The sequence below is a fragment of the Flavobacterium sp. TN-1 genome (assembly GCF_052828645.1).
In genome coordinates, this window is the sequence record NZ_CM128253.1 from 634,385 (window position 1) to 1,095,757 (window position 461,373).

The 461,373-nt window shown below is 31.2% G+C and carries 402 protein-coding genes, 7 tRNA genes, 3 pseudogenes and 1 riboswitch (1 of these 413 running past the window's edge); of the genes and pseudogenes, 164 read left to right on the top strand and 248 right to left on the bottom strand.

What is annotated here, in order from left to right:
• Nucleotides 1-67: 67 nt before the first annotated feature.
• Nucleotides 68-1,672, bottom strand: a complete 1,605-nt coding sequence (locus ACUXZJ_RS02560; protein ID WP_063744152.1) for a hypothetical protein — start codon at nt 1,670-1,672, stop codon at nt 68-70.
• A gap of 26 nt (nt 1,673-1,698) precedes the next feature.
• Entirely contained in the window at nt 1,699-4,467 is a 2,769-nt protein-coding gene (locus tag ACUXZJ_RS02565; protein WP_063743412.1) for a TonB-dependent receptor, read from the bottom strand.
• Nucleotides 4,468-4,951: 484 nt separating this feature from the next.
• On the opposite strand from ACUXZJ_RS02565, the gene ACUXZJ_RS02570 reads away from it, so the two are divergent.
• Nucleotides 4,952-5,413: a regulatory protein RecX gene (locus tag ACUXZJ_RS02570; RefSeq protein WP_060381399.1), complete on the top strand. Its 462-nt coding sequence runs from the start codon at nt 4,952-4,954 to the stop codon at nt 5,411-5,413.
• Here the strand turns inward: ACUXZJ_RS02570 and ACUXZJ_RS02575 are convergent.
• From ACUXZJ_RS02575 to ACUXZJ_RS02675, 21 genes are all read right to left on the bottom strand, one after another.
• Complete coding sequence (locus tag ACUXZJ_RS02575; protein WP_060381398.1) at nt 5,405-6,559, bottom strand: beta-ketoacyl synthase N-terminal-like domain-containing protein; 1,155 nt, start codon at nt 6,557-6,559, stop codon at nt 5,405-5,407. The two genes, ACUXZJ_RS02570 and ACUXZJ_RS02575, sit on opposite strands and share 9 nt — an antisense overlap.
• A gap of 478 nt (nt 6,560-7,037) precedes the next feature.
• Nucleotides 7,038-7,343: a hypothetical protein gene (locus ACUXZJ_RS02580; protein WP_060381397.1), complete on the bottom strand. Its 306-nt coding sequence runs from the start codon at nt 7,341-7,343 to the stop codon at nt 7,038-7,040.
• Between the two features lie 375 nt (nt 7,344-7,718).
• Nucleotides 7,719-8,366 carry a hypothetical protein gene (locus ACUXZJ_RS02585; RefSeq protein ID WP_063743413.1) on the bottom strand — a complete coding sequence of 216 codons (648 nt, stop codon included), beginning with the start codon at nt 8,364-8,366 and terminating at the stop codon, nt 7,719-7,721.
• Complete coding sequence (locus tag ACUXZJ_RS02590) at nt 8,363-9,910, bottom strand: hypothetical protein (RefSeq protein ID WP_063743414.1); 1,548 nt, start codon at nt 9,908-9,910, stop codon at nt 8,363-8,365. Before ACUXZJ_RS02590 ends, ACUXZJ_RS02585 begins: the two co-directional genes overlap by 4 nt.
• A 2-nt stretch (nt 9,911-9,912) precedes the next feature.
• A complete protein-coding gene (locus ACUXZJ_RS02595) occupies nt 9,913-10,125 on the bottom strand; it encodes a hypothetical protein (RefSeq protein ID WP_063743415.1) in 213 nt (70 codons plus the stop codon).
• Entirely contained in the window at nt 10,122-10,337 is a 216-nt protein-coding gene (locus ACUXZJ_RS02600) for a hypothetical protein (RefSeq protein ID WP_060381393.1), read from the bottom strand. Before ACUXZJ_RS02600 ends, ACUXZJ_RS02595 begins: the two co-directional genes overlap by 4 nt.
• 31 nt (nt 10,338-10,368) lie before the next feature.
• Nucleotides 10,369-10,755, bottom strand: a complete 387-nt coding sequence (locus tag ACUXZJ_RS02605; RefSeq protein WP_145915573.1) for a hypothetical protein — start codon at nt 10,753-10,755, stop codon at nt 10,369-10,371.
• A gap of 79 nt (nt 10,756-10,834) precedes the next feature.
• Entirely contained in the window at nt 10,835-11,149 is a 315-nt protein-coding gene (locus tag ACUXZJ_RS02610; RefSeq protein WP_446195708.1) for a hypothetical protein, read from the bottom strand.
• A gap of 83 nt (nt 11,150-11,232) precedes the next feature.
• Complete coding sequence (locus tag ACUXZJ_RS02615; RefSeq protein WP_123862011.1) at nt 11,233-11,685, bottom strand: hypothetical protein; 453 nt, start codon at nt 11,683-11,685, stop codon at nt 11,233-11,235.
• 35 nt (nt 11,686-11,720) lie between these two features.
• On the bottom strand, nt 11,721-12,125 hold the full coding sequence (locus tag ACUXZJ_RS02620) for a hypothetical protein (protein ID WP_063743417.1): 405 nt from the start codon (nt 12,123-12,125) through the stop codon (nt 11,721-11,723).
• Nucleotides 12,092-12,544 (bottom strand): hypothetical protein, encoded by a 453-nt coding sequence (locus ACUXZJ_RS02625; RefSeq protein ID WP_063743418.1) that lies wholly within the window; start codon nt 12,542-12,544, stop codon nt 12,092-12,094. Before ACUXZJ_RS02625 ends, ACUXZJ_RS02620 begins: the two co-directional genes overlap by 34 nt.
• Nucleotides 12,545-12,604: 60 nt before the next feature.
• Nucleotides 12,605-13,060 (bottom strand): hypothetical protein, encoded by a 456-nt coding sequence (locus ACUXZJ_RS02630; RefSeq protein ID WP_123884601.1) that lies wholly within the window; start codon nt 13,058-13,060, stop codon nt 12,605-12,607.
• Between the two features lie 20 nt (nt 13,061-13,080).
• Nucleotides 13,081-14,013, bottom strand: coding sequence for a hypothetical protein (locus tag ACUXZJ_RS02635; RefSeq protein WP_063743419.1), 933 nt, complete (start codon nt 14,011-14,013; stop codon nt 13,081-13,083).
• A gap of 437 nt (nt 14,014-14,450) precedes the next feature.
• Nucleotides 14,451-15,797: a hypothetical protein gene (locus ACUXZJ_RS02640; protein WP_446195711.1), complete on the bottom strand. Its 1,347-nt coding sequence runs from the start codon at nt 15,795-15,797 to the stop codon at nt 14,451-14,453.
• Between the two features lie 5 nt (nt 15,798-15,802).
• On the bottom strand, nt 15,803-17,716 hold the full coding sequence (locus ACUXZJ_RS02645) for a type VI secretion system Vgr family protein (protein ID WP_063743260.1): 1,914 nt from the start codon (nt 17,714-17,716) through the stop codon (nt 15,803-15,805).
• Between the two features lie 33 nt (nt 17,717-17,749).
• On the bottom strand, nt 17,750-18,139 hold the full coding sequence (gene tssD / locus ACUXZJ_RS02650; RefSeq protein ID WP_060381384.1) for a type VI secretion system tube protein TssD: 390 nt from the start codon (nt 18,137-18,139) through the stop codon (nt 17,750-17,752).
• 223 nt (nt 18,140-18,362) lie between these two features.
• Nucleotides 18,363-18,749, bottom strand: coding sequence for a type VI secretion system tube protein TssD (gene tssD, locus ACUXZJ_RS02655; protein ID WP_060381383.1), 387 nt, complete (start codon nt 18,747-18,749; stop codon nt 18,363-18,365).
• Between the two features lie 524 nt (nt 18,750-19,273).
• Nucleotides 19,274-19,346: transfer RNA gene (locus tag ACUXZJ_RS02660), tRNA-Gly, on the bottom strand.
• A 278-nt stretch (nt 19,347-19,624) separates the two neighbouring features.
• The gene (locus tag ACUXZJ_RS02665) at nt 19,625-20,194 is read right to left on the bottom strand and encodes a PhnA domain-containing protein (RefSeq protein ID WP_063743422.1); all 570 of its coding nucleotides are present in this window, start codon (nt 20,192-20,194) and stop codon (nt 19,625-19,627) included.
• Nucleotides 20,194-20,691 (bottom strand): DUF6646 family protein, encoded by a 498-nt coding sequence (locus ACUXZJ_RS02670; protein WP_060381381.1) that lies wholly within the window; start codon nt 20,689-20,691, stop codon nt 20,194-20,196. Before ACUXZJ_RS02670 ends, ACUXZJ_RS02665 begins: the two co-directional genes overlap by 1 nt.
• A gap of 33 nt (nt 20,692-20,724) precedes the next feature.
• Nucleotides 20,725-21,450 carry a metallophosphoesterase gene (locus tag ACUXZJ_RS02675; RefSeq protein ID WP_446195714.1) on the bottom strand — a complete coding sequence of 242 codons (726 nt, stop codon included), beginning with the start codon at nt 21,448-21,450 and terminating at the stop codon, nt 20,725-20,727.
• Between the two features lie 103 nt (nt 21,451-21,553).
• On the opposite strand from ACUXZJ_RS02675, the gene ACUXZJ_RS02680 reads away from it, so the two are divergent.
• From ACUXZJ_RS02680 to ACUXZJ_RS02695, 4 genes are all read left to right on the top strand, one after another.
• Complete coding sequence (locus ACUXZJ_RS02680) at nt 21,554-21,757, top strand: hypothetical protein (protein ID WP_063743423.1); 204 nt, start codon at nt 21,554-21,556, stop codon at nt 21,755-21,757.
• Nucleotides 21,758-21,868: 111 nt separating this feature from the next.
• Nucleotides 21,869-22,072, top strand: coding sequence for a hypothetical protein (locus ACUXZJ_RS02685; protein WP_088466487.1), 204 nt, complete (start codon nt 21,869-21,871; stop codon nt 22,070-22,072).
• A gap of 238 nt (nt 22,073-22,310) precedes the next feature.
• Entirely contained in the window at nt 22,311-24,275 is a 1,965-nt protein-coding gene (locus ACUXZJ_RS02690; protein ID WP_088466488.1) for a tetratricopeptide repeat-containing sensor histidine kinase, read from the top strand.
• Nucleotides 24,276-24,295: 20 nt separating this feature from the next.
• On the top strand, nt 24,296-24,949 hold the full coding sequence (locus tag ACUXZJ_RS02695; RefSeq protein ID WP_060381378.1) for a response regulator: 654 nt from the start codon (nt 24,296-24,298) through the stop codon (nt 24,947-24,949).
• Here ACUXZJ_RS02695 and rnpA read toward each other — a convergent pair.
• The 3 genes from rnpA to ACUXZJ_RS02710 form a co-directional block, all read right to left on the bottom strand.
• On the bottom strand, nt 24,942-25,337 hold the full coding sequence (gene rnpA / locus ACUXZJ_RS02700) for a ribonuclease P protein component (RefSeq protein ID WP_060381377.1): 396 nt from the start codon (nt 25,335-25,337) through the stop codon (nt 24,942-24,944). The two genes, ACUXZJ_RS02695 and rnpA, sit on opposite strands and share 8 nt — an antisense overlap.
• Nucleotides 25,338-25,435: 98 nt before the next feature.
• Entirely contained in the window at nt 25,436-31,834 is a 6,399-nt protein-coding gene (locus tag ACUXZJ_RS02705) for a S8 family serine peptidase (RefSeq protein ID WP_446195717.1), read from the bottom strand.
• A 158-nt stretch (nt 31,835-31,992) separates the two neighbouring features.
• Nucleotides 31,993-32,316, bottom strand: a complete 324-nt coding sequence (locus ACUXZJ_RS02710; RefSeq protein ID WP_235588335.1) for a heavy-metal-associated domain-containing protein — start codon at nt 32,314-32,316, stop codon at nt 31,993-31,995.
• Between the two features lie 93 nt (nt 32,317-32,409).
• On the opposite strand from ACUXZJ_RS02710, the gene ACUXZJ_RS02715 reads away from it, so the two are divergent.
• Nucleotides 32,410-33,276, top strand: a complete 867-nt coding sequence (locus ACUXZJ_RS02715; protein ID WP_063744154.1) for a DMT family transporter — start codon at nt 32,410-32,412, stop codon at nt 33,274-33,276.
• A gap of 148 nt (nt 33,277-33,424) precedes the next feature.
• Here ACUXZJ_RS02715 and ACUXZJ_RS02720 read toward each other — a convergent pair whose 3' ends face one another.
• The 6 genes from ACUXZJ_RS02720 to trmB form a co-directional block, all read right to left on the bottom strand.
• Nucleotides 33,425-34,483, bottom strand: coding sequence for an NAD(P)/FAD-dependent oxidoreductase (locus tag ACUXZJ_RS02720; RefSeq protein WP_063743427.1), 1,059 nt, complete (start codon nt 34,481-34,483; stop codon nt 33,425-33,427).
• 105 nt (nt 34,484-34,588) lie between these two features.
• Nucleotides 34,589-34,828: a NifU family protein gene (locus tag ACUXZJ_RS02725; RefSeq protein WP_060381373.1), complete on the bottom strand. Its 240-nt coding sequence runs from the start codon at nt 34,826-34,828 to the stop codon at nt 34,589-34,591.
• Nucleotides 34,829-34,898: 70 nt separating this feature from the next.
• Nucleotides 34,899-36,026: an Mrp/NBP35 family ATP-binding protein gene (locus tag ACUXZJ_RS02730; RefSeq protein WP_060381372.1), complete on the bottom strand. Its 1,128-nt coding sequence runs from the start codon at nt 36,024-36,026 to the stop codon at nt 34,899-34,901.
• Between the two features lie 168 nt (nt 36,027-36,194).
• The gene (locus ACUXZJ_RS02735; protein ID WP_063743428.1) at nt 36,195-36,536 is read right to left on the bottom strand and encodes an MGMT family protein; all 342 of its coding nucleotides are present in this window, start codon (nt 36,534-36,536) and stop codon (nt 36,195-36,197) included.
• Entirely contained in the window at nt 36,530-37,156 is a 627-nt protein-coding gene (locus ACUXZJ_RS02740; RefSeq protein ID WP_060381370.1) for a LysE family transporter, read from the bottom strand. The genes ACUXZJ_RS02735 and ACUXZJ_RS02740 overlap by 7 nt, the downstream gene beginning before the upstream one ends.
• A gap of 944 nt (nt 37,157-38,100) precedes the next feature.
• Nucleotides 38,101-38,775 carry a tRNA (guanosine(46)-N7)-methyltransferase TrmB gene (gene trmB / locus ACUXZJ_RS02745; protein ID WP_060381369.1) on the bottom strand — a complete coding sequence of 225 codons (675 nt, stop codon included), beginning with the start codon at nt 38,773-38,775 and terminating at the stop codon, nt 38,101-38,103.
• A gap of 85 nt (nt 38,776-38,860) precedes the next feature.
• Here trmB and ACUXZJ_RS02750 point away from each other — a divergent pair, with 85 nt between their 5' ends.
• On the top strand, nt 38,861-39,928 hold the full coding sequence (locus tag ACUXZJ_RS02750; protein ID WP_060381368.1) for a glycosyltransferase: 1,068 nt from the start codon (nt 38,861-38,863) through the stop codon (nt 39,926-39,928).
• A 202-nt stretch (nt 39,929-40,130) separates the two neighbouring features.
• Here ACUXZJ_RS02750 and ACUXZJ_RS02755 read toward each other — a convergent pair whose 3' ends face one another.
• The 3 genes from ACUXZJ_RS02755 to ACUXZJ_RS02765 form a co-directional block, all read right to left on the bottom strand.
• Nucleotides 40,131-40,448 (bottom strand): toxin-antitoxin system YwqK family antitoxin, encoded by a 318-nt coding sequence (locus ACUXZJ_RS02755; RefSeq protein ID WP_060381367.1) that lies wholly within the window; start codon nt 40,446-40,448, stop codon nt 40,131-40,133.
• A 122-nt stretch (nt 40,449-40,570) separates the two neighbouring features.
• A complete protein-coding gene (locus tag ACUXZJ_RS02760) occupies nt 40,571-41,626 on the bottom strand; it encodes a sensor histidine kinase (protein WP_060381366.1) in 1,056 nt (351 codons plus the stop codon).
• Complete coding sequence (locus tag ACUXZJ_RS02765; RefSeq protein WP_060381365.1) at nt 41,626-42,309, bottom strand: response regulator transcription factor; 684 nt, start codon at nt 42,307-42,309, stop codon at nt 41,626-41,628. The genes ACUXZJ_RS02760 and ACUXZJ_RS02765 overlap by 1 nt, the downstream gene beginning before the upstream one ends.
• A 182-nt stretch (nt 42,310-42,491) precedes the next feature.
• Here ACUXZJ_RS02765 and ACUXZJ_RS02770 point away from each other — a divergent pair, with 182 nt between their 5' ends.
• The 6 genes from ACUXZJ_RS02770 (at nt 42,492) to ACUXZJ_RS02795 (ending at nt 50,421) form a co-directional block, all read left to right on the top strand.
• Nucleotides 42,492-45,170 carry a TonB-dependent receptor gene (locus ACUXZJ_RS02770; RefSeq protein WP_081248742.1) on the top strand — a complete coding sequence of 893 codons (2,679 nt, stop codon included), beginning with the start codon at nt 42,492-42,494 and terminating at the stop codon, nt 45,168-45,170.
• Nucleotides 45,171-45,205: 35 nt separating this feature from the next.
• On the top strand, nt 45,206-46,375 hold the full coding sequence (locus ACUXZJ_RS02775; RefSeq protein ID WP_063743429.1) for a hypothetical protein: 1,170 nt from the start codon (nt 45,206-45,208) through the stop codon (nt 46,373-46,375).
• Nucleotides 46,376-46,471: 96 nt separating this feature from the next.
• Entirely contained in the window at nt 46,472-46,810 is a 339-nt protein-coding gene (locus tag ACUXZJ_RS02780; protein WP_060381362.1) for a T9SS type A sorting domain-containing protein, read from the top strand.
• Nucleotides 46,811-47,129: 319 nt separating this feature from the next.
• Nucleotides 47,130-48,095 carry a T9SS type A sorting domain-containing protein gene (locus tag ACUXZJ_RS02785; protein WP_060381361.1) on the top strand — a complete coding sequence of 322 codons (966 nt, stop codon included), beginning with the start codon at nt 47,130-47,132 and terminating at the stop codon, nt 48,093-48,095.
• 91 nt (nt 48,096-48,186) lie between these two features.
• Entirely contained in the window at nt 48,187-49,029 is an 843-nt protein-coding gene (locus tag ACUXZJ_RS02790; RefSeq protein ID WP_060381360.1) for a T9SS type A sorting domain-containing protein, read from the top strand.
• A 201-nt stretch (nt 49,030-49,230) separates the two neighbouring features.
• Nucleotides 49,231-50,421: an aminopeptidase C gene (locus tag ACUXZJ_RS02795; protein ID WP_060381359.1), complete on the top strand. Its 1,191-nt coding sequence runs from the start codon at nt 49,231-49,233 to the stop codon at nt 50,419-50,421.
• A 292-nt stretch (nt 50,422-50,713) separates the two neighbouring features.
• Here the strand turns inward: ACUXZJ_RS02795 and accC are convergent, their stop codons facing one another.
• From accC to pdxA, 6 genes are all read right to left on the bottom strand, one after another.
• Entirely contained in the window at nt 50,714-52,063 is a 1,350-nt protein-coding gene (accC, locus tag ACUXZJ_RS02800; protein WP_060381358.1) for an acetyl-CoA carboxylase biotin carboxylase subunit, read from the bottom strand.
• Between the two features lie 92 nt (nt 52,064-52,155).
• The gene (gene accB, locus ACUXZJ_RS02805) at nt 52,156-52,650 is read right to left on the bottom strand and encodes an acetyl-CoA carboxylase biotin carboxyl carrier protein (RefSeq protein ID WP_060381357.1); all 495 of its coding nucleotides are present in this window, start codon (nt 52,648-52,650) and stop codon (nt 52,156-52,158) included.
• A gap of 28 nt (nt 52,651-52,678) precedes the next feature.
• On the bottom strand, nt 52,679-53,674 hold the full coding sequence (locus tag ACUXZJ_RS02810) for a beta-ketoacyl-ACP synthase III (RefSeq protein WP_060381356.1): 996 nt from the start codon (nt 53,672-53,674) through the stop codon (nt 52,679-52,681).
• A 166-nt stretch (nt 53,675-53,840) separates the two neighbouring features.
• Nucleotides 53,841-54,035, bottom strand: a complete 195-nt coding sequence (gene rpmF, locus ACUXZJ_RS02815; protein WP_014165712.1) for a 50S ribosomal protein L32 — start codon at nt 54,033-54,035, stop codon at nt 53,841-53,843.
• A gap of 9 nt (nt 54,036-54,044) precedes the next feature.
• Nucleotides 54,045-54,560 carry a YceD family protein gene (locus tag ACUXZJ_RS02820; protein WP_060381355.1) on the bottom strand — a complete coding sequence of 172 codons (516 nt, stop codon included), beginning with the start codon at nt 54,558-54,560 and terminating at the stop codon, nt 54,045-54,047.
• 184 nt (nt 54,561-54,744) lie between these two features.
• Nucleotides 54,745-55,782 (bottom strand): 4-hydroxythreonine-4-phosphate dehydrogenase PdxA, encoded by a 1,038-nt coding sequence (gene pdxA, locus ACUXZJ_RS02825; RefSeq protein ID WP_060381354.1) that lies wholly within the window; start codon nt 55,780-55,782, stop codon nt 54,745-54,747.
• A 54-nt stretch (nt 55,783-55,836) separates the two neighbouring features.
• On the opposite strand from pdxA, the gene ACUXZJ_RS02830 reads away from it, so the two are divergent.
• A complete protein-coding gene (locus ACUXZJ_RS02830) occupies nt 55,837-56,427 on the top strand; it encodes a riboflavin synthase (RefSeq protein WP_060381353.1) in 591 nt (196 codons plus the stop codon).
• Nucleotides 56,428-56,520: 93 nt separating this feature from the next.
• Here the strand turns inward: ACUXZJ_RS02830 and atpG are convergent, their stop codons facing one another.
• The 10 genes from atpG to ACUXZJ_RS02880 form a co-directional block, all read right to left on the bottom strand.
• On the bottom strand, nt 56,521-57,378 hold the full coding sequence (gene atpG, locus ACUXZJ_RS02835) for an ATP synthase F1 subunit gamma (protein ID WP_063743431.1): 858 nt from the start codon (nt 57,376-57,378) through the stop codon (nt 56,521-56,523).
• A 72-nt stretch (nt 57,379-57,450) separates the two neighbouring features.
• Nucleotides 57,451-59,028, bottom strand: coding sequence for a F0F1 ATP synthase subunit alpha (gene atpA / locus ACUXZJ_RS02840; RefSeq protein ID WP_060381351.1), 1,578 nt, complete (start codon nt 59,026-59,028; stop codon nt 57,451-57,453).
• A gap of 32 nt (nt 59,029-59,060) precedes the next feature.
• On the bottom strand, nt 59,061-59,594 hold the full coding sequence (gene atpH / locus ACUXZJ_RS02845) for an ATP synthase F1 subunit delta (protein ID WP_089047290.1): 534 nt from the start codon (nt 59,592-59,594) through the stop codon (nt 59,061-59,063).
• 10 nt (nt 59,595-59,604) lie between these two features.
• Nucleotides 59,605-60,105, bottom strand: coding sequence for a F0F1 ATP synthase subunit B (locus ACUXZJ_RS02850; protein WP_060381349.1), 501 nt, complete (start codon nt 60,103-60,105; stop codon nt 59,605-59,607).
• 88 nt (nt 60,106-60,193) lie between these two features.
• Complete coding sequence (locus ACUXZJ_RS02855; RefSeq protein WP_014165720.1) at nt 60,194-60,388, bottom strand: ATP synthase F0 subunit C; 195 nt, start codon at nt 60,386-60,388, stop codon at nt 60,194-60,196.
• Between the two features lie 60 nt (nt 60,389-60,448).
• Entirely contained in the window at nt 60,449-61,663 is a 1,215-nt protein-coding gene (gene atpB, locus ACUXZJ_RS02860; RefSeq protein ID WP_060381348.1) for a F0F1 ATP synthase subunit A, read from the bottom strand.
• 534 nt (nt 61,664-62,197) lie between these two features.
• Nucleotides 62,198-62,431, bottom strand: coding sequence for an AtpZ/AtpI family protein (locus ACUXZJ_RS02865; RefSeq protein ID WP_060381346.1), 234 nt, complete (start codon nt 62,429-62,431; stop codon nt 62,198-62,200).
• Entirely contained in the window at nt 62,418-62,807 is a 390-nt protein-coding gene (locus tag ACUXZJ_RS02870) for a bactofilin family protein (protein ID WP_060381345.1), read from the bottom strand. Before ACUXZJ_RS02870 ends, ACUXZJ_RS02865 begins: the two co-directional genes overlap by 14 nt.
• A 3-nt stretch (nt 62,808-62,810) precedes the next feature.
• Nucleotides 62,811-65,405 (bottom strand): type IX secretion system periplasmic lipoprotein PorW/SprE, encoded by a 2,595-nt coding sequence (porW, locus tag ACUXZJ_RS02875; RefSeq protein ID WP_063743433.1) that lies wholly within the window; start codon nt 65,403-65,405, stop codon nt 62,811-62,813.
• A 151-nt stretch (nt 65,406-65,556) separates the two neighbouring features.
• Entirely contained in the window at nt 65,557-67,179 is a 1,623-nt protein-coding gene (locus tag ACUXZJ_RS02880; protein ID WP_063743434.1) for a galactose-binding domain-containing protein, read from the bottom strand.
• 172 nt (nt 67,180-67,351) lie between these two features.
• Between ACUXZJ_RS02880 and ACUXZJ_RS02885 the strand changes: the two genes are divergently transcribed.
• Complete coding sequence (locus tag ACUXZJ_RS02885; protein ID WP_060381342.1) at nt 67,352-68,407, top strand: ferredoxin--NADP reductase; 1,056 nt, start codon at nt 67,352-67,354, stop codon at nt 68,405-68,407.
• Between the two features lie 30 nt (nt 68,408-68,437).
• On the opposite strand, the gene ACUXZJ_RS02890 is transcribed toward ACUXZJ_RS02885, so the two are convergent.
• Nucleotides 68,438-69,466, bottom strand: a complete 1,029-nt coding sequence (locus ACUXZJ_RS02890; RefSeq protein WP_060381341.1) for a glycosyltransferase family 9 protein — start codon at nt 69,464-69,466, stop codon at nt 68,438-68,440.
• A gap of 81 nt (nt 69,467-69,547) precedes the next feature.
• Nucleotides 69,548-70,150, bottom strand: coding sequence for a DUF4254 domain-containing protein (locus ACUXZJ_RS02895; RefSeq protein WP_060381340.1), 603 nt, complete (start codon nt 70,148-70,150; stop codon nt 69,548-69,550).
• 30 nt (nt 70,151-70,180) lie between these two features.
• On the opposite strand from ACUXZJ_RS02895, the gene ACUXZJ_RS02900 reads away from it, so the two are divergent.
• From ACUXZJ_RS02900 to upp, 3 genes are read left to right on the top strand one after another with little or no spacing between them, the layout of a single operon-like run.
• Entirely contained in the window at nt 70,181-70,840 is a 660-nt protein-coding gene (locus ACUXZJ_RS02900; RefSeq protein WP_446195734.1) for a hypothetical protein, read from the top strand.
• 14 nt (nt 70,841-70,854) lie between these two features.
• Nucleotides 70,855-71,175, top strand: a complete 321-nt coding sequence (locus ACUXZJ_RS02905) for a glycosyltransferase (protein WP_446195736.1) — start codon at nt 70,855-70,857, stop codon at nt 71,173-71,175.
• A gap of 3 nt (nt 71,176-71,178) precedes the next feature.
• Nucleotides 71,179-71,832: a uracil phosphoribosyltransferase gene (gene upp / locus ACUXZJ_RS02910; protein WP_060381339.1), complete on the top strand. Its 654-nt coding sequence runs from the start codon at nt 71,179-71,181 to the stop codon at nt 71,830-71,832.
• On the opposite strand, the gene ACUXZJ_RS02915 is transcribed toward upp, so the two are convergent.
• On the bottom strand, nt 71,827-72,759 hold the full coding sequence (locus ACUXZJ_RS02915; protein WP_060381338.1) for a DUF6427 family protein: 933 nt from the start codon (nt 72,757-72,759) through the stop codon (nt 71,827-71,829). The two genes, upp and ACUXZJ_RS02915, sit on opposite strands and share 6 nt — an antisense overlap.
• Before the next feature lie 47 nt (nt 72,760-72,806).
• On the opposite strand from ACUXZJ_RS02915, the gene ACUXZJ_RS02920 reads away from it, so the two are divergent.
• A complete protein-coding gene (locus ACUXZJ_RS02920) occupies nt 72,807-73,037 on the top strand; it encodes a DUF6341 family protein (RefSeq protein ID WP_060383787.1) in 231 nt (76 codons plus the stop codon).
• Nucleotides 73,038-73,117: 80 nt separating this feature from the next.
• On the opposite strand, the gene purD is transcribed toward ACUXZJ_RS02920, so the two are convergent.
• Nucleotides 73,118-74,398, bottom strand: coding sequence for a phosphoribosylamine--glycine ligase (gene purD, locus ACUXZJ_RS02925; protein WP_063743436.1), 1,281 nt, complete (start codon nt 74,396-74,398; stop codon nt 73,118-73,120).
• 90 nt (nt 74,399-74,488) lie between these two features.
• Between purD and ACUXZJ_RS02930 the strand changes: the two genes are divergently transcribed.
• A complete protein-coding gene (locus ACUXZJ_RS02930; protein WP_063743437.1) occupies nt 74,489-75,799 on the top strand; it encodes a phenylacetate--CoA ligase family protein in 1,311 nt (436 codons plus the stop codon).
• On the opposite strand, the gene ACUXZJ_RS02935 is transcribed toward ACUXZJ_RS02930, so the two are convergent.
• The 8 genes from ACUXZJ_RS02935 to ACUXZJ_RS02970 all read right to left on the bottom strand — a co-directional run bounded on the left by ACUXZJ_RS02935 (nt 75,796) and on the right by ACUXZJ_RS02970 (nt 86,673).
• Nucleotides 75,796-76,548 (bottom strand): glycosyltransferase family 2 protein, encoded by a 753-nt coding sequence (locus ACUXZJ_RS02935; protein ID WP_060381335.1) that lies wholly within the window; start codon nt 76,546-76,548, stop codon nt 75,796-75,798. The two genes, ACUXZJ_RS02930 and ACUXZJ_RS02935, sit on opposite strands and share 4 nt — an antisense overlap.
• The gene (locus ACUXZJ_RS02940; RefSeq protein WP_060381334.1) at nt 76,549-77,880 is read right to left on the bottom strand and encodes an exopolysaccharide biosynthesis polyprenyl glycosylphosphotransferase; all 1,332 of its coding nucleotides are present in this window, start codon (nt 77,878-77,880) and stop codon (nt 76,549-76,551) included. It lies immediately after the preceding gene.
• Nucleotides 77,881-77,883: 3 nt separating this feature from the next.
• A complete protein-coding gene (locus ACUXZJ_RS02945) occupies nt 77,884-78,867 on the bottom strand; it encodes a UDP-glucuronic acid decarboxylase family protein (RefSeq protein WP_060381333.1) in 984 nt (327 codons plus the stop codon).
• Nucleotides 78,864-79,718 (bottom strand): dTDP-4-dehydrorhamnose reductase, encoded by an 855-nt coding sequence (gene rfbD, locus ACUXZJ_RS02950; protein WP_060381332.1) that lies wholly within the window; start codon nt 79,716-79,718, stop codon nt 78,864-78,866. Before rfbD ends, ACUXZJ_RS02945 begins: the two co-directional genes overlap by 4 nt.
• On the bottom strand, nt 79,712-80,263 hold the full coding sequence (gene rfbC, locus ACUXZJ_RS02955; RefSeq protein ID WP_060381331.1) for a dTDP-4-dehydrorhamnose 3,5-epimerase: 552 nt from the start codon (nt 80,261-80,263) through the stop codon (nt 79,712-79,714). Before rfbC ends, rfbD begins: the two co-directional genes overlap by 7 nt.
• Before the next feature lie 2 nt (nt 80,264-80,265).
• Nucleotides 80,266-82,554, bottom strand: coding sequence for a polysaccharide lyase 8 family protein (locus ACUXZJ_RS02960; protein WP_060381330.1), 2,289 nt, complete (start codon nt 82,552-82,554; stop codon nt 80,266-80,268).
• 244 nt (nt 82,555-82,798) lie between these two features.
• Nucleotides 82,799-84,481, bottom strand: coding sequence for a DUF6909 family protein (locus ACUXZJ_RS02965; RefSeq protein ID WP_060381329.1), 1,683 nt, complete (start codon nt 84,479-84,481; stop codon nt 82,799-82,801).
• Nucleotides 84,482-84,660: 179 nt separating this feature from the next.
• Nucleotides 84,661-86,673 (bottom strand): M13 family metallopeptidase, encoded by a 2,013-nt coding sequence (locus ACUXZJ_RS02970; protein WP_060383786.1) that lies wholly within the window; start codon nt 86,671-86,673, stop codon nt 84,661-84,663.
• Between the two features lie 193 nt (nt 86,674-86,866).
• Here ACUXZJ_RS02970 and ACUXZJ_RS02975 point away from each other — a divergent pair, with 193 nt between their 5' ends.
• The 9 genes from ACUXZJ_RS02975 to ACUXZJ_RS03015 all read left to right on the top strand — a co-directional run bounded on the left by ACUXZJ_RS02975 (nt 86,867) and on the right by ACUXZJ_RS03015 (nt 95,267).
• Nucleotides 86,867-87,541 carry an SCO family protein gene (locus ACUXZJ_RS02975; RefSeq protein ID WP_060381328.1) on the top strand — a complete coding sequence of 225 codons (675 nt, stop codon included), beginning with the start codon at nt 86,867-86,869 and terminating at the stop codon, nt 87,539-87,541.
• 29 nt (nt 87,542-87,570) lie between these two features.
• A complete protein-coding gene (locus tag ACUXZJ_RS02980) occupies nt 87,571-88,512 on the top strand; it encodes a leucine-rich repeat domain-containing protein (RefSeq protein ID WP_060381327.1) in 942 nt (313 codons plus the stop codon).
• 52 nt (nt 88,513-88,564) lie between these two features.
• A complete protein-coding gene (locus tag ACUXZJ_RS02985; RefSeq protein WP_060381326.1) occupies nt 88,565-90,166 on the top strand; it encodes a fumarate hydratase in 1,602 nt (533 codons plus the stop codon).
• A gap of 79 nt (nt 90,167-90,245) precedes the next feature.
• Nucleotides 90,246-92,201, top strand: coding sequence for a M1 family aminopeptidase (locus ACUXZJ_RS02990; protein WP_063743439.1), 1,956 nt, complete (start codon nt 90,246-90,248; stop codon nt 92,199-92,201).
• Nucleotides 92,202-92,276: 75 nt separating this feature from the next.
• On the top strand, nt 92,277-93,626 hold the full coding sequence (gene rseP, locus ACUXZJ_RS02995) for an RIP metalloprotease RseP (RefSeq protein WP_060381324.1): 1,350 nt from the start codon (nt 92,277-92,279) through the stop codon (nt 93,624-93,626).
• Nucleotides 93,627-93,697: 71 nt separating this feature from the next.
• Nucleotides 93,698-93,771 (top strand) — tRNA-Asn (locus tag ACUXZJ_RS03000).
• Between the two features lie 35 nt (nt 93,772-93,806).
• Nucleotides 93,807-93,880 (top strand) — tRNA-Asn (locus ACUXZJ_RS03005).
• Nucleotides 93,881-94,432: 552 nt separating this feature from the next.
• Nucleotides 94,433-94,506 (top strand) — tRNA-Asp (locus ACUXZJ_RS03010).
• Between the two features lie 272 nt (nt 94,507-94,778).
• On the top strand, nt 94,779-95,267 hold the full coding sequence (locus tag ACUXZJ_RS03015; protein WP_060381323.1) for a nuclear transport factor 2 family protein: 489 nt from the start codon (nt 94,779-94,781) through the stop codon (nt 95,265-95,267).
• Between the two features lie 10 nt (nt 95,268-95,277).
• Here the strand turns inward: ACUXZJ_RS03015 and ACUXZJ_RS03020 are convergent, their stop codons facing one another.
• Nucleotides 95,278-96,231: an NAD-dependent epimerase/dehydratase family protein gene (locus tag ACUXZJ_RS03020; RefSeq protein ID WP_060381322.1), complete on the bottom strand. Its 954-nt coding sequence runs from the start codon at nt 96,229-96,231 to the stop codon at nt 95,278-95,280.
• A 118-nt stretch (nt 96,232-96,349) separates the two neighbouring features.
• Here ACUXZJ_RS03020 and ACUXZJ_RS03025 point away from each other — a divergent pair, with 118 nt between their 5' ends.
• Together ACUXZJ_RS03025 and mfd are read left to right on the top strand one after the other, a co-directional pair.
• On the top strand, nt 96,350-96,979 hold the full coding sequence (locus ACUXZJ_RS03025) for a hypothetical protein (RefSeq protein WP_060381321.1): 630 nt from the start codon (nt 96,350-96,352) through the stop codon (nt 96,977-96,979).
• A 5-nt stretch (nt 96,980-96,984) separates the two neighbouring features.
• Nucleotides 96,985-100,338: a transcription-repair coupling factor gene (gene mfd, locus ACUXZJ_RS03030; protein ID WP_060381320.1), complete on the top strand. Its 3,354-nt coding sequence runs from the start codon at nt 96,985-96,987 to the stop codon at nt 100,336-100,338.
• A 96-nt stretch (nt 100,339-100,434) separates the two neighbouring features.
• On the opposite strand, the gene ACUXZJ_RS03035 is transcribed toward mfd, so the two are convergent.
• The 3 genes from ACUXZJ_RS03035 to ACUXZJ_RS03045 all read right to left on the bottom strand — a co-directional run bounded on the left by ACUXZJ_RS03035 (nt 100,435) and on the right by ACUXZJ_RS03045 (nt 102,559).
• The gene (locus ACUXZJ_RS03035; protein ID WP_060381319.1) at nt 100,435-101,097 is read right to left on the bottom strand and encodes a hypothetical protein; all 663 of its coding nucleotides are present in this window, start codon (nt 101,095-101,097) and stop codon (nt 100,435-100,437) included.
• 163 nt (nt 101,098-101,260) lie between these two features.
• The gene (locus ACUXZJ_RS03040; RefSeq protein ID WP_060383785.1) at nt 101,261-101,620 is read right to left on the bottom strand and encodes a YraN family protein; all 360 of its coding nucleotides are present in this window, start codon (nt 101,618-101,620) and stop codon (nt 101,261-101,263) included.
• 36 nt (nt 101,621-101,656) lie between these two features.
• Complete coding sequence (locus ACUXZJ_RS03045) at nt 101,657-102,559, bottom strand: S66 peptidase family protein (protein ID WP_235588334.1); 903 nt, start codon at nt 102,557-102,559, stop codon at nt 101,657-101,659.
• A 694-nt stretch (nt 102,560-103,253) separates the two neighbouring features.
• On the opposite strand from ACUXZJ_RS03045, the gene metG reads away from it, so the two are divergent.
• From metG to ACUXZJ_RS03105, 12 genes are all read left to right on the top strand, one after another.
• Nucleotides 103,254-105,329: a methionine--tRNA ligase gene (gene metG, locus ACUXZJ_RS03050; RefSeq protein ID WP_060381317.1), complete on the top strand. Its 2,076-nt coding sequence runs from the start codon at nt 103,254-103,256 to the stop codon at nt 105,327-105,329.
• A gap of 380 nt (nt 105,330-105,709) precedes the next feature.
• Nucleotides 105,710-106,219 (top strand): ferritin, encoded by a 510-nt coding sequence (locus tag ACUXZJ_RS03055; protein WP_060381316.1) that lies wholly within the window; start codon nt 105,710-105,712, stop codon nt 106,217-106,219.
• Nucleotides 106,220-106,227: 8 nt separating this feature from the next.
• On the top strand, nt 106,228-106,410 hold the full coding sequence (locus ACUXZJ_RS03060; RefSeq protein WP_060381315.1) for a hypothetical protein: 183 nt from the start codon (nt 106,228-106,230) through the stop codon (nt 106,408-106,410).
• A gap of 55 nt (nt 106,411-106,465) precedes the next feature.
• A complete protein-coding gene (locus tag ACUXZJ_RS03065) occupies nt 106,466-107,149 on the top strand; it encodes an HAD family hydrolase (RefSeq protein ID WP_063744157.1) in 684 nt (227 codons plus the stop codon).
• A gap of 278 nt (nt 107,150-107,427) precedes the next feature.
• Complete coding sequence (locus ACUXZJ_RS03070; protein WP_014165761.1) at nt 107,428-107,841, top strand: response regulator; 414 nt, start codon at nt 107,428-107,430, stop codon at nt 107,839-107,841.
• Nucleotides 107,842-107,846: 5 nt separating this feature from the next.
• The gene (locus ACUXZJ_RS03075) at nt 107,847-108,389 is read left to right on the top strand and encodes a heme NO-binding domain-containing protein (protein WP_446195747.1); all 543 of its coding nucleotides are present in this window, start codon (nt 107,847-107,849) and stop codon (nt 108,387-108,389) included.
• A 4-nt stretch (nt 108,390-108,393) separates the two neighbouring features.
• Nucleotides 108,394-110,331: a PAS domain S-box protein gene (locus ACUXZJ_RS03080; RefSeq protein WP_446195749.1), complete on the top strand. Its 1,938-nt coding sequence runs from the start codon at nt 108,394-108,396 to the stop codon at nt 110,329-110,331.
• Nucleotides 110,328-111,461 (top strand): FIST signal transduction protein, encoded by a 1,134-nt coding sequence (locus ACUXZJ_RS03085; RefSeq protein WP_060381313.1) that lies wholly within the window; start codon nt 110,328-110,330, stop codon nt 111,459-111,461. Before ACUXZJ_RS03080 ends, ACUXZJ_RS03085 begins: the two co-directional genes overlap by 4 nt.
• Nucleotides 111,461-112,507, top strand: coding sequence for a sensor histidine kinase (locus ACUXZJ_RS03090; RefSeq protein WP_446195751.1), 1,047 nt, complete (start codon nt 111,461-111,463; stop codon nt 112,505-112,507). Before ACUXZJ_RS03085 ends, ACUXZJ_RS03090 begins: the two co-directional genes overlap by 1 nt.
• Nucleotides 112,494-112,814: an Hpt domain-containing protein gene (locus ACUXZJ_RS03095; RefSeq protein WP_060381311.1), complete on the top strand. Its 321-nt coding sequence runs from the start codon at nt 112,494-112,496 to the stop codon at nt 112,812-112,814. Before ACUXZJ_RS03090 ends, ACUXZJ_RS03095 begins: the two co-directional genes overlap by 14 nt.
• A 3-nt stretch (nt 112,815-112,817) precedes the next feature.
• Nucleotides 112,818-113,537: a LytR/AlgR family response regulator transcription factor gene (locus ACUXZJ_RS03100; protein ID WP_060381310.1), complete on the top strand. Its 720-nt coding sequence runs from the start codon at nt 112,818-112,820 to the stop codon at nt 113,535-113,537.
• A gap of 121 nt (nt 113,538-113,658) precedes the next feature.
• Nucleotides 113,659-116,235 (top strand): DUF6923 family protein, encoded by a 2,577-nt coding sequence (locus ACUXZJ_RS03105; RefSeq protein ID WP_060381309.1) that lies wholly within the window; start codon nt 113,659-113,661, stop codon nt 116,233-116,235.
• A gap of 119 nt (nt 116,236-116,354) precedes the next feature.
• Here the strand turns inward: ACUXZJ_RS03105 and ACUXZJ_RS03110 are convergent, their stop codons facing one another.
• Complete coding sequence (locus ACUXZJ_RS03110) at nt 116,355-118,424, bottom strand: tetratricopeptide repeat protein (protein WP_235588333.1); 2,070 nt, start codon at nt 118,422-118,424, stop codon at nt 116,355-116,357.
• A gap of 149 nt (nt 118,425-118,573) precedes the next feature.
• On the opposite strand from ACUXZJ_RS03110, the gene ACUXZJ_RS03115 reads away from it, so the two are divergent.
• From ACUXZJ_RS03115 to ACUXZJ_RS03125, 3 genes are read left to right on the top strand one after another with little or no spacing between them, the layout of a single operon-like run.
• Entirely contained in the window at nt 118,574-118,876 is a 303-nt protein-coding gene (locus ACUXZJ_RS03115; protein WP_060381307.1) for an STAS domain-containing protein, read from the top strand.
• 11 nt (nt 118,877-118,887) lie between these two features.
• Nucleotides 118,888-120,165: a hypothetical protein gene (locus ACUXZJ_RS03120; protein WP_060381306.1), complete on the top strand. Its 1,278-nt coding sequence runs from the start codon at nt 118,888-118,890 to the stop codon at nt 120,163-120,165.
• Between the two features lie 52 nt (nt 120,166-120,217).
• Nucleotides 120,218-121,399 (top strand): glycosyltransferase, encoded by a 1,182-nt coding sequence (locus ACUXZJ_RS03125; protein ID WP_060381305.1) that lies wholly within the window; start codon nt 120,218-120,220, stop codon nt 121,397-121,399.
• 132 nt (nt 121,400-121,531) lie between these two features.
• On the opposite strand, the gene ACUXZJ_RS03130 is transcribed toward ACUXZJ_RS03125, so the two are convergent.
• The 3 genes from ACUXZJ_RS03130 to ACUXZJ_RS03140 are packed head-to-tail and all read right to left on the bottom strand — an operon-like array spanning nt 121,532 to nt 127,375.
• The gene (locus ACUXZJ_RS03130) at nt 121,532-123,082 is read right to left on the bottom strand and encodes a glycosyl hydrolase (RefSeq protein ID WP_060381303.1); all 1,551 of its coding nucleotides are present in this window, start codon (nt 123,080-123,082) and stop codon (nt 121,532-121,534) included.
• Nucleotides 123,066-124,289 carry an Ig-like domain-containing protein gene (locus tag ACUXZJ_RS03135; protein ID WP_060381302.1) on the bottom strand — a complete coding sequence of 408 codons (1,224 nt, stop codon included), beginning with the start codon at nt 124,287-124,289 and terminating at the stop codon, nt 123,066-123,068. The genes ACUXZJ_RS03130 and ACUXZJ_RS03135 overlap by 17 nt, the downstream gene beginning before the upstream one ends.
• Complete coding sequence (locus ACUXZJ_RS03140; RefSeq protein WP_063743442.1) at nt 124,286-127,375, bottom strand: hypothetical protein; 3,090 nt, start codon at nt 127,373-127,375, stop codon at nt 124,286-124,288. The genes ACUXZJ_RS03135 and ACUXZJ_RS03140 overlap by 4 nt, the downstream gene beginning before the upstream one ends.
• A gap of 173 nt (nt 127,376-127,548) precedes the next feature.
• Between ACUXZJ_RS03140 and ACUXZJ_RS03145 the strand changes: the two genes are divergently transcribed.
• Nucleotides 127,549-128,760 (top strand): glycosyltransferase, encoded by a 1,212-nt coding sequence (locus tag ACUXZJ_RS03145; protein ID WP_060381300.1) that lies wholly within the window; start codon nt 127,549-127,551, stop codon nt 128,758-128,760.
• Nucleotides 128,761-128,935: 175 nt separating this feature from the next.
• On the opposite strand, the gene ACUXZJ_RS03150 is transcribed toward ACUXZJ_RS03145, so the two are convergent.
• The 14 genes from ACUXZJ_RS03150 to ACUXZJ_RS03215 all read right to left on the bottom strand — a co-directional run bounded on the left by ACUXZJ_RS03150 (nt 128,936) and on the right by ACUXZJ_RS03215 (nt 145,564).
• Complete coding sequence (locus ACUXZJ_RS03150; RefSeq protein WP_089047160.1) at nt 128,936-130,102, bottom strand: class I SAM-dependent rRNA methyltransferase; 1,167 nt, start codon at nt 130,100-130,102, stop codon at nt 128,936-128,938.
• An 81-nt stretch (nt 130,103-130,183) separates the two neighbouring features.
• Nucleotides 130,184-132,892 carry a M4 family metallopeptidase gene (locus tag ACUXZJ_RS03155; protein ID WP_446195756.1) on the bottom strand — a complete coding sequence of 903 codons (2,709 nt, stop codon included), beginning with the start codon at nt 132,890-132,892 and terminating at the stop codon, nt 130,184-130,186.
• A gap of 169 nt (nt 132,893-133,061) precedes the next feature.
• Nucleotides 133,062-133,718, bottom strand: a complete 657-nt coding sequence (locus tag ACUXZJ_RS03160) for a CoA transferase subunit B (RefSeq protein WP_060381297.1) — start codon at nt 133,716-133,718, stop codon at nt 133,062-133,064.
• Between the two features lie 38 nt (nt 133,719-133,756).
• Nucleotides 133,757-134,110: a four helix bundle protein gene (locus tag ACUXZJ_RS03165; protein WP_060381296.1), complete on the bottom strand. Its 354-nt coding sequence runs from the start codon at nt 134,108-134,110 to the stop codon at nt 133,757-133,759.
• A 31-nt stretch (nt 134,111-134,141) separates the two neighbouring features.
• On the bottom strand, nt 134,142-134,840 hold the full coding sequence (locus tag ACUXZJ_RS03170; RefSeq protein WP_060381295.1) for a CoA transferase subunit A: 699 nt from the start codon (nt 134,838-134,840) through the stop codon (nt 134,142-134,144).
• An 8-nt stretch (nt 134,841-134,848) separates the two neighbouring features.
• Nucleotides 134,849-137,179: a penicillin-binding protein 1A gene (locus ACUXZJ_RS03175; RefSeq protein ID WP_446195759.1), complete on the bottom strand. Its 2,331-nt coding sequence runs from the start codon at nt 137,177-137,179 to the stop codon at nt 134,849-134,851.
• Between the two features lie 2 nt (nt 137,180-137,181).
• Complete coding sequence (locus ACUXZJ_RS03180) at nt 137,182-137,685, bottom strand: gliding motility lipoprotein GldH (protein WP_060381293.1); 504 nt, start codon at nt 137,683-137,685, stop codon at nt 137,182-137,184.
• Nucleotides 137,660-139,150 (bottom strand): PSP1 domain-containing protein, encoded by a 1,491-nt coding sequence (gene ricT / locus ACUXZJ_RS03185; RefSeq protein WP_063743445.1) that lies wholly within the window; start codon nt 139,148-139,150, stop codon nt 137,660-137,662. Before ricT ends, ACUXZJ_RS03180 begins: the two co-directional genes overlap by 26 nt.
• Before the next feature lie 161 nt (nt 139,151-139,311).
• On the bottom strand, nt 139,312-139,542 hold the full coding sequence (locus ACUXZJ_RS03190; protein ID WP_060381291.1) for a ferredoxin: 231 nt from the start codon (nt 139,540-139,542) through the stop codon (nt 139,312-139,314).
• Nucleotides 139,542-140,783: a peptidase U32 family protein gene (locus ACUXZJ_RS03195; protein WP_060381290.1), complete on the bottom strand. Its 1,242-nt coding sequence runs from the start codon at nt 140,781-140,783 to the stop codon at nt 139,542-139,544. Before ACUXZJ_RS03195 ends, ACUXZJ_RS03190 begins: the two co-directional genes overlap by 1 nt.
• Before the next feature lie 63 nt (nt 140,784-140,846).
• Nucleotides 140,847-142,217, bottom strand: coding sequence for an oxygen-dependent tRNA uridine(34) hydroxylase TrhO (gene trhO, locus ACUXZJ_RS03200; protein ID WP_063743446.1), 1,371 nt, complete (start codon nt 142,215-142,217; stop codon nt 140,847-140,849).
• Between the two features lie 348 nt (nt 142,218-142,565).
• Nucleotides 142,566-142,802: a hypothetical protein gene (locus ACUXZJ_RS03205; protein WP_063743447.1), complete on the bottom strand. Its 237-nt coding sequence runs from the start codon at nt 142,800-142,802 to the stop codon at nt 142,566-142,568.
• A complete protein-coding gene (locus tag ACUXZJ_RS03210) occupies nt 142,799-143,449 on the bottom strand; it encodes an ATP-binding cassette domain-containing protein (protein WP_060381287.1) in 651 nt (216 codons plus the stop codon). Before ACUXZJ_RS03210 ends, ACUXZJ_RS03205 begins: the two co-directional genes overlap by 4 nt.
• A gap of 1,641 nt (nt 143,450-145,090) precedes the next feature.
• Nucleotides 145,091-145,564: a hypothetical protein gene (locus ACUXZJ_RS03215; RefSeq protein WP_063743449.1), complete on the bottom strand. Its 474-nt coding sequence runs from the start codon at nt 145,562-145,564 to the stop codon at nt 145,091-145,093.
• A gap of 281 nt (nt 145,565-145,845) precedes the next feature.
• On the opposite strand from ACUXZJ_RS03215, the gene ACUXZJ_RS03220 reads away from it, so the two are divergent.
• On the top strand, nt 145,846-147,552 hold the full coding sequence (locus tag ACUXZJ_RS03220; protein ID WP_060381284.1) for a helix-turn-helix domain-containing protein: 1,707 nt from the start codon (nt 145,846-145,848) through the stop codon (nt 147,550-147,552).
• Nucleotides 147,553-147,747: 195 nt separating this feature from the next.
• Here the strand turns inward: ACUXZJ_RS03220 and ACUXZJ_RS03225 are convergent, their stop codons facing one another.
• Nucleotides 147,748-148,080: a single-stranded DNA-binding protein gene (locus tag ACUXZJ_RS03225; protein ID WP_060381283.1), complete on the bottom strand. Its 333-nt coding sequence runs from the start codon at nt 148,078-148,080 to the stop codon at nt 147,748-147,750.
• 334 nt (nt 148,081-148,414) lie between these two features.
• Here ACUXZJ_RS03225 and ACUXZJ_RS03230 point away from each other — a divergent pair, with 334 nt between their 5' ends.
• The 5 genes from ACUXZJ_RS03230 to ACUXZJ_RS03250 all read left to right on the top strand — a co-directional run bounded on the left by ACUXZJ_RS03230 (nt 148,415) and on the right by ACUXZJ_RS03250 (nt 153,650).
• The gene (locus ACUXZJ_RS03230; protein ID WP_063743450.1) at nt 148,415-149,386 is read left to right on the top strand and encodes a hypothetical protein; all 972 of its coding nucleotides are present in this window, start codon (nt 148,415-148,417) and stop codon (nt 149,384-149,386) included.
• A gap of 203 nt (nt 149,387-149,589) precedes the next feature.
• Nucleotides 149,590-149,937: a hypothetical protein gene (locus ACUXZJ_RS03235; RefSeq protein ID WP_014165796.1), complete on the top strand. Its 348-nt coding sequence runs from the start codon at nt 149,590-149,592 to the stop codon at nt 149,935-149,937.
• A gap of 3 nt (nt 149,938-149,940) precedes the next feature.
• Nucleotides 149,941-150,771 (top strand): NAD(P)-dependent oxidoreductase, encoded by an 831-nt coding sequence (locus ACUXZJ_RS03240; protein ID WP_060381281.1) that lies wholly within the window; start codon nt 149,941-149,943, stop codon nt 150,769-150,771.
• On the top strand, nt 150,771-151,670 hold the full coding sequence (locus ACUXZJ_RS03245; RefSeq protein WP_060381280.1) for a DMT family transporter: 900 nt from the start codon (nt 150,771-150,773) through the stop codon (nt 151,668-151,670). The genes ACUXZJ_RS03240 and ACUXZJ_RS03245 overlap by 1 nt, the downstream gene beginning before the upstream one ends.
• Before the next feature lie 36 nt (nt 151,671-151,706).
• On the top strand, nt 151,707-153,650 hold the full coding sequence (locus ACUXZJ_RS03250; protein WP_081078361.1) for a S9 family peptidase: 1,944 nt from the start codon (nt 151,707-151,709) through the stop codon (nt 153,648-153,650).
• A gap of 209 nt (nt 153,651-153,859) precedes the next feature.
• Here the strand turns inward: ACUXZJ_RS03250 and ACUXZJ_RS03255 are convergent, their stop codons facing one another.
• Together ACUXZJ_RS03255 and ACUXZJ_RS03260 are read right to left on the bottom strand one after the other, a co-directional pair.
• Complete coding sequence (locus tag ACUXZJ_RS03255) at nt 153,860-154,372, bottom strand: acyl-CoA thioesterase (protein WP_014165800.1); 513 nt, start codon at nt 154,370-154,372, stop codon at nt 153,860-153,862.
• Nucleotides 154,373-154,454: 82 nt separating this feature from the next.
• Nucleotides 154,455-155,411, bottom strand: a complete 957-nt coding sequence (locus ACUXZJ_RS03260) for an HU domain-containing protein (protein WP_060381279.1) — start codon at nt 155,409-155,411, stop codon at nt 154,455-154,457.
• 196 nt (nt 155,412-155,607) lie between these two features.
• Between ACUXZJ_RS03260 and dprA the strand changes: the two genes are divergently transcribed.
• Complete coding sequence (gene dprA / locus ACUXZJ_RS03265; protein WP_060381278.1) at nt 155,608-156,708, top strand: DNA-processing protein DprA; 1,101 nt, start codon at nt 155,608-155,610, stop codon at nt 156,706-156,708.
• 276 nt (nt 156,709-156,984) lie between these two features.
• Here dprA and ACUXZJ_RS03270 read toward each other — a convergent pair whose 3' ends face one another.
• The 21 genes and pseudogenes from ACUXZJ_RS03270 to ACUXZJ_RS03370 form a co-directional block, all read right to left on the bottom strand.
• Complete coding sequence (locus ACUXZJ_RS03270; protein ID WP_063743451.1) at nt 156,985-157,323, bottom strand: hypothetical protein; 339 nt, start codon at nt 157,321-157,323, stop codon at nt 156,985-156,987.
• A gap of 125 nt (nt 157,324-157,448) precedes the next feature.
• Nucleotides 157,449-158,280, bottom strand: a pseudogene (locus ACUXZJ_RS03275) (IS982 family transposase).
• A gap of 98 nt (nt 158,281-158,378) precedes the next feature.
• Complete coding sequence (locus tag ACUXZJ_RS03280) at nt 158,379-159,443, bottom strand: hypothetical protein (protein ID WP_123862024.1); 1,065 nt, start codon at nt 159,441-159,443, stop codon at nt 158,379-158,381.
• Complete coding sequence (locus ACUXZJ_RS03285; protein ID WP_446195767.1) at nt 159,427-160,914, bottom strand: glycoside hydrolase family protein; 1,488 nt, start codon at nt 160,912-160,914, stop codon at nt 159,427-159,429. The genes ACUXZJ_RS03280 and ACUXZJ_RS03285 overlap by 17 nt, the downstream gene beginning before the upstream one ends.
• A gap of 390 nt (nt 160,915-161,304) precedes the next feature.
• Nucleotides 161,305-161,667 (bottom strand): YARHG domain-containing protein, encoded by a 363-nt coding sequence (locus ACUXZJ_RS03290; RefSeq protein WP_060383383.1) that lies wholly within the window; start codon nt 161,665-161,667, stop codon nt 161,305-161,307.
• Nucleotide 161,668: 1 nt separating this feature from the next.
• Nucleotides 161,669-162,889: a hypothetical protein gene (locus ACUXZJ_RS03295; protein WP_123907296.1), complete on the bottom strand. Its 1,221-nt coding sequence runs from the start codon at nt 162,887-162,889 to the stop codon at nt 161,669-161,671.
• A gap of 10 nt (nt 162,890-162,899) precedes the next feature.
• The gene (locus ACUXZJ_RS03300; RefSeq protein ID WP_446195770.1) at nt 162,900-164,234 is read right to left on the bottom strand and encodes a hypothetical protein; all 1,335 of its coding nucleotides are present in this window, start codon (nt 164,232-164,234) and stop codon (nt 162,900-162,902) included.
• 341 nt (nt 164,235-164,575) lie between these two features.
• Nucleotides 164,576-165,670 (bottom strand): SH3 domain-containing protein, encoded by a 1,095-nt coding sequence (locus ACUXZJ_RS03305; RefSeq protein ID WP_063743458.1) that lies wholly within the window; start codon nt 165,668-165,670, stop codon nt 164,576-164,578.
• 241 nt (nt 165,671-165,911) lie between these two features.
• Complete coding sequence (locus ACUXZJ_RS03310; RefSeq protein ID WP_158308428.1) at nt 165,912-166,067, bottom strand: hypothetical protein; 156 nt, start codon at nt 166,065-166,067, stop codon at nt 165,912-165,914.
• Nucleotides 166,067-166,363, bottom strand: a pseudogene (locus ACUXZJ_RS03315) (IS982 family transposase); the annotation flags it as partial. The gene ACUXZJ_RS03310 and the pseudogene ACUXZJ_RS03315, both read right to left, overlap by 1 nt.
• A 374-nt stretch (nt 166,364-166,737) precedes the next feature.
• A complete protein-coding gene (locus ACUXZJ_RS03320; protein ID WP_063743459.1) occupies nt 166,738-167,100 on the bottom strand; it encodes a hypothetical protein in 363 nt (120 codons plus the stop codon).
• Nucleotides 167,101-167,102: 2 nt separating this feature from the next.
• The gene (locus ACUXZJ_RS03325; protein ID WP_145915576.1) at nt 167,103-167,693 is read right to left on the bottom strand and encodes a hypothetical protein; all 591 of its coding nucleotides are present in this window, start codon (nt 167,691-167,693) and stop codon (nt 167,103-167,105) included.
• 1 nt (nt 167,694) lies between these two features.
• Nucleotides 167,695-168,396 (bottom strand): hypothetical protein, encoded by a 702-nt coding sequence (locus ACUXZJ_RS03330; RefSeq protein WP_060383380.1) that lies wholly within the window; start codon nt 168,394-168,396, stop codon nt 167,695-167,697.
• A 4-nt stretch (nt 168,397-168,400) separates the two neighbouring features.
• Nucleotides 168,401-169,879, bottom strand: coding sequence for a hypothetical protein (locus ACUXZJ_RS03335; RefSeq protein ID WP_444626122.1), 1,479 nt, complete (start codon nt 169,877-169,879; stop codon nt 168,401-168,403).
• Between the two features lie 448 nt (nt 169,880-170,327).
• Nucleotides 170,328-171,197: a hypothetical protein gene (locus ACUXZJ_RS03340; protein ID WP_060383768.1), complete on the bottom strand. Its 870-nt coding sequence runs from the start codon at nt 171,195-171,197 to the stop codon at nt 170,328-170,330.
• A 2-nt stretch (nt 171,198-171,199) separates the two neighbouring features.
• The gene (locus tag ACUXZJ_RS03345) at nt 171,200-173,653 is read right to left on the bottom strand and encodes a hypothetical protein (RefSeq protein WP_060383767.1); all 2,454 of its coding nucleotides are present in this window, start codon (nt 173,651-173,653) and stop codon (nt 171,200-171,202) included.
• Between the two features lie 18 nt (nt 173,654-173,671).
• Entirely contained in the window at nt 173,672-174,457 is a 786-nt protein-coding gene (locus tag ACUXZJ_RS03350; protein ID WP_060383766.1) for a DUF4280 domain-containing protein, read from the bottom strand.
• Nucleotides 174,458-174,490: 33 nt separating this feature from the next.
• Nucleotides 174,491-175,540, bottom strand: a complete 1,050-nt coding sequence (locus tag ACUXZJ_RS03355; protein WP_089047509.1) for a hypothetical protein — start codon at nt 175,538-175,540, stop codon at nt 174,491-174,493.
• Nucleotides 175,541-176,639: 1,099 nt separating this feature from the next.
• On the bottom strand, nt 176,640-181,022 hold the full coding sequence (gene cas9 / locus ACUXZJ_RS03360) for a type II CRISPR RNA-guided endonuclease Cas9 (RefSeq protein ID WP_088466603.1): 4,383 nt from the start codon (nt 181,020-181,022) through the stop codon (nt 176,640-176,642).
• 167 nt (nt 181,023-181,189) lie between these two features.
• Nucleotides 181,190-182,671: a GH3 auxin-responsive promoter family protein gene (locus ACUXZJ_RS03365; RefSeq protein WP_060383763.1), complete on the bottom strand. Its 1,482-nt coding sequence runs from the start codon at nt 182,669-182,671 to the stop codon at nt 181,190-181,192.
• Nucleotides 182,671-183,153, bottom strand: coding sequence for a hypothetical protein (locus ACUXZJ_RS03370; RefSeq protein WP_060383762.1), 483 nt, complete (start codon nt 183,151-183,153; stop codon nt 182,671-182,673). Before ACUXZJ_RS03370 ends, ACUXZJ_RS03365 begins: the two co-directional genes overlap by 1 nt.
• A 148-nt stretch (nt 183,154-183,301) precedes the next feature.
• Between ACUXZJ_RS03370 and tatA the strand changes: the two genes are divergently transcribed.
• Together tatA and ACUXZJ_RS03380 are read left to right on the top strand one after the other, a co-directional pair.
• Nucleotides 183,302-183,481 carry a twin-arginine translocase TatA/TatE family subunit gene (tatA, locus tag ACUXZJ_RS03375; RefSeq protein WP_088419049.1) on the top strand — a complete coding sequence of 60 codons (180 nt, stop codon included), beginning with the start codon at nt 183,302-183,304 and terminating at the stop codon, nt 183,479-183,481.
• A 23-nt stretch (nt 183,482-183,504) separates the two neighbouring features.
• The gene (locus tag ACUXZJ_RS03380) at nt 183,505-183,966 is read left to right on the top strand and encodes an Lrp/AsnC family transcriptional regulator (RefSeq protein WP_014165812.1); all 462 of its coding nucleotides are present in this window, start codon (nt 183,505-183,507) and stop codon (nt 183,964-183,966) included.
• On the opposite strand, the gene argH is transcribed toward ACUXZJ_RS03380, so the two are convergent.
• From argH to ACUXZJ_RS03420, 8 genes are read right to left on the bottom strand one after another with little or no spacing between them, the layout of a single operon-like run.
• A complete protein-coding gene (argH, locus tag ACUXZJ_RS03385) occupies nt 183,963-185,273 on the bottom strand; it encodes an argininosuccinate lyase (RefSeq protein WP_446195777.1) in 1,311 nt (436 codons plus the stop codon). The two genes, ACUXZJ_RS03380 and argH, sit on opposite strands and share 4 nt — an antisense overlap.
• A complete protein-coding gene (locus tag ACUXZJ_RS03390) occupies nt 185,245-186,339 on the bottom strand; it encodes a M20 family metallo-hydrolase (protein ID WP_195157827.1) in 1,095 nt (364 codons plus the stop codon). Before ACUXZJ_RS03390 ends, argH begins: the two co-directional genes overlap by 29 nt.
• A 3-nt stretch (nt 186,340-186,342) precedes the next feature.
• Complete coding sequence (gene argB / locus ACUXZJ_RS03395; RefSeq protein WP_063743469.1) at nt 186,343-187,116, bottom strand: acetylglutamate kinase; 774 nt, start codon at nt 187,114-187,116, stop codon at nt 186,343-186,345.
• A 3-nt stretch (nt 187,117-187,119) separates the two neighbouring features.
• Nucleotides 187,120-188,067, bottom strand: a complete 948-nt coding sequence (locus ACUXZJ_RS03400) for an N-acetylornithine carbamoyltransferase (protein WP_060383920.1) — start codon at nt 188,065-188,067, stop codon at nt 187,120-187,122.
• Nucleotides 188,068-188,100: 33 nt separating this feature from the next.
• The gene (locus ACUXZJ_RS03405) at nt 188,101-189,225 is read right to left on the bottom strand and encodes an aspartate aminotransferase family protein (RefSeq protein ID WP_063744160.1); all 1,125 of its coding nucleotides are present in this window, start codon (nt 189,223-189,225) and stop codon (nt 188,101-188,103) included.
• Nucleotides 189,226-189,261: 36 nt separating this feature from the next.
• Nucleotides 189,262-190,224 carry an N-acetyl-gamma-glutamyl-phosphate reductase gene (gene argC / locus ACUXZJ_RS03410; RefSeq protein ID WP_446195780.1) on the bottom strand — a complete coding sequence of 321 codons (963 nt, stop codon included), beginning with the start codon at nt 190,222-190,224 and terminating at the stop codon, nt 189,262-189,264.
• Complete coding sequence (locus tag ACUXZJ_RS03415) at nt 190,211-191,422, bottom strand: argininosuccinate synthase (protein ID WP_060383917.1); 1,212 nt, start codon at nt 191,420-191,422, stop codon at nt 190,211-190,213. The genes argC and ACUXZJ_RS03415 overlap by 14 nt, the downstream gene beginning before the upstream one ends.
• A complete protein-coding gene (locus ACUXZJ_RS03420; protein WP_201030583.1) occupies nt 191,391-191,963 on the bottom strand; it encodes an N-acetyltransferase in 573 nt (190 codons plus the stop codon). Before ACUXZJ_RS03420 ends, ACUXZJ_RS03415 begins: the two co-directional genes overlap by 32 nt.
• A 627-nt stretch (nt 191,964-192,590) precedes the next feature.
• On the opposite strand from ACUXZJ_RS03420, the gene ACUXZJ_RS03425 reads away from it, so the two are divergent.
• The 3 genes from ACUXZJ_RS03425 to ACUXZJ_RS03435 all read left to right on the top strand — a co-directional run bounded on the left by ACUXZJ_RS03425 (nt 192,591) and on the right by ACUXZJ_RS03435 (nt 198,103).
• Nucleotides 192,591-193,547 carry a CZB domain-containing protein gene (locus tag ACUXZJ_RS03425; protein ID WP_063743473.1) on the top strand — a complete coding sequence of 319 codons (957 nt, stop codon included), beginning with the start codon at nt 192,591-192,593 and terminating at the stop codon, nt 193,545-193,547.
• Nucleotides 193,548-193,550: 3 nt separating this feature from the next.
• Nucleotides 193,551-195,014 (top strand): hypothetical protein, encoded by a 1,464-nt coding sequence (locus ACUXZJ_RS03430; protein ID WP_063743474.1) that lies wholly within the window; start codon nt 193,551-193,553, stop codon nt 195,012-195,014.
• Between the two features lie 590 nt (nt 195,015-195,604).
• Nucleotides 195,605-198,103 carry a T9SS type A sorting domain-containing protein gene (locus ACUXZJ_RS03435; protein ID WP_060383755.1) on the top strand — a complete coding sequence of 833 codons (2,499 nt, stop codon included), beginning with the start codon at nt 195,605-195,607 and terminating at the stop codon, nt 198,101-198,103.
• Nucleotides 198,104-198,208: 105 nt separating this feature from the next.
• On the opposite strand, the gene ACUXZJ_RS03440 is transcribed toward ACUXZJ_RS03435, so the two are convergent.
• Nucleotides 198,209-200,332, bottom strand: a complete 2,124-nt coding sequence (locus ACUXZJ_RS03440; RefSeq protein WP_063743475.1) for a Tex family protein — start codon at nt 200,330-200,332, stop codon at nt 198,209-198,211.
• A gap of 114 nt (nt 200,333-200,446) precedes the next feature.
• Between ACUXZJ_RS03440 and ACUXZJ_RS03445 the strand changes: the two genes are divergently transcribed.
• Nucleotides 200,447-201,814: a hypothetical protein gene (locus ACUXZJ_RS03445; protein WP_446195785.1), complete on the top strand. Its 1,368-nt coding sequence runs from the start codon at nt 200,447-200,449 to the stop codon at nt 201,812-201,814.
• On the opposite strand, the gene ACUXZJ_RS03450 is transcribed toward ACUXZJ_RS03445, so the two are convergent.
• Both ACUXZJ_RS03450 and ACUXZJ_RS03455 read right to left on the bottom strand, forming a co-directional pair.
• Entirely contained in the window at nt 201,778-202,659 is an 882-nt protein-coding gene (locus ACUXZJ_RS03450; RefSeq protein WP_158447627.1) for a DUF4249 domain-containing protein, read from the bottom strand. The two genes, ACUXZJ_RS03445 and ACUXZJ_RS03450, sit on opposite strands and share 37 nt — an antisense overlap.
• Nucleotides 202,604-204,808, bottom strand: a complete 2,205-nt coding sequence (locus ACUXZJ_RS03455; protein ID WP_063743476.1) for a TonB-dependent receptor — start codon at nt 204,806-204,808, stop codon at nt 202,604-202,606. The genes ACUXZJ_RS03450 and ACUXZJ_RS03455 overlap by 56 nt, the downstream gene beginning before the upstream one ends.
• A gap of 110 nt (nt 204,809-204,918) precedes the next feature.
• Here ACUXZJ_RS03455 and ACUXZJ_RS03460 point away from each other — a divergent pair, with 110 nt between their 5' ends.
• Entirely contained in the window at nt 204,919-205,179 is a 261-nt protein-coding gene (locus ACUXZJ_RS03460; protein WP_060383750.1) for a DUF1294 domain-containing protein, read from the top strand.
• Between the two features lie 39 nt (nt 205,180-205,218).
• On the opposite strand, the gene ACUXZJ_RS03465 is transcribed toward ACUXZJ_RS03460, so the two are convergent.
• Both ACUXZJ_RS03465 and ACUXZJ_RS03470 read right to left on the bottom strand, forming a co-directional pair.
• Nucleotides 205,219-206,355, bottom strand: a complete 1,137-nt coding sequence (locus ACUXZJ_RS03465; RefSeq protein WP_063743477.1) for an ATP-binding protein — start codon at nt 206,353-206,355, stop codon at nt 205,219-205,221.
• A 117-nt stretch (nt 206,356-206,472) separates the two neighbouring features.
• Nucleotides 206,473-207,519 (bottom strand): hypothetical protein, encoded by a 1,047-nt coding sequence (locus tag ACUXZJ_RS03470; RefSeq protein ID WP_060383748.1) that lies wholly within the window; start codon nt 207,517-207,519, stop codon nt 206,473-206,475.
• Nucleotides 207,520-207,613: 94 nt separating this feature from the next.
• Here ACUXZJ_RS03470 and ACUXZJ_RS03475 point away from each other — a divergent pair, with 94 nt between their 5' ends.
• Entirely contained in the window at nt 207,614-208,216 is a 603-nt protein-coding gene (locus ACUXZJ_RS03475; RefSeq protein WP_063743478.1) for a trimeric intracellular cation channel family protein, read from the top strand.
• Nucleotides 208,217-208,246: 30 nt separating this feature from the next.
• On the opposite strand, the gene ACUXZJ_RS03480 is transcribed toward ACUXZJ_RS03475, so the two are convergent.
• Nucleotides 208,247-209,155 (bottom strand): cation diffusion facilitator family transporter, encoded by a 909-nt coding sequence (locus ACUXZJ_RS03480; protein WP_063743479.1) that lies wholly within the window; start codon nt 209,153-209,155, stop codon nt 208,247-208,249.
• A gap of 110 nt (nt 209,156-209,265) precedes the next feature.
• Entirely contained in the window at nt 209,266-209,697 is a 432-nt protein-coding gene (gene rpiB, locus ACUXZJ_RS03485; protein ID WP_063743480.1) for a ribose 5-phosphate isomerase B, read from the bottom strand.
• An 821-nt stretch (nt 209,698-210,518) separates the two neighbouring features.
• On the opposite strand from rpiB, the gene rnr reads away from it, so the two are divergent.
• The 5 genes from rnr to ACUXZJ_RS03510 all read left to right on the top strand — a co-directional run bounded on the left by rnr (nt 210,519) and on the right by ACUXZJ_RS03510 (nt 215,250).
• A complete protein-coding gene (gene rnr / locus ACUXZJ_RS03490; RefSeq protein WP_446196269.1) occupies nt 210,519-212,696 on the top strand; it encodes a ribonuclease R in 2,178 nt (725 codons plus the stop codon).
• 76 nt (nt 212,697-212,772) lie between these two features.
• Complete coding sequence (locus ACUXZJ_RS03495; RefSeq protein WP_446195791.1) at nt 212,773-213,453, top strand: head GIN domain-containing protein; 681 nt, start codon at nt 212,773-212,775, stop codon at nt 213,451-213,453.
• A 111-nt stretch (nt 213,454-213,564) separates the two neighbouring features.
• Nucleotides 213,565-214,251 (top strand): LysE family translocator, encoded by a 687-nt coding sequence (locus ACUXZJ_RS03500; RefSeq protein ID WP_014165837.1) that lies wholly within the window; start codon nt 213,565-213,567, stop codon nt 214,249-214,251.
• A 102-nt stretch (nt 214,252-214,353) separates the two neighbouring features.
• The gene (locus ACUXZJ_RS03505; protein WP_060383738.1) at nt 214,354-215,019 is read left to right on the top strand and encodes a GldM family protein; all 666 of its coding nucleotides are present in this window, start codon (nt 214,354-214,356) and stop codon (nt 215,017-215,019) included.
• 146 nt (nt 215,020-215,165) lie between these two features.
• Nucleotides 215,166-215,250 (top strand) — tRNA-Ser (locus ACUXZJ_RS03510).
• 168 nt (nt 215,251-215,418) lie between these two features.
• Here the strand turns inward: ACUXZJ_RS03510 and ACUXZJ_RS03515 are convergent.
• Both ACUXZJ_RS03515 and folB read right to left on the bottom strand, forming a co-directional pair.
• Nucleotides 215,419-215,489, bottom strand: a tRNA-Cys gene (locus ACUXZJ_RS03515).
• A 57-nt stretch (nt 215,490-215,546) separates the two neighbouring features.
• Nucleotides 215,547-215,903 (bottom strand): dihydroneopterin aldolase, encoded by a 357-nt coding sequence (folB, locus tag ACUXZJ_RS03520; protein ID WP_060383737.1) that lies wholly within the window; start codon nt 215,901-215,903, stop codon nt 215,547-215,549.
• A 118-nt stretch (nt 215,904-216,021) separates the two neighbouring features.
• Between folB and ACUXZJ_RS03525 the strand changes: the two genes are divergently transcribed.
• Nucleotides 216,022-217,710: a glutamine--tRNA ligase/YqeY domain fusion protein gene (locus ACUXZJ_RS03525; protein ID WP_060383736.1), complete on the top strand. Its 1,689-nt coding sequence runs from the start codon at nt 216,022-216,024 to the stop codon at nt 217,708-217,710.
• A 91-nt stretch (nt 217,711-217,801) separates the two neighbouring features.
• Complete coding sequence (locus ACUXZJ_RS03530; protein WP_060383735.1) at nt 217,802-218,557, top strand: T9SS type A sorting domain-containing protein; 756 nt, start codon at nt 217,802-217,804, stop codon at nt 218,555-218,557.
• Nucleotides 218,558-218,758: 201 nt separating this feature from the next.
• Here the strand turns inward: ACUXZJ_RS03530 and ACUXZJ_RS03535 are convergent, their stop codons facing one another.
• Together ACUXZJ_RS03535 and gltX are read right to left on the bottom strand one after the other, a co-directional pair.
• The gene (locus ACUXZJ_RS03535) at nt 218,759-219,739 is read right to left on the bottom strand and encodes an SPFH domain-containing protein (protein ID WP_060383734.1); all 981 of its coding nucleotides are present in this window, start codon (nt 219,737-219,739) and stop codon (nt 218,759-218,761) included.
• A gap of 113 nt (nt 219,740-219,852) precedes the next feature.
• Complete coding sequence (gene gltX, locus ACUXZJ_RS03540; protein ID WP_060383916.1) at nt 219,853-221,355, bottom strand: glutamate--tRNA ligase; 1,503 nt, start codon at nt 221,353-221,355, stop codon at nt 219,853-219,855.
• Nucleotides 221,356-221,526: 171 nt separating this feature from the next.
• Here gltX and ACUXZJ_RS03545 point away from each other — a divergent pair, with 171 nt between their 5' ends.
• The 5 genes from ACUXZJ_RS03545 (at nt 221,527) to ACUXZJ_RS03565 (ending at nt 231,967) form a co-directional block, all read left to right on the top strand.
• Nucleotides 221,527-224,880, top strand: coding sequence for a DUF4175 family protein (locus ACUXZJ_RS03545; RefSeq protein ID WP_060383733.1), 3,354 nt, complete (start codon nt 221,527-221,529; stop codon nt 224,878-224,880).
• A complete protein-coding gene (gene ybeY / locus ACUXZJ_RS03550) occupies nt 224,867-225,289 on the top strand; it encodes an rRNA maturation RNase YbeY (RefSeq protein ID WP_060383732.1) in 423 nt (140 codons plus the stop codon). The genes ACUXZJ_RS03545 and ybeY overlap by 14 nt, the downstream gene beginning before the upstream one ends.
• 124 nt (nt 225,290-225,413) lie before the next feature.
• Nucleotides 225,414-227,285: a tRNA uridine-5-carboxymethylaminomethyl(34) synthesis enzyme MnmG gene (gene mnmG, locus ACUXZJ_RS03555; RefSeq protein WP_063743485.1), complete on the top strand. Its 1,872-nt coding sequence runs from the start codon at nt 225,414-225,416 to the stop codon at nt 227,283-227,285.
• Nucleotides 227,286-227,379: 94 nt separating this feature from the next.
• Nucleotides 227,380-228,231 carry a class I SAM-dependent methyltransferase gene (locus ACUXZJ_RS03560; RefSeq protein ID WP_063743486.1) on the top strand — a complete coding sequence of 284 codons (852 nt, stop codon included), beginning with the start codon at nt 227,380-227,382 and terminating at the stop codon, nt 228,229-228,231.
• Between the two features lie 3,154 nt (nt 228,232-231,385).
• Complete coding sequence (locus ACUXZJ_RS03565) at nt 231,386-231,967, top strand: OmpH family outer membrane protein (RefSeq protein ID WP_060383729.1); 582 nt, start codon at nt 231,386-231,388, stop codon at nt 231,965-231,967.
• A gap of 44 nt (nt 231,968-232,011) precedes the next feature.
• On the opposite strand, the gene ACUXZJ_RS03570 is transcribed toward ACUXZJ_RS03565, so the two are convergent.
• The gene (locus ACUXZJ_RS03570; RefSeq protein WP_060383728.1) at nt 232,012-232,395 is read right to left on the bottom strand and encodes a hypothetical protein; all 384 of its coding nucleotides are present in this window, start codon (nt 232,393-232,395) and stop codon (nt 232,012-232,014) included.
• A gap of 4 nt (nt 232,396-232,399) precedes the next feature.
• Nucleotides 232,400-233,548: a DNA polymerase III subunit gene (locus tag ACUXZJ_RS03575; RefSeq protein WP_060383727.1), complete on the bottom strand. Its 1,149-nt coding sequence runs from the start codon at nt 233,546-233,548 to the stop codon at nt 232,400-232,402.
• Between the two features lie 622 nt (nt 233,549-234,170).
• Here ACUXZJ_RS03575 and ACUXZJ_RS03580 point away from each other — a divergent pair.
• From ACUXZJ_RS03580 to ACUXZJ_RS03620, 9 genes are all read left to right on the top strand, one after another.
• Complete coding sequence (locus ACUXZJ_RS03580) at nt 234,171-234,578, top strand: hypothetical protein (RefSeq protein WP_088420112.1); 408 nt, start codon at nt 234,171-234,173, stop codon at nt 234,576-234,578.
• Nucleotides 234,579-234,650: 72 nt separating this feature from the next.
• Nucleotides 234,651-235,934, top strand: a complete 1,284-nt coding sequence (locus ACUXZJ_RS03585) for a hypothetical protein (protein ID WP_060383725.1) — start codon at nt 234,651-234,653, stop codon at nt 235,932-235,934.
• A 171-nt stretch (nt 235,935-236,105) separates the two neighbouring features.
• On the top strand, nt 236,106-237,515 hold the full coding sequence (locus ACUXZJ_RS03590) for a T9SS type B sorting domain-containing protein (protein WP_063743487.1): 1,410 nt from the start codon (nt 236,106-236,108) through the stop codon (nt 237,513-237,515).
• Nucleotides 237,516-237,532: 17 nt separating this feature from the next.
• Entirely contained in the window at nt 237,533-241,891 is a 4,359-nt protein-coding gene (locus ACUXZJ_RS03595; protein WP_446195801.1) for a PorP/SprF family type IX secretion system membrane protein, read from the top strand.
• 98 nt (nt 241,892-241,989) lie between these two features.
• Nucleotides 241,990-256,197 (top strand): T9SS type B sorting domain-containing protein, encoded by a 14,208-nt coding sequence (locus tag ACUXZJ_RS03600; RefSeq protein ID WP_063743489.1) that lies wholly within the window; start codon nt 241,990-241,992, stop codon nt 256,195-256,197.
• 15 nt (nt 256,198-256,212) lie between these two features.
• A complete protein-coding gene (locus ACUXZJ_RS03605; RefSeq protein ID WP_081078462.1) occupies nt 256,213-257,205 on the top strand; it encodes a PorP/SprF family type IX secretion system membrane protein in 993 nt (330 codons plus the stop codon).
• A gap of 101 nt (nt 257,206-257,306) precedes the next feature.
• Nucleotides 257,307-258,494, top strand: a complete 1,188-nt coding sequence (locus ACUXZJ_RS03610; RefSeq protein WP_060383721.1) for a phosphoglycerate kinase — start codon at nt 257,307-257,309, stop codon at nt 258,492-258,494.
• Between the two features lie 106 nt (nt 258,495-258,600).
• The gene (locus tag ACUXZJ_RS03615; RefSeq protein WP_060383720.1) at nt 258,601-260,637 is read left to right on the top strand and encodes a LysM peptidoglycan-binding domain-containing protein; all 2,037 of its coding nucleotides are present in this window, start codon (nt 258,601-258,603) and stop codon (nt 260,635-260,637) included.
• 52 nt (nt 260,638-260,689) lie between these two features.
• Complete coding sequence (locus ACUXZJ_RS03620; protein WP_060383719.1) at nt 260,690-261,139, top strand: GNAT family N-acetyltransferase; 450 nt, start codon at nt 260,690-260,692, stop codon at nt 261,137-261,139.
• A 367-nt stretch (nt 261,140-261,506) separates the two neighbouring features.
• Here ACUXZJ_RS03620 and ACUXZJ_RS03625 read toward each other — a convergent pair whose 3' ends face one another.
• The 13 genes from ACUXZJ_RS03625 to ACUXZJ_RS03685 form a co-directional block, all read right to left on the bottom strand.
• Nucleotides 261,507-262,190 carry a TIGR00266 family protein gene (locus ACUXZJ_RS03625; protein WP_088420170.1) on the bottom strand — a complete coding sequence of 228 codons (684 nt, stop codon included), beginning with the start codon at nt 262,188-262,190 and terminating at the stop codon, nt 261,507-261,509.
• A gap of 7 nt (nt 262,191-262,197) precedes the next feature.
• Complete coding sequence (locus ACUXZJ_RS03630) at nt 262,198-262,920, bottom strand: TIGR00266 family protein (protein ID WP_060383718.1); 723 nt, start codon at nt 262,918-262,920, stop codon at nt 262,198-262,200.
• Between the two features lie 9 nt (nt 262,921-262,929).
• Nucleotides 262,930-263,592: a TIGR00266 family protein gene (locus tag ACUXZJ_RS03635; protein WP_060383717.1), complete on the bottom strand. Its 663-nt coding sequence runs from the start codon at nt 263,590-263,592 to the stop codon at nt 262,930-262,932.
• Between the two features lie 4 nt (nt 263,593-263,596).
• Entirely contained in the window at nt 263,597-264,718 is a 1,122-nt protein-coding gene (locus ACUXZJ_RS03640; RefSeq protein WP_446195807.1) for a M48 family metallopeptidase, read from the bottom strand.
• Nucleotides 264,719-264,778: 60 nt separating this feature from the next.
• The gene (locus tag ACUXZJ_RS03645) at nt 264,779-265,489 is read right to left on the bottom strand and encodes a HesA/MoeB/ThiF family protein (RefSeq protein WP_446195809.1); all 711 of its coding nucleotides are present in this window, start codon (nt 265,487-265,489) and stop codon (nt 264,779-264,781) included.
• A 445-nt stretch (nt 265,490-265,934) separates the two neighbouring features.
• Nucleotides 265,935-267,050 (bottom strand): 2-iminoacetate synthase ThiH, encoded by a 1,116-nt coding sequence (thiH, locus tag ACUXZJ_RS03650; RefSeq protein WP_089047648.1) that lies wholly within the window; start codon nt 267,048-267,050, stop codon nt 265,935-265,937.
• A gap of 143 nt (nt 267,051-267,193) precedes the next feature.
• On the bottom strand, nt 267,194-267,952 hold the full coding sequence (locus ACUXZJ_RS03655) for a thiazole synthase (RefSeq protein WP_060383713.1): 759 nt from the start codon (nt 267,950-267,952) through the stop codon (nt 267,194-267,196).
• On the bottom strand, nt 267,945-268,577 hold the full coding sequence (gene thiE, locus ACUXZJ_RS03660; protein ID WP_060383712.1) for a thiamine phosphate synthase: 633 nt from the start codon (nt 268,575-268,577) through the stop codon (nt 267,945-267,947). Before thiE ends, ACUXZJ_RS03655 begins: the two co-directional genes overlap by 8 nt.
• Nucleotides 268,567-269,319, bottom strand: coding sequence for a hydroxymethylpyrimidine/phosphomethylpyrimidine kinase (locus ACUXZJ_RS03665; protein WP_063744162.1), 753 nt, complete (start codon nt 269,317-269,319; stop codon nt 268,567-268,569). Before ACUXZJ_RS03665 ends, thiE begins: the two co-directional genes overlap by 11 nt.
• The gene (locus tag ACUXZJ_RS03670; protein ID WP_060383710.1) at nt 269,286-269,858 is read right to left on the bottom strand and encodes a thiamine phosphate synthase; all 573 of its coding nucleotides are present in this window, start codon (nt 269,856-269,858) and stop codon (nt 269,286-269,288) included. Before ACUXZJ_RS03670 ends, ACUXZJ_RS03665 begins: the two co-directional genes overlap by 34 nt.
• A gap of 247 nt (nt 269,859-270,105) precedes the next feature.
• A complete protein-coding gene (gene thiC, locus ACUXZJ_RS03675) occupies nt 270,106-271,920 on the bottom strand; it encodes a phosphomethylpyrimidine synthase ThiC (RefSeq protein WP_060383709.1) in 1,815 nt (604 codons plus the stop codon).
• 56 nt (nt 271,921-271,976) lie between these two features.
• Nucleotides 271,977-272,183 (bottom strand): sulfur carrier protein ThiS, encoded by a 207-nt coding sequence (gene thiS, locus ACUXZJ_RS03680; protein WP_060383708.1) that lies wholly within the window; start codon nt 272,181-272,183, stop codon nt 271,977-271,979.
• Between the two features lie 55 nt (nt 272,184-272,238).
• Nucleotides 272,239-272,333: riboswitch (TPP riboswitch) on the bottom strand.
• A gap of 44 nt (nt 272,334-272,377) precedes the next feature.
• Nucleotides 272,378-272,938 carry a DNA-3-methyladenine glycosylase I gene (locus tag ACUXZJ_RS03685; protein ID WP_060383707.1) on the bottom strand — a complete coding sequence of 187 codons (561 nt, stop codon included), beginning with the start codon at nt 272,936-272,938 and terminating at the stop codon, nt 272,378-272,380.
• Between the two features lie 148 nt (nt 272,939-273,086).
• Here ACUXZJ_RS03685 and ACUXZJ_RS03690 point away from each other — a divergent pair, with 148 nt between their 5' ends.
• Entirely contained in the window at nt 273,087-273,716 is a 630-nt protein-coding gene (locus ACUXZJ_RS03690; RefSeq protein ID WP_060383706.1) for a thioredoxin family protein, read from the top strand.
• A gap of 200 nt (nt 273,717-273,916) precedes the next feature.
• On the opposite strand, the gene truB is transcribed toward ACUXZJ_RS03690, so the two are convergent.
• The 4 genes from truB to ACUXZJ_RS03710 form a co-directional block, all read right to left on the bottom strand.
• Nucleotides 273,917-274,615 carry a tRNA pseudouridine(55) synthase TruB gene (gene truB, locus ACUXZJ_RS03695; protein ID WP_060383705.1) on the bottom strand — a complete coding sequence of 233 codons (699 nt, stop codon included), beginning with the start codon at nt 274,613-274,615 and terminating at the stop codon, nt 273,917-273,919.
• A gap of 4 nt (nt 274,616-274,619) precedes the next feature.
• Nucleotides 274,620-275,429, bottom strand: coding sequence for an undecaprenyl-diphosphate phosphatase (locus ACUXZJ_RS03700; protein ID WP_060383704.1), 810 nt, complete (start codon nt 275,427-275,429; stop codon nt 274,620-274,622).
• Nucleotides 275,430-275,490: 61 nt separating this feature from the next.
• Complete coding sequence (locus tag ACUXZJ_RS03705; RefSeq protein ID WP_060383703.1) at nt 275,491-275,721, bottom strand: DUF3098 domain-containing protein; 231 nt, start codon at nt 275,719-275,721, stop codon at nt 275,491-275,493.
• 72 nt (nt 275,722-275,793) lie between these two features.
• Entirely contained in the window at nt 275,794-276,669 is an 876-nt protein-coding gene (locus tag ACUXZJ_RS03710; protein WP_060383702.1) for a cell division protein FtsX, read from the bottom strand.
• 123 nt (nt 276,670-276,792) lie between these two features.
• On the opposite strand from ACUXZJ_RS03710, the gene ACUXZJ_RS03715 reads away from it, so the two are divergent.
• The 4 genes from ACUXZJ_RS03715 to ACUXZJ_RS03730 all read left to right on the top strand — a co-directional run bounded on the left by ACUXZJ_RS03715 (nt 276,793) and on the right by ACUXZJ_RS03730 (nt 281,955).
• Complete coding sequence (locus ACUXZJ_RS03715; RefSeq protein WP_060383701.1) at nt 276,793-277,794, top strand: phosphatase PAP2 family protein; 1,002 nt, start codon at nt 276,793-276,795, stop codon at nt 277,792-277,794.
• A 7-nt stretch (nt 277,795-277,801) separates the two neighbouring features.
• Nucleotides 277,802-278,557: a phosphatase PAP2 family protein gene (locus ACUXZJ_RS03720; RefSeq protein ID WP_060383700.1), complete on the top strand. Its 756-nt coding sequence runs from the start codon at nt 277,802-277,804 to the stop codon at nt 278,555-278,557.
• Nucleotides 278,558-278,619: 62 nt separating this feature from the next.
• A complete protein-coding gene (gene leuS / locus ACUXZJ_RS03725; RefSeq protein ID WP_063743491.1) occupies nt 278,620-281,451 on the top strand; it encodes a leucine--tRNA ligase in 2,832 nt (943 codons plus the stop codon).
• Between the two features lie 237 nt (nt 281,452-281,688).
• Complete coding sequence (locus ACUXZJ_RS03730) at nt 281,689-281,955, top strand: hypothetical protein (protein ID WP_063743492.1); 267 nt, start codon at nt 281,689-281,691, stop codon at nt 281,953-281,955.
• A 655-nt stretch (nt 281,956-282,610) separates the two neighbouring features.
• On the opposite strand, the gene aat is transcribed toward ACUXZJ_RS03730, so the two are convergent.
• The 3 genes from aat to ACUXZJ_RS03745 form a co-directional block, all read right to left on the bottom strand.
• Nucleotides 282,611-283,249 carry a leucyl/phenylalanyl-tRNA--protein transferase gene (gene aat / locus ACUXZJ_RS03735; protein ID WP_063743493.1) on the bottom strand — a complete coding sequence of 213 codons (639 nt, stop codon included), beginning with the start codon at nt 283,247-283,249 and terminating at the stop codon, nt 282,611-282,613.
• A 116-nt stretch (nt 283,250-283,365) separates the two neighbouring features.
• Nucleotides 283,366-283,755 carry a DUF3127 domain-containing protein gene (locus ACUXZJ_RS03740; RefSeq protein ID WP_060383696.1) on the bottom strand — a complete coding sequence of 130 codons (390 nt, stop codon included), beginning with the start codon at nt 283,753-283,755 and terminating at the stop codon, nt 283,366-283,368.
• Nucleotides 283,756-283,770: 15 nt separating this feature from the next.
• Nucleotides 283,771-284,643, bottom strand: coding sequence for a flavin reductase family protein (locus ACUXZJ_RS03745; protein WP_446195818.1), 873 nt, complete (start codon nt 284,641-284,643; stop codon nt 283,771-283,773).
• A 96-nt stretch (nt 284,644-284,739) separates the two neighbouring features.
• On the opposite strand from ACUXZJ_RS03745, the gene ACUXZJ_RS03750 reads away from it, so the two are divergent.
• The 5 genes from ACUXZJ_RS03750 (at nt 284,740) to ACUXZJ_RS03770 (ending at nt 290,271) form a co-directional block, all read left to right on the top strand.
• The gene (locus ACUXZJ_RS03750) at nt 284,740-285,891 is read left to right on the top strand and encodes a sensor histidine kinase (RefSeq protein ID WP_060383694.1); all 1,152 of its coding nucleotides are present in this window, start codon (nt 284,740-284,742) and stop codon (nt 285,889-285,891) included.
• Nucleotides 285,882-286,994: an NAD(P)/FAD-dependent oxidoreductase gene (locus tag ACUXZJ_RS03755; RefSeq protein ID WP_060383693.1), complete on the top strand. Its 1,113-nt coding sequence runs from the start codon at nt 285,882-285,884 to the stop codon at nt 286,992-286,994. Before ACUXZJ_RS03750 ends, ACUXZJ_RS03755 begins: the two co-directional genes overlap by 10 nt.
• The gene (mtgA, locus tag ACUXZJ_RS03760; protein ID WP_060383692.1) at nt 286,995-287,744 is read left to right on the top strand and encodes a monofunctional biosynthetic peptidoglycan transglycosylase; all 750 of its coding nucleotides are present in this window, start codon (nt 286,995-286,997) and stop codon (nt 287,742-287,744) included.
• Nucleotides 287,745-287,808: 64 nt separating this feature from the next.
• Complete coding sequence (locus ACUXZJ_RS03765) at nt 287,809-289,446, top strand: S41 family peptidase (protein ID WP_060383691.1); 1,638 nt, start codon at nt 287,809-287,811, stop codon at nt 289,444-289,446.
• A 126-nt stretch (nt 289,447-289,572) separates the two neighbouring features.
• The gene (locus ACUXZJ_RS03770; RefSeq protein ID WP_060383690.1) at nt 289,573-290,271 is read left to right on the top strand and encodes a zinc metallopeptidase; all 699 of its coding nucleotides are present in this window, start codon (nt 289,573-289,575) and stop codon (nt 290,269-290,271) included.
• Nucleotides 290,272-290,338: 67 nt separating this feature from the next.
• Here the strand turns inward: ACUXZJ_RS03770 and ACUXZJ_RS03775 are convergent, their stop codons facing one another.
• Together ACUXZJ_RS03775 and ACUXZJ_RS03780 are read right to left on the bottom strand one after the other, a co-directional pair.
• Nucleotides 290,339-290,809, bottom strand: coding sequence for an Lrp/AsnC family transcriptional regulator (locus tag ACUXZJ_RS03775; protein WP_060383689.1), 471 nt, complete (start codon nt 290,807-290,809; stop codon nt 290,339-290,341).
• A 418-nt stretch (nt 290,810-291,227) separates the two neighbouring features.
• Nucleotides 291,228-292,580 (bottom strand): saccharopine dehydrogenase family protein, encoded by a 1,353-nt coding sequence (locus ACUXZJ_RS03780; RefSeq protein ID WP_063743496.1) that lies wholly within the window; start codon nt 292,578-292,580, stop codon nt 291,228-291,230.
• A gap of 123 nt (nt 292,581-292,703) precedes the next feature.
• Between ACUXZJ_RS03780 and ACUXZJ_RS03785 the strand changes: the two genes are divergently transcribed.
• Together ACUXZJ_RS03785 and pckA are read left to right on the top strand one after the other, a co-directional pair.
• The gene (locus tag ACUXZJ_RS03785; protein ID WP_060383913.1) at nt 292,704-293,090 is read left to right on the top strand and encodes a DUF423 domain-containing protein; all 387 of its coding nucleotides are present in this window, start codon (nt 292,704-292,706) and stop codon (nt 293,088-293,090) included.
• 68 nt (nt 293,091-293,158) lie between these two features.
• Entirely contained in the window at nt 293,159-294,784 is a 1,626-nt protein-coding gene (gene pckA, locus ACUXZJ_RS03790; protein WP_063743497.1) for a phosphoenolpyruvate carboxykinase (ATP), read from the top strand.
• Nucleotides 294,785-294,970: 186 nt separating this feature from the next.
• Here the strand turns inward: pckA and ACUXZJ_RS03795 are convergent, their stop codons facing one another.
• The 21 genes from ACUXZJ_RS03795 to ACUXZJ_RS03895 all read right to left on the bottom strand — a co-directional run bounded on the left by ACUXZJ_RS03795 (nt 294,971) and on the right by ACUXZJ_RS03895 (nt 309,684).
• The gene (locus tag ACUXZJ_RS03795; RefSeq protein WP_446194996.1) at nt 294,971-295,795 is read right to left on the bottom strand and encodes a DNA adenine methylase; all 825 of its coding nucleotides are present in this window, start codon (nt 295,793-295,795) and stop codon (nt 294,971-294,973) included.
• 193 nt (nt 295,796-295,988) lie between these two features.
• The gene (locus tag ACUXZJ_RS03800) at nt 295,989-296,153 is read right to left on the bottom strand and encodes a hypothetical protein (RefSeq protein ID WP_163444998.1); all 165 of its coding nucleotides are present in this window, start codon (nt 296,151-296,153) and stop codon (nt 295,989-295,991) included.
• 5 nt (nt 296,154-296,158) lie between these two features.
• The gene (locus ACUXZJ_RS03805) at nt 296,159-296,917 is read right to left on the bottom strand and encodes a hypothetical protein (RefSeq protein ID WP_446194994.1); all 759 of its coding nucleotides are present in this window, start codon (nt 296,915-296,917) and stop codon (nt 296,159-296,161) included.
• A 29-nt stretch (nt 296,918-296,946) separates the two neighbouring features.
• Complete coding sequence (locus ACUXZJ_RS03810) at nt 296,947-297,291, bottom strand: hypothetical protein (RefSeq protein WP_446194992.1); 345 nt, start codon at nt 297,289-297,291, stop codon at nt 296,947-296,949.
• Nucleotides 297,288-298,109, bottom strand: a complete 822-nt coding sequence (locus ACUXZJ_RS03815) for a hypothetical protein (RefSeq protein WP_446194991.1) — start codon at nt 298,107-298,109, stop codon at nt 297,288-297,290. The genes ACUXZJ_RS03810 and ACUXZJ_RS03815 overlap by 4 nt, the downstream gene beginning before the upstream one ends.
• Nucleotides 298,106-298,573: a hypothetical protein gene (locus ACUXZJ_RS03820; RefSeq protein ID WP_088418382.1), complete on the bottom strand. Its 468-nt coding sequence runs from the start codon at nt 298,571-298,573 to the stop codon at nt 298,106-298,108. The genes ACUXZJ_RS03815 and ACUXZJ_RS03820 overlap by 4 nt, the downstream gene beginning before the upstream one ends.
• Nucleotides 298,563-299,405 carry a nucleotidyltransferase gene (locus tag ACUXZJ_RS03825; RefSeq protein ID WP_446194989.1) on the bottom strand — a complete coding sequence of 281 codons (843 nt, stop codon included), beginning with the start codon at nt 299,403-299,405 and terminating at the stop codon, nt 298,563-298,565. The genes ACUXZJ_RS03820 and ACUXZJ_RS03825 overlap by 11 nt, the downstream gene beginning before the upstream one ends.
• Nucleotides 299,405-299,701 (bottom strand): hypothetical protein, encoded by a 297-nt coding sequence (locus tag ACUXZJ_RS03830; RefSeq protein WP_446194987.1) that lies wholly within the window; start codon nt 299,699-299,701, stop codon nt 299,405-299,407. The genes ACUXZJ_RS03825 and ACUXZJ_RS03830 overlap by 1 nt, the downstream gene beginning before the upstream one ends.
• Entirely contained in the window at nt 299,685-299,984 is a 300-nt protein-coding gene (locus tag ACUXZJ_RS03835; protein WP_446194985.1) for a hypothetical protein, read from the bottom strand. The genes ACUXZJ_RS03830 and ACUXZJ_RS03835 overlap by 17 nt, the downstream gene beginning before the upstream one ends.
• Nucleotides 299,985-299,990: 6 nt before the next feature.
• Nucleotides 299,991-300,506, bottom strand: coding sequence for a hypothetical protein (locus ACUXZJ_RS03840; RefSeq protein ID WP_446194983.1), 516 nt, complete (start codon nt 300,504-300,506; stop codon nt 299,991-299,993).
• Nucleotides 300,503-301,468, bottom strand: coding sequence for a hypothetical protein (locus ACUXZJ_RS03845; RefSeq protein ID WP_088418767.1), 966 nt, complete (start codon nt 301,466-301,468; stop codon nt 300,503-300,505). The genes ACUXZJ_RS03840 and ACUXZJ_RS03845 overlap by 4 nt, the downstream gene beginning before the upstream one ends.
• Before the next feature lie 10 nt (nt 301,469-301,478).
• Nucleotides 301,479-302,090, bottom strand: coding sequence for a DUF6046 domain-containing protein (locus tag ACUXZJ_RS03850; protein WP_088418765.1), 612 nt, complete (start codon nt 302,088-302,090; stop codon nt 301,479-301,481).
• Between the two features lies 1 nt (nt 302,091).
• Nucleotides 302,092-303,807 (bottom strand): tape measure protein, encoded by a 1,716-nt coding sequence (locus tag ACUXZJ_RS03855; RefSeq protein WP_446195823.1) that lies wholly within the window; start codon nt 303,805-303,807, stop codon nt 302,092-302,094.
• Nucleotides 303,808-303,983: 176 nt separating this feature from the next.
• Entirely contained in the window at nt 303,984-304,382 is a 399-nt protein-coding gene (locus ACUXZJ_RS03860) for a hypothetical protein (protein WP_446195825.1), read from the bottom strand.
• A gap of 11 nt (nt 304,383-304,393) precedes the next feature.
• Nucleotides 304,394-304,834, bottom strand: a complete 441-nt coding sequence (locus ACUXZJ_RS03865; RefSeq protein ID WP_088466950.1) for a hypothetical protein — start codon at nt 304,832-304,834, stop codon at nt 304,394-304,396.
• A 2-nt stretch (nt 304,835-304,836) separates the two neighbouring features.
• Nucleotides 304,837-305,997: a DUF2586 family protein gene (locus ACUXZJ_RS03870; protein ID WP_088466951.1), complete on the bottom strand. Its 1,161-nt coding sequence runs from the start codon at nt 305,995-305,997 to the stop codon at nt 304,837-304,839.
• 2 nt (nt 305,998-305,999) lie between these two features.
• On the bottom strand, nt 306,000-306,386 hold the full coding sequence (locus tag ACUXZJ_RS03875) for a hypothetical protein (RefSeq protein WP_446195053.1): 387 nt from the start codon (nt 306,384-306,386) through the stop codon (nt 306,000-306,002).
• A gap of 22 nt (nt 306,387-306,408) precedes the next feature.
• On the bottom strand, nt 306,409-307,344 hold the full coding sequence (locus ACUXZJ_RS03880; RefSeq protein WP_446194978.1) for a M15 family metallopeptidase: 936 nt from the start codon (nt 307,342-307,344) through the stop codon (nt 306,409-306,411).
• Nucleotides 307,341-307,625 carry a cell wall anchor protein gene (locus tag ACUXZJ_RS03885; RefSeq protein WP_088418749.1) on the bottom strand — a complete coding sequence of 95 codons (285 nt, stop codon included), beginning with the start codon at nt 307,623-307,625 and terminating at the stop codon, nt 307,341-307,343. The genes ACUXZJ_RS03880 and ACUXZJ_RS03885 overlap by 4 nt, the downstream gene beginning before the upstream one ends.
• A 62-nt stretch (nt 307,626-307,687) precedes the next feature.
• Nucleotides 307,688-308,644 carry a hypothetical protein gene (locus ACUXZJ_RS03890; protein WP_446194975.1) on the bottom strand — a complete coding sequence of 319 codons (957 nt, stop codon included), beginning with the start codon at nt 308,642-308,644 and terminating at the stop codon, nt 307,688-307,690.
• Between the two features lie 2 nt (nt 308,645-308,646).
• Nucleotides 308,647-309,684: a phage protease gene (locus tag ACUXZJ_RS03895; RefSeq protein WP_446194973.1), complete on the bottom strand. Its 1,038-nt coding sequence runs from the start codon at nt 309,682-309,684 to the stop codon at nt 308,647-308,649.
• A gap of 57 nt (nt 309,685-309,741) precedes the next feature.
• Between ACUXZJ_RS03895 and ACUXZJ_RS03900 the strand changes: the two genes are divergently transcribed.
• The 7 genes from ACUXZJ_RS03900 (at nt 309,742) to ACUXZJ_RS03930 (ending at nt 315,949) form a co-directional block, all read left to right on the top strand.
• On the top strand, nt 309,742-310,182 hold the full coding sequence (locus tag ACUXZJ_RS03900) for a DUF1804 family protein (RefSeq protein ID WP_376777279.1): 441 nt from the start codon (nt 309,742-309,744) through the stop codon (nt 310,180-310,182).
• Nucleotides 310,175-311,710, top strand: a complete 1,536-nt coding sequence (locus ACUXZJ_RS03905) for a hypothetical protein (protein WP_446194971.1) — start codon at nt 310,175-310,177, stop codon at nt 311,708-311,710. The genes ACUXZJ_RS03900 and ACUXZJ_RS03905 overlap by 8 nt, the downstream gene beginning before the upstream one ends.
• Nucleotides 311,711-311,712: 2 nt before the next feature.
• Nucleotides 311,713-312,171, top strand: coding sequence for a hypothetical protein (locus ACUXZJ_RS03910; protein ID WP_446194969.1), 459 nt, complete (start codon nt 311,713-311,715; stop codon nt 312,169-312,171).
• Between the two features lie 3 nt (nt 312,172-312,174).
• Entirely contained in the window at nt 312,175-313,497 is a 1,323-nt protein-coding gene (locus tag ACUXZJ_RS03915) for a phage portal protein family protein (RefSeq protein ID WP_376777282.1), read from the top strand.
• A gap of 62 nt (nt 313,498-313,559) precedes the next feature.
• Complete coding sequence (locus ACUXZJ_RS03920) at nt 313,560-314,759, top strand: minor capsid protein (RefSeq protein WP_446194967.1); 1,200 nt, start codon at nt 313,560-313,562, stop codon at nt 314,757-314,759.
• Between the two features lie 132 nt (nt 314,760-314,891).
• Nucleotides 314,892-315,443: a hypothetical protein gene (locus ACUXZJ_RS03925; RefSeq protein WP_088418735.1), complete on the top strand. Its 552-nt coding sequence runs from the start codon at nt 314,892-314,894 to the stop codon at nt 315,441-315,443.
• Nucleotides 315,444-315,445: 2 nt separating this feature from the next.
• Nucleotides 315,446-315,949 carry a hypothetical protein gene (locus ACUXZJ_RS03930; RefSeq protein WP_088418733.1) on the top strand — a complete coding sequence of 168 codons (504 nt, stop codon included), beginning with the start codon at nt 315,446-315,448 and terminating at the stop codon, nt 315,947-315,949.
• Nucleotides 315,950-315,991: 42 nt separating this feature from the next.
• On the opposite strand, the gene ACUXZJ_RS03935 is transcribed toward ACUXZJ_RS03930, so the two are convergent.
• From ACUXZJ_RS03935 to ACUXZJ_RS04015, 17 genes are all read right to left on the bottom strand, one after another.
• A complete protein-coding gene (locus tag ACUXZJ_RS03935; protein ID WP_446194962.1) occupies nt 315,992-316,543 on the bottom strand; it encodes a hypothetical protein in 552 nt (183 codons plus the stop codon).
• A gap of 59 nt (nt 316,544-316,602) precedes the next feature.
• On the bottom strand, nt 316,603-316,812 hold the full coding sequence (locus ACUXZJ_RS03940; protein ID WP_088418729.1) for a hypothetical protein: 210 nt from the start codon (nt 316,810-316,812) through the stop codon (nt 316,603-316,605).
• 187 nt (nt 316,813-316,999) lie between these two features.
• Entirely contained in the window at nt 317,000-317,284 is a 285-nt protein-coding gene (locus ACUXZJ_RS03945; RefSeq protein WP_088418727.1) for a hypothetical protein, read from the bottom strand.
• A 13-nt stretch (nt 317,285-317,297) separates the two neighbouring features.
• Entirely contained in the window at nt 317,298-317,525 is a 228-nt protein-coding gene (locus tag ACUXZJ_RS03950) for a hypothetical protein (RefSeq protein ID WP_088418725.1), read from the bottom strand.
• Nucleotides 317,526-317,543: 18 nt separating this feature from the next.
• Nucleotides 317,544-317,987 (bottom strand): hypothetical protein, encoded by a 444-nt coding sequence (locus ACUXZJ_RS03955; RefSeq protein ID WP_446195047.1) that lies wholly within the window; start codon nt 317,985-317,987, stop codon nt 317,544-317,546.
• Entirely contained in the window at nt 317,950-318,144 is a 195-nt protein-coding gene (locus tag ACUXZJ_RS03960; RefSeq protein WP_127821661.1) for a hypothetical protein, read from the bottom strand. The genes ACUXZJ_RS03955 and ACUXZJ_RS03960 overlap by 38 nt, the downstream gene beginning before the upstream one ends.
• Nucleotides 318,141-318,473 (bottom strand): hypothetical protein, encoded by a 333-nt coding sequence (locus ACUXZJ_RS03965; protein ID WP_127822262.1) that lies wholly within the window; start codon nt 318,471-318,473, stop codon nt 318,141-318,143. The genes ACUXZJ_RS03960 and ACUXZJ_RS03965 overlap by 4 nt, the downstream gene beginning before the upstream one ends.
• 72 nt (nt 318,474-318,545) lie before the next feature.
• Nucleotides 318,546-318,734 carry a hypothetical protein gene (locus ACUXZJ_RS03970; protein ID WP_127821663.1) on the bottom strand — a complete coding sequence of 63 codons (189 nt, stop codon included), beginning with the start codon at nt 318,732-318,734 and terminating at the stop codon, nt 318,546-318,548.
• On the bottom strand, nt 318,734-319,189 hold the full coding sequence (locus ACUXZJ_RS03975; RefSeq protein ID WP_127821664.1) for a hypothetical protein: 456 nt from the start codon (nt 319,187-319,189) through the stop codon (nt 318,734-318,736). Before ACUXZJ_RS03975 ends, ACUXZJ_RS03970 begins: the two co-directional genes overlap by 1 nt.
• A gap of 12 nt (nt 319,190-319,201) precedes the next feature.
• Complete coding sequence (locus ACUXZJ_RS03980; protein WP_163444441.1) at nt 319,202-319,348, bottom strand: hypothetical protein; 147 nt, start codon at nt 319,346-319,348, stop codon at nt 319,202-319,204.
• Between the two features lie 5 nt (nt 319,349-319,353).
• Nucleotides 319,354-319,554 (bottom strand): hypothetical protein, encoded by a 201-nt coding sequence (locus tag ACUXZJ_RS03985; RefSeq protein WP_446195044.1) that lies wholly within the window; start codon nt 319,552-319,554, stop codon nt 319,354-319,356.
• A 1-nt stretch (nt 319,555) separates the two neighbouring features.
• Nucleotides 319,556-320,209: a DUF3164 family protein gene (locus ACUXZJ_RS03990; RefSeq protein WP_446195042.1), complete on the bottom strand. Its 654-nt coding sequence runs from the start codon at nt 320,207-320,209 to the stop codon at nt 319,556-319,558.
• A gap of 8 nt (nt 320,210-320,217) precedes the next feature.
• Nucleotides 320,218-320,481 carry a hypothetical protein gene (locus ACUXZJ_RS03995; protein ID WP_163445129.1) on the bottom strand — a complete coding sequence of 88 codons (264 nt, stop codon included), beginning with the start codon at nt 320,479-320,481 and terminating at the stop codon, nt 320,218-320,220.
• A gap of 5 nt (nt 320,482-320,486) precedes the next feature.
• A complete protein-coding gene (locus tag ACUXZJ_RS04000) occupies nt 320,487-320,876 on the bottom strand; it encodes a hypothetical protein (protein WP_446195040.1) in 390 nt (129 codons plus the stop codon).
• Nucleotides 320,877-320,878: 2 nt separating this feature from the next.
• On the bottom strand, nt 320,879-321,595 hold the full coding sequence (locus ACUXZJ_RS04005) for an ATP-binding protein (RefSeq protein ID WP_088420736.1): 717 nt from the start codon (nt 321,593-321,595) through the stop codon (nt 320,879-320,881).
• On the bottom strand, nt 321,595-322,530 hold the full coding sequence (locus tag ACUXZJ_RS04010; protein ID WP_446195038.1) for an AAA family ATPase: 936 nt from the start codon (nt 322,528-322,530) through the stop codon (nt 321,595-321,597). The genes ACUXZJ_RS04005 and ACUXZJ_RS04010 overlap by 1 nt, the downstream gene beginning before the upstream one ends.
• A complete protein-coding gene (locus ACUXZJ_RS04015; RefSeq protein ID WP_446194937.1) occupies nt 322,530-324,617 on the bottom strand; it encodes a hypothetical protein in 2,088 nt (695 codons plus the stop codon). The genes ACUXZJ_RS04010 and ACUXZJ_RS04015 overlap by 1 nt, the downstream gene beginning before the upstream one ends.
• 101 nt (nt 324,618-324,718) lie before the next feature.
• Here ACUXZJ_RS04015 and ACUXZJ_RS04020 point away from each other — a divergent pair, with 101 nt between their 5' ends.
• Complete coding sequence (locus ACUXZJ_RS04020; RefSeq protein WP_088420441.1) at nt 324,719-324,916, top strand: KTSC domain-containing protein; 198 nt, start codon at nt 324,719-324,721, stop codon at nt 324,914-324,916.
• On the opposite strand, the gene ACUXZJ_RS04025 is transcribed toward ACUXZJ_RS04020, so the two are convergent.
• The 4 genes from ACUXZJ_RS04025 to ACUXZJ_RS04040 are packed head-to-tail and all read right to left on the bottom strand — an operon-like array spanning nt 324,885 to nt 326,144.
• Nucleotides 324,885-325,184 carry a hypothetical protein gene (locus tag ACUXZJ_RS04025; protein ID WP_446195036.1) on the bottom strand — a complete coding sequence of 100 codons (300 nt, stop codon included), beginning with the start codon at nt 325,182-325,184 and terminating at the stop codon, nt 324,885-324,887. The two genes, ACUXZJ_RS04020 and ACUXZJ_RS04025, sit on opposite strands and share 32 nt — an antisense overlap.
• Before the next feature lie 24 nt (nt 325,185-325,208).
• Entirely contained in the window at nt 325,209-325,352 is a 144-nt protein-coding gene (locus ACUXZJ_RS04030) for a hypothetical protein (RefSeq protein WP_163445087.1), read from the bottom strand.
• Nucleotides 325,352-325,933, bottom strand: coding sequence for an antA/AntB antirepressor family protein (locus ACUXZJ_RS04035; protein WP_088418508.1), 582 nt, complete (start codon nt 325,931-325,933; stop codon nt 325,352-325,354). Before ACUXZJ_RS04035 ends, ACUXZJ_RS04030 begins: the two co-directional genes overlap by 1 nt.
• Nucleotides 325,917-326,144 (bottom strand): hypothetical protein, encoded by a 228-nt coding sequence (locus tag ACUXZJ_RS04040; RefSeq protein WP_088418506.1) that lies wholly within the window; start codon nt 326,142-326,144, stop codon nt 325,917-325,919. Before ACUXZJ_RS04040 ends, ACUXZJ_RS04035 begins: the two co-directional genes overlap by 17 nt.
• A gap of 82 nt (nt 326,145-326,226) precedes the next feature.
• Here ACUXZJ_RS04040 and ACUXZJ_RS04045 point away from each other — a divergent pair, with 82 nt between their 5' ends.
• Nucleotides 326,227-326,901, top strand: a complete 675-nt coding sequence (locus ACUXZJ_RS04045) for a S24 family peptidase (RefSeq protein ID WP_088420507.1) — start codon at nt 326,227-326,229, stop codon at nt 326,899-326,901.
• Between the two features lie 618 nt (nt 326,902-327,519).
• Here the strand turns inward: ACUXZJ_RS04045 and dusB are convergent.
• Nucleotides 327,520-328,503 (bottom strand): tRNA dihydrouridine synthase DusB, encoded by a 984-nt coding sequence (gene dusB, locus ACUXZJ_RS04050; RefSeq protein WP_060383686.1) that lies wholly within the window; start codon nt 328,501-328,503, stop codon nt 327,520-327,522.
• A gap of 800 nt (nt 328,504-329,303) precedes the next feature.
• Here dusB and lepA point away from each other — a divergent pair.
• Nucleotides 329,304-331,100 (top strand): translation elongation factor 4, encoded by a 1,797-nt coding sequence (lepA, locus tag ACUXZJ_RS04055; RefSeq protein WP_060383685.1) that lies wholly within the window; start codon nt 329,304-329,306, stop codon nt 331,098-331,100.
• 369 nt (nt 331,101-331,469) lie between these two features.
• Here lepA and ACUXZJ_RS04060 read toward each other — a convergent pair whose 3' ends face one another.
• The 3 genes from ACUXZJ_RS04060 to uvrC all read right to left on the bottom strand — a co-directional run bounded on the left by ACUXZJ_RS04060 (nt 331,470) and on the right by uvrC (nt 337,042).
• Nucleotides 331,470-332,915, bottom strand: a complete 1,446-nt coding sequence (locus ACUXZJ_RS04060; protein WP_060383684.1) for an amino acid permease — start codon at nt 332,913-332,915, stop codon at nt 331,470-331,472.
• Between the two features lie 97 nt (nt 332,916-333,012).
• Complete coding sequence (locus tag ACUXZJ_RS04065) at nt 333,013-335,247, bottom strand: patatin-like phospholipase family protein (protein WP_063744164.1); 2,235 nt, start codon at nt 335,245-335,247, stop codon at nt 333,013-333,015.
• 4 nt (nt 335,248-335,251) lie between these two features.
• Nucleotides 335,252-337,042, bottom strand: a complete 1,791-nt coding sequence (gene uvrC / locus ACUXZJ_RS04070) for an excinuclease ABC subunit UvrC (RefSeq protein WP_060383683.1) — start codon at nt 337,040-337,042, stop codon at nt 335,252-335,254.
• Nucleotides 337,043-337,103: 61 nt separating this feature from the next.
• On the opposite strand from uvrC, the gene ACUXZJ_RS04075 reads away from it, so the two are divergent.
• On the top strand, nt 337,104-337,670 hold the full coding sequence (locus ACUXZJ_RS04075; RefSeq protein ID WP_063743498.1) for a 5-formyltetrahydrofolate cyclo-ligase: 567 nt from the start codon (nt 337,104-337,106) through the stop codon (nt 337,668-337,670).
• Nucleotides 337,671-337,784: 114 nt separating this feature from the next.
• Here the strand turns inward: ACUXZJ_RS04075 and ACUXZJ_RS04080 are convergent, their stop codons facing one another.
• The gene (locus ACUXZJ_RS04080) at nt 337,785-338,390 is read right to left on the bottom strand and encodes a superoxide dismutase (RefSeq protein ID WP_060383681.1); all 606 of its coding nucleotides are present in this window, start codon (nt 338,388-338,390) and stop codon (nt 337,785-337,787) included.
• Between the two features lie 176 nt (nt 338,391-338,566).
• Between ACUXZJ_RS04080 and ACUXZJ_RS04085 the strand changes: the two genes are divergently transcribed.
• The 4 genes from ACUXZJ_RS04085 (at nt 338,567) to ACUXZJ_RS04100 (ending at nt 347,331) form a co-directional block, all read left to right on the top strand.
• On the top strand, nt 338,567-341,725 hold the full coding sequence (locus ACUXZJ_RS04085) for a UvrD-helicase domain-containing protein (RefSeq protein WP_063743499.1): 3,159 nt from the start codon (nt 338,567-338,569) through the stop codon (nt 341,723-341,725).
• Between the two features lie 78 nt (nt 341,726-341,803).
• A complete protein-coding gene (gene kbl / locus ACUXZJ_RS04090) occupies nt 341,804-342,997 on the top strand; it encodes a glycine C-acetyltransferase (RefSeq protein ID WP_060383679.1) in 1,194 nt (397 codons plus the stop codon).
• 105 nt (nt 342,998-343,102) lie between these two features.
• On the top strand, nt 343,103-344,509 hold the full coding sequence (locus tag ACUXZJ_RS04095; RefSeq protein ID WP_060383678.1) for an OmpA family protein: 1,407 nt from the start codon (nt 343,103-343,105) through the stop codon (nt 344,507-344,509).
• 62 nt (nt 344,510-344,571) lie between these two features.
• Nucleotides 344,572-347,331, top strand: coding sequence for a PD-(D/E)XK nuclease family protein (locus tag ACUXZJ_RS04100; RefSeq protein ID WP_446195832.1), 2,760 nt, complete (start codon nt 344,572-344,574; stop codon nt 347,329-347,331).
• On the opposite strand, the gene ACUXZJ_RS04105 is transcribed toward ACUXZJ_RS04100, so the two are convergent.
• The 4 genes and pseudogenes from ACUXZJ_RS04105 to ACUXZJ_RS04120 form a co-directional block, all read right to left on the bottom strand.
• Nucleotides 347,328-348,110 carry an alpha/beta fold hydrolase gene (locus ACUXZJ_RS04105; RefSeq protein WP_060383676.1) on the bottom strand — a complete coding sequence of 261 codons (783 nt, stop codon included), beginning with the start codon at nt 348,108-348,110 and terminating at the stop codon, nt 347,328-347,330. The genes ACUXZJ_RS04100 and ACUXZJ_RS04105 overlap by 4 nt on opposite strands.
• A 36-nt stretch (nt 348,111-348,146) precedes the next feature.
• A pseudogene (locus ACUXZJ_RS04110) lies at nt 348,147-349,214 on the bottom strand (DUF2891 domain-containing protein).
• A gap of 196 nt (nt 349,215-349,410) precedes the next feature.
• Nucleotides 349,411-350,703, bottom strand: a complete 1,293-nt coding sequence (locus ACUXZJ_RS04115; protein WP_060383674.1) for an aminopeptidase P family protein — start codon at nt 350,701-350,703, stop codon at nt 349,411-349,413.
• 115 nt (nt 350,704-350,818) lie between these two features.
• Nucleotides 350,819-351,385: a Crp/Fnr family transcriptional regulator gene (locus ACUXZJ_RS04120; protein ID WP_060383673.1), complete on the bottom strand. Its 567-nt coding sequence runs from the start codon at nt 351,383-351,385 to the stop codon at nt 350,819-350,821.
• An 88-nt stretch (nt 351,386-351,473) separates the two neighbouring features.
• Here ACUXZJ_RS04120 and ACUXZJ_RS04125 point away from each other — a divergent pair, with 88 nt between their 5' ends.
• From ACUXZJ_RS04125 to ACUXZJ_RS04175, 11 genes are all read left to right on the top strand, one after another.
• Nucleotides 351,474-354,137, top strand: a complete 2,664-nt coding sequence (locus tag ACUXZJ_RS04125) for a VPS10 domain-containing protein (protein ID WP_063743502.1) — start codon at nt 351,474-351,476, stop codon at nt 354,135-354,137.
• 138 nt (nt 354,138-354,275) lie between these two features.
• Entirely contained in the window at nt 354,276-355,106 is an 831-nt protein-coding gene (locus ACUXZJ_RS04130) for a succinate dehydrogenase cytochrome b subunit (RefSeq protein WP_060383671.1), read from the top strand.
• A 19-nt stretch (nt 355,107-355,125) separates the two neighbouring features.
• Nucleotides 355,126-357,135 (top strand): fumarate reductase/succinate dehydrogenase flavoprotein subunit, encoded by a 2,010-nt coding sequence (locus ACUXZJ_RS04135; protein ID WP_060383670.1) that lies wholly within the window; start codon nt 355,126-355,128, stop codon nt 357,133-357,135.
• Between the two features lie 93 nt (nt 357,136-357,228).
• A complete protein-coding gene (locus ACUXZJ_RS04140) occupies nt 357,229-357,990 on the top strand; it encodes a succinate dehydrogenase/fumarate reductase iron-sulfur subunit (protein ID WP_060383669.1) in 762 nt (253 codons plus the stop codon).
• A gap of 89 nt (nt 357,991-358,079) precedes the next feature.
• On the top strand, nt 358,080-358,592 hold the full coding sequence (locus ACUXZJ_RS04145) for a thioredoxin family protein (protein WP_446195837.1): 513 nt from the start codon (nt 358,080-358,082) through the stop codon (nt 358,590-358,592).
• A gap of 24 nt (nt 358,593-358,616) precedes the next feature.
• Nucleotides 358,617-359,330 carry a hypothetical protein gene (locus ACUXZJ_RS04150; RefSeq protein WP_446195839.1) on the top strand — a complete coding sequence of 238 codons (714 nt, stop codon included), beginning with the start codon at nt 358,617-358,619 and terminating at the stop codon, nt 359,328-359,330.
• An 18-nt stretch (nt 359,331-359,348) separates the two neighbouring features.
• Nucleotides 359,349-360,047 carry a hypothetical protein gene (locus ACUXZJ_RS04155; RefSeq protein WP_446195840.1) on the top strand — a complete coding sequence of 233 codons (699 nt, stop codon included), beginning with the start codon at nt 359,349-359,351 and terminating at the stop codon, nt 360,045-360,047.
• A 10-nt stretch (nt 360,048-360,057) separates the two neighbouring features.
• A complete protein-coding gene (locus tag ACUXZJ_RS04160; protein ID WP_063743506.1) occupies nt 360,058-360,630 on the top strand; it encodes a hypothetical protein in 573 nt (190 codons plus the stop codon).
• Nucleotides 360,631-360,643: 13 nt separating this feature from the next.
• Nucleotides 360,644-361,807, top strand: coding sequence for a tetratricopeptide repeat protein (locus tag ACUXZJ_RS04165; RefSeq protein ID WP_446195842.1), 1,164 nt, complete (start codon nt 360,644-360,646; stop codon nt 361,805-361,807).
• Entirely contained in the window at nt 361,770-362,921 is a 1,152-nt protein-coding gene (locus tag ACUXZJ_RS04170) for a polysaccharide deacetylase family protein (protein WP_446195844.1), read from the top strand. Before ACUXZJ_RS04165 ends, ACUXZJ_RS04170 begins: the two co-directional genes overlap by 38 nt.
• 9 nt (nt 362,922-362,930) lie before the next feature.
• Complete coding sequence (locus ACUXZJ_RS04175; RefSeq protein WP_446196272.1) at nt 362,931-363,698, top strand: nitrilase family protein; 768 nt, start codon at nt 362,931-362,933, stop codon at nt 363,696-363,698.
• Between the two features lie 292 nt (nt 363,699-363,990).
• Here the strand turns inward: ACUXZJ_RS04175 and ACUXZJ_RS04180 are convergent, their stop codons facing one another.
• A complete protein-coding gene (locus ACUXZJ_RS04180; RefSeq protein WP_060383662.1) occupies nt 363,991-364,686 on the bottom strand; it encodes a S24 family peptidase in 696 nt (231 codons plus the stop codon).
• Nucleotides 364,687-365,053: 367 nt separating this feature from the next.
• On the opposite strand from ACUXZJ_RS04180, the gene ACUXZJ_RS04185 reads away from it, so the two are divergent.
• The 9 genes from ACUXZJ_RS04185 to feoB all read left to right on the top strand — a co-directional run bounded on the left by ACUXZJ_RS04185 (nt 365,054) and on the right by feoB (nt 376,999).
• Nucleotides 365,054-366,091, top strand: coding sequence for a patatin-like phospholipase family protein (locus ACUXZJ_RS04185; protein WP_088466274.1), 1,038 nt, complete (start codon nt 365,054-365,056; stop codon nt 366,089-366,091).
• Between the two features lie 77 nt (nt 366,092-366,168).
• Complete coding sequence (locus tag ACUXZJ_RS04190) at nt 366,169-369,789, top strand: hypothetical protein (RefSeq protein ID WP_235588331.1); 3,621 nt, start codon at nt 366,169-366,171, stop codon at nt 369,787-369,789.
• Between the two features lie 61 nt (nt 369,790-369,850).
• On the top strand, nt 369,851-372,547 hold the full coding sequence (locus ACUXZJ_RS04195) for a hypothetical protein (protein WP_235588330.1): 2,697 nt from the start codon (nt 369,851-369,853) through the stop codon (nt 372,545-372,547).
• 2 nt (nt 372,548-372,549) lie between these two features.
• A complete protein-coding gene (locus ACUXZJ_RS04200; RefSeq protein WP_060383660.1) occupies nt 372,550-373,089 on the top strand; it encodes a hypothetical protein in 540 nt (179 codons plus the stop codon).
• An 84-nt stretch (nt 373,090-373,173) separates the two neighbouring features.
• A complete protein-coding gene (locus ACUXZJ_RS04205) occupies nt 373,174-373,362 on the top strand; it encodes a hypothetical protein (protein WP_060383659.1) in 189 nt (62 codons plus the stop codon).
• Nucleotides 373,363-373,365: 3 nt separating this feature from the next.
• Nucleotides 373,366-373,584: a hypothetical protein gene (locus ACUXZJ_RS04210; RefSeq protein WP_060383658.1), complete on the top strand. Its 219-nt coding sequence runs from the start codon at nt 373,366-373,368 to the stop codon at nt 373,582-373,584.
• Between the two features lie 88 nt (nt 373,585-373,672).
• On the top strand, nt 373,673-373,900 hold the full coding sequence (locus ACUXZJ_RS04215; protein ID WP_235588329.1) for a hypothetical protein: 228 nt from the start codon (nt 373,673-373,675) through the stop codon (nt 373,898-373,900).
• Nucleotides 373,901-374,669: 769 nt separating this feature from the next.
• Nucleotides 374,670-374,906 carry a FeoA family protein gene (locus tag ACUXZJ_RS04220; protein ID WP_060383657.1) on the top strand — a complete coding sequence of 79 codons (237 nt, stop codon included), beginning with the start codon at nt 374,670-374,672 and terminating at the stop codon, nt 374,904-374,906.
• Complete coding sequence (gene feoB, locus ACUXZJ_RS04225) at nt 374,906-376,999, top strand: ferrous iron transport protein B (RefSeq protein WP_060383656.1); 2,094 nt, start codon at nt 374,906-374,908, stop codon at nt 376,997-376,999. Before ACUXZJ_RS04220 ends, feoB begins: the two co-directional genes overlap by 1 nt.
• 181 nt (nt 377,000-377,180) lie before the next feature.
• Here the strand turns inward: feoB and ACUXZJ_RS04230 are convergent, their stop codons facing one another.
• From ACUXZJ_RS04230 to ACUXZJ_RS04240, 3 genes are read right to left on the bottom strand one after another with little or no spacing between them, the layout of a single operon-like run.
• Nucleotides 377,181-377,576, bottom strand: coding sequence for a hypothetical protein (locus tag ACUXZJ_RS04230; protein WP_060383655.1), 396 nt, complete (start codon nt 377,574-377,576; stop codon nt 377,181-377,183).
• Nucleotides 377,577-377,584: 8 nt separating this feature from the next.
• On the bottom strand, nt 377,585-379,459 hold the full coding sequence (locus ACUXZJ_RS04235) for an Nramp family divalent metal transporter (protein ID WP_060383654.1): 1,875 nt from the start codon (nt 379,457-379,459) through the stop codon (nt 377,585-377,587).
• Nucleotides 379,456-380,115 carry a metal-dependent transcriptional regulator gene (locus tag ACUXZJ_RS04240; RefSeq protein WP_060383653.1) on the bottom strand — a complete coding sequence of 220 codons (660 nt, stop codon included), beginning with the start codon at nt 380,113-380,115 and terminating at the stop codon, nt 379,456-379,458. Before ACUXZJ_RS04240 ends, ACUXZJ_RS04235 begins: the two co-directional genes overlap by 4 nt.
• A gap of 93 nt (nt 380,116-380,208) precedes the next feature.
• On the opposite strand from ACUXZJ_RS04240, the gene ACUXZJ_RS04245 reads away from it, so the two are divergent.
• Nucleotides 380,209-382,467 (top strand): TonB-dependent receptor, encoded by a 2,259-nt coding sequence (locus ACUXZJ_RS04245; protein WP_446195851.1) that lies wholly within the window; start codon nt 380,209-380,211, stop codon nt 382,465-382,467.
• 293 nt (nt 382,468-382,760) lie between these two features.
• Here the strand turns inward: ACUXZJ_RS04245 and ACUXZJ_RS04250 are convergent, their stop codons facing one another.
• Entirely contained in the window at nt 382,761-384,149 is a 1,389-nt protein-coding gene (locus ACUXZJ_RS04250; protein ID WP_060383651.1) for a dipeptidase, read from the bottom strand.
• Nucleotides 384,150-384,324: 175 nt separating this feature from the next.
• Between ACUXZJ_RS04250 and ACUXZJ_RS04255 the strand changes: the two genes are divergently transcribed.
• Nucleotides 384,325-384,406 (top strand) — tRNA-Leu (locus ACUXZJ_RS04255).
• Between the two features lie 503 nt (nt 384,407-384,909).
• On the opposite strand, the gene ACUXZJ_RS04260 is transcribed toward ACUXZJ_RS04255, so the two are convergent.
• From ACUXZJ_RS04260 to ACUXZJ_RS04300, 9 genes are all read right to left on the bottom strand, one after another.
• Nucleotides 384,910-385,143, bottom strand: a complete 234-nt coding sequence (locus ACUXZJ_RS04260) for a hypothetical protein (RefSeq protein ID WP_446195853.1) — start codon at nt 385,141-385,143, stop codon at nt 384,910-384,912.
• Between the two features lie 419 nt (nt 385,144-385,562).
• A complete protein-coding gene (locus ACUXZJ_RS04265) occupies nt 385,563-385,928 on the bottom strand; it encodes a helix-turn-helix domain-containing protein (protein ID WP_446195634.1) in 366 nt (121 codons plus the stop codon).
• Entirely contained in the window at nt 385,918-386,517 is a 600-nt protein-coding gene (locus ACUXZJ_RS04270; protein ID WP_446195636.1) for a hypothetical protein, read from the bottom strand. The genes ACUXZJ_RS04265 and ACUXZJ_RS04270 overlap by 11 nt, the downstream gene beginning before the upstream one ends.
• 27 nt (nt 386,518-386,544) lie before the next feature.
• A complete protein-coding gene (locus tag ACUXZJ_RS04275) occupies nt 386,545-386,748 on the bottom strand; it encodes a hypothetical protein (protein ID WP_446195855.1) in 204 nt (67 codons plus the stop codon).
• Nucleotides 386,749-386,908: 160 nt separating this feature from the next.
• On the bottom strand, nt 386,909-388,408 hold the full coding sequence (locus ACUXZJ_RS04280; RefSeq protein ID WP_446195857.1) for a hypothetical protein: 1,500 nt from the start codon (nt 388,406-388,408) through the stop codon (nt 386,909-386,911).
• A complete protein-coding gene (locus ACUXZJ_RS04285) occupies nt 388,409-388,702 on the bottom strand; it encodes a hypothetical protein (RefSeq protein WP_446195859.1) in 294 nt (97 codons plus the stop codon).
• A 6-nt stretch (nt 388,703-388,708) separates the two neighbouring features.
• Nucleotides 388,709-389,002, bottom strand: coding sequence for a helix-turn-helix domain-containing protein (locus tag ACUXZJ_RS04290; RefSeq protein WP_063743312.1), 294 nt, complete (start codon nt 389,000-389,002; stop codon nt 388,709-388,711).
• Between the two features lie 164 nt (nt 389,003-389,166).
• Complete coding sequence (locus ACUXZJ_RS04295) at nt 389,167-390,219, bottom strand: hypothetical protein (RefSeq protein ID WP_446195861.1); 1,053 nt, start codon at nt 390,217-390,219, stop codon at nt 389,167-389,169.
• A gap of 17 nt (nt 390,220-390,236) precedes the next feature.
• A complete protein-coding gene (locus tag ACUXZJ_RS04300; RefSeq protein WP_446195863.1) occupies nt 390,237-391,541 on the bottom strand; it encodes a tyrosine-type recombinase/integrase in 1,305 nt (434 codons plus the stop codon).
• Between the two features lie 797 nt (nt 391,542-392,338).
• Here ACUXZJ_RS04300 and tssD (ACUXZJ_RS04305) point away from each other — a divergent pair.
• The 10 genes from tssD (ACUXZJ_RS04305) to ACUXZJ_RS04350 all read left to right on the top strand — a co-directional run bounded on the left by tssD (ACUXZJ_RS04305) (nt 392,339) and on the right by ACUXZJ_RS04350 (nt 404,799).
• Nucleotides 392,339-392,725, top strand: a complete 387-nt coding sequence (tssD, locus tag ACUXZJ_RS04305; RefSeq protein ID WP_060383642.1) for a type VI secretion system tube protein TssD — start codon at nt 392,339-392,341, stop codon at nt 392,723-392,725.
• 116 nt (nt 392,726-392,841) lie between these two features.
• The gene (locus ACUXZJ_RS04310; RefSeq protein WP_060383641.1) at nt 392,842-393,525 is read left to right on the top strand and encodes a hypothetical protein; all 684 of its coding nucleotides are present in this window, start codon (nt 392,842-392,844) and stop codon (nt 393,523-393,525) included.
• A complete protein-coding gene (locus ACUXZJ_RS04315) occupies nt 393,522-394,238 on the top strand; it encodes a hypothetical protein (RefSeq protein ID WP_060383640.1) in 717 nt (238 codons plus the stop codon). Before ACUXZJ_RS04310 ends, ACUXZJ_RS04315 begins: the two co-directional genes overlap by 4 nt.
• Nucleotides 394,239-394,243: 5 nt before the next feature.
• Nucleotides 394,244-394,630, top strand: a complete 387-nt coding sequence (gene tssD / locus ACUXZJ_RS04320; RefSeq protein WP_060383639.1) for a type VI secretion system tube protein TssD — start codon at nt 394,244-394,246, stop codon at nt 394,628-394,630.
• Between the two features lie 53 nt (nt 394,631-394,683).
• Entirely contained in the window at nt 394,684-396,789 is a 2,106-nt protein-coding gene (locus ACUXZJ_RS04325; protein WP_446195867.1) for a type VI secretion system Vgr family protein, read from the top strand.
• A gap of 5 nt (nt 396,790-396,794) precedes the next feature.
• Nucleotides 396,795-398,138, top strand: coding sequence for a hypothetical protein (locus ACUXZJ_RS04330; protein WP_088418995.1), 1,344 nt, complete (start codon nt 396,795-396,797; stop codon nt 398,136-398,138).
• Between the two features lie 18 nt (nt 398,139-398,156).
• Nucleotides 398,157-402,509 carry a DUF6531 domain-containing protein gene (locus ACUXZJ_RS04335; protein ID WP_446195869.1) on the top strand — a complete coding sequence of 1,451 codons (4,353 nt, stop codon included), beginning with the start codon at nt 398,157-398,159 and terminating at the stop codon, nt 402,507-402,509.
• Nucleotides 402,510-402,518: 9 nt separating this feature from the next.
• Nucleotides 402,519-402,896 carry an immunity 22 family protein gene (locus ACUXZJ_RS04340; RefSeq protein ID WP_060383620.1) on the top strand — a complete coding sequence of 126 codons (378 nt, stop codon included), beginning with the start codon at nt 402,519-402,521 and terminating at the stop codon, nt 402,894-402,896.
• A 503-nt stretch (nt 402,897-403,399) separates the two neighbouring features.
• Entirely contained in the window at nt 403,400-404,002 is a 603-nt protein-coding gene (locus tag ACUXZJ_RS04345) for an RHS repeat-associated core domain-containing protein (RefSeq protein WP_164850735.1), read from the top strand.
• A complete protein-coding gene (locus ACUXZJ_RS04350; protein WP_088420622.1) occupies nt 403,993-404,799 on the top strand; it encodes an NADAR family protein in 807 nt (268 codons plus the stop codon). Before ACUXZJ_RS04345 ends, ACUXZJ_RS04350 begins: the two co-directional genes overlap by 10 nt.
• Before the next feature lie 428 nt (nt 404,800-405,227).
• On the opposite strand, the gene ACUXZJ_RS04355 is transcribed toward ACUXZJ_RS04350, so the two are convergent.
• Entirely contained in the window at nt 405,228-406,502 is a 1,275-nt protein-coding gene (locus tag ACUXZJ_RS04355; protein ID WP_014165940.1) for a DDE-type integrase/transposase/recombinase, read from the bottom strand.
• A 481-nt stretch (nt 406,503-406,983) separates the two neighbouring features.
• Here ACUXZJ_RS04355 and ACUXZJ_RS04360 point away from each other — a divergent pair, with 481 nt between their 5' ends.
• Both ACUXZJ_RS04360 and ACUXZJ_RS04365 read left to right on the top strand, forming a co-directional pair.
• Nucleotides 406,984-407,313 carry an RHS repeat-associated core domain-containing protein gene (locus ACUXZJ_RS04360; protein ID WP_269465534.1) on the top strand — a complete coding sequence of 110 codons (330 nt, stop codon included), beginning with the start codon at nt 406,984-406,986 and terminating at the stop codon, nt 407,311-407,313.
• 73 nt (nt 407,314-407,386) lie between these two features.
• Nucleotides 407,387-407,740: a hypothetical protein gene (locus ACUXZJ_RS04365; RefSeq protein ID WP_063743529.1), complete on the top strand. Its 354-nt coding sequence runs from the start codon at nt 407,387-407,389 to the stop codon at nt 407,738-407,740.
• A gap of 432 nt (nt 407,741-408,172) precedes the next feature.
• Here ACUXZJ_RS04365 and ACUXZJ_RS04370 read toward each other — a convergent pair whose 3' ends face one another.
• The 10 genes from ACUXZJ_RS04370 to ACUXZJ_RS04415 form a co-directional block, all read right to left on the bottom strand.
• On the bottom strand, nt 408,173-409,999 hold the full coding sequence (locus tag ACUXZJ_RS04370; RefSeq protein ID WP_060383618.1) for a type VI secretion system baseplate subunit TssF: 1,827 nt from the start codon (nt 409,997-409,999) through the stop codon (nt 408,173-408,175).
• Nucleotides 410,000-410,029: 30 nt separating this feature from the next.
• The gene (locus ACUXZJ_RS04375; protein WP_174647507.1) at nt 410,030-410,461 is read right to left on the bottom strand and encodes a GPW/gp25 family protein; all 432 of its coding nucleotides are present in this window, start codon (nt 410,459-410,461) and stop codon (nt 410,030-410,032) included.
• Between the two features lie 2 nt (nt 410,462-410,463).
• Nucleotides 410,464-411,156 (bottom strand): hypothetical protein, encoded by a 693-nt coding sequence (locus ACUXZJ_RS04380; protein WP_060383617.1) that lies wholly within the window; start codon nt 411,154-411,156, stop codon nt 410,464-410,466.
• Nucleotides 411,156-411,677 (bottom strand): hypothetical protein, encoded by a 522-nt coding sequence (locus ACUXZJ_RS04385; RefSeq protein WP_063743530.1) that lies wholly within the window; start codon nt 411,675-411,677, stop codon nt 411,156-411,158. The genes ACUXZJ_RS04380 and ACUXZJ_RS04385 overlap by 1 nt, the downstream gene beginning before the upstream one ends.
• Nucleotides 411,678-411,695: 18 nt before the next feature.
• Nucleotides 411,696-412,211 carry a type VI secretion system TssO gene (tssO, locus tag ACUXZJ_RS04390; RefSeq protein WP_060383615.1) on the bottom strand — a complete coding sequence of 172 codons (516 nt, stop codon included), beginning with the start codon at nt 412,209-412,211 and terminating at the stop codon, nt 411,696-411,698.
• Nucleotides 412,212-412,214: 3 nt separating this feature from the next.
• On the bottom strand, nt 412,215-413,372 hold the full coding sequence (locus ACUXZJ_RS04395; RefSeq protein WP_060383614.1) for a hypothetical protein: 1,158 nt from the start codon (nt 413,370-413,372) through the stop codon (nt 412,215-412,217).
• A 162-nt stretch (nt 413,373-413,534) separates the two neighbouring features.
• On the bottom strand, nt 413,535-414,899 hold the full coding sequence (locus ACUXZJ_RS04400) for a DUF5458 family protein (RefSeq protein WP_060383613.1): 1,365 nt from the start codon (nt 414,897-414,899) through the stop codon (nt 413,535-413,537).
• An 11-nt stretch (nt 414,900-414,910) separates the two neighbouring features.
• Nucleotides 414,911-415,360, bottom strand: a complete 450-nt coding sequence (locus ACUXZJ_RS04405) for a hypothetical protein (protein WP_014166031.1) — start codon at nt 415,358-415,360, stop codon at nt 414,911-414,913.
• 13 nt (nt 415,361-415,373) lie between these two features.
• Nucleotides 415,374-417,842, bottom strand: a complete 2,469-nt coding sequence (locus tag ACUXZJ_RS04410; protein WP_060383612.1) for an AAA family ATPase — start codon at nt 417,840-417,842, stop codon at nt 415,374-415,376.
• 34 nt (nt 417,843-417,876) lie between these two features.
• The gene (locus tag ACUXZJ_RS04415) at nt 417,877-418,947 is read right to left on the bottom strand and encodes a PKD domain-containing protein (RefSeq protein WP_060383611.1); all 1,071 of its coding nucleotides are present in this window, start codon (nt 418,945-418,947) and stop codon (nt 417,877-417,879) included.
• A 229-nt stretch (nt 418,948-419,176) separates the two neighbouring features.
• Between ACUXZJ_RS04415 and ACUXZJ_RS04420 the strand changes: the two genes are divergently transcribed.
• From ACUXZJ_RS04420 to ACUXZJ_RS04455, 8 genes are all read left to right on the top strand, one after another.
• Nucleotides 419,177-419,674, top strand: coding sequence for a C40 family peptidase (locus tag ACUXZJ_RS04420; protein ID WP_317043929.1), 498 nt, complete (start codon nt 419,177-419,179; stop codon nt 419,672-419,674).
• Between the two features lie 5 nt (nt 419,675-419,679).
• Nucleotides 419,680-420,612, top strand: coding sequence for a hypothetical protein (locus ACUXZJ_RS04425; protein WP_060383610.1), 933 nt, complete (start codon nt 419,680-419,682; stop codon nt 420,610-420,612).
• A gap of 3 nt (nt 420,613-420,615) precedes the next feature.
• A complete protein-coding gene (locus tag ACUXZJ_RS04430) occupies nt 420,616-421,620 on the top strand; it encodes a TssN family type VI secretion system protein (RefSeq protein WP_063743531.1) in 1,005 nt (334 codons plus the stop codon).
• A gap of 4 nt (nt 421,621-421,624) precedes the next feature.
• Nucleotides 421,625-422,671, top strand: a complete 1,047-nt coding sequence (locus ACUXZJ_RS04435; protein ID WP_060383608.1) for a hypothetical protein — start codon at nt 421,625-421,627, stop codon at nt 422,669-422,671.
• 20 nt (nt 422,672-422,691) lie between these two features.
• Nucleotides 422,692-423,174: a DUF4280 domain-containing protein gene (locus ACUXZJ_RS04440; protein ID WP_060383607.1), complete on the top strand. Its 483-nt coding sequence runs from the start codon at nt 422,692-422,694 to the stop codon at nt 423,172-423,174.
• 9 nt (nt 423,175-423,183) lie between these two features.
• On the top strand, nt 423,184-425,526 hold the full coding sequence (locus tag ACUXZJ_RS04445; RefSeq protein ID WP_060383606.1) for a T6SS phospholipase effector Tle1-like catalytic domain-containing protein: 2,343 nt from the start codon (nt 423,184-423,186) through the stop codon (nt 425,524-425,526).
• The gene (locus tag ACUXZJ_RS04450) at nt 425,516-426,562 is read left to right on the top strand and encodes a DUF2931 family protein (RefSeq protein WP_446195877.1); all 1,047 of its coding nucleotides are present in this window, start codon (nt 425,516-425,518) and stop codon (nt 426,560-426,562) included. Before ACUXZJ_RS04445 ends, ACUXZJ_RS04450 begins: the two co-directional genes overlap by 11 nt.
• Before the next feature lie 64 nt (nt 426,563-426,626).
• Nucleotides 426,627-427,673, top strand: a complete 1,047-nt coding sequence (locus ACUXZJ_RS04455; RefSeq protein ID WP_446195879.1) for a DUF2931 family protein — start codon at nt 426,627-426,629, stop codon at nt 427,671-427,673.
• A gap of 359 nt (nt 427,674-428,032) precedes the next feature.
• Here ACUXZJ_RS04455 and thiL read toward each other — a convergent pair whose 3' ends face one another.
• Nucleotides 428,033-429,085, bottom strand: coding sequence for a thiamine-phosphate kinase (thiL, locus tag ACUXZJ_RS04460; RefSeq protein WP_060383604.1), 1,053 nt, complete (start codon nt 429,083-429,085; stop codon nt 428,033-428,035).
• Nucleotides 429,086-429,397: 312 nt separating this feature from the next.
• Here thiL and ACUXZJ_RS04465 point away from each other — a divergent pair, with 312 nt between their 5' ends.
• Nucleotides 429,398-429,598: a hypothetical protein gene (locus ACUXZJ_RS04465; protein ID WP_446195881.1), complete on the top strand. Its 201-nt coding sequence runs from the start codon at nt 429,398-429,400 to the stop codon at nt 429,596-429,598.
• Nucleotides 429,599-429,921: 323 nt separating this feature from the next.
• Here the strand turns inward: ACUXZJ_RS04465 and ACUXZJ_RS04470 are convergent, their stop codons facing one another.
• On the bottom strand, nt 429,922-431,466 hold the full coding sequence (locus ACUXZJ_RS04470) for a glycine--tRNA ligase (protein WP_060383602.1): 1,545 nt from the start codon (nt 431,464-431,466) through the stop codon (nt 429,922-429,924).
• A 377-nt stretch (nt 431,467-431,843) separates the two neighbouring features.
• Nucleotides 431,844-432,080, bottom strand: coding sequence for a hypothetical protein (locus tag ACUXZJ_RS04475; RefSeq protein ID WP_123861961.1), 237 nt, complete (start codon nt 432,078-432,080; stop codon nt 431,844-431,846).
• Between the two features lie 100 nt (nt 432,081-432,180).
• Here ACUXZJ_RS04475 and ACUXZJ_RS04480 point away from each other — a divergent pair, with 100 nt between their 5' ends.
• Both ACUXZJ_RS04480 and ACUXZJ_RS04485 read left to right on the top strand, forming a co-directional pair.
• On the top strand, nt 432,181-432,864 hold the full coding sequence (locus tag ACUXZJ_RS04480) for a ComF family protein (RefSeq protein ID WP_235820765.1): 684 nt from the start codon (nt 432,181-432,183) through the stop codon (nt 432,862-432,864).
• Between the two features lie 87 nt (nt 432,865-432,951).
• Complete coding sequence (locus tag ACUXZJ_RS04485; RefSeq protein ID WP_063743536.1) at nt 432,952-434,556, top strand: Ig-like domain-containing protein; 1,605 nt, start codon at nt 432,952-432,954, stop codon at nt 434,554-434,556.
• Nucleotides 434,557-434,899: 343 nt separating this feature from the next.
• Here ACUXZJ_RS04485 and ACUXZJ_RS04490 read toward each other — a convergent pair whose 3' ends face one another.
• The 13 genes from ACUXZJ_RS04490 to hemA form a co-directional block, all read right to left on the bottom strand.
• Nucleotides 434,900-436,339, bottom strand: coding sequence for a nucleoside recognition domain-containing protein (locus tag ACUXZJ_RS04490; protein WP_060383600.1), 1,440 nt, complete (start codon nt 436,337-436,339; stop codon nt 434,900-434,902).
• A 55-nt stretch (nt 436,340-436,394) separates the two neighbouring features.
• The gene (locus tag ACUXZJ_RS04495; protein ID WP_060383599.1) at nt 436,395-437,000 is read right to left on the bottom strand and encodes a hypothetical protein; all 606 of its coding nucleotides are present in this window, start codon (nt 436,998-437,000) and stop codon (nt 436,395-436,397) included.
• A gap of 17 nt (nt 437,001-437,017) precedes the next feature.
• Nucleotides 437,018-437,731, bottom strand: coding sequence for a 3'-5' exonuclease (locus ACUXZJ_RS04500; RefSeq protein ID WP_060383904.1), 714 nt, complete (start codon nt 437,729-437,731; stop codon nt 437,018-437,020).
• A gap of 67 nt (nt 437,732-437,798) precedes the next feature.
• Nucleotides 437,799-438,269 carry a methylated-DNA--[protein]-cysteine S-methyltransferase gene (locus ACUXZJ_RS04505; RefSeq protein WP_060383598.1) on the bottom strand — a complete coding sequence of 157 codons (471 nt, stop codon included), beginning with the start codon at nt 438,267-438,269 and terminating at the stop codon, nt 437,799-437,801.
• Nucleotides 438,270-438,348: 79 nt separating this feature from the next.
• Complete coding sequence (locus ACUXZJ_RS04510; protein ID WP_060383597.1) at nt 438,349-438,726, bottom strand: c-type cytochrome; 378 nt, start codon at nt 438,724-438,726, stop codon at nt 438,349-438,351.
• An 86-nt stretch (nt 438,727-438,812) separates the two neighbouring features.
• Nucleotides 438,813-439,808: a porphobilinogen synthase gene (gene hemB / locus ACUXZJ_RS04515; protein WP_060383596.1), complete on the bottom strand. Its 996-nt coding sequence runs from the start codon at nt 439,806-439,808 to the stop codon at nt 438,813-438,815.
• 18 nt (nt 439,809-439,826) lie between these two features.
• The gene (locus ACUXZJ_RS04520) at nt 439,827-440,861 is read right to left on the bottom strand and encodes a DUF4421 family protein (protein WP_446195887.1); all 1,035 of its coding nucleotides are present in this window, start codon (nt 440,859-440,861) and stop codon (nt 439,827-439,829) included.
• Between the two features lies 1 nt (nt 440,862).
• Nucleotides 440,863-441,768 carry an oxygen-dependent coproporphyrinogen oxidase gene (hemF, locus tag ACUXZJ_RS04525; RefSeq protein ID WP_088419428.1) on the bottom strand — a complete coding sequence of 302 codons (906 nt, stop codon included), beginning with the start codon at nt 441,766-441,768 and terminating at the stop codon, nt 440,863-440,865.
• 61 nt (nt 441,769-441,829) lie between these two features.
• Nucleotides 441,830-442,417 (bottom strand): DUF3575 domain-containing protein, encoded by a 588-nt coding sequence (locus tag ACUXZJ_RS04530; RefSeq protein ID WP_060383593.1) that lies wholly within the window; start codon nt 442,415-442,417, stop codon nt 441,830-441,832.
• Nucleotides 442,418-442,635: 218 nt separating this feature from the next.
• Entirely contained in the window at nt 442,636-443,661 is a 1,026-nt protein-coding gene (gene hemE, locus ACUXZJ_RS04535; protein ID WP_060383592.1) for a uroporphyrinogen decarboxylase, read from the bottom strand.
• An 11-nt stretch (nt 443,662-443,672) separates the two neighbouring features.
• Nucleotides 443,673-444,350 carry a uroporphyrinogen-III synthase gene (locus ACUXZJ_RS04540; protein WP_063743543.1) on the bottom strand — a complete coding sequence of 226 codons (678 nt, stop codon included), beginning with the start codon at nt 444,348-444,350 and terminating at the stop codon, nt 443,673-443,675.
• 106 nt (nt 444,351-444,456) lie between these two features.
• Nucleotides 444,457-445,422 (bottom strand): hydroxymethylbilane synthase, encoded by a 966-nt coding sequence (gene hemC / locus ACUXZJ_RS04545; protein WP_060383590.1) that lies wholly within the window; start codon nt 445,420-445,422, stop codon nt 444,457-444,459.
• A gap of 33 nt (nt 445,423-445,455) precedes the next feature.
• Nucleotides 445,456-446,766 (bottom strand): glutamyl-tRNA reductase, encoded by a 1,311-nt coding sequence (gene hemA, locus ACUXZJ_RS04550; RefSeq protein ID WP_060383589.1) that lies wholly within the window; start codon nt 446,764-446,766, stop codon nt 445,456-445,458.
• Nucleotides 446,767-446,997: 231 nt separating this feature from the next.
• Here hemA and ACUXZJ_RS04555 point away from each other — a divergent pair, with 231 nt between their 5' ends.
• The 8 genes from ACUXZJ_RS04555 to ACUXZJ_RS04590 all read left to right on the top strand — a co-directional run bounded on the left by ACUXZJ_RS04555 (nt 446,998) and on the right by ACUXZJ_RS04590 (nt 454,492).
• Nucleotides 446,998-447,864, top strand: a complete 867-nt coding sequence (locus ACUXZJ_RS04555) for a helix-turn-helix transcriptional regulator (RefSeq protein WP_060383588.1) — start codon at nt 446,998-447,000, stop codon at nt 447,862-447,864.
• Nucleotides 447,865-447,954: 90 nt separating this feature from the next.
• A complete protein-coding gene (gene hemH, locus ACUXZJ_RS04560) occupies nt 447,955-448,965 on the top strand; it encodes a ferrochelatase (protein ID WP_063743544.1) in 1,011 nt (336 codons plus the stop codon).
• Entirely contained in the window at nt 448,965-449,513 is a 549-nt protein-coding gene (locus ACUXZJ_RS04565; RefSeq protein ID WP_060383586.1) for a CopD family protein, read from the top strand. The genes hemH and ACUXZJ_RS04565 overlap by 1 nt, the downstream gene beginning before the upstream one ends.
• Nucleotides 449,513-450,991 (top strand): sensor histidine kinase, encoded by a 1,479-nt coding sequence (locus tag ACUXZJ_RS04570; protein ID WP_060383585.1) that lies wholly within the window; start codon nt 449,513-449,515, stop codon nt 450,989-450,991. Before ACUXZJ_RS04565 ends, ACUXZJ_RS04570 begins: the two co-directional genes overlap by 1 nt.
• A 4-nt stretch (nt 450,992-450,995) precedes the next feature.
• A complete protein-coding gene (locus ACUXZJ_RS04575) occupies nt 450,996-451,778 on the top strand; it encodes an enoyl-CoA hydratase/isomerase family protein (RefSeq protein WP_063743545.1) in 783 nt (260 codons plus the stop codon).
• 463 nt (nt 451,779-452,241) lie between these two features.
• Complete coding sequence (locus ACUXZJ_RS04580) at nt 452,242-452,679, top strand: choice-of-anchor J domain-containing protein (RefSeq protein ID WP_063743546.1); 438 nt, start codon at nt 452,242-452,244, stop codon at nt 452,677-452,679.
• A complete protein-coding gene (locus ACUXZJ_RS04585) occupies nt 452,630-452,992 on the top strand; it encodes a T9SS type A sorting domain-containing protein (RefSeq protein ID WP_063743547.1) in 363 nt (120 codons plus the stop codon). The genes ACUXZJ_RS04580 and ACUXZJ_RS04585 overlap by 50 nt, the downstream gene beginning before the upstream one ends.
• Nucleotides 452,993-453,526: 534 nt before the next feature.
• Nucleotides 453,527-454,492 (top strand): 2-hydroxyacid dehydrogenase, encoded by a 966-nt coding sequence (locus ACUXZJ_RS04590; protein ID WP_060383581.1) that lies wholly within the window; start codon nt 453,527-453,529, stop codon nt 454,490-454,492.
• 348 nt (nt 454,493-454,840) lie between these two features.
• Here the strand turns inward: ACUXZJ_RS04590 and ACUXZJ_RS04595 are convergent, their stop codons facing one another.
• Entirely contained in the window at nt 454,841-457,054 is a 2,214-nt protein-coding gene (locus ACUXZJ_RS04595) for a TonB-dependent receptor (RefSeq protein WP_235604510.1), read from the bottom strand.
• Between the two features lie 386 nt (nt 457,055-457,440).
• On the opposite strand from ACUXZJ_RS04595, the gene ACUXZJ_RS04600 reads away from it, so the two are divergent.
• Nucleotides 457,441-458,442 carry a phosphatidylinositol-specific phospholipase C domain-containing protein gene (locus tag ACUXZJ_RS04600; protein ID WP_088466360.1) on the top strand — a complete coding sequence of 334 codons (1,002 nt, stop codon included), beginning with the start codon at nt 457,441-457,443 and terminating at the stop codon, nt 458,440-458,442.
• 31 nt (nt 458,443-458,473) lie between these two features.
• Here the strand turns inward: ACUXZJ_RS04600 and ACUXZJ_RS04605 are convergent, their stop codons facing one another.
• From ACUXZJ_RS04605 to odhB, 3 genes are all read right to left on the bottom strand, one after another.
• Entirely contained in the window at nt 458,474-459,232 is a 759-nt protein-coding gene (locus ACUXZJ_RS04605; protein WP_088466361.1) for a UDP-2,3-diacylglucosamine diphosphatase, read from the bottom strand.
• Nucleotides 459,233-459,302: 70 nt separating this feature from the next.
• Entirely contained in the window at nt 459,303-460,517 is a 1,215-nt protein-coding gene (locus tag ACUXZJ_RS04610; RefSeq protein WP_446195895.1) for a TCR/Tet family MFS transporter, read from the bottom strand.
• A gap of 82 nt (nt 460,518-460,599) precedes the next feature.
• Nucleotides 460,600-461,373, bottom strand: the 3' portion of a protein-coding gene (odhB, locus tag ACUXZJ_RS04615; protein ID WP_060383578.1) for a 2-oxoglutarate dehydrogenase complex dihydrolipoyllysine-residue succinyltransferase. 438 nt of this gene lie beyond the right edge of the window; the window shows 774 of its 1,212 coding nt (coding positions 439-1,212); its start codon lies beyond the right edge, outside the window — the gene reads right to left on this strand; it ends in the stop codon at nt 460,600-460,602.

The window sequence follows — 461,373 nt, forward strand, 5'->3', positions numbered from 1 at the left end:
ATTATACCTTTTATAGTACAAAAAACCTCCTAAAAATTTAGGAGGTTTAAATTTGTTTTTTTACAAATTAATTTACATAATTACCCACTGGAATCGCTACTGGAAACAATGCCGGCTTCTTTCCTAAATCTATCATTCGTATTGTAGATTTATATTGTAAATTTATTGCTTCTATCATTTTATTAGCAATAAACGCATATCCTCTAGGACTTGGATGTACACCATCTAGTGAGAAAGCACCTCCTGTTATAAAACTGGCAGTTAAACTATAATTACCAAACTGCACATTTCCTCTTACCAATTGATCCATAACATTTCTTGCATCAAAAAACGCTAAGTTTTTAGTTTTTGCCGTATTTTCTATCACTTGATTATAAGCAGCGGTAGCTCTAGCTATTTTAGATGCTTCATCAATTGTTAAGACAGAAGCATCTTGCAAAGGATACGAAATCCCCCTAATTGCAAAATCACTCGGAACATTTGGTTCTACATTATTTGGAGGAGCAATTATACTACTTGTAGATAACAAAATATAATCTCTTCCTGCTATATTGTTTTTTGCATGACGTGCTCTACCATAAAGATTCCCAAGAAAGGTTGCTGTTTGTAAACCTAAAACAGGAGCTAAATTATCTCTTATGGGACCTGATAAATCAACTAAAGTTTCATCAACAATTAACAAAGGATTTGTCTTTTCAATTGTATTAGGATTATTATCGTCTTCAGAAATCACTTCAAATCTATTAGGTAAATTTAAGGTTTTTGTAACCTGATTTACAACTCCAAACAATTGATTTAAAGATGTTGCTTTATCTTTAGGTAAAGCAGGAATAGGGTTATACGCTAGGGTTGTAAAAAAAGGCAATGTATTTACATCTGGCAAATTAGCAACCACTCCTTTTCTTCCGTTTGCCGTTAAGAGATCAATAGCATTATTAAATACATTTGCAAAAACTGCTGGATCTGTAATATCATTACCCGTATAGGTTGCTGGATTAAGATTTCCTGTTTGATCCACCCCAATTCCTCCAGAAGTAGCATACGTTAGCACATCGTTTCCTCCTATCCATAACGAAAAGAATGTAGGCTGTTGAGACAAGGCATCTGCCAACATAGTGGCTACTGGAGAAGAAGCAAAACGTCTAAAATAAGGATTTCCTTGTGCGCTACCATACCCCGCAAAACCTATATGATAGGATTTAGCTCCTGGTACGGATATATTATTAAATGGTCCTGAAATTACAGTAGTAGCTTCTGTTGTTTGAGTTCCTTGACTTGAAACTAAATTTATAACAGGCTTGCTTGTGTCATTTCCCAAAAACCCTCTAAACACTAAACGAGGCGGAAACTGTGTTGGATCAATAGGAAAAGGAGCTCCTCCAAAAAGCAAGCCTCCTGTATTATCAGCCATTAATGGTGATTTAAAAGAACCTCCTCCAGCTGCTGCAAATTGTCTTGCCATTTGTTCTGGATAGGAGTTTAATTGACCAGCAATAAACAGTGACCCATCACTAAAGCCAGCCCCATAAGAATCTCCAATAGCTACATACTTTGAGAAATTAGCTTCTCCTGCTGTTACGGGTACTTCTTTTATTATTTCATCTTCTAAATTCGTTTCACATGCTACTAAGGCATACGACACAAACAAAACCCATTGTATCTTTTTAATCATAATTTTTCGTTTTTCATTAAACATTGTTATGGATTGATTGTCCATGATATATAATATTGTTTTCCTATCATACCTGCTCCAGGTACTTGAATATAGTCTTTACCAAACAAGTTAGTACCTCCAACTTTTATAACCGATTTCAAAACAGGAATAGTTGTATTAATTTGAGCATCGTATACGTAATTTTCAGGAACATACGCATCTATCATTGTTGATTCCCATAAATATTTAGAATTATAACGTGCGTTTACGTTAAAGCCTAAACTTTTCAATATGTTTTCTCCTCCAAAAGAAGCTTTTACACGATGTTTAGGCGTATTAAATCCAGCTTCAAAATCAGGATCTAAACTATCATCGTATCTAAAATCAGAATAATTATAACTTGCACTCAAATTGAATTTACCTATTTTACGACTGGCTCCTACGCCTACTCCTAAGGATGTTACTTGTTTTTTAGAATTTGTATAAACTTGAAATGGTCTAATATCTCCATTTTGCAAAGCTGATATTGCAACTGGCAAGTTCGTTTTTGCATCACCATATAAAGGTGTTACTACATTTGAGTTGCTAATAAAATCATTGTAAATGTTATAGTACGCATTCAAATCAAAAGAAATCTCTTTAAAGATTGAACGATATCCTACTTCAAATGCTTGTACTCTTTCAGGTTTTACAAGGGAGACATCTGCCACCTTTAAATCTGCTGGATTTAATGATTGTTTAAAAGCTCCTACAGAAGCTGCAGTAAATGATCTAGTATAAGCGTCACGTCCTGTTATAGTAACCAAACTACCGTTTGAGTTTAATTTAATAGTTTCCGAATATTTATCTAAGTTATCTGGAGCTGAACCGATTAAGGCCAAGGGACCTATATTTAATCCTATATATTGATCTTGTGTTGTTGGATTTCGGAAGCCTGTTTGGTAGGAAACTCTAAAATTATGTTGTTTTTCTTTTCCTCCAGCATAGGATACGGACAATCTAGGAGAAATATTTCCATTAAAGTTTTGCGACTTATCATAACGTATAGATGCTGTAAGCTTTACACGTTCGTCAACAGCTTTTTTTTGAATTTGTGTATACACCCCATATTCATCGTATGTAATAGGTTTTCCTTGTTTATCTGTAAAAATAGACCCCTCTGATTCCATCGTATATCTACGAAGAGAACCTCCTATTTGAATTTCTGCGAATTTGATTAAATCTTTTAAATTATAGTTCAAATCTCCATGATGTATTCTGGAACGATCTACTAATTTAGCTCCCTTACTTAAGTCTGCATTTGACAATACTTTTGTTAAGGCTTGATTAAAATCTGCTGTTCCTGGTATTAAACGAGGATTTCCGTTTGGAATAAGTGGAATTTCAAAAGGGGTATTATTATCTGCAAAAGCACGAGCTCTTTTATCCGCTTGATCTGCTGGCAGACCTAATAATGTACTTGACAACACATAGGCAGTTCCATAATCTGTAAACCAAGCTTTATCTGATTTTGCTTCTCTATTTACATTCCAAGCTGCAAAACCCAAATTGTATGAATCACCTGCATTTTCTCCTGATCTATAAACACGAATGAAGAAGTTATCTCCTTTTACTTCAAATTTAATTTGATCCATAAAGAAATTTTTTAGAGCATAACGATTTGCTCCTTGATATAGCGTATTTCCGATTCCTACCTTATATTGTGCTATTAATTCAATATTTTTAGCAAATTCAGAATCTGTATTTACCCAAGGTCTTAAATGAATTGACGCATCAAATTTAGCACTGTTAATTTTACCATCTGATAATTCTCTCTCTGCATATCCTGTACGGCTTACTTGTCCGACATTAGGAATAAATGTACTCACTTCGTCTCCATAAGTATTTAATCCGTCATAATTTCTATTTTTTTCATGCCCTATTCCTCCTGGTGTCAAACTACGTCTATCATCTGCCATCCACTCTGTTGCTTTCATATAAGAAAAGTTGACTTTAGCGGCAAAGTGATCTGTAAACTTTTTAGCGGCTCTGATACCTAAATCAAAATAATTATTTGTACCTGCTACATCTTGTGTTGTTTGACCATATTTAAAATAAGTAGAAAGACCTTCTTTAGTAAAAGGACTACGACTATTCATAAACATAATCCCGTTAAATGCGTTTGCTCCATAGAGTGCTGACGAAGCTCCTGGCAAAACCTCTACACTTGCCACATCTAAATCAGAAATACCAAGAAGGTTACCTACTGCAAAATTCAGTGCTGGTGATGCGTTATCCATACCATCTACTAACTGCATAAAACGGGTATTTCCGATAGTAGCAAAACCACGTGTATTAACGGATTTAAAATTAAAACTAGAAGTATTAAAATGAACATCTTTTAAATTCTCTAATCCTTCATAAAAAGAAGCGGCGGCTGTATTTTTCACTTCTTTTAACCCCATTCGTTCAATAGTTACTGGGGATTCTAAAATTCTCTCTGGAGCACGTGACGCTGAAACGACTATTTCATTTAAAGAGGTCGATTGTTCAACTAGAACAAATTTTATTTTTTGTTCTTTTGAATTAATAGTTAAGACTTGACTAGAATACCCCATCATAGAGACTTCTAAAGAAAAGGGAAACGGAGCATTTGTTTTTAATGTAAAATTGCCATCAAATCCAGATGATGTTCCCGATGCTGATCCTACGATCTTTACATTTGCACCTGGTATTGGCTGATTTTTATCATCAGTCACACCTCCTGTTATTGTATTTTGCGCAAAAGTGAGCACGCTAAAAAACAATGTTAAAATAGAAAAATAGACTTTCATTCGTTGAAGGTTTTGATTGGTTTATAGTCAGCAAATTACAATATTTTTTTTTGAAAAATTAAACAAAACAACAAAAAAGTATAATTTTTTTATTAACTATTATAAACATTATGAAATCAAAAAAACTTTAAATTTGTAGCCTTTTTTAAGTTTCACAAAGAATGTATAAAAATTAAATATTTCACTTCAAAACTTTAAGTTGCTGGATTTCTTTTTTACATTCTTGATACTTGTTGAAAAAAATAGTCTTACTTTTTATTTTTGAACTATCTTTAGCTCCAATTATGGGATAGGAATTATTACCAATAAAAATGTTTTGAATCTAAAAAAGCACTTCATTTTTCATTTTCAATTTAACGAAACTACATCTGTAGGAAAAAATTTTGCATCTTTTTCATCTTCATCACAAAGTCTATTACATAACCTAGTTTAAGATTGTTATTTTTACACTTTAAAATTTTGAGTAAATTCTTTTTAAAATAAAATGCTTTATCCTACTGTACTAAAAAAACTAGAGTTTTACTGTTCTTATCAAGAAAGATCTCATAAGGAAGTTAGAATCAAATTAAAATCTCTAAAAATAGAGGATGAATTAATAGATGAATATATTGTCTATCTAATTCATCATAATTATTTAAATGAGGAACGTTTTGCATGCGCATTTGCTAGGGGAAAACATAACTATAAAAAATGGGGGAAAATACGTATTAGTAATGAGTTAAAATTACATGGAGTATCTAGCTATATTATTAAAACGGCTCTTAGAGAGATAGAAGAAGATAAATATGTACAAAATTTTAATGAGTTAGCAGAAAAAGAGTGGCATAATACAAAAACAATTGATCTTCAAAGAAAGAAACGAAAAATAAGTGATTTTCTTTTTAGAAAAGGCTATGAATCTCATTTAATTTTTGAAAAAATAGAAGCTTTATGTACTTTAGATTGACAATAAAACGCTTACTGCATTTCCTCCAAATCCTACTGCATTAACTAATACTTTTTTAATAGTTTTAGGCCTATTGGAAATATTTAAATAAGGTATTCCTATAAAATATTGAACTTGCATCATCAAGATTGCCATTTCTATACTTAATAAACCCGAAGTTCCAAAAGTATGTCCTAATTTCCACTTATTAGTTGTGAGTAAGGGCTTATTATTTTTAAAAATTTTTTCTATGGCTTTGTATTCTGATGAATCTCCTTTAATGGTTCCTGGTGCGTGCATAACAATAACATCAACGGCATCTAAAGAAGTATCACCTAACGCCATTTTCATTGACTTTTGAAAACACATTGCCTCTTCTGAAATAGATATGTTATGCTGTAGTTCATCTGTTGCAAATCCAACTCCTTCAACATAAGCTAATGCACTAACTGTTTGATTAGCATCTAAACAAATAGAGGTAGCTCCTTCTCCCAATATCATGCTATTTTTAGTTTTTTGTAAATCAAATGCTCGACATGGATACGCTTGATTTTCTTTAGCATAGATTTTTAGTGCATTCATTTGTGCAATCGTAAAATCTGTCAAAGGAGCTTCACTAGCGCCTACTAAAAACTTATCCATCATTCCTGCCTGCAACCAAGCTACCCCATTTAATAAAGAGTGTAGTCCTGTAGAACAGGTTATAGAATGTGAAATAGCCAATCCTTTATTCTTCAAATCATGTGCTACCCAAGAAGATATATTGCCCAAGGTAGTTGTAGGAGAAGTAAGTGTAGGAGTAATACCTGTTTCTAAAAAATCTTTATGATAATATTCAAAAAGTTGAGTTGCTCCTCTTGATGAACCTATATTAATTCCAAAATTATCTTCTTCTTTCCAACCTGCTTGTTTTACAGCGTTACGAGAAGTTAAAATTGCCATTAAAACAGTTTGATCTAATGCTTTATATTTTAAATCGGATTGTCGTAAAACCTCTAGTTCAACTTTACAATCTTTAGGTATTTTAGCTATATATTCTTTTTTATTATTAAATTTTTGAGTTGTTATACAGGTAGAATCTAATAAATAGTTACTCCAAATTTGTTTAGGTTGATTTCCTAAAGCTGACATAGAAGCTACAGAAGTGATGGCTATTTTTTGTTTCAAAATATAAAGTTTGGGCAAAGTTCGCAAAGTTTTTAAAAAAACACTAAAAAACTTTTTATTTTAACGTGTATTCTGTGAATAAAACCTTTTCTTAATAATTATCAAGAGTGTGGTTTTTCTATTCTTTTAAATTTCTACAATTCCTTTATTTAAAACCATCTAGACCTATTATAGTTCTGTCTTTTTTGAATTCCCTTTAGAAATCCTAAAAAATCATCTACAAGATAAATTTATTATAGAAAATCTCAAATAAAATTCCCAGCTAACGATACCGTTTTTGAAAGAAGTAACCCGAACGCATCCAGTCTCCATTTGTATTATAAACAAGCTCCATAGTTACTATAGCTTTTTCTTTTGTATTGATAGCATTTACATAAACTTCAAAAGATACTCCATTTATCTTAACATCTTTTGCAACTGTATGATTTTTATTTCTTCCCCAATGGTAATTTAAACCTTGAAGAACTAAAATAAATAACTATCTCATAGTACGTTTCATATAAAATATATGACCTTCAAAGCATTTACCATTAGGCTTACATCCTAATTTCTCTAATGTGTCTTTTACGTATCCTTCTTTTTGAATTACTACATTTCCACATCTTTTAAATTGGAATTTATCTTCTTTATCTGTTATTGAGATATTAGTGCTATCATCTAAATCTGTCACTTTTACATTTTCTAAAGGTTTCTGATCTTTTTCATCTAATATATAAGCATAGTCTTTACAGCTAAAAGTGACAAAAGTTAGAAATAAGAATAAACTGATATTGATTGGTTTCATATTTATAGAATTTTAATTTTGGTCAACCACAAAAGACTTAAAACATCACGTTCAGAAGCTACAATTAAATTATAATCACAATTTGAAAAACTAGGGTCATCTTTAAAATAATGCATTAAATTAATTTGGGTATTATTTTTTTGTACTATATAGCTTTCATTTCCATTAGCATTTTGAAATATGGAGGATGAACCATCGTGGGTAAAAGATAACCATGTACCTCCATATTTTCTTAAAATAGTATGTCCAAGTTCATGTGCAGAAGTATACTGAAAGTCACTATCTAATTTATGTTTAATTGTTTCTAAATATCCCCAAGAATTAACGAACCAAGGCTCATACCAGTCTAAAATATTAGCTGTTAGGGCAAGTAGTTTAATTTTTTTTAGAATTTAAGTATTGATCAAGTAAGCTTCCTTGCTTGCCTTCTATAAATCTTTCTCCAACGTAAACGGTTTCTCCTGTAGTCCCATTAATAATATAACAAGTGAATTTTAACGTGTTAGTTTTATGATTAGTCCAAATTTCGTATAAAGGTATATTTAAATACTTTTTTTCTTCATACCTGTTCATAGAATGAATTTGTTTCACGTCATAAATATCAACATCGTACTGAGTTTTCATTTTTTTTTCTAAATCTTCTATCGAGAATTTATAAGGTAAATCTAAATTAGTTTCTTTAATTAGTTTTCCTGTTTCATCATATTCTTTAATAGAATTAATAGGGAAATTATAAAAGTCATTTCCTTCAGCAACAAGATTTAATTTATCATTATACACAAATGTTTGGGTAGATGGTTTATTCTGCTTTTTTATTTTCAATATATAACCATTATTATTCGGAAAATATTGGATCATATCTCCATTCTTTTGAATTTGCATCCCAGTTATGTCATCAGTTGGCAAATCTATATATTGATTTACATCAAATTTTTTCATATTATTAATTTCTGTGTTTGATTTTATTTGGCTCCTACAAGATATAAAGATAAAAATACTTGTAATTAATATTATACTTCTCATTTTGCATTTTTTTTAATAATTTCCCATTGCCATTTCCACGTTGTTTTTCTTAATACTCCATTATAGCTCATAATGTTATCTGTACCATGAAGAGAATCTGTATGTGCATGTTTGTATGCAAATTTTTGATTTGGATTGGTAATTACACCATCTTTATGCGCATGGAATAGACCCAATCCGTGTAAACCTTCGTGACTTAATGTTAAATCATTTCTACCTTTAAATAAAACTAAATTTTTAATCCCAATTTCTTGAATTTGTCCAGCTGCATTATCATAAACATCATCAGCAATCACAAATACTGTAAAATAATCGTTGTATTTGCTATTCCCCGGTAATGCTAAAAATTTGGTACGCATATCTTTAAAAAAATGAGGAACTTTATCAGTGGCACCACTTCTATAATCCTCATTATATTTACCTCCTAAGTCAAATTTACCACCTCTACTATAATCAATATCAGTTGTTAAATCAAATGTCAATATATTTCCAGATGTATCTTTATCTTCTATTTTTGGAAAAATTAAAGATTGGTATAATGAATTTCGAAAACTTTTTTTCTCCGAATCTGTAAAAATTCCTAACTTAATATTTGTTAAACCTCCTAATAAATTAGTTCTTACTTGCACAAACACAAATTTTTGTTCCTTAATATTTTTCACTGCATTTTGTCCTGTTGTATTCTTATTAGGTAATACAATAATCTCGCCAGCCAATTTACGGGCAAAAATTTGTTCAGCTACAGGTTTTGCAAGTGTACCTTTAGGGTAAACAAAAACTTTTATTTCTTGTTTTGTTGTAAATCCCTCAATACATTTTATTTTTATAGTATCGGCAGTGGCTTCACGTTTTGCTCCAAGTGCTTTGTCGCTGATTAATACAGGATTTGCATCGCTTCCGTCTTTGCCATTTATTTCAAAATAACGTTTGTCAAAAACTATTCTTATTTGGTCTGGTGCATCTGTACCACCTACTTCTACTAATGTGCGGAGTTCTGCTTCAAAAGGAGGTTTTGGCATACCCGTAGGGACTGTTGCTGCGTCACTATACGGTTTGGGGAATAGGTTTAGGTAAGGAACAAAATAATCTTTTGTAAACGGTGCAGTTGCTGGTCTAGGAATTATATCAATAGGTATTTTATTGTATTCTTTTTGTAGTGCCTTAAAGGCTTCGTCTTTAGATTCGTATTCAGTGTTTGCGTCTCTATGTGGAGCTCTGCCATTAGGGGCTTCATAACCATTTTCTAAACAATCGTAGTACTTAGCTTCTGTTGTTAAACCATTATCATCTTCACGCAACCAGTCAAAACCAAATTGTCCGGTATAACTGCCGTCTTGTTTTGTTCTAAACTCAACAATACATTCGGTGGTTATTTTGCTAACTGTAGGAGCAGTTCCTGGATTTCCGTGTGTAATTCCTTGTCTTGCCGTTATATTAACACTTCCTTCTAAAGAAGTTAAAGTAATAGGTCCTTCAGAATAAATGTTATATTCACCTCCAACAATTTCTGTAATTTTCCCTCCAACAATTCTAGTTCTACTCATAATTAATATTGCTTAGATTTATTAGCTGAATTTATTTGAACTTCTTCGCCTGAATGTTTATTTAAATTTTTTGTACTTGTTATATCCATTCCTTTATCTGAGCTAACGGAGGTCTTGCCTTTTTTAGTCTCACTATGCACATCTCCTTGAATAACTTCCGTCAACTTACCTGTTACTATCGTCATCATATCCATTGCAACTGTAGTATTTTTCATGGCTCCAATGGTTTCGTTTTTGTAAAGTTTTTTGGCGCATTCACACTAATATTCCCTTGTCTATCCATTGTCCAAGTGTTGCCGCTTGGGACTTCAAGGTGAATGCTACCTTGTGCGTCGTTAATGATGACTTTACATCCGCTTCGCGTTTGTATTACTTTATTGTCATTTCCGCCTGTTTCATAACCAGAAATTTCACTGTCAATGTACATTGCTCCTAGTACTAACTGTTTTTAGGTGTTGTTATTTCTTTATTTTTAATGAAGATTTTGAATCCAATACAATAAAAGAATCTTCCCCTTTTATAATTTTATTATTTACTGTAGCATTGATTTTATAAAAAATAGTATATCGTCTTCCTAAAGTAAATGATAAATGGGTAGTGTCTCTAATTGATTGTATATTTTCAAACTTATATTTCAAACTATCGTTTATTATTAAAACAATATCCGAATTTATTTCTCCTTCATTTTTGAATTTTGGAGTTAAATATAATATTTTTAGGAATTTATTGTTTTCAATAATAAAATCAGAATTTTTAGATTCAACTATTTTGAAGTTACTTCCTTTTTTGTATTTAAAAAAGTCAATTTTTAAAGAATCTTCATCAGAATCCCAATTTGTTATCATTATAGAATTAAAAGAATCGTTTATAGTTTCATAATTATCACAACTTAATAAAATAAAAAAAAATGATATATAATAAAATTTAATATACCTCGATATAACCATAATAGTTGGATTTAAAAGATTTAACTGAAATTCTGTTATTACCTAAAAGAAAAACACTATTCTTATCCCATATTGGTTTCCCTTTTTCATTTTTGTAATCCACAGGGTTATATCCCCACGTAAAAATTCTAAAAGTTAACGACTCAATATCATCTAATACTGATGTTACTTTTCCATTTTTATCATAAAACTGTAAGCCACCTTCATAAACTACCCAGTGTGAATCATTTCCAATATCTACAAGAGAGTTGTAACTCGATTTGTTATCAATCATATCGGCATCAATCATCATCAAGTTTGTATGCCCTAATTTATGACTTTTATCAATTTCTATTAATTTTTCTAAATCACTATTTGAAAAATAATCGTGAACTCTTACTGTTTATAATCCTTTTTTAGAATTATTTGAACTCCTCCAGAACCTAATTTACTTACACGGTTATTTATTTTGTAGCTTTCAATCAAACACATATTTTCTTCTCTCGTCCCTATCATTACTGTTTTTGTTAAAATTCTTATATTAGAAATGTCGTATTTTAAGGAGTCTAATAAAATAAGTCTATAGTTGCCTTTTGATACTATTTCCTTATCTAAAATAATACTCATGCTACCATAATATTCTTTTATTGTTTTTTTATCATTATAAGTGGAAAATTTAACTATTTTAAAAGAATCTATTTTTTTTGAAAATAATGAGTCATATTTGTATAATTTGATGTCTTCTTTCTTGATTTTATTTTCTCCCCAATCTTTTATAATTATTTCATTATTTAATTCTGCATTATCACATTTTCTTTTTTCACTTTTGCAAGAATTAATTATTGCCATTAAAAAAAACATTTTAATTATACTTTTATATTCCATTACTTTAACTTTAAATAACCATAATAATTACTTCTAAACTGATTTTTTGTTAATCTAATTTTTCTCATTGGTAAACCTGATGTTGGATTCACAGAATCATTTCTTAACTCTCCCCAAGTAAATACATTGAAGTTTATATTTGTTACATTGTCATAATCTGACTCAGGTTTTAAACCATTAAGAATTTCTAGTCCACCTTCATATACAACCCAGTGATATTCGCTGAAATCATCTAATGAATAATCATCTCCTGGTTTATAGTCTACCATAGTTCCGTCAATAAGTAAGCATATTTGATATCCATTTTTAAAATCTACATCAATATCTTTCTCAAGTATTCTTAATTTTTCATCAGAACCAAAAAAGTCTCTCAAATACGATTTATTAACTTTATAATAATCCATTTCAACATCTGTGTAACCCAAAAGGTTTTTCCTAGAGGCTTCATTAGCGTAGGCCAATTTATTGCCTCTGCATCTTGCCCTTTTTTACCTTTATACAATAATTTTCCAAAAAATGAACTTTCTTTGCTCCTCACACAAGCTAAAGTTAACCAATCTACTTCTGGTAATTTAGGGTGGTCTTTATCTTTGTAGGGATTTACAGAGTACATTTCAATAGCATTCTCGTGTGGTTTCACAATATATTTATTGTACTTATATTCGCCAGTTCTGAATAGTTCTTTAGCTAATTTTTCGTAACCTTTCCCATCTTTTTTTGCTAATAAATAAAATAAGCTTGCCATTCCACATAGTGAGGTTCCACCTTGATCAATTCTCCACGGTTCTTTTGCTCTTGCTTCTGCTTGCTCATAAACAACCATTTTATCAAACCATTTAAACCTATTATGTTTCCAAACTTTTGTTTCTCCTTCAGTTTTAAATTATTCTATTCCTTTATAGGTTATACCATTAATTTTTATATTAGAATAATCAAAACAGCAATTAGCATCTCCTAAATAGCCAAACATTCCCCAATGTCCACCATCTGAGCTATATCCAAATCCAGAAATTTTATACAACTTTTCTCTCTCAAAAACCTCAACAATATCAGTTTTAAGAAATTGATTAAAGGGTATATTGAAAATAAAATATCCGTTTTTATTTTTAACACCAGTTTTTAAAGTAACTGAATCAATAACTTTATTATCTCTCAGAAGGACAATTTTTAATTCATTTATATTTTTGGCAGTATTGTTTTTTATACAAAACGAAGGTTTATCTGTAATTACCGAGGTATTTACACATTTGCTTATATCTTTTTTTTGTCTTTTACTACTTGTAGAAGTTTGATAAAAGAACCATAAAATGCCACTAATTATTACAGCTAAAATTAGCATAATAAAATATTTTATTTTTTTCATTTTACCTTAATATATCCATTAAAATTATTCATAAAGTGAGTTTTTGAAATAGGATTTTTTAAGTAGCGATGTTCAGTATTCTCTACCATTCTACCAGATTTTTTATCTAAGACTAATGGAATGTCATTGTTTGGATTGGTTCCCCAACTATAAACTCTGAAATCTAACATTTCTACATTTTTTCCTTTTTCATTTAACATATTTATAGTTTTTATTTCACTCTCTAGAACTACCCAATGTAAATCTAAAGATTTAAAATCCCAAACATCATCAATTAAGTCAGAATCTATCATTAAAATTAATTTATATCCTGAATTAAATTGATTATTAATATTTTTTATTTTTTCTTCAATATCAAAGGAAGTATAAATAAGCGGAGCAACAGGATTATATATCCCTTTTGTTATAACATTTTTATAACCTAATAACATTTCACTTAAATTGGTCATTAAGGGTGGCCAATTAATAGCTTGAAATTGTTCATTCCCTCCTTTATAATCAGGATTATCTGTATTTCTAGTTCCTGCCATTGTTACATAATCAACAAGAGGCATACCTCCAGTATTTAACGGAAATCCATTTTTATTGACTTGTTTTTCTGTAACTTCTTTGCTGGGCTTAGAGGTATAACTATTAAAAGTTGCTTCTCCTGTTCTGAACAATTCAAAAGCAAATTTTTTATAATCATTAGGTTTCTCTTTTGCGAATAAATAGAAAATACAAGCCATACCACATAAAGATGTTCCAGCTTGATTAACTTTCCAAGGCATTCCTTTTGTGGTTCTCTCTTCCATTTCTTCTTCTAGCACCTCTCTATCAAACCATCTAAACCTATTATGTTTCCAAACTTTTGTTTCTCCTTCAGTTTTAGGATCGTCAATATAAGCTCTAACATGAATAAATCTGCCACACATATCTTCTTCATTCAAAGTAATTTTAACAGTGTCCCCTGTAAATTTTAATATTTGTCAATTTCTCTTTCAATATGAGATTGACTTTGCCCTATCGAGTATAAAGAAAATAGGGAAAATAGTGATACTATATAAAGAATAATTAGTAAAGACATTAATAAAATAATTTTCTTATTAATTATTTTATTCTTGAGTAATAAAATAATTTGATATATCAAAAAAAATGGGTACAACATTGAAATCCAAAAAAACAATCCAAAAAGAGCAATCATTAATAAAGAAAATATGCTGTGAAAATTATAATCCTCAACAGAATTATTGTAATATTTATGAGCTTGATCATCAAAATTATATAGTAAAACCAATAATGAAAAAAGTAAAAAAATTACAATTTGACTTTTTAAAATTTTATTTCTGTTTTCTAAAAAAAAATTTTTTTTCATAGTACTTTAAAATTACTTACCCGCAACAAATCCAAAATATCCATCTTGAAAACTATCAAAACTCAATGTCCAATCTTTAATCCCTCCCCAAGTAAAAACACTTATTGTTATGAGTTTATTAGGTTCATTTAAAATAACACTATTTAAACCAACCCAATGTGTTGGTATTGTAAATAAGGGATTTTTATTTTTTTGAAAATTATCAACACTTATTAATAACCCAATTTTATATCCTTTATTAAGTTTTTCATTTAAAATTCCAACACTTTCCTTTGGATTTTGCCATTTAGATGTTACTAAATTAGTATCATTAATTACATCTGAATAATTTAAAATATTTTTCATTAAACTTGCGACTTCATTTGGTAGGGTTAGTCCAGTTCCTCCTTCAACAAAACCTCCAACATTGGAATCGTCAGGGGCGTAATCGAATACATTATTTAGAAAATCTTTAATACATACTAGGAAAATAAAATCTGCAATTGACATTTTTCCTCCATATGAGCCTGAAGGATATAAACTGTCTGTTACCTTATATTCAAGTAAATGTTGATCACTATCAATATTTATAGAATAATTATTTGATTGTATAACTCCTTTTCCTGTCCTATGAAGCTCTACAACAAAATTTATATATTCAAAAGGTTTTTCCTTTATAAAATTATACCCTACTACTGCAATTCCACATAATGAAGAACCTCCTTGATCAATTAATAATGTTGGTACTACCATAGCTTGAGGCTTATAGTAAGGGGAGCTCAGAGAATTATTAATTCTTAAGTTAAGATCGGATATTAACTCTTTTGAATCAAACCATCTAAACCTATTATGTTTCCAAACTTTTATTTCTCCTTCGCTTTTAGGGCCGTCAATATAAGCTCTAACATAAATAAATCTGCCACACATATCCTCTTCATTCATAGTAATTTTAACAGTGTCCCCTGTAACTTTTAACGGTACATCTATCCATTTATTTTGTGAGTATTTTGGACTATGGTAGCGTATTTGCCATTTGGTTAGCCTACGAGTTAAAGGTGTTTCATTATCATATTGTGTGACTTGAAACGTATATTCTTTTCCAAAAATCATTCCTAGCTGAGTACCTCCTGATTTATCATTCTTTGAACCCAGATCTAAATTTGTAACTAGTTCTACTTTTTTTACTTTTCCTTGGTTTAATACTATTTTGGGAGGCTCTATTGGCGTTTTATATGATGTGCCTTTTTGGGCACCGTTAATAGAAACCGTACCCTCGGCATTGAAACTCATTTTCTGAGCAAATAAATTGTATTCTCCTGTACAATGTTCTGTTATAGCTCCACCTGCAATTTCAATATAATTTCCTGATTTATTACTCATAAGAATTAATGATTTTTAGTGTTTTTACCGCTGTTTACAAATACCTCGTCTTTGGCGTGTTTATTAATATTGGTTTGGCTTGATACGGTTATGTCTTTTAAGGCTTGTTTTGTTATATCATTACTGGAGGTTTGTATGTTTTCATGTGCTATTTTTTTTATGTTTTTGGCTAGTAAGCTAAAATCGCCTATTGCATTTTGTATCATCATGGCTCCTGCTGTAGTGCTATGGTTCATTCCTGCACTTTCAGTTATATTCATACCAGCAGAGGTTGTAATATTCATGCCTGCTGTCATGCTAATATTTTCTCCAGCATTGACTATAAAGTTTTTTGGTGCATTCACATTAATATTCCCATGACCGTCCATCGTCCAAGTGTTGCCACTAGGATCCTCTATAAAAACAGAACCTTGGGCATCGTTTAGAATAATTTTAGTTCCAGATCGGGTATGAATGGCTTTTACATCATTGCCGCTAGTATGGTACCCACTGGTTTCGCTTCCGTTATAATGAGTGCCTAGTACAAAAGGTTTTTCTGCATTGCCGCTTTCAAAACCTACAAGGACTTCTTCGCCTATTTCGGGGATAAAATGAAATCCTTTGCCTGCTCCTGAGTGGGGTTGTATTAGGCGAATCCATGGGGTTTTTTGGTTTTTTCTTTCTTGCCATGGAAATTGTACGCGTATACGCCCCATGCTCATAGGATCGTTGTTGTCTACTACCCGTGCGGTTTGTTCTTCGCAATTAGGATAGGTGTTGTCGTCAAAATAAGGAGGGGTCCATAAATCGGGAATGGCTACGAACTCGTTGTAATAGCTATTGCCATCATGAAAATGTTGAATTTCTATGATGCGATAGGTTTCCATAGGGCGGTCGTTTATATCAACTAGTTTGGTTAGATCGCCTTGTTTGAGTTGGGGGTCTTTGCTTTTGCCTTTTACGATCATCAGGTTTTCTCTGAGTTCTTTTTGTTTTCGTACGGCATCTTGTAACTCTCTATCGGTTCGGTTGTTGATACCCGTGGGGTTGTGGAGTTTGTTGGGTTTTTTATGGAATACGTTTTTTGAGGCTTTTAGGGCTACTTGTTGATAGGGGTTGACTTTATTTTGTAATTGAGCCGAGGCGCTATCTCGTTGTAGGCTGGTGCCTGATTCTACATCGTAGGTGGTGTAGGTAAATTGTTGTGGTTTTACTGATATTTCAAAGGATACGTGTACTAGGTCTACACTTTCGTCTAGGTTTATGATTTTAGGGCCTACTTTGTTGCCTAACACTAGGCTCTGTCCGTTGTAATACAGGTATTCGCCATAGCGTATGGCAAGTTGTTGTAAAAATTGATAATCTGTTTGGTTGTATTGTACGGTGTAAGGCAACACATTTTGGGTGTTGTTGTTTCGGACAATGGTATGAAGGGTGTCTTTGGGGTATTGGGCGGTTATGTCTTGAAAGATTTCTTCTAGGGTTTTGTTTTCAAAACTTTGGGATTCAAGTCCTTGTTCTAACATAATGGTAGGAGCGTGTCCTGTAATATATAGTCTACCGTAACCGTCTTTTTTTAAAAGGTTTAAATGGGTTATAATGCCTGTAAAGGTTTGTTTTATTTCTCCAAATCGGTGCAGGTGGATGTGTATGGTTTTTCCTAGATAATTTTTAGAATTTTCCATGATGTAGGCTTCTTCATTGTCTAGGGAATCGGCACGGGTATCTAGGGTAAAGGTGTCGTGTTCGTTGGTTTTTTGATGGAACTGTAGGTTAAAATGGGATTTTTCTAGGAAGGATTTGCCTTCTATGGTAAGGGTGCAGTAGACTAATGGACTGGATTTGTCGGCTAAAAAGTCTTTAAAGGAACGTAATGAGGCGTATTGTGCTATATCATCAGGATGATTGAGTCTTCCGTAGTCACTGTTATAAGTATCCATAGCGTGTATGTGTTTTAGTTGTTTAGTTGTTGTTTAATCTTTCCATTTCTTTTCGTGTGTAGCTTCGTTTAGAACAAATCGTTTGGCCATTAGGCGTAGGGCTATTTGTAGCGGTTCGTTGTTTTTAGCATCAAAGTATTCGGAAAAGGAAACACAATAGGCTTTTTCAAATTTTAACTCTTGTAGTTTGCTCATGGCATCTCTTCTAAAGAATGTAATGGTACCGTTTTTGGTTTGACTGTGGTCGAGCATCCATTGTAATAGGTTGGATTTTCCGTTGCTTTCTATACGGATATTAATTTCGCCTCCTTGAGGCATTCCTTCGGGTTTTCCTGTAGCGTCTATTTGTTGTGTAAAATTATAGTCGCAACTGAGTATGTTATAGGTGTTTCCGTCTAGTTCTAATTTAGCTAAAAAGGACATGTTTGTTTGTTTTTAGGGTTGTTTATTTGAAAGAAAAAAGAAAAAAGGCGATCCCAAAAGATCGCAACTATCATTTAATGGAGTTCTTTTTAGACTAGGGTTGACCAGTGTAAAACCTAGGGGGTAATACAATGATTGATCTAGCCAATGTCATTTCCTTATGGAAAGTAACAAAGAACTGGGGGTTAAAAAGTTGCTTTTAGGGAACGCCTTTTTGAAGGGATTATACCCATTCGTTTTCGTAAGCTCCTGAACCTAGTTCAATTTTTTTAGCTGAAATGGTAAAGGTTTCTGTTAATGGATTTACGCCTGTTGAATCAAAGTTTTCTCTGAATTTTACTACGTAAGCTTCTGAAAATTTTAATTCTTTTAGAACTGCTTCGCTGTCTCTTTTAAAGAATTTTACACTTCCGTCTTTTCTTTCAAATGAGTTGGTCATCCACTCGAAGAATGAAGTGTCTGCAGTACCTTCAATTGTTAATTCAATTTTTCCTCCTCTAGTTACAGTAGAAGGTCTACCCGTTGCGTCTGTTTCTTGAAATAAACCGTAGTTTACATTTAATACTGTGTACTCTTTTCCTGCTACTGCTAATTTTGCTTTAAATGACATAATTATAAATATTTAAAAAATTAAGAAATACATAAGGATATACCTATAAAGGTATAGAGTAGGTTAAAAAATGATTTGGGGGTGGGTTTTGTTAGGTAATAACCAATTTGAGTAGGATCGTTTGGTTTTTGTGCTTTCATAACATATTTTGTTTTTAATAATAATAACCATTTATGGAAATATGATTAAGTCAAATATAGTAAACTTGTTTTATAAAAACAAGTTTTTGTTATAAAAAATTAAAAAGTAAGCAGTATTTTATTTTTTATTGTTTTAAAAAAGGATTTGCATTAATTCTATCGTTTTTTTATGGAACTTTTGTTTTAAATATTAAAACAAAAGCTTTTAGAAGTTGATCCGTAAATTTAGAGGCGTAAGAAATATAGAGTTCTTTCTTTTTAGACTTGCAAATTTATATGCCTAATTTATCAAATCCACAGGTTTTGGACTTGATCCTTGATCCCTATTTATTTGATAGCAAAAAAGTGGAAATAAAAAAAGCCTTGAATTTCTTCAAGGCTTTGAGCGGAAGACGAGGCTCGAACTCGCGACAACCAGCTTGGAAGGCTGGAGCTCTACCAACTGAGCTACTTCCGCATTGCTGGTACAAATATAAGCACATTTTCTTTATATTTCCAAATCTCAAATGACTTTTTTTAAAAAAAAATATACTTTATTTTTTAAATGACTAGCAATCAAAATAATACAACAAAATAAAATTTTCAAACTTTTTAAAATAAATGTCTATTTTATCATACCAACACAAGAAATAGTCTTACTATTACACCTAATAGGATTAATTAATTTTAAGTATTTAAATAAAACGATCAGGTTCACTCGTTAAGGATGACACAATCATAAACTTTTAAGCGGTCTTATTTTGTTTTTTTTACGTATTGAGTTAAAATAACAATATACTGTCCTTCTACTCTTCCTTCAATTTGTTCAGGATTATCCCAAACTAATTTAATGTTATGTACAGCGGCTCCTCTTTTAGCTGTAAAATTAGCACCTTTTACATCAAGATCTTTAATTAAAACAACTGAATCGCCATCTTGAAGCACGTTTCCATTAGAATCCTTATGTATTACTTTTTCTTCTTGTACACCTTCTCCTGTTGATTTGGCCCATTCTAATGATTCATCATCTAAGTACATCATATCAACTAGATCTGTTTTATTTAATCGTGTTAACATACGCCAAGATACCACTTGTACTGGCAAATGTTCATTCCACATAGAATCAGACAAGCAGTGCCAATGATTAGGATCTGTTCGTTCTGGATTGTTTATTTGATCTACACAGGTTTTGCATCCTAATATTGAATCTTCTAAACTTTCAGCTGTTTTAGGAGCTACTGTATAAACTTGTAAGTCGTGTTCAGTTCCGCAAAGTTCACATTTTGAATTACTGCGATCCTTTAATTTTTTTTCAATAACACTCATTACAGATTAAAAACAGCGCTTAGATTAACATAAAACTGATTATTTAAACGATCAAATCCAACTGGATCTTTTTTATATTTAGCAAAAGGCACTCCTGTTTCTACTTGTAAGCCAAATCCTTCTGAAAAGAAATAACGAGCTCCTAAATGACCTCCAAAGTTTCTTAATCCTAAATCTAAACCTGGATACACATCTATTTGTTCAGGTAATGTTAATACTTTTCCTATGTTTGCATTAAATCGCGCTTTAAGATCTGCTCTGTCTAAAAAGTCGTAATCATCTCCTTCAATTGGTTTTACACCTAATAAATAGTTTGCTACAACTCCTACTGAGATATTTTCTCCCAATCCAAAATCTGTTCCTACATTTAGACCTGTTCCTCCTGACTGCAAATTAGCACCAACATGAAACTTTGTATCTCCTTTTCCTTTATAAGCTTCTTGAGCTTGTGATGCAAATCCTATTAGAGTTGCTACTAAAACAAAAACTTTTTTCATAATTATTTTTTTGGCAAATATATAAACTTGTAATTAATTTCTACCCTTTTCATTTAGGTAGAGATTATAGATGGGATCACTTTGCCAAAATTCCTTGTTTTCAATATTTAAGATTGTAATACGACCATTAAAAGCAGCTCCTGTATCTAAATTCCAAACATTAGCTTTTTTTAAAGGCGTTGTAACCCCTATATCTGTAAGAGGTGTATGTCCTATAAAAATTTCTTCATATATTTTTAATCTTTTAGGAAAGTATGTACTTTCAAAATTTATATTAGAATCTAAACATAAAGCCATTTCCCACAATGTTCTATCCCAATAGAGTAATCTTGGGTAATATTCGTATTCAACTCCTTTTAGACTCGTAAATCCTGCATGTACAAAGAGTCTTTTTTTATTATCTAAATAATAGTCTTTTAAATTCGATAAAAAATGAATGTGCTTATCTCTGATTTCTGCACTTACATTTTGATAGGCTTCAATAGTTGATTTTCCTCCGCTATTGTACCATAATAAATTTTCTTTCTGATATTTTAACCAGTCTAACAATAATTCATCGTGATTTCCTTTTATATAAACACAATTATATTGTTTGTTTAACTCTATTAAGAAATCTAAAACTTGGGGACTTTCGCTCCAACCATCTACGTAATCACCTAAAAAAATAATAGTATCTCCTGATTCTAAAGGAGTTAAACCTATCACTTGTAATAGTCCTCTGTAAGCTCCGTGAATGTCTCCTATAACGTAAATTGCCATAAACTTAAAAATATTTAACAAAATATACGGAAAAACCGTAACTTATTCAAAAAAAAAACAATTAATTTCACAACCTGAGTAACAAACTTAAAATCAAGCAATTATGAATAAGTTATATTTGTTTTCGGGTATATTTTTACTATTTATTTCTCCTATAACTTGTAATGAAAACGGAGATAAGTCTTGCTCAACAAACCCTGAAACTAAAATGACTGAAAAACAAAATCCTATTCTAAACCAATTCAATTACCCATTAGAGTATGATGCAAACGGGGAACCTATACTTAGACCCAAAAAACCAGAATAATATTATATACAATCTGATTGGGTTTACACAAATCTAAAAAAGAATTATAAGCTTTCAAAGCGTTAGTTCTTTCATTAAGTTCAAATATTAACAAATTAAAATTAGCAAATTATGAAAAAGCTTTATTTATTTTCGGGCATGTTTTTATTATTTATTTCTCCCGTAACTTGTACTGAAAACGGAGACGGATCTTATTCTATAGACCCTACCGCTAGAATGTCTGAAGAACAAATCCCGCCTATTGATCAATCTAATTACACATTCGAGATTGATACAGATGGAGAACCAATAGTTAGACCTAAAAAACCGGAATAGTATCAACTAAAACCCGATTCTTTCTACAACACTAAACAACCACCACAAAACTCATTTTAATTAATTTATTACCATTTATAAATTTATTTTAATCAATAATAACATCTCAAGAGTTTTGCCATTATTTAAAAAACATATCAATAAAGTTTTTATTAAATTTGGTAAAAAAAACTTGAATCGGTACTTACTAATAATCTTCTTAATCCTTTGTTCTATTTCTTGCAAAAACGAAATAGAAATGGATCATAATCTAAAAGTAAAAAAATATTTAGATAGTGCTAATAATTCAAATTCTTTAAAAAAAGATAAAGAAAAAGATGTACTTTTAATTGAAAATGAGTTACAGAAAAACACACATAATACCTCCAGCCTAAGAGAAAATTATTTCAAACTGGCTGGAAAGTATTATAATCTAGGAGATTCAGAAAATTATCTTCGCGTTTCAAGGATAGCTTTTCAACTTTCAAAAGAAGCTAAAGATTCCGAAAATACAGCAAAAGGCTACCATTATATTGGGGATTATTTTTACTCAAAATTCAAAAATGATAGTGCTTACTATTACTATACTAAATCTGAAAAAAACTATGAATTATTAAAAAAAACCAAAGAATTAGCTCGTATAAAGTTTTCTAAAGCAGATATATTATTATATGAAAAAGATTTTTCTGGAGCGGAGGTTGAATTTATAAAAGTTTTAAAAATTGCCAAAATACTTAATGACACAAGACTTATATATGATTGTTATTTAGACCTAGGTAATGTACTTCTAGGTTTAAACAGCCCTGATGAAGCCATCATATATTATAACAAAGCACTCTCTATTATAACCCAACTAACAAAAGATCCGCAATATCAAACACTAAAAGCTCAGATTTATAATTTTTTGGGGAAAGCTTACACAAAAAAGAAGGCTTATCATGAAGCAATTGCCCAATATGAAGAAGGTTTATTCTTTGCAAACCCCGAAAAAATTGGCTCCTATATCTATTCATCACTCATTAGTAATAAGGCGTATGCAGAAATGCAGTTAGATAATTTAGAAATAGCAGAAGAAAAGCTTTACGAATCATTAGCTATCAGAAAAAAAGAAAATAATATACCTGGAATTGTTCTTTCTAATATCTATTTAGGAGAACTTTATCTTTATAAAAAAGACATCTCAAAGGCTATTTATTTCCTTAGAAATGCTAAACAAATTGCATCTAAAAACAAGATTTTAGAAGATGAATTAAGATCGTTAAGACTTCTTTCTAAGATTGACAAGAAAAATCAATATGACTTATACGAAGAGTATATTAATTTAAATGATAGTATACAAACGGTTGAATTTAACAAACGTAATAGTTTTGCGAGAATTGAATATGAAACAGACGAGATTCTAACCGAAAAAAGGATCATTCAAGAAGAAAAAGATCAAATTTCATCTCAAAGATGGCTTATTTTATTTGGTAGTTCTGGTATGATTATTCTATTAATCTTGCTATATAACAATAAAAGTCAAAGTAGTAAAAACAAACAACTTCAATTTGAAAGAGAGCAGCAAGAAAGTAATGAACAAATTTATAAACTAATGCTTCAACAACAGCATGTAATAAATGACACCAGACAACAAGAAAAGAAGAGGATATCACAAGAGTTACATGACGGAGTTATGAGTAAATTAACCAGTACTCGTCTAAATTTGTTTATACTATCAAAAAAACAAGACCCAGAAACTATTCAAAAATGCTTAAAACACATTGAAAACATTCAAAATATAGAAAAAGAATTACGTAACATTTCACATGACTTAAATCAAGACACCTTTTTAGAAAAAGAAAGTTTTAAATTAATTATTCAAAATCTATTTGAAGATTATTGCAACGCAATTAATATAGAGTATATATTGGATATAGATCCCAATATTGTTTGGGAAGCTATTGAAACTTCTATAAAAATTGATATCTACAGAATTTTACAAGAATCTCTTCAGAATACGTATAAATATTCTCATGCCACCTTAGTTGTCTTATCAATCAAAAAGGTACTAGATCGTTTAATGATAGACATAGAAGATAATGGGGTTGGTTTTGACGTAAATAAAGTAAAGGAAGGAATAGGTATTAAAAATATAAATTCAAGAGCTAAATCAATGAATGGAGAGGTAAAATTTTATTCAACTATTAACAAAGGAACACATATCAATTTATCATTGCCATACTAACAAAATTAACTTAAAATAACATGGACATTAGAATACTTATTGTGGATGATCATCCTTCTATGATTGAAGGATATAAAGTAATTCTTTCATACAATGATTTTGGATACAATATCAATACCACAGCTGCATACAACTGCGAGAGTGCTTTAAAATTAATTGAATCAAATGCTCATTTTGACATTGCTTTTTTGGATCATAACTTACCTCCTTATAAAGAAGGTAATATTGAAAATGGGATAGATTTAGCTAAGATCATTAGAAAAAGTAGACCTAATACAAAAATAGTATTCCTTACATCTCACTCTGAATCTATCATTTTGTTAGATATGATTAAACGAGTAGATCCAGATGGGATATTAGTAAAAAGTGATTTTACTGCGGATGAATTATTAATAGCATTTGATAAAATAGTAAAGGGGCAAAATTATAGGAGTCTAACGGTAGATCATAATGTAAAGGAATTATTATCAAATAAAGCTTATTTAGATGAAACAAATCGTCAAATCATATCCCTGTTATCTAAGGGAATAAAAACAAAAAATATTCCTAATTATATAAATCTTTCTATGAGTTCTATTGAAAAGAGAAAGGCAAATATCAAAAAATTCTTAGATATTGAAGTAGGAAGTGATGAAGATATAGTAAGGGCAGCAAAAAAGGCAGGAGTTATTTAAACTCCTGCTTATTTAATTGTTCATTAAATTTGATTAATAAACTTTTTATTTTATCACTGATTTCATGAAAATCTAGGCGATCTTTTGTTTGATACATCAGCATCATTATGTATTTTTTCTCTGAAACAATCGTTATAAATTCTGTTTTATTTAAGCGATATACTTCTCTTAATACACGTTTATAATAATTCCGATCTACGGCTTTCTTAAAATATTTTTTAGAAACGGATACCCCTATTTGTATGTTTGTACTTGTATTTTTTAATTCTGGTACCTCAACAAATACTAAGCGTATGGGGTATTTTGAAACGGATTTTCCATTTGCAAACAAATGGTCAATCAGTGTTCTACTTTTTAATTTTTCATAGTTAGGATAATTCTGCTTCATTTGAACAAAGATAAAAAGTATATTAAAAGAGAAGACATTTAGGACAAAAAAAAGAGGCTATTCAAAAGAACAGCCTCTCTTTATGGTAAAACTATTTATTATTTAATAATAATTTTTTTACGGATTTTATTTTTATTATTAGCCGTTAACTCTAACAAATAAGTACTTGGTTTTAGATTTGATAAATCAATTGTTTTAGTTTCGTCTTTAGATTCTAAAACTTTTTTCCCTACTAAATCGTATATAACTACTTTTCCTTCTTTGCTTAATGTTATCGTTTCTCCTTCATTTACTGGATTTGGATAAACTGAAATTATTTCATTTTCAAAATTATCATTAGAAAGAGGTTCTTCAAAACTTACCTCATAATAGGTTTTTGACAATGTATTTTCTGCCACTACGCAAACCACTACTGATTGTCCATCATAGTTTAATGCAGCTGTTTTATTATTTAATTGTTTTACTCCATCTATAAAAACAGTAGCATTTGGAGATGTTTCAAAAGTTGCAATTAAGTTAGAAAGATTGGCATTTCTTTTATTTCCTACTACATTTACTCCATTAATAATCGTTTCTAAATTTTGACCTAAGACGTTATTATCTGTAGTTAAAAACTTATAGCTAATTAATTTTGATTCTGCATTTAGGCCTTTTTTAATTTTTACGGTATAGTTTTCTATTATTTCTGCATTTAATCCTGTACCTAGAACTGTTAAAATAAACTCTGTCGCAACATTATTTTCAGTTACTCCTGAAACTTGCACAACATTATTTATCACTGCATTAGAAAACATATTAGTAGTAAAATCAAAAATTGCTTTAGTTAAATCAAATGTATCAGATACATGGAAAGTAAAGGACTTATCTGCTTCGTTGTAAACGTTTTTTAATTGTCCTACTAAATTAAAATTGCGTAATAATTTAGGTGTCTCAAAAAAGTTTGTTCCTGTATTACTAGCCTTAGCTGTATTATCTAAAGCTGATTTATCATAAGCAAAAACTTCTTCTTCCTCAGCTATTGGAAGATAAAATAATAAGTTTGCTTCATTTCCTGTTAGCTTAACATTTTGATTATTAGCAATCTCTTCTGCTGATCTTTCAGTATTCCAAACTCTTACTTCGTCAATATTTCCATTAAATCCTCTTGTTAGAGTTGCACTATTACCAATTAGTAAGGGAGAAGTATTATTAGTTTTTACCGCTCCAACTGTTCCAGAAACCAATCTTGCAGGAACCTCAACTCCATTGATGTATACTTTATACTGATTGGTTTTACTTACCGTTACCGCAATGTGCATCCATTCGTTTAACTTGATGGTGTTTGCTGCTGTATTTAAAGCAAATGTTTCAGAATTTTTAGTTACGCTTATAATTAAACTGTTTTCTTTATATAGTGAATGTCCTGCATTATTGTTTATAAATGCAATAATATTTCCTTTATCGAAAAATCTACCAAAACCTGGAGCTGGTGTTTTTTGATTAATCCATGTTTCGAAGGTAAATCCATTGGTTAATTCAAATAATTGATTTGGCTTAGCGATCAATATATCATCATTACCATCAAAATTAGCTACTTTGTTTGGTATATTTTGTGCTACGTGTTTAATTGTTAGAACTTTCTTGTCATTACTAGTATTTTCATCACCTACTAATTGGGTATATGCTTCTATAGTATATTCTTGAATAGCTCTTAGATCAGCTTCTGTTGTAAATGAAACAATAGCTTCACTAGCAGGATTAACATCTGCTGTTACTGTTTGTTTAACTTCTGCACCGTTATTTATTTTATAAGCAATATCAAAGTTTTTTAAAGCAACTGATGAATTATTTCTTAATTTAACGGTTACAACGCTTGTATTATTAAGTCTTGGATATAAATCAAGAATTTCAACTAGTTCAACGTCTGCAGTTGGAAGTTCTTGGACATTTAAGGTGTATTCTTCAATTTCAAAATCATTTCTTGAAGTTGTTAACCCGTCTTTTGTTGGTCCTAACACTACATTAAAAGATTCTGCTTTATCTCTAAACATGTGTATAAAACGAACTGTATGATTTCCTGTTGGCACATCAGAAGGGATGGAAACTCCTACTGTATTGTTTTGAACATTTTTAAAATAGTGAGTAGTTCTAGTAGATGCTAAAATTGGTTCGTTTGCTTCTGTATTTACCCAATATTTACCCGCATAATATTCATCTCCAAAATTACCATCATTATTTAAGTCTACAACCATAATTGTAAATACTCCTGTACTTAACGTTAATGATCTAGTTAAAGGTAAATCTGCTTTAGAAATAGTAACGTTAGGAGAATAAACCTTTGTTTTGAATACAGGAATGGATAAATTTTTAAAATCTGAATATCCTGTTACTCCGCTTGCATTAGAGAAAGTATTCCAATTTAGGTTTGTGATTGCATATCCATCTGTATTAACATTTCCTGGTAGACCATACTTATTATATACTACTTTTTCTTTTGTATTATTAGCTAAATTCGTATCATCTTCATTGATACCTGCATTGATTACATAAGCAAATTTTTCATCTGGATTTGTGGTCAAATTTGCTTTTGTAGTAAACGTATATTCTTTTTCTTCAAAACCGTTGATAGAAGCTATAACTTCTTCCACTTTTTGTCCTCCATTAATCTGATAAAATACAGGCAAGTTAGATCTGCTATCAGAAGAGGTGTTTTTAACTACAATTGTTACAGCAACTTCCGTTGACTTTTTACCTAATATTTCAGGTTTTGTAATAGATATAATTCCAGCATCTACAAATGGTACATAATCAACACATGTAATATTAGCTACCCAACCACTCTCTGCTACGGCATCATCAGGTACAAATTCAAATGTTAATTCTCCGTTAGCGGCTGATGAAGTTATAGAAGCAGGTATAGTATTTCCTGTATAAGATGCAATTAATGGTGATTTTTCATCTGGTCCATTGTATATTTTCAGAAAATCCCAACGATCTTCTAAATTAAAACTTGTAAAATCTACTTTAACTTTTTTACCAGCAATAGCGGGTTTAAAAGTAGCTTTTTTTGCAGCTGTTGGAGTTGATATACTTTTATAGTCATCAAAACGTCCACCATCGTCAGTAAAACTTATATCACATCCAGTATGTACAAGTGTAGGTGAACTAATTGCTATATCTGAACCATTATTAGTACGATTAAAACTATAGGTATTATTTGCTGGATTAGTATCTCCAACCATATTTGCTTTAACTACTACTGCATATTTTCCTAATGCACTCATATTTTGAGTTGTGGTAAAATCATAGCTAAAACGTCCCATTGGTGCTATAGGTCCTGCTATTACTTCATTAATAGGTGCCCCTCCATTTATTGTATACGAAACTGGGATATTAGAAATTTCATTAGGACTATAATTAATCAAACTAAGTGAAATTTTTACAGCTGTTGAAGTGCTTGAAAGTGTTGAAACACTAGTATTAGCAAAACTTATCCCTAGATCATCTGCTGCTTCATAAAGCATTATATTGTCTAAGCTAAGTGTATTTGTTTTTTTTGATGTAGTATTAACATCCTTATCATCCATAACCGTTTCAAAAACAAGGTTTATCTTACCACCAGCATAAGCACTTAGATCATAAATAGGCGATCCTGAACCTGCTATTCCTGTGATAAATTTATATCCTTGATCACTTACTAATTCTGTACCATTGACAAGAACTCTTAAGAAAATTTTATTTAATGAAAAATTAGGATTTTCATAACGCACATCATATTTTAAGCGTATTTTTTTTCCTGCAAGAGCGGTGGCATCAAATTCACAAAATGTAGCTTTTTTGATATATGTTGGATTGTCTTTAAAAGCATTTGTAGTTGATGTAGCACCAAATCCTGATACAGAAGACACAACCCATGGTGTTGCTCCTGCCATTCCATTACCTGAAAATACAATTCCGTTTCTACCTTTTGGACTTGAATACATGATAGAAGCATTACCTGTTGGATTAGCTGTTAAGGTAATGTTGTTAGGATTTAATGTTTCAAAATCTTCTTTGTATGGTAGGCTATTTACGGCTAACTCTTTTGAAGCTATAGGATTTATCATTACAGCAATTGCTCTTTCAGAAAGGGCATTAGTTGTTAAATCAATTGCTCTTACTGTATAAACTTGATTACTTACAGCGTTTACCGTATATTCGTTTGTTGCTACTTCAGATATTACTTCAAATTCTTCTCCATTAGCACTTAATCTTAAAATTTCATATTTGGCATTAGGAATAGCATCCCAAGTCAATTTAAAATTTGTAGTACCGCAAGTTGTAAGGGTTTCTGATTTGAAGTTTACAGGTCTAGACATTAAAGTAAATACTTGTTTAGACGATACAATCTTTGCTCCATTTAAAATTCTAATTTTAAAATTAGTTCCAACTTCGTTAGGTACTGTCCAAAGATAAGTTCTAGCTGCTGCAGGCAATTCTGCTATTTGTTTGTAACTATTTCCTCCATCATTTGAATATTCTAAAATAAAAGGCTTTGCTTCTCCTACATAATCCCAACGAATAAATTCTTTTGTTCCTGGAATTAATTTTTCATTTCCTATAGGATATGTTAATTTAAATTCAGGTTTTATATAATCATACGCTACTGAAAATTCTTGTGCATCTAAGGGAATATTTTTACCATTAACAACAATTGTATAATTACCTGGTTCAGGATTATCAATTGTAACTTGTTCTATATTATTTAAGTTATCAATTCCTTTAGTTGCTGGATTATTTGCTTGAATAGGATTTAATACCCAAGGCAAATAAATTTCCCCATTACGCAACACTTTAAGGTCTAAATTATTAACCAAAACAGAACTTGCACCTGGTACACCTGGTAAGTCAGTATAACATAACATAACTTTTAACTGTTTTGTACCAGTTGGAACCGTAATTACTTTTTGATTATCTACTCCATTTGTGATAGATCCTGTATAAAATCTATTTTCATCAATTGTTTGAACGGCACGTAATCCATTAATTTTTCCGTATCCATATTTATAATCTGGTCCTATATTACCTAGTTCATCTGCTGTATTACATACAATGGCTTTCATTAAAGATCCTAAAGGTCTTCCTCCGAACTTGTTTTTATAGCGTTCATACAATAATGCTACGGTACCCGTAACTCCTGGGGTTGCCATAGAAGTACCACTCATTACTTCGTATGAATTGTTATAACTCATAGAATACACATCTGAGCCTATACCTGAAATTTGAGGAACTAAACGTCCATCTGCTGTAGGACCAAAACTACTATAATTACTTATACTTTCATTAGGATCATTGGCTGCTACGTGTAGCGCATTTTTAGAATTTTTAGTAGAAGTATAAAACCCACCAGCAGCAGGATTTGCTGATTGTGAGTTTCCATTTGAATACATGGTTAACAAATAATTTTTTCTAACCATTACATCATCATCTCCTCTATCAGAAACATCATATCTAGTGGTACTGTATCCTTTTTCAAGGTTAACACCATAAGAATTTTGTGTTAATTCAATTCCATCATTATTAGCACATATTAATCGTTCCTCATAAACTTTAAATCCGTTAGATTGAACATTAAAATTCCAAGCATATACGGTCGCTTTAGGTGCCATTCCTTTTGCAAGAGGATCCATGATTCCTGCTCCTGCCATAGTCCCAAAAACGTGACTACCATGTGTACTTGGAGATTCATATTCTCTGGTAAAGAGTCTATTGGTAGCATCTTTATGAGGTTCTACATTGCCATCCCAAATACCAATTTTCACACCACTACCAGTTAATCCATATCCTAATCCGTTCAGATTAGATGATAAAACATTTACTTTATGAGAAGTTCTTCCTGGATTATTTTCTAAAACTGCGGGTGCTGGAGCTAATTCAACATTTTGAACTATTCCTAACTCTACTAATTCTAAAATTTTTTCTTTTGATAGCTTACAAAAAACTTGATTAAAATCTTCATTTATTCTAAAGTTTTTCACTCCCATATCACGTAGACTTTCGTCTAGACGATTTTTATTACCTTCTTTATGATACGTAACTACTAGATCTAACAATTCTCCATCCTTAGCATAGTTCGGAATATCATTCTTAACAATCTCTGATGCAATTTTGTATTCTGGTTTGATTACAAAAATTGTTTTGATATTAGAATTGCTAATATTTTTCTCATAAAAACCAGATGTTAATCTAGCATAATAGGCGTTATCCGAGAAATAGCTCAATACATTAATTCCTTTTTCCGATAAGCTTTTTTGCTCATTTTTACTCAAAGGTTTTTTAAATTGTACAATTAGAATTGGATCTTCTGTACTTTTTTTTCTTGCAGAAATCATTTTTTCTTTTGAATAAGTTGACTTCAATTTTTTAAAATCATCATTCGAACTTATTCTATTACCGTTGATAGTTATAAAATTACCATCTTGGGCAAAACCAAAAAATGAAAATGCAAAGAAACTAAAGCTTAGTAATTTTCTTCTCATTTTATTATTTTTTTCGCAAATCTATCAAAAAATAACAAAATACCAAATCAAAAGCTTAAAAACAAACAAACTCAATAAAAATAAACAGAAATAAATAAAAAAAAACCAAATACTTAGAATTGGTTTTTTATTCATTTTTAAGAGGCTCATTCATTATTTTACTCAACTTTATATGTTTTACCATCAGCAATACCTTGAATAAACTTAACTAATGATTCTTTCGAATGTATAGATCCATCATATTCAATAGTTGCTAATTTTGAATTGAAATCAACTTTCGCTTTTTGAACTCCTTCTAATTCATTTAGTTTATTTTCAATTCTTTTAGCACATCCAATAGCACAGGTCATTCCTTTAATCTTTACCGTCATTTTTTCTGTTTTAACGAGTTCTTTTTTAATTTTTGAATCTACTGATTGTCGCTCATTTTTACAGCTGATCATCATAATTACTAAAGTTATTGCACAAATTATTTTATTCATAATCATTATTTTAAAATTATTAGAAACAAAAATATGTATTTCAATAGTGTAATTAAAAAATTTAATAGAATTTTGACCTCAAAAACATACATTATGCCGAGCAAAAACAACAAATGGTTCCTTTTGTTTTTATTATCTCTGATTTGGGGTAGTTCGTTTATTTTAATGAAAAGAGGATTAGTTGGACTTAATCCTTTTCAGTTAGGGGCTTTACGGCTTATTTTTGCTTTTAGCTTTTTAATAATTGTAGGATTTAAATCTCTTTTTAAAATACCTTCTTATAAGTGGAAATATGTAGCCTTAACCTCTTTATTTGGAAATGGTTTGCCTGTATTTCTTTTTGCTTATGCTCAAACTGGTATAAAAAGCTCTATGAGTGGGATACTCAATTCATTGACTCCTCTTTATACCTTATTAATAGGTGTATTGGCTTTTGGTTTCAGTTGTATTAGAAACCAGATTATCGGAATATTATTAGGGCTTATAGGATGTCTTTTTTTAGTTTATTTTGGAAAGGAAATCAATGGTGAAACACATTATTTTTGTGTTTTATTAGTGGTTATTGCAACTGTTTGCTATGCTTTAAATATAAATTTAATAAAGAAATACTTACCTGATGTTAGCCCATTAAGTATTTCTACTGGAAATTTTACAATAATGTTAGTTCCTGCTCTTCTTATTTTATTTTATAATGGGTATGGAGAAGTTATCACGCAACCTGAAACTATACGATCAACTTTATTTATATTAATACTAGGAATGATAGGAACAGGTATTGCTAATATTTTATATTATCAACTCATTCAAATATCTTCTCCATTATTTGCTTCATCTGTAACATATTTTATTCCTATTGTAGCATTAGGTTGGGGGCTAGTAGATGGTGAGGATTTAAATATTATGCAATTAGTTGGTACAGGAATTATATTAAGTGGAGTATACTTGGCGAGTAAGAAATGAGGCTGTTCTAAAACAATATACTTCTTATTTGTTTGCTTTGACTAATTTTAAAAGAAGACTTGAAGCAAATTAGATAATACAGGTAGATACAATTTCTTCCTATCACTAATAAAAAAGGTTTTTATTGTTTTTTGAACAGCCTTATATTTTATTGGATTGCTTTTACAACTGCTTTTTCAGCTTCTTTTCTTGAGCCATCAAAGCCATCAATTCCTGAAACTGTAGTATATTTTAAAACGTATTTTTTACCTGGATTTAATTTATTGTAAACACTCTGGCACATAAGGGTTGCCTCATGAAAACCACATAAGATAAGTTTCAATTTACCTGGGTATATGTTTACATCACCTATAGCGTAAATACCTTCTATATTTGTTTGATAATCTAACGCATTATTTACTTTGATTGCGTTTTTTTCTATTTCAAGTCCCCAATTAGCGATGGGACCTAATTTAGGTGTTAAACCAAAAAGGGGAATAAAGTAATCGCAAACTACGTTCATTCTTTCTGTTCCTACTTGAATATCTACTGATTCAATTCGTTCAGAACCTTTGAAACCGCATACTTCTGCTTCTGTAATTAATTTAATTTTTCCTTGTTTTTTTAGTTCTTGTACTTTTTCAACAGAATCTAAAGCTCCTCTAAATTCGTTACGACGGTGTACTAATGTTACTTCGGAAGCTACTTTTGACAAGAAAACGGTCCAATCAAGAGCGGAATCACCTCCTCCTGAGATTACAATTTTTTTATCACGGAATTTTTCAGGATCTTTTACAAAATATTCTACTCCTCTATCTTCTTGTTCATAAAATTCTAGGTCTTTTAAAACTGGTTTTCTAGGTTCAAAAATCCCTAATCCACCAGCAATGGCTACTGCCTTAGCATGATGTTCTGTTCCTTTATTGGTAGTTACAATAAAGGTTCCATCTTCTAACTTTTGAATTTTTTCAGCTACTTCATTTAGTGTAAAACCAGGTTGAAATTGCTTTATTTGTTCCATTAAATTATCAATCAGGTCACCTGCATTTACAGAAGGGAAACCAGGAATATCAAAAATGGGTTTTTTAGGATACAATTCAGTTAGTTGTCCTCCTGGTTGTGGTAAACCGTCTATTAAGTGGCATTTTAATTTCAACAAACCTGCTTCAAATACCGCGAAAAGGCCTGTAGGTCCTGCACCTATAATAAGTATATCTGTTTCTATCATTTCGTTTAAATTTTAAAAGGGAGATTAAGGTTTTAAAGTTCTATTAAATATCGGATAAAAATCATGATATTTATCAATAAGAAAATTTGTAAATATTTCTTAAATTTATTGACTAACATTAATTACACTTTCAATTTGTGGAGCATATTTTTTGATTGTGGTTTCTACTCCTGCTTTTAGCGTACTGATGCTTAAATTACAATTTGTACAAGCTCCTTCTAAACGAACCTTCACTAATTTATCTTCTATACTAATTAGTGTAATATCTCCTCCATCGGATTTAAGAAAAGGACGTATTTCATCTAAAGCTTTTATAACGTTTTGTTCTAATTCTTGATTTGTCATCTTTCTTTCTATTTACATTTACGGCTTGTAGTCACAAGATAGACAAATCATTGTGACTGATATCTTAAGACTATTTTTTTGTAGCTGAACAGCCAGCCATTGTTGTTATTTTAATCGCTTCTGTAGGAGGAAGATCTTTGTTTCTCTTAACTGTTTCTTCTACTACATTTCGAGCAATTTCTTCAAACACTTTTTCTAAGGGTGAAGCTGTCTGTAAAGCTGCTGGTCTACCATAATCTCCAGCTTCACGAATACTTTGTACAATTGGTATTTCACCTAAGAATGGTACTTGTAAATCTTCCGCTAAATTTTTAGCTCCTTCTTTACCAAAAATATAGTATTTATTATTTGGTAATTCTTCTGGTGTGAAATATGCCATGTTTTCAATAATTCCTAATACAGGTACATTAATACTTTCGGATAAAAACATAGATACTCCTTTTTTAGCATCTGCTAACGCCACAGCTTGTGGAGTACTTACTACTACTGCTCCTGTAATAGGTAGAGATTGCATGATTGATAAATGAATATCTCCTGTTCCAGGAGGTAGATCAATAAGTAAAAAATCTAATTCGCCCCAAGCAGCGTCAAAAATCATTTGATTCAAAGCTTTTGCTGCCATAGGACCACGCCATATTACGGCTTGACTAGGTGCTGTAAAAAAACCGATGGAAAGTAGCTTAATTTCATAACTTTCTACTGGTTTCATCTTTGATTTACCTTCTATTTCTATAGATGTTGGTTTTTCATTTTCAACATCAAACATAATAGGCATAGAAGGGCCATAAATATCTGCATCTAAAACACCTACTTTAAATCCCATTTTGCCTAAAGTAACGGCTAAATTTGCAGTGGTTGTTGACTTACCTACTCCTCCTTTACCTGAAGCAATCGCAATAATATTAGAAATTCCTGGAATTGTTTTTCCTTTTATCTCATTTTTCTCAGGTACTTCTACTTTTATGTTTACTTTTACTGTTATTTCTGGAGAAAATGTTTCATGAATTAGTTTACGAATATCATCTTCTGCTCGTTTTTTAATATGCATGGCTGGAGTTGTTAAAGTAACATCTACTATTACTTCATTTCCAAAAGTTAATACATTGGTAACAGCACCGCTTTCAATCATATTTTTGCCTTCACCTGCAATAGATATGGTTTCTAACGCTTTTAATATTTCTTTTCTATCTAGTTTCATTTTTAATAACTATTAGCAGTCTATTTAAATAGTTTATATTTATTTAAACTGATTTTAGATTGCAAAGATAATGAGAAGTTTAGGAGTTTAAAACTTTAGAGGTTTAAAAGTTTTTATCTTATAATAAATGAAAACAATGGGTGGTAGTTTTAAAAAATCGAGTATTATTTAGAGTTCTACTTGGGGTTCCCAAAAATGTTTTTTAAAATTAATAATTTGGTTGTCTACTATTTTAATACCTTCATTTTCTAAAAGTTGTTGCATTAAGTTAGATCCATCAAAATGATGTTTGCCTGTTAAGACTCCGTTTCTGTTTACTACTCTATGTGCTGGTACATCATTCATGTTATGACAAGCATTCATTGCCCAACCTACCATTCTAGCAGATCTACTAGCTCCAAGAGCTTTGGCTATGGCTCCGTATGACGTTACTTTACCATAAGGTATTTGTCGTACTATTTCATAAACTCGTTCAAAAAAATTTTCATTATCTTTTTTAGAAATTACCATTTGTATAATGTAAAAAGGGCTATTATTCCTGTAACTGTAGCGATAATAAAATTAACATTTTTTACAAAAAATGAAATTTTGCTTTCCCATTTTTTAAAAAGAAAAGCGTATAAGATATAAACTAATGCACTTCCTAATACAGCTCCAAAAACATAAGCTATTCCTATGATGGGTGTAAAAAAATTGGGTATAAATGCGGAAAAATATAAACTTAAAAAGGCATAGTAAGGGATAGGAAAAACATTTAATATGGATAATGTAATTCCTTGATAAAAAGGAGAGATTTTACTTTTTGTTTCACTTGCTTCTAATTTACTGGTTTGAATCACGTTTTGTACGCCTTTCCCTAAAAAAAATATAGTTAAAGCAATAAATATAATGATTCCGACTAGTTTTAAATTTTTTGTTAGTTGTGGATGGTTTTGAAAAAAGGTGGCAAAATAAAACCCTAAAAAACTTTGTAATGTTACTATGATAGATACTCCTAATATAAATTCTTTGGCTTTTCGTATAGATTTTTTGATACTGATAGCTGCTACACGCATATTAAGCATACCTGGTGGCAAAACTCCCATACTTGAAAAAAAAGTAGCTAAAAAAAAGGCTAGAAGAATAGACATTTTATATCATTTGGTTGGTTTGCACTTATTCAAGAAGAAAACCTTTTGGTCTTTTAGTATAGAAAATGACCTCGTATTTTTACTTTTGAATAAGTTTTTTCTAAATCAAAAGAAGCTTTTACAAAATTAAAAAAGATTATTAAAACAGCTTCTTTTGACTTTTATTAAATACATCACCTCTTTATAAAGTTGCATATTTTTAACACTTTTTGTTGCAAATGTATACAATTTTAATTTCTAAAACTAACAATTGTAATGAATCAAAAAAGCCATAGTTTAGTAAAACGGTTATTTAGCGCTTTATTCTATTTTATCTAATTCTCTCGTTCTAATATGGTTTTCGATTAATTCTATTTCAACTTTCCCTATAAAGACACCTAAATTAATACCACATCTAACGAAATATTCTTTTCCTTTTCGATATTAATTTTGATTTCTTCTTTCGTTTTTAAAGTTCCACAAAAACTCTGACTACCAAAATTCTTAGTTTCATAAACATTTTTTTTCATTCCTTAACCTGTCTATTATAAAATCATTAGAATCTTTTATTTTGCAACCTAATAAAATTCTTATTGCAAAACTCGGTCTATGAAAGTAAATCGGTGCGTAATCACTATCTTCTAGTAATCTGGATTTTCCTTTTATTTCTTATATTTTTGCTTTAATTAATTTTATAATATTTCTGCCTGATTTTTTTGCATCTGTAACGCCTTTGTCATATCTGCAAATCAGTAGTAAATCCAGTATCTCTAATTTTGACCTATCCAATAAATTCTGAATTATTTGACAAAGCATCATCCTTTTCTAACACTGTTATGTTGCTATTATCATTGAGTTTTTAATAGTTTTGATTTACTAACTTCGTAGAAATACTGGTTGAGCAACTTCATATTATAGGAATAGTTATCAAAAATAATATTTTCTTTATTTTTTATTCTTTGTCACTATTTAATTCTAAAACGGATATAGGTAATTGCTTTATTAATTTCTAAATATTGCTTTTCATAAAACGTTTGTATTTCTAGAACTTCATTAGGAGCACCCTCGTTTTTATATATATTATGATTAGCATATAATACTTCATGTCCTTCACCATGTAGCAATCCTAATGTATATCCGTGCATAAATTCACTGTCTGTTTTTAGATTTACAACTCCATCAGGTTTTAAAATTCTTTTATATATTTTTAAGAACTCACTGTTGGTCATACGATGTTTTGTACGTTTGTATTTAATTTGTGGATCGGGAAATGTAATCCAGATCTCATCAATTTCATGCGCATCAAAAACACCTTCTATTAACTCAATTTGAGTGCGTACAAAAGCTGTATTATTCATACCATTTTCTACGGCTGTTTTAGCACCTCTCCAAAAACGAGCACCTTTAACATCTATTCCTATATAATTTACATTCGGATTTCTTGAAGCTAAGCCTATGGTATACTCTCCTTTACCGCATCCTAATTCTACTATAATCGGATTATCATTTTTGAAAAATGTTGAACGCCATTTTCCTTTGTAAGGAAAATCGCCATTAACTACCTCATCACGAGTAGGTTGAATAACATTATCAAAAATTTCATTTTCTTTAAAACGTTTTAATTTATTTTTACTTCCCACAATTTCTTAAAGTTTTGGCAAAATTAAATAATTATGTGGTATAATAAAGTGTTTTATCTTTACCTTTCTTTTATAAATATTGTATTTGAAAACAACTAAAAACATACTTGTAGCCCCTCTTAATTGGGGTTTAGGTCACGCCACGCGTTGTATTCCTATTATAAGAGCCCTCTTAGCCCATGGCATGAATCCTATTATAGCCTCAGATGGTGAGGCTCTTGAATTATTAAAATTTGAATTTCCATATTTAACTTTTATCTCAATTCCTTCGTATAGAATAAAATATGCAAAAAAGGGTTGTTTTTTTAAATGGAAATTAATAAGCAATGGTCATACTATTTTAAAAGCCGTTTTTTTAGAAAGATTAGCAACAAAAAAGATTATTAGAATTTACAATATACAAGGTATTATTTCTGATAATCGGTTGGGTATTTATTCAAAAAAAATACCTTGTGTTTATATTACTCATCAATTAAATGTTTTAACTGGCAATACGACTTTGATTACTTCTTGGTTACACCAACTAGTGGTTAAACAATATACGTCTTGTTGGGTACCCGATTTTGAAGGAGATAAAAATTTAACAGGTGATTTAGGTCATCTAAAAGAGCCTCTGAAAAATGTTTTTTATTTAGGTCCTATCAGTCGTTTTAAAAAACAAAAATTAAATATTCAGTATGATCTCATGGTTATTTTATCAGGTCCTGAACCACAAAGAAGTCTTCTTGAAAAAAAATTAATATTAGAATTAAAAGACTATAAGGGATCTGTCTTATTTATAAAAGGGAAAGTTGATAAAGAGCAAAAAATCAACAATGAAGGCATTTTTACTTTTTATAATTTCATGAGTTCTGATCAATTAGAAATTGCCATTAACACGAGTGAATACATTATTTGCCGTTCTGGCTATACCACCGTTATGGATTTAGCTTGCATAGGTAAAAAAGCTTTTTTTATTCCTACTCCTGGACAATACGAACAAATATATTTAGCACATAAACTAAGTGATGAACTGATAAGTCCGTATTGTATGCAAGATGAATTTAGTCTTAAAAAACTAGAACAAATAAATGATTTTAAAGGTTTTATTCCATTTCAGAATAAAGTTAACTGGAAAAAATATTTAGAAGTTTTTAATTTAGAAGACAAATAGTGATTTTTAAACGTACTCTACTTGTCTTCTTTTAAGGTAAGATATTAATATTTATAGTGAGACTGTCCAAAAAGTTCGCAATCTTTCATTTAGACCAAAGGGAGAAATCACACAATGTTGACTATGAGACTCCTCATTCGGAGTGACAAACTGCATGTTGATTTATTACTTTTTGGACCGCCTTATTTATTTCAAACAGTTATCATTTTTTAAAGTTAACTAAACGATTATCATTATAGTTTACTTGAGCTATGACCCCGTTTTCTTTAAAAATCCAAGTTCCTACTTTTTGTCCCGATTCATATTGTCCTGTAGCTAACTCGTTTCCTTCTTTCGTATAGGAAACCCATTTCCCATGAACTTTCCCGTCTTTATAAAAACCTTCTTGCATTATTTTACCATTGTCATAATAGTAAGTGGCTTTTATTAAATTATTTTGAATCTCATATTTAGGCTCTATTAACTGAGCAAAACTGGCTACTGTAAATAATAAAGTAATGATTGATATACGTTTTTTCATAATTCAAAATTTTATGGGTTCTACAAATAGTCTCCATCAAATTTAAAAAAAACTTATATAATTAACAATTAAAAAACATTCACTTTACAATTTATTAACATTAAAAATAATAAAACAATGTCTTAAGCAGTAAGTTGATTAGCACTCTGAAGTGTAAATAAAAATTCAGAACCTTTATTAAATGTACTTTTTACATATATTTTTTCATGATGAGCTTCAATAATATGTTTTACTATAGACAACCCTAAACCAGAGCCTCCTTCCATTCGAGACCCACTTTTATCTACCCTAAAGAAACGCTCAAATAATCTAGGAATATGTTTTCGTTCAATACCTTCACCATTATCCATAACACGTATTAATACTTTATTATTTTCTAATTCATCTATACAAATTTCGGTTGATCCTTTTTCTTTACCGTACTTAATAGAATTTACTATTAGATTAATCAGAACTTGTTGAATTTTTTGTTTATCAGCCATTACCTCTATAGGCTTAATATATTTTTCATCAAAACTTAAGGTAATTTCTTTAGTATTTGCTTTAATCTCTAGTAAATCCATTACTTCTTGAGCTAATGCAACAATATCAAATGATTGAATATTCAGCGTTTCATCTCCTAATTCTAATTTAGCAATCATGTCTAAATCATTAACAATATAAACCAATCTTTCAACGCCTTTTTCTGCTCTTTCTAAATATTTCTTTCTTAATATTTTGTCTTTATGTGCACCATCTAGTAAGGTTGAAATATAACCTTGAACTGTAAAAAGAGGGGTCTTTAGTTCATGTGAAACATTTCCTAAAAATTCTCTTCTATATTCTTCACGATCTTTTAACATTTCAATTTCTAACTTTTTATCCGTTGCAAATTTTTTAACCTGTTTAGTCAATGTAGCCATATCGGTAGTTATAGCTTGGTTTTTAAAATCTACGGCATCTAAGAAAGAAATTTCATCATAAATTTTCTTTACTCGTTTGTAAATAAATTTTTCTACTCGATATTGTAAAACGAAAAATGAAAAAGACATGGTTAAGCAAGCAAAAACACTTATAAATAACCAATTAATTAAAAAGAACAAATAGGTTAATAAAAGCACTAACCCTGTTGAAAACAGGGTAATATATGTAGAAGATCGAAAAGCGAATTTATATGATTTTTTAAGTCTTAATCCCATTAGTATTCAAACTTATATCCTACTCCTTTTATTGTTTTAAATAGTTCTTCGCCAATTTTTTCTCTTAATTTTCGGATATGAACATCTATGGTTCTTCCTCCTACTACCACTTCATTCCCCCAAACTTTATCTAAAATTTCCTCTCTTTTAAATACTTTTCCTGGTTTAGAAGCTAATAAGTAGAACAATTCAAATTCTTTTCTTGGAAGGATAATTTCTTTATTATCTTTATATATTTTGTATTCCTCTCGATTTATTTCAATACCTCCTAGATCTAATTTTTCAACTGATACTTCTACTTCTTTAAATCTTCTTAATAAAGCTTTTACTTTACTGACTAACACTTTAGGTTTAATAGGCTTTGCTATATAGTCATCAGCACCTGCATCAAAACCCGCAACTTGGGAATAATCTTCATTTCTAGCAGTCAAAAAAGCAATAATAGTATTTTGCAATTCTGGCGTATTACGAATAATTTCACAAGCTTCCATTCCATCCATTTCAGGCATCATGACATCCATTAAGATTAAATGGGGCAAATATTTTTTTGCTTTTTCAACTGCTTTTTTACCATTTTCAGCGGTAAATATTTGATACCCTTCTTGTGAAAGATTATAGCCAACAATTTCTAAAATATCAATTTCATCGTCTACTAACAGAATTCTGATATCCTTTTTTTTCATCACTGTGTTTTGTGTTTGTTTGAGTGTAAAATTAGCTATTATTCGTATATAAAAACTTAACCTTACACAAATTTAATATGTTAACGATTAAGTAACATTTACTAAACTTATTTATAATATCTCAATAACTTCTTTTTTACATAGCTCAAATTACTTTGCATCGAAATTAAACACACAACAAGATGAGATTCAAATTTTCTTTATTGTTCTTATTTTTTACAATCTTAACATGGGCTCAAAAAGCTACTATTACAGGAACAGTATCCGATAAAGATCTTAACAACGAAGCATTGCCATTTGCTAATGTTGTTTTAAAAGGTACCTCAATAGGAACCACTACTGATCTACAAGGTAAATACAAATTAAGTGTCCCTTCGGGTATGCACATATTAGTCTTCAGTTTTTTAGGATATGAAACTAAAGAGGTAAAAGTTACTATTAACGCTGAAGAAATAAAAGAAATTAATCAAATTCTTGGTTCTGGTAGCGTAACCATGGAAGATGTAGTAGTAAAAGCAACTGTAAGTCGTGAAAAAGAAACCGCTTTATTATTAGAGCAAAAAAATGCTGTTGAAATGAAACAGATCATGGGTGCTCAAGAAATGGGTAGAAAGGGAATAAGTGATGCACAGGCTGCTGTTACTAAAATTTCAGGGATTTCTAAACAAGAAGGAGTAAAAAATGTTTTTGTAAGGGGTTTAGGAGACCGCTATAATTCAACAACATTAAATGGTTTCCCAATTCCTTCCGAAGATCCCGAATATAAAAACATTTCCTTGGATTTTTTTGGTACTGATATTATCAAAAACATTTCTGTTAATAAAGTTTTTAATTCTACTAAAATTAGTGACGTAGGCGGAGCTAATATAGATATTTCTTCTAAAGAATTAAATACATCATCTGTTTTATCACTAGACCTTTCAACAGGTAGTAATACAAGAGTATTCAATACTGATTTCAAACAACAATCAGGAGTAGATTACTGGGGATTATCTAATATCACTAATCCTGGTTTAACTAACCAAAAATACAATTTCCCTAACAAGCTTAATCCTACCACAAATCACTTACCATACAACCACTCTTTGGGACTAACAATAGGTAAAAAGATTAGATTTGGCGAAAATAGTTTTTCTGTATTTTTAGTAGGGTCACATTCAACGGATTTTAGTTACACCAAACAATTTGTAAAAAACACAACTACCACAGGAGTAGTCTTCAGAGATCAGGTAGGCGATAAATTTAATCGCGGTATTAATCAATTAGGACTATTGAATTTATCTTTAAAACTAAACAAGTTCCGATTTGATTATAACGGTATGGCAATTCATAATAATAATCAATATTATTCAAAATTTTACGGACTAGATAATGATAAATTTCAGGGAGGTTTTGATGATAAAGGGTTAATGATTAGACAACAAAATAATGATAATTTATTAATTGTAAATCAATTATTAACTCAATTTCAATTAGGAAAAAACACAAACTTCAATGCTGGCGTATCATATAATATTACTTCTGGCAAAGAGCCTGATAGAAGAGTAAACAACCTAACTCAAAGAAACGAAAAAGATTTTATTTTTACAGGAGGAGATGGTAGACAAACAAGAACTTTCTTGAATTTAGATGAAACAGATTTAAACACAAAACTAGAAGTTTCTCACAAACTAAATAATCAAAATGCAAATGATAAAACTTCTTTTATCAAGTTTGGCTACAATGGAAGACAAGTTGAAGATAAATTTTCAGCTATACTATATAATTTTAGGGCTATTTCAGGATTATATGATGAAAATATAAACTTAGACAATGCTTATAACAAACAAAATTATATTGATGGAAAAGTAACATTTGATGCTAATAAAGATCAATACAGTACACAAAAAAATATACATTCTGGATATGGTGATTTAACCTACTTAGTTACTCCTAAACTAACCTTAAATATGGGAGCAAGCATAGATTACGTAAATCTAGCTGTACAATACAATGTAAACGAAGGTAGTACTATTGGAAAATCAACTATTAAAAATACATTCGTATTACCCAACGCTAGTTTAAAATGGGACGCATCAGAAAAAAACTCGTTCCGTTTAGCCAGTAGCAAAACCTATACACTTCCTCAAGCTAAAGAAATTTCGCCATACATTTACATAGACGTAAACTTTAATAGTCAAGGAAATAAAGATCTAAAGTACTCTGAAAATTATAATCTAGATGCTAAATGGGATTTTTATATAAGCAAATCAGAACTATTTTCATTAACCGGTTTTTATAAACATATTCAAAATCCAATAGCTCGTGTAGAAGAAGGGGGATCAGGAGGTTATTTAACATATAAAAACATATCTAATGTAGCCAAAGTCTTAGGAGCAGAAGTAGAACTAAGAAAAAATATTTTAGAATCACAATTTCATTCTTATGATGCTAAATTAGCATTAGGACTTAATGCTTCTTACATCTACTCTAAATTAACATTAGATGTTTTGAACACACCTAAAAAAGAAACTCAACTAGAAGGTTCTTCCCCTTTCTTAGTTAATTTTGATCTATCAAGTACTTTATCGAAAAATGACAAAAACTTTACCAATACCTTCGTATTAAACTATTTTAGTGATCGTATTTATACTATTGGAACCCTTACTTATGAAGATATTATAGAAAAAGGAGTAATAGGATTGGATTTTATTTCTACTTCTAAAATCAATAAGCATCTCGCTATCAAAATAAAAGCCAGAAACTTACTAGATCCTACTTATTCACTAAGCAGAAAAGGCATTAATGGAGGCGAAAATATTGTCCTTAAATCATTCCAAAAAGGAATCCATTTTAGCCTAGGTTTAACGTATGATTTTTAAAATTATATAATTGCTAATTAAAACAACTAACCAAAATGAAAAAATCAGTTTTAAGTTTATTAACATTGCTAACTGTTACAGGATCTTTCCTTACATCTTGTACAAAGATAACAGATGATGAAGCATTTTCAAATACAAATACTCCAGTAGGAACTGAAAACTTATCAGGTACTATTACAAACAATATAACTCTTGATCCTTCTAAAACATACTATTTAAATGGCTCTCTTATCATAGATAATGGAGGAACTCTAAACATTCCCGCAGGTACTATAATCAAATCTAAAAAAGGATTTAGTAATTACATTTTAGCCTTACAAGGAGGCAAAATAAATATAAATGGTACTCCTGATAAACCTGTAATCATGCAAGCTGACATAGAAACAACAGAATCAGGATACTGGGGCGGTTTAATCATTAATGGCAAAGCTAAATTATCAGATGCTACCCCAACTGGCTCAACCGAAATTAACTCAGCTTATACTTACGGTGGCAATGATGATACAGATAACTCAGGCATTATTCGTTATTTGATACTCAATAATACAGGAGCTAAATCCTCTGCCAATATTGAACACAACGGTTTAACCCTAAATGGTGTTGGAAATAGTACCATTATTGAAAATATACTTGTAAAAAATTGCGCTGATGATGGTATTGAACTCTTTGGAGGAACTGTTAACCTAAAAAACATCTTATGTATTAACACAGATGACGATATGTTTGACTACACACAAGGATGGAGAGGTACTTTAGACAATGCTTATGGAATTTGGGAAAAAGGTTTTACAAGTACAGAAGCCGACCCAAGAGGTCTAGAAGGAGATGGTAATTTAGATGGTAACACTCCTACTTGTAACTTACAATCTGATAACATCATCAGGAATTTAACCATTGACCTTAAAATTGACCCTATAACCACTAACGATATAACAAGACAAATGATGGATGTTTTTATGATTCGTCGTGGTGCAAAATCTACAATAACAAACGCTGTCGTAAAGGGAACAGGATATGCAGTAACTTTAGTTAACATGAACGATAAAAAAGGAGCTGGAAATCCCACTACAACAATTAATATTAATCTTAAAGATTTAACAACAAATCCAGCTAAAGAAATCAATGGAACAGCAGTATTAAACAAAAACGAAACCAATATAGGTGCTGACAAAACTGCTTTTAATTGGACAAAATACGCGTTTTAATTTTTCAACATTTTTTAACAAAACAAAAGCCTCAAAAATAGAGGCTTTTGTTTTATCTAAATATTTTTTTTTTAACTTTGTAGAAATCCGTATTAAATGAAGAAAAACTACTTGTACAGTATCCTTATTTCCACATTATTTACGTTAGTCTTCCAAGCTCAGGAAGCTAGAGACTCCTATAGTGGAAAATACCAAGAACAACCTTTAGACAACCTTACAATATATCCGAACCCATCTAGCACAGGCAGAATTTATATTACTTCCAGATCTACTTCCTCAAAAGAAATTGAGATTTATGATGTACTTGGAAAATTAGTACTGCAAACCTTATTATCCTCCAAAGAATTAAATATAACAAGCTTAAACGAAGGAGTTTACATAATAAAAATCAAAGAAGGAGAACAAAGAATAACTAGAAAACTTATTGTAAAATAATCTACCTAAAACATCCCCCCCTAAATCTACCTTTCATTTTTTAATGTATTAAAAAATGAGAATCTATTATAAAACATTTCCCCTTTTCTCATCAAAACACACTAATAATAGATTTTTACAAACTCATTTTTAAGAGCATTCTTTTTCAACCAATACAAGACCTGAGATCATTCCTCAAAATAAATATATTTCAATTTACTCAAACAAATATAGATTATTCTTACAAAATAATTAAAAAACAATCAAAAAAATAAATTTAATATATTTTTCATTAAATTTAAAGCCAATTATTTCTAAACCAAATTACACACAACAACACATGAAAAAAAATCACCTATTTGGAACGTTATTATTAGCAAATTTTGGATTTTGTCAAGTTTCAATTTCAGCATTAAACACACCCTACAATCAGGATTTCAACTCAATGACTACTGGAACAACAGCTCCAGTCCTACCCGTCAATTGGTTTATGGCAAGACTTTCAGGCACATCTACTACAGCTCTAACACTAACAAATAATGACGGATCTACTAATAGCGGAGGAGTTTATGCAGCAGGAACTAATTCAACTAATGAAAGATGCCTTGCAGTACTAGCCTCTTCAGGCACAATCCCTGGAATAGGTCTAAACCTTATCAATAATCTGACACAAAACATTACCCAAATACAAATTAGTGGAAAAACCGAACAATGGAGATTAGCCACTAGTTCTATCGTTGAAAAAATAGCATTTGCCTATAGCTATGACGCTACCTCTTTATCAACAGGCAATTGGACAACGGTAACCAACTGCGATTTAGTAGAGCAAAATGCTACTACCAGCACAACGACCCCCACAACAGCCAATATAGATGGTAATGCTTTAGGAAACAATAGTAATTTCACCTTTACCTTTGGATTAACAGGTAATGGCTGGCTAGCTAATGGAGGCACACTTTGGATCAGATGGGCCGACACAAACGATCTAGGAAATGATGCCATGATAGGCTTAGACGACTTCAGTATTCAAGCAACATCAATAGATCCACAATTTTTATCTAATGAAAAATTAGATGAAATTTCTGGACTACAAATATTCCCCAATCCAACCAAATCAATTTTAAACATAACATCAAACAATTTTTCTGAAAAACAAATTGAAATATATGACTCTTTAGGAAAAATAATTTTATCCACTAGAACAACTAATCAAAATATAAACATTACCCCTTTAACCAAAGGAGTTTACACAGCTAAAATCACCGAAGAAGGTAAAATAGCCATCAGAAAAATCATAATTGAATAAATTATCCCCAATAAAAACAAAGCCAACCCCTTTAGACAAACATCTAACGAGGATTTTTTATACTTTTGTAAACAAAAACAAAACTATTAAAATGAAAAAAAAATCATTATTTTATCTATTCAGTTTATTCCTTTTAATTTCGAACAGCTTTGCACAAACCACATTAACCTCGTGGAGTTTTGATGGACAAACAACCAATCCAAACCTAGGAACAGGAACATTAAGCCTAATTGGAGGAGTCAGCCCAAATACTTATCAAAGCGGCAATGGCGGAGGGTTTGCACATAGTATAAAAAACTTTCCTCTTCAAGGAACAGCTTCCGGAACAGCTGGTTATCAATTTATGGCAAGTACTAATGGCTACTCAGGAATTATCATAAAATTTGACCCAAGAGGACAAGATGCTTCTTCTAAATGGCAACAATACGAATATACTATTGATGGCGGAAATTCTTGGGAAATCTTAACTAATAACAATGGAGACCTAACAAATGGTTTTACAGCTTCTCCAATGAAGTCTCTGTTAATCAATGATCCCAGATGCAATAACAATCCTAATTTTGGTTTCCGAATTGTTTCTATTGTAAATCCAAACAATGATACCTACGAACCTATTTTAGGAGTTTATGACCCTACCGCTAACTGGAGAATAGACAACGTAAAAATTGAAGCTAGTTCCGTTTTAAACAATGAAAAAAACAATGAAATAGAAGGGCTATCAGTTCACCCAAATCCCGCAAATTCAGTTTTAAATATTACTTCTGGTAATTTTGAAGAAAAACAAATTGAAGTATATAATACTTGGGGTAAAAAAACTTTATCAACTAAAGTAACAGATCAAACTGTTAATATCTCATCATTAACAAAAGGAATTTATTTTGCTAAAATCACCGAAAAAGGTAAAACAGCAACTAGAAAAATTATAGTTGAATAAGACTCCAACTAATTCAAAAATATAAAAGGCTGCCCAAAAAAAATATGGCAGCCTTTTTTTTACAATAAAGATATTCAGACTTCTTTAAAACTAGCTTTTCCAAATATTATTATCTAAAAAATGTAAAAAAACATTAAATTCAAATCTTATTCATTCAGTATTCTTATTTTTACTTCCAAAATATTAAAATCCAAAAACGATATGTTTAAAATTAAAAAAAACATTGCCCTTACAGCTTCGTTTATTATAACTTTCAGTGCTTTTGCACAAGATAATTTAGTCAATTCACTAAAAATAAATGCGAGTGAAAAAAGTAAAGAATCTTTCAAATTTACTGACGTTATAAATATTGAAAACACACCTATAAAAAACCAAGGTTCTTCGGGAACTTGTTGGAGTTATTCTGCCAATTCATTTTTAGAATCAGAAATGATACGCATGGGTAAAAAACCAGTAGAATTAGCACAAATTTATTCCGCTCGCAATGCTTATATAGAAAAAGGTAGAAACTATGTCCGTATGCATGGCTCAGTTGCTTTAGGTGATGGCGGTGCTTTTCATGACGTAATTAATATGTATCGTAAATATGGAGCCGTTCCTCAATCAGTTTATACAGGCTTAAATTACGGAACTGATAAAAATAAATTTGCTGAAATGAGTTCTCTAATTGAAGCTTTTTTAAAAGCCGTTGTTACCAATCCTAATGGAGAACTAACACCTAATTGGGAAAAAGCCTACACTGCAATGATTGATAGTTATCTTGGACAAGTACCCAAAACTTTTCAATTTGAAGGCAAAACCTATACTCCTGAAACTTTTGCCAAAGAAGTAGTAGGGGTTAACGCCGATGATTATGTAGAAATTTCTTCCTTGCAAGAATATCCCTACTATACTAAATTTGTGCTAATGGTTCCAGACAATTGGAATTTTGATCAAGTCTACAATGTAAAAATGAATGAATTAACTGACATCATTGACAACGCAATTAAAAATGGTTATTCAGTAGCTTGGGCTGGCGATGTTAGCGAAAAAAGTTTTTCTTGGAAAAACGGTGTAGCTTATGTTCCTGAGAAAAAATTTGAGGAGATGACTGCTGATGAGAAATCAGACATGTTTAATGGTCCTAAAAAAGAAATGACAATAACTGAGGAAATGCGTCAAAAAGCATTTGATAATTACACAACTACTGACGATCATGGTATGCACATTGTTGGAATTTCTAAAGATCAAAACGGTAAAGAATATTATATTGTTAAAAACTCTTGGGGTACAACAAATGACTACAAAGGATATTTGTATATGACGAAAGAATTTGCAAAATATAAAGCAACCGCCATTATGTTGCATAAAAAAGCGATACCTACAGGCATTGTATCTAAATTAAAACTATAAAAAACCTCTATATAAAACAAAAAACCCGAAAAATTTTAATTCGGGTTTTTTGTTTTATTTAATCGTAAAAAAAGGATCAATCAAAGGTAGAAAACAAAAATTATCTTCGATATAAGTTTTAAAATAATGGGCAGCAAAATTAAAACTCTAAGAAATTCAAGAATACATTAATATCACAATAACGAAAAATCTAAATCTAAACAAAAATGAGCCCGATAAAACATCGAACTCATTATTATCAAAATTAAGTTTAAATTTGCCTAAACTTTTGGGTGCAGTACAAATTTTTTATTTAATTTTTAGGTTCTTTCATTTTGAAAGTTTCCATAAACTTAGTTGTATAATTACCTACCACATAATCTGGCTCATCCATTAACTGTCTATGGAACGGAATAGTTGTTTTTATTCCTTCTATTACGAATTCATCTAAAGCACGTTTCATTTTAGCAATTGCTTCTTCACGAGTTTGTGCTGTAGTAATTAACTTCGCAATCATTGAGTCGTAATTAGGTGGTATTGTATACCCAGCATACACATGCGTATCTAAACGCACTCCGTGACCTCCTGGCGCATGTAAAACAGTGATTTTACCAGGAGAAGGACGAAAATCATTATAAGGATCCTCTGCATTAATACGACATTCTATAGAATGTAATTGCGGCAAGTAGTTCTTACCCGAAATAGGCACACCTGCTGCAACTAAAATTTGTTCACGAATTAAATCATAATCAATAACTTGCTCCGTAATTGGATGTTCTACTTGAATACGAGTATTCATTTCCATAAAGTAGAAATTACGGTGCTTATCTACTAAAAACTCTACTGTTCCTGCTCCTTCGTAACTAATATACTCAGCAGCTTTCACAGCAGCCTCTCCCATTTTATGGCGTAATTCATCCGTCATAAATGGAGAAGGAGTTTCTTCTGTTAATTTTTGATGGCGACGTTGTACAGAACAATCTCTTTCCGATAAGTGACAAGCTTTACCAAAAGAATCACCTACAATTTGAATTTCAATATGACGAGGTTCCTCAATAAGCTTTTCCATATACATGCCATCATTACCGAAAGCAGCAGCAGCTTCCATACGAGCACCTTCCCAAGCTTTATCAAGCTCTTCCTCTTTCCATATCGCACGCATTCCTTTACCACCACCTCCAGCTGTTGCTTTCATCATTACTGGATAACCTATTTCTTTAGCTACTTTCTTAGCCTCTTCTAATGACTCTAAAATTCCATCAGAACCTGGAACACAAGGCACACCTGCTGCTTTCATAGTAGCTTTAGCAGTAGCTTTATCCCCCATTTTTTCAATCATTTCAGGAGAAGCTCCAATAAATTTGATTCCGTGTTCTTGACAAATTTTAGAAAATTTAGCATTCTCTGAAAGGAATCCATACCCTGGATGAATGGCATCAGCATTAGTAATTTCAGCAGCCGCAATAATATTGGACATTTTTAAATAAGACTGATTACTAGGAGCTGGTCCTATACATACAGCCTCATCGGCGAATTTCACATGCAAACTATCTGCATCAACTGTAGAATATACTGCAACTGTTTTAATTCCCATTTCACGACAAGTTCTAATTACACGAAGTGCAATTTCTCCCCTGTTAGCGATTAGTATTTTTTTAAACATCTTAATGAAATTTTAAATGTTGAATTATAAATTTTAAATTATTTGAGAATAAATAGGTTATTTATTACTCAAAATTTAGCATTTAAAATAACTTATGATGGATCTACTAAGAATAATGGTTGATCAAACTCAACAGGTGAGGCATCATCTACTAAAATTTTAACGATTTTACCAGACACTTCACTTTCAATCTCATTAAACAACTTCATTGCTTCAATAACACATAAAGTATCACCTTTAGAAATTACAGAACCTACTTCTACAAACATTGGTTTATCTGGAGCTGGTTTACGATAAAATGTACCAATAATTGGCGATTTCACAGTAATATATTTAGAAGTATCATCAGCAACTGATTCTATTACAACTGGTGCAGCTGGTGCAGCTGGTGTTGGTACTGGAGCAGCAGCAACTGGCATTTGCTGAATAGCCGCTTGCATTGGCACCTGTTGCACAAACGTAGTGTTTTCAGTACCTTCAGGTGTTGTTTTGATCGTGATTTTAAAATCATCCATCTCTAGCTTTACCTCAGTAGCACCTGATTTAGCTACAAACTTAATTAGGTTTTGAATTTCTCTAATATCCATGATATTTCGATTTTGGTTTATTATGTTTTTATGAATTATATGCCCATTTTAAATAAATAGCTCCCCATGTGAAGCCTCCTCCAAACGCAGCAAAGACGATATTGTCTCCCTTTTTTAATTGTTTTTCAAAGTCACACAAAACAAGTGGCAAAGTTGCTGATGTTGTATTTCCATAACGATGAATATTAATTAAAACTTTAGATTCATCAAGCCCCATACGTTCGGCCGTAGCATCTATTATACGTTTATTAGCTTGATGAGCGACTAACCAATTTACATCATCATGTGTTAGGTTATTTCGTTTCATAATTTTTTCACTCACATCAGCCATACCTGAAACGGCATACTTAAAAACTGTTTTCCCGTCTTGAAAAACGGTGTGCATTCCTTTCTCTACAGTTTCTTTAGAAGCTGGCAAAATAGATCCTCCTGCATCAATTTTAAGATATTCACGACCAATTCCATCACTTCTTAAAATTTCATCTTGCAATCCTAAACCCTCTTCATTTGGTTCAAAAAGAACAGCTCCTCCTCCATCTCCAAAAATAATACAAGTAGCCCTATCTGTATAATCTATAATAGAAGACATTTTGTCTGCCCCTATTAACAATACTTTTTTATACCTTCCTGATTGTATATAGGCTGCAGCAGTAGACATTCCGTATAAAAAACTAGAACAAGCCGCATGAAGATCATAAGCAAATGCGTTAACAGCACCTATTTGAGATGCTACATATACTCCAGTAGATGCAACAGGCATATCCGGAGTGGCTGTTGCCATAATAATCAAGTCAATATCCTTAGGATCTATTCCTGATTTTTCAATTAGGTTTTTAGCAGCTTGAATAGCTAAATAGGAAGTACCTGCTCCTTTTTCTTTTAAGATTCTTCTCTCCTTAATACCTGTACGAGTGGTAATCCATTCATCCGTAGTATCAATCATTGTTTCCAAAACTTGATTAGACAAAACAAAGTCAGGAACATAAGAACCTATAGCAGTAATTGCGGCAGTAATCTTATTCATAAAGTCTTATTTTGAACCCTTTAAAGGTCAATTCTAAAAGTTGATGAAATTACAAAATTTCTACAAAAGAGATACAAAAATGGTGTTTTTTTTTCAAAAATGAATCATTTTCAACAAAAAAACTCTCACATTGTGAGAGTTATTCATGTATCTTTTAAAAAATATATTAAGCAACAGCTACTGATTTATCAATAACTACTTGACCTCTATAATACATTTTTCCTTCATGCCAGTAAGCTCTGTGGTACAAATGAGCTTCACCAGTTACTGGGCAAGTTGCAATTTGAGCAACAGTTGCTTTATAATGAGTTCTTCTCTTGTCTCTTCTTGTCGACGATTGTCTTCTCTTAGGATGTGCCATTTTACAAAATTATTTATCCGTTAATAGTTTCTTTAATGCTGCCCAACGTGGGTCAATTTCTTCTTCTTTTATATCTTGCTCTTCTGCAATTTCTGTTTCTTCAAAACTTTCTTCTTCTAAAGCTTGAGGACTTATTCTTTTTAAAGGTATTGAAAGAACGATCATCTCATATATGTATTGAGCTATATCTATTTGGTGCTCCCCAAAGGGAAGAATTAAGAGTTCTTCGTTTTCATCATTATATGTTTCTCCGAAACGCACAATTAACTTTAACTTACCTTTAATTGGAAAATCAAAAGGTTCCCCTCTCACATCGCACAATACATTTACAGTTCCTTTATGCTTAAAATTTAACTCAAGCATATTACTTTGTTTTTCTAATACCAATTTTACTTTTATATCAGCCGAATCAAATTCGTCATATTCAAAGTAATCAAAGAACGTCTTACTAATTAGGTATTCAAACTCATGTTTTCCTATCTTCAATCCAGCATAAGGAATCAAATACTCGTTTGTAACTCTCATCAGATAAATCTACATTTTTAATAGGTTCAGATGAAACATTATCACTTAATCCCTTTTAATCAAAGACTTAAACTTAATTACGCTTCATTCTGTCAACAATTTACTCCTTAATTAAGGTGTGCAAAGATATAAATTATTTGTAAAATCAAAAGGGTTATAAACATTTTTTTGTTTATAACTCATTTTATTTTATTTTCAATGGGTTTAGTACTATTTCTTTATATATATTTCTAGCTTTAAAAACATCTAATGCAGTATAAATGGCTTCTGTAAAAGAAACTTGATTTGCAATTCCTTTACCTGCAATATCAAAACCAGTTCCATGATCTGGAGATGTTCGAATTTTATTTAAACCAGCAGTATAGTTAACTCCTTTTCCAAAAGATAATGTTTTAAAAGGAATCAAACCTTGATCATGATAAGTGGCTACTACTGCATCATATTTTTCATACTGAGCACTACCAAAAAAACCATCAGCTGAAAAAGGACCAAAAACCATTATACCTTCTTCAAATAACTTTTTTAATGTGGGTTTTAACACTTTTTCTTCTTCTTGACCAATTACACCATGATCTCCCGAATGAGGATTTAATCCGAGCACTGCTATTTTAGGTCTATTAATTTGAAAATCTTGAATTAAAGAATGATTAATCGTTTTTATTTTTTTAAATATTAAATCTTCAGTAAGATGAGATGCAACTTTATTAATAGGTACGTGATCTGTTAACAAACCTATTCTTAATGAATCTTGAATCATTAACATTAAAGCGTCACCTTCTAATTCTTGGTCTAGATAATCTGTATGTCCAGGAAAAGAAAAATCTTCGCTTTGAATGTTAACTTTACTAATAGGTGCCGTGACTAACACATCTATTTTCCCATCTTTTAGTGATTGCGTAGCTTCTACAAAAGATTTTACGGCATATTTCCCAACATTCTGATTTTCTACTCCCCATTCTAAATTTACACCTTCTCTCCAAACATTCAAAACATTTACTCTACCAACAAGTGCTTGGTCAATCTTATCAATACCGTGTAGGTTAACGTTTAGATTAAGTTGTTTTTTTAAATAAGATATAATCTTAACATTAGCAAAAATAATAGGCGTACACAATTCAAGCATACGAGTATCTTCAAAAGATTTCAATACAACCTCACTACCAATACCATTTAGATCTCCTATTGAAATACCGACCATTATATTTTCAGGCTTTTTTGTCATCGCTTTAATATTTATACTAATTTTGAATACAAATTTACTAAAATTAATCAGTTAATGTTTACAGGAATTATAGAAACTCTAGGTAAGATTATTGCTCTTGAAAAAGAAGGTGAAAACATTCATGTTTCAGTACAATCTTCTATAACAAAAGAACTCAAAATAGACCAAAGTGTATCCCATAATGGGGTTTGTCTGACAGTTGTTAATATAAATAACGATATATATACTGTTACTGCAATTAAGGAGACTATTGAAAAAACGAATCTAGGCGAATGGAAAATAGGGGATCTTATTAATTTAGAGCGCGCCATGAAATTAGGAGATAGGCTCGATGGACATATTGTACAAGGGCATGTGGATCAAATAGGGATTTGTAAACAAATAGAAGAGGCGAATGGTAGTTGGTATTTTACATTTGAATATAGTAAAGACTTAAAGAACATTACCATTGAAAAAGGCTCTATAACAGTTAATGGAACCAGTCTAACCGTCGTTAATTCAAAATTAAATGAATTTAGTGTGGCTATTATTCCTTATACTTATGAACATACTAATTTTCATACTTTCAGTGTAGGTACTAATGTAAATCTTGAATTTGATGTAATAGGAAAATATGTTAGCAGACTTCATTCTTTACATCTTTAACTAAACTAGAAAGTTAAGACAATTTATTTAAACAAAAAAAGTCCTAATAACAGGACTTTTTTTTGTATCAATACTATAAATATTAATTATTAATTATCCATTTAAAGCCTCAGCTCCTCCTACAATTTCTAAAATTTCTCCTGTAATAGCGGCTTGACGTGCTTTATTATAAGTTAACTTCAATTGATTTCTTAATTCAGTAGCGTTATCTGTCGCTTTGTGCATCGCTGTCATACGCGCTCCGTGCTCTGCAGCAAATGAATCTCGAATAGCTTTGTACAATTGCGTTTTTAATGACTTAGGAATTAAAGTCATGATGATTTCTTCTTTCGATGGTTCGAAAATGTAATCACCTGCAACAGCTTCAGATTTAGCAATAGGAGCCAATGGAAGGAATTGTTCTGATTTTACTACTTGGGTAGCAGCATTTTTAAACTGATTATATACTAACTCGATTTTATCATATTCACCAGCAACAAACTTTTCAGTTAAATCAGAAGCAATAGTTGCCGCATTATCAAAAGTTAAATTATCAAAAATTGTACTCTCGTTTGCTATTATTGTATGCGTTTTACGCAATACGTCATTACCTTTTTTACCTATAGTTAACACATCAAGTTGTGCATTTTTATATTTTTCTGTGAGGCTTTTTACTTCCTTAACCACATTAGCGTTAAAAGCACCACATAAACCACGGTTAGAAGTAATAACTACTAAAAGTACTTTCTTTGCTTCACGTTGCGTCGTATAAGCTCCACCTACTTCACCTTCAAGAGTAGCTGATAAATTTTGTAATAACTCTGTTAATTTTTCAGCGTAAGGACGCATTGCCGTAATGGCATCTTGCGCCTTTTTAAGCTTTGCTGCCGAAACCATTTTCATCGCTGACGTTATTTGCATCGTTGATGAAACGGATGTAATTCTATTACGGATTTCCTTTAAATTCGCCATTTTTTTTATAGTAATTAGTGACTAGTAAATAGTGATTAGCTAATTACTAATCACTACTCACTATTTACTTTATTAGTTATACTTTGCAGATACTTCTTTTGCTACTTTCTCTAAAACGTCAGTGATGTTGTCATCAAATTTACCTGCTTTAAGAGCGTCTAAAGTATCTCTATGTTTGTTCTTTAAGAATTCTAAATAATCTTTTTCAAATTCTTTCACTTTAGCTACTGGTACGTTTCTTAATAAGTTTTTAGTACCTGCATAGATAATTGCAACTTGGTCTTCTACAGTAAATGGAGAGTTTAAACCTTGTTTTAAGATTTCCACGTTACGTTTACCTTTTTCAATTACGTTTAATGTAGCTGCATCTAAGTCAGAACCGAACTTAGCGAACGCTTCTAATTCACGGAACTGCGCTTGGTCTAATTTTAAAGTACCCGATACTTTTTTCATAGACTTGATTTGCGCATTACCTCCTACACGAGATACAGAGATACCTACGTTAATTGCTGGACGAACCCCTGAGTTGAATAAATCAGACTCTAAGAAAATCTGTCCGTCAGTAATCGAAATTACGTTCGTTGGGATATACGCAGAAACGTCACCCGCTTGCGTTTCGATAATAGGTAAAGCAGTTAATGAACCACCCCCTTTAACGATTGGTTTTAATGACTCAGGTAAGTCATTCATATTTTTAGCGATATCGTCATCAGCGATAACTTTAGCCGCTCTTTCTAATAAACGAGAGTGTAAGTAGAATACGTCTCCAGGATAAGCCTCACGTCCTGGTGGTCTTCTTAATAATAAAGACACCTCACGGTAAGCAACAGCTTGTTTAGATAAATCATCATAAACGATTAGAGCTGGACGACCTGTATCACGGAAGTACTCTCCGATAGCAGCACCTGCCATAGGAGCATAAACTTGCATTGGAGCTGGATCAGAAGCATTAGCAGCAACGATAACTGTATAAGCCATTGCTCCTTTTTCTTCTAAAGTTTTTGCTAAAGCTGCTACTGTAGAAGCTTTTTGACCAATTGCAACATAGATACAGAAAACGGGTTTACCTGCATCATAAAATTCTTTTTGATTTATGATAGTATCAATACAAACCGTAGATTTACCTGTTTGACGGTCACCAATTACTAACTCACGTTGACCACGACCTACTGGAATCATAGCATCTATAGCTTTTACTCCTGTTTGCAATGGTTCTGTTACTGGTTGACGGAAAATTACCCCTGGTGCTTTACGCTCTAAAGGCATTTCGTATAAATCACCACCAATAGGACCTTTACCATCAATAGGTTGCCCTAAAGTGTTTACAACACGCCCTACCATTTGCTCACCAACCTTTAAAGAAGCAATACGTTGTGTTCTTTTAGCAGTTGAACCTTCTTTGATACCTGTAGATGGCCCTAATAATACTACCCCTACGTTATCTTCTTCAAGGTTCAATACGATACCTTCCATACCGTTTTCAAAAACCACTAACTCACCATATTGTACATTAGAAAGCCCATAAATACGAGCAATACCGTCACCTACTTGAAGTACAGTACCTACTTCTTCTAAAGTAGCACCAGATTCAAAACCTGATAATTGTTGCTTTAATATTGCTGAAATTTCAGCTGGTTTGATTTCCGCCATTGTTTTATAATTTTTACACTTTCGTGTTATAATTAATTACTCAATTCTCTCTTTAATGTTAATAAACTGTTTGCAACTGAAGCGTTATATTGCTTGTCACCAATTCTTAAAATAAATCCGCCAATGATTGCTGGATCTACAATATTTTTTAAAGTAACTTTTTTAGTTGTTAAAGTACCTGCTTTAGCTAATACTTTAGCTTCTAATTCAGGAGTGATAGCAATAGCAGTAGTTACTGTTGCTACTTCAACTCCGTTAGCTTCATCATACAATTTTGTATATTGCGTAGCTACTTTGTCTAAAAGTTCAAAACGTTTGTTTTCTAATAATAACTGAAATAACGATTTTGTTACTGCACCTGCCTCTTTAAAAACTTCTAATAAAGCACTGTTCTTTACTTCGATTTTTAAAGTTGGGTTAGCAATAAATGACGCTAACTCAGCATTATCTTGGATAGTTTTAGCAATCAAAGTCATATCGTTGTTTACTTCCTGAGCAACACTCTTTGAAGTAGCAACATCTAAAATTGCTTTTGCATATCGTACTGCGGCTCTATTACCTGACATACTTCTCGTATTAGTTTAATTTCACTTCATCTAACATTTTCTCAACTAATTTTACTTGAGAATCGTTGCTAGATAATTGGTCTTTTAATATTTTCTCTGCAATTTGTAATGATAAAGCAGAAACTTGTGTTTTCAATTCAGCCATCGCTGCATTTTTCTCACTTTCGATAGAAGCTTTAGCTTGCTCAATTAAACGAGCACCTTGCGTTTGTGCTTCTTCTTTAGCGTCAGCAATCATCTTTTCTTTGATTTCACGAGCTTCTTTTAACATGGTGTCACGTTCAGCACGTGCTTCGTTTAAAATACGTTCGTTGTTTGCTTGCAACTCTTGCATTTCTTTTTTAGCATTTTCAGCTGCTTGCAATGCACTACGAATACCTTCTTCACGGGTTTCTATAGATTCCATAATAGGTTTCCAAGCAAATTTAGCTAATAAAACAACTAAGATCGTTAAAATTACAATTAGCCAAAAGAATAGACCGTATCCAAAATCGTTAAATATTTTTTCCATTATTGATGTTTTCTGTTTAATTAATAAAAATAGGTTAAATAAAATTACACTTTGCAACCAACCGTTGCAAAGCGTAATTTAAATTTGATTAAGCACCTAAGATTAAGGCACCGAATGCTAAACCTTCTAATAAGGCACCGATGATGATCATCGCTGTTTGGATTTTACCAGCAGCTTCTGGTTGACGAGCAATAGCATCCATTGCAGATCCACCAATTTTACCTAAACCTAAACCAGCTCCGATTACGATTAAACCAGCACCTACTAAATTTGGAATTGTCATAATAAAAGATTTATATAATAATTAAACAATTTTTTTAAAAAATTCTACTTTTTTATTCTATTAATGATGGTCATCATGATGGTGGTCTTGAACCGCCATACCAATGAACAATGATGATAACATAGTAAAGATGAATGCTTGTAAGAATGCTACTAACAATTCAATTACTGAGATGAATAAGGTTAATGCTAACGATACTCCCATAGCTCCACCAGCGGTTAACTGTTGTTTGAATAGGAAGATAATCGCAATTAATCCCATTACTACTGAGTGACCCGCTGTGATGTTTGCAAACAAACGAATCATTAACGAGAAAGGCTTGGTGAAAATCCCTAAAACCTCAATAGGCGCTAAAACGATTTTCATCGGTACAGGTACCCCTGGCATCCAGAAAATGTGTTTCCAATAATCAGCATTAGCACTTACGTTTGTGATTACTAAAGTACATAAAGCTAAACATAAAGTTACAGCAATATTCCCAGTTACGTTAATTCCTAACGGAGTTAAACCAATTAAGTTCAACGTCCAGATTAAGAAGAATACCGTTAATAGATACGGCATGAATTTTTTGTATTTTTTTTCACCAATGTTTGGACGAGCAATTTCGTCACGCACATAAATTACAAGTGGCTCTAAGATACGTCCAAAACCAGTTGGTAACTGATTTCCTTTTTTATAGGTTTTTGCTAACGATGTGAAAGCAAAGAAAATTAAGATTGCCGTTACTAATAATGAAAATACATTTTTAGTGATTGAAAAATCTAAAGGCTTAGCATTTGTTGGGTGACCATGTGCATCGTTTGTAATTGTACCTTCAACATCTGATTTATAGATTACCCCATGAACCATTTTATAGAAGCTACCATCCACTTCTGCTAATTCTTTTTCATTGTGAAAAGCAGATGACATGAACACATGAAGACCATTATCTACTAAGATAACTGGTAATGGAAAACCTACATGGTGTCCCGTTTCTCCATCAGCATACAAATTGAAATCATGCGAATCCAACAAGTGATGTTTGATAAATGCTTGTACTTCTGGTTTCTCATCAACTGGACCACCGTGGTTAGCTTCATGACCAGCAGTTGCGTGCTCACCTTCAGCATGTGCTGCTTGAGCATGTGCACTGTCGTGCGCCACTGCGTGTGCCTCATGAGCTGGTTTTGTAGTTGCGTGAGTTGAATCCGTCGTTGGGTTAGCCATTGCTACCCAAGAGAATAAGCCTATAAAGGCCGACATTAGTAATGATACAGGTTTTCTTGTAATCATCATAGGAATGAAAAATTTCTATGTTCGTAAATTTCGGTGCAAAGGTACATTTTTTATTTATATGAAAAACGATTGCTTGAAAAAAAATATATCAATCTTAATTCTATTTTAAACTAAATCATTTTAGAGTGCCATATTACCTCTTTAAACACACTATATCAATTAATTAAAATTTAATCTGATTTAATTTTTTACCCACTAAAAATGTTATTGTAGTTAGGTATGCTATAAACAGAATAAAGAAGTTCCATTTAGAGAACATAAAATTCTTTTGCAATAACCATTTATTAAAAATATATGTAAAAATAAAAAGGTTGGTAATAACCACTAAAAAACCTACTCCTACTTGATCTTTTTTATTTTCTAACAAGAATGCCATCGCTAGAGTTCCGAGTAAATAGAAAAGGAAGAAAAAAGCGTGTATTAAATAAAAAGCAGGAGAGATTGTTTGATTTAACAAAAATAAGCATCCAAAATTGATGAAGTAAAAAACCACCCCTGCAAGAGATAACTTTTTAAAAAAATCTTTAATAAGCATTATTTATTGATTTCATTAACTTGTTTGATAACATTATACAAGGCTAGAAAGACTCCCACTAATGTAAATACTTTATCATAGTAGAATACCGAATTAGGATAACTAGTATCCAACCATTGCCCTAGCTTGAAAAATAAAAAAATCGTAACTCCCATTTGTGATGGAATAGCGACTAGTGAGAGCCATTTATTTCTTTTAATTTTTTCTTTTTCTTCTGTATTATTGTTGTTCATTTACTAGATTTGACGAAGGTGTTGTTGTTTTCATTACACAAGTTGCTGTAAACTTAGCTCCAGGCTCAACAGCTAATTTACCACAACTTACATCTCCATTTATAATTGCGGTTGCTTTTACATTTAACATTTCTTCTACGATTATTTTTCCCTCGGACTTGCCTTCTATATCGACATTTTGGGCGTTTATATCTCCCAAAACACTTCCTGCAGGCCCAACTACTAGTTTAGCTTTTGAGTTAAAATTACCTATCAGGTGACCATCTAATCTAAAATCTGCGATTGATTCTATATCCCCTTTTATTGTAGTTCCTTCAACAATACGATTTGTCTTTCCTAGTAGGTCTGTATAATTTTTGGGCTTTTTGTCAAACATAAATTAAAGTTTTATTTGTAGATATTCATTTAAATTTTTCTTGGTTTGAATGACCGAATAATTTTGGCTTGAAATGACTGTAGCTTTTTCTTTTACTTCATATCCTTTTGTTTTAGCTAATAATTCGATTAGAAAACGTGCATATTCACGAGAAGATATACCATGAATTACAACAAAATTATCGGTTTCATTATAGATATCGTAAGATACAAAAAACTTGTAATATTGTTTCTCTTTTATATATCTTTCTATTTTTTCTATTAACTTTTTAGTGGCTTCATCCTCTTTCTGCCCTACTTTATATAGTACTTTCCACTTAGTTGAAATAGTATCCGCTGATAGTGTCATTTGTTCCATCTTTGGAATATCTAAACGTAAAATATCTTCTGCTTTTGTTGCTTCTTCTGTGTCTGGGTATCCATTTATTACCTTTTGGATTCCTTCACGATAGGCATTCAAACCAAGTAATTTTCCATTTAAAAGAGCTTTTAATAATTCAAACTTAGGCAATAAGGGATCTCCAGAGAATAATTCTATTGATTGATTGATTTTTTCTAATGCTGCTTTATATTCTTGATTATCAAACATAGAAAGACAATTTTTATATACTTCAGCTGGAGCTTCTGGATCCGTATTTTCGGATATTTGTCCGTTTACCAATTGTGCATATCGAGTGTTGGGATAATTTTCAATGATGTCTGCCTTTAATTTTTGCGCTTTTTCTGTATCGGAAATTTCATACAAACGAAATAAATTATATTTGGCTGGAAGTATAAAACGTTCTTCTGGTTTATTTGCCAATAATCGTTCAAAACGTTCTTCAGCCACTTTGTTTTCAAAGAATTTCTCTTTGTAGATCAAGCCCAAGTTGTAGTACGTATTATTTCTTTCTTTTGTTAAACTATCAATTACTTTTTTTGATGTAGGTAGTTTAGCTAAATAAAACTCTGGGGTATATTTTTCGTTAACGATTACTGTTTCTGATTGATTTTTAGCAACTTCTAAATCAACTGGATTTACCTCTTCATCTTTTTGATTTTGTATTTGTGCTAACCATTTCCAATTGTCAATCAATGCTCGTTTACCCCATTTTTTTGTAAATTCTAGTTTTCCATAAGCTACGGTTGAAGGATTATAAAAATAAAATGAATTTTTGGACTCATCTAATCCTAATGGTGCAATACTTCTTTTTTCTCCTGGAGTTGGCACTATATTGGGATCAAAAAACATGTTATCATTCTGTTGGCGATTTTGTTCTATAACCTGCTTTTTTTTATCTAATGCCACTTTCAATGAATCTTTTTTCTTTAATTCTTTTATGAATTTTTGAAAATAAGAAATACGTTCTTCACTTGACATTTGAATAAGCATTATAATGCTATCATTCTTTTGGGCTATATTTTCATATTTTATGACTGCATCTAGATTCTTTCTTTTCTTTTCTATTAGAAAATATTCTCTATTTTTTTTAGTAAATTTGGTTAGAGTACTATCGTAATACTTACCTGCTATTTCGTATTTTGTTTGATCAAAATAAATTTTAGCTAAATTTCTATAATTAGATGCCATCAAGTAATTATCACTTGAAATTGATTTTAATGATTTATTGTAAAATATTTTAGCTTTTTCGTGTACTTTAAGTTGGTCATAAAAGAGTGCTACTTGATGATTTAAGACATCTAAATACGGGCGGTTTTCTCTATCTTTTAATAGTTTAGCATATTTTTTCGTAAAAATTAATGTGTCTTTTATAACATCTATTAAACTTGCTTGTTTGGCATGTGCTTGAATAACATATATACGAGGGGATTGTCTTTTCATGTTTATGACTTCTTGAAAAGCTACATAAGCACTATCTTTATATTTCAATTGTTCGTATAATTGTCCTAAAATAAATCTATAGCGGGCTTTTTCTTCTTTGTTGGAAGCATATTGAATAGCTTCCTTTATGGGATTTAGAGCCTTTTGTTTTTCTTCAAGATTAATATATGCTTGTGTTAAAAGCGCGTTGGCCTCTGCTTTTATATGAGGTGGCAAGTCGTATCTTTTTAAAAGTAAAGTTAGATTCTTAACTGCTAATGCGTCATTTTCTAATCGTACATTTGTTTTTTCTCTCCAAACTTTAGCTTCATAAATTTTGTCTGAATTAGAGTATTTGTATAAGATATAATTGAACGCTTCTAATGCGGGTACAAATCTTTTATCGTAATAACGGGCTTTTCCTAGTAGTAAATGAGCCTCATCCATTTGTGAATTTCGTTCTCTACCTTCAATATTCATAGAGTGTTTTTGAATGGCTTTTACAGCTTTATCTTCTGCACGTGTAAAATTAGCATTTTTTCCTTTTTGTCCTGGTAAGAAATTTTCCTCTTCAACCTGCATACGTTCAACAGGTAAAATTTCCCAAAAATCATCAACATAACTTTTTTTAAGTCCATCTATACCTGCTTGCAAAGCAACATCACCATTATATACCGTATTATACTTAGAGTTTAAAGCATGCCAATTCCTAGAAATTAATGTGTCCTTTTTAGTTGAACAAGCAATTATAAATGCGCATAGTCCAAAAGATGCTATATATATTAGGTGATTTTTCAAACGATTGTAATTTTTAAATATAAACTCTAAAAATATTTTTTTAGTATTTTGACTGGTAAAAGTACACTTCTTTTAAAAAGTAATGAAGTAAATATAAAAAAAATCCCAAAAGCAGTATAACTTTTGGGATTTTTAAGATTATTTTTCGTTGTTACTCAATAACAAGTTTGCTTTTCGAATTATTACTATCTAAAATATATGTCCCTTTAGTTAGCATATCAGTATCAAAGCTGATTGATTCATCGTTATTTTTCTTACTAAAAATTTTTTTTCCTGTCAAATCAAAAATTTGAACCTCATTATCTCCTGACTTTTCAAAATTTATAGTTACTAATTCACCTCTTTTTACGGGATTTTTAAAACCATTTTTAATAGTTTCGGAATTTTTATTTATAGATCTTGCCGCAGAATTGACTAAATTACCATGTGCAATAAATTCAGATATATGTACACCTTGATTTACGGAATTAAAGTTCATATCTACCTTAAAATATCTAGCTTGAACAGGTGTATTAAAGGTAAATGTATTACCAGCCTGTGTAGCATTAGAAGTATCTGATTTGTCAGCTACCTGAGTCCAATTTACCCCGTCAGTAGATGAAGAAACTGTATATTTATAATGTCTAGTATCTTTAAAATAGTTAACTACAGTTATATCATTAACATTATAGTTAGCACCTAAATCCACTTTCCACCACTGTGGATAAGCTGTATTCCCCCAATAAGTATCAATATTTCCATCATTCGCTTTCGGACCATCTGTTGATGGTATATCTGAACCACTAACTGTTGTTGCTTTGTTTAATGCAATATTATTAGTGGCGGCATATGGATTCCCTCCTAAATCTGAGCTAAGATTTACTAATTGTGCATGAATATCTGCTACATCTCTTATACTTTCTGTTAAGAACCATTTCTCATAATTTGTTCCAAAGTGTCTATTAGGTCTATATCCTTTGGCTACAATTCCAGATATCATCGCTCCAAATGTAGACACTTTCTTTATAATTTCAGCATTTGAAAGTAAAGGGATGTCTAAATTTGATAATTGATAGTCTGTGTGTAATTTCGAATTAAAACCAGTTATACCATCCATAGCTTCTAGTGCTAAAACTGACGTAATATAATGATCCGCATGATCACCAGGATTAATTGTCATATCTACATCTGTAGAATAAACATTTGATGTGGTACTCTTTTCTGTATTAAAAATAGCTTTTATTGTCTCTTTTAATTCTGACCAAGTATAAGTTGCTGTACCCGTAACATTTGTGATAGTCGATATACTTCCTTTTTTTAATTTTTCAATACTTTGATAATTATTTGCAGAATAACCATTCATATTCAAACTACAACAATCTCCGTTTGGTAAATCCAGAAAATACATAGTAATATTATTTCCATAAGTCCATTTGCGTACTTTTTTACCAGCCATTAACACTTCTGTAGTCGTTTCATTGAAATTTAAAGGCAAGTTTCCATTCGTATAACAATATTCTAAGGCTTTTTTGTAACCGTTATCACGAGCTTCATAAAAAGGTGTTTTAATACCTACCCCAGCATCAGGGGTATAAACACCATCATGTGCTCCTTGATCTGAAGCACTCGTTACAATTGCAACTGTCTTAACACCTGAGCTTACTTTATCAAATAGTGGTACACCACAAAAATAAACCGCATCATCTTGATGGGCATGTACAAAAAAGGTTGTTTCTTGTGCCTTTATCGATAAGCTTGTAAAAAAAGCAGCACATAATAAGTAAATTTTTTTCATAGATATTTATTTTTTTCAAATATAAAACAAAAATCCTTTTTAAATTTTATTCTAAAAGTCCAAAAAAAAGAGCAAAAAGGACTTTTAAAGTAATATTATTAAATTATTACATTTATAAATTACAATTTATAAAAGTTAATATTTTTTACCTTTGTATTATAAAACAAAACCTATGTCAATATTCTATAAACTATCTATAAAAGAAGTAAAAAGAGAAACTCCTAATGCTATTTCAATAGCTTTTAATGTTCCTTTAGAGTTTAAAGATTTTTATCAATTTAAAGCAGGACAATACGTTACAATTAAATTAACTTTAGACGGTCATGAAATAAGAAGGGCATATTCTTTATGTACCGCTCCTTCTTCTGGAGAATTTTGTGTAACTATTAAAGCTATAAAAAACGGAACTTTTTCAAAATTTGCAAATGACCAATTAAAAAAAGGGCATATACTAGATGTTGGTTTGCCTGAAGGTCGTTTTTGTTTTGAACCACAAGTAGATCGTCAACGAAACTACATGGGATTTGCGGCTGGTAGTGGTATCACACCTGTAATGTCTATCTTACAAACCGTTTTATTAGAAGAACCTAAAAGTTCTTTCGTGTTAGTTTATGGAAATAAGACATCTAATGAAACCATTTTTCACAATCAATTAGCTGAATTGCAAAAACAATTTCTTGGCAGGTTAACGGTACACTATGTGTACAGTCAAGAAGAAATAGAAGGACAATTAGCAGGTAGAATTAATAAATCAGTTGTTCATAGAATTCACGAAAAACATATTGGTCAAGAGTTTGATAAATATTTTTTATGTGGTCCAGAGGAAATGATCAATGATGTTAATAGTACTCTAAAAGAAAAAGGTATAGCAGAAAAAAATATAAAATTTGAATTATTTTCAACTTCACCAACAATTGAAAATAATTCATCTTCTTCTGACACTTTTGAACACACAAAGATTACAGTAACACTAGATGGTGATGAAGAATCTTTTGAAATGTCTACAAAACAAACATTGTTAGAAGCTATCTTAAAACAAGGTATGGACGCTCCTTATTCATGTCAAGGTGGTGTTTGTAGTAGTTGTATCGCGCGAGTTACCTCAGGAAGCGCTATTATGAAGAAAAATTCTATCCTAAGTGATAAAGAGATTTCAGATGGTTTAATTTTAACTTGCCAAGCGCACCCAACATCTGCTGAAATCAGTATTGATTTTGATGATGTATAAAAAATAATTTTGAAAAAGGATTTGGGTTGTTTATAAATCTAAATCCTTTTTAATTTTATTAATTATTATTTCTGGTTCTATAGTACGCATTACGTCTTCATACCCCTCTACTTCTTTATTGCCATAAACGGAAGTTGGCAACATTGGATATTTTTCTCTATCAGCTGTGAGACAATTTTCTAAAGGTTGATTAAAAGGACTAAAGCCTGAATAAGGATGAGTTGCTCCCCAAAGTGTTATAACATTAACTCCCAACATAGAGGCTATATGTCCATTCCCTGAATCCATAGAAAGCATCAAATCTAAATTAGAAATTAAATTTAATTCTTCTTGAAGCTTAATTTTACCTGCAACTACCTGAACGTTGGGATAATCTCTCTTAAGTTGATATAATTTTTCTATTTCTTTTTTTCCTCCTCCAAATAGGAATATTTTAATCGTTTCTTTTGCTAAGCCGTCTACAACTTTTTGCATCAAATCTAATGGATATATTTTAGACTCATACTGAGCAAATGGTGCTATTCCTATCCATTTATTCATTTTATTTCCTGTTATACCAAGAATTTGATCCGATAATAAGGCTTTATCTGGAAACTGAGGATTTAATAGATCAAAAGAAAATCCTAAACGAACAAGCGTATCTTTATGTCTTTCAAACATGGATTTTACAGGAGCAAAAACTTTATTTTTAGGTCGAGTTAATGCCTTGTTATCCTTACGTTCTTTATCTGTAAATGCTACTTTTTTTCCATTGACTGCAAATAAACCTCTAATAACTTTTGAACGAAGTACATTATGAAAATCAGCAACAGCATCAATATTTAATTTTTTCAAATCATTGTATAATCGGACAAGTCCAATCATTCCTTTATGTTTTTTATTCAGATCTACTGGAAAAAAACTAACATTTTCTAAACCGTTGAAAAAAGGCTGAAAGAAGGGACGTGAAACTACTGTAATTTTCAACTCGGGATGTTTTAAGGATAAAGCCCTTAAAACAGGAACTGTCATAGCAACATCTCCCATAGCTGATAAACGAATAATCAATAGATGCTTCATAATATTTTTTTAAAACCCAAAAACATTGATAATGTAAAGAACTTATCTTATCAATGTTTTTCTGAAATTAAATTAGAATCATTATTTATTTTGATACAAAACAGGGTTTAATTCTTCATCGTTGTACATCTTCATTTGTTTATAAACCTTCATGTACTTATCTCCTTTTTCAATATCTTCGATCAATTGACTTATTGAAATAAACATATCTTTCTTTTGCTCTAAAAGAATACTTAATTTTTCTTGACATTTTGCCCTATGCTCTTTTGTAGCTGTTAATCGAGTAGCCTCTTCATTCATGTGATAAATCTTAAGAGCCAAAATAGATAATCTATCAATAGCCCAAGCTGGACTTTCTGTATTAATTCGGGCATCTACTTTTACTTGAACAGTTTCATATTTTTTAAGAAAATAACTATCTATGTATTCTACCATATCTGTACGCACTTGATTTGAAGCGTCAATTTTACGTTTCAAATCTAAAGCTGCTATAGGATCAATTTGAGGATCACGAATAATATCCTCATAATGCCATTGAACGGTATCTACCCAATTTTTTGCATATAACAAATGTTCTATAGAACCTTTCTCATAAGGATTTGTAATTTCTTGATAAACATTGTCTTTTATATGATACTCTTGAATACTTCTTTCGAATATAGGAAAAGCAAATTCTGCGAACATAGGTACGTTATTAAAATGTTCCACAAAATTATGTATTTTTACGAAATTAATTCATCTTATATGAACCTTAATTTTTTATTTAATAGTGGAAAAAATCCTAAATGGAAATACTATTTCATTAATATTGTCCTAAATTTCTTGCCAAAATTTATATTTAGAAGTCAATATCCTAAATTAATTGTAAATTTTAATAGAAGACCAGACAAAGATTATATACTCGAAAGAGTAAACTATTATAACAAATTAAATAAAAACACCAGCTTACCTTCAAACGCTAAGCAACTAAAAGATAACAAAATAGAAAAAGCAGGATCTGTATACTATTACGATACAGAGTTTATAACAAGATATTTTAATCCTAGTCTAAAGTTCTTTAGTTGTTATGGAGATATAACGCACATTCCTAATGAACCTTCTATACTAAAAAGTAGACCTATTTTAGGAAATAATCAAAATAGTATATTATTAAATCTTGATAAGGTAAGACATTTTATTTTTTTAAAAGATGGTAAGACATTTGATAAAAAAATCAATAAAATAATATTTAGAGGCAAAATAATAGGTAAGCAACAAAGAATAGATTTTATGAACAAATTCTTTGGAAATCCTTTGTTTGATCTTGGAGATGTTTCAAAAAGCGTAACAAAGAAAGAATGGAAAGTTCCTAAAAAACATTGTGGGAACATCTAGATTACAAATTTATTATGGCATTAGAAGGTAATGATGTAGCTAGTAATTTAAAATGGGTTATGTCATCTAATTCAATTGCTGTAATGCCCAAGCCTACATACGAAACATGGTTTATGGAAGGAAAATTAATACCTGACTTTCATTATATAGAAGTTAATGCTGATTTTTCTAATTTGGAAGAAAAAATAAATTACTATATAGAAAATCCTTCGGAAGCAATCCAAATTATTAAAAATGCAAACACATACTGCAAACAATTCTATGATTCAAAAAGAGAAAAATTAATAGGATTGCTTGTCATGAAAAAATATTTTGAAAAAACCAATCAAATTTAATCTATGAAAATACATCATATCTCTGAAAACAATAGTATTTTAAATCATTTCTTAATTGAAATAAGAGATACAAACATACAAAAGGATCGTATGCGTTTTAGAAAAAACATAGAACGCATTGGTGAAATCATGTCCTACGAAATAAGTAAAACATTGTATTACGAAAATGTAGAGGTAAAAACACCTCTTGGAATAAAACATACTACAAAATTAGCTAACGCTATCGTTTTATGCTCTATCTTGCGTGCAGGACTTGCCCTACATCAAGGTTTTATGAACTACTTTGATGAGGCTGAAAACGGCTTTATATCAGCTTATAGACACCATTATAATCATGATGACCACTTTGAAATATTAGTAGAATACCAAGCTAGTCCTTCTCTTGAAGACAAAAGCCTTATTCTTATAGATCCCATGCTAGCAACAGGACAATCTATAGTTGCAGTACTAAACAAATTATGTTCAGAACACCAACCTAAAGAAATTCATATAGCTGTAGTCATTGCGGCTCCAGAAGGTATACAATACTTAGAAAATAACTTACCTAAAAACACACATTTATGGATTGCTTCTATAGATGAAAAATTAAACGAAAAGAACTATATAGTACCAGGTCTTGGCGATGCTGGTGATTTGGCATACGGTGAAAAACTATAATATTTGCAACAAATAAGTTACTAAACTAGCTAATGCTAAAAAAAGAACTATTCCTTCTTTTAACCAAATTTTCTTAATCTTTTCTAGGTAATTAGTCAACATAATAGCTACGGGTACAAAAGTATATATCAAGTAGCTATTATTTTTATTAGGCATTATAAAATAAACTACTAATGCTATTAAAAAAGCAAAAATAACTTTACGATAAGAAGATATTAAATGAGACATCTTACTTTGTAAAATAAACAACATGCTAACAAAAGCAATCAAAGAAACCACGACGTAAATTGCTACTGCTATATTTTGAAAAACATTGGTTAAATCTTTTATCGTAAAATCTATATAAATTTGTTTAGAATATAGTCTTAAAAAATCAGGATAAAAAGCTAAGGAAAACATCAGTCCAATAACTAAAACAGTGAAAAAAGCTATAAAAGGTATAAGCCAATTACGATAATCTCTTGATACATGCAGTATAATAGAAGAGAAAACGAGTAATAAAAACAATATACACCAAAAATTAATTAATGAAGCTAAAAAAATCCATAATGACGCATCAAAAATTTTTTCTTTGGGTGTGATCATGGAGTGCATAGAAATCAATCTTCGTAAAGCCAATAGTATAAAAGCATTAGAAAGAATTAATTTAAGATCTGACAATGTAGCTGGAAATAATATTAAGAAAATAAAAAATAATAAAAAGGTGTAACTGTTATCTTTGCTTAATCCGTTTTTCTTTGTAATAAAATTAGTAATTAACAAAGATCCTACTAACAGTAATAATACTACTATTTTTTGTCCAATCTCCATTACTGTTAGATCTGCCGGACTGATACTGAATTGGTAAAATAAAAAACAAACCACCAATAAAACGATCACTATTACATAATTTATTGGTCGAGATTTACTAAAAACACTTGTAATCATAAGTATATTTTATATTTTTGCTGTGTAAATATAATACATTCGTCATGATGAAATCAATTTTTGAAGCAATTCAATGGTTATTTGAAGCTGTTTTACTTGCTCCACACGACTTAATGCGCTCCGCGGAGTTAGAAAACTGGTGGGTTGCAAACCTTATTAACTGGGTATTATGGGCTATTATTTGTTATTATATTTGGTATTGGATTAAACAATTAAAAATATTCAAAGATAGTAACGAAGACCAACAAGATACGACCGCTCATTCGTTCTTAAAATAATAAAAAATGCCACAATAAAATTGTGGCATTTTTTATTTATTATTATTCAGCTATACAAAACTGCAAGATTTTTGCATTTGTTATAGTGTATTTAGATCCTTCCCTATATCTTTTCGAAAATACATTTTTTCAAAAGAAATTTTGGAAATACTATCGTATGACTTAGTCAAAGCTTCTGTAAAGGTTGTGCCGTAAGAGGAAATCGCCAGTACACGTCCTCCACTTGTTAATACAGTTTCATGTTCTTTTTTAGTTCCTGCGTGAAAAACAATAGAATCCTTTACATTTTCGATTCCGGATATTACTTTTCCTTTTTCATAATTTTCTGGATAACCTCCTGATGCAAGAATTATAGTAGTTGCTGCTCTTTCATCCGTTTCTAAAATAATTGAATCTAATTCTTCTTTTGCTAGTCCTTCAAATAATTCTACTAAATCTGATTTAATACGAAGCATTACTACTTCTGTTTCTGGATCTCCCATACGTACATTATATTCTATAACCATGGGTTCTCCTTTTACATTGATTAATCCAATAAATATAAATCCTTTATAATCAATCGCTTCTCTTTGCAAACCTTCAACCGTTGGTTTCACGATCCGGTTTTCTACCTTTTCCATAAAAACGGCATCAGCAAATGGAACTGGCGAAACCGCTCCCATACCTCCAGTATTTAGACCTGTATCTCCTTCACCTATACGTTTATAATCTTTAGCTGTAGGTAAAATTTTATATGATTTACCATCTGTTAAAACGAAACAACTTAACTCTATACCGTCTAAAAATTCTTCAACCACTACTTTTGAAGAAGCGTCTCCAAATTTAGCATCAACTAACATATTTCGTAATTCTTGTTGTGCCTCTGTCAAATCATTTAGTATTAAAACACCTTTACCTGCCGCTAAACCATCGGCTTTCAATACATAAGGTGCTTCCAAAGTGGTTAAAAATTCACATCCTTGCTCAACCGTATCTTTAGTAAAACTTTCATAACGAGCTGTTGGGATATTATTTTTTACCAAAAATTGTTTTGCAAATTCTTTACTTCCTTCTAACTGTGCACCTATTTTTGATGGGCCTATTACAGGAATATTTTGTAATTCTAAATCGTTTTTAAAATAATCATAAATACCATTTACTAATGGGTCTTCTGGACCTACTACGATCATTTCAACTTTGTTTTCAATTACAAAATTCTTTACCTCATTAAAATCCAATGGATTAACAGAAATATTAGTTGCTATTTGCCCTGTTCCAGCATTTCCTGGGGCTACAAATAATTTTGTACATCTTGAACTTTGGAGCATTTTCCAAGCTAAAGCGTGCTCTCTTCCGCCTGAACCTAAAAGTAAAATTATCATCGTGTTGTGTTGTTGTTTTAAGTTGTAAAAATAGTCCGTTTAAAATTATTATGAAAACACTTGTTTTCTTATTTTTGGAAAAAAAGAAATATGTTTCGTTTTTTCGATTGGAGTTTAAAATTGAATGGTTTTCCTATAAAAGAAGCACAGGCGGAATTTGACGCTATCCTTACTCTTTCTAAAAAATCACCTATTGAATTTGTCGAAAAAAGAAAAAAAGAAATTCTAGAATATCACTTACGTAATAATAGTTATTACAAAAACTTCATAGGCAATACACATATTGAGCATTGGGAAGATATTCCTCTAATGACCAAAAAAGATTTACAAAAACCGCTAAAAGAAAGACTCTCTAAAGGTTTTACTGAAAAAAATGTTTTCAAAAATAAAACTTCTGGTTCTAGTGGAGATCCTTTTATTTTTGCAAAGGATAAATACGCTCATGCTCTTACTTGGGCATCTATAATTTACCGATTTAGTTGGCATGGCATTAATTTTAATACAAGTTATCAAGCTCGGTTTTATGGTATTCCATTAGATTTTTCTGGATATGCTAAAGAGCGCATCAAAGATTTTCTAAGCAATCGGTATCGGTTTCCAATTTTTGATTTATCAGATACTGTATTAGAAAATATTTTGCAAAAATTTAAAAAAAAGAAATTTGATTATATCAATGGTTATACGAGTTCAATAGTTCTTTTTGGTAAATTTTTACAACGAAAAAATATAATTTTAAAAGAGGTATGTCCCTCTTTAACTGTTTGTATTGTAACTTCAGAAATGCTATTTAATGAGGATAAAAATTTAATAGAAAAACAATTTGGTATTCCTGTAATTAATGAATATGGTGCTTCGGAATTAGATTTAATTGCTTTTCAGGATGCAAATAGTACTTGGCATCTTAATAATGAAACATTATTTGTAGAAATAGTAGATGAAAAAGGTAAGACATTACCTTTTGGTCAAGAAGGGCGTATCGTAATTACTTCTCTCTATAACAAAGCACATCCTTTTATACGATATGATATAGGAGATATAGGGGTTATTGATGAAAAAAGTTCTCCTACAAGACCTTTACTAAAAAAATTAGTAGGACGAACTAATGATATAGCTATTCTACCAAGTGGTAAAAAATCACCTGGTCTTACTTTTTATTATGTTACAAAAAGCATCATAGAAGATGATGGAAATGTAAAAGAGTTTATTATTAAACAAACCAAACTCAATACGTTTGAAATTGATTACGTAAGTGAAAAAGAATTACGTTTAGAACAAATTCAGAAAATAAATCAGGCGATCAATTTATATTTAGAACCTGATTTAAATTTTATTTATAATCGAAAAAGTGTATTGTTAAGAAATAAGAGAGGAAAATTAAAACAATTTCAAAGTTATCTTTAATTTCTATATTTTAAAAAACCTCTAATAGTCCATTGAATCATATAATAAGTAGATTCTAAAAAAGATAATCTTTCAACCTCTCTATAAAATTGCCATTGATATTTTACCAATGCTTTTTTATTTCGAGATAGAGAATTTTGTCTAATTCTATAAATTGCCTTTGGTTCTTGAATACCATAGGCATAGGGTATCTCTTTTAAATATTTTAACCACAGTCCCATATCTTGTCTTTTCAAAATATCAGGCATTTGTTTTACGCCCAATACTTTTACATTTAAGAAAGCAGTCAAACAACTGATTGAATTTGTTTTTAATATATCTGTATAAGTAACTTTTTGTGGAACTATAAAATCAGAATAAACAAATTCTAAATTTTCATTTGCTCTCTTATATGACGAAAAAACAAAATTAATTCCTGTTTCTTGTATTGTTTTAACACTTGTTTCAATGAAAGAAGGAAACCAAATATCATCCGCATCTAAAAAAGTCATATAATCTCCTTTCACTAATTTTATTACTTCATTCCTTGCTTTTGATGCACCTGAATTTTTAGCTAATCTGGTTAAACTAATACGATTATCTTTATCCATAAAATTAAGAATGGTTTCGACTGTTTTATCCGAAGACCCATCATCTACAATCAACATTTCCCAATTTGTGTAGGTTTGAGATTGAACCGACCGTATGGTTTCTGCTATATATCGTTCAGAATTATACGTTGGCGTTATAATAGAAACTAATTTATCCATTTAGTACGCTTTTTCATCTCCTAAAATGAATTTTTTAAGAGTCACTAAAATAATTTTTATATCAAGCAAAAGGGTCCAATTTTCAATATAAAACAAATCAAATTTTAATCGGTCTTCTACGTCTTGATCTGTATGAATTTCCCCTCGACATCCTTTTATTTGGGCGAGACCTGTAACACCTGGTTTGATATAATGACGCTCCATAAATTTATCAAAACGCTTAGCATAATCCTCATTAACACTCAGCATTTGAGGACGAGGTCCCACTACTGACATATCTCCTAATAAAACATTAATAAACTGAGGCATTTCATCTATACTTGATTTTCTTAAAAACTTACCAAATGAGGTAACGCGCTGATCTCCCTTAGATGCTAATTGTATATTTGCCGTTTTATTAATTTTCATTGAACGAAATTTAAAACAATAAAAACTCTCATTATTAATTCCGTGTCTTTCTTGTTTAAAAAAAACAGATCCTTTAGAATCAATTTTAATTAAAAGTGCAATTAAAGGAATAAGCCAAGAAAGTACGAAAAGGATAACTAAAGTTGAAAAAAGGACATCAAACAAACGTTTTACCCAATGATTAAACCATAATTCTAAAGGTGTTTTTCTAATTGAGATCAAAGGAATATACCCGTAATAATCTAAAGACATATTATGGGAAAGTGTAGAATTATCGGGTATTAATTTTACTGTTTTAAAATGGTTATGTGCACAGGCAATTACATCGTTTGAGTATTCTTTTGAAACGCTATTCAAATCACAGTAAATTTCATCTATTGATTGTTCTTGAATTATTTTTTTTAATTCTAAAAAGGAAATGTTTTCGGATATCATTGAGTATAATCTATATCCAAGATCTTTATTTTCTTTAAAAAAGTTAGCTAATTCTATTGCTTTTTCTTTTTGACCTATAATGATTACTTTTCTATAATTACCTCCTAAAAATTGTCTATATTTTCTTAAAGCATAATAAATTCCGAATTTAAAAAAAATAACAAAAAAGGATAAACAAGAAAGGTATTTAAAAACCAATTGAGGTGTAATTCTTTTTTGTAAGATAAAAACAAGTGTAATGAATACCAGTGAAAATATGGATAATTGTTTAAGTGCTTTAAAAAGAATTTTAACAGGTGCAGTAAAACGAAATACCTCGTAAAATTCGGTAGAATTGGATGTAACTATCCAAATAATAAATAAACAAATGATTTCCTTTAAATTAAAAGTGAGAACAGGAAATAATAATAGCAGTAGCCAAACAATCAAAAGAAAGTCGACTAAATAAGAAATAGGTCTAATATATTTTGAGTATCTACCTACTGCCATTTATTAACGGATATAATCTTTAAAATCTTTATGTTCTTCTTTTAATAATTCTTCTTTAGGAAGTGATTTAAAATATTCATACGTCAATTTCATACCTTGACTACGAGATACCTTAGCTTCCCATCCTAAAATTTCTTTTGCTTTCGTTGTATCGGGCTGACGTTGTAAAGGATCATTTTCTGGAAGCGGTTGGTATACAATTTTCTGATCTGTTCCTGTCAGCTTAATAATTTCTTCTGCAAAATCTTTAATTGTAATTTCATCAGAATTACCAATATTTACAGGATAAGGATAGTCTGACAGCAATAACCGATAAATTCCTTCTATTTGATCATCTACGTAGCAAAAAGAACGTGTTTGATTACCATCACCAAAAATAGTTAAATCTTCACCTCTCAACGCTTGACCAATAAAAGCGGGAATTACACGACCATCGTTTAAACGCATTCTAGGTCCATACGTATTAAAAATTCGTACAATGCGCGTTTCTAATCCATGAAAACGATGATATGCCATAGTAATAGATTCTTGAAAGCGTTTCGCTTCATCATACACTCCTCTAGGTCCTATAGTATTTACATTACCAAAATAGTCTTCTGTTTGAGGATGAACTAACGGATCGCCATAGACTTCTGAAGTTGAAGCAATCAAGATACGTGCCTTTTTTACTCGAGCTAATCCTAATAAATTATGAGTTCCTAAAGAACCTACTTTTAAGGTTTGAATAGGAATTTTTAAATAATCAATTGGCGATGCTGGAGAGGCAAAATGAAGAATGTAATCTAATTCTCCTGGAACATGTACAAACTTTGAAACGTCGTGATGGTAAAAGTCAAAATTTTCAAGTTTAAATAAATGTTGGATATTTTTTAAATCTCCTGTAATCAGATTATCCATACCTATAACATGGTAACCTTCTTTGATAAAACGATCACATAAATGAGATCCTAAAAATCCTGCAGCTCCGGTTATAAGAATTTTTTTCATTGTAATTTTGTTTGCGCTAATGCTTCTTTCCAATCTTTAATAGTAATTTTAAAATTAGTTTTAATTTTTGTTTTATCCAACACACTATATTTAGGCCTTTTAGCGGGCGTTGGGTAAGCTTCTGTTGGTATTGGATTTACTTTTATAGATATTGAATTTTGTTTAAAAATTTCTACTGCAAAATCAAACCAAGAACAGACCCCTTCATTACTAAAATTATAGATACCAAATGAATTATGGGTGGTAGATTGTTGCTCTAAAATTTTTAAAATTGCATTTGCTAAATCCACAGCATTCGTTGGTGTTCCAATTTGATCTGCCACTACATTTAGTTCCTCACGTCCTTGAGCCAATCGGAGCATCGTTTTCATAAAATTATTTCCGAACTGAGAATACACCCAAGAAGTCCTGATAATAAAACACTTGGTACAATTGGTCATTACCTCATTTTCTCCTTCTAACTTGGTTTGCCCATATACTCCTAAGGGATTGGTCTGATCTGTTTCAAAATAAGGTTCTTTATTTGAACCATTAAAAACAAAGTCAGTTGACACGTGAACTAATGTTGCATTTACTTTTTCACAAGCAATTGCTAAGTTTTTAGGACCAATGACATTAACTAAATATGCTTTTTCTTGATCTGATTCTGCTTTATCTACAGCTGTATAAGCAGCTGTGTTTATACAGAAATCTATTTTATTATTATCAAAAAAAGTATTTACTTGATCTTGATTTGTAATATCTAAATCTTGTGAGCTAGCAAAAATAAATTGCATCTCAGCGTACTGAGATGCAATAAATTGTAATGACTGGCCTAGTTGTCCTGAAGCTCCTGTTACTAAAACTACCATACTTTTCGAGCATTTTCTAGAGTTGGTAATATTTTATCTTTTCCAGATATAATCAACTCTGATTCAGGTATACCCCAATCAATTGCTACAGTTGGATCGTTATAAATGAGTCCTCCTTCACTTTCTTTGTTATAAAAATTATCACATTTATAAAAAAAGGAGGCCTTATTACTCAATACAATAAACCCGTGAGCAAATCCTCTTGGAATATAAAACTGTTTTTTATTTTCAGCCGTTAATAAGATACTATAAGATTGACCATACGTATCGGAATCGGGACGTAAATCTACAGCTACATCTAATACTTCACCTTCTAGTACTCGTACTAATTTAGCTTGAGCATATTCTCCACATTGGTAATGTAAACCTCTCAAAACCCCTTTTGAAGAATACGATTGATTGTCTTGTACAAAATTTACTTCTTTCCCTATTCCTTCATTAAAAGTGTTTTGATTAAAACTTTCCATGAAATAACCTCGTTCATCATGAATAACTTTAGGTTCTAATACAAAACAACCTCTTAGTTTGGTCTCTATAAAATTCATTATTAGAATATCTTTATTGTTTTATTTTCGTTAATTTTTAATATAAGAATTCCTTCTTTATCAACTACATCTATAACTAATTCATTTGCATTCATGTTGTATTTAGAAAATATTAATTTACCATTAATAGTGTATAATTCCACATTTCTCATATCTTTTGATTCGATCTTTAATTTTCCTTCTGATCTAACAATATTAATATTATCTTCTGAAGATAAACCTTTATTTAATCTTGCTGTTATAGGACCAGGACTTGAATAAGCATATTCAAATGTTTTACCACTTTCATTTGTTTTTATGATTTGAATATTATTATCAAACAAAGATCTTGAATTTTTAGTAATAGACAATTTTATATTTTGGAAAGTTGCGTTTTCACCGTATGGATTTGAAACATAAAATTTACTAGCATTATTATTTATTATTATCATACATGGATTATCTACTTTAACAACTAATCCACCTGACAAATTTAAGGTATATGGTTTAAAAAAAGCAATATAATATTGAGAAGTAGCAGAATCATATACGGCATGACAAGATTCATTTTGAGATTCAATTTTTAAATTGTTTTTTGCTTTTGCTGCTTCACTTACAATATTAGAATCAGTTACATTCGGCATTAATAAATACGCATAGTTTATTTTACTAGGATTAACACCATGATTTATATACATTTTAAAAAGATCATTTTCAGTAGAAATGGTATATGTATTACTATCAAAAGGTACGTAACCAATACCAGAAGATAAGACAAATGTATTGGCATTTTTTGTCATATTAGTATTAGCATTTAACTGAAAACGAGTGCCATTTTGAAAATATGACAATTTAGAAGCGTCTAAATTTGTTTGGTTAAGCGTTGTATATACATCCGAAGTTCCATTCGTTTGAGATATTTCTGAACCTAATGCAAGTACTAGATTTCCTATAAAAAACCATGATTTATTAGCGGTTATGCCTTGTTTATCATAGATCATAGCTGATGCTCCATTTTTCCCATCAGATACTCCTCCTGCAAAATCATTGTTGTTTTTACCCTCTTTTCCCCAATTAGGTACAGGTAATGTTATTGTGTTTTGTTCAACAGTTGTTCCTGGAAATTGTCTTGGGTTAAATTTAGAAAAATATGTTCCATTGTATTCATTTCCTGTATGAATTGTGTAATTCACTCCTGCCCCTGCATAATAGTTATAATTCCCTGAATTATTACCTGCTTCAGCACCTACTGTTCTAGTTGAAGTCATTCTAACTGTAGATAAGAAATTTGATCTTTTATGTGCCATATAATCTCCTCTCCAAAACATTTTATTTCCTTCTAAATCCTTTTTTTGTCCTGACATTCTATCATGGGCATCTTGTAATGCGGATTTATTAGCTGTATTTAAGGCAACCATTTTAGTTACAATATTTTTTAGATCATCCATGTACTCGAAAGTATTATTATATCTTCCTGTTGGGTTAGGATCGTAATTTCCTGCATGAAAAAGGTATTGAACATGATCAATTACCATTTTTTCTAAATTAACTAACGTTTGAACATTGTATTGTGTTCCTTTTGTAAATACGAAGTAATCAAGTACTGACTTTAAATATTCTTTTCCATATCCAAAAGTGTATATCTGTCTACCGTTACCACTGTGGCTATAAAATCCATAATCTTTTTCAATACCTTCTCCTCCTTCTTGAATAGATGTTAATCTCTTCATCAAATCACTAAATTGTTTTAGTAAATTTGCATCTTTTTCTGCTACTGCTGCAACAAATGCCCCTATGGTTTTATCTGCACCATTAGCTCCTTCCATGTGGTCTTGTTGTAAATAAGCCCATTCTTGATAATCAATAATTTTTCTATAAAGAGTTGGATTTTTGGTTTTGATTTCTTCAATTACAAAAACAAGTCCTTTATTCATCTCTTTAGGATATGCAATATGTCTATACCACCAGTTTGAAGGTGTATGATTTGTTGTAATCCAAAATTCTATAGATTTAACATAATCGTTATAAACGGATTGATCTTGATAATATGTATTACTTGAATTTGAATACGCTTGGGCTAAACGAGACATTTTACTAAGATGACTTCTTAAATCTTTGTCTTTTATTGTGTAATCAATACCTGTAAAAGACCCGTCTACTTTCAAACTCTTTCTAATATCATCAATATTCTTTTTATTTGGATTTTGAGTGTATTCACTTTTAATATTGTCTAGCATTTTATCAAAATCGGTGGTGTTCTGTGCATTAATTCCTAATGCAAACAGAAAAAATAGAAAAATTGTTTGTCTCATAATTTTGTGAATTATAAAAACAGCCCTATATAAGTGCTTGTTTTTAATTTATTATTATTTGATTTATTTGTGTACTACAATATGTACAATAAGGAATACATATTGTAGTACTTTTATTTTTTTAAAAGTTTTTTAATGGAAATCATTCATTTAAAATAAGAAGTCATTTTAATTTTTTATGAATGATTTTTGATTCCATTAATTATTGTTTAGTGTACAGTTTAAGTAAAAGCAAAGATGTATTTTAACTGAATATTTGCTCTAAGATTTTTATTGTAATTAAATAGGTGGGTTTTACACCTGTAGTTCCTAATCCTCCTGAAGCCAGTGTGCTTCCTGTTTCTAACGGATTATCTGATGCGTAGTACGCATAACGTACTTTTACATTAGGATTGATGCTTTTACGTATTTTGGAAGCTGATTGAATAGCTTTTTGATAATACGCTCCTTCCATTTCTAAACCTATAGCTGCCCAAGTAGATTCGTGGAAGAATTTAAGCAAATCTCTATTTTGTAAAGAAGTTCCTAAAACAGTTATCATAGGACCTTCGTAAACTGGAATATCGTTTCCTTCAAATAGTTCTTTTGTTAGTTCATTTTCAAAAGGATAATTATCTGCTGTACCTTCATTAACGTGCGAGTTAGGAATCATAATATCACCTTTACCTCCTTCTAGAATCCCTGCTTTACCCATAATAGAAACAGATTCTACGTTCAGGAATATTTTTCCTTTTTCTGTTTTATAAGGTTTTAATAATTCATCAATTGTTTCAAAGGCTTGTTCTCCAAAGGCGTAATCCATTACGATTAGAACAGGGGCTTGAGTCGTAGTATTTGTTAGAGGGAAAGCTGTTTTTTTCCAATCAAACTTAGCTGTATCAAAAATCTGAACATCAATATTAGTTCCTGATGTATCGGGTATTGAAATCATACCATTTTGTAAAGCAAAGTCCTCTACTTTTTTACGCAGTTCTTTATTACCAGATGCTGATAAGTCTTCATAAATTTGGTATTCTCCTTTTCCTTTGTATTTAGAGGCTAAAACATAAGGTGCAAATACTGAATTCATTACGCTGTGCATATTAGCACTAATAATATGAATAGGTCTTTCTAATAATTTATTATCTGCTAAGGTTTTTTTGATATTAGTTGCCCATATATCTCCATAAATATGGTGTCCTAAACGTTCTCTTAAAATTGGGCTGAAAGTAATTGTACGTTTATTATTGTCAACTACTTCTTCTATTGCTAATTTTCCTAACCAATAAATTACATGTAAGAAACGATCTGGTTGTGATGCGTTTCCAAAAGAGTCATAGATACTGTTTACTTCTGCAAAAGTTCTCCCTAATACATTCGCAGCATGTGAAATAGCTTTTTCACGTTCTATTAATGTTAATTTTTTTGTTTGTAATGCAGCTTGTTCTAATTTTTGCCAATCACGTGAAACTCTTCCTTCATCACTAATTAATACACGATCTTTAATTTTGTGTGATTCGATAAAAATAAAAGTCAAGTGTGTTAAAATATCATAGATATCCGAACGTCCTCTTGTAATTTCTACATTCATTTGTTCGTCATCAATTCGATAACAATTTCTACGACGTTTAGGAGGAACAATTGGTTGAAAATGCGAATTAGAATACCCTTCATCGGAAGTTAGGTTGATATAACGACATTCTTCAATTCCTACTGGCAAACGTTCAATTACATACAACAAGCCGTTTAATTCTACTTTTTCTTCTGCAATGGAACCATAAATTTCTGGACGAAGTTCTAATAAAGCTTCGCGTAAAGTATCCCCTGAAACGCCCATTGGTTTATAAAAACCTCTGTTAAACAAATGTCTCATGGTAATGTACAGTCGTTCGATAGCCGCCGACGACTCTTGCGCTCTGGAGCGCGAAATGTTCTTGATTTCTATCATCATTTATATTTTTCTAACCTGCGAATGTACGATTTTATTCGGCAATTTATAATAAAAACAGATAAGAATCAAAGTACTTCCCAATATTGTATTTATTTTAACACTTTGAGAAAATAAAAAAACCCTTGAATAACATAATAATTACTTCAAGGGTTTCACTTTTATTAAAATAGTTTAAACTACCAAATTTTTATTCTATTTTCAGGTTTAACAAAGAGTTTATCTCCTTCTTTAATATTAAAAGCTTGGTAAAAAGCGTCTACGTTTGTAAGTGGTATATAGGCACGATAGATTCCTGGAGAGTGTGGATCTGTTTTTACTTGATTTTTAATTGCTTCATCTCTCATTTTGGAACGCCATATAGTTGCCCATGAAATAAAGAAACGTTGTTCTGGCGTAAAACCATCAATTGTAGCAGGTCTACCATTTTTACTTAAGAATAATTGTAATCCATCATAAGCTGCATTAACCCCCCCTAGATCGCCAATGTTTTCACCTAGAGTAAACTTTCCATCAACAAAAATACCTGGTAGTGGTTGTAAAGCGCTGTATTGTGATGCTAAGGCATTTCCTAAGCCTGTAAATTGTTTTAAATCTTCATCTGTCCACCAGTTTTTTAAATTTCCATCAGCGTCATAACGAGAACCTGAATCGTCAAAACCATGTGAAATTTCATGTCCTATTACGGCTCCTATTCCACCGTAATTTACTGCTTCATCTGCTTTATAGTCATAAAATGGCGGTTGTAAGATAGCAGCCGGGAATACAATTTCATTATAGGTAGGGTTAAAATACGCATTAACTGTTTGCGGAGACATACCCCATTCTGTTTTATCAACAGGTTTATTTAATTTTTCTATATCATCTTGATAGGCCCATTTTGCAACATTTTTCATGTTTTCAAAATAATTTCCACCAGCTTCCTTCGCTACAATTTCTAGTTTAGAATAATCTTTCCAGTTGTCAGGGTATCCGATTTTAATGGTTGACTTACGTAATTTATCAATCGCTCCTTTACGTGTTTCTGGAGTCATCCAAGGAAGTTTATTTATACGATTTTCAAAAGCTAGAAATACATTTTCAATCATTGCTTTTGCTTTTGCTTTTGCTTCTGCTGGGAATTTTTTTTCAACATATAATTTTCCCAATGCCTCACCTACAGTGGCATTTACAACTTGTAAAGCTCTTTCTTCACGGGGTCTTTGTTTTAAAGCACCTTGTAAGGTTTTACTGTAAAAATCCCAGTTTGCTTTTTCTATTTCAGTAGTCAATTCATTTGATGATTCATCTAATAAAATCCAACGTAAATAAGCTTTCCAATCCTCTATTTTATTAGCTTTAAAAATAGTTTCTAAAGCTTCCATGTATTTAGGCTGCGAAACAATAACTTGTTCTATTTTACCAAGTCCTATTCCTTGTAAATAAGCATCCCAATTTACTGATGGTGTTAATTTTTGTAAATCAGCAACAGTCATTGGGTTATATGTATTTCTTCTATCACGACGCTGTACTCTATCTAATCTAGGTCTAGCCATTTCTATTTCTAGAGCTAAAATTTTCTCTGCGTTTTGTTTTGCTAGTTCTGGTTTTTCGCCTAAAAATTGTAACATACGTGTTACGTGTAAAACATATTTTTCACGTTTTTCTTTAGAATCTTTATCATCTGAGATATAATAATCACGATCTGGCAGACCTAAACTACCTAAACTAATGTAAACTACATTTTTATTAGAATCTTTAGCATCGGGACCAACACCTGCATTATAAAATCCTATACCTCCTTCTGGGGTTAATTCTGTAATTAATTTATTAAGGTCTTGTACATTTTTAATAGCATTAATTTTTGCTAAATAAGGCTGCAAAGGCTTGATACCTCTTTTATTTCTTGTGATGGTATCCATATAGGTTTTATAAACATTTACTGCCTTTCCTTGATCTGATTTTGCATCTAAATTTTTAGATATAGCTTCTTTAAGAATTGCTAAAGCATCTTTATCTGTGTTAAAACGCAACTCATCAAAACTTCCCCAACGTGTTTTATCTGCGGGAATTTCTGTTTTATCATACCAAGCTCCGTTTACATAACGAAAGAAATCATCTCCTGGCTTTACATTCTTATCCATGTAATTAAGGTTAATTCCTGGTTTTTCTTGAGCTATAACACTTATCGAAATAAACGATAATAGTGTCATAACACGCCATACAGTTCTTCTCATTTTTTTGTTTTCTTCTATAATTATTTAATGCCTATTAGTATACTTTATAGTTTTTTGTTACAAAATACATTCAAAAAACGATTTGATTATGTTCTAAAAAATTAAATTAAGTAAAGATTTAGTATTTACTCCTTAAATTAGGTTTTATACCTTTGTACAAAGTTAAGTTATGATTGAAAGAATAAAAAAATATCGCGTTTTTATAATCACATTAAGTGTGATTTCTATATTGTGTATTTCACTTTTTTATATGGTTTTAAAACCTAAGAAAACATTACCTATTTACACCCCTTCAATGGTTAATCCAGAATTAGTAGATACTACCGTACAACACATTGCTAATAAACATTTAATTCCTGATTTTACTTTTATCAATCAAGATGGAAAAATTGTAACTCAAAAAGATTATGAGGGCAAGATTTATGTAGCTGATTTCTTCTTTACGAGTTGTCAAACTATATGTCCTTTGATGACAAATAATATGTCGTGGTTACAAGAACAAATTAAAAATAATCCTAAAGTTATGCTTCTTTCTCATTCTGTAACACCTGATATAGACAGTGTTCCTGTTTTAAAAAAATACGCTTTGGAAAAAGGTGCTATTAGTGGAAAATGGAATTTGGTAACAGGTAATAAAAAAGATATCTATTATATTGCTAGAAAATCCTATTTAGCGGTTAAAACAGGCAAGCCAGAAGAGCTTTATGATATGGTACATACAGAAAACTTTATTTTAATAGATCAAAAAAAACGAGTAAGAGGTTTTTATGATGGCACCAAAAGAGAAGAAGTAGAAAAATTATTAAAAGATATAGAATTTTTATGTACTGACGAAAAAAAATAGTAATTTAACCAGCCCCCAAATTATAAACTATGAACAAAACATTAAATGGAGTAATGAACTTACTCCTACTTTTTAGTTTTTTAACAAAAGCGCAAAGTAATCAACGTGTAGAAAATGATTTATTTTGTGAAAATCCTGCCACTGTTAAGATATTAGATTTATCTAATAAACAAATGACCAAAATTCCACCCGAAATTGGTAATTTCGTGAATGTAGAAAAATTATATTTAAAAAATAATACCATTGTTTCTCTACCAATTGAAATAACAAATCTGACTAAATTAAAAGAAATTTACTTAACTAATAATCTTATTCAACGCTTTCCTATCGAAATTTGCAAATTAGCTTGTCTAGAAAAACTAGAATTAAACAAGAATAAAATGGAATATATTTCACCATCCGTTGCCAAATTAAGTAAATTAAAGAAATTAGATATTAGTGGTAATAAAATTTCTGACTTACCCATAGAAATGGCTGGTATGATTAATCTTACAGAATTAAATTTTTCTAATAATACTATTAAAACTTTTTTTCCAGGTATTGAAAATTTGAGAAATTTAAAAATCCTAAACGCAGAAAAAAATAAAATAGAAGTTTTTCCTACAGAAATAGGTTTATTAACAAATCTTACAACACTTCTTTTAAATCAGAATAAAATAACTGTATTACCCGAAGAGATTGGCAACTTATCTAAATTAAGTTATTTGAATTTAGAAAAAAATATGATTAAAAAAATACCTGCTTCAATTGGTAAATGTATCACAATATCGTATCTAGATTTAGATGAAAATCAGTTACGCACACTGCCTGAAGAATTAAATCAATTATCCTTATTAAAAGAAATTTATTTAGGTACTAATCCTTGGTCTTCTTTTCCAGAATCATTAAAACCTTTGCTAGAAAAAATGCTCTATGGACAATCAGACGAAGTAAAAAAAATAGTAACTCAAAAAAAACCTACAGCCGACTAAATATCGGCTGTTTTATATAAATTAGTATATTTACCTTTCAAAAACATATATAATGGACTTTTTATACCAAGATCCGTATCCTATTTTAAAAGATGATACGCAATATAAAAAACTGACTTCTGATTACGTAAATGTAGAACAATTAGGAGATCGTGAAATCCTTAATATAGATCCTAAAGGGTTAGAATTATTAGCTGAAGAGGCCATGAAAGATGTTTCTTTTATGCTCCGCTCTTCTCATTTAGAAAAACTTCGCAAAATAATTGATGACCCAGAAGCAACTGATAATGATCGTTTTGTAGCTTACAACCTATTACAAAATGCTATTGTTGCGGCAGAAGGTGAGCTCCCTTCTTGTCAAGATACAGGAACTGCTATTGTAATGGCCAAAAAAGGCGAAAATATATTTACTGGTTCAGATGATGCTGAGTGGCTATCAAAAGGTATTTTTAATACCTATCAAAATAAGAATTTGCGTTATTCTCAAATTGTACCAATTTCAATGTTTGAGGAAAAAAACTCAGGTTCTAATTTACCCGCTCAAATTGATATTTACGCAAAGAAAGGAAGTTCATACGAATTTTTATTTCTAGCAAAAGGTGGTGGTTCCGCAAACAAAACCTTCTTATATCAAAAAACAAAATCGCTTTTGAATGACAAATCAATGGACGAATTCATTCGCGAAAAAATTATGGATTTAGGAACAGCAGCTTGTCCTCCTTATCATCTAGCCATTGTAATTGGAGGAACTTCAGCTGAGGCTAATTTAGCAGCTGTTAAAAAGGCTTCAGCAGGTTATTATGACAACTTACCTACTTCAGGTAATATGTCAGGTCAAGCTTTTCGTGATTTAGAATGGGAAGTTAAAATTCAAAAAATTTGTCAAGAGAGTGCTATAGGTGCTCAATTTGGAGGCAAATATCTAGCACACGATGTACGAGTAATTCGTTTGCCTCGTCATGCAGCTTCTTGTCCCGTTGGCATGGGAGTTTCTTGTTCAGCAGATCGAAACATTAAAGGAAAGATAACAAAAGAAGGCATTTTCTTAGAACAATTAGAAACCAATCCAAAACGCTTCTTACCCGAAACAGCTCCTCACTTAGAAGAACCTGTAATCATAGACTTAAATCGCCCAATGAAAGAAGTCTTAGCAGAATTATCTAAATACCCTATTAAAACTCGTTTAAAATTAAATGGTACTCTAATTGTAGCACGCGATATTGCACATGCTAAGATCAAAGAACTATTAGATGCTGGCAAACCAATGCCTGAATATTTTAAAAATCACCCAATATATTATGCAGGCCCCGCTAAAACTCCACAAGGAATGCCTTCTGGTAGTTTTGGTCCTACTACTGCAGGTCGTATGGATGTATATGTAGATGAGTTCCAAGCAGCAGGTGGTAGCATGATTATGTTAGCAAAAGGTAATCGTAGCAAGGATGTAACAAATGCTTGTCATAAATATGGAGGCTTTTATTTAGGTTCAATAGGTGGTCCTGCTGCTATTTTAGCTAAAGAAAATATTCTTTCTGTAGAAATAGTTGATTTTGAAGAATTAGGAATGGAGGCTGTTAGAAAAATTGAAATAAAAGATTTCCCAGCTTTTATTATTACAGATGACAAAGGAAATGACTTTTTTGCAAATCTATAAAGAAAAATAGACTTGACTATTTTTTAATATTTAGCGAGCTTATTTTTATGTAAATTGGCTCGCTAAACTTTTTTAATAAATGAAAAAAATAACTTTCCTATTTTTATTGTTGTCTTCTTTTAGCTTTTCTCAAAATTACGAGAAACATAAAACAGAAGAAATAGCTCTCTCTGAAATGAAAGCAGCAACAAAAAAAATGAATCTAAAGATAAATCCTAATACTCAAAATTATGATTTAATCTATGGAAAACTAGAATTTAACGTTGATCCTAACATTTACAATATTAATGGTAAAGTAACTCTAACCTTTAAGGCTTTAGAAGACATAAAAACTGTTACTTTTGAACTCTCTAAACCTTTAATTGTATCCTCTGTAAAGAAAGGAAATACTGATTTACAATTTATCCATAACATAAATGGAGAACTCATAATTACACTTCCTTCTATTATTACTATTGGAAATGAAGAAACAATTGAAATAAATTACGCGGGTCTTCCTTCTTTTCAAAACAATGCTTTTACGGCTTCTAAACACAATGGTACCCCTATTATATATACACTTTCAGAACCTTATGGATCAGCTGATTGGTGGCCATGCAAACAGGATTTAAATGATAAATTAGAACATATTGATGTATATATAACAGCACCTTCACAATATACTAGCGTTTCAAATGGTATTCAAGTATCCAGAATTATTAACGGTCCAAATGCTACTACTCATTTCCGTCATAATTATCCTATTGCAGCCTATTTAGTTGCCTTTGCGGTAACCAATTATTCTATTAAAAATACAGGAACAGCAGGAGGCAATAACACTCCTCCTACCCCTACTTTTCCAATAATAGATTACATATATCCTGAATTTGATAATATAAATACATCTCATTCATTAGCAAACACAATACCTATTATAAATTTCTTGGAAACAAAGTTAGGCTCCTATCCTTTTCATAATGAAAAATATGGCCACGCACAATTTAACTGGTCAGGAGGAATGGAGCATACCACCATTTCATTTATGGGAAGTTTTAACAGAAACTTAATAACTCATGAAATGGCACATCAATGGTTTGGTAACAAAGTAACCTGCGGCTCTTGGAAAGATATATGGTTAAATGAAGGATTAACTGAATATATCTCAGGTTGTGTAGTTGAAAATTTAGATGGTATTACAGATTTTAATGCGTGGAAATCTTCAAAAATTACTAGTATCACTTCTAATACAAAAGATAATTTATATTTATACGACTACCAATTAAGTGATGTAAACAGAATATTTAGTAACCAAATTACTTACAATAAAGGCTCTATGGTTTCTCACATGCTACGCTATATAATGGGAGATACTAATTTCTTTCAAGCATTACGCAATTATTTAAATGATCCTATATTAGCTTATAAATGTGCATTAACCCCTCAATTTCAAGCTCATTTAGAAGCAGTTCACGGTAGTAGTTTACAAGAATTTTTTAATGATTGGGTATATAAAGAAGGGTACCCTATTTACAACATAAAAGTACATAATTCAGAAACAAATCAAGCTACAATAAGAATTAATCAAATACAATCTATTACTGATAATTCCCAAATTGGGTATGTTTCTTATTTTGAAATGCCTGTACCTATAAGATTAATCCTAAATAATGGTACTCATTTAGATTTAAAATTAAACAATACTTTCAATAATCAGCTCTATACTATAGATTTACCAATAGGAACCTCTGTTAGTAAAATACTTTTTGATCCAAATAATGATATTATTTCCAAAGGGAGTACTACCTCGTTATCAGACGAAAATTTTGAATTATCGACAAGTATAAATTTATTTCCAAATCCAAGTTACGATCAAATACAAATTGAATTACCTAATACAATTCAATTACAAAAAATTAAAATTTTAAACCATTTAGGACAAGAAGTACTAAAAACAAATGAAAAAAAAATAAACATTTATCATTTAAACAATGGGCTTTACCAAGTGCTAATAGAAACAACCCAAGGCAGGGCTCTTAAAAAACTCTTAAAAAAATAATACTCAACTAGATATTTTAAAAAAAGTAAGACGAAAGTCTTACTTTTGCTGTTATAGAAACACTAAAAAGTAAAAATGGATACACTTATTCAAATCGCACAAATTCTGTTTATTCTCTCCGTTCTCGTTATTTTACATGAGTTTGGTCATTATCTTCCTGCTAAACTATTTAAAATAAGAGTTGAAAAATTCTATTTATTTATGGATCCTTGGTTCTCCTTATTAAAAAAGAAAATAGGTGATACTGAATGGGGAATTGGGTGGTTGCCAATTGGAGGCTATGTAAAACTTGCTGGAATGATGGATGAAAGTATGGATAAAGAACAAATGGCTCTACCTCCTCAACCTTGGGAATTTCGTTCAAAACCAGCGTGGCAACGTTTAATTGTTATGCTCGGAGGAGTAACTGTTAATATTGTATTAGCTTGGTTTATTTATATCATGCTTTTTACTACTTATGGTCAAAAATATGTTGCAACAAATAAAATTCAACAAAACGGATTAGCTTTTAGCGAAGTTGGCAAAAAGATAGGGTTTAAAAATGGTGATAAAATCATAGCCATCGACGGAGAACCAGTAAACAAAAATCTTAGAAAAGCAGGAATTGATGTATTATTTGCTAATAAAGTAACAGTGGAAAGAGCTAATACTAAATTAGATTTACCTATAAATGACACACATAGAAGAGAAATTATTTCGTCCGAAGGAAAAAACTTTATAGTACCTAGATTAAGATCTGTAGTAATAGATTCCATTATTCCTGGATTTCCAGCAGATAAAGCTAAACTACAAAAAGCGGATCAAATTGTATCTATTAACAATAACAAGGTGACATTTTTTGACGAATTAAAAGATGCTTTACAAAATTATAAAAATAAAAAAATACAACTAGGAATATTACGTAATGGAAACCTCCTTAATTTAGAAGCTCAAGTTAGTTCAGAAGGAAGTTTAGGTTTTACTAATAAAATGCCATCAGAAGAAGAAATGAAAGCAAAATACTTAGTAACAAATCAAATAAACTTCATACAGGCCATTCCTGAAGCAATCAAAGAATCATACAGCCAGATAAAATACAAAATAAAAGAATTCAAATTATTATTATCACCTAAAACAGGTGCTTACAAAAAAGTAAAGAGTCCAATTGGCATTACTAAAATGCTACCAACTGTATGGGATTGGGAATTTATATGGGGTTTCACCGCTATGTTCTCAATTGGATTAGCTTTTATGAACTTGCTTCCCATACCTGGTTTAGATGGTGGACATGCCATTTTTACCTTAGCAGAAATGATTACTGGAAAAAAATTAAATGATAAAGCCGCAGAAATTGTCCAAACCATAGGAATGGTTATATTATTGAGTTTGATGGCATTAACTTTTGGAAAGGACATATTTGAAATAATTGCACAAAAGTTTTTTTAATTTTTTTTCAAAAAGTGCTTGTATAATCAAAAATCTGTCTTATATTTGCACTCGCTAAACGGTAATAATCTTCCTCCTTAGCTCAGTTGGTTAGAGCATCTGACTGTTAATCAGAGGGTCCTTGGTTCGAGCCCAAGAGGGGGAGCAACTTTTAGCAAAACATAAAACCCATGAGGTGATTCCTCCTTAGCTCAGTTGGTTAGAGCATCTGACTGTTAATCAGAGGGTCCTTGGTTCGAGCCCAAGAGGGGGAGCAAAAGTCGATACATAAGTATCGACTTTTTTTGTACTTACTATAAACCAATCAAGGATGGATCAAGGATCAAGTGGATCAAGTCCAAAACCGGTTAAGTATATAATTGAAATCACGGAAGAAGTCATACTAAAAATTAAAAACACAAAAGAATGTATTTTTTAATTTCTCCACAACTTTTTAGCTTGAACCGAAATCATCGTTAGTTCGAACGCGAAGCGCATCGAGAATCAATACTAATTTTTATTACTTTATAGGATAGTACCTAAATCAATATTATGTGATTTCTCCCTTAGGTCGAAATGAAAGATTACGAACTTTTTAGACAATCTCAAGATTTAAAAAATAGCATTATAAGGAAATCTCAAAGTTTAAATAGTATAAATAAGACTACATTCTTATTATCAAACAAAAAAACAAAAACATAACACACTAAAAATCAATATATTGATTTTTTAAATTTATTTTTTTTAAAAAAAATGCGTTTTTTTACTTGTAAATCTAGAAAACAGTCGTATATTTGCACTCACAAAACAGAAACACTGTTACAAAAGGTTTGGTAGTTCAGTTGGTTAGAATACATGCCTGTCACGCATGGGGTCGCGGGTTCGAGTCCCGTCCAGACCGCAAAAGCTCTTCTTTAGAAGAGCTTTTATTTTTTAAACACTTCACGTTATTCAATTGTCCATTCAAAGAAGATCTAGGAATCAACACTAAAAACCAAAGATTGGGCACTAAGCAGAAAAATCGGATAACCACTAACAACACTTGCCCCGTCTTTCTAGCACCTCTAAATTACAACTTAATTAATCTTCTCTCCTAAACCACTTTCATCAGAATAATTATTTTAATATATTTGAATACAAAACTTATGATTTTCTAAAATAAAAATAAATAATATGAGCAGAACTTTGTTATTATTACTACTTACACCTTATTTTTATTTAGCTCAAGCAAAAGAAAATACTCAAATCCATACTTTGCTAGACAATTGGCATAAAGCTGCCTCAGAAGCAAAATTCACCCCTTATTTCAAGGCTATGTCTGATCAATCGGTTTTCATTGGTACTGATGCCACAGAAAATTGGAATAAAAAAGCTTTTATGAATTTTGCTAAACCTTATTTTGACAAAGGAAAAGCATGGAGTTTTTCCGTTTTAGAAAGAAACATTTATTTATCTCCTAACAAAAAAATGGCTTGGTTTGATGAGTTACTCAAAACTCAAATGAAAATTTGTAGAGGTAGTGGCGTTCTCATGAAAGAAGGCAAAAATTGGAAAATCAAACATTACGTATTATCTATGACAATACCTAATGATAATACTTCTGAGGTAATCAAAATTAAAGCGCCTATAGAAGACGCTTTAATTGAAAAGTTAAAAAAATAATTATCAAAAATTATCTATAGACATTTTCTTTCAATTGCTTAAACATTTCCTTCGTCATTGATTCTAAATCAAAATCATTTTGCCAATTCCAATCTTTTCTTGCACAAGAATCATCTATACTTGCAGGCCAACTGTCTGCTATCTGTTGGCGAAAATCGGGAGCATAATCAATCGTAAAATCAGGGTATTGCTTTTTTATTTCCTCTGCTATTTCTGCTGGGGTAAAACTCATAGCTCCTAAATTATAGGATGATCTAATTTTTATATCTTCGGCAGATGCTTGCATAATTCCTATGGTAGCTTTTATAGCATCATCCATATACATCATAGGTAATCCTGAATTTTCAGATAAAAAGGAGGTAAATTTACCTTCTGTAATTGCCTTATGATAAATATCTACTGCATAATCAGTAGTCCCTCCTCCTGGAGGTGTACTCCACGAAATTAATCCTGGATAACGTAAACTACGCACATCAACTCCATACTGTTTATGATAATATTCACACCATCTTTCTCCAGTTTGTTTACTAATTCCATAAACTGTCGAAGGCTCCATAATGGTATATTGTGGTGTATTTTCTCTTGGTGTTGTAGGACCAAAAACAGCTATACTAGATGGCCAGTATATCTTTTTTATTTTTCCAACCTTAGCTAAATTCAAAACATGGAAAAGAGAATTCATATTTAAATCCCATGCAAAAGCAGGATTTTTTTCAGCAGTAGCTGAAAGTAAAGCCGCCATTAGGTAAACATCCGTAATTTTGTATTTTTCAACTAAAAACTCTATTTGATTGTAATCTAATGCGTTTACAACTTCAAAAATACCATCATTTACAACATCAATATTTAATTTTCTAATATCAGAAGCAATTACATTTTCTACGCCGTATAATTGACGTAATTTTTGTGTAAGTTCGGTGCCTATTTGTCCACAAGCTCCAATAATCAAGATTTTAGTGTCCATTCTTAAAAATAGTTAGGAAGCAAATATACGTAATTATGATTATGCTGTTTCAAGATCTATTATAGATTTAGTTTCCATTACACAAAAGTTGTATTTTTGTAATCTATAATTTTTTAAAATGAAATCTTTTTTTATCTATAATTTAGGTTTGATCTTAGTTTTTATTTCTTGTAAAAAAGAAAAACAAGACGATTCTATTGAAATTCAAAAATCAATTAAACAAAAAGAATTAGTTTTTAATTCTTTAGACAAAGCTTGGGTTTTTTCTGAAAGAAAACTAACTCCTGAATCAGAAATAATAGCTTTAAACTGGAATGAATGGCGTTTATTTATTAATGAGTTATATCAGAAACCCAAAAGTTCTCTCAATGCTTTTAAATTGAAAACTAAAAATTTGGTACAAAAAGTAGATGTTTTACCCAACACAATTCCCATAAAACTTCAAAAACCCCAAATTAATGTAAGGCTTTCAGCTATCATTACAAAAATTAAAGCTCTAAATATGTTCTTAAATGTTGATCGTATCCCTGAACAAAGAGTAGTCATGTTAGTTTCAGATTTAAATTTAGAAGTAAATGCTTTTAACGATCAAATAGAAGAAATTGTACGTCGTAGTCATATCCAAATGGAGGAAGGAGAGGAAGATATGATTAAACGCATTAATGGAAAACAATCAGAATATTATATAAATCCTGATCTCCAAAATCCAACAAAACAAGAAGTTCCATCATTCGAAGAAATAAAGTAATTATTTTGAATACCGATTATATCAAGCAGTCATTTTTTAATCATTCTAAGATCAGCCAAATAGCTCATTTATTAAACAATGATAACAAAGTTCATCTTAAAGGTTTAATAGGCTCTTCTTTGTCATTTGTCATAGAAGCCTTATTTCAAAAAACAGACAAATCTTTTTTATTATTAGCCAATGAAAAAGAAGAGGCCGCTTATTTATTAAACGATTTAGAACACTTAATAGGAGAAAAAGAGGTTCTCTTTTATCCTAGCTCTTACAGAAGACCTTATCAAATAGAAGAAACCGATAACGCAAATGTCTTACTTCGTTCAGAAGTACTAAATAGGATTAATTCTAGAAAGAAACCTTGTATTATTGTTTCCTATCCTGAAGCCATTTTTGAAAAAGTAGTCACTAAAAAAGAATTAGATAAAAACACTTTAAAAATTTCAATTAATGATAAAGTTTCAATTGATTTTATCAATGAAGTACTATTTGAATACGATTTTAAGCGTGTTGATTTTATTACAGAACCTGGTGAATTTTCAGTACGTGGAGGTATTTTAGATGTTTTTTCTTTCTCAAACGACAATCCTTATAGAATCGAATTTTTTGGCAATGAGGTAGATAGCATAAGAACCTTTGATGTAAGTACTCAATTATCTATTGAAACTAAGAATAAAATTACGATTATTCCTAATTTTGAAAATAAATTATTAGAAGAAAAACGTGAAAGTTTTTTAGAATACATTCATCCTAAAACCTCCATTTTTATTCAAAATGCAGATTCCTTACTAAATAGTTTAGATAAGCTTTTTGCAAAAGCAGAAGAAAGTTTTGAAAAATTATCGAAAGATCTTAAACATGCTACCCCTAATGATTTATTCGTAAACCAAGAAACATTTATCAAACAAGCATTAAATTTTTCAATAGTAGAAATATCTGCTAAACCTACTTTTAAGATTCAAAACACTTTTGAATTTTATACAAAACCACAACCTTCCTTTAATAAACAATTTGATTTATTAATGGAAAATTTAAAAAATAATCGTCAGAATGAGCTAAAAAACTTTTTGTTTTGTGCTAATGAACAACAAGCTAAACGTTTCCATGATATTTTTGAGTCAATGGATGAAGAACAGCACGAACATTTTGCTAAAGATTATGAAACTATTGTTTTACCTCTATACCAAGGCTTTATAGACGAAGAAAATCAAATAGCTTGTTATACTGATCATCAAATTTTTGAACGTTATCATAAATTTTCCATTAAAAATGGATATGCTAAAAAGCAAAATATCACACTAAAAGAGCTAAATTCTTTGAGTGTAGGTGATTATGTAACACATATAGATCATGGAATTGGAAAATTTGGTGGTCTACAAAAAATTCAAGTTGAAGGCAAAACGCAAGAAGCTATTAAGCTAATTTATGCTGATAATGATATTGTATATGTAAGCATTCATTCATTACACAAAATATCAAAATACAATGGAAAGGATGGCACACCTCCTAAGATCTATAAATTAGGTTCAAATGCTTGGAAAACCTTAAAACAAAAAACAAAAGCTCGTGTTAAACATATTGCATTTAACTTAATTCAGCTTTATGCCAAACGTCGTTTAGATAAAGGATATGCTTTTGCACCTGATAGTTATTTACAACACGAACTAGAAAGTTCTTTTATTTATGAAGATACACCCGACCAACTAAAAGCAACTCAAGATGTAAAAGCGGATATGGAAAACGAACGTCCTATGGATCGTTTAGTTTGTGGCGATGTGGGATTTGGGAAAACAGAAGTTGCCATTCGTGCCGCTTTTAAAGCCGTAGATAATAGTAAACAAGTTGCTGTTTTAGTTCCCACAACTATTCTTGCCTACCAACATTTTAGAACATTTAAATCACGATTAAAAGACTTACCTGTAAACGTCAGTTACTTAAACCGTTTTAGAACAACCAAACAAAAATCTGAAATTCTAAAAGATCTTGAATCTGGTAAATTAGATATTATTATAGGTACTCATCAATTGGTCAACAAAAATATTAAATTTAAAGATTTAGGATTACTAATTATTGATGAGGAACAAAAATTTGGGGTAAACGTAAAAGACAAATTAAAGACGATTGCTAATAATGTGGACACATTAACACTGACGGCAACACCTATCCCTAGAACGTTACAATTTTCTTTAATGGCTGCAAGAGATCTATCTGTAATTAGCACTCCCCCTCCTAATCGTTATCCTATTGATACACAAATAATAGGATTTAATGAAGAAGTAATTCGTGATGCTATTTCATACGAAATTGAAAGAGGAGGTCAAGTCTATTTCATAAATAATCGTTTGGAAAATATCAAGGAAATTGCTGGAATGATTCAACGTTTAGTACCCAATGCAAAAGTTGGTATTGGTCATGGACAGATGGAAGGAAAACAATTAGAAGAAATTATGCTTTCATTTATGGAAGGCGAATTTGATGTTTTGGTTGCTACTACTATAATTGAAAGCGGTTTAGATGTACCAAATGCCAATACTATTTTTGTAAACAATGCCAATAATTTTGGATTATCGGATTTACATCAAATGCGTGGTCGTGTGGGAAGAAGTAATAAAAAGGCTTTCTGTTATTTTATAACTCCTCCTTATTCCGTAATGACCGAAGAGGCGCGTAAACGTATTCAAGCATTGACACAATTTAGTGAATTAGGCAGCGGTTTTAATATTGCAATGAAAGACTTAGAAATTCGAGGTGCTGGTGATTTATTAGGTGGTGAACAAAGCGGTTTCATTAATGAAATTGGTTTTGAAACCTATCAAAAAATTATGCAAGAATCTATTGAAGAATTAAAAGAAAACGAATTTAAAGATTTATATCCAGAAGAAAGTAATATTGAAACAAAGGAATATGTAAAAGACCTTCAAATTGATACTGATTTTGAACTGCTTTTTTCAGATGAATACATAAACAGTGTAACTGAACGTTTGAATTTGTATAATGAATTAGCGATCATTAAAACCGAAGAAAAACTACAAGAATACCAAAAACAATTGGAAGATCGTTTCGGGAAATTACCTAAATCTGGTTTAGCCTTATTAGATAGCTTGCGTTTAAAATGGAAAGCAACTCATTTAGGAATTGAAAAAATAGTATTAAAACAAGGTAAACTGGTTTGTTATTTTGTAGGAGATCAACAAAGTGATTACTATCAATCTTCCCGTTTTCACAAAGTCTTACAATTTATACAACAAAATGCAAATCTTTGCAAAATGAAGGAAAAAGAAACTAAAAACGGGCTTCGTTTATTGTTAACTTTCGAAAATGTAAAATCTATCAAAAAAGCATTAGAGTTAATTCAAATGATTTAGAAAAATATCTTAAATTTCAAAAAAGGTAAAAAACTCATCAAGAAAAGAAAATTTTCTTGATGAGTTAGATGAAATCACTTACTTAGTTGAAAAATTCTATTTCGTTAACTTTAAGTCTTTAATTATTTTAAAGGCTTTATCTACTACATTATCATCTACTAATACTGTAAATTCATTAGAGGTAGAAATAACTTCATATATAATAATACCCTCCCAAGCAAGGCGCTGGAAAATAAAATAATAAATACCAGGGGTAACAGTATTTTCTTTAGGAAGTTTAACAGTTATAGAGGAAAGATTTTCTAATTTTTGAGTTAATCTTTCATCCTTAAAATATTTATCAACGAGTTCACTTACAGAATCACTAACAACTATGTTCGTTTCATTAACACCTCTCGAAGAAGTAAAAAATACATCTTGTCGTTTATTAAGCTCAGTTATTAACTCGGCTTGTTTTTGAAAAATACTATCAGAAACTAAATACGTATAATCATTCAAAGAAGAACGAACTGTTATTTCACCGATTTCTCTTAAAACCTTTGTAATCTTATGGTTTACCTGAAAGCTTAAATCTTCCGATAGTCTTTTCAGAGCCATAATAATAGCACCTTGTTTTACATCTTTTCCTAATTCAGCTTCGAGCTCTTCTGTGATTAATCTTGCTAAAGAAGTAAGATTGATAATACCTTGCGATAACGCATTTAATAAAAATGGCTTAGACCTGATGTAGTTTTCTACTACAGAAGAAATTGTTTTCATTTCTGGGGAATTTAAATTTTAATTTTCACTCATTGTTAGTTTGTTTTTTAGAATATATAATGTAAAATAAATAACCTCACAGTATGCAAATATATTTATAATTCACAAAATAAATACAAATTTTTTATCAAATATAATTTATTGTTTGTTTTTTCACCTTTTATTAAAAATAATAAAACGCATCAACTAAGTGTTCTATTGTGTGAACTTCATTTTTTTTTATTATTGCTATAATATCGAAACGAATTTCAAGATCTAAATTTGTTTCTTGAACATACTCGTCTATTGCTTTTACCAATAATTTTATTTTCTTTTTATTAACAAAATCTTCAGGATTACCATAGTCAACAGAAGTTCTAGTTTTAACCTCTATAACAATTAACCAATTGTCTTTACGTGCAATAATATCTATTTCAGCTTTTCTAGCTTGATAATTTTGTTCTAAAATTTCATAATTGTTTTGAAGCAAATACTCAACTGCGGCTTTTTCTCCTTGTTTACCTATTTCGTTATGTTCTGCCATACCTTTTATTTTTATTAACAATAATTACTTCTATTATTATGGTTTAAAAATAACCTTAGAACATTCTTTGTTAACATCTAATACTACTTCTGATCCAAGAATCAATGCTCTGTTATCTTTTATATGACCTGCTGGAAATTCGTAAATAATAGGAATATTGTATTTTTTTGTTACATCTTCCACGATTTGCAAGGCATCTTTACCCCAAGGAATTTCATTATCTTTCATTTTGGTCATTCCTCCTACAACAATTCCTTTAATACTTTCTAAACATCCATTGCGTTTCAAGTTCATCATCATACGATCAATATGATATAAATATTCATCAAGATCTTCTATGAATAAAATTTTATCTGTACAGTCAATCGCTGAAGCAGATCCAAATAAACTATACAAAATGGATAAATTCCCTCCTACTAATTGTCCTTTAACCAATCCTAAACGATTCATAAAATGCGGCAAAATTGTATATTCTAATTGCTCATCATTAAACAGTGCTATTCGCATAGATTCTTTCGCTTCTTTGGTTGCTTTAGCCACAGTTACTGGCATTATACCATGAATACTTTTATATCCCATTGTATTTAGATGGCTGTGTAAAACGGTTACATCACTAAAACCTACAATCCATTTTGGATTTTGCTTAAACTTAGTAAAATCTAACAAATCAATCATTCTTACAGTTCCATACCCCCCGCGTACACACCAAATCATTTTAATATTTGGATTATCTAATTGCTCTTGAAAATCTTTTGCGCGTTGCTCATCTGTTCCTGCTAATTGATTTAAGTCTAAGCCAATTGTACTACCTATCTTAACTTCTAATCCCCAACTTTTTAGCAATTCTATTGCGGGTTTTAAATTATCATCTATGTTTTTACGAGCTGTAGCCACAATAGCTACGGTATCTCCTTTCTTTAAATAAGGTGGTGTAATCATATTTTTTTGTGAATAAGAACAATAAAAAATTAAAAAAAATAAAAGATGAAATTTCATGTTTTCTGAAAAATACTTATAGATTGCAAAACTAACTAATAAACCGAAACAAATAAGTATGAAGAAATATTTACTTATATTAATCTTATCTTCTTTATTCGATAAATATTTTCTGTTTATATAAAATATTCTCAAAAAATATTATACCTTTTAAACTTTGAAATTTCCTCATAATACTATTTTTTTAATCTTGAGACTGTCCAAAAAGTTCGCAATCTTTTCATTACGGCCAAAGGGAGAAATTACATAATATTTATTATGAGACTCCTATTTACGTAGGAGTGACAAACTGTATGTTGATTTAGACACTTTTTTAATGCAGTATCTAAAAATTAGTCTTGATTCTCGATGCGATGCGCGCTCGAACTAATGATGATTTCAATTATATACTCAACCGTTTATTAGGGTTGTTTTAAAATAAAAAAACAGATCGAGAATTTTACTTTTTAATCCAGTATATTTTATGTTTAAATAGTATTAGTGCTAAAATCGTATCTTCTTAATAATCTTTTCAAACATTTAAATTGAGTTTTTTATTTTATATCATGCTTTTTTTATCTGAATACAAAATAGAATAGTATTTTTGTAGCCTTAAATTTATACTTGTTTCAAATCGTTTTTAAAAAATTGATTTACTATGATAATAAATCCAAAAAGATATACAATTACAGCAGCCTTACCTTATACTAATGGTCCTATTCATATTGGTCATTTAGCTGGGGTATATGTGCCATCGGATATTTACGCTCGATACTTACGTTTACAAGGAAAAGATGTGGTTTTCATTTGTGGAAGTGATGAACACGGTGTAGCTATTTCTATGAAAGCTAAAAAAGAAGGTATTACTCCACAAGAAGTAATTGATAAATACAACGGAATTATTCGTAAATCTTTTGAAGACTTTGGAATTTCTTTTGATAATTATTCAAGAACTTCTGCAAAGATACATCATGAAACGGCTTCTTCTTTTTTTAGAAAAATGTATGAGGAAAACAAATTTATAGAGGAAACTACAGATCAACTATTTGATGAAGAAGCACAACAATTTTTAGCAGACCGATTTGTAACGGGAACTTGTCCTAAATGTGCTAATGAAGAGGCTTATGGTGATCAGTGTGAAAAATGTGGAACTTCTTTAAATGCAACGGATTTAATCAATCCAAAATCAACTATAACAGGAACAACACCTATTCTAAAATCAACAAAACATTGGTTTTTACCTTTAGATCAATATGATACTTTTTTAAAAGAATGGATTATTGAGGGACATAAAAATGACTGGAAATCAAATGTATATGGTCAGGTAAGTTCATGGCTAAATGACGGATTAAAACCTCGAGCAGTAACACGCGACCTAGACTGGGGGATTGATGTCCCTGTAGAAGGTGCTGAAGGTAAAAAATTATACGTTTGGTTTGATGCTCCTATTGGCTATATTTCCTCTACTAAAGAATGGGCACAAAAAGAAGGTAAAGAATGGGAACCGTATTGGAAAGATCAGGACACTAAATTGGTTCATTTTATAGGAAAAGATAACATTGTTTTTCATTGTGTAATTTTTCCTGCCATGCTAAAAGCACATGGAGATTACATTTTACCCGATAATGTACCCGCTAATGAATTCTTAAATCTAGAAGGAAATAAATTATCTACTTCTAAAAACTGGGCGGTATGGCTACATGAGTATTTATCTGACTTTCCAGAAAAACAAGATGTATTACGTTATGCTCTAACTGCTAATGCTCCAGAAACAAAAGACAATGATTTTACTTGGAAAGATTTTCAAGCAAGAAACAATAATGAACTAGCAGCCATCTTTGGAAATTTTATTAATCGAGTAGTTGTTTTAACTAACAACTACTACAACGGAATTGTTCCTACTCCAAATACTTTTACAGAAGTTGATGAACAAACATTAACTGAATTAAAAGCCTATCCAGCCGTAATAGCATCTTCTATTGAACGTTATAGATTTAGAGAAGCTTTAGGTGAAATGATGAATGTAGCTCGTTTAGGTAATAAATATTTAGCTGATGAGGAACCTTGGAAAATGGTTAAAACAGATCCAGAACGAGTAAAAACACAAATGTATGTAGCTCTACAAATAGCAGCTGCTTTACGTGTATTAACTGAACCTTTTTTACCTTTTACAGCTAATAAATTAGCTAAAATCTTAAATCTAGAGCAACTAGATTGGAACAAAGTGGCTAAAACATCAGATTTATTACCCGCAGGACACCTCATCTTGACTGAAAAAACAGATGTTTTATTTGCCCAAATCGAAGATACTGAAATACAAAAACAAATTGACAAATTAGAAGCAACCAAAACAGCTAATGCTGCTGAAAAAGCTTCAACAAAAAATAACATTATGCCTCAAAAAGAAACCGCTACTTTTGATGATTTTTCAAAAATAGATTTACGTGTAGGAACTATTATCGAAGCCGAAAAAATGCCAAAAGCTGATAAATTGTTAGTTTTAAAAGTAGATACAGGAATTGATATTCGTACAATTGTTTCAGGAATTGCAGAACATTTTACACCAGAGGAAGTGATTGGTAAACGTGTAACTGTTTTAGTAAATCTAGCCCCACGCGCTTTACGTGGCGTAGAAAGTCAAGGAATGCTTTTATTAACTCAAAACACGGAAGGCAAACTAGTTTTTGTAAATCCTGAAAATGAAGGAGTTGAAAACGGAGCCACAATAGCTTAATACACAAATTTCAAAATACAGATAAAGGGTTTTCTAAAAATAATTATTCAAATTTTCGTTCATCGTTTCAAGTACAAGAGAAATTACAGCATAAAAACTAAATCATTTCTCTTTATGATAGACATAATAAGATTACTTTTTTAGAATACCCTTTTCTCTTTTAAAAAATATATGTAAAACCTAACATTACATAGAATAAGGAATAACAAAACATATTGAGGAATTTATTCATTTCAATTATTAATTATTCCTCTCATTTTTAATTAAAAAAAGACATACTCTCATATATTTCATCTAAAGGAAATAATTAAGAAAATTAAGTAACCTAATTATAACCTAACATTTTTTCGTACCTTTGCTTGGTAAACAAACCTATTTTTATGTTACAAAAGAATATTGAAGACGCGTTAAATAAGCAAATTAGAATAGAAGCCGAATCATCACAAGTATATTTATCTATGGCTTGTTGGGCAGAAATACATGGCTTTGAAGGAATTGCCCGTTTTATGTATTTACAATCTGATGAAGAGCGTATGCACATGCTTAAATTAGTAAAATATGTAAACGAACGAGGAGGGCATGCCTTAATAACTGATTTAAAAATGCCAAAAACATCCTTCAACACTTTTCAAGAAATGTTTGAAGAATTGTATAAACATGAATTATTTGTATCTGATTCAATTAATGATTTAGTACACATTACTTTTGAAGGAAAAGATTATGCAACACATAATTTCTTACAATGGTATGTAGCAGAGCAAATAGAGGAAGAAGCACAAGCAAAATCTATTCTAGACAAAATAAACATGATAGGTGATGACAAAGGTGGTTTGTATTTATTTGATAGAGACATACTTCAAATAACAAATAAAAATAATGAAGCCAAATAACGCTTGTTTTGAGCAAAAAAGAAAAAAATAAAAACAAGGACAATCACGAAAAAGCTTTAGAAAGATTACACAAAAAAGCTGAAAAGTGCAAGTCAAAATGTTGTGAAAAATACAAGAAAAAAGAATCAAAAAGATGCAAACGTTGTCCTATGTTTGATTTGATTGATAAAATTAAAACTCCCTCCAAATGAGGGAGTTTTTCATTTAAAATATTTTATTTTTGAAAACTCTTTAAATAATTCAAACATGGCTCCTAAAATAATAGCTTTTGATGCAGATGATACTTTATGGCACAATGAACCTTACTTTGACGAAGCGCAAGAAAAATTTTGTACTTTATTTCACAGCTACGCCTCGCATCAAGAAATTTTACAATTAATACTAAACAATCAAATTAAAAATTTGCCTCTATATGGTTTTGGAATTAAGGGCTTCACTCTTTCTATGATTGAATCAGCCTTACAATTAACTCAAAATCAAATTTCTGGAAATATTACAAATAAAATCCTCCAAATAGGAAAAGACTTATTACTAAAACCAGTAGAACTACTCCCAGAAGTAGAAAACGTACTAGAAGAATTAAAAGATAAATACAAATTAATTGTAGCCACAAAAGGTGATTTAAAAGACCAACACCGCAAACTACATGATTCAGGATTAGGTCATTATTTTCATCACATTGAAGTAATGACGGATAAAACAGAGATTGACTATACTAAAATGCTAGGAAGATTAGATGTACAAGCTTCAGATTTTATGATGATTGGCAATTCTTTAAAATCAGATGTATTGCCTGTATTAAATATAGGAGGTTACGGAGTGCATATTCCTTATCACACTACTTGGACCTACGAACAAATTGATTTTGAAATTAAACACACCAACTTTAAAGCAATTGAATCCATTAGAGATATATTATCACTACTGTAAACATTAAAACTCTACAATCAAAATATTAATTATTTTAAGGAATACTCTTATTTAGTATTTCTATATAAAACGTAATGAGCATTAAACAACGATTTATGCCATTAATAATAAATTCTTATCCATTCAAAAAACGATATATATAATTTAATCTTCGTCGATACATTCGTGTTATTAATCTTTTTATGATAACCAATCAACTAATAAGATTCCACAACCTTCATCAAATCATTACTTTTGAATGTTTACTGCAATAATTTTTATTAAATAAATTTTTGGGAATGAAAAAATTACTAAACATTCTTCTTTTAGAAGATGATAAAATTGAGGTTATGAAATTCAACAGGGTAATTAACTCATTAAATCTAGTCCATAAAGTTATTGAAGCAAATAATGGTGTCGAAGCCCTAGATATTTTAAAAAACAAAGACATTTTACCCGATATAATCGTGTTAGATTTAAACATGCCAAAATTAAATGGGATTGAATTTCTAAAAATCTTAAAAGAAGACGAAAGGTTAAAATATATACCCTCTATAATCCTTTCTACCTCTAGTAACCACAAAGATTTATTAGAATGTTACAAAATAGGAATAGCAGGCTATATTATTAAGCCTCTAAAATATGATGAATATGTTGAAAAAGTTCAATCTCTTTTTGAGTATTGGAGTCGTAATGAATTAATTTCACATTGATTTTTATGTATGGAATTGTAAATAAAGCTATTCAAGATTTAATCATATCAAATTTTGGAGAACAAAAATGGAATGAGATCCGAAATAAAAGTGGTATTAACCAAGATTATTTTATAAGTGGACAATCTTATGATGATGATGTAACTTATAAATTAGCAAATACGACTGCTAAAGAGTTAAACACAACAATTGATGAAGCTCTCACAACTTTTGGAGAATGGTGGGTTTTAAAAACAACACAGGAGAAATACCAAGGTTTGATGGAATCAGGAGGCACTTCTTTAAAAGATTTTTTAATTAATCTTCCTCTATTCCATAATAGAGTCATGCTTATTTATCCTAATCTAACTCCTCCTGAATTTAAAGTATCGGATATTTCCGAAAAAAGTCTTAACTTACACTACTTCTCCGTAAGAGAAGGTTTACAGGCTTTTGTAAAAGGTTTGATTCAAGGTTTAAGTATTTCATTTAAAACTCCTGTCAAAATTAAAGTTATCAAAAGCCGTAATAAAGGCGATACTCACGAGATTTTTAATATAAGTTGGTAGAACTATGTGTAATATTCAATTCAATTTTAACAAAGATGAGTTTAATTCTATTTTTCCTTTCCATATTTTAATTGATGACCAATTAAAAATCATAAGTTTAGGAAAAACATTAAGTAAGTTATTACCCAAAATTGAACTGGATACTTATTTTATGGAATCCTTTAATTTTCAAAGACCACATTTTAAGAATATTCATTCTAATAATTTTACACAAACATTAGATCAGCTAGTTATATTACATACACATAATAAAAAAATAATTCTTCGAGGACAAATAAATCTACATGGAAATTTTTATCTCTTTACCGGCTCTCCTTGGTTTAATTCTATAAAAGAGGTTGTTGAAAATAATCTAACTTTTCAAGATTTTGCTTTCAATGACCCACTAATTGATTTATTACATGTCTTAAAAAATCAAGAAATTCAAAATCAAGAGTTAAATGAATTGGTTCTTAAAATCAATCAACAACAAAAAATACTTGAAAAAGATAAAGAAGAACTTCAGGTCTTATCCTCTATTGCAAAAGTAAACCTAAACGCTGTCATTATTTGCGATAAGGAAGGTAAAATTGAGTGGGTAAATGAAAGTTTTGAAAAAGTAACGGGTTATAACAATCAAGAAGTAATAGGAAAAAAACCAGGTGCATTCCTTCAAGGTGAAGAAACTAATAAGGAAACTATAGCTTATTTAAAAAAACAACTTTCTCGAGGAGAACCCTTTAATTGTGAAATATTAAATTATACAAAAGATAAAACTAAATATTGGGTTAGGATTCATGGTCAAGCATTAAAAAATGATAACGGTCAAATAATCAAATACTTTGCAATAGAAGAAGATATTAGCAATGAAAAGTCTTATCAAGATGCCTTGAAATATGAAAAAGAAAAATATAGTAGCATCATTGCAAATATGAATTTAGGACTACTTGAAGTAGATAATGATGATCTAATTCTTTTTTCAAATCAGTCATTTCTAGAGATGAGTGGTTACACCATAGATGAACTAATTGGTAAAAATGCAACTGATTTATTGGCAAATGATACAAGCAAGATGCTATTAGCAGATCAAAATAAAGCAAGAAAAAAGGGAATTTCTGATTCCTATGAGGTTTTAGCAAAAACTAAAAACGGAGACGATCGCTATTGGGTTATTAGTGGTGGTCCTAATTACGATGCAAAAGGTAATATAGTGGGTTCTATAGGTATTCATTTAGATATTACACAACAAAAAAATCTAGAACTACAAAAAGAACGATTATTACTTAGACTCAAAAAACAAAATCAGCAACTCAATGACTATGCCCAAATAGTTTCACACGATTTAAAATCGCCTCTTAGAAGCATTCATTCATTAATTTCTTGGATCAAGGAAGACAATCTGAAAGAATTTAGTGCACAAACATTAAGTTATCTTGAAATGATTGAAGGCAAAGTTGAAAAAATGGATCATCTAATTCAAGGAATTTTGACCTATTCTAAAATAGACACATTAGAAAATGTTTATGAAGAAGTTGATATCAATGAAATCATACAAAATATAATTCAGATAATTCATATTCCAGAAAATGTTGAAGTTATTATAGCTACTATTTTACCAATTATTACAGCTGACCAGTATAGAATACAACAATTATTTCAAAATCTAATTAGTAATGCTGTAACCTATATAGATAAGCCTATAGGAAAAGTAATCATAGATTATAAAGGTACTAATGACAGCCATTTATTCAGCATAAAGGATAATGGTCCTGGTATAGCCCCTGAAAATCAAGATAAAATTTTTACCATATTTCAATCTTTTACTAAACACGAAAAATCTACAGGAATAGGACTTTCAATAGTAAAAAAAATTATTGAAAACTATAAGGGAAAAATATGGCTTGAAAGTCAAGAAAATATAGGAACCACTTTTTTTATTAAGATCCCAAAACTAATACGATGAAGATAGTACAAGCATTTCTAGAAAAAAATCTTGAATGGAATTATGTAGTTTCTAAACAAGAATTAAAAAATCCTTTCGTTTTAGTTTTTGGCAATAGACAACTATTAGAAGACCCTAAAATTATAGAAAAAATCAGAAAAGAATTTCCTTATGAACATTTAGTTTTTGGTTCTACCTCGGGAGAAATTATTGATACGAACGTAATAAATAATACGGTTCATATTACCGCCATAGAATTTGAAAAATCTACTTTTATTATAAAAAATGGCAACATCAAAGAATATAATTTAGATGTTTATCAACTAGGTAAAAAATTATCTCAGGATATACCTAAAGAAAAACTAAAACATTTGATCGTAATATCCGAAGGTAGTTTTGTTAATGGTAATTCATTAATAGCAGGCATTGAATCTATAATGCTTCACAATATTCCGATTTCTGGAGGAATTTGCGGAGATGATGATCGATTTCAAAAAACACTTGCCTCCTATAAAGAAGATCCAAAAGTAGGAGAAGTGATTTTAATTGGGTTATATGGAGAAACATTAGAAATATCAGTAGCTAGCCATGGTGGTTGGCTCACATTTGGTCCTGAACGATTAATTACAAAATCTGATGCCAATATTTTATATGAAATAGATGACAAACCTGCTCTAGAACTTTATAGAAAATATCTTGGCGACAAAGCAAACGAACTACCTAAAGCAGCATTGTTATATCCATTACATGTAAAAGCAGAAAATAAAGAAAGAGCCGTAGTAAGAACCGTATTAAATATAAATGAAGATAATCATTCTATGACACTCGCAGGTGATGTTCCTATCAATTCTAAAGTGCAATTGATGATGACATCAGTAGACGGTCTCTCAGAAGGGGCACAAAAAGCAGCTCAAGAAGCAATGCAAAATAGAATAAATAAACCTGAATTTGCGTTATTAGTCAGTTGTATCGGTAGAAAATTAGTAATGGATCAAAGAGTAGAAGAAGAAATTGAAGAAGTAAAAAAAACAATTGGTAATCAAGCTGTCATCAGTGGTTTTTATTCCTATGGCGAAATAGCTCCTTTTGATCGAAATACTGGCTGTGAACTGCATAATCAAACCATGACTTTAACCTTAATAAGTGAATAATGAATCCTCTACTAAGTAGACAAATAGACAAATACTTAAAAAAAGAAGGTACCGATTTATTACTAAATCAGGATTTTATTAATGCTATTAATGATTCATACAACAATTATGACGAGCAATTAAAAATGTCTCAAAGAGCTATGAAAATAAGTTCTGATGAACTCTATGAAGCAAATGATAAATTAAGGCTTGAAACAATTAATTTAAAAGAAATCAATAAAAATCTTGAGGAAATTATTAATTCAATGGCTATCAAGTCTACACTAAATGAAATAGAAAATGAGAAAGATCTTGTAGAAAAATTAAAAAAACAAACCATAGAAATTATTTCCATAAACAAACAAAGAGAAACCTTATTAAAAGATTTAGAAGAACAAAACCAAGAATTAAACGAGTATGCTCATGTAGTTTCACATGATTTAAAAGCCCCTTTAAGAAACATACATACACTAGTAAGTTGGTTCATTGAAGATAATAAAGACAGAATAGGAAATGATTGTCTAAACTCCCTAAACTCAGTATTAGTCAATGTAGAAAAAATGGATCTCTTAATCAAAGGAATTTTAGAGTATTCTACTATTGATAAACTAGAAACCAGTGATAGATTAGTTGATTTTAATATACTTTGTGAAGAAGTACTAAAAAGTTTCCATATTCCTTTAAATACTAAAGTGTACATTTCCTCAGACCTTCCAAAAATTTATGGAAATACGATTAGATTCAAGCAAATTTTTCAAAACTTAATAGATAATGCCTTAAATTCAATGAATAAAGAAAAAGGAATTATTGAAATAGGTTACGAAGACCAAAAAGAAAATTATCTTTTTTATATAAAAGATAATGGAAAAGGAATTAGTCCAGAATATTTCAATAAAATATTTAATGTTTTTACCAAATTAGAAAACGATAACAATTCATCAGGTATAGGTTTGTCTATTGTAAAAAAAATCGTACTTTTCTATAGAGGGAAAATTTGGGTAAAAAGCCAAGAAAATGAAGGATCAACATTTTATTTTACTTTATCTAAACAACATGGAACAACCTAACGAAAGCTATATCAAACAATTATCAGGAGATAACGATGTATTTAGAACAAAAATAATTTCCGTAATAAAACAAGAATTACCAGAAGAAATCAATACTTATAAAGAAAACATAACCGCCAAAAAATTCCAACAAACAGCTTCTTCTGTACATAAACTTAAACATAAAATTTCTGTTTTAGGAATGGAAAAAAGTTATTATCTTGCTGAAGAGTTTGAAATAAATTTACTGAAACAATCAACAGATTTACAACTAGAATTTGAGGCTATTTTAGATGCTATGCAACAATTTGTTGATCAATTAACTTAATGAATGAATTGTATTATTGTAGATGATGAAACTTTAGCAAGAACCATAATTTACCAAATGGTTTCTAATTATTCGGAAATGAATATTGTTGAAGAGTTTTCTAATGCAATTCAAGCCATGAAATATTTAAATCAAAATTCTGTAGATTTAATATTTCTTGATATTCACATGCCTGATTTTACAGGTTTTGATTTTATACAAACCGTTAAAAATCCTCCTAAAATAATTTTAATTACATCTGATAAAAATTATGCAATAGAAGCTTTTGAATACGATTGTATAGTAGATTATATTGTAAAACCTATTACTCAAGCACGTCTTGACAAAGCCATTCAAAAATTCAAATCCTCATCTATAAAACAAGAAAATCCTATTACAAAAGCTGAAAACTCTATTCTTATTCAAAATGAATCTAACGATTTTTATATAAATATTGATAGACGGCTTATAAAAATTAATTTTCAATCTATTAATCTAATTGAAGCTAAAGGAGATTACATTATCATCAAAACAGAACATAAAAACTATACCGTTCACTCAACGCTCAAAAAAATTCAAGATAAACTACCTCAGAGTTTATTTTTAAAAGTACACCGTTCTTACATAATAAATGTAAAAAAAATTATAGATATTGAAGATAACAGTGTTCTTATAGGAAAAGAAGTAATACCCGTTAGCCGCTCTAATAGACCTGAATTAATAAACAGACTTAACTTACTTTAGCACCATCTCATTCATCTATAGATAATTACATTTTATCTATACTTTATATACAACAAACAAAAATCAAAATTAATTACTGATCTTGTTTATAACTTTACTAACAAATTAAAATAGTAAGGTCATGAAAAATAGTGTTTTATCATCAGTAAAATATGGATTAGCAATTATTTTAACCCTTGCTAATCTATCTTCATTTAGTCAAAATCAGCCTTTTAATTGTAATTACAATGCTTACTTGTTTCAAATGAATGACTTATACGCTATAAATCTATCATCAGGTACAGCCACCTTAATAGCAACTGATATTACTCCAGGTACAATTAATGCCGCAGGGTATAACCCTACTGATGGCTATATGTGGGGATCCTTAAGTACTCCTGCAAATACGATTGTACGAATAGGTTCTGATTTTCAAACGACTTCGTATTACATACCTGAATTACCCACAGGCAGTAGATTTGTTGGAGATATTCGTTCCGATGGAGTGTATTTTTTAAAAATAGGTAGCTTCATTTATCAAATAGATGTAAACCCAAATTCCGCAACCTACGGACAGTATATTACCTCTTATCCACTCAGTACCTCTATAAACGTTTTTGATTGGGCCTTTAACGCTGTTGATGGAAACTTATACACTGTAGAAAAAAGTACAAACATTTTATATCGAATTACTCCTACAACTGGAAGTGTACAAAGTTTAGGAGAAGTACCTATTATGGCTGGATTAAATTATACGTATGGAGCTGTCTATTTTGATGTAGATGGCAATTTTTATGTTTCATCAAATGATACTGGAACTATTTATATTATTAGAAACGTTCAAAATTTAACAGGTTCAAACATCATTAATTCAAACTTATTTGCTTTTGGTCCATCTAGTTCTAGTAATGATGGAGCGCGTTGTCCTACAGCTGCAGTATTACAAGAAGATTGTACAAACGGAATAGATGATGATGGAGACGGACTAGTTGATTGTGATGACCCTTCTTGCTCTGGAATGGGATCTTGTCCCGTTGTAGATGAAACTTCTGGAGGTAATAATGGTGGTTTAGAAAGTAATAACAGATTGGGAGACATTATTAATAAACGTAACTATAACAGAGTAAAAACCAATTATACTTTTGATCGTAGCAAGGCTGCTAGAATAGAAAAAAATGCTCGTTATGCAAATAAAAGTAACAACTTTACTCTTCAATCTTTTATCCCTCTACAAATAATTAACGAAGATTCGGTTATTGAATCTACTCCTTTTGATTTAACTCAAATTACAAATGCAACTGATATTTACTCTGTAGATTATATTAAAAAGAATAAAACTATTGGTAGTATAATTGCTATCAAAACGAAAAATAGTGTTTATGAACATACCAAATATATTTGTGATAGATTGTTAGGTGCTGAAATTTTATCTGTTTCTACTATACAATTAAATGAACATAATTTTATACGTTCTATCATAAAAAATCCCGACGGAAATATTGAGTACTCAATGAGTTTAGCCGCTAGATTGACTAATAATGAAAATAATTTTTCAATAGATAGTCATTGGAATCTAGATAAATATGAACAAAACACTTCGTATTATAATTTTCAAATTTGGACAAACTCACTAGATAATTTATACAAACTAGGTGCTGAGTTAATCTCATTAATAAATAATCAAAAAACCATTACAGAATATAATGTTTCCAATCCGCCAACTGTATTTGTTAAAAAAGGTAAATATTCTAATGGAAAACTATATTTAGATATCATTAATCCTTCTGGCGTTCAAAATGTAGATTTTGACGGTGGCAAAAGACTTTCCGAAACCTCAACTTTTGAAAATTTTACTACAACTATTAATTTAGACAAAAAGTTCTTAGTACAACATGATTATCCTATTGGTTCTTTATTTGACATAGGTATGAGAATTGGTAAAAATACCCCCGTACCAGACGATTTATTTTTATCTGATGGTCCTTGGGGACTAGATAATTCTGCTAAAGGTACAACCGTTCTAAACTATCAAATCCAACCTGATAATTATAAAACTTTAAATGATGAATTTCCAATTGAAAGAAATGTAAGTTTAAGTGCAAAAGTATCTAACTATATAAGTGTTTATCGTGCTTTAACACCTCGATTTAAAGCAATTGATTTATCCGATTATAAAAGTTTTAAATTTAAAGCCAAAGGGAATGGTAATTTAGAAATACGTTTTATAAAAGCAAGTGTTTCAAATTGGGAAAATCAACCTTATATCAATGTAAAATTAACTAATAATTGGAAAGAATTTAGTTTACCTATTTCATCCTTAATTGGTATGTCTGATAAAATAAAATTAGACGATCTTAAAACAATTGTTTTTATCATGTCTACAACAAATGGCCAAGAAGTTCTAAAAGAATTAACATTGGAAGATATTCGTTTTTCAAAAAATAATACTTTAGTTCATGATGAATCATTAGAAATAGCAATTTATCCTAACCCAGTAAGCCATGAAGCCAGTATTGAATTAATAGCAAGTGAGACCTGTTCTATGACTGTTCAAATTATAAATCAATTAGGAAAAATTGTAATGCAATTTGATGTTAGTGCAAATGCTGGATTTAACTCTATTTCTTTATCTAAAAAAGAATTATCTAGAGGTGTTTACTTTTGTAAAATTGTAAATCCTAATAATGAATATAAAATGGCTAAACTACTGATTAATTAGTATTGAAATATTCTTTTAAGAAGACTGTCCAAAAAGTTCGCAATCTTGCCATCATTTCGACCAAAGGGAGAAATCACATAATATTGATTATGAGACTCCTCCAACCGGATGTTGATTTATTACTTTTTGGACAGCCTTTTTTCATTTAAGGACTTTGCAAATAACCATTTAAATCCAAAACCTATTTCAGTATAAGTAAACCCTGCAGCTGTACTTGATGCTATATTACTCTTTAAACTATACAAATGTAGGTTTAAACGAGGACTAAATTTATAACCTATTTTGCCTTGTAACCTATAAGTCAGTTGATTTTTATTATTCTCTATAAACTGTGTTCCTCCTGCAACAATAAAATGATAAAAAGTCCCTTTTAAATCTATTGTTTTATCATCTCTAATTATGTCAGTAAAAATTTCGTACGCATTAAATCTTAAAGGACTGAAATAGAAAAGAGGTTTTTGTTCTTTAAAATTAATAAATTGATAATTAATTCCAGTCTTAATAGTAGGTTTTGATAATACTGTATAATATAATGAGGTAAATAAGAGATTACGATTATTATCATCACTTTGTTGAGTTCTAAAATATTGAATAAAACCACCTAGGTTAAAATTTGTGGAAATACTATAATTCATATATAAATGATTATTTACAATCTTTCTGCCCATAAGTTCCGCATTAAAATTTTGAATTTCACGTAAATAACCTCCTTCTATCTCTTGGAACTTAAATGGCTTTAGTTTTACGGAAACCTGTCCTAAAAATTGTACATAGTTTTGAGAATATGAATTTACGGTTGTCAATCCTCCTAATGCTGTCAAAATTAATTTAGGCTTAAATTCGTAGTGAATACCCAAAATAAAATCATTTGATTTAGCTAATTGATCATTTGTTGTATTTTGCGTTTTTCTATAAGTATACTTACCTATTAAAGAGGTTTTCAAATTAATAGGAACATTTATCGTCGTTAAAGAAGAAATAGCTGTATTTTTATTATTATCAAAGGAATAACTAATTTTTTCTTCCATAGAAGAAGAGAACTTTTCTTTTATTTTATTCAGTAAAACATTAGCGTCTTTTTGTTCTTGAAAAAAGGTTAATGTTTTATTTACAGCATTATATGATTCTTTAATTTGATCATTTGCATAATAGGCATTTGCTATTCCTAAATTTCCGTCAAATGAGGTTGAATCTTTTACTAAAAGATTTTTGTATTCATTAATTGCTTCTAAAAAATTGTTTTTGTAAATATTTAACATTGCTTGTAGAGCAATACTTTGCACACTATTTTGTGTTTTTTCTTTAAAATCATTAATTTCAATTTGAGCTTTTTTATATTTTTTATTCCATATTAGAGCTTGAATATATCTTTCCGTTGTTTGATAAATTAATGTATTATCTGAAGATTTATGTGATTTGGTTAAAGCCATTAAAGTAAAACGTAATGCTTTTTTCTCTTTATTATTTAAATGATTCGTTAACGCTACTCCATTAAGAGAAATTATAGAATCATTTTGAGTTTTATTTAATTTCGTATAAGTCTTTTCAGCTTTTGAATACTCTTTTTTTATCAATAATAAATTTGCTTTATTAAGAAGTGTTTCTCTATCTTCAGGATCGTCTATTAGATTATTATCTAACAATTTTAAAGCCTCCTGTATTTTATTTTTCTTTGATAACTGATCCGCGTATCCTAATCGTATGTATTTTCTAGAAATAAGTGCATTGGGGTTATTTTTTGACAATTCTAGTGCTTGATCTACATAGGATAATGCTTTTTCATATTCCCGCAAATTAGAAAGACAATTTGCATATCCTAAAGCAGCTGGAAAACTTTTTGAATCTAAGTCTATTAAATTTTCATAGTATGTTTTTCCTTCTATGAATTTATTATTCCACAGCATTGATTCAGCATAATTTAACTTAATTTCATAATCATTGGGATAATCATCCAGTAATTTTTGAAACAAGATTAGGGCTTCTTCTGGTTTCTTATTCAATCCTATGGCTCTTGCATAACATATTCTAGCTGTTTTATTTTCTGGATAACTACTAAGTATATCCTTAAAGAAGATTTCTGCTTTTTCAAAATTTCCTTTTTCAAGATAATTAAACCCAGATGTCATTTCCTGAGAAAAACAATGACAGGTAAAAATCATAACACTGATATACTTTACAAAACTTAACATAGATATAATGTTTTATATCACTAAGTTAATCATAATTCATCGTAATTTAAACTAAAGTAAATGGTTATTCGTCGAAAAAGAGATCTTTTATTTTGGTCTATTTAGAAATTTGTAAAACAAACGGAGTATGAACTTTAAAATCATTAATTATGTCACTTAAAATCACTTACAATTCAGGTGTTTATGAAATAAATGGAAATATGGGGGCACAAAATGTAAACTCTGTAATAAATTATTTCAATTCATTAATAGGAACTCATCCTAAAGAGATTCAAATTTTATTTGAAAAAAATCAAGAAATTGATCGAACATGTGTACGTGCTTTATATGAATTATATAAAAAAGCAATTACAGAACATGTTGTATTTCGGATATTTTCAAAAAGCAAAAAAATTGAAAAAATGTTTAACGATGAAAAAATTAATCACATTCTAAGAAAAGTAAACTTGTGAAATCATATATAATGAAGGTATTATCCTTAAATAAAACGATCTTTTCATCACTTACATTAAGTAAGGACAGGTATTTTATGTTTGTAATGCTAATTGTTAATTTAGGAAACTATCTATACAATTTAGTTTTAGGAAGAATTTTAGGTCCTCAAATTTTTGCTGATACTGCCATTTTAATTACGCTTTTATTAGTTTTATCATTTTTAGGTATGACTTTTCAAATAGCTACGACTAAGTTTACGGTTACTTTACAAGAGGATGAACGCAGGGCTTTGATTGTATTTTTTAATAAAATTGCTGTTATTCTAGGACTTATAATAGGTTCTTTATTTTTCCTTTTTTCAGAAAATTTTCAAAAAATATTTCAGACTCAAACCAATACAATGTTTGCAATCTTTGGTTGTGTTATTCCTTTTTATTTTTTAATGAGTATAAAGCGCGGAATAGAACAAGGTAAAAGTTATTTTTATAATCTATCAAAATCTTATTTGTATGAAATGTTAAGTAGGTTAATAGTTACCTATGTATTATTATTTATATTTCCAAAATCAGCTGTACCTAATATTGTAGCATCAGGTATTTTCATATCCATAATTTGTGGTTTATTTCCTTATAAAAAAGTGGATTTACTAAATTATTTTCACAATACTAAAATCTCTAATTGGTTTAAAGAAGTAAGATTATTTTTTTTAATAACCGCTTTTTATGAATTTACTCAAATTATTATTAATAATAGTGATATTATTTTGGTTAAACATTATTTCCCAAATTATGAAGCAGGTTTATATTCATCTATTGCTCTAATAGGAAGAGTCATTTATTTTGTTTCTTGGATGTTTATAATGTTATTATTACCCAAAGTCATATTATTAAAAAAACAAGGGGAAGAAACAAAAAGTGTATTATTAAATTATGTTTTTTATATCGTTGTATTATCATTCATTATAATTATTTTTTCTGCCCTTTTTTCAAAAGAAATCTTATTAATAATGTTTGGTCAAAAATATTTAGTTATTGCTTCTATTTTGTGGAAATATGCTTTAGCTACTACAATATTTGTTATTGCCAATCTTTTGACTTATTACTACTTGTCAATCAATAATTATATTCCTGTTTTTATTTCGGCTTTTTTTGGTTTTGTGCAAATTATATTGATTACTCTTTATCATAAATCCTTGGATCAAGTAGTACATGTTCAGATAGTTTCCATGTTTTTTTTACTTTTATTTCAAATGATTTATTCCTTTATTAATGTTAAATTTAAAACCATAAGAACAAATAATGTATAATTACATATTTATTATTAATACAACACAACAATAAACTACAGTAAAACAAACTATGAAACTAGCAGTTATAACATCATTTCCTCCTAGCAAGGTTACACTTAACGAATATGGATATCATCTAGTGAAAAATTTTGTTCAAAAAGATGAAGTTTCTGAGCTAATTTTAATGTGTGACAAAACACAAGAAAACAAACAACTTGATTTTGAAAATAGTCAAAAAATTCAAGTAAATGAATGTTGGATATTTAATAGTTACAAAATTATTTTTACTATTTGTAAAGCTGTCATAAACACTAAACCTGATGTTGTTTTGTTTAATCTTCAGTTTGTAAAATTTGGTGATAAAAAAATACCCGCTGCGTTAGGTCTTTTATTACCTTTCATTTTACGATTATTAGGATTTAAAACCATGGTTTTAATGCACAATATACTTGAACAAGTTGACTTAAATACTGCTGGTTTTACAAAAAATAAATTAATGCAAAATATTTACAATGGTATAGGAACTAGCCTTACTTATTTTATCTTAAAAGCCAATAAAGTCTCTGTTACTATAAGTAAATATGTTGAAATTTTAAAATCAAAATATAAAGTAAACAACGTAGTTTTAATTCCTCATGGTTCTTTTGAAACAGTTTCCCAACCTAATTTTGATTTACCAGTAGGTCCTAAAAAAATAATGGCATTTGGGAAATTTGGAACGTATAAAAAAGTAGAAATTTTAATTGACGCGGTACAAGAAATTAGAAAAAAATATACGGATCCTATAGAAATAGTGATTGCTGGTACTGATAGTCCAAATACTATAGGCTATCTGGAAGGTGTTCAAAAAAAATATACTAACGTAGAAGGATTGTTTTTTACTGGATATGTTGAAGAAAAAGATGTAGAAAAAATTTTTACAGAAAGCACTGTAGTGGTCTTTCCATATACGTCTACTACTGGTAGTTCAGGAGTACTTCATCAAGCAGGAAGTTATGGGAAAGCTGTTGTAATGCCTAATCTAGGTGATTTAGCTCTACTTGTGGAGGAAGAAGGATATAAAGGAGAGTTTTTTGATTCAGAATCTGTTGAATCTTTAGCAGCAGCTATTCATAAAATTTTACAAAATGATAATTATAGAAGAGAATTAGCGTATAATAATTACACTGTGGCTAGTTCTTTAACAATGGATAAAATAGCCGATCAATATCTATATGAAATCAATCAATTAACACATGGTAATATGTCTTAATATAAAGTTTTTAGAGCTCATTATTTAATCAAGTATTATCTCAAATGCTAAAATAAAACAGGAATTTTTAATATAAAAAAATGTAAACGAAAAATAATGATAAAACAAATCTGTCTTTATTTTCATAAAATATTAATGTGATATAAACGAAAAAGAAGGTTTCTTATTTCCATTTTTATCCAGAAAACCAAAGTTTTTCTGTTTATTTTTTATCCAAAATTTATTTTCAAAAATGTTGTCTGGCACAGTCGGAAAATCATAAAGAGTCCAAGAGACAAATGAAATATCATGATTCTTAAAATATTCTTGCATTACTTTATGATATGCTGCTTGATTATTGTTAGAATTTCCAAACCAATTCCAAAAGTTTTTATTTGAAGACAATCCAAATTCACCCACTATTATGGGTTTTTTGGATGTTTTTACTAGTTCATTATAACCTTTTAGAAAATCATTAGTTTCTTCATAGTAATGAAAAGAAATAAAATCTACTTTATCTTTTAGTATTTCTGCTGATTCTTTATTAGAATAGCCAATTGTTATCAAATGTTTGCTATCTATTTCTTTAATATAATCAATCATGTTTTCTAGCCAAGGAATGACATTTTGTTTTTTTCTTCTTTCAAAATCCAAATTAGGCTCATTCTTTATATCCCAAGCTAGAATATTATCTAATTCACTACAGGCAGTTATTATTTTTTCGGCATGACGGTGTGTTAGTGTCCAACTTTCAATAGAATAATCACTATAAAAATCAAATAAAGTAACAATTACGGATAAATTATTATCCTTCGCAATTTTTATAGTTTGAATTAATTTTTGTAGTCTATCTTTTTTTATTTCTGCTTTTCCAAAGTCTTCATACGGAACAAAAATTCTGATTGTATTTAAGTTCGCTTTTTTAATAATTTTAAAGTCTTTTTTGATTACTATAGAATCATACTTTTTTCCGTACATATCCCACGGTGAATCTTTAGGATAATAATTTATTCCTTTTATTTTAAAAGGAACTCCTGATTTGTAAATTTTTTGATTTTGAATGGTAAAAATTCCTGGTTCTTTTAAGGTTTTTTTTTCTGGTTCTTTTGTCATTTTCAGAATATGTCGTACTCTCCAATAACCATCTTCTAGTAGTAAAATTACTTTATATAAGGAGGTGTCTTTAACAGAGGCAATAAATTTCTTGTTTTGGTAAACATTTTGAAATTCCACAACATTTTTATCTGTTATTACGACTTGCTGTCCATCTTCACTATAAAATTCTAATTTTATGTAATGTTTCAAAGTAGTATTATCTATTGTAATCTTTTGAGATTTATTCCTTTTTATTACATTAAATATTTGGTTATACGCATTTTGGGTAAAATAATCTGCTAGAGCTGTATTTATATTTTTGTTCAAAGCATTGTTTTTGATATACCATGAAAATAAATAATGTTTTTCTATTGTTTTTAAGGTTTGAGGTTCTATTTCTCTTCCTTCATTTTTGTTTTTTTCCCATTCAATTTTTGGAAGATACGTGTTTATAGGTTCTTTATCTAAATGTAGTATAGTAGCTCTATCTGCCCCAGAGTTCATAAAGGCAATTATAGAACTTAATCCGTATAGTAGTAATAAATTAAGCAAAATAAAAGAGCTAATTAAAATGAAACGATAACTATTTTTATTATTTATTATAGCCATATAAAATTTTCTGTGTTTTTATTGTCTTTCCCAAAACTGATATTTCAAATGAATACTCACTTGCTTTAAATTCTTCTTCTGGAAAATTGAAATGCGCAATACCTTTAAAGGTATTTTCTTTAATTTCTGCAATACATTTATTCTTTTTATACACTTTAGTAACAACCGCTATTCCATCTGGTACTATTTGGTTCATATAACTTTTTATAGGTCCTATTTTTAAATACCTATTATTCATAAAATGATATGGTATTTTAGTCGTAACCTCTTTATAATTTACGCTTATAACATTACTCTCAGCCATACCATTTACAAATGCTTTTATCGTATATTTTTCTTTATGATCAGGATGTAAAATTTGTGCATTGGCTACACCTTCTAAAGTAGTACCTTGGGTACTTAACTGACTTCCTTTTGAATTTGTTATTAAAAAATTAACCTGAGTTGCATCACTTATAATATTTCCAAACTTATCTTTTATTGTATTAGTAAATAACTTAGTTATCTGATTTCCATCGGCAAATAAATGTGGTCTGGTATAATCAATACTAAAATTAGTTGGAATATTTGGATAAATTAAGGCCTCAAATTCTTTTGTAGAGGAAGTCTTAACTGTAGCAGATAAAAATATTTTACCTGATTTTGTTGGTGCAAATATATTTTTCCAAGCAATCAAATTTTTTGTCAAAACTTTATTATTCTGAATATTATCAAAAAAATGCTCTTTATAGTCTACACTTGTATTAGTGGGCATAGGGTTATCATAAATGTCTGAAGGTATCGTAACAAACATTACAAAATGAGGCGATCCAACCAAAGTACTTGGCGGTCCTAAATAAGCTTCTAAAGGTTTTGGGGAAATGAAAGTAGGACAAATCTCTAAGCTTCCTTTTAGTACAATTGTTTCTTTATGTATAAGAAACCATGAAATAGTTCCCGTTTTTTTTGTGTAAATTTCAGGTATTTCAAAAGTAAGTAAATGATCTTTTCTTTTTCCTGAAACAATTGTTTTACCGTATGAGTGATTAATAAAAAGCCAACTGTTATCAGGTGCTATAAATTGAAACGAGACACTCTTTCCTGCTTCACTCTTAAATACAGGATTCAGTAGTCTGTATTTTTTTAATGTATTGTAATTGTACAGACTTGTAAACCCACAAAACAGGATAAAACCAATTGTAATAAGTATGAATGCTTTTTGTTTCATAACCTTGGATTACCAATAAAATTATTAAAATTTATTTTTATAAATGAAAATCCTTTTCCTTCTATTTTTTGTAATTGATTTAATTCGTTTCCGTTATTTTTTTCAAAAACAGATCGGGCGATTGACTCATTTGAAATACCATTTATAAAGCAATTTTTAATACTTGAATTAATAATTTTTAAATTATTCAAATCCAATAATGTATAATCAAAATCTTGTTTTCTTTGAATTCTTATTCCTTCATTTATAAAATAATGATCTACATAAATCAAGTCTTTTTTATCATTGTAGTATGATATAATTAATTCAGATATTGTTACTTCTTGTGTTCCAAAATTAAAAAGGTTTCCTTTTATTTTGCCTTCTTTTATCTCTAATTCGTTTAAAGATACAGAATTGTATAAATCAGTTGTTACTACATTCCCTTCTCCATGTAGGTTAAAACGAACTGGTCTTGATTTAAAAAATTTCGGTGAAAACTCATCAGGATTAAAGTTAGTAGGTTTTATATCACTATTTTTTAACCAAGCTATTTCTTCAAATTCTATCTTAAAAGGAGTTGTTTCTTTGGGATTTAATTTATGCTTTATCGTGTATTTCGAATTAAAAGAAGCTACCATTGTATTATTACGATCATACAAATCTGCTTTTAAAATAACATCGGCTGGAACGTTATCAATGTTTTGAAGTGTTCCAATAATTTCAAATCTATTATTCTTTTCTACAAGTGAAGCTGAAATGATTTCTAAATCAGGTTGTCTCAATACATCTTCGTGATATGTTTGTTGAGTTGTAATTCTTCTTCTTCCTTGTTTATAAAATTCCGTTTGATTATTACTTAAAAGCTCATCAGGAGGAATATCTATATCTTTTTTTTCAGGTACTATATACCATTTTCCATTTTTTTTATTTACAAAATGTGTAAATGTTTTGTAGATCATTTTTAATGGAGTAACCCATTTTGTATTTGCTATAACTTTTGCCTTTTTAGATCCAACAAATGCTATTTCAACAGCAATAGAATCTAGTTTTGCATACGAATTTATAATTCCGTCTCTTACAGAAATTTCAAGCATAAATTGCGAAAAAGGATACTCTTTTTTAGGGAATGTTAATTTATAAGCTCCTCTAAAGTCTTTATGATCTAAATCATTATAATAGGATTTTACTACATTTTCAGGAGAAAGCTGTTTATCTACATCTCTATAAAATAAATATAAGCTAGCTATAATAATACAAGAAAGTAAAATTCCCCAATAATGTAGTACTTTAATTAGCTTTTGATTAAATATATTGTAAGATAATCCATATTCTTTAAAATTTGTAAGGCTTTTATTATTCGTTTTTAATGCCTGTACCCAAATCATTTGTATGTTAAGTACAAAAGCAACAATAATAGTAAAAAGGGGAATAATACCCCACATTAATTTTAAATAATTTGGAATATCATCCTTGGGTATAATTTTTGACAAAGGCTTTACACTAATTTTTTCCCAAACCATAATACCGTTTTCTAACAAACCTATCCTATGCCAGCCACAGTAATAAAGTATAGGATCATAGAATTTGTCATTTGAAAAAATATATTTCAAGTTATATTTTTCTGGAACTGTAAGAAATTGCTGCAAAGACCCTATTCCTTCCAATCCTCTGAATTTACAATTCTCTAAACGCTCCACCGCTCTAGAAGTTAATTCTGGAAGACGTCTTGCTGAATGATAATTCCCATCTACTGTCATAGCTTTTGTTAAAGTAGATAAATAAGCCATTTGATCACCAAAACCTAATGGTAAAAAACGCCATTGATCGTGTTGATCCTGATTTAAAAAATTAACAATGGGCTGCATGTCAATTTTTTTAGGTTGTAAAGGCCTACAATAAGTCAAAGTAATCGTAAAAATGGCTAAAAATATAATTCCTCCAGCATATAATCCTATTATAAATTTATGATATATACTACCATATTTCTTTTGTATAACTTTTTTTAAATCCCCTTCAATTAATCTGTACACAAATTCACCAAACATAGGTAAAGACATAATACTTGCCCAAAATGTAAAACGGTCTAACGTTAAAATATTAAACGCATTAGAACCTAAAATTTTAATTGGCAATGGAGTAGTGCCTCCTGTTCCTAATAAAGTTAGCATAGCTAAGGATAAACCAAAGAAGATATAACGTTTTGAATAGAGTCTATAAAAAACATAGGGCAGTACAAATAGTAATATCCCCCAAGGAATTACAAAAAACACTAATCCTGATGAAGTTACTTCAATAAAATTATCCCTACTTCCGTGGGGAATTGGAACTTGAGTTATAGGATTTTTTTTAGAATTAATCCAATAAGGTAAAATACAAACAACAATTAGAACAATAACACTAAAACCAAATACAATAATTCTTTTTAAAAGTTTAACTAATGTTTTAAGAAAAAGTTGAATTCTAACTTCTTCGAACGAATGGGTTGATTCACGTGCTTTATCAATAATAGCCATACCTATTAAAGGGGCAATAAAAAAAACCATTCCAAATATAGGAGTAACATGATGAGAACAAACCGTTACAGCAAGCAATGATAAAGCATTAAAATAATGCTTGATATATCCTTTTCTGATAAATAAATAAATTTCAGGTAAGGAATGCATTAAAATTGAAATGCCAATTATGCTGGGTAGTTGACCAAAAATATGCAGAGCTTCTACAAACGAAGAAGAAACTACTGTAATTATTGACGCATATCCGGCTACAAATCTATTATTAGAGAGAAGTAAAGAAAATCTATAAATACCTGTAATAAATAATATTACCCCTATAATAGCAATTAAGAATAAACTAAATTTTAACCCTACTATGTAGGAAAGTAATCCTATACACTGATGCACTAATGGAGGATAACTCATTACATTAAAACCTGTATACCAACTGTAATCCCAAGGTTCAAACCAATTTTGAGCATAATGATTACCAAAAAAAAGATGAATTAGTGCATCATACGTATTTTCTAAGGTAAAAAATATCGCACTACCATGAAAAATAACCCCAATTAATAGAGCTGAAATAAGATATTTATTTGAGGGTTCTCTCACATTATTAGTAATAAAACTTATATCGTAAATGTAATTGCAAAAATTAATTTTTAGAAATATTGCATCGTTATAAATTAACCATTCGTCGAAACAAATATTTGTGTTTGTCTAAAATACTAAAAAGAAAGATTCCTTAAACTTAATTTAGCATTATAATTAACTAAAAACATAAAATGAAAAAAATATTAACTATTGATGATCAACAACTCGTATTATTGTCTTTAGAGATGTATTTAACAGATTTAGGATTTGAGGTTCATACTTGTAACAACGTACACGATGCTATTCAATTATACGATCAAATTGAACCCGATTTAGTTATAGTTGATATGAATATGCCTGTATTACCTTCTTCTATCTCTAATACATCTAAAGAAGATATTGATAATAATGCGCATGGTCTTAAAATAGTTAAGTATATAAAAATTGGCAGAAAAAAAACGACACCAGTTATTGTTTTATCTGGCAATACACAAGAAAACGTCATATTAGAAGGTTTTGATTTAGGTGCTGATGATTATCTAAAAAAACCATTGAGTCTGAACGAAATAGGTGCACGTGTAAAAAAAATACTAGGAACCCCTGAAGTAACAGAAAATGTAGACCACAACAATCAATTTTTACAAGAAAAAACCGTAGGCATTGTTATTCCTTGTTATAATGAAGAAAAAAGATTACTTAGTACTGATTTTAAGAACTTTATTAAAACAAATTTAGGCTATCATCTTTGCTTTGTAAATGATGGAAGTACGGATGATACCTTAAAAGTGTTAAACGAATTGTGTAAAGGTAGTCAAAACAATATGAGTGTTTATAACTGCGAAAAAAATGGAGGAAAAGCGGAAGCTGTTCGTTTAGGAATATTACACTTAACATCACTTAATCAGTTTGATTACATAGGTTTTTTAGATGCTGATTTATCTACGGATTTTGCAGATTTTCAAAAATTAGTTGATACTATAAAAGAATCTGAATATAAAATTGTTAGTGGTTCTAGAATAGATAGAATGGGAGCAGAAATTACGAAAGAATCTGCTAGAAAAATTATTTCAATGACTATAAATTTTATTATTAGAAAAACACTCGGAATGGATTTTAGAGACACTCAATGTGGAGCAAAAGTGATGAATCAGGAAATAATAGAAAAAACATTTCAAAAGAAATTCATTACCAAATGGCTGTTTGACGTGGAAATATTCATGAGAATGAGAAAAATTTATGGAGCTGAAAATGCTAAAAAAGTCATTTGTGAAGTCCCCTTAAAAAGATGGATTCATGTAGATGGATCAAAATTATCTTTTAAGGATTCTTTTAAAATAGTTTTTCAATTAGGCAAAATAGCCTTTTATTATAGATTATTCCCCAATAATTATAGTGAAATTTAAAAATTTAATGTTAGATTGATTTTGAATGTTTTAGAAATTTGTTTGTTTACTGTTATGTAAGTTTTTGTCTTGTCCTAAAAATAGATTTATATGAAAATATAAATTTATTAGGACGAGACAAATCTTTAATTTACTTCATTTTTTATTATATTTCTATAAAATAAATAGCATATTTTTATTCTACATATAACACTAAACCTTTTAAATAGTGTCCCTCGGGATGATAAATATTGGTTGGATGATCGGGTCCTTGTTCTAATTTATGCAAAACCCGAATGGTTCTACCAGATTCTATAGCTGCTGCAGCTATAGTGTTATAAAACAACACGTCATCTATCACTTGTGAACATGAAAAAGTAAAAAGAATTCCTTTAGGAGCTAGTGCTTTTAATCCTGCTATATTCAAACGTTTATAAGCTTGAGTTGCGGTATGTTTACTCTTTATACTTTTTGCAAAAGCAGGAGGATCTAATACAATTAGATCATACACTTGATGATTTTCTTTCATAAAGTTAAACACATCATCTGCCACAGCTTGGTGATTAGCGTTAGGAAAATTTAATTCCATATTTTTGGCTGCTAAATCAACTGCTTTTTGTGAAATATCAACCGATGTTACTAACTCAGCACCTGCTTTCATAGCATAAATTGAAAAACCTCCAGTATAACAAAACGTATTTAATACTTTTTTTCCTTTTGAAAATTCAGCTAATAATTTTCTATTATCCCGTTGATCTAAAAAGAAACCTGTTTTTTGTCCTTCAACCCAGTTGACTGAAAAAAGAATATGGTTTTCTTTTGCTATTGTTTCTGCTGTATTACCATATAAAAAATAGTCTGTTCCTGTATTGGGAAGCGTTCCAGTACTTTTACAATAAATTGTTTCACAATGCGCTGAAAAAGCGGATTGAATAGCTTGTGCTATTTTTTCTATTTGATAATAAATACCCGATGAATGGGCTTGTAAAACCCAATGATTATTATAAAAATCAATAATCAAACCAGGTATACCATCTCCTTCTCCATGAATAACACGAAAAGCATTGGTAGCATCTAAATCTAACAATCGCGTCCTTAAATTCCAAGCAGAAATAAGTTTTTGAGTCCAAAAATCATTAGTAAATTCTTCTTGAGCAAAAGTAAGTAAACGAACAACTATGCTACCTCTGTCACTAAAGTAACCCGTACCAAGAGGTTGATTTTTAGCATCTACCACTTCTACCATTTCGCCATCTTTTATTTCTTGTGATACTCCATATACTGCTCCACTAAATATCCATGGATGGCGACGCAAAATAGATTTCTCTTTTCCTTGTTTTAAAATTACTTTTGGAAAACTCATGATTTGTTTTTTTTTGCAAATGTAACTATAAAAAAAGAGACCGAACAAATTCGGTCTCTCAATATAATTCTTAACGAAAGTTTATTTTTTAGCAAACTTCTTTGCTAATGTTTTTTGTCCATCATTAATTTCAATCACATACATACCTGCTGCTAAATCAGAAACATTAATTTCTTGATTTAATTTACCTGATTTCAAAGGTTGTCCTATTAGGTTATAAATCTGATATGATACCGCTCTATTATCTAATGTTCTTATATTTAATAGTCCATTTGATGGATTTGGATAAATTTCCATATTATAGTTATTTGCTTCATCTGAAATTTCTGTACCAAAAGTAATACCTGCAATTGCCGCAGCTCCTATATTTACTGTATAATCTTCAACCTCTCCATAAGAAAATGTTTCACAAGCTGTAGAAGTAGATCCGTATTTCATCTGAACTCTCATTCTGGTTTCTCCAGCTAAAGCTGTTGTAGGAACAGTAAAAGTACCTGTTAAATTTCCTGAACTAGAAGAAGAACCTGTTGTTACTTTTTCTGTTGATTCAAACGTACCATTTTTATTATAATCAATCCATACTGACCAATATTCAGTATATGAATTACCTGCAAAACCAGCACTAAACGTAATAGTATTTGATCCGTAAGGTAGAGGTGCTATTTTAGAGGTAAAGTTTCCATACCCTGCATCAGCAGTTGTTGTATTAGTCATACCATTTAATGCTACATAATCAATCCATTCATCTGCTTGACTAGATCCTTTAGATGCACAATAAGTAATAGAAGAACCAGCAGAAGTAGTTACTGAAACTGCATTACTTGTTGCTGATAAATTACCTGCTGCGTCTTTTGCTTTTACAGTAAAATTATAAGTAGTAGAAGCCTTTAGTCCTGATACTGTAGCACTAGTAGTAGTAGAAGATGCTAAAAGAGTTGTTCCGTTATAAATATTGTATCCTGTAACTCCTACATTATCGGTAGAAGCTGTCCATGATAAAGTAGTCGAGGTAGAGGTTGTACCCGAAGCTACTAAATTAGTTGGAGTCGTTGGAGCAGTCGTATCGGAAGTACCTCCTGAATAAGCAGCACCTATTCCTACAGCATACCAAGCGTTAGTAGTAGCAATAACTTCTGGAGATCCTGCACCATATAAATCAGTAGCTGCTTGAATAGCACCTGTTCTTGCATTTGCATAAGTAGAATTAGCTGATAGATATACGCTTTCTGTACGGAAAGCAATTTTTTCTGCTTTAGTAATTGTTATACCTGTTATATTGAAAGCATTCCCTATATCATTAGTACCTGATCCACCAACAGATAGTAAGTAAAACCAATAATTTAATACTCCTGAGTTAGTATGTACCCCTCCAGAATCACCTGTTCCAGAATACCAATTAGTTCCTTTATAAGTATCAGGCTGTCCTTCTGCATTAGGGTTACTCATAGATCGTAAAGCAAGATGACCTGCTCTTCTTTCAATATCTTCACCAATTAACCAAATTTGTTTGTTTGCTTGCGCATAATTTTCAATACATGCGCCCCAAATATCAGAAAATCCTTCATTCATAGCACCTGATTCGTTTTGGTATACAAGATTTGCGGTTTTTGTACAAATAGCGTGGCCAATTTCGTGAGCACATACATCTAACGATGTTAGAGCATCAAAATAAGTACCACTACCATCACCATAAGTCATTCTAGTACCATCCCAATACGCATTATCATAATTATTACTATAGTGTACATAACTATTAATTTTTGCCCCTGCGTTATCAAAACTATTTCTGTTATGAATATTTTTCCAATAATCATACGTTTTTTCTGCTCCCCAATGAGCATCTAAAGCCGCATTATCTTTATTTGTGTTATTATATTCTGCAGCTGTCCAATTATTATCAGCATCGGTAAAATTTACAGCTGAGGCATAAGAAGTCCCTTTTTTCATGTTATAGGTTTGAATACCGTTTCCTCTTCCTGTTTCAGATAATATATAAGATGATCCACTTAAGGATGTTTCAATAGTTTGAGAACCGCTATAACGAGTTGCGGCATTAGCTGCTACAAAAGCCATAGAATTTGTTTTAAACATATCTATATAAGTTCCTTCTGTAGATTTTTTACCGTGGGCATGTGCTCCTAAATGTTTGATAGTAGCATTATATAACAATACTTGACCATTTTGCGCATCTACATATACATCTCCTCTGCTTAAAGGTTTAGTAGCGTAAATATCAAATTTATACGCTAATTTAATAGTGTTATCAAGAGGTAATAAAACTAACTCTCCTTGAGGTTTGGAATATTTATTAACATTTGCTTCTGCAAAATCATCCCATAAGAATTCTTGTGCTCCCAAATGAGATATGGCTCTTTGTAATGCTGCATCTGCTTTTATCGACGGATTTACATCTATATCTCCAATATTATAATATTCTCCATTCATAGAGTTTACTCTACCATTTTTAGAATGCACTGAATAGGTTGCAAATTCAACTTTTATTCCTTTGTGGTATAATTGGTATTTCTCATGTGAAAAACCTAAGTTATCAGAATCCGATTTCATTTTAGCAAAATCTTGATTAGATTTTAATCCAAGTTGTTCCTTAAATAAAATTTTAACATCTGATGTTTTATAGACTGATGATTCTTTAAATGAAACAAATGACGGTGTTTTATTCTCGTTTTTTTCTTTCAGTTGTACATACTTATTGCTTTCTTGAGCAACAGTTGACAACGTAACCAATGATAAAGCCATCATGGATGCTACGCTTTGTAGTTGTTTTTTCATAGTTAATAGTTTGTTTTGTTGATAAAATATTAATTATAATAATTTTAACAATAATATAGTATTTTTTTTAAAATAAAAAATTAAATGTTATTTTTTTAAATTTTTATTTATTAAAACAAAAAAAAACGATAGATAATCTATCGTTTTAGTAATATAAAATTATTTTTTATTAGAATTTCATCTCTGGTATATCTCCTTCTATAATCAATTCTGCTTCGGTGGATTTAATGATTTCCTCGACCGTTACACCTGGTGCACGTTCTAACAACTTAAATCCTTTTGATGTGATTTCTAATACTGCTAATTCGGTTACTACTTTCTTTACACATCCTACACCTGTTAAAGGTAAGGTACATTTTTTAAGGATTTTAGATTCACCTGCTTTGTTTACGTGCATCATGGCCACAATGATGTTTTCGGCAGAGGCTACTAAATCCATAGCACCTCCCATCCCTTTTACCATTTTTCCTGGAATTTTCCAATTGGCAATATCGCCATTTTCAGAAACTTCCATGGCTCCTAAAATGGTTAAGTCAACTTTTTGTGCACGTATCATTCCAAAACTAAATGCTGAATCGAAGAAACTCGCTCCTGGTAAAGTCGTTATAGTTTGTTTTCCTGCATTGATGATGTCTGCATCTTCTTCGCCTTCAAAAGGAAAAGGTCCCATACCTAAAACCCCGTTTTCCGACTGAAATTCTACAGAAATATCTTCGCGTACATAATTCGCCACTAACGTAGGAATCCCGATTCCAAGATTTACGTAGTAGCCGTTTTTTACTTCTTTTGCTATGCGTTGTGCTATTTGATTTTTATCTAATGCCATATATCATTTGATGATTTGAAAATTTGAAAATTCTAAAATTATTTTTTCTTAGATGAAGCTATAATCTTAGAAATAATCAAATTTATGGATTGCAATTTTCTGAATAATTCTTCATTAGGATTTGGATAGAATTCTGAATTTTTACACAACTCTAACCAAAATTGTAACTCATCTGCTTCTTTTGCTGAAATCTTAAACTTATGAATAAAGTCAGCCTTACTTTCAGCATTTTGAGCTTCCCTAATATTTGCTCCTATTGATGTACCACTTCTAAAAATTTGAGATGCCATTTCGAAACGATTTGTCTTTCTAATTTCCTCAGAGAAACTAATTATTTCTAATGCAAATTCAAAAGTTAATTTCACAATTAAATTATCTTTATCGTTTCTCATCTTCAAATTTTCAAATTAAAGAATCAATAAATTACTTTTGTCTTACTGTTCGTTGTTCAATTCGTTTTTCAAATTTTTCTCCTTGGAAAATGCGGTTAATCATAATACCAGGAATATGGATTTCATTAGGGTCTAACGTACCTGCTGGAACTAATTCTTCTACTTCTGCAATAGTGATTTTTGCAGCACCTGCCATGGGCGCATTGAAGTTTCTTGCAGTTCCTTTGAAAATTAAATTTCCTGCTTCATCGCCTTTCCATGCTTTTACAATGGAAAAATCAGCTTTGAAAGCATGTTCTAAAATGTGCATTTTCCCATTAAATTCACGCACTTCTTTTCCTTCAGCTACTTCCGTTCCATAACCTGCTGGTGTAAAGAAAGCGGGAATACCTGCTTGAGCGGCACGGCATTTTTCAGCTAAAGTTCCTTGGGGAGTCAATTCAACTTCTAATTCTCCCGAAAGCATTTGACGTTCAAATTCAGCATTTTCTCCCACATAAGAAGAAATCATTTTTTTAATTTGACGTTTTTGTAGAAGTAATCCAAGACCAAAATCATCTACTCCTGCATTATTAGAAATACACGTTAAGTCTTTCACTTCTTTATTTACTAGTTCAGTAATACTATTTTCTGGAATTCCACAAAGTCCGAAACCACCAAGCATAATGGTCATTCCATCTTTAATTCCTTCTAAAGCTTCTTGTACATTGTTAACTTTTCTTGATATCATAGTTGTGTTTATAATCCAAATTCGTCTGTATTTTGTTCTTCTGGTTTTACTCTTGTTGAGTCGGTAGCTGTACTATCAGTTTCTCTTCTTGCATGAGTCGATACTGAATAGCAATCTACTTTTATTTTTAAATCGTTTGGTTTTTCGAAAGCTTCTTTTGAGATATTTAAAGTTGGGTCAGCATAACATTTTTTCATAAATAGTCCCCAAATTGGTAGTGCCATTGTAGCACCTTGACCAGCAGCTAACGTTTTAAAATGAGCTGAACGATCCTCATTACCTACCCAAACTCCTGTTGCTAAATTGGGTACCATACCTATAAACCATCCATCTGATTGATTTTGTGAAGTTCCTGTTTTTCCCGCAATAGGATTTCTAAACATATAAGGATAACCGGTTACTCTGTTGTATTTCCAGCCTCCGCCTTGTGTACGTAAGCGATCTCCTGAACCAGATTCTGTAACACCTTCTAATAATTTAATGACCGCATACGAGACATCTTTACTCAACACGTCTTTAGATTCTAACTTAGGTTCAAAAATGACATTTCCGTTTTTATCTTCTATTTTAGATATTACTTGGGGTTTTAAATAGATACCTTGATTAGCAAAGGTACTAAATGCTGCTACCATATCACGTACCGTAATATCAACAGCACCTAAAGCTATTGATGGTTGTGAAGGTATATCTGTTTCAACGCCCAATTTTCTTAATAAAGCAATTACGGCATCAGGACCTGTTTTATCAATTAATTTAGCTGATACTGTATTAACTGAGTTTGCCAACGCTCTCTTTAAGGTCATCATTCCTCTATATCTTCTATCTGAATTTCGTGGTTCCCAATCTTCGGTAACATTATGTTTACCTTTTCGAATCATGAAAGGACCATCTAAAATAGTGTCACAAGGAGACATTCCTAATTGCTGAATAGCCGTTGCATAAACAAATGGTTTAAAAGTAGAACCTACTTGTCGTGCTCCTAAACCTACGTGGTCGTATTGAAAATAACGGTAATCTATACCTCCTACCCAAGCTTTTACATGTCCTGTTTGAGGTTCCATAGCCATTAAACCAGGTTGTAAGAAATGTTTATAGTATCGTATTGAATCATAAGGTGTCATAACTGTATCTCTATCTCCTTTCCATGTAAAAACAGTCATTTTTGTTTTAATATGAAAAGATTTTTTTATGTCTTCTTCTTCCATGCCGTTTTCTGACAAAATTCTCCAACGTTCGGAATTACGCATTGAACGATCCATTACTTTTTGAATTTCAGTATCTGTTATATTTACGAACGGAGCTGTTTTATTTTTCTTTTGTTCTATAAAAAACTCTTGTTGTAAATTGGCTAGATGTTCCTTCATAGCTTCTTCAGCATATAGCTGCATGCGAGAGTCTATAGTGGTATATATTTTTAATCCATCTGAATAAATGTTATAATCAGAACCGTCTTCTTTTTTGTTTTCTTCCACCCATTTTTTCATGTAATCGCGAAGGTATTCTCTAAAATAGGTAGCGGTTCCTTCATTATATTTTTCAGGTGAAAAAGTCAATTTAATAGATTTTGCCTGATAATTTTGTTTTTGAGTAGTGGTTAAAAATCCATTTTTTTCCATTTGTTTTAACACAACATTACGACGATCTCGTACTTTTTCTTCTCTTTTTAAAGGATTGAATAGAGAAGGGTTTTTTAGCATTCCAACTAACATAGCTGATTCGTCTACTGTAAGTTGTTTAGGTTCTTTTGCAAAGTATACTTTGGCAGCTGATCGGATTCCTACTGCTGTGTTTACAAAATCTACTTTATTAAGGTACATGGCTATAATTTCGTTTTTAGTGTATTGACGTTCTAAACGAATTGCTATAATCCATTCTTTTGCTTTTTGAATGAGTCCTATGATCTTGAATTTAGATCGTTCTCCATGAAAAAGTAGCTTGGCCAATTGTTGGGTTAGCGTAGATGCTCCACCATCTGTACCTAGTTTTAGTGCTGCACTTAAGGTTCTTTTCCCGTCAATTCCTGAATGTTCATAAAAACGTTCATCTTCTGTGGCTACTAAAGCATTAACTAGATGTTTGGGTAAATCTTCATATTTTACAGGTGTTCTATTTTCATTAAAAAATTTACCAATCACCACACCATCTGATGAAATAATTTCAGTAGCTAGATTTGACTCTGGATTTTCTAATTCTTCAAAGGATGGCATTGAACCGAATAAGCCCCAAGAAGCAAAAAGGAAAAACAAAAAAACGCCTCCAAATGTATATAGAAAGTATTTCCAAAATTTCTTTACATAAGGATCATAGTCTGATTTGTGAGTGTTTAATTTTTGAGCCATAATTATTCATTTTCTTCTATTGATTCTATTCTAAAACCTAATTCGGTAACACCATTTAAAACCTCAATTCCTTTTAATTTTCCATTTTCACGAACTGCTTGTTGAATGGTTACCTTATATTTTCCTTTTTTAGGGAATGTATAGTTTTCTTTATACCATAATTTACTCTCTTTTACATCGGAGAAACCTTGTCCCATCAAACTTCCATCTGGATTTGCCATTTGATATTCTAGTGTATCAATGTATATTTTCCCTTTAGGTTGTTCTAACTTTACGATTAAAAATAGATTATTAAACTCGTAATCGTCATTGTTTCGTACATTAATAAACAAATTTAATGGTTTTTGAGAAGCATTTTGTTCAAATTCAAAACGAACCGCTTCTTTTTTAGGCCATCCATTTTCAAAGGTTTTATATTGGTCAAATACTTGTGATTTGTCACAAGATACCAATGTGATTCCTAAAAGGAAACTGTACCAATTAGTTTTGATTATCTCTTTTATCATTTCTATTTTTTGACCTATTATTTTTGGGTCTAGGTTTTCTATTTTCGTTTTTAGGTTTGTGAGTTTCAGGATTTGCTTGTTCTCTTTTAGATTCTTGGCGTTCTAGACGTATCCTTGGTTGTCCTTCTGATTTTGGATTATTACCTTCAACTTTTGGTTTGTTTCCTTCAACTTTTGGTTTTCCGCCTTCGGGTTTTGAACGATTACTTTCTTGTTTTATTTTTTGTCCATCAGGACGTGTACGTTGTCCTCCTTCAGACTTAGAATGCTGATTTTCGTTTTTAGGTTTTCTATTTTCAGGTTTAGAAACGGTATCTACTTCATTAGAAACTACAACGTTTTTTTTCTTTCTGTTATTTTTATTACGTTTTTTAGGTTGATCAAAACGAGTTAGACTGTCTTGCCCCATGGCATTTTGAAATGTTTTTTCAGCTGTTTCTTTTTCTTCCTCGTAAACGAAATCTTCTAACGTAGCTACTTTTTTTCCTTGTTTATTTAAGTCAATAATTTCTTTGACTTCACTTACCTTAAGCATGTGCCAAATAGCCATACTATCAGGATAAGCAAACCACATTAACTCTTTAAATATATCAATTTTTTGGCAAGTAGCTTCTCCTCTATCCGTTTGTAATTTGGTTTCCATATCTGGAAAATCCTTCAAAGCGTCCATATAAGTATCTAACTCATAGTTTAAGCAGCATTTTAGTTTACCGCACTGACCTGCTAATTTTTGAGGATTTAATGAAAGTTGTTGATAACGTGCTGCTGAAGTATTTACACTTCTGAAATCGGTTAACCAAGTAGAGCAACACAGTTCGCGTCCACAAGAGCCTACTCCTCCTAAACGAGCGGCTTCTTGACGAAAACCCACTTGTTTCATTTCGATACGGATTTTAAATTCCGCTGCATAATCTTTAATTAGTTGTCTAAAATCTACACGATCATTAGCTGTGTAATAAAAAGTTGCTTTAGACCCATCTCCTTGAAACTCTATATCTGATATTTTCATTTCGAGATTCAATGCAATAGCTAGTTCCCTTGCACGTACTTGAATTCCTGATTCTCTGTTGCGTGCTTCTTGCCAAATATCAATATCTTTTTGTGAGGCTTTACGATAAATTTTAGGTAGTTCTCCTGTGTAATCTATCCCTTTTTTCTTCATTTGAACTTTAACTAATTCTCCTGTTAAAGTAACGATCCCAACGTCATGTCCTGGATTGGCTTCTGTAGCTACTATATCACCAATAGAAAGGTTTATTTTTTCTGAATTTCTGAGAAATTCTTTTCTTCCATTTTTAAAACGAACTTCTACACAATCAAAAGGATCTTGTCCTCCTGGAAGTGCCATGTTGGCTAACCAGTCAAAAACGGTTAGTTTATTACAACTATCCGTACCACAGGTGCCATTATTTTTACATCCCTTAGGCGCACCGCCCGTAGAGGTTGAACAACTTGTACATGCCATAAAATTTGAATATATATTGGTCGTCTCGCCAAAGGCGGACTACTACTGCCAATTTAGTTTTGTGTGTAAAGATACATATTTTGAATTTACTATTTTCAAAAAACCAAAACCCGATACATAAAAACGTAACGGGTTTTAAATAAGTATTTTTTATATAAAATTTAGGTTTCTTTTACTGAAATAATATGTACAGGGCATGCTTTTTCAGCCAACTCACAATTTTCAACTATTGTATGATCTGGGGATTTTAAAGTATGGAAGCCTTTGGTATCTATTGATCTTATCAATACTGATTTACCATCTTTTTTCGACATTTGAAATTGTGCTGGTGCAAATTCGACACAATAATTACATCCGATACATTTATCACGTTGTAAAGTTATAATGACCATTAAGCTTCTACAATTTTATACATTTTATCAGACAATCGGATTCTAAAAGGAATTTTTAGTGTACAGCTATCTCCTTTTGTGGCTTTTTCTGCCTGAATATCATTCACAAACATATCTTGTAAAATTAATTCTTGAGCACCTGTACTTGGTCCCGTAATTAGAATCTTGTCTCCTTTTTTTATATCGTATGCTTCTATTTTAAATTCTGCCACACCAGATTTAGGAAAATAATGCATACCTTTACCTACATATACTTTCTTTTGAGTCGCACTAGAACCCGGATTATCAGACCATTCTCCTAGTTTTTGTCCTAAATAATAACCACTCCAAAATCCACGATTGTAAACAGTCGATAAAGTTTCCATCCACACGGCTACTTTCTCTTTTGAAAATGTATTTTCGTAGTAAGCATCAATTGCCTCACGATAAGTGCGAACTACTGTTGCAACATAATCAGCAGCTCTCCCACGACCTTCTAATTTAAGTACTTTAATACCGGAATCAATAACTTGATCTAAGAAATCTAAAGTACATAAATCTTTAGGCGACATCATGTATTCATTATCTATTTCTATTTCAAATCCAGATTCTTGGTCAATAACTGTATATTTTTTTCGACAATTTTGTTTGCAAGCTCCACGATTTGCCGACGAATTGTGTGAATGTAAACTTAAATAACACTTCCCTGAAACTGCCATACATAATGCACCGTGACCAAAAATCTCAATTTCTACCAAATTCCCACTAGGTCCTTTGATTTGCTCTTTTTCGATTTGTTCTGTGATTTTTTTTACTTGACGCAAACTCAACTCCCGAGAAAGAACAATAGTATCTGCAAACATGGCGTAAAACTTAACCGTTTCTATATTGGTTACATTTAACTGTGTAGAAATGTGCACTTCCATTCCTAAAGTTCTAGCCGTCATAATTACAGCTTGGTCAGAAGCAATTACGGCAGTTATTCCAGCATCTTTAGCTTTTGATACTAAGGTTTTTACAATGGATAAATCGTGATCGTAAATGATTGTATTAAGTGTAAGATATGTTCTTACATTTTTTTCTTGACAACGACGCGCAATTTCCGGTAAATCTTCCAAAACAAAGTTTACTGTTGCTCGAGCGCGCATATTAAGTTGTTCTACGCCAAAATAAACGGAATCACATCCATTATCTAAAGCGGCTTGCAGGGATTCAAAATTCCCTGCTGGTGCCATTAATTCTATTTTTCCTGTCGAAGTCATTTAGTAATATTCAAAAAAGCTTATTATATTTTACAGTAATAAAAGAGTAAGCATTTAAAAAAATTAGTTGGTTACTTTGTAAAGTTTATCGGATGCACGAATTTTAAAAGGCACAACAAAAGTTACTTTATCACCCGTTTGAGCTAGCAATCCTTCTTGACCATTAACAACTAATTTATCAACTATCAAATGCTGTTCTCCCGTGGTAGGTCCTTGGATAATCACTTTATCACCAGCTTTCAACTCATGATTTGTTATTGTAAACTGTCCTACTTGTGATTTAGAATAATAATGTTCTCCTTTTGCCACCATCACTTTTTTCACAGCTATACGTTGGCGTAAAGTTTTAGGCTTCGGCAGTTCTTCTGTGGCTTTAGCTAGACTAATGCCTTCTAAAACTCCAGATTTTTTGAAGGTTAAACTATCCGACTTTCCTTTTCTGAAAATTTTATTACCTACATTAATCCCTTTTCTACGTTTTACTTGTTCTTCTAACGATAAATGTGTGGTTTCTAAACATTCGGTGGAACAACAATGCTCCATTTTTTCAGCACAGGCATCACATTGAATAAATAATAAATGACAACCGTCGTTAGCACAATTTGTATGATTGTCACACGGTTTTCCACATTGGTGGCATTGCGCAATAATATCGTCAGTAATTCTTTCTCCTAAACGGTGGTCAAATACGAAGTTTTTACCAATGAATTTGCTTTCTAACCCTTGCTCTTTGATTTGGCGTGCGTAGTTGATAATTCCACCTTCTAATTGGTACACGTTTTTGAATCCCTGATGCTTGAAATAAGCTGATGCTTTTTCGCAACGGATTCCCCCAGTACAATACATTACTAGGTTTTTATCTTCTTTAAATTCTTGTAATTGCTCATTAATAATAGGCAACGATTCACGGAAAGTTTCTACATCAGGCGTGATAGCTCCTTTGAAATGACCAACTTCACTTTCGTAGTGGTTTCTAAAATCTACCACTATCGTGTTAGGGTCGTCTAAAATCGCATTGAAGGCTGCAGCTTCCAGATGTACTCCTTTATTTGTTACATCAAAAGTAGCGTCATTTAATCCATCGGCAACGATTTTGTGACGTACTTTAACGGTTAATTTTAAAAAAGAATGATCATCATGCTCCACAGCTACGTTGATACGGATGCCTTTCATGAAATCATAAGCTTCTAAGGTATCGCGGAAAGCTTCAAAATTTTCAGCTGGCACACTCATTTGTGCATTAATTCCTTCGGTCGCCACATATACGCGTCCCAAAGCCTCTAGTTTGTCCCAAGCTAAAAATAAATCGTTACGGAATTGTTGCGGGTCAGTGATGTGCGCATATTGATAGAAAGAAATGGTTAGACGTTGTTTCCCCGCTTGGTCAATCAACTCCGCTCTTTCTTCTGCGCTTAAAGTGTTATACAGTTGCATGCTATAAACGTTAAGTGAGAAATGTTACAAAATGTTTTAGAATTCTAAATGGAAGAATTCGGGTGCAAATTTATTGATTTTTAGATGATTTCAAATTAAAATTCAAGATAATTAAACTAAACTTTGCTTACTCCACAACTCTGCATATTTACCTCCATTTTCTATAAGTTCAAAATGATTTCCTTTCTCTACTACTTGACCTTCATGCATTACTAGAATTGTCTTGTCCCAATACGGCTTTTTACAAGTCGTTCAATAAAATTTGGTTATCGTTAACGATGGCTTGGGTACTGGCTTTTTCCGTTTGTAAATTATATTGTGCTATTTGTACTAAGGTATCTCCTTTTTTTACCAGTTTATTATTTTTAGTAAGCAACTTATACTCTTTCCACTCACTACTGTTTGCAAAGGTACTTTATCCTGCTGACTACGAATAATACCACGGCTCTGGCTGCTAATATCGACATAAATAAAAGGAAGTGCTCCTAGAACTACCAGTACTACTAGGTATAATGATTTACTTCGGGTAGCATTGCATGCTATAAGGTTTTTTTGAGTATGTATAGGGTCTTCTTGGCTAATCATATCTTAATTGATTTAAAAAGGAAATCTTCAATTTGATTAAACTGATTACTACTGAAATATTTTCCACCCTCATTTTTTAAAACAAATATCGCTTCACAATTTTTAACCAAGCTATCTAAAATATGAGATGATACTAATATTAGGGAATCTCCAGAAATTTTCTTTATGTAATTCCATAATATAAAATTGGCTTCAAGATCCAGCCCATTAAAAGGCTCATCTAATATATAATATTTATATGATTTTTGAAATAAAGCATTTAGAAACATTTTTTTTCTCATTCCTGTGGACAAATTTTTAATTTGTATATCCAATGGAATATCTTTAAATACCAATATTCGTTCATCTTCTAGATTTATATTCATCAATTTATCATAAAATCTATAAAATTCATTAACTGTCAAGTCTTCGTATAAGTATGTCTCGGTCGGACACCAGCAAGTATTCCTAAGATTCATTTTCTCGAATGAATTATTAAGTCCGCTGTAGGATTCAATACCTAAAATACACTTGAAAAGTGTGGTCTTACCTGTTCCATTCTTTCCTACAATTCCATAAATTCCATTTGAATTAATCACTAAATTAAGATTATCTATTATTTTGTTTACTCCAATTGTTTTTTCACTTATATGTATATCAAGTAACATTCTGAATCATTTTTATATTATATGTAGATTTTCTAACTAAAAAAGGTATAACAATAAACGATAGCCCCATCGAGTAAAAACTCGATAATAATATTAATACGAATATCATCTGTTGCATAAAAAGGTTTTCAAAATAGTTGTATTTCAGGTTAACACTAATAATTACCAAAAGAGGTACAATCAAGAAAACGATTATATTCATATAATTTATCTGCAAAATAAATGAGAATAAGATTAGTGGGAAAATGATTATTAATGTATTCATAAGAGATGATTTTAATTGTGTCATCAAATACGACTTCCCAATATTTTCACTTCTCATAATATCAAATTTATTTTCTCTACTAAAACTAGGCAAACAACACAAAATAGCTACACATAAGACTATGAAAATGAACATATTGTCATTTTTATTCTCTTTTGCAATGTAAATTATAAAAAACAAAACTATTAATGGGATCTGTAGATAATACTTTCTATAGACTATAATCCAAAGAGGATCATAATTTACAAACGGATTAACTTTAAAAGTTAATTGCTTTATTCCTTTAATATAAAAACCAAAAGCTAAAATACTGATAAAAAAACACGCATTAAGAACGTCCTTTTTAATTATGAATAGAAACAATGCTGGGAAAATTTGAAGTAGATATTCTAACACAATTATTCTAAGATATTTATCACTTTTTTTTAAAAGCGATAGATCCTTTCTATTAAAATGTATCAAAATTATTTCTAATGCGTAAAAATTGCTTATATACCCTATTGACTCATAATTCAGAGATATTAAATAAAATGAAAAGTAATATAATAATATCACAAACATCATAGATAGAAAATTACCTTTTCCTGTAAAACCTCTTAACCTGTTAAGATATATATACTTAATTATCAAAAACATATTTTTAAAAATATATTAAAGCGTAAGTCTATATGTTTATCATAAATGACTTACGCTTTTTTAAAGATTATCTAGCTTCTTGAGAAGATAGCAAAAGCACACCCAAAATTATTAAAGGCCAGACCCCTCCTTCTGTATTTCTCTTTTCAGTTAGTGTTAATTCAATCAATCCTAAATTTTCTAAATTTGTTTTTTTATTAATTGCAGTCTTAGTTGTCGTCCAAAACAAATGCTAAGGCTGCTTTTTTACAGTCTGTTGGTTCACTTCCTTTTTGGTAACAGACTTTTAAACCCAAAAAGTTTTTTTGTTTTTCATTTACTTAGGAGAAAAACCATCCAAAAGTAGTAATTACTTACTATTTTTATTTACTTGAAATTCTTGAATGTATAAAATTCAATGGCAATTTCAATAAAAAATATAATACTAATTTCAGTCATTTACTTGATGCAATACTCCAAAATAAAATTGACGATATATTGAATCAGTGCTATTAAAAATCTTACCATTTGTCTCTTTTACTTATTAATTTAAGAAATTACCCTTTTTTCCCCTAAAAGACATCCCATTGTAGCTAAAAGCTATTTTTTTGAACCCAAAAGGTATTCATAGGGAGCTCAAAACTATTCTTTAATACCTCTTAGCTATTTATCTGACGCTTACAACTAGTACCGAATTACTAAAAGCTTCGTTAAAGTTGCTTAAAAAGACTATAAATACGCTTTTTGCTTATTTTAGTTCGTTAAAGGCTCATATTTCCTTTACGTCGTTTGCTAAAACGCTGGCTTAAATCTTCATATACAGGTTTAGCCGTAGGAATTCCTTTAGCATACGCTTCTCTTACCTGACCGTAATACAGTAAGGCTTTATAAATAGCTTCGCTACCAGCTAACATAACGGTGTCGTTAAGGTCACGTGTTAACTGTTCTGCCATGTTTGCTAAAGGAGTTAGTTGTGTTACTACCGCTTCGTCTTTTAAAAATTCGGCTTGATCCATATAAGCAGGAGCAAATTCAGGATTAGTTTGCAAGTACGACTTTACTTTTTGTGCCGTAGCCACCGTCTTGTCACCCATTTTAAAAATTTCCATTCGCTCCGTTGCAGTGAGTCCTTGCAAAAAAGGTGCTAATAAAGTTTTGCATTCTTGTAATTTAGTTTGTACTTGGTCTAAAACACTTTGTGGTATTTCAAGACTGATTTGATTTTTAGTACCCATAGTTTTTTGTTTGTTACTTGTTTATCCCCTACCCAATCGTCAAATAATGCTGAATTAAAGTTTTAAAGCTTTACTTGTTTTAATAACTTTGTTTCACAATTGCAGTGCAAAGTAAAGGGAGGTAAATGCGATGTACAAATCAATATACTCGGAATTCAGGAATTTAAGGTCTGGATTCAGGAAAACCAGATTCCTTCTACAAACATTTCACTGATAAACAATAGTTTAACCTACAAATTAAATTATCAAATTCTTTTTTGAGTTTTAGCAAAACATATAAAATGAAGCATTTATTATCAATTATTTTCTTACTTATACTATCAAATTATGGTACAACAAAGGCACAAAGCAAAGAAATCAATTTAGCCAAACTAAACTTGAATAAATTAAACGACCTTTACTATGATAATACTAGTAATGAAAAATTGCGTTCTAAAATTTTAAAGTTTTATTATAATAAGGCTGTAAAAAGTGATAGTTCAATTTATGTGGCACAATATTATTATATGTTATTATATAACAAACCTGCTTCAGTGTCCATTAAATATTTTGATAGTGTAATCAAATATACTAAAGGTTCAAAAAGTAAATTTTTTCCATTTACAGGATATCGAGAAAAGGCCTTTAAATTGATACAGTTAGGCAGGTATAATGAAGCTATGGAAAATTTTAATCTGGCTGTAAAAGAAGTAAAAAATAAAGACCTGGATTTATATTATAGAAGTCGTTTAGATATAGCAACTTTTATTTCAGAACATTATGGTGATGTAATGGAGGCTTTGCCTATCTATAAAGAATGTTATAATTACAGTAAGAATCAGAAATATACGGGAAATAATTTTTCATACTTGCATACCAATGTTTTATTTTGCCTAGCTGACGCTTATAAAAGTCTTAAAAAGACTGATTCTTGTTCCTATTATAATAGAATAGGCTACAAATTAGCTCTAAAGACAAATGATGAGTATTATAAATACCTTTTTGTATTAAATGAAGGTTCAAATCAGATAAACAAAAAGAAATACAAAATTGCTTTAGATAGTATAAATAAATCATTACCCAAGTTTATCGAATTTAAAGACAGTACAAATGTTATTGCTGGCTATTATTATAGAGGCAAAGCTTACGAAAAATTAGGGCTGAAAAATTTAGCAGTAAAAAACTTTCAACTGGTAGATTCTGTCTACAGGAAAACTAAATCTATTTTTCCTGAATTTACAGATGGGTACACCTATCTAGTTAATTACTATAAAAGGAGTGGTGATAAAGAAAACCATTTAAAATATTTGACTCAATTAACCTCTATTGATAGTCTAATCAATAAGAAAAATCATTTATTAAATAAGGTAATCATCAAGAAATACCAAATACCTAATTTAATTGAGAAAAAAGACACCACCATTCAAAGTTTAAAAAGTAATTATATTATAGCAATCATAACTACTATCTTATCTATTTGTTTAGTATTAATTCTTTTTCTGAACAATAAAAAACAAAAAAAACTGTACAAGGAGCGTTTTCAAGAATTAATAAAGGAACTAGATAATAAAACAATTATAACTGAGCCAATTGCTCAGAATGAAAAAATTATAATTGAAGAAAAAGAAATTGGTATAAATGAAGAAAAACTAAACGATATTTTAGAAAAACTGACTGTCTTCGAAAACGAGAAAGGATTTTTAAAAATTAATTTGACCATTCAAAATGTAGCAGATGAATTTCAAACAAATACAAAATATGTTTCGAAAATCATTAATGAGTATAAACAAAAAACATTTATTCAATATATAAATGATTTGAGAATAGATTATGCTTTAAGAATTTTACAAAAAGATGATAAAATAAGAAGATTTACTATACTAGCCCTTGCTAATGAATTTGGCTTTAATACAGCAGAATCTTTTTCCAATGCTTTCTCTAAAAAAACTGGGATAAAACCAAGCTATTTTATTAAAGAATTAAATAACTCCCAAACATCTGTAAATTAATGATATGAAAAAGAATTACACACGAGATTCAGGAATTTCGAGTGTAATTCTTTTAATTAAAAATTTACAATAGATATTTTTGCATGAAATATTATTATAAGATATATGAAAATCCAAGCCTAAACTTTTAACTTATACATTTTATGAAATAGTTTCTAAAATTAATTATTTTAAGGTAACTTTATGAATATAATTTTACTTACTGATTAATAACAACTCATTTATCACGATTTCTGTTGTATTGCGTTTTTCACCATTTTTATCCTCCCAGTTTTTATAGGTTATTTTTCCTTCTACCATTATTTCTTTGCCTTTTGTGACAAAGTTTTCAATAATTTCGGCAGTTTTACCCCAAGCCGTAATATAATGCCATTGTGTATCTGTTACTTTTTCTTTTTTTTCATTATAATACACTTCATTTGTTGCTAATGTTAATTTAGCTAATTTTTTTCCTCCTTCAAGGATTCTGATTTCAGGTTCTTGTCCTACGTGACCAATTAATTGTACTTTGTTTTTTAAGGCATTCATGGCGTTTAAAATTTAAATGTTATTATTTATCTAAAATCAATTGTCGTTTCATTTATCCGACAATGCAAATTTGAGTACTTATCTCATAATGATTCGGTTACTAATTATTTATTATCGGTTGTAATTATTTGTTGTCGTTTGAAAGTATTTTTTTGCTACCTTTATATTCAAAAACATACTTGTTTTTTACCCTTTGGAGAAATACTATTTATAAAGAATTGAAGTATGATGTGTATCGTTAGTACAAGTTTTATTCAATTTAAATACGTACTAAAAAAGTACCAATTACAAGATCATACACATATTGTGCGTTAGCATAAAAAATCAAAAAACTATGAAATATTACAATAAAGCACTTTTAGTAATTGTAATCCTATTATTTTTCCAAAAGGCACAAGCTCAAAAGATTTTAAAAGAAGAAGATCGGAAAATGATAGTTAACTTGATTTATGGAATAAATAGTGAGATCTTAAAAGTTCAAGATTTTAAATTTAAAACAGCAATTTATAATTCAGAAGATTATTTTTCAAAACCATTTTCATTTGAGGAAGCAGATTCTTACTATAAGTTGATGAATAAAACTGCAAAAATTAAAATTGAAAAAGATCGACTATACTTTATTGTCAATATACTTAACAATTTAAATAACAATAAATTACGTAGTTCATTAATTGAAATCAACAAGTCCAAAAATAAACTTTTTTATGGTAAAGATTCATTAGTAATCAAAAATACACAAGGAGGAGGAAATAGAATTGAAAACGATATTTATCAAATTACTCGCAATTACCCTTTAAATAGTAACCAATCCGATAGCACAAAAATTCATGGTTCTTTGATCATGAAAATGGATTTTATAGTAGGTTACAATTCTATTAATTTAACAAAAAATGAGATCGGAAAAAAATTGACTATTGGAAAGGATTCTATTGAAATAATCAATATAGTTGATAACGTACTCGTATTAAAAGGAGACACAGATAATATTAATTTAATAAATTTTGTATCAAATAATACAGTTCCGAAACCCTTAACAATGGATGATAAAGGATATGATATAGAGAAATCATTTTCTTTCTCATCAGTAACAATGTTTAAATCTATTTATGAAAATATAGTCGTAAAAAAAATAAATTTGGAAGACTTTGACAAAATGATGACTATTGATAAATTAAACGAAATTCAAAAAGAAGAACAATACAAAATAATAAAAAATATAGCTAAAATTGGTGAAAAAATTATACTGTACAAACCTATTTATAAAACGTATTATTTAACAGTTAATTACAATAAAAGTAAAAGGTAATATAAACTACAACGTATTCGTAAAATTATAGATTAAAAAGTATATATTAATGATTACCTATGAATTTGTAGCGTAAAACTAACACTTTTGATTTGATTTTTCCGTTCTTTATAAATACCTAAGTTAATAGATGAAAAGAGAGAGATCATAAGGTTTGTTTAAAAAAATAATAAAATTTTATTGATAAGATAATAGCAATAGATATGAAACAATGTTTAGAATGTGACGAAAAATTTGTAGGTCGCGAAGACAAAAAGTTTTGCAGTGATGCGTGTCGTAATGCTTATAACAATCGCATGAATAAAGATTGTACCAATCTGATGCGCAATATTAATAATAAACTTCGTAAAAATTATCGTATATTAACTGAACTCAATTCAGAAAGTAAAACTAAAACAAACCGAACAAAGCTAATAAGTAAAGGGTTTGATTTTGAATATTTTACCTCAATATATACTACTAAAACGGGTAATATCTATTACTTTCTATACGATCAAGGATATAGAGCACTCGAAAATGATTTCTACATTTTAGTTAAAAAAGAATCTTAAAAAATGATTTATAAAGATAAAAAAATTTCAATCTTAGGCTGCGGTTGGCTAGGATTACCCTTAGCAAAAAAACTAATTTTAAAAGGAGAAACAATAAAAGGCTCAACAACTTCTTTAGATAAACTAAAGATTCTAGAAAAATTAAAAATTCAAGCCTATTTAATTCAACTATCTGAAGATGGAATTACAAAAAACATTTCAGATTTTTTGGAAGAATCCGATATTTTAGTGATCAATATACCTCCTAAATTACGGAAGAATAGCAATGAAAATTTTGTTACAAAAATTAAAAATCTTATCCCTTATATTGAAACCTCTAGTATATCAAAAGTGCTTTTTATAAGTTCTACCTCTGTGTATGGAGATACGCCTGAAAGAATTATACTAACAGAAAAAAATATACCAATTCCATCGACAGAAGGTGGTCAACAATTAGTAGAAGTAGAACAAATGTTACAAAATAATACAAAATTCAAAACAACTATAATACGTTTTGGAGGATTAATAGGACAAGATAGACACCCTGTAAAACATTTAGCAGGAAAAGAAAACCTAGAAAATCCAGAAGCACCAATAAACCTAATTCATCAAACGGATTGTATAGGTATTATAGAAGCAGTATTAAACCATCATGATCATAATAAAGTATGGGGAAAAACATTAAATGCGGTAGCTCCTTTCCATCCTACACGAAAAAGCTACTATACAAAGAAAGCAATAGAAAACAATTTAGAAATACCAAAATTTATTGATTCAGATACAGAGGGAAAAATAATTGATTCTACCTTTTTAAGAAATGAATTACAATACAAATTTAATATAGATCTTTATTAATGAAACTAATTCAAAAAATACAGTCCTTAGGATTACCTATTCTAGCTCTTATATGGGTTTGCTTTTTTTTTGGCACAACTTGGTTGGCTTCAAAACAAGGAGTAAAAGCAATGCCTGCTTTACAATTAGCTGCTATTCGACAATTTATAGCAGCCTTTTTTTATATAAGTTATTTCTGGTTTAAAAAGGCACCATGGCCCAAAGCTAAACAATGGCGAACTATTTTAATTCTAAGTATTTTAAATTTTGTATTAAGTAACGGACTCAGTACTTGGGGAGTAAAATATATTTCTAGTGGATTAGGAGCTGTAATTGGAGCTATTTTTCCATTATGGATCGTAATTATTAGTTTTTTTAATGGCGAGCGATTATCAAAACTAGCCATTGTTGGATTACTAGTAAGTTTTAGTGGTGTATGTATCGTGTTTTTTGATTATTTAGCTGATTTTATCAAACCCGATTTTCAATTTGGAATTTTTCTTTCTGTTTTAGCTACTATTACCTGGGCTGTAGGTAGTATGTATACTAAAAAGAAAGCTAAAAACTTCAACCCTTATTTTAGTATAGGACTACAAATGCTTATTTCTAGTATTTTACTTTTTGCATATACAGGAGCTACTGGAACTTCTATAGGTTTACTTGAAATTCCGTCGCAAGCATGGTGGTCCATTGCTTATTTAGTGGTATTTGGTTCTATTACTACTTTTATAGCCCTAATATATGTTTTACAACACTTACCTACCGAAGTAAGCAGTATTTATGCTTACGTTAATCCTATAGTGGCTGTAATTTTAGGAGCCATTATTTTTAACGAACCACTTACTCTTACTTTAGGAATTGGAGTAGCCGTTGTTATCTTTGGTATTTATCTTATTAATAAAGGAATCAAAAAAGGATAGCAAACTAGTAATAAAAAACATTAGTTAATATAAATTATGAGAAAATTACCATTACAATTGTTTGTACTATTTTTAGGTATAGAAACAATTGCACAAGACAAAAGAAATGAAGTCCTGCCCAATGAAAACTTGATTGCAGAAAATATTGCACCCATTTCTAAAGAATTACTGCAAAAGGTAAAAAAATATACAGAAACAAGGGGAGCTGGTTTATCAACCGTACATCCTATAAAAGATGAAGTAATTGTTTTTACGCGCTTTGGATCAACAAATCAATTACATAAGGTAACACAGCCTTTGGGTACTCGTACCCAAATTACTTTTTTTGAAGAACCTATTGCCAACGCATCTTATGAACCAGTAAAAGGAGAATACCTAATCTATAGTCGTGACGCAGGAGGAAATGAATTTGGACAATTATATAAATTAGACCTAAAAACAGGACAGTCCACCTTATTAACAGATGGAGGACGTTCTCAAAATGGAAACGTAACTTGGAAAAAAAAGGGGGCTGGATTTTACTTTTCTTCAACTAAACGCAATGGAGGCGATCGTGATATTTATTATATAAATCCTAATGATCCTTCATCTACTCGATTAGTTTTAGAAGTAAAAGGAGGAGGTTGGAGTATTACGGATATTTCTGAAGATGGGAAAAAACTGCTCATTACAGAAGGTATTTCAGCTAACGAATCGCATATTTGGATGTTAGACACCACTACAAGTAAACTAACAGAGATTACTAACAGAACAGACAAAGGCATTGTACAAACAAATGCTAACTTTTCAAAGAAAACAGATGAAATTTGGTTTACAACGGATCGAGATAATGAATTTAAACGTTTGGCATTATTTAACCTTCAAACCAAAAAAATATCATATTTAACCTCCTCTATTCCATGGGATGTAGAAAGCTATGATTTGAGTGAAGATAAAACAAAATTAGTTTTTACAACCAATGAAGGGGGAGTCCATAAATTGTATTTGATGGAAACGGCAACAAAACAATTTAAAGCAATTCCTAATATTCACAATGGCTTAATAGGAAATGTACGATTTACTAAAGAGGGACAAAATATTTTCTTTTCACAATCTACAGCTGACTCTTCTTCGGATGTGTATAAATTAAATTTAAAAACCCAAAAAATTACACGTTGGACAGAGAGCGAACTAGGTGAAATGCAAAAAAAAGATATGTCTATTCCTAAACAAATTGAATGGAAAAGTTTTGACGGAATGAAAATTTCAGGTTTTTATTATCCTGCCTCTCAAAAATTTACAGGAAAAAGACCTGTTATGATTAGTATTCATGGAGGACCTGAAGGACAGTCCTTAGCATCATTTTTAGGAGCTAATAATTATTATACAAATGAAATGGGAGTAGCCCTAATTTATCCTAATGTAAGAGGGTCTTCGGGATTTGGAAAAACCTATTTAGCTAAAGATAATGGTTTTCTAAGAGAGGATTCCGTTAAAGATATTGGTGCTTTGTTAGAGTGGATTGCGCAACAGCCCGATTTAGATCAGGATCGTATTATGATTATGGGAGGAAGCTATGGGGGCTATATGACCTTAGCAACAGCATTTCATTATGCCGATAAGATTCGTTGTAGTGTAGATGTTGTAGGAATTTCTAATTTTAATACATTTCTAAAAAACACAGAAAACTATCGTCGTGATTTACGTCGTGTAGAATACGGAGATGAACGTAATCCTAAAATGTATGAGTTCTTAGATAAAATATCGCCTTTGAATAATACAGATAAAATTAAAAAACCAATGTTTATCATCCAAGGAACAAATGATCCACGTGTACCTGTAACCGAAGCTACTCAAATGCGCGATAAGTTAAAATCACAAGGAAATGTAGTTTGGTACTTAGAAGCAAAAGATGAAGGACATGGGTTTCGTAAAAAAGCAAATATTGATTTTCAGCGTTTAGCAGTTATACGATATATGGAAGAATATTTGCTAAAATAGTATTTCTTTTTAAAAAACGAAGGTGTTCAAAAAGGTATCATTTTGTTATTTAATCTGGTTTAGTCATGTCGCTACAGTCAATCAAAGTCAGACCCAATGAAATCAATAGTTAGGTAAGTTACATAATATTTTATAAGATACCTCTTATTACGGTAGTGATAAACCAAATATTACTTTATTTACTTTTTAGAACACCTTCCTCTTTTTTATTATTGGATAAATAAAGCTTTTAATTCTGTGGCTTCATCTGGTTTCATTTTTCCAGCTAATACCAGACTCAATTGCTTTCTTCTTAAAGCGGCATCATATCTTGATTTTTCCTCCTCCGTTTGAGGTATTATTTGAGGAACTTCAACAGGTCTTCCTGTTTCGTCTACTGCCACAAATGTATAAATAGCTTCGTTAGCTTTAGTACGATTACCCGATTCACGATCTTCAATCCATACATCTAAAAAAATTTCCATAGAAGAATTAAAAGCTCTAGATACTTTTGCTTCAATAGTTACCACACTTCCTAAAGGAATAGATCTATTAAAAGCAACGTGATTTACGGAAGCAGTAACTGTAATTCGTCGTGAATGTCTCCTAGCAGCTATACTTGCTGCACGATCCATTCTAGCCAAAAGTTCACCGCCAAATAAATTATTTAACGGATTGGTTTCGCCAGGTAAAACTAAGTCAGTAATAACAGTTAAGGATTCTGAAGGGTATTTAGGTTGCATAATTTAAATTTTTTACAAAGATATAATGTTTTTTTTGTATAAAAATCTAAAAAACCTTCTAGATAGAAGGCTTTTTTGTGAATTATAAATTTTTTATTAATAACCAAGCTTCTGGATTGTCTTTTTCTTGAATTGTTGTTAGTTGATGTTGTGCATCTGTATAAGTAGCATAGCTACCATAAAAAACAGGAAATAAACCTTGTTCGTTTTGATCTATAATTTTAGCATCAGGGAAACCTTTAGCTTTTAATTCATTTACTGCACGCTCAGCATTAGATAAACTTCTAAAAGAACCAGCAACTAGATGAAAGGCCAATGTTTTCTTTTCTGAATTGAGATGAACAGGATTTTCTATAAAAAATGTAGCCTCTTGTAATTTAGTTTCTACTTCTTTTTGAACTTCTTTTTGAACCGTTAATGATTTTGATTGCTCTTCTTGTTCAAGGTAACTTAAATATCCAAAAGTTCCAGATCCTACACCTACCGCTAATATGGCTGTATATTTTAAAAAGTTTCTAAATGGATTTTTCTTTTGCGGAAGACCCAAAATAGGTTCTTCCTTTTCTTCTTCTTCTAATATTTTAATAGTCTCCTGAGGAACGATTGTTTTCAAGACCTCGCGTTTAATAGTCGGAGATACTAACGAAGTAAGCCCAAACGATGAAGTTAAATAATTAGTATGTTCAAATGCCTCAAATACGATATGATTTTCAATATTATATTTTAAGATACCTATGTTTTTTAAAATAATAAATTCACGTCTTTGCAAATTTTGTTCCCATTCTTTTACTAAAGAATCCAATTTTGCTACAGCTATTGTGTAACTTATCCCTTCCTGTAATGCTATGTGATTAGCTAATAAACCATCATTATTTTTTATGTAACTATTAAATGAAACTACTTTTTTAGGAGGAAAAAAAGTAGTTATGTTTTCTTGTACAGTGGTCGTTATCGTTTCAGTTAAAAAAGCACCTATATTAGGAATAATTACGCACTGATAACGATAAAGTAATTCGGATATATATTGTTCGATATTCATCTGTTTTTTAAATAATCTTTTAAACTAATCTCACTAACTGCAAAAAACCTTTTTATTTAAATAGGTAATTCATTTTAGATAAAATTAAATTCTTAGAGAACAAAATTAAAAATTACAAGTCAAATTAAAAATTTTATTAACAAATGTTATCAACAATTAAAAAATATGTAACTTGTAACATTATTATTTATACGCCATGTTACATACTGATTTATTTTATGCCTTAGCTCTTTTGAATACAGAAGGAGTAGGAGATGTTATTGCTAAAAGATTGATCTTGAGTTGCGGATCAGCAGAAGAAGTATTTAAAACCAACCCTACACAATTAGCCAAAATTGATGGAGTAGGAGGTTTTTTGATACAGAATTTAAAAAAAACAAATTTATTTACCAAAGCAGAAAAAGAATTATCTTTTTTACTAAAAGAATCCATTAACGTATGGTATTTTCAAGATTCTTTATATCCTACGAGATTAAAAGAATGTTATGATGCCCCTATTTTATTATTTACAACAGGAAACATTCATTTAGAAAACCCAAAAATCATTAGCATTGTTGGTACACGACAAGTAACACGACAAGGTATAGATTTTTGCGAAAATCTTATTCAAGATTTAGCACCTCTTAACCCTGTTATTATAAGCGGATTTGCCTATGGAGTAGATATAGTAGCACACCAATGCGCTATGAAATACGGATTACAGACTATAGGTGTTTTAGCACATGGTTTGAACCAAATTTATCCCAAAAGTCACAAAAAATATATGCGAAAAATGGAAGAAAATGGGGGATTTATAACAGAATTTTGGAGTACTTCTAATCCTGATAGAGAAAACTTTGTAAGACGCAATCGAATAGTAGCAGGTATTTCAGAAGCTACTATTGTAATTGAGAGTGCAGAACAAGGAGGTTCTCTATTAACTGCCCAGATGGCTAATAATTATCATCGTGATGTTTTTGCTGTACCAGGAAGAGTAACCGATAAATATAGTAAAGGATGTAATAATTTGATAAAAACAAACAATGCACAATTATTAACAAATGCCACAGATTTAATTTACCATCTGAACTGGGATTTAAAAAAATCAATAAAATCTATACAAAAACAACTGTTTGTTTCTCTCGAAACAGAGGAACAAATCGTATATGATTTTTTAAAAACTAAAGGCAAAGAACACCTAGACTATATTGCACTCCAATGCGAACTACCTATTTATAAGCTATCTTCTATATTCTTAAATATGGAATTAAAAGGCGTAATTAGACCTTTACCTGGAAAATATTTTGAGATTGTTTAAGTTTTTTTAGGTTAATACCCACAAAATCTGTAAGTTATAAAATTAAGACTTGGATTTTTAACTTACAGATTTGGTGGAACAGTGTCAATAATCTATTGTATGTTCAGTACTAATACTTATAATAGCAGTATTCTATTTTACTGTAATATAATATATTTCTGCTTTTTTTGATAATTCACATTTTATTGTAGTAGTAATTGAATAACTTCCTTCATTTTTTTTATTTTGAGGATTATTATAAATCAATGAATATGAAATCAAAAATATATTGAAAAATTAAGCATCATAATTCCATGTTATTAATATTATGCCATTATTATCTCTCCATTTTATCCAATGATTTTTATTATTATCGTCTTTAATCATAAGCCAATTATCTTTGATTCTTACAGGATAATAAAATTGGTTGTTGTCATATTTTGAGGTTTTTGATTTTTCGGAAGGACTAATATGTAAGGGATTAGTTTTCGAGTCAAATTCTACACTAAATATAGAATTTACTATATGTTCTTGAATTGTTTCTAATTTAAAATTAGTATCTAAAACAGATATTAATTTTTTTATTCCGTTTTCCTCATCTAAAATAATTTCGTAAAAACCTTCTTTTTTTCCCAAGCAACTAAAAACTAAATCTAAATTTTCACTTTCTAGATAGAATGGACTAAATCCTTTAAAAGCTATAAAATTTTCATTGAATTTAATTTTTTTAAATGGTTTTTTATTTAAATTAATTCAAGTTGCTAGTTAATCGACTTATTTAATTGGAGTCCAAAAAACGAATAATGTTAGTTTTATAAGGAATCCATTTAATGTGACTGCATGTATTGTTCTAGGGAATAATTTTTTAATGTCACTTATTGTGGTTTCTACTTTTTTTCTCATTTTTAATTTTTCATTTTTTTGTTGTTCAGTATCAAATCTTTTTGAATTTGATTTTCGCTGTACTTTCAATAAAATACATTTTTCTTCTTTAGCAAAATCTTCTAATTTATAATTTGTATAAGCACTATCAGCGTATATTGATGCTTCAGCTGGCAATTTATCAATCATTTTCCCAATAGCCTTTCCATCTCCAGTTTTCCCTGGTGTAAAATGAAAAGCTATTGGGATTCCATTTTTTGTGGTAAGTAATTGTACTTTAACTCCATAAAAATAATTTCGCATACTTGCTGTATAACCTCTCCATTTCTTACCACTAACAATTTTACAATTCGCAATTCGCATATTATGACAAAATGCTACTGGAAATGAATCTATTATATATTGCATCTCACAACAAATATCTTTAAAATAAGAACTTATAATCTCAAATAACTCATAAAGCAAACTTCCAATTTTATGTAATCTTCTATTAAATCTACTCTTGTCAAGCATCTTTTGTATAAATCCATATTGTTTCATAAACTTTATAGCTGAACTATGATTTCCATAAAAGCTTGTTGATGACACAATCGCAGTTAAAATAATTTCACTATCGCTAACCTGTCTTCTTATATCTTCTGGATGTTCAATTCCTTTTAAAATATCATCAATTAAACAAAAAATTGATATAATTTTGTCTTTGAAAAGCATTGGTGTTGTTTTTTGGTTCACAAAACAAAATTACTTAACCTTTGCTTTGTTTTTTATAAATAGCAACTAGCAACTTGAATTAATTAAAAAGGATGAGATTATTTTTTAATTTTCATTATTTTTCCATCTGAATTGATCTTATAACTTTCATTAAGTTTCTTATATTTCTTTGAAAACCTCATTTCAAAAATAGTTATTAATAAATCTTTACTTAAAATAAAAGATTTATTAATGTAATTAACATTTTCAGGTATATCTCCATCAGCCTGAACTCCAATTAATTGTTCAGAAATTAACTGACCTTTACCAACACTTATTATCATACTATTTAACAGATAATCCGTATTTTCATCACGTATTTGAAAAACATAAGTTTCAAAAGGCAATCCTCCGTTATCTAGATGGTATATAACATCAGGTTTGTTTTTATTTATTTTCTTGTTAATCAAACTAGTAACTGATTTTAATTCATTTCCAATAATTTTAGGATATTTTTCATTGCACTTTGCATTATCTTCTAGATAACATTCATCCAAATATTCCTGATAATCAAATGGTAATACAACTAACGATTTTTTTTCAGAGGATTTTTTTAATGCCTTTTTGAAAGTAATAATATAATCTGAATATTGAAGAAGCAAATAATCATTCGCGAAAACTGTAACCCCTCCTTCTAGAAAAAAATCTTTGAAAGGGTATTTTTGAGCATCTTCATAACTTAATTCAATATAATTAACCTCTTTCTTTATATCAATATTATAGTTTTTGTATAAATAATCAGTGTAATAATTGTATACATAGTTTCTGCCAAAAAATTGTTTTGATTCTGATTTATCACTTACGTATTTGGCTGAAACATTATTAATAAATATTTTATTTCCATCAATTTCAACTTTAATTGATTTCAGTCTTGAAATTATTGAATCTTGACTTTTATTTTTTGAAATTTGTTTGACCTCAACTAATTCAAATTTTGTTTTTCCATTTTCAGAATTAGGAATATTTTTACTTTCAGTAATTGTAGAACTATCAACTATACTTGTTATTGAATTAGACTTTTTTTCTATTTTTATATCAACTTTTGCATCTGTTTTAAAGCTTGATAAAAAAATAAAAAAATAAACTAAAAATTTGCTTTGTTGCAATTTAATGTGTCGAATCATAAACATTATTTTTAAACATATTTATTTCTGCTTTTCTCCTTTTAACTAATCCTGATGTACCTCCATTTGTTACATCACTCATTTCATCGGCTCCTGCTTCATATTCTTTATTATTTATCTTCTTTTTAATTAGTGTTTCGCCTTTATTTTTTCCTCCTGTATTTAAAAATTCTGGTCCTGTATTGAAAACAAGACTTACCAAAGCATCGTATTCATATTGATATAAAGGAACAATTATATCTCTTTTTATCGCTTCTTCAAATTTAGACAATCTCAATTCAAACAATTCTGTTGCTCTCTTCTCAGTTATGCCATTTTTAAATTCATCAGGAATTGTAATATCCTCACATTTTTTTCTTTTTATTAAATGACCATAACCAATAGTACAATATCCTTCGGAATCATTATAAGCCTTAGGTTCAAATTTTTCCCAATCTTTTATGAATTGCTTTCCTTTATCCGATAGCTTTAGGGTTTTAGGGTCAACTCTTCCATTCGAGTCTTTTTTTTCAGCTTCTGGTTTACCTTGAGGTGTAAAACTTCTAAAGCAATTACACAAATCATTTAATCCCATTTCCCTTGCTAATTGAACTAAACTCTTACTATTTAGGGACTGACTATTTTTACAAAAATATTTATCTTCTAAATAAATTGAATCAAATCGTCTAACATCAAAATGAATCCAACTAAAAGTATGATCAAATCTAACTTTCCCATTTTTTTTATATAACAAATCAATTGGTTCTATTGAAAATTTATTTGGATTTGTCCAATTTTCTTGTCCCCCTAAATATTTTATATAGAATTCGTCTCTAATTTTTCGCAATGTTTCTAAATTCTTTTTTTGTTCACCTCTGATTTTCCAATCTCCTTTACTAAACTGAATATCAATTGCTTTTCCTTGATGATTTGTTGTTGTATAATTTTTAAATCGACATCTATATCCAGATGAAATTAAATCTAGAGAATAAATAGTTTGCTGGCTGAAATAAAATTTCAAAGTTTTTAAACCAAACAATAAACTTCTATGTATTCCTGGATATTCATAATTATGATTTGCTTCATTATGAGGAGTTGCTTTATATGTACCTTTTCCTGTATGATCACCAAAACCATCGCAAATATTTTTTTCTTTAATTCCTCTTAATTCAGAACTAGCTTGTCTACCTTTGGTTGAACAACTACACTTTAATTGGTCCCAAAAAGTTACACCTATATCAAACTTAGTAGAAAAATCATCAATCGCTCTCAACACATTACCACAAACCTTTCCCGTTTCAGGAACTTTCATATAATCACGTTGAAATTGCTTAATCATTTTTTCAGTACGCTCTGTGAATTCATCCGTTGGAACATTTCCACCAAAACCAGCTAAACGAATATTAATTTCTCGTATGAGTTCACTTTTATCTCCTTTTTTGATACAATATCTCTCACCACAATCTGTACCTCTAGATGATGCTCTCTCCACCTTCGTTTTTCCTATAACAGCGGGGCTTTTTCCTTCGGGGATTTCAATGGTGTGGGGTTTGTCTCTTTGAGCGGTTCCTTGGGTTTCTGCCCAATCCCATATTTCGTCTATGGTTTCTGAAATGCTTCTAAATACTCCTTTCTCTTCTTTTTTACTCCTTGGTTTGTGCTCTGCCAGAGAACCTTTACTTTTTTATTTCTACGTTTGAGGTTGTGTGTTTTTGTTTTGTAATATCGCTCCTTTTTCTATACAAATCCTTGTCTTCTTTCTAAGGTTATATACCTGTGGGGCAAGGAAAATGTTGCCATTTTCCTTCTTCTATCTCAGTTATGTCCCCAATTGGTTTTTAGTTTGTAAAGGAGTGTTTGAATTAAAAATATAAATTTTATTTTATTCGAAATTTTCGATAATAAATGAAATATTTCTTCTTTCTATTTTAGCCAATTTACTTGTAACATCTTTGTAAAGAGGTTTATACCATTTTTGTTTACCAAAATAAGTTGCTAAATCTTTACTTTTAAAAATGTATCCGTGTCTAGCGAAAATTTCATTTTTAATAATTCTTATTTCAAATGCTGTAAACTTTTGGAGTTCTGAGAATATTAATTCTCTTTCTGATCCCTCAGGGTATTTTCCTTGTCCTTCAGCATAAAAATCCTTTTGCTCAGATTTTAAAATATTGCTTTCTGAGTCAAACGAATAGTTTGAAATAATTACTACGAAAAAAGATATATGTAAAAATAATGTTTTCATATTACTCAATATTTCCTGGATAAGCTACTCCGTCTCCATCAATTTTCGCTTCTTCCCATTGTTTTTTAAAGTCTTTTAAATTATAAAATTTATGTTTTATAAATTCTTTTGAATATTTTCCTTCAGTTTTTCTACCTCCATCAAAGTTTTGTGCAAAAAAACCCATATTCGAAAATGGATCATAATCATTAGTGTTTAAGGCTATAAAATTTAAAATATTGGCAATTATCTCTGCTTTTTCAGAAATAGGCAACTCACTTTTGTCTATATATCTTAAATATTCATCGTTTAAAAAATTAAAATATTCTTTTTTATTTTCTTTTTCATTAATTATGTCTAGAGTTTCTTTATGAAATGTTATTTTGCCATCACAGGTTTTATGCCATAATAATTTATTAATTTCTTCAATATTTGAATTTTTTATGATTTTTTGGTTATCAAAAACAAATTCTAACAGTTGTTTGTCTTTTACATATCCGAAAGTTTTTACTAAAGATTCTAAAAAGTATTTATCATTTTTTTGTAACCATACAAATGATTCATTATTGTCATTAAATAAATATTTATTACGATTAATCGTTATTTTATTATTGATTTCCTGTTCTATTTTTAAATCACTAATTTCATACCAATATTCTATACTACAATTATCTCCATTTTTATTTTTGAATGATTTTTGGAGTTTTTTTTCTTCTTGATAAAGTTTAGGATATAGTGATTTATAATCTATAATTTCTGGTAAATAATGAAAATCAAAAATTAACTTATGAGTTTTACTAACATAAACTCCTTTATTATCAATGTTGTTTATAGGTAATAAATTTAATTTTCTATCACATATATCAAAAAAATTAAAATATAATATTTTTTTATCTGACTTAAAATCAATAGTCCTATTGAATATTAATTTTATTTTACTTGAAAATTCTTCTTCGGTTAATCTCTTAAATTTATTTGATTCTAAAAGGGTTGATTCTAAATTTGAACAAGCTTCTAAATCATTCATATCAAAGCTATTTTTAGGTAGTTCTACACCTGCCTCATCTAGATATTGTTTCGCTCCTTTTTTTAATTGTTTATTTAATATATCTTCTATCATTTTTATTTTGTTTACAGAAATATTTGAATCTTGGATTTCACTATCTTTATTTGTATTATTATTCTTACAGTTCAAAAATTGAAAAGTAACTAATAGGATTAAAAATTTTATTATTTTATTCATTTTATTTTTTTTATCTTGATGAACTATTAGAATTTTCTTCTTCAACGTCATAAATAGGTAATTTTTTTTCATTTTCCTTAGGATTATAATTCTTTGGTTTCATAATCGCGAAAATGTCTTTACTATTTTTTGAAACACTACCCATGCAAATTTTTTGTCCTCCTGTTACTTTTGAACCTTGATTACCTCCTAAATATATATATTTTTCACCTGTCTTATTCTCTCCTACAATTATAGCAACATGAGAGAAAGAAAACACAATTACTGCTCCAACGAAAACTTCACTTTTCTCTCCATTTATCCAGCCATCTTTTGTTGAGTTTCCTTTAATTCTTAAATTGCCCTCTTCTGCCCAATCAAATGCTCCTACATTTCCTTTTTCATTTGTATCCTTATATTCTGTGTGTTGAAAACACCAATGAACAAATGTAGCACACCAAGCATCTTTGTAAGTTAAACTTGGAGAACCTGAAAGTTTAAAATATTCAGAAATTCTTTCCTTTAACGGGCTTTCTTTTTCTGTTATCCCTTTGTATTTCTCGAATTCTTCGAATGCAACATCTACCCAAGGGGCACGTTCTTTATTATTACTTATAATTTCTTTTTCATCAATACATTTTCCTTTAAAAATATGATTTTTACCTAAATAAAATCCTTCATCTTTTAAAACCTGTTCAATTTCTTTTATTGTTGTTTTTCCTCCTATAAAACCAGGTCTACTTTCATACTTTTGTCTAGTGTAAACCCATTTTTTCCGTTTTTCTTTTTCTCCCTTTTCTGTTAAAAATTTTGGATTTGATGAATATCCATACTTAGTTACCCAAGGTTCTCTATTTATATTTATTTGGCGCTGCGCTGCATTTGTTTTACTACCATCTCCATCAGGAACACTTATGCTTTCATCAAAAACAGCATAATTAGGATCATTACCTTTTCCCACAGCACTTGGTTTCATTACTAATAAATACATATCTGTCATAGTATTTAGCTCATCTTTTCTTTTCATAAAGTAAGCTTTTACATAATCCATTTGTTTTATAAAAGTCATCTTCTTTAATTCAGCCCTTGTTGTACCTACTCCCTTAGCTGCTGCATCATTAAATTGAATTAAGCCTGAGAAACCTATACCATTATCAGCTGAGGGGCTAAATGTTTTATTTGTCTCAATGTACATTATAGACATTAGCTGGCTCGCTTTTTCTTTTTTGTTTTTTTCTCCCCAAAGTTCTTGACAAACTTCAAGCACTTTTTTTCTTTGGTCGCAAGTTAATTTATCACTCCAATAAAATTGGTTCTCTTCTTGTTTACAAAAGCACACTCCTTTCTTTTCCTCTTTTTTCTCCACCTTCGTTTTTCCTATAACAGCGGGGCTTTTTCCTTCGGGGATTTCAATGGTGTGGGGTTTGTCTCTTTGAGCGGTTCCTTGGGTTTCTGCCCAATCCCATATTTCGTCTATGGTTTCTGAAATGCTTCTAAATACTCCTTTCTCTTCTTTTTTACTCCTTGGTTTGTGCTCTGCCGGAGAACCTTTACTTTTTTATTTCTATGTTTGAGGTTGTCTGTTTTTGTTTTGTAATATCGCTCCTTTTTCTGTACAAATCCTTGTCTTCTTTTTGAGGTTATATACCAGTTGGTCAAGGAAAATGTTACAAGAGGCTATCCAATAATTTTAGGATAGCCTCTAACTTATTTTGATACAATTCTTGATTTGTGTACATAACCTTTTTTACCATCTTTAGTTTCTACCAAACACCAATCTTCTTCATCAGGATTAGTTATAACATTAATATTTTCACCCGAATTAATTTTAGTTATTACTTTTGAATTTATTGATTTATCCTCTCTTAGGTTAGTATATCCATCTTTGTCGTAGATTATATAATTTTGATAAGCTTTATTTATTAAATTAAATATTTTTTCAATATGTGAATAAGATGGATCATAATAATTTTCAACATCTATTTTACCATTCAAACTTTTAAAATATTTTAATTGTTCTTTTGACGATTCTAATTCTTCTATATTAAATATATAACCATTTTTGGCAAGTGTTTTAACTGCGCTGAAATCTTCTTGTTCTATAGCTTTAGACATCAGTGTGTGTAGACTTGATACATTTAATTTATATTTTTTTATAAAATAGTCTAACCATTCTCCATTTATGAAACTTTCTGAATTTGTAAAAGTTTCGTTATTAATTAAAGTCTCTAAATTTCCAGAATCGAAATTTTCAGGATTTGAATTTTCAAATAGAATAAGCTTTGATTTGAATTCTTTTATTTCAGTTATATCCTTATTAAGGTCTTTTGGAGTGAAATCAATATTGCTACCTTCGTTAAAAAGTTCATTAAAATCAATTTTTGTATTTTCCATAGTAGTGTTTTTTGCATTTAAATTTTCACATTTAAGAAAGAAATCGAAATCAGACGGGTTAAATTTTAATTCAACTGGATTCTCAATATCATTAGTGATGTCAAATAGTTTTCTTTTAGCTACATCAATAATCAACCAACCAATACTATTTTCTATATTAGTTCCAGATTCTGACTCTACAAATAATCTAACAGTAATTTTGTTATCTTCTTTTTTGTCAATTTCTGCTTTTATCTTTGATTTAAAAGGGTTTGATATACTAGAGTTTTTGATGAGTGAAACAAGTATATTATCACAATTTAGATTTTTCTCAATACTTTGTTCTAAATTTTTCGACTCCTTTTTTGTTTCATTTTTACAAGAAAACAAGGAAATAATTAATAAATTGATAAAGACAATTTTTTTCATTTTATATTGATTTATTTGAAATTTTTAACAATTCGTGCTCTAATACCTTTTAATTGTTCTTTGTAAATTTCTTGTGCCTCAACATCATTTGCATTATAAGCATATTTTGAAAATATGCATTCTTTTCTGTTTTGATACTTTCTTTTAAATTATCTAAATCAGGTAGTATCTCTGCTCCTTCTTTTATGTATTTTCCTTCAGTTGATAAGACATAATCTGAATCTTCGTCGAAAAATTTTATTTATGTATATCCAGTTTCAGATACTTGGCTATTATCTATTCCTAAATTATAGTTTGTTATAGCACTAAAATCGTAATCAATTTTTAATCCATTGTTGTTAAAATATTCTTTGAAAATCTTTATTTCTTTTTCCGAATCTGTTTTCTTTATGCTCAACAAATATCTTTAAAATAAGAACTTATAATCTCAAATAACTCATATAGGATTGATCCAATTTTGTGTAACCTTCTGTTAAATCTACTTTTATCTAACATATCTGGAATAAATCCATATTGTTTCATAAATCGAATAGCTGAATCATGATTTCCATAAAAACTAGTCGATGAAACTAAGGCTGTCAGAATGATTTCACTATCACTTACTTTTCTTCTTATATCATCTTGATGATTAATTCCTTTTAAAATATCATCAATTAAACAAAAAAATGATATAATTTTGTCTTTGCAAAGCATTGGTGTTGTTTTTTGGTTCACAAAACAAAATTACTTAACCTTTGCTTTGTCTTTTATAAATATCAACTAGCAACTTGAATTAATTAATCTCAAAGAAAATCTTTCAAACTTAAAAGTTTGTTTCTTTTTTCCCAATAAATGTATTTTTCATATTCGTGCTTCAGATTATTCTCTTTGCTACATGCGTTTATACTTATCTAGTTCCTATTCAATTTCAAATACTGCTTACTTATCCTTTTTTTTCAATAGGTTGGGGATGATAACTTAGTCTACTTTTATGTGTTGATATTGACAAATTTTAAACATTATCTATTTTACATAAAACATCATTATTCATTTTACAAGATAGTTCTATACAACCTTCTTTTTAAAATTTATTTTCGTATGAACTCTGTAACTTCTAACCAATCTTTATTTACAAAAGATTTAGATCTTATAAAAATTTTATTTCTAACTTTTTTTATAAAAATATCATTATCGGGGTTTTCATCAGAACAAGGTCCTGTGCCTTGAAATATATCGCCCCTCTTTTTTAATATATAAACTCCTTCGCACCAATAATCCATTACATCTTTTGATTTTATACTAACAATCATTTTTTGAGATCTAAATGATAGAAAATAGGTGAGTTGAATATTCTTTTTATCACCAATAACTTCTGTCGTAACTTCATACCTACCATTTAATCTGTTACTTTTTTGAAAATAAAAAGATAATAACAATAAAAATAATTTCATAATTAGTCAAATATATTTAAGTCGATTAATAGTCTATTACCTTCTTTCCATTTAACAAATCCTTCCAGATCTTTATTGGAACCACAGCAACCTGTAGAAGTACTCTTTAACCACATAGTGTCTTCTTCAATTTTTTCAACTTTAAAGGCTTCGTTTATAGAGTCATAGCTTTTATAAAAATTATCATCTGATTTTACTATTAATGGATTATTAGGTAAAATACCTATATATTCATTTGATATAAATTCTGACCAAGGTTGAAAAGTAAAATCATATTGATTTTTCTTTATTTTTTTTTGTTCATTATTTACATATATATAGATATACTCATCCTCTTCATTAAATTGATTGCAATCAAAAAGAGTATAAAAAAAATCATGATTAGGCACGAATCTCCTAGCTATTATCTTGTCATTATTATACATCATTGTATAGCTGTCGTCTAATAATTTAAAAATTTCATATTCTGAATCATCAAGATTGAAAATTATTAGAGGTTCATTCTCATTCAGAAAAATATCAATTACACCGTCACCATTAATTTTATTTTCAGAATAAGATTCAATTATGTTGTCTGAATAAATTAACTTCATATTAATCACAATTATAAAATTCAACATTCATAATGTTATTATTTCTCCATTTTATCTCTTTTTCAATTTTATCTTTAGAAGAGATTTTTTCACCGCCACAATCTTCAATGTTTATTGTTTTTGCTAATACAGTGTTTGCATCAATTATTTTTAATACTTTAAAAATATTTGCATTGTCATCAAAACATTTAAAATTTGATTTCATGATATATTCATTCCATGAAATAAAACCATAATCAATATCTGCTTTTTTTATATTTTTAGGTTCTTTATTTATAAAAATAGTTATGAAATCGTCTGTCTTGTCAGGGTTTTCTGCATCAAATTCAAATTGATCAAAATCAGGAACTATATATCTAGCAACAATTTTTCTTGGAAGTTTAAAATCATATCCTAAATCATCTTGGTTTAAAATAGTACCAAATAAAGTTTTGTCCAAATTATATATTTTCAGTTCGTTTTCAAAAGACAGTTCTACTACCCCATCTCCTCTAGTTGTGTTTTCTTGATAAACTTCAATATTATTATTTGAATATAACAGTTTATCTTTAATGACTGGATTTTTTTGGTTATCTTTTACTTCTGTATTTATTGACTTTATTGAATCTGTTTTGAGTTTTACTGTACTGACTTTTTCATTATTTTCTTTGCAAGAAAATATCATTGTTAGTATAATTACACTAATTATTTTTTTACTTTTCATAGTTTTATTCTTTTGTTTCTTTATATTTAGGATTATAACCTACTTTATTTAAATGTATATGATTATGATGACCTTCTAATGGAGTACATTTTTTAAGAATGAAATTTTTGCCATCTAGGGTTATATTATAACTTAAGAAAGTAGAATAACCAAACTTTACTAATGCTTCAATAAATTTTTCTTGTCTTGTGACATCTAATTCCGTTGGGTTATTGTTAATTTCTAAGCCAATAAGTTTTTTGTCTTTTCTTAAATACCTGAAGTCTCCAGCTGTACCATTTATATGGGATACACTTGGTGCTCCAGTACCATCTGAAGTTGTAAATCCATTCATTTGTACATCATCAAATGCACACTCAGCTAATGCTCCTATAATGGATGCAAAAACTTTAGGATTTACATATTCTCTTGTAGTATTGTCAGCTAGTTTAATTTTTACCTTTCCTTCTGTGTAATTCAGCGGTAATTTCATTTTTAGTAATTCAACTGTACCGTTTCCTTTTTTGAAATATCTTGTTTTACCCTCAGCAATTCTTTTCTCCCATACTCCAGTTTTGGTTTTAGTCTTTTTCCCTTTTTCCCAAACTCCAGCAGTAATAAAATCAAAAATGCAGATTTCATGCTCTGTTCCGTCCTCATCATGGTAAACGTATCTATATTTTCTCTCATAACCAGATTTTATTTGCTTGGGTATTTGCTTTTCTATCCTTCCTTCTTTAAAAATATGATAGGTTGTAATACCTTTAGAGTCAGTTTTAATTGTTGGAGTTGGTATACAAGTAAAATTATTTTCTTTGTTTGACTGTCCTAAACTATAACTGGATTTATATCTACCTAAAATTTCCTTTCTTTGTATTTTACCATCACTATTATTTTCGGTATCAATACTTATATTTGATTCATATTCATCTGTTCCTTCTCTATAAAGAATAAAATCATCTCCTTTTGCTACTCCTTTAGGAGCAAAAACGTGTAAGTATATATCTTCCGCTGATTTGAATTTTTTATGCGCATCTCCAAGTTCAAAATATTTCTTTACATAGTCAAGCTGAACTAATTCAGACATTTTTGCAAATTTGAGTTTAACACGATTTAATTCATCAAAACGTTCTTCAACTGATAAACTTTTATTGCTTTTATATTCACCTAAAGCCACTAAAGCATCTTGTGTAAATTGTATTAATCCAACTGCTCTTGAAGATTTTCTTTTACCATTTTTTCGGAAATGTTTAATCTCCATATCTTCTTTGGGAATTAATGATTTATAACCTTCAAGTTGATTTGCTTTAAATGTTTCTCTTGTTTCAACTCTCATCACCGCCATTAACCCATTAGCCATTTCAATTTTCTTACTTTCTCCCCATAATTCTGCACAAATTTGAACAACTTTCTTTCTAAAATCACAACTTACTTTATTACCCCATATCAAATCATACTGTTTACAAATACAATGGGTTTTTGTATTGTTTTTCGGATATTCCACCTTCGTTTTTCCTATAACAGCGGGGCTTTTTCCTTCGGGGATTTCAATGGTGTGGGGTTTGTCTCTTTGAGCGGTTCCTTGGGTTTCTGCCCAATCCCATATTTCGTCTATGGTTTCTGAAATGCTTCTAAATACTCCTTTCTCTTCTTTTTTACTCCTTGGTTTGTGCTCTGCCGGAAAATCTTTACTTTTTTATTTCTACGTTTGAGGTTGTGTGTATTGGTTTTGTAATATCGCTCCTTTTTCCGCACAAATTCTTGTCTTCTTTTTAAGGTTATATACCTGTGGGGCAAGGAAAATGTTGCCATTTTCCTTCTTCTATCTCAGTTATGTCCCCAATTGGTTTTTAGTTTGTAAAGGAGCGTGTAGTACAAAACGGCGTTGAGCCGTTTTTATTTATTATCTTAAAAAGATAGACTATTTATTGATTGTCAAAATTAGTAATAGATTACTTAGTCTTAAGTATTGTGCCGTCTTTTTTTACTTGATATTTTTCCAATATTTTTTTTGTTAATGTATTATATTTAATATCATAAACAACTATTGATAAATCCTTTTCAAAAACAAAAGATTGATAGCTCTCATTCTCAGGCATAGCGTAACCTATAGATGCGCTTGAAATTATTTTATCATTTCTTACTGATATTAATGTTTGTGAATCAGAATCACCATATGTACAATATATATAATTTTTGAAGTCCAAGTTACCATTGTTGATTTTAAAAATTTTATCAGGACTATCTTCTGAATTTCCTGAAATCAACTTTTTAACGTTCTCTAATTCATTACCTTCCAAAAATGGATATTTTTCTTTGCACTTTTTTTCATTGTTCCCACATAATTTAGTCATTTCTTCAAAATTAAAAGGGAGATTTACCATTTCTGAAGCACTTATTGTATTATTTTGAATGTTATTAGAATTATTTAATTCTCTCCATTCAGATAACGAAATCATATTTCCTTCTATAGGTTCTAATACTTTAATATTTTCGCAATTCCCTTTTTCTACATTAAAAGTAAAGTATGTTTCAAATCTAATATCTGAATTATAACCAGTTTTAATTTGATAAAATGTTTTATTTTCTACAACTAAACTGTCAGACATTAGCGATATACCTTTTTTATGATTAGATATAGAATCAATGAAGTGATTTTGTTTTACAACTTCATTTAATCCTAAAATTTCATTTTGTGCTTGATTTAAATTGCAATTATTGGAAATTGGAAATTTATTAATATTGCTTTGTTTTTTTTCCTCTGTCTTTTTACAGTTTATGAAAAGAAGTAAAAATGAACTAAGAATGAATAATTTCTTCATATTTATTTTAATTTATTTAATAATTCAATGTCTTTTTTGATTTCTTCAATCTTTGATGAATAAGATTGGCATTTAAGTTTGCACTCGAGCCATTTTTGATAGTCGCGCACTACACCTTTGAAAATATTTTTTACAGATATTTTATAATTACTTGCAGTAGCAAAAGAACCTAATTTTCCTTTGTCTTGCAATCCTATTAAAAAATCATCAATAGTTTTAGAATCGTCCATAATTGCCACATAAGCTTCTTTGTAATTTGTTTTTAACAAATCAACATATCCCATAAATCCCTTCTCCACACTTGAGAAATTTGCAAATCCATCCTTAATAGGTATTTTTTTACCATTTACTTCTTCATGTGTATTATAAGCTTTACTTCCTAAATCCCCTTTCCCTTTAATATTCATTGGATTGTTGTTTGGAACTTCTTTATCAAAACCATTTTCTTGACGTCTTTGAGCGACCATATATAACCCTTTAAATTTATTTGACTTCCCAAAATTTTTTACTGTTTTTATTGCAGTATTTCCAAATTCTTCATAAAATTCGTATCGGGTTTTTTCAAATATTTTACAAGTTGTACAATTTGAATTGTTTGCTTGGGGTTTCTTTATTGTGAAAGACGCTAAGCAGTTACATACATTTTTAAAACCTAACTCTTGAGCTAAAAGCACTATACTTTTTCCATTTAAACCATTAGAGTCTTTGCAAAAGTATTTGTCATCAAGATAAATAGATTTAAATTCTCTAACATCAATATGTATCCAACTAAATGTATGATCATATCTAACATTTCCTTTTTTATCATACAATAAATCAATTGGTTCTATTGAAAATTTATCCTCGTCTGGCCAATTTTTCTGAGCACCTAAATACTTTATATAAAATTCATCTCTTATATCTCTTAGTTTTGGCAAGTTACTTTTGTTCTCATATCTGATTGGTTCGGAATTTTCACTAAACTGAATATCAATTGCTTTTCCCTGATGATTTGTCGTATTGTAATTTTTGAAACGACACCTGTATCCAGATGATATAAGATCTATAGTGTACATTGTTTGTTTGCTAAAATAAAATTTCAATGCTTTGATTCCAAAAAGCAAACTTCTATGTATTCCTGGATATTCATAATTATGATTTGCTTCACTATGGGGTGTATCTTTATATGTTCCTTTTCCTGTATGATCGCCAAAACCAGTGCATTTGTTTAATTCTTTTATTTTTCTTAGCTTAGAAGTTGTTTGTTGCCCTTTGGTTGAACAACTACACTTTAATTGGTTCCAAAAAGTTACACCTATATCAAACTTAGTAGAAAAATCATCAATCGCTCTCAACACATTACCACAAACCTTTCCCGTTTCAGGAACTTTCATATAATCACGTTGAAATTGCTTAATCATTTTTTCAGTACGCTCTGTGAATTCATCCGTTGGAACATTTCCACCAAAACCAGCTAAACGAATATTAATTTCTCGTATGAGTTCACTTTTATCTCCTTTTTTGATACAATATCTCTCACCACAATCTGTACCCCTAGATGATGCTCTCTCCACCTTCGTTTTTCCTATAACAGCAGGGCTTTTTCCTTCGGGGATTTCAATGGTGTGGGGTTTGTCTCTTTGAGCGGTTCCTTGGGTTTCTGCCCAATCCCATATTTCGTCTATGGTTTCTGAAATGCTTCTAAATACTCCTTTCTCTTCTTTTTTACTCCTAGGTTTGTGCTCTGCCGGAGAACCTTTGGCTTTTTTAATTGCCGTGGGTTGTGATGGTTTTTTATTTTCTGTGGGGGATGGATTTTTTATTTCTACGTTTGAGGTTGTGTGTTTTTTGGTTTTGTAATATTCTACTGTTACATAAAATTCTAGTTCTCGTATGTCTGTCTCGCCTTCCATGGCTTTTTTCATTAATGCTTTGGTTAGCATAAAGTCTACTTCTGCATCTCCGTATAGGTCTACTTTTGCTTTTTTGGTATCAATGAGTTGGTTGGTTGTATTGTGTCCGCTGCCTTTTGCATCGTCTTCCCATAAGGTAAATAGGACTTCTTTGTTAAACATATTTATGCAATGGGCTTTGGCTCGTAGTTTTTCTGTAAAACTAAAAACACTGCCTTTGCTATCGTCTACGTAGTTTAGGTCTACTTTGCAGATTTTCGGGATTTTGCTGGCTTTGGGGGTTATGATTAATCCGCCTCCTTCGGGTTGGTATAAATACCCTTCTAATCGGTAGGTCTCTCCTACTGAGGATTCGCCAAAGGTAAAACTGCTGTCTCCTTTTTTCTTAATATGGGTGGTGGTAAATCTACCATCGCTTCTTTTTTTGAATAGTTCCCAGGTAACCTTTGCTTGTTCTCTTTCGGATATCGGGGTATTAGGGTACCATTCGGATATGTGATAGGTGTATTTTTCGCCTACTGTGGGCGAGGTTACTCCTGATATTGCGGATATGCCTTTTTTCATTATAAATCTGTGTTTTTATTACCAAGCTTCGTTGTTTTTACTGCTGATTTCTTCTTGAAATTCTTCAAAATTCATAATGGGGTTGTATAAATGTTGTTCTCGTGGATTGGCTTTTTTTACTTGGCTTTTACTGCTTTGACTTTGTTGTCCGTGTTTTAAAATCGTTATTTTACCTCCTGTACTGCACTTTAATTCGGATATTTCGGTAACGCATTTTTTGTCTAAAATTTTTACTTTGTCGTAGGTTTTACTCCATTTTCCGGCTGCTGCAAAAGAGCAGGGCAAATAACCTCCGGAGCTGGGTTTTAGTTTGCATTGTCCAAAGGGTTGTGCTGATGGGTTTAGTTGTATGTCTGATTCAGTTACGGCTAGGTAATCTGATTCTCCTTCCGAATCGTTCCAATAGTGTTTGTTATGACTCGTTACTTTAAAGGATGGAAATTCAAAACCTTGGTCGCATTGGCATTGTCCTTTTTGGACTACAAAGTGTTTGCCTTCATGTGCTGTGGAACTTGATGAGGATTGACTTGGACTTGTTTCTTTTTTTGTTGTTTCTTCTGAACTCTTGGATACCGCTACTTCTGATGTTTTTTGAGGGTTTTCAGATGGACTGTTTTTTTCTTTTATATAAGGGGATTCCTCTGCTATTAGGAGTTCTTTTCCTGCTACTACTTCTGCCCCTAATAAGTCTTCTAAAGGACAATATAGGTTGTGAAATGCTCGAAGATGGGCTCCGTCTTTTATAGCAAATTTTTCAGCTAGGGAATTTAGCGTGTCTCCTTTTTGTACTCTATATTTTTTCATATATAGTTGTTTAGTTTTGTTTGTTTGTTTTGTTTAATTTATTTTTAGGGTATGTTTTACATATATTTCTTGGTTGTTTTTTATCTTAAGTTCGGCTTCTGCTTTTAGTAATTGTTTGTTTTTTTTGGAGGTGTAATAGGTAAAACTTATGCTTCCTTCCCAATTTGATAGATCTTCTTCTTGGGGATCTATTGTAGTTTGGGAATATTCTATAACTTTTTTACGTAATATTTCTTCAAATGTGCTCCCTTCTTCATAACTTGATGTAACAATGGTTTTTATATAGTCTGTGTTTTCAAAATCATGTTGTGTTATAACTGCACTTTCTACGTTGTATGAATTGGGTTGAAAATAAAAATAGTCTTTTTTTTCTTCTGTACTAAACCAACTCATATTGGGGAAAAGAACTTGGTATAATAAGGTTGAACAATAACTCTTTAGAATTTTTTTTCTGTCTGTTAAAGTTTTTTCAAACGTATCAATATATGTTTGATTTATTTTACCTGAAAAATAGGTTAAAAGGTCTAATTTTCTTTCTTTAAATTTGTTTATTATTTCTTGATGATTTTTTATGTTTATTATCTGACCTCCAGGATTTATAATAAATTCTATCGGGTATATTGCATTTATACAGGCTATGGCTAATGTAGAGATCTTATCTTCTGGGGTTTCTTCTTCTTTTTGAAAATGGCTGTTTGTTAACGATATTATGGTTCCTTCTTTTTCTTTTGTAGTTTTTAGGGTCGTCTTATAGCTTACTGTAAAGGGTTCTTTTGATGATGTTTCTATTGTTTCTTCTATATCATAACTGGGTTTATGAAAATTTTGGGGTAGGTAGTACAACGGTAAGCTACTTAGGATTCTTACTTTTTTTTCTGTTTCTTTGATTTCTTTAATTTCTTGTGTAGAGGGTAAGATTAGTTCTTTTATTCCTTTTAGGTCATTATAATTTATCAAATATTTTAACTCACAATAAGTATTGTGATACTCTCGAAGTGATTTGCCACTAATTCCTAATTCTTCTGCTACTGATTCTAAGGTATCTCCTTTTTGTACTACGTGTACAGACCAACTGATGTTCATAAGTTTAAAAATATAAAAACAGAATATAATAACATTTACTTATTTATTTTACTAACAATTTTATAATAATTACACTAAACTATAATATTCTTGTTATTTTATTAAATGCAATTTAATTCTTATTTTTTTATTTACAAATATGTTTTTTATAAATTTATTCAGTCAATATATAACAATTTATGATTTAAAAAATTATATAAAAATAAAAAGTAATCAATGAGCTTTTATGACAATGGAGTTTATCTTTTTTACTATTTTAAATGTTTTGTATATTTTATAATAGATTTTTGTGTGACATCAAAGACAGGATTTATAGTGTATCAAAAAAATATTTTTAATATTTTGTTATTTTTAAGTGTTAAAAAATATAATTTTATTTTAAAAAATTGTTTTGCAACTTATTTTTTATACTTTTGTAAGAAATTACGCTTTATATTATGATTTTTTTAACAGATATTACAGTTGTAAATTGCTCTCAAATTTTTGTATCTTTGCGCTGTTTCACAGCTTAAAACCCTTTTAATCAGTTTTTTTATTTGTTGTGAATTGCTTTCAAATTTTGATTTTTTCATAATGAGTTAGAATTCCAATAAAAATGAGGAATTAAATACTTTTCATTTTCTTGATCAAATCACCACTAAGAATGGTTTTCTTATAAAACAAATACCGAGAAATAAAATCAACCTCCAATGAGGTTTAGATAGCAAAGCCTAGCCTTTTGCATATAATAATCAAAAGTTAAATACAAATCGTATTCTAAACTTTACGATAGAAGAAAATTCATATATTTCTTTCTTACAGATATGATTTTACTATATTGAGGACAAAAAATGAAATGTCTTTTTAGGTTCAAAAATTTTATCTGTACTATATTTCTATTATGTACTAATCATTTATAATGCACTACAGCGTTTTTTTGTGTGCTTGCTTATGTCTTTGATAAATTATTTTGTACTCTTGATTCTTATTAAAATATGGTATTAAAAATGAAGTTTTTTAAAAGATAAAATGTACTTTTCAGACTGAGGATGAGGACAAACAAGAGGATTGTTTGCCCTTTACTTTTAAATAGATCAAACGAGGTAGGTAGAACGGGGGGTTATTTGATTACTCTTGTAATAGTACCTAATCTATCTAATTTTAGTTTCCAACAGTTTGATTTAATTTGAATACCTTCAATGGAGTTTTCCATTTTATTAGAAGTCGTAAATTCCATTTTATTTACAATAGAAGTAGCAACCTCAGCTTTAATAAAAAAACATTGTTTTCCGGAGGAACTAACCATTTTATAAATTCTATTGGTTTGATCTTTTGTTAAATTCCTAAAATCTACAATATCTGGATTTTCTATTTCATCTAATGTAGGTACGAATACTAGATCTTGTGGTGATAATGCAAAGACTAAAGTATTTTTTTCTTGATTTTTTTCTGGCACTGCGGACATTCCTTTCTTTAATGTTTCTAGAACGTCATTAAAAGGAATTGTTTCGAAATAACGATTATTTTCTTGGTCTTTATAAATGGCAAAAAATAAATTAGTTCCTTTTTCGGCTTCTACATATTTATTTTTTTTATTGCCTCTATTTCCTAAAGGAAACTTTACTCCTTCTTCATAAATACGCACCTTATAAATAGGTTTATGATAAAAACCATCGTTATATTTTGCTATCGTTATGTTGAGTTCTTCTATACCTTCTGGAGAAAAAGCTAATTCAGGGCTTTCTTTGTATTTTAAATAATTTTTGAGTATTTTTTGAATTCCTGTATCTGTAATTTTTTCAATAGATTTAAAATCCATACTACTATCTAACACCTTACGCGTAGCTGTTAAGATTTTTCCTTTTGCTGGTGTTTTATACAACAAATGTACTTTTCCTGAAATGGTTTCTTTATGTAATGGTTTTCGTATAGCCCAATTATCTCCTTTAGTTTGCCTTACTTTTACTTTTTTTCCATTTTCGTTATACTTTTCGTAGTAGTTTACGGTTTTATTTATAATCCTTAAATTTTGTTTAAAAGATGGAATAATAAATTCTAAAGTATCTTTGATGTTTTCAGTAAAATCAGCCCAAGGTTTTGTGAAGACCCAAGTATATTTTGTTGAATCATGATCATTGTATTTTTTTTCACATAATTGAGCTCTCATATCCAATCGTGATTTTTGAAATATTTCATGATAGTTATGTTTGTCTATTTTAAAATTTTTAAGTTTTTCACCCTGTATATTTTGGTTGTTCATATAATTAATATGATTACGGGTAATACAGGCAATTAGAATAGCATCTAGAGCATGATGACGATGATCTAGCTTTTTTTTATGAAATCCTTTTGCATATTGATCAGGGACTATAGGTATTATTTTTTGTTTTTGTTCACTATACGTTGTAAACAAATTTGTATTTGTAATTTTATTTAATCGTTCAAAACGATAACATAATAAATCGTTCCAAACATCATTAAGCCCCCAATCTGTTTTAAGTACTCTGGTTATTTTTCCAGAAACAGATAAAATGTTTATAGAATTTGTGCCATTGTCTGTTCCATCTTCTTTTCTAACTATTTTAGATAATAATTGCATTACATATTTACTTACGTAACGCGTATCATTCAACTGATTTTCAATCATTTGTATTGGAATTTCTTTTAATAAAAGATTTTCCCTTTTTGCTTTATTTTTCCCATAATATGTAGTAACAAAATCTAAATATTGTTTTGGACTTAATAATCTTATTGTTTTGCCTTCTTCTAAAGTAATTTCGCGTATTTCATGATTATTGATAAATTCATATCCTAATTGATTATTTTTTAATCTATTTATTTCTGTTTCACATATTACTTTATTTGATAGGCTGTCATCATAATATTTGCTTCTAGGTATAATATGTTCTATTTCATATTTTGATGTAAATAGCTTACTCAAGGGAATAAACTGACCCGTATAAGGTGATATGTATTTTTGTTCTAACCAATTTCTATAATACTGTAATTGTTTTTTGGTGGGTTGTGCTATTTGACTAATTTTTATAATCTCTTCTTCTATATCAATTCCTGAGTTTAAAATACCTTCTTCAAATATTTTTAAAATTTCTTGTTGCTTAGGTGAATTAGGTTTTATGTTTTCAATACCTTCTTTAAGCAACTCTTTAAGAAGTGCTTTTATTCTAATATTAGTTGTTTCATTTTTAGAATTGGTACTTGATATTTTTCTACGTTTATCAACTGGATTTTTTAAATCTTTTCCTAATTCTATATGTATTTCGTTAAAAAAGTCTTTCTTACCTTGGCCTTTTTTTAACCATATATCTCTTACTACTCGAAGGGTTTCAGTTACGACTTGCTCTACAATAGGATTTCTTAAAGCATGTTGTTTAAACTTTTTCAAGAAGGTGTCTATATCTTGAGGTGATTTCCATTTTTCAATTTCAGAGCTTTCGTTGTGACTATTATATACTATATATCCTGCTAACCAAAGTGATAAATTTTTGAAATCATTTTCGTTAGAAAAATGATTTGTTTTTTCTCTAACTAAAGTAGAAATCGTATCATTTTCTTCACCTGTAATAATACATTGAATTTTTTGTTTGGTGATTGGGTCAATATCATCATAATTCCAGTATTTTCCTACTCGCATTAATGGCAATAATTTTTTTATTGCTTTTAAAGAATAAATGGCATAATCATTTTTAAAAGCAGGAATTCTTTTGAAGGTATTTACAAAAGATTTCGTATCAAGTTGATTTTTAAGTGCAAACTTTGCTAAAGCCTTTTCATATTGTTTTTTATCTGTTACAGAATAAATAATATGCCAAAGGTTATCAAGTCTTTTTTTGTTTAGAAAATCGTCTTGAATACTAGTAATTTTATCTAATTTATTTTTTAATAAAAAATACGTTTCACCACAAGGATAGTTCTTAGATTCATCTTTTTCATGATCATAGATATAATTCCAACGATATTCTTTTACCTTACTCTTAACTTGTTTTGGTTTTAGATCAGGAAACTTTGTCTTTATTAAGTATTCTAATATTCCTTTATGATCTATTTCTTTTTTATTCCATAAGAAATCAAAAAGCTTTTCAATATCTCGTTCGTTAGTAAGAAAAAAATCCGTATAATTATCGTTAGTTAATTTTTCGTATATTTTTAGATTCTTTATCCATTGCCATAAACGAAATTCTTGAAATAAAGGATGTGATTTAGCAACTGCTGGTATAAACTCTGTAATTTTTTTATCCTCTTTTTTAAATGTACGACTTTCATAGCTACATTTTCCAATATTGTATTTTGGTGCTTTTAATGGACGTTGGTAATACAAAATATCATTAATAAATAGGTACGCTATATCCTTATTTTTTAGTTCATTTTTATATATTTCATTTTTAGGATATAATTCTTCTAAACAAGCTTTATAAAGTTTAGAATTGTTTAACTCTGAATGATATTCTTTTTGTTTATTAATAATTTGTTGAAGTTCTTCTTTATAAATACTTCTATCAATAGTTTTTATAAGAGCTCCTTTTATTTTAAGATCAGGATTGTTAAGCAACGCATCATATATATAGGTTCCAAGAGTTTTTCCTGATTCGTAAATTTCTTTTTCTGTCTTTTTTTTAAGTAGCGTCCAATCTCCTTCACTAGGAGCTCTAAAACTTCTTTTTTCTTTTCCTTCTTTATCTTTCTTTATTGAACCGTCTTGATTTAAATCAGTAGTAACAATAAAATTTTTTGTTTTTCCTTCCCAATTAAATAAAGGAGTTTTACTCTCTCGTCTATATATCCATCCATTTTCTAGATTAATACTATACCATCTTTTGTTAATTCCTTCCTTGGCTTCATCCGCTGTAACTTTTATAATTTTTAAAGAATAAAATTCTACCAGCTTATCAGGCGTATTCTCTTCTTCTTCATCTCTTAACTGATTATACCCTCTTTTTTGATTAAACTGTAGTAATAACCAAGCTAATTCTTCCTTTTCTATTTTTTGGCTTAATGCTTTTTTTCGTAAATAATAAATAGTCCAATCATACGGGATTTTTTGATTATTTAGAAATAACTCTGGATGCTTTTCTTGAAATTCTTTTAACATTTCAAAAAAAGAGTTTTGAAAAATAAATTGATTTTGGTTATATACCAACTTGGGTTCTGTATTAGGTAAAAATTTGCCCAAATATTTCTCAAAATCAATACTTTCGGCATAATGCTTCGGTAAAAAATCCAGTACGTTTAAAACCCTATGTAAACGCTCTCTTCTTAATAAAAAACGTTGTATTAATTTTCGTTTACTACGATAATCTGTACGTAAAGCCGTTTGTGTTTCAGTAGCTGCTCCTGAACCAAACTTATCTAAAATATCTTGTGTCATAGGTATAATTCTACTACCAGCTGCTAAAATCTTACCTTTTTTGTTTTCACAATCTTCATTTACTAAAGCCCAACCAATAGAATTGGTGCCTATATCTAATCCTAAGTTAAATTTTGTCATTAGTTTAATTATTTATAACAATATTATTATAAAAAATAAACTAAAACTATTTTTTTTAATCAAAAAATTGTATATTCGTACAACAAAATTTGAAAGCAATTCACAATAAGGATTATTCCGTTGTGAAAACATTTAGGTCGCCTCTTGCCTATGATCAGGAGGCTTTTTTATTTAAAAAAATCTGCTATTTTCCTGTCGTTAGATAACCTAGGCAATTTATTTTGTCCGCCTAATTTGCCAATAGATTTCATGTATTCTTGAAAACCATTCTTTGTAACCCCAGTAATTACAAGGTTTTTTAGCACATGACCTGTTATTAGATCATCATAATACACGTTTTGTTTCCGCATCGCTTTATCTATTTTCAAGGCAAAAGCTTTTAAATCTTGGGGTTCGTTTTCAAATTCAATCAACCATTCATGATAGGGTAAGCCTTCCACGGGGTTTATTTGAGGAGCTACAGTAAATTCATTTACTCGAACAGATGTCCCTTCCATAGCTTCTTGTAAGGCACTTTCTACTTCTTTACCTATGACATGTTCTCCAAAAGCTGAAATATAATGTTTGATACGTCCTGAAACTATTATTCTATAGGGTTTTAAACTGGTAAATTGAATCGTATCACCAATATTATAAGCCCAAAGTCCTGCATTGGTAGAAATAATCAAGACATAATTAATACCTAATTCGACTTCTCCAATGGTATATCTTTTAGGGTTTTCTGTAAAAAACTCATCTGCTTTTATAAACTCGTAAAAAATTCCAGAATTCAACAACAAAAGCATTCCTTTTTCTTTCTGAGAATCTTGATACGCGAAAAAACCTTCGGAAGCTGGAAATAATTCTATAGCATCTACTTTTCGCCCAATTAAATTTTCAAATTTTGCACGGTAGGGTTCGTAATTTACGCCACCGTAAATAAACAAATTGAAGTTTTTAAAAACCTGACCAACTGGCATTTTAGCTTTTTCAGAAAGTTTTTCAAAATACATTTGTACCCAAGATGGAATTCCAGAAATTACCGCCATATCTTCGTGAAACGTTTCTTCTACAATAGCATTGACTTTGGTTTCCCAATCTTCAATACAATTTGTTTCCCATGATGGCATGCGATTTTTTTGAAGATACTTTGGTACAAAATGTGCCACAATTCCTGATAATCGACCCAGTTTAATCCCATTTTTTTCTTCCAGAATTGGGCTCCCTTGCAAAAAAATCATTTTCCCGTTTACAAAATCAGCTTTACCTGTTTCATGTACATAACTTAAAATAGCATTACGAGCTGCTTTTATATGATACGGCATAGATTCTTTTGTTAGCGGAATATATTTTGCTCCTGAGGTTGTACCAGAAGTTTTAGCAAAATAGAGTGGTTTTCCTTTCCAAAGAATGTTTTCTTCTCCGTTGACTACGCGATCTACATAGGGACGTAATTCCTCGTAATCTCGTACAGGAATATTTTTAGCAAAATCTTCGAATGATTTTATCTGCTCGAAATGATGATCTTTACCAAACTGGGTATTTTTTGCCTGTTGAAGTAACTGTTCAAAGACTTTTTGTTGGGTTTTAATAGGGTTATTTGCCCAATTTTGTGTTTTATGATGAATGAAGGAGGCAAATAGTTTTGCTCCAATACTTTTAATCGACATTATTTACTATCTTTTTTCGCAGCTTCTTCTACTTGTTTTCGTAATTCTTTTTCTTCTTCAGACACTTTCATGTCATACTCCGAAGGATCTACGTAATCAGAAGCTAAAATAGAATCTTTGTTTACTTTAGCATATTCTAAATCGCCTGTTAACACTTTTTTTACTGACTCGATATAAGCATTATTCTTTTTGATTTCAAAATCCAATGAATCAGATTTTAAACCTAACATTAATGCTTTTTCTTTTAACTCCGTTGATGAATATCCTGGAATATATTCACGTAAAGGTGTAAATGCAATAATATAAGTAGTAATAGAAATTAAAAAAATGGCACCAATAGTAGCTAATAAAAAAACATTTAATATAGTCAATCGAAGTGAAAATTGCTCTTCAAAAGTATCTTCATTTAAGATAATTAAACGTCTTTTTGTTATTATCTTATCTAGAAATTCTTTGCGTTTGAATCTTTTAAGTATCGTCATAAACTCAATTTATACGTACTACAAATATAGGAAAATAGAATGGCTCTTCATTATACGAATAATAATTCGTTAAAAATTACATTTGAGTTTTTTCTTTATTATCTTTGCAGTATAATTTAAATGCAAATTTTGCACAATTTTTAAAAACATGGGAAGATTAGGTCCAACGGAAATTATACTAATAATTGCAGCTTTATTATTGTTATTTGGAGGTAAGAAAATTCCTGAATTAATGAAAGGTTTAGGAAGTGGGTTGAATGAATTCAAAAAAGCTTCTAAAGGCGAAGAAACAACTACTACTAAAAAAGAAGAAGAAACTAAAGAATAACTCTTATTATTTACTTTCTTTTTATGGATAAAATAGACGCAAAAATTCTTAATATTTTACAACAAGATTGTACACTTTCTGTGAAAGATGTTGCGGCTATGGTAGGTCTTTCTTATACCCCTACTTATGAAAGAATTAAACATCTTCAAGAGTCTGGTGTTATTAAAAAAAGTGCTGTTATCCTTAATCCTTCAAAAGTAGGTATCAAACTTTTTGCGTATTGCAATATCACTCTAAAAAAACAATCTCGAGAGCATTTAAAAAATTTCGAGGATGAAGTTATGAAAATGCCTGAAATACTAGAAGTTACTAGTCTTTCAGGTATTTACGATTATATGTTAAAAATTGCGACTACAGATATTGATGCTTACAATAATTTTGTAGTGAATAAATTAGCCAATATTCCAAACATTGGACAATATCACAGTAATATTGTGATGAGTATGGTGAAAAATGAAACTTCTTACTATTTAGCTGAGGATTAAATCATTTTCTTTTTCTTTTTAATAAACTCCTCTTTGATTTTATCATTTTGCAAATTACCAATACTTCCTTCGTGGGTATGGTTTAGCGTTTCATAATTATAGATAAACTGATTTTCTTCCACTTGTTTTGAAACTATTTTATAGGCTTCTCTGAACGGAATACCGGATAAAACCAATTCGTTAACGGCTTCAACCGTGAATAGATTCAAATATTTTTCGTCTGATAGAATGTTTTGCTTAATGGTAATATTTTCTAACATTACTTGAAGCATGTCTAAACATTCTTTCAAGGTTATAATCGCTGGGAATAAACATTCTTTGGTTAATTGCATATCCCTGTGATACCCCGAGGGTAAATTGTTAGTCAATAACGTTAGCTCATTAGGCAAAGCTTGAATTCTGTTGCATTTGGCTCTGATCAATTCGAAAATATCTGGATTTTTTTTGTGCGGCATGATACTACTTCCTGTGGTTAATTCTTTAGGAAAACTAATAAATCCGAAATGTTGATTCATGTACAAACACACGTCCATTGAAAATTTGGTCAGTGTAGCTGCTATTCCAGATAAAGCCATAGCAGTTGTTTTTTCCATTTTTCCTCTCGTCATTTGAGCATAGACCACATTATGATTCATCGATTCAAAATTGAGTAGCAAGGTGGTGAATGTTCTATTTAAAGGAAAAGAAGAACCATAACCAGCACCAGATCCTAAAGGATTTTTATTAGCCATAGCATAGGCCGCTAAAATCAGTTCTAAATCATCACTTAAGCTTTCTGCATAAGCGCCAAACCACAAACCAAACGAGGAAGGCATTGCTAATTGAAAATGCGTGTAGCCTGGCAGCAAATCGTTTTTGTGTTTCTCGCTCAAATCAATCAAAGTATTAAAAACAGTTTCGGTCTTTTCGACAATTTGTTTCAATTCTGATTTTAGAAACAACTTAATATCCAACAATGATTGATCGTTTCTGGAACGACCGGCATGGATTTTTTTTCCTACCTCTCCTTTCATTTGAGTTAGTAACAATTCGACTTGGGAATGCACATCTTCTACACCCTCTTCAATTACAAATGACTTATCAAGTACCATTTTCAGAATGGATTGCAACCCCTCGTGGGCTTCCTTTAGTTCTTCAGTAGTTAATAATCCTATTTCATGCAACATAGATGTATGAGCCAAAGAACCTTTGATATCAGCTTCTGCCAAATATAAATCCCAAATAATATCTTGGCCTATCGTAAATTGTTCCACCATTGCTGAAATGGAAGTTTTTACGTTATCTGATGTATTTTGCCACAACTTCATAGTCTATCGTATTAAATTTTTCTAGCATTTCAATATAGATTGCAATGCCTTTGTTGATTTCTTCCACATAAATATATTCATTGGCTGTATGTGATCTTGCCGAATCGCCTGGTCCCATTTTGAACGTTGGAAAACCACTCATCAACGCCTGATCTGAAGTGGTTGGTGAAGCATAAATAGCTCTTCCTAATGCGATACCACTTTGCACAATTGGATGCTCTATTGGAGCAAATGAAGGATTCAAACGAGTCGAACGCGGAATGACTTCGCAATCCACATATTGTTTGATAATTTCCAAAGCTTGTTCGTTATTGTATTTATCGGTGGTTCTAATATCCACTGTAAACTGGCATCTTTCTGGAACCACGTTATGTTGTACACCCGCATTGATAATAGTTACCGACATCTTGACTTTGCCCAGCATTTCCGATTCCTCTGGAAATTCGAATGTTCGAAACCATTCGATATCCTTCAACGCTTTATAAATGGCGTTTTCTCCTTCTTCCCTAGCGGCATGTCCTGATTTCCCGTGGGCAATACAATCAATCACAAAAAGTCCTTTTTCTGCGATAGCGATATCCATTTTGGTAGGTTCGCCCACAATACCGAAATACATCTTTCCTAATTCTGGTAAAACGATTTCCACTCCGTTATTTCCAGAAATTTCCTCTTCTGCGGTGGCTGCATAAATCAAATTGAACTGCAAATCCTGTCTGTCATAAAAATGCAAAAAACAGGCCGCTAGAGAAACCAGTGGTCCACCAGCGTCATTACTTCCCAAACCATATAAAATCCCGTCTTCAATATCTGGGCTAAAAGGATTTCTAGTATATTGTTTGTTTGGTTGTACCGTATCGTGATGTGAATTCAGTAAAATTGTTGGTTTTGAATCGTCAAAATATTTATTCTTTACCCAAACATTATGTAGCAATCGATTAGTAAGAATCCCTTTTTGAACAAAAAAATCATTCAGAATTTCAGCCGTATGATTTTCTTGTTTACTAAACGATTGTGTCGCTATTAACTTTTTTAGCAATTCCAATGCTTCTTTTTGTAATTGTTCCATTCTTTATACTATTAAAGTTCCAATAAACGACTCGCCTTGTTCACTAGCATAATCGGCATGACAGATTTCGACCCTCGTTATTTTAGATTCACTCGCTTTAAAAGCATTTTCCAATTTAGGGAGCATTCCTTTTGAAATAATTTGTGCCTCTTTTAAAGATTGATATTCTTTCTTATCGAGCTTTCTTAACCATGAACCATCGACTTCAGGATTTGTCAACACCCCTAATTTTTCAAAGCAAAATCTAAGATTCACTTCGTTCGTTTCAGAAAGTGCTATAGCTACTTCGGTTGCAATAGTATCGGCATTGGTATTTAATAAATTACCTTTTCCATCGTGGGTAATTGGACTGATAACGGGTACAATTCTATTGTCTATAAGATTTTGCAAAAAACCGGCATGAATACTTTCCACATCACCTACCCAACCGTAATCAATAGTTGGATGATTTCTTTTTACCGATTGAATACAATTTCCATCTACACCACTTAATCCAATGGCATTGCATGATTTTGACTGTAATTTAGCCACAATGGTTTTATTTACCAATCCGGCATAGACCATCGCAGTAATTTTTAAAGTCTCAGCATCAGTAATCCGTCTACCGTCGATGATTTGTTGTTCAATATTCAAATTCTTTGCTACACTGGTAGCCAATTTTCCGCCACCGTGAATCAAAATTTTTGGTCCATCCAACTTAGCAAATCTGTTAAGGAAATCATCTAATTTTATTGCATCGTCAATAATATTCCCGCCAATTTTTATTACATGTACCATAGCTTAAAAATTAGATTCCACTATTTTTTTCAATACCGTTTGAGCCGCATATACTCTGTTTTCAGCTTGTTGTAGAATCAACGAATTTTCGCTGTCCAAAACCTCATCCGATACTTCTACATTTCTTCTCACTGGCAGACAATGCATCACTTTTGCTGAATTGGTTACTTCCAATTTTTCGTTAGTTAACATCCAATTTTCTGTAACAGGTAAAACCTTTCCGTAATCGGTATACGAAGACCAGTTTTTTACATAAACAAAATCGGCATCCTGTAATGCTTTTTCCTGATTGAATTCGATTGTTGCGCCTTTTGTAAACTCCTCGCTCAATTCATATCCTTCAGGATGTGTAATAGTCAAATCATAACCGCTGGACAAAGTCCATTCGGCAAACGAATTGGCTACCACCTGCGGAATCGGTTTGATGTGTGGCGCCCAAGTCAGCACCACCTTTGGCTTCTCTTTGGTTTTGTATTCCTGAATTGTAATCATATCCGCCAAACTTTGTAACGGATGTCTTGTTGCCGATTCTAAACTCACCACTGGGACTTTAGCATATTGCATAAACTGATGGATAATTTTATCGGCATAATCCTCTTCTTTATTTTCCAGATTGGGGAAACAACGAATGGCTAGAATATCACAATACAAACCCATTACAGCAGCTGCATCTTTAATGTGTTCCACAGTTTTTCCGTTCATCACGGCTCCTTCTTCAAATTCCAGTGCCCAACCATCGTTGTTTACATTAAGAATCATCACTTCCATTCCTAGGTTTTGTGCGGCTTTTTGCGTACTCATTCTAGTTCTCAGGCTCGAATTGAAGAATAACAATCCGATGGTTTTATTCTTCCCTATTTGAGATATTCTTTCTGTTTTTTTTAATTCTATGGCTTCTTTCACTAAAGCCATGGGGTCTTCAATATCGTTTACTGATGTAAAATGTTTCATTTCTCTTTCATTAATCATTTCTAATCAGGACGTTTACTTCAAAATAATCTTTAAAGCTTGTAACAATTCGTCCAATTCTTTTTTCGTCACTGCCAATGAAGGCAAAATTCTCAGGGTATTTTTATTGCTCGCGGTTCCGGTAAAAATTCCGAATTCGTCCAATAATCGTTTACGTACAGCTGCGCAAGGCTCATACAATTCGATGGCAACCATTAATCCCATGCCTCTGATTTCTTTGATATTTGGAATGTTTTGCAATTGTTCCATGAGATACTCTCCCATTTTTTGGGCATTCTCCATTAGGTTTTCCTTTTCAATCACTTCTAAAACTGCTAATCCAGCAGCGCAAGCCAAATAATTTCCTCCGAAAGTGGTTCCCAGCATTTCTTTTTTTGGCTGAATATGCGGCGCGATTAAAACACCAGCTATAGGAAATCCGTTGCCCATTCCTTTCGCCACAGTAATAATATCGGGCTGTATTCCCGCATGTTGATGGGCAAAAAATTTCCCCGTTCTTCCGTAACCCGACTGCACTTCATCCAAAATCAAAACAATACCTAGTGTTTTACACTTTTGCGCCACATGTTGTAAAAATGCAGGCTCTGGAATCTGAATACCGGCAACGCCTTGAATTCCTTCAATAATGACACAGCACACCTCATCGTTTACGGCTTGGTCAAAAGCATTACTATCATTTAATGGTAAAAAAGTTGTGTTGTTGTTTTCGTTCACTGGTGCTACAATTGCAGGATTATCTGTACTTGCAACGGCCAATGATGTTCTACCATGAAAAGCCTTATTAAAAGCGATTATTTTTTTTCTTCCATTATGAAAAGATGCCAATTTGAAGGCATTTTCATTTGCCTCTGCACCTGAATTGCACAAAAACAACTGATAATGAGTATAGCCCGAAAGTAGGCCTAATTTTGTTGCCAATTGTTTCTGCTGGTCAATCACAATCGAATTGGAATAAAAACCAATTTTATGCAACTGTTCTGTAAGGCTTGAAACGTAATGAGGATGCGTATGACCAATGGAAATTACGGCATGACCGCCATATAAATCCAAATAGTGTTTTCCGTTTTTGTCCCATAAGTCCGAACCTAGTGCTTTCACAATTTCAATATCTGAAACCGAATACACGTCGAATAGATTCATTTGTGTTGGGTTATTTATAGTTATTGTGTCCATAATTTAAAATGCGCTTGGTTTTAATTTTAACCCTGTTGTTTCGGGTAAACCGAACATCAGATTCATATTTTGCACCGCCTGTCCTGAAGCTCCTTTCAATAAATTATCAATTACGCTCACGATCATGACATCCTCTTCGTTTTTTTCCAGATACAGCAAGCATTTATTGGTATTCACCACTTGTTTCAAATGAATGTTTTTAGTTGAAACAAACACAAAAGATTCCTGCTTGTATTTTTCTTCAAATAACGATTGCAATTGTTCTAAAGACTGATTTGATTTTAAAGTGATACAGGCCAAAATACCTCTGGTAAAAGAACCTCTTTGCGGTAAAATATGTAGGTTGCCCGAATACACTTGCTGAACTTGCTGTACGCTTTGATTAATTTCTGCTAGATGCTGATGTGTAAAAGCTTTGTATACCGACAAATTATTCTGTCTCCAACTGAAATGCGAAGTTTCAGTCAATGATTGACCGGCACCTGTAGATCCTGTTGTACACGAAGCATACACATCACCACTCAGTAAACCTGCTTCGGCCAAAGGCAGCAACGCTAATTGAATGGCTGTTGCAAAACAACCCGGATTCGCAACATAATTAGCATTTTGAATCGCTGTTTTATTCCATTCTGACAAACCATAAACAAAAAAATGATTAGCCGCAATTCTATGGTCCTGACTTAAATCGATTATCTTAACCGAAGATGAAAATTCAGTCACTATCTTTTTAGCTTCACCATGCGCGACGCATAAAAAAACCACATCGATATCAGAATGATACGTTTCAGAGAATTTCAAATCGGTATCACCAAACAAATCATCATGCACTTCATAAATGAACTTCCCAGCATTGCTTTTACTATGCACAAACCCAATTTCCACCTGCGGATGATTAATCAGGATTCTGAGTAATTCTCCAGCTGTATAACCAGCTCCACCAATAATTCCGGCTTTAATTATTTGCATCACTCAATTCTTTAGTAACCTGATGGTAAATCGAGGTTTGATTGCCGAATATTTTTGTAAATCCTTTTACATCTTCGCCGCTCCAGCCGTTGTTCATTTCACCGTATGACCCGAATTTTGCCGACATTAAATCAAACGGACTTTCAATCCCGTTCAATTCATATCTATACGGATGCAAGGTAATGTACACCTCGCCACTAACGGTCTTTTGAGTGTGGGCCAAAAAAGCTTCTATATCTCTCATGGTGGGATCCAGCATTTGGCCCTCATGCAACCAGTTACCGTACCAGCTTGATAATTGTTCTTTCCAGAATAATTGCCATTTGGTCAACGTATGTTTTTCCAGTAAATGATGAGCTTTGATAATCAATTCTGGAGCTGCGGCTTCAAAACCCACTCTTCCTTTAATCCCTATAATCGTATCTCCTACGTGAATGTGTCTTCCAATTCCGAAAGGTTGTGCCATTTGCTGTAAATATTCAATGGCAATAGACGGATGTTCAAATGAATGTCCATTTACTGAAATCAGTTCGCCTTCATTAAAACTCAATGTAATATCTACAGATTCAGTAGCCGAAACTGGTGTTGGCCATGCTTCTTCCGGTAAACTTTGATACGAAGTCAACGTTTCTTTACCTCCTACAGAAGTTCCCCACAATCCTTTATTAATACTGTACACCGCTTTTTCGAAATTGAAGCTTACACCATGTGATTTCAGGAATTCGATTTCCGCTTCTCTGCTCAGTTTTTTATCTCTGATTGGTGTAATGATTTCCACATTAGGCAACAAATGATTAAAAATCATATCAAAACGCACTTGGTCGTTACCAGCTCCTGTACTTCCATGAGCAATCGTGTGAATTCCTAATTGGATGGCATATTCGGCAATACTTTTTGCCTGAACCGCTCTTTCCGCACTGACACTTAAAGGATATGTTCCATTTTTTAATACGTTACCATAAATTAGATACTTAATGCAATCGTCATAATATTCCTTGCGTACATCAATGCATATATACGATGCCACACCACTTTGCAATGCCTTTTCTTCTAAAATTGCAATCTCTTTCTGATCGAAAGCTCCAGTATTTATTGTTACGGCATGCACTTCGTAATTTTCAATTTTACTCAAATACACCGCACAATAGGTTGTGTCTAAACCACCACTATACGCTAATACTATTTTCTTTTTTTGCATTTTTTTGTTCTTTGATATTAATGTTATACAGCATGGCTGTACACAAACAATTTTTATAATTTTTACTTTGCAGAATTTCGAAATTCACACAACTCTGGCAACCTTTCCAGAATTTTTCATCGGTAGTTAATTCCGAATAAGTTACTGGCATATAACCTAATTCCGAATTGATTCGCATCACAGCTAAACCAGTGGTTAATCCAAAGATTTTAGAATTAGGGTATTTGGTTCGTGATAATTCAAAAATTTTAGATTTGATCATTCGTGCCAATCCGCTCTGACGGAATTGTGGTGATACAATCAATCCCGAATTCGCCACATATTCTTCATTTTGCCAGGTTTCGATATAACAAAACCCAGCCCATTCCTTATTTTCTGTCAAAGCAATGATCGCTTTTCCTTCTTGAATTTTTTCAATAATGTATTCAGCCGATCGCTTTGCAATACCCGTACCTCTCACTTTCGCTGATGCTTCCATCTCATCGCATATCGTCTGGGCAAAGTGAATATGGTTATTATTTGCAATTTGAATACTAAACATAGATTAATTTTTGCGCAAATATACAAATAAAAAGATATAATATCTATTTATTATATTTAATTAAATTTTTTATCTATTAAAAACAATAAAAATAAATAATTACACTTAATTAATTTATAATGTATGATATTCCATTGATGTTAATATTCTAGAAATAGAGGTTATGCTGTAAAATAGATTTCAATAAAACTATTGGTCTTATTTTAAAGTTCGAAACATGTTTTCATGCAAAACAAAATGTTATAAAAAGAAGTATTAGAAGAAGTTATTTATATTTAAATCACCAAAAGTTATTAAAATATACAATATTGGATTTAAAAAAGCTAGTTTGTTTTTAAAAATAAAATTATTTTTTTTAAAATTAATTTTATTTAATTTCTTTTCATTAATTTGAGAAAATTATAAATAAATTATCTTTTTAAATCATAATTTAAATAAAAAACAAATATAATTTTAAACTATTTTTAAAATATATTTAATTTAAACAAATGTTTTTTTTGAATAAATTTTGATTATAATAACATCAAATAACCTGTTTAATGAATTTATAATAAAACTAGGTTAAAGATTTTAAGACAATATTTATAATGATTATTTTTGTACTAAAAAACTAAATATTTACTTGATATGGAAATGAAAATTAGCTTCGAACAAGCACGTTTGGACCATTTAGGTTGGATGCATAAAATGAGAGACCTATTAGACGGTAAGGTGGAATTAGTCGAAAGTGAAATTGTATCACACTTGCAATGCCGTTTGGGAAAATGGTTTGAATCAGAAGGTCGGGATGAGTTTGGAGAATTGGAAGAACTACAAAAGTTTGATGTAAAGCACGTTAAACTTCATAAACTTGCTAAAGAAATTTATATTGAAAACAAACAAGGTAATAAAGCAATTGCGGAAGAATTGTTTGTAGATCTTTCTAATACTTCACAAGAAATTGTAACCCTTTTAAATGAGGCAGAAACAAAATTAAATGTAGGTGTTACAAAAGTAGTGGAAAGAGAGATACCTATTAAGTTACTAGATGATGCTGCTCCTTGGGATAAAAGCAATACGTTAGTAATAAAAATATTACCAAATAACGAGATAGAATATGTAAACGCGTTTTTTACAGAGGTATCAAGCTTTGAAAATAAAGACTTGATGGGTAAAAACTTTAATTCGATTCTTCATCCTGATATTCCAAAAGCTATTGAGAGACTAATACTTGAAAATAATAAAGAAGCTGAAAGAACTACTAAAATTTTAAAATTTGTTACTTATAACGGTAAATTCGTTTGGGCTGTTGCGGATTTTATACCTACTATAGTTGACGATGAAATAATGGATATTACTGTTAAATTATCTGGAGTGAACAATGCTATTTTAGCTAAGTTTATCATTCCTTTATACGAAGAAATTAAAATAATAGAAGCTAAAAAAGGAGAGTCAAGTGGTATTTTATTCTTGAATAATTTCTTAGAAGAACGTAATCGTACGATGGACGAGTATATTCAGAATCTTATTATAACGGGACGAGATTCTATTAAAAGTGCTGAAAAAAGAAGTTGGTTAGGTAAACTTTTTAATTTCAATTTGTAAATCATGCGTTTTTTAGCCCCAAAGATCCTTAACAACAGTAGAAAAGTAAGACTCTACTGGTATTCTACTGCAAACTATTTAGGTTTGTTTCTAAGTATAATAGCTGGTTTTTTTCTATTCCCTAAATCACTTAATATATTGGGTGAAATTAAGTATATAGAGACAATTGGTTATTTTGTTTTTCCTTTTTTTCTTTTTGGATTAGCACAAGGCTTAGTAAAATTTACACCTTATTTCGAGAAGTTTCATGTTCCTAAATTACATGGAACTTCCCTACTAATATCAGTAGGGATTTTTTCTCTATTTTTTACAGGACTTGTTATTTTAAATAAAATTAATCCTTTTAATAAAATTGTTTATTACGAATTTGGTCTTATTTTGGGTTTAATTTTAGCCTTGATAGATTTAACAAAAAGTGTTTCTATCATATATAATAAGGTGAGTTTTTTGATAATTTTAGAGAAGGTTGCTCCTCGTTTATTTTTACCTATTCTTTTTTACTTGAACTACACAAAAGTTATACCTAACAATGAATTGCTTTTACTTTATGTTCTTTGTTATGCGGTATTAACATTTATTATGCACTTTTATGTAACTAAAGATAGTAATACTAACTTTTCTCTTAAATATTATTTTCTATTTGAAAAAGTAAGCATAAAAGAGTTTTTTGAATATTGCTTTTTTAGTTTTTTAGGTTCTTTTGCTTTATTGTTAATAAACAAGATTGATAGTATCATTGTTCCTAGTTATTTGTCAATGAGCGAAAATGGTTTGTATTCTATTTTAACAACATTAACTTCTATTATTTTTATGCACGCTACAGGGATAAATGCTATTTATGGAGTGGCTATTTCAAAATTGTTGTTAAAAAAGAAAATCTATTTATTAAGTCGATTGTATAAAAATTCAACCTATCATGCCTCTTTTTATTCTTTAATATTTATAGGTATTATAATAATTGCTTTACCGTATATAAAAATTACACTAGATCCTCATAATCAATTTTTAAATATAGAAACTATTATTTGGATTCTATGTTTAGGAGCTTTTAGTAACGTGGCTACTGGTTTTAACAGTGAAATTATTGCTTATTCTAAATATTTTAAATTTAATTTATTTATAGTAGCTATCTTATTATTGCTAAATTTAGCTATAGTTATTTATTTTTTAAAATTTACGGAGTTAGGTTTATTAGGTGTTGCTATCAGTTCTACTACTTCTATTGTATTATATAATATTTTTAAAACTTATTATGTATATATAAAATATAATATACTTCCTTTCAGTAAGAGCTATTTACAAATCATTTGCTTGAATATAATCTTTTTTATAGTAATTTTAAATATTCCTTACCAAGAACAAACTCCCTTCATAACATTTATAATATTATTAGTTTACTTAACTTTAAATATTATTTTTTATAAAATGTTTAAGAATAATCGTTTTAAACACAAGGTTATCAAATAATAAAAAAATCGTTCTTAGGAACGATTTTTTTATTTATGTAAAATTTCTATTATAAGTTATACCATTTAAACTTTGACATTTCCTCTTAATATTATTTTTTAACCTTGAGACTGTCCGAAAAGTTCGCAATCTTGTTATTTCCACCAAATGGAGAAATCACATAATATTAATTATGAGACTCACTCCTTACGTAGGAGTGACAAACTGTATGTTGATTTAGACACTATCCTATAAAAGCAATAAAAATTAGTATTGGTTCTCGATGCGCTTCTCGCTCGAACTAATGATGATTTCAATTATATACTCAACCGCTTGTTAGAGTTGTTTTAAAAATGAAAAAAACAGATCGAGAATTTTACTTTTTAATCTAGTATATTTTAAGTTTAAATGGTATCAAAATAATATTTAATCTAAAAAAATGTATTTTTTTTGTTTTTTACTCTTTTTATCCTTACAATAAACTTAATTATTAAACATATTTTTACAAATTAACTTTATTTGACTCGTTTTTGTATAGATGTTTATATTTTAATTTAAGGTGCTTGTTTTTGTAAGCTTATTTATCTAATTTGGATATTTAAATAAAAATTATGAGAAAATATTTATATCTTTTGATGTTTTTTACGCTTATTGGCAATGCGCAAAATCCTGGACAAATTGCGCAAAAATTTGGTTCAATAAACGGATTTGATGGTACTGTAAGTACTATTACTGTACAACCTGATGGAAAAATACTTGTAGCGGGTACTTTTCATAAATATTCTGGACAACTGGTAAAAAAAATAGTACGATTAAATGGCAATGGTACAATAGACCCATCTTTTTCTACGACAATACTTCTTGATGATGACATAACTTGTATTGCTGTACAACCTGATCGAAAAATACTTATAGGAGGACATTTTACCACCTATAACGGAGTAAATCAAAATAAAATTATACGACTAAATAGTAATGGAACTAAAGATAATAGTTTTATAATTGGATCTGGATTTGATGCTAGTGTAACTAAAATCCTCGTACAACCTAATGGAAAAATTATTGTTGGGGGAAATTTTAACACTTATAATGGGACTACTCAAAATAAAATAGCTAGGCTAAATAGTAACGGTTCTAGCGATACTTCATTTGTAACAAATACAGGTTTTGATAATTTAGTAACTGATATGGCTCTTCAAGCTGATGGAAAAATCTTAGTTACTGGTTTATTTTCAACATACAAAGGTCAAACTGTAAATAATTTTATACGTATCAATGCAAATGGTACAAAAGATAACAGTTTTAATAATGGTAGTGGTTTTGATAGTACAATTAACTCTATTGCCATACAAACTAATGGTAAAATTATTATTGGAGGAAATTTTAAGAATTTTAATGGTATTTCTCAAAAATATTTAATTCGATTAAATAATGATGGATCAAAAGACGGAACTTTCGATACAGATGTAGTTTTTGATGGTGCTATAAGATCATTAGCTATCCAAAATGATGGAAAAATTGTAATAGCTGTAATAGGAAAACCGTATGTACATGTTGGTCCTTTAGAAACTAATATAATTCGTTTAAATCCTGATGGAAAAAAAGACCTTGATTTTAGTACAGGAAGCTGTAAAAGAAGCCTTATTTGTCTTTCACTTCTTCCTTGTGGAAAAATCATAGCAGGAGGATATTTCACTATTTATGGTCAAGGATATTCAGCTAATAATATAGTTTCAATAAATACAAATGGAACATTTGATTTAAACTTTAACCCTAATATTGGTTTTGACAAAACTATACTAACCGCAGTAGAACAAAAGGATCGAAAAATAGTTTTAGGTGGTCATTTCACACGTTATAAAAACAATTTATCAAACTATATCATCCGTTTAAATCCTAATGGATCTAAAGATAGATCTTTTAATGTAGGAAATGGGTTTGATAAAAATGTATCAGTAATTGTAGTTCAACCAGATAGGAAATTAATTGTAGCAGGGTCTTTTAGTACTTACAAAGGAGTTACAGAAAATCATATTATCCGTTTAAACCCTGATGGAACTAAGGATGTAACTTTTAATACAGGAACTGGATTTGATGGAAATATTAATGTTATTCTTTTACAACCTGATGGAAAAATATTTTTAGGTGGTGAATTTACAAAATATAATGAAGTTACTGCAAACCGAATTATTAAACTAAATTCTAATGGTAGCATTGATACTTCTTTTAACACAGGTACTGGTTTTGATGGAGATGTATTAACAATGGCTTTAGAACCTAATGGAAATTTAATTGTAGGAGGTGAATTTAGTTCATACAATGATGAAGCTGAAAAAAATATAATTCGATTAAAAGCAGATGGGGTTAAAGATACGTTATTTAATATTGGTACTGGTTTTGATAGTGCTGTAAACAATATTACTTTACAAGCTGATAGTAAAATTTTAGTTAGTGGTTACTTCTCTAATTTCAACAATTCTAGTGCAAATTACTTTGTAAGATTAAATACAAATGGTACTATAGACACAACATTTAACATTGGAACTGGTTTTAACAGTTCACCTTCTGTTATGCTAATACAAACGGATGGAAAAATTATTGTTGGAGGGTCTTTTACCAGTTTTAACGAAAATCAAGAAAATTATATTATCCGTTTAAACTCTAATGGAACTAAAGATAGTACATTCATTACAGAAAATGGTTTTAATAATTCCGTTTTATCTATTACTCCTATTAGCAATGGAAAAATTTTAGTTTCAGGTAATTTTAATAACTACAAAAATTCTATAAATACCGCTTACTTGGTAAGTTTATATAATAATTCTAGTTCACCTAAAATTTCTGTTGCAAAAGAGGAGGAAAGTAATAACTTTAAACTAAGTAGAACAACGAATATTTCTATCTTTCCAAATCCAACTAGTAATATTTTAAACATTAATTTAGATAATGATTCTTCCATCTCTTCTATCCAAATATTAAATTTAGAAGGTAAGGTTGTACATGAAGATATAAATGAAACTATAAATGTTTCTGAATTACCATCAGGATTGTATATAATCAAAATCAAAACGGATAAAGAAGAAATAATTAAAAAGTTTATTAAGGAATAACTTAAAAAAATCCCAATTTCCAATTTGATTAGTCGATCGTTATTGAAAATTGGGATTTTTGTTTTTTTACAGTGGTTTCGAGAGCCTTAACTCTCTTTTAAAAATTTACAATATCATCGTCAACTGGATTCTTTTCCTAGCTTCATCCACTTCAACGACTTTAACTTGTACGTGTTGGTGGAGTTTGACTACTTCATTCACATCGGCAACATAGCCTTCTTTGAGTTGGGAAATATGTACGAGTCCGCTTTCTTTGATTCCGATGTCGACAAAACAACCGAAAGCTGTAATGTTATTTACAATTCCGGGTACAATCATTCCGCTGCGCACATCGGCGATGGTTTTTACATTCGGGTCAAATTCAAAAACTTTGGCCGCTTTACGTGGGTCTAGCCCTGGTTTTACTAATTCTTTTAAAATATCTTTAACTCCTAAAATTCCAACATCAGGCGTAGTGTAATTTTCAGGTTTTATCTTGTCTATTTTTTCTTTGTTTCCAATTAGTTCGGCTACTTTGATTCCTAAATCTTTGGCCATTTTTTCGACCATTTTGTATGATTCTGGGTGTACTGCCGAATTGTCTAATGGGTTTTTTCCGTCTTTAATTCGGATAAAAGCCGCTGCTTGTTGGAACGCTTTGTCTCCTAAGCGAGGGACTTTCTTCAATTGGCTTCGTTCTTCAAAAGCACCGTTTTCTGAACGGTAATTGACAATATTTTCAGCCATTTTTTCGCCTATTCCAGATACATAACTCAACAAGGATTTACTCGCTGTGTTGATATTAATCCCAACCGAGTTTACGCAACGCACGACCGTAGTATCTAATTCTTCTTTTAACTTGGTTTGGTCCACATCGTGTTGGTACTGCCCTACACCAATAGATTTCGGGTCAATTTTAACCAATTCGGCTAAAGGATCTGATAAACGGCGTCCAATAGAAACGGCACCACGAACGGTGACATCATAATTAGGAAATTCGTCTCTTGCAATTTTTGATGCTGAATATACCGAAGCTCCTGCTTCTGACACCACAAATACTTGAACAGGCTTATCAAAGGCAATTTTTTTAATGAAAAATTCGGTTTCACGGCTTGCCGTTCCATTACCAATGGAAATCGCTTCAATATTATAAGCGTTTACCATCGATTTTATTTTTTTCATCACCATTGCTGTTTCATTTTGAGGCGCATGCGGAAAAATAGTTTCGTTGTACAATAAATCGCCTTGTTCATCTAGACAAACTACTTTACAACCTGTTCTAAAACCTGGATCAATGGCTAAAATTCGTTTTTCACCTAAAGGAGGCGCTAATAACAACTGACTCAAGTTTCCTGCAAATACATCAATTGCTTTGATGTCTGCTTTTTCTTTAGCTTCCTGTAAGGTTTCATTTGAAATAGCGGGCTCTAATAAGCGTTTATAACTGTCTTTGATTGCTAGTTCCAAATGTTGGGTGGTATCGTTATTCGATTTTATGATATTATCTTCAATGAATGAAATAGCTTCTTCTTTTTCAATTTCTACATTCAATTTAACAAAACCTTCAGCTTCCGCTCTTAACATGGCTAATAAACGATGTGAAGGTGCTTTGCTTATGGGTTCTGCCCAATCAAAATACTGAGAAAATTTTTGTGCCGCTTCGTCGTCTTTTTTGGTTTTAACCACTTTGGTAGTAATTTCTGCTTTGCGCTGAAACATTCGGCGTAAGTTTTTACGAATAAAAATATTTTCGTTAATCCATTCGGCAATAATATCTCGGGCACCTTGAAGGGCTTCTTCTTCATTGGCAACTTTATCATTTAAATATTTCGATGCTAAAAATTCGACATCATCATTACGTTGCGACATGATTATTTTTGCTAATGGTTCTAATCCATTTTCACGTGCTGTATCAGCCTTCGTTTTCTTTTTCTTTTTGTAAGGAAGGTATAAATCTTCTATTTCCTGCAAATCAAAACTATTTTCGATTTTTGATTTCAATTCAGGTGTTAAAGCATTTTGTTCTTCGATTGATTTTAAAATACTTTCTTTTCGCTTTACGATTTCGTCGTATTGCTTGTTTAGTTTTGCGATTTGTTCAATAACCACCTCATCCAAATTACCAGTGGTATCTTTTCGGTAACGAGCTATGAAAGGAATCGTACAATCTTGTAAAAGTAATTCAAGTGTATTTTGGATATTTTTTGGAGTCGTTTGAACTCCTTTTAGTATAAAGTCAATGTTTGTCATTTTGTAAAAATAAGAGTGCTAAAATACCATATAAATTAAAAAATTTAAAATTTAAAATTCGGGCTTTGTTTTTTTATTTAAAAATTTATTTTTGCATAATTAAATAAACTATTCATGAAAAAAATTTTTTTAGGGCTACTAGCCTTACAGGTACTTTTTGGTTGTTCAAAAAACGAAGAAGTCATTGAGGAAACTCCAGTATCAGTAACTGGTTTATTGGATGCACCTTATTCTTCCTTAACTTCAGAACAAAAAAAATTGAAATTAGAAACAGAAGCAAAAGCAACTGTTTCAGAGTTTGAAAAAACAAAAACATCTTCAACTATTGAAGCCATTCAAAATCTAGATAAATTATTGGAAATTGATAGAATTGATATCTTAAGTGGTGGTAATAATAATGGTATAAGTGATGTCTTTAATGTGTCTGATGTTTTTGGTATATACACTTGGAATAATACTGTTAAAAGATGGGAAAAAACAGTTTCAACAAATAACTTAACTTTTAGGTATCCTTCTAAAATTTCAGGAACTACTAATGACGCTGAAATAGTTTTAAACGCAACGCCTTCTCCTATTAAAGTTAATATAATTGATACTCCAAAACGTTATCAATGGGTGTATGATCCGAATATAGGAAATATGGTTCCAGTTCTAATATCTAATGAAGTACTAGATAAAATTCATTTACCTTTAACTGTTGATGCTACAATTAAAATAAAAGGTGTTGATTCTGGAAATATTAGTGTTGTAAATACATACAATAACAACAATCATATTCCTACAACATCTAATTTAAAATTAACATTAAACGATGGTTATGCTTTAGAAATCAAAAATAATAGAAATAGTTCTCCATCAATTGCTAGTGCTTTATTAACAAATAATGGTAAATCTATTTTAGGTTATAATTTTGATTCAAATGGTAACATTGATCAGTTTTTAAATAATCATAATTCTTCATCAACAGATTATGGTAAGGCAAATACTTTGATAACTATTCTAGATGATTTTGCTATTTTAGGATCAAGTGATATTGAAACTACTACGACAGAACTTGAAAAAGCTGAAAGCAGTATTCCTAAACCTAATTATTTTTCATCTGATTATTATATAAAATCTAATGAAAAAAGTAAAAAGATAAGCGATTTAAAAGCTGAACTTTATAATAAACATAGCAAATTAGTTTTAGTTTCTAAAAAGGATAAAAATAAAATTGCTAGTATTGTAGCAAAATCTGAACTCGTATCCTCAGGTAATACGCCTTTTGTTTGGAGAAATGGAACATGGGAATATAGTATGGGAACAGTTTATCAAAAAGTTGAGCGATATGATGTCAAATATTATCTAAAATTTGATGATAATTCAGTAGTTGCAATGAATGTGTATTTTTCTACTGGATTTGATACTTTAAAAAATCAAATAGAAGATTTTATAACTTTTTTATACTATTTTATTTTTATTATCTTTACATCAGCACCATAACCAGCCCAAATTCCTAAGCCTCCTTTTATATTAGATTTTAGATTAAAAGTGGCTGGAAACAATGGATTTTGACCATTTAAAACATCATTTTGCCAGCTGTTCCAAAATTCGTAACTCTTTTTTTCTAATGTTCTTAATTTTATTTCTATAATTTTACCTGAAGGAAAATAGGTTTCGGTATTTTCTACTGGATAAAATTGAATCCCTTTTAATAAATTTAATTTTACTTTTTTTGTAATAAACGTTTCGTCATCAATTGTTCCGTATAAAGTAGGGATAAATAATGAATCTTTTCCAACTATTCTAGTTCCTATTTGATAGTAATTTTTGTTATCAGGATCTATAAACTCTATTCCTATTTTTCTTTTAAAATCATCTATTTTTTCAATACTTAGTTCTTTTATAGGTACAGATTCAGGAATACTTGTTTCAGCTCTTAATTCTTGTCCGTCAAACTCTATCGTTAAGGTATAAGTAAATCCTTTTTTACCTATTATATTTTCTCCTGTATAAATAAAAGGAGGAATATACCCATTTACCATTTTTAGATGTAATATTTCAGTATTTATCCCATCTGAAACAGTCACTTTGGCTGCCCTTAAAAAATATTTATCAATATTATTTTGGTTAAAATTAGTATTAGTGGGTATGCTTTTTGATAAAATTACATTTGCCACACCATTTTCTTCAATCCAACCTTCAACAATCAATTTAGGTTTTGAAACTTTAGTATCGTTTAGATTGTCTTGACAAGAATAAAAAGAAAACACCAATACAGTAATTTTTAAACTAAAATTTAAAATACCAATTAATCGAAGGTAAAATTTTGTAAAATACTTTATCATTTTTTGTAATGGATAATTGTTCTTCATTTTTTTCAAAATTGACTGATTGATATACTGGATTTTCAATATTAAATAAGTTATAAACACTTAAAGTAATTTTGCTTTCCTTTCTTTTATTTTTCATAATCCAAAAATTAAAAGAAAAATCTGTTCTGTTATAAAAAGGAAGCTGTGCTTTATTATATTCGTTATACTCTTTTACAGGAACATTATTTACAAAATATATCTGATCTGCAGAAGTAAAACGGTTCCCAGAACTTAGTATTTGTGTAAAACCTATCACAAATTTTGGAGTGAAACTATAAGTTATAATTGTTGTAAAATTATGTCTTCTATCGTATTTGGCGTAAAAATTACTACCTTCATCAATCCTTGGAAAGCTTCTTAATGATTTACTCCAAGTATAACTCATCCAACCTTTAAATTTTCCATTTTCTTTCTTCAATAAAAACTCAAAACCATAAGCTTTACCATTTCCTATGAAAATATCTTTTTCTATAGAAGAGGCTTCATTAAATTGAGAAAGAGCAAATGGATAAATTAATAAATCTTTCATTTCATTGTAAAATAAATCAAAATTCGTAACAATATTTTTATTGAAATGATGGTTTATACCAAAAGAAATTTCTTTTGACTTTTGAAAAGGGATATTATTTGCTGATGCAACCCAAAAATCTGTTGGAATTCCAATACTAGAAGTGGTAACTAAACTTAAATGTTGACTTTTTTGAGCCAAAGTAATATAATAATTTGTGTTTCTTTTTTCATTAAAATAAATACCTAACTTAGGCTCAAAGGAATACTTATTTGAACTAGAGTGATTAAAGTAATTGAAACGAATTCCCGATTTAAGATTGATATTATCTGTTATAAAAAAATTAAAATCTTGATAGATTGAAAATAAATTAGAATTAATATTCTCATATTTTGTTTTGGGTGTAAAACCAAAATTAGCCAAAATTAAATTATAAGGTGAAATTGTATAATTATTATAACTTAATCCTATTTCGGATTTAATTTTATAAATATTGTAAATAATATTACTCTTTAAACTAAAATCAGTAATAGAAGTATTTACTTTTATAGATAAATCATGTTGAAGTATATTCATTGAAGATAGACTCTTAGAAAAACATGCGTTTGCAGTAAATTTAAATTTTTCATTTTTAGAATGTTGGAACTGAGTAGCAGCAATATAATTTTTCCAAGTTAGATTAATATCAGCAAATAACTCTTCACTGTTATATTTTAATTTATCTTTACTTGTCATAAAATCAAAAATGAGCTTGGATTTATTACTCATTTTATGTAGATAAGAAAAATTAATATCTTCGAAACTGTAATTTACTTCATTTTTAACATTAATTAATTTAAGAAAATCATCTAGATAAGTTTTTCTATAAGATAAAGAAAACACAGTTTTTTTATAAGGTATTTTAATATTAAACTGAGAAGCTAACAAACCTAAATTAACCTGAAAACTTGCCTTATCAATACTCATAATATTACTCTTAGTATTAATGTAAGCCCCTAGTATATTACCATTAACAGAACTTAAATTTGATTTATCATACATTAATTCACCTATATGAAAAGCATTATAATAAGGAAATATTCCAAACAAATGAGCTGATCCATACACTGGTACATCATTATATTTAAAAATAGAATGCCCAGCATCTCCTCCTCTAACATACAAATATCCGTTAATATCACCTGAATTTTGAACACCAGGAGTTAATTGCAAAATCTTTGAAACATCAATACTACCAGTTAAAGAAGGCAAATCGCTCAATTGAGATACATTTAATTTTAAAAAATTCTTATCATTTTTAAAAAATGTTTTCCTTTTATCCTCTGTAATAATAATTTCATCAATTTTCTTATTCTCCTTTAAAATAATATTTAAATCAGTATCCTCAGTAATTTTAAAATCAGATTCGTAATTTATATAACCTTCAGCTTCAATTTTAATATTTATTTTATCATCTGTTATTTTGAAATTAAAATTACCCAAACTATCAGTTACAATAGTTTTATCAAAACCTTTAATAGTAAATGTAACCAATGCAATAACTCCCTTTTTATTTATATTTTTTACATTTCCATTTATTTTAAAAGTATTTTGAGTCCAAACAAACGTATTCAAAAATAGTATACAGTATAAAAAGATAGGCTTCAATGATTATAGTATTTAAAAATTTAACTAACAAATATAAGTATTATGACTACTTTTGGATTCTTTAAAATTCTGATTTAATGAAAATGTTTCTTACTTACCTTTTAATTGTAAATATCCTTTCGTTAATACTCTTCGGAATTGACAAATTATTAGCTATAAAAAACAAAAGACGCATATCTGAAAAAGATTTATTAAGTATCTCATTAATAGGAGGTGCTATAGGTAGTTTATTAGGAATGTTTATATTTAAACACAAAACTTCAAAAATAAGTTTCATTTGGCGATTCACAATTATATTTATTGCCAACGTAATAGGAATTTATTTTTTACTGAAATAATAGCCTTTCTTAATTTTTCATTCAAAAAAGGCTATTAATTTATAATATAAAATCTAAGTAATTTTTCTTACTTACAATTTCAAAAGTAGCATCAGGATATGCTTTAGCAAAAGCCGTTGGAATTTTTGTTTTCTTATTTTCATTCCATTTAAACTCATATCCAGCTAAATTATCTGCACTTTCTTCAAGCCAATCTAATTCTTGCTGATCATAAGTACGCCAAAAATAATTTTGTTTATATAACTTATGATAAATTTGTTTTTTTAAACGCTCAGAAACCAGATAATTTTCCCATAAATCACCTATATCCATACGATTTTGTAATGTATTAAAATTTCCAATAATAGCATTACGAATACCATTATCAAAAAAATACCAACGACTACTTTTAGTAATTTCTTTTCTTAAATTACGTGAAAAACCATCTACTCTAAAAACAATAAATACTTTAGTCAATAAATCTAAATAACGCTCTACTGTATTCTTAGATAATTGTAATTGCTTACCTAATTCTTGTAAAGAAACCTCTTTCCCTATTTGAAAAGCAATAAGCCTTAATAAATCATAAATTTTATTAGAGTTTTTAATACCATCAAAAACCAATATATCTTTTAATAAATATGAATTTATAATTTCACGTAAATACTTTTGTTTGTCATACCATGATTCATAGTGCGTTAACTCTGGATAACCTCCATAAATTAATCGCATCTCAAGATTTTCAACTGTTTCTTTATAATTTTCATATTCCGAAAATTCTATCTGAGACAATGGGTATAGATACAAAGTATTTTTTCTTCCAACCAAAGGTTCACCCAATTTATTATTTAAGTCAAACATAGATGATCCTGTTGCAATCACCTTTATTCCATCAATCGTATCAACAATAAATTTTAATATCAATCCTATTTCCTCTATCGCTTGTGCTTCATCAATTACTAATAAATTAATATTTCGTAATAATCTTTTATAGTTTTCAAACGTTCTTTCTTCTAAAAGTCTTGCATCATTTTTATCTTCACCATTAAGTTGTAACACCTTTTCATCTGTAACTTCTACATATTTTTTTATAAGTTGGGTTTTACCTACACGTCTTGCACCCAACAAAATCAGTACTTTATTAGGATGTAAATAATTATTAAAATCATCAAATACGGCTCTTTTAATGTAATTCATAAGGCTATATTTATTAAAATTTATAAATACAAATTTAATAAAAATATTAATTCCGTCAGTAAACTGACGGAATTAATATAAATTAAGTCAATAAACTGACGGAATTAACATAATTTATTAAAATTTTCCTCTATAATTTCGCTTTAAAAATAGCAAGGCTGATTCTATTACCTCTCCCATAGAGTTGGCTTTTTTAAACTGCATATCATGAGTAAATAGATATATTTCCTTTTTCAACCGTTCTAGTTTTTCAATAGTAGATAACTGCATAGATTTCATTGCCTGCAACAAATCATTCAATCTTTCTTCAGAACCTACCATTCTTTTTACCATAATTGAACGTTCTTCATTTTGATATTGCTCAATAGAATTAACTTCTAATTTTTCACTTACCAATTTACTAAATTGAAAATTTTCTTTAAACAAATGAGGTTTATATAATTTAAAATCTCCTTCATAACATTGTTGGTCAAAGTCAATAGCTCGAATTTTAAAAACCAAATGATCATAATCATAAATAGGAATTACTACAAAATTATATGAACGCATATCACCCAAGAGTCCTATCATACAGCGTTCATTAAATTTTACAAATTCTTTAGCAATTTGAGCTTTTTCTGATTCAGAACAATTTGATAAATGTTGCTTTATAAAAATATCACCTGGAATTCCCACAATATGTTCTTCTATAAGTGTATCTTTAAATACTAAATAATTAATTCGATTAGGAGAAATTATATCTTCTAATTCTAGTCCAAAAATACGTGAAGCATCTGCTTTTTTTACATAAAAATGGGTGTAATTATCATTTAGTATATTTCTAACTTTTATCCTAAATGGTTTAGAATTACCAAAAGTACAAAAGTCTATATGGTCTACATTTAAGAATTGTATTTTACTTTCATCTCCATCTGAATGTAGTAATGTATAAATCTTTTTAAGACTAAAATCTATTTCATTCTTTTCATATTCATTATAATAAACCCTAATCCATAAAGTATCTTTTCCTTTAGTATCATAAACCACTACAGAACCTTGAAATCGCAATAAATCTTCATAAAACACACTCGTTTTGGTTAACCTTTTGTATTTTTCTAAATAATCATACAATAAATTGTTAATTGGATAATATTTTTTTTTAAATAAAGGTTTTTCTGAAGTCATACACAAAAAATCACGAAAAATTTCTACATTGTTATAAGTAAATATACAGCAATAAATTGGGGAAAACCGCAATATCTTTGCAAAAAAATTGAGTATGGATACCTTACAAATTATAAGTTATACGGGTGTATTTGTCTTTGCCGTAACGGGTGTACTAAAAGCACGGACTAAACGTTTCGATATTTTTGGAGCATCAGTACTGGCATTTTGTATGGCGTATGGTGGAGGAACACTTCGTGACTTACTGATAGGTGTGCGACCAGTAAACTGGGTACATGATAACGTAGCCATTATTATTGTCCTTGGTTCTACAATTATTACATTTTTCTTTAAACTAAATTCCAGCCTCATCAAAAAATTAATCTTTTGGATAGATGCTTTTGGTATTGGACTTTTTACAGTCGTAGGAATACAAGTGGCATTGCGCAATGGTATTTCTGATGGATATGCCTTAATCATGGGAATTATTACCGCAACTTTCGGAGGTTTATTAAGTGATGTACTTTGCAACAAAGTACCCGCCTTATTAAAACCAGGACAATTATATGCCACGGCTTGCATAATAGGAGGTGGCTTGTATTTGATAATGGTAAATTACAAAATGCAATCCGATACCAGTATGATTTTAAGTGTGTTTATCACCGCCGCAATTCGAATTTATGCGATTCGAAGAAAATTACAATTACCCATTATATAAAAAAGGATGCTCAACAAGCATCCTCTTATTTTAATCTTGAACTATAAATTCTTTTGGGTCAGCTTTTTTATATTCTGGTTGAATGTTAATATGATTGATACCAAATTTTTCAAATAAAAGTACTTCAATTTGTAGTAATAAATCATTAAATTCACTCATTTTAATATCTGCTGCACAGTCCAAATGAGCTTCTAAATGCAATTCTTCTTCATTCAAATGCCAAACATGGATGTGATGCAACTTCCCTACCCCTGGAATTCGATGTACTTCACGAACAATGGCTTTGATATCAATCTCTTCAGGTGTAAATAACATCAACATTTTAGTAGAAGATTTTAATAAATCGATACCAACAAAAATTAAATAAATTGATATTAATAAAGTCAGTACACTATCTACCCAAAACCAACCATAAAACTTCATTACTATTCCACCTACTAAAACCGCAACCGATGCCATCATATCCGTTAACAAATGCAAATAAGCTGATTTCATGTTTAAGTTGTGTTCGGCATCTTTTTGTAAAAGCAAAACAGATAACCCATTAGCAACTATACCTAACAAGGCTAACCAAATGACTAAATTAGACTGAATAGGCTCTGGATGAAAAAATCGCTTCACGGCTTCTACTCCTAATATGATAGCAACAATTAACAAGGTCATGGCATTGACAAAAGCCGAAATTAACTCCGCGCGTTTGTAACCAAAAGTTTGGTCAATCGAAGCTTTCCTTCTGGATAATTTATGCGCCACTAGACTAAAAAACAAAGAAAGCACATCCGAGAAATTATGTAAAGCATCTGAAATCAATGCTAAACTCCCTGAAATCAATCCACCTATAGCCTGCGCTAAGGTTATTAACAAATTCAATAGTATAGAAAAAACAAGGTTCTTTCCTTCTACTTCGTGCTTATGGATATGGACATGATTATGGGACATCTAGAAATATTTAGATAATTGGACTATTTAGACACTCTTTATTCATAGAATATTTAAATAAATTAGACTTCTTGTCTAAAATTGCCTAAGAAGTCTAATCATCTAAAAATCTATTTACAAGCTATTTTCTTCACACGATTTGCGTGTCTACCACCTTCAAAAGGAGTATCTAAAAATGTTTCCACCATTGCTACAGCCTGAGGAATTGAAGTATAACGCGCTGGTATACTAATAATGTTTGCATCGTTATGCTGACGCGCAAGTTCCGCAATTTCAACCGTCCAACATAAAGCACAACGAATATCTTGGTGTTTGTTAGCTGTCATCGCAATTCCGTTTCCACTTCCGCAAATCACAATACCAAAATCGGCTTTTTTGCTTTCTACATCATAAGCCACCGGGTGGCCAAAATCAGGATAATCTACGCTATCAAAAGCATCGGTACCATGATTGATAACCGTATGACCGTTGTTTTCTAAGTATTGTACAATAGCATTTTTATAATCAGGACCAGCATGGTCGTTTCCTATTGAAATAATCATAAGTGTGTTGTTTGTATTTATAGTACAAAAATACATATTAATATGTATCAAGAGAACGCATCGAAATAAAATGAAATCTTTTTATTACTATATAGAATGACTATTCCTTAAAATGATGTTGATTAAATTATAATTACTTAATTTTCAATACATTATACAGTTATTAACAAAACAGTTAATAACTTAAAACCTTATTTTTCAAGGATTTATAAACTTAAAAAAACAAGAATTTTTAGGTTGTTAACAAACCAAAAAACAACCTTGATTTTCAAGGGATTGCTGTCTAATAAAAATTGTTAATAAGTAATAAGAGAAAAATAAAACTTTTTTTGACTTCTAAAGCTTTTTTTCTTAATCCAAAATCAGTTTTAATTATGCAAGAAAAGTTTCGGTGACTTTTTGGAAAATTATTCAATAGATATTGACAGTTATTAACAACTATTAACAACCTAAGTTTTCAAAAAAAGAAACTAAAATATGTATGTTAACAACTGTTAATAAACGTAACTAAAAATTTACTTTACCTTAATTTTCAATATATTAAAAATTAACAAAACTGTTAATATCTCTGTATAACTTTGAATAACTCAATAACAAAAGGAATCCTACAAAAGTTTTCCCCTTTATTAACACCCTATCATAACAATCAAAAATTTAATTTTTTAAAAATCTTCTTTTTTATTTTTTTAGTTGTTGTTAAAAACTCTTGATTTTAGAAAAAAATTAAAACTGTTAAACTTTATATTTTTTTTAAAACTGATGACTAGTTACTGATAACTGAATACTATTTTGTAATTTTCAGCGATATTTAAAAAATGAAGATGAGTAAAAAGCCTAGAAGATTTAGTAAAGGGGTGAAAGACTTTTCGGGAAAAATTTTGAAACTGCTTTCCAAAGAGCCTAATAAGCCTTTTAATTACAAGCAGATTGCGTCCCGATTAGATGTAGATGATACCAAAAGTAGAAATGAAATTATAAAGGATTTGAAAATCCTAGCTTCTAAAAAACAGATTTTAGAAATTGAACCTGGAAAATATATCGTAAAAGCGCAAAGTCAGGATTACTACGAAGGCATAATTGATATGACTGCACGTAAAACTGCGTATTTGCTATGCGAAGATTTTGAGGAAGATGTGTTTATTCCTTTTGCTAATTTGAATCATGCCTTGCATGGCGATAAGGTAAAAGTGTATGTGTACAACCGTCGTAAAGGCAAGCGTCCCGAAGCTGAAGTGATTGAAGTTTTGGAACGTGAACGTATGGAATTTGTGGGAGTGATTGATGTGCAAAAGAATTTTGCTTTTGTAACTACTGCTAACCCAAAGATGTACACGGATATTTTTATTCCCAAAGAAAAAATGGGTGAAGCTAAAGACGGTGATGTTGTTTTAGTTAAAATTGAAGATTGGCCTAAAAAAGCAGATTCTCCTTTTGGAAGTGTTGAAAAAGTATTGGGTCGTCCTGGAGAACATGATACAGAAATTCATGCTATTCTTGCTGAGTATGGTTTGCCTTATGATTTCCCTGTGGAAGTTGAAGCTTATGCTAAAAAGTTAGATACGTCTATTCAATCCGAAGAAATTGCCAAGCGTCGTGATATGCGTAACGTATTGACATTCACGATAGACCCTAAAGATGCAAAAGATTTTGATGATGCTCTTTCTTTCCAAGTTTTAGAAAATGGAAACTATGAAATTGGGGTTCATATTGCCGATGTTTCGCACTATGTTCAGGAAGGGACTATCTTAGATGATGAAGCTTTCAAGCGTGCTACTTCGGTGTATTTGGTGGACCGCGTGGTGCCTATGTTGCCAGAAGTCTTGAGTAATTTTGCCTGTTCGTTACGTCCGCATGAAGAAAAATATACTTTCTCTGCTGTTTTTGAAATCAATGCAAAAGCGCAAGTGGTGAACCAGTGGTTTGGTCGTACCGTAATTTATTCTGACCAACGTTTTGCTTATGAAGAAGCGCAACATATCATTGAAACCAAAGGAAATACTATTCCTGCTGAAATTTCATTGACCGAAGAAACCTACTTCGTTCCAGATGCTATCGTTGAGGCGACTTTGAAATTAGATGAATTGGCTAAAATTTTAAGAAGAAACCGTATGAACAACGGTGCTATTTCTTTTGATAAAGTAGAAGTGAAATTCAAATTGGATGAAAACGATGAACCTGTAGGGGTTTATTTTAAAATAGCTAAAGATGCTAACCATTTGATTGAAGAGTTCATGTTGTTAGCCAATAGAAAGGTAGCCGAATTCATTGGTAAACAAAAGAAAACTTTTGTGTATCGTATTCATGATGAACCAGATGAAAATAAGTTAATGAACTTACAAGGCGTAATTTCTAAGTTTGGGTATTCATTGAATTTCAAATCAAAAGATACCATTTCTAAATCGTTGAATACTTTGTTAGAAAATGTAGTAGGGAAAAAAGAGCAAAATATGGTGGATACTTTAGCTATCCGAACCATGAGTAAAGCTAAGTATTCTACTGAAAATATTGGTCATTACGGATTAGCGTTTGATTATTATTCACATTTTACTTCGCCTATTCGTCGTTATCCAGATGTTATGGTACACCGTTTGCTACAGCAATATCTAGATGGAGCTAAAAGTGCCGATGAAGAAGCTTATGAAGAAAAATGTGTGCACTCATCAAATATGGAAAATAGTGCTTCCAATGCCGAACGCGATTCTATCAAGTATATGCAGGTGAAATACATGCAAGACCATAAAGACCAAGAGTTTTTAGGTGTGATTTCTGGCGTAACGGAATGGGGAATTTATGTTGAAATTGTTGAAAACAAATGTGAAGGAATGATTCGCATTCGTGAAATAAAAGAAGACTATTATACGTTTGATGAAAAACAATATGCTTTAGTAGGTCAAGTGACTAAAGATTTGTTGCAGTTAGGAGATGAAGTTTGGGTAAAAGTGAAAAACGCTGACTTAGTGAAAAAACAATTGGATTATCATTTTATTAGAAGAAATTAAGTGAGTATTCAGTGTTCAGTAGCAGTTAGCAGTTTATCATCTGAACACTAGAATAATTTAATTTAAAAAGATATCAATGAAAAAACATGTAATAGCCTTTTCGTTATTTGCTGTAAGTGTGATGAGTGCACAAACCAGTAAATCTCTTGGAACCATTTCTAAAGTAACGGGTTTCGACCAAATTGAAATTCATTTGGTTCCCGCTACTGAAAACAAAATTGAATTAAAAGGAACCAATTCTGAAGCAGTTGAATTAGTTACTAAAGATGGAGAATTGAAAGTACGTATGCCGTTTGGTAAAATGTTAAAAGGCGATGCTATTACCGCTACAGTGTATTTCAAAGCTTTAGAAGCGGTTGAAGCCAATGAAGGAAGTTTAGTTACTAGTGATGCTACTTTAAAATCAGCTATGTTTGACATTATTGCTAAAGAAGGTGGTAAAGTTGACTTAGCTGTTGAGGCCTCTAAAATCAATGTCAAAACCAGTAGCGGCGGTGTAGTTACTTTAGGCGGAAAAACACAAACTATAGATGCAGTTTCTACGGCGGGTGGCATTTTAGCAGCTAAAAATTGTGTAACACAACAAGCTACGGTTACCGTAAATGCAGGTGGACAAATTGATATTTCAGCCTATGATGTGGTGGATGCTAAAGCAAGAGCTGGAGGAAATATTACTATTTATGGTAAACCTAAGCAAGTAAATGAAAAAACCATTTTTGGTGGAAATATTACGATACGAAGAGATAAAAACCAATAAAAACTATATTGATTAATAGATCTTTTGAAATAAAATTTTCTTAAAATTACTAAAAATTAGATTTTTCAAGAATATAGAATTAAATTGCCAATTAATTCTAGCAGTTAATTTATGTTACAATATATTTTAAGCAACGGAATACCTTTAGGTATTTTCCTGAGCTTTATGATTGGTCCTGTTTTTTTTGTTTTATTAGAAACTAGTATAACAAAAGGATTTAGGGCCGCTTTGTTTTTTGATTTAGGAGTTGTTCTTGGAGATATCTTCTTTATAGGTCTGGCTTATTTGGGAAGTTATCGTTTGATTCAAAGTTTAAAAGATGATCCTGCGTTATTTATTTTTGGAGGAATTGTCATGTTAGCTTATGGTATTATTTCTTATGCCAAATTATACAAAGCCAGTAAAAATATAGAAGAAGATGAAGAAGTTGTAGATTTAATAAAGAAAAACTATATAAGTCTATTCATAAAAGGTTTTCTATTAAACTTTATTAACATTGGAGTTCTAGGATTTTGGTTATTAATCATCATTACTTTTGGTCCTCGTTTAGAAATGGATAGCTCAAATGTTTTTTGGTTTTTTACAACTGTTATACTTTCTTATTTAACTACAGATGTCTGTAAAATATTAGCTGCAAAACAATTGCGTTCTAAACTAACTCCATCTAATATTATTAAAATCAAAAAAGTCAGTTCTATACTATTAATAATTTTTGGAGCCATACTGTTAGCCCAAGGTTGGTTTCCTTCTGATAAGCAATTTGTAAAAGATACAATTGAGAAAATAGAAAAAGAGTAATGGAAACATTACTCTTTTTTTGTATAATTAAAATTCAAAATACTTATTTTATTTTTGGTAATTTCATGCCCAATAAAACCCCTAATCTAAAAATAAACAAATATGAAAAAATTATTACTTCTAATTCTTTTACCTGTTGTTATTTACAGTCAAAATGATTCTATTACTACTTCTAAACCCAATCTTTCTTTAATAGGATTAAATAAATTAAATATTGTATACAAAGGGATTCCCAATCCAATTTCTATTCAAGTAAAAGAATCAAAACCTTTTAAAATTAAAGGAGAGGCACTTTTTCAGTCTTCTGATGGTAACTATACCCTTCAACCTAAAAATGGCAAGGAAACGAAAGTATTTGTGGAAATTAACACCTCTGATAGTACAAAAGTAATTGAAGAACATACCTTGAGAGTAAAAGATTTGCCTTTGGCCGCTTTGTTAGTTAATCAAAAAGGATGTATTAATAGTGATTGTGTCTTAGAAATTCCTACCAAAGAATTATTAAATGCAGAAATTACATTCAAATTAATTGATTTTTTATTAGACTATAGTATTACGGTTACAGGATTTCGTCTGCATTTGACTAATATGGCAGGTGAATTCCTAGATAGTTTTGAAATCAAAGGAAATAAAATTCCAGCAGATGTGTATGAAGCTATATTAAATAAAGATAAAGCTACATTAATTCAAATTCATAAAATTACTTTTTTATCAGATTTAAATTTAGCTATTTCCAAAACTCCCGTTATAAAAATTAAAAAAGTCTAATTTTTTTAAGAGTATAATACACTATTTTTTAGATAGTTATATTATTTTTAAAATATTTTTATAAATAAGATGCTAAAAGTAGTTTGTAAATATAAAAAACTGTCTTATATTTGCACTCGCAATACGGAAGTAGAGCGAGATATACTGGAGAAATGGCAGAGTGGTCGAATGCGGCAGTCTTGAAAACTGTTGACTGTAACAGGTCCGGGGGTTCGAATCCCTCTTTCTCCGCAAGCCAAAAGGAAAAAAGGTCTGAGTAATCAGGCCTTTTTTATTTTATATAAATTTCTAAATTACGGATGAAGGATCAAGTCAAATTTTTCTTTTTATCCTATATTAAAAAAGAAGTTGAAATGTGAAGATATAAAAAAAACCTCCCAATTTCTTGGAAGGTTTTTGAGGCATCGCCCGGATTCGAACCGGGGTAGACGGTTTTGCAGACCGGTGCCTAGCCGCTCGGCCACGACGCCATTGCGGATGCAAATATAATCAAAAGTTTATATTTTAAAAGCTTTCTGATTAAAAGTTTATCTTTTTTTTGTTATTAAAATACTAACTTCTTGAACATCACCGCCTATTGGTGGATTAATTTTTGCTACTTCTACGGTTATTTTTTCCACTAATTGTAGTTCATTTAGTGTTCTGTCAATAATTCTTTGGGCTACATGCTCTAATAATTCCGAACGAATAGCCATTTCCTCTACCACAATTTTGTTTAAATGTACATAATCTACGGTATCTGCAAGTTTATCAGTTTGTGCAGATTGAGTTAAATCAGCTTCGATTTCTAAATCTACTCTATAATGACTCCCTATTTTACTCTCTTCTACTAAACATCCGTGATTCGAAAAGGTTCGTATATTTTTTAATCGTATTATTCCCATTTTGTTCAAAAGTTTAAGATTTTATAAGTTTATAATGTAAGGTTGGTCTTCTAAACCTACTAAACAAGACAACTTATAAACTCTTTTTTCTATCTTTGTCAAAAGTATAAAAATTACCATGTCGAATACTGAAAAATCTTTGAATTTTATAGAGCAAATCATTGAAGAAGACTTAAAAAATGGTTTGTCACAAGATAAATTGCGTTTCCGTTTTCCACCAGAACCTAATGGTTATTTGCATGTTGGACATGCTAGTGCTATTTGTTTGAATTTTGGTTTGGGATTAGATTATAACGCGCCCGTTAACCTTCGTTTTGATGATACTAATCCTTCTAAAGAAGAACAAGAATATGTTGATGCGATAAAGCGTGATGTAGAATGGCTTGGTTTTCAGTGGGATAAAGAATGTTATGCTTCAGATTATTTTCAAGAATTATATGACTGGGCTGTTGTTTTAATCAAAAATGGCAAGGCTTATGTTGATAATTTGTCATCTGAAGAAATGGCAAAGCAAAAAGGTACGCCTACGCAACCTGGAGTAAATAGTCCGAATCGTGACCGATCTGTAGAAGAAAATTTAGATTTATTCACTCGTATGAAAAACGGTGAATTTCCTAATGGTTCTTATGTGTTACGTGCCAAAATTGATATGGCATCTCCTAATATGTTGATGCGTGATCCGTTGATGTATCGGATAATGCACGAGCATCATCATCGTACGGCTAATCAATGGTGTATTTACCCTATGTACGATTGGGCACATGGAGAAAGTGATTATATGGAACAGATTTCGCATTCGTTCTGTACACTTGAATTTTTGCCTCACCGTGAATTATATGATTGGTTCTTAAATAACATTTATGATAGTTCAAAAACACGTCCAAAACAACGTGAATTTGCTCGTAGAAATTTATCACATACGGTAGTTTCAAAGCGTAAATTGTTACAATTAGTACAAGAAGGACATGTAACTGCATGGGATGATCCTCGAATGAGTACCATTTCTGGGATGCGTCGTCGTGGTTATACACCAGCTTCGATACGTAATTTTGCTAAAACGATTGGTATTGCTAAACGTACGAATTTGATTGATGTTTCATTACTTGAGTTCTGTGTACGTGAAGATTTAAATAAGACTGCCCCACGTGTTATGGCGGTTCTAGATCCTGTAAAATTGGTAATAACTAATTATCCTGAAGGGCAAGAAGAATGGTTAGAAGCTGAAAATAATCCTGAAGAAGAAGTATTGACTTTTAGAAAAGTACCTTTTTCTAAAGTATTATATATTGAAAGAGAGGACTTTAAAGAAGAGGCAGATAAAAAGTTTTTCCGTTTGAAATTAGATGGAGAAGTACGTTTAAAAAATGCGTATATCATTAAAGCGGAGTCTGTTATTAAAGATGAGGCAGGTAATATTATAGAAATTCATGCGACGTATGATGCAGATTCGCGTTCAGGTAGTGGTACAGAGGCTTCTAAACGTAAGGTAAAAGGAACTATTCATTGGGTATCAGCTAATCATGCAATTGAAGCTGAAGTTCGTGTCTATGACCGTTTATTTACGCATGAAAATCCAGATGGTAACAAAGAAGTTGATTTTAAAGAGTTTATTAATCCAAATTCTTTAGCCGTTATCAAAGGATATTTAGAACCTAGTTTAGCTAGTGCAAAGGAATTAGAACATTTTCAGTTTCAACGTTTAGGTTACTTCTGTGTAGATAAGGAATCTACTGAAAATCAGCTTGTTTTCAACAAAACAGTTGGTTTGAAAGACACTTGGGCAAAGGTTGAAAGTAAAGAAGAATAGTTAAATAAATATTTATTTTTTAAAGAGCTTAATGATTAAATTGAGCTCTTTTTTTATTACTTTTAATATCATTAATTTAATATGTTAATCTATGAAAAAAATTACTTCTGGCATTTTTTGCTTTTTTATGTATGTACAATCACAAGCAAATATTATTGTTCGTGATATAGCTGATTTTACATTTACACCTGATGTATCTCTTGATATTGATTTTAATAATGATGCGATTCCAGAGTTTAGCTTTCAAGAAATGGGAGGTTCTGTAGGAAGTTTATTTAACCCTGCAGATGTTAATTTTATTGTTACAGGCACTTTAGCTAGTGGTCATGGTTGGGATATTATTAAATCTTTAGCACTTGGTTCAACTATTTCAAATTCAAGTAGTTTTGATGCACAAGGTGATGCTTATATTAATCCTAATTGGGCTAATCCAAATGAAAAATTTCCCATAGGAGATTCTTATATTGGATGTTTTTTCAAAATTTCTGGGGTTAAATATTATGGTTGGTTATTAGTTAATAGTACGGCTAATGGAGTTATTACTCTTAAAAGTTATGCTTATAATAATGTACCTGGTCAGAGTATTAACGTAGGTGAAACTTTAGGTACTGAAAATTTTAAATCTATTTCAGTTAGTCATTATCCTAATCCTGCTCAAACAAATGTTTTTGTAGATACTGCAGAAAAAATTAAAAAAGTTATTTCTTATGATATTAATGGAAGAACTTTAGAATTGCCTTATTCTTTTTCTTCGATTGATATTAGTAAGTTAGAGGAAGGACATTATTTTTTAGATGTGTTTTTTGAAAGCGATAAAAGAAGTATTATGAAAATTATTAAGAATTAATACTTTTAATAGTTTTTTGTTATTATAGGTTTTTTTTATTGTTTTTAAAAATTAATAGATTTTATTTTATTATTTTGGCTTTTATATTTTTAATTTAAGCAATAAAAAAAAATAGATAAGGTGATTTTATTACTATTAGTATAATAGTTTCTTAAAAAGCTTTAAAATAAAAAAGTGGTCATTTGACCACTTTTTTATTTTTTAAACATTTTCTTCAGAGTTATGATCTCCAAAATTTTCTTCTAGAAACTTTTTAGCTTGCTCTTGTTTCTTTTTGGTACCTAATTTCATAGCTTCTCCTACTTGATTGCTTGCTGAAAAACTTGCTACCATATTATTTAACATATCGGTTGAAGCTTGTGGTGAGTTAGGTAATAAAATTAAGTTAGAGTTGGTATCACTACCAATTGCTTGTAAAGTATCATAATGTTGAGTTACCACAATAAGTGCGGAGGCTTCTTGTGAATTAATCCCTACTTTATTTAATACATCTACGCTTTCTACTAAGCCACGTGCAATTTCACGACGTTGATCTGCAATACCTTGTCCTTGTAAGCGTTTGCTTTCTGCTTCCGCTTTAGCTTTAGCCACAATTCTAATACGTTGTGCTTCTGCTTCATATTCAGCAGCTGTTTTTTCGCGATCAGCAGCATTAATACGGTTCATAGCATTTTTTACTTGTATATCTGGATCAATATCAGTAACTAAAGTATTTATAATATCATATCCATAAGTAGTCATTGCTTCATTTAATTCGCGTTTTACAGCTACGGCAATATCATCTTTACGTACAAAAACATCATCTAAAATAAGTTTAGGTACCTCTGCTCGAACTACATCAAATACATAAGAGGTAATTTGATCGTGAGGATATTCTAATTTATAAAAAGCATCGTATACTTTTTCTTGAATTACTTTGAACTGTACTGAAACTTTCATTTTAACAAATACGTTATCTTTTGTTTTAGTTTCAATAACCACATCTAGTTGTTGTATTCTTAAATTTACGCGTCCAGCTATACGATCAATAATTGGAATTTTAATTTGCAAACCAGATTGTCTAATGCTATTAAATTTACCAAAACGTTCCACCACTACAGCGGTTTGTTGTTTTACAGTGAAGAAGGATGATATTAATAAAATAAATCCAAAGAAGATAAAAAGAATAAATAATGAGTTCATAATAAAAAAATTAGTTTGTTAAATATTTATTTATATGTGTAAGCGAACTTTTTTACATATATTATTTTGATTTATAAAAGTATAACCCCCAGCATTTGCTGAGGGTTATACTTTTATATACTTGTTATAGCTCTTTTTAAACGTTTAATAGTTTCTTCTTTTCCAAGAATCTCTACAATATCAAATAAATGGGGTCCCATCATTTTTCCTACTAAACTTAATCGGAAGGGTTGCATTACTTTACCCATCCCAATTTCATTAGCTGTCAACCATTCTTTTACTAATGTTTCGATAGTTGCACTTGTAAAATCTGAAATTCCTTCTAAAACAGTAATCAATTGGTTTAATAATTCAGGAGTTTCTTCTTTCCAATTTTTTAAACCTTTTTCATCATAAGATGTAGGGGCTACAAAGAAATAATCAGTTAGATCCCATAAATCAGTTACAAAATTTGCACGTTCTTTGTTTAAGGAAACAATTCTTTCTAAATCTAAGGAAGTTGTAATCCCTCTTTTTTCCAATTCCTTAGCAAAACTATTAGTTAGTGAGTTATCACTTTTCCCTAATAAATACTGATGATTGAACCATTTGTTTTTTTCAGGGTCAAATTTAGCTCCCGATTTATTTACACGTGCTAAATCAAATTTGTTTATTAATTCTTCTAATGAAAAGATTTCTTGTTCTGTACCATCATTCCAACCTAATAACGCAAGGAAATTTACTACAGCTTCTGGGAAGAAACCATTTTCACGATACCCCATAGAAGTATTTTCTTCTGTTTTCCATTCTAATGGGAATACGGGGAATCCCATTTTATCACCATCACGTTTTGATAATTTGCCATTGCCTACCGGTTTTAATATTAATGGTAAGTGTGCAAATTCAGGTGCTTCCCAACCAAAGGCTTTGTATAATAGCACGTGTAATGGTAATGATGGTAACCATTCTTCACCACGAATGACATGTGAAGTTGCCATTAAATGATCATCAACAATATTAGCTAAGTGATAAGTAGGCATACCATCACTTTTAAATAATACTTTATCATCTAATAGATTAGTATCAAATTTTATATCCCCACGGATAATATCTTTTAATTCTAATATTTGATTAACAGGAGTTTTAAAACGTACTACATAAGCATCACCATTAGCTATGCGTTTTTCTATTTCTTCTTTTGATAAGGTTAAGGAGTTATCTAAAGCTTCTCGAACGGTATGATTATATATAAAAGTTTGACCATTAGTTTCTGCGGATTTTCTTAGTTCATCCAGTTTTTCAGCTGTATCAAAAGCATAATAAGCCCATCCTTTTTCAATTAATTCGTCAGCATATTGTTTATATATTGGCTTACGTTCACTTTGGCGATAAGGACCAAATTTTTCATTTTTCCCTACCGTTTCATCGGGAGCTATTCCTAACCATTCTAGAGCTTCAAAAATATAAGCTTCTGCTCCAGGAACAAAACGAGTTTGATCTGTATCTTCTATTCGTAGATAGAATGTCCCGTTATGTTTTTTAGCGAATAAATAATTAAATAAGGCTGTTCTTACACCGCCTATATGTAAAGGTCCTGTTGGACTGGGTGCAAAACGCACTCTAACTGGCTTTGACATTTTTTTATTGTTTTTGTTATTTATTACACAAAGCATCATTTTGAGTCTAGTTAAGAGGCAATGTGTTTTACAAAGATACATCATACTCTTTACATATTTGTTTGATTTTGAGTATTGCTATTGTATTTGATAATTTACTAACTTTATAGGTTATAATTAAAGTATTTAATTTTGGAATCAAAACAACTCATATTTGCTAAGTTAGAAAGTTTTATTAAGAAATATTATACCAATGAATTGCTTCGTGGTAGCTTATTTTTTATAGGATTAGGTTTGCTCTATTTTTTAATTACCAACTTTATAGAATATTTTCTTTGGTTACAACCTATTGGAAGAAGTATTTTATTTGGATTGTTTATTCTAGTAGAATTCTTCTTATTAATTCGTTTTATAATCATTCCCTTATTTAAATTATTTAAGCTTAAACAAGGATTGAGTTATGAACAAGCTTCTTTTATAATAGGCAAACATTTTAATGAAGTAAATGATAAATTAGTTAATTTCTTACAGTTAGTAAAAGATGCTAATCAATCCGAATTATTATTAGCTTCTATAGATCAAAAAGCAAAAAGTTTACAACCTATACCTTTTACAAAGGCAATAGATTTTAAAAAGAATAAAAAATACATTCCTTTAGCATTAATTCCTTTTCTGATTATTTTATTTTTTATGATTTTAGGGAAAGAAGAATATTTGGCTCAAGGTATGAATCGTGTTGTTAATTATAATAAACACTTCTCCCCTCCTGCTCCATTTGAATTATTTATTAAAGATTCATTGGTAACACAACAAAATAAAGATTTTACTTTAACTGTTTTTTCGAAAGGTAAAGTAAATCCAGACAAAGCAATTATTGTTATAGGAAATGAGCAATATTTTATGGAAAATACTGCCCCAGGTATTTTTAAATACACATTCGAAAACCCCTTAGCTGATATAAAATTTTACATTCAATCAAATGAAGTAATTAGTAAAAACTACTATTTAAAAGTAAATTCTATTCCTGCTATTACCCATTTTCAAATGGTATTAAATTTCCCAAGTTATTTAGGTAAAAAATCTGAATTAATTAGAGGTACTGGCAATGCTATTATTCCTGAAGGAACTACTATAACTTGGACTATTAAGGCTCAATATACCGAATTAGTTCAAATGAATATAAATAAGTCCTTAGATCATTTTAATAGGCAGAATAATAGTTTTATCTTAGTTAAAAAAATCAATCAAAATTCAGATTATCAAATAGTTACTTCAAATAAATCAGTTAAAAACTTCGAAAAATTAACTTATTCTTTAAATGTTATTAAAGATCAATATCCAACTATTAAAATTGATAACACACCTGATAGTTTACATATTTCTAAACCTTACGTAGTAGGTCAAATTTCGGATGATTACGGATTTCATCGTTTAAGTATTGTTTATTATCCTAAAGGAAAAGTACATGAAGCAAAACGTGGAACCTTATCATTTAAACAAGGGATATATGATAAATTTGTTTTTAGTTTTCCTAGTTCCCTTCCTATTAAAGCAGGAGTTCAGTATGAATATTATTTTGAAATTTCAGATAATGATGCTTTAAATGGTTTTAAGATTTCTAAGTCTTCTGTTTTTTCTCATCGTGAATCAACAGAACAAGAGAAGCAAGAAGAATTTTTGCAACAACAAAATGATCATATTAATAGTCTTTCAAAATCTTTAAAACTACAAGATAAACAACAATCAGAATTAGAAAAGCTACAACAAGTAGGAAAAGAAAAAAAAGAATTAGACTATAAAGAACAACAGAAAGTAAATGATTTTATCAAACGTCAAAAACAACAAGAAGAAATATTAAAAAATTACGCTGAAAAAATAAAAGAAAATTTAGATCAGTTTAAGCCAACTTCTAAAGATCCTAAAAAAGAAGAATTAGAAAAACGCTTAGATAATGTTCAACAAGATTTAGATAAAAATAAAAAATTATTAGATGAATTAAAAGAATTAAACGAAAAATTACAGCATGAAGAACTATTCGATAAAATAGAAAAATTTCAGCAAAAATCTAAGAATCAAACTAAAAGTTTAGAACAGTTAGTTGAACTAACGAAACGCTATTATATTGAACAAAAGGCAAAAGAATTAGTAGATAAACTAGAAAGATTAGCTGATAAACAAGAAGAGTTATCCAACAGTAAAGATAATAATGAAAAGCAACAAGAAGAGTTAAATAATTCTTTTGATCGTTTGCAAAAGGAATTAAGTGATTTAGATAAAAAAAATAAAGAATTAAAAAAACCACTTTCAATACCTTCTGATAATGAAAAACAAAAAAGCATTGATGCTGATATGAAGAATGCAAGTAACGAATTAAAAGCTAAAAATAATTCTAAGGCTGCTGCTAAACAAAAAAGTGCATCGCGTAAAATGCGTCAGATGGTACAATCAATTGAAAAGGAGATGCAAGGTGGTGATAAAGAACAAATGAGTGAGGATATAAAAATGCTTAGACAAATTGTAGATAACCTACTTGAATTTTCTTTTTCAGAAGAAAAGTTAATGAATAATTTTAAAAGTATTAATGGTTCATCTTCTTCATTTTCTAAGCAGATTAAAACACAACAAGATTTAAAAAATCAATTTAAGCATGTAGATGATAGTCTATTTACCATGTCATTACGTAACCCTAAAATTGGAGAAAAAGTAACCAAAGAAATAGGTACTATTTATTATAATTTAGATAAATCAATAGAATACTTTACAGAAAATCAAATATCACGTGGAATGTCTAGCCAACAATACACTTTTACTAGTGCTAATAATTTAGCTAATTTATTAGCTGATATTTTAGATAATATGCAAATGTCTATGTCAGGATCAGGGCAAGGCACTCCTAGTCTTGGAAAAGGAAAAGGCTCGGGTATGCAATTACCAGATATTATTATGAAACAAGAAGAGTTAATGAAAAAAATGGGAAAAGGTAAATCACAAAAACCTAGCTCTTCTGGATCCTCTGGTAATGGCGAAGGTGAAGGGAAAGAAGCAGGAGGTAACAAGTCAGGTACTCAAGGAAATTCAAATTCTAAAGGAGGAAATTCAAAACAAAATAATTCAGGTGAAAATGGTGAAGGGAATGCAGAAGATATTATAGGTATTTTAAAAGAGCAGCAACAATTACGAGATGCTTTAGAAAAAGAATTAAACAAACAAGGTTTAGGAGTACAAGGACAGAATGCTATAGATCAAATGAAACAGCTAGAAAAACAATTAATAACTAAAGGATTCAATCAACAGTTAGTACAAAAAGCATTGCAATTAAAATACGAACTATTAAAATTACAGGAAGCAGCACAAGAACAAAACCAAGATAATAAAAGAGAAGGGATTACTAATAAAAGAGAATTTCAAAACACCTCTTCTCCCCTACCACAAAAGTTACAAGAATATTTAAATAGTATAGAAATATTAAATAGACAAAGCTTACCTTTGCGCTCGCAATTTAATAAACGTATTCAAGAATATTTTAAGCAAAATGATAAATTATAATTATGAAACTAATTTCTTGTTAGATAATGAGATAGCTTATACAGAGTGGATTGAATCTGTTATAGAATCAGAGAATAAAGAGTTAAACGAAATTAATTACATCTTCTGTGATGATGAATATTTATTAGAGATTAACAAACAATATTTAGACCATGATTACTACACAGATGTTATAAGTTTTGATTACACAGAAGAAGGCTTAATTGCTGGTGATATTTTTATATCTATTGACCGTGTAAAAGAAAATGCTAGTAATTTAGGTATTTCTTTTGAAGAAGAATTAAAAAGAGTTGTTATTCATGGAGTGTTACATTATTGTGGATATAAAGATAAAAACCCTATAGAAGAAGAAATAATGCGCTCAAAAGAAGATGAAAAAATAAAGATGTTTCACGTGAAACATAATTAATAACTTTAGTTCCACGTGAAACAAATAAAATTTGTTTCACGTGGAACTTTTTCTTTTTTTAAACTGTTTCACGTGAAACAGTTTAAAAAAAGAAAATATAAAATAATTATTTTAAAGATATATAATGTTTGTAGAGAATTATGATGTAATTGTTGTAGGGGCTGGGCATGCTGGTTGTGAGGCTGCGGCTGCAGCTGCTAATTTAGGTTCTAAGACTTTGTTGATTACGATGAGTCTTCAGAATATAGCGCAAATGTCATGTAATCCAGCTATGGGTGGAATTGCAAAAGGGCAAATTATTCGTGAAATTGATGCTTTAGGAGGTTATTCTGGTATAGTGTCTGATAAGACAGCAATTCAGTTTAAGATGTTAAATCAATCCAAAGGACCCGCAATGTGGTCTCCGCGTTGTCAGAGTGATCGTATGCGTTTTTCAGAAGAATGGCGTTTGATGTTAGAGCAAACACCTAATCTTGATTTTTATCAAGAAATGGTTGTTGGTTTAATTACTGAAAAAGAACGTGTGATAGGGGTTAAAACTGCTATAGGATTGTTTATTTACGCTAAGACAGTTGTTCTAACAAATGGTACTTTTTTAAATGGTTTGATTCATATTGGTGAGAAACAATTTGGAGGTGGTAGAGCTGGTGAAAGTGCTTCTTATGGTATAACCGAAGATTTAGTTCGTTTAGGGTTTCAAGCAGGTCGTATGAAAACAGGTACACCGCCTCGTGTAGATGGTCGTTCTTTAGATTATTCTAAAATGCGTGTAGAACCAGGAGATTTAAATCCAGCTAAGTTTTCTTTTTCCGATTCTACAAAGTCTTTGGTAAAACAGCGTGATTGTTATATGACTTACACCTCTCCTTTAGTGCATGAATTGTTGCGTGAAGGTTTTGATCGATCTCCTATGTTTAATGGTAGAATTAAATCTTTAGGTCCTCGTTATTGCCCGTCTATAGAAGATAAAATTAACCGTTTTGCCGATAAAGATCGCCATCAACTTTTTGTTGAACCAGAAGGTTGGAATACAGTTGAAGTTTACGTAAATGGATTTTCTACTTCCCTTCCTGAGGATGTTCAATTTAAAGCATTGCGCTCAGTAGAAGGTTTTGAAAATGTAAAATTCTTTAGAGCAGGATATGCAATAGAATATGATTACTTTCCTCCTACTCAATTAAAACATACTCTTGAAACGAAAATAATTTCAGGTTTGTATTTTGCAGGACAAATAAATGGTACTACAGGATATGAAGAAGCAGCTTCTCAAGGTTTAATGGCGGGTATAAATGCTGCTTTAAAAGCACAAAATCGAGAAGAATTTATATTAAAAAGAGATGAGGCTTATATAGGTGTGTTAATAGATGATTTAATAACGAAAGGTACAGAAGAACCTTATCGTATGTTTACATCTCGTGCAGAATATAGAACCTTACTTCGTCAAGATAATGCTGATTATCGTTTGACACCTAAATCACACGCAATAGGTCTGGCAAGTTCAGAACGATTAAAACGAATGGAATATAAATTTAATGAAGCTGAAAAAATGGTTGCTTTTTTTAGAGAAACATCTGTTTCTGTAAAAGAAGCAAATCCTATTTTAGAATCTAAACTAAGTTCTCCTATTACCCAAGGAGATAAAATGTTTAAAATTTTTTCTCGACCTCAGATAGAAATGGAGGATATGATGAAATTCGAAAAAGTTAAAGAATATGTAGATTCTAATGATTTAGATCAAGAAATTATAGAACAATCAGAAATACAAGTTAAGTATTCAGGCTATATAGAAAAAGAAAGAGCTAATGCTGAAAAATTGCATCGTCTAGAAAATATCCGTATTCCAGATAATTTTGATTACGATCAATTGAAATCTTTATCCTATGAAGCACGTGAAAAACTAAAAAAAATACGTCCAGTTACTATATCACAAGCATCACGCATTAGCGGTGTATCCCCTAATGATATTTCTGTTATGTTAGTTTATATGGGTAGATAATCTTTTAAAAAATCAAAACAAAAGGATATTTTGTTTCACGTGGAACTTTTTTAAAAACTAAATATTCTTTTAAAACCAAAGTTTTATTATACAAATGAATTTTTCAGAACAAAATAGTTATATAAAAGTACAAGATCATTCCGTTTCTAATGAAAATTTTAATTTATTATTAGATCCTGAAACGGAATTATTAAAAACGGATCCTCAACCCTCTTTAGAACGTTTAGGGTTTTATTATGAAAGTGAAGACTATATTTCGCATACAGATGGTAAACGTTCTTTATTTGAACGTTTATACCATTTAGTGAAATCTTATGCTTTAATAAAAAAAGTAGCTCTAGTTAGTAGTATTCATAAAACAAAAGGAATTATTCTAGATATAGGTGCTGGAACGGGCGATTTTTTAGTTACTGCAAAAAATGCAGGTTGGATAACAAAGGGATTTGAACCTAATGTCAACGCTCGAAATTTAGCTTTATCAAAAGGAATAGAATTAGTAGATACTACCCAATCAATATCCGAGCGTTCCATAGATGTTATTACAATGTGGCATGTTTTAGAACACGTACCTAATTTAGAAGAACAAATTCAAGAATTAAAACGTTTATTAAAACCTAATGGAACTTTAGTAATTGCGGTTCCTAATTATAAATCCTATGATGCAGAATATTATGGGAAATATTGGGCAGCTTATGATGTACCTAGACACTTATGGCATTTTTCTAAAAAAAGCATGGAAAAATTATTTGGTAAAAATAAAATGAAAATCACTCAAATTCACCCTATGATTTTTGATAGTTTTTATGTTTCACTTTTATCTGAGAAATATAAAACAGGTAAAATGAATTTTTTAAAAGCTTTTTGGATTGGATTAAAATCAAATATTAAAGCTGGTGCTAAAAAAGAGTTTTCTTCTCATATTTATATCATAAAGAATGATGATTAATTAAAATAAATAATTTAATACAGAAAAGCGAATCAATTGATTTGCTTTTCTTATTTGTATTCTAGTTTTTATAGTGTGAATTTTATGCCTCTTGTCTATTTTTTTAAAAGACTTAGTTTTAATTTTAACTGATTTATTCTCTACTCTTTACTCTTCACTCTTTACTCTCTACTCTTTACTCTTTACTCTTTACTCTCTACTCTTTACTCTTTACTCTCTACTCTTTACTCTCTACTCTTTACTCTCTACTCTTTACTCTCTACTCTTTACTCTCTACTCTCTACTCTTTACTCTTTACTCTTTACTCTTTACTCTTTACTCTTTACTCTCTACTCTTTACTCTCTACTCTTTACTCTCTACTCTTTACTCTCTACTCTTTACTCTTTACTCTTTACTCTCTACTCTTTACTCTTTACTCTTTACTCTTTACTCTTTACTCTTTACTCTTTACTCTTTACTCTTTACTCTTTACTCTTTACTCTTTACTCTCTACTCTTTACTCTTTACTCTTTACTCTCTACTCTTTACTCTCTACTCTTTACTCTCTACTCTTTACTTTCTACTCTTTACTCTCTACTCTTTACTCTCTACTCTTTACTCTCTACTCTTTACTCTCTACTCTTTACTCTCTACTCTTTACTCTCTACTCTTTACTCTCTACTCTTTACTCTCTACTCTTTACTCTCTACTCTTTACTCTCTACTCTTTACTCTCTCTCTCTCTCTACTTTACTCTACTCTTTACTCTCTACTCTTTACTCTCTACTCTTTACTCTCTACTCTTTACTCTCTACTCTTTACTCTCTACTCTTTACTCTTTACTCTTTACTCTCTACTCTTTACTCTCTACTCTTTACTCTCTACTCTTTACTCTCTACTCTTTACTCTCTACTCTTTACTCTCTACTCTTTACTCTTTACTCTTTACTCTTTACTCTTTACTCTTTACTCTCTACTCTTTACTCTCTACTCTTTACTCTCTACTCTTTACTCTCTACTCTTTACTCTCTACTCTTTACTCTCTACTCTTTACTCTCTACTCTTTACTCTTTACTCTCTACTCTTTACTCTCTACTCTTTACTCTCTACTCTTTACTCTCTACTCTTTACTCTCTACTCTTTACTCTCTACTCTTTACTCTTTACTCTCTACTCTTTACTCTCTACTCTTTACTCTTTACTCTCTACTCTTTACTCTCTACTCTTTACTCTCTACTCTCTACTCTTTACTCTCTACTCTCTACTCTTTACTCTCTACTCTTTACTCTCTACTCTTTACTCTCTACTCTTTACTCTCTACTCTTTACTCTCTACTCTTTACTCTCTACTCTTTACTCTCTACTCTTTACTCTACTCTTTACTCTCTACTCTTTACTCTCTACTCTTTACTCTCTACTCTTTACTCTCTACTCTTTACTCTCTACTCTTTACTCTCTACTCTTTACTCTCTACTCTTTACTCTCTACTCTTTACTCTCTACTCTTTACTCTCTACTCTTTACTCTCTACTCTTTTCTCTACTCTTTACTCTCTACTCTTTACTCTCTACTCTTTACTCTCTACTCTTTACTCTCTACTCTTTACTCTCTACTCTTTACTCTCTACTCTTTACTCTCTACTCTCTACTCTTTACTCTCTACTCTCTACTCTCTACTCTTTACTCTTTACTCTTTACTCTTTACTCTTTACTCTTTACTCTTTACTCTTTACTCTTTACTCTTTACTCTTTACTCTTTACTCTTTACTCTTTACTCTTTACTCTTTACTCTTTACTCTTTACTCTTTACTCTTTACTCTTTACTCTTTACTCTTTACTCTTTACTCTTTACTCTTTACTCTTTACTCTTTACTCTTTACTCTAAAAAACTCTATTTTTATTCAAAAAATAACTTTTTTCATTCAAAAAAGGATTTTTATGGTTATTTTTATAAAATGTTCCACGTGAAATTCAAAATAAGATTTTATATTCACATTATCTAAAAAAAGAATTTTATGCTATTTGTTCCACGTGGAATTTTTTTATAGAATAATTTTATATGTCAATTAATTATTTAAATATATCAACCCTGTTTTATTTTTGATTTCATGATGTATTTTATTATGAATATAAAAGGGTAAAATGATAAAAAGTCCTCCTCATATTTAAAACCATCATTATTCGTAATGAATTTTTACTACAGATTTTTATTTATTAATTTTAAGTTGTTTTAAAAATCTCAAGATTATAGTTATTATGAATCTATAAAGATTAAAAGAAGAATGCTGAAAATTTATAAAATTTATAACCTTATGAAATTATCTTTTTACAATTCCGTAATCTAATTTTTTAAAGAGTTCTGATCTCTAAAAAAAGTAACTTAATCTTTTAGCTTGTCATTTCTATCGTATGTAGAAATAAAAAGATAGCAATCTTTAAGAATCTTTTCACCTAATAATTTAAATACTTTGTTCCACGTGAAATTTTAATTTTTTCCTTTAAAATTGATTGTTACGTTTTTAAGGAATACTTCCTATATCATATTATCTTTTAAATACTATTTAAATTAATTGTAAGAGTTTATAAACTATTTATAAATATGTATTATTGTTGTTCTCTTAAAAGAGCTTTAGAACAAGTTTATTTAAGTCGTTTTAATACTATTTTTTAAATTCTAATATTTATAAAAAACACCATTAATTTTTTACTAAAACCATTTAGTAAAAAAACAAACTAAAAATATTCTGTTTTTAAAAAATAATATAAAATTACTACAATTTATAGTTTTATTTATTTCTATCAATTTTACTTATTTATTACCTCTTTACTTAAATTATTAACAAATAACATAAAAACGGATTTTTTTAAAACTATTTTTTACTATTAATACCTTTTATAATCTTTATTTTGACCTAAAAACTAATTACAGCTGATTTAAAGAACTTTTATTTCAGTTGGTATATTCGTTATAGATTAAAGATTTAAAATAGCTTAAAACGAGTTTATTTAAGTGGTTTTTTATCAAGAATTATTATTATTTAGTTTATTTAAATAAGTTTTTACTATTTTAATTTTATAGTCTATTTTCTATTATTTTTTGATATTAATTCATTTATTTTTTGTATCGAGTATTTTAGAATAAAAGTTTACTTTTACAAAAAATTAAAAATCAGAAATAGAATGAAAAAGCTTGTAATGATGGCGGTTGTTTTATCTGCCGTAGTAGGGTGTAATAAAACAACCGAAGCTAAAGAGGTAAAAACAGCTTATATAGACACTGTAAAACTTATGGAAGATTATACTGAAGCAAAAGAATTACAGGACAAATTCAAAACAAAAGGAGAAGTTAAAGGACGTGAGTTAGAAGTTGAAGCTAGAAAATTAGAAGCAGAAAAAGCTAATTTCCAACAAAATGCAATGGCCAAAGGACAAGCATGGGCACAACAAAAATATGCTGAATTACAACAACGTTCGCAACAGTTAGCTTATGCAGAACAAGCTATAGCACAACAATTACAAGCAGAAGGAGGTTCCAAACGTGACTCAGTTGTTGAAAAAGTAAGAACTTTTATCAAAGATTATGGAAAGAAAAAAGGATATGATTATATATATGGAACAGGAGATGCAGCAAGTGTTTTATATGCAAAAGATAGCTATGATATAACAAAAGAAGTTGTAAAAGCTTTAAACGAAAAATATGCTTCAGAAGGTAAAAAAACAGAACCTAAAAAAGAAGCTGATAATAAAGAAGTTAAGAAATAAAAAAAGGGGGCAATACATACAGTATTTGCCCCTTTTTTATAAAATTATTGTAAAATATAAACAGCAGATACAGCAGGGATAAAATAAATAACAATAGTTCTTGCCCCATCATAATCTTTGGCTGTTCTCTGACCAAATAAAAGCATTAATAGTGTTACACATGAAACAACTGCACCATATTTTCCAAATGTTGTGCCTCCGTTTACCAATAATTCTATTCCTCCTACTATACAAAGAATACCAGCTATAATTTCAAATATCAATAAAATATTTAAAGAAATAGATACCATACCATCAAAAAAAGTATTTTTAAAATGTTCTTTTAACCAATTTAAATTCCCTTGATAATCAATGAATTTATCATATCCTGATTGTAGAAAAGTAATAGCTAAAAAAGCTAAAAGAAGTAAGCTAGCTAGATTGTTCATAATATTAATTTTTATGGATTAAACGTGTTAGTTTTATAGATAAATCAGTTAATATAATTTTAGAATTACCATTACGTTCAATATGATAAATGGCATCATTTAATTCTTTGTATATTTCTTGTATATTCCGCCCCGTAATAAAAGGAGCAAATTTTTTTAAATCAAATCCTTGTATACCAGATTCATAATAAACTAAGTCATCAGCTTGATAATTTAATAAAACAGCTTGACGAAATATTTCAATGCAATAACTCAAAAATTTCTTTTGATTTTCTCTTCCAAGCTTAGCTATTTCTTCACTCCAGTTTATCAAATCCTGTATAGCACTTGCATTGCCCTTCGCTCTAAATGCAGCTCGTACCCAATTTACAAACCATTGTTCAAATGGAGCATCTTCATTTTGATGAGAACTTAATTGTAAAGCCTTATTATAATTACCTTGTGATTTATGGGCAATCTTCATAGCTTCTTTTTCATCAATTCCTTCATATTCAACTAAATGCTGAGAGATAGCAGATTCACTTAATTTTCCAAAATTAATGACTTGACATCTTGAACGAATCGTTTGCAATAAGTCTTCTTCATTTTCTGTAATTAAAATAAAAAGTGTTTTATCTGTAGGCTCTTCAAGTAGTTTTAGTAATTTATTAGAAGCTGCAATATTCATTTTATCAGCCATCCAAATAATCAAAATCTTATACCCTCCTTCATAGGATTTTAGAGCTAATGATTTTAATATTTCTGAAGCATCCTCTACCCTAATTTCTCCTTGCTTATTTCCTACACCTAATTTATCGTACCAATCAAACAAACCACCGTATGGTTTTTCTTGTAAAAATTCTCGCCAGAGTGGTAAAAAATCTAAACTTTTAGGCTTTGATTTTACATCTTCAGTTGTAACCGTTGGATAAACAAAATGTAAATCAGGGTGAGAAAAATGCTCAAATTTTATATTACAATTATCTATACCTCCTTGATTTTCAAATCCTTTATTTTGACATAGTATATACTGAGCATAAGCAATAGCAATTCTTAATACGCCACAACCTTCTGGTCCAACAAATAATTGTGCATGAGGAACCCTCCCGTGGCTAGCACTAGTTAATAAATGATTTTTTACATGTTGGTGACCTACTATTTCTTTAAATAACATAAAAGCAAAAGTAATTACTTATTCTATTATAATTTTATTCAAAAATAAAAATTATAACTCATTAAGAAATCTTATTACATGACTTCAGAATATAAAATCTAAAGGGATTTTAATAAATAAATTAAAAATAATTTTCTACATCCTGCTTAAATAAGCCTAAAAAAGCAAAGATCTAGAACTATAGCAAATATTAGCTAATAAAAAAGATCAAATAAACACAGATAAAAACTAATTTTTTAACAATAATTAGACTTTAAAACATATTTAAAAAACAATATAATTCACAAAATGTTAATTTTAAAATATAACTAAAATAAATTGTTAGATATAATTAAAAAAAAGCTATATTTGTATTGACGTAAATTAATAGAGATTGTCTTCTACTAGTGAAATTTATAAAAGTTAAAAGATATTTTTTTATGATAAAATAAAATTTGGCACGCTTTTGGTACTATGGTTTAAAAATGAATGCATTTATTTTTTAGTTTGCTTTTAAAATTGTTAACAAATTCAAATAAAAAATTGTTAATTCAATTTAAAAGTATATTTTTGAACAATTAGAACTTTAATAACTGAAATTAGAAGAATAACCATGAAGAAAATTATCTTTTTAAGCTTATTTATGCTTTTCGCAGTAGGAAATATAAATGCTCAAGCAAAAAAGCCAAAAAGTATCATCAGTACTAGTGGTGCGGCAATTAAAAAGTTCCATGAGAAAAGTGAATTAGATGGTATGCCTAAGGGACAACTTTTGGAATTATACAAAGAACGAATCAGGGTACTTGTAAACATATTACCTTACCTAGCATTAACTAACAAACCAGGTATGACTATGCAAGATGTAGGTATTCCAGACAGCTCTGATAATAATAGTGCCTTGGATAAACAACAAGAAAACATAGTTGCTTTTGTTAATTCAACGATTGCGTTTCAATCAACAATGGTTCCTTACGCCGATAAAGGCAATTTAGTAGCCTCTATTTTATATTATGAAAATATGTTACGAGAATTAAATCAATTGTATGAATAATAATTTAAAAAAATAATTATAATAAGAAAAATTTTACTATATTAGCGTAAATTTCTAAAAACTTGACCCCCCATGAAGAAATTGCTTAACTTAAAATGGATCGCTTTGTTTGCAGTAATGACTGCAACTGCGCAGCAAGAAAAAGGTATAATAGGATCTTCTAACTGGTTAAATAACTGGACAGATTTTAAACCTTCTAAGACAGAATACAATGAGGCAACCGAGATTTTGTATGGAAAAATCACAGCCAACAAAACATTACAAAAAAGAAATACCTACTTGCTACAGGGTCCAGTGTATGTGACAGCAGGTGTAACCCTTACAATTGAACCAGGTACAATCATAAAAGGGGATGCAGAAACTAGTGGAGCATTAATTATATCTAAAGGTGCAAGATTAGAAGCTAATGGAACAGAAACAGATCCTATTGTATTCACTTCAAATAAACCTGTGAAAAAACCAGGAGATTGGGGTGGGCTTGTGATCCTTAACGATGCTCCAATTAATAAATTTGGTGGTGTAGCGTCCATGAATTATGATTTAGATCCTGCACAAACTATCTACGGAGGAACTAATCCTATGGCAAATTCTGGTGTATTACGTTTTTTAAGAATTGAATTCGCAGGAAAAAAAATAAAAGGATTTAAAAATTACAACGCTTTAACTTTAGCTGGAGTTGGTAACAAAACAGTGATAGAGCACATAATGACTAGCTTTTCAGCAGGAAATGGAATAGAGGTACTAGGTGGCGATACAAGCCTCAAAAATATGGTTACCTTACGCGTTTCTGGAGATGATTTTAAGTTTAATCAAGGTGCTCAAGTTAAATTAGATAACTCTTTAGTAATAAGACATTCACTATATTCAGGAGCATCTAGAACAAGATGTATCAATGTAGTAGGATATGATAAAAAAGAAGAAGCAGATTTCTCAAAACCTTCTACCAATGTTGTCGCAACGAATTGCACTTTGGTTAATAACTCAGAAAGTTTTGATTTAGATCTTGCTAGTGGATTAGTAAAAGAAGGTGTTTTCGTAGGTGCCAATACTTCTTTAAGTTTGAAAAGAAGTTTAATATCAGGATTTGCTCCTGCTACCATTCTAGATAGTGAAATTAATCCAGAAGCTGGAGGATTGAAAAAAATAGGCTTTTCAGAAGTATTTTTTAATAACTGTAAAGGAAATATATTCCTAGCTAATTCCTCAAATAATGATGATTTAGAAGATTTTTATGGAAATCCTCAGTTTTTAAATCTATACGAAAAAACACCTAATGCTGAGTTATTTATTAACCCAGTAGAGTCTAAATCTCCAGATTTTAGATTAAAAGTAGGTAAATTTACTGCTGGGAAATAATTTATCTCTAGATTATAGTATTATAACTTTAAATCCATTGGCAGTAAATCTACCAGTGGATTTATTTAGTTTAGGATCAAATTTAATTTAGATTAGAAGTTTATGAATCATACATTATTTCGTAATTTTTTTAACAAATATTTTTTAATCGTCTTTTTATTTTTCTTTACAATGGAAAATAAAGGACAGGCTTTTGTAAATGCTCCTTTTAAAAATTTTGCAAATATTTGTGCATCTTCTAATTTTAATAGCTATTCGATTAGTTTTGATTTTAATGGATTTAATGCAGGAAATGTTTTTACTTTAGAAATGTCTGATCCAGAAGGAGATTTTACTAAATTAACACCCATTACAATTCTTTCCTCTCAAGTCAATACTAGTCCAGGAAAAATTACTTTTAAAGTTCCCGAAAATGCTACCACTGCTGGAAAATCATATAAACTAAGAATAAGAACTACCTCACCAGCTATAACAAGTTCTCCTACATCGCCCTTTCATGCCTATTATTGGATTTACAATGATAAAATTAATATCTTAGATGATGGCAATGGTAATTTAAGTATTTGTGGAGCAAATGGTGTCTTAACTATAAGTGATAAAGCCCCTTCTCCCCTACAATATAAACAATTGCAGTATATATGGAAAAAAGATGGAATTGTAATGCCAAATGAAAAAGAATCAAAAATAAATGTTACACAATCAGGTAAATATAGTGTACAGATAGATTATGGAAATTGTAATAGTACAGTTGGATTCATAGCTTATTCACAAGAAGTAAATGTTGTATTTACTAGTAATACAATTCCCTACTCTATATCATCTAGTTTAGGAACAACCGTTTGCCCTAGTAATCCAACTACTTTAAGTACAACAGCTGGACAAACCTATCAATGGTATCGTGATGTACAAGGAAACGGAGATTTCTTAAAAATTGACGGAGCCACTTCTCATAGTTTTAAAACAGCTGATCCAGGTGTTTATAAAGTAATAATTAGCCCTGGTACTGCTTGTGAATCTACTTCTACCAATACAATTAAACTAGAATCGACTAATTTTAATTTGGCAATAAATGCTAAATCCATAAATTATTTAAAGAAAAACGAAACAATTAATATTAATGCGACTACCACAGCTATAAATCCAACTTACGAATGGTTTTTACCAAACGGGTCGACTCCCACAGCCACAACTCAAAATTTTACAGTTACTAATGACACCAATTTTAAAGAAGGTATATATAAATTAATTGTCAAACAAAATGACCCAAGTTGTCTTTATACCAAAACAATACAATTTAAAATAATAGAAGGAGTAGAATCAGTTAATATTCCAAATGTTATAAGTCCTAATGATACTAATAACGAAAATGATACATGGGTTATACCCACAGAATATAAAAATGATTCAGTAGAAGTCCTAATTTTAAATAGCTATGGTAAAGAGGTTTTTAGAATGAAAAATTATGATGATTCTTGGCCTGAATCAACTATAGAAGTAAAAGATATCAACCCAATTTATTATTATATTATTTCAAAAGATGGTAACCCTTTAAAAAAAGGGTCTATTACCATTCTTAAATAAATTACATATTAAAAACTATGAAATTAAAGAGTTTTAGCCTTTTCATAATCAGTTTAGTTACAATAGAACTAAGTGGTCAAACACCAGTAAATGGAGTTAGACCATTTGATGTTTTAGCTAAAAATTCTTTAAAATTTAATAAATTTATTATTAATCCCAGTTTTAGTCATGTCAGAGAAGATGAATCTTTTATTAGTTTTTACAATAAAAGAAAATGGATTGGGTTTGAAAATTCAAGAACCGATTATTTCTTTAGTTTATCAGGAAAAATTCAAGAATTAAACGCTTATGGAATAGGATTATTTCAAAACAATGAAAGCATCTATTCTACATTTGGGATGGTAGGAAATTTTGCTAGAAATCTTGAAATTCTTCAAGATTCTAATCTTACTTTAGGCTTAAATATAGCTTATCTTAATAGTGGTATTAATGCAGGAAAAATAATTACAAATGTACCAGAAACTATATTGAATAACTTATCTAAGTACTCTTTAGTTTCTATTAATCCAGGAATTAATTTTGGTACAGGCTTTTTTGATATAGGTATAGTAGCTAATAATTTATTCCTGTACAATTTTAATCCATCTGGAATAGTACAAGGTAATCCTGCCAAAAATTTTGGATTACACGCCATGTATACAGGTTATATAGATCGTGATGGTATTTTAGAAAAAGCTAAGTTTTCTGCTTTAGGTCGTGCTGAAATAGGAACAGCTTATTCAGGATTTGGAGTTTCATTGCTCTTTAACGCTCCCAAAGCAGGTTGGATTCAAGCAGGTTATGATAATTTAAATGGTATAAATGCAGGTATTGGATTTATTTTAGCTAAAAAAATATCCGTTGGTTATGGAATTGAAAAACCTTTAGGAAATCTTTCTAATTTTGGATTATCTCATGAATTTACGTTAGCCTATAAATTGAGAGGTTATGGTGATTATGAAGATGAACGACCAATTGTAAAAGCAAGTGCTAGAACAAATCCAAAAGCAAGTGATAAAGCGGTTCCTGTTAAAAAGAAAAGTCCGCAAGAATTAGCGAAAGAAAGAGCTGCTGAGTTAGCATTAAAGCAACAACAAGAAAAAGCACGTTTAGAAGCAGAACGCTTAAGAAAAGAAAAAGAATTAGCAGAAGCAAAGGCAAAAGCCGAACAAGAAGCTCGATTGAAAGCAGAAAAAGATCGTCTAGCTGCTCTAAAAGCAAAAGAGGAAGCCGAAGCTAGAGCTAAAGCCGAGATAGAAGCTCGATTAAGAGCTGAACAAGATAAAAATAAAGCATTATCAGAAGCAGAACGCCAACGTCAGGAACGTTTGGCCAATGAAGCTAGACTAAAAGCAGAGGCTGCAGCTAAATTAAAAGCCGAGCAAGATCGTCTAGCAAAAGAAAAGTCCGAAGCAGCACGTTTAGCTAAGGAAAAAGCGGAAGCAGATGCAAAAGCAAAAACGGATGCACTAGAACTTAAAAAAGCTGAACAAGATCGTCTAGCAAAAGAGAAAGCTGAAGCAGCACGTTTAGCTAAGGAAAAAGCTGAAGCAGATGCAAAAGCAAAAACGGATGCACTAGAACTTAAAAAAGCTGAACAAGATCGTCTAGCAAAAGAGAAATCCGAAGCAGCACGTTTGGCCAAGGAAAAAGCGGAAGCAAATGCAAAAGCAAAAACGGATGCACTAGAACTTAAAAAAGCTGAACAAGATCGTCTAGCAAAAGAGAAATCCGAAGCAGCACGTTTGGCCAAGGAAAAAGCGGAAGCAAATGCAAAAGCAAAAACGGATGCACTAGAACTTAAAAAAGCCGAGCAAGATCGTCTAGCAAAAGAGAAAGCTGAAGCAGCACGTTTAGCCAAGGAAAAAGCGGAAGCAGATGCAAAAGCAAAATCAGAAGAACTAGCACGTGAAAAAGCCGAGCAAGATCGTTTAGCAAAAGAGAAATCCGAAGCAGCACGTTTAGCTAAGGAAAAAGCGGAAGCAGATGCAAAAGCAAAATCAGAAGAACTAGCACGTGAAAAAGCTGAACAAGATCGTCTAGCAAAAGAGAAATCCGAAGCAGCACGTTTAGCCAAGGAAAAAGCGGAAGCAGATGCAAAAGCAAAATCAGAAGAACTAGCACGTGAAAAAGCCGAGCAAGATCGTTTAGCAAAAGAGAAATCCGAAGCAGCACGTTTAGCTAAGGAAAAAGCGGAAGCAGATGCAAAAGCAAAATCAAAAGAACTAGCACGTGAAAAAGCCGAGCAAGATCGTTTAGCAAAAGAGAAATCCGAAGCAGCACGTTTAGCTAAGGAAAAAGCGGAAGCAGATGCAAAAGCAAAATCAGAAGAACTAGCACGTGAAAAAGCCGAGCAAGATCGTCTAGCAAAAGAGAAATCCGAAGCAGCACGTTTAGCCAAGGAAAAAGCAGAAGCAGATGCAAAAGCAAAATCAGAAGAACTAGCACGTGAAAAAGCCGAGCAAGATCGTCTAGCAAAAGAGAAATCCGAAGCAGCACGTTTAGCTAAGGAAAAAGCGGAAGCAGATGCAAAAGCAAAATCAAAAGAACTAGCACGTGAAAAAGCCGAGCAAGATCGTTTAGCAAAAGAGAAATCCGAAGCAGCACGTTTAGCTAAGGAAAAAGCGGAAGCAGATGCAAAAGCAAAATCAGAAGAACTAGCACGTGAAAAAGCCGAGCAAGATCGTCTAGCAAAAGAGAAATCCGAAGCAGCACGTTTAGCCAAGGAAAAAGCAGAAGCAGATGCAAAAGCAAAATCAGAAGAACTAGCACGTGAAAAAGCCGAGCAAGATCGTCTAGCAAAAGAGAAATCCGAAGCAGCACGTTTAGCTAAGGAAAAAGCAGATGCAAAAGCAAAATCAGAAGAACTAGCACGTGAAAAAGCCGAGCAAGATCGTCTAGCAAAAGAGAAATCCGAAGCAGCACGTTTAGCTAAGGAAAAAGCAGAAGCAGATGCAAAAGCAAAATCAGAAGAACTAGCACGTGAAAAAGCCGAGCAAGATCGTCTAGCAAAAGAGAAATCCGAAGCAGCACGTTTAGCTAAGGAAAAAGCGGAAGCAGATGCAAAAGCAAAATCAGAAGAACTAGCACGTGAAAAAGCCGAGCAAGATCGTCTAGCAAAAGAGAAATCAGAAGCAGCACGTTTAGCCAAGGAAAAAGCAGAAGCAGATGCAAAAGCAAAATCAGAAGAATTAGCACGTGAAAAAGCTGAACAAGATCGTCTAGCAAAAGAGAAAGCTGAAGCAGCACGTTTAGCTAAGGAAAAAGCGGAAGCAGATGCAAAAGCAAAAGCAGAAGAACTAGCACGTGAAAAAGCCGAGCAAGATCGTCTAGCAAAAGAGAAATCCGAAGCAGCACGTTTAGCCAAGGAAAAAGCAGAAGCAGATGCAAAAGCAAAATCAGAAGAATTAGCACGTGAAAAAGCCGAGCAAGATCGTCTAGCAAAAGAGAAATCTGAAGCAGCACGTTTAGCTAAGGAAAAAGCGGAAGCAGAGGAATTAGCGCGTAAAGAAGCTTCAAAAACAGCAGAAGATAAAGAAATAGATAATTTATCAGGAGTTATAGAGGATTCTCAAAAATTACAATCGGAATCAATTAAAAAATTCCAAAGTATAGTGGCTGAGAAAGAAAAAGAATTAATAGCCATGCGTAAAGCAAATGATGATTCAGAAAAAGGAATTGTAGCCCCTGCTCAAGAAGTAGAGTTTAAGAGTATGAGTCAAGCTAATAAAGCTATAGAATCGTTAAAAAATGAAATTGCACTTAATATAAAACAACAAGATCAATTTATTGCCGAATATCAGAATTTAGCAGCAGAACGTTTGAAAAAAATACCAAATAAGAATGACGTAATTAATCAATCGTATCTTAAAACAATAGAAAAATTAAAGCAAGATAAAGTTCGATCAGAAGAAGAGAGCAAACAATTAATTACTAAATTAGAAGATATTAAAACTCAAACAGAGATAGAAAAAAGACGTCGTATTAAGAAAGCTAATTTTGAAGATGCTTCAGCAAAGTATCAAAAAGATCGCGCAACCTTAAGTCAAATAAAGACAAGTACAAGCGCAACAGGTCAATCTTATAAAGCAGCTGATTTTGATTATGGAGATAGTGATCAGATTAATATGCAAATTGTAAAAAATGTTGCTAATGAAAAACCTGGTTTTTATATGGTATTAGCTACCCATAAAGATGAAGCAAGACGTGACGCTTTTATTAAAAAAGCAATTCAAGCAGGAGAAAAAAATATTGATTTCTTTTATGATGTAAGTACAGGTACCTATTTCATTTATAGTAGTCATTATGACGAAATAAATGAAGCAGATGAAGCTATGAAAAATAAAGGAGAAAAACCTTATAATGGTAAGATGGTGATTATTAAAATAGAAAAATAATTATTTTTTAGATTGTATGTGATTTGTTACTAAAACAAGTTCATAAAAAGATAAAATTATATAACTTTATTAGTTTTTAAATAATAAACGAACGCCCTATGAGATCGAGTTATTACTTATGTATTTTATTGTTCTGGAGCTTAGGATTTCATCAATCCTTTGCACAACAATTTAAGCCTTTTTCTGTCGTCAATCAGACAAATGGTCTTAATGCAGATATTTTATTAATAGGAAATAATAATTTATCGCAGAGCTCAACTTTGCCATACGATGGAGATGAACCTAATGATAGGATTAGTATGGTTTATGTTAATGTAGATACTGCAGATAGAAGCGTTTACAATGCTAGTAAAGCTGAATTAAAAATTCCTACTGCTTACCAAGCCTGTCATAAAGTAAAATATGCGGCATTATATTGGGCAGGGATTTATAGTAATACAACATTAGATATTAAAAAAGTTAAATTGAAACTTCCAAAATCTACGGTTTATGAAGATATATCAGGTACCCTTATCTATAATCAAACCACTGAAGTAAATAAGCCTTACGCAGCTTTTGCTGATGTTACTGATTTATTAAATAAATTGGGAGATATTCAAGGTGATTATACTGTGGCCAATATCGTTTGTTCAGAAGGTAAGGTTACAGGAGGTTATTCGGCAGGATGGCATTTGTATGTTATATACGAAAATCCTAATTTGCCAGCTAAAAATATTACTTCTTTTAATGGGTTTACAAAGTTGAATAATACTAATTCTTTAGATGTACCTGTTAGTGGATTTAAAACAATACCTACAGGAAACGTAGGAGCTTGGGTAGCATTTGGAGCATTAGAAGGAGATCAACAAATATCAGGTGATTTTTTTAAAATTAATAATGTATTAATGCAACCTCCTTTTAGAAAAATCAACCAATTTACTTCAGATTATAAACAAAATTTCTTTAATAGTACTTTAACTGATCCTTCAGGACTTTTATCAGGTAGAACACCTAGTAGTAGGAATACCTTAGGTTATGACGCTGGTATTTTTAAAGTAGATAATCCTAGTAATTCTGTAATTAAAAATAATGATACATCAGCTTCTATTAATCTAGGGACAAATGGTGATCAGTACTTTGTTTTTTTTACAGCTTTTGCTGTTGATGTTATTGGACCTAGAGTCATATTAAGGAAAAATGTAACAAATAACGCAGGTTTAGATATTTCTAATCAAACCGTAGATATATGTGATGAAATTAATTACAATATATATTTTGATAATATAGGTAATGATGATGCACAAGGTTTAACATCTCATAAATATGGAACTAATTACGTATTGTTAAAGGATATTCTTCCTCAAAATGTAAGTTTACAAAGTATTACATCTACAAATACGACATTAAATACTTCGATGAAATATGAAAAAAACCCTACAAATCCTAGGGAGTTGTTTATTTATATTCCTAAAGCATATCTAAAAAAAGATGCTCCAGAGTATTCAATTAAAATCAAGGTAAAAATTGCTTGTTCTTGTGATGAGTTTACAACAGCTTGCTCAAATGAAATTAAAAACCAAGCTTTTGTTGAATACAGTGGTGTTATTAATAATGCGGAAAATCACAATGATCCTAGTTATTCTCAAATAGATCCTAATTGTTTAGTAGGTTCTACAAATTCAACAAACTTCATTGTTGGTTTAGATAAGAAATGTAATTTCACTACAGAAGTTCTTTATTGTGGTAATACAACCACATTAAAAGCAGGAAACAATTATGATAATTATGTTTGGACAGGTCCTGCAGGTGCAACTTTTACTCCTAATAAAACAAGTCAAGAAGTAACAGTAAATTTACCAGGAACTTATACGGTAACAGGCACAGATGCTATTTGTAGATCTATTGTTCAAACATTTAATGTTAAACTATACGGAGCAGATCTTGAAAATCCTCTAATTAAATACGATCAAAGTCTTACTCCTGTTCAGTGTACTGATTCAGGTGAAAGAATTCCTAGTATTTATCTTTGTGGTAAAGACGATAGTAAATTATTACAACCTAATATTGCAGGAGCTATAAAAGTAGAATGGCAATTATATGATGAAACTAAAGCAGGTTGTGGTCCCTATAATCCTGTAACGAACTGTCCTGTTACAGCAGATTCATGTTGGAATAAAATAGTTGAGGCAAACGAATACGCTGTTTCAAATGAAGGAAAATATAGGCTTATTTATACTTTTGTTGGAGGATGTACAAGAACTTTTTATTTTAATGTTTATAAAAATCTAACAGAAACAGAGGTTAAAGTATTACCTACTGTATGTGGTGCCCCAGGTTCTATAACAGTTATTAAACCTGTTAATAGTACAGGTAAATTTCAATTCCAATTAGTACAACCAAATGGAACATTGGGTGTTTGGACCGTTAATCCTGTATTTCAAATATTAACAGCAGGTAATTACACAATAAATGTAAAAGATAATACGGTTCCTGGTTCTTGTCAAATTCCTATTAAAAACATCGAGGTACCAGCTAATAATATATCCGTTTTACCAACGGTTTCACAACCTAAATGTAATGGAGATTTAGGATCTGTTAATTTAGGTGTTTCAGGAGTAGATGGTCCTTATACATACACTTTATATCAAGGAACAAATGCCTCTGGATTAATTGTAGGAAACTCAGTTACTACGGCACAGGCATATAATATATTTAATAATTTAACACCTGGTTTGTCTTACTATTGGATTGTTACCACTCCAAGTTGTACTAAAGATGGAACTTTTACTTTAATTAACCCTGCTCAATTGGTATTAAATGCCTCTATAACAAAACCTTTAAGCACATGTTCAGATGGCGAAATTACAATATCAGCAACTGGAGGTACTGCACCATACTTTTTCTATTTGAATAGTGCTCCTCCTGCCCCATTTTTAACAACTAATGTTATTTCTGTTACAAATCCTGGAATTAATACCATTACTGTATATGATTCTAATAACTGTACTCAAACAACTCAAATTAATGTTGTAAAAGTTCCAGCTCCTGTATATACAGTAAGCTATACTGATGTAAAATGTTATAATGATAATTCTGGTACCATTACATTTAATGTTACGAATGCAAATGGAAATACATTAGGATATAGCATTACTGGAGGTGCTCCTTTTACTAATAATTCATCGTTTACAAATTTAGCACCAGGTATTTATACACCTGTAGTTCAATATACCATAGGTACTGCGGTTTGTACAAAAACAGAACCTAATATTACGATTTCTCAACCTGAAAATCCATTAACTGCTTCTGGAGGTGTTATGGCATTAGCATGTAATACGACTGGAGGTAAAGGAATTATTCGTATCACAAATGTAGAAGGAGGAAAGCCATTTACTGGACCATCTTATTTATACAACTTTGGTAATGGTTGGACTAATGTAAATCAAGCTTCAGTAGCCCCAGGTACTTATACTGTTTATGTTAAAGATGCTGCTGATTGTGTGTTTCCAATGACGGTTACTTTAGATCCTATTCCTCCTGATCCAACAATTAACACGTCTGCACCTGCCTTTAATTGTAATGGTTCCGCTACGAGTACCGTTACGGTTAATAATGGTTCTACGGCTTATACATATACCTATTCTATCTCACCAGCATTGAATCCGCCACATGATCCTACTTCTAATGTGTTTAAGAATGTTCAATGTGGACACTCTGTTATAACAGTAAATTATAATTTAACGAACCCTCCTACTTTTAGTAATTTATTAAAAGAAGATTTTGGATCGGGTCCAGATGTAGAATCTCCAGGTATTAACAAAGGCTTTTGTTGGGAGGCGCAAGTAGAGGCTACGAAATGTCATGACGATAAACGTTTTGGTAACGGAGAATACACAATTACACAATTTATACTTAATAACCCTTATTCAGGTTGGTCTATTCCTTTAGATCACACTACTGGAGCAAGGCCAGGTAGATATTTAGCTGTAGATGCTGGAAATGCTATACCTAATAATGCTGTTTTATATAGAAAAACAATCAAAGATATCATTCCTAATCAACCAATTCTAGTTCGTTTTTATGCAAGAAATCTATTAAGAATTGGAAATACACAGCCAGATGCTTCTCTAACAGTAGAGTTACAAAATACTACAGGTGTAGCTTTATCTTCTAGTTCTACAGGAGCTATACCTAAGACAGAAAAATGGGAAGTATACAACAAAACTATAAACCCAGGAAATAATACAACCCTTGATTTTGTTCTAAGATTAGAAGTTGCAAAAGAAGACGGTATTGATTTTGCTGTAGACGATATAGAAGTATATCAATTGCCTATAACTTGTATTGCAACTAAAACTATTCCTGTAAATATCCCATGTGGACAAGCTTTTTCTGCTCAAATTACAGGACATAAAGACATAAGTTGTGCAGGATTAAATGATGCTACAATTACCATAGCTGCACAAAATTTTAATACAACTTCAGGGTATCAAGTATCAATGAATAATGGTGCTACTTGGACATCTTATAAAACATCTCCTGTAACAATAGCTGTTCCTCCAGCTGGATATCCAGGATTTGTATTGGTAAAATACGACTTAACTGCTGCTAATGCAGGTTGTAGTTTTAATTTACCACAAGCCATAATTGTACCAGCTCAATTACAAGTACAAACTAATATAACTTCTGCTACTTGTACTACTGGTGCTATTGTATCAGTTACTGCTACTGGAGGTACTCCTGCTTATCAGTATCAATTAGAAACTACTACGGGTGTTCCTGTTATAAATTATCAACCAAATAATAAATTTAATAACGTTGCACCAGGTGATTATGTGGTTGTGGTAAAAGATGCTAATGGATGTACACAAAAAGCAACAATTACTATTGGTATTGCACCTAAACCAACCATACAAGTACTAGCAACATCTGATTTTTGTTATGATGGAACCAATGCTGCTACTATAGTAGTAAGTGCATCAGGTGGTACTCCAGGTTATCAATATCAATTAGAAAATAATACAGGAACTATTTTAATTCCTTTCCAAAATAATGCTACTTTTTCAAACTTAACACCAGGGAGTTATGTTGTGGTAGTAAGAGATACTTTTGGTTGTACTGCAGCTACATCAGCGCAACAAATTAATGCACAATTGGTAGCAACAGCTACTTTAACAAAAGATGCTGATTGTAATCCATCAAACCCAAATGCAGAAATTACACTTGCAATTTCAAATGGTTATCCAAATTATTCATATCAAGTAAGTACAGATGGAGGTGTAAATTATACTCCAGCAGTACCTACTCCTATAGCTAATTTGCCATTTAAATACTCAATACCTCCTGTTTTAGCTGATACTACATATCAATTTTTAGTAACAGATAGTAAAGGATGTAAAGTAACCACGAATACTGTAACCGTTAAAAAATTAGTACCAATAATTGCTAATCCTTCTACCGTAGCTGTAACCTGTAATGGAGGAGCGGATGGAAGTGTTACCTTTGCTCCTACTGGTGGTGCGGGTGGTTATCAAATTAACTTTAATAATGCTGGTTTCTCTAATCAGACTAGCTATGCTGGTTTGGCACAAGGAACTTATAATTATATTATTCGAGATCTTAAACAGTGTACTATTACAGGAACTATTACAATTAGTCAACCTAATATTTTAAAGGCTACAGCTGTACTAAATCCAAATTACACGTGTAAAACGAATGCTACTATCACAGTTACAGTGTTACCAAATGAAAATGGTGCTGGAGGTGTTGAGTATAGTAATAATAACGGTAATACATGGCAGTCATCTAACGTTTTCAGTAATTTAATTGCGGGTACTTATACCATAGTAGTCAGAGACAAAAATGGTTGTCGTTTTACGATTAACCCTCCATTTGTAGTAGTTCCATTAACCCCTCCAACGGATTTAACGGTTACTCCTACTTCTTCTATGACTTGTCCTGCTAAAACAATTAATGTACAAGTGACCGTTACAGGAGGTAGCTTACCTCTAAAAGAGTATGCTATAACAGATCCAGTAGCTGCGGCTGTAACAAATACTACAGGTGCTTTTACTAATCTATCTGCGGGTACCTATACCTTTGTAGTTACTGATGCAAAAGATTGTACGTATACTGAAAAATATACTATCAATCCATTACCAGATATGTCAATATCTAATCGAATTCTATCAGATATTAAATGTTTAAATGGAACTGAAGGATCTGTTGAAATATCGGTATCAAATTTTGGAACAGGTTATTCATACGTAGTAACAGGTCCTACTCCTTCTGTAGGTACAGGAACTACATCGCCTTTTGTATTAAACAATTTAAGAGCAGGAAATTATACAGTTGATGTAACTAATACTACAACAAAGTGTAAGATAACTACCTTATTTGAGATAAAAACACCTACAGTTGCTTTAGATGCAACATTAGATAAAGATCCTATTACTTGTACAAAACAAGGAAGTATCATTGTTAATGCTACTGGAGGATGGGGAGGTTATACCTATACAATTAGTCCTGCTGCGGGTACTTTAACTGGTAATATATTTAGTAATTTGCCAGCTAACAACTATACTGTAACTATTAAGGATGCAGGAGGGTGTCAAGTATCGAAAACAATTAATTTAACGAACCCAAATCGTCCTACGATTGCTTTAGCAGGAGCTTCTGATTTTTGTTATGACAATACAAACAAAGCATCTTTAGTTGTATCCGCTTCAGGAGGGATTTCTCCTTATAGTTTCAGTTTGAATGGAGGGGCTTTTGTACCAAGTAATACGCCTACTGATAGTCATACTTTTAATGGTTTAATTCCAGGTACTTATACAATAGTTGTACGAGATGCTTATGGATGTACAAATCCTACAGTATTCCAACAAACAATTAATAGCGAATTAAATGCAACAATTGTTTTAAATAAGGGATACGATTGTACGGCTACGCCAGATGCTGTTATTAAAGGTAGTATTTCAAACGGTTATTTACCGTATGGCAAATATGAAGTAAGTTATAATGGTGGAGCTTACACCGTAGTAGGCAGTATTACAGGTTCTACCTTTACATATCCTGTTTTATTAGCAAACTCAGGTACTTATAAATTCCGTATTACAGATGCTAAAGGATGTCAAATAGAGACTAATATATTAGATATAAAACCACGTTCGTTACCTAATTTATCTTTAAACATAACTAGTCCAACCGTAAAATGTCATGGTGATGCCACAGGTGCTTTTACTTGGAGTGTTACAAACGGAACACCTGATTATACTATATCAGTTGTAAATACAACAACGGGTATTAATTATGGTACACAAACAGCTGGTTTACCTGCTGGTAATTATTCTGTTACTGTTACAGATGCAAAATCTTGTACTGATACTAAAACTTTCAGTATTACAGAACCAGCTTTATTAAATTATACAATTAAAATTAATCCTCTTGCTTGTAATATTGGAACTAAAAATTATATAAAAGGATCTATTTGTGTAAATACAGATTTAACAGGAGGAACATTACCTATTACCTTTACATTAACTGATGCATCAGGTGTACAAGTAGGTACTCCGATTGTTGTTAATTCTTTACCACTAGCTACTACAGTTTGTTTCCCTAATATTGATTATGGTGTTTATACTGTAAAGGCAGTTGATGCTAATGGTTGTTCAAAAGTAGTTCCAAATCAAATTATATCTAGCCCACCTTCAGATTTAACATTTACTTTTACAGGTGTGGCTACTTGTGCAACAGGTGCAAGTTTACAAGTAGATATTTCAGGAGGAGTTATTGGTCCAGGTACTTATCAGTTTGGTATTGTTGATTTACCAGCTGCTCCATGGTCAACTACTCTTGTTAATTCTAATAATGGAGCTGCTTCTCATATTTTTAATGGTTTAATTCCAGGGGCTACCTATAGTATAGTGGTATATGATACAACAACAGGATGTTATCACTTCCAAACGGCTCCTACGGTACCTTCGTTTATTAATCCTACTTTATCTCAGGTTATTAATAATGTGACGTGTAGAGGTGCTGCTGATGGATCTATTAAATTTACTTTAAGTAATTTAAGTGCAGGTGTTACTCAGTTTTCATACCAATTAATTAATGCGGCTACTAATGTAAACATTGGAGCCCCTGTAATAATTAATTCGCCTTTTGTTTATCCATATTCAATTAATCCTTTAGCACCAGGTTCGTATAATATCTTAATACGTGAAATCAATGGAGCAAATGCAGGATGTGGAAAGACATTTGGTCCTTATGAAATAAAAGAGTCTGCAACGGATTTAATACTTGATTTGACAAGCACAAATGATAATTGTAAACCTAATGCTGGTATTATTACAGCTGCTGCTTCAGGTGGTACAGGACCTTACTTATATCAAGTATTTGTTGATTCTGGTGCAACTGGGGTAATAGATGGTACTGATCCTATAACGACAAATTCTGCATTTATTAGTTCTTTTGATCCATTAATCCATAAATCTAATGTATTTAATTTAGAGGGAAAAAATTATATAGTATATGTAAAAGACGCTAATGGTTGTATTAAATTTAATTTCATAAAGGTTGATGTAGATTCAGAACCAATTATTTCTGCAACGGTTAATAATTTATGTGCTGCTGAGGGTAATTTTGCTATTGATGTAGTACTTACAACTTCTGGTATTGCACCTCATGTGTATAGTATAGATGGTGGTGCTTTTCAAGCACAGACAGCACCGTTTACTATTTCTAATCTTTCTTCAGGAGTACATACCGTAGAAGTAAAAGATAAAAATAATTGTGGTAATAAGGTTACAGTTACAATTTTAAAACCTTTAAAAGCAATTGGTGATTTTACCTTACTTCCTACTTGTAATACAGCTACTGGTACGATTACTATTAAGGCAAATGATGGAAGTGGTAACTATAGTTATAGTCAAATAGCTCCTCCAGGAACCACTAATTTAAATGGTATTTTTAATTCTTTAGCTCCAGGTAACTACACTTTTGAAGTAACGGATCTTACAACAAATTGTAAAGTAACTGTTCCTGTAAATTTAGCACCTGCTAAAGATGTTCTTTTCGTAGCAGCAACAGTTACTAATACTAAATGTATAGGTAGTAATGATGGTAGTATAACTGTAAATTTAGATACTACTAATACAGATGCACCGTACAAATATAGTATAGCTCCTGATCCAAACGGTGTGGGAGTACAAGATACGAACCTCTTTGTAGGTTTACCTTTAGGTAATTATGTTGTCACAGTAACTTCTGCAAGAGGTTGCTCGGCTACTCAAAACGTAAGAGTAGATGAGCCAACACCTATTAACATTACCGCTGTAGCTACTCAGTTTGCATGTAATGCTACGAATGCTTATAATCCTGCAGAAATCAAAGTTACAAATGTTACAGGAGGTACAGGAATATATACAACTTATGAGTTTGAACTGGCTGGTGTTGTTTTACAATCTGGTGCTAGCTCTGTATTTAAAACACAAGATACAGCTGGTGGTTCTTACACAATAAGAGTGTTTGATTCTAACAGATGTATCGGAACTACAAAAGTTGATATTAATGCTATAACACCATTAGGAGCAACCATAGTTAAAAATCAAGCTATTGATTGTACTCAAAATGAAATTATTAGTATTAATGCTACAGGAGGTTCAGGTAATTATACTTACCAAGTAATTCCTTTTGGAGCAACTAACGTGGTTGCTGGACCAACTGCTAATCAATTTACAATTAGTGCAGCAGGTTCTTATACTTTCCAAGTAATAGATGCAACCACTGGATGTTTTATTCAAATAGGACATCAAATAAATGTATTTAAAACATTAACCGCTATTCTAGCACCTGATGCAAGTGTAAAATGTTTTGGAGATACTACTGGTGGAAGTTTATTATTAAGTGTTCAAGGGTATTCAGGACCTTATACGTATACTTTATATGATAATACTAATACAATAGTTGCTGGACATAATGGTATTATAGTTGATAATACTGTAACCAATCCGTTTACTATATCAGGTCTACCAGCGGGGACTTATACAGTTAAAATTAAGGAAAATAACTTTCCTAAGTGTGATATTACAACAGCTTTTGCTACTGTAGGTACTCCTACACAATTGGCAATAACAGCTACTGTAGATAAAAATGATAATTGTAATCCTCTAGCAGGTATTATTAAAGTTTTAGGTAATAATGGTACTCCTACCTACTCCTATATTGTTGCGTTAGCTACTGATCCTGCTCCTACAGCTGCTTCTGTGGGATGGACAACTTCTACCGTATTTAATCGTGATGGAGGTAATTACATAGCTTATGTAAAAGATGCCAACAATTGTATCGCACAGGTGCCAGTTATTCTGCCTACTGATAAGAATCCTGTACTAACACTCCCAGTGTTTGCTGCTAATCAATGTACTTCTAATGGTACTGATTATGTAATAACAGCAACTAGTGTTGTAGATGGAATACCTCCTTATACTTATAGTATTACAAATGCTAATGGAACTAGCTCATTTGTAAATGTAATTGCACCGTATACCTTTAATGGATTAATTATAGGAAATAATACGATTACTATAAAAGATGCTAATGGATGTACCGACAGTAAATCAATTATTGTATATCCGCCATTAAATATCAATCCTACTATTGTTGCTCAGCCTACTTGTAATGCTAATGATGGTAAGATAACACTTACTGCTGTTGGCGGATCGGGTAATTATGAATACACGTATGGAGCTACAGTAAATGGTACAGGTATATTTACAGGTTTACCATTTGGAGATTCCACTTTTACAGTTAGAGATTTGACTACTGCTTGTACTAAAAATATTACAGTTAAATTAGAAAAACCAGATGATGTATTGATCGCTTCTATACTACCTACCTCTACTATCTGTAATGGAGATAGTAACGGAACGATTACAGTAAATTTAGAACCGGCTCCATCAAATGGAAATCCTATTTATACTTATGCTTTAGTTTTTCCTTCTCAACAATTGAGGTCAGCACAAACTAATAATGTATTTACAGGATTACCAGCGGGTAATTATACTGTTGAAGTTACTTCAGGTAGAAATTGTAAAGTAAAACAACAAGTTACAATCTCTCAGCCTGACGTGATGACTGTCCCATCTCCTATTGTTAATCAGTTTGCTTGTACACTAAATACTAACTCTGTTAATGCTGCTTCAATTACTGTTAATGGCGTAACAGGTGGTTCTGGTAAATATGTAAACTATGAGTTTGTTTTAAACGGTAAGCAAGTTTATTTTGGTCCAGAAAAAACCTATTCAACAACGGATATAGTAGGTGGAAAATATACTATAAATGTATATGATGATAAAGGATGTAAAGGAACTGCTACAGTTGATGTAAATCCTTTTGTTAGTATTTCTGGACCTAATATTGTGGTAAATAATGATATTACATGTATTAGTGGTGAGGATATTACGGTAAGTGTTACTACTACAGGTGCACCAGTTCCTTTGTATGATTACAATGTAACTAATATCAGAACAGGAGCATCTATTACTAATACTACAGGTATCTTTACTAATTTAGGAAAAGATAACTACATGGTTACAGTTACTAACAATAAAACGAATTGTAGTGTTCAAAAAATACATTATGTAGCAGATCCAAATACTTTTGCTATACAATTAGCAAATACCAAGGATGTAACTTGTAAAGGAAGTTTTACAGGTAGTACAGAGGTTTCCATAGTAGATACCATATTAAGTAATGGAAATCAAGCTGGAGAATTTAATTATACGGTTACAAATAACAATACTGGATTTAATTTAGTAGGAAATAGTGCTACTGCAGGACCACTCCTCATTAATGGGCTTTCTGCTGGTACTTATACTCTTAATGTTACTTTAGCTAAAAAACCTAATTGTACTTTCTCGTCTAATTTTACAATTAACGAACCGAACAATGCACTTACGATTGCCACTACTAAAGGATTATTAACTTGTACACCAGGTAATGATGGTTCTATTAGCACAGTTGCTACAGGTGGTTGGGGTAATTACACCTATACTATATCACCAGTTGAAGGACAGCAATTATCTCCAGGTATATTTACTGGATTATCAGGTAATTCAGCTTATACCATAACAGTTAAAGATGAAAAAGGTTGTTCTGTAAATCAGATAGTTAATTTATCTAAACCCGCTATTATTGATGCACCTAATATTGCACCAGTACAATTACGTTGTTTTGGTGTAAATGATGGAGTAGTACAAGTAGTAGGCGTAACAGGTGGTTATAATGTTCCTAATGATTATAATTACACTTTACATTATGTAAATCCTGTAGGAGTTACTTCAGGACCTCAAGCATCTAATACGTTTACTAATTTAGCTCCTGGACGTTATTATGTTATTGTGAATGACGCTTCTAATTGTCCATCTAAGCAATTATTCTTTGATGTATTACCTGCTAAAGAAATAAAAACATCTTTATCGTTAGTACCTAATTCACAAATTTGTGATACAAGCCAAGCTAGTTTAATTCTTACAGCTACTGGAGGTACAGGTATATTTGAATATAGTAATTCTCAATCAGGACCATGGACACCATTCGTTTCTCCTTTGAGATTAAATAATTTAGCTGCTGGCATAACTTATAAATATTATGTTCGTGATACAAATGCTTGTGCTGGGGTTGAAACAAATGGATACACAATCAGTACTTTGTCACCATTTACGATTGATCCAATTTCACCTATCAAAGTAAATTGTTCGTATGACACAGCTAGAGTTGTTGCCCATGCAAGCGGAGGACAAGGAAACTATACGTATGTGTTATTACCTTCAAATATTTCTAATACTACAGGTATATTTATGGATGTCCCAGTAGGAAATCATACAATTCAAGTTAGAAGTGGTAATTGTACTTCTATAAGTACTCCTGTATCTATTAGTTCACCAGCTGAATTAAAATTTGACTTAAAAGGAATTCAGACTACTTGTTCATACAAAAGAGATGGAAAAATTGTAGTAACCTTAAAAGGTATTGATAATCGTAAATTACAATATTCTATTAGTTCAGCAGATGGCTCTTACACACATCAACAAGTTTATACAGTTAACGACAATGATTTAGCCGCTGGTACTTTTACAATTAGTAATCTAAAACCAGACACTTATGAGATAAATGTGTTTACAGTTGCTACTTCATGTCATCCACCAGTACAATCTGTACGTATTACAGCACCAGCAGAACTTAAAGGTACTGTGACTGGTATAGATGAAATATGTGCTAATGAAAATAGAGGAGAAATTCATATTACAAATATTCAAGGAGGTACAGGACCTTATTTTGTAACAAAAGAATACAAAATAAGTTTTGATAATTCAACCCCGCCAGTTGAAGTTGATGATTCAATTTATGAACCAATTAACAATCTAGACGGTGTGAACTCTCATGTATTTAATGGATTAGACGGTAAAAAATATTCTATTGCTATTAAAGATTCTAACGGTACAAATTGTAAAGCCCTTTATGATATTATAATAGGCCCTGGTGATAGTTTTGATCCTGGAATTAATGTTACTTATCCTTGTAACCCATTGACAAATAAACCAATGGTACGAATTGAAGTAATAAATAAATTAGATGCTAAAGGTGCTTTTGTTGGTAATTATAAATTTAGTTTAGATAATTTACCTGCACAAACTAGTAATATATTCTTATCTACTGATCCGAAATATACGAACCAGTTTTTAGCTCCTGCATTTCATACCGTGTTTGTAGAAGGACCAAACGGATGTCCAAATAACAATGTGCTTCCAACTCCGTTCATGGTAACTCCTCTAAATGAATTAGATGTTGTATTAAGTATTTCAGGTCTTAATACTGCAATGGCAGTTGCTACAGGAGGTTCAGGTAATTATAAGTATACATTCTTTGCAGATGGACAACAAATGCAATCAGGATCTAATAATACTTTTATTTACTATCAGCAATATGAACAAATAAAAGTAATCGTTACCGATGATAGTGGATGTAATGATATAGATGCTAAACGTTTAACTTATATACCTATTTGCGTTCCTGACGTAATGACACCAGATGGAAATGGAGAAAACGATGATTGGGGGCCTGGTTGTGTAGATCCTACAGTTTATCCAAGATTAGTAACACATGTTTATGATCGTTACGGTCGTCTAATTGCTACATTACCAGTTGGAGCAAGATGGAACGGTAAATATAATGGTAAAGAATTACCTTCTGGTGATTACTGGTATGTTATAAAAGTAGATAATAATGATGGCAAAGAGTTTGTAGGTCACTTCACTCTTTATAGATAATTTAACTTTTGAGTTATGACAATTCGTACACTATATAGTAAATCAAAAAAAGCTTTTACAATGTTAGCTTTTTCTATAGTATCCTCAGGGATTGCTCAGGAGTTACACCTACCTGCAGCCACTCAATATTTAGCAGATAATCCATTTGTTTTATCACCTACCTATGCTGGGATAGGTGATAATGCAAGGATTCGTGTTAACGGTTTTTTTCAATGGGTTGGTATTAAAGATGCCCCTAATAATCAGGCCGCTTATTTTGATATGCGCATATTAGATCAATCAGGAATTGGTCTTCACGTTTATAATGATAAAAATGGGAATAGCCGTCAGATAGGAGCTAAACTATCATTTGCACATCATATTATCTTAGATTATCCAAGTAAACAGTATTTTTCTTTTGGTATGTCTTATAATTATAATAATTTTAGACACGAAATCGAAAATTTTCAAACATCTGATGTTAGCGTAAATAATGATCGTTTTATTAATAATAGTAATTTTGACGTAGGTTTCTTGTATAGAAAAAGTAAATTTTATATTAATTTAAATTTTAGTAACCTATTACCAAAAGATCTTAAGAAGTTTCCTGTTTCACCAGAACCTAATCAATTACGTAATTATCAACTTTATACAGGTTATGTTTTTAAAGGAAACCGTGATTCTAGAACTGAAATAGAACCTTCCGCTTATGTTCAATATTTTGAAAGTGACGGACGTTCTACAACAGATATGAATCTTAAGTATCGTTATATAGATTACCAACGTACAGGTTATTTTTGGTTAGGAGCAACCTACCGTTTTCTAAACGACCAACCTATGAAACCACTATCAATTGGACCTATGTTAGGATTAAAAAAAGGAGGTTTTTATGCTGGATATGCTTATCAAGTTACAACTAACGAATTGGTAAAATACAACTCAGGTACACACATGATTACTTTAGGATGGGATTTCTTCCAAGGTATCAGTAACTGTCCTTGTACTCAAAATTCTTTATCAGAAGATTAAACCTTTAATTTAAATATTTTAAAGGCTAAAAATATAGCTAGATCCAATATTTAGCATTTTTTAGCCTTTTTTATTTTATTTTTGTATAAAAAAATAACACAATGAAAACGATTTTTGACATTGATTTTAGAGGCAAAAAAGCCTTAATTCGAGTTGATTTTAATGTGCCTTTAGATAAGAATTTTAATGTTACAGACACAACTCGCATTGAAGCAGCTAAACCCACCATTGATAAAATTTTAAATGAAGGGGGATCTGTCATTTTATTATCACATTTAGGAAGACCAAAGGGAGTACAACAAGAATTTTCTTTGAAACATATAGTATCTAAAACAGCAGAAATTTTAGGTAAACCAGTAGATTTTGCATCAGATTGCATCGGATCTATTGCTGAAAATGCTGTTATGAACCTTAAAGAAGGTCACGTTCTACTATTAGAAAATTTACGATTCTATAAAGAAGAAGAAGAAGGGGATATTGAATTTTCTAAAAAATTAGCTTCCTTTGGTGATATTTATGTAAATGATGCTTTTGGTACAGCACATAGAGCGCATGCTTCTACTGCTATAATAGCACAATTCTTTCCTGATAAAAAATGTTTTGGATCTCTTTTAGTAAAAGAAATAGAGAGCCTAAATAAAGTTTTAAACAATAGTGTAAAACCTGTAACAGCAGTATTAGGAGGTAGTAAAGTTTCTTCCAAAATTACAGTTATTGAAAATATTTTAGATAAAATTGATCACATGATTATTGGCGGAGGTATGACTTTTACTTTTATTAAAGCATTAGGAGGTCAGATTGGTAATTCATTATGTGAAGATGATAAACTAGATTTAGCCCTTGAAATTCTTGAAAAAGCCAAATCTAAAGGAGTTCAAATTCATTTGCCAGTTGATGTATTAGCTGCTAATTCTTTTTCTAATACAGCAGATACAAAATTAGTAAACGTTAACTCAATCCCCGATGGATGGTTAGGAATGGACGTAGGTCCTAAAACGTTAGAAACAATCAAAGAGGTTATTTTAAATTCAAAAACTATTTTATGGAATGGTCCTCTTGGTGTTTTTGAAATGGAACATTTTGCAAATGGTACGATCGAATTAGGAAATTATATAGCAGAGTCTACTCAAAATGGTGCTTTTTCATTAGTCGGAGGAGGAGATAGTGTTGCCGCTGTAAAACAGTTTGGTTTTGAACCTAAAATGAGTTATGTTTCAACAGGAGGTGGTGCCATGTTAGAAATGCTAGAAGGTAGAATTTTACCCGGAATTGCAGCCATTTTAAATTAATTAAGTGAATTTTAACATTTTTTATTATTGTAAATCAAAATTAGGTTTTATGTTTGTAAATCTAATATAAATAGCTGAAAATAAGTTATTTAATAAATTAAAGCTGATGATTAGAAAGAAACTTGCTCTCAATCTATTTTTACTGGTATCTGCTTTTGGAACTTATGCACAAAATAAGATTCCACAGGATTCTGTTTCAAAACTTATAGTTAAACGATCTTATTTAGATTCTATAAAGAGAACTTTTGTAGTTAATGAAACGTCAGATTGCATAGACAATCAACATATAAAAGAACTATCTAATACACAAGATATTTTTGATGGAATTGTTTCAGATATTAAAAATCTTGATTTAAATATAAAAGTAGACTTTGATTTGCCAACAGATGTATTCAAAGAAAGATTACGTTTATTAGATGAAAAGTCTCCTTTTAATATTGAATATAATCCACAACTAGAAAACTTAGTTAAAAATTTTCTAAAAAACCGCAAACGATCTTATGAACGTTTAATGGGATTATCTCAGTTTTATTTTCCTTTATTTGAAGAAGCAATGGCTCGTTATGATGTACCTTTGGAAATCAAATATCTTTCAATTGTAGAATCAGCATTACGATCTAGTGCTGTATCCAGAGTAGGAGCAACGGGTTTATGGCAATTCATGTACGAAACAGGTAAGCAATACGGGTTAAAAATTGATTCCTATATAGATGAACGTAAAGACACCTTTAAAGCAACCGATGCAGCCGCACGTTATATGCAAGGAATGTACAAAATTTTTGGAGATTGGGAACTCGTTTTAGCTTCCTACAATTCAGGAGCAGGAAACGTAAGTAAAGCTATTCGCCGTTCTGGAGGCTTTCAAAATTTTTGGAATATTAAACATAAATTACCCCGTGAAACACAAGGTTATGTACCTGCTTTCTTAGCCACTATGTACATTTTTGAGTATCATAAAGAACACGGATTAGTACCTTATAAACCTGTAGCAAAACATTTTGAAACGGATACGATCGCTTTGAAACGAAAGGTAAGCTTTAAACAATTGGCAAGTTTATTAGATATGCCTGAATCTGACATTGAGTTTTTAAATCCATCTTATAAAATGAAGGTGGTTCCTTATGTAACTGGTAAGAACCATTTCATTTGTTTGCCCAAAAAGAAATTAGCCATTTTAGCTTCTAATGAAGAAAAAATTTACGCTTATATTGATCACCAAGAAAGTCAGAGAGAAAGACCTTTTATAAGACAAATCAAACCACGTGTTATTAAAGAAATATTTGATACAGAAAAAGTTACAGAAGAAAGCTTGGTTAATAAAACAGAATCTAAAAAACCTCTATTACAGAAATTTCATATTGTTAAAAAGGGTGACGATGCAAGAAAACTAGCAGAGAAATATAACGTAGCAGTTGCTGATATAAAAAAATGGAATAGATTAAGAGGAATACATTTATTAAGAGGATCTAGAATCCGTATTAAATACGATGAATCTAATACTATTGCTGCAAATGCTGTTCAAGAAATAGAAGAAAGCAATCCAACCACATTAAATGTAGTGGGAAATATTCCGAAAAACAAGATAACAGATTTGGTTTATAAAGATTCAAAAGTTAAAAACGAATTAAATACAACCGCTGATGCAGCTCCTTCTGAACATGTTGTTTTACAAGGAGAAACGCTTTATGCCATTGCTAAAAAACATCATTTGTTTGTGTCAGATTTGAAAAAATGGAATCAAATTGAAAATGGTATGGTAAATCCAGGTGATGTTATAAAATTAACTGAATCAAAACAAGAAATAATTACTCAAACAGATTTATACATAGTAAAAAAAGGAGATAATTTTGTAAAAATTGCTAAAAATTACGGTGTAACTGTTGATGAACTTATGCAATGGAATGATAAAATATCAAAAGAAGTTAAAGTAGGAGAACAACTAAAAATTGAAAAAACTATTGCGGCTAAAGTTGAATTACCAAAAAAGAAACTTCCATTTGATGAGCAAAAACTCTATATAGTTCAAAAAGGAGATTCGTTATTTAAAATTTCCAAAAAATACAACACAACGGTTGCAGAGTTAAGAAAGAAAAATAATATAAAAGAAAATGATCTACAGCCAGGAATGAAAATAAAAATTTAACATACAGTAAAGGACGCATTAGCGTCCTTTAATTTTTTAAAAGAATTTAATTATGCAAGAATTTAAAATAAAGCGTTTTGAAGAACTTTCTGTAGACGAATTGTATGATATATTACACTTGCGTTCAGAAGTCTTTGTAGTAGAACAGAATTGCCCTTATTTGGATATTGATAAAAAGGATTCGAAAGCAATTCATGTATTAGGTTATTTAAATGGAGAATTAGCTAGTTATTGTCGTATGTTTAACGCAGGCGATTATTTTAAAGAATCATCAATTGGTAGAGTCGTAGTTTCTCCTAAATATCGTAGTCTTAAGTTAGGTCATGAGTTGATGAAAGTTGCTATTGATACACTAGAAGATGCTTATGACCAAAAGAATATTACAATATCAGCACAAGAATATTTAGTCAAGTTTTATAAAACTCATGGTTTCATACAAACCTCCGAAGTATACTTAGAAGATGATATTCCACATATAGAGATGAAAAGAAAATCTTTTTAAGAGACTATAAAAAATTGTGTAAGTATAAAAATAATGAGGCTGTCCAAAAAGTAATAAATCAATATGCAGTTTATCACTCTGCTAAGGAGAAGTCTCATAATCAACATTATCTGATTTCTCCCTTTGGTCGAAATAACAAGATTGCGAACTTTTTGGACAGTCTCAAGGTTAAAAAAATAGTATTATGAGGAAATTTCAAAGTTTAAATGTTATAAGCAATTTAAAATCAAAAATTACCAATCTTTTTTGACCAGATTATCATCTAAACAAAATAAGCCCGATAAAATATCGAGCTCATTATTATCAAAATTAAAATTAAATTTGTCTAAACTTGTGGGAGCAGTACAAATGCACAGCCTCTTAAATATTATTTATTTTTTCCCTCGGGTCTAAATGGATAAGTCCAACTCAAGAATGGAGTTATTTTTCTAGTTTGAATCCAGATTCTTCCTTTTCCTTGAAATCTACATACTAATCCTTCTCCTGAAAAGAAAAGTGATTTATAACCACCCACTCTGCTTATATCATACGTTAAACCTTCCGTAAAAGCTACAATATGACCAGTGTCTATTACATAACCATCTTCTACATCTATAGGAATGATTCCTCCATAGGAGTTAAACCAAAGATCCCCTTCTCCAGAACATTTAATTAAAAATAAGTTTTCACCTGAAAAAAAGCCTTTTGTTAAACCTTGAAATTTTGAATCAATAATTATATTTTCCGAAGAGGCTAAAAAGGCACTATTTTGAATATAGATGGTTTCGTTGTTTAAATAGATGTGTTCTATATCTCCAGGACAAGCAGGTGCTAATTGAATATCACCTGAACCATTTTTTGCCGTAAATTCATTGATGAATAATGACTCTCCTGTCAAAAATCTTGAAAAACCTCCTTTAAGCGTTGTTTTCATTTCAAGATTAGTATCCATAGTAGCCATTGCACTTGCTTCTACCTTTAATTTTTCTCCAGCGGGTATATTGATGGTTACAAAACCAAAATCTGGTTTGCAATCCATTGAAAATTTGAATCCTTTATTTTGTGTTTCCATAATATTTTTAGCCTCTTGGTTTAAGTTTAGGTCCTAGAATTCCTCCAAAGGTTGACGTGTTATGAGATTGTACCCACACCGTTCCTTGACCTTGAAATTTACATACTAATCCTTCTCCTCCTAAAATTGAACTCATCCAGCTTTTTCCAGCTTTTGTTAGTGTAAAATTTAGGTGTTCTTCAAAAGCTACAATATGTCCTGTATCTACTATATATTCGCCATCAATTTGGATAGGATAAATAGCACCAAAAGAATTGACAACTACGGTTCCTTGTCCTTTTACTGCTAACCAAAAAAGTCCTTCTTTAGAAATCAAATTTTTGAATCCTTGAAAACTCATATCGATTGTAATCTCTGGGGAACTTGCCACATAAGAACCTCCTTGTACGATGATGCCTTCGCCACGAAGTTCTTTGACCATCATATCTCCAGCTAGTGTTGTACTTAAAAAAACGGTTCCGCCTTCGTTTCCTGCTTTATAATGATTTAAGAAAAAACTTTCGCCAGACAACAATCTTTTAAGGCCTTTTAAAAAACCACCAGATTTTTTTTGTTGTGTTGAAGTGGTCATGGTTATACTAGGACTCATAGCAATCATGGATCCTGCTTCGGCAGTAAATTCTTCCCCTGGTTTTAGTTTGATTACCGCAACTGTAGAACTTGGTCTCATTTGTAAATCAACATTTAAAGTAGTCGATTTTCCTTCTGTTTGTGTATGTAATGTTTCCATAGTGACCAATTATATTTGTCTGTTAATCCAAGAAACTAAACCAGATAGATTTCTTGTTTGGATATATATTTTTCCTTTTCCTTCTACTCTAGTAACAAACCCTTCACCACCAAAGAAGCTACTAAAAATACCGCCTGATAATTGTGGTTTAAGTTTCATTCCTGGCTCATAAGCCACAAGATGTCCAGTGTCTACAATGTATTCACCATCAATTTCTTTTTCAAGAATACCACCATAAGCTCCAAATATTACTCTTCCAGTTCCAGATACTACTAGTTTGAATAGACCTTCTCCACCAATTAATGAACCTAAGCCAGCCCATTTAACTCCTAGTTTAACACCTGCTTCAGATGCAATATAAGAACCTCTTTGAATGCAGTAACTTTGCGTACCGTCTAATTCTTTAATCTCAATATCTCCTGGTGTAGCTTGAGTTAAATGCAACGAAAGTGTTTTACTGGTATTATTGGTAAAATGGTTAATGAAAAGACTTTCACCACCAAAGAATTTTCGTGCTAATCCAACAAAAAATCCCCCATTGAATTTAGCATCTAAATCTAGTTCTGCTGACATACTAGACATCGCATCTGATTCTGCAATAATGGTCTCTCCTGGTTCCAGTTCGACCATCACATAAGCAAAAGCAGGTTTTCCTTCTGTTTTAATTCTCATAGTTTTATTTCAAGTTTAAAAGTTTTGTTTTAAAAGCATTAAACGTGTTAGGTAATAAGGGATATGGGGTTTTATCTTCTTTTTGTTTTTCTTTTAATTTTTCAATTCGGAATTTTGTATCTGGATGAGTTGATAGGAAAGATAAATCTATATCTTTAACCGAAGTAGAATCTAAAATTGTTTTTTCTTCTTTCTCTAAAGTTTTAAAGAATGAGATTAATCCTGCTGGATTTATTTTAGCATTTATGAGATATTCTCTGCCCGTTTCATCAGCTTCTATTTCAAAATCCCTACTGTTGGACAAGGAGGCTAATTCGCCACCCATATTGATAAATGTACCTGCTATTGCACTTACGTCTCCAACGGTAGCTGATAAAATGGCAAAAATCCCTAAATTATTGATGATTCCTCGTATGTGATGACGTCTAGTAACGTGTGAAAGTTCGTGACTAAGTACGCCCATAACTTCTTCCCAAGATTTAGCATTTTCTATCAATCCTGTTTGAATAATTACTTTGCCACCAGGAAGAGCAAAAGCATTTATTGTTGGGTCTTTCACGAAATATAGGTCTACTTTATAGCCTTCTTTTTCAATTTGGTTAAATAAAGGTTTAGCAACTTCTATAAATTCATTCTTTAAAGAGTCATTTTTTATGAAATGATATTGTAATGATAAGGTATTAAATAGTTTATCACCAGCCTTTTTTTCCCAAGAAATAGGTACTTGACTAGCCATACTTTCTACCATTTTGTCTTTGAGGAAATAAAGAGAACCGATAAATAATCCAATTATGATTAAAGCAATTATTATCCCTCTAAGTGGTCCATTTAATGTGCTTTTTGATTTTTTGATTTCTTGTTTGAATTTATTATTTGATACTAGGATATTATCTTTTAAAATAGATTTATCAGCGGTATAAATAGAAATGGAATTGATAGTTGAATCTGAAAAAAAGATAAATCTATTAGCTGCACCTCCAGCATTAATAGATAAATTAGTAAAACCTATATGATGATTAATTGCACCAGATTCAAAAAGAATCCCATTAGTTTTAACGTGTAAGTTCCCTGAAACTCTTCCGCCAGTAATTCCTGGATGTATCAATATTGCTTCGTATGTATTCAATTTTTTCTGTTTTTAGCAAAAATAGGAAAAGATTATGTTGAATTTATTTTCAAGATAGTATTAAAACTCAAATTTTTGAAACTCCCACTTTAAAGTTGAAAAAACAATCAACTCGTTTCTTAATACAGGCAAACCTATAATCATTTTCAATGTTTCTTGTGCCATCATTGTACCTATAATGCCAGGTAAGGAACTAATTACTCCGTTTAATGAACAATCTGGAACATCTTCGGGGTTGGGTGAATCTGGAAATAAATCGCGGAGTTGTTTGCTTCCGTTATGATTAAATACTGCTATTTGCCCCTCAAATTTAAAAATACTCCCATAAACTAATGGCTTTCCTAATTGTACACAAACATCGTTTACCAGATACCGAGTATTAAAATTGTCACAACCATCAACAATAATATCAAAGTATTCAAATAGGGAAGGAGCATTTTCAGGGGTTAATTTTTCGTTGAATACTTGAATTTCTACTAATGGATTTAGTTTTTCAAGCGCAATCTTTGCTTGAGTGACTTTAGGTAAATCAATATCCGCTTCGGTATAAAGGATTTGGCGATGTAAGTTATGCAATGCCACCCTGTCAAAATCCACTACACCTAGCGTTCCAACTCCAGCCGAAGTTAGATATTGCAATATAGGACAACCTAGACCACCCGCACCAATGACAAGTACTTTAGCATTTTTTATTTTTAATTGACCTTCTTCTCCTATTTCAGGCACAAGAAGATGTTTCGAATAACGTAAATAATCTGATATTGTAAGCATAAATAATATTTCGCTCCGTTGGGGTTTTTAAAATTGTTATGGGTTTATTTGTTTCAAGTTTCAAGTTCAAAGCTTCACCCATCTTCCAAATTCCAACGGTTACTGAACGGACACTGAGGCTCTCGAAGTGTTGAAGTACCATCATCCATCTTTTTCACTTGTAAATTCTATTTTTTTGTTACACAGAGGTTCACAAAGTAAAGCACAAAGTTTCACAGAGGTCATTTCTAACTTCTAAATTTTAACTTCCATCATCCATCTTTTTCACTTGTAAATTCTATTTTTTGTTACACAGAGGTTCACAAAGTAAAGCACAAAGTTTCACAGAGGTCATTTGTAACTTCTAAATTCTGACTTCCATCATCCATCTTTTTCACTTGTAAATTCTATTTTTTGTTACACAGAGGTTCACAAAGTAAAGCACAAAGTTTCACAGAGGTCATTTCTAAATTCTAAATGCCCTATCCCAGTCCTTCCAAACAGGTTGATAACCCTTTGAACTAATCAATTGCGCAATTTCAGCCACGGGGCGTTCATCACTAATTTCAAATTGTTCCAAAGTTTGTGGATCGACAACATAACCACCTGGATTAGTCTTAGATCCAGCACTCATTGTAGTAACGCCAATAGGAATAATATGATTCCGAAAATGTTCATTTTCACGCGTAGAAATCGAAATTTCCAGATCTTCATTCCAAATGCGGTAGGCACAAATAAGTTGGAGCAAATCTTTATCCTCCATTATAAAATTGGGTTCAATAATACCTTCTGCTGGTCGAAGGCGTGGAAAAGAAACCGAATATTTACTCTTCCAATACGTCTTTTGTAAATAATCAATATGTAAGGCGTTAAAAAAGCTATCTACTCGCCAATCTTCTAGTCCTAACAAAACACCCAATCCTATTTTATGAATACCCGCTTTACCAACACGATCTGGCGTTTCTAATCTAAAATCGAAATTAGACTTCTTTCCTTTAGGGTGATATTGTTTATAGACTTCTTTATGATAGGTTTCCTGATACACTAATACAGAATACACACCTGCTTGATGCAATTGTTCGTATTCTTCTTGTGAAAGTGGTTGTACTTCAACAGAAATATTGGCAAAATCGTTTTTAATGACTTCAATAGCATTTAGGAAATAACCAATGTGAACGGTATAATTAGCTTCACCTGTTACCAACAAAACGTGATCGTAGCCCATAGCTTTTAGTGTTTCTACTTCCTGCCGAATTTCACTATCTGAAAGTGTTTTTCTTTTGATTTTATTGTCAAGGCTAAAACCACAATAGGTACAAATATTTTGGCACTCGTTACTCAAATACATAGGCGCATAAAGCTGAATGGTTTTGCCAAAGCGTTTTTGCGTGAGTTGATGAGCCAGTTGCGCCATAGATTCTAAATACTCTTGAGCTAGAGGAGATAAAAGCGTTAGAAAATCCTCGACGGTTCGTTTAGGTTTACGCAAAACGTTTTCTATATCACGATGTGTTACCGAAGCAATTCGGTTAGCCACAGTTTCCCAAGAATAGTTTTCAAATACAGTTTTAAAGGTCATAATTTTTAGATTTTATGAGGTAGCCCTAAAAGGTCGCAATTTTGTCATTTCGACCAGCGGGAGAAATCACATAATATTGATTATGAGACTCCTCCTTGCGTCGGAGTGACAATTGGTGTGTTGATTTTTTAATTTTTGCACAGCCTTTATAAAAACGACGTTAACGGGCTAGAGGCTTCGGCATGCGCTAGCGGATTGGCTAACTGGGCTTCAAAAGCTCTTCGTCCTGCAATAACGGCTTCTTTAAATGCTTGTGCCATAGCTACTGGATTTCCAGCAACGGCAATTGCGGTGTTAACTAACACAGCATCGGCACCTAATTCCATTGCTTTAGCAGCATCAGACGGTGCACCTATCCCTGCATCAATAATTACAGGTACTTTACTTTGTTCAATGATAATTTCTAAAAAATCGATAGTTCGTAGTCCTTTGTTACTTCCTATGGGAGAACCCAAAGGCATAACCGCAGCTGTTCCCACTTCTTCAAGTAACTTACATAAAACGGGATCGGCATGAATGTAAGGATAAACTTCAAATCCTAGTTTAGCAAGTTCTTCCGTAGCTTTTAAGGTTTCGATAGGGTCAGGAAGTAAATATTTTGGATCAGGATGAATTTCAAGTTTTACTAAATTCGTTTCCATTGCTTCGCGAGCTAACTGTGCTGCGAAAACAGCTTCTTTAGCATTTCTTGCTCCAGAAGTATTGGGTAACAATTGAATATGCGAATGGTTGAGGTGCGAGAGAATGGCATCGGTTTCGGTTTCAAAATCGACTCTTTTTAAGGCTACCGTTACTAATTCTGAACCAGAGGCTAAAATAGCTTCTTCCATTATTTGACTAGAACCAAATTTTCCAGTACCAACAAACAATCGGGAGCTAAATGTGGTATTTCCTATGTTAAGCATACGTATAAAGTGTTTCGTTGAGTTGTTTTACAATTTGACTAGGTTGTGTGGCATTATAAATTAAACCAGAAACGGCTATGCCATAGACACCAATTTCTAATAGTTTAGGGAGGTCATTTTCTACTATTCCTCCAATGGCAAAAATGGGTTTTACCAATGCTGTATTTGAGCTGGTATTGATAATTTTTTTATAACCTTCAAAACCTAACGAGGGGCTTAGTTTTTCTTTAGTGGTAGTAAATCGTAATGGACCTAAACCCACATAATCACATCTTTCAGCTAATCGTTGTTGTACATCTTCAAGAGTGTTGGCTGTACCTCCTATAATTTTAACATTACCTAATAATTCACGTGCTTGCTCAATACTTCCATCAGTAAGTCCTAAATGTAATCCGTGAGCATCTATGGCTTTGGCTATGGTAGGAAAATCATTTATGGTAAGTAAAGCATTATATTGATCTGTTTCTTTTTTAACTTTTTCGGCCAATCTAAAAACATCAATTTTAGAAGCGTTTTTATAACGTAATTGAGTCCAAGTAATTCCCGCATCTAAGGCTTTTCGAATCGAATTAAGTTGCTTTTCAGGCGTTTCCCCCTGCGATATAAATTGAATTTTAGGTAACATAGTAGGCTAATAATTTTTTATTTGAGTTTAATGTTTGTTCTATAAATTGTTTGGCTTTTTTACAACTTTCTGGAAGTGATTTATCTAGAGTTAAATGTGCCGTGATGGCAGATGATAAAATACAACCCGAACCGTGTTTGGGATATATTTTGTTAGTAGAGGGTTTTAAAATATGAGTTTCATGGCTTATAATCAAATAATCTGTTCCTGGTTGGGATATATTATGTCCTCCTTTCCATAAAACTGCTGTATGTTGTGCCAATAACTCAGCTTTTTCTAGAGGGCTTATAGATTGAGGAACTAAGATGTCTAATTCATTATGATTAGGAGTGATGAGGTCAACTTGTTCTAAAATAGATGGTAAACTATCGTAAATAAGCGGAGTGAATTCATAATTTGCTGTCGCTTTTAATACAGGATCCCAAACAATTTTTGCCTTAGGCCACAAAAGTTTTATGGTTTTTATATAAGTATCCAATGTTTCTAAGCTCGGAATAATTCCAATTTTCACAGCTTGTACCTCATACTGTTTGGCAAGATGATTAAGACTATCAATTACCCAAGAAGTGTCCATCCACTCCATTTTGAGAAACCTATCTTCCGTTTGAATAGTATTTCCAGTAATCACGGCTAATCCATACACTTTCTGCATTTCAAATGTTTTAACATCGGCAAGAACACCCGCTCCAGCCGAAGGATCAAAGCCTGCTAGACTGAGTACGAAAGGACGATGTTTTGACATTTTTTCCATTGTTCTATAGGATTAGGATGTAACCAAATGGCACCTAGCAAGGCAACCGAGTTAAAATATGGAAGTACTTCGGAAATATTTTTTTCTGAAATACCTCCCAAAGCTATAAGTTGCGTGTTAAAATTTGTGCGTTGAGCAATTTGATGAAGAATCTCAGGATTTTGATAATTAGTTTTCGAAATACTTGGAAATATTGGACTCAAAAAGGCATAATGATAAGCCGAATAAAGTTCATTAAATTCTGAAATACTATGCGTTGAGGTGGATAAACTTTTTGTGTTTTTTACTATCGAATTTCTATTTTGATTAGTTTGATGGATTCCTTTCAAATCGTATTCATTTACTAATTCAGGATAATATACCACACAAAATGGATGAAAAGAAGTGTCAATTTTTTCTAAATATGCTTTTGTTTCTTGTAAAGTGTAGTTAGGTTTTCTGATATGAAAATGAGTAAGCCCTGCCTCAAATAACTGATGCAGGGTTTGGATTTCATTTTCTATAATATGTTCTGTTGATAGTAGAATCATTTTTTTGGTTCACTAAGTTTCACTAAGTTCTTACACAGAGTTACACAAAGTTTTTTTCTTTATTTCGCTTCGCTCGAATTACAAAGTTTTTACACAGAGTTTCACAAAGTTCTTACACAGAGTCACACAAAGTTTTCTTTTTCAGTTCGCTTCGCTCGTATTACAAAGTTTTTATACAGAGTCACACAAAATCTATGTAAACTTTGTGTATCTCTGGGTTTCTTTGTGTATCTCTATGGAATAATAACTAGACATAAATCTCTTTACCGTTTTCAATAAATTCTTCTGATTTAGCTTTAAGTCCTTCTTCAACAGCAGTATCTCTAATTTCTTGTGAAATTTTCATCGAACAGAATTTAGGACCACACATCGAACAGAAGTGAGCTACTTTAGCCGCATCAGCAGGAAGTGTTTCATCGTGGAATTCACGTGCTGTATCAGGATCTAAAGAAAGGTTAAATTGATCTTCCCAACGGAATTCAAATCGGGCTTTACTTAAAGCATTATCACGATATTGCGCTCCAGGGTGACCTTTTGCTAAATCGGCTGCATGGGCTGCAATTTTATAGGTGATTACGCCGTCTTTCACGTCTTTTTTATTCGGCAGACCCAAATGTTCTTTTGGTGTTACATAACATAACATCGCACAACCAAACCAACCAATCATAGCTGCTCCAATTCCCGATGTGATATGATCGTAACCTGGTGCAATATCCGTAGTTAATGGACCTAAGGTATAAAAAGGAGCTTCAGAACAACATTCCAATTGTTTTTCCATATTTTCCTTAATCAAATGCATAGGTACGTGACCAGGACCTTCAATAAATACTTGCACATCGTGTTTCCAAGCAATTTTTGTCAATTCACCTAAAGTTTCTAATTCGGCAAATTGTGCAGCATCATTAGCATCGGCAATCGATCCAGGACGTAAGCCGTCACCCAAAGAAAAGGCAACGTCATATTGTTTTAATATTTGGCAAATGTCTTCAAAATGTGTGTATAAGAAATTTTCTTTGTGATGAAATAAACACCATTTTGCCATAATAGAACCCCCACGAGAAACAATTCCGGTTACCCTATTTGCCGTTAAATGAATATAACGCAGTAAAACTCCAGCGTGTATGGTGAAATAGGAAACTCCTTGTTCACATTGTTCTATTAAAGTATCACGGAAAATTTCCCAAGTTAAATCTTCAGCCACACCTTTTACTTTTTCTAAGGCTTGGTAAATAGGCACAGTACCTATAGGCACAGGTGAATTTCTGATAATCCACTCGCGGGTTTCGTGTATGTTTTTACCAGTTGATAAATCCATAATGGTATCAGCTCCCCAACGACAAGCCCAAACGGCTTTTTCAACTTCTTCTTCAATGCTTGAAGTTACCGCAGAGTTACCAATATTTGCATTAATTTTTACCAAAAAGTTGCGCCCTATAATCATAGGTTCGCTTTCAGGATGATTGATATTATTTGGAATTACTGCTCTTCCAGCAGCTACTTCACTGCGAACAAATTCGGCGGTAATTTTTCCTTTAGGAGTTCTTGCACCAAAACTTTCCCCAGCATGCTGATGACACATTGCTTTTTGTGCTGTTTCTAATTGTTCAATACGTTGGTTTTCACGAATAGCAATGTATTCCATTTCAGGCGTGATGATGCCTTGTTTAGCGTAGTATAGTTGGGTTACATTAGCACCTTCTTTGGCACGCATAGGTTGATGAAGATATTCAAAACGCAAATGATCTAATTTTTCATCGGCTAAACGTTGTTTACCATATTCAGAACTTAATTCATCTAAAATTTCGACATCATTTCTGTCTAAAATCCATTGCTCGCGCAAACGAGGTAATCCTTTGCGAACATCAATTTCGATACTCGGATCTGTATAAGCACCAGAAGTATCATAAACCGTTACGGGCGGATTTTGTTCTACTTGCCCGTTTGTCAGTTTAGTATCTGACAACGTTATTTCACGCATCGCAACTTGAATGTCGTGTATTTCTCCTTGTATGTACACCTTTTTTGAATTAGGGAAAGGTGTTCTTGTGATTGTATTTTCCATATTTTTTTAGGTTGAAAAGTTTCAGTTTTTAAGTTCGTTAAAACTTAAAATAAAAATTAGCCTCCTTGCGTAGCTTTAATGATGATTATTTTTTGATTAGATTGTAGCGAAGTGTTTTCCCATTGCGATCTAGGGATAACTTGTTGGTCAATAGCGATCGCAATACCTTTTTGTTTGTCAGGTAATTCGATATCAAGGAGTTCTTGTAGGGTGAGTACTTCTTCCTTAAATATTTTTTTTTCTTGATTGATAATAAGTTCCATTCCGTATTATTTTAAACTTTAGGAATGGCTACACGCATAGCTAAGAACACTATACAAGAAGTCATTTACTTTTCCCTACGCTAGTATGAACTAGATCAGGTTCAAAGGGTAAAATCTCAGCCTGCTATGCAAACACCCCTAAAGTACAGGACAAATGTAAACTATTTTTTAATTTATAAATGTTAAATTTTAAACTAACTATTCCTTTTCCAACAGTCCTCTATGTGATCATTTACCATTCCTATAGCCTGCATATAGGCGTATACTACGGTTGAACCTACGAATTTGAATCCGCGTTTTTTTAAATCTTTACTTAGTTTATCTGATATTTCAGTTGTAGCAGGAACATCTTTTAAAGTTTTAGGTTTGTTGTCTATAGGTTTTCCGCCTACAAAACCCCAGATATATTTCGAAAAAGTTCCAAATTCTTCTTGTACCTTCATAAAGGCTTGGGCGTTTGTTACTGTAGCTTTTATTTTAAGTTTATTGCGAATAATACCTGAATCTTGGGCTAATAATTCCATTTTTTTATTGCTGTATTTTGCAATTTTTTGAAAATCAAAGTTATTGAATGCTTTTCTAAAATTTTCTCTTTTAGTAAGAATAGTATACCAACTTAAGCCTGCTTGAAAAGTTTCTAGTACTAAAAATTCAAAAATTGTTTCATCATCATAAATAGGGTTACCCCATTCATTATCATGGTAGTTACGATATAAATTATCTTTTTGACACCAGTCACAACGTTTTTTTTTCATATTATGTAATTTTTGTTACAAAAAAAATGATTTTTTATATATAAATTTACGTATTAATGATATATACGTTATAATATTATAACGTATTATTTTAATTAAAAAATAATAATTCCGTAAATATTAAAAAACACACAAACTATTAGCTATTATGAAAACAGAAATTATTCAAGGTCTATTAAATAGTTATACCTATTCAGAGTATAGAAAATCGGTAGCGGACTTATTAGTTCAAGGGAAATCTTCGGGGAATGATCAGTCAGAAGATCATCTGTATTATAGCCAATTAAACCAAACTCGCATGAATCGTTTAGATAAAACTTTACAGATTCCTGAAGATATTTTGGAAAAATTAAAAAATATAAAAAATGAATATACATGGTTAGTACTAGCAGAAGGTTGGTGTGGCGATGTGGCTCAAATAGCACCTATTTTGTACAAAATAAGTTCTGTAACAGATAAAATTAATTTAAGATTTGTATTTAGAGATGCAAACGATCCTTTAATGAATTGTTTTTTAACCAATGATGCGCGTGCTATTCCAAAACTCATCATTTTAGATAATAAAAATCAAGAATTAAAAGCAACTTGGGGACCTAGACCTGAGGGAGCTACAAATTTAATTAAAAATTATAAGGCTCAACATGGGGTAGTAGATCAAACAGCTAAAAAAGAATTACAACTTTGGTATTTACATGACAAAGGAAAAAGCACAATGGAAGAGTTAATATCTATTATGACACATATAGAAGAATTAGTAAATAATAAAATATATAACTAATTTAAAATAAATTACTTACAAAAAAGTAAATGTTCAAAAATTAAGAAATCAACATTTAGTTTGTCATTATAAAGAAAAAATAATTTCAACAATACTATATCTGATTTTTTACCCTTTTACCTTATTTAATTTAAACTAGGAAAGTGATAAAATTCTCTTATTTTTTGAACATTTTTTTATTTATTTTTTTAAGTATAAAATTAATTATTGGGAATTAATTCTGAAAAAACATCTGGTGTTAGTGCTTCTTCTATTGAATAAGAACCACTTTTTGTACGTCGTAAAGCGGTTAAATGTCCTCCTGATTCTAATGCTTTGCCCAAATCATACGCTAAAGAACGAATATAAGTACCTTTGCTACAACTGATTCTAAAATCAATTTCAGGTAATGCAATTCTGGTTATTTCGAATTCGTAAATTGTGGTTTTTCTCGCTTGAATTTCAATTTCTTCTCCAGCACGAGCATGTTCATATAATCGTTTTCCGTCTTTTTTTAAGGCAGAAAATACAGGCGGTTTTTGATCTATTTCACCTATAAATTGTTTAACAGTTTCTGTTATGAGCAAAGGAGTAATATGTTCAATTGGGAAAATAGCATTTATAGGCGTTTCTAAATCATAAGAAGGAGTCGTAGCACCTAATTTTATAGTACCTGTATATTCCTTAGTTTGCCCCATTAATTCTGGGATTTTTTTGGTGTATTTTCCTGTACAAACGATTAATAAACCAGTAGCTAATGGGTCTAAAGTACCAGCATGACCTATTTTGAATTTTTTAGGTAAGTCTAATCGGTTTTTTAATACGTATTTTAATTTATTAACAGCTTGAAAGGAGCTCCAAGTTAGGGGTTTGTCTATGAGTAAAACTTGTCCGTTTAATATATCTTCTTTTGTATACAAAATTTTATTTATTAATAGAAAAATAAATTAATAATAGGGTTCCTGCAATAATGCGATACCATCCCCATGGTTTAAAACCATATTTTTTGATTATTCCTATGAATAATTTGATGGCTAATACGGCTACTATAAATGCTACTATATTTCCTATAATAAACATTGTAATAGTGTCTTTTGATTGTAAAATTAACTCATAGCCTTTCATTTGACTATGTTCGTAGGTTTTTAAAAACACGGAGTAACAAGTTACAGCTAACATAGTGGGAACCGCTAAAAAGAAAGAAAATTCAGCAGCTACATGACGTGAAAGTCCTTGCTGCATACCTCCTATTATGGATGCAGCACTTCTACTGGTACCAGGCATCATAGCTAGACATTGCCAAAATCCAATAGTGATAGCTTTTTTAATAGAAATTTCTTCTTCGGAATTAATTTGACTATTTTGAAAAAAACGGTCAATAAATAATAAAATAATACCTCCTACTATTAATACAAAAGCAATTGGGATGGGTTTTTCTAAAACAGCTTCTATTTTATCATCGAATAGTTTACCTAATATTAAAGCGGGAACAACAGCTGCTGCCAACTTGATATAAAAATTAAATTTGGTAAAATCAAAAAACTTTTTCCAATACAAAAAAACGACCGCTAGAATAGCACCAAATTGTATCGAAACTTGAAATAATTTTACAAAATCATCGTTTTGAATACCAAAAAAAGAACTTGTAAAAATCATGTGAGCAGTAGAAGAAACAGGTAAATATTCTGTTAGACCTTCTATTATAGCGATAATAATTGCTTTAAGTAAATCCATTTTATATTGAGTGATTAACAAATAATAAAAAGTAAATAATACTTATTATTATACGATTGAGTTATTTATCTTGTTTGAAAATAGAATAAATAACAATACCAAAACCTGCTAAAACGACAGTTGGTGCTAATCGAATTCTTCTAAAGCTAAAAATTTCAGGGTTAAAAACAGCGGGATCTTCACTGCCTCCTCCTGACATTAATATAAATCCAAAAGCAATAATAGCAACACCTATAAGCAAAAATTTATAGTTTACTTTTTCAAAAAGAAATTCATTTTTTTTATTTTCCATAAGAAAAAAATAGATTTTAGAATTTAACAAATAGAGTTGATTGACTAAACTCTAAAATTAATATTTAAAAAATTAATATAAATCGTCCGTTCTTAAATTTAAAAAACGTTGTGTAGCAAAATAAGTACTTAGCCAAGTAATTAAGATTCCTATTCCGAATACACTTAATAAAATAAAAACAATAGAAAATATATCGTTAAATACTCCTAAAGTTGGCCAAATAGCATCTATATAAAACAATAAAGCTAATAAAGCTATAATTGCAACGCCAGCTCCTATGATACCTAATTTTATACTTCTTAATATAAATGGTTTTCTAATAAATGATTTCGTGGCTCCTACCATTTGCATAGTTTTAATAATAAAACGATTAGCATAAATGGATAAACGCAAAGAACTATTAATTAATAAAACCGCTACTACCGTTAAAAAACCACTTATGATCAGAATCCACATACTAGCTTTTTTAACATTTTCATTTACCATTTTTACCAATTGTTTATCATAAAAAATATCCGCTACTAATGGATTTTCTCTTAGTTTACGTTCAATTTTAGCTACGCTATCGTTTTCAACATAGTCAGCACGTAAATGAATATCAAAAGAGTTTTTTAACGGATTCATTCCTAAAAATTCAGTAAAATTTTCTCCTAATGTTTTTTCATGTTCTTTAGCGGCTTGTTCTTTTGATATAAAAACAAAATCTTTGGCAAAATTAGCTTCTTTGAGCATTTCTCCATATTTTGTTAATGTGGTATCCTTAGCATCATCTTTAAAGAAAACGGTCATGGTAATACCTTCTTTAAAATCATTTGACAATTTTTTAGCATTAACAATAAATAACGCCAATAAACCTAACATAAAGAGTACCAAACCAACACTTAGTACTACTGAAAAGTACGATGTAATTAATCGACGTTTTTGAAACTTATCAAAAGATGAACTCATATAGTATATTTATTTGCGGTAAAAATAACAAAGATTTTCTTTATGTAAAGTTAATAATGCTCAAAGTTTCCACTTTCTTATAATAAATGTAAATTTGCAAGAATCTTAAAAAATTTAAAAGAGTTGAAAAAAATAGCTTTTTATTGTTGTTTACTGTTAAATCTAAGTTTATTCTGTCAAAGTAAAGATACTTTAGTAGGAATCAAAACCGATAAACTTGAAACAGAAGAAAAAACACAGTCTTATCAAATCAATCCAAATACGAGTCGAATTTATAACAAACCTCGAATTTTAGATGCCATTACTTTTTTACCAAAGGATTTTATTACTACTAGCAAAGACTTTATTGCTAAAGATCATGCTTGGTATTTAGGAGGAGCAGTTGCAAGTACAGCTCTTTTAGTTCCGTTTGATCAATCAATCACAAATTCATCACGCGAATTTTCGGATCGTATAGGATTAAGTTCTAATAATATATATGGTAAATTTGGGCCGTTACAGAATATCCCTAAAAATCTTGGCGCTGGTTTTTATCTAATAGGAAATGGTACTACAGTTATATTACTAACAGCTGGATTTACAACTTTTGGTTTGTTTAATAATGACTATAGAGCGTTATCAACCGCCAGCGGCTTAATAGAAAGTTTAGCATTATCAGGGGTGTATGTTCAATTTTTAAAACGAGTTACAGGACGCGAAAGTCCATTCATTGCACGTGAAAATGGTAATCCAGGAGGCGACTGGAATCCTTTTCCTAGTTTTTCAGCCTATTCAAAATCTACCCCTCATTATGATGCTATGCCTTCTGGACATCTTACTACAATTATGTCTGCTTTAACCGTGATTACGACCAATTATCCAGATTATAAATGGATTAAACCTGTTGGATATACATTAATAGCAGGTATGTGTTTTCAGATGGTTCAAAGTGAAGTACATTGGATTTCAGATTATCCTCTAGCTTTATTGATAGGATATTTTTCTGGTAAAAATATTGCCAAAAGAAGATTTAAAGATGTAAATAAAAACATAGGATTACAATTAAACAAGCCTAAATACGAAATGAATATCATTGGTTCCAATAAGGCTGGTTTTAAAACATTAGGATTATCCATTACTTTTTAGATAGATTATGAAAAAACAAAAATTAATTTATTGTATATTAATAAGCTATTTATGCACTTTTTCTAGTTTTGCACAAATAATAGATACAATACATGGAAAAAAGGTAGATCATTATGATACCTTTAAAATGAAGAAAATGATTATTCCTACTGCATTAATAGTATCTGGTGTTATTTTACGTAATCCAGCTTGGCGTAATCAATTATTAGATTTTAAAAATCAATTATTTGGCACTTCTTTTAGTACCAAAATTGATGATTATATACAGTATATTCCTATTGTTCAAACCTTAGGTGGTAAAACCATAGGCATTGAAAGTAAGCACGGATATAAACAAATAATTACAAATCAAATCGTTTCAAATGCTATCAGTGCTGCTATTGTACACGGATTAAAGAATTCTGTAGGAGACTTACGTCCTGATGGATCTGCTAAAAATTCATTCCCATCAGGACATGCGGCAACCGCTTTTACAAATGCCATGCTTCAATATTTAGAATATAAAGATTCTAATAAATGGTATGCAGCCTCTGGTTTTTTATTTGCAACTGCTACAGGAGTATTACGAGTAGCTAACACACGTCATTGGCCTGGCGATGTTGCTGCAGGTGCAGGTATAGGAATGGCATCCGCTATTGTAGTGCATTATTGGAGTCCTTTTAAATGGGATCAAACAAAAAAAGATAAAAGAATGAGCTATATTGCTTATCCTATTTTAAATGAAAAAACCTACGGTTTAGGTTTCATTGGAAAACTTGATTAAACTTTTAATTATTTATTTTAAAACTAAAAATCATTTGGCATTATACCCAAATAAGAAATAATATGAAATATTTTCACAACGACATCGAAGCCAAATGGCAAAAGTACTGGGCAGATCATAAAACCTTTGCTGCATCAAATAATTCGGATAAGCCAAAATACTACGTATTAGATATGTTCCCATATCCTTCAGGAGCGGGATTACACGTAGGACACCCGCTGGGATATATCGCTTCTGATATTGTGGCACGTTATAAACGCCATCAAGGATACAATGTATTACATCCACAAGGGTATGATTCTTTTGGTTTACCAGCAGAACAATATGCTATCCAAACTGGTCAACATCCAGAAAAGACAACTCGCGAAAACATTGCTCGTTATCGTGAACAATTAGATAAAATAGGTTTTTCTTTCGATTGGGATCGTGAAGTACGTACTTCTAATCCTGATTATTACAAACACACCCAATGGATTTTTATTCAATTGTTTAATTCCTGGTATAATAATGATTCTGATAAAGCCGAAGATATTTCAACTTTAGTTTCTGTTTTTGAAAAAGAAGGAAATGCAAATGTTAATGCGGTTTGTGATGATAACATTGCTGTGTTTACGGCTGATGACTGGAAATCATATACTTCTGAAGAGCAACAAAAAATATTGCTACAATATCGATTAACCTATTTAGCCGAAACCGAAGTAAACTGGTGTCCTGCTTTAGGAACAGTTTTGGCAAATGACGAAATTGTAAACGGTGTTTCAGAACGTGGTGGTCACCCTGTAATTCGTAAAAAAATGACCCAATGGTCAATGCGAATTTCTGCCTATGCAGAAAGATTATTACAAGGTCTTGATACCATCGATTGGACCGAATCGTTGAAAGAATCACAACGCAACTGGATTGGAAAATCGGTCGGTGCGCACGTTGAATTCAGAATTCAGAATTCAGAATTCAGAATTCCAGTATTTACTACCCGTCCTGATACGATTTTTGGAGTAACATTTATGACATTAGCTCCTGAACACGAATTGGTTGCGCAAATTACGACTCCTGAGCAAAAAGCCGCGGTAGATGCCTATATTGAAGCAACGGCAAAACGTTCAGAAAGAGAGCGTATGGCCGATGTGAAAACCATTTCGGGGGTATTTACAGGTGCGTATGCGGAACATCCGTTTACCAAAGAACCAATTCCCGTTTGGATTGGCGATTATGTATTAGCAGGATACGGGACTGGTGCAGTAATGGCAGTACCAATTGGAGATGAAAGAGATTACGCATTCGCAAAACATTTTAATATTCCAATTAAAAATATATTCAGTCTTACCTCCCCTCCTTTGGAGGGGTCGGGGGAGGCTGCCGCTTTTTCCGAAAAATCTGGTTTCGAATTAGTAGATTCTGATTTCTTAAACGGATTAGATTACAAATCAGGAACCAAGAAAGTTATTGAGGAATTAGAAAAAATAGGAGCAGGTAAAGCCAAAGTAAACTACCGTTTGCGTGATGCTGTTTTCTCTCGCCAACGTTATTGGGGTGAACCCTTCCCGGTGTATTATGTAAATGGATTACCTCAAATGATTGAAGCGAAACATTTACCAATCATTTTGCCTGAAGTAGAAAAATACTTACCAACAGAAGATGGTCAGCCACCATTAGGAAACGCTTCGGTTTGGGCTTGGGATAGCGTGCAGTGTACAGTAGTTAGTAATCAGTTAATTAACAACGAGACCATATTTCCATTAGAATTAAACACTATGCCAGGCTGGGCAGGTTCGTCTTGGTACTGGATGCGATATATGGATGCTTCTAATGAAAACGAATTTGCAAGTGAAGAAGCATTAAAATACTGGGAAAATGTCGATTTATACATAGGCGGAAGCGAGCACGCTACTGGGCACTTATTATATTCTCGTTTTTGGAACAAATTCTTAAAAGATAGAGGCTTTGCTCCAACAGAAGAACCATTCAAAAAATTAATCAATCAAGGGATGATTTTGGGAATGAGTGCAATTGTTTACAGAATTTCTGGAACAAATCAGTATGTTTCTAAAAATTTAAAATCTGAATATCAAACAGAAGAAATTCGTGTAGATGTAAATATCGTTAATGCTTCAGATGAAATAGATTTAGAAAAATTAAGAAATTGGATCCCTGAATTCAAAGAAGCTGAATTTATTACTGAAAATGGAAAATATATTGTAGGTCGCGAAGTAGAAAAAATGTCAAAACGTTGGTATAATGTAGTCAACCCAGATGATATTTGTAATGAATACGGTGCGGATACGTTGCGTTTATACGAAATGTTCTTAGGGCCATTAGAACAAGCTAAACCTTGGAACACGGCTGGTATTACTGGTGTGTATGGTTTCTTAAAGAAATTATGGCGTTTGTATTTTGATGACAATGAAAGTATTGTTACTAATGAGGAACCAACGGCAGATATGTACAAATCGTTACATAAAACGATCAAAAAAGTAACTGAGGATATTGAGAATTTCTCATTTAATACTTCGGTTTCCCAATTTATGATTTGTGTGAATGAATTGTCTCAACAAAAATGTCATCATAGAGCTATTTTAGAACCATTAGCTGTGATTATTTCACCTTATGCGCCTCATATTGCTGAAGAATTATGGAATGCGTTAGGACACCAAGGTTCCATAGCAACGGTAGCTTTCCCTAAATTTGAAGAAAAATATTTAGTAGAAAGCGAAAAAGAATATCCAGTTTCTTTTAATGGGAAAATGCGTTTTAAAATTAAATTACCACTAGATTTAAGCAAAGAACAAATAGAAGAAATCATCATGAAAGATGAACGTACACAAGCACAATTACAAGGACATACACCTAAAAATGTGATTATCGTTCCAGGAAAGATTATTAACTTGGTTGGATAAATATTAGGAAGGATGAAAGATTTATTTATTAGAGGGTATTTAGAAAGAATTTCTAAACAATTTGAAATTTCAATTGATGATGCGTTTGAAGTGTTTTCTATTGCAGTTGTATTAGATAAATCTTTCGATGAAGTCTATAAATGAAATTTTAATTTTAACTCCTGATAATAATAAAAGCTTAAATCAAGATGGTAGAATTGATGGAATTTATTTTGAAGGAAATGGCTTCAATGTATAATGTATGTTTTTCAATGTAAAAACTCTAAAAAACAGGAACAAGGAAAGTTAGATAAATTCAAAGATAATTTTGAGGAGTTTTTCCTAAAAGGAAATGAATTACCTAATTCTAAAGATCTTTCATCTAAAATTGAAGAATATAAGGATTTAACAAAACTAGGATTTATAATTAAGCATCAATTGTATTTTCTTTATAATGGGAATAAGTCCGACAATCAAACTTCAAACGAACAACTTTTTATCATAAAGAAAATAACTTTGAGATAATTGACTCTGAAGTTCTTTATGATAAAGTTGTTAGAATAATTGATTCAAACAATAGAAGAAAAGATATAGATTTTACTTATAACCAAATTCTAGTGTTGTAAAAGGGGATAACCAAGCTTTATATTCTTATGTAATTAACAATGTAAAAGCATTGAATTTTAGAATTCAAGACATAGAATTATGTGAATTAATATCAAAAGAAATAATGATGGTAGTTTAGATACATTATATTCAGAAAATATTAGAGATTTTTTAGGATTTAAGCTTAAGCGAATCAAAAAAGCAAATAACTCTAAATGAACTGTCCAAGTTCAAAAGCAGAGAGAGAAAGGAACTAGCATTGCGAAGAGTCTTTTGACCAATGACAAAATTTAGCTTTTTATCTTTCTCTTTCTTCTGTTGAAATAAATTTATAAAATATTCAAAAAACTTCCCTGTGCAAACATAGGATGACAAGATTGCGAATTTTTTGGACAGTCTCAAGGTTAAAAAAAGTATTACGAGGAAATTTCAAAGTTTAAATGGTATAATAGTTAATATATTCTTGAATTTCTTCTTTTAATTGAGGACAGCCTTTTTTATTACTTAAGACCTCTAGTGGAATATTTATTTGTATATAATTTTATAACCCCAGATTTATCTCTATAGACTCCCTTTATTTCTCTTTTAAAAGTGTTATAAAGTCCTCTCTAGGTATTTCATAACATCCTAAAGAAGCTAAATGATCGTTGTATATTTGACAATCTAATAGTTTGTATTTATTTTCCTTTAGATAATCTACTAACGCAATAAAAGCCACTTTAGAAGCATTACTCACATGAGAAAACATACTTTCACCACAAAAAATAGGATTCATATCTACACCATATAATCCACCTACTAATTCCTTTTCTAGCCAAACCTCAACGGACATTGCCTTTCCTATTTCATGCAAATATGTGTAGGAATCTATCATTTCGTCTGTAATCCAGGTTCCGTATTGGTCTGGACGATAAATTTGTTGACAATTAATCATTACATCACGAAAACACGTATTAAAAGTAATTTTAAAAATACCTTTATTTATTACATTTCGCATACTTTTAGAGGGTTTAAATTCATTAGGAAATAAAACCATACGCTGAGGTGGACACCACCATAAAATAGGATCATTATCATCAAACCAAGGAAAAATACCGTTTTTATAGGCTAATAATAATCGTTCAGGCGATAAATCACCACCTACTGCTAGTACACCTTCTTTTGATGTTTCTTCTATTGGTGGAAAATATAATTCTTTAGTTATAAAGTACATAATTTATTAGAAAAATAATAAAAGGAAAAAAGAGCAAAGATATTATTAAACTAAAAAGTCATTCAAATATTTTACATACTGAATGACTTTTTGTCTTTATTTTTTTGTTTTTTAAATTAGAAAGGAAGATCGTCATGTTCTTCTTCATTGAAACTAGGAGCTGGTTCAAAAGCTTGTGCTGCGGGCATTGGAGGCATTTGTTGAGTCATAGCAGGTTGTGTTGCCTGCATAGGTTGAACTCTTTCAATTCTCCATCCTTGAATGGTATTAAAATATTTAGCTTCTCCTTGCGGATTAATCCACTCGCGACCACGTAAATTAATTGATACTTTTACCTGTTCTCCTACTTGGAAGTTATTTAAATCATCTACTTTTGCTTGAGTAAACTCAATCATGATATGTTGTGGATATTGCTCCTCTGTTGTAACTACTAACTCTCTTTTTTTAAAAGATGCACTAACCTCTTGTGTAGGGTTAATCATTTTAATTCTTCCTGTAACTTCCATGATAACTTGTATTAATTATTTTGCTAACAGCACTTTCCATGCCGAAAGTATGTCTTGTTTTTTTAAATACTCTTTAGCTAATTCTTTGATCTTTATAAGATTATTAGCCTGTAAAGCTTCTTTAATTAAATTGTTTTCTTGGACAAAGATAAGGATTTCTTCTTCTTTTGGCAAAGCTTCTATATTTCCTAGCATACCTAAATCATTTCCTGTAAAAAAAGAATCTTCTTTAATAAAGCTAGGAATTGCATCTACTCCAATTCCTAAAGAGATCAAAGGTTTTGGTACTTCAAATAAACCCATGTTAGAACGCGAATACCAATTCCCACCTAAACGAGCTACCAAATCAATTTTATGTTGATCAATCATCCCATTTTTATCTAAGATAGTTTCATCTACATGGATTTTTAGAACTTCACAAATTATTAAATTACCAGCACCTCCTTCTGTGCCTAATGAAATTATTTCATTTATTTTACACTCAAATTGTACGGGTGATTCGGCAACACGAAATGGTTTTACAAGATCAGAAGATAATGTCGTGAGACCCGCTTTTTCAAATTCATTTATTCCTTCAGCATACTCCGTACTGGAAAGCGACATTTGTTGTACAATATCATAATTTACAACATTTATAACCACTTCTTTAGTTTCTAATGCGTTTTCTAAGGTATGTTTAGTTGTATTACCTCTTACTCTTCTGGCTGGAGAAAAGACTAAAATAGGAGGATTAGCACTAAAAACATTAAAAAAACTAAAAGGAGATAAATTAGGTCTACCTTGTGCATCTATCGTACTAGCAAATGCAATGGGTCTTGGCACAATAGCCCCTTGTAAATAAGACTGAACTTGTGGGGTAGATAATTCAGTAGGAATGAAACTTTTCATTTATAAATTGGTTTTTAAACAAAAATAAGAAAAGAAGCTATAAAATAAAGTAAAGAAAATAGACTTTTATTATATTTAGACTCTTAAGCATAAATAATGATTTTTACTAATAAAAATAATTCTATTCGTTGGCTGTTAGTAGGATTTTCTTTCCTAATTATTAGCCTTATTTTGTGGAATACCTATACTTTGATGCAAATTTTTAGAAAAGAAGAGCGTCATAAAATGGAACTTTTGGCTACGGCTCAAAAAACATTACAAAATGCAACAGATGAAACAGAAGTAGATTTGCCTTTACAAATATTAACTAATAATGAAACCATTCCTACAATACTATTAGATGAAAAAGATAGTATATTGAGTTTTACCAATCTAGACGAAGCTTTATTTAAGAGCCCTAAGAAAACAAAACATGTTATTTTCCAGTTTAAACAAGCTAATAACAAAATTAATATTGAATACGACAAAGGAAAACGTCGCTATTTGTATTATATGGACTCGGCATTATTAAGCCAACTAAAATATTATCCTATGGCATTGATTACGATTATTGTTTTATTTGGTGCTTTAGTTTATAATTATTATCGAACTAATAAAATTTCAGCTCAAAGTAAACTCTGGGCGGGTATGGCCAAAGAAACAGCACATCAAATTGGTACACCGCTTTCATCATTAATTGGATGGGTCGAAATTATGAAAGCTGAGCAAGTAGATGATACTATCGTTTCTGAAATTGAAAAAGATCTTTTTAGACTTCAAAACATAACGGAACGTTTTTCTAAAATAGGCTCTGAACCTAATTTAGAAAATAAAAATATTGTGGAAGAAACGAAATTAGTATACGATTATTTAGCTTCCCGATTTGAAGGACAGGTAAAATTTCAGTTTTTTTCGACTCAACAAGAATTGTTTGCTAAAATAAATCCTACATTGCATAGCTGGACAATAGAAAATTTAGTAAAAAATGCTATAGATGCTATGCGAGGTAGAGGAGATATAGATATAATGATAGCAGATGAAGATAATCATATTAAAATTAAAATATCCGATACAGGTAAAGGTATTCCAAGAAGTCATTTCAAAAAAATATTTGAACCTGGCTTTACAACTAAAAAAAGAGGTTGGGGACTTGGATTATCTTTAACCAAACGTATAGTAGAAGAATATCATAAAGGAAAAATAAAGGTTTTACATTCCGAAATTAATAAAGGAACGATCTTTCAAATTAGTTATAAAAAATGCGTCTAAGTTACTGGGAAATAAAAAATTGGTTTACATCCGTTGATTTTACCATAGTAGGTAGTGGAATTGTAGGTTTGCATACAGCTTTACGCCTGCGAGAACGATTTCCTAACAGTAAAATACTTGTTTTAGAAAAAGGCAAACTCCCAGAAGGAGCTAGTACTAAAAATGCTGGGTTCGCTTGTTTTGGTTCTCTGTCAGAGATTCTAGATGATCTAAAAATACATACAGAAGAAGAAGTTATTCAACTTGTAAAAAAACGTTGGAATGGCTTACAACTATTGCGTAAAAATTTAGGAGATATTTCTATTGATTTAAAACACTATGGGGGGTATGAACTATTTTTATCGGAAAATGAAGACTGTTATGAAGACTGTCTACAAAAAATGCCATTTATAAATGATCTTCTTCGTCCCCTGTTTAAAACAGATACTTTTGAAAAACAAATAGATCGTTTTAACTTTAAAAACATAAAAAAATATAGCCTTTTTAATCCATTTGAGGCACAAATAGATACAGGTAAAATGATGCAAGCATTACTAACAAAAGGTTTTGAAAGTAATATTCTCATTTTAAATAATCAAACGGTTAAAAATTATGTAGACTTAGGGAATGAAGTAGAAGTAGAATTAGAGGGGTATACTTTTAAAACGCAAAAACTACTCTTTGCAACCAACGGATTTGCTGAAAATCTGACAAATGGTGAAGTAAAACCTGCTCGGGCACAAATACTCATAACTGAACCTATACCCAATTTAGAAATAAAGGGTACTTTTCATTTAGATAAAGGATATTATTATTTCAGAAATATAGACAATCGTATTTTATTAGGAGGAGGACGAAATTTAGATTTTATAGGCGAAACCACTATTTCAATGGATCAAACAGCTTTAATACAAAACAAATTGGAAGAATTATTAAAAACCGTAATTTTGCCACAAACTAAAGTAACCATTGCTCATCGTTGGAGCGGTATTATGGGAATAGGCATTCATAAAAAACCAATAGTAAAATCGCTTTCAACAAATGTTTTTTGTGGGGTACGAATGGGAGGCATGGGTATTGCCATAGGAAGTTTAATAGGACAAGAATTAGCTGATTTAATATAAATGACAACAAAAAAAAATATAAATAACAAAACAAATACAAAAACGAAATCTAAAACCCCATCGTCTACCTTTATGACTAAGGTTAAATTATTTTTATGGAAGTGTTTTTTGTATTTTAATGTAATCTCTATAGCTTTTGTATTTTTATTTAAATACATACCAGTACCTTTTACTCCTTTAATGATAATAAGAGCAATAGAAAATAAAGCAGCTGGTAAAGAAGTTATCTTTTCACATGATTGGGTACCCATTGATGATCTATCCCTTAATTTGCAAAAAGCCGTTATATCTAGCGAAGACGGTCTTTTTCTTCAACATAACGGATTTGATTTTTCTGCTATGAATAAAGCATTTAAAGGAAATCTAAAAGGAAAAAAATTAAAAGGAGGAAGCACCATATCACAACAAACAGCCAAAAACATTTTCTTATGGCAAGGACGTAGTTATTTACGTAAAGCATTAGAAGCTTATTATACCGTTTTAATTGAATTAGTATGGGGTAAAAAACGCATTATGGAAGTTTACTTAAACAGCATCGAAATGGGAAATGGTATTTATGGAGCAGAAGCCGCATGTCAATACTGGTTTCACAAAAGCTCTAAAAGCCTCACAAAATACGAAGCTGCTTCAATAGCAGCCATATTACCAAGTCCAAGAAAATACAAAGCCGTTGGATCTTCTAACTATGTTGAAAAAAGAAAAAATAAAACCATCCGTGTAATGCGTCATATAGGAACTTTAGAATATTAAAAATTAAAGATAATTTTTCTAGTTCCTTTAAGTAATTATAAAGTGTTTTAATAAACCATATATTATGAGTCTATCCATAAAAAAAAGATATATTTTACCTGTACTTGCAGGAGGTTTTTTGTTTGTAGGAGCTAGTTTCAAAGAAGATTTTTTTGAAATAGCCAAGCAGATTGAAATTTTTACAACCTTATTTAAAACCGTTAATATGAATTATGTTGACCAAACAAATCCTGCTGAATTAATGGATAAGTCAATAAAAAGTATGTTAGCTGAATTAGATCCCTATACTGTTTATTTTAATGAAGCTGACGTAGTTCGCTTCAAAATAAATAATACAGGTGAATATACAGGTATAGGTGCCATGATTACCAGAAAAGAAGGTAAAACTTATATACGTGAACCTTATAAAGGTTATCCTGCAGACAAAGCGGGTTTAAAAGCAGGTGATGAAATCATTCAAGTTAATGATGTCATCCTTTCTGATTTTAAAGAAGATGTATCTCAATTACTCAAAGGGAGTAAGAATACCAAAATTTCCATACAATATAAAAGAAATAATGAACTCAAAACGACTCAATTACTTTTAGATGAAATAGATGTAAAAGCAGTTCCTTATTATGGTATGGCTGACTCTAAAACAGGTTATATCGTACTCTCACAATTTAATGCAAAAGCTTCCAGCGAAACACGCGAAGCATTAGAAAATTTAAAAGATCAAGGAGCCACTCAAATCATATTAGATCTTAGAGGTAATCCAGGTGGACTTTTACACGAAGCAGTCAATATATGCAATTTATTCGTTCCCGCTGGAGAGATCATTGTAACCACAAAATCTAAAATAGAAAAACACAATAACATCTACAAAACATCTAAGCAACCCGTAGATTTAGATATTCCTCTTGCTATCATTGTAGATGGTAAAAGTGCTTCCGCAAGTGAAATTGTTTCAGGCGCATTACAAGACCTAGACCGAGCAGTAATCATAGGTTCTAGAAGTTTTGGTAAAGGATTAGTTCAACGTCCTATTGATTTAACATACGGTACGCAACTAAAAGTAACGATTTCTAGATACTATACACCATCAGGACGTTGTATTCAAGCATTAGATTATTCAAAAAAAGATGCTAATGGTAAAGCTATACGTACAGATGCAAAAAATTACAATGCTTTTAAAACACGCAAAGGAAGAACAGTATATGATGGTGGAGGTATTCAACCTGATATTGAACTAGAAGAAAGTAAAACGAGTACTATAACTGATGCTTTAGTTAGAGGAGATGCTATTTTTATGTATGCTAATCAATACTATTATAAACATCCAAATTTAGGTAATTCAATCCCAAACTTAGGAGATACAGATTTTAGTGAATTTAAAAATTACTTGAAATCACAAAAATTTTCGTTTGATACTAAAACCGATTTAGCTCTTAAATCCGTTTTAGAACAAGCTAAAAAAGAAAAAATAGAGGGGCAAATTAAAACCCAATATGAGGCTTTGCAACAAGCTTTACAGAAAACAGATGAGGTAGAATTAGATAAGAATAAAAATGAAATTATAAATTTATTAAAAGACGAACTCATCAAAAGGTACCAATATAAAGAAGGTCTTTATCAATACTATGCAAAAAATAATAGCGTTATAAGAAAAGCTACTGATTTGTTAAACAACTCAGTACAGTACAAACAAATTTTATTAAAATAAAAAAGATTCGTTTGCCTATTATAAGAAATCAAAATGGGGAACTTTTATTACTTTTGTAAATAAATGTCAATTTGACATTCTTTAAAAATGGCTTAAAATTTGTAGTTTTATTAAAAAAATAAAATCATGATAGGATATTATATTTTACTTGGAGGTATTGCCCTTATAAGTTGGTTGGTAAGTAACCGTTTACAAAATAAATTTGAGTATTATTCAAAAGTACATTTGCGAAATGGACTAAGTGGTGCCGAAATTGCAGAAAAAATGCTCCATGATCATGGGATTTATGATGTGAAAGTAATTTCTACACCAGGTAGATTAACGGATCATTATAATCCAGTAGATAAAACGGTAAATCTATCAGAAGCAGTGTATAATCAAAGAAATGCGGCGGCGGCGGCTGTAGCGGCTCATGAGTGCGGTCACGCGGTTCAACATGCAACGGCATATAGTTGGTTAGCAATGCGTTCTAAAATGGTACCGATGGTAAATGTATCCTCTTCTATATCTCAATGGTTGATTATGGGCGGTTTGATTTTAGGAATTGCTTCTAAAGGATTATCAATAGGATATATTGTAGCTTTAATAGGTTTAGCTTTAATGACTATAGCAACTGCTTTTTCGTTAATTACATTACCTGTAGAATACGATGCAAGTAATCGAGCACTAGCTTGGTTAAAAAACAAAAATATGGTAAGTCAACAAGAATATGAAGGGGCAGAAGATTCTTTAAAATGGGCAGCTAGGACTTATTTAGTGGCAGCTATTGGTGCAGTAGCTTCTATGTTGTACTGGGCAATGCAAGTATTTGGTAGGAGAGATTAATTTTTTAAAAGTAAAAGATTTATAAATGCCTTAGAAGTAAAAAACTTTTAAGGCATTTTTTATTAATTTATAATTGTATTTGTCTTTCTATTTGTTGATCTAAGGATATAAAAGTTTCAGTTCTAGACACACCCTCTATAAATTGAATTTTGGTATTTAATAATTGCATTAAATGTTCATTGTCACGACAGATCATCTTTATTAAAATACTCCAATTACCTGTAGTATAATGACACTCCAATACTTCTGGAATTTTACGTAACTCCTTAACAGCTTCTGAATTTCGCGCGGCGCGATCTAGGTATATTCCTACAAATGCCATAGTGCTATATCCTAAGACTTTTGTATTAACAATAAACTTTGAACCCGAAATGACTTTAGCTTCCTCTAATTTTCGTAATCTTTGATGAATAGCTGCTCCTGAAATTCCTATTTTATTAGCAATCTGTAAAATAGGCTTACGAGCATCGTCCATTAAATAACGCAAGATTTCTTTGTCTATACCGTCAATTTCAATTTGTAAGTGATTTATTCGCATTGATTTAAAATTGAAAACCTAAAGTTAACTTTTGTTTTCAAATAAAACAATAAAATGTTATTTAGTTTTATTATTCTATGAACAAACAAAATCTAATACCATTTAAACTTTGAAATTTCCTCATATACTATTTTTTTAACCTTGAGACTGTCCAAAAAGTTCGCAATCTTGTTATTTCGACCAAAGGGAGAAATCAATAATATTAATTATGAGACTCCTCATTCGGAGTGACAAACCGTGTTTGTTCGAGTTGTTTTAAAATGAAAAAAACGTATCGAGAATTTTATTTTTTAATCCAGTATATTTTAAGTTTAAATGGTATAATTTCAGTGATATAGTAATAAAATTAGAGCGAACTAGATATAAAAAATCACCCATCGAAAAGAATGGGTGACTTAAAAATAAGTAGGAGGGTAGATTAATTATATCCTTTGTATGGAACTTCTTTTTCATTAAAAATAACTCCATATTCCTCTAACTCTTTTAGTATAGGTATATAAACTTCTTTTTTAATTGGTAATTGCACGCCAGGTGTGGTAATATTCCCATTTAAGATTTGTAAAGTAGCCATTGCTACAGGCAAACCTACCGTTTTAGCCATAGCAGTATAAGTCTGATCATCGCCTATGCAAACCATCGTAGCATCTATTTGTTTGAGCTGACCATTTAATTCATAACCAAACTTATGATACATCACAATCATATCTTTATCATTTGATTGTAATGTCCATGAATCAGTTAATATTTTTTCTAAAGCTTGTGCTGGTGTAGCGTTCTTAATACCTAATGTTTTTTGACTATTAAATAAGTCCAATTCCACAAGTTTGTCCCACATTACATCGTCTTGATCTATTTTTAATTGATGACGTAGTTTTATTTCAACGGAGTCACTAGCATGGTATGGCAAAAATAGATTTACAAAATCACGATAGCTCATTTTTTCAGAATCATCAATTACATAGGAATCATCTGTCATACCCAGTTGTACAAACATATCCCATGCTTTAGAATAGCCTACGCGGCGGATAGTTCCTCTGTAAAGTGTTAAAGCATCATCTAAATTATAAATGCTTTTATATTTTAAAGAATCACGGTTAGCATATCCCTCAAAACGTCCAAATCCATCAATTTCCAGGAATTCCGTTCTACGAAATAATTTATTATATGGAATATACTTATAAGTGCCTTCTTGTATAAACTTGGCAGCTCCACCCTGACCTGCTAACACAACATTTCTTGGTGCCCAAGTAAATTTGTAATTCCAAAGATTATCATCACTTTCAGGAGCTACTAAACCGCCACAAAATGACTCAAAAAGAATTGTTTTACCGCCCTGATCACGGATTTCATCCAATACTTTCATGGCACTCATGTGATCTATACCAGGGTCTAATCCTACTTCATTCATGAACACTAAACCATTTTCTTTTGCCTGTTCATCTAAAGCTTGCATGGCATCACTAATATATGAGGCGGTAACCATGTGTTTTTTGTATATAATACAGTCTTTTGCTACTTCAATGTGCATGTGAGCTGGAAGCATTGAAATTACTATGTCTGCTTTTTTAATTTCAGTTTGTCGCTGATTTGTATCATGAATATCTAGAGCAATAGGCGTTGCATTTTTATGTCCTAATGTTTTACGCTGTGCTAATTCTAGTGATAAATCACCTATAGTAAGATGTAAATTTTGACTTTCAGATTTTTCTAAAAGGTATTTTATTAAAGAAGAAGCAGACCGACCAGCTCCTATAATTAGTATATTTCTCATTTTGGTGTGGTAAAAAAAATTACACAAATGTAATCAAATGTAATTTTTTCAAAAACGAAATAGATAAAATATATAGAATTTTTTGAGAATACTATGTTAAATTTGAAAAAAAAATTAATAAAAATGGATAGAAAAATTTTATTAACAGCCTTGTTTTTTGGTGCAATTTCAATTATTTTGGGAGCTTTTGGAGCGCATGCTCTTAAAAAAGTTTTAAATACAGATCAACTAATTTCTTTTGAAGTAGGGATCCGTTATATGATGTATCACGCTTTTTTGTTACTATTTTTAGGTACAACCAATATGTTTTTACCAGAACAAAAGAATGTAATTTTTAATTTGGTGGTACTAGGAATATTGTTTTTTTCAGTTTCTATTTTTCTTCTTTCTACACAGTCTATTACAAATTTAAATTTTAAATTCTTGGGTCCTATAACACCTGTAGGAGGAGTATTGTTAATATCTGCTTGGCTTATGGCATTTTATTACATTTTTACAAAAAAAATCTAAACTGTGACTCTATTTAAATAATATTTATACTTTTGTCGTTAAAATTGAACACACACATCATAAATTTTATGGAAGCATACACACCACCTACGAAAACGATTTCGTTAGAAAAATACGGAATTAGTGGCGTTAAAGAAATTGTATATAATCCTACATACGAATTGTTGTATCAGGAAGAATTAAGCCCTGAATTAGAAGGTTACGAAAAAGGGCAGTTAACTGAATTGGGGGCAGTTAATGTAATGACAGGTGAGTTTACAGGTCGTTCTCCTAAAGATAAATATATTGTTAAAGATGCCGTAACAGAGGATACTATTTGGTGGACTTCTGAAAAAGCTATAAACGATAATAAACCTATTAGTACTGATACTTGGAATGCTCTAAAAGAAAATACGGTAGAGCAATTATCAGGAAAAAGACTTTTTGTAGTTGATACTTTTTGCGGCGCTAATGAAAATACACGATTAAAAGTACGCTTTATTGTGGAGGTAGCTTGGCAAGCACATTTTGTAAAAAATATGTTTATTCGTCCAACAGAAGAAGAGCTAGCTAATTATGGCGAACCTGACTTTGTGGTAATGAACGCTTCAAAACGTGGTTTTGCAGATTATAAAGCACATGGTTTAAATTCTGAAGTTTATATTGCTTTTAATTTAACAGAAAAAGTACAGCTAATTGGAGGTACTTGGTATGGAGGAGAAATGAAGAAAGGTTTATTTTCAATGATGAACTATTATTTACCTCTTCAAGGTATGGCCTCTATGCACTGTTCAGCAAATAAAGGAAAAGATGGTGACGTTGCCGTATTCTTTGGTTTGTCAGGAACTGGAAAAACAACTTTATCTACAGACCCTAAACGTGAATTAATTGGAGACGATGAACACGGGTGGGATAATGATGGCGTTTTTAACTTTGAAGGAGGTTGTTATGCAAAAACAATTGATTTAAGTAAAGAAAACGAACCAGATATTTATGGTGCTATCAAACGTGATGCTTTGCTGGAAAATGTAACGGTTGATGCTGATGGTAAAATTGATTTTAAAGATGGCTCTGTAACACAAAATACACGTGTTTCATATCCTATTTATCACATTAATAATATAGTAACTCCTGTATCAAAAGCAGGTCATGCTACTAAGGTGATATTCTTAACAGCAGATGCTTTTGGTGTAATGCCTCCCGTTTCTAAGTTAACTCCTGAACAAACAAAATATTATTTCTTGTCAGGATTTACCGCTAAATTAGCAGGAACAGAAAGAGGTGTAACTCAACCAGAACCAACTTTTTCAGCTTGTTTTGGTAAGGCATTCTTGTCTTTACATCCTACAAAGTACGCAGAAGAATTAGTGAAGAAAATGGAAGAACACAATGCTAAGGCCTATATGGTAAATACAGGTTGGAATGGTACAGGTAAACGTATTTCTATTAAAGACACACGCGCTATCATTGATGCTATTTTGGATGGTTCTATTGAAAATGCAGAAACAACCGTTGTACCAGTATTTAATTTTGAAGTTCCAACAGCATTACATGATGTCAATTCTGAAATTTTAGATCCCCGTAATACGTATGTTGATGCCTCAGAATGGCAAACTAAAGCAGAGGATTTAGCAGGAAGATTTATTAAAAACTTTGTGCAATATACAGATAATGAACAAGGAGAACGTTTAGTAGAAGCAGGACCCCAATTATAAAACAAAAAATATCTAACAAAACGGGCTTTCCTTTAGGAAATATAATCAAAAAATTCAAATGCCCATTTTTTCAAATTCAAATGCCCATTTTTTTACAAAATTACAAAAGGCATTGCTTATCACGCAATGCCTTTTTAAATTAACTTTAAACTCTATTTAAACCATTGTTTTTTTATCTCATTATCATTATGCTATTTTTTTATACAACATTATATCCGTATAATTCGCTTTGTTCACTTGTGTATTCATAGTTTCCATTTTCGAACCGTGAAACGGATTACTCATTGGCGTTTTTGTTTCAATCCACTCACAAAGCTCAACGATTTGACTCTTATTAGACGTGAAATAAAAATAATTTGAGCCTTCCAACACGTTTAAAACGTCTAAATAATCCCTAAGGTTCCAGTAGTCTTTATATGTACTGGCATCAGTTGATAAGTATGGCGGGTCTACCAAAAACACAACATTTTTTCTGTCCTTATACTTCTTGAACAATTCTTTATAATCCATTTGCACGACCTCAATTCCATCCAAATAACCGTCTGCGGTGTAGTTGGATTGTCGCACACAGTTGTACAGCGTAGATTTTTCAAATTCTTTATAACAAGTGGCGTAATTCATACTAAAAAGAATTGAGCTTGAAAGCGTAATATAGTCAACATAGCCTTTGGTTTCCTCTGACTTGACACGCTCTAATACTTGCTCACGTGCCTCTCCTTTAATGAGTTTATCTTTTGGATGATTTACCAAGATTAGCCTAATATCATCAAGCAAAACGTTGGTTTTGTCGATGTTTGCCAGTCGCTGGCTATACCCGTCGAAGTCGTTATAAACTACCGTGGCATTTGGATAATAAGCCTTAACTGTGTGGCTTAATAATCCCGAACCACCAAACATATCTACATAAATGGCATCGGCTGGAAATACATTTAAAGCAGGTTTGAATTGTTTTAAAAACTTTCGTTTTTGCCCCATAAATGGTAACGGAGCGGATGAAAATACTTTCTTCATTTTTTTGATTTTTTTTGATCGATGATTGTTTAATTAAATTTGATGATTGTCTTTGCAAACTCACCTTTTTAGCATAAAAAACCACACTACAGAAGACTTTAGTCCTCCGCTGTGTGGTTTTTGCACTAAAATTAAAAGGTGAGATGTTTAATTTTGCGGAGGACTTTTTTATTCCCTTCCTCCAAAGGAAATTTTACTTTACGGCATCCTGCGAAAATATTAATCCAATTCCCGCTAATACCGCTGTTAAAGCTTCAATAGTTTTTGTTTTGTCATTAACAAACAACAAAACTCCTGACACGATGGAAACAACGCCAGCGGACGTGGTTTTCCAGTTTTTAAAAATTGCTTTCATCATATAAATTATTTTGAGGGACAATATCCTAATCGAACAATACCCATTTTAAATAACCCTGAAGGGCTTGAACCCGTTTTGTTGTACGGAAACACAGAAAAACCACTTAGTTCTGAAACGTTTGTAGTTAGCTCGCTTTCAAAAAGAACTTCGCTTGTTTTTTTATCTGAAATTTTAACGTTATACCCCTGTGCGCTTCGTGTTATTTGTACGTTGTATATGACATCTTTAGCAAATAAAATTCCTGTGTCAATTCTTGTGATATCAGTATTCCGTTTGCTCGCTATTTCAAAGCTTGCGCTTAAAGAAAAGTCAAGACCTGTGAAATCAGTTTCTACTCCTGTCTGTCCAATAGCAATACGCCAGCACGTGTCGTTATAAAATTCAGGGACAGGATTAATCGTCGAATCATATAGAAAATCAACAGATAAACTGTCTCCTATAAAAAGATTAACACCTGATTCAAAAGCATTGATATTCAAATCTGTATTATAGGGAGAGTCACTCATTAATTGGAAGTAATTAACGCCTATATATTTTGAGTGAACAGGGTAAGAACCCGCAGATTTCACATTTGTGAAAAATATATTTGAGGGGTATGAGGTTAAAGGGATATGCCACATCCATTGTTTAGAAGAGTTCAAATCTTTCACGTCAATTTCTTTTATAATATTATCTTTACTTCTTACCAATAGACAACTGTCGGTAAGTCTTCCTTTTGCCACTTTATTAAGGCAAATCGGCTTATTAATAATTTGTTTACTCATTTTAGATTTTAGATTTAGTTTTCAATATTTTAAATAATTCCATAACTGGCAAGCCGTTGCGGGTCACCTTCTAAATAGGTAGCATTTATAAAATGCTCTTCGACAAATCCTACCACAAAATCGCCCGATTCTAAAACGTTATTATTAGCATTTGGTGCTACTTTAAATATCTGCAACTGCCCGACGGGTACAATTCGTGGGTTTTGCTGACTGATTTGGTTGATGCTTTCATAGACTTGGGTAATTCCTTCAATCTGATTGATTGGGATTTTTTCTGACTTGTGCCAAAACGAATCCCATGTAGCACTGAATTGTTCTTCGGTTGGTTTCGAACCTGTTTTAAACCATTTTTTTATGTTTTCTTTCGCTGTCATAGTTCTGTGATTTCGAAATGAATTCTAATAGACTGTACTGTTGATGCAGCTTCGTACAAGCCTACTTTAAACTTGTTGGTGTCGATGATTTTGAATACAGGATTTCCAGCGTCGTCGTCATTCGATATAGTACCTAAAGATTCGACCATTAAGTTTACTTTATAATTAACTGATGGCATTGGATTCAAAAAGCTTACATCTATATAATGATTACCTCCATCGACATAAGATGCTACAACAGCAGAAACACAATCCCCAAAGACAGGAAGGTTTGAGCCTACAGGCTGTCCACCTGTAATATCACCTAAAGTGAAGTACCCTTTGTTTTTAATAGGATTATTGAACGTTGGACGTTTTTCAAGCTCTATAATTCTATCAATTAAGCTTTGAATTATCGTTTTGTCAGCTTTTTTAGGCAACTCTTCATTAACTGTTTTTAAATCCGACGTGAGCTGTATGGTCGATTTTGGGCGTTTGAAATCAGCCCAATTAAAAGTAACTGACCCAATTCCAAACATTGCTTTTCGAACGAATAGAACATCTTTGTTTGTACCGTCTTTAAATTCCCTTTTATAAGCTGTTTCAGTAATTATAACAGTAGGTCCTTTCAGACCTCCAACAAAGTCAAGCACTTCACCGTTGATATACACAACGCCATCGCTCACAGTACCATTGCTTTCCTGACATCCTTTCAAGATGGCAAAATTCCCCGCTAGTTCGCCCAAGCTGTTTAAAAGTTGCCAGCTTGTTTGCATATCTTCTAAAGTTTGGGTTTTGATAGGAAAACCACCACTTTGGTTAATTTTTTGATAATTCATAGTTTTTCTATTCTGTAGCGTTTACCCGCCAGTTTGTAATATTTTATCAAATAGTTTAGTTTATGAATGTTTGCATCCACCAATTCCGACGGCACAAACACTACAAAGTCAACGCCTGTGTTTTCGTATTCATCTTCGGAAAAGACAAAAAGCGTATCATCTAAAAAAACTTCTTCGCCCTCTTCGTCTGTAAAAATGTACTCCTGTTGAAAAGAGTCTCCGTCGTCTATATAAATGCGCCTTAGTGTTTTGTCAAATTCGTCATTCAAAACGGCTTCAAGCTTGCACACTTGCCCATTATGCGCCAGCTTATACCAATCGTCGTCACGCTTCGATTTCCAGGACCTGTAAACGCTGTCAATTGGTTGTACCAAACAATGTAGAAAAGCAATTGTTTTGGGTTTACGCAGTGCTATTGGTAACAGTAATACTGCTAATTTCTTAAAGTCAACTTCATACCACATAATTCAAACTACTTTGGTTGTCTAACTCGAAATAACCTGCCTCGGGGATTGTTTTAATGTTAATACTTTTGAAACCTTCATAACTTCTTGTATCATTATTGTACTTCGAACTTTGAATGTTTGAAATGTTGACATTTTCCACGCCATCAACCTCCCGAAGCTTAGCAATTAAATCGTTTATGATTAACTCACCGTCAAATGGCAAACTTTTCAAATAATTCTTTAAAGCTAATTCTACCGACTTTGAACCAGTTCGAATGTTTACGCCATCATTACCTATAACCAAAGGATTCACGTAAATTTTCATCTGCAAAAGCAGTTTATCGGCGGGGTTGTTCACGATTAAAAACTTCACACCCGCATAGCGTATTTTTTTGATGTAATCCGTAAAACTAACTAGTTCGGAATCGCTTAATTTTCGCAAAATATCGCCTTGTTCGCCTGCAATTTTGATGATTAGTCTTGAACTTTCCACGCCTTCCTCGGGTATGGAACAATACTTCACAATCTTTGACGCTTCAATTTGTTCAGATGTAGCATTTGAGTTATTAAACTGGTCGTCGTCAGGCAATAAATCAAACCCCATTTGAAAGGCTAACGCCATATTTCTGTACCATCTTGCTGTGCCAGGTTTATATTCGTAAATTGCGGTGTCTATTTGGGTTTTATGCGTATCCATCAATTTTTCAAAAGTTTGAATAACGGCAGCATTAATTCTCGTGAAACGATAAAATAGATTAGCTGAACTCAAAGGAGCTTGTATATCTAAAACCGAACTGGTATATAATTCGTTTAAAATTTGATCGTGTATTTCTTTTTCAGTTCGTGCCATTATCGTACTATAAAACTTGAGTTTATAACCATTTCGCCAATGCCTAGTGGTTTATCGTATTGTGTTTGTTCTAATGTCAATCCCGTTGCGGGTTGAAGGTTTCTAGCCTCTAAATATTTTTTGTTTTTTTGGTTAATTGCTATAGTGTTAGGTATTTCTACCTCTTGACCGCTTTGTAAGTCATCGGTAATTGATGAATTGTTATAGAATGCCAATGGATAAGCATTAGAGGCATCACCTGTATAAATGCTGGCTACATCGAACCAGTTCTGTAGCACCTTAACTTTTACTATCATAATTAGCGTCTATTTCTAAATTTCCATCATTCCAACTCAAAGAGTTTACTATCATTCCATCGGCTATAAACTCCTGTCTGATCTCACGCATTAAGCTCTCTGGATTATGCATCTCAGCGTATCGTAAAGCTCCCACGCCTCGGGTAATATTTTCTTTGAATTCGCCTTTATCCACCATAATCAAAATTTTTTGATGCTGGTGCGTGCTTTCTCCAAGTACCAAATCGTTACCTTGAATAAGCAAATCCATATCGTCGTCTAGCATTATATCCTTAGGTATCATTTAAACTTATTTTAAAAGGGATTTAAGTCGTGTTTCAATAGTTTCAAAGTCGGCTGAATTATTTAGTATTTGCGTTGCGCCACTCTGTGCAGTTGCAGTTCCTGTAGTGCTTACTGTAAAACTCATCGCTTTTATATAGCTAACTAAATCGCTAAGAATTGCTTTTAAACTTTCGTTTTCTTTTTTTAAAAGAAACCCTTCTTTGTCAATCTCTAGTAGTGTTTCTTCTACGTAGATGCCTACTTTTTCAAGTTTATCACAAGCGATAACTAACCAATCTTCATCATCTTCAATACGAACCGCAAGCACATAAGAACCAATGGATGGGAGCAACAAAATACTTTTGTTACTACTTTGTACAGGTCGAAGTCTTACGGCTGGTATTTCCTGACCGTCCTCATCTTCAAGGGTACAAATCCAATTTTCCTTGTCAATTGCCTTAACCTTGGCGATATTGCTTACTGCAGGACCATACTGCGAGGCTAAATCTTGAAACCTTTTTCTAAACTCTTCGGGTGTCATGGACTTACGTATGTTAGTTTTATATTTTGTCTACCGCCACTTTTTGAAAATTCCCCCTCAATGCTTTCAATGAAAAAAGTACCTGACTTTTCAGGGTAGCGATACCCGTCAACTTCCACGAGCATTCCCTTTATCATATAAGGTTCTAAAAAACAATTAATACCGCCCTCATATCCCTTATAGTTACTCTTTGTTTGTAAACGATTGGCAATGTCTTTTAAAACATCTGCAGGGAAACCTTGCTTTATTTTTACGGCTTTTTCGTTACTGTATTTTTCAACGTCTGCAGGTGTTTTTTTTACTTCACCCGTGCCTGATTTCTCTTTAATAACTATTTTAGTTGTTTTATCGATTTTACGCTGTTTAAAATCATCATCTTTTATTGTGTTCCAGCCTAATTTTAACTTTACTTTATTTTGTAGCTTACCAAACTTTGTTCCTACATATAATTCATTAAAATTGAAATAAACCGCTAGTTTACATTCCTTTTGCAACCATTCTAAAACTTGTAAACCCCCAGCATTTTTAAAACGAACGTTGCTTAAAGGTATATGAGGTATCTTATCCGCTAGCTTTATTATCGTTCCTTGGCAAACATCAGTTAAAAGCTCTTTTACCGTGGTACTTGCATAGGTTTTACTAAACACTACATCATACAATTGGTAACTATAACCTTCGCATTCTACCTGTAAAGGAGTCCCTGTATTTACTCTTTTTACAAAACCTTCAAATCTTTTTTCATTTCTGCCGTCATAGCCTAGAGCAACTGAAACAAAGTCATTTTCTTGAATTAAATAATCATTTACTTTTTGCCCCTCGGTGTTAGTTTTATCATTTTTTAGATAACTAATTCTAGGTAGTTCTATAGTACAAGTGTCTATAAATCCATTTACATCTGTTTTCCAAACTACCTTGGCAGGTTTTACTTTTTTTAGTCCACCAATGGTGATGTCGCTGGTCATGTAAAACATATTATTCTAAAATTAAATCATCAATAAAATCACTTTCACACGTTAGGCTAAAAGGTCTAATCCAATGTGCTTTGCCTTGTACTTCGGGGAAGTCGAGCGTATTTATCACAATCTGGCAACTTTTATCCAGGAACAATTCAGGATAACCGCCGTGTAATGAAATAGGCTCTTGGCTTTCAAACAAATCCTTTAAAGCTAAAATTTCACTCTCAGGAAATTTTCTGTCTTTACCAATCAAAAAACCTTTAATGGTGAATTTGTAATCTTCAATTGAAAATTGTTCTTTCACTGTACCCTTGCGCTCACTTACTGCCGTTTTTACGATGTTTTTAGCCAATTGAACATTAATTGTACACGCATCTATTTCCAAAACCGCCTCTGTGGATTTCCAAAACGTGACAGGAAACCAAATAGACCGACCGTATAAACCAACCTTATTTAAGGCAATTTGATTTTTTGTATAATGAATAAAATCCTTTGCGTAATTATTTTGCTTGAGCCCCGTATAATTGACCTCTTCACTTTTTTCTTTTACACCGTCTTTATTTACGGAGAAAGGTGTTGCGTTGAAATAGGTTTTATAAAGTCCTACTAAGTTTATTACATTACTCATTTTAAATTACCTTACTTGTGTCTATTAATGTTCTGCCTAAAAATTCAGAAACAATTTTATATATTTGTTCCGCCGTTTCCTGTGCGTTCATTGTATAAAAGTTCAATCCATCGGCATATTTCTCTACATAAATATTTATCGTTTTAGGACCTCCACCTGATACGGTTACTCCTGCACTTTTTCCTGAGCTTGAATTTTCTTGAGCTAGTTTACCTCCAGTAATTAAAGGGCTGTCTTTTATTGGTTCATCCTTGGCTTTTGCAAGCAGTAGTTTTTTGGTTGCCGTTACCTTTATATGTTTTTCGTCGTCTGACCATAAATCTTTAATCATTTTATAAGCCCACTCAACTTTTTCAAAAAAGGGCAATATGAGTTTATCCCAAAGCCAAACCAACGCATCAGCCATTTTACCAATAATTCCGAATGTTTTTTCTAGTAACCAACCTAAAAAGCGAAATATATCTTTTAATAGTTCACTTTTCTTAATAAACTCAATTACACCTTGTACAATATGCCATATTTTAGCCAGCATATTTTGAGCATGGTCAACAACTACTTTGAAAATGTCACGAACAATCGTTACCCAGTCCGACCATTTACTGGTGCCGTTTACAAGGCTCATAATCCAGTCCACGGCTTTACCAACACCATTAGCCATCATATCAATATAGGGCTGAGCTTTTTGTATAGCTGGAGCTATACTATTACTAAATCGAACGGCTAAATCAAGGAGCTTGTTCATCACAGGCGAAAAGGCATCACCTATATCTGTAGCCGCATTACTAAGGTTATCCTTAAACGTACTCCATTTACCCGCTTTGGTTTGCCCTTGTGCTTCGAGTGCTCCAGCATAAATACCGCCTTTAGCTCTAGCCATTTCTAACGCTTTGGATAAATCAGTATAAGAGACGTCCATTTCACGAACTTGCGCAATGCTTTTACCTGTGGACTTGGATAACATTTCGTAAATGTTTATTCCCGCCATTCCAAACTGTTTAATATCTGTAGCCGTAGCCTTACCTACAGTTTTTATTTGTTGCATATTAGCCGCCATTCTCGATAAAACATCGTTACCACCGCCTACAGCCGCTACGGCATTAGCTAGGTTCATAGTGTCTTTTCTTGCATCCTGTGCGTTTGTTCCTGCAGATATTAAAGAACGGTTTACTTCTAATAAAGAAGCAGTATCAAAAGGGGTTACAGCGGCATCTTTTCTAATATTAGCGTAAGCATCATTCGCTCCTTTTTCACCTAAAAAGGTTTTCAAACCCGTAATGGCTTGTTCTTTTTCCATAGAGCCTTGAATCATAGCACCTACACCGCTACTAACTGCCCCCGCAATTGCGCCCATAGCCTGAGTGGCTACACCACCAACCATAGAACCTAAAGCAATACCGCCAATTCCTATCCCTTTTTTATCGCCTCCACTTCCCAAGCCCGAACTATGATTATTAGCCTGACGTTGTAATAAGGCTAATTCTCTTCGAGCTTCGCGAATTTGCGAAACAGATGTACTATTACGAATCGTAGTTTCCACTTCTTGAATGCGCTTTTGTATCTCAGAATAACTTTGGGCTAAAATTCGATTGCGTCCAGTGAATTGTTGCGCCTGTTGGTTCATTCGTGAAAAGGCACTTTGTGAGGTGGTGGCTAATCGGTTTAACCCTCCACTCATCATATCCCGCATTCTTACTACAAACTCTACTGTACTACTCATCTTAAATTTTTGTTTTCATTCCTTTTTCCCAAAGTTCCAAGGCTATTCCTGTGCGATAAAAAAACGTTTCGTAACCCCATTCTTTTAATGCGTTTGATCCGAACTGCATACTCCCAAATACGATAAGAAAATCTAAACCTGCTTTGTTTTTTTTGCAGTCTTCTTTTCCTTTTTGGCTAAGCGCGAAAAAATTCGCCTTTTTTCCCCTCCAAGAAATTGTTTACTTGTAAGAACACAAACAAAAAGTTGTCTTCATCCTCGATAAGTTCGTAATCTCCATCAAGCCATAAGTTTTCTACAATCATTAAAACCGCTTTACTCATTCCTACAGTTCCTACACTCATAAGGTATTCGCCTAAGTCTTCAGCTGTAGGAGGTCTAAGAACTGCCAAAAAATTATCGATTTTTAAGTATATTAATTGGCGATTTCCGTATAAATGTTTCCACTCATCCAATTGTGATTGCCCGAAACGTTCAATAAAAACCTCTAACTTGTCATCTACAACTTTTGGTTCTTGCTTTACTTTACCTTTTGCTTTACGTTCTTGAAAAGGATTTACTTTTGGTTTATTCATTTTAATACTTGTTAAATTTGTTTGTAATTAATACTCATTGCAATAAAAGGAAGTGTTACTTCCCTGTATTTTGCGCCTTGTTCTAAATCTGCTCCCGTTTCTGTGAAGGCTACTCCAGTAATGGTGTAAATATTAGTAGGGTCGGCAGTTCGTTTTTTAAAAGAACATGTAAGTACGATTGCATCGTGTGGGACCTCTGTAATATCATCGTATCCTGCTAAAAAGGCGGCTTTGTTTAATGCATCAGCTTCAAAGCCTAGTACTTTTATACTTCCTTCGTACTTTTTGTTCCCGCTTTGTATGTCTATAGGCTCATCGCCAGCACCGTACAAATGTTCCTTTTCAATAGTCTTTTTTAAACTGAAACCTCTAAGTCCTTTGATGCTTCGGTTTAATATTTTTATTTCAAATTGCGCCCAAGCGCATTCAGAAGATGTTAAATTGATATTCATACTTAAATGCTTTTAGTTAAACCCATAGTAATTGCAATCCAAGTCATATAACCTAAGGGTTGTATTTTTATTTGTATACTCAACGTACTGGTATTTATTAAATCTTGATCGGTGGGAACTAGAACGTCAACATTGCTTATTTGCCCCTCCATTTTAGAACGGATTTGAGCTTTTACCAAATCCTCTAAATAAGTTGCATCGGCTTTGTTAATGCTACCGTCTTTCTCCATTCGTACCGAAGTTTCAATAAGTGCGCTAGTGGTAGCCGTTGCTATTCGTTGGGCTTTGTCCATCAGTCTGCCATGTACTAAAATTCTATAGTCATCAGCTCCTGCCATTGTATCAACTGAGTAATAATAACCAGCAGAACCTTCACGGCGATGCATAATGATATAACCAGCATCAGTTAGCGCATCCAATTCCTCATTATAGAATTGCTCAAGAGGTTTGTTGCCTATATAGGCATCTGTTAAGGTTAAAGCTCCGTTTTGTCCGTTGCCTAATTTTACGTGCGCTGGATACTTAACCGCTCGAGCTAGAGCAGTAGCTACATTAGCCGAACCGTCGCCGTATGAATTTCCTAAAACCACTCCGACGTAACTGTTCTCCGCCCCTTTACTATTAAAAGGGGTTTTTGCAATATCATTGGTTCGTCCTTCAATTAATAATCGAATAGGTCGGTTAATAGATTGTTGATATTGGCAAATGGTTTTACTGGTTAAAATAGCATCCTCTACGTCCTTATCTAAGAACTTCCCCGCCACCATTGTGTAACTTGGAGCTGGTTTACGACAAACTCCTAAAAGCGTGATTCTACCTTGCGCTACCGTCAACAGTTTTTTTACTCCATTGACATTATTGGCATTAACCATATTGTTTAAAGTCATGGTATCTTCTACCCCCATAACCCATAGTTCTTGGTTTCCGCCTAGTTCTTGATAAAAATCCTTGATTTGGCGGTGTAAAAAAGGTTCATCTTCTTGGGTGTACCCTTTTTTTAGGGCATCTTCATAGCCGAAAACGGTTTTTATTACGCCTATGTTTACCGCTTTTTCAGCCGTTGCAACAATTCCAGCAATACCGTCTAAAACTACTATTTGACGCTGTAGATTACCACTAGTGACCGCTACGTTCACTTTAGGCGTTCCGTTTCCTTGTGCCATGATTATTGGTTTTTCTCGTTTAAGATTCTAAGTTTTTCCTTTTCGATTGCCTCTACTAAATCCTGTTTTTTCTGCGTAGGTGCTTCCAAATTCAAAGCAGTAAACAACTTTTTAATCTCAGGGTATTCAGATTTTGTTGTATCGAAATTTAAAATATCCTCTTCACTGAATTGATTCTCTTGTTCGTCTTCCTCTTCTAAATCATCAAATACAGGAGTTTCTTCCCCTCTTGTGAATTTGTCAACTGCATCATCCTTTAGCGTATTGGCATAACTTGCCGCACTCCCTTGTGTGTGAAATACTCGGTTATCACTTGTGATAAAACATTCAGTATTGCCTGCGTGACGCTTAAAATAGTCTTGCGCCAATTCTTTTTTATCTTGATTCATTTCAATTTGTTTTAAATGATTTTTAAACAATTTTTAAAAGTCTTAAAAAGGTTATGATTAAGATGAGTAATACGAGTCCTATAAACACTCTACCCATATTAATTTGGGTAGTTTGCCACCACGTTAATTCCCTTGGAACATATTGCGTTTTAATTTTCAAAACGGTTTTAATTCGCTGGGTGTGGTTCTCCTTGAGTTGAACAGGCACTTCTTGCGATTCCATCTTACATTTTACAGTCAAATAGTTATCCTGTAATTCTACTCCTGGTATTTTCAATATTTCGCCCGGTGTAACGCTGATAGGTCTGTTAATTACAACTTTTCCGTTTTGACACTCTAGTAGTGCCTTATAAAAACTACTATCTTGTTTCGTTTTTATAATGGTGTCTCTAAGGGTTTGCACCTTAATGATAGTGTCGTTCGTTTGGCTTGTAACTGTTGGAGCTAGGGAACTTTTACAAGCTCCCAGCATTCCAACAAGCATTGCAAACAACACAACTCTAAACAAACTAATATTTTTCATACTATATATTTTTGACAATTGAAAATGCATTCCATCGGGTTTGCTCCATTTTCCACCCCATTCAAATCCAGCATCTGTAAAACATTTTACTAAAGCGGCACTCATTGTTGGTTTAGCTCCAAAAGCGTTTTCCTTTTCGTTTATATCTACGGCTAATCCCCAGCTGTGAATGGATAAAGTGCTTTGACCTCTTTTTCTACGGATGCAAAAACAACCATTCCACGAAATAACTTCGGATGTTAATTCTCTATCAATGATGTTTTTAAAAGCCTTTTCTAAAGGTGCTACCATTAATTTATGGCAGTATATTTTTTGTGGTAACACTGGTATTTTCACCCTGATAGCCTCAGGCACTTTCCATACTACCATATATTTTATTTCGAAATCTATATCAGGTTTTCCGAATGCCTTTGTACAGGCTGTTGATGTTATCATAGTTTACCGTCAAGTTGTTTATATTTTTGTAATTCTGATACTAGGCTTTGATTTATACGCATTAAATCATGGTGCTTTTCTTCCAACTTCATTAATGCCTCTGTTGCTTCAGCTAAACGTTTAGCCATGTCATCTAATAATTCACGGTAATATTTAACTGCTTTTACGGCATTATCCAATTCTTTCCCTCGATCTTCAGCTAAATTTTTTCGCCTTGAAAACACCCACATGATTAAAGAGGACAAAAAGGCGGTAATTGAATGTTGAAAAATTTGTTCCATGTTGTCTTTAAAAAAGGTTTCAAAAAGAAGCCTTTTTGCTTATGTTTCTATTCTATGTTCTATTAAGAGCTTTGCACGACTAAGGCAATTCCTTTCCAGTCTTCACGACGGCAACGACCTCCCATTTTTACTAGTCCTGAATGAATGTCGCCGTAGTATAATGGGTTGTCAAAATCTTGAAATAATTTTGTATCACCCACCGATTTTGTCACGCTGTTTTTATGCCAAAACAAACTGGCTAGATTATCCGTCGCCCCTAGTGCTTCTCCTGGTAGTCTAAAAGTACCATCTGCCTTTAAGGCTAAAACAGAACTACGCTCTAAGAAGGTAAAACCAGCAAATTTCCCAATCACTCCATTAGCTAAATCAGCTGTCGCTTGAAATGCCGCCATTTGATTACTCGATAAACTATCCACAAACTCTTGTTGCATATAACTTTCCAACATTGCGTAACGGTTATCTTTAGGCACGTTATCTTTGTCAAATTTTGCTTTAACGGCTTGAACTTCTTTATAAGTCATTGCCTTACGGCTTCCTGTTTGTCCATCTTCGGTATTAACCGCTGTTGATCCACCAGTTGTAGCAAATCTTCGTGAAGTTGGAATATACTCTACAGTTACTCCTCCGCCAACCGTAGGTTTTAATCCTCTAACCCATGAGAATAAAAGTTCGTCACCAATAGTTTCCGCTAACGTGTCCGTATGGTCAGCAAGTACACTGTCCTGTTTTTCGTAGCTGATTTCTAGTTTTTCAGAAGTTAATACTGCGGTTGGGTCAGTTGTAAATACATCAAGTACATAACTAATAGCGGTATCGCCTCGTTGAACTGCCGTAGCCGCTCCAAAACCTCTATTTTTAACCACATTGGGTTTTGCTCCAGCTTGCGGAATATACACAACCGCTCCACCTACTACATGTGCAGATTCATCAAAACATAAATTTAGATGCGGGTTAGTACGTCTTAATTTTTCCACGATATAGGAGTTCCAGAACTCCTGTGGAATTTTAGGGTTTGCCATATTTAATTGGTTTTAAATTTTTCTTTTCTTAAACTCTCGAACAAATCAGGGTACTTAGTTCTAACTATTTCAAGTTCATTACTCGCATATAAATCATCCCACGATTTACCCGCAAATTTTTCAGGTACTGCACCTGAATCTAAATTGTCCATAAGTGACATTTGTGCTGGTAAAGCATCGATTAATTTTTTTAAGCCACTTGGATTAGCCTCGTAGTCTGCTAACAAAGTATTAGCAAGCTCAACGGTTAGTTTTTTATCGGCTTTACCCTTTGCAATTAAATCCTCAACCTCTTTCTTTTGGGTTGCACTTTTCAAGCTGTTAAGCTCTGTAGTCTTATCGCTTAAATCTTTTTCTAACTGCGGTACTTTAGCCGCCGTGTCAATCAAATTGGTTACCGCATTTAGTACATCCGCTTCCGCAGCGGAATCACTTAAATTGAGTGCCGTCAAAATTTGTGCGGCGTTCAGTACTGTTTTACTCATAGGTTCTAAATTATTTGTGAAGTCTGCAAGGTTTAGCGCATTGTCATTCTCATCAAACAGGTTTGCTAATGCGTTGTAATTTCCAGGAATGTCCACTAAGGATATTTCACGAGGAAACCACTTAGTAACCGTTGGCTGTGTTTGTCCTTCCAGTTGTAGTTCTGGAGCGTTTGTGGCTTCTAGGACGACAATTCGCCCAACCGAAGCGGCGTTTAAAAACCCGTTTTCAATTTCTGAAACGGTTTGCTCTCCCTCAGGATGTGATAAGTTTATAACAGGCTTAGCCATTACCTTATCACCTTCTAAACGAAAGTCCTCCCAACGCACAACAATACCATTGTCACGATTATGCATTTTGAAACCTATAGGATTTCTTTTTACTTCATCCAGTAGTAAACCAGAGGTTAAACATCTATAACCGTACACGTTTACCGAGTCGTCAGTTAGACAAAATTCCTTATCGATTTTCTTTGCTTTCTCCACCTTGCGTTTTTTTGTTGATGCAAACTTGCGAATAGTTGCAAACCCTTGAAAATTAACAAGTAAGGATTGCATAGTTTTTTCTTTAAAGGTGAATTTGTGGGCATTTTTGCACTATAAAAGAGTAACAAAATGGGGATTCAGAAGAAAGAAGAGAGGGAGTACGCACGGATTCTATACGTCAACGAGAGAATTACTTATAAGGAAATTGCTAGTCGTGTAAAAGTCACCGAAAAAACGGTGAGCAAGTGGGCGGAAGAGGAAAACTGGGATAAACTCAGAAAAAGCCTTTTGACAACTAAACAAAACCAGCTTACGCATTGGTACAATCAGCTCGAGGCAATTAATGAAAAAGTAGCCTCACGGGATAATATCCCAACCAATACAGAAGCTGATACAATGAGTAAGATTACTTCTAACATTCAAAAATTAGAAGTTGAAACTAACCTGGGCGAATACATCGAGGTAGGCATGAAGGTTTTAACATTCATTCAAGAGATACACCTTGAAGATGCGAAAAAATTTAAGAATTATTACGACGAATTTATAACTGCCAAATTGAAGCATGGCTAAGAAAAAGATAAGCAATAAAGCGTATTTAGACTTATGGAAGCAGTTTTCCGCTAATATGGATAATGCTACGCCTATAGATTTATCCGAATCGCATTCGGATAAACTAAAACGCATCAAACACTTAGAGGCTAATCCCGAAGAGTGGTTTAAATATTACTTCCCGAATTTCTATACCAGTGAGCCTGCCGAATTTCATATAAAAGCCACCAAAAGGGTTTTAAAAAATGCTGAGTGGTACGAGGTGCGCTCTTGGGCACGTGAGTTGTCAAAGTCGGGGCGTACTATGATGGAGGTTGTGTATCTGGTAATGACTAAAAAGAAAAAGAACATCCTTTTAGTTTCTAATTCCTACGACAATGCCGAACGTCTATTATTGCCCTATAAGGTAATTTTTGAATCCAACAATCGAATTATAAACGATTACGGCGAACAAAAAAAGATAGGTTCTTGGGAGTCGGGCGAATTTAAAACGCGAATAGGGGCGTCCTTTCGTGCCTTGGGTGCTGGACAATCGCCAAGGGGTACAAGGAATGAAAACTTTAGACCCGATGTAATTCTTATTGACGACATCGATACAGATGAAGACTGCCGAAATTCTGAAATAATCCAAAACAAAATAAACTGGATAGAACAGGCTTTAATACCAACACGTTCAATATCAAACGGATTACTAATTATCGTTTGCGGTAACATTATTGCTAATTATTGTTGCGTTACCGAAATGGGTAAAAAAGCCGATAGATGGGACGTGATAAATATTAGAGACAATGAAGGTAAAAGTACCTGGCCTCAAAAGAACACCGAAGAAGCCATAGACCGAGTTTTAAATACTATTAGCCACGAATCTTCACAAAAGGAATATTTCAATAACCCTATGGATGGAGGTGATACGTTTAAGAATATTCTTTTTGAAAAATGTCCGCCTCTTCGCTCTTGTAATGGTGTGGTTATCTATGCTGACCCCGCTCCAAGTGATTCAGAGCTTAAACAATCATCCAGTAAGGCTGTGGTTATTTTAGCTAAAAAAGGATTGTTTTACTACATTTATAAAGTTTGGCTTGATCAAATGACAAACGCAAAATTTTGTGAGTATTTATTTGAAGCTCATTTGATTTGTAAAAATGCACAGGTTGACCCTGTGTATGTTTATATTGAAAATAACAAGCTTCAAAACCCTTTTTATGAACAAGTGCTTTTGCCTCTCATTTATAGAATTTCGCAAGAAAGACAAACGGTTTTGCCTATTCGACCAGATGAGCGAAAAAAGCCCAATAAGTACGTGCGTGTTGAGGGAACACTAGAGCCACTCGTGCGATTGGGATACTTGCTTTTTAATATTAAAGAATTGATGAACCCACACATGGAGAGACTCGTTTCACAGTTTAAAAACTTTAGCCCTAAAGCCAAAAAAATAGATGGTCCTGATGCCGTGGAAGGAGGTGTGAAAATTCTTGAAAATATTGAAATCACACAAGCAACGGGCAATATTGAAACAATTCCAAGAAAACCAAATAAACACAGAGCTTAATTATGTTAGTGACTATTGAAGATTTAAAAACGGAAATGTACACTGAGGTGCTCTCAGTAATTTCACGTGGCGACCGTGACGAACTAAAAAAACAACTTAAAGCAGCGGAGGACTTTGCTAAAGCCTACCTTTTTAAATTTGATTTAAAAGCCCTTTTTGGTGATGCGCAAACACCGCCAATAATTCATGATGAAATGCTCACAAAGGCTATTAAAGTTATAGCTAGCTATTTCATTGTCCGAAAGGCAAATCCTAGCGGAAGCATCGAACTCTTTCGGGAAGATTGGCTTTTGATGGTTGGAACGGAGAAAGAACCAGGATGGCTAACCGATATAAAAAAAGGTATAATAGTTCCCGACTGGCCACTAAAACCTGATAATCCCCAAACGGTAGAAGACGAAAGTCAAAAGGTAAACGGGTTTTTTTGGAACTCTGAAAAAAAACGAATTAACAGATTTTAAACGATGGAAAAAAAAGACCAACAATACATTATACACGATTTAACGCTTGTAGCTCCTGACCGTAATCGTAAAGATATTGCTAACTTGAAAACTGCCGTAATAACAGCAGAAGCCATACATTACCCAAGCCGTGTGCAATTGTATGACTTATACCATGACCTACTTTCTATGGATGGTTATTTAAAGGGAGTTGTTGAAAAAAGAATCAATTCGGTAGTAAACAAGAAAATTAAGTTTACTAATACGCAAGGGCAAGAAGATGAGAATTTAACCAAACTGATTACTTCTTTGCACGGTCGCAATTTAATTACCAAAATTATTGAAAGTGAACTATGGGGAATATCAGGCGTTGAGTTTAAAATTGGCGACGAATTTGCTTTAGAGGAAATTCCACGCAAACACATTAAACCCGAAAAAGGAATTATAGGTAAAAGCCAATACAGTATTAGTGAAGCAGATGGTTTCAAATACGACGACATGCCTATGGTGTGGGTTATTGGAAATAAAACAAATTTAGGCTTATTGCTAACTTGCTCCTTGTATGCCGTTTACAAACGTGGTAATTGGGGGGATTGGGCGCAATATGTTGAAATATTCGGACAACCTGTACGAATTGCTTATTATGATGCCTACGATAATTTAACCAAAGAGGAATTAAGAAAAGCACTTACTGAAAGTGGTACATCACTGGCTATTATGCTACCCAAGCAGGCGCAATTTGAAATGAAAGACGGTAAGGCTAGTAATGGCGACGGTAAACTTCAAGACACCTTTAAAAGGGCGTGTAATGAAGAAATGGCAATTGCTATTTTAGGGAACACCGAAACCACATCGTCAAGTAAAAGCTCTGGTTATGCTCAAAGTAAAGAACATGGGGAACAACAAGACGAAATAACCGCCTCCGACCTTATTATGGTAGAGAACTACCTTAATAGCAAAAAGTTTTTCGCTATTCTAAAATCCTATGGGTTTAATCCCGAAGGAGGTAAATTCGCCTTTGAGTTAGAACTTAATTTAGCCAAACTTAAACAACGTTTGGAAATTGATACAGTCGTTTGTGAAAAAGTACCCATTGACGACGACTATTGGTATAGCACTTATGGTATTCCCAAGCCAAAAAATTACCTGCAGTTAAAAAAACAAATGCAGGAAAAGCAAGCAAAAGAAATAATCCCCGAGAATAAGGACAGTGAGGAGGAAAAGCAAAGCAAGGAAAAACCTCAAAAAAAACCTAAAGAAAACGTCTTAGAGGATAAGAAAAAGAAACGTTTGATGGATGGGTTTCTTAATAGATTAGCCGATTTTTTCGACCAAGCCCAACACTAGTTGGGCAAATCAACACACTTTATAGTGACTCTTGTGATTGTTGTGGTGGGTCATTACCTAATTTGGTTGACCAATCAGGGTGGAATGCCATATATGACCGAATTGCAAAAAAAATACTAGATGGAAATATCGAGGATGTACCCTCAGATTTGTATTTCAAAACGGCGGGAATATTGATGGATGCGGTTTATCAAGGTTTGGGAGCTACGCAATTTGAATACGACGACCAAAGGGCGGTTTTAGGAGCGCACCTCCAGCACAATATTTATGCTTTTAGTGCGGCTAAGTCTTTTACTCAGTTATTGTACTTTCAGGACGCTATGCTGGACGAAGAGGGAAAAATACGTAGTTACGCTTCTTATCGAAAGAAAATAGCCGATGCGGGATTATTATTTAACGACCGCTTCCTTAACACAGAATTTAACACAGCACAACAAAGTGCTATTATGGCACATAAATGGGAGGTTTTAGATACTGAGTATTTAGAGTTTTCAACCGTGGGCGATGACCGAGTGCGTCCAGAACACGCTGTACTGGATAAGTTCACGGCTTTAAAATCGGATCCAGTATGGAAAAAAATTTACCCGCCTCTAGCATTCAACTGCAGGTGTACTGTTATACCAGGAAAGAAGGTTAATAATGAAAAGAAAATGACTGCTATTGAAGCCGCTAAAGCAATAAACCCGCATATTAAAAACACGCCTTTTGATAATAATGTAGGGTTGAGTAGATTGGTTTTCAATGACAATCACCCGTATTTTAAAAATGTAGATGGTGAGGTCAAAAACCTGAGCTGGCAACAATATGGTTTGCGTTCATTAGATCAAATTAAAACTAACAAACTCCCTGAGTACCCAAAAACAAGTTTACAAGAATATTATGATTGGTGGGAAAAACAAAAAAAGCACACAGGCGATGACTTTATTTTAAGAGATGTATTAGGGCAAGACATCCTTTTTCCTTCACATGAAGGTAAAAAAAGAAAATCGTACGATTTATTTAAAGAACATATCTTAAAAAAGCAAAAAGAAAATCGTTTTGAATATGGAACAGAAGCCACTAATATCATAAAAGATCCCGACGAAATATGGTTTAATACTCTAGATGATAATTCTAGGTTTTACATTAAGTACTATGAACAAGCTACATTAAAGTTGGTTGTAAATGAAAAAATGGAAGCAGTGACCCTATATGACATTAAAGAGCAAAATACAGGAGAATTGAACAGAACAAGGAAAGGAGTGTTACTTTTTAAGAAATAAAAAAGCACCTCGTTAGAAGGTGCTTTTTAGTCAAGGCGGCGATTATAGCCGAGATTGTTTAGACCTCCTATAACCATAGTCATTTCTGACCTCTTGACACTACAAATATACATTTTTTTTAAAACCGATAACATGACACCGCAAGAATTTGAACAAGCACTTCGAAACAATGCAAGAGAGGTCAGACAATACGCCTCCGTTGCCTTCCCTCGTGTAGCGGGTGAACTTACCTTACGTTTTATCAACGGTAATTTTAGAGCTCAGGGGTTTCAAGGCGCAACCTTTAAGAAGTGGAAAAAAAGTAAAGGCACTACACTTGTGAAAACGGGTGCTTTACGGTCGGCAACTTTCTTTACAACACAGAATGGTCAAGCGACCATTAAAAATAATATGCCTTATGCTAAAACGCATAACGAGGGATTCAAGGGAGTAGTAAGCGTAAAAGCACATACCCGCAATACGTATAAAACAGAGCGTGTAGGAACGGGTTTATTTACTCGTAATGGTACGGAACGCACCCGAAGCGTAACGGTTAAAACTGGAGAAAGAACCGTAAAGGCACATACTCGTAATGTAGATATTGAAAAACGCCAATTTATGCCTATAGACCAAAACGACAGTCCAACTTTAAACAATGCAATAAAAAGGGAAGTTACACGAGATTTAAAAAACTTATTAAAATAACTATGAATTCATTTTTTGAAAAAATCTTCTTAGCTATTCAAAAACGAATTACTCAAGAAGTTCCTGAAATATTATGGATAGACCAAGACTTAGGACAATTAGCCTCAGACGAATACAGGCGTATGATTTTCCCCACGATGCTTATTGATTTTCCCACCGCTCCAGTGGAGTATATGGGGCAAAATATTAAGCTGGTGAAACCTTCAATATCAATACTGTTATTATTTAACAACTATTCGCAAACCCATCATTTAGCACCTCAAGAGGTCAAAGAAAAAGGTTTAGAGTATTTACGAATAGAACAAAAAGTAGTAAACGCACTGCAGGGATGGAATGAGGACTATTTTACTCCATTAGCTCACACCAATACCCAAAGCCGTAATAACAACGAAATAGGAATGCGTGCTCGAGAGCTAACCTTTACAACTTCATACGAGGATTGGAGCTTGGAGGATGACCAATATAAGAATGTAACTTTTAATTTTAGCGGTGAGATTATGCTATAAAAAAAGCCACTTAATAGTGGCTTTTAAGATTTGAAAAATTCATTAACTTTTTTGTATATTCAACATTCTTACAAATTTTGTCGGAGCATTCAAAGTAAACTTAACATCTGAAACTATAATAGAAGCACCATTATTATCAAAGTTCTTTTCTAACCAATCTGAAATTTTACTTGGATTGCTTCCTTCATAAGGAATGCTGGATATATATTTAATAAATGGTTTAACAGCAATTATCTTTTTTTCAGAATCCATACCATTAAGACTAGCTGTAGCGCGCACTTCTAAAACTGGATTTTCGTTATCTCCATACACATCTACTATATAATCAATACCTGAATCAGAGTTTTTACAGTTAATTATATTACCATATTCAGCTGAATGATTTTTAGTTATTTGATACCCTTTTTTTTCTAAATTCATATAGATATCAACTGGCATAAGCCCTTTTATAGCTTTGTCATTAACATTGATTTCTGATTCTTCTTGAGTTTCTTCCCTTTTACTTTTTCCTTTTTGATATTCATTGTATTTGCCAAACGCAAATAACACTATGGCTACTAACACAATTACAGTCCATTTTTTAGATATATTCATAACTATTTGTTTTAATTAGAATGTAAAGTAATTAAAATATGAGCTTAAAAACAAAAAAACTAAAACAAACTAAGTTGATTGGCTGGATTTTCTTTAGGAACACTCATCCCTTTGATGTTCATCCATTGACGGTACGAAAGGTAAATATTATGTTTCGGGAAGATTTGATTTATAATTTTAGTGTCGGGTACATCTTCATGTTTATGCGCATTGTAAACCGCTATGATATAGCGGGCACGCTTGAAGTAATTGTTTTTATTGTACGCCATTTTACAAAAATAGACCTAAAAAGAATATCGGTCAAGGCGACTTTTAAGCACAAAAAAAGCTACTGAAAAATCAGTAGCTTTCTGTTAATATAATCAGTGCAAAAATTTTCTGCGGTAACTATAGTTCTCACCATCATCCCATTAGAATGACTGACGTTTTTCTATTTTTAAAAGTTCTTTAGTCATATTAAATCACATTTAAAACAGGATAAATATCTAGGTAAATGACATCTTCAATATAGAAAGATATTGCCCCTTTTCCTGCTTTGTCAAATTCCTTTAGTTCGGGATGCTTGGCTCTTCCCATATAGCTATTTACGGCTTGTTCAAAATGTTTTTTTATAACTTTCTTTGCCGTTGCCAAATCTGACACCAGGGAGAAGTTTAATTCCTTCAACTCGTTCAGGCAAATCTCTTGAATTCTGTTTTTTGTAGTATAGGTTCTCGAAACCTTTATGAAATATTGTGCCATATATCGCCTTTTTTTATTCTGAATAATGTATAAAAAATCCTACCCTCGTTTCGTCGTAACCTATATTTTTCAGTTTTTTGATAAGTTCCCACATTGATTCTTGAACTACTTTATGAGCTTCACTTTGTGTCTCCGAAGGTGGTAATTTATCAATAAAATTCACCGTTTCATGTGTCATAAAAGACTCGTGACCTACGTAGCCTTTTCTTGGTTTTTTGGTTCTAAAAATTAGTTTTGCCATATCTTTTTTATTTTTAAATTACTTATCCCACCAACGTTGGTTTATAAAAACTTCCGCATAAGGATAAGCAGTACCTTCTTTAGCCTTTAGTTTTTTGTATTCGGGTAGATTCATCATCAGTTTTATTTTTTCACCGTCTTTGAGTTTCTCCCAGCGGTCACGGGCGATTTTCTTTTTAGACAGTTCGTTTTTTGGATAGGTGTGCCAGAAGGTTTCAAAGTCTATTACTGGATCCGCTTTTAGGATTTCAAAATTGGCTTTTAGTTTTTCTCTCCAAGCTTCAATCATTATTTGTTTACCAGGAAAACGATCCGAACAAAATAGCCATTGGTATTGCTTTGGTGATAGTTCGCCGTCTAATATTTCAAAGCTTTTAAAAATGCCGTTTAAATCGTATTTAAACAGCCATATAAAGCCGTCAGTTTTACTTTTGACTGTGTAGGTTATTAGTTGTTCTGTCATCTTTTAAAATTCTGTTAATTCTATTCAAGTGAAATGCTGACACCTGTCTTACTTTTTCTATCTCTGGAAGGTGATTTTCAATCCAAAGTTTTAAATTAACTTTTGGTTGAGCATCGTCGTCCAAATCATCAACGATTATATAATTGGGTTTTGTCATGCTAATTTTTGATTTATTTGGTTTATAACTCCCTGAATTTTAGTTTTGATAAATTCATCGATAAATTCATCTTTGGAATTTTTTATTTGGTCAATAAGTAAAAGTTCTAGCATATCAGCCTCGTGATGCTTTAATGATATTGTTACTTTCTTTCCAAAGGGTTGTCCTTTCAAACTAAAAGTCTTACTCTCTATTTTTTTAGAGACATCAAAGGCAATTGATAAGGCTGACTTTTCTCTCCTTGTGTGTGCTCTTGTATTATATACTGGTTGTAAAGTTATTGTAACTATTGCTAAAGTTTCTAGCGTGACTATTATGGGTATTTTCATTCTTCTATTTTTTATTTCCTTTATAATCTTCTAAGGGACAATTGTCAATTACTTTTCCTATTTTTATTTTTTTCATCTGCAATCGGTTATTGGTTCAGTTACTGTTATTTTACAATCATCACAAACTACAATAGTTGTTTCGCAGGTTACTATATTATTAATTACTCTTATATGAGTATTTTTATGATCGCAGCTATTACCATATATGGGTTGTTTTCTGCCATTCTCATCAATATAGTAGTTTAATATTGCTGTCTTCATTAATTATTACTTGGTTTTTGCATTCCAAACTGATTAAAATAAGCCTTTGTTCCTGCTTTTTGAGCAGAAATAGCATTACTATGTTCTAAAGCTCTAAATTGAAGTATAACCTGCTCCAATTCGTCTAAATTGCAAAGCCTTAATGATTTTCTCACACAGCTTTTGTGTAGCATAAAATGGTTGAATGTGTCCCAGTCGTTTGGCTGTTTAATACCCGTTCTTGTAGCAATAGTTAGAATGATAGAACGTCTTTGACGTTTTGTATCTTCTAAAAGTTGCTTTTGCAATTTTACTTCGCTTGTTAAAGATTCGCATAGTTCGTCTAATTCATCTTGTTGTAGCTCTTTACTGCTTTGAGTTCTGCCAGAAGTCCAAGCGTTTATGCGTTCGGCGCGTTGCTCTTTTAGTATTCCAAGCTTGCTAAATAGGGTTTGAAGTTGTTTTATTGTTGCCATTTTTTATTGTTTTTAACTATTTATATCTTCTTCTATATCTTCTGCTTGAGAGGCTAACTTTTTTAAAAGTGCTTGTAGATCATCGTTCCATTCCCATATTCTACCTCCAATCCAACACTCCCAAGTTTCTTGAATACCATTTCTAATTATCTCTATCATGAAATTTAAATTTTAAACGTAGCCTTTGTATGCTTTTTAAAGGCTGGATTATCAATTACTTTTTGTTTGTAAATTTCAAAAGCTTTGCGTTCTTGACATGTCAATTCAGTTGACGCAATCCAGCTGTTATAACTGTTTTTGTACACTTCTTTCCCATTTACTAAATAGCTTTCGTGGTCAGTTTTGGGTTCAATTACAATGCTCATCTTATAAACTTGAAAAATTTAAGATTACATTTTCCCACTTTCCACTTTCGTTTTTAAACTTGAACTCGTAGCCATAGCCTTTTAAGTGATTGCTAAAGCTTTCTTTTATCAATCGCAAGCCTTCTTTCCATCGTGGGTCGTTAAACTTGTCCTCGTGCTTGTATAAGTCCATTACACGCTTGTACTCGAGGTCGCCGTTTTCGTTACGCTCTAAAAAACTCATTAGAATTTCGTACATATCCAAGTCTCGTTTTTTTATGGAATCACTTAAAAAGTCTTTGATTAATTCCACGGCTTTGTTAGAGCGTTCATCCCACACAGGCTCTGTATCTCTACGGCGGGTTACTTTAACGGTGTCGTTTGTGTCTGATATAGAAAAACCACCTTTACTATTTCCCCTGATTTTGCCATAATTAGCCAGTTTATTAGCTTGGTCTTCCATTTCTATATGACAATATTGTTTGAACTCGCTGAGTTCTTTAAAAAAAGCTTTTGCCGTTCTGACCATGGTTTGCGCTTTCTCGTCTCGCTCCCTTTCATAGGTTTCTTTTTCTTTAGCTAATTGTTTTACCTCTTTGTCTTTCTTTTTTCGCAAAAAGGCTTCCAGTTCTGCTACTGACATCTTACTGATGTCTATTGTTTCTTCTGTGTTCATGGTTAAATCTATTCGTCTATAAAATCAATAAAATTCAAAGGAATCCAGTCAATGCTATCTACTAAGTGTAGCACTTCTTTAATTTTTTTCTCAATACCTACAGGTACAGGTCGAGGTTCTTGTTCTGTGTTTTGTAGCAGCTGCAAGAGTTGTCCTCGTTCCTGATTGATAACTATGCGTTCGCCTGTGGTGAACTTAGATTGGTATTGTGAGTGGAACTGTAATACCAAGTAAAGCACTTTTAATCGTTGTTTAATTTCGTTCGGATTCATTATTATTAGTTAAGTGTTAAAAAATCAGGTTCAAGTCGTACACATCCTATTTGGTACATACACCGCTCATTTACGGGAGGTCTTTTTTTAGCTAATTGGAGTAATGACTTTGGGAAAATGCTAAATAGTTTGACCACACTTTTGTCATAAGCTTCAATATAGTCTGCGGTACTTGCATTGCTATAGCCTTTTATATCTTCTAAAAAAGTCAGCTCGCATTTTTTCATTTCCATATTGTACCAATTTTTAATAAGTGAGTTGGCTATTACTTTTTGAAAGTCTCTAGTATTACTGGTTACACTTTCACACCAGCCTATATAGCGTTCAAAATCTTGTTCTTGGTATTTTTGTGGCGTTATGCCAAGTAGCTTGTGAATGTTGTTTGTTGTTTGCATTTTTATTCATTTTCTATTGTACCTCTTACTTTTTCGTAACCTTCTTTCCAACTTATAAAGTGTCCACCGTTAGGTCCTATGGTTCGCCCTTTGCAAGATGCTAAGTAACCGTTTACAAAAATTTTCATTTTAGCATCATACTGCACTCTCGTTTCTAGTTCGCTCCTCGGATTAGCTCCCTTAGCGTGAGCGGTGAAAATGAATATTTTACTAGGAAATTGTTTTTTTAATTTTATGTATTGATCAAATGTTTTAATGAAATAAGGTAGGCTATCAATTATAATTACTTCTGGATTATAACTTTTCTTTGCTTTTTTCAGAAAGTTTACCAAGTCTTCATAACCGTGACGTTGCATTTTGAATTTATCCTTAACATCATTCATCCCTACATTTTTTACTCGATTTATAAAATCAGTATCGGAGGTTTCTTCTTCAAGCACGTTGTAAAGTACTTTTTTTGTTTTTGCGAGCTCTTTTGCGAGCTGCATAACAAAGTAGCTCTTACCACCTCCCGAACTTCCCCAAACTAACCAAACCCCTTTGTCTTGTGGTTCTCCAAAAGCTTCATACCATTCGCCTTCAAGTTTAATTGTTTTAAAATTTTGAGCTAAAACATCTGAAAGCGGGATAATACTTTTTTGCTTTTTCGCTTTTTTTTCTTGTTTTATTTCCGATGCTTTTGCAATTACATCTGTAGGTTGCATTAGGGTATTTTCCATTATAAAAACATTGTTTTTGGTATATTTAAAACTTTACGAACAAAATCTTCCGTTAGAGGCTCACCTGTTCTATCAGCCTCACGCATGGCTGGAACTAAGGCATCATGTAATTCTCCATAATTTTCACAATTACGCTGTAAAAAGGTTTTTAAATCTTTATCTTCAATTTCATTTAAAAACAGTTTAAAAGAAGTATCGATACTCGGTAGTACTCTAACTCTAAATTTTAAACGACGGTAAAACTGGCGCATTCCTTCCTTTTTCCTTTTTCGCATTTTATCTAGCTTATCTAGTAGTTCATCTGTGCCAATGAGTATAATAGAGCACTCTTTCAACAAGTCATCGTAAAGTTCTTTCATCATACACAAAGTAGCTTGTTTCATATACTCACACTCATCAAAAATTAACATAGGCTTATAACCTTCGAACTTTAGCTTTTTAAAATATTTTACAATCGAACTAATGTTTTTTGATTTGGTTTTAGAAATAGGAATTTTTGTTACCTCTAAGATTTTATCAATCAGATCCGAAAGGTTATCGCTAGAGCCTACTTTGATAATAAACATATGTTGAGGATTCGCATCTGCAAACCATTGAGCTGTATAGCTTTTACCGCATCCTGTTTCGCCTATAATTACATTGGTCAAACCATAAAACTTAGCATCTTCCAAAACCGCTAGCATAGCTGTAGTTTGATTTGTAAACTGTCTTTTCCAGTAATTTTTTTCAAGTTCAAATCCTATATTTTTGGCAACTGCTATAAACCATTTTTCTTTAATTTCTGTCTTACCTACTTTAAAGCTTCGATTGCGCATGTTAGTGATGTAGGATTCGTTAATTCCTGTTTTTTCAACAAATACATTTGCTGATATGTCATATTTGATTAAATATGCTTCTAGTGCGTTTACTATTGTGTTTTTTTGTTCTGTTGTCATTAGTATTGTGCGTATTTGGTTAGGTCAATTTTCTCTTTTATGTATTCGTTTTGCTCTTCAAGCCACGTTTTTTCTTCTTTTTTGGCTTTTTCTTTTTCTTGTTTTAGCATCACTTTTTCTGCTTTTACTTGTAGCATTCTTTCTTTATTTTGTGTGTCTTTGTGCTGTCCTCTACTATCTACTAGTAAATGTTTTGCTAGTGTGTCGTTTAATAAAGGATTTTCAAAAACCGACTTTAAGGTTTCAATATTTTCCTGACGTTTCTCAATAATGTATGTTGTGGTTTTTTCATTAAACTCTTTTATCCTTAATCTTTGAGCTGTATCGTTTTCAGACTGTTCTGCAAGTGCCATAGGTTGAATGTATTTTTGTTCCAATTCAAATCGGTAATCTCCCTCTGGGCTCAGTGCTATGGCTTCCTCTAAATTGTGAGGATTATAGAGAATCTTCCAGTCCAAATGCGCTTTTTTTCTCATACTCATATCGAAACAATCATAAAATACTGGACTGCCATTTATTTTTAATCGTATTCCTTCTCCAGTTAATCTGTTTGTCCCTCCTGTAGTGCTTCCTAATGCCATTAAGAAACTTTCCTTTTCAAACGGAAGCCTTAGTTCATCTTCGACAGCATTCCATTGTTGTAAATATTCTTTTTGTTTTTTGGATCGTTCTGCCGAAATGATAGACTCTAATTGCATACGGCAACCTGCTTCATCAGGAAAGGAGTGACGAATTTTGTTTAAATATTCATCGTTAGGTTGCTTTTTACTTCCACTTTCAACCCCAAATCCGCTCCAATTTTCAAACATTTGACAATATTTTTTATTTATGTGAGCGAAGTAGGGTTCAATGACTTTTGCTTTTGCATTACCCACTTTTGCTGGGGTAAAATATTTGGTACAGGCTTCATACATTGGTTTTAATTTCTTCATCTGATAGTTGTCTGACTGTAATTGTACAGGTTTGAAATACTGACCAAATAACTCCTTTGTATGCATTACCGCATTAAGCATTGCTTCCTTTATTAATTCAGAAGATTCTTGCTGACCTATGGCATAACCTACAGGATATTTGTTAAAAGGGTCAAGTACTACAACAATTGTCAATCGATTGTGATATGTAGTTGTTGAATATCCTTTATTATCTACCGTTGTTTTTTGATATAAAAGCTCAGCCATCCATCCATCGAGTGTCCAGTAAAGCATTGGTTTAGTAGGCTTACTTCGTTTGTTTTGCATTAGAATATTATTACTCAATGCTTTTGTTCCTTTTCGACCTGCATAAGTGGTTAGATTGCTTAATTTTCTTCTGTTACCTACTGTTTGAGCTGTTATTAACTTCCATTCTAAACGTTCTGCTAATGCGTTGTATATTTCTGATATAGTTTGATTTTCAAAATTGTTATGTTTTGAAATCAATTCATCTAGCAATGCCATTTGCTCTCTTGATTTTACCTTGATCGCATTTTTGGTTGTTAATTTGCCCGAAATAAGCGAAGCATATCCATTTTTTTGGTATTCTCTAATTTTACGTCTTAGTCCATGACTTGAAGTAGGTAAATTATGTGTAATTTCTCTAAACGCATTTACATCATTACTTAAGGTTTCCCAAATATCAACTCCTTGTACTTGCCTTGCTTTATTACCGTATTTTCTTTGTTCTTTTATTTTAATTACTGTGTTTAATACAGAAGCATTATTTGTGTACAAGTCTATATCTTTGCTTTTCAGTTTTTTGTTATCTTCACCGTAGGTGTGTTTTTCAAAAAACTGCCTAGCGTATGAATCAGGCATATAAGCACTTGCAAACCAATTTTTCTTAACCTCTTTTTCAGGTTCTCCAAAAGTTAGTATTAGAATATCTTTAGTGCGTCTGTCCAAACTTTCGAATACTACTAATGCATCTTTACCATAGCATCCACGACGTAGCTCTTCTTCTTGTGAACTAAATCTATCTAGTCTTTGTCTTAAAGCTCTATAGGTAAAAAGACAAAGACTATCCTCATGTTTATTTCTATCAGCAATTAAGTACTTGAGCTTTACGCCCAGTTTGTTATCGTGGTATTCGTATGGGGTTTCTTTTTCCATTTGAATTTTAGTTTTTGTTCCCGCCGTGGTGTCGAAACCACGCTAATGCCGTGGCGGGATTTTTACTATATTTGAGGTGTCTAATCAAAAAATATAGTAATATGATTGCTGTTCGTTCTTCTGTTATTAGTGCTATTGGCTATGATTCCGAAAATTCTGTTTTATATGTAAAATTTAAGTCTGGTATGCTCTATAAATATCATCGTGTACCCGAGTATGTTTTTAAAGACTTCTTAAATGCACGTTCGAAAGGTTCGTTTTTTAGCCTTAGGATAAGGGATGAGTACCGAGTTTCTTAATCTTAAAAGCATTTTTCCTAATCCATTTGTGATTTACTTTTGAGGGTTTTTGGTCAATAGCCCAAAGCCCTACCGTAGTAGCTTCGTGATAACGAAGCCTTTTTATTTCGTTAATCATTTCACTTAAATCGCTTGCCTTTATTAATACTTCTATTTCATTATGTTCAGGTTGTTCATTAAGTGCTTGATGATTATCAGCTTGTGAGGGATGAGTAATAGAGATATTATCTATTAACTTATCAATATTTATAATAACTGTCTGTTCCATTTTCTGTATATTATTTATGAGGGTTTAAAGCTCTTTTAATTCAGAGGCAAACAAGTCGTGTAGTTCTTGTATGAGCGTGGTTGCCTCTTTTAATTGTTTGTTTTTGCGCTCAAGTTCCTTTTGTAAGGCTTCTATTTGCGCTCGGTACTGTGCGTTTAGGTCGTTCATTATTCAAAAATGTTTAGTTGTAAAGGATTAGCTGGTGGCAATTGTTGAACCATTTGCGTATTCTCACGGTGGTTCAAAAAATACTGCGCCATACCCTCGCTGATGTACCAGCCTTTTGCACCTTTTACAAATTGGCTAGGGTTTTTCTTGATACGCCTTCTAAAAGCACCACTATTTACAGAATAACCATTTTGCAATAACCAATGCGTGTAAGGCAGACACGTAACCCCGTTAGAAACTACTTTGGCAGGAATAAGAATACTGTTTTGACGTTGTTCCTTTTCTATACGGATGAAATACTGACGTGCTTTGCGACCTTTTTCGTTTTTTTCAACCATACTCAACTCCTTAGCCATATCTAAAGTGATGGCGTATTCTTTTCGGTTGTGACCACCTCTACCTTTTTGCTGCTCAAAATTGAGCGGCAAAACAAAATCTACATCTTCAACGAATCCGTATTCTTCGATTCTTCTAGCTATCCAGTCCTTAAATTCTGTTTTAACTTCTAAAAATTGGTGTAAATCTCTTGCTGAAACTACTGAAGTTCCGTTTTGGTTGGTAATGTTAATTAGTTGATTCATATTGATGGTTTTTAAAGTCGTTTATAAGTTGTTCACGCTGACATACAATGATGTATAAGGCTCTGTAAGTTCTTTCGTCCTTGCGTGATATGCGCATACGAATTGCATCGGTGGTCATGTTGAACATCTTAGATAAGGTGTACACATCGCCTGTTTGTTTATTTTGTTCGCAAATCGTAACAATCTCCGATAATTCTACTACTTTTGTCATTGTTATAATGTTTTGATGTGACAAATATCGTAAAATATTACATTAAAACAAGTTTTTTAATGTAAAAAAATACACTTATTCTATGGGGGCAACCGAAAGAATTAAACAATACATTGATTTTAAAGGGATTAGTAAATATAAATTTTGTAAAGATTTAGGTTTTTCTAATAAGTTTTTAGACAACTCTGATAATATGGGTACTGATAAAGCATGTAAAATATTACATCATTATATGGATTTAAATGCTGAATGGTTACTTACAGGCAATGGCGAAATGTTGAAGAGTGATACCAACGAAGGAGGACATAAGAGAAACTTAATTCCTTTGTATGAAGATGTTGAAACTATAGGAGGTACACAGCAAACGGCAGGTTTAGACACAACTTTTAATTCATCAGTTAAGATCGATGCAGGTGATTGGTTTAATGGTGCTACCGCAGCCATTAGGCATTACGGAGATAGTATGATAGAGTATGAAAGTGGGTGTACATTAGTTATTAGAGAGTTAAAGGACAAAAATGAAATTATTTGGGGTAGAAATTATGTGGTAGAAACTGACGAAATGCGTATCACAAAGAAAATTGCAAACTATGATGATGAGTATATTATGTGTTACAGTACTAACTATGATACTTACCCAGATGGTACACTTATTCACCAACCTATTAAAGTCCGAAAAGAAAATATAAAACATTTATCAAGGGTTTTGGGTTGTGTAAACAAAGAAGAGAGTACAGGTAAGGTTAGATTTGTGTAAAATACTAGTAAAAGAAGGTGTAAAAAAAGGCTTAAAATCGTTATTTAATTGAAAATCAAAAACATAACACTTATAGCTATATGTATTTATTGCAATTATAGGGGGGTTAAGTGGCTATTTTTACGCCTTAACTATGGTTTTTAATACTAGGGTATAGGGTGTAAGTCGTGTTTTTAAATCTTATTTTTGTTCACCCAACTGTTCACCCAACTGTTCATCCATTGCAAAAAAACAGGTAAAATACAAAAAGTCGTATTTCTTGTAAAATCGCATTTAAATTGGTTTTAAAAAGGGTTTTTAGCGTGGTGGTGTGTTAGGGTATTTATAGCTTAAAAGCTTGTATTTACAGGGTTTTAAGGGCTTTTTTTGCTATATTTGTCTTGCTAATGGTAGTGTATCATTAAAATGGTACAATATCGCATCCTCAAACGGTAGCATAACTGTAGCAAATGGTATAATCTGGGCATTTGTATTTTTCAAAAAAAAACCTCCCAACATTCGTGAGAGGCTTATTTTACAAGGGTTTTCAGGGGTTTTTATGTTTTAGTGTATTTGGGTATCTGTATTTAGGGGGGATAGAAAGCCCGTTTTGTTAGAATACATACCTACTTTTTGAATTTATTTTTCAGAATATTTTTCAATAATTTCTTCAAAAACAAATAATAAATCTTGATAATTATCTAATGTAACCAATTGGTTACGATACTCCTTAAAATGAGGTACTCCTTTAAAATAATTGGTGTAATGACGACGCATTTCTACTATTCCCACACGTTCACCTTTCCATTCAATAGACCATGTTAAGTGGTTTTTAGCTGCTTCTACTCGATCTGCAATATTAGGTAAGTTTAATAATTCGCCAGTAATAAAATAATGTTTAATCTCATTAAAAATCCAAGGATACCCAATAGCAGCACGACCTATCATAATACCATCTAACCCATAAGTATTTTTGTATTCTAATGCTTTTTCCGCGGAATCAATATCACCATTACCAAAAATAGGGATTTTTATTCGTGGGTTATTTTTTACACGTGCAATGTGTGACCAATCGGAATGACCTTTATACATTTGTGCACGCGTACGTCCATGAATAGTTAAAGCTTGGATACCCACATCTTGTAATCGTTCAGCTACCTCATCAATATTGATAGAATGATCATCCCAACCCAAACGAGTTTTAACCGTTACAGGTAGATTTGTGCTATTTACAACGGCTTTAGTTAAACGCACCATCAAGTCAATATCTTTTAAAACGCCTGCACCAGCCCCTTTACAAACTACTTTTTTTACTGGACAACCAAAGTTGATGTCTAATAAATCAGGTTGCACGGTTTCTACTATTTTGGCACTCATGGCCATTGCCTCTTCATCTCCACCAAAAATTTGAATACCTACAGGACGTTCATAATCAAAAATATCTAATTTTTGACGGCTTTTAATAGCATCACGAATTAGTCCCTCACTAGAAATAAATTCAGAGTACATCAAATCAGCACCATGCATCTTACACAAGCGACGAAAAGGAGGATCACTCACGTCTTCCATAGGGGCTAATAACAAAGGAAAATCGGGTAGCTCTATATTGCCTATTTTAACCATCGGTCTATATTTTGGTACAAAATTACAAAATAATGAGAACATACTTTAACTTAAAGCGTGATTAGGTTTTAAGCATTTTTTGAAAATTCAGATTAAATTTTAAATTTATTTATCTGAAGATCTAAAGATGAATTATATGTCTTTAAATCTAGATCATGTATTAGAAAATTATCGCAGATAAAAAGGATTTTAAATCTTAAAACACTCATTTTTTATTTTCATCAAAAAGTCTAACATATATGGTTTAGGTTGAAACTTAAAATATACTGGATTAAAAAATAAAGTTCTCGATACATTTTTTTATTTTAGAAATAACCCTAACAAACGGTTGAGTATATAATTGAAATCATCGTTAGTTCGAGCGCGAAGCGCATCGAGAATCAATACTAATTTTTACTGCTTTTGTAGAATAGTGTCTAAATCAGCATGCGGTTTGTCACTCCTACGTATGGAGGAGTTTCATAATCAATATTATGTGATTTCTCCCTTTGGTCTAAATGAACAAGATTGCGAACTTTTTGGACAGTCTCAAGGTTAAAAATAGTATTATAATGAAATTTCAAAGTTGAAATGGTATAAATTAGTTTTTTTGTACATCGTGTTTTTAAATGAAAATAATGTTTTTGCCTATATTTATACATTAATATTGAATTATGATAGAAGAGGTAATACCTAATTTTTTATAAAAACACAAAGAAAAGGATAGGATTAATAAATGAATTTGTAATTCTAGTTGAAATATGTGAATTTGATTATATTTGCATATTAAAGATTCCGCAATTTTTTGGAAGGTAAAAACGATGAAGAAAATTAGAAATTTTTGCATTATTGCACATATTGACCATGGTAAAAGTACCTTGGCCGACCGTTTATTAGATGCCACGCAAACTGTAACGGCTCGTGAAGCACAAGCACAGTTGTTAGATAATATGGATTTAGAGCGCGAACGCGGGATTACCATCAAAAGTCACGCCATCCAAATGGAATACAATTACAAAGGAGAGCAATACATCTTAAATTTAATTGATACGCCAGGACACGTGGATTTTTCCTATGAAGTTTCACGTTCAATTGCTGCTTGTGAAGGTGCTTTATTGATTGTAGATGCGGCACAAAGTATACAAGCACAAACGATTTCTAACTTATACCTAGCATTAGAGAATGATTTAGAAATTATTCCTGTTTTAAACAAGGTTGATTTGCCAAGTGCTAATCCAGAGGAAGTGAGTGATGATATAGTAGAATTATTAGGATGTAAGTTAGAAGATATTATTCATGCTTCTGGAAAAACGGGATTTGGTGTAGATAAAATATTAGAAGCTATAGTAGAGCGTATTCCAGCTCCAGAAGGAAACCCAGAAGAGCCCTTGCAAGCCTTAATTTTTGACTCAGTATACAATCCGTTTAGAGGTATTGAAGTTATTTTCCGAGTAAAAAATGGTGAAATTAAAAAAGGGCAAAAAATTAAATTCATGGCTACAGGCAATGAATATTTTGCAGATGAAATAGGTACTTTAAAATTAAACCAAGTTCCTAAAAACGTTGTTTCTACAGGGGATGTTGGATACTTAATTTCAGGAATAAAAGAAGCTAAAGAAGTTAAAGTAGGGGATACTATTACAGATGCTAAAACACCTACTACTAATATGATTCATGGTTTTGAAGATGTTAAACCCATGGTTTTTGCTGGAATTTATCCAGTAGATACAGAAGATTATGAAGAATTGCGTGCCTCAATGGAAAAATTGCAGCTAAATGATGCCTCATTAGTTTTTGCTCCCGAAAGTTCAGCAGCCTTAGGATTTGGTTTCCGTTGCGGTTTCTTAGGGATGCTACACATGGAAATTATTCAAGAGCGTTTAGAACGTGAATTTAATATGACTGTAATTACTACAGTACCTAACGTTTCGTATTTAGCTTACACAAAAAAAGATCCTGAAACATCATTTATTGTGAACAACCCGTCTGATTTGCCAGAACCTTCTAAATTAGATAGAGTTGAAGAACCATTTATAAAAGCAACTATTATTACCAAATCAGATTTCGTAGGTAATGTTATGAGCTTATGTATTGAAAAAAGAGGACAAATTACAAATCAGACTTATTTGACTCCTGAGCGTGTTGAATTAAATTTTGATATGCCTTTAGCTGAAATCGTTTTTGACTTCTATGATCGCTTAAAAACGGTCTCTAAAGGGTATGCTTCTTTTGATTATCACCCTATAGGAATGCGTACTTCTAAGTTAGTTCGTTTAGATGTATTATTAAACGCACAGAATGTAGATGCCTTGTCTGCTTTAATTCATGAAGATAATGCGTATCATATTGGTAAAAAAATGTGTGAAAAATTAAGAGAGTTAATCCCACGCCAGCAATTTGAAATTCCTATCCAAGCTGCTATTGGTGCTAAGATTATTGCTCGTGAAACCATTAAAGCTTTACGTAAAGACGTAACAGCTAAATGTTATGGAGGTGATATATCACGTAAACGTAAACTTCTTGAAAAACAAAAACAAGGTAAAAAGCGTATGCGTCAAGTAGGAAACGTAGAAATTCCACAATCAGCATTCATGGCAGTATTAAAATTAAATGATTAATAAGAACAATAATTTATAATCAAAAGGCAATCATTTCTGATCGCCTTTTTTTGTATTAATGATTTTTAAAGAAGGATGTAAATTATAGTTATAAAATCATCTTAGTGACCTTTTAGAGATTTTAAAAGATTTGTGTTTAATATTCTGATGTGTTTTTTGCTTCCCCATATTTTATATTAGGAAAAAGGAGAAAGTAAAAAGGCACGGAAATTTTGTGCTATAGCTATAGTTTTGCATGGAAGGTAAAAATGGAGTGCTTTTCTAGATTCTAATCCATTTCTAATGCGTAATATAGAATTAAAATTAGGGTATAAAAAACCCAAGTTAAGAATTTTTAACTTGGGTTTTTAAAAGGTATAAATAAATTTATTATTCTTTATTAAGCTTACTATTTTTTTTGCCGTATATAAAGTATATAATGACACCCAATGCCATCCAAATAACTAAACGCATCCAGCTTTCAAGTGGTAATGAATACATTAAATACAAACACACCAAAATACCTGCAATAGGAACGAATGGTACTAATGGAGTTTTAAACGCTCTTGGAATGTCAGGCATTTTAACACGCATTACCAGTACGCCAATACATACTAAAACAAAGGCCAAAAGAGTTCCTATACTTACCATGTGACCTAAATCAGACACAGGAACAAAACCAGCAAAGATGCTAACAAAGATTAAGAAAAATATATTTGTTTTCCAAGGGGTTCTGAATTTAGGATGAATAGTGCTGAAAAACTTTGGTAATAAGCCGTCGTTACTCATTGTGTAAAACACGCGACTTTGTCCCATTAGCATAACTAACATTACAGAGGTATAGCCTGCTAATACGGCAACTATAAGGCCTGTTTGTAAAAATGTATAAGGAGTTTTAGCAAATGCAGTTGCAGCTGGTTTTGCATCTCCAGCAAATTCATAATAAGGTACTAAACCTGTCATAACATGTGCAAAAAGAACATATAATATTGTACAAACAATTAAAGAACCTAATATACCTATTGGCATACCTTTTTGTGGGTTTTTTGCTTCTTGGGCTGCTGTTGATACAGCATCAAAACCTATAAAAGCAAAGAATACAGTTGCGGCACCAGCAGCAATACCTGACCATCCAAATTGACCTTTTACTCCTGTATTTTCAGGAATATATGGGGTGTAATTGTTAGGGTTGATATAATTCCATCCTAATATGATGAAAAGTATTACAACGGTAACTTTTAAAATTACTAGGAAGTTATTTAAGTTTGCGGATTCTTTTGTACCTCTAATTAATAGTAAGGAAAGTAATGAAACTATAAGAACAGCAGGTAAATTTATAACACCTCCTTCTATGACTGTACCGTCGCTTAATTTTAGAGTTTCCCAAGGTGAACATATTAAGCTATGAGGTAAATGAATTCCAAATTTATTTAATAATTCTAGAAAATATCGAGACCAGCTTACTCCTACTGTTGCTGCACCTAATGCGTATTCTAATACTAAATCCCAGCCAATAATCCATGCCATGAATTCGCCCATAGTAGCATAAGAATAAGTATACGCACTTCCTGCAACTGGAATCATTGAAGCAAATTCAGCATAACATAATCCAGCAAAAGCACAACCAATTGCAGCTAGAACAAAAGATAGAGTTACAGCGGGTCCTGCATTTTCAGCAGCAGCAATACCTGTTAATGAAAATAGTCCTGCCCCTATAATTGCTCCAATTCCTAAGGCAACTAAGGCACCAGAAGACAGAGTTCTTTTTAGACCTTTTTCTGAGTCAGAAGCCTCGGCTAATAAAAGATCAATAGATTTTCTTTTCCAAATAGACATAAAATTTAAAAGTTTGGTTTATATCGTTTCAAAAATAGCTTTTTTACAAATAATAAACCAATAAAATTGAATTTTATAGAAATCTTTAACATAAAATCTAAAAGTAAAACCCTATACTGAAAAAAGTATAATGTTTAGCAGTTTCAGAAGACCAAGAATGTTTAATTTCAATGGGACCAATGAGCGTTTCCAATCCATATCCTATTCCATATCCTGTATAGTCAGGCTTTGTAATCCATTCTCCATTATCAAATATTTTTTTTCCTATATTAGAAAAATTAGCAGTAAAGTTAAGATGATGTTTTTTATAAAATATATAATCGCAACTTAAACTTCCTTTTACATAACTATCTCCACTTTTTGATAAGAAATCATATCCTAAAAAAGGTTTGAAATTTCCAAAATGATGAAATCCATACCCTCCTAATATAAAATCATTAATATGATTAAGTTTTTTTCCTATAGTAAAGCCTCCTTCTGATTGTATTTTTAGAGAAAAATGATTCCAAAATGTTTTTACGTATGCCATATCTGCCATGAATAGTGAAGCTTTTTCAAAATCATCTGAATAGTTTGATGAATGAAAAATGCTGTTAATGTCACCAAAAAAGTACCAACCTGACTTTGGAAAGTATTTATTATCGAACGAGTCAAATCTCATAAATCCTATTGCACTCAAATAATGGCTTTTATCTAATTGCGGAGAAAGAGTACCTGTTGAATTGGATGTTATATCTATGTATTTATGTTCTATTCCTGCACCAATTAAGAATTTTTGTGCAAAAATTGTTTGTAGGTATGTTTTATTTGATAATGATTTGTAACTAATTTCAATGGGATCTCTTTTGATATGATTTATCAGCTCGTTTCCTTTGAAATCTATGTTACTGTTTCTATTAAATTGATCATAATTGCTTTTAAAACCAAAACTCCAACGGTATCCGTTATCAATGTAATAATCAAGGTTAAAACGTGTATTATCTCCTAGTATTAAGTCTAAAGAACCTACGTCGTTTTTAAAAATTAATTTTTTTTGTGTAACGTTGAATAATATTCCAGATTTAAAAATATTATCATAATGTAAACCTAATTTAAGATAGGTCTTTATGGGATTGTCAACAACATTGATAATTAAATCATCTTTGTTTTTATTTTTAATAAATTCATAGGTAATAGAGGTAAAGTTTTGGGTAGCGTTTAAATTGTTTAATCCTGACTGTAACTGATTGTAAGTAATTTTGTTTTCAGGAAGAAAACGTAGTTTTCCTAAAAAATAACTTCTAGTATAGTTTTTAGATCCTTCAATGCCTATACCATTTATATCTAATGTGTTTTCTTTTTCTTTTTTTGAAAAGGATGGAATGTGTATGCCTAACGATTTTAATTTTTCCCAATGAGGTTTACAGGCATCTACACCTGTTTGGATTATTTCTTTGCCTTCTTCAAAAGAAATGACAGAATAGGGATTAATATTAGGTTTAATATATACATCAATTAATTGTTTTTTCTTTTCAATATTTTGTAACGTACTAAAGTTTGATATTTGAGATAATATACCTGTAGCTCCACTTATGTTATCAATATCTTTGAGGTTATCTTGTACGTCTATGGCTATGATTATATCGGCTCCCATTTTTTTTACTTCTTCAACGGGAAAGTTATTAGTTACTCCACCATCTATATAAAAACGATTTTCTATTTGTACAGGAGAATATAAAGAGGGAAAGGCACCACTTGCGGATAAACTTAATGGTAAGTTTCCTTTTTTTAAAACTATTTCTTGACCTGTTTCTAAATCAGTAGTGATACATAAGAAAGGGATTTTTAATAAACTAAAATCCGTAATATGTCGGTATGAATGAGTTAATTTGCTAATCAAGTTAAAATTGTAAAGACCTTTTGAAATTCCTTTGGGAACTGATATTCTTAATTTTTGAAAAGGAAGCGTTACAGCATATACTTCATTGTTGTATTTTTCATAAAAAGTTTGATTATCTCTAGGTATTCTGTCTCGTAGTATAGAGTCTGGATCTGTTTCGCTAAAGATAGAATCAAGTTCATGTGCTGTATATCCACAAGCATATAGTCCACCTATAATAGCCCCCATACTTGTACCTCCTATATAATCTATTTTAATTCCTGCTCTTTCAATTTCTTTTAATGCGCCAATATGCGCGAGTCCTTTAGCCCCACCACCGCTTAGAACAAGACCAATTTTAGGTTTTTTGTTGAGTTCTTGTGCGGAAAGAGTTGTGTTAAAAAAAATAAGATAAGCAATGAACCTTAAGGAGAATATAGTTGCCAAACAACTAGTAGATTTTAGGTTAGACATATAGCTATTTTTTAGCATAAAAGTCGTGAATTTTTTTGGCTTTTGAAAGTCCTATAACGTCAGAAATTTCTTTTTCTGTTGCTTCTTTAATTCTTTTTACACTTTTAAAGTGCTTTAGCAATATTTCTCTTGTTTTTTCACCTATTCCTGAAATTAGTTCTAATTCTGATTGTATTGCATTTTTGCTTCGTTTATCTCTATGAAAGGTAATACCAAATCGGTGAGCTTCATTTCGTAAATGTTGGATGGTTTTTAGTGTTTCTGATTTTTTATCAAGATATAAAGGAATGGAATCTCCAGGGTAAAAAATTTCTTCTAATTTTTTAGCAATACCTATTATAGCTATTTTTCCTCTTAAGCCTAAATCATCTAAACTTTTTAAAGCGGAAGAGAGTTGACCTTTTCCTCCATCTATAATGATAAGTTGAGGCAAGGGTTCTTGTTCTTCTAACAGGCGTTTGTATCTTCTGTAGACTACTTCTTCCATAGAAGCAAAATCATTGGGGCCTTCTACTGTTTTGATATTAAAATGGCGATAGTCTTTTTTACTAGGTTTTCCGTTTTTAAAGACAACACAGGCGGAAACAGGATTAGTCCCCTGTATGTTAGAATTGTCAAAGCATTCTATATGGCGGGGTTCAACGCTCAGACGCAGATCTTTTTGCATCTGTGCCATTAGTCTATTAGTATGTCTTTCGGGATCTACGATTTTAATTTGTTTCAGTTGATCTAAACGGTAATATTTAGCATTGCGTTCTGAAAGGTCTAAAATTTGTTTTTTATCGCCAGATTTCGGAATAGTCACGGTTATTTTATCTCCTAGATTTACTTCAAAAGGAGCAATGATTTCTTTGGCATTCAAATGAAAACGTTCACGTAGTTCAATAATACCCAATTCTAAAAGCTCTGAATCGGTTTCTTCTAATTTTTTCTTAATTTCCATTGTATGAGATCGAACAATGGCACCATGTGATATTTGTAAAAAATTAATATAAGCCATTGTTTCATCAGAAATAATTGAAAAGACATCCAGATTAGTGATTTTAGGATTTAATATAGTTGATTTAGCTTGATAATTTTCTAAAACTTCTATTTTTTCTTTTATTTTTTGAGCTTCTTCAAATTGCAAGTTCATAGCCAATTCTTGCATCATTTTTTTGAAGTCGCGTAAAGAATCTTTAAAATTTCCTTTTAAAATCTCTCGAATAGCATTTACTTGTTCGTGATAACGAACTTGTGTTTCATAGCCTTCACAAGGTCCTTTGCAATTACCTATATGATACTCGAGGCAAACTTTGAATTTTCCAGATCTAATATTAGATTGGCTCAAATCATAACTACAAGTACGTAAAGGATAAAGCTCTTTTATGAGTTCTAAAATAGTATTTACTGTTTTAAAACTTGTATAAGGGCCAAAATATTCAGATCCATCTTTAATCATTCTTCTTGTAGGGAATATTCTGGGAAAAGCTTCATTTTTAATGCAAATCCAAGGATAGGTTTTGTCATCTTTTAGGTTAATGTTATAACGAGGTTGTAGTTTTTTTATCAGATTGTTCTCTAGTAATAAAGCATCTGTTTCGGTTGGAACTACAATGTGTTTAATTTCGGTAATTTTTTTTACTAAAACATTAATTCTTGCTGTATCATGTGTTTTAGTGAAATAGGAAGAAACTCGTTTCTTTAAATTTTTTGCTTTTCCAACATATAAAATCTTTCCTTCTTTATCAAAATATTGATAGACACCTGGTTGATCAGGTAGTGTTTGAATTTGAAGTTCAAGTGAAGAGCTCATACGGGTAGTTTAGTATATGAAAAACAAACAAATTTAATTTATTTTCTGTTAAATTTGTCTTATGAATAAAAAAGACCTTCGAGAAAAGTATAAAACATTGCGTAAATCGCTTGTTTTTGATGAAATTATGAATGATAGTTTGAGTATAGCTAATCATTGTTTAGATTTACCCATTTGGGATAAAACGTATTTTCATCTTTTTTTACCTATTGAAAAACAAAAAGAAATTAATACTGAATTTATCCTTCAGATTTTATCAGGTAGAGATAAAGAAGTGGTAGTTTCTAAATCTAATTTTGAGACTAGAGAAATGACTCATTATCTTTTAACGGATAATACACAGTTTCAAGTGAATGATTATGGTATTCCTGAACCAGTAGAAGGTATAGAGGTTCCTGTTTCTAAAATAAATGTAGTTTTTGTGCCTTTATTAGCGTATGATAAGAAAGGAAATCGTGTAGGTTATGGAAAAGGATTTTATGATCAATTCTTATCAGTTTGTAAACCTGAAACAATAAAAATAGGACTTTCTTATTTTGATCCCGAGGAGTTAATATCTGATGTTAGTACTTCTGATATTATGTTAGATTACTGCGTAACACCATTTGGTGTAATACAATTTAAATAAAAAAGGTGTCCAAAAAATAAGGAATCAATATTGTTTGATTTGCCTCGTTCGAGCCTCTCTTTTGTAGGAAAGGCAAGATCGTGCACTTTTGATTTTTCGGACACCCTTTTTGTTTTATTTTGCTTCGTTATAACGTTTGGTTACTTCTGCCCAATTAATTACATTAAAAAAAGCTTCCATATAATCAGGACGACGGTTTTGATAGTTTAGGTAATAAGCATGTTCCCATACATCCATTCCTAAGATTGGTGTGCCGCCACAACCTATACCTGGCATTAATGTATTGTCTTGGTTAGCTGTTGCACAAACCTCTAATTTGCCTTCTTTTACACATAACCAAGCCCACCCTGAACCGAATTGTGTAGCACCTGCTTTTGTAAAAGCCTCTTTAAATGCAGCAAAACTTCCAAAAGCTGAATCAATAGCTTCAGCTAATTCGCCTGTAGGCTCTCCACCACCATTTGGAGACATCACAGTCCAGAATAAGTTGTGATTGTAAAAACCACCTCCATTATTACGAATGGCAGCTTTTGTCATATCTAAATTTTTCAGGATTTCTTCTATTGACTTACCTTCTAATTCAGTGCCAGCAACTGCTGCATTTAAGTTAGTCGTGTAAGCATTATGGTGTTTTGTATGGTGTATTTCCATAGTTCTCGCATCAATATGAGGTTCTAACGCATCGTATGCGTAAGGTAATTGCGGTAATTCAAATGCCATAATATTATTGTTTTAAATAATTAATAAATTTGAAATCAAAATTAATCAATTAACTTTGGATAAAGAAATAGTTATTATTTATTTCTTACTAAATAGTATTTAACTACTTTTTTATCAGTGTTTTATCTGCTTATGAAATTAAGAGTAGATAAAATATTCTTTTTAATTTTTTTTAAATGACTAGACAAAATTCCGCTTTCACTATTTATAATGCATCAGCAGGAGCAGGTAAAACATATACTCTAGTTAAAGAATATTTGAAAATTATTTTATTATCCTCAAAAGAAGATGCGTATCGAAATATTCTAGCTATTACTTTTACCAATAAAGCTGTTCATGAAATGAAAAGCAGAATTGTAAATAGTCTTTTTGATTTTACCAGCAATAATCCAGCTCCTAAAACACTTGATCTGATGCAAGATATTGCGGCTGATACAGGATTAAGTCTAAATCAAATTACAACAAAAGCACAAACAATTATTAAAAACCTAATTCACAATTATGCCGCTTTTGATATTTCAACGATTGACAAGTTTACACATAAAGTAATCCGTTCGTTTGCAATTGATTTGAATTTACCCATAACTTTTGAGGTTTCTTTAGATACAGATAATTTACTTCAAGAAGCCGTAGATGCCATAGTAGCCCAAGCGGGTAATGATCCAGAATTAACTAAGTTGTTGGTTGATTTTACAATGGAAAAGACAGATGATGATAAATCTTGGGATGTGTCTAATGAAATTTTTAATACAGGAAAATTAATTACAAATGAAAACAGTCGAGAAGAAATAGCCCTACTAAAAGATAAGTCTATTCAAGACTTTGTAGTGTTAAGAAATCGTTTGTTAGAACAATGTGAACGGATTCTTCAAGAAACAAAGAGTCAAGCAGCTTTATTATTAGAATGGATTGAAAATAAAGGAATTGATTTAAAATCATTTTCAGCAGGACATTTTCCAAAACATATACAAGGAATAGCAGAAGGAAAATTTAACCCAACTAATAAAACCTATCATGAATTTGATGACATAAAAGTTAATAAAGCAGCTAAAGATAAAACCCTTATAGAATCTTGTATTCCTGAATTATTAAAAGTCTTAGAAGGTATTTATAATCAATTTCAAAAGAAAGATCTATATGATGCTTTTTTAAAAAATATTACACCTTTATCTTTATTAAACACGGTTAGTAATCAATTAAAAAGTATACAAGAAGACCAACAAATCTTGTCAATTGCAGAATTTAATAAATTAATTAATGAACAAATTCAGAACCAACCTGCACCCTTTATATATGAGCGTCTGGGAGAAAAATATAAACATTTTTTTATAGACGAGTTTCAAGATACATCTGAAATGCAATGGCAAAATCTAATTCCTTTGATAGATAATGCTCTTTCAAGTGAAGATTTGCAAGGTGTACGAGGATCGTTACTTCTAGTGGGCGATCCCAAGCAGTCTATCTATCGTTGGAGAGGCGGAAAAGCAGAACAGTTTATCAGTTTAGCCCATCAAACCAACCCTTTCAGTAATAAAGATAAAAGGGTAGTAGATTTAGATACCAATTATAGAAGTTGCGAAAATATAATTTACTTTAATAACGCCTTTTTTAAGCATTTATCTTTCAAGTTTGAGGAAGATTCTTATAAAGACTTATATGAAAACAAAAGTTTTCAGAAAACTAAAAATAAAAAAGGAGGTTTTGTAAGTATTCATTTTTTACCTAAAGCAACAGATATAAACTTAGACGATGAGGAAGAAATCTCGCAAGATGATTTGTATCTAAAGAAGACTTGGCAAACTATTTTAGAAATTCAACAAAAAGGATACTCTTATAATGAAATAGTTATTTTGGTTAGAAGTAACAATAAAGGTGTTTTGTTAGCTAATTATTTAACCAAACAAGATATACCTGTTATTTCTTCAGAAAGTTTATTACTCGAAACAGCTTCGGAAGTACAGTTTTTGTTAAATATGCTTCGTTATCTTACCAATACAAAAGATCGAGAAGCATTAGCCTTAGCATTGTATTACTTAGCTACAGAATTTAATACAGTATTGCCTATCCATGATTTTATAGCAGAAGGAATAAAGAAATTAGATGAGGAAATATTACAAAAATGGTTAGTAGATTTTCAAATAACAATTGATTTTAAAAATATACGCCGCAAATCGTTATACGAATTAGTTGAACACATTATTTTAAACGGCATTCCTGCAAAAAAAAACAATGCTTATGTACAGTATTTCCTAGATATTGTATTAGAAAAAGATGTAAAAAATCAATTTTCAATACCTGATTTTCTACATTATTGGGAAAAAAATGGGCACAAGTTAAGTGTACCCACATCAGAAGGAGCTAATGCAATCCGGATTATGACAATACATAAATCAAAAGGATTGGAATTTCCAGTCGTTATTTTTCCTTTTGCGGATGAAAATTACAGTCGGAACAAACGAGAAAAAATGTGGCTAGATGCGCCAGAAGAAACAAAAGAAGTAGAAAAGTTCTTGATAGATAAATCTAGTAAAGTTACAAATTATGGTTTAAAAGCTTTTGAAGTATATCAACAAAAAATACAAGAAGATTTGTTAGATAATATAAATGTCCTTTATGTGGCCTTAACCAGACCTGAAGAGCAATTATATATTATATCCTCATGGAAAGAACGGAACAAACAAGGAAATTTACCTAATACTTTAGCTTCCTTTTTTATAGAATATGTTGAAAGCCAAGAAGAATTTGATAAAGAAAAACAATCATACAACTTTGGAAATCCAGAACGAGTATCTACTGCACATTCTATAGTCAATCCAGTAGAAGTTATTCCGCCTATAACAACCACAATTAATACAGATGCTATTAAGATTGCTCAACGAGAAGCTATGATGTGGGGAAGTAAACAGCTAGAAGCTATAGAATTTGGTAATACTTTGCATGAAATATTATCGTACATAAAAACAAAAAATGATATAGAACTTGCCCTAATTAAAGCCGTTGAAAATGGTTTGATTATTAAATCACAAGAAGATCAAATAAAAACGACTTTGACAGAAATAATAGAACATCCCGAATTAGCAGTTTTTTTTACTCAAGATGTTGTGGTATATAATGAAAAAGCAATTCTAAAAAAAGGCGAGTCAAATCATATCCCCGATAGAATAGTTATAAATAAAAAGAAAGCTTTTTTGTTGGATTATAAAACAGGTACACCTCATCCAAAATATATTCAACAACTTCTGGATTATGAAAAAGCATTAAGTGAAATGGGATATCAAATCGAAAAAAAATCACTGGTTTATGTTGGTGAAAAGGTGGAAGTGGTAAATTTGTAGCTTAAAAAAGAAAGTTGAAGATTTTTTTGTAACCAAAATACATCTCAGCATTGTACTTAAAACTTTGAACTTAAAAATATGTACGGAAAGATTAAAGATTTTTTAAAAGAAGAATTAGCAAGCATAGAAGCTAATGGATTGTATAAAAAAGAAAGAATTATTACCTCGCCACAAGGAGCAGAAATAACAGTAAATGGTAAAACAGTTCTTAATTTCTGTGCTAATAATTATTTAGGATTATCATCACATCCTGAAGTTGTACAAGCAGCTAAAGACGCATTAGATACACATGGATTTGGTATGTCATCTGTTCGTTTTATTTGTGGGACACAAGATATTCATAAAGATTTAGAAGCTGCTATTGCTAAATTTTACGGAACAGAAGATACTATTTTATACGCGGCAGCATTTGATGCAAATGGAGGTGTTTTTGAACCCTTATTAAGTGAACAAGATTGTATCATATCAGATAGTTTAAATCATGCCTCTATTATTGATGGAGTACGTTTATGTAAGGCTGCCCGTTATCGTTATGAAAATAACAATATGGCGGATTTAGAGCAACAGTTAAAAAAAGCAAATGAAGCAGGTCATAGATTTAAACTAATCGTAACAGATGGTGTTTTTTCTATGGATGGATTAGTAGCACCTTTAGATAAAATTTGTGATTTAGCAGAGCAATACGATGCAATGGTAATGGTAGACGAATGTCATGCGGCAGGTTTTATAGGGCAAACAGGTAAAGGTACTTTAGAAGCTAAAGACGTAATGGGACGTGTGGATATTATTACAGGAACTTTAGGAAAAGCTTTAGGTGGTGCAATGGGAGGCTATACAACAGCTAAAAAAGAAGTTATCGAAATTTTACGCCAGCGTTCAAGACCTTATTTATTTTCAAATTCATTGTCTCCAGCCATTGTAGGAGCTTCTTTAAAAGTTTTTGAATTATTAGAAAAAGATACTTCATTGCGCGATCAATTAGAATGGAACACTAATTATTTCAAAGAAGGAATGAAAAAAGCAGGATTTGATATTATAGACGGAGATTCTGCAATAGTACCTGTTATGTTATATGATGCTAAGTTGTCACAAACCATGGCAGATAAATTATTAGAAGAAGGTATTTATGTTATAGGTTTTTTCTATCCAGTAGTGCCTAAAGATAAAGCACGTATTAGAGTACAGCTATCAGCTGGACACACCAAAGAACACTTAGATAAGGCCATAAAATCTTTTATCAAAGTAGGTAAAGAATTAAAAATAATACTGTAGAAAAATTACTAATACCTGTATTTTTTTTGAAATAGATTTTGTAATTAAGTACCTATCTATTACATTTGCTGACAATAACGTATTGTAATCAAATAAAAATTTAGTATGAAACATGTTAACAAACTTTTTGTTTCTATGATGATGGTTGCTGGTCTAGGTGCTAATGCACAGAGCAGTGATAATCCATGGGCGATATCATTCGGTGTGAATTCTGTAGACACTAGAACGAGTGCTGGACCAGAGGGAGCTTTTGATTCTAAGGAAGGATTCTTAGATAAATTTGCTGGTTTCAGACATTTTGACAGAGACCAAAATATTATTCCATCTGTTTCTTATTTATCTGTTACTAGAAACGTAGGAGGAAACTGGTCGTTTGGAGTAATCGGATCTGTTAACAAAATCACCAAGTTTGACTATGTTGATAGAAACCAATCTATACAAGTTGCTAATCCAGACGTAATGTATTACGGAATTGATGGTAAAATTGGTTATAGCTTCAAAAACCTAATTGGAGTAAAATGGTTTGATCCATCTTTACACTTAGGTGGTGGATACACTTTCTTTGGAAAATCATCTGGAGGAAATGCAAATGCTGGAGCAGGATTAACTTTTTGGTTAACTGAACAAGTAGGTCTTTCTTTTAGTACTACATACAAAAAATCTTTTGCTGATAGAGTTGATGTTCCTTCAGTATTCCAAAATATGGCAGGTTTAACTTTCCAATTCGGAGGTAAAGATACAGATAATGACGGTATCTATGATAAATACGATGCTTGTCCAGATGTAGCCGGTTTAAAAGAATTCAACGGTTGTCCTGACACAGATAAAGACGGTATTCAAGATAAAGATGATGCTTGTCCAGATGTAGCTGGTTTAAAAGAATTAAACGGTTGTCCTGATGGTGATGGTGATGGTATCGCTGATAAAGATGACGCTTGTCCAGAAGTTAAAGGTTTAGCTAACTTACAAGGTTGTCCTGATGCTGATGGTGATGGCGTAGCTGATAACAAAGATAAATGTCCTAACCAAGCAGGTCCTAGAGATAACGCAGGTTGTCCTTGGCCAGATACTGATGGTGACTCAGTTTTAGATAAAGACGATAAATGTCCATCAGTTAAAGGTACTGTAGCTAACAATGGTTGTCCAGAAGTAAGCGAAGAAGTTGTTAAAAAATTAAATGACTATGCTAAAACAATCTTATTCGATACAGGTAAAGCTAGTTTCCAACAACAAACATTCCCAGTTTTAGAAGCTATGTCAGCTATCTTAAACGAGTACCCAAGCTCTAAATTCTCTATTGAAGGGCATACAGATAACGTAGGTAAAAAAGATAAAAACTTACAATTATCTAAAGAAAGAGCAGCAGCTGTTAAATCTTACTTAGAGTCTAAAGGTATTGCTGCTGATCGTTTAACTTCAGAAGGTTATGGTGATACTAAACCAGTAGCTCCTAACACTACTAAAGCAAACAAAGCTTTAAACAGAAGAGTTGAAGTGAAATTAGTAAAATAATTTTCTTTATAATATTCTTTAAAAACGCCTCAATTTTCGAGGCGTTTTTTTATTTTTATCGCATGATTACGTTTCTCGATAAGCTAACTTTTTTCCTTTTTAATAAATATTCAAACGATTTAGAAAATATTGTAATAGTTTTACCTAATAAAAGAGCAAGAGTCTTTTTATTAGACAAAATAAAACAATATTTTTCCCAATATGCCTTTGCACCCACTATTATAAGTATTGAAGAATTTATACAAGACTTAGCAGGAATCCGTCCCCTAGACAATATTGAGTTACTATTTGCTTTTTATGATATTTATCTTGAAATAACCCCAATAGATGAACAACAAGATTTTGAACAGTTTTCTAATTGGGCCAAAATCCTATTACAAGATTTTAACGAAATTGATCGCTATTTGATCAAACCCAATTATGTGTTTTCTTATTTAAAAGAAATAGAAGTTTTAAAACGTTGGAATTTAGAACCCAATCAAAAAACAGAACTAATTCATAAACAAATTTTATTTTGGGATAAAGTCCCTAATTATTATCAAAAATATTATGAATCACTCCTGTCTAAAGGAGTTGGTTATCAAGGATTAATTTATAAAGAAGCCGTTGAAAACTTAGAATTTTTTGCGCAACAACTGAAAGCACAAAAACTAATCTTCGCAGGATTTAACGCACTTAATCAAGCAGAAGAAAAAATAATTCAACACTTGGTGGCCATTGATAAAGCTGAAATTCTTTGGGATATAGATCGTGTTTTTTTAAACGATCCACATCACGATGCAGGTCTCTTCATTCGTAAATTTAAAATGCAATGGGGACATTATAAAAACAATCTTTTGGATTGGATTATAGATGAGTTTTCACAAGAAAAAAAAATAGAAATCATAGGTTCATCAAAATCAATTGGGCAGTCTAAAATTGTATCTAATATTATTCAAAATATAGTAAGTACAGATCCCAACTCACTAAATAAAGTAGCTTTGGTTTTAGGAGATGAAAATTTATTAGTTCCCACCTTGCATTCATTACCTGAAGAGGTTTCAAGTTTAAATATTACAATGGGATACTCTGCGCGTAATAACCCAATACAAATTTTATTGAACAAGCTTTTTAAAATGCACACTAATGCTATTCAACGAAATGCTACTAGTTATGTGTTTTATTATAAAGATATACTAGACATTTTATCAAATCCTATTATTGAGAGTTTTTTAAAAGCAAAAGACTTAATTCAAATAATAAAAAAGAATAATCTTACTTTTATTACCCAAGAACGTTTACTCACTCTTCATACTAATTCATCCGATTTATTTAATTTATTATTTGAAAGATGGGACGGAAAAGCATTGGTTATTGCTCAGCGATTAGGTCTTATATTATTACATATAAAACAATGTCTTTCTGATAATACACAAGAAGATAAAATTACCAAGACATTCTTATATGCCATCTATAAAGTAATGAATAAATTGATTTCCTATTGCGAAAAAAATGATTTTGTACAATCACCAGTTGCATTATACTCTATTTATAAACAAATAATTGATTTAGCAGAAGTTTCTTTTGAAGGAGAACCCTTGTCAGGTTTACAAATAATGGGAGTATTAGAAAGCCGTGTTCTAGATTTTGAAACAGTTATCATCACTTCTATGAATGAAGGAAAATTTCCCGCTGGTAAATCTACCAATAGTTTTATTCCATACGATGTAAAGCGAGAAATAGGCTTGCCTACCTTTAAAGAAAAAGATGCCATTTATACGTATCATTTTTACCATTTGATCTTACGTGCTAAAAATATTTTTTTAATCTACAACACAGAAAATGATGGTTTAGATGGAGGTGAAAAAAGTCGATTTATAACCCAATTACAAGTCGAAAAACAACCTAATCATCAGTTGGTTTTTAAAACTATGCAACCCGAAATTCCAACCATTGCCTATCAACCATTGAAAATTGAAAAATCAGAAGCAGTAATGCAACGATTATATGAAATTGCTTCCAATAAAGGTTTTTCACCATCTGCTTTAACCGCTTATATGCGAAATCCTATTCAATTTTATTTTCAACGTATTTTATCAATCCGAGAAAGCGAAGAAGTAGAAGAAAATATAGCACTTAATACTTTAGGTACTATTATTCATCAGACTTTGGAGGAATTATATAAACCTTATTTAGATAAATATCTAACAGAAGAAAGTATACAACAAATGTTAATTTCTGTTGATGATGAGGTTTACAAACAATTCAAAGCAGTTTATAAAGAAGGGGAGGTGCAAAAAGGAAAAAATCTATTAGCCTATGAAGTGGCTAAACGAAATATTTCCAATTTTCTCAAACAAGAAAAAAAGAATATAAAAGAAGGAGATGCAGTAAAAGTTCTAAAATTAGAAACCACTTTGCTAGTTGAAATTCAAGACCCTCGTTTACCCTATATTGTCAAATTATCAGGAAATGTAGATCGAATAGAGGTTCGAAATAATACAGTAAGGATTATTGATTATAAAACAGGAAAAGTTGAAACCAACGCGCTTAAAATTACTTTATGGGATGGTTTGACAACTGATTTGAAAAATGAGAAAATTATCCAATTACTCTGTTACGCCTTAATGTATCAAAAAGAATTAAATGAATTTCCTTTAGAAGTAGGAATTATATCATTTAAAAATATGAAAGCAGGTTTTATGCCTTTCGGACTCAAAGTAGAAAAAGAAGTTAAAACCCAGATTACAACAGAAATTCTAGAAAGTTTTAAAACAGAATTAATTCAACTGATTTTATTGATTTTGAATCAAGAAATAGCTTTTGAAGAAACTATAGTTTAACATTTTTTAAAAAAATCTATTAGGATAGAACCTAGCACCCCTTTATTCTCAATATGACTCATGTGTCCATCAGGCAAAGTAACTAATTCGGTTGAAGTATTTTCTAATTGTTTAATACTTTCATCGTAATTAAGAATACCGTCTTTTTTACCTAAAATGAGTAACGTAGGATAGAATGCAGTTTGTAAAATCTTAACACGGTTTTTTCTTGCTTTCATTCCTTCCTGACAAGCAATATAACCTTGTAAAGGAGTCTTAAGAGCTTCTAATTTTACTTGGTTTATTTCGTTACTAAGTTGTTCTCTGTTTTCCGTACTAAACAAATTTGCTACAGAAATTTGTATTAAAGAATTGTATTCTTTTTGTGCCATCTTGATGGCTCTATTACGATTTATTTTGCGCTCGTGATCATCAGCATAAGCTGTAGCGTTTAATAAGACTAAACCACTTGTCATTTCAGCGTATTTTTCTGCAAAAGCTAAAGAAACATATCCTCCCATGGAATGGCCTACAAAAGTTGCCTTTTTAATACTTAAACTAGATAAAATAGCAAATACCACTTCTGCCATATCCTCCATAGTGTGAATATAGCCTATACATTCAGTTTTTCCATGACCTAATAAATCAATACAAACTACTTGATATTCTTTAGAAAACTCGTCTTTGTAAAAATCCCACATGCTTGAATTTTCTAGAAAACCATGGAGTAAAACTATAGTTGAACCGTTTCCTTGAATGGAATAAGCAATTTTTGTGTTTTTGTAAGTAATGAAATTCATGTTACAAAAATAGTAAAGTAGTATCTATAATTTTAATTACTCTATAGAAAGAGCATAAATAGCAAAAGATGCCAACCAATGTTCCCCGCCATACCCACCATCAAAAATAACCTTTAAAGAGTTATTGATGAATTGGTTAGCAGTTGTGTTTAACCTCAACTTTAGTTTGTTATTATCGGGTAATTTTTTGGCAATTTTTTTCATATTCCATGCACGACTAAAAGACAATCCGTCAAGATGTACTATTTGGTAATCATTCCTATCACTCACAGTAGGAGATTGGCATAGTCTTTCTATACCCTGTTTTGTTAAGTACTTTGCCAACCAAGTTTCATATTCTTTTATAGAAAGTATTCTAGTCATTAAGTCAGCAGCTTGTAAGCTTGGTGAAAAAAAATCAGAACCATCCGGTTCTAAATGTGATGGTATTTGAATATTCTTTAAATAAAAATCATTGCTTTTTTTAATGATTAAATTTAAAAAAGCATGTTCCTTGTTGTGATGAGCCCAATCATAAGCAAAACATAATCCAAAAGCTGTATTAGGGTGTACTCCTGTACGATTAGGATAGGTTTGTTTGGGTAAATATTCTTTCCAGAGGGTTACTATTTTTTGAGTAAGTGGCTGTAATTCCTGATGCCATTTTTGCCCCAAATCGTTATTCCAAGTGCTTAATTCTAAATCTAATTTTAAAAGCCAAACCCAACCATACGTTCTTTCAAATCCTTTTGAAGCAGTATATTTTCCAAAATATTCAGATTCTATTTGAATATTATCTTTTTGAAAAGAATGGTTTAAAATATTGATTATTTCATTTTTGTTTTCAATGGACGGAAAATCTTTTAAAAGTTTGACCAACATCCAATGACCATGTACACTACTGTGCTAATCCAAACAACCATAAAAGGAAGGGTGTAAATCTTTCGGCAATAAAAGAGCATCTTTCTCAGAATCTGAAAGATGATTAGTTTTATTTGGAAATTGAGTGTTGATGCAATGCAATGGCATTTTACTTAGCTTTAAAGCTAGATCTTGCGTTAATTTTTCTTGAGAATGTAAAGAAAAAGGGATTAAGAATATAAGTAAAATTCCAAGATATTTCATTTCTATTGCTTTTTTATTTTGGTAAAAATAAAAAAAGGGGTGTCTAAAAAGTGTAAGTTAACATCTAGTTTGTCACTTCTACGATCGGATAGTACTATGTGATTCGTTTGTTCACTTCGTTCAAGCCTTTCTTTGTTAATACAAGATGACAAGATTGCGTTCTTTTAGGACACCTCCCTTTTTTGTTATTTAAAAATTAAGTATTCATCAAACTCTCAATTTCATCCACTTCAATAGGGATATTTTTCATTAAATTAAATGGTTCACCAGATGGTTGAATAACCACATCATCTTCTAAACGAATACCAAAACCTTCCGCTGGAATATAAATACCTGGTTCAACAGTAAATACCATATTTGCTTGCATAGGTTCGTGTAACAAGCCATAGTCATGGGTGTCTAGTCCCATGTGGTGTGAGGTGCCATGCATAAAATATTTTTTATAAGCGGGCCAATCTGGATTTTCGTTCTGCACATCCGCTTTATCTAATAAACCTAAGCCTAATAGTTCAGATGTCATTATTTTACCAACCTCTACATGATACTCTTTCCATAAAGCACCTGGAACCAATAATTTAGTAGCTTCGTTTTTTACTTTTAAAACAGCATTATAAACAGCTTTTTGTCTTTCAGTAAAACGACCATTTACAGGAATAGTACGTGACAAGTCTGATGAATAATTAGCATATTCAGCCCCTACATCTAACAATAATAAATCGCCATCTTTACAAATTTGGTTGTTTTCTATATAATGCAATACATTAGCGTTAGCTCCTGAAGCTATGATTGGCGTATAAGCAAAACCCTTAGAACGGTTTCGTAAGAACTCGTGAGCAAATTCAGCCTCAATTTCATACTCTGTTACGCCAGGTTTTACAAAACCTAGTATACGACGGACTCCTTTTTCTGTAATATTACATGCAGTTTGTATTAATTCTAATTCAATAGAATCTTTTATAGAACGTAATCTTTGTAGAATAGGATTTGATTTTTCAACTTTATGCGCTGGATATTCGTTTTTCCACCATTTGATAAAGCGGTCTTCACGAGTTTCTGTTTCAACACTTGCCCGATAGTGCTCGTTTGTGTTAATGTACATTGTATCCGCATACATCATCACCTCTTTCAATACCTTATGGAAATCTTGTAACCAGTACACAGATTTGATCCCTGAAATTTCAAAAGCACGATCCTTAGTTAATTTTTCTCCTTCCCAAATAGCAATATGCTCATTGGTTTCTCTTAAAAATAAAATCTCTCTTAAATGTTCATAAGGGGCATCAGGAAATAATACTAGAATACTTTCTTCTTGATCAACACCCGATAAAAAAAGAATATCACGGTGTTGTGCAAATGGTAAAGTACTATCAGCACTAACAGGATAGATGTCATTAGAATTAAATACAGCTACTCCGTTTGATTTCATCTGAGCCATAAAGTTTTTACGATTTTTGATGTACAGCTCTCGGTTTATTGGTAAGTATTTCATTTGTATGTTTTTTAGATAACCAAAAGTACTCAAACGGATTTTATTTATAAGTAGCCAAATGGCGCAATTTTTAATTTTAATATTAGCTATAAAAAAGACTATCTGTTACAGCTATTTATAAACTATTCTTTCTTATTCTACTCATGTGCCTATTTGAAATTCCTAAAAAAGAGGACAAGTAATGTAAAGGAACTTCATTTAATAATTTAGGTTCGTTTTCTAAAAGTTTCTTATATCGTTCTTCTGGACTTAAAGCTAATAAATCAATGCGATAATCATCTATTAGACAACTTTGTCTTTCGATTAGATCATAATAAAATTGATTAAAAACAGGATTTTCCTCTTTCAGTTTCATAAAATCCTCTAAAGATATAACCAATAGTTCTGTGTTTACAAGCGCTTTGATGTGCTTTCGAGAAGGACTTTGGGTTAAAAAACTCTTTAGAGAAGCTGTAAAAGTATTTTTTAGAGATAAATAAGTTGTTTTTTCTTCATGATCTATTTCTATAGCATGTTGTAAGATTCCAGAAGTAATAAAACAAAAAAAGCGACAGATTTCGTTTTGTTCCACAAAAAACGTATTCTTTTTTAAGTATAGTGGTTTGAAATGACTTTGAAATTGTTTTATAACATCTGAAAAATCAATATCATTTGTAGTAAGTAGTTTATTAGTTTTAACCATAGACTATAAAAGTTAAACTTCTTCAAGTTGTAAATTTATAAAGGTTTATTGTATTAATTTTATACAAATTCTTAAAAACAATAAAAAAATGAAATTCTATATTCCTTTATTTTTGTTTATGTCAACTATTCTTTACACACAAACAAATAGTGACGAAGTTCATAAATCATGGAAACAAAAACAAGAATTAGAAAAAACTTCTTGGTTTAAATCGCTTATTTTAAAAAATATAGGCCCTACTATTATGAGCGGTCGTGTGGTGGATCTTGCCGTTAATCCTCAAAACCCAACGGAGTTTTATGTGGCTTATGCTTCAGGAGGACTTTGGTATACAAATAATAATGGAAACTCATTTGAACCTATTTTAGATACTGCTCCAACACAAAATTGTGGAGCAGTATCAGTTGATTGGAGATCAGGAACAATCTGGTTAGGTACTGGGGAAGCTAATTCATCTCGTTCTTCTTATGCAGGAATAGGCTTGTTAAAATCTAAAGACAAAGGTAAAACTTGGGAAAATGTAGGATTAAAAGAATCACATCATATCAGTAAGATTCTTATAAATCCAGATAATTCAGATGAAATTATAGTAGGAGTTATTGGTCATTTATATACTAAAAATAATGAAAGAGGTGTTTTTAAAACCCTCGATGGAGGCAAAACCTGGAAGCAAACATTATTTGTAAATGATGAATCAGGTGTTATAGATGTTACTTATGCGCCTAATGACTTTTCCATTCAATACGCTTCCGTCTGGCAACGTGATAGAAAAGCGTGGCACTTTTCAGGTAGTGGTATCTCTTCTGGAATCTATAAAAGCACGGATGGAGGCACCACTTGGTATTGTGTGACTAATGGAGATAACGGATTTCCCCATAATGAAGGTATAGGACGTATTGGTCTAGCTTCGTACAATGAAAATGTTATATACGCTATTTTAGATAATCAAAACAAACGACCTAGTCTACAAAACATAAATCCAAAAGACCTTAACAAAACCTTATTAGAAACAGAGATAATAGGAGCAGAAGTATATAAAACAGAAGATGGTGGAAAAACCTGGAAAAAAACAAATGAAAAATATATAGATGATTTATTCTATACCTATGGTTATTATTTTGCAAATATTGCGGTAGATAAAAAAAATCCAAATCATATTTTTACAGGAGGTGTTTCCATAATATTATCCGAAGATGGAGGGAAGACATTTAGATCCATACAAGGAGATAATGTACATGCAGATCATCATGTAATTTGGATAAATCCTAATAATTCTAATCATATCATTAATGGAAATGATGGAGGTGTAAATATTTCATACGATGCAGGAAAAAATTGGTTAAAATGTAATAATCAAGCAGTAGGTCAATTTTATACTGTAAATGTAGACGAACAAGAACCTTATAACGTATATGGAGGATTACAAGATAATGGCGTTTGGGTTGGACCTAATGATTATAAACATTCTTTAGATTGGCAACAAGAAGGGATATATCCGTATCAGTTTTTGTCAGGAGGAGATGGAATGCAAGTCCAGATTGATAATAGAAACCCTAATATCATCATTACAGGTTCTCAATTTGGATATTACCAAAGAATGGATAGAGCTAAAAACAAATCAGTAAGCATAACACCTAAACCCAATAAAGAGGAAAAACCTTATCGTTTTAATTGGCAAACCCCTATTTTATTATCTTCTCATAATCAAGATATACTATATATGGGCTCTAATTTCTTACATCGTTCAATGAATCAAGGCGATACATGGGAAATTATTTCACCCGATTTAACAAAAGGAGCTAAAGAAGGAAACATAACTTTTGGTACTATTACCACTATATCCGAAAGTAAATTACAATTTGGATTGCTATATACAGGTAGCGATGACGGTTTAATACATATATCAAAAGACGGAGGAGCTAGTTGGCGTAAAATATCCGACTCTTTACCCCAAAATTTTTGGGTATCAAGAATAGTAGCATCAATTCATACTAAAGAAAGGGTATATGCTACTTTAAATGGATATAGAAACGATGTGTTTACAACCATGATTTATATTTCAGATGATTATGGACAAACTTGGAAAGCTATCGCATCTAATATGCCAAATAGTCCAGTAAATGTTATTATAGAAGATCATAAAAATGAAAATATTCTGTACGTAGGAACAGATAATGGTTTATACATTACCTTAGATAGAGGTTTAGTCTGGCAAGATTTTACATCAGGTATGCCAAAAGTTGCTATACATGATCTAGTTTTACAAAAAAAATCAAATGATTTAGTTATAGGAACACATGGACGTTCACTTTACAAAGTAAATGTAGAAAAAGTACAACAAATAAAAGACCAGATACATGCGAAAGATATTATACTTTGCCCAATAAAACCAATTTTTAAAAGCGAACACTGGGGAAGTGCTTGGAGTAATTGGGAAAAGATATTTGAACCTAAAACAGAATTTTGGTTTTATTCAAACAAAATAAGAAAAGTTGAATTAAAACTAAAAAATAACGTTAATCAAATTGTTTTTTCACAAGAAATTGAAGCAATGCCAGGATTGAACAAAATAGATTATAATTTTCAATTGCCAGAATCTATAGTTGAAAAATGGAAGAAAAAAGATCCCAATATAAAAATCCCAAAAGCAAAAAATAATCAATTTTATTTACCCATATCCAATTGTCAACTAATCTTAGAATCAGAGGGAATAAAAGAAGAAACCATTGTAGAAATTATAGCATCTGAATGAATTACTGTTTTAAAAAGGAGGTTTTTAAAAACCTCCTTTTTATATTCATTATAAATAACATTTACTGGGTTGTATTTACCCCTAAATTCCTTTATTTTTGCTTGATTTTTTATAAAACTATACAATCAATCTAATACTATGGCAAAATCTGCACTTCTAAAGTCATCTATTGCAAAAAAATACTGGATGGCTCTTACAGGTTTATTTTTATGCTTGTTTTTGGCTGGTCATTTAGCGGGTAACTTACAGCTAATCTTTGGCGATGCGTTACAGTTTAATCAGTATGCGTTATTTATGACTACCAATCCAGCGGTAAAATTACTTTCTTATGTAACTTATTTTTCAATCTTGTTCCATGCTGTGGATGGGATTATGTTAACCATTCAAAACAAAAAAGCACGTCCTGTAGCTTATGCTATGAGTAATCCTCAAAATAGCAGTTCTTTAGCTTCAAGAAACATGGCGGTTTTAGGAACCTTGATTTTAGTTTTTATTATTACACACATGGCAAACTTTTGGGCTAAAATGCACTTTTCTGAAATGCCATTACAAACCATTACGGTGGAACAAATGGGGCAAAAAGCAGATTACATCATTGGTACACAAGCAGGTCAGTTTTTCCCAGCAGACAAAATGTTGTTAGAGCAACAAGGGATGGAAATCAAAAATGGGAAAGATATTTACAACAAAATGGCAAACATCAAAGTAGGTGAAGGCTACAAAGATTTACACAAAATCACGATTGAGTTCTTCAAAAACCCTTCTTTTGGTTTGATTGCTACTATTTTATATGTGTTAGCTATGGCTGTATTGGCTTTCCACTTATTACATGGATTCCAAAGTGCTTTCCAATCGTTAGGAGTTAACAACGGATTCACGCCAGCTATCAAAACATTCGGAAAATTATTTGCAATCATCGTTCCATTATTGTTTGCTATCATTCCGGTTTATATTCACTTTGTTAAATAATCAGCTTACTATATAAGATATGAAGTTAGATTCTAAAATACCTGAAGGTCACATTTCTCAGAAATGGACAAATCATAAAAATAATTTAAAATTAGTTGCTCCAAACAACCGTCCAAAAATCGATGTTATCGTGGTTGGTACAGGTTTAGCAGGTGCTTCGGCTGCTGCTTCATTAGGAGAAATGGGATATAATGTAAAAGCATTTTGTTTCCAAGATTCACCACGTCGTGCGCACTCTATTGCAGCACAAGGAGGGGTGAATGCAGCAAAAAATTACCAAAATGACGGTGACTCAGTATACCGTTTATTCTACGATACTATCAAAGGTGGAGATTACCGTGCTCGTGAGGCTAACGTACACCGTTTAGCTGAGGTTTCAGGTAATATCATCGACCAATGTGTGGCACAAGGAGTTCCATTTGCTCGCGAATACGGAGGTATGTTAGACAACCGTTCATTCGGAGGTACACAAGTACAACGTACATTCTATGCTGCGGGTCAAACAGGACAACAATTATTATTAGGAGCTTATTCTGCTTTATCTCGTCAAATCGGTTTAGGACGTGTTAAAATGTACAACCGTCACGAAATGTTAGAATTAGTAAAAGTAGATGGTAAAGCACGTGGTATCATTGCTCGTAACTTAATTACTGGTGAAATTGAAAGACATTCAGCACACGCAGTAATTATTGCATCGGGAGGATACGGTAACGTATATTTCTTATCTACTAATGCGATGGGAAGTAACGTAACGGCAGCGTGGAAAATCCACAGACAAGGAGCCTATTTTGCAAACCCTTGTTATGTACAAATTCACCCTACTTGTATTCCAGTACACGGAACCAATCAATCGAAGTTAACGTTAATGTCAGAATCATTACGTAACTCAGGTCGTATTTGGGTTCCAAAGAAAAAAGAAGATGCAGAAGCTATCCGTGAAGGTAAATTAAAACCCGTTCAAATTGCAGAGGAAGATAGAGATTATTTCTTAGAAAGAAGATACCCAGCGTTTGGTAACTTAGTACCGCGTGACGTAGCTTCTCGTGCAGCAAAAGAGCGTTGTGATGCTGGTTTTGGTATCGAAGCTAACGACACTAATGAAGGGGTTTATTTAGATTTCGCTTCAGAAGTAATTGCAAAAGGGAAACAAGCTGCTTATGCAAAAGGAAATCATAATCCTTCTCAAGAAGAAATCATTACTTTAGGGAAAGCTTGGTTAGAAGAAAAATATGGTAACTTATTTACCATGTACCAAAAAATTACGGATGAAAATCCTTATGAAACCCCAATGAAAATTTACCCAGCAGTACACTATACTATGGGTGGTGTATGGGTTGATTATAACTTACAGTCTACTATTCCTGGATGTTTCGTAGCAGGTGAAGCTAACTTCTCTGACCACGGAGCAAACCGTTTAGGAGCATCCGCTTTAATGCAAGGTTTAGCAGACGGCTATTTTGTATTACCTTATACAGTTTCTAACTATTTAGCAGATGAAATTCGTACAGGTAAGATTTCTACTGATTTACCTGAATTCGTTGAAGCAGAGAAAAATGTTAGAGATCAAATCAATGCGTTCTTAAATAATAACGGTTCTAAATCGGTTGATTATTTCCATAAAAAACTAGGACTTATTATGTGGAATAAAGTAGGTATGGGACGTAATGCTCAAGGCTTAACAGAAGCCATTGCTGAAATTGACGCGTTACGTAAAGAGTTCTATGCTGATGTGTATGTTCCAGGAGCTGCTGATGAAATGAATACGGAGCTAGAAAAAGTATTACGTGTAGCTGACTTTATGGAGTTAGGTCAATTAATGGCAATGGATGCGTTACAACGTAAAGAATCTTGTGGAGGTCACTTCCGTGAAGAGTACCAAGATGCTGAAGGAGAAACCTTACGTGATGATGAAAACTTCTCATTCGTAGGCGCATGGGAATATCAAGGAGCAGACATCAACCAATCGGTGTTACATAAGGAAGAGTTGAAATACGAATACATTAAAATTGCAGCTCGTAATTATAAGTAGTAAATAGTAAAAAGTAAATAGTGAAAAGTAAATAGAAGTTTAGATTGTGCTAATCACTTTTTACTAGTCACTAATCACTTAAAAAATAAAATTATGGCATCAAAGAAAACCATCAATATAAAATTAAAAGTTTGGCGTCAGAAAAAAGCTTCTGACAAAGGACAAATGGTAGATTACTCATTAAACAATGTATCTACAGACAGTTCATTCTTAGAAATGATGGACCAATTAAACGAGCAATTAATCGTTGAAAAGAAAGAGCCTATTGCTTTTGACCACGATTGTCGCGAAGGTATTTGCGGAATGTGTTCTATGTTTATTAATGGTCGTGCGCATGGTCCTGACACTGGAATTACTACATGTCAGTTACACATGCGTATGTTTAACGATGGCGATACAATTTATGTAGAGCCATGGAGAAGTAAAGCCTTCCCTGTAATCAAGGATTTAGTAGTAGACAGAACAGCTTTTGACCGTATCCAACAAGCGGGTGGATTCGTTTCTGTGAACACTTCTGGTAACACGATTGATGCAAATACAATTCCTGTACCTAAAGTAGATGCTGACAAAGCTTTCGAAGCTGCGGCATGTATTGGTTGTGGTGCTTGTGTGGCAACTTGTAAAAATGGTTCTGCGATGTTATTCGTAGGGGCAAAAGTTTCTCAATATGCTTTGTTACCACAAGGAAAAGTTGAGGCTACCCAACGTGTATTAAACATGGTACGTCAAATGGATGAAGAAGGATTCGGTAACTGTACAAACACAGGTGCTTGTGAAATCGAATGTCCAAAAGGTATTTCATTAGAAAATATCGCTCGTATGAACAGTGAATACTTAAAAGCGAGTTTGAAATAATCGCTTTAACATAAGTTTATAACCCTTTCGGCCTATCTTGACTGAAAGGGTTTTCTTTTTTTAGTATATTCACGTAAAATTTTTTATAAATGAAAAAGTTAATCCTATGCTTGCTTTTAATAGGTCAAGCTAACTTCGCTCAAACCACCGATGAAAAAACAGAAGCTAAAAAGAAAGTGGAACAGGAAAAAGCGGTTTTAGCCAAACCGTATCATGAAGAGGAAGATGCCTCTCTTAAAGTAAAAGAATTGCTGGCTGTTGCCCAAAAAGAACACAAGAAAGTCTTAATTCAAGTAGGAGGAAACTGGTGTATTTGGTGTTTGCGATTGAATGATTTTATCCATAAAAATGAGGCATTGAAACAACTGGTTGATGCTAATTATTTGTATTATCATTTGAATTGGTCTCCTAAGAATAAAAACGAAAAGTTCTTTAGTCAATATGAGGGCAATCCTGGAGAAAAACACGGGTACCCCGTTTTTATGATTTTAGAGGCATCAGGTAAATTGCTTAAGGTACAAGAAACAGGTTCTTTAGAAGAAGGAAAGGGCTATAGCTTTGAAAAAGTAAAGACATTTTTAGCATCAAATGCTTCTAATTAAGCTTACTAAAAACTAAACTAATATATGCAATTTCTAAAAAATGTATTCGTAACCTTGTTGATTGTTTGTTTGTGCAGTTGCAAGGACAACACAGCCACATTACAAAAAGTACCACAACAGCAATCATCCAAGACTGATAAAAAGAAAGCTTCTAAGTTGTTTTCAGATGTTTTTGAATTTGTTAATTATAATGATGATGGAGATTACCAGCTGATAAATTTCAGAAAGAATGCTAAAATATACAGTTTTATCAATGATACTAACGACGATAGAACATTACTTCGAGGTGATAAAGTAGAAGTGCATTGGAAAATGGACACTATTTATATTGCAGGTGATGGTGAAACACCTGAGCTGGCGGAGTGGTTGGTTTCCTTTAAGAAAATAAAGGAAGGAAAACTGTCTCAATTTCGTAAAACTTACAAAAAAGAGTTCAAATATCATTGGTTTAATGAAAATGAATATTCTGAAGAATATTTGAAACAACTATATACCTGGGTCGAATATTATGTGGCCAATTCAGATAATGAATTATTAAAGGCACATCTCGAAGCAGGAGATGCGTTAGAGTATTCCATCGAACAGCAAGAACGTGAAGGTAAAACCTATACGCTTATTGGTTTAGGTACTTCTTTTGAAGGTAGAATGACTAAAATTAAATGGTTGTATTATGATGCTGAAAAAGATGATTTGTATGCTTACGATTTAGGGAATGATATTTTAGTCCTATTTCCGTAAACTTTAAATAGCTAAACAATGAAACAAACTATTTTCAGTATTTCTATGCTTTGTTTTTTGCTAGGAAGCTGTAAAAACGATAAACCCATTGCAGAGGTTACTAAGCCTCAACCTAAAGTAGCCAAAGAAAACCCTAATCCTCCGCAAATTCAAAATGACATTCATGAGTATATTCCTGAGGGTTTTGAAATTCAGTACGAATGTGATGGCGATTTGAATCAAGATGGGTTAAAAGATTATGCTTATGTGCTCAGAAATATAGAAGACGATACTATGGCAAGAAAGACCTTAGTGTTTTTTGGGGATAAGGAAAAAGGAAGGCAGTTGTTCCAGCAGTCAGAGCTCGTCTTTCCTGTTGAATATAGTGATGAAGGATATAAAATTTATGACTCCGAAACCATATCTATAGAGGAAAATCAGTTGATGATGGAGCTTTCGGGACTGGGACCTTCAGGTACAACCACTATAATTTTTCAATTTGAAAATGGAGGATTATTTCTTAAGTCAATGGAAAGTTTTCATGCAGGGGCTGGAGGGCAAACTATTGCTAGTTATGAGGTGATGACTGGTAAGATTGAAATGACGCAAGTAAATACCATGAAGGAGGATATGCCCTCAGAAACAGAAGTGAAAAATTTTGCACCTTTGAAACTAGCTTTTGAGAAAGTAAATCCAATGGAACTTTTTGACCAACAAATTCTTAAATTTGGGTTCTAAAAAACAAACAATGAAAAAACTATTTTTGCTGGCTACTCTCTGGATTACGAATTCCTTTCAGGCACAAGTAACCACTGTAGTTAGTGCTTTTACACAAAATTTGACCAAGAATGACCTTCCTTTTCAGGGCGACCGAAAAATGTTTGCCACAGGAATCAATGATACCCGAACCGAGAATGTTTTGGTAGTTTCTAAAAACAAATCTGGTGCTGCGAACGACGAACTTTTTATCGAAAAATTCACCAAAACTCCAGACGGCTATACCAAATCTTTTTCTACCGTATTTACACACCCCGTAAATAAATCCTTGGCTTTTGTCAATAATAGGATGATGTATAGCGATGCCGATAAGGATGGTAACGCGGAAATGTTATTGGTAGTTGACGAAAATGAGGCAGGACCTGAAAGTCCATTACAAAAAGTTTGGGGCGTACTTGTTTACAAGAATGTAGCTTACAAACTTTGGGTGACCGCCGAAGATAATTTCACAGAAACAAAATACGATGCTCATTTTTCGACTTTGCCCGAAAAGGTAAAAAAGGATTTCTTAGCATTTTGGAATACATTAGACAAAGCAAATTAAACAGTTATAAATCATGAAAAAGATTTTAAGTATTGCTCTATTTTTTATTGTTCAAACTTTCTTAGCACAAAACAATAATGAAATTCTTGTGTTGAGTGCCGTGGTAAAAGATAAAGTGATTCCGAATGCTCAAGTTATCTTTCAAAAAAATGGAGAAACTTCCTTAACACGGATGACCAATTCCGCTGGAAAAGTGATGATTCCAGAGGAATTCCGAAATACTAATGACTTAACCATTATTATTAAAAAGGAAGGGTATTCCACCTTGGTTTCTAAATGTCCTTGTGGAGGTTTAACCTATGCCATCAGTCCGTTTATGACCGAATTAGACGGAATGCGTATCGTGTTAAGTTGGGGACAACGACCGTTGGATATTGACTCCCACTTGTCTTATCAAGGAGGATACGTGTGTTATTACCAAATGGATGCGGTGAATGCAAAATTAGACGTGGACGACACAGACAGTTTTGGACCAGAAACCATCACTATTTCTAAGAAATTACAAGGTAAAAAGTATGTGTATGCAGTACATAATTTTTCGGATAAGGATAATACAAATAATGCAAATTTGGCCAACATTAGTAGAGCAAAAGTATATGTGTACATTGGAAATACTTTAATCAAAACCTATACGCCACAAGCAGGTAAAGTAGGAACCGTTTGGATTCCTTTTATCATTGATGAAAATGGAAACTTAGTGGATATTAATGATTACAGAGATGCTTCGTCTTGGGAAGGTGTACGTTCAATACTACGTGAATACCGCCCTTCAGAACAGCAAACAATGGTTTCTGCCAGTGATGTTGCAACCGCAAAACAAATTAACAAAAGAGGAGAAGAACAATACCATGCAGGAAATTATGAAACTGCGATAGGTTTTTATCAAGATGCTATTGAATTAAATCCCTCAGAAGGATTGTTTTACGGTAATTTAGGATTGGTATTTCAAAAATCAGGGAGAGAAGCGGAGGCTTTATGGGCAAATCGTAAAGCCATTGCCTTAGCTAATGGTACTACGGCAAATACAGTAAAAGCAGGTTCTTATTATAATATTGCTCGTATTTATGAAGCAAAAAATCATTTACAAGAAGCATTAGAGAATTATAAATTGGCCAAACAACATAAACAAAATCCAGTGTATGACAAAGCGATTAGTAGAGTACAACAACGTTTATAAGCTTACTAAAACAATAGTTATTGGATTCTTGTTGCTCACAAATTTTTGTTTGGCAAGTAACGGGCCCGATAAAATTGCAAAAATAGATAGGGCTTTATGGCCCTATCCTATCCATAGTGCGCATAATTTTGATGTGGCATCCAAGTGTGAAATGATAGCTTTTTCAAAAGCATTTAAAGCTTATGAAGGACTTAATGAAGCCGAATTGCAGCAAAAACTTGATTTGAAAAAAGTATCGGTGACTTCCGTTCGGGAATGGGAAGCAAAAACAAAGCAAATCATTCTAGCTAATTTTAAGGCGTTAACGAAAGCTTCGCTTCAAGATTTGATTGCAATAAATGAAATCAATACTTGGGAAGATGTTGCTAAAATACATCCAGAAGTAAAAATGCCTTCTGCTTTGAAAGCGTGGTATCAAGCCAGTTTGGATTTTTATGATAAATATATGTATGAGCAATGTCGTTTAGCTTCTTTGTACCCTAGAATTACGAGTGAAATAGGGTTGATGGCAAAAAATGAAATCAATGGTTTTAATTTGCCTGCAAAGCAATTCTTATTAACCTTTGATGATGGACCAACGGTAAAAAATGGGAATACGGATAAGATGGTTAAAGTCCTCAATGAGCAACATCAAAAAGGTGTTTTCTTTGTTCTTGGTGACGCCTTACAAAAACGAATGCAGACGGATAAACAAATTCAAAATTTATATCAAGGACATTTGTTGGCATCGCATGGAAAAACGCATGTTTCACACCAGAGATTAGCAGAATGGAAGTCGTCACTTACGTATACCAGCGATTTAATTCAACAATTGACCGATTCTGATAAACCCGTATATTTTCGTCCGCCGTATGGTCAAAGAACGGAAGAATTAGCTAAAAGTTTGGGAACTACGCAGTCTAAAGTGGTTTTGTGGAATATCGATTCACAAGATTGGAATGCACATATCACCGCTAGGGAAGTGGCAGACAGACAAATAAGTTTGATGTTATTGTGGCGAAGAGGGATTTTGCTTTTCCACGATGTTCATGAAAAAGCACAAACAGCAGTACCTTATATTCTGAATTATTTTAAAGGTTCAGGAATACAATGGATGCAACCTAATGAAATTTAAGTGATGAAAATGAAAATCGCCATAATACAATCTGATTTAATTTGGGAAAATCCTCAAGCTAATCGAAATCATTTCGAACAAAAAATCAATGCTATTCAAGAAGCTGCCGATTTAATCGTGTTGCCAGAAATGTTTACCACGGGTTTTACAATGAATCCTTCAGTGGTTGCCGAAACCATGACGGGTGCGACCGTGCAATGGATGCAAACACTAGCTATCGATAATGCCTGTGCGATTACAGGAAGCGTGGTGATAGAAGAAGAAGGAAATTACTACAACCGTATGCTTTTTGTGCATCCTGACGGGAGTATGCAGTATTACAATAAGCATCACTTGTTTACTTTGGCAAAAGAAGAAGCCGTTTTTACAGCAGGTAAAGAAAAAGTAATTGTAGAATACAAAGACTGGAAAATCTGTCTCCAAATTTGTTATGATTTACGTTTTCCAGTATTCGCACGTAATGTCGAAAACTATGATGTACTCATTTATGTAGCCAGTTGGCCGAAACCAAGAGTACAAGCTTGGGATATTTTATTGCGCGCCCGTGCGGTAGAAAATCTTTCGTATGTGATAGGCGTTAATCGTATAGGTACTGATGGCAGTCAACTGGAATATGTAGGACATTCGCAAGTGGTAGATTATCTTGGAAATTATGTGGTTGCACCTTTTGAAACTTCAGAAGTGCAATTAGTAACTTTGGATAAAGAAGCACTTTTGGAAACAAGAAGGCGTTTGAATTTTCTGAATGATAAGGATTCTTTTTGTCTTATTTCTTAAAAGAATATATAATTAGATAAAGACTTTGGAAGACTTCATCGTTTGAAACTTTAGTAATAAATGGTATTGGTAATTTTACTTTTTGTATAATTTTTATTAATTGATTTTAAGCCCAGATTATATATTATAAATTTAGTGTAGATAAAAATAACTTTCAATCTAAAAAAAGTACTCCATTTTTTGTGTTCAATATAGTATAACGATAGTTGTGATAAAAAAACGTGTACTTTTATCTTCAAGACAAAGTCTAACGCATAATTTAGATTAAACAAATTTAAAAACAGGGATCGGATTAATTCATAGAATTAATTCGTATACTGGCTTTAATTAAGGCTAGAGCTCTTATTTTGCTTATTTCTACTTCCTTGTCTTGGTGATGTTTGTTTTGACTAACTAATTTTACAAAGTTTGCGTTTTCTGATTTTTGAATGTATTTAACCATTACAAATTCTTCACCACTCATTTCAATACTTAACAAATACATTTCTCCCCAAAATATTTCATTTTGAATATCATTTATTTCCTTGTATAATACAATGTCACCACTTTTTAGTAAAGGATACATACTGTCACCTGTTACATAAATAGCACCATCACATTTAGGTAAGTTAGGAATTGAAATATAATCTAATGGGACATTGTTTGAAGACTCCGAAAATAAAGGAACTAAACCAGCTGTAGCCTCAATGTCATATAAAGGGATTTGTTGATAATGAACAGAATTATCTGTTTTTAAAGGAAAAGCTTGGATAGATTTATTTAAGATAAAATCATCATCCTTTAGCATATTTCCCTCTCCTGTTAAGAGCCATGTAGGATTTAAATCATTGTATAATGAAAGAATATTTTCTAGCATACTTGAACCAATGCTTTTTCCTTCTTTTACGGCTTTAGAAATACTTCCTCTTCCAGCATTTAAACTGTTTTCAAAAGCATAAAAACTAATTCCTTTTTTATCCAAATAATGTCCTAATCGTTCTGAAACCATACTATAATCGTGAAATTTGAGGTAAAAATACGAAAAAAATCTTTACATAGTGGTTTAAAATCTTATAAACCTTTTTTAAGTTGATTTATTTCTTCTAAAAATAGAAAATAATCTAAATATTGTTTTGTGTTATGAAAATAATCTTATATATTTGTACTGTTGAAAGATTTTGATCTACTTATTAAGATTATAATCGTCTAAATACCGAATAAAAGCTGTATAAGTCAAAAAGTTTTTTAAATCATTTTAGTATAAAAAATTATTGTATGAAACAAATAAAGTACTGGGATAGTTCTTAAGACTAGAATTATTCCGATAGGAATTCTTGTGTCTATTTTAAAAATAAAAAAAGATAAACGATAAAAAGATGTCTAGTAAAATAAGAATTTTAAGTTTAGATGGAGGCGGAATAAGAGGTATTATAACCTGTGTTATTCTTAAGTATATAGAAGAACAATTGCAAAAAGAAGATAATCCTAATGCTAAAATTGGAAATTATTTTGATTTAATAGCAGGTAGTAGCACAGGAGGGTTATTAGCTTGTTTTCTTTTACATCCTGATAATAGTAATCAAGCATTATTTTCGGTTAACAAAGCCATGGATTTATACCAAAAAGAAGGCGAAAAAATATTTAACACTTCATTTTGGGAAGGAATATTTAATCCATTTGGTCTATTTAATGAAAAAATATCTCAGAAAAATATTGAAAAAGAACTGGATATTATTTTTGGAAAAACAGAACTTAAAAAACTAATAAAACCATGTCTTATTACTTCTTATGATATCCATCAACGAAAAGCTAAGTTTTTTTGTAGTCATGAAGCGCATACTGATTTAGAAAATTTTTATGTAAAAGATGTTTGTAGAGCCACAAGCGCAGCTCCTACCTATTTTGAACCAGCAAAAATTAAATCACTGTATGGTCAAGAATTTACATTAATTGATGGAGGCGTTTATGCTAATAACCCTGCTTTATGCGCCTTTGCCGAAGCTAGTAAAATTCCATTTTCAAAAATTCTTAATAACCCGAATAAAGTAGATTATCCTGAGGTTAAAGATCTGATCATTGTATCCATTGGAACTGGAGAGGTGTTAAAACCCTATGCTTTTGAAAAGTTTCAAGAGGCAGGTAAAATTAAATGGATTAGTCCATTGATAGATATTTTATTGTCTTCAAATGCTGAAACAGTTAATTATCATTTAAGCACAATGTATCAGGCATTAGGTACGCGTAACCGTAAAAACTATTATCGCTTAGCCCCTTTATTACGAAACGCTTCTCCTGAAATGGATAATACTACAGAAAAGAATATTTATGAGCTTATACAAGCGGGAATGTACTATGTAGACCAAAATAGAGAAAAACTAGATGAGATAGTAAAAAAGTTGGTGAAAAACAAATGATCCGTTTTGCCTATCCCTCCATCTATCATAAACACAAACAAAAATAATAATTCATCAGTAATTTTAAATAATAAAAAATGAGTACAAGAAATGATGCGTCACAGACGCTTTTTAGAATGGTGAGTTTAAGAAACCCACAATTAACAGAAACTAAAATAAAAAATTTAAGCTTCATACAAAGACCTAAAGTAGTAAAAGGAGTTTTTGATGAAGTAATTATGAACTGCCCTCAAAACACCTCAAAAATTAAGGCAATAGAAGATTTTATTGAAAGAAAAGGACTAAAATTCATTCCTTTTAATTCAGAAGAAGAATTAAAAAATGAGAATTATGAACAGTTACTATCTATTGGTAGAAAAATTACAAAAAGAGAAGAAATTACAGACCAAGATTGGGAAAAGACTGATTATTATTACAAACAAATGATGGATTCTAACAGAGGATTAACCTCAGAAGCCATTAGTAAATTAACAATACTTTGGGATAATTTAATTTATCAAATAATAACCCAAAAAAACTTTTATATAAAAGAAGCTCTTTGCGATATACTAAAAGCTATTCACACAGGCTTTGCGCAAAATATGCAAATAGACGAAGAATTTGTAAAAATAAATGGTGAAGATCCTGCAAAAAATAGCTTGAATGGAAAAATAGTAATTCCCAAAGAATTGTTTTTACATGAAGAAACAGTTAAAGAAACAAATGAAGAAACAAATGATCCTAGGTTGTCCAGAGTTGATCAAACACAACTACGATTATATGCACAAAATAATTTAACGATTCAAACCGCTATTTATAAAAGAGAAGAACTCAAAAAATTAGATTTAGAGCTAAAATCCGTTCAACAGGACTATTTTAAAGAAAGAGAAGAAACTTATAAGAGAACATATCGTAATTACGCAGAGCAAAACCAATTAAAATTTCAAGAACAAGATCTCGTATCATCCGAAATTAATAAATTAATTAATGTAAAAGCATCAGAAGAAGAATTACAGCCTTTATATGATAAATTGAAAAAAATAGAAATTGTTCCATACGAATTTGAATATAAAAATGAAATAGATTTAGCTGTATTTAAGACTAAACTATCTTCAGAATCATTTGATACCCTAATAGGATCCTTTACAAATTCAAAACCTTCTGTTTTCTTAACTCAAAAGACCATGTTAAAGCCAGAAAATGTGTCGAGTAGAGAAATACAATTAGGAGAAAATGTAATTCAATTAGATGATACATTAAAAACCATAGAAGATATACTAACAAAAATACAAGATAAAATATCAAATCTTGATCAAATTATTTTAGACAATACACCATTAGTTCAAGAACAATACATAAATCTAGAAGGAGCAACAATTCCAGTACACAATAACAATAATAAAATTATTCCTTTTGGATACCATGCAACAGTTGGTTCGGGAGATTCAGGTTCTTTTGTGAGTTTTTTATTTGATACTTATGAACTTGATCCCATGCTTGTAAAAGCTAAAATTATTGCAGATACTGATTTAGGACATTTTGAGGAAATTTATACCAATATTCAAGGGAAAGATCAAAAAATAATATTTCCACCCATTTTAGTTAGAAAATTTCAATCCGTAGCTAATTTTAGAGTAGAGCTAATTTTTTCAGATAATAAAGAATATTATGCCCAAATAGATAAACTTGCGTTTTCTGATGGAAAAGTAGGAATGTTAACCCCCGTTCATAAAGAAAATATTCGCTCTAAAAGAAATAATTTCGGTATAAAAAGAGTGGGTATTGCAGATTACCTAAAAGTAGTTCAAAGTGTTCATGCCTACGTGCCAGGGTTAGTTTCAAACATTGAAAACATAATGGCTAGTGAGTTACGACATAAATCATCCGTTTCTAGAGATTACTCTGAAATTACAGATACAACCTCAAAATATCAAGAATCGGAAAAATTATCAGATACCTCTAAAACATCAAGAGCTGATATGCAAACTGAAATTGCAAAAGAAATTAAGAAAGAACAAAATATAACCTCAAATACACGATTTAGTTATAATACAGGAGCTTATAATTTTGAAATGACAGGTGGTTATGCTAACAATTCAGCTCAGCAAGACAGCATTCGTCAAGCCGTTATGAAGTCCCAAGAAATTACGGAAAAAGCAATGGAAAAAGTAGTGAGCAGAGTTTCAGAAGAACGCGTTCAAAAAATTATCAAAGAATATACAGAAACAAATGTACATGAATTTGATAACAGAGGAAAAGTATCTGAAATCAATAACCCAAAAAGCATTAGACCTAAACACATTTCAGGTGTATATAGATGGATAGACATTAAATATAAAAATCAAATTTATAATTATGGTAAAAGAACCATGTTTGAATTTATGGTGCCAGAACCAGCAAGGCTGCATCGTTTAGCGTTTATGGTTTCTAAAGGTCAAATACTTACAACTCCTGTAGACCCTAGAAATGCCACAGGAGAATTAAAAATGGCAACTGGAAAAGAGGCAACAAGAAAATTATTAGAATATTGGGCTAAAATCTACAAAGTAGAGTTGACCCCTTTAAAAGAAACAGATACACAACATTATTCTTTTGTGGAAAAATTTAACAATGGAGGTAATTGTCCTGTATATCAAAGAAATATAAAATTAAATGATGGATATGTAGCTAAATCAGTGAAAATTGACTTCACTTATTGGAGAGAAGATTCAGGATCTTCCAGCAGAATTAATTTAGATTTTAGCAATGGTATTAACAAAGAATTTTGGTTTGAAACAATATCTGGAACAATAGCAATTGATGACCTAAACCTATCAGATACTTTTAGCTTAAAAAACTCAGGTTATAACTTAGGTGAAATTGAATACAATATGTATTTCAATTTAAAAATAAATCCTAACAAATTAGAAGCTTGGCAAACCGAAAATTTCAATGCAATAATCAAAGCCTATGAAGAAGCCTATAAAAAATTTCAAGAAGAACAAGCAAAGTTAGATGAAGAACAAAAGAAAAAAGAAAAAAATGCAAAAGAACAAATGAGTAACTTTTATCGCTTCATGGAGCAAGATGTGTTAAAACACAACTGTATAGCTTATTTACTACAAGATTATATAGGCACTTTAGGAGCCAGTTTTTCCATAGGAGATAAAATGGAAGACTTTCAAGTACTTTTAGATAAAGATCTTGATAAATATACTGCATTGGCAAAATTTATGGAACAGGCGTTTGAATGGCAAATTATGGATTATACTTTTTATCCTTACTATTGGGGAAAAAGAGAAAAATGGCAAGAAATGTATATTTCTAATTCGGTAGACCCTTTATTCAGAAGTTTTTTACAAGCAGGATTAGCAAGAATTATTGTAACGGTAAAACCTGGTTTTGAAGATGCCGTACAATTCTTTATGACTACTGGAAAAATCTGGAACGGTGGCGAAGTACCCGTAATTGGTGATCCACTATACATGAGTATCGCAGACGAAATGCGTGCTCCTGTAGGAGAACCTCAGGGTAAATACTGGATTACTAAAATCCCTACAGCACTGACTATTTTACAGGATAAATCAACCGGCTTACCAGTAGAACAACCGCTGCCTATTTTCCCTGAAAACAACCCTACCGATTGTGAAAATCCTGGTGAGTTGGAAGGTGCTTCAAGTTTCAGATTAGACGAAGCCAAACTGTCAAGAGGGGAAGAAACAGAGAGTACTCTAAATTAAATAGTTTAACAGAATGGTGGTGTATAGCCACCATTTTTTAAAACAATAAATCCTTAAAAATATGAAACTAGATAAAATAAAAGCATTAGGATTAACTAAAAATAAAAACGCTTTAGAAAATGATGAATCAATTCCCTATTATTTACAATTTTTATCCTACAGTGGTTTAGATAAATTATTAGATGAATATGACGATCCAAGTTTTTTAAAAAAACAAAACAAAGCTGATTTACTGATATTTTATGTTTTGGGTAGTAAAAACGAATTATACATAAGGATTACGGGCTATTCAGCATCCTTTTATACAAGGTTATCATCTGATAATACTTTTGAATTTAAAAACATAAAAGGTAAGATGACTTATAAGGATTATGTTGTAAATACCATTTTGAACCTTCAAAAGCAAGCTTTTCTTTTTAATTATAATGAAATCCTTGAAGCATTAAATAATGCTATCGCTGATTATAAATTTATTATAAGTGAGCAAAATACAAAACAAGAAAGTAATTTTACTGCTACAAGTAAGATTTTAAAAAGTAGAGTAAATCTAAAGGAAAAAGGGGTTGTAAAACTGTTGCAAGAAGTCAATAGAACTATTGCTAAAATGCGCGCTGAGGAAAAACATACTTATAATGAATGGATAATTTCAAAAGCTGACCCATATAATTATTTTGGTATAATTTATAATAATGAAAAAAACTATACCTCAAAAGACTTAAAATTATTAATCGAACAACTACAATGGTATAAAACCTATTTAAAAGATCTCACAGAAGGTAGAGTTAAAAACATTGAGGAAATGAAAAATTTAGTCAAAAAGCATCTGACTGCTGGAGGAACTAAATTTAAATGGTTTATAGATACGCCTTTTTTTAACCTAAGCAAAGAGCACAGGCTAAAATACATCGAAATGTATTGTACTAAGGACGAATCTGCTTATCCTAGGTTTAGCGTTGGTGATAATTTACTAAACGGAGATATAGTGGAAGCTTTGTTTAGAACCTGTACAAACAAACAAGATCTTTTTGATATTATAATTTGTTTGGAACAAGAAGGAAAATTATTTCACTTGCTTAATAATTTAAAAATTGGCGCTTTCTCAAAAGTCTGTATGACTATTACAAGTGTCTATATGACTTATATTAAGAAAGGGGAAGTTAGCAAAAAGTATGCTGAGGCAATAAAATTTGGTAGACAATTATTATTTGATAATCATAGTTTTGGTAATCATAACATTGAAGAATTTGACGTTGAAAATAGAAAAATAAAATTTACTACTGAATTAAATGTTTTTTTAAAATATGCAAAAACAACGGAAGCGGCTCCATTTTTATCAAAAATAAGAGAAGAAGATTTACAAAAACCAATTCTTTGTAACCCACTAGATCTTGTAAGTTTTACACCTGTCGAGGATATTGAAAAATATGAGCTCAAAGGGGGTGAAGTGTATATGCTACCTGCCTGCTTCGTATATCTATTATATCACGAAGAAAGTTGGGAAACGGCCATACTAGCTGCCGAGGTCACATTTCAACTTGCTTTTTGTTTAATTGGAGTAGGCGAGATAATCGCGGCAGTAGAAGCAGGAAGTACTTTAGGGGTAGCCTATGCCGCCACAGGGGTAACTATAGATGTAGCTTTTGGGGCAACATTGTTCAAAGAATTCAAAAAAGGACATCCAATACTTACGGAGTATATACATTATGCGATGTGGGTAAGACTGATTTCTGACTTAATTAATGTTCGCGGTATAGCAAAAGAACTTCAAGTAAGAATCAAGGCAAAACAAATTAATCTTGAACCTTATGAAGCTACAATAGATGGAGTAAAATTCATTAAAGGAACATCAAAAATATATAAACCACTATCTATAAAAGTACTTTATGTTCAATTTCCTGAAACTATTTTAGCATTATATACTATAAAAACAGGACGTAAAATCCTATTTTATATAGAAAAAGTAATTGAAAGTGCTTTTTCTACAACCATATTTTTTAAAGGTGCTGAAATTTACTCTGGTAGTAAGAAAGGCGCACAAGAGTTTATGGAAAAGGCTCTAGATGTATATAAAAATGAAGGTCAAGTAGCAATGGAAAACTTCTTTTTTGCCGAAAGAGCCTCTGGAAAAACAAGGCTGTTACATTCGCAAACTGGTGAAACACCAGTTGGAGAGCTTTTCAGAGGTGGAGGTAATGGAAAATATTATTATGAATTACACGATTTCAAACTAGGGAAAAAAAATTGGACTCCTTATGATAAAATTGAAGAAGATATTTTTAGTTGTGAAATTCATTTTGCAGATTCAAGAACTTACCCTTTAATCGAAAATAAAAAGTATTTTTATGCTGATATTTTTATACCACCTAATTTGAATGCAACTTTGCAAGCAAACAAGACAGGATTGACAGATCTTAGTTTAGGAGAAACAATTATTAATGATGGGTTTGCTGCTTTAAGTAAAGATGCAGGACAAGAATTGGACGGTATTTTTGGGGTATGGCAAAAAAACAGTAGTTATGTAGATTATCCTGGGGGAGAATCAGTAAATTTACACACCCTAAAGTATGAAATGTTAGGCAAACCAATTACCAAGGAAAACCTTGAAGCTGCTGCCTTAAAAACTTTTACAGGAAAATGGGCTAAAAGTAAAGGATATGGGAAACCTGAACTTTATAATGCTGATAATCAAATTCGGGAGTTATTAAAATTAGGAGATATTGAAAAAGTAAATGAAATAGTATTCATTTTTAAGCAATAAATATGGAAAAGGAAATAAATTATATAGTATTAGTTTCAACTAAAAACTACAAGACAGAAGGAATGAAAGCGGCAACAAAACCACAATATTTCACTTCAATATTCTTAAAACCAAAATTTGAAGATGAAACATTTTTCGAAACAGAAATTTTCAAATCATTTTTTGGAGAAGATTTAGGCAAAAAAGAGTTTTTTTTAGAAGCAGGTTCCTATGGAAACATTGTTGAAGCACACGAAAAAACATTACGTACACTTTTAGAAAAAGAGCATAAAGTACCTAAAGAATACTACGATAAACTTGATGAATATAGAAAAGTGAACTATAGAAATCTGTTTACTGATGAAGACTATTTTCACGATGCACATCGTCATGATGAGGTTTACGAGATATTAGGTGATTATTATGTTTTGCAAATGAGAGGTGATTATCAGAGAGTTTCTTACAATTTTAATAATTGTTACTTGTATATAAAACGCTTATTCGACAGTGGCGAACCTTTATATATTAGCACTGCAATGCCTTTTGATGATTTAGGTTTTTAATAATGTAACCGTCTCTTTCTAGAGGCGGTTTTTGTTTATAAAAAGATTGAAGAATCAGTAAATTTACACACCCTAAAGTATGAAATGTTAGGCAAACCAATTACCAAGGAAAACCTTGAAGCAGCTGCTTTAAAAACTTTTACAGGAAAATGGGCTAAAAGTAAAGGATATGGGAAGGCAGAATTGTATGATGCTAGTGAACAAATGAAGTTAATTGAAAAACTTGAAAATATCGAAGACCTAAAAGAAATAGTATTTACTTTTAAAAAATAATATATGGAAGAAAAAATAAATGATTATGTTTTAGTTTCGACAAAAAATTACCAAAATATAGGTATGAATGGAACTAAGAAATTTCGTATAATACTCACCCTAAATCGTCCAATTCAAGATCAAGCTTATTTAGAAACAGAAATTTTCAAATCATTTTTTGGAGAAGATTTAGGCAAAAAAGAGTTTTTTTTTAGAAGCGGGTTCGTATGGCAATATTATTGAAGCCTACGAAAAAACATTACGTACACTTTTAGAAAAAGAGCATAAAGTACCAAAAGAATACTACGATAAACTTGATGAGTATAGAAAAGTGAACTATAGAAATCTATTTACTGATGAAGACTATTTTCACGACGCACATCGCTATGATGAAGTTCACGAGGTTTTAGGAGAAAATTATATATTCCGTATGAGGCATAGTTTATGGAGAGTAGCGTATGAATTTAATAATTGCTATCTCTATATAAAAAATTTATTCGACAGTGGCGAACCTTTATATATTAACACTGCAATGCCTTTTGATGATTTAGGATTTTAATAATATGAGGCTGTCCTAAAAGGGCAGCTTTTTTTATGCCGCAAATTCACGATATTGGTGATTGCTAGTAAAATTTAATATTTCTAAATCCATTATATTAGATTAATTAACTTAAGAAAAGACTGTCCAAAAAGTTCGCAATCTTGTTATTTCGACCAAAGGGAGGAATCAGATAATGTTGATTAAGAGGGGCCTCCTTACGTAGTGACAAACTACATTTTATTTAGACATTATTCTACAAAAGCAATAAAAATGAGTGTTGATTCTCGATGCGCTTCGCGCTCGAACTAACGATGATTTCAATTATATACTCAACCGTTTGTTTGAGTTGTTTTAAAATGAAAAAAATCATATCGAGAATTTTACTTTTAATCCAGTATTTTTAAAGTTTAAATGGTATAAAACACTCGTAATTAAATATTTTGATTATCAATTTAATACCATATTCCCTGTTAGTATTTTGTGAGGAAAAAGTCATAGATTATTCCATTTTAGCCTCAAAAGTCAATTTTGATGAATATTTGCTTTAAAAAATATTCATCTTCAAGGTGTAATTTTCTTGCTTATAAAGGATGACTCGAAACAAATACGTCATTTTTTTCTAACGTTAAAAATTAAGATTTATCCCTTAAAATTAAATTATTTTTTTAATACGGAATCTGGATCTGAAAATAAGAGATTAAGTTTTATATTCATCAAATCATTTTTATAGCATTTTGATGAATATATTTTCCTATTTTTACAATCTTAATTCAATCTAAATAAATAAGTGAAGATTAACCTATCTCAACTAAGGCAAGGTCAAAAAGCAAGAATTGACGATTTTGATATTGATAGTGTCCCATTAAAATTATTAGAAATGGGATGTCTTCCTGGTAATGAAGTTCAATTGTTACAGATAGCTCCTTTAGGAGATCCTTTGTATTTATTAGTAAATGACTCACATTTAGCTATTCGAAAAGAAACAGCTGATGCTATTCAAGTAACCCTTTTTGATATTGAGTAATGAAAGTTGGTAATATTAACATTGCTTTAATTGGTAATCCCAATGTAGGAAAAACGTCTGTTTTTAATCAACTAACAGGATTAAATCAGCAAGTCGGTAATTATCCAGGAATAACCGTTGAAAAAAAAGTAGGGATATGTAAATTAGCTTCTAATTTAAAGGCTACTATATTAGATTTACCGGGTACCTATAGCTTAAATGCAAGTTCATTAGACGAAAATGTAGTAATTGAACTTCTTTTAAATAAAAACGATAAAGATTACCCAGATGTAGCTATAGTTGTTACAGACGTTGAAAACTTAAAGCGAAATTTATTACTATTTACTCAAATTAAAGATTTAGAAATTCCGACCATCTTAGTTATTAATATGGCGGATAGAATGTCTTATAAAGGAATTTCATTAGATATTCCTTACTTGGAAAAAACACTTAAAACCAAAATTGCTTTAGTGAGTTCACGCAAAGGAGAAGGTATAGAAGACCTAAAGGATTTAATTATTAATTATAAAAATTTGCCTATAGAACCTTGTTTGAATGCTTCTGAAATTGATCTAGAGTATTTTAATGATTTACAAAAAGCATTTCCCAACCAATTATTGTACAAGTTGTGGTTAGTGATTACCCAAGATATAAATTTTGTTAATTTAGATCGTATAGAATTACCAGATCCTTCATTCACTAAATCAAAAGATCAGTTAAAGCACCTTCAACATAAGGAAACTATCAAACGTTATCAATTCATTAATCAAACACTCAAAATAGGTCAAAAAATTGATCTTAATCAAGCTAAAGATTTACGTAGTCGCTTAGATCGTATACTAATGCATCAAGTATGGGGATATTTTATTTTCTTTTTTATTTTGATGCTTATTTTTCAATCTATTTTTGATTGGGCAAGTATTCCTATGGATTTTATAGATCATACTTTTGCTTCTTTAGCTAGTTGGGTAGCCTTTATAATGCCTAGTGGGGTCTTGACAGATTTGATTACACAAGGTATTATACCAGGAGTAGGAGGTATTATTATTTTTATACCGCAAATAGCCTTTCTTTTTATGTTTATTTCTATTCTAGAGGAAAGCGGTTATATGAGTCGAGTAGTCTTTATTATGGATAAACTAATGCGTCGATTTGGACTTTCTGGAAAAAGTGTAGTTCCTCTCATTTCTGGTACTGCTTGCGCTATTCCAGCTATTATGGCCACGAGAAATATTGAAAACTGGAAAGAACGTTTAATATCTATATTAGTAACTCCTTTTACAACTTGCTCAGCACGTTTGCCTGTATATGCTATTATTATTTCTATAATTGTTCCTAATGAACGCATTTTGTATGTTTTTAATATGCAAGGATTTGCTTTAATGACAATGTATTTAATAGGATTTTTAATGGCTCTTGTTTCTGCTTGGGTTTTGCATAAATCATTACATATACCTTCTAATTCTTATTTTGTCATTGAAATGCCTAATTATAAATTGCCAATGTTTAAAAATGTTGCAATTAACGTAATTGAAAAAACGAAATCCTTTGTGTTAGGTGCTGGTAAGATTATTTTAGCATTATCTATTATTTTATGGTTTTTGGCTTCTTATGGTCCTGGTGAAAACTTTAAAAATGCCGAAAAGATTATAACAGAACAAACTAAATCTATGGAGGATTTAGAAAACCAAATTGCTTCCTATAAGCTTGAAAATTCGTATATTGGTAAAATTGGGAAAGGTATAGAGCCTATAATTAAACCACTAGGTTATGATTGGAAAATTGGAATTGCCATAATTTCTTCATTTGCCGCACGTGAAGTTTTTGTAGGTACTCTTGCTACTATTTACAGTATTGGAGATTCTGAAGATCAAGAAGCAACCGTTAAAAATCGTTTAGCAGAGGAAATAAACCCTAATACAGGTGAAAAATTATTTAATACCGCCACTGGGGTTTCATTATTATTATTTTACGCTTTTGCTATGCAATGTATAAGCACTTTGGCTATTACCAAAAAGGAAACAAATGGTTGGAAATGGCCTGCAATACAGCTCTTTTTTATGTCTGGATTTGCTTATCTAGTGGCTTTTATTGCCTATCAAGTTTTGAGTTGAAAATTAAAAAAATGAACTATAAACATCATTCCAATAACATTTAAAAATTTAATGAGACCATTTTTATGATACAAGAAATAGTTGCTTTTTTGCTCTTAATTTTAGCTATAACTTATTTATATAAAAAATTCTTTGGTAAAAAGAAACCAAAGAATTCTTGTAGTAATGACTGCAATTGTCACTAATATCCTAATATTATACTATATTCAATCGGGAGAATTTGTCTTTCTTTTTTCTTTCTAAGAGGCAAAACACTTACTGTTTGTAAAGTTTTTTTAGATTTAGGCAAATGTAAGCGAAACCATTCTATAATTTCTTCTTGGTCATTTGATCTTAACGTAAATTGTTTTTCTTCTTTAATTTGCCCATTTTCAAAATAAGCTACCTGTATTACTACTTCTCCTTCCCAAATACATTGTACTCCTTCTGGACATCTTGAGTCATTTAACACTTTTTGTAAAACAATCTCCTTTCCTTTTGTATGATTTAATTTTTGATCTATTTGGGAAATCGAACGATTACTGCCACAACTAATCAAAATGATAACAAACAACAATAGATTTAACGTGTTTTTCATATACTCTTTTATTCTTTTTTAACAATGTATAACGGAATTGATATGGCATGCCTTAATTTATTAACAGTCGTACCAAAGAGTATGTCTTTATATCCCGTATGTCCATGCGTTCCCATTACTAAAATATCAAATTTATTTGTATTAACAATATCCGCTATCGCTTTTGTTGGTTTACCAAACCCGAGTTGATATTCTACTTTGTATCCTAATTGTACTAAATTATCACGGTACCTGTTTAATATTTTTTTATCAATCTTTGTTTCTTGATCCTTTATATGTTGACCATAAAAAATAGCTCCTACACTTTCCACGATATGTATTAATGTATAATCAGCCTCCTTTCCTCCTAACTCAATAGCATGATTTACGGCTAACTCATCCGCAGTTGAAAAATCCAATGCAATAGCAATATTTTTCCTATAAATAGGATGGTTAGGATTGAATTCTATATTGATATTTTGATGAGTAGTATGTTTATATTCTGTAAATGTAGGTTTTAGCAAAGGCTTGAATATAATATACAAAAGTAATCCTCCAAAACCTACAGAAATAGGGATCACAGTTACCCATAAAGCAATAGCATTATTATATGCTTGAAGTAAGTTTTGTATTTCTCCAAAGACTAATTTAGCGTTTAACCCTACGATAATAAGTGCTATAATCCACGCCACAACCTGTGTAAGTTTATTTATTTCAAAACCATTCATTTTATCTGAATCACTCACAAAATGAATTAAAGGAATAATGGCAAATCCCAATTGCATACTCAAAATAACCTGACTCAAAATAAGCATTTTGCCTGTTACCTCTTCACCAAATAAGGTAATAACAATAACAGCAGGTACTATGGCAATCAATCGGGTTAAGATACGTCGTACCCATGGTTGAATACGCAAATTTAGATAACCTTCCATTACAATTTGTCCAGCCAATGTACCCGTAATAGTTGAACTTTGTCCGGCGGCTATTAAAGCAATAGCAAATAACGAAGCAGCCCATTTAGTACCCAGTACAGGGGCTAATAATTGATGTGCATCTTGTATTTCAGCTACTTCATAAAATCCATTTTTATAAAATGTGGCCGCTGCTAAAATTAGTATGGCTGCATTAACAAAAAAAGCTAAATTTAATGCAATGGTTGAATCTATGATATTATATCGAATAGCTTGTTTAATTCCTGCTTTACTTCTTTCAAATTTACGTGTTTGAACCAAAGAAGAGTGAAGGTATAAATTATGAGGCATAACGGTAGCTCCTATAATTCCAATAGCTATATATAAAGCAGTTTGATTTTGAATAGAAGGAATCAGTCCACTCATTACTTTTGTAATTTCAGGCTCAGCAAATATCATTTCAAAAACAAAACAAGAACCTATAATAGCCACTAATGTTATAACAAAAGCTTCCATTTTTCGAATGCCTTTATTTATTAAAAATAGTAATAAAAAAGTATCTAAAACTGTAATCAGAACACCTTGCAACAAAGGAACTCCAAACAATAAATTAATACCAATTGCCATTCCTAAAACCTCTGCTAAATCACAAGCAGCTATGGCAATTTCTGCTAATATATATAAAAATAGGTTTATAAGAGGCGAATAGGTTTCACGAGAAGCTTGTGCTAGATCACGCTGTGTTACAATGCCCAATCTGGCACTAAGACTTTGTAACAACAAAGCCATTAGATTACTCATTAATAAAACCCATAATAAACTGTATCCAAACTGGCTTCCTCCTGCTAAATCAGTAGCCCAGTTACCAGGATCCATATAACCAACGCTAATTAAATAGGCAGGACCTAAAAAGGCTAAGGTTCGTTTAAACCATGACGTTTTATTTTGTATAGATACACTTTCGTGTACTTCTTCTAACGATTTACTCATAATTGTTTTAGTTTAATGAATAAATTTTCTGCAATTTTATTTGAAATCATTAAGTCTCGATCCTCTATTTTGATATGAAGTGATGCGTCAAATTCTTCTTTACTTATTATCTTAATCGTTGAACCTAATGCTATATTTTGTTTGTCTAAGTATTGTAAAAACTCTACTGATGAATTTTTAACCCCAACAAAAAGATAAGAGGTTGCTAACTCTGCTTCACTAAGAAGTAATTCATGAGTCCATTTAATTTCGCCATTTTTATTAGGTATCGGGTCTCCATGAGGATCAAAAGCAGGAAAATCTAAAAATTCATCTAATTTATCAGTAAGTTTTTCAGATTTTATATGTTCTAACTCCTCCGCCAATTCATGTACCTCATCCCAAGCAAAACCTAGTTTGTTTACTAAAAAAACTTCCCAAAGACGATGTTTTCTAATAATCATCTTAGCGGTATGCAATCCTTTATCTGTTAAGCTAACTCCTTGATATTTTTGATAATCTACTAATCCTTTTTCAGCTAATTTTTTCAACATATCCGTCACAGAGGAAGCCTTTGTTTCTATCATTAAGGCTATAGCATTCGTGTTAACTCCTTTGTGTGAAGCACCATTTAAATGATATATTACCTTGAGATAATTCTCTTCAGAATGAGTCATTTGTATTTATTTTACACAAATATAATTATAAATTTTGTTTTGAGATAATATAATTTTTAGATTTGTCTAAAAATTATTTTTAAAATTAAAAAAATGAAATTTAACCACTTATTAATATTTTGTTTTTACTCCCTAACAACCTTCTCTCAAGCCTATATACAAGGTATTGTGCGTACAGAAAATCTAGCGTTATCTTCTATACAAATTCTAATAAATAAAAAGCAGATTACAACAACAGATTCAATAGGGTATTTTAAAACCTCGGTATTAAAACAAGGGAAATATGAAATAGAAATTATTGAAAAAAACTTTAAAAAATTCAAAAAAGAAGTTAATATAGAAGATGGAATACCTATTTTATTAAATATCGAACTTATAGCTATAAAAGAAAAACAGCATAATATAGAAGAAGTTGTTGTAACAGGAACATTAAAACCTGTAAGCCGACTAGATAGCGCAGTACCTGTTGAAGTTTTTAAATCTTCTTTCTTTAAAAAAAATCCCGTTTCCAATATTTTTGAGGGATTACAAAATATTAACGGTATTCGACCTCAACTCAACTGCAATATTTGTAACACAGGAGATATTCATATCAACGGTTTGGAAGGTCCCTACACATTCGTGTTAATAGATGGAATGCCTATTGTAAGTGGATTATCTACAGTTTATGGCCTTTCAGGAATACCTAATTCTTTAGTAGAACGTATAGAAATTATAAAAGGACCTGCCTCTTCATTGTATGGTAGCGAAGCGGTAGGAGGCTTAATAAATATCATCACTAAAAATCCTAAAAATGTACCCATAGTATCTTTAGATGGGTTTTCGACAAGTTGGGGAGAAGCAAATTTAGATTTTGGATTTAAATTTGATCTTAAAAAAAATTCAGTATTAACTGGAATTAATTATTTTAATTACTCAAATCCAATAGATAATAATAAAGATCATTTTACAGATGTTACTTTACAAGATCGTATTTCTATTTTTCAAAAGTGGAATTTTGAAAGAAATTCAAAAAAACTTCTTTCACTTGCGGGTCGTTATTCTTATGAAGACAGATGGGGTGGTGAAATGCAGTGGAATAAGTCATTTAGAGGAAGTGATCAAGTATATGGTGAAAGTATTTATACCAAACGCTATGAAATACTCGGAGTATATGAGCTCCCTATAAAAGAAAAAATGAAAATAAATTTTTCTTATACCAATCATAATCAAAATTCTGCTTATGGCAAAACATTATATTTAGCACAACAAAATATTGGATTTGGACAATTAACTTGGGACAAGGTTATTAAAAAACATTATTTACTATTTGGACTCGCTACACGTTATCAATTTTATGACGATAATACACCCGCCACATTTTCAGAAAACACAAACTGGATTTCAAGTATTTTTTTACAAAACGATATAAAATGGAATGATCATCATACTATATTGTTAGGCACACGATATGATTTTAATAAAAATCATGAAAATATCTTTACACCTAGATTTGCTTATAAATGGAAACCCAACAATAATACAGTCGCCAGAATTAATGCTGGAACAGGTTTTAGGGTAGTAAATTTATTTACAGAAGAACATGCAGCCTTAACAGGTGCTAGAGAGATTATTATAACAGAAAAATTAAAACCTGAGCAGTCCTACAATGCTAACTTAAACGTATTGCGTAAATGGTATTTAAAGAACGGAAGTTTTATTAGTTGGGAAAACTCTATTTGGTATACTTATTTTACCAATACCATTTTACCAGATTACGAAACGAATACAAATGCCATTATATATAAAAATTTAGATGGTTTTGCTGAATCAAAAGGAATAAGTAGTAACCTTGATCTAATTCTTGGTAGTGGACTAAAAGTAAGTTTAGGAGCTACTTTTATGGATGTATCTAAGACCGCAAAAGGCATTCAACAAAGACAGTTATTAACAGAGCGTTTTTCGGGAACATGGTCCATATCCTATGCTATTCCTAAATGGTTTTTATCATTTGACTACACAGGAAATATATATGGCCCTATGAAATTACCTCTTTTAAGTGACACAGATCCGAGAAAGCCTAATTCATCAACTTATAGTATTCAAAACATTCAGTGTACTATTAATAAAATTAAAAACCTCGAAATCTATTTAGGAATTAAAAATTTATTAAACTGGACTCCCAATAAAGGCAATCCTTTTATCATTGCCCGTTCTCATGATCCTTTTGATAAAAATATTCAATATGATATTAATGGTAATGTAATGGCAACTCCTGAAAATCCATATTCCCTTACATTTGATCCTACTTATGTCTATGGGCCTAATCAAGGAATTAGAAGCTTTATAGGAATCAGATATTTCATGAATTAAGAATAAATTCTTGTTTTTTTAAGATTTCATTCTTAATTCAAAATTTGTTACTCAAAAAAGAAACCCTGTTTTTGAAGAAAAGCAATCAAAAACAGGGTATAAATTTTAATAATTCCCTTTGGTCTTCTTGTTTTTTAAAACATATTTAAGTACTATAAAAACTCTTATTTTGGTCATAAAACAAACAAATCGACTTAATTAGAAACAAAACCTCAAACTACATTTCACATGACAATTTGAATACCAAAAAAATATTCCTATTCTATAGTTTACACAATATAAGTCAATTTTAATTATTTACTTAATTCGGTAAAATATTTATAAAATAAAGGGATTGTTTCAATACCTTTTAAATAATTAAAAATACCATAATGCTCATTAGGTGAATGAATAGCATCACTATCTAATCCAAATCCCATCATAATCGTTTTTGATTTTAATTCTTTTTCAAATAAAGCAACAATAGGAATGCTACCCCCTGATCGGACAGGAATAGGTTCTATACCAAATGAATCATTATAAGCTTTAGCTGCTGCTTGATATCCTATACTATCAATTGGTGTTACGTAACCCTGTCCTCCGTGATGTGGAGTTACTTTTACTTTAACTGATTTTGGGGCTATACGTTCAAAATGATTTTGAAATAATTGGGTAATATCTTCCCAATCTTGATTAGGTACTAATCGCATTGAAATTTTAGCATAAGCCTTACTTGCTATTACTGTTTTTGCTCCTTCTCCTGTATAGCCACCCCAAATACCGTTTACATCTAAAGTAGGTCGGATAGAATTACGTTCGTTAGTGGTGTATCCTGTTTCACCATATTCTTCAGCTATGTTTAACGCTTCATTGTAAGCTTCTTGACTAAAAGGGCGTTTTGCCATTTGCGTTCTTTCCTCAGTAGACAGTTCTTGTACTTTGTCGTAAAATCCAGGTATTGTAATATGATTATTTTCGTCATGTAAAGACGCAATCATTTTAGTTAGAATATTAATAGGATTGGCTACTGCTCCACCATATAATCCAGAATGCAAGTCACGGTTTGGTCCTGTTACCTCTACCTCCACATAACTTAATCCCCTTAATCCTGTAGTAATTGACGGTTGTTGATTTGAAATCATTCCAGTATCCGAAATTAAGATTACGTCATTGGCCAATTTGTCTTGGTTTCTTTCAACGAACCAGCCTAAGCTTTTTGAGCCTACTTCTTCTTCTCCTTCAATCATGAATTTTACATTACAAGGCAAGCAGTTGTTTTGGATCATGTATTCAAAAGCTTTTACGTGCATATACATTTGTCCTTTATCATCGCAAGCACCACGCGCAAAAATAGCTCCCTCAGGATGCAGATCCGTTTTTTTTATTACAGGTTCAAAAGGAGGAGAGTCCCATAATTCAATAGGATCAGCAGGTTGCACATCATAATGACCATATACCAATACGGTTGGTAGGTTTTTATCTATTATTTTTTCACCATAGACAATTGGATAACCAGGTGTTTCGCAAAGTTCTACGAAATCACATCCCGCATTTTCTAAACTCTTCTTTACGGCATCAGCAGTATCAACTACATCTTGTGAATAAGCACTGTCAGCACTTACTGAAGGTATTTTTAATAAGTCAATTAGTTCGTTAATAAAACGTTCCTTGTTATCTTGAACGTACTTTTTAATATTTTCCATGTTCAGTTCATAAAGTAAAAGTCAAATATACAAATTGCATAATCAAATAATCAAAAGGACGTTTTAAAAATTTAATCAAAAAAAATAAAAAAAATATTTGTCAATTAAAAAATATGCTTATATTTGCACTCGCAATCAGCAACCAAAATAGATGAGGTTTAAGATTGTAAATTTCGCGGGTGTGGCGAAATTGGTAGACGTGCCAGACTTAGGATCTGGTGTCGCAAGACGTGTAGGTTCGAGTCCTATCACCCGCACAAACATTAAGCCTTAATCTATTGAATATCAATATTTTAAGGCTTTTTTATTTTTTCTTTTGCCGACAATTTGCCGACATTTTCCAAAACTCAATTTTTCAAACATTTTTTGAGCTAAATAAAAAGCCTCAAATTTTCTGAAAAGTAAATTTTGCCTCCTTAGTACTAGCAAAAACAACTTTTAAATTAAACTTATAACCGCCCCAAATGAAACCTAACTAGCCCCTAACTCTGTTTTAGTTTCATTTAGTAGGGGAATTTATGAAACGTGAATTAAACCAAATGTAAGTTTTTAGGGCTTAAACTCAGTAAAACCGTTTCGTTTTGCTTTTCATTAAATGGAGGTTTTAAAAACTGGCTTAGAATTTTAGCGTTTTCAAACACAGGTTAAAACCTTGTTTTAGGTGTGTCTTGTTAGTTTTAAAGCGTTGTTTTGTGTTTCCGCTGGTTAGTGTGGTAAATAAAAAAACCGACGTTTTAAAGTCGGTTTTTTAGGTTTTTGCTTATTTTGTTAGTGAGGGGTCTAGTATTTCGGCAAGTTCCGTAATGTGATAATAGGCGTTATCAAGCCATCTAGTTTCTGTAATAGCTTCAATCTCATTTGATGTTATTGCGGTTCTTGCTATTATGTACGCTCCTTGTCTTAGGTATTTGGCTAATTCTTCCGCTCCTACATCTTTGTTGATGAATTTTAAAAGGTTGTCAGTTAGCTTGTTTGGGGTGTTTGTTGTACTCATTCTATCGTTAAATTTAGGAAATATATAAACCCGTGTAGGTTAGGTGTCCTACGTTTAACGAAACGTTGCGATTGTTTCCAATACCGCCACCATACCACACGGGCAAATTTTTTTCTAAAAGTCATACTTCGTTAATTTAGGAGTTGCAAAACTATTAAAATAAAATAGCCTTGCAAATCTGTAAGGCTATTTTGTTGTAACATTTATTTTATTACTTTCGTTCTTGAATTGTTAAGGCTCTACATTAAAGCTACCGAAAAGCTGGGATAGGATGCAAATAAAACCCGCTCGACTTAGAGGAAAAGGGGTAAGTTTTAACGATTCTTCCCTATTGCAAGCAGACTTTTTTAAATCGGTCTGCTTGTTTCATATTGCACGCCTCCAAGATTGATTTTTTGAAAGGCTTATTTTAAGGCGTTTTAAAGCGTTGTTTTTGTTGTCAAGGATTGAGAGTTTAAAAAGTCTAAAACTTTGCTTGTAGCTTCAAAATTCAAGGCTATTCGGTTCGCTTCGTTGTATTCTTTGATTGCTTTTAAAATTCTTTCAGTTTCTCCAAAATTTATATTTTCCTGCGTTATTAGTTTTTTTAGCCTCCAATGTAACGCCTCTAAGTTTTGTTTTGTTAGTTCTTGGCAAATGTCCAGCGGTTTACGGTTGTAGTTTTTTAGCCATTTACTTACGGTTTGTTCCGAAACCCCTACTTTTTGGCTTATTTCCTTGTTTGTGAACCCTAGGCGGTGCATCGCTATAAATTGCAGATAATCGTCTGTTTTATTAATTTTCATATTCGGGAAAGTTTAAGGTTAATTGTTTTAATACGGGTTTGATAACTTGGGGCGGTGTTTCTATAAACTGCCTTAACTGCTTGATTTCTTTGTTTAGTTGTATCCTTATTTGTTTTATCTGCTCTATGCGTTCGTAAAAGGATATTCTTTGTTTTAAGGCTTCTATTACGCTGTTATCTTGGTTTATGGCTATCTTTTCGCATTCTAAAAAGTATCTTCTTACCTTTTCGCCTTGTTCGGTTCTGCACATCATAGCTAAACGTTTAGCAAAGTCGAGGGTTAATACAAAGTCTATCCCTTTTTGTTTGTTTCGGGTGCGAGTATTCGGCTTTATACCAAATTCACTTTTTAAAATATTGCTTATCTCGTAATTTTTAATAGATAACGCATTTCTTTTGTTTCTTAACTTACCCTTAGGGCTAGATAATAAAATATAATCCTCTCCCTCTATTGCGAAAGGGTTGTTTATAATGTTCTTTTTTATCCAATATCCATAATTTGAGGCATCGAGTTCTAACCCCCTAAATAATTGGCTACACTGTACGGCTTGTTTACCGTTTTCATTTTGAATAATCTCTAAGTTTTTCATAATTTTAAATGTTATTTGTTAATAGATTTATATATTTTCCAGTATTCTTAACTCACTTACTAAGTGTTTCATTAGTCGCCTGTTTTCGTTGTTTCTTAGTGCGTTTTCCATTGTTTGTAAATACCGTTCTAAGTCGTGAACTATTGCCCCTTTGTTTAGTATTACTGGGTTTTGTAATCCTTTGGCTCGGATCCTTGCAAACGTGCGTTTTATGTATTGTTCTTTTGTCATTGGTTAGGCTGTAACTATTTGGTTTTGTAGTTCTTTTTGCTCTAAATCTTTTAGTAGTTTTTTTGCGTTTATAGATAGCCAAGTACTAAACGTTCTCTCACAAATCAAGTATTTTGGCTGTATGATTGTCCAGTAAATCTCTTTTTGTAGTTTTCCGTTTTTAAATTTTTCCTTTTTGACTATTTCCTGTATTTCTATAATTCTTTTGTAATAGTTTTTTTTGTTGTATGCCATTTTTTAAATTATTTTGAGATATTGTTTTTATTAGCTTTTTTGCCCTCCAGCTGGTTAATACAAGATTTTTAGATTTTTGTAATATTGTAACCCTCGTTACTTTTAAGCTCCACTCTTTCGGTGCGTTTATTTCTGCTTGTTCTAACTGGTCGGAATACGCCCCCGTTTCGGTGTTGTATTCAATTAGCAAATCCAAATTTGAAAAGCTGAGGTTTTGTGTTACGGTTCTTAAAATCTCATTTTCTAGGGTTTTTATATTTTCTCTTTTCATCTTTCTTTTTTCTGCCTGAATACTGTTATTACATTTCTTAGAACAGTATTTTGAATTGCTGTTTTTATGCTTCAAAATTGCCCCACATTTGAGGCATTTTTTAGGGGGTACTTTTTGTAAATTATTTTCTAATTCTTGACCCTCATTTTTTGTTGTGTTTTTAAACTCTTTTTGGATACCCTTTTCAACTTCATCTAAAGTTGAAAAGGGTATCTTTTTTGGTATCTCGTTTTGGCTTCCAAATTCACCTAAAAAGTTTTGAAAATGGTATCCTTTTTTGGCTTCCAATTCGTTCAATTTTTCACTTAATAAATTCCCTATTTGAATCTGAGTTTTTGAACTGCAAAACGTATTGTATAACGCCCTAAATTTTACCCGTGCCTTTTGTCTTTGCCCTTTGTTAAATCGTTCCCAGTTGTTCGCATCCAAGTAGTAAAGCATCTTTTCTTTTTGCTTGGTGTTCATTTCACGCCAGCGCATACCGTCGTCGTGAAAAATTGTGTTTCTCCAAACCTCCAACAAATAGGGTTTAAGGTTGTTTAGCTTTTCTAGGTCTAAGAAGTCCGCTAATACATTAAATCCGTGTTGTACGGCTGTTTGATGATATTTAACCACATATTCGATACGCATTAGATTAAAGTCTTTTAAATTGGCTTGTTTGGCTTTGTCGTAAAATTTAACCGCTGTTTTACTCCTATCCAATTGTAATCCATTGGGTTTACCCTCTATTTTCAACATCGTAAAGCGGTCGGACTGGTAGGCTCTCAAACTGTTAACGATTGCCTTTACTGGCTTTTCTGTAGCTATGTTAGCACCATATTCAAACGACTGTATTACTGCTGTTTGTGGTTTTATTTTAAATTGTTCTTGTAGTTCGGCTATTACTTCTGTTAACATTTCACGGGTGAAGTCGTAGGCATTGTGTTTGCCTTGGTTGTAGTAAGTAGCCAAAGAACCACGGATAAATAAATGATTCTTATCTGCTATGGTCGATGGGGTAATGTGAAAGGATAAACCACGGTAAAAAGCCACTCTGTTTTTTGCCAAAATTTCGCCCGTGGTAGTATCTACCTTGGTGCAGAATTTCAGCAAAGGGGAGTTTTCCCAGTCGCTTGTTTCCGTGCCTATGCACTTTATTTTAACCCCGTCAATCATTTACGATAATAGCGTTAAAGCGTTTTCAAGATTAGACGAAGCTATTTTATAAGCTGTGAGCGTATCAATAAAACCCATAGCCCCTAAACGGCACGCATTACGGGCGTTGCTTACGTGTAAGTATGCACCTATTAAATAATTTGCGGTTGTAGTTGTACTTCCTTTTTTGGTAGGTTTAGGGTATCCACAAACCACATCAACAACGGTTAAAAGGGTTTGGATTCTTTCGGGTGTTTCTTGTATTTCGTAGCCTGCTAGTACATCAATAGCATCAATAATAAAATATTTTTGCATTGTGTATTAGCGTTTTAAGTTGATTGCTTTTAACGCTTCTAGTACTTCCGTTTGACGGTAACGGACTTTGTTTCCTACTCGGTAGGCTTTTACAACTCCATCACGTGTCCAGTTGTAAAGTGTAACTAAGGAAACCCCAAAGAAATCTGCGGTTTCGTGTCTTGTTAGTAGTTTGTCTTTTTCGAGAGGCTGGGGCGTGCCTATTTGACTGACGATGTTTTTTAATTCTTCGAACTGTTGTAGTAGTTGTTCGACTGTAATCCCTTGTACTTGTACTGCTGTAAATTCTGCGTTTGTCATTGCTCGTAATTGTTTAAATCCGAGGCAAAGCAAAGACGAAAATTTGGATTATTTTTTTTAAGTTGTACCCCAAAATTGATGGGGTACTAAAAATGGGGTACTGGAAAAACCATTGGTTTACAATGGTTTAAGTGTGTTTTTTTGTTGATTTGTAGACTTTTTTTCTACCCTTGTTTTGGGGTACAACTTTTCAGAAATGTTACCCATTTACTCATTAATTCCTCCGTTTCTGTGTCGTATTTGGGTTTATAGTTTTCCTTATCTTCTTTTAATCCTATGTTATCTATTAACGTACTTTCTGATAAATTACCGAACATATTAGCAAGCTCCCTAGCTAAATCGGCTTTACTGCCTTGTATTATTCCCTCTTTGTGAAGAACTCCAAAAAGCGTACCTATAGCGGACTTTTTAGAGTTCCATTTTAGAGGCTTAAAACGGTTTTCTTTGAACTGTAAAAAGTTCTTAACTTGTTGTGTATCGGCACTGCTAAACTCTTTTAACTTTATTTCTATAACCTCGTAAATTATATAGTTAATCTCAAATCTAAGCAACAATTCACAAATATTTTCTTCTATTATATTTTTATGTATTTTGTATTGTTCGTCTATAATATAGCAAATAGCACTATAACTGTCCCTTTTTTGTATTTCGTTAAACTTGTTAAATATGTTTTGTAGATACTCTTCCATCTGCCAAAATCTTTTTAAAGCTATTACCCTATTTTCGCAAAAAAATAGAGAATCAATGTCTTTTACATCTCTTTGCTTTACTTGTGAATATCTTTTAGAAATGCTATCATTTAGAAAACTTCCTATTTCTGTTCTTCTTCTTTCTAATTCGTCAATTTCAATCAAATATTCATAATGTAACTTTATTTGAACGTCGTCTAACAAATATTTATATTCATTACTCAATGATTTTAAGTCTTTTATCACGCTTTTCATAACCCCCTCTCCTAATGTAAAATCTTTTGTTTCTGTACTTTCAGAACCTTGTATCAGTTTTTTTATTTGTTCTATTCTTTCTGTAGTGTTAGAGTTGAATAAAAGCTTTTTTATTTTCTTTTCATCATCTCTATTTTTGCCGTATGTTATTAGTCTTACCTTTCCATTAAGTACAAATTCTGACCAGTGAAAACCTTTTTTTATCGTTAAGCCGTGTAAATTAACTTCTAATGTTTCGTTATCTTCTAAAACCATTTTTTTGTTTTTAACCATTTTAAAACTTCTTTAAACTATTTGGCTACTCTTAAAACCGTTGTAAGTCCTTGGCTTTCTTGTTCGTTTGCCCAAAATCTTTTAAGAGTTTCAGCGTGTTCTTTTTTCGTGATCTTAATGTATTTCAAGAAAACCGCTTCCGTCCCGTGTCCTGTTATAGACATTATAGTCATATTGGGTAATTTACCATAAAGATTAGTAGCAAAAGAACGCCTACAAGTGTGCGAACTTATCAACTCATACTTAGGATAAACCCCTACTTCTTTTCGCTTGGTGTCGGGGTTCATTTTTGCGCCCTCTATTTCTTCGGTTATTCCTACTTTTTTGCATATTTCCTTTATGTAAAGATTGAATTTTTGTTCCGATATAGTGTAAGGCAATTGTCCGTGTCGCTTTTGAATTATAGCCCTAACTTGTGGGTGTAGTGGTATTACTACAGTCGTCCCAGTTTTAGCCGTTTCAATCTCAATAAATCCCTTTTCAATACTAATTTCCTTTAGGTAAAGAAAATCGGATACTCGTAAACCAGTACGCAAGCCTATTACAAATAAATCCCTTACATTATCTAATCGCTCCGAATCTTCAAAATCGAAATTATAAATATTATCTATTTCGTTTTCATTCAAATAGGTGTCTTTAGTTTTGTTTGATAGTGCCATAAATTCCGAGTGTTTGTATTGTGGGTTTATAGGCAATCCCTCCAACTCTATATTTTTGCACCACATTTTAAAGTTAGTTATATAACCGCCTATAGTGTTGTTTCCAAGCTTTTCAACTGTACGGCAGTAGTCTATAAAGTCCCTGTAAAATTTTAAATCAATATTCTCAAATCTTAATTTGACTTTATTATGACTTTCAAAGCCTTGTATTTTGTACAAAGTAGTTTTATAATGTTTTATCGTTCTGTCAGCAATAGGAGAGCCTTTGTATAGTCTTTTTGGGCTATCTTCAATAAACTTTTCTACCCAGTCCACAAAGTAAATTTTATATAATTCATCTGATTTTGCACGACCAAAAAAAACATTTATTACATCTTTTAACCAGTCTTTTGTGATATTCGACTTATTAAGTGTATCTAAAGTCCATTTATCAAATATTACCTTTTCTAATTCTTTTAATTGGGAGTTGATTAAATCTTTATTTATTGTTGATGCTCTTTGTTTTAATTTTTGTTTATTGTTATCCCAACTATCAAATAAAACGTTGATTTTTGTATTTGCCTTAAAATCATACTCACGACCTACCCAAAATCGTACATAAATATTACTATATGCGTTTTTTTGTTTGCCTTGACTTTCAACTAAAAAATATTTGACTTTCATCTTTACTTTGTTTAATACAAAAATAATGTTTTGCCGATATTTTGCCAACAAATATTACATTTACTTTTATCTTACTTTATCTTACTTAACTATACAAACTATCGTTAAGCCTTATAAATAGTAAAGTTTAATAGATTTTCAATTGATTTATTGAGATTGTAAAAAACACAAGATTAACGCTTTGTTAGTCCTATCACCCGCACTAAAACCCTTGATCTTTAAGAGATTGAGGGTTTTTTATTTTAAATTTATTCAATATTTAGTATCAAGAGATCAAGGATCAAGTCCAAAACCTGTGGATTTGATAAATTAGGCATATAAAATTGCAAATCTAAAAAGAAAGAATTTTACTAAAAATTCGCTATAACCTCTAGTCTTGAGCTAACTTCTAGGTACTTCTGTTTTTGGCTTAAAGAATCATGTCAAGTAAAAATCTTTCATTAAAAAAACAAGTTATAAAATCTTAAAAAATAATAAGTATTCTTTTTTTATTCTTATTAAAGTAGTATAAAATTAGAAGATCTTGTATATTATTATTAGATATAAAAGAAATTAATCTTTAAATTTAAATATAAATAAATTTGTTTTTTAAAATGTATTTTGTTAAATTTGGAGTGTATATGTTTCCATAAGTGGTTTTTATTGTTAAAAATAAATATATAAATGATGCTTCAATCCCAAAATAGTCTTTTTAAAGTTGGTTTATACAAACTAACTAATATTCCTCCTTTTATAACAACCTTTTACACTCTATTTAAAAGTGTATTTTCATTTGTAATTTTTTAATCAATTATAACATGTCATTTAAAACAAAACTATCAGTAGCAGGAAAAGAGTACACAGTACTAAATGTAAATTATGGTCTGTTTCAGGAAACAGATGCAACAGGTAGACCTTCTACTGTTACCAGAGGTGGTAAAATTGAGTTAACTATTGAAGGTACAGCGGATACCTCTTTCTTTGAATGGATAACGAATTCATTTGAAAGAAAAGACGGTAGCGTAAAATTCTTCAAAAGAGATAGCGATGCTGTTCTAAAAGAATTAAAATTCTCAGAAGCTTACGTAGTAAAATTCAGAGAAAACTTTGATTCTACAGGCGTAAATCCACTAACTGAAACCTTTACTATTTCAGCTAAAAAAATTGAATTAGGTTCTGGAGCTTACGAAAACGAATGGGTATAGTAAAATTAAAAAAGAGTAACAGTTTTTGTTACTCTTTTTTACCAAAACATTAATTTTTTGAATACATCAGTTATAATAAAAGTTAAAATCAGGATATTTTTTAAATCTTTAAAATTATGAGTGAAAAAATAGCTAGAGAAGCAGAAAGAATAGCCAATGATGAAATCATAATAAATAGTTACAAAGATTTTTATGAAAATAAAGGTTATTTCCTAACAAAAAATGGAGGATTAGCAAATGCCAAAAGAAAACCTCTTCATTTTCCTTCAACATCTAATGGATTTAGCAAGAAATGGATGGACAGTTCTTGGTTTGTCCTGACCCAAAGAAAATATTTACTTTTATTAGCACGATTTGACAAAGATAAAAAAGTAACCGATTCGGATTATTCTGCCCTAAAACAAGCTTATAATAATTGGGAATCAGGATATTATGTAGTTTTTTATGGAGAAGATGCCAAATGGTCTTGCAATTTATTTGTAGGAGAAGCTTTATTTATGGCAGGTTATAATATTCTGTCTAATGGCAAATATTTATCCGCTAGACAAATATGGAACGGAGAAAAATTAAAATCGGTCAAAAAACAAGACGTACAAAGAGGAGACATTGTTGCTTTTGGAGGAACCCACGTAGAAATTGTTACACAAGTACGTAGAGGACAATTATTTGAAGACGATGAATTTTGTTCCAGAGGAGCTGGAAGAGGAGCTACTGACAATGGTACTGAAAAATGCGATGCAAACAGTTGGTGGGGAAGTAGAGAAATAGATAATGATAACATCAAATTTTTTAGACCTTGAAAACATATAAATTATTATTATTCTTACTCCTTTCTATAGCAATCGCATGTAAGCAAGAAAAAAGAAAACACACCGTTTTATTCTATACTGATTCTTCCTTTACACAAAAAGAAGATTCTTTATTTATTGATAGTTTACAACAAATCAAACAAGAACATTTCGTTAAAATAATAGAGCCAGATAAAAAGTCTTTCGAACAAGGCAAAATTGTCAATGGAATTAAAGTTGGAAAATGGCAAAAATATCTAAATCTATCAAATCAAAATACAATACATGAAGAATACAACTATTCACAAAAAGGAGATTTAATAAATGCCAAAATATGGGATCCTAAAACCCATAAAATGATAGAAGACAAAAATTATCTCAATGATAATTTAGTTGGAATACAACAAGATTTTTACCCAACAGGAAAATTACACATACGCTTTGAAACAGATCAAAATGGAAGTTTTATAAATAATTATACCGTACTCTCTAAAGAAGGAAAAAAAGTTTACCAATCCTTTTTAGGAAAAACAGGAACAGGATATATAAAATACTATGATAAAGATCATTTTCTTATCTGGGAAGGTAGGTTTAAAAACAAGAAAAAAGTTGGCTGGCATTATGAATATCTAATTGGATATGAAGGAAAAGTGATAGAAAAACAATGCAATTATTATAAAGAGGACAGTTTGATTCAAACAAAAATAGAAAATTTTAAAAATTAATATATATGTCATTTTTAGCTAAATTAGAATTAGACGGTAACATGTACAACATTCTAGAATGTAAGTACAATTTTACACAAACAATAGATAACACAGGTAAACCTCAAGGAATGCCACAAGGAGGTGAAATTTTTATTCGTATTGAAAGTACTGGAAAACCCGACTTCCTAGATTGGATGTTAGATCACAATAAAGCAAAAGACGGTAAGATAATATTTTATCGTAGAGATGCCATGAGCAAATTGCAAGAATTACAATTTGAAAAAGGATATTGCATCTTTTTTGAAGAACATTTTACTTCAGAAAGCAAAGAGCCCTTACAAATATCCATTCGTATTGTTGCTAAGAACTTTGACGTAAATGGCGTATCACACGATAAAAAGTGGCGATAATTCATTTCTTTTAACAATAAAGATATCATAATTAAACTCTAAAAACTAAGGATATGCCGCTTAAAGATACAGATTCAAAAAATCCGATAAAAAATGGATTAGACGGAGTTAAAACACAACTTGTTGAACAACTAAAACAAGAATCCATAAAAACCATCGAAACAGAAGCAACTCAAAAAGCTTCTGAGCAATTATCCAGCCCCGCATTTAACCAATTAGTAGCCAACAAAGACACTATTAAAAACGCAGGGCACTATTTAAACAATCAAAAAACAGAGGAAATGGGAAGTTTTGAGAATCCCCAAAAAAACGATGGGTTAATAGGAAGATTAAACCATCCTGATGACCTTAAAAAACATTTTTCAAAAAAAACATTTCATGATTTTTTAAACGAAAAAGACAGTCCTTTAGTTTATTGCACCCTTCGTATAGATGGTAAAGATTTTTTAGCAAAAAACACATATACAGTTGATTTAAAACAATTTACCAACGAACATGATATCTTTACAATCATTACACCCGACGACTCTCTAGATAGTTTCGAAGGCTACGTAATGGAAAATTCTAAAAACATATTAGGAAAAAAAATAAGTATTAATTTCCATCGTTTTGGTAGCATTACACAAACTTTTACCGGAATAATAGCCAATATTCGTAATAAAAAAGACGAAGGAGGTGGGTATGGAAAACTCTACATCACAGGGCATTCTCCTAGCATACTATTAGAAAATGGCAAAGATTGCCAAAGCTATGAAAATAAAAAACTAGACGAAATCATCAAACAAGCCCTAGCGGAATACAACGGAGAAGTAGCAATATCTACTAAAAACATCAATACAGATTACACCATTCCCTATTGTGTACAATATAAAGAATCAGACTACCAGTTCATTAAAAGATTAGCCCACAGATATGGCGAATACTTTTATTACGACGGCGAAAGTCTAATTTTTGGAAACGAAATCAAAGACACCATAGAATTAGGTGAAAACATAGATTTAATAGACATAGAATTTGAAATGATGATCAAACCTCAACTTTTCAAATATTTATCATACGACAGTATTTCAGCCGAAGTAAAAGAAAAAGATTCAGATGCTGTAAAAAACAACGTTCAACGAAAAACAAACCCCTTTCAACAAGCAGCAATAGAAGCCTCTGAAAAAGTATTCCGAAAAAAATCTGAAATGCTTTTTAATGCCACCTCACAACAAACCGTAGAAAAAGATCTAAAAGAAATGGCACGTCGTCAGAAAGAAAGTCGTGAACACACTATGCAAGTAAGAGGAAGAAGCCGTGATCCTAAACTAAGAATAGGAGGTAAAGCCAAAATATCCGACATCAATGCCAAAGCCATGGAAACCTACCGCATCATTGAAATCTATCATTACCATGATGGCAGTGAATATTACAACGAATTTGTAGGCATACCTGATATCTTTATTTCACCATTCTTTGATGAAGACGCTTTTCCCACTTGCGAAGAACAATCAGCTATTGTCATGCAAAATGACAATCCACAAGGAATGATAAAAGTCCAATTCCCTTGGCAAAAGAAAAAAGGATTAACCACCCCTTGGTTAAGAGTCGTAACCCCTTATGCAGGAAAGGGCAAAGGAATGCACATTATTCCTGAAGTAGGAGAAGAAGTAATTATAGGATTTGACAATGGCAATGCCGAAAGACCCTTTGTATTTGGAGCCATGTTTAATGGCAAAGCTAGTGCAGGCAAAGGCGGATCAGGCAACTACATCAAAGGTTTGCAAACAGCCAGCGGAAACAAATTACACATGGATGATAATGCGGGAAGTGTACACCTTACCGATAAAGGCAGTGTTGATTTAAAATTTGACGGAGCAGGAAATGCCACTGTTAATGCCAATGAAAGCATTACATTTACTTGTGGAGGAGCAGAAATTAAAATGACAAAAGACGGTACAATTGTAATTAGCGGCGATGTAAAAGTAAAAATAGAAACAAAAGAAGCAGAAATAACAGGTACCACCTCTGTAAAAACCAACAGCGAATCCCTTATTGAAGAAAAAGCACCTAAAATAGGAATAAACGGAGAAACAGAAGTAGCTATAGAATCTACAACCGTTAACGTAAATGGCTCTGCCATGACCAATGTAAAAGGAGGAATTGTAAACCTTAACTAACCAATATGCAAAGCAACGAACACAACCCTATTGCCGTTCGCATAAGTAAAATAGCCAAGCTTTGGACTAATGCCAGAAAAAACAAACCCAAAGCTAGGTTGTTTCAACTAGTATGCTACCAAGAAGACTTTATTTTAGTTAATGGATTTATTCAAATAGAAGCATCAGAACATGGCAAAAGTCCTGATTCTTTCCTTCTTTTTTCCATTGATTTTGAAAACGAAAATCAGTACATTTATGATTTTACAAAGGAATGGATAACCTCTTTTGATAGAGATTTACAAAGTTATCCTCATTGGAATTGGATAGAATTTGAAGAATTAAAAAAAGAATTTTATACAATATCTCATAAAAATTCAAATGAACTGAAAGATCTTTTTATTCGACTACTTGTAAGTTTTAAAAAATTTGAATCCAAAAAAGAGAATCTAATCATTATAAGTCTAGTTCCTAAAAAAGTATCTAATTATGAAAATTATCATCTTTTTATAAAACAACTCCTTTCACCCATCCTTAAGGATTACGGAATACTTTTGATTGATTTTAAAGGAAAAGAAAAACATACAAAACTTGTAGATAATCTTGACACCCTGGCTGTCACAATAGACGTTCCCGATCAAAATATGGCAAGTTCTTATAAAGAATTAGCCACGCAAGGAAATCCCAACGATCCACAAGTTAAATTCAGAAAGTATCTTTTTGAAATAGGCGAAAGCGCATCTAAAAATGACAAAGAACAAGTACATTATTGGGGAAAACAAATGCTTACCCTAACACAATCTACAGGAGACCCTTCTTTTTGGGCATCTGCCCATTTGATTTACGCTGGTTTTTTATTTCAATTCAAAGATGATGCTAAAACCTTACGTTTACTAGACAAAGGTATTCTAATAGCAGAAGCAAACTATCAAAAAAAACCTGAATTAGCAGGCACACTCATACAACTCTATTCCTACAAAGCTTCTTATTACAGTATGACAGGAAAAAAAGAGGAAGCTATACAAAACTTTATCAAACAAGCTCAAATAGCGGAAAACGTTGAAATGATAGAACAGATGATTTTAGCCAATATTTATGCACTACTACTCATTAAAAATGACAGTAATCATTTATACCAAAAAATCATCAAAAATAGTTTTGAAAAAGGATACCACCTGTCGGACGAATTATTAAAGGTTATCAATTTTGCATTTATCACAGAAAAATACCTTTATATAAATAGTACAAATATTACAACATCTGAAAAACATCAGATAGAAGAAAGAATGCAATCCATTTACGGTAAAGAGTGGAGAGAATATGCCAAAAAAATATCCTCATCTACCCAACCAGTCTATGAAAACACTTAAAAAAAACACATTTCAAGTATGTTATTAGCAGATAATCACTTTACACCCGTAATAGGTATAGATATTCATTTTACAACGCTGCCTCCTTTCAATCCCTTTCATCCCTATATAGGTATTGTTATAGATCCAGCAGACTACATTCCTTTTGTAGGAGCTACCGTACATGTTAATGGTATGAAAAGAGGCGTTTCTGACACCAGTGGTATTATTATACCCTTAGTACATATCCCTCTCTTTACGCCTCCTTGGTTGATGACCCCCATTATTGGACATGAAAGTATGAACTTTTTTTCATCACAAAATGTATATGCAGACGGAACCCGATTAAGCCCCAAAGGGTATTCCGTAATGACCTGTAATGATATAGGAATTCCTCTTTCCCTTAGTTTAGGAAAAACTAAAATTGGCAAAAAGATGATTCCTTTTGCGCCTACCCTATTTGCCCCAACCTCTTTTTCTATACCTATTCCTACAGGACCCCCTGTGATGGTGGGGGGACCTTATGTACCTGACTGGGGAGGAGCCTTAACAGGACTCCTATCCAGTATAGGTTTTAGTACCCTAATGAAATACGGGAAAAAAGCATTCAATCATTTACTAAAAAATTCCGTTGGTCCCAACTCGCTTAGCAAACTACTTTGTAAAGCAGGATTTGAGCCTATTAATCTTATCAACGGAGCTGTTTTTTATGAAGGAACCGATTTTGAAATCCCATCGCCTCAACCCATAAAATGGGAAAGACAATGGTATTCAGACTCCGCCTTTAAAGGCTGGTTAGGACATGGGGTACATTGTAATTACGACCGTTGCGTAGAATTATTTCCAGAAGAAGAAGCCCTAGGATTACGATTAGAAGATGGCAGAATTGTTGCTTTTCCCCTACTAGAAATAGGTGATGATTTTTATCTTAGACAAGAAAAAATCACCATTACCCGTTATCCCAACCATTACCAAGCTTTTGATCATACCTCTTTTACCACCTATATTTTTGATCATTATAACGGTTATAACCAATACCGTATGACCCAAATTATAGACAAAGCAGGACTTACAACCCGACTTTATCTAAACGGAGACCATCTTCTAATGATAGAAGACTGTGCGGGTAGAAAAATAAAAGCCTATACCAATAGCATAGGACTCATTACACAACTCTCCCTCATTCATCAAAAAGGAGAAGACCTACTAATATCCTATTCCTACGACCAAGATCACAACATGATTCGTATTACAGATGCTTTACAAAAAAGCACCCATATAAAATACCAAAATCATCTCATGATCGAAAAAACCGACCGAAACGGACAGACTTTCTATTGGGAATACGACGGTACCAAAACAGGCGCAAAATGTACCCACACTTGGGGCGATGGCGGTTGGCAAGAAGGCTGGATAGAGTATTTTCCTGAAAAAGGATACAACCTTGTTAGAGATGCTAACCAAGCCGTAACCACCTACTACTACGAACCTAATCAGCTCGTAACCCAAGTTACAGATCCCCTTGGAAACAGCCATTTTACCGAATATACCGAGTATATGGAAATCTATCGTCAGATAGACCCAGAAGGACACATGACCGGATATACCTATGATGAATTTGGAAACAAAACCTCTATAGTATATCCTGATGCCAGCGTAGCCCAATATATTTACGACAAAGAACAACGCCTATCTATTGTAATAGATCCCGAAGGCAATCAAACCACCTATACCTACAAAAAAAATCAAAAATACCTCCTTAACAGTATTATAGAACCCGATAACGGCATTACCCAACTTGATTATAACCCAAAAGGACTCATAAGCGAAATAAGCAAAGAAGGCAACCGATCTAAACTAGAATACGACACCCAACACAACCTTATTTCCTTTACCGATCATGAAGGAAATGCTACTCTATGGGACTACAATTACCGTGGAGAAGTCATTAGCGTACAAAGCCCAGGAAGCAATCCACAAACCTTTGGATACGACATCTTAGGTAGAATTACCTCCATAAAAGGAGCCGACCACAACGTTACAACACTCGTATACAACGCCTACGATGAAGTAATAGAAGCACAAGACCAACATCATACCATAAAGTTTGATTACACCCCCCTAGGAAGTCTTAAAATGCGTGAGGAAAACAAAACCAAAGTATTTTTTGACTACGACAAAATGGAACAATTGGTAAGCATTACCAACGAACACAACGAAAAATACCGTTTTACAAGAAACAAAGCAGGACACATTACCCAAGAAGAAGGATTTGATGCCCTAACCAGAAGATACCAGCGCAACGCAAACGGATGGGTAATCCGAACCCAAAGACCTGAAAACCGATGGTCTGAATACCAATACGATGCCCTAGGACGCATTGTACGAGCCCACCATAACGACGGAACTTGGGAAAGTTTTGCGTATAACAAGCTAGGCCAACTCTTACATGCCAAAAACCAAGATGTCAGCATTCTTTTAGAACGAGACAAAATGGGACGCGTTATAAAAGAAACCCAAACCAGTGACTTCAAGGGCGATCAAGGATTTACAATCATTTCTGAATACGACCGCAACGGAAACCGCATCAAGATGACCTCCTCCCTAGGAGCTCAAGTACAAAACACCTATAACCCAAAAGGCCTTTTAGAAAAAATTACAGCCCAAACAACCGCTCTAAAAGAAGCCCAAAAACAAGCCTGGGAAACCCAGCTCAAACACAATGCCCTAGGACAAGAAATAGAACGAAGCATTACAGGAGGACTTACCCTAAGTATGCAGTATGATGCCGCAGGAAGACCCATTGCCCAAAAAGTACACCGAGGACATAAAGACACCTATCATCGTACCTATACCTGGAACGCCAACCACCGATTACAACAAACCATAAACGCCCTTACAGGAGGACAAGTACAATATGTATACGATCGTTTTGGCAACCTTGCCTCCGCCCAATACGAAGACGGAAGCTACGACTACAAACTACCCGATGAAGTAGGTAACCTTTACAAAACCAAAGAACAAAAAGACCGGGTATATGGCAAAGGAGGCAAACTCCTAAAAGACCTAGACTGGCACTACCTATACGATGCCGAAGGAAACCTGCGCCTAAAAAGCAAACGCAACGTAGCACAAGCACAAATACAAAAACGTCAAGAGGAAAAAGAAAAAGAAAAACCAGCCCGATTTTCTTTCTTTATAGAAGAAATTTCAGACACCAAACCCAAACGAGGAGAACTAGCCTACTACTTACAAACAGACCGTATTTATACAAAAGAAGAAAAACAAGAATACACCCGATTAAAAGAAAAACAAGAACTAGAAGAAACAACCAACCAACAATGGCAACGAGGCGATTGGGAATACAACTGGTATGGCAACGGGATGCTAAAAAGTGTAAAAAAACCCGATGGCACCCTTGTAACCATGGAATATGACGCTTTAGGAAGAAGAATAAAAAAGATTTGTAATGAAAAAACAAATCGTTATCTTTGGGATGGAAACGTTCTTTTGCATCAGTGGACCTACCAAAAAGGACAAGAAGCTCAAAGCTCTGTTAACGATCTAGGAGAAGTTTATCTAAGTCAAAAAGAAACCGTAGAGGATTTAGTTACTTGGATTTACCAAGAAAATAGCTTTGTACCTAGTGCTAAAATACAAGGAGAAGAACAATTTAGTATAATTTCTGATTATATAGGCAGACCCCTACAATGTTATAACGAAAAGGGCTCTTTAGTATGGAGCACAGACTATAATATTTACGGAGGTTTACGCAATTTTAGCTCGCCTATTAATCTAACCCCAGACTTTATTCCTTTTAGACAACTCGGACAGTATGAAGACCCCGAATTAGAAGGTCTTTATTACAACAGGTTTCGATATTATGATTGTAGTATTGGGAATTATATTTCTCAAGACCCTATTGGTTTACTTGGAAATAATCCAACTTTTTATGGGTATGTAAGTGATAGTAATACACAAGCAGATGTATTAGGATTAAATCCTTGGCCTAAAGGAGGTTTTAATGAATGGTTTAATAATGCTTCTGTTCAAGATATTGCTAATAACAAAGATGCCGTTTCAGAGGCATTAAGAAAACCAGGTGGTAAACACGAAATGTTTCCTGTATCTCAAGCAACTAAAGCTAAAGAATTAGGTTTTACAGCTGAAGAAATAAAAAAGATGACTGTTGACACAGATAGAATAACTTTTACTGGTGTTACTGATTCGGCTGGTAATGTCTTACCTGATGGGGCTCATCACGGTAGTAGAGCAGGTAGACATTTTCATAATAAACTAATAAAAGATTTGAAAGGAGCTACCTCCAAACGTGAAGCGAAAAAAATTATTGCAAGACATCATAAAGCACATATGAAATTAAGTTGTAAATAAATTATAATTATGGATTATTTAGATAAAATTTTCCTTTGGTTAGGAAACAGTACTAAAACAGAACAAGAGTTCAATGATTATTTTAAATTAGATTACTCAGAAAATGAAAATAAAAAAATATGCGGTTTTTGTTTAGATATAGGTAAAAAATGGTATGATGAAGATTTTATTGGATATTTAAAATTTCCAAAGAATACTGATATTTTTGAAATATTAGAAGAAGTTCCTATTAATTCATCAGAAAAAGAAACAGTAGTAAAAAAATGTAATGACTTGGGTTTGAATACAGTTAATGCTGTTTATTGGTATTCAGGAGAAATTGAAACACCTAAATTTGATAAAGATTATAATGATTTAAAATACATTGGTGAATTTATGCTTGACTAATTTACTTAATTTTGTTCTACACTAAAAACTAAAAGTTCTCATTTTCGAGAGTTTCTTGAAACTTTTAATTAATGAATAAAAGCCTGCTATTTCTACGATCTTTTTATAAAAAGAGTCCCTTATAAAGAGAGTTATGAAATAATAAATTAAAAATACCAAACAACGAACAGGCTAAAAAACTGTTCGTTGTTTCCTCTTTTTAGGATGGAAACGTTCTTTTACATGAGTGGGATTACCAAAAAGGAGAAGAACATGAAACTTCTGTTAATAATCTAGGAGAAGTTTTTTTTAGTCAAAAAGAAAAGGTTAATAATCTAGTTACGTGGGTATATGATAGGAATAATTACAACCCAAGGGCAAAGATTTTAGGAGAGGAAGTTTATAGCATCATAAATGATTATTTAGGAACTCCTGTACAAGCTTATAATAGTAACGGAAAATTAATTTGGGAAAGAGAACTTGATATTTACGGAAAGACACGTAAAATAGAAGGAGATCAAAACTTGATTCCGTTCTTATATCAAGGACAATATTATGATCACGATATTGAGTTAGCATATAACCGATTTAGGTATTATAATCCAGAAACAGGAACTTACATAAGTCAGGATCCAATAAAACATTGGGGAGGATCCAATCTTTATTCCTTTGTTAAAGATAGTAACCAATGCGTAGATATTTTTGGTTGGGAAGATATATGGTTTAGAGCGTTAAACCAAAACGATATGACCAGTTTGAATTCTGGAGGGAATATTATTCCTAAAGACCCGACAGCTACAAGAACTGCTTACGAACACGTTTTAAATGGCTCAACTGATGGTTACGCAGACCAATATATTTCATTAACTAAAGAAAGAAAATTTGCAGAAAAATGGGCTAAAAAATCAGGCACAGATGTAGTTGAAATTGATTTAGATAAAGTATCTAATAATAAATTGAATTTGAACACTCCAGAAGGCAGAAAAATTCATTTGGGCGATGTAAGTAACAATCCTACAGATGAGCTAAGAAAAGTAAATAAATACGCAAAAGGCGCAAGTGAGCTTTTAGTTGATGGAGAAATTGATAAAAATGCAATAGTTAAAAGATATAAACCATGTACGTAGATTATTTAAATGAATATTTAGAGTATAATGATAGTGATAGTGAATTAGAATTTTGTCTACGAATAGATGCAGAGTGGAATGAAGAAAGTTTTAAAAAATTATTTAATATTTTAATGCTATTCTTTGAGAACTGTAAAAATGAAAATGAAATTCCTAGTGAAATTGATTATTTTTTTAGTAGTACAATCAATAGAATAATAGGAATTATTTCAAATCCCTTATTTACAGTAAATAATTTCATTGGAATTAAAAATAAAGATTATAAAAAAATCATTTCCAAAAAAATTGATACACTAAAAGAGTTAAAATCTATTTATGAAAACCGTCTTTTTTTAAAATATTATTTTTTTTATGGTTATAATAATCCATTATCACAATGGTACAAATCTAATTTTATAATAGATAACATAACATTTAATTCAGCTGAACAATGGATGATGTATTCAAAAGCTAAATTGTTTAATGATACTGAAAAAATGTTAGAAATCATAAATGAACCAAATGCTAGTAATCAAAGAAAATTAGGTAGACAAATAAAAGGTTTCAAAGAAGATGTTTGGATTGAAAAAAGAGAGGAAATAATTTATGCTGGAAACTTAGCAAAATTTGCTCAAAACGTAGAATTAAGACTTTTTTTAAAAAACACAGAGAAAATGATTTTAGCGGAAGCCAGTCCAGTTGATTTAATTTGGGGAATTGGGTTTTCTATAAATGATCTAGAAAGGTTTGATAATATAAAATGGAAAGGAATAAATTTACTTGGTAAAATTTTGATGGAAATTAGAGATAAAATTTAAATTAATTACTTTCTGAAATTTTCATAAACTATCTTTAAATACACCTGCTATCTCTACGATCTTTTTATAAAAAAGAGTCCCTTATAAAGAGAGTTATGAAATAATAAATTAAAAATACTAAACAACGAATAGGCTAAAAAACTGTTCGTTGTTTCATCTTTTTAGGATGGAAACGTTCTTTTACATGAGTGGACATATCTAAAAGGGCAGGAGGCAGAAACTTCTGTTAACGATCTAGGAGAAGTTTATCTAAGTCAAAAAGAAACCGTAGAGCTGCTACTTCTACGATCTTTTTAGAAAAAAGAGTCCCTTATAAGGGAAGTATTTGATAATAAGAATATTACAAAAAAGTGATTTTTAAACGATAGAAATTATAAAAGAAAATTAACTTCAATTTACTTTAGATTGTAGTTGATTTTCTTTTTTTGTTACTCCATACATTTTTTGCAGTTATTTTTGTTGTTTTGCTCTTTTCTAAATTGCTTTTGAGCTTGAAAATGAGAATTATAGTGCGAAATAGATATCGTTTTTCCGTTGTAAGTTTCAAAAGGAGTATTTCCTTTTAATGAATGCTGTGGACGAATATTACAGTAATTACGTATAATCTGTGGGAATGTATTATAAAGTTGCAGAGTATTTTCGATATGCAACTGATAAAGATATTGATACTTTAGGGTTTTATTAATAGCTTCAATCATAGAGTTAGAACTAGCAATATCCTTTTGAGCAATGTTGTGAATAATATTTGGTTCAATACTTTTAATGTATTCTTTGACAGTTGTGTTTATATTTTCTACCCCGCCATCGGTTACAAACTCTATTGTAGTAGGTTTAGGGAGTTCCTTAAAAGTATTTTGCAATAATTCTTTAATAGCTTTTGGACTTGGTTTTAAACCGATATACCATCCTAAAATCATTCGGGAGTAATGATCTATAAGTAAGTGGATGTAATGTTTTACGCCATTAGCTGTTTTAAAGATTGTGATATCAGCACACCAAATTTGATTAGGTTTAGTAGTTAGAAGTGGTGAATATTCAGGCTTGTTTTGTAAATGTCTACCATTATCAATTCCAAGTAAACTGCTGTACTTATAAAATGTGGCTAAACAAAAACTGAAATCTTTTTTGCGCAATCCCATATAATAGATAGAAGACTTTGACCAAGATTTATAATCACTATTGTTAAAATATTCTTTTATCTTGATAACTTCTTGGTTCAAAAGTTGTTGTGGGTAACGTTTTACACACCAAAAAATATACGAAGCTTCACATTTGTTTAATACTTGTATTTTATAGTTTTGGTAAGTGGCACGTGAAATCCTAAATAACTTAATTGCTTCATCTATAGAAATCCAATTTTTAATGCTCTCTATGGTATTCACAATTATATCCTTATTTTTTTTAAGAACTTTATTGAAATCTTTGATTTGATCAAAAATTGTATACGCTCCTTTGAGTAGTTGTATATAAGCTCTGGAAAGTTTTTTGCTACTAGGAAACTCATTTTGATTTTGAAATAATTCAATATCTTGATCAATCAACCCATTTAAAGTATAATCAATATATTTGTTTTCAGGCTCTTTCAACCATCTAGATAAATTACTGGAAGGGATCAACTTTAAAAGTTCTGTTGATAATAATCCCTTACGAGCAAAAATTTTGGTATTGGTATGATAGGAATTTCTGTGTTTAACAGTCTGCATTTTGAAAAAAGGCGAATGTAAAAAATATCCTTATTTTTTGGTATCAAATTTTGTATCAAAAACATTATTACGCTATTTTTGAAACTATGAAATTACTAGGACTCTTTTTTATCCTGTTGCTAATATCTTGGAACTCATACCACGAATGCCTAAAGGATGTTTGTCAATGGCTCAAAAGGGGGTTGTAGAGGAGTAAAAAGAGTTACGGCATTTTGTATGAGATGGAAACGTTCTTTTACATGAGTGGGATTACCAAAAAGGAGAAGAACATGAAACTTCTGTTAATAATTTAGGAGAAGTTTTTTTAAGTCAAAAAGAAAAGGTTAATAATCTAGTTACGTGGGTATATGATACGAATAATTACAACCCAAGCGCAAAGATTTTAGGAGAGGAAGTTTATAGCATCATAAATGATTATTTAGGAACTCCTGTACAAGCTTATAATAGTAACGGAAAATTAATTTGGGAAAGAGAACTTGATATTTACGGAAAGACACGTAAAATAGAAGGAGATCAAAACTTGATTCCGTTCTTATATCAAGGACAATATTATGATCACGATATTGAGTTAGCATATAACCTATTTAGGTATTATAATCCAGAAACAGGAACTTACATAAGTCAAGACCCTATTGGACTCTTGGGTGGAAACGAATTATATGCTTATGTGCAAAATTCAAATATACAAATTGATAAATTCGGGTGGTATTCAGATTTATTAGATACGGGCATGGGACACCATCTTATGCCAAGATCTGTAGCAAAAAAATTAGACATTACAACCCAAGAGGTAAAAACCCTAAACCAATAGGAAGTCAGTTTGCTATATTTACTGATAAAGCCGCTAAACTATTTGATAATTTTAAAGTAAAATGTAGTTAAATATGAAATATAAAGACGAATTAGTATTTATTAATAATGAAACAGGCGAAAAATTAATTTTTAATTTTAACACTTGGATTGAAGTAATTAAAGGGATCATAGTTAAATATACAAATAAAGCATCTCTTGAAGCTGAAGATTTAATTATGAAAAGAAATTTTTTAATGCCTGAAACATATAATCAGGTGATATTTTACAGCCATGACACTGAATATCACTGGGCTATGTTACTTGTATATGGTGATAACTATTGGTTAAATGGTATTAATAGCGATGAACCTATTGATTATTTGGAATGGGATCAAGAATATAGGAAGATAAATTCTCTGAAAGAAGAATCATTTGAATTCGTTTAAGAAAAACACCACCGCTACCGCACGAATCCTTTCGTGTGGTTTAGTATAGAAAACAAAAAAGCTGTTATTATTGACGGCTAATTAATAACAACCCTGCTACTTCTACGATCTTTTTAGAAAAAAGAGTCCCTTATAAGGGAAGTGTTTGAGAATAAGAATATTACAGAAAAGTGATTTTTAAACGATAGAAATTATAAAAGAAAATTAACTTCAATTTACTTTAGATTGTAGTTGATTTTCTTTTTTTGTTACTCCCTGCTATTCCTACGATCTTTTTATAAAAAGATCGTAGGAATAGCAGTTCATGAGGACAATAGTTATTATGATGCCATTTTAGAGTTTCTATGTTAATACCCAATTCCCTTGCCACTGATTGTAAAGTGTCGTCTTTTTTGACTTTATATGTGCGCCAAGTAAAACTCATGAATTAATTTAGATGGTGTTTAGGGTATAAGGGTACACATTTGAGGATGCTTTTTTAAGATTAATTAAAAAGCTATCGCATAAATAGTGCCATTCAGATTCTTTCATGACTTCTGTTATTTCTGTGTTTTTATATAGATAGATATCTATTGTTCTGGCAAAACCTTCTTTTGTAGAGCTTTCTTTTTTGGTTCCTTTTTTTACTTCAATCTTTGTAATTGTATTTTTAAAGTGGTTTAGACCATATGCTTTAATGTCAGCTATTGTTACAATTCTTCCGCGGGTTAGTAAGGAGTTTCTGTATTCGAGTATTTTATCTTTAGTAGACAGTCCTTTTCTTCCACCAACCGTTGGAGTTACTAACATGATGTTTTTTTCTAAGAGCATAGTTCCTGCTTCTTCTAAGGATAAAACGGTACCAATTTTGATATCATTTGCTTCATCTCCTAGAGTTGTCCAAAAGGCTATATTACAAAAGAAACCACCTTCGTCTTTAGATGTAGCATTAACGGTTAGGTAGGGGTTATTGGGTTTTTCAAAATCTTTTTCTTTGGATAGTTGATATAAAGCGGCAACATTTTGGTTAATTTGTTTTAGAGTTTCTCTGGTTGCGTCGTTTCCTATGCTCATAAAAGAAGCCGTTTCATCTTTAATAAGTTCTAGGAGTTGTTGTAAGAGATCGGATGCTCTTCTTTGGTCAAAACGAGAAACGCCTCCGTGTCTGAGTGTAACGGTTCCGGATTTATTATCATTGTAATTTCTTAAATCGTAACGATAGCCTTCGTCATTTGAAACATAATCTAGGTCTAAGAAAAATTCATCGGAATCTACGGGAACTATGTTTAGAGCACCTGTAACTCTATGAGACGCTCTTGAAATCCTTTTGTTTACTACGGGTAAACAGTTGAGGTTTATGGATACATTTTCTAGAACGTCATTCCCTATTGTTTCGGTTAATTCAACTCGTAGCCATATAATAGACTTATCGTGTTCTAACTTATGACCTGTAAAATAATGTTGAAACAATGTATCTACATCGGTTTTTTCAGTATGATTAATAGTGCCATTTAAGGTGAAAAAATTAGGTAGATAAAAATTATTTATTCTATTATTTATTTGGTCTAGATTAGAATAATTTTTACGAACAATATTTTCAAAATTGAAGGCTTCTTCGGTGGCGTTATATCCTTCATTAAAAGAGAACTCTTGATTTCCGAAGTATATTTTAGCTTGTCGTAAGTAGTAGAAGAATAGATCTTTTTGATAACTATTGTTAATGTTTACATAAAATGTTGGATTGATAATATTTTCAGTATCAGTGCATTTTAATCCTATCCATAATTCTCCTTTTGGTATGAAGTTATCGGAAGTATTGATAATATCGTTAAAAAAGAAATTATCAATTTTTTTTAAAGAATTTCCATAGGCTAAATATTCTACTTTAGCGGTAGTTAATGTAGTTTCTATTGTAGGGCCAAAAAAGACATCTTTGTGTATAATTTCAGTAGGATTATAAATATTGGTGATTTTTTTAGTTCCTTTAAACTGATTGTATTTTGATATTTTTATATTGTTTTCTGTAGGGAACAATTGTACAACAGCACTAGAAGGAGTTACGCCTGATACTTCTTCGGGAAACATAAGGTCTAATACTCTTTCAATTATTCTTGATCTAGAATCTTCTAGATCAGTATTTAATTTTTCTAATTCTGAAGCACAAGCAGTTAGTAATAATCCAACAATGGGGTCAAAAGAAGATTCTGTTTGTAATTCATTAAAGCCCCATAGTCTAGATGCTTTTCTTAAAATACGATCTTTGATGCGTTCTTGATTCATAGTATTTTATTTTAGATGATAAAAGAAAAATTAATATGATAAGGGGCCGACAAAAAATGAGCTTTGGAATAAAAAGGGTCTATTGGTTTCAAAAACTTGTCCTTTAATGCTAAAAGAAACACATTTTTTGATTCTCTTTCGACTTATGTTTCCAATATTTTTATCAGATATAACTATAGTAACGTCTTCTAGAGAAAGCCTTTTTTCGTATGTTGAGATGGCTTTTTTTAAAGTATTTGTAATGGTTTCTTTTAATAGATTATCACTTTTTAAAATATCAAAGTCTGTTTCCCATATTTCGGTTCCATAGTCATCATTAAATTTGCACTCTCCAAATGAAGTGGTTGCTATTAAGAAAATATGTTGTGCTATTGATGTGTCAATACTAATGTTTATAGCATCTTGTTTTTTTATTATTCCGTCAAAATCAATAGGTATTTTAAAATATGAACCTCTAATCATTGTTATAAATAAATTAATTTTTGAATACTTCCATTCTCGTTTATTTCCATTTCTTTTGGAATTTTGTTTCTTTTAATTATTTTTAATTCAACTCTAGGAGTTAATTTGAGGAATTTTTCTCTATAAAGTATGTCACCAATGAAGCTCTTACCATCATTATTATCTATTATAATAAAATAAGGGTTGTTTTCTGGAATTGTAATTTCATTAATATTGCCAGAAAAAATATATACTTTTTGAGGATTGTTAAATTGATAAATTAAACTATCGTGTGAAATGTTTCGATATTTTGAAATATGAAGTATTTCTATTTCATCTGCAGGTTCGTATGGGATGTTTTCATATAAGAATGAAGTTTTGTCAAAATTTTTAAATCCAAAGAAAGATAAAATACCTTTTTTGGTATTTTTTTTAACAAAACTAAACATATCTCTTGTTACTTGATAAACAGTTGTTTCGTTTGTTTTGTCATCGCTAACAATCATTTTGTAAGTAGGTATTTCTACGTTTTGTTTGTTGATTGTTAAGGTAATTTTTCCGATTTCTAAATCAGATATTGTCAAAGAAATTTTGTGTGTTCGAAGCCCTGAGTCTGTTTTTGAAACCCGTCCTATTTCTCCATTTCCTGCATAAAAAGGAGAACCTGGATTGTCTGTCATTCCTAAAGATAAATTAAGTTCTGGTATTGGACTCATTATTTCTTTATTTTATAAGTTTTTAAACAAGTTAAATCTTTTATAATTTCTGTATTTTGAGATTTATTTATTAAAATTTCATAATTTTTGTGTACAGTAAAAATTTTAATACTACTCAATTCTAGGCTTGTTAATTTTTTAAAAGTTCTTCGATTTAGTTGATGAATAAAAATACCATCACAATTTATGGGGAAATGATTTTTTAAATGTATCACATCCCCATTTTTAAAGTTAAAATCGAAAATCTTTTTTTCTTCAATACAAACACTGTTGTCATGTATTTTGAAATACATAAATATTTTGCGTTTACGTTTTCCAAATTGTAATGTAGTAAATATGCCATTGCTATTATTTACTATAAAGAGTATGGGATTAGGGCTAGCAAAGAAGCGACCGTCTAGTTTTTGTCTTGTTTGAGTAACCTGACAACTATCTATTATGGGGCTTTTTACATTTTTTTGGGCAACACAATAAAAACTTATCATGTAAAAACATAGAAATAACTTTTTTATACTATTCATTGTTATGTTTTTAAGTGTTTATTCTGCTTGTTGATAAATTTGTCTACAAACTTCTAAATCGCGTTTCATTTTATCGTATTCATCCTTTAGTGTTTTGTTTATAGTACTCAAACTATCCATTAGTTTGTGGTTTGTTGCCAATTGTTTTACTTGTTTTTTTGCATCTATTAGATCTTTGAAAGCAATAATTGTATTGTTATACATTATTTTGTTTTTCAGTGTATCTTTAGGTAACTGATTATACATTTCTGCTAACAAAGAAAGAGCCAGTTTTTCATTGAAAAAATCATTTTGACCTGGTGCATTAATAGAGTCTACAGTAGTTTTGACTTTTTCGAGTTGAAAAGAAAATTTGTTTTGAATTTCAATTTCTTTTTTGAGTTTAAAGTTTTCTGTTTTTAATAATTCGTTTTCTCTAAAAGGAAAATAAGTATTAAATAAGAGTGCTGACATAAAGACAGTTACACTTATTACAAAAAACAATACAAAAGATATAAACGCTTTAGAACGTTCTTTTTTATTAAGTATTTCCATGGTTTAATCTGCTAAAAAACTTTTACTTCTTTTTCCGTACAATAGACTGTCTCTTTCGTCCGTAATTTCGGATACGAAAATACTACCATCTCGTTTTTTACCTATGTAATCTAGTCGACTTAGAGAAGATAAGAGATTTTCGAATACATCCATAAATTTGTGAATTTTTGAGACACTTACATCAATTTGATTATGATTATAATTGTTATTTATTAGTTCTAAGAAAATATTTTCAAAGGTACCTTGATTAACGTTACACCAATCCGCAAAGTAATTTAGCAATTCTTCTTTTCCTGCTCCAGACTTTGAATCAAATAGGTTTTTAAGTGTTCTGCCTAAACCAACAACTGAAAGGAGCATTTCTGAAGGTGCTTTGTGTTTTCCTAGCCATCTGATTTTATTAATTTCTACTCCTAAATAATCTAATATTTTATCAGTTACTAATAGCATCATTAAGGCTAATTCATTTGCTTGTTTTTTAGAGTTAATCTTTTGAGCAATTTGTATTGAAAATACTTCTATCTGTCCGTAAAAACGGTTGATTTCATCATATAATTCTTGTAGTCGTTTGTGGCTTCCTACATATACTGATGGGGGGATATAAGCATTATCTATTTTTGACTCGTATGAGTTTACGAGTACTTTTCCTATGATTAAAAAGTTTCCTCCTAAACCTGTTTCGTTTACTAATTCATTTTCAGGGATAAGACTTAATAGATATTCTGGTTTTGTAAAAGGGTATCTTGGAGGATTTTCTTCAGGATCAGAGTCGCCAAAAGGTATTCTTTTAAAATAATTAACAGAAATACAAACCCATAATTTTAGACTCTCATCTCCTTTAATTTCGTAAGAGGCTTCTAAATAAGTAGAGTTAGTGTTAACGGTTTCGCTTCTGTCATCTATTTCAATTCTGGAGCCATTAGGTGTTATGGCGTGACATTCCTGTACTTGTACTCTTAATGATTTATGACTATCTACCATTAAGTTTAATTTGATAGAATTATCAGCAGGTAATAGGCCATAAGATATTAATGACGTATGCAACCCCACGGTATCCTTTATGGAATCATTGATGAAGTTTTGAATCGAATTAAAGTGATTTTTGTTTATTTTCATTCCGTCAATCCAATTGACAGGGAAATAATTTAGTTTTTCTATCATTATTTTTGTGTTTTTGATTGAATTCAAAAAAAACAAATAGAAGTTAATAAGAAGACTTTTTTTATTTAGGTTGTTTTATATGAGCTAAATAGGTTTAAAGAAGTGTTTTTTATTAACTTATAAAAACAACCGTTTCTGAAAGAAACGGTTGTTTGTTGGTTCTTATTTTTGTTCGTACTCAGTATCCCATTCATTTCCGTCATCTCCTTTGTGTCCATCCATTTTAATTAGGAAGTTTTTAGCAGGGAAATAAGGTTTCATGTGAATGTCTAAATGAATTCGATCTTTTTGTATAGGATCTTGTTCAAATCTTTTTACTTCAAAATTTTCAATTAGTTTTCCAGGGCCACTTATTGAATCTAAGAAGCGAACGATTTGTCCCATGATTTCTTTACGAGTTACGGCTGTAAAGTTTTCAAAAGCTCTTCTGTTTAAGAAATCCATTAATACTTTTGTAACGTAGTCAAACACCCTAACAACAGAATAGGTTTGTAGACCCAAATTATCACCGTTGAAAAGAGTTTTAGCAGAAAATGCCATTACTTTTCCGTATTCGTTTACCATAGGAATTAATCCAAGGCTTTCTAAATTAGCAATTTCACTCTTTTTTAGATCAAATTTTACGCCATCTACTTCGTTAATTCCTCCGTATTTTTTACCAGCTGTTACCTGAGACATTAATGTTTTGTATACTTTTCCTGCTAAGGCAGCTGAAGGAGCAACATATAGGTCTTCTGTTTCTTGAATTTCTTCAAATCGGCCTCTACCAACGAGCCAGTTACAAGTCATTAATACATTTGAACGATATACTTCGCCTCCTGTTAGATAGGCTTGATCAAACATTTCCATAACGTCATCTGGTTCGTCTAAATGTTCAAAGTCTGTTACTAGCATAACTTTGTTTTCATGTGCAATTTTAGCCCATTTTTCTACGACTTTATTAGAACCTAAATATCCTGGAATTACTAAAATACCATAGTTGTTTTTTAGATCTAAACGGTCATAGTTATTTACTAATTCTGCATGAATTGTATCTATAAATCGAGTATTATCTAGATCTTTTAATTGTTCTAAATCAGAATTAATAACGGTAACATTTTTTACTTTGTCCGTTTCTGTGTTTTTATAGAATAGAGCTATTGTACGATAATTAGTTTCTAATTCTTTAGTGACTTCTACGGCTCTTGATAAATTTTTCTTTAATAAATCTTCGGCTTCTTTTCTTTTGTCTTCGCAATTAGAAACAATGTCTGTTATATTTGTTGCATCGGAAAGAACCTCAGCCCAAAGCTTAAGTGTTTTTTTTAAAGATTCTCTTTCTTTTTCTTTTTCTTTTTCAGAAAGAAAGATTTTTCTTCTTGCTTTTCTGTCAGGATTTAAATTTTGTGCTCCTTCAATGGTTGTTTCTAATAGATCAAAACCACCAAATTTTGCTAACTTTTCTAGGCTACCTTCTAAATTAGCCTGTCCCTTCTTTTGTTCTAAAACTGTACTGTCAACGTGTTGACTTTCTTTATTTTGTGCCATTAGTAGTCTGTTTATTTGTTTTCTTCTAGTTCTTTAATAAGAGATTGTAATGAATCTAATAATGCTTTTTTTGCATCTGGATCTTCTAAAGCTCCTTTTAAGATTTTGTTGCTTTTAAGTTGTTTAATAATTTTTTGATACTGATCTTTTTCTGTTTCTAGACCTGTCAAAAAGTTACTTTGTTGAGTAATTCCTTTTACACCAAAATCGCCAAGGTTTTTAAAGTTTAAATTTTCCATTTTAGTAGAACCATCTAAATTTTCAAAATCAACCTTTATTTCAGGTTTAAAATGGTCAAACACTTTTTCAATGGTTGTTAATCCTTCTACTAGTTCTGGTTTTACAGGACTTTCTGCAGTTAGTTTTTGAGCAATAATTGTTCTGTTTTGAGGGATTTCGCTTATTGCTTCGTTTGCGTCTAATGGTACTTCATTACCACCAATTCCATGATTTGATAACATAATACTTAATTTATTAGTTTAACTCTATATTTAATTTGATTTTTTCCCAACATAATTCTCCATTTTTTAGAGAAACTTTGACTGTATCGCCTTCATTGTATTCCATTGCGACTATTTTTTTCGCTAAAGGTCTTCTGAGTTTTCCTCTTATGATTCCTTTTAGCGGACGTGCTCCGTATTTTGCATCGTATCCTTGTTCAGCAAGGAGTTCTTTAACTTCTTGACTTACGACTAAATTAATATGGATGCTTTTAGCTAAATCTATTAACTCCTTTTTTAAATGAATTTCAAATATTTTTAATGCGTTTATTTTGCTTATTGGTCTAAAAGGAATAGATTCTGTTAATCGGCCTAAGAACTCGGGTCTGAAATATCTGCTCATGATTTCAAGTAATTTGGCGTTTGTAGGTATTTCATCTTTTTCAAAGGATTCTACAATAAAATCAGACCCAATGTTAGATGTAAATAGGATAATAGCGTTAGAAAAATCGCCTTCTTTTCCTAGTCTATCGTGTAATTTTCCTTCATCCATTAGTTGAAGAAAGACATCAAAAACGGAACTATGAGCTTTTTCTATTTCATCAAATAAGACGATAGAATAAGGTTTTTGTCTAATTTTATTTACCAATAGTCCTCCTTCTTCATAGCCAACATACCCTGGAGGAGCACCATAGAGTAATGCTGCGGAATGTTCTTCTTTAAATTCTGACATATCAAAACGAATGATAGCATTTTCATCTTGAAAAAGAAATTCGGCTAATGATTTTGCTAATTCTGTTTTTCCTGTTCCTGTTGGTCCTAAGAAAAAGAATGAACCAATGGGCTGTCCTGCTTTGCTTAAGCCTGAACGAGATTCTAATATAGCTTCTGAAACAATACTGATGGCATGGTCTTGTCCTACTACTCTTTTGGTAAGAATTTTTTCCATGTCATTTAGCTTTTGTTTTTCTTCATTTTTTAATTTTCCTATCGGAATATTTGTTTTTTGCGAGATGATTAAGGCTAAATCAAGTTCTGTAATATGGGTTCTTTTTTCATTAGCTATTTTTTCAAGTGTTTCAATATATTTTCGACAGAAATTTAAAATTTCAGGAATTCCTTCAAAGTGCAAATTTTTAATATTAATGTCATGATTTGAAGTGGTATAAAGAAAGTTTGTTTTGCTTAATAAATCATTTAGAAACCATTCAGCCTTTTGCATTAATTCATCTTCTTCTATTTCTCCAATATTTTCCTCAATATTTTTAATTTGATTAAGTAAATGCTCTCTTTCATTTATGAAAGTATCTCCAGTTGTTTTAAGTACTGACATGGTATGATCTATCAAGTCTATTGCAGAAGCTGGTAGACTTTTTTCTTTCATGTATCGTTTTGAAAATCGGATTGCTTCCTTTATAGTAGCATCATCTATTGTTATTCCATGATGTTTTTGGTAATCTTGCAATGTTTGTTTCAACATTCTAAAATGGGTTTCGTCCTCTTTTTCTTCCAATTTAATGAGTTCGAACATTCCTGATAGGGTTTGTTCTTTTTCGATTTTTTTGGTGTATTCTTCTATTGTTGAGGTAGCTAGGATTGTAAGTCCTTTAGATAGTTCACTTTTTAGTAAATTTACTATGTTTGTGTCGGAACCATTGCCTCCAAATAGGGAGTGAAATTCTTCTATTATCAAAATAGATTTAGGGATATGCTTAAGTTCTTGCGCAATATTTTTTATTCGGTCTTCTATTTCTCCTTTATAAGATGCTCCTGCAACTAAGGCTCCCATATCAAGTTCAAAAATTTCTATTTGAGATAGTAAGTCAGGGATTTGATTGAGTAATACTTTTTGAACAAAACCTTCTATTAAGGATGTCTTTCCAATACCAGAATCTCCTAGTATAATTACATTTTGTTTACTGTATCTACAAAGTATTTCGGTAATGTTATTGATTTCTAAATCTCTACCTATTAGTAATTCTTTTTTGTTTTTTAATCTAATTTCTTGGTTTTTGTCTATACAATACTTTTGTAAAAAGCCATTTTTGTTGAAAGTTGAAAGACTTTTTGAAGTACTTGTAAAAGTATCTTTAATTAAATCATTTCTTGTTATAGGAAATGATTTCATTTTTTCAAAACTAAATGCAACGCCAGGGGTGCAAATGGCGGTCATTACATGTAATAATGTTATTTCATCTTCTTTTAGTTCTTCTCTAATAGAATCTGCTTCGGCAAATATTTCATCTATAATTTCGTCTGGTTCACAATAGTATTGATTAGTGGATTTTGGAGATTCTTCTATTTTAACTTCCGCCCATTCTTCAATATAATATACATCAATTCCTAGAGATTCTAGTTGTTTTAGTAAGGACAAATCTCTATTAAGGATTGCTTTAAGTAAGTGAGCTCCATTAAAATGGGAGTTTAAATTTTCTCTACCTATTTTTTGTGCAATATCTATAGCTTTATTGACTTCTGTATTGTACGTAATTTCTTGATTCATTTTTAGTTTGTCTATTATAAAAAATAAATTGTTTTTACTCTTTAACCCAAATCATCCATTTTTTGGTTTTGTATTGAATATTGATGTTTTGAATGCAGTTGCTGTTATCATTTCTGTTTAGTTGTAAGAATGTTATTTTAATTTGTTTTCCAGAGATAGATTTACACAATTCTGAGAAAGACATTACATTATCATCATTTACAACAACAGGAATTTCAAAATTTCCACACAAATATTCTTTGAAATCATCTTTTGTTTTTACTTGAGCTGCTACTTGTTTTAGTAATAATTGAAATTGTTCATTAGAGATTTCGCTTGTTTTTGTTTTTTCGTTTGATTCTTTATGGTTGTCATGTTTTGGAGAGACAGGTATATATCCTAACATGTCTTCTAGAGGGTCTTTTTTTGCCATTCCTCTTGGAAGGGAAAAAGTAGAATGTGGTTTTTCATATTCATAGGTTTCCATGTCTATTTTTTGTTTAGCAACAATAACTTTAGGGGCAACATAGATTATTTTAGTGGCAATATGTTCTAAGTCTCCATTAACAATTAGAGTTATTTTTTTTTCTCCAGTTGTTTTGAATTTGTAGGATACATTTTGTCCAACGGCATCTAAAGATGTAGTTTCGCCAAAACTCCATTCCCAAGATTCTCCTCCGTTTTTCTCAGCACTAAAGCGAACAACTTCTCCTAAAAAAGCTACGTTTGGGGCTTTTATTAAGGGAAGATATCCTGTTTGTTGTCCAACGTTTGTTATTCTTACTAGTTTTTCATAGTAACAGCTGCCGTTTACGATCAGCTTAACAACATAATCTCCTTCTTTTTTATATTTATGAAATGTTCTTTGTCTGTTGTCAACTGTTGTGCTATCTCCAAAATCCCACTCCCAACTTGAGGCTCCTTTTGTATTGTCAAAAAATTCTACTACCTCATCAGGCTTGAACTCGTCAGCTGTAATTAGAAAGTTACCAGTGTTACAATCTATATGACGAGAATATTTAAATAGGAATATTCCAAATCCTAAAAGGATTAAAAGTCCAAAACCTAAAAAGATTCTTACATCTATTTTGGTTAAATAATTAAATTTGTTAAAAAATCGTTTCACTCTAATTGGAAATAAATATTTGTTCGTACAACCTGTTACAAATATATTTTTTTTATTTAAAAATTTTTATTTTTGTGAAAAAGATCTGATGAAAATTATCAAAAATATTAAAAGCTTATTAATCGCAAGCTTTTTGTGCTCGTGCTCTTCGAAGCAGTACTTAAAATATATTCCTTATCAATATTCCTTTCAGGAAGTTATAAAACAAAAAAAAAGTGAATTAAGTAAGTTGAAAAACGAAGTTATTGTAGATGACAATGAAGATAACCTAAAAGATGAGGATTTAAAACTAAAAGAAAAATATTCTATAATTTTAGGAGTAATGCCTAAAGAAATTAAAAACTATGAACTCTATTCTTATGTGGATAAATGGGTAGGAACTCCTTATAAAAAAGGAATTTTAGATTTAAAAGAAGGAGCTGATTGTTCTTTTTTTGCGCAAACTCTTTATAGCGAAGTTTATGATGAAGTACTCCCTAAGGATCCCGCGGGTATGTTTAGATCTAAATTAATACAACTTTTTACTGGTAGGACATATCTGCAAGAAGGTGATTTGATATTTCTTAGATATGATAAGGATCATCCTATTTCAGACGTAGGGATTTACTTGAAAAACGATAGAATTATAGCTTGTACGGCTGAGGGGCTTGATATTTATAATTTTAACGATAAATATTTTCAGTTAAGATTTGTTTCTGCTGGAAGATTAGTTAAATCAAAAAAATAAACAATATGACTCATTTAAATGAAATCTTGAGTTTAATTAGAAATATTAAATCAGATATACGAGCCGAAGTAATAGTGAATGATTTATTAAATAATAAAATTATTTCTGATAATCAATTCATTATTCAAAAAGAAAGTCAATTTTCTAGAACCTATAGAAGAGATATATTAGAAGTAGATATAAAGGATTTTAATCTTGATAAAAAAGAATATCTAAATTTTACTTTATCACGAGATAGTCTTTATGATTTACTTCCAGAAGGGGTATTTCATCAGTCTAAAAATGAATATCCAGACAAAGGAGTCAACAAAATGATTAATGAGTATCAAACTCAAAAAAAGGAACAAAAGGCGGCACGTGTTTTTTTTCAACCATTTGAAAATGAGTTTTTTGCCTACGGTGTGTCTCTTGAAGATTTTGAAACTAATTTTCTTTCTGAATTAAACAACCCTTCTGTTTCTGATTTGTTTTATGAGTTCTGGGGTATTACTAAAGAAATACCAGAACATTTAGCTTCTAAATTAATACATTTTTTGCCCTATACCTATCAAATAGTAGGGAATATAAACTTAGCAACTAACTTATTGTCTTTTTTCCTTGGTGAAAAAGTTTCTATAATAAATAAAGGATCTCAGCAATATTCAGATGAAAAATTGGCTATTTCATTAGGAGAAGCTCAACTAGGGATAGACTTTATATCAGGAGTAGAATATGACGATTATTCCATACATTTAGAAGTGCAGATAGGACCTCTTAAAAATTCCTCCTTTTTAGATTATATCCTAGAAGGTAAAATAAAAAAATTCCTAGATCTTTATTATGAATATTTTTTTCCTATGGAAACAGATCTTAAAACGAACATACTAATTCCTAACGACCAACAAAATTTTGAATTCACAGATAAAAAAACAATTCTGGGATACAACACAATTATTTAACAAATGAGAAAATACTTTATCAATCTTATCGAACTAAAATTATTGTCAGCAATTATTATTGCAATAGCTGTTTGTACAATATTAACCATGATTTTTATTCAAAAAACACCAGGTTTTAAAGAAAAATATAAAACTAAATTTATAATTTATGAATTATCAGTTGCCTTACTATACGTTATAATTACTTTCCTAGGATTTAATAATCTATTAAGTAACAATGCTATGAATTGCTTTATATTTTATCAAGTATCTTCATTGTTATTGGGAATCTTACAAGTCTATCTGTATAAAAACTATTTCAATAAATTTGAGAAAAGAGAAGTTTGGTTTGTCTACTTCTTTATACTCATAACCGTTGTTTATTCCTTTTTTAGCTTTGCCATAACTCATACGTTTTTAAATGGACCTGATTTATTGTACCTAATGTCCAGTCATTTTATCCTATTTTTTATCCCTCAGTTAATTTATGATACATTTAATATAGGAATGATTATACCCGCTAAAGTATATAAAACATGGCAGTTTCCTGCTAATTACATAGAAATAGCAGGTGTAAGTGATTCTGAAATGAGAGATTTAGTGGTAATTACTTTTTTAATTAAAAAAGATAATGGAGATGAAAAATACAGACAATATAGAGCAAAAGGACCTACAAGATTAGATTTTGGGCGCCTGTTTTACAACTTTGTCTTAGACTATAATGCGAAACATGAAGATGAACCTATTGCAATTCAAGACCAAAACGGATTGTACAGCTGGGTATTCTTTTTTCAAACAAAATGGTATGAATCTGCTAAATATATAGATCCTACTCAAACACTTTACATGAATACAATTACCGAAAATGCCGTTATTGTTTGTATGAGAACGGATGAAATTGTATTAGATGAAAATAATAAAGACAATGATAATGATGATCTAGAATATCAATACGATAGAGAAAAGGACGATAAAAGAATTGGCAAAAATAATAAAAAAGAAGCCGATCAAATGGAAACCATAAGCTAATAAAATGAAAGAAAAATATCAGATTTATAAAATTAAACCAAACAGTATTCGATTAAAAGAATTAGCTAATACATTCAATTTATTACCCGAAGAACTTAGATGGTTCCATAATATATATTGCCCAGTAGAGGATTTAATAGAATCTGATATACAACCCCATGTAGAAAATATTTGTATTCCTATTCCAGGAACATCCATTGATTTTTATGCTAAAAAACAAAGAAGCAAACCTTTTTATAAAGCAATAAATACGCTGTATGTACCCCCATCATTTAACAAAAAATATGGAATCATACAGCGTATAACAACAAATGATGAAGAAATAAGCTTTTTTCATTATCAAATTAAACTTCAGAAAAACACCCTAAACAACATAGTTATAAAGAGATACCCCCTTTATATTAATTATCAAAGACCAGATCTTATAATAGAACAAATAGCAGATGAAATAGGAAGCGTTTTTTATCCACTAGAACTCGAACTATACAACAATGCTAAACTAAAAATCATTGCTAATTTCCCTGAAATACAAAAAAGGTGGAAAACAAAAAAAATACAATTAGAAAACTATTACAAAGGCAGCGTCGCAGAAAATTTATTTAACAAAATAAATCATCAATTACAATACCGAGGGCAAACACAACGAGGAATCTTAGATAGTTGGTTTTTTGTTCTGTACTTTGTTTCATTATACGATACGTTTAATGATCAAAAAACATATACTTTCAATTTGCCCCTACCCATTTTTCCTAAAAAACCAAAAGTATTATATCAAATCACTCTTCAAATAGAAGAAACTCTTTCAGAAACAAACAAATTTATAATTCATGCAAAAGGACATTGTATAGACAGTAGGTTTGCAACTGAAATAGAAAACGGAAAAACCATTCATGATCCAGAACTTATAGGGGAAAAAGTAAAAGGAGATTTTGCATTTGTTTACACGCTTAATGCACAAGATAACAGTGTCTTCTCCATTTTTGGAACAGTAGATTTAGAACTCAATAATACCATCCGAAAAATTAGCTTTGAATGTTATGAACAAATTTAAACAACTAAATATACAATCTTATGAGCGAAAAACATCTCGTTTGCCAAGGAGCCGAATGCAAATGTAATTTTGGAACAGCACCCGATAAATTAAAAGTACTGACCCAAGATAAACATTATATCAACGATCATAAAGGAACTCAAAAACGAATGGCAACCCATAAAGACATTGGTAAAACCTTTGAAAAAAATACCTTTGGATCTTGCTCGAAGATGAATAACAACCCTTGTCAGGCTACAATAACAGAATGGAGTGGTTATTACAAAAAAATTACATTAGATATTAACAAAGGACATGCTTTGTTAGAAGACAACAAAGCTACCTGTCCTATAGGAGGAAAAGATTGTATAACCATTACAAATCACGGACAAACAGCTGAAGTATCTCAACAAAATATAAAAAATGCAAAACCTGAAATAATAGCAGAGCTATGCCCTTTTGTAGATTTTTTAGAAGAAGAAACAGACGCTATAGAAAATGATGATACGTTTGTAACCCTATAGAACAAAAAGATGAAAATAATAGGCGATATAAGACCATATACAAACAAATATTACAGCTATACAGTAGTTGATAATTACGGAGGAACAACATTTGTAATTCTTTGGCAAGTATATAACAATGCTAAATTGATTACCGAAAATGGAACTGGGATTTTTAAGTTTGGAATTAATACAGTTGGAAATACCTTTACACTAATTGCCAAAGTAAGAAATCCTGAAACCAATAAAATAGAAGATATAGCAACTGAAATACAACCCCTAGCAGGAAAACCCGAAATACTCGACCTTTATTGGAGAGATGTAAATGGAGAAAAAATAGATAATAGAGAAGTGGCTTATCTAGACAAAGTTACCTTAGTGATAAAAACCAAAAATATTCCCCAAGGGGACGTCCTTAAAATAACGATTTTTGAAGATGAATACCTAGACGGTCATGGAGATAGCTCTCGGAATATGGGAAAATACTACACTAAAGGCGTTACAAAGAATGGCTACGCTTACCTAGACCTTGCCAATATGAGTCTTTACCAAAAAAAACTCAATAACAGTGATTATGTAAATGATGGAGTACACTTGTTTTACGCACAAATACACTATTACAATAAGTTAAACCAGATAAAAGACCAAATACAAATAAAGGTAAATAATAAACTCACACAAATGATACAACCCTATACAGGCAATAATCCTGCGAAAATAGGTCAAGTAGAAAACAAAGCAAAACAAAGAAAGAAAGCAGTAGATTTTACCTTCGGTGTTTTTTTAGATGGTACCCTAAACAATATGTATGATACCGAACTAAGACAGTATGCAGAAGGAAAAAAAGTAATCAATACCAGTGGCTTAGGTGTAAGCCAATCTCGAGCTGTAGATATTTATCAAGACCATGGCGATCCTGATGAAATGCAAAGTAGTTATGAAAACGACCTCTCCAATCCCGCTATATTGTATAAAAATTATGAACCTAATGAAATAGAAAAAATATATCCAATTTATATAAGCGGTATAGGTACCAATACAGCTCCTAAAAACCAAGGGCAAACCTTGCGACCAGAGGATTATAAAGACAACGACCTCATAGAAGGTCCCGCTTTTGGTATGGGCAGTTCAGGTATTATGGATAATGTAAAAAAAGCCATTTTAGACGTTGTAAAAGAATTAAAAAATATTAAATCAGATCAAAAAATAGGAACTATAACTTTTGACGTATTTGGTTTTAGTCGTGGTGCCGCTGCCGCACGGCATTTTGTACACATAGTTACACATCCTCCCTACAATCCTATTGTGTACAAAAAAAAGGAGCGTGACTCGATTGTATTAGACTTGCAAAAGAATCAATTGCCTGTTTCTTATAAATACAAAACCATGCCTCATTTTGGACTCCTAGGGCAGTTGCTTCAAGAAAACGGGATTTTAGATGCACAAACACAAGTTAACGTTCGTTTTGTAGGTATTTATGACACCGTTTCGCATCATGGTTTATCTCAGGATAATGATATAAAAGACCTAGGATTAGATAGTGTAAACAAAGCAGATTATGTTGTACACATGGTAGCAGCAGATGAGCATCGTGCTAATTTTAGTTTAGCAGATATTTCTTCTGTTGCTAAAACCCATCCTGAAAGTGGCAAAAAAGGAGGAATAGAGCTCATCTACCCTGGAGTACATTGCGATGTAGGAGGCGCTTATGAAGATGGTAAACCAGATAATCCTAAAAGAATTGCGATAGAATGGGATCTTCCTTCTTTAAAAAAAGTAAGAGAGGAACTCATCAGACAAGGTTGGTTTAAAGAAGATCAACTGTTTGTGAAATTTCAAAAAGGATGGGACTTAAATGCGAATGCACGTAAATGCTATTTAGAGGGCAACAGAAAGTGGCTTAGTAATCAGTACAGCTATATCCCTCTGCATATTATGGCAAAAATTTGTGGTATAAAAAAGGTGCAGATAAATAATAAACAATTATTAGAATTTAAAAATTTTAAAGAAAATACCTATAATGATCTCAAAGCACATACTTTAGGAAATCATATAGTTGGAAATATAGCCTTTTTAGAACGGATCAAAAAAAAGCTGGAAGATTATACGTTTAATGGGGGGATGCCTTTTGGTTTTATAGAATATAAAGAACCCGCTACAATATATGAAACAGATGCCTCTAAGGCAAGTGTGAATAAAGAGCGTGAAGAACGCGAAAAACAAAAAGAAGAAGAAATAAATAAAGATATTAGATTCCTACGCAACCACTATTTGCACTGGAACGCTACTTATGGTAGTTCAGGCATAGATCTTTTGGTAGAAAAAGATTATCCGAATATAATAAATGGTAAAAGAAAAAGAAATGTATACTAAACTAAAAAAGCTCCTTATCCTTTTGTTTATCCTACCATTAGGAGGATGCAAACACACAAATAAAAAACACGATAAAATGATACAAGAGAATTTTTCTTACGGAGTAGGGGTTACTTCACCCAAAGAATATCCTACGGAAGTATATATAGGGTATTTGTTAGATCAAAACAAAAAACTTATTTGCGGAATGCCTCGATCGGGAACCAATGGAGGCGGTTGGACTTATAAAGGAAAACAAGGCGGTATGGGAGGTAGTTCTATTCCGTATTATTTAAATCTTACCTATGTAGCCTATGCCGAAAAAAAGTTTTATAAAGTAGAGGCAGCACTACCCGCTGATAAAATTTTAGCAGAATTTAAAAAAGGATATGATCGTATGACACATAAGGGAGATATCGTCCATGAAACGTATGATGTTCTAACCGTAGGAGCAGCTCCAGGTGGATGTATAGTGGTTTGGTTATCAGGAAGTAATAATCGTGTCGAAATTTGTCGTTTGCAAGCCAAAGAAACCTTTGTGGATCGAAACGATTTTTATGACAATCCCCATCAAAGAACCCAAAAAGATTTTTTTGATACCATGTATGATATAGCCGTTCCCGATAGTATCAAAGCAGAAATAAAACAAAAAGGCATACCGTATGGTTTATGGGACCAGTACAGAGAAAAATACAAGTACCGTTTTATACTTAAATCCTATGATGAAAAAGATAAATTTACTCATAATTATTATTTGTATTACAATGCAGAAGCAGATGAGGTATTACAAGAAAAACTAAATAAACAAGAATACATGATAAAAGGAATTCCTTATACATGTAATTTTATATTTAGAACCTATAGTACCGAAATCATTTTCAATGATCGAGAAATGCTACAAGTATTTGATAAATTAAAGAAAAAATATCCTGAAATCCCCATAGATATAATTATAAAACCAACCTTTATGTACGACGATATGAAAATTTCAGTAAAATGTACAACAGAAGAAATCCCCCTTACAAAATACAAAGTAGTAGGTGTTTGGGGAGGATAAGAAATACATGTTTTTAAGTTTTGTGAAGTAAAAAGGTATGATAACAAGTTAAACAGTAAAAGAAATGTATACTAAACTAAAAAAGCTCCTTATCCTTTTGTTTATCCTACCATTAGGAGGATGCAAACACACAAATAAAAAACACGATAAAATGACACAAGAGAATTTTTCTTACGGAGTAGGGGTTACTTCACCCAAAGAATATCCTACGGAAGTACATATAGGGTATTTGTTAGATCAAAACAAAAAACTTATTTGCGGAATGCCTCGATCAGGAACCAATGGAGGTGGTTGGACTTATAAAGGAAAACAAGGCGGTATGGGAGGTGGTTCTATTCCGTATTATTTAAATCTTACCTATGTAGCCTATGCCGAAAAAAAGTTTTATAAAGTAGAGGCAGCACTACCCGCTGATAAAATTTTAGCAGAATTTAAAAAAGGATATGATCGTATGACACATAAGGGAGATATCGTCCATGAAACGTATGATGTTCTAACCGTAGGAGCAGCTCCAGGTGGATGTATAGTGGTTTGGTTATCAGGAAGTAATAATCGTGTCGAAATTTGTCGTTTGCAAGCCAAAGAAACCTTTGTAGATCGAAACGATTTTTATGACAATCCCCATCAAAGAACCCAAAAAGATTTTTTTGATACCATGTATGATATAGCCGTTCCCGATAGTATCAAAGCAGAAATAAAACAAAAAGGCATACCGTATGGTTTATGGGATCAGTACAGAGAAAAATACAAGTACCGTTTTATATTTAAATCCTATGATGAAAAAGATAAATTTACTCATAATTATTATTTGTATTACAATGCAGAAGCAGATGAGGTATTACAAGAAAAACTAAATAAACAAGAATACATGATAAAAGGAATTCCTTATACATGTAATTTTATATTTAGAACCTATAGTACCGAAATCATTTTCAATGATCGAGAAATGCTACAAGTATTTGATAAATTAAAGAAAAAATATCCTGAAACCCCCATAGATATAATTATAAAACCAACCTTTATGTACGACGATATGAAAATTTCAGTAAAATGTACAACAGAAGAAATCCCCCTTACAAAATACAAAGTAGTAGGTGTTTGGGGAGGATAAGAAATACATGTTTGATACTGTACAAAAAAATCTTTACACACTTTTTTTGTACAGTATCAGCTTTTTTGGGATTTGGTTTTTCTAATACAATCTATATTTTACTGATATACAATTTTTTATTGAATTATAAATGAATTTGATTTTCAATGGTTTGCTTTACTTAATCCTTCTTTTGGTCGAAATGATAAGATTGCGATATTTTCGGACAGTCTCTTTTATTTTATAAAATAAAAAGCCTTGGAAAATCAACAAGGCATTTTATCTATAACATTTTTTTAGGCGTAATCTCGTTTAAAAGACATAGAATACGTAAAAAAAGCTTTTTTACATTTTAGTCTTGCTTTATGATTTAAAATAATTTATTTATCTTCAGCTAAAGCATTCCAGCCCCTCGCTTTCAATTCAATTTTTGTATTAGCACGAGTAATTAGATGTATACCTTCTTTATCAGGTACTATATGACCTATGGTAGTAAAATTGGGATTTCCTTTTAATTTATCGTAATCATCCATTTTTATGGTAAACAACAACTCATAATCTTCGCCTCCATTTAATGCTATTGTAGTACTATCTATATTAAATTCTTCACATACGTTAATAAACTGAGGGTCCAATGGTAGTTTTTCTTCATACAGATTACAACCTACTTGGGATTGTTTACATAAATGTAAGATTTCAGAAGATAAGCCATCTGAAATATCAATCATAGAAGTAGGACGTACTCCTAATGATTTTAAAATTTCAGTAACATCTTTTCTTGCCTCTGGTTTTAATTGACGTTCAACCAAGTAAGCGTATTGATCTAAATCGGGTTGATTATTAGGGTTAACTAAAAAAACCTGTTTTTCTCTTTCAAGCACTTGCAACCCCATGTAAGCAGCCCCTAAATCGCCCGATACAACTAACAAATCATTTGGTTTTGCACCAGTCCTATACACAATATCTTTTTCTTCTGCCTCCCCTAGTGCGGTAATAGATAGGATTAAGCCTTTTTGAGAAGAGGTAGTATCACCTCCTATTACATCTACTCCATATTGTTTAGCTGCTAAAGAAATACCTGCATATAACTCTTCTAATGCTTCTAAACTAAAACGATTAGATATAGCAATAGATACTGTAATTTGAGTTGCTTTTGCATTCATTGCATAAATATCAGATAAATTGACTACTACTGACTTATAACCAAGATGCTTTAAAGGCATATAGGCCAAATCAAAATGAACACCTTCAATTAATAAATCTGTTGAGACTACTGTTTGTTTAGAACCAAAATTTAATACCGCAGCATCATCTCCAATTCCTTTTAAAGTAGAAGCATTGGTAATTTTAAAATGTTTGGTTAAATGTTCTATTAATCCAAATTCCCCTAATTGAGCTACACTTGTTCTTGGAGACATTTTATCTTCAATCATAATCTTTTAATTTACAAAACAAAGGTACAAACTAAAAGTGAAACCCTATATAATCCCAAATTACACATTAAAAAATTATTACAAATAAAAAGTTCTAAATCTATTTTAGGATTAAGTATAAATAGTAAACACTAATTTTTGTTGCTTTTGTAGATGTACTATTTTTAAAAAGAAGATTTAAAGTTTAAATGGTATAACAAAAACAAAAGTAAAAATTGTAGGAGCAGATGTGATATATGCCATCAATAAAAACTAGAATTGATAAGAGTTAAAACATTTTATTTCAATGAGTTATAAAAATTAGTTTTTCTAATGCGTAATATGGGTTTAAAAGGTATCGAAACCGATTTTGTACGAAAAGGAAAAGTAGGAGAAAATGAAGAAGATCATAAAATTTTAGTAGGAAAAATCAAAAGAGCTACTCGATTAGAAGCTAGTTTTGATAATGAGAAAGAGAACGATAATCTAAAAAGAATGAAATTTTATGGATATGTTTCGGAATTCATACGGTAAATGCACTTGCTATAGACAGACGAAAAATAGCTCTTGAATCCCAAAATTTAGTGGCTTAAAAATCAAGAATTAGAGTTCGATGGGAGTAGTGTGTCTTATTTAAATTTATTTGTAATAATATTCATTCAAAAAAGATAGTTGCTAACAAAAAATCCAATTTTGTAATTTTACAAAATTGGATTTTTATTATATTCTTTATTAAAATAGGCTTACTTGTGAGTCCGCTAAATTAAATTACATAACACTGGTCATCTGATTTTTCCTGTTATCGAGTTCAAAGATTAGACGTTAATTTTTCAGAAAGCCTCTTAAAAAGTAAAAGTTTATTTCATTTTTAATAACCAATTACGAACTGAAACTTCACTGTGAATAATAGCTCTTAAATCAGCAATTGCTACACGATCTTGTTGCATAGAATCACGATGACGTATTGTAACAGTTTTATCCTCTAATGTTTGATGATCTACTGTAATGCAAAACGGTGTGCCAAGAGCATCTTGACGGCGGTAACGACGACCTACTGCATCTTTTTCATCATAAGCTACGTTAAAATCCCATTTTAAGTCTTCAATAATTTCTTTGGCTAACTCTGGTAAACCATCTCTTTTTATTAGTGGTAAAACCGCTGCTTTTGTAGGTGCAAGAACTGACGGCAAACGTAAAACTGTACGTGTAGAACCATCTTCTAAAGTTTCTTCTTGCAATGCTTTTGAAAAAACAGCTAAAAACATTCTATCTAAACCAACAGAGGTTTCTACTACATAAGGAACATAACTTGCATTTTCCTCATTGTCAAAATACTGTAATTTTTTGCCAGAATGTTGCTCATGTGCTTTTAAATCAAAATCAGTACGTGAATGAATACCCTCTAATTCCTTAAATCCAAAAGGGAAATTAAATTCAATGTCACAAGCAGCATTAGCATAATGTGCTAATTTTTCATGGTCATGGTAGCGGTAGTTTTCAGCTCCCAAACCTAAAGACTTATGCCATTTTAAACGTGTTTGTTTCCAATATTCGTACCATTTCATTTCTTCTCCTGGTTTTACAAAAAATTGCATTTCCATTTGTTCAAACTCACGCATACGGAAAATAAATTGGCGTGCTACGATTTCATTACGAAATGCTTTACCTGTTTGTGCAATACCAAAGGGTACCTTCATACGCCCTGTTTTTTGGACGTTTAAGAAGTTTACAAATATACCTTGAGCTGTTTCTGGACGCAAATATAAATCCATTGCAGTATCTGCCGAGGCTCCTAATTTAGTACCAAACATAAGGTTAAACTGGCGCACTTCGGTCCAATTTTTTGAACCTGATTCAGGACAAGCAATGCCTAATTCTTCTATTAATGCTTTAACATCAGCTAAATTTCCAGTGTCTAAACCATGAGCCATACGTTCTAAGATTTCTTTTTTCTTAGAAAGATATTCAACGACTCTAGGATTAGTAGCTACAAACTGAGCTTCATCAAAAGTATCTCCAAAACGAGATTTGGCTTTTTCTATTTCTTTTTGTGCTTTTTGATTTAATTTTTCGCAATAGTCTTCAATTAAAACGTCTGCACGATATCTTTTTTTAGAATCTTTATTATCAATCAAGGGATCATTAAACGCATCTACGTGACCTGAAGCTTTCCAAGTAGTAGGGTGCATAAAAATAGCAGCATCTATTCCTACAATATTTTCGTGCATTTGCACCATTGATTTCCACCAATAGTCACGAATATTCTTTTTTAACTCTACCCCGTTTTGAGCATAATCATACACAGCGCTCAAACCATCATAAATTTCGCTTGACGGAAATATAAATCCGTATTCCTTTGCGTGCGAAATAACATTTTTAAATAAATCGTCTTGTTTTGCCATAGTATTGCAAAAATAAAAAAACGGATTTAAAAAATCCGTTTTCTCCCCTTATATAATCAACAATTTTAAAAAAGTTATTTAAGTATAACCTCCACTCAACCAATTAGATCAGTTCTTCCTGTTGGTATTGCGGTTATAATATCACTCAATATTTATCTTAATTAAGTAATATTTAGAGGTATAAACTCATCTAACTCTCATTGTTTAAATTTATCCTACTTTTTACTTTTTTATAAATAAAAGTTCTTATAATCTTTTGTTATGCCCTTTTTATTTATATTATCTTTATAAATCTTATTTCTTACTAAAAAAAATAACTATAATTAACTTTTAAAGTGTTTCTAAAACCTATCTAAGACAAATTCTTATCTAAGAAACTAAGAAGATTTCTTTCTTACCTTTACCAGTTCATTTTCAAGCTGTACTTGTTTATCGACTAACTCTTTATTTTTCCTTACCTCTGCATCAAACCGAAATATTATTTCGCTTAAATCATTAGTGTAAGTTGTTCTATCTAAAATTTTTTCTTCCTGAAGTTTTAGATTTTCTTCTACAACTTGATAGCATTTAACACTTAATGATACTGCTATGGAAAGCAGTCCTACAGAAACCATTTTATAGACTGTTAATGAATCCCTTAACAACATTCTAATTTGACTTTGTTACAATCAAATGTATTTTAATAATTTTATTACAAAAAAAAAAATCGACGAAATGCTAAAAAAACTGATTAATTTATTTTTTCCTGATTTATGTCTAGGATGCCAAGATTTATTAGTTAATAACGAACAATCAATATGCCTTGAATGTAGGCATAACCTCCCTTTAACCTATCAATGGACTAAAACAAACAATGAGGCATTTATTAAATTTTATGGGAAAATACAAGTAGAGCATGTTTCCTCAATGTTTTATTACCACAAAGAAGGAATAGGTCAAAAGCTCATACATAATTTAAAGTACAAAGGACATATTGAAATAGGGAGTTTATTAGGCAAATGGCACGCTGAATATCTTCAAAATCTTCCCGTTTTGAATACTATAAACTACATAATTCCAGTACCTCTACATCCTAAAAAAGAAAAAGAACGAGGGTACAATCAGATTGATACATATTGTGAAAGCTTATCGGAAGCATTAAAAATTCCAATCAATAAAAATCTTTTATTTAGACAAGAATATAATATAAGTCAATCCAAAAAAGGATTAATAGAACGCAATAACGTTGAAAAAAACCGTTTTATTAGTAAACTCAAAAAACTTGATGGACCCATTCATTTTCTTTTAGTTGATGATGTTCTCACTACAGGAGCTACATTAGAAGCTTGTGCTAAGGCATTGCAACAATCTGATAAAATAAAAATTAGCATAGTAACTATGGCTTTTTCACAATCTTAAATAAATGTCGTTATTTTGTACTTCTAATAAATTTAATACCCAGCCGTTATAGATACTTGTTGTCTAATGAGCATAAAATTAATCCTAATGAAAAATAAATCATTTATTTTATTATTATTCTTTGCTTTAACTCTTATCAATTGCGCCAAAAGAGGTTCCATTACAGGAGGCGATAAAGATATAACCCCTCCAAAGATGATAAGTAGTTATCCGAAAAACTTTTCAACTGATTTTAAAGAAAAAAATATCCGAATTACTTTTGATGAATATATAAAAATAAATGATCTACAGAAAAATCTCATTATATCACCTCCTTTAAAAAACCAACCAAACATTCAACCACAAGGAGGTGTAAGTAGACAAATTACTATAAAATTAAACGAAGAATTAGTTCCTAATACAACTTACAGTTTTAATTTTGGAGAAAGTATTGTAGATAATAATGAAGGAAATAAACTAAAAAATTTTAAATACGTTTTTTCAACTGGAAAAAATTTAGATTCATTGTCTATACAAGGTATCATAAAGGATGCTTATGAAAGAATTACGCCAAATTTTGTAAATGTAATGTTGTATGAAGTAGATGAAAAGTATAACGATTCTACTATTTACAAACAAACTCCTCGTTATATCACTAACACATTAGATAGTACCACTAGCTTTAAAATTGAAAACATAAAGGCAGGAAAATATAAATTAATAGCTTTAAAAGAAAACGTTTCAAATTATAAATATGATCCTAAAAAAGATAAAATAGGTTTTTATAATCAAGTAATCAACATACCTGATAATTCAATATTTGAATTAGAGTTGTACAAAGAACATCCTTCATTCAAGCCTAAAAGACCTACACAAGCTTCTGGTAATCGAATTTTATTAGGTTATGAAGGAAAGAATGTACAAAATATTAAGATCCAAGCACAGTTCAAAGGAAATAAAATACCTGTGCGTGTTTCAAAAGTTCAGGATAAAGATTCCTTACAAATTTGGACTCCTTATATAAAGAATGATTCTATTCAGTTAGAATTATCAAAGGAGAAATACCAAGAGCGTTATTCTGTAAAATTTAAAGAATATAAAAAAGATACTTTACATCTTGATTGTAAAACAACCTATTTGCATTTAAAAGAAAATTTAGCACTTAAATCATCAACTCCTATTGAAAAATGGGATACTAATAAAATTTTATTAACCAAAGGAGATAAAACACTTGTTCCTTTCAAAGCAAAATACGAAGATTATACTCAAAAATTTGAATTAGATTTTGAAAAGGAAGAAAATGAAAAATATGATTTAAAACTATTACCAAGCGCAATAGAAGATTATATAGGAAATAAAAATAAAGACACTCTAAAGTTTAATTTTTCGACAAAGAAAATAGAAGATTATGGGAATTTAAAAATACACTTTAAGAACAAAAAAGACATACCTCTTATGATAGAACTTACGAACGAAAAAGGAAAAGTTTTTTACACGAAACTTGTGAGTGAGAATACGATAGATGTGGATTTTATTTTAATAAATCCTGAAAAATATTACGTTAGAGTTATCTATGATCTTAACAAAAATGGACAATGGGATACGGGTTCTTTCTTAGAAAACAAACAACCTGAAGAAGTTTATCATTTTCCAACTGTTCTTGACGTTCGAGCAAACTGGGATGTCAATCAAGAAATTGATTTAGGAAAATAATCCAAATATTATCCTGTTTTTTAAAAGTCTTAATCATATCAAATACAAACTTGCATATTAGCAAAATGGATATTTTTAGAAAAATAAACCCCCGAAGGCCCAAAAAGAGTCAAAAACGGGGTTTTTCTTTAAAAATTTAATGTAAAAAAATACAGCGTTTAATACCATTTAAACTTTTGAAATTTCCTCATAATACTATTTTTTTAACCTTGAGACTGTTCAAAAAGTTCGCAATATTTTGAGTAAAGAGAGAATCGCATGATGTTGATTTAGGCACTATCCTACAAAAGTAATAAAATTAGTGTTGGTTCTCGATGCGATTCGCGCTTGAACTAACGATGATTTAAAAAAACCAAGTTGCCACAGCAATAGCTGCTAATACACAAATAAAGTCAACTAAAAGCATTGTTCCTAGGGTATAGCGTGTGTTTTTTATATTAACAGAACCGAAATATACAGCTATTACATAAAAAGTAGTTTCAGCACTACATTGAAAAATGCAAACCAAACGACCTGTAAAAGAGTCTACACCTGAAGTTCGCATAGCATCTATCATAAATCCACGTGAACCACCTGAGCTAAAAGGGCGTAATAAAGCTACAGGGAGACCATCCGTAATTTCTTTGCTAACTCCTATTTGACCAAATAAAAAACTAATGCCATTACTTACAATCTCAAACAATCCACTATTCCTAAAAAAGGAGATGGCAACCAGCATTCCCATAACATACGGAAAGATTTTTACACCAGTATTTAATCCATTACGAGCTCCTTCAACAAAGGTATCAAAGATGGTCGTGTTGGCTAGAGTGAATTTCTTTTCATGAATAAAAGAAAAAATGAGGGTAAATCCGATAATAGATATTAACATTAATCCAGATAAATTGCCTGTAAAAGCATTTTTACCTATTAAGTCTAATGTATTAATGTAAAATAATAACCCAATGATGGCACTTATTATACCCATTAATGCGCTTAATAACCCAACGCTTTTAAAATTTATACGCTGACGAATACCCACTATTAATAACGCTGCTATTGTACCTATAAAAGAGGTAATGATACAAGGAAGCATTACATCCGCGGGATTAGATGCGTTTTCGGCTGCTCTATAACCAATAATTGAGGTAGGTATTAGGGTAAGACCCGCAGCATGTAAACACATAAACATAATTTGTGCATCACTAGCTTTATCTTTGTCTGGATTAAGTGTTTGTAAACTTTCCATTGCCTTAAGACCAAATGGGGTAGCAGCTGAATCTAATCCTAAGAAGTTAGCGGCAAAATTTAAGGTCATATAGGATATAGACTCATGATTTTTAGGAACTGATGGAAATACTTGCGCGAAAAAGGGACTTAATTTTTTAGCTAATTTTTCAGAAGCACCTGAAATAATTAATAATTCCATTAACCCACAAAAGAATGCTAAATACGCAATTAAGGGAAGGATTAAATCTACTAAACTGTTTTTACAAGTAGGAAGTAGTCCATCTGCTTTTTGAAATCCGCTATATAATTTAACCGTTTGATTTTTATATACATAAGTAGTGTCAGTATTTAGTGTATCCTTATTGACAACCATTGTCATTTCAGGAGCTTTTTTGATACTATCTGCTACAAATTTAGGTAGTTGGTTTAAATATTTTTCAGATACTAAGATGGGATCCTCTTTTTTGCCATTTAAAATATAGTCAGTACTATAACTTCCTTCAGTGAAAAAATTTAGAACAATGAAAAAAATAGATGAAATAAAAATTGCCAACCAAAATCTGCTTAAAACCATAAATTTTTATTTTAAATGGGTGAAATAACTTTATAAAGGGTATAAAAGTAATAAATCAAAAAATATTTTCGGGGTAAAGTATAACTTTTCCGATATAAATAGGAGCATCAAAAGTAGTTTTTAATGCTGCTTTTGAGTTTAAAACGGCACGATATCCTACGCCTGCTCCTAATCCTAACCATTTTAATATTCTGTAATTGGTTTGTCCTGATATTTCATTTACATATAAAGAAATATTAGTATCACGAACAATATCATCATTTATTTCTCTAACAAAACTAGGTTTTCCAAAACCTATTTGTTCTGTTAAAAAACATTCCCATTTAGGATTCTTGTAAAAGATCCAATCAGTAAAAAGACTTCCATACCACATACTTACCTTGTTGTCATTAATTGCCTGTGTTTTTTTGTTTACATAGGTAATGTTAACGGGAGATAGAATGAAAGAAGAACCTAATCCGAATCGGAATTTATTTTTATATTGAAACCCTACTTTCGTGCCCAAAATAGAAATATGGTTTCCTCTTAAGCTAGAAAAACGATTATCCATTTGAAAAATAAATCGGTATTTTTTATCTGGATTAGAAATTCGTTCTTGAGCATTAAAAGAATGACTTAACAAAAAAAGAAATACGATATAAAAGTGATTTTTAGGAATCATATAGAATAATGAGTATATTATACAATAAAGATTTCGTCGTCTATTAATAAATCTTCTCCTCTTAATCGAAGAATGATTTGAGCAACTGCTATTACATCTTTTTCACAATAGGTTATAATTCTGTCTATGTTTTGTTCTTGATAATATACTTTAGCTACATCACTACCTTCTATATCTCCTTTGGGAGAAGGTATGCCTAAGACGGTTGTTAATAATTTTAGAGATGTATAATGTTTGTAATCTCCAAATTTCCATAAATCCAATGTGTCTAAATGAGGGACTTCCCATGGTTTTTTTCCAAAAAGGTTTAGTTTTTTTGGAATAGGGATACTATTAATGATCATTCGTCTGGCTATATAAGGAAAATCAAATTCTTTAGCATTATGTCCGCATAGTAAATGCTGTGTATGACTATAGTGGCTGTTTAATAAATTAGAAAAATCATTTAGAATGGTTATTTCATCACCCCAAAAACTGGTTACTCTAAATTGGCGAATATCTTTTTTAAAAGAAAAATAGCCTACAGAAATACAAACAATTTTGCCAAATTCAGCCCAAATACCTGCTCGATTATAAAACTCTTCCGCAGTAAATTCCTCTTTACGTTGGTATTGAGTTTTGAGTTCATATAGTTCTTGTCGTATGGGATCTAAAGAAGAAAAGGTTTGATGTTCAGGTACTGTTTCTATATCTAAAAATAAAACGTTTTCAAGTTGAAGTTTGTCTAGCATATTACCCATTTTAACCGTTACCTACGAAAATAAAAATTTACGATTAAAAAATAAAGAATTTTTAAAATTAAAATAATATTTGTTGTTTTGAAGAGCTTTCATGTTCTAATAGCCATTTTTTACGCCATAAGCCACCTGCATATCCTGTAAGAGACCCATCAGTCCCAATCACGCGATGGCAAGGAACCACAATCCAAAGTAGATTTTTTCCATTAGCTGAAGCAGCAGCGCGAATGACCTTCGTGTCACCTAGCTTTTTTGCTAAATCTAAATAAGAAATTGTTTTTCCGAAAGGAATTTTAAGTAATTCATTCCAAACTTTTTTTTGAAAATCTGTCCCTTGTAGATTTAATGGAAATGAAAAATTTGTTCTATTACTATAAAAATATTCTTGTAGTTGATTTACAGCATCTAGGAGTTCTTGTGGAATTGGAACAGATAAATCCCCTTCTGTTACTACTGAAATACTAGCAATTCCTTTTTGATCTCCTTCAATTTTGATGATACCTAACGGGGAATGAATAAATGCTGTTTTCATAAGATTCGTTATAAGATCTAGGAAATTTTTTAAAACTTCCTAGGTCTTTATAATTTAGATTTAATAAGTACGAAATGTATTAAAAACTTAATATATAGGTCTCTATGGCCTTTAATTCTTCTTTAGGAAGATTTTTAGTAATAGGAAAGTTAGCTTTCATTGTATTATACTGACTAGGATCTACTATAGGTTGGCTTTTTTCTTGAAGAAAGTCAACAATGCTTCCGTTTTTTTCTTTGTATAGTTTAGCTATTTCTTTTAAAGAAGGGCCCACTGTTTTTATATCAGGTTTATGACATGTATAACAAACGCCTTTTCCTTCAAAAATTTCTTTGCCTAAATCAATAGGTTTTTGTGTAACAATGGTTTCAGAGGTTGATTTACCAAAACGCTCTTGACTTTCTTTTTTACAAGAAAAAATAATTCCGATAAGTGATAATAATAAGAGTTTTTTCATATTCTGTTTAAATGTGTCACCTTGAACGAGCAAAGAATTTTATAGAGTATATAGGAATTTTGACTTAATTGAAAATAATAAGATCGTTATTTATTTAATAAAATAGCAGCTTCTTTGGCAAAATATGTTGAAATTAAAGTAGCACCTGCACGTTTTATACACATTAATTGCTCTATCATGATTTTATCATGATCTAACCAGCCTCTTTCCGAAGCTGCTTTTATCATAGCATATTCTCCTGAAACATGAAATACTGTAACGGGTACATTTACCGCATTTTTTACTTCACGAACAATATCTAAGTAAGCAATTCCTGGTTTTACCATAACCATATCAGCTCCTTCTTTTACATCCCAAAGAGCTTCTTTTACAGCTTCTATACGGTTTGCATAATCCATTTGATAGGTTTTTTTGTCTTTAGGAACTACAATGTCAGCTTCCTTTGGTGCGCTATCTAAGGCATCACGGAAAGGCCCATAAAAAGCGGATGCGTATTTAGCGGAATAACTCATAATACCTACATTATGATAACCAGCTGCATCTAATCCTTGACGTAAACGGAATACACGTCCGTCCATCATATCGCTTGGTGCAACAAAATCAGCACCTGCTTCTGCATGAGAAACAGCCATTTTTACTAGAGCATCATTTGTAATATCATTTGCTACATCTCCTTTTTCTATGATTCCATCATGACCGTAGATTGAATATGGGTCTAATGCTACGTCTGGCATAACGATCATATCAGGGCATTCTTTTTTGATGGCACGAATAGCATTTTGCATTAAACCATTAGGATTCCAGGCCTCTTTTCCTGTGTTATCTTTTAAACCATCATTTATTTTTACATAAATATTTACAGCTCTAATGCCTAAGGTGTATAGTTCTTTAACTTCTTTTATTGTTAGATCCAGTGTACGACGGTAGATGCCGGGCATAGAAGGAACTTCTATTGAAGTGTTTTCACCTTCCATTATGAACATAGGGGACATAAAATCAGATGGACTTAAGCTAGTTTCTCTTACGATATTTCGTATCGCTTCGTTTATTCTTAATCTTCTACCTCTGTGTATAGGAAACATATCTTTTATTTTTTTAGATTATATACCGAATTTATTTTCTATTTTTTCAAATACTTTTTTAACACTTTTAACTTCATTAAAGCGATAACCAATAAAAAGTACAGTATTAAATTTTGAGTTCATTATATCAGCAGCTACTTTACTATCATATTGGTAATTTTTGTAATTGACTCTAATTCCTGAGAAGAAATTTTCTTGATTGTAACCTAATGAAAAATTTAAATCTAAATTGTAATTCCATTTGATTTTATTGTCAAAAACAACAGATTCCTTGTTATTTGTATAATAATTTTTAGAATCATGAAATCCAATACCTGGATGCAAACCTCCAGTAGCAAACCATGTTTTGTTAATTACGTAATTATACATGTAACCTAATTGAAGAATGAAATCTACAGATTTTATCCGTTCTAAGTTTTGTTCAAAAGAATTAGGATTATTAGTATATAAATTGTTAATAAAATAGGTGAGTGAAGGCATGAAACTACCGGCACTTTTTATTTGTCTTTCTGTTTGAGATTCGTAAGCTCTATATGAAAAATTCTTATTAGTTATATAAAAAATTTTGCCTCCAATGGTATTGATTTCTAAATCGTCAAAAACCTCAATTGGGTTTTGATCATCTGGATTTCTTAAAGTAAATCCTTTCACTTTTTTATAAGTAACTTCTTGTCTTAGACGATCAGAGTAAAAAAATTTAAAACTTAAATCTAATGTTTTTGTATTAGCTCTCTGATTATTCAATTCGGGGATGAAATCAGGTGAAAAAGAATAACTAATTCCTAAAAATTTATAATCAAAAGAGAAACGAAGTTTTAATTTTTCATCAGGAGAGAAAATGCTTCTTTTATTATCTGTATAATTTAATTTAGGGATGTAAAAATTATCTACTTCTGAATTAATATCTATTTTAAAGATCATTTTGTCAAAATAATTCAAACGATAATCTAGGTTATATTTATGCGATAAAGCATGCCTAATTTCTCCCTCTTTTTCTTGAGCAAGAGAAACGGGATAATATACTAGTATTAAAACTTTTAGCCAATTACGCATATTATTTTAACCACTCTACTGGTTTTGATAAAATTTTTATCAGTTTTTCTTCTTCACTGTTTGTTTCTGGATGATGGTCATATATCCATTGTACATGAGGAGGTAAACTCATTAAAATACTTTCAATTCTACCATTTGTTTTTAATCCAAATAAAGTACCTTTGTCATGAACTAGGTTGAACTCTACATAACGTCCTCTACGGATTTCTTGCCATGTACGGTTAGCGTCTGTGTAAGGTAAACCTTTTCTTTTTTGTACTATTGGTAAATACGCATCTAAAAAACTGTTTCCGACTTCTGTAACAAAGTTGTACCAGTTTTCCATAGACATAGTGTCAGTTGTTTTTAAATAATCAAAAAATAAACCACCTATACCACGAGCCTCATTTCTGTGGCTATTCCAAAAGTATTCGTCACATTTCTTTTTATAATTAGGGTAAAATTCTGGATTGTGTTTATCACAAGCAGTTTTACATATTTTATGGAAATGAATAGCATCTTCTTCAAACAAGTAGTAAGGCGTTAAGTCTTGTCCACCACCAAACCATTGATTAATAATAGTTCCGTTATCATCGTACATTTCAAAATAACGCCAATTGGCATGAACTGTTGGAACCATTGGGTTTTTAGGATGGATTACTAAACTTAGTCCACATGCAAAAAAATCAGCTTCTCCAACACCAAACATTTTTTGCATGGTATCAGGTAATTTTCCATGGACAGCAGAAATATTAACGCCTCCTTTTTCAAAAACAGTTCCGTTTTCAATTACACGAGTCCGACCACCGCCTCCTTCGGGTCTATCCCATAAGTCTTGACGGAATTTAGCTTTTCCGTCTATATCTTCTAAACCTTTACAAATTTGATCTTGAAGGTTTTGTATATATGTGTAGAATTTATTTTTCATTTATGATTTTAAATATACAATTTTATCTAAGCTAATTCTATTAGGAATACCAGTATCATTATTAGTTTTTACCCAATTTGTAACAAATCATAACGCCTCCTCTATAAGGTAGCCATTCGCCGCTCTTGTTAAAATTATCTGCTGTCTCGTAACGCTCTCCACTTTCTAAATAATAGCCTTTATAATATCCTTGTTGAGAACCACCACCCATAAAAATATCTATTGAAAAAGATTTGTTTACAGGGACTTTAAACCCGACAGTCATTCCGAATAATAAGCTATAGCCTTCTTGATACCTGCCTGAATTGAGGTAATTCCATTTTTGCATTTTATAACTGGAACCGCCAATGTGACCTCCTAAATAAAATCCTTTTTCAAGTGTGTTGAAATGATATCTTACTTCTGGAATTAAGATGGCAAATTTTTGAGGAGCATTATTAACGGACTCCCATAATGAAGCCATTAGATCTGCTTGAAAAGTTAATTTGTTTCCTATTTTTGTTTCTACTCCTATTTGTGGTAATCCTACAATCGTGGTTATATTTCCTTTAATAGAAGTTTGAGAATAAGTATTTATGATAAAAAAGTATATAAAATATTTTATATACTTTTTTAGTTTTTTATCTATTTTATTAGATAGTACGTACATATTTTTTTATTTAGAGATCTTGTGAGATATTTTATAATTAATATTAGAAAAAATATAATGGGTTTGCAAATAGTTTTCAAAAGTAAATTATTAATAAAAATAATAAAGCTAAAATAATTTTTATAATTTAAAATTCAATATTCTTTATGCTTTCTTTTGCATTATAAGTTTATAAAAATATAAAAAATAACGATGTTATATTAGCTTTATTGATATTACTATTTTTGATACTCTTTTACGGCTTCTATAAATGCTTTTGCGTGATCTACAGGAATATTTGGTAAAATACCGTGACCTAAGTTTACGATATATTTATCTTTTCCAAATTCGTCAATCATTTCATGTACCATTTTTTTGATAGTAGGTATTGGTGATAATAGACGAGAAGGGTCAAAGTTTCCTTGTAAAGTAATGTTTCCTCCTGTTAAATAGCGTGCATTTTTAGGGGAACAAGTCCAGTCTACTCCTAAAGCAGATGCTTTTGATTGTGACATTTCATTTAATGCGAACCAACAACCCTTTCCAAAAACAATTACTTCTGTTATGGGAGCTAATGCTTCTACAATTTGATTGATATACTTCCAAGAGAACTCTTGGTAATCAGTTGGTGATAGCATCCCTCCCCAAGAATCAAAAACTTGAATGGCATTACAACCGTTAGCTACTTTTTCTTTTAGATATAAAATAGTGGTGTCGGTAATTTTTTGTAATAATGCGTGTGCTGCTTCGGGTTGTGAAAAACAAAAACCTTTGGCGGTATCATAACTTTTAGAGCCTTTTCCTTCTACTGCGTAACAAAAAATGGTCCAAGGAGATCCTGCAAAACCTATTAATGGTACTTCATTGTTTAACATTTCTTTTGTTAATTTGATAGCATCCATTACATAACCTAAGGACTCTTTGATTTCTGGAATATACACCTGATTGACTTGTTCTATTGAACGAATAGGGTTTGGAATGATGGGCCCTATGTTGTCTTTTAGTTCTACGTCAATTCCCATAGCTCTAGGAACCACTAAGATGTCAGAGAATAAAATGGCTGCATCAGGTTTTACAATATGAATAGGTTGTACCGTTATTTCAGCTGCTAATTCGGGTGTTTCGCAACGTGTGAAAAAATCATATTTATCTCGTAAAGCTCGGAATTCTGGTAAATATCTTCCTGCTTGACGCATCATCCATACAGGTGGACGTTCAACTGTTTCTCCTTTTAGTGCTCTTAAGAATAGATCGTTTTTTAACATACTTTTTGTATTTAGACCTGTGAGGTGTTTTTATAATAATTGATACATTTAATAATTACATTTTCAACTGAAGGTTGATCTGCAATTTCGATTTTTTGGGTTATATTTCTCAATGCTTTTGCTGTGGTATTACCAATACAAAAACATATTTCATCTGTTATTTTGTTTTCTTTTAAATAACTTTCAACTCCTGATGGACTGTAAAATAAGATTCCTTCTGATTTTATATTGTTTTTTTGAGGGATTAAAATGGTTTCATATACTTCTATTTCCTTTAAAGTAATACCGAATTCTTTTAATTTTTTAGGTACAATATCTTGTCTTAAATTACCACTAAAGAAAGTATAGCTTAAATTAGGATAATTTAAAGAAATTGTTTTTGCTAATTCTTCTGCATAGTTTGCATAACTTTCAATAATGAATCCTTTTTTTTCTAGTAATGTTTTTGTTTTAATTCCCACACAAAAAATCTTTTTACTTTTTAAAAAATTAATGTCTTTAGAATTTAAAACGGCAAGAACAGCATTTTGACTTGTAAAAATAAGAGCATCTGTTAATTCTTTGATAGAGACGTTTTTTGTTTTAATGTTAATAAAATCAGAATCAATAATTTCTATATTAAGATCTAATACTAATTGTTTTTGTTTAGGTAGTAATTTTTTAGTAGATAATATTCGTGTTTTTTTCATTTCTTCTATAAAAAAGATCTCTATAAATTATCAAAAAATCACTGAGTAATATATTTTCATACTATTAATCTTTAATTTTATAAATTATTTTTTGAATCTGTAATTGTTATTTTTTTAGTTGCTTTTTAATGTCAATCATGAGTTCATTTCCTCCATTATTGAGGATTTCTCTAGCACAATTTAAACCTAATTTTTTCCATTCAGAAACATCAAAAGAGCGTTCGATGGTTATTTTTTGTTGACCATTAATTGAAAATAAGGCTCCTTTGAAATCAATTTGATCTGTTTCTTCGTTATAAGTTGCCAAAGCACCAATAGGAGCAGTGCAACCTCCTTCTAAGGTGCGTAAAAATTGACGTTCTATATAGGTGCAAATCTCAGTTTCTATATGGTTTAATTCAGATAAAGCTTCCAGTGCAAGAGTGTCTTCTGCCATAGCTACTACCATCATAGCTCCTTGTGCAGGTGCAGGTATCATCCAGTCTAACGAAAGGGTTGTTTCAGGTTTTAAATTTAAACGTTCTAAACCAGCACAGGCAAAAATAGCTCCACCCCAGTCATTATCTTTTAATTTTTGAAGGCGAGTGTTTACATTTCCTCTTAAATCAACTGTTTTATGTTGTGGATATTTGTGTAACCATTGTGCTTGACGGCGTAAACTTCCTGTGGCAATTATGGAGACGGTATTTAAGAAATCAGTACTTCCTTTATGAACTAAAATGTCTACTGTATTAGCTCTTTCTAAAACAGCGGCTTGTACGATGCCTTGTGGTAAAGTAGTTGGTACATCTTTCATAGAGTGTACGGCAATATCTACTTGACCAGAAATCATAGCAATGTCTAGTGTTTTAGTGAAAATTCCTGTAATTCCTAATTCATATAAAGGTTTATCAAGGATAATATCACCTTGTGATTTAACAGCTATAATTTTGGTCTTATAGCCTAAATCATTTAGTTGTTTTTCAACAGTATGTGCTTGCCAAAGAGCTAATTCACTATCACGAGTTCCAATTCTGATTACCCGGTTATTATCTCCTGGAGAAATAATTTGTTTGTCTTTATTTTTTTTCATTAAGAATTTTAATTTTTAAACCCGAATAAAGATTTAGATAGATTGTAAATCTTCTGTATGAATCGTTTCTGTTTTAGAAAAACTTCCTTTTGGGGTTGGAGCACTTAACTGAAAAACACGTTGTATCCAATCTACACTTTCGTCAACCGAAGTGTTTTCATCTTTTAAGTGATTAGCAAAATGATTGGTTATTTTTTGTATGATTCGATTACTTATAATTTCTGCTTGCTCTTCATCAAAATTAGACATTTTTTTGCGTTGGTATGCCATTTCTAATTCTTTGATAGACTGTAGTTTTGCTTTTAGTGCATGTATAGTTGGAGCATATTTGCGTCCTTTTGTCCAAGTAATAAATTCGTCTTGAATTTCTTCAATTATTTCTTCTGCCTGTGGGATAAATTTCTTTCGATTTTCTAGAGTTTCATCTGTCATTTGTGACAAGTGATCCATGTGAATTAATCTTACTCCTTCTATATCTTGAACGTTTTCATTTACGTTTTTAGGTATTGACAGGTCTAAGATGAGTAAAGGTTTTTTTAAATTTAGGATGGTTTTGTCAACGGTTGGATTTTGTGCTCCTGTAGCAACAACTAAGACATCTGCTTTTTGAATTTCCTCTTGTAAATCAGCATAATCTTTTACAATTAGATCTAATTTTTTAGCTAATTTTTCTGCTTTATCTTTTGTGCGATTAATTAAAGTAATATGATCGTGTTTGCTGTGTTTTACTAAGTTTTCACAGGTATTACGACCAATTTTTCCTGTGCCAAAGAGTAAAATATTTTTATCGGAAATATCAGGAACTGTTTTGAAAATATATTGAACAGAGGCAAAAGAAACCGAAGTCGCACCAGATGATATTTCCGTTTCATTTTTTACACGCTTACTTGCTTGAATAACAGAATTTACTAAACGTTCCAAATAAGCATTAACCATTTCATATTCTTTTGATAAGACAAAAGCGTTTTTAATTTGAGAAATGATTTCAAAATCGCCCAAGATTTGACTGTCTAAGCCAGTTCCTACTCTAAATAGGTGATGGATCGCTTCTTTATTCTTATATACGTAAGCAACTTTTTGAAAGTCTTCAACGGTACCTTGGCTGTTTGCACAAAGTAATTTAATTAACTGAAAAGGGTGCTGTGCAAAACCATATATTTCGGTTCGGTTACAAGTAGAAGTAACGATCAAACTTTCTAAGCCATCTTCTTTGGCTTGTTGGATCAATTGAGTCTTAGCTGGTTCATCTAAACTAAATTTTCCTCGCATTTCAGCATCTGCTTTTAAATAGCTTAAACCAATTGCGTAAAAAGTGGCAGATTTTGAGGGAATATTCTGTGTCATTAAAATCCTAATCAAATTTTCTACAAACAAAAGTATTTAGTTTTGTTTTTCCAAAATAACGCTATAAGTACTTTTTGTATCGCTATAAGTTATTTTGATAGTTGATTTGAGTTTTTAGTCATATTTATGCTATTTTTGTACTGGAATAGGCTGCTCACAAGTTTGTTATGTAGAATAATTCTAAATAACAAATCCTGTTTACTGAAAAAATCTATTTAAAAAAATGTCGCTATGGGTGCTACTGAAGAGATAAAAATGGATGATGAATTTGTTTTATTAAGGTTTCAGAATGATACAGAAGAAGTTGTTAAGTATGAACGTCCAGTAAAGACAGGTTTGATTCAGTTTCATTTTGGTTTAAAAGGAAAAGGAAAGTTTGTTTTTAATAATGGTAGTTATACCATAGGATTAGAAAGCGAAAAATCGCTTTTATTTTACAATCCCGAAAAAGAACTCCCGCTACATTTAAATATAGAACCCAAAACTTGGATTATCTCTATTTTGATATCTATTAAAAAATTTCATGGTTTATTTACTAATGATGCAGACCATATCCCTTTTTTGAGTGAAGAAAATCGGGATAGAAAATATTATGGAGAAGAGAATATAACGCCCTCTATGGCTATTGTACTCAATCAAATGTTTCACTATAATTTAAATCCAACTATTAAAAATTTATATTACAGAGGAAAAGGATACGAACTCCTAAGTTTGTTTTTCAATAAAAGTGAAGATCCTAATATAGAACAATGCCCTTTTTTAATAGATGAAGAAAATGTAAAGAAACTTAAAAAAGCAAAAGAAATTATTATTGCTAATATGTCAGAACCACCAGGGCTAGAAGAACTAGCCGAGCAAGTAGGTTTAAACTTAAAAAAACTAAAAACAGGGTTTAAACAAATTTACGGTGAAACAGTTTATGGATTTTTGTTTGATTATAAAATGCAATATGCTCGAAATTTATTAGATAGCGGATCTTATAATGTAAATGAAGTAGGATTAAGAATTGGCTACAGTACAGCTAGTCATTTTATTGCAGCATTTAAAAAGAAATTTGGTACAACGCCTAAAAAGTATTTATTAGAAAAAGTAAATTAGAATAGATAAAAGAAAGATATAAGATAGGAAGTACAATATCATTTTATTTTAAACTATCTTTAAATTTTGTAAGTCTCAAAAAACATAAAAATGAAAGGAGTATTATTAGTTAATTTAGGTTCGCCCGACAGTACAGAGGTAAAAGATGTAAAAAAATATTTAGACCAATTTTTAATGGATGAACGCGTAATAGATCTTCCTTATTTATTAAGAGCCTTTCTAGTAAAAGGAATCATATTGAATACGCGACCTAAAAAATCAGCAGCAGCTTATAAAAAAATTTGGTGGGAAGAAGGATCTCCTTTAATTGTTTTAACTCAACGATTACAAAAAAAAGTACAAGATTTAGTTGATTTTCCAGTAGAAATTGCAATGCGTTATGGTAATCCTAGTATAGAATTTGGATTACAACGATTGTATGATAAGGGAGTAAAAGAAGTATTGCTTTTGCCTTTGTATCCACAATTTGCTATGGCAACCACAGAAACTATTTTGGTCTTAGCGGAAGAAATTCGGAAAAAGAAATTTCCTTCTATGACTTTTAAAACAATACCTGCTTTTTATAAACGAGAACGTTATATCGCTAATTTAGGAACATCAATAAAGGAAGCTTTGGCTGGCATTGAAGCTAATCATGTGTTGTTTTCCTATCATGGCGTACCAGAACGACATATAAAAAAATCAGATATTACAAAATCACATTGTACAATTGATGGAAAATGTTGTATAACACCCTCTCCCGCACACGAATTTTGTTATCGCCATCAATGTTATGAAACAACCAGACAAGTAGCCGAATTATTACAATTAGAAGAAGGAAGTTACAGCACTTCGTTTCAATCTCGTTTAGGACGTGATCCTTGGTTACAGCCTTATACTGATGCCACAATTGATGGACTCGCTCAAAGAGGAATTAAAAATTTAGCCGTTGTAACACCTGCTTTTGTTTCAGATTGTTTAGAAACTCTGGAAGAAATAGGTATGGAGGCTGCTCATAGTTTTAAAGAAAATGGAGGAGAAGACTTTTTGACAGTAGCTTGTTTAAATGATCGTGATGATTGGGCGCAAACTATAGCAAGTTGGATTAAGAATTGGAATTAATGGAACTTTACAACTACATAAAATCATTGCATCTTATTTTTGTAATCACTTGGTTTTCAGGATTATTTTATATTGTACGTCTTTTTGTATACCACGCTGAAGCTAAGGAAAAAATAGAGCCAGAACAAAGTATTCTAATTAAACAATACCAATTGATGCAATACCGTTTATGGTACATTATAACTTGGCCAAGTGCTATACTTGCTAGTATTTTTGCTTTTTGGATGTTATTTTTTACTGATATAGGTAGTCTATGGCTTACACAATCATGGATGCATGTTAAGTTAACTTTTGTTTTTCTCTTGTATTTGTATCATTTAAAATGTCATCAGATTTTTAATCAATTGCAAAAAAATGAAGTTAAAAAAAGTTCTACCTTTTTTCGATTATGGAATGAAGGAGCTACCATTATTTTATTTGCAGTCGTTTTTTTAGTAATTTTAAAAAATGCTATCAATTGGATATTTGGCGTAATAGGTATAATTCTTTTTTCTATACTTCTAATGCTAGGTTATAAGTTTTATAAAAACATACGAGAAAAAAAATAATGATAAACATCTTTCTTTGGGGTAAAAATCTTTCCTTACGATCAAGAATTTTTCTTGCACTTATATTTATAACATTAATATCCTCAATATTAATAGCATTAGTATCAATACTTCACTTTCAATACGAAAGCCAAGAATATCATAAAGAACGATTATTACGTAAAGAAGAACAAATTAAACAACATATAGAGTATGTATTAGAAACCACTCCGCATCCTCTAATAACAGCTAATTTAGCCTCAATTTTTAAAGAAAAAATATTTGAAATAGCCGATATTCATAATTTAGAAATAGATATTTATGACCTGCAAGGAAGAATGTTAATTAATTCAAGAGCACCTATGATAAAAGGACAAATTACGATTAATATATCGGATAATTTGTTAGGGAAAATTAAATACGCTGATAAAAATAGATTCATAGGTGAGGGGGAAGCAAGAGGAGATGTGTATAATTTCTCTTATAGCTACTTAATGGATCATATAGAAAAGAAACCCATTGGTATTATACGTTTGCCCTACAAACAAGATGATAGTTATTATAAACAAGAAATAGAAAACTTTTTAGCCATATTTGGGAGTGTGTATTTAGGAATGTTCTCATTGGCAGTTTGGTTAGCTTTCTATCTTTCTCGATATATTACCAAATCTCTTGAAACCATTTCTCGTAGACTAACCGAAACCAGTTTGACCGAAAAGAATAAAAAAATAGATTTAGTAACACACAGTTCCGAAATAGATAAACTTATTCAGTCTTATAATAAGATGATTGATGAGTTAGAAGAAAGTGCTAATAAACTAGCACAAGGGGAGCGAGAAGGAGCGTGGAGAGAAATGGCAAAACAGGTAGCTCATGAAATAAAAAATCCCTTAACTCCCATGCGATTAACCGTTCAGAGTTTTGAAATGCGTTTTAATCCTCAAGATCCTAACATTAAGCAAAAAGTAACAGATTTTTCTAAAACACTCATTCAGCAAATAGATACCATGAGTGCTGTTGCCAATGCTTTTTCTAATTTTGCATCTATGCCGGCTCAACAAAACGAAACACTAAATGTGGTAGATGTAGTAAGTATGGCATTAGATATTTTTAATGAAGATTATATTAAGTATTGTCCCTGTACAAATGAAATTATTACCAAAATAGATAGAACTCAACTTATCCGTATTATTACGAATCTAGTAAAAAATGCAATACAGGCTATACCAGAAGAACAAATAGATAAGAAAATTTTAGTATCTGTAAAAAAAGAGGAAAATAATACCATAATTAGTGTATGTGATAATGGAAAAGGAATAGCAGCTCAAGATTTTGAACGTATATTTGAACCTAAATTTACCACAAAAACTAGCGGAATGGGACTAGGACTAGCGATTATCAAAAATATAATTGAAAATTATCAAGGAAAGATTACTTTTGAATCTAAATTAACTAAAGGAACTACTTTTAAAGTACTATTACCTATTATAAATAAATAGCAATATGGAATTAAATAATATTTTAGTCGAGCACGAAAAATTTACAGCTACTATAACAATTAATCGACCAGAAAAATTAAACGCACTAAATTCTGAAACGATAAAAGAATTACATTATTGGTTAAAAGAATTAGAAGCAAATGAAAACATTAGAACTATTGTCCTTACAGGTAGTGGTGAAAAAGCTTTTGTAGCAGGTGCTGACATATCTGAATTTGCTCATTTCTCTGAACAAGAAGGAGCTGAATTAGCTAGAAAAGGACAAGAAATTCTTTTTAATTTTGTAGAAAACATGAAAACCCCTGTAATTGCTGTAGTAAACGGATTTGCATTAGGAGGCGGTTTAGAGCTTGCCATGTCTTGTCATTTTCGTATTGCTTCTGAAAATGCAAAAATGGGATTACCTGAAACTTCATTAGGCGTTATTCCAGGTTATGGAGGGACACAACGTTTGGCACAATTAGTCGGTAAAGGACGTGCTATGGAAATGATTATGACAGCTGGTATGATAGACGCTAACACCGCAAAAGAATTTGGATTGGTAAATCATGTAGTGCCTCAAACAGAATTGTTTGCTACCTATATGACTATAGTAGATAAAATACAACGTAACTCTCCCATTGCTATAGGTAAAGCAATTGAAGCCGTAAATGCAAATTATAAAGAAGGTGTAAACGGTTTTGAAACAGAAATTAAAAAGTTTGGAGAATGTTTTGCTACCGCTGATTTTAAAGAAGGAACGACCGCATTTTTAGAGAAACGTAAAGCTATTTTTGAAGGAAAATAACAACTGATTAAAACTTATTCTAAATAACTTTTAGTTCGTAAGAAAAGAATTTAATATTAAAATATTACCCCCTCTTGATCAAAGTTTTCCAAATTTCATTAACTAGGTTTTTAAATGAAAATTCTTTAAAAAAGAGGTTGCTGTTTTTATTAAATTTAGATTATATGTTAGACTTTGTAATGAAAATAAAAACAGTAAATAAGATAAAAATATGCGGAATTTTGTTCCATAGTTGTAGTTTTGTAGCCTTGAAACAAAAAACGTATATTTTTATCTATACCAAATCTCTTATGTATAATTCAGTTTGAAACTATACTGGTTTTGATTCGACTATATTAATATATTTTTTTAAAAGGTTGATCTGTGTCAACTTTTTTCTTTTATATGTGTCATACTTTCGCGCAGAAAAAAATAGACGAAAATTCCCCTTAAAAAGTTATAAATATTTAAAAGTAAATTGAAAATGAAAAAAATTATGATTATGCTCTTCTTTGTTTTTATTCAAGCAAAGGCACAATTTAATGAAGGATTTGAAGATAAAGAAGTTTTTAATAAAGAATGGGACATAGTAAAAACACGAGAAGACGGACCTTATTGGGGAATTTATAAAGATGAATTGTTTCCTAAAGATGGAAGGAGTTGTGCTATGATTGTTGGTAAAGCAACTAATCAAAAAGGAGGGTCTTATTTAATTACACCACAAATAGAGGTAATAGAAAATAATACAGATGGTTTTTCATATTGGGTAGGTAGTTTATTTAATGAAACAACACCAAGAAGATATGTTTTAAAATTATCTGAAAAAGGAAAAGATTTAGACGATTTTGAAGAGATAGTATTAACCGAAAGTCTTGATAAAAGAGAATGGAAAAAAAATTTATTTAGCCTTTTATGTTGCTGATCTAGAAATAGGTGCTATAAGAATAGATAATGTTGTGAACGCAGGTTTATCAGATGTTTTAGAGGCTCCTACTTTTAATCACGAGGGATTTGAATTTTACCCTAATCCTACTGCTGATTATCTTCATTTTTCTTACACAAAAGAACTTCAAGCTATTACTATATGTAATTTGCAAGGACAGAAAATGCAAACAAAGGAAATAAATGCACTTAGGGGATCTTTAGCACTTTTAGATTATCCTCAAGGAATATATATAGCCAAATTTACGGATTTAGACGGATTAGAAAAAACAATCAAGTTTGTTAAAAACTAGAAACAATCAGGTTATCAGTGAAATTTTTAAAAGTAGTTTTATAATTAACCTGAGCTTGATTCGTATTGTTTGAGAAGTACGAAATTTTATTAAAAAATTAGTGAGATTTTAGATTTTAAACTTACCTGTTTTTATTAAGGGAATATCAAAAGGATTTATTATTTGATATTCCCTTAATTTTTAAGAAATAAATGTGCCTTCTCAACTAGTTTAAATATTGTTTGTTTGTCTTCATCTTCAAGTTGTTGTATTAATCTTATTTGCTCTAACTCTGTTTTATCTTCTAAAATTAGTGTTGGCTCTCGATGCGCTTCGCACTCGAACGGACGATTATTTCAATTATATACTCAACCATTTGTTCGAGTTGTTTTAAAATAAAAAAACATATTGAGAATTTTACTTTTTAATACAGTATACTTTAAGTGGTATAACATCAATAACAAATTTAAGATTCAATATAAACGTTAAAAATGAAAATTTTTGAAATAGAATCTAGTATTTAAAATTTCTTATATTTGAATAAAACTTACAAAATTGAAACCTCAAGATATAAAAATACTACATTTAGACAGCAATCACCCTTTGCTAAGAAATCAATTGGAAACAGCAGGTTTTCTAAATTATGATGATTTTACCTCTTCCAAAGAAGAAATTGAATCCAAAATTTCAGGATATCATGGTATTGTTATACGAAGCCGTTTTAAAATTGACAAAACCTTTTTAGATAAAGCCACTAACTTACAATTCATAGCCCGTGTAGGGGCTGGTTTAGAAAGTATTGATTGTCATTATGCGGCAACCAAAGGCATTCATTTAATTGCTGCGCCAGAAGGCAATCGTAATGCTGTGGGCGAACATGCCTTGGGAATGCTTTTGTCTTTATTTAACAATCTAAACAAAGCCAATAACGAAATTAAATCCGGACAATGGAACCGTGAAGCAAATCGCGGTCATGAATTAGATGGCAAAACTGTAGGCATCATTGGTTATGGTAATATGGGAAAATCCTTTGCCAAAAAACTAAGAGGTTTTGATGTAGACGTTCTTTGTTATGATATTGCTCCTAATGTAGGTGATGCCAATGCACGCCAAGTTACATTGCAAGAATTTCAAGAAAAAGTAGATGTAGTCAGCTTACACACACCTTGGACACCTGAAACAGATAAAATGATTAACGCCTCTTTTATTAACGCATTTGCTAAACCTTTTTGGTTGATTAATACTGCTAGAGGTAAAAGTGTGGTAACTCTGGATTTGGTAGAAGCGTTAAAAGGAAAGAAGATTTTAGGAGCAGGTTTAGATGTGTTAGAATACGAAAAACTTTCTTTTGAAACACTTTTTGAAGAACAAAAGACACCCGCATTTGAATACTTATTAAATGCTTCTAATATTTTGTTAACGCCTCATATTGCAGGTTGGACATTTGAAAGTAAAGAAAAATTAGCACAAATTATCATTGATAAAATAAAAGAACTCTATCTTATTAAGCATTCCCAATAAGATATACTAAATGAAAGATTTTTTGTTTTAAGAGTATCTTAATATTAGGAAATTTCTCTTCATAACATAACCTAAATTTTTGCTTTACTTCTTGTGGTAAAGAGGAATATGATATTGAAGATAAAAAAATAGAGGATTTTTATTAGTAATAATTAATACATAATACAAGTTAAACTCAAATCCCTCTTTTTAGATGTAAAATCTAAAAAAAGAGGGAACTTTTTAGAGTAAATTCTTATAATTGATATTCAAGTACTTTTATATATTTTTTCCCCATTTCTCTAAATTACCCTAAAGAACAGATATTAGAAACAAACAAATAGTATCGAAAAACAATTCTCATAAAATCTAGAATTTGAGTGTTACACCAGTTAAAAAATTTCTTCCAGCCTGTGGATAGTAGAAATTTTCAGTAGTAACAGGATTATTAGAACCTAAAGGGCGATCATAATAACTATAAGTATAACCATTTGATTCATACAGCTTATTATAAAAATTATTAATTAGTAAATTGAAACTGATTTCGGCAAAACTTTTAGGTTTAAAAATATATTGAATACTTAAATTACCATTGTGATAACTATTTAATATTTTGTCCTCTGAAGAAGTATTATCTAAATACTGTTTTCCTATATATTTTTGTATATAAGCAACGCTTAAATCCTTAATAGGATAAAAAGTGGCAGTTACACCTCCTGTTACATTAGGTGAAAAAGAAATATCTGTATTTTCATATTTCGTGATTTTTGTTGAATAACTTTTATTACCATTTATATCGTATTCAGTTACAGGGACAGAATAATCAAACGATTTGATTTTATTTATACTTTTTGTGATATTAAAATCTAATTTAAAAAACTTAGTAGGTTGAATACTTGCTTCTAATTCAATACCAATTCGACGGCTTTTTTCTACATTCTCACGAATGGGATCTCCAACTTCATCTAATGCCCCTGTAAGAACTAATTGACTGTTGTAGTGCATATAATACCCATTTAAATTAATATGTGTTATCTTATTTTTAAATCGGTAACCTGCCTCATAGTCCAATAATTGTTCTGCTTGAGGTTCAATAGGATTCTTCGTTAAATCATTACGATTAGGCTCTTTATTAGCTACAGCAAAGGATCCATAGATACTATGATTCTTATGTATAGCAAAGTTTAAGCCTATTTTAGGATTTAAAAACGGATATGTTTTCTTTACATTTAATAATTTTAAATCACTACTCAATCCGTGTGTTGTATAATCTATACGACGTGCCTGAATATCTAAGAAGAGCTGTAATTTGTAAAAAAATGTATAATCCGCTTTAATATATACTGAGTAATCTTCTTTTTTGCTTAGTGATTTATAATAATTTACATTAGTAACAGGAAGATCTGTATACTGATGTTTGATCAGCTCCCCAAAATGAGTTCCGTCGTATTGATTATATCCACCACCTAGGTTAGCATTAAAGTTTTTAGTATTGTAATTTAAGGTGTAAACAAGACTATAAGCGTCATTATCTAACCATTTTCTACGTACTACATCTGATTTAAAATTACCATTTATGTGGTCAGGAAAATATTTTTTAAGTTTTTGATCTCCCTTAAATTCTTCATAATATCCTTTCCCTTTAGTGTAATTTCCTGATAAGGAAGCTGATAAATGATCTGTGAATTGATGTGTTATATGTAGTTGATAATGAACTTGTTCGTAATTGTCAGTTTGATTATCATAAGTGTAATAATTATACGTTCTTCCTGAATTTAATAAATTTTCAGTTTCTTCTGTGCTGGAATAATTACGATTAATGTAAGCTAGTATGCCAACTCTATCGCCATTAACTACCGCCTCTGGAGTTCCAAACCAAGATTGATAAGTAATTTCTTTACCTCCAAATACTAAGGCTTTTATAGCTGTTTGCTTATGGATAAATCCGGCTTCTGCATAAAAAGATTTTAAATCAGATGAAGCACGATCTATATATCCATTACTTCCTATTTTTGAAAGCCGCCCTTCCGCATAAAAACCATTTTTAATTCCAGAACCAAAAGTAATATTGTGTTTTCGAGTATTAAAAGATCCGATACTGTGTGAAGTGGTAGCATATCCTTCTAAGGAAGGGGTAAGCGTACGTAAGTTAAGGCTAGCCCCAAATGCTCCAGCGCCATTAGTAGAAGTTCCAGCACCTCTTTGTAATTGGATATTTTCTACAGAAGTTGTAAAATCAGGCATATTTACCCAAAAAGTACCTTGACTTTCAGCATCATTATAAGGTATGCCATTAATCGTTACATTTATACGAGTAGCATCACTCCCTCTTACCCTTAATCCAGTATACCCTACACCAGCGCCAGCATCAGAAGTAGTAACGACAGAAGGCATTTGGTCTAACAAAATAGGAAGATCTTGTCCTAAATTATTTCGTTCTAATGCTTCCTTTTTAATATCTGTAAAAGCAAACGGAGATTTTTTGTTTAGACGAGTAGAAGCTACTTTTACTTCTTCTAATGCGTTGATCTTTGTGGAATCATTTATTTTTTTTTCTTGACCAAATACAGTACTAATATTCATCAAAAATAGTGTACTCAGAATAAATTTAAAAAAAAAATGATGTCTTTGATTGTGAATTAAATTTTTCATTCGTTACAAAATGGTTACGAATAAAAGGGGTTATTATTCATTAATAAAAAACGTATATTTTTTTGTAAGTTAGGCTCTTGCCCTTCCCTTGACAGCATTACCTGTCTAGGTTCATTGGGTATAATCTCAGCCTTATTTAACTTTTTAAAAAGAAACAAAGCACCCCTTTTGAGACAATGTAAAGATACTTTAATATTTAAGATCTCCAAGAATATCCAGATGAGATACTGTTGAAATTGATATACAATTTTTGTATGTTTTTATTTGTTAATTATTTATTAAATAATATATTGTAAGTTAATTTAACCTATTTATTTATGAGAAAAATTTTACTTAGTATGGCTTTTTTAGCTATTTTACAATCTTGTAGTTCAGATTCTTTAGCCCCAAGATCTGATGAAAATATAGAAAACATATCTTTAAAAGAAAGGCTCATAGCTAGTGTTTCTAAAGATAATTGGATGTCCTCGATAAAAGCCAGTACCCCATTGTCTAAATTATCTATTCCTGGCACACATGATTCAATGTCTATCAAAAATTGGGCTTTTAGTAGTAATCAATATGGTAGTATAAACGAACAATTAGGTGCTGGAGCAAGAATTTTTGATTTACGTTTTAATTATGAAAACGGTCAATTTATGGGATACCACGGAATTGTAAAACTTAATATAACTTTAGATCAAATAATGTCAACTTTTAAAGAGTTTTTAAAAGTACATCCCAATGAAGCAATTATTGTCATTATGAAAAAAGAGAATGGAGGTGACAAATCTACTTGGGTTAATTATTTTGATGCTAAAATGAATGAGTATGAATCCAAAGGATTGGTGAAGAAAAACTGGAATACAAATAGCCTATTAGGTGATTGTAGAGGAAGAGTTTTACCTCTATCCAGAGAAACTTATACAAATTCTACCTTTGTACAAGGCTGGTCCGGAAATCCTAATTTTTCAAATGCTACTCTAATAGGAAACGGGAATTACAATTCTTTTAAGATTTCTGATTTTTATACAGTTAATACGATATTACCAAGTTCTATAAATTATAAATATGATCGTATTATTGAAAATATTATTCGTTCAAATACTGATTCAGATGTTATGAGTGCTTATTTAACATATTGTTCAGGAGCTAGTGCTTTTGCTTATCCAGTAGCTGTAGCAGATCGAATTAATCCCAAAGTAGCAGATTATATCCAAAGTAATAACCTAAAATTAAAATCATGTGGGTGGATCTTGATGGATTTTATTAATTCAGAAAAAGGAAATAGATTGTCCGAAAAGTGTATTGAAATATCAGTTAACAATTTTTCTAATTAATGATGCTAAAACAGGAATACTAAATTACTTTTTAGTTTTCCTGTTTTTTTAACTCAAAATGTGCTCCATCAAAAACACCATAAGTGAAATAGCCAATCCAGTCGCCTAAGTTATAGTATTGGGCATTTTTGTTTAATTGAATTTTCATAGGCAGATGACGGTGACCAAAGACAAAATAATCATAATGTTTGGTTTCTAATTTACGTTTAGCATATTGAATCAGCCATTCGTTATCCTCTCCTAAAAACTTGACATCTTCTGCTCCCGAAATCATTTTGTTTTTTACTGATAGATATTGCGCTAATTTCACGCCCACATCAGGATGCAACCAGCGAAACAACCATTTTGAAAATGGATTAGTAAACACTTTTTTCATTCGCTTATAGCCTTTATCCCCAGGTCCTAAACCATCGCCATGACCGATTAAAAAAAGTTTATTGTTAAATGTAAATTCCTTAGTCGTGTGATACACGGGAATATTTAATTCCTTTTCAAAATAATCATTCATCCAAAGGTCGTGATTACCCACAAAAAAGTAAATTGGAATCCCACTATCTCGAATCTCGGCTAGTTTGCCTAACACCCGCACAAAACCTTTAGGAACCACTGTTTTATATTCAAACCAAAAATCAAATAAATCGCCTAATAAAAAAATAGCTTCCGCATCTTGTTTGATTTCATCTAGCCATTGTACAAACTTTTGCTCCCGAGGGAAACTCATTTCAGGAGTTGGTGCGCCAAGATGTTGATCACTAGCGAAATATATTTTTTTATGTGAAGTAGAATTCATGTAGTAGGATTTCGAGCAAAGATATTATTTTGCTAGTACTTAAAAAACTATTGAATTTAAAATAGTTTCATTAATGATGCTTCTTCAAAGAAACATAAGCCATCAGTGTACTTAACAACATTCCAAGACCTCCCAAAACAAAAGGAGCACCTGCAAAAGGATGCGCACTACTTTCCTGAGTAAAATAATAAAACACATTCGACATAATAGGTGGCCCTATAATAGCTGAAGCACTAATCAAACTCGTCAACGTACCTTGTATTTCTCCTTGTTCGTTTGCGGGCACTTGCCCTGCTATTACCGCTTGTAATGCTGGTCCTGCTATGCCACCGAGACAATATGGAATCAGGAAGGCAAACATCATCCAGCTTTGGCTGGCAAAACCAAAAAGAAACATGCCTATCGTATACAAAGCCATGCCTACATAGATACTTTTTACATTCCCTAGCTTTGGATTTATCCATCGAATCAAACCACCTTGTACTAGCGCGACTAATAAACCTATTACGCCTAAGGATAACCCTATCATGGTTTCATTCCAATGAAATTGATACATGGTAAAATAACTCCAATTACTTTGCACTGCATGAGAAGCCGTATGCAGCAAGAACACGGCAAGGGTTAATCCAATCAGTTTTGGATATTTTTTTAAACTAATAAAAGCGCCTATCGGATTAGCTCTGGTCCAATCGAAGGCTCTACGGTGTTTTTTGGATAAAGATTCTGGAAGTATGAAATAACCATATAAAAAGTTGAGTAAACATAAAACCGCGGCGGCATAGAAAGGAATACGTGCCCCGTATTGCCCTAACAAGCCTCCAATAACGGGACCAATAATAAATCCTAAACCAAAAGCGGCTCCAATCATTCCGAAATTCTTGGCGCGATTTTCATCGTTGCTAATGTCTGCGATATATGCAGAAGCGGTCGTGATACTAGCCCCTGTAATACCCGCCAATATGCGTCCGATGAATAACCAACTGATGGTGGGTGCAAAAGCCAATAACAGATAATCCAAACTGAATCCAAAAAGTGAAAGCAATAATACAGGACGGCGACCGTATTTGTCACTCAAATTTCCTACCAAGGGCGAAAACAAAAACTGGGTAAAAGCATACGCAAAAGTAAGCCAACCTCCGTATTGTGCAGCATCGCTTACATTACCGTGTATGAGTTCTTGAATTAACTTTGGGGTTACTGGAATAATAATTCCTAAACCTATCACATCTATTAAAAGCGTGATAAAAATAAAACCTATAGCCGCTTGTTTTTGACTTTTCTTCATAGAACAAATAAACAAAAAAATCCCAAACTCTTTTGGAATTTGGGATTTTAAATAGGTAAGATTGCTTTGTTGTTAGCAATAACTATAATTCTAAAGCTTTTCTTGGATTACCACCCATTAAGATTTCTGCTGGATTTTCTAAAGCTTCTTTCACAGCACATAAGAAACCTACCGACTCACGTCCATCAATGATACGGTGGTCGTAAGACAATGCTACAAACATAACTGGAGCAATCACGATTTGACCGTTTTTCACTATAGCTCTATCTACTACATTGTGCATCCCTAAGATTCCTGATTGCGGCGGATTGATGATAGGGGTAGATAACATAGAACCAAAAACCCCACCATTAGAGATAGTGAATGTTCCACCTGTCATTTCATCAACTGTGATTTGACCATCACGTGCGCGAATGGCTAAACGCTTGATTTCAGCTTCAACACCACGGAACGTTAAGTTTTCTGCATTACGTACCACAGGCACCATTAAGCCTTTAGGTCCTGAAACCGCAACAGAAATATCACAAAAATCGAAAGACACTTTTTCTTGTCCATCAATCATTGAGTTTACATCTGGGAATAATTGTAAAGCACGTGTTACCGCTTTTGTAAAGAATGACATAAAGCCTAATCCCATTTGGTGTTTTGCTTTAAATTCTTCTTTGTATTCGTCACGTAACGCATAGATAGCACTCATGTCAACTTCGTTGAAAGTAGTTAACATAGCCGTTTCGTTTTTAGCAGATACTAAACGCTCTGCTACTTTACGACGTAACATTGATAATTTTGTTCTTTGAGAACCACGAGAACCTCCTGTAGGAGTACCCATAGAAGCTTTTGCATTTAAAGCATCCTC

Coding starts and splice junctions, on each gene's coding strand:
- ACUXZJ_RS04610 (WP_446195895.1), bottom strand. CDS start 460,517: ATGAAGAAAAGTCAAAAACAAGCGGCTATAGGTTTTATTTTTATCACG.
- ACUXZJ_RS04350 (WP_088420622.1), top strand. CDS start 403,993: ATGTACGTAGATTATTTAAATGAATATTTAGAGTATAATGATAGTGAT.
- ACUXZJ_RS02760 (WP_060381366.1), bottom strand. CDS start 41,626: ATGGGATTAAGACTTAAAAAATCATATAAATTCGCTTTTCGATCTTCT.
- ACUXZJ_RS03380 (WP_014165812.1), top strand. CDS start 183,505: ATGGATAAAATAGACGCAAAAATTCTTAATATTTTACAACAAGATTGT.
- ACUXZJ_RS02665 (WP_063743422.1), bottom strand. CDS start 20,194: ATGAGTGTTATTGAAAAAAAATTAAAGGATCGCAGTAATTCAAAATGT.
- ACUXZJ_RS03745 (WP_446195818.1), bottom strand. CDS start 284,643: ATGAAAAGTTTCATTCCTACTGAATTATCTACCCCACAAGTTCAGTCT.
- ACUXZJ_RS04400 (WP_060383613.1), bottom strand. CDS start 414,899: ATGGCACAAAATAAAGAAAGTCAACACGTTGACAGTACAGTTTTAGAA.
- ACUXZJ_RS02690 (WP_088466488.1), top strand. CDS start 22,311: ATGGATCATAATCTAAAAGTAAAAAAATATTTAGATAGTGCTAATAAT.
- ACUXZJ_RS03785 (WP_060383913.1), top strand. CDS start 292,704: ATGGATAGAAAAATTTTATTAACAGCCTTGTTTTTTGGTGCAATTTCA.
- ACUXZJ_RS04135 (WP_060383670.1), top strand. CDS start 355,126: ATGAAGTTAGATTCTAAAATACCTGAAGGTCACATTTCTCAGAAATGG.
- ACUXZJ_RS03965 (WP_127822262.1), bottom strand. CDS start 318,473: ATGAAAATACCCATAATAGTCACGCTAGAAACTTTAGCAATAGTTACA.
- ACUXZJ_RS03885 (WP_088418749.1), bottom strand. CDS start 307,625: ATGGAACAAATTTTTCAACATTCAATTACCGCCTTTTTGTCCTCTTTA.
- ACUXZJ_RS03585 (WP_060383725.1), top strand. CDS start 234,651: ATGAAGAAATTGCTTAACTTAAAATGGATCGCTTTGTTTGCAGTAATG.
- atpG (WP_063743431.1), bottom strand. CDS start 57,378: ATGGCGAATTTAAAGGAAATCCGTAATAGAATTACATCCGTTTCATCA.
- ACUXZJ_RS03425 (WP_063743473.1), top strand. CDS start 192,591: ATGGAAATGAAAATTAGCTTCGAACAAGCACGTTTGGACCATTTAGGT.
- ACUXZJ_RS04495 (WP_060383599.1), bottom strand. CDS start 437,000: ATGATTCCTAAAAATCACTTTTATATCGTATTTCTTTTTTTGTTAAGT.
- ACUXZJ_RS04250 (WP_060383651.1), bottom strand. CDS start 384,149: ATGGAAAATATTAAAAAGTACGTTCAAGATAACAAGGAACGTTTTATT.
- ACUXZJ_RS02780 (WP_060381362.1), top strand. CDS start 46,472: ATGAAGAAAAACTACTTGTACAGTATCCTTATTTCCACATTATTTACG.
- ACUXZJ_RS03430 (WP_063743474.1), top strand. CDS start 193,551: ATGCGTTTTTTAGCCCCAAAGATCCTTAACAACAGTAGAAAAGTAAGA.
- ACUXZJ_RS03225 (WP_060381283.1), bottom strand. CDS start 148,080: ATGAATGCCTTAAAAAACAAAGTACAATTAATTGGTCACGTAGGACAA.
- ACUXZJ_RS02735 (WP_063743428.1), bottom strand. CDS start 36,536: ATGGTAATTTCTAAAAAAGATAATGAAAATTTTTTTGAACGAGTTTAT.
- ACUXZJ_RS04065 (WP_063744164.1), bottom strand. CDS start 335,247: ATGTCTAACCTAAAATCTACTAGTTGTTTGGCAACTATATTCTCCTTA.
- ACUXZJ_RS02885 (WP_060381342.1), top strand. CDS start 67,352: ATGTCAATATTCTATAAACTATCTATAAAAGAAGTAAAAAGAGAAACT.
- ACUXZJ_RS04330 (WP_088418995.1), top strand. CDS start 396,795: ATGCAAAGCAACGAACACAACCCTATTGCCGTTCGCATAAGTAAAATA.
- ACUXZJ_RS02890 (WP_060381341.1), bottom strand. CDS start 69,466: ATGAAGCATCTATTGATTATTCGTTTATCAGCTATGGGAGATGTTGCT.
- ACUXZJ_RS02590 (WP_063743414.1), bottom strand. CDS start 9,910: ATGAGTAGAACTAGAATTGTTGGAGGGAAAATTACAGAAATTGTTGGA.
- ACUXZJ_RS03120 (WP_060381306.1), top strand. CDS start 118,888: ATGAAGGTATTATCCTTAAATAAAACGATCTTTTCATCACTTACATTA.
- ACUXZJ_RS02975 (WP_060381328.1), top strand. CDS start 86,867: ATGATTGAAAGAATAAAAAAATATCGCGTTTTTATAATCACATTAAGT.
- ACUXZJ_RS02630 (WP_123884601.1), bottom strand. CDS start 13,060: ATGCTAATTTTAGCTGTAATAATTAGTGGCATTTTATGGTTCTTTTAT.
- ACUXZJ_RS02680 (WP_063743423.1), top strand. CDS start 21,554: ATGAATAAGTTATATTTGTTTTCGGGTATATTTTTACTATTTATTTCT.
- ACUXZJ_RS02730 (WP_060381372.1), bottom strand. CDS start 36,026: ATGAAACTAGATAGAAAAGAAATATTAAAAGCGTTAGAAACCATATCT.
- ACUXZJ_RS03805 (WP_446194994.1), bottom strand. CDS start 296,917: ATGAGTAAACAAATTATTAATAAGCCGATTTGCCTTAATAAAGTGGCA.
- ACUXZJ_RS04465 (WP_446195881.1), top strand. CDS start 429,398: ATGCGTAATATGGGTTTAAAAGGTATCGAAACCGATTTTGTACGAAAA.
- ACUXZJ_RS02785 (WP_060381361.1), top strand. CDS start 47,130: ATGAAAAAAAATCACCTATTTGGAACGTTATTATTAGCAAATTTTGGA.
- ACUXZJ_RS04175 (WP_446196272.1), top strand. CDS start 362,931: ATGAAAATCGCCATAATACAATCTGATTTAATTTGGGAAAATCCTCAA.
- ACUXZJ_RS03180 (WP_060381293.1), bottom strand. CDS start 137,685: ATGATAAAAGAGATAATCAAAACTAATTGGTACAGTTTCCTTTTAGGA.
- ACUXZJ_RS03690 (WP_060383706.1), top strand. CDS start 273,087: ATGAAAACAGAAATTATTCAAGGTCTATTAAATAGTTATACCTATTCA.
- ACUXZJ_RS04435 (WP_060383608.1), top strand. CDS start 421,625: ATGAAAGAAAAATATCAGATTTATAAAATTAAACCAAACAGTATTCGA.
- ACUXZJ_RS02790 (WP_060381360.1), top strand. CDS start 48,187: ATGAAAAAAAAATCATTATTTTATCTATTCAGTTTATTCCTTTTAATT.
- ACUXZJ_RS02930 (WP_063743437.1), top strand. CDS start 74,489: ATGTTTCGTTTTTTCGATTGGAGTTTAAAATTGAATGGTTTTCCTATA.
- ACUXZJ_RS02765 (WP_060381365.1), bottom strand. CDS start 42,309: ATGAAAAAAAAGGATATCAGAATTCTGTTAGTAGACGATGAAATTGAT.
- argC (WP_446195780.1), bottom strand. CDS start 190,224: ATGCAAATAATTAAAGCCGGAATTATTGGTGGAGCTGGTTATACAGCT.
- ACUXZJ_RS02585 (WP_063743413.1), bottom strand. CDS start 8,366: ATGAGAAGTATAATATTAATTACAAGTATTTTTATCTTTATATCTTGT.
- ACUXZJ_RS04180 (WP_060383662.1), bottom strand. CDS start 364,686: ATGGTTTCAGAACGATTAGGACATTATTTGGATAAAAAAGGAATTAGT.
- ACUXZJ_RS04455 (WP_446195879.1), top strand. CDS start 426,627: ATGTATACTAAACTAAAAAAGCTCCTTATCCTTTTGTTTATCCTACCA.
- ACUXZJ_RS04395 (WP_060383614.1), bottom strand. CDS start 413,372: ATGATAGAAAAACTAAATTATTTCCCTGTCAATTGGATTGACGGAATG.
- ACUXZJ_RS03405 (WP_063744160.1), bottom strand. CDS start 189,225: ATGAATCTATTCGACGTGTATTCGGTTTCAGATATTGAAATTGTGAAA.
- ACUXZJ_RS03015 (WP_060381323.1), top strand. CDS start 94,779: ATGAGCAGAACTTTGTTATTATTACTACTTACACCTTATTTTTATTTA.
- ACUXZJ_RS03915 (WP_376777282.1), top strand. CDS start 312,175: ATGGAAAAAAAAGACCAACAATACATTATACACGATTTAACGCTTGTA.
- ACUXZJ_RS04605 (WP_088466361.1), bottom strand. CDS start 459,232: ATGAATTCTACTTCACATAAAAAAATATATTTCGCTAGTGATCAACAT.
- ACUXZJ_RS04275 (WP_446195855.1), bottom strand. CDS start 386,748: ATGACAAAAGAACAATACATAAAACGCACGTTTGCAAGGATCCGAGCC.
- ACUXZJ_RS03750 (WP_060383694.1), top strand. CDS start 284,740: ATGATTTTTACTAATAAAAATAATTCTATTCGTTGGCTGTTAGTAGGA.
- ACUXZJ_RS03620 (WP_060383719.1), top strand. CDS start 260,690: ATGCAAGAATTTAAAATAAAGCGTTTTGAAGAACTTTCTGTAGACGAA.
- ACUXZJ_RS04595 (WP_235604510.1), bottom strand. CDS start 457,054: ATGAATATTAGTACTGTATTTGGTCAAGAAAAAAAAATAAATGATTCC.
- ACUXZJ_RS03115 (WP_060381307.1), top strand. CDS start 118,574: ATGTCACTTAAAATCACTTACAATTCAGGTGTTTATGAAATAAATGGA.
- ACUXZJ_RS04565 (WP_060383586.1), top strand. CDS start 448,965: ATGGAACTTTACAACTACATAAAATCATTGCATCTTATTTTTGTAATC.
- ACUXZJ_RS03645 (WP_446195809.1), bottom strand. CDS start 265,489: ATGCTTACAATATCAGATTATTTACGTTATTCGAAACATCTTCTTGTG.
- ACUXZJ_RS02775 (WP_063743429.1), top strand. CDS start 45,206: ATGAAAAAATCAGTTTTAAGTTTATTAACATTGCTAACTGTTACAGGA.
- dprA (WP_060381278.1), top strand. CDS start 155,608: ATGTTACATACTGATTTATTTTATGCCTTAGCTCTTTTGAATACAGAA.
- ACUXZJ_RS03950 (WP_088418725.1), bottom strand. CDS start 317,525: ATGGCAAAACTAATTTTTAGAACCAAAAAACCAAGAAAAGGCTACGTA.
- ACUXZJ_RS03085 (WP_060381313.1), top strand. CDS start 110,328: ATGAAGATAGTACAAGCATTTCTAGAAAAAAATCTTGAATGGAATTAT.
- ACUXZJ_RS04025 (WP_446195036.1), bottom strand. CDS start 325,184: ATGGAACAGACAGTTATTATAAATATTGATAAGTTAATAGATAATATC.
- ACUXZJ_RS03505 (WP_060383738.1), top strand. CDS start 214,354: ATGAAAAAATTATTACTTCTAATTCTTTTACCTGTTGTTATTTACAGT.
- ACUXZJ_RS04470 (WP_060383602.1), bottom strand. CDS start 431,466: ATGGCAAAACAAGACGATTTATTTAAAAATGTTATTTCGCACGCAAAG.
- ACUXZJ_RS02605 (WP_145915573.1), bottom strand. CDS start 10,755: ATGATAACAAATTGGGATTCTGATGAAGATTCTTTAAAAATTGACTTT.
- ACUXZJ_RS03165 (WP_060381296.1), bottom strand. CDS start 134,110: ATGAGAAACGATAAAGATAATTTAATTGTGAAATTAACTTTTGAATTT.
- ACUXZJ_RS02895 (WP_060381340.1), bottom strand. CDS start 70,150: ATGTTCGCAGAATTTGCTTTTCCTATATTCGAAAGAAGTATTCAAGAG.
- ACUXZJ_RS03075 (WP_446195747.1), top strand. CDS start 107,847: ATGTATGGAATTGTAAATAAAGCTATTCAAGATTTAATCATATCAAAT.
- ACUXZJ_RS04385 (WP_063743530.1), bottom strand. CDS start 411,677: ATGAATAGTATAAAAAAGTTATTTCTATGTTTTTACATGATAAGTTTT.
- ACUXZJ_RS03945 (WP_088418727.1), bottom strand. CDS start 317,284: ATGGCACAATATTTCATAAAGGTTTCGAGAACCTATACTACAAAAAAC.
- ACUXZJ_RS02770 (WP_081248742.1), top strand. CDS start 42,492: ATGAGATTCAAATTTTCTTTATTGTTCTTATTTTTTACAATCTTAACA.
- hemH (WP_063743544.1), top strand. CDS start 447,955: ATGAAAGGAGTATTATTAGTTAATTTAGGTTCGCCCGACAGTACAGAG.
- ACUXZJ_RS04035 (WP_088418508.1), bottom strand. CDS start 325,933: ATGAATCAACTAATTAACATTACCAACCAAAACGGAACTTCAGTAGTT.
- ACUXZJ_RS03065 (WP_063744157.1), top strand. CDS start 106,466: ATGGCTCCTAAAATAATAGCTTTTGATGCAGATGATACTTTATGGCAC.
- ACUXZJ_RS02905 (WP_446195736.1), top strand. CDS start 70,855: ATGGCATTAGAAGGTAATGATGTAGCTAGTAATTTAAAATGGGTTATG.
- ACUXZJ_RS03595 (WP_446195801.1), top strand. CDS start 237,533: ATGAAATTAAAGAGTTTTAGCCTTTTCATAATCAGTTTAGTTACAATA.
- ACUXZJ_RS03470 (WP_060383748.1), bottom strand. CDS start 207,519: ATGACTTCAGAAAAACCTTTATTTAAAAAAAAATATTATCCAATTAAC.
- ACUXZJ_RS03420 (WP_201030583.1), bottom strand. CDS start 191,963: ATGTTTAGTATTCAAATTGCAAATAATAACCATATTCACTTTGCCCAG.
- ACUXZJ_RS04445 (WP_060383606.1), top strand. CDS start 423,184: ATGAAAATAATAGGCGATATAAGACCATATACAAACAAATATTACAGC.
- ACUXZJ_RS03665 (WP_063744162.1), bottom strand. CDS start 269,319: ATGTCAAAACATCGTCCTTTCGTACTCAGTCTAGCAGGCTTTGATCCT.
- ACUXZJ_RS02945 (WP_060381333.1), bottom strand. CDS start 78,867: ATGAAAAAAATTCTTATAACCGGAGCTGCAGGATTTTTAGGATCTCAT.
- ACUXZJ_RS03145 (WP_060381300.1), top strand. CDS start 127,549: ATGAAAAAAATATTAACTATTGATGATCAACAACTCGTATTATTGTCT.
- ACUXZJ_RS03090 (WP_446195751.1), top strand. CDS start 111,461: ATGAATCCTCTACTAAGTAGACAAATAGACAAATACTTAAAAAAAGAA.
- ACUXZJ_RS04170 (WP_446195844.1), top strand. CDS start 361,770: ATGACAAAGCGATTAGTAGAGTACAACAACGTTTATAAGCTTACTAAA.
- ACUXZJ_RS03110 (WP_235588333.1), bottom strand. CDS start 118,424: ATGTTAAGTTTTGTAAAGTATATCAGTGTTATGATTTTTACCTGTCAT.
- ACUXZJ_RS04145 (WP_446195837.1), top strand. CDS start 358,080: ATGAAAAAGTTAATCCTATGCTTGCTTTTAATAGGTCAAGCTAACTTC.
- ACUXZJ_RS04265 (WP_446195634.1), bottom strand. CDS start 385,928: ATGAAAATTAATAAAACAGACGATTATCTGCAATTTATAGCGATGCAC.
- trhO (WP_063743446.1), bottom strand. CDS start 142,217: ATGCAACTGTATAACACTTTAAGCGCAGAAGAAAGAGCGGAGTTGATT.
- ACUXZJ_RS03990 (WP_446195042.1), bottom strand. CDS start 320,209: ATGAACACAGAAGAAACAATAGACATCAGTAAGATGTCAGTAGCAGAA.
- ACUXZJ_RS04230 (WP_060383655.1), bottom strand. CDS start 377,576: ATGAAAAACACGTTAAATCTATTGTTGTTTGTTATCATTTTGATTAGT.
- ACUXZJ_RS03655 (WP_060383713.1), bottom strand. CDS start 267,952: ATGCTTAACATAGGAAATACCACATTTAGCTCCCGATTGTTTGTTGGT.
- ACUXZJ_RS03210 (WP_060381287.1), bottom strand. CDS start 143,449: ATGTTACTTGATATACATATAAGTGAAAAAACAATTGGAGTAAACAAA.
- ACUXZJ_RS03235 (WP_014165796.1), top strand. CDS start 149,590: ATGAAACAATGTTTAGAATGTGACGAAAAATTTGTAGGTCGCGAAGAC.
- thiS (WP_060383708.1), bottom strand. CDS start 272,183: ATGGAACTTATTATCAATCAAGAAAAAAAAATATTTAAGGAAGAAGTA.
- tssO (WP_060383615.1), bottom strand. CDS start 412,211: ATGGAAATACTTAATAAAAAAGAACGTTCTAAAGCGTTTATATCTTTT.
- ACUXZJ_RS03710 (WP_060383702.1), bottom strand. CDS start 276,669: ATGAGTTCATCTTTTGATAAGTTTCAAAAACGTCGATTAATTACATCG.
- ACUXZJ_RS02625 (WP_063743418.1), bottom strand. CDS start 12,544: ATGGTTGTTTATGAGCAAGCAGAAGCAAGAGCAAAAGAACCGTGGAGA.
- rfbC (WP_060381331.1), bottom strand. CDS start 80,263: ATGAATTTTATAGAGACCAAACTAAGAGGTTGTTTTGTATTAGAACCT.
- ACUXZJ_RS03980 (WP_163444441.1), bottom strand. CDS start 319,348: ATGATAGAGATAATTAGAAATGGTATTCAAGAAACTTGGGAGTGTTGG.
- ACUXZJ_RS04060 (WP_060383684.1), bottom strand. CDS start 332,915: ATGTCTATTTGGAAAAGAAAATCTATTGATCTTTTATTAGCCGAGGCT.
- ACUXZJ_RS04425 (WP_060383610.1), top strand. CDS start 419,680: ATGACTCATTTAAATGAAATCTTGAGTTTAATTAGAAATATTAAATCA.
- ACUXZJ_RS03800 (WP_163444998.1), bottom strand. CDS start 296,153: ATGATGAAAGCAATTTTTAAAAACTGGAAAACCACGTCCGCTGGCGTT.
- ACUXZJ_RS03840 (WP_446194983.1), bottom strand. CDS start 300,506: ATGACACCCGAAGAGTTTAGAAAAAGGTTTCAAGATTTAGCCTCGCAG.
- ACUXZJ_RS04010 (WP_446195038.1), bottom strand. CDS start 322,530: ATGACAACAGAACAAAAAAACACAATAGTAAACGCACTAGAAGCATAT.
- ACUXZJ_RS03535 (WP_060383734.1), bottom strand. CDS start 219,739: ATGAACTCATTATTTATTCTTTTTATCTTCTTTGGATTTATTTTATTA.
- ACUXZJ_RS03445 (WP_446195785.1), top strand. CDS start 200,447: ATGAAAAAAATTTTTTTAGGGCTACTAGCCTTACAGGTACTTTTTGGT.
- ACUXZJ_RS04075 (WP_063743498.1), top strand. CDS start 337,104: ATGAATAAAAAAGACCTTCGAGAAAAGTATAAAACATTGCGTAAATCG.
- ACUXZJ_RS04430 (WP_063743531.1), top strand. CDS start 420,616: ATGAGAAAATACTTTATCAATCTTATCGAACTAAAATTATTGTCAGCA.
- ACUXZJ_RS04380 (WP_060383617.1), bottom strand. CDS start 411,156: ATGAGTCCAATACCAGAACTTAATTTATCTTTAGGAATGACAGACAAT.
- purD (WP_063743436.1), bottom strand. CDS start 74,398: ATGATAATTTTACTTTTAGGTTCAGGCGGAAGAGAGCACGCTTTAGCT.
- ACUXZJ_RS03975 (WP_127821664.1), bottom strand. CDS start 319,189: ATGGCAACAATAAAACAACTTCAAACCCTATTTAGCAAGCTTGGAATA.
- ACUXZJ_RS03195 (WP_060381290.1), bottom strand. CDS start 140,783: ATGACTTCGACAGGAAAAATAGAATTAATGGCACCAGCAGGGAATTTT.
- ACUXZJ_RS04020 (WP_088420441.1), top strand. CDS start 324,719: ATGATTGCTGTTCGTTCTTCTGTTATTAGTGCTATTGGCTATGATTCC.
- ACUXZJ_RS03170 (WP_060381295.1), bottom strand. CDS start 134,840: ATGATATCAAGAAAAGTTAACAATGTACAAGAAGCTTTAGAAGGAATT.
- ACUXZJ_RS03960 (WP_127821661.1), bottom strand. CDS start 318,144: ATGACAAAACCCAATTATATAATCGTTGATGATTTGGACGACGATGCT.
- hemB (WP_060383596.1), bottom strand. CDS start 439,808: ATGTTTCCTATACACAGAGGTAGAAGATTAAGAATAAACGAAGCGATA.
- ACUXZJ_RS03565 (WP_060383729.1), top strand. CDS start 231,386: ATGAAAAAGCTTGTAATGATGGCGGTTGTTTTATCTGCCGTAGTAGGG.
- ACUXZJ_RS02685 (WP_088466487.1), top strand. CDS start 21,869: ATGAAAAAGCTTTATTTATTTTCGGGCATGTTTTTATTATTTATTTCT.
- ACUXZJ_RS02595 (WP_063743415.1), bottom strand. CDS start 10,125: ATGAAAAATACTACAGTTGCAATGGATATGATGACGATAGTAACAGGT.
- ACUXZJ_RS03900 (WP_376777279.1), top strand. CDS start 309,742: ATGGGGATTCAGAAGAAAGAAGAGAGGGAGTACGCACGGATTCTATAC.
- ACUXZJ_RS03160 (WP_060381297.1), bottom strand. CDS start 133,718: ATGGCATTAGATAAAAATCAAATAGCACAACGCATAGCAAAAGAAGTA.
- ACUXZJ_RS04005 (WP_088420736.1), bottom strand. CDS start 321,595: ATGGAAAATACCCTAATGCAACCTACAGATGTAATTGCAAAAGCATCG.
- ACUXZJ_RS03305 (WP_063743458.1), bottom strand. CDS start 165,670: ATGAAAAAAATTGTCTTTATCAATTTATTAATTATTTCCTTGTTTTCT.
- ACUXZJ_RS03955 (WP_446195047.1), bottom strand. CDS start 317,987: ATGACAGAACAACTAATAACCTACACAGTCAAAAGTAAAACTGACGGC.
- ACUXZJ_RS04490 (WP_060383600.1), bottom strand. CDS start 436,339: ATGGTTTTAAGCAGATTTTGGTTGGCAATTTTTATTTCATCTATTTTT.
- ACUXZJ_RS04530 (WP_060383593.1), bottom strand. CDS start 442,417: ATGTACGTACTATCTAATAAAATAGATAAAAAACTAAAAAAGTATATA.
- tssD (WP_060381384.1), bottom strand. CDS start 18,139: ATGTCCTTTTTAGCTAAATTAGAACTAGACGGAAACACCTATAACATA.
- ACUXZJ_RS04295 (WP_446195861.1), bottom strand. CDS start 390,219: ATGGTTAAAAACAAAAAAATGGTTTTAGAAGATAACGAAACATTAGAA.
- ACUXZJ_RS03040 (WP_060383785.1), bottom strand. CDS start 101,620: ATGGCAGAACATAACGAAATAGGTAAACAAGGAGAAAAAGCCGCAGTT.
- ACUXZJ_RS03240 (WP_060381281.1), top strand. CDS start 149,941: ATGATTTATAAAGATAAAAAAATTTCAATCTTAGGCTGCGGTTGGCTA.
- ACUXZJ_RS03400 (WP_060383920.1), bottom strand. CDS start 188,067: ATGAAACATTTTACATCAGTAAACGATATTGAAGACCCCATGGCTTTA.
- ACUXZJ_RS03365 (WP_060383763.1), bottom strand. CDS start 182,671: ATGTCGATTAAAAGTATTGGAGCAAAACTATTTGCCTCCTTCATTCAT.
- ACUXZJ_RS04570 (WP_060383585.1), top strand. CDS start 449,513: ATGATAAACATCTTTCTTTGGGGTAAAAATCTTTCCTTACGATCAAGA.
- ACUXZJ_RS04000 (WP_446195040.1), bottom strand. CDS start 320,876: ATGCAAACAACAAACAACATTCACAAGCTACTTGGCATAACGCCACAA.
- atpA (WP_060381351.1), bottom strand. CDS start 59,028: ATGGCGGAAATCAAACCAGCTGAAATTTCAGCAATATTAAAGCAACAA.
- gltX (WP_060383916.1), bottom strand. CDS start 221,355: ATGTCAAAGCCAGTTAGAGTGCGTTTTGCACCCAGTCCAACAGGACCT.
- ACUXZJ_RS03815 (WP_446194991.1), bottom strand. CDS start 298,109: ATGAATTATCAAAAAATTAACCAAAGTGGTGGTTTTCCTATCAAAACC.
- ACUXZJ_RS02990 (WP_063743439.1), top strand. CDS start 90,246: ATGAAAAAAATAACTTTCCTATTTTTATTGTTGTCTTCTTTTAGCTTT.
- ACUXZJ_RS03905 (WP_446194971.1), top strand. CDS start 310,175: ATGGCTAAGAAAAAGATAAGCAATAAAGCGTATTTAGACTTATGGAAG.
- tssD (WP_060383642.1), top strand. CDS start 392,339: ATGTCATTTAAAACAAAACTATCAGTAGCAGGAAAAGAGTACACAGTA.
- ACUXZJ_RS02850 (WP_060381349.1), bottom strand. CDS start 60,105: ATGGAAAAAATATTTAACGATTTTGGATACGGTCTATTCTTTTGGCTA.
- ACUXZJ_RS03600 (WP_063743489.1), top strand. CDS start 241,990: ATGAGATCGAGTTATTACTTATGTATTTTATTGTTCTGGAGCTTAGGA.
- ACUXZJ_RS03570 (WP_060383728.1), bottom strand. CDS start 232,395: ATGAACAATCTAGCTAGCTTACTTCTTTTAGCTTTTTTAGCTATTACT.
- ACUXZJ_RS03825 (WP_446194989.1), bottom strand. CDS start 299,405: ATGGCACGAACTGAAAAAGAAATACACGATCAAATTTTAAACGAATTA.
- ACUXZJ_RS03355 (WP_089047509.1), bottom strand. CDS start 175,540: ATGAACATCAGTTGGTCTGTACACGTAGTACAAAAAGGAGATACCTTA.
- ACUXZJ_RS03100 (WP_060381310.1), top strand. CDS start 112,818: ATGAATTGTATTATTGTAGATGATGAAACTTTAGCAAGAACCATAATT.
- ACUXZJ_RS03020 (WP_060381322.1), bottom strand. CDS start 96,231: ATGGACACTAAAATCTTGATTATTGGAGCTTGTGGACAAATAGGCACC.
- ACUXZJ_RS02670 (WP_060381381.1), bottom strand. CDS start 20,691: ATGAAAAAAGTTTTTGTTTTAGTAGCAACTCTAATAGGATTTGCATCA.
- ACUXZJ_RS04600 (WP_088466360.1), top strand. CDS start 457,441: ATGAGAAAAATTTTACTTAGTATGGCTTTTTTAGCTATTTTACAATCT.
- ACUXZJ_RS03460 (WP_060383750.1), top strand. CDS start 204,919: ATGAAAATGTTTCTTACTTACCTTTTAATTGTAAATATCCTTTCGTTA.
- ACUXZJ_RS04450 (WP_446195877.1), top strand. CDS start 425,516: ATGTATACTAAACTAAAAAAGCTCCTTATCCTTTTGTTTATCCTACCA.
- ACUXZJ_RS03175 (WP_446195759.1), bottom strand. CDS start 137,179: ATGGCTCAAAAATTAAACACTCACAAATCAGACTATGATCCTTATGTA.
- ACUXZJ_RS03345 (WP_060383767.1), bottom strand. CDS start 173,653: ATGAAAAAAGGCATATCCGCAATATCAGGAGTAACCTCGCCCACAGTA.
- ACUXZJ_RS04520 (WP_446195887.1), bottom strand. CDS start 440,861: ATGCGTAATTGGCTAAAAGTTTTAATACTAGTATATTATCCCGTTTCT.
- hemF (WP_088419428.1), bottom strand. CDS start 441,768: ATGAAAAATAAATTCTACACATATATACAAAACCTTCAAGATCAAATT.
- upp (WP_060381339.1), top strand. CDS start 71,179: ATGAAAATACATCATATCTCTGAAAACAATAGTATTTTAAATCATTTC.
- ACUXZJ_RS03925 (WP_088418735.1), top strand. CDS start 314,892: ATGACACCGCAAGAATTTGAACAAGCACTTCGAAACAATGCAAGAGAG.
- ACUXZJ_RS03450 (WP_158447627.1), bottom strand. CDS start 202,659: ATGATAAAGTATTTTACAAAATTTTACCTTCGATTAATTGGTATTTTA.
- ACUXZJ_RS02565 (WP_063743412.1), bottom strand. CDS start 4,467: ATGAAAGTCTATTTTTCTATTTTAACATTGTTTTTTAGCGTGCTCACT.
- ACUXZJ_RS02580 (WP_060381397.1), bottom strand. CDS start 7,343: ATGAAACCAATCAATATCAGTTTATTCTTATTTCTAACTTTTGTCACT.
- tssD (WP_060381383.1), bottom strand. CDS start 18,749: ATGTCATTTAAAGCAAAATTAGCAGTAGCAGGAAAAGAGTACACAGTA.
- ACUXZJ_RS03560 (WP_063743486.1), top strand. CDS start 227,380: ATGAATTTTTCAGAACAAAATAGTTATATAAAAGTACAAGATCATTCC.
- ybeY (WP_060383732.1), top strand. CDS start 224,867: ATGATAAATTATAATTATGAAACTAATTTCTTGTTAGATAATGAGATA.
- ACUXZJ_RS03495 (WP_446195791.1), top strand. CDS start 212,773: ATGAAAAAACATGTAATAGCCTTTTCGTTATTTGCTGTAAGTGTGATG.
- ACUXZJ_RS04210 (WP_060383658.1), top strand. CDS start 373,366: ATGGAAGAAAAAATAAATGATTATGTTTTAGTTTCGACAAAAAATTAC.
- atpB (WP_060381348.1), bottom strand. CDS start 61,663: ATGATGATTACAAGAAAACCTGTATCATTACTAATGTCGGCCTTTATA.
- ACUXZJ_RS03935 (WP_446194962.1), bottom strand. CDS start 316,543: ATGAATATATCTAAAAAATGGACTGTAATTGTGTTAGTAGCCATAGTG.
- ACUXZJ_RS03995 (WP_163445129.1), bottom strand. CDS start 320,481: ATGAATCCGAACGAAATTAAACAACGATTAAAAGTGCTTTACTTGGTA.
- ACUXZJ_RS03435 (WP_060383755.1), top strand. CDS start 195,605: ATGAGAAAATATTTATATCTTTTGATGTTTTTTACGCTTATTGGCAAT.
- aat (WP_063743493.1), bottom strand. CDS start 283,249: ATGTACTTTATAACTAAAGAATTATATTTTCCACCAATAGAAGAAACA.
- ACUXZJ_RS03025 (WP_060381321.1), top strand. CDS start 96,350: ATGAAATCTTTTTTTATCTATAATTTAGGTTTGATCTTAGTTTTTATT.
- ACUXZJ_RS03150 (WP_089047160.1), bottom strand. CDS start 130,102: ATGAGTTTTCCAAAAGTAATTTTAAAACAAGGAAAAGAGAAATCTATT.
- ACUXZJ_RS04280 (WP_446195857.1), bottom strand. CDS start 388,408: ATGATTGACGGGGTTAAAATAAAGTGCATAGGCACGGAAACAAGCGAC.
- ACUXZJ_RS03855 (WP_446195823.1), bottom strand. CDS start 303,807: ATGAGTAGTACAGTAGAGTTTGTAGTAAGAATGCGGGATATGATGAGT.
- ACUXZJ_RS04475 (WP_123861961.1), bottom strand. CDS start 432,080: ATGGTTTCTGTAGGACTGCTTTCCATAGCAGTATCATTAAGTGTTAAA.
- ACUXZJ_RS03705 (WP_060383703.1), bottom strand. CDS start 275,721: ATGGAAAATAAAAAAAATGAATTTCTTTTTGAAAAAGTAAACTATAAA.
- ACUXZJ_RS03135 (WP_060381302.1), bottom strand. CDS start 124,289: ATGAAACAAAAAGCATTCATACTTATTACAATTGGTTTTATCCTGTTT.
- ACUXZJ_RS04325 (WP_446195867.1), top strand. CDS start 394,684: ATGCCGCTTAAAGATACAGATTCAAAAAATCCGATAAAAAATGGATTA.
- rfbD (WP_060381332.1), bottom strand. CDS start 79,718: ATGGTAGTTTTAGTAACAGGAGCTTCAGGACAACTAGGCCAGTCATTA.
- ACUXZJ_RS03700 (WP_060383704.1), bottom strand. CDS start 275,429: ATGGATTTACTTAAAGCAATTATTATCGCTATAATAGAAGGTCTAACA.
- ACUXZJ_RS03480 (WP_063743479.1), bottom strand. CDS start 209,155: ATGTCCCATAATCATGTCCATATCCATAAGCACGAAGTAGAAGGAAAG.
- ACUXZJ_RS04045 (WP_088420507.1), top strand. CDS start 326,227: ATGGGGGCAACCGAAAGAATTAAACAATACATTGATTTTAAAGGGATT.
- rseP (WP_060381324.1), top strand. CDS start 92,277: ATGGATACACTTATTCAAATCGCACAAATTCTGTTTATTCTCTCCGTT.
- pckA (WP_063743497.1), top strand. CDS start 293,159: ATGGAAGCATACACACCACCTACGAAAACGATTTCGTTAGAAAAATAC.
- ACUXZJ_RS03890 (WP_446194975.1), bottom strand. CDS start 308,644: ATGGCAAACCCTAAAATTCCACAGGAGTTCTGGAACTCCTATATCGTG.
- atpH (WP_089047290.1), bottom strand. CDS start 59,594: ATGTCAGGTAATAGAGCCGCAGTACGATATGCAAAAGCAATTTTAGAT.
- ACUXZJ_RS04375 (WP_174647507.1), bottom strand. CDS start 410,461: ATGATTAGAGGTTCATATTTTAAAATACCTATTGATTTTGACGGAATA.
- ACUXZJ_RS03860 (WP_446195825.1), bottom strand. CDS start 304,382: ATGAATAAACCAAAAGTAAATCCTTTTCAAGAACGTAAAGCAAAAGGT.
- tssD (WP_060383639.1), top strand. CDS start 394,244: ATGTCATTTTTAGCTAAATTAGAATTAGACGGTAACATGTACAACATT.
- ACUXZJ_RS03255 (WP_014165800.1), bottom strand. CDS start 154,372: ATGCAACCTAAATACCCTTCAGAATCCTTAACTGTTATTACTGACTTA.
- ACUXZJ_RS03970 (WP_127821663.1), bottom strand. CDS start 318,734: ATGAAGACAGCAATATTAAACTACTATATTGATGAGAATGGCAGAAAA.
- ACUXZJ_RS02855 (WP_014165720.1), bottom strand. CDS start 60,388: ATGACAATTCCAAATTTAGTAGGTGCTGGTTTAATCGTAATCGGAGCT.
- ACUXZJ_RS03095 (WP_060381311.1), top strand. CDS start 112,494: ATGGAACAACCTAACGAAAGCTATATCAAACAATTATCAGGAGATAAC.
- ACUXZJ_RS03755 (WP_060383693.1), top strand. CDS start 285,882: ATGCGTCTAAGTTACTGGGAAATAAAAAATTGGTTTACATCCGTTGAT.
- thiE (WP_060383712.1), bottom strand. CDS start 268,577: ATGTTACCTAAAATTCAATTTATATCGCAGGGGGAAACGCCTGAAAAG.
- ACUXZJ_RS04165 (WP_446195842.1), top strand. CDS start 360,644: ATGAAAAAGATTTTAAGTATTGCTCTATTTTTTATTGTTCAAACTTTC.
- ACUXZJ_RS03205 (WP_063743447.1), bottom strand. CDS start 142,802: ATGATTAGCCAAGAAGACCCTATACATACTCAAAAAAACCTTATAGCA.
- ACUXZJ_RS03250 (WP_081078361.1), top strand. CDS start 151,707: ATGAGAAAATTACCATTACAATTGTTTGTACTATTTTTAGGTATAGAA.
- ACUXZJ_RS04085 (WP_063743499.1), top strand. CDS start 338,567: ATGACTAGACAAAATTCCGCTTTCACTATTTATAATGCATCAGCAGGA.
- ACUXZJ_RS03080 (WP_446195749.1), top strand. CDS start 108,394: ATGTGTAATATTCAATTCAATTTTAACAAAGATGAGTTTAATTCTATT.
- ACUXZJ_RS03615 (WP_060383720.1), top strand. CDS start 258,601: ATGATTAGAAAGAAACTTGCTCTCAATCTATTTTTACTGGTATCTGCT.
- ACUXZJ_RS03230 (WP_063743450.1), top strand. CDS start 148,415: ATGAAATATTACAATAAAGCACTTTTAGTAATTGTAATCCTATTATTT.
- ACUXZJ_RS03475 (WP_063743478.1), top strand. CDS start 207,614: ATGGATACCTTACAAATTATAAGTTATACGGGTGTATTTGTCTTTGCC.
- ACUXZJ_RS03220 (WP_060381284.1), top strand. CDS start 145,846: ATGAAGCATTTATTATCAATTATTTTCTTACTTATACTATCAAATTAT.
- ACUXZJ_RS03130 (WP_060381303.1), bottom strand. CDS start 123,082: ATGGCTATAATAAATAATAAAAATAGTTATCGTTTCATTTTAATTAGC.
- ACUXZJ_RS03045 (WP_235588334.1), bottom strand. CDS start 102,559: ATGATTACACCACCTTATTTAAAGAAAGGAGATACCGTAGCTATTGTG.
- ACUXZJ_RS04300 (WP_446195863.1), bottom strand. CDS start 391,541: ATGAAAGTCAAATATTTTTTAGTTGAAAGTCAAGGCAAACAAAAAAAC.
- tatA (WP_088419049.1), top strand. CDS start 183,302: ATGGGAAGATTAGGTCCAACGGAAATTATACTAATAATTGCAGCTTTA.
- rnr (WP_446196269.1), top strand. CDS start 210,519: ATGAGTAAAAAGCCTAGAAGATTTAGTAAAGGGGTGAAAGACTTTTCG.
- ACUXZJ_RS04285 (WP_446195859.1), bottom strand. CDS start 388,702: ATGCAAAAATATTTTATTATTGATGCTATTGATGTACTAGCAGGCTAC.
- hemA (WP_060383589.1), bottom strand. CDS start 446,766: ATGACACAGAATATTCCCTCAAAATCTGCCACTTTTTACGCAATTGGT.
- ACUXZJ_RS03625 (WP_088420170.1), bottom strand. CDS start 262,190: ATGGAAACACAAAATAAAGGATTCAAATTTTCAATGGATTGCAAACCA.
- ACUXZJ_RS02710 (WP_235588335.1), bottom strand. CDS start 32,316: ATGAATAAAATAATTTGTGCAATAACTTTAGTAATTATGATGATCAGC.
- ACUXZJ_RS04100 (WP_446195832.1), top strand. CDS start 344,572: ATGATTACGTTTCTCGATAAGCTAACTTTTTTCCTTTTTAATAAATAT.
- accB (WP_060381357.1), bottom strand. CDS start 52,650: ATGGATATTAGAGAAATTCAAAACCTAATTAAGTTTGTAGCTAAATCA.
- ACUXZJ_RS03940 (WP_088418729.1), bottom strand. CDS start 316,812: ATGGCGTACAATAAAAACAATTACTTCAAGCGTGCCCGCTATATCATA.
- ACUXZJ_RS03740 (WP_060383696.1), bottom strand. CDS start 283,755: ATGGAAGTTACAGGAAGAATTAAAATGATTAACCCTACACAAGAGGTT.
- ACUXZJ_RS02755 (WP_060381367.1), bottom strand. CDS start 40,448: ATGAAAAAACGTATATCAATCATTACTTTATTATTTACAGTAGCCAGT.
- ACUXZJ_RS03530 (WP_060383735.1), top strand. CDS start 217,802: ATGAAAAAAATTACTTCTGGCATTTTTTGCTTTTTTATGTATGTACAA.
- ACUXZJ_RS03895 (WP_446194973.1), bottom strand. CDS start 309,684: ATGCAATCCTTACTTGTTAATTTTCAAGGGTTTGCAACTATTCGCAAG.
- ACUXZJ_RS03215 (WP_063743449.1), bottom strand. CDS start 145,564: ATGGGTACTAAAAATCAAATCAGTCTTGAAATACCACAAAGTGTTTTA.
- ACUXZJ_RS02880 (WP_063743434.1), bottom strand. CDS start 67,179: ATGAAAAAAATTTACTTATTATGTGCTGCTTTTTTTACAAGCTTATCG.
- ACUXZJ_RS03465 (WP_063743477.1), bottom strand. CDS start 206,355: ATGAATTACATTAAAAGAGCCGTATTTGATGATTTTAATAATTATTTA.
- ACUXZJ_RS03635 (WP_060383717.1), bottom strand. CDS start 263,592: ATGAGAATTAAAACAGAAGGAAAACCTGCTTTTGCTTATGTGATGGTC.
- ACUXZJ_RS03580 (WP_088420112.1), top strand. CDS start 234,171: ATGCTTTTCGCAGTAGGAAATATAAATGCTCAAGCAAAAAAGCCAAAA.
- ACUXZJ_RS03910 (WP_446194969.1), top strand. CDS start 311,713: ATGTTAGTGACTATTGAAGATTTAAAAACGGAAATGTACACTGAGGTG.
- ACUXZJ_RS02985 (WP_060381326.1), top strand. CDS start 88,565: ATGGACTTTTTATACCAAGATCCGTATCCTATTTTAAAAGATGATACG.
- ACUXZJ_RS03865 (WP_088466950.1), bottom strand. CDS start 304,834: ATGAATATCAATTTAACATCTTCTGAATGCGCTTGGGCGCAATTTGAA.
- rpiB (WP_063743480.1), bottom strand. CDS start 209,697: ATGATTATTTCAATAGGAAACGACCATGCTGGTCCTGATTATAAAAAT.
- ACUXZJ_RS03340 (WP_060383768.1), bottom strand. CDS start 171,197: ATGAAGAAATTATTCATTCTTAGTTCATTTTTACTTCTTTTCATAAAC.
- ACUXZJ_RS03325 (WP_145915576.1), bottom strand. CDS start 167,693: ATGAAGTTAATTTATTCAGACAACATAATTGAATCTTATTCTGAAAAT.
- thiL (WP_060383604.1), bottom strand. CDS start 429,085: ATGATTGAAGATAAAATGTCTCCAAGAACAAGTGTAGCTCAATTAGGG.
- ACUXZJ_RS02720 (WP_063743427.1), bottom strand. CDS start 34,483: ATGATAGAAACAGATATACTTATTATAGGTGCAGGACCTACAGGCCTT.
- ACUXZJ_RS02705 (WP_446195717.1), bottom strand. CDS start 31,834: ATGAGAAGAAAATTACTAAGCTTTAGTTTCTTTGCATTTTCATTTTTT.
- uvrC (WP_060383683.1), bottom strand. CDS start 337,042: ATGAGCTCTTCACTTGAACTTCAAATTCAAACACTACCTGATCAACCA.
- ACUXZJ_RS03880 (WP_446194978.1), bottom strand. CDS start 307,344: ATGATAACATCAACAGCCTGTACAAAGGCATTCGGAAAACCTGATATA.
- ACUXZJ_RS04120 (WP_060383673.1), bottom strand. CDS start 351,385: ATGGTTAAAACTAATAAACTACTTACTACAAATGATATTGATTTTTCA.
- ACUXZJ_RS03820 (WP_088418382.1), bottom strand. CDS start 298,573: ATGTGGTATGAAGTTGACTTTAAGAAATTAGCAGTATTACTGTTACCA.
- ACUXZJ_RS04505 (WP_060383598.1), bottom strand. CDS start 438,269: ATGAAAACAGCATTTATTCATTCCCCGTTAGGTATCATCAAAATTGAA.
- argB (WP_063743469.1), bottom strand. CDS start 187,116: ATGGTACATGTAATAAAAATTGGCGGGAATATTATTGACGATGCAATA.
- ACUXZJ_RS02810 (WP_060381356.1), bottom strand. CDS start 53,674: ATGAATAAGATTACTGCCGCAATTACTGCTATAGGTTCTTATGTTCCT.
- feoB (WP_060383656.1), top strand. CDS start 374,906: ATGAAAGTTGGTAATATTAACATTGCTTTAATTGGTAATCCCAATGTA.
- ACUXZJ_RS02900 (WP_446195734.1), top strand. CDS start 70,181: ATGTATTTTTACGAAATTAATTCATCTTATATGAACCTTAATTTTTTA.
- ACUXZJ_RS03830 (WP_446194987.1), bottom strand. CDS start 299,701: ATGATAGTAAAAGTTAAGGTGCTACAGAACTGGTTCGATGTAGCCAGC.
- ACUXZJ_RS04405 (WP_014166031.1), bottom strand. CDS start 415,360: ATGTTATCAAATCATGGAATTGGTGGTAATGAAGTACCATTAGACGCA.
- ACUXZJ_RS03670 (WP_060383710.1), bottom strand. CDS start 269,858: ATGATTCTACTATCAACAGAACATATTATAGAAAATGAAATCCAAACC.
- ACUXZJ_RS04150 (WP_446195839.1), top strand. CDS start 358,617: ATGCAATTTCTAAAAAATGTATTCGTAACCTTGTTGATTGTTTGTTTG.
- ACUXZJ_RS04500 (WP_060383904.1), bottom strand. CDS start 437,731: ATGCTAGACAAACTTCAACTTGAAAACGTTTTATTTTTAGATATAGAA.
- ACUXZJ_RS04235 (WP_060383654.1), bottom strand. CDS start 379,459: ATGAGTAAATCGTTAGAAGAAGTACACGAAAGTGTATCTATACAAAAT.
- ACUXZJ_RS04340 (WP_060383620.1), top strand. CDS start 402,519: ATGGATTATTTAGATAAAATTTTCCTTTGGTTAGGAAACAGTACTAAA.
- ACUXZJ_RS03245 (WP_060381280.1), top strand. CDS start 150,771: ATGAAACTAATTCAAAAAATACAGTCCTTAGGATTACCTATTCTAGCT.
- ACUXZJ_RS02920 (WP_060383787.1), top strand. CDS start 72,807: ATGAAATCAATTTTTGAAGCAATTCAATGGTTATTTGAAGCTGTTTTA.
- ACUXZJ_RS04240 (WP_060383653.1), bottom strand. CDS start 380,115: ATGACTCATTCTGAAGAGAATTATCTCAAGGTAATATATCATTTAAAT.
- ACUXZJ_RS04245 (WP_446195851.1), top strand. CDS start 380,209: ATGAAATTTAACCACTTATTAATATTTTGTTTTTACTCCCTAACAACC.
- ACUXZJ_RS02645 (WP_063743260.1), bottom strand. CDS start 17,716: ATGGATACTTATAACAGTGACTACGGAAGACTCAATCATCCTGATGAT.
- ACUXZJ_RS04155 (WP_446195840.1), top strand. CDS start 359,349: ATGAAACAAACTATTTTCAGTATTTCTATGCTTTGTTTTTTGCTAGGA.
- ACUXZJ_RS03280 (WP_123862024.1), bottom strand. CDS start 159,443: ATGATTCGACACATTAAATTGCAACAAAGCAAATTTTTAGTTTATTTT.
- ACUXZJ_RS03850 (WP_088418765.1), bottom strand. CDS start 302,090: ATGAGTAATGTAATAAACTTAGTAGGACTTTATAAAACCTATTTCAAC.
- ACUXZJ_RS02570 (WP_060381399.1), top strand. CDS start 4,952: ATGCTTTATCCTACTGTACTAAAAAAACTAGAGTTTTACTGTTCTTAT.
- ACUXZJ_RS04575 (WP_063743545.1), top strand. CDS start 450,996: ATGGAATTAAATAATATTTTAGTCGAGCACGAAAAATTTACAGCTACT.
- ACUXZJ_RS04190 (WP_235588331.1), top strand. CDS start 366,169: ATGAGTACAAGAAATGATGCGTCACAGACGCTTTTTAGAATGGTGAGT.
- ACUXZJ_RS04310 (WP_060383641.1), top strand. CDS start 392,842: ATGAGTGAAAAAATAGCTAGAGAAGCAGAAAGAATAGCCAATGATGAA.
- ACUXZJ_RS03795 (WP_446194996.1), bottom strand. CDS start 295,795: ATGAAGAAAGTATTTTCATCCGCTCCGTTACCATTTATGGGGCAAAAA.
- ACUXZJ_RS02620 (WP_063743417.1), bottom strand. CDS start 12,125: ATGGATTATTATAAAGTTAATAAATCGTATTTGAGAGACTTTTTTGGT.
- ACUXZJ_RS02640 (WP_446195711.1), bottom strand. CDS start 15,797: ATGAGTAATAAATCAGGAAATTATATTGAAATTGCAGGTGGAGCTATA.
- ACUXZJ_RS03055 (WP_060381316.1), top strand. CDS start 105,710: ATGTTACAAAAGAATATTGAAGACGCGTTAAATAAGCAAATTAGAATA.
- ACUXZJ_RS03930 (WP_088418733.1), top strand. CDS start 315,446: ATGAATTCATTTTTTGAAAAAATCTTCTTAGCTATTCAAAAACGAATT.
- hemE (WP_060383592.1), bottom strand. CDS start 443,661: ATGTTAAAAAACGATCTATTCTTAAGAGCACTAAAAGGAGAAACAGTT.
- ACUXZJ_RS03370 (WP_060383762.1), bottom strand. CDS start 183,153: ATGACGATACTTAAAAGATTCAAACGCAAAGAATTTCTAGATAAGATA.
- ACUXZJ_RS03035 (WP_060381319.1), bottom strand. CDS start 101,097: ATGAAAACAATTTCTTCTGTAGTAGAAAACTACATCAGGTCTAAGCCA.
- mtgA (WP_060383692.1), top strand. CDS start 286,995: ATGACAACAAAAAAAAATATAAATAACAAAACAAATACAAAAACGAAA.
- ACUXZJ_RS02610 (WP_446195708.1), bottom strand. CDS start 11,149: ATGATGATTGATGCCGATATGATTGATAACAAATCGAGTTACAACTCT.
- ACUXZJ_RS02830 (WP_060381353.1), top strand. CDS start 55,837: ATGTTTACAGGAATTATAGAAACTCTAGGTAAGATTATTGCTCTTGAA.
- ACUXZJ_RS03415 (WP_060383917.1), bottom strand. CDS start 191,422: ATGCAAAAAAAGAAAATAGTATTAGCGTATAGTGGTGGTTTAGACACA.
- ACUXZJ_RS02560 (WP_063744152.1), bottom strand. CDS start 1,672: ATGATTAAAAAGATACAATGGGTTTTGTTTGTGTCGTATGCCTTAGTA.
- ACUXZJ_RS04185 (WP_088466274.1), top strand. CDS start 365,054: ATGTCTAGTAAAATAAGAATTTTAAGTTTAGATGGAGGCGGAATAAGA.
- ACUXZJ_RS04095 (WP_060383678.1), top strand. CDS start 343,103: ATGAAACATGTTAACAAACTTTTTGTTTCTATGATGATGGTTGCTGGT.
- ACUXZJ_RS03440 (WP_063743475.1), bottom strand. CDS start 200,332: ATGACAAACATTGACTTTATACTAAAAGGAGTTCAAACGACTCCAAAA.
- ACUXZJ_RS03870 (WP_088466951.1), bottom strand. CDS start 305,997: ATGGCACAAGGAAACGGAACGCCTAAAGTGAACGTAGCGGTCACTAGT.
- ACUXZJ_RS02865 (WP_060381346.1), bottom strand. CDS start 62,431: ATGAACAACAATAATACAGAAGAAAAAGAAAAAATTAAAAGAAATAAA.
- ACUXZJ_RS03295 (WP_123907296.1), bottom strand. CDS start 162,889: ATGAATAAAATAATAAAATTTTTAATCCTATTAGTTACTTTTCAATTT.
- ACUXZJ_RS03835 (WP_446194985.1), bottom strand. CDS start 299,984: ATGATACCTAAGGATATAATGCTAGACGACGATATGGATTTGCTTATT.
- ACUXZJ_RS03260 (WP_060381279.1), bottom strand. CDS start 155,411: ATGAATATCGAACAATATATATCCGAATTACTTTATCGTTATCAGTGC.
- ACUXZJ_RS03610 (WP_060383721.1), top strand. CDS start 257,307: ATGAAAACGATTTTTGACATTGATTTTAGAGGCAAAAAAGCCTTAATT.
- ACUXZJ_RS04410 (WP_060383612.1), bottom strand. CDS start 417,842: ATGAATCAAGAAATTACGTACAATACAGAAGTCAATAAAGCTATAGAT.
- ACUXZJ_RS03390 (WP_195157827.1), bottom strand. CDS start 186,339: ATGGAACAATTACAAAAAGAAGCATTGGAATTGCTAAAAAAGTTAATA.
- ACUXZJ_RS04365 (WP_063743529.1), top strand. CDS start 407,387: ATGAAATATAAAGACGAATTAGTATTTATTAATAATGAAACAGGCGAA.
- accC (WP_060381358.1), bottom strand. CDS start 52,063: ATGTTTAAAAAAATACTAATCGCTAACAGGGGAGAAATTGCACTTCGT.
- ACUXZJ_RS02965 (WP_060381329.1), bottom strand. CDS start 84,481: ATGATAGAAATCAAGAACATTTCGCGCTCCAGAGCGCAAGAGTCGTCG.
- ACUXZJ_RS03105 (WP_060381309.1), top strand. CDS start 113,659: ATGAAAAATAGTGTTTTATCATCAGTAAAATATGGATTAGCAATTATT.
- ACUXZJ_RS04355 (WP_014165940.1), bottom strand. CDS start 406,502: ATGCAGACTGTTAAACACAGAAATTCCTATCATACCAATACCAAAATT.
- ACUXZJ_RS03525 (WP_060383736.1), top strand. CDS start 216,022: ATGTCGAATACTGAAAAATCTTTGAATTTTATAGAGCAAATCATTGAA.
- mnmG (WP_063743485.1), top strand. CDS start 225,414: ATGTTTGTAGAGAATTATGATGTAATTGTTGTAGGGGCTGGGCATGCT.
- ACUXZJ_RS04040 (WP_088418506.1), bottom strand. CDS start 326,144: ATGACAAAAGTAGTAGAATTATCGGAGATTGTTACGATTTGCGAACAA.
- ACUXZJ_RS02970 (WP_060383786.1), bottom strand. CDS start 86,673: ATGACACTATTATCGTTTATTTCGATAAGTGTTATAGCTCAAGAAAAA.
- rnpA (WP_060381377.1), bottom strand. CDS start 25,337: ATGAAGCAGAATTATCCTAACTATGAAAAATTAAAAAGTAGAACACTG.
- ACUXZJ_RS04540 (WP_063743543.1), bottom strand. CDS start 444,350: ATGAAAAAAACACGAATATTATCTACTAAAAAATTACTACCTAAACAA.
- ACUXZJ_RS04080 (WP_060383681.1), bottom strand. CDS start 338,390: ATGGCATTTGAATTACCGCAATTACCTTACGCATACGATGCGTTAGAA.
- ACUXZJ_RS03125 (WP_060381305.1), top strand. CDS start 120,218: ATGAAACTAGCAGTTATAACATCATTTCCTCCTAGCAAGGTTACACTT.
- metG (WP_060381317.1), top strand. CDS start 103,254: ATGATAATAAATCCAAAAAGATATACAATTACAGCAGCCTTACCTTAT.
- ACUXZJ_RS03070 (WP_014165761.1), top strand. CDS start 107,428: ATGAAAAAATTACTAAACATTCTTCTTTTAGAAGATGATAAAATTGAG.
- ACUXZJ_RS04370 (WP_060383618.1), bottom strand. CDS start 409,999: ATGAATCAAGAACGCATCAAAGATCGTATTTTAAGAAAAGCATCTAGA.
- ACUXZJ_RS04485 (WP_063743536.1), top strand. CDS start 432,952: ATGAAAAATAAATCATTTATTTTATTATTATTCTTTGCTTTAACTCTT.
- ACUXZJ_RS03155 (WP_446195756.1), bottom strand. CDS start 132,892: ATGAAAAAACAACTACAAAGCGTAGCATCCATGATGGCTTTATCATTG.
- ACUXZJ_RS03630 (WP_060383718.1), bottom strand. CDS start 262,920: ATGGAAACATTACATACACAAACAGAAGGAAAATCGACTACTTTAAAT.
- ACUXZJ_RS04030 (WP_163445087.1), bottom strand. CDS start 325,352: ATGAACGACCTAAACGCACAGTACCGAGCGCAAATAGAAGCCTTACAA.
- ACUXZJ_RS03730 (WP_063743492.1), top strand. CDS start 281,689: ATGTATGTTTTTCAATGTAAAAACTCTAAAAAACAGGAACAAGGAAAG.
- ACUXZJ_RS02725 (WP_060381373.1), bottom strand. CDS start 34,828: ATGACAAATCAAGAATTAGAACAAAACGTTATAAAAGCTTTAGATGAA.
- ACUXZJ_RS04480 (WP_235820765.1), top strand. CDS start 432,181: ATGCTAAAAAAACTGATTAATTTATTTTTTCCTGATTTATGTCTAGGA.
- ACUXZJ_RS02795 (WP_060381359.1), top strand. CDS start 49,231: ATGTTTAAAATTAAAAAAAACATTGCCCTTACAGCTTCGTTTATTATA.
- lepA (WP_060383685.1), top strand. CDS start 329,304: ATGAAGAAAATTAGAAATTTTTGCATTATTGCACATATTGACCATGGT.
- ACUXZJ_RS02935 (WP_060381335.1), bottom strand. CDS start 76,548: ATGGATAAATTAGTTTCTATTATAACGCCAACGTATAATTCTGAACGA.
- ACUXZJ_RS03765 (WP_060383691.1), top strand. CDS start 287,809: ATGAGTCTATCCATAAAAAAAAGATATATTTTACCTGTACTTGCAGGA.
- ACUXZJ_RS03775 (WP_060383689.1), bottom strand. CDS start 290,809: ATGCGAATAAATCACTTACAAATTGAAATTGACGGTATAGACAAAGAA.
- ACUXZJ_RS03720 (WP_060383700.1), top strand. CDS start 277,802: ATGAAAAAACAAAAATTAATTTATTGTATATTAATAAGCTATTTATGC.
- ACUXZJ_RS02675 (WP_446195714.1), bottom strand. CDS start 21,450: ATGGCAATTTACGTTATAGGAGACATTCACGGAGCTTACAGAGGACTA.
- ACUXZJ_RS04335 (WP_446195869.1), top strand. CDS start 398,157: ATGTTATTAGCAGATAATCACTTTACACCCGTAATAGGTATAGATATT.
- kbl (WP_060383679.1), top strand. CDS start 341,804: ATGTACGGAAAGATTAAAGATTTTTTAAAAGAAGAATTAGCAAGCATA.
- cas9 (WP_088466603.1), bottom strand. CDS start 181,022: ATGACAAAATTTAACTTAGGATTAGATATAGGCACCAATTCTATTGGT.
- ACUXZJ_RS03575 (WP_060383727.1), bottom strand. CDS start 233,548: ATGTTATTTAAAGAAATAGTAGGTCACCAACATGTAAAAAATCATTTA.
- ACUXZJ_RS03770 (WP_060383690.1), top strand. CDS start 289,573: ATGATAGGATATTATATTTTACTTGGAGGTATTGCCCTTATAAGTTGG.
- ACUXZJ_RS02695 (WP_060381378.1), top strand. CDS start 24,296: ATGGACATTAGAATACTTATTGTGGATGATCATCCTTCTATGATTGAA.
- ACUXZJ_RS03590 (WP_063743487.1), top strand. CDS start 236,106: ATGGAAAATAAAGGACAGGCTTTTGTAAATGCTCCTTTTAAAAATTTT.
- ACUXZJ_RS04125 (WP_063743502.1), top strand. CDS start 351,474: ATGAAATTCTATATTCCTTTATTTTTGTTTATGTCAACTATTCTTTAC.
- ACUXZJ_RS04510 (WP_060383597.1), bottom strand. CDS start 438,726: ATGAAAAAACTCTTATTATTATCACTTATCGGAATTATTTTTTCTTGT.
- ACUXZJ_RS03500 (WP_014165837.1), top strand. CDS start 213,565: ATGTTACAATATATTTTAAGCAACGGAATACCTTTAGGTATTTTCCTG.
- ACUXZJ_RS04140 (WP_060383669.1), top strand. CDS start 357,229: ATGGCATCAAAGAAAACCATCAATATAAAATTAAAAGTTTGGCGTCAG.
- ACUXZJ_RS04555 (WP_060383588.1), top strand. CDS start 446,998: ATGGGTGCTACTGAAGAGATAAAAATGGATGATGAATTTGTTTTATTA.
- ACUXZJ_RS04270 (WP_446195636.1), bottom strand. CDS start 386,517: ATGAAAAACTTAGAGATTATTCAAAATGAAAACGGTAAACAAGCCGTA.
- ACUXZJ_RS03780 (WP_063743496.1), bottom strand. CDS start 292,580: ATGAGAAATATACTAATTATAGGAGCTGGTCGGTCTGCTTCTTCTTTA.
- ACUXZJ_RS04015 (WP_446194937.1), bottom strand. CDS start 324,617: ATGGAAAAAGAAACCCCATACGAATACCACGATAACAAACTGGGCGTA.
- ACUXZJ_RS04160 (WP_063743506.1), top strand. CDS start 360,058: ATGAAAAAACTATTTTTGCTGGCTACTCTCTGGATTACGAATTCCTTT.
- dusB (WP_060383686.1), bottom strand. CDS start 328,503: ATGGTTAAAATAGGCAATATAGAGCTACCCGATTTTCCTTTGTTATTA.
- ACUXZJ_RS03985 (WP_446195044.1), bottom strand. CDS start 319,554: ATGAGCATTGTAATTGAACCCAAAACTGACCACGAAAGCTATTTAGTA.
- ACUXZJ_RS02740 (WP_060381370.1), bottom strand. CDS start 37,156: ATGTCTATTCTTCTAGCCTTTTTTTTAGCTACTTTTTTTTCAAGTATG.
- ACUXZJ_RS03875 (WP_446195053.1), bottom strand. CDS start 306,386: ATGAATCAAGATAAAAAAGAATTGGCGCAAGACTATTTTAAGCGTCAC.
- ACUXZJ_RS02600 (WP_060381393.1), bottom strand. CDS start 10,337: ATGTACATTGACAGTGAAATTTCTGGTTATGAAACAGGCGGAAATGAC.
- ACUXZJ_RS03190 (WP_060381291.1), bottom strand. CDS start 139,542: ATGGTCATTATAACTTTACAACGTGATAAATGTATCGGATGTAATTAT.
- ACUXZJ_RS04105 (WP_060383676.1), bottom strand. CDS start 348,110: ATGAATTTCATTACTTACAAAAACACAAAAATTGCTTATTCCATTCAA.
- ACUXZJ_RS03320 (WP_063743459.1), bottom strand. CDS start 167,100: ATGAAATTATTTTTATTGTTATTATCTTTTTATTTTCAAAAAAGTAAC.
- ACUXZJ_RS02820 (WP_060381355.1), bottom strand. CDS start 54,560: ATGAGAGTTACAAACGAGTATTTGATTCCTTATGCTGGATTGAAGATA.
- thiC (WP_060383709.1), bottom strand. CDS start 271,920: ATGGAAAATACAATCACAAGAACACCTTTCCCTAATTCAAAAAAGGTG.
- ACUXZJ_RS02870 (WP_060381345.1), bottom strand. CDS start 62,807: ATGTTTGACAAAAAGCCCAAAAATTATACAGACCTACTAGGAAAGACA.
- ACUXZJ_RS02915 (WP_060381338.1), bottom strand. CDS start 72,759: ATGATTACAAGTGTTTTTAGTAAATCTCGACCAATAAATTATGTAATA.
- ACUXZJ_RS04195 (WP_235588330.1), top strand. CDS start 369,851: ATGAAACTAGATAAAATAAAAGCATTAGGATTAACTAAAAATAAAAAC.
- ACUXZJ_RS03810 (WP_446194992.1), bottom strand. CDS start 297,291: ATGACAGCGAAAGAAAACATAAAAAAATGGTTTAAAACAGGTTCGAAA.
- ACUXZJ_RS03605 (WP_081078462.1), top strand. CDS start 256,213: ATGACAATTCGTACACTATATAGTAAATCAAAAAAAGCTTTTACAATG.
- pdxA (WP_060381354.1), bottom strand. CDS start 55,782: ATGACAAAAAAGCCTGAAAATATAATGGTCGGTATTTCAATAGGAGAT.
- ACUXZJ_RS04200 (WP_060383660.1), top strand. CDS start 372,550: ATGGAAAAGGAAATAAATTATATAGTATTAGTTTCAACTAAAAACTAC.
- ACUXZJ_RS02715 (WP_063744154.1), top strand. CDS start 32,410: ATGCCGAGCAAAAACAACAAATGGTTCCTTTTGTTTTTATTATCTCTG.
- ACUXZJ_RS02980 (WP_060381327.1), top strand. CDS start 87,571: ATGAACAAAACATTAAATGGAGTAATGAACTTACTCCTACTTTTTAGT.
- ACUXZJ_RS03330 (WP_060383380.1), bottom strand. CDS start 168,396: ATGAAAAGTAAAAAAATAATTAGTGTAATTATACTAACAATGATATTT.
- rpmF (WP_014165712.1), bottom strand. CDS start 54,035: ATGGCACATCCTAAGAGAAGACAATCGTCGACAAGAAGAGACAAGAGA.
- ACUXZJ_RS04130 (WP_060383671.1), top strand. CDS start 354,276: ATGGCAAAATCTGCACTTCTAAAGTCATCTATTGCAAAAAAATACTGG.
- ricT (WP_063743445.1), bottom strand. CDS start 139,150: ATGGCATGTACAAGTTGTTCAACCTCTACGGGCGGTGCGCCTAAGGGA.
- ACUXZJ_RS04115 (WP_060383674.1), bottom strand. CDS start 350,703: ATGAAATACTTACCAATAAACCGAGAGCTGTACATCAAAAATCGTAAA.
- hemC (WP_060383590.1), bottom strand. CDS start 445,422: ATGAAAAAAAATAAAGACAAACAAATTATTTCTCCAGGAGATAATAAC.
- ACUXZJ_RS04205 (WP_060383659.1), top strand. CDS start 373,174: ATGTTAGGCAAACCAATTACCAAGGAAAACCTTGAAGCAGCTGCTTTA.
- ACUXZJ_RS03290 (WP_060383383.1), bottom strand. CDS start 161,667: ATGAAAACATTATTTTTACATATATCTTTTTTCGTAGTAATTATTTCA.
- ACUXZJ_RS04290 (WP_063743312.1), bottom strand. CDS start 389,002: ATGACAAACGCAGAATTTACAGCAGTACAAGTACAAGGGATTACAGTC.
- ACUXZJ_RS04260 (WP_446195853.1), bottom strand. CDS start 385,143: ATGAGTACAACAAACACCCCAAACAAGCTAACTGACAACCTTTTAAAA.
- ACUXZJ_RS04580 (WP_063743546.1), top strand. CDS start 452,242: ATGAAAAAAATTATGATTATGCTCTTCTTTGTTTTTATTCAAGCAAAG.
- ACUXZJ_RS03685 (WP_060383707.1), bottom strand. CDS start 272,938: ATGAAAAAAAAACGTTGTGACTGGTGTCAAAAAGATAATTTATATCGT.
- leuS (WP_063743491.1), top strand. CDS start 278,620: ATGAAATATTTTCACAACGACATCGAAGCCAAATGGCAAAAGTACTGG.
- ACUXZJ_RS02940 (WP_060381334.1), bottom strand. CDS start 77,880: ATGGCAGTAGGTAGATACTCAAAATATATTAGACCTATTTCTTATTTA.
- ACUXZJ_RS02615 (WP_123862011.1), bottom strand. CDS start 11,685: ATGGCAATAATTAATTCTTGCAAAAGTGAAAAAAGAAAATGTGATAAT.
- ACUXZJ_RS04440 (WP_060383607.1), top strand. CDS start 422,692: ATGAGCGAAAAACATCTCGTTTGCCAAGGAGCCGAATGCAAATGTAAT.
- ACUXZJ_RS03845 (WP_088418767.1), bottom strand. CDS start 301,468: ATGACCAGCGACATCACCATTGGTGGACTAAAAAAAGTAAAACCTGCC.
- folB (WP_060383737.1), bottom strand. CDS start 215,903: ATGGGAATAATACGATTAAAAAATATACGAACCTTTTCGAATCACGGA.
- ACUXZJ_RS03350 (WP_060383766.1), bottom strand. CDS start 174,457: ATGAAAAAATATAGAGTACAAAAAGGAGACACGCTAAATTCCCTAGCT.
- ACUXZJ_RS02960 (WP_060381330.1), bottom strand. CDS start 82,554: ATGAGACAAACAATTTTTCTATTTTTTCTGTTTGCATTAGGAATTAAT.
- argH (WP_446195777.1), bottom strand. CDS start 185,273: ATGAAGTTGTGGCAAAATACATCAGATAACGTAAAAACTTCCATTTCA.